The organism is Agromyces molybdatiresistens (assembly GCF_052748445.2).
This window is the reverse complement of record NZ_CM188258.1, coordinates 394,669-850,750: the sequence shown is the minus strand read 5'-3', so window position 1 is coordinate 850,750 and position 456,082 is coordinate 394,669. Positions and strand designations below refer to the sequence as shown.

Annotated in this window: 394 protein-coding genes, 4 tRNA genes and 4 pseudogenes (2 of these 402 running past the window's edge); 155 read left to right on the top strand and 247 right to left on the bottom strand. The window is 71.8% G+C overall.

All coding sequences use genetic code 11. The features are described from left to right. Positions 1 to 1,651, top strand: the 3' portion of a protein-coding gene (locus tag ACULK2_RS03840; RefSeq protein WP_445969069.1) for a GH32 C-terminal domain-containing protein. It extends 1,235 nt beyond the left edge of the window; 1,651 of the gene's 2,886 nt are visible here — the last part of the coding sequence; its start codon lies off the left edge, out of view; it ends in the stop codon at positions 1,649 to 1,651. Between the two features lie 58 nt (positions 1,652 to 1,709). Here ACULK2_RS03840 and ACULK2_RS03835 read toward each other — a convergent pair whose 3' ends face one another. Continuing rightward, positions 1,710 to 3,296, bottom strand: a complete 1,587-nt coding sequence (locus tag ACULK2_RS03835) for a glycoside hydrolase family 68 protein (RefSeq protein WP_445968892.1) — start codon at positions 3,294 to 3,296, stop codon at positions 1,710 to 1,712. Positions 3,297 to 3,451: 155 nt separating this feature from the next. Continuing rightward, positions 3,452 to 3,574 (bottom strand): hypothetical protein, encoded by a 123-nt coding sequence (locus ACULK2_RS03830; protein WP_501044956.1) that lies wholly within the window; start codon positions 3,572 to 3,574, stop codon positions 3,452 to 3,454. Between the two features lie 389 nt (positions 3,575 to 3,963). Here ACULK2_RS03830 and ACULK2_RS03825 point away from each other — a divergent pair, with 389 nt between their 5' ends. After that, the gene (locus tag ACULK2_RS03825; RefSeq protein ID WP_445968893.1) at positions 3,964 to 5,670 is read left to right on the top strand and encodes a glycoside hydrolase family 32 protein; all 1,707 of its coding nucleotides are present in this window, start codon (positions 3,964 to 3,966) and stop codon (positions 5,668 to 5,670) included. Here the strand turns inward: ACULK2_RS03825 and ACULK2_RS03820 are convergent. The 3 genes from ACULK2_RS03820 to ACULK2_RS03810 are packed head-to-tail and all read right to left on the bottom strand — an operon-like array spanning position 5,656 to position 7,933. After that, complete coding sequence (locus ACULK2_RS03820; RefSeq protein WP_445968894.1) at positions 5,656 to 6,747, bottom strand: LacI family DNA-binding transcriptional regulator; 1,092 nt, start codon at positions 6,745 to 6,747, stop codon at positions 5,656 to 5,658. The genes ACULK2_RS03825 and ACULK2_RS03820 overlap by 15 nt on opposite strands. Before the next feature lie 51 nt (positions 6,748 to 6,798). Next, positions 6,799 to 7,470, bottom strand: coding sequence for a GyrI-like domain-containing protein (locus tag ACULK2_RS03815; protein WP_445968895.1), 672 nt, complete (start codon positions 7,468 to 7,470; stop codon positions 6,799 to 6,801). A gap of 40 nt (positions 7,471 to 7,510) precedes the next feature. After that, positions 7,511 to 7,933: a hypothetical protein gene (locus ACULK2_RS03810; RefSeq protein WP_445968896.1), complete on the bottom strand. Its 423-nt coding sequence runs from the start codon at positions 7,931 to 7,933 to the stop codon at positions 7,511 to 7,513. Between the two features lie 200 nt (positions 7,934 to 8,133). Between ACULK2_RS03810 and ACULK2_RS03805 the strand changes: the two genes are divergently transcribed. Then, positions 8,134 to 9,030: an SDR family oxidoreductase gene (locus ACULK2_RS03805; RefSeq protein ID WP_445968897.1), complete on the top strand. Its 897-nt coding sequence runs from the start codon at positions 8,134 to 8,136 to the stop codon at positions 9,028 to 9,030. On the opposite strand, the gene ACULK2_RS03800 is transcribed toward ACULK2_RS03805, so the two are convergent. After that, the gene (locus ACULK2_RS03800) at positions 9,017 to 9,772 is read right to left on the bottom strand and encodes a LysE family translocator (protein ID WP_445968898.1); all 756 of its coding nucleotides are present in this window, start codon (positions 9,770 to 9,772) and stop codon (positions 9,017 to 9,019) included. The two genes, ACULK2_RS03805 and ACULK2_RS03800, sit on opposite strands and share 14 nt — an antisense overlap. Before the next feature lie 101 nt (positions 9,773 to 9,873). Here ACULK2_RS03800 and ACULK2_RS03795 point away from each other — a divergent pair, with 101 nt between their 5' ends. Next, on the top strand, positions 9,874 to 10,326 hold the full coding sequence (locus ACULK2_RS03795) for an Lrp/AsnC family transcriptional regulator (protein WP_445968899.1): 453 nt from the start codon (positions 9,874 to 9,876) through the stop codon (positions 10,324 to 10,326). A 9-nt stretch (positions 10,327 to 10,335) separates the two neighbouring features. On the opposite strand, the gene ACULK2_RS03790 is transcribed toward ACULK2_RS03795, so the two are convergent. Beyond that, a complete protein-coding gene (locus ACULK2_RS03790; RefSeq protein ID WP_445968900.1) occupies positions 10,336 to 11,337 on the bottom strand; it encodes an NAD(P)-dependent alcohol dehydrogenase in 1,002 nt (333 codons plus the stop codon). A gap of 101 nt (positions 11,338 to 11,438) precedes the next feature. Between ACULK2_RS03790 and ACULK2_RS03785 the strand changes: the two genes are divergently transcribed. Then, a complete protein-coding gene (locus tag ACULK2_RS03785; protein WP_445968901.1) occupies positions 11,439 to 12,167 on the top strand; it encodes a TetR/AcrR family transcriptional regulator in 729 nt (242 codons plus the stop codon). Positions 12,168 to 12,196: 29 nt separating this feature from the next. Here ACULK2_RS03785 and ACULK2_RS03780 read toward each other — a convergent pair whose 3' ends face one another. Together ACULK2_RS03780 and ACULK2_RS03775 are read right to left on the bottom strand one after the other, a co-directional pair. Then, positions 12,197 to 13,129: an RNA polymerase sigma-70 factor gene (locus ACULK2_RS03780; protein WP_445968902.1), complete on the bottom strand. Its 933-nt coding sequence runs from the start codon at positions 13,127 to 13,129 to the stop codon at positions 12,197 to 12,199. Positions 13,130 to 13,139: 10 nt separating this feature from the next. Next, on the bottom strand, positions 13,140 to 13,730 hold the full coding sequence (locus ACULK2_RS03775) for a carboxymuconolactone decarboxylase family protein (protein ID WP_445968903.1): 591 nt from the start codon (positions 13,728 to 13,730) through the stop codon (positions 13,140 to 13,142). Positions 13,731 to 13,890: 160 nt separating this feature from the next. Here ACULK2_RS03775 and ACULK2_RS03770 point away from each other — a divergent pair, with 160 nt between their 5' ends. Further along, positions 13,891 to 15,960 (top strand): acyl-CoA dehydrogenase family protein, encoded by a 2,070-nt coding sequence (locus ACULK2_RS03770; protein WP_445968904.1) that lies wholly within the window; start codon positions 13,891 to 13,893, stop codon positions 15,958 to 15,960. Positions 15,961 to 16,005: 45 nt separating this feature from the next. On the opposite strand, the gene ACULK2_RS03765 is transcribed toward ACULK2_RS03770, so the two are convergent. Genes ACULK2_RS03765 through ACULK2_RS03745 form a run of 5 tightly spaced genes read right to left on the bottom strand, consistent with a single transcriptional unit; the run spans position 16,006 to position 21,932 of the window. After that, positions 16,006 to 16,971 (bottom strand): ABC transporter permease subunit, encoded by a 966-nt coding sequence (locus tag ACULK2_RS03765; protein ID WP_501044955.1) that lies wholly within the window; start codon positions 16,969 to 16,971, stop codon positions 16,006 to 16,008. Beyond that, positions 16,961 to 17,923, bottom strand: coding sequence for a carbohydrate ABC transporter permease (locus ACULK2_RS03760; RefSeq protein ID WP_445968906.1), 963 nt, complete (start codon positions 17,921 to 17,923; stop codon positions 16,961 to 16,963). Before ACULK2_RS03760 ends, ACULK2_RS03765 begins: the two co-directional genes overlap by 11 nt. A gap of 15 nt (positions 17,924 to 17,938) precedes the next feature. Continuing rightward, a complete protein-coding gene (locus tag ACULK2_RS03755; RefSeq protein WP_445968907.1) occupies positions 17,939 to 19,219 on the bottom strand; it encodes an ABC transporter substrate-binding protein in 1,281 nt (426 codons plus the stop codon). Between the two features lie 11 nt (positions 19,220 to 19,230). Continuing rightward, a complete protein-coding gene (locus ACULK2_RS03750) occupies positions 19,231 to 20,859 on the bottom strand; it encodes an FAD-dependent oxidoreductase (RefSeq protein WP_445968908.1) in 1,629 nt (542 codons plus the stop codon). Further along, complete coding sequence (locus ACULK2_RS03745; RefSeq protein WP_445968909.1) at positions 20,856 to 21,932, bottom strand: LacI family DNA-binding transcriptional regulator; 1,077 nt, start codon at positions 21,930 to 21,932, stop codon at positions 20,856 to 20,858. Before ACULK2_RS03745 ends, ACULK2_RS03750 begins: the two co-directional genes overlap by 4 nt. A gap of 174 nt (positions 21,933 to 22,106) precedes the next feature. Between ACULK2_RS03745 and ACULK2_RS03740 the strand changes: the two genes are divergently transcribed. Beyond that, positions 22,107 to 24,356 carry a beta-xylosidase family glycoside hydrolase gene (locus ACULK2_RS03740; protein ID WP_445968910.1) on the top strand — a complete coding sequence of 750 codons (2,250 nt, stop codon included), beginning with the start codon at positions 22,107 to 22,109 and terminating at the stop codon, positions 24,354 to 24,356. A gap of 58 nt (positions 24,357 to 24,414) precedes the next feature. Here the strand turns inward: ACULK2_RS03740 and ACULK2_RS03735 are convergent, their stop codons facing one another. The 4 genes from ACULK2_RS03735 to ACULK2_RS03720 are packed head-to-tail and all read right to left on the bottom strand — an operon-like array spanning position 24,415 to position 27,270. Next, positions 24,415 to 24,792, bottom strand: coding sequence for an L-rhamnose mutarotase (locus ACULK2_RS03735; protein ID WP_445968911.1), 378 nt, complete (start codon positions 24,790 to 24,792; stop codon positions 24,415 to 24,417). Beyond that, positions 24,789 to 25,556, bottom strand: coding sequence for an SDR family NAD(P)-dependent oxidoreductase (locus tag ACULK2_RS03730; RefSeq protein ID WP_445968912.1), 768 nt, complete (start codon positions 25,554 to 25,556; stop codon positions 24,789 to 24,791). Before ACULK2_RS03730 ends, ACULK2_RS03735 begins: the two co-directional genes overlap by 4 nt. Beyond that, positions 25,553 to 26,407: a fumarylacetoacetate hydrolase family protein gene (locus ACULK2_RS03725; protein ID WP_445968913.1), complete on the bottom strand. Its 855-nt coding sequence runs from the start codon at positions 26,405 to 26,407 to the stop codon at positions 25,553 to 25,555. Before ACULK2_RS03725 ends, ACULK2_RS03730 begins: the two co-directional genes overlap by 4 nt. Then, positions 26,404 to 27,270, bottom strand: a complete 867-nt coding sequence (locus tag ACULK2_RS03720) for an amidohydrolase family protein (RefSeq protein ID WP_445968914.1) — start codon at positions 27,268 to 27,270, stop codon at positions 26,404 to 26,406. Before ACULK2_RS03720 ends, ACULK2_RS03725 begins: the two co-directional genes overlap by 4 nt. 65 nt (positions 27,271 to 27,335) lie before the next feature. Here ACULK2_RS03720 and ACULK2_RS03715 point away from each other — a divergent pair, with 65 nt between their 5' ends. Next, the gene (locus ACULK2_RS03715) at positions 27,336 to 28,055 is read left to right on the top strand and encodes a FadR/GntR family transcriptional regulator (protein WP_445968915.1); all 720 of its coding nucleotides are present in this window, start codon (positions 27,336 to 27,338) and stop codon (positions 28,053 to 28,055) included. 4 nt (positions 28,056 to 28,059) lie between these two features. Here the strand turns inward: ACULK2_RS03715 and ACULK2_RS03710 are convergent, their stop codons facing one another. Next, the gene (locus ACULK2_RS03710; RefSeq protein ID WP_445968916.1) at positions 28,060 to 29,031 is read right to left on the bottom strand and encodes an aldo/keto reductase; all 972 of its coding nucleotides are present in this window, start codon (positions 29,029 to 29,031) and stop codon (positions 28,060 to 28,062) included. A gap of 41 nt (positions 29,032 to 29,072) precedes the next feature. Here ACULK2_RS03710 and ACULK2_RS03705 point away from each other — a divergent pair. Together ACULK2_RS03705 and ACULK2_RS03700 are read left to right on the top strand one after the other, a co-directional pair. Continuing rightward, positions 29,073 to 29,309: pseudogene (locus ACULK2_RS03705) on the top strand (hypothetical protein); the annotation flags it as partial. Between the two features lie 125 nt (positions 29,310 to 29,434). Further along, positions 29,435 to 29,542 carry a hypothetical protein gene (locus tag ACULK2_RS03700; protein ID WP_501044954.1) on the top strand — a complete coding sequence of 36 codons (108 nt, stop codon included), beginning with the start codon at positions 29,435 to 29,437 and terminating at the stop codon, positions 29,540 to 29,542. Between the two features lie 61 nt (positions 29,543 to 29,603). Here ACULK2_RS03700 and ACULK2_RS03695 read toward each other — a convergent pair whose 3' ends face one another. Together ACULK2_RS03695 and ACULK2_RS03690 are read right to left on the bottom strand one after the other, a co-directional pair. Next, positions 29,604 to 30,683: a winged helix DNA-binding domain-containing protein gene (locus ACULK2_RS03695; protein ID WP_445968917.1), complete on the bottom strand. Its 1,080-nt coding sequence runs from the start codon at positions 30,681 to 30,683 to the stop codon at positions 29,604 to 29,606. 19 nt (positions 30,684 to 30,702) lie between these two features. Continuing rightward, positions 30,703 to 31,173 carry a recombinase family protein gene (locus tag ACULK2_RS03690; RefSeq protein WP_445968918.1) on the bottom strand — a complete coding sequence of 157 codons (471 nt, stop codon included), beginning with the start codon at positions 31,171 to 31,173 and terminating at the stop codon, positions 30,703 to 30,705. 126 nt (positions 31,174 to 31,299) lie between these two features. On the opposite strand from ACULK2_RS03690, the gene ACULK2_RS03685 reads away from it, so the two are divergent. Together ACULK2_RS03685 and ACULK2_RS03680 are read left to right on the top strand one after the other, a co-directional pair. After that, positions 31,300 to 31,767 carry a VOC family protein gene (locus tag ACULK2_RS03685; protein WP_445968919.1) on the top strand — a complete coding sequence of 156 codons (468 nt, stop codon included), beginning with the start codon at positions 31,300 to 31,302 and terminating at the stop codon, positions 31,765 to 31,767. A gap of 7 nt (positions 31,768 to 31,774) precedes the next feature. Continuing rightward, positions 31,775 to 32,158 carry a YciI family protein gene (locus ACULK2_RS03680; RefSeq protein WP_445968920.1) on the top strand — a complete coding sequence of 128 codons (384 nt, stop codon included), beginning with the start codon at positions 31,775 to 31,777 and terminating at the stop codon, positions 32,156 to 32,158. A gap of 19 nt (positions 32,159 to 32,177) precedes the next feature. Here the strand turns inward: ACULK2_RS03680 and ACULK2_RS03675 are convergent, their stop codons facing one another. Beyond that, on the bottom strand, positions 32,178 to 33,089 hold the full coding sequence (locus tag ACULK2_RS03675) for an LLM class flavin-dependent oxidoreductase (RefSeq protein WP_445968921.1): 912 nt from the start codon (positions 33,087 to 33,089) through the stop codon (positions 32,178 to 32,180). After that, positions 33,086 to 35,101, bottom strand: a complete 2,016-nt coding sequence (locus ACULK2_RS03670; RefSeq protein WP_445968922.1) for an FAD-binding oxidoreductase — start codon at positions 35,099 to 35,101, stop codon at positions 33,086 to 33,088. The genes ACULK2_RS03675 and ACULK2_RS03670 overlap by 4 nt, the downstream gene beginning before the upstream one ends. 83 nt (positions 35,102 to 35,184) lie before the next feature. Here ACULK2_RS03670 and ACULK2_RS03665 point away from each other — a divergent pair, with 83 nt between their 5' ends. The 4 genes from ACULK2_RS03665 (at position 35,185) to ACULK2_RS03650 (ending at position 38,718) form a co-directional block, all read left to right on the top strand. Next, on the top strand, positions 35,185 to 35,715 hold the full coding sequence (locus ACULK2_RS03665) for a MarR family winged helix-turn-helix transcriptional regulator (RefSeq protein WP_445968923.1): 531 nt from the start codon (positions 35,185 to 35,187) through the stop codon (positions 35,713 to 35,715). A 115-nt stretch (positions 35,716 to 35,830) separates the two neighbouring features. Further along, positions 35,831 to 36,667, top strand: a complete 837-nt coding sequence (locus ACULK2_RS03660; RefSeq protein ID WP_445968924.1) for an alpha/beta fold hydrolase — start codon at positions 35,831 to 35,833, stop codon at positions 36,665 to 36,667. Positions 36,668 to 36,822: 155 nt separating this feature from the next. After that, a complete protein-coding gene (locus ACULK2_RS03655; RefSeq protein ID WP_445968925.1) occupies positions 36,823 to 37,776 on the top strand; it encodes an alpha/beta hydrolase in 954 nt (317 codons plus the stop codon). Positions 37,777 to 37,785: 9 nt separating this feature from the next. Beyond that, entirely contained in the window at positions 37,786 to 38,718 is a 933-nt protein-coding gene (locus ACULK2_RS03650; RefSeq protein ID WP_445968926.1) for an alpha/beta fold hydrolase, read from the top strand. 113 nt (positions 38,719 to 38,831) lie between these two features. On the opposite strand, the gene ACULK2_RS03645 is transcribed toward ACULK2_RS03650, so the two are convergent. Then, complete coding sequence (locus ACULK2_RS03645) at positions 38,832 to 39,776, bottom strand: RNA polymerase sigma-70 factor (RefSeq protein ID WP_445968927.1); 945 nt, start codon at positions 39,774 to 39,776, stop codon at positions 38,832 to 38,834. 223 nt (positions 39,777 to 39,999) lie between these two features. Here ACULK2_RS03645 and ACULK2_RS03640 point away from each other — a divergent pair, with 223 nt between their 5' ends. From ACULK2_RS03640 to ACULK2_RS03625, 4 genes are all read left to right on the top strand, one after another. Continuing rightward, positions 40,000 to 40,737 (top strand): alpha/beta fold hydrolase, encoded by a 738-nt coding sequence (locus tag ACULK2_RS03640; protein WP_445968928.1) that lies wholly within the window; start codon positions 40,000 to 40,002, stop codon positions 40,735 to 40,737. A gap of 188 nt (positions 40,738 to 40,925) precedes the next feature. Then, positions 40,926 to 41,807: an RNA polymerase sigma-70 factor gene (locus tag ACULK2_RS03635; RefSeq protein WP_445968929.1), complete on the top strand. Its 882-nt coding sequence runs from the start codon at positions 40,926 to 40,928 to the stop codon at positions 41,805 to 41,807. Continuing rightward, positions 41,797 to 42,162: a sigma-70 family RNA polymerase sigma factor family protein gene (locus tag ACULK2_RS03630; protein WP_445968930.1), complete on the top strand. Its 366-nt coding sequence runs from the start codon at positions 41,797 to 41,799 to the stop codon at positions 42,160 to 42,162. Before ACULK2_RS03635 ends, ACULK2_RS03630 begins: the two co-directional genes overlap by 11 nt. A 137-nt stretch (positions 42,163 to 42,299) precedes the next feature. Further along, on the top strand, positions 42,300 to 43,061 hold the full coding sequence (locus tag ACULK2_RS03625; protein ID WP_445968931.1) for an SDR family oxidoreductase: 762 nt from the start codon (positions 42,300 to 42,302) through the stop codon (positions 43,059 to 43,061). Here the strand turns inward: ACULK2_RS03625 and ACULK2_RS03620 are convergent, their stop codons facing one another. Together ACULK2_RS03620 and ACULK2_RS03615 are read right to left on the bottom strand one after the other, a co-directional pair. After that, a complete protein-coding gene (locus ACULK2_RS03620) occupies positions 43,062 to 43,379 on the bottom strand; it encodes an ArsR/SmtB family transcription factor (RefSeq protein WP_445968932.1) in 318 nt (105 codons plus the stop codon). Then, positions 43,376 to 43,915 (bottom strand): SRPBCC domain-containing protein, encoded by a 540-nt coding sequence (locus tag ACULK2_RS03615; protein ID WP_445968933.1) that lies wholly within the window; start codon positions 43,913 to 43,915, stop codon positions 43,376 to 43,378. The genes ACULK2_RS03620 and ACULK2_RS03615 overlap by 4 nt, the downstream gene beginning before the upstream one ends. A gap of 146 nt (positions 43,916 to 44,061) precedes the next feature. Between ACULK2_RS03615 and ACULK2_RS03610 the strand changes: the two genes are divergently transcribed. From ACULK2_RS03610 to ACULK2_RS03600, 3 genes are all read left to right on the top strand, one after another. Continuing rightward, positions 44,062 to 44,505, top strand: coding sequence for a hypothetical protein (locus ACULK2_RS03610; protein ID WP_445968934.1), 444 nt, complete (start codon positions 44,062 to 44,064; stop codon positions 44,503 to 44,505). 122 nt (positions 44,506 to 44,627) lie between these two features. After that, complete coding sequence (locus ACULK2_RS03605) at positions 44,628 to 45,308, top strand: hypothetical protein (protein WP_445968935.1); 681 nt, start codon at positions 44,628 to 44,630, stop codon at positions 45,306 to 45,308. 235 nt (positions 45,309 to 45,543) lie between these two features. After that, positions 45,544 to 46,482, top strand: a complete 939-nt coding sequence (locus tag ACULK2_RS03600; protein WP_445968936.1) for a hypothetical protein — start codon at positions 45,544 to 45,546, stop codon at positions 46,480 to 46,482. Here the strand turns inward: ACULK2_RS03600 and ACULK2_RS03595 are convergent. Beyond that, positions 46,475 to 47,350 (bottom strand): hypothetical protein, encoded by an 876-nt coding sequence (locus ACULK2_RS03595; RefSeq protein WP_445968937.1) that lies wholly within the window; start codon positions 47,348 to 47,350, stop codon positions 46,475 to 46,477. The two genes, ACULK2_RS03600 and ACULK2_RS03595, sit on opposite strands and share 8 nt — an antisense overlap. A 200-nt stretch (positions 47,351 to 47,550) precedes the next feature. Here ACULK2_RS03595 and ectB point away from each other — a divergent pair, with 200 nt between their 5' ends. Continuing rightward, complete coding sequence (ectB, locus tag ACULK2_RS03590) at positions 47,551 to 48,825, top strand: diaminobutyrate--2-oxoglutarate transaminase (RefSeq protein ID WP_445968938.1); 1,275 nt, start codon at positions 47,551 to 47,553, stop codon at positions 48,823 to 48,825. 23 nt (positions 48,826 to 48,848) lie between these two features. Here ectB and ACULK2_RS03585 read toward each other — a convergent pair whose 3' ends face one another. Further along, entirely contained in the window at positions 48,849 to 49,544 is a 696-nt protein-coding gene (locus ACULK2_RS03585) for a response regulator transcription factor (protein WP_445968939.1), read from the bottom strand. Next, positions 49,537 to 51,672, bottom strand: coding sequence for a GAF domain-containing sensor histidine kinase (locus ACULK2_RS03580; RefSeq protein WP_445968940.1), 2,136 nt, complete (start codon positions 51,670 to 51,672; stop codon positions 49,537 to 49,539). The genes ACULK2_RS03585 and ACULK2_RS03580 overlap by 8 nt, the downstream gene beginning before the upstream one ends. A gap of 198 nt (positions 51,673 to 51,870) precedes the next feature. On the opposite strand from ACULK2_RS03580, the gene ACULK2_RS03575 reads away from it, so the two are divergent. Beyond that, a complete protein-coding gene (locus tag ACULK2_RS03575; RefSeq protein WP_445968941.1) occupies positions 51,871 to 52,353 on the top strand; it encodes a hypothetical protein in 483 nt (160 codons plus the stop codon). Further along, a complete protein-coding gene (locus tag ACULK2_RS03570) occupies positions 52,337 to 53,866 on the top strand; it encodes a multicopper oxidase family protein (protein WP_445968942.1) in 1,530 nt (509 codons plus the stop codon). Before ACULK2_RS03575 ends, ACULK2_RS03570 begins: the two co-directional genes overlap by 17 nt. 12 nt (positions 53,867 to 53,878) lie before the next feature. Here ACULK2_RS03570 and ACULK2_RS03565 read toward each other — a convergent pair whose 3' ends face one another. The 6 genes from ACULK2_RS03565 to ACULK2_RS03540 form a co-directional block, all read right to left on the bottom strand. Continuing rightward, on the bottom strand, positions 53,879 to 54,676 hold the full coding sequence (locus tag ACULK2_RS03565) for an MBL fold metallo-hydrolase (protein ID WP_445968943.1): 798 nt from the start codon (positions 54,674 to 54,676) through the stop codon (positions 53,879 to 53,881). Between the two features lie 11 nt (positions 54,677 to 54,687). Further along, the gene (locus ACULK2_RS03560; RefSeq protein ID WP_445968944.1) at positions 54,688 to 55,524 is read right to left on the bottom strand and encodes an alpha/beta hydrolase; all 837 of its coding nucleotides are present in this window, start codon (positions 55,522 to 55,524) and stop codon (positions 54,688 to 54,690) included. A 74-nt stretch (positions 55,525 to 55,598) separates the two neighbouring features. Further along, on the bottom strand, positions 55,599 to 56,423 hold the full coding sequence (locus ACULK2_RS03555; RefSeq protein ID WP_445968945.1) for an alpha/beta fold hydrolase: 825 nt from the start codon (positions 56,421 to 56,423) through the stop codon (positions 55,599 to 55,601). Between the two features lie 115 nt (positions 56,424 to 56,538). Then, a complete protein-coding gene (locus ACULK2_RS03550) occupies positions 56,539 to 59,220 on the bottom strand; it encodes a LuxR C-terminal-related transcriptional regulator (protein ID WP_501044987.1) in 2,682 nt (893 codons plus the stop codon). A 120-nt stretch (positions 59,221 to 59,340) separates the two neighbouring features. Next, positions 59,341 to 60,336: a DUF5937 family protein gene (locus tag ACULK2_RS03545; RefSeq protein WP_445968946.1), complete on the bottom strand. Its 996-nt coding sequence runs from the start codon at positions 60,334 to 60,336 to the stop codon at positions 59,341 to 59,343. 30 nt (positions 60,337 to 60,366) lie between these two features. Continuing rightward, the gene (locus ACULK2_RS03540) at positions 60,367 to 61,476 is read right to left on the bottom strand and encodes a hypothetical protein (protein WP_445968947.1); all 1,110 of its coding nucleotides are present in this window, start codon (positions 61,474 to 61,476) and stop codon (positions 60,367 to 60,369) included. 194 nt (positions 61,477 to 61,670) lie between these two features. Here ACULK2_RS03540 and ACULK2_RS03535 point away from each other — a divergent pair, with 194 nt between their 5' ends. Both ACULK2_RS03535 and ACULK2_RS03530 read left to right on the top strand, forming a co-directional pair. Continuing rightward, a complete protein-coding gene (locus ACULK2_RS03535; protein WP_445968948.1) occupies positions 61,671 to 62,063 on the top strand; it encodes a cupin domain-containing protein in 393 nt (130 codons plus the stop codon). An 86-nt stretch (positions 62,064 to 62,149) separates the two neighbouring features. Beyond that, positions 62,150 to 62,440 carry a DUF4287 domain-containing protein gene (locus ACULK2_RS03530; protein ID WP_445968949.1) on the top strand — a complete coding sequence of 97 codons (291 nt, stop codon included), beginning with the start codon at positions 62,150 to 62,152 and terminating at the stop codon, positions 62,438 to 62,440. A gap of 71 nt (positions 62,441 to 62,511) precedes the next feature. Here the strand turns inward: ACULK2_RS03530 and ACULK2_RS03525 are convergent, their stop codons facing one another. Next, positions 62,512 to 63,150 carry a DUF2278 family protein gene (locus ACULK2_RS03525; RefSeq protein WP_445968950.1) on the bottom strand — a complete coding sequence of 213 codons (639 nt, stop codon included), beginning with the start codon at positions 63,148 to 63,150 and terminating at the stop codon, positions 62,512 to 62,514. Between the two features lie 105 nt (positions 63,151 to 63,255). Here ACULK2_RS03525 and ACULK2_RS03520 point away from each other — a divergent pair, with 105 nt between their 5' ends. From ACULK2_RS03520 to ACULK2_RS03500, 5 genes are all read left to right on the top strand, one after another. Next, positions 63,256 to 64,752, top strand: a complete 1,497-nt coding sequence (locus ACULK2_RS03520; protein WP_445968951.1) for a carboxylesterase family protein — start codon at positions 63,256 to 63,258, stop codon at positions 64,750 to 64,752. Next, positions 64,749 to 65,252, top strand: a complete 504-nt coding sequence (locus ACULK2_RS03515) for an ASCH domain-containing protein (protein WP_445968952.1) — start codon at positions 64,749 to 64,751, stop codon at positions 65,250 to 65,252. The genes ACULK2_RS03520 and ACULK2_RS03515 overlap by 4 nt, the downstream gene beginning before the upstream one ends. 51 nt (positions 65,253 to 65,303) lie before the next feature. After that, positions 65,304 to 66,245: a hypothetical protein gene (locus ACULK2_RS03510; RefSeq protein WP_445968953.1), complete on the top strand. Its 942-nt coding sequence runs from the start codon at positions 65,304 to 65,306 to the stop codon at positions 66,243 to 66,245. Between the two features lie 79 nt (positions 66,246 to 66,324). Further along, positions 66,325 to 66,900: a GNAT family N-acetyltransferase gene (locus tag ACULK2_RS03505; RefSeq protein WP_445968954.1), complete on the top strand. Its 576-nt coding sequence runs from the start codon at positions 66,325 to 66,327 to the stop codon at positions 66,898 to 66,900. Between the two features lie 36 nt (positions 66,901 to 66,936). Beyond that, positions 66,937 to 67,866 (top strand): ROK family protein, encoded by a 930-nt coding sequence (locus ACULK2_RS03500; RefSeq protein ID WP_445968955.1) that lies wholly within the window; start codon positions 66,937 to 66,939, stop codon positions 67,864 to 67,866. 140 nt (positions 67,867 to 68,006) lie between these two features. Here the strand turns inward: ACULK2_RS03500 and ACULK2_RS03495 are convergent, their stop codons facing one another. Next, entirely contained in the window at positions 68,007 to 68,480 is a 474-nt protein-coding gene (locus tag ACULK2_RS03495; RefSeq protein ID WP_445968956.1) for an NUDIX hydrolase, read from the bottom strand. 315 nt (positions 68,481 to 68,795) lie between these two features. Between ACULK2_RS03495 and ACULK2_RS03490 the strand changes: the two genes are divergently transcribed. The 3 genes from ACULK2_RS03490 to ACULK2_RS03480 all read left to right on the top strand — a co-directional run bounded on the left by ACULK2_RS03490 (position 68,796) and on the right by ACULK2_RS03480 (position 75,007). Next, positions 68,796 to 70,115, top strand: coding sequence for an MFS transporter (locus tag ACULK2_RS03490; RefSeq protein ID WP_445968957.1), 1,320 nt, complete (start codon positions 68,796 to 68,798; stop codon positions 70,113 to 70,115). 150 nt (positions 70,116 to 70,265) lie between these two features. Next, the gene (locus tag ACULK2_RS03485; protein WP_445968958.1) at positions 70,266 to 73,145 is read left to right on the top strand and encodes an MMPL family transporter; all 2,880 of its coding nucleotides are present in this window, start codon (positions 70,266 to 70,268) and stop codon (positions 73,143 to 73,145) included. After that, positions 73,142 to 75,007 (top strand): YhgE/Pip domain-containing protein, encoded by a 1,866-nt coding sequence (locus tag ACULK2_RS03480; RefSeq protein WP_445968959.1) that lies wholly within the window; start codon positions 73,142 to 73,144, stop codon positions 75,005 to 75,007. The genes ACULK2_RS03485 and ACULK2_RS03480 overlap by 4 nt, the downstream gene beginning before the upstream one ends. A 27-nt stretch (positions 75,008 to 75,034) precedes the next feature. Here ACULK2_RS03480 and nhaA read toward each other — a convergent pair whose 3' ends face one another. Beyond that, positions 75,035 to 76,906, bottom strand: coding sequence for a Na+/H+ antiporter NhaA (nhaA, locus tag ACULK2_RS03475; RefSeq protein WP_445968960.1), 1,872 nt, complete (start codon positions 76,904 to 76,906; stop codon positions 75,035 to 75,037). A gap of 89 nt (positions 76,907 to 76,995) precedes the next feature. Further along, positions 76,996 to 79,488, bottom strand: a complete 2,493-nt coding sequence (locus ACULK2_RS03470; RefSeq protein WP_445968961.1) for an FAD-dependent oxidoreductase — start codon at positions 79,486 to 79,488, stop codon at positions 76,996 to 76,998. Between the two features lie 145 nt (positions 79,489 to 79,633). Here ACULK2_RS03470 and merB point away from each other — a divergent pair, with 145 nt between their 5' ends. Together merB and ACULK2_RS03460 are read left to right on the top strand one after the other, a co-directional pair. Then, positions 79,634 to 80,374 carry an organomercurial lyase gene (merB, locus tag ACULK2_RS03465; protein WP_445968962.1) on the top strand — a complete coding sequence of 247 codons (741 nt, stop codon included), beginning with the start codon at positions 79,634 to 79,636 and terminating at the stop codon, positions 80,372 to 80,374. Between the two features lie 99 nt (positions 80,375 to 80,473). After that, positions 80,474 to 81,517: a T6SS phospholipase effector Tle1-like catalytic domain-containing protein gene (locus ACULK2_RS03460; protein WP_445968963.1), complete on the top strand. Its 1,044-nt coding sequence runs from the start codon at positions 80,474 to 80,476 to the stop codon at positions 81,515 to 81,517. Between the two features lie 41 nt (positions 81,518 to 81,558). Here the strand turns inward: ACULK2_RS03460 and ACULK2_RS03455 are convergent, their stop codons facing one another. From ACULK2_RS03455 to ACULK2_RS03445, 3 genes are all read right to left on the bottom strand, one after another. Further along, positions 81,559 to 82,860: a hypothetical protein gene (locus ACULK2_RS03455; protein WP_445968964.1), complete on the bottom strand. Its 1,302-nt coding sequence runs from the start codon at positions 82,858 to 82,860 to the stop codon at positions 81,559 to 81,561. Positions 82,861 to 82,862: 2 nt separating this feature from the next. Further along, positions 82,863 to 84,704 carry a gluzincin family metallopeptidase gene (locus tag ACULK2_RS03450; protein ID WP_445968965.1) on the bottom strand — a complete coding sequence of 614 codons (1,842 nt, stop codon included), beginning with the start codon at positions 84,702 to 84,704 and terminating at the stop codon, positions 82,863 to 82,865. A 154-nt stretch (positions 84,705 to 84,858) separates the two neighbouring features. Then, a complete protein-coding gene (locus ACULK2_RS03445; protein ID WP_445968966.1) occupies positions 84,859 to 85,782 on the bottom strand; it encodes an oxygenase MpaB family protein in 924 nt (307 codons plus the stop codon). A gap of 204 nt (positions 85,783 to 85,986) precedes the next feature. Between ACULK2_RS03445 and ACULK2_RS03440 the strand changes: the two genes are divergently transcribed. Then, a complete protein-coding gene (locus tag ACULK2_RS03440; protein WP_445968967.1) occupies positions 85,987 to 86,778 on the top strand; it encodes a DUF6518 family protein in 792 nt (263 codons plus the stop codon). 36 nt (positions 86,779 to 86,814) lie between these two features. Continuing rightward, positions 86,815 to 87,156, top strand: coding sequence for a CHY zinc finger protein (locus ACULK2_RS03435; RefSeq protein WP_445968968.1), 342 nt, complete (start codon positions 86,815 to 86,817; stop codon positions 87,154 to 87,156). A gap of 45 nt (positions 87,157 to 87,201) precedes the next feature. Here ACULK2_RS03435 and ACULK2_RS03430 read toward each other — a convergent pair whose 3' ends face one another. From ACULK2_RS03430 to ACULK2_RS03405, 6 genes are all read right to left on the bottom strand, one after another. Next, positions 87,202 to 87,999 carry an alpha/beta fold hydrolase gene (locus ACULK2_RS03430; RefSeq protein WP_445968969.1) on the bottom strand — a complete coding sequence of 266 codons (798 nt, stop codon included), beginning with the start codon at positions 87,997 to 87,999 and terminating at the stop codon, positions 87,202 to 87,204. 50 nt (positions 88,000 to 88,049) lie between these two features. After that, a complete protein-coding gene (locus ACULK2_RS03425; protein ID WP_445968970.1) occupies positions 88,050 to 88,973 on the bottom strand; it encodes a potassium channel family protein in 924 nt (307 codons plus the stop codon). A 9-nt stretch (positions 88,974 to 88,982) separates the two neighbouring features. Next, entirely contained in the window at positions 88,983 to 89,897 is a 915-nt protein-coding gene (locus ACULK2_RS03420) for a bile acid:sodium symporter family protein (RefSeq protein WP_445968971.1), read from the bottom strand. 113 nt (positions 89,898 to 90,010) lie between these two features. Then, entirely contained in the window at positions 90,011 to 90,511 is a 501-nt protein-coding gene (locus ACULK2_RS03415) for a bifunctional nuclease family protein (protein WP_445968972.1), read from the bottom strand. Between the two features lie 79 nt (positions 90,512 to 90,590). Next, positions 90,591 to 90,947 (bottom strand): three-helix bundle dimerization domain-containing protein, encoded by a 357-nt coding sequence (locus ACULK2_RS03410; RefSeq protein WP_445968973.1) that lies wholly within the window; start codon positions 90,945 to 90,947, stop codon positions 90,591 to 90,593. Positions 90,948 to 91,009: 62 nt separating this feature from the next. Continuing rightward, complete coding sequence (locus ACULK2_RS03405; protein ID WP_445968974.1) at positions 91,010 to 91,339, bottom strand: nuclear transport factor 2 family protein; 330 nt, start codon at positions 91,337 to 91,339, stop codon at positions 91,010 to 91,012. A gap of 116 nt (positions 91,340 to 91,455) precedes the next feature. Here ACULK2_RS03405 and ACULK2_RS03400 point away from each other — a divergent pair, with 116 nt between their 5' ends. Then, positions 91,456 to 92,160 carry a YdeI/OmpD-associated family protein gene (locus tag ACULK2_RS03400; protein WP_445968975.1) on the top strand — a complete coding sequence of 235 codons (705 nt, stop codon included), beginning with the start codon at positions 91,456 to 91,458 and terminating at the stop codon, positions 92,158 to 92,160. Between the two features lie 23 nt (positions 92,161 to 92,183). Here the strand turns inward: ACULK2_RS03400 and ACULK2_RS03395 are convergent, their stop codons facing one another. The 3 genes from ACULK2_RS03395 to ACULK2_RS03385 form a co-directional block, all read right to left on the bottom strand. Further along, positions 92,184 to 92,969 (bottom strand): PspA/IM30 family protein, encoded by a 786-nt coding sequence (locus ACULK2_RS03395; RefSeq protein ID WP_445968976.1) that lies wholly within the window; start codon positions 92,967 to 92,969, stop codon positions 92,184 to 92,186. Then, positions 92,966 to 93,628 (bottom strand): hypothetical protein, encoded by a 663-nt coding sequence (locus ACULK2_RS03390; RefSeq protein ID WP_445968977.1) that lies wholly within the window; start codon positions 93,626 to 93,628, stop codon positions 92,966 to 92,968. Before ACULK2_RS03390 ends, ACULK2_RS03395 begins: the two co-directional genes overlap by 4 nt. Before the next feature lie 263 nt (positions 93,629 to 93,891). Next, a complete protein-coding gene (locus tag ACULK2_RS03385; protein ID WP_445968978.1) occupies positions 93,892 to 95,439 on the bottom strand; it encodes an MFS transporter in 1,548 nt (515 codons plus the stop codon). 117 nt (positions 95,440 to 95,556) lie between these two features. Here ACULK2_RS03385 and ACULK2_RS03380 point away from each other — a divergent pair, with 117 nt between their 5' ends. Then, positions 95,557 to 95,913 (top strand): iron chaperone, encoded by a 357-nt coding sequence (locus tag ACULK2_RS03380; protein WP_445968979.1) that lies wholly within the window; start codon positions 95,557 to 95,559, stop codon positions 95,911 to 95,913. Between the two features lie 46 nt (positions 95,914 to 95,959). On the opposite strand, the gene speB is transcribed toward ACULK2_RS03380, so the two are convergent. From speB to ACULK2_RS03360, 4 genes are read right to left on the bottom strand one after another with little or no spacing between them, the layout of a single operon-like run. Next, positions 95,960 to 96,985 carry an agmatinase gene (gene speB, locus ACULK2_RS03375; RefSeq protein ID WP_445968980.1) on the bottom strand — a complete coding sequence of 342 codons (1,026 nt, stop codon included), beginning with the start codon at positions 96,983 to 96,985 and terminating at the stop codon, positions 95,960 to 95,962. A gap of 47 nt (positions 96,986 to 97,032) precedes the next feature. Then, entirely contained in the window at positions 97,033 to 98,673 is a 1,641-nt protein-coding gene (locus tag ACULK2_RS03370) for a thiamine pyrophosphate-binding protein (protein ID WP_445968981.1), read from the bottom strand. Then, positions 98,670 to 100,379: an amidohydrolase gene (locus ACULK2_RS03365; protein WP_445968982.1), complete on the bottom strand. Its 1,710-nt coding sequence runs from the start codon at positions 100,377 to 100,379 to the stop codon at positions 98,670 to 98,672. The genes ACULK2_RS03370 and ACULK2_RS03365 overlap by 4 nt, the downstream gene beginning before the upstream one ends. Further along, entirely contained in the window at positions 100,376 to 101,698 is a 1,323-nt protein-coding gene (locus ACULK2_RS03360; protein WP_445968983.1) for an MFS transporter, read from the bottom strand. The genes ACULK2_RS03365 and ACULK2_RS03360 overlap by 4 nt, the downstream gene beginning before the upstream one ends. 245 nt (positions 101,699 to 101,943) lie before the next feature. Between ACULK2_RS03360 and ACULK2_RS03355 the strand changes: the two genes are divergently transcribed. Then, a complete protein-coding gene (locus ACULK2_RS03355) occupies positions 101,944 to 102,855 on the top strand; it encodes an Lrp/AsnC family transcriptional regulator (RefSeq protein WP_445968984.1) in 912 nt (303 codons plus the stop codon). A gap of 19 nt (positions 102,856 to 102,874) precedes the next feature. On the opposite strand, the gene ACULK2_RS03350 is transcribed toward ACULK2_RS03355, so the two are convergent. Next, a complete protein-coding gene (locus ACULK2_RS03350; protein ID WP_445968985.1) occupies positions 102,875 to 103,777 on the bottom strand; it encodes a lytic transglycosylase domain-containing protein in 903 nt (300 codons plus the stop codon). A gap of 252 nt (positions 103,778 to 104,029) precedes the next feature. Here ACULK2_RS03350 and ACULK2_RS03345 point away from each other — a divergent pair, with 252 nt between their 5' ends. The 5 genes from ACULK2_RS03345 (at position 104,030) to ACULK2_RS03325 (ending at position 106,985) form a co-directional block, all read left to right on the top strand. Then, positions 104,030 to 104,440 carry a PadR family transcriptional regulator gene (locus ACULK2_RS03345; RefSeq protein ID WP_445968986.1) on the top strand — a complete coding sequence of 137 codons (411 nt, stop codon included), beginning with the start codon at positions 104,030 to 104,032 and terminating at the stop codon, positions 104,438 to 104,440. Positions 104,441 to 104,442: 2 nt separating this feature from the next. After that, positions 104,443 to 104,814 (top strand): DUF1048 domain-containing protein, encoded by a 372-nt coding sequence (locus tag ACULK2_RS03340; protein WP_445968987.1) that lies wholly within the window; start codon positions 104,443 to 104,445, stop codon positions 104,812 to 104,814. Further along, complete coding sequence (locus ACULK2_RS03335) at positions 104,811 to 105,650, top strand: ABC transporter ATP-binding protein (protein WP_445968988.1); 840 nt, start codon at positions 104,811 to 104,813, stop codon at positions 105,648 to 105,650. Before ACULK2_RS03340 ends, ACULK2_RS03335 begins: the two co-directional genes overlap by 4 nt. After that, positions 105,647 to 106,411: an ABC transporter permease gene (locus ACULK2_RS03330; protein ID WP_445968989.1), complete on the top strand. Its 765-nt coding sequence runs from the start codon at positions 105,647 to 105,649 to the stop codon at positions 106,409 to 106,411. Before ACULK2_RS03335 ends, ACULK2_RS03330 begins: the two co-directional genes overlap by 4 nt. Before the next feature lie 166 nt (positions 106,412 to 106,577). Next, positions 106,578 to 106,985 (top strand): pyridoxamine 5'-phosphate oxidase family protein, encoded by a 408-nt coding sequence (locus tag ACULK2_RS03325; protein WP_445968990.1) that lies wholly within the window; start codon positions 106,578 to 106,580, stop codon positions 106,983 to 106,985. A gap of 15 nt (positions 106,986 to 107,000) precedes the next feature. On the opposite strand, the gene ACULK2_RS03320 is transcribed toward ACULK2_RS03325, so the two are convergent. Genes ACULK2_RS03320 through ACULK2_RS03310 form a run of 3 tightly spaced genes read right to left on the bottom strand, consistent with a single transcriptional unit; the run spans position 107,001 to position 111,585 of the window. Further along, positions 107,001 to 108,095: a glycoside hydrolase family 5 protein gene (locus tag ACULK2_RS03320; protein ID WP_445968991.1), complete on the bottom strand. Its 1,095-nt coding sequence runs from the start codon at positions 108,093 to 108,095 to the stop codon at positions 107,001 to 107,003. Beyond that, positions 108,092 to 108,601, bottom strand: coding sequence for a mechanosensitive ion channel family protein (locus ACULK2_RS03315; RefSeq protein WP_445968992.1), 510 nt, complete (start codon positions 108,599 to 108,601; stop codon positions 108,092 to 108,094). The genes ACULK2_RS03320 and ACULK2_RS03315 overlap by 4 nt, the downstream gene beginning before the upstream one ends. Next, positions 108,541 to 111,585, bottom strand: coding sequence for an ATP-binding protein (locus tag ACULK2_RS03310; protein ID WP_445968993.1), 3,045 nt, complete (start codon positions 111,583 to 111,585; stop codon positions 108,541 to 108,543). The genes ACULK2_RS03315 and ACULK2_RS03310 overlap by 61 nt, the downstream gene beginning before the upstream one ends. Before the next feature lie 234 nt (positions 111,586 to 111,819). Between ACULK2_RS03310 and ACULK2_RS03305 the strand changes: the two genes are divergently transcribed. From ACULK2_RS03305 to ACULK2_RS03295, 3 genes are read left to right on the top strand one after another with little or no spacing between them, the layout of a single operon-like run. After that, on the top strand, positions 111,820 to 112,806 hold the full coding sequence (locus ACULK2_RS03305; protein ID WP_445968994.1) for an alpha/beta hydrolase: 987 nt from the start codon (positions 111,820 to 111,822) through the stop codon (positions 112,804 to 112,806). Positions 112,807 to 112,825: 19 nt separating this feature from the next. Next, complete coding sequence (locus ACULK2_RS03300) at positions 112,826 to 113,710, top strand: bile acid:sodium symporter family protein (protein ID WP_445968995.1); 885 nt, start codon at positions 112,826 to 112,828, stop codon at positions 113,708 to 113,710. Then, positions 113,707 to 115,488 carry a lipase family protein gene (locus ACULK2_RS03295; protein ID WP_445968996.1) on the top strand — a complete coding sequence of 594 codons (1,782 nt, stop codon included), beginning with the start codon at positions 113,707 to 113,709 and terminating at the stop codon, positions 115,486 to 115,488. Before ACULK2_RS03300 ends, ACULK2_RS03295 begins: the two co-directional genes overlap by 4 nt. A gap of 16 nt (positions 115,489 to 115,504) precedes the next feature. Here the strand turns inward: ACULK2_RS03295 and ACULK2_RS03290 are convergent, their stop codons facing one another. From ACULK2_RS03290 to ACULK2_RS03280, 3 genes are read right to left on the bottom strand one after another with little or no spacing between them, the layout of a single operon-like run. After that, entirely contained in the window at positions 115,505 to 116,383 is an 879-nt protein-coding gene (locus tag ACULK2_RS03290) for a DUF6999 family protein (protein WP_445968997.1), read from the bottom strand. Positions 116,384 to 116,393: 10 nt separating this feature from the next. Next, positions 116,394 to 117,110, bottom strand: a complete 717-nt coding sequence (locus ACULK2_RS03285; RefSeq protein ID WP_445968998.1) for an iron-containing redox enzyme family protein — start codon at positions 117,108 to 117,110, stop codon at positions 116,394 to 116,396. Continuing rightward, a complete protein-coding gene (locus ACULK2_RS03280) occupies positions 117,107 to 118,249 on the bottom strand; it encodes a 3-oxoacyl-[acyl-carrier-protein] synthase III C-terminal domain-containing protein (RefSeq protein WP_445968999.1) in 1,143 nt (380 codons plus the stop codon). Before ACULK2_RS03280 ends, ACULK2_RS03285 begins: the two co-directional genes overlap by 4 nt. Positions 118,250 to 118,367: 118 nt before the next feature. Here ACULK2_RS03280 and ACULK2_RS03275 point away from each other — a divergent pair, with 118 nt between their 5' ends. From ACULK2_RS03275 to ACULK2_RS03265, 3 genes are read left to right on the top strand one after another with little or no spacing between them, the layout of a single operon-like run. Continuing rightward, positions 118,368 to 119,624 (top strand): flavin-dependent oxidoreductase, encoded by a 1,257-nt coding sequence (locus tag ACULK2_RS03275; protein ID WP_445969000.1) that lies wholly within the window; start codon positions 118,368 to 118,370, stop codon positions 119,622 to 119,624. Continuing rightward, positions 119,621 to 120,127 carry a MarR family winged helix-turn-helix transcriptional regulator gene (locus tag ACULK2_RS03270; RefSeq protein ID WP_445969001.1) on the top strand — a complete coding sequence of 169 codons (507 nt, stop codon included), beginning with the start codon at positions 119,621 to 119,623 and terminating at the stop codon, positions 120,125 to 120,127. The genes ACULK2_RS03275 and ACULK2_RS03270 overlap by 4 nt, the downstream gene beginning before the upstream one ends. Further along, complete coding sequence (locus tag ACULK2_RS03265) at positions 120,124 to 120,597, top strand: DUF3237 domain-containing protein (RefSeq protein WP_445969002.1); 474 nt, start codon at positions 120,124 to 120,126, stop codon at positions 120,595 to 120,597. The genes ACULK2_RS03270 and ACULK2_RS03265 overlap by 4 nt, the downstream gene beginning before the upstream one ends. Positions 120,598 to 120,637: 40 nt before the next feature. On the opposite strand, the gene ACULK2_RS03260 is transcribed toward ACULK2_RS03265, so the two are convergent. The 7 genes from ACULK2_RS03260 to ACULK2_RS03230 all read right to left on the bottom strand — a co-directional run bounded on the left by ACULK2_RS03260 (position 120,638) and on the right by ACULK2_RS03230 (position 125,965). After that, positions 120,638 to 120,997, bottom strand: a complete 360-nt coding sequence (locus ACULK2_RS03260) for a DUF7144 family membrane protein (protein ID WP_445969003.1) — start codon at positions 120,995 to 120,997, stop codon at positions 120,638 to 120,640. A 206-nt stretch (positions 120,998 to 121,203) separates the two neighbouring features. Beyond that, entirely contained in the window at positions 121,204 to 121,941 is a 738-nt protein-coding gene (locus ACULK2_RS03255; RefSeq protein ID WP_445969004.1) for an aspartate/glutamate racemase family protein, read from the bottom strand. A 90-nt stretch (positions 121,942 to 122,031) separates the two neighbouring features. Further along, positions 122,032 to 122,943, bottom strand: a complete 912-nt coding sequence (locus tag ACULK2_RS03250; protein WP_445969005.1) for a ferredoxin family protein — start codon at positions 122,941 to 122,943, stop codon at positions 122,032 to 122,034. After that, a complete protein-coding gene (locus ACULK2_RS03245; RefSeq protein ID WP_445969006.1) occupies positions 122,940 to 124,175 on the bottom strand; it encodes a cupin domain-containing protein in 1,236 nt (411 codons plus the stop codon). Before ACULK2_RS03245 ends, ACULK2_RS03250 begins: the two co-directional genes overlap by 4 nt. Continuing rightward, positions 124,175 to 124,432, bottom strand: a complete 258-nt coding sequence (locus ACULK2_RS03240) for a BatC protein (RefSeq protein ID WP_445969007.1) — start codon at positions 124,430 to 124,432, stop codon at positions 124,175 to 124,177. Before ACULK2_RS03240 ends, ACULK2_RS03245 begins: the two co-directional genes overlap by 1 nt. Positions 124,433 to 124,524: 92 nt before the next feature. After that, entirely contained in the window at positions 124,525 to 125,001 is a 477-nt protein-coding gene (locus tag ACULK2_RS03235; protein ID WP_445969008.1) for a DNA alkylation repair protein, read from the bottom strand. Positions 125,002 to 125,029: 28 nt separating this feature from the next. Beyond that, complete coding sequence (locus ACULK2_RS03230; protein ID WP_445969009.1) at positions 125,030 to 125,965, bottom strand: LysR family transcriptional regulator; 936 nt, start codon at positions 125,963 to 125,965, stop codon at positions 125,030 to 125,032. Positions 125,966 to 126,042: 77 nt separating this feature from the next. On the opposite strand from ACULK2_RS03230, the gene ACULK2_RS03225 reads away from it, so the two are divergent. From ACULK2_RS03225 to ACULK2_RS03215, 3 genes and pseudogenes are all read left to right on the top strand, one after another. Continuing rightward, positions 126,043 to 127,791, top strand: a complete 1,749-nt coding sequence (locus tag ACULK2_RS03225) for an L-aspartate oxidase (protein ID WP_445969010.1) — start codon at positions 126,043 to 126,045, stop codon at positions 127,789 to 127,791. Between the two features lie 201 nt (positions 127,792 to 127,992). Next, a pseudogene (locus ACULK2_RS03220) lies at positions 127,993 to 128,784 on the top strand (SulP family inorganic anion transporter); the annotation flags it as partial. A gap of 79 nt (positions 128,785 to 128,863) precedes the next feature. Next, positions 128,864 to 129,715 carry a SulP family inorganic anion transporter gene (locus tag ACULK2_RS03215; protein ID WP_501044986.1) on the top strand — a complete coding sequence of 284 codons (852 nt, stop codon included), beginning with the start codon at positions 128,864 to 128,866 and terminating at the stop codon, positions 129,713 to 129,715. A 104-nt stretch (positions 129,716 to 129,819) separates the two neighbouring features. Here ACULK2_RS03215 and ACULK2_RS03210 read toward each other — a convergent pair whose 3' ends face one another. Next, positions 129,820 to 130,407 carry a TetR/AcrR family transcriptional regulator gene (locus ACULK2_RS03210; RefSeq protein ID WP_445969011.1) on the bottom strand — a complete coding sequence of 196 codons (588 nt, stop codon included), beginning with the start codon at positions 130,405 to 130,407 and terminating at the stop codon, positions 129,820 to 129,822. Between the two features lie 50 nt (positions 130,408 to 130,457). Between ACULK2_RS03210 and ACULK2_RS03205 the strand changes: the two genes are divergently transcribed. Next, on the top strand, positions 130,458 to 131,444 hold the full coding sequence (locus ACULK2_RS03205) for an SDR family NAD(P)-dependent oxidoreductase (RefSeq protein WP_445969012.1): 987 nt from the start codon (positions 130,458 to 130,460) through the stop codon (positions 131,442 to 131,444). Positions 131,445 to 131,462: 18 nt separating this feature from the next. Here ACULK2_RS03205 and ACULK2_RS03200 read toward each other — a convergent pair whose 3' ends face one another. The 7 genes from ACULK2_RS03200 to ACULK2_RS03170 form a co-directional block, all read right to left on the bottom strand. Continuing rightward, entirely contained in the window at positions 131,463 to 132,671 is a 1,209-nt protein-coding gene (locus ACULK2_RS03200; protein WP_445969013.1) for a low temperature requirement protein A, read from the bottom strand. A 46-nt stretch (positions 132,672 to 132,717) separates the two neighbouring features. Then, positions 132,718 to 133,203 (bottom strand): GNAT family N-acetyltransferase, encoded by a 486-nt coding sequence (locus ACULK2_RS03195; RefSeq protein ID WP_445969014.1) that lies wholly within the window; start codon positions 133,201 to 133,203, stop codon positions 132,718 to 132,720. Between the two features lie 59 nt (positions 133,204 to 133,262). Further along, positions 133,263 to 134,000, bottom strand: coding sequence for a Pr6Pr family membrane protein (locus ACULK2_RS03190; RefSeq protein WP_445969015.1), 738 nt, complete (start codon positions 133,998 to 134,000; stop codon positions 133,263 to 133,265). Between the two features lie 150 nt (positions 134,001 to 134,150). After that, the gene (locus ACULK2_RS03185; protein ID WP_445969016.1) at positions 134,151 to 134,993 is read right to left on the bottom strand and encodes an aldo/keto reductase; all 843 of its coding nucleotides are present in this window, start codon (positions 134,991 to 134,993) and stop codon (positions 134,151 to 134,153) included. Between the two features lie 121 nt (positions 134,994 to 135,114). After that, a complete protein-coding gene (locus tag ACULK2_RS03180) occupies positions 135,115 to 136,515 on the bottom strand; it encodes a class I SAM-dependent methyltransferase (protein ID WP_445969017.1) in 1,401 nt (466 codons plus the stop codon). After that, a complete protein-coding gene (locus ACULK2_RS03175) occupies positions 136,512 to 137,846 on the bottom strand; it encodes an FAD-binding oxidoreductase (RefSeq protein ID WP_445969018.1) in 1,335 nt (444 codons plus the stop codon). Before ACULK2_RS03175 ends, ACULK2_RS03180 begins: the two co-directional genes overlap by 4 nt. Positions 137,847 to 137,963: 117 nt before the next feature. After that, complete coding sequence (locus tag ACULK2_RS03170) at positions 137,964 to 164,108, bottom strand: hypothetical protein (RefSeq protein ID WP_445969019.1); 26,145 nt, start codon at positions 164,106 to 164,108, stop codon at positions 137,964 to 137,966. A gap of 298 nt (positions 164,109 to 164,406) precedes the next feature. On the opposite strand from ACULK2_RS03170, the gene ACULK2_RS03165 reads away from it, so the two are divergent. Both ACULK2_RS03165 and ACULK2_RS03160 read left to right on the top strand, forming a co-directional pair. Continuing rightward, positions 164,407 to 164,817, top strand: a complete 411-nt coding sequence (locus ACULK2_RS03165; protein ID WP_445969020.1) for a VOC family protein — start codon at positions 164,407 to 164,409, stop codon at positions 164,815 to 164,817. Positions 164,818 to 164,966: 149 nt separating this feature from the next. After that, on the top strand, positions 164,967 to 165,203 hold the full coding sequence (locus ACULK2_RS03160; protein ID WP_445969021.1) for a hypothetical protein: 237 nt from the start codon (positions 164,967 to 164,969) through the stop codon (positions 165,201 to 165,203). A gap of 81 nt (positions 165,204 to 165,284) precedes the next feature. On the opposite strand, the gene ACULK2_RS03155 is transcribed toward ACULK2_RS03160, so the two are convergent. Further along, positions 165,285 to 166,004, bottom strand: coding sequence for a hypothetical protein (locus ACULK2_RS03155; protein ID WP_445969022.1), 720 nt, complete (start codon positions 166,002 to 166,004; stop codon positions 165,285 to 165,287). A gap of 86 nt (positions 166,005 to 166,090) precedes the next feature. Here ACULK2_RS03155 and ACULK2_RS03150 point away from each other — a divergent pair, with 86 nt between their 5' ends. Beyond that, a complete protein-coding gene (locus tag ACULK2_RS03150; RefSeq protein ID WP_445969023.1) occupies positions 166,091 to 167,113 on the top strand; it encodes an LLM class flavin-dependent oxidoreductase in 1,023 nt (340 codons plus the stop codon). 13 nt (positions 167,114 to 167,126) lie between these two features. Here the strand turns inward: ACULK2_RS03150 and ACULK2_RS03145 are convergent, their stop codons facing one another. Beyond that, the gene (locus ACULK2_RS03145) at positions 167,127 to 167,801 is read right to left on the bottom strand and encodes a TetR/AcrR family transcriptional regulator (protein WP_445969024.1); all 675 of its coding nucleotides are present in this window, start codon (positions 167,799 to 167,801) and stop codon (positions 167,127 to 167,129) included. Between the two features lie 196 nt (positions 167,802 to 167,997). Here ACULK2_RS03145 and ACULK2_RS03140 point away from each other — a divergent pair, with 196 nt between their 5' ends. After that, positions 167,998 to 168,486 (top strand): DUF6326 family protein, encoded by a 489-nt coding sequence (locus tag ACULK2_RS03140; RefSeq protein WP_445969025.1) that lies wholly within the window; start codon positions 167,998 to 168,000, stop codon positions 168,484 to 168,486. Between the two features lie 96 nt (positions 168,487 to 168,582). Here ACULK2_RS03140 and ACULK2_RS03135 read toward each other — a convergent pair whose 3' ends face one another. The 3 genes from ACULK2_RS03135 to ACULK2_RS03125 form a co-directional block, all read right to left on the bottom strand. Continuing rightward, positions 168,583 to 168,786 (bottom strand): hypothetical protein, encoded by a 204-nt coding sequence (locus tag ACULK2_RS03135; RefSeq protein WP_445969026.1) that lies wholly within the window; start codon positions 168,784 to 168,786, stop codon positions 168,583 to 168,585. Beyond that, positions 168,783 to 169,274: a hypothetical protein gene (locus ACULK2_RS03130; RefSeq protein WP_445969027.1), complete on the bottom strand. Its 492-nt coding sequence runs from the start codon at positions 169,272 to 169,274 to the stop codon at positions 168,783 to 168,785. The genes ACULK2_RS03135 and ACULK2_RS03130 overlap by 4 nt, the downstream gene beginning before the upstream one ends. Positions 169,275 to 169,391: 117 nt before the next feature. After that, complete coding sequence (locus ACULK2_RS03125; RefSeq protein ID WP_501044953.1) at positions 169,392 to 170,174, bottom strand: LuxR C-terminal-related transcriptional regulator; 783 nt, start codon at positions 170,172 to 170,174, stop codon at positions 169,392 to 169,394. A 212-nt stretch (positions 170,175 to 170,386) separates the two neighbouring features. Here ACULK2_RS03125 and ACULK2_RS03120 point away from each other — a divergent pair, with 212 nt between their 5' ends. Continuing rightward, complete coding sequence (locus ACULK2_RS03120) at positions 170,387 to 170,647, top strand: hypothetical protein (RefSeq protein WP_501044952.1); 261 nt, start codon at positions 170,387 to 170,389, stop codon at positions 170,645 to 170,647. 94 nt (positions 170,648 to 170,741) lie between these two features. Then, positions 170,742 to 171,593: a MerR family transcriptional regulator gene (locus tag ACULK2_RS03115; RefSeq protein WP_445969030.1), complete on the top strand. Its 852-nt coding sequence runs from the start codon at positions 170,742 to 170,744 to the stop codon at positions 171,591 to 171,593. Positions 171,594 to 171,635: 42 nt separating this feature from the next. On the opposite strand, the gene ACULK2_RS03110 is transcribed toward ACULK2_RS03115, so the two are convergent. The 12 genes from ACULK2_RS03110 to ACULK2_RS03055 form a co-directional block, all read right to left on the bottom strand. Continuing rightward, on the bottom strand, positions 171,636 to 172,553 hold the full coding sequence (locus tag ACULK2_RS03110) for a carbohydrate kinase family protein (RefSeq protein ID WP_445969031.1): 918 nt from the start codon (positions 172,551 to 172,553) through the stop codon (positions 171,636 to 171,638). Further along, positions 172,546 to 173,796 carry a glycoside hydrolase family 32 protein gene (locus ACULK2_RS03105; RefSeq protein ID WP_445969032.1) on the bottom strand — a complete coding sequence of 417 codons (1,251 nt, stop codon included), beginning with the start codon at positions 173,794 to 173,796 and terminating at the stop codon, positions 172,546 to 172,548. Before ACULK2_RS03105 ends, ACULK2_RS03110 begins: the two co-directional genes overlap by 8 nt. An 81-nt stretch (positions 173,797 to 173,877) precedes the next feature. Next, positions 173,878 to 174,924, bottom strand: a complete 1,047-nt coding sequence (locus ACULK2_RS03100; protein WP_445969033.1) for a LacI family DNA-binding transcriptional regulator — start codon at positions 174,922 to 174,924, stop codon at positions 173,878 to 173,880. A 25-nt stretch (positions 174,925 to 174,949) separates the two neighbouring features. Beyond that, positions 174,950 to 176,335 carry a NosD domain-containing protein gene (locus tag ACULK2_RS03095; RefSeq protein WP_445969034.1) on the bottom strand — a complete coding sequence of 462 codons (1,386 nt, stop codon included), beginning with the start codon at positions 176,333 to 176,335 and terminating at the stop codon, positions 174,950 to 174,952. Positions 176,336 to 176,358: 23 nt separating this feature from the next. Continuing rightward, positions 176,359 to 177,195, bottom strand: coding sequence for a carbohydrate ABC transporter permease (locus ACULK2_RS03090; protein WP_445969035.1), 837 nt, complete (start codon positions 177,193 to 177,195; stop codon positions 176,359 to 176,361). Further along, positions 177,192 to 178,055 carry a carbohydrate ABC transporter permease gene (locus tag ACULK2_RS03085; protein WP_445969073.1) on the bottom strand — a complete coding sequence of 288 codons (864 nt, stop codon included), beginning with the start codon at positions 178,053 to 178,055 and terminating at the stop codon, positions 177,192 to 177,194. The genes ACULK2_RS03090 and ACULK2_RS03085 overlap by 4 nt, the downstream gene beginning before the upstream one ends. A gap of 159 nt (positions 178,056 to 178,214) precedes the next feature. Further along, positions 178,215 to 179,534, bottom strand: coding sequence for an ABC transporter substrate-binding protein (locus ACULK2_RS03080; RefSeq protein WP_445969036.1), 1,320 nt, complete (start codon positions 179,532 to 179,534; stop codon positions 178,215 to 178,217). A 185-nt stretch (positions 179,535 to 179,719) separates the two neighbouring features. Continuing rightward, positions 179,720 to 180,736, bottom strand: a complete 1,017-nt coding sequence (locus ACULK2_RS03075; protein ID WP_445969037.1) for a LacI family DNA-binding transcriptional regulator — start codon at positions 180,734 to 180,736, stop codon at positions 179,720 to 179,722. 29 nt (positions 180,737 to 180,765) lie between these two features. Beyond that, positions 180,766 to 181,677: a carbohydrate ABC transporter permease gene (locus ACULK2_RS03070; RefSeq protein WP_445969038.1), complete on the bottom strand. Its 912-nt coding sequence runs from the start codon at positions 181,675 to 181,677 to the stop codon at positions 180,766 to 180,768. Continuing rightward, positions 181,674 to 182,555: a carbohydrate ABC transporter permease gene (locus ACULK2_RS03065; RefSeq protein ID WP_445969074.1), complete on the bottom strand. Its 882-nt coding sequence runs from the start codon at positions 182,553 to 182,555 to the stop codon at positions 181,674 to 181,676. The genes ACULK2_RS03070 and ACULK2_RS03065 overlap by 4 nt, the downstream gene beginning before the upstream one ends. Before the next feature lie 84 nt (positions 182,556 to 182,639). After that, on the bottom strand, positions 182,640 to 183,983 hold the full coding sequence (locus ACULK2_RS03060) for an ABC transporter substrate-binding protein (RefSeq protein ID WP_445969075.1): 1,344 nt from the start codon (positions 183,981 to 183,983) through the stop codon (positions 182,640 to 182,642). Positions 183,984 to 184,065: 82 nt separating this feature from the next. Further along, positions 184,066 to 185,595, bottom strand: a complete 1,530-nt coding sequence (locus tag ACULK2_RS03055; RefSeq protein ID WP_445969039.1) for a family 43 glycosylhydrolase — start codon at positions 185,593 to 185,595, stop codon at positions 184,066 to 184,068. A gap of 169 nt (positions 185,596 to 185,764) precedes the next feature. Between ACULK2_RS03055 and ACULK2_RS03050 the strand changes: the two genes are divergently transcribed. Together ACULK2_RS03050 and ACULK2_RS03045 are read left to right on the top strand one after the other, a co-directional pair. Then, complete coding sequence (locus ACULK2_RS03050) at positions 185,765 to 186,346, top strand: dihydrofolate reductase family protein (RefSeq protein ID WP_445969040.1); 582 nt, start codon at positions 185,765 to 185,767, stop codon at positions 186,344 to 186,346. Positions 186,347 to 186,517: 171 nt separating this feature from the next. Continuing rightward, positions 186,518 to 186,844, top strand: a complete 327-nt coding sequence (locus tag ACULK2_RS03045; RefSeq protein ID WP_445969041.1) for a YciI family protein — start codon at positions 186,518 to 186,520, stop codon at positions 186,842 to 186,844. A 102-nt stretch (positions 186,845 to 186,946) separates the two neighbouring features. Here ACULK2_RS03045 and ACULK2_RS03040 read toward each other — a convergent pair whose 3' ends face one another. The 3 genes from ACULK2_RS03040 to ACULK2_RS03030 are packed head-to-tail and all read right to left on the bottom strand — an operon-like array spanning position 186,947 to position 189,299. Next, a complete protein-coding gene (locus ACULK2_RS03040) occupies positions 186,947 to 187,432 on the bottom strand; it encodes a nucleoside deaminase (protein WP_445969042.1) in 486 nt (161 codons plus the stop codon). Between the two features lie 56 nt (positions 187,433 to 187,488). After that, on the bottom strand, positions 187,489 to 188,583 hold the full coding sequence (locus tag ACULK2_RS03035; RefSeq protein WP_445969043.1) for a sensor histidine kinase: 1,095 nt from the start codon (positions 188,581 to 188,583) through the stop codon (positions 187,489 to 187,491). 2 nt (positions 188,584 to 188,585) lie between these two features. Further along, positions 188,586 to 189,299 carry a response regulator transcription factor gene (locus ACULK2_RS03030; protein ID WP_445969044.1) on the bottom strand — a complete coding sequence of 238 codons (714 nt, stop codon included), beginning with the start codon at positions 189,297 to 189,299 and terminating at the stop codon, positions 188,586 to 188,588. 87 nt (positions 189,300 to 189,386) lie between these two features. Between ACULK2_RS03030 and ACULK2_RS03025 the strand changes: the two genes are divergently transcribed. Both ACULK2_RS03025 and ACULK2_RS03020 read left to right on the top strand, forming a co-directional pair. Further along, the gene (locus ACULK2_RS03025) at positions 189,387 to 190,019 is read left to right on the top strand and encodes a M15 family metallopeptidase (protein WP_445969045.1); all 633 of its coding nucleotides are present in this window, start codon (positions 189,387 to 189,389) and stop codon (positions 190,017 to 190,019) included. Further along, positions 190,016 to 190,606, top strand: coding sequence for a VanZ family protein (locus ACULK2_RS03020; RefSeq protein WP_445969046.1), 591 nt, complete (start codon positions 190,016 to 190,018; stop codon positions 190,604 to 190,606). Before ACULK2_RS03025 ends, ACULK2_RS03020 begins: the two co-directional genes overlap by 4 nt. Before the next feature lie 105 nt (positions 190,607 to 190,711). Here the strand turns inward: ACULK2_RS03020 and ACULK2_RS03015 are convergent, their stop codons facing one another. Next, positions 190,712 to 191,485: a helix-turn-helix domain-containing protein gene (locus ACULK2_RS03015; RefSeq protein WP_445969047.1), complete on the bottom strand. Its 774-nt coding sequence runs from the start codon at positions 191,483 to 191,485 to the stop codon at positions 190,712 to 190,714. Between the two features lie 217 nt (positions 191,486 to 191,702). Between ACULK2_RS03015 and ACULK2_RS03010 the strand changes: the two genes are divergently transcribed. Beyond that, positions 191,703 to 192,350, top strand: coding sequence for a small multidrug efflux protein (locus ACULK2_RS03010; protein WP_445969048.1), 648 nt, complete (start codon positions 191,703 to 191,705; stop codon positions 192,348 to 192,350). 52 nt (positions 192,351 to 192,402) lie between these two features. Here ACULK2_RS03010 and ACULK2_RS03005 read toward each other — a convergent pair. The 10 genes and pseudogenes from ACULK2_RS03005 to ACULK2_RS02960 form a co-directional block, all read right to left on the bottom strand. Further along, a pseudogene (locus tag ACULK2_RS03005) lies at positions 192,403 to 192,933 on the bottom strand (GyrI-like domain-containing protein); the annotation flags it as partial. A gap of 234 nt (positions 192,934 to 193,167) precedes the next feature. Further along, positions 193,168 to 193,989 (bottom strand): hypothetical protein, encoded by an 822-nt coding sequence (locus ACULK2_RS03000; RefSeq protein ID WP_445969049.1) that lies wholly within the window; start codon positions 193,987 to 193,989, stop codon positions 193,168 to 193,170. A gap of 360 nt (positions 193,990 to 194,349) precedes the next feature. Next, positions 194,350 to 195,216 carry a GyrI-like domain-containing protein gene (locus ACULK2_RS02995; protein ID WP_501044951.1) on the bottom strand — a complete coding sequence of 289 codons (867 nt, stop codon included), beginning with the start codon at positions 195,214 to 195,216 and terminating at the stop codon, positions 194,350 to 194,352. 352 nt (positions 195,217 to 195,568) lie between these two features. After that, positions 195,569 to 197,170, bottom strand: a complete 1,602-nt coding sequence (locus ACULK2_RS02990) for an AlbA family DNA-binding domain-containing protein (RefSeq protein ID WP_445969051.1) — start codon at positions 197,168 to 197,170, stop codon at positions 195,569 to 195,571. Positions 197,171 to 197,270: 100 nt separating this feature from the next. Next, positions 197,271 to 198,290, bottom strand: a complete 1,020-nt coding sequence (nrdF, locus tag ACULK2_RS02985; protein WP_445969052.1) for a class 1b ribonucleoside-diphosphate reductase subunit beta — start codon at positions 198,288 to 198,290, stop codon at positions 197,271 to 197,273. Beyond that, positions 198,287 to 199,105 (bottom strand): NUMOD3 domain-containing DNA-binding protein, encoded by an 819-nt coding sequence (locus ACULK2_RS02980; RefSeq protein ID WP_445969053.1) that lies wholly within the window; start codon positions 199,103 to 199,105, stop codon positions 198,287 to 198,289. The genes nrdF and ACULK2_RS02980 overlap by 4 nt, the downstream gene beginning before the upstream one ends. Positions 199,106 to 199,109: 4 nt before the next feature. Continuing rightward, entirely contained in the window at positions 199,110 to 201,215 is a 2,106-nt protein-coding gene (gene nrdE / locus ACULK2_RS02975) for a class 1b ribonucleoside-diphosphate reductase subunit alpha (protein WP_445969054.1), read from the bottom strand. A gap of 32 nt (positions 201,216 to 201,247) precedes the next feature. Next, positions 201,248 to 201,676, bottom strand: coding sequence for a class Ib ribonucleoside-diphosphate reductase assembly flavoprotein NrdI (nrdI, locus tag ACULK2_RS02970; protein WP_445969055.1), 429 nt, complete (start codon positions 201,674 to 201,676; stop codon positions 201,248 to 201,250). Positions 201,677 to 201,728: 52 nt separating this feature from the next. Beyond that, a complete protein-coding gene (nrdH, locus tag ACULK2_RS02965; RefSeq protein ID WP_154347074.1) occupies positions 201,729 to 201,962 on the bottom strand; it encodes a glutaredoxin-like protein NrdH in 234 nt (77 codons plus the stop codon). A 518-nt stretch (positions 201,963 to 202,480) separates the two neighbouring features. After that, positions 202,481 to 203,047 carry a dihydrofolate reductase family protein gene (locus ACULK2_RS02960; RefSeq protein WP_445969056.1) on the bottom strand — a complete coding sequence of 189 codons (567 nt, stop codon included), beginning with the start codon at positions 203,045 to 203,047 and terminating at the stop codon, positions 202,481 to 202,483. A 280-nt stretch (positions 203,048 to 203,327) separates the two neighbouring features. Here ACULK2_RS02960 and ACULK2_RS02955 point away from each other — a divergent pair, with 280 nt between their 5' ends. Then, on the top strand, positions 203,328 to 204,143 hold the full coding sequence (locus ACULK2_RS02955) for an alpha/beta fold hydrolase (protein ID WP_445969057.1): 816 nt from the start codon (positions 203,328 to 203,330) through the stop codon (positions 204,141 to 204,143). Positions 204,144 to 204,194: 51 nt separating this feature from the next. On the opposite strand, the gene ACULK2_RS02950 is transcribed toward ACULK2_RS02955, so the two are convergent. Further along, positions 204,195 to 204,782 carry an NADPH-dependent FMN reductase gene (locus tag ACULK2_RS02950; RefSeq protein ID WP_445969058.1) on the bottom strand — a complete coding sequence of 196 codons (588 nt, stop codon included), beginning with the start codon at positions 204,780 to 204,782 and terminating at the stop codon, positions 204,195 to 204,197. 87 nt (positions 204,783 to 204,869) lie between these two features. On the opposite strand from ACULK2_RS02950, the gene ACULK2_RS02945 reads away from it, so the two are divergent. Further along, on the top strand, positions 204,870 to 205,355 hold the full coding sequence (locus tag ACULK2_RS02945; RefSeq protein ID WP_445969059.1) for a MarR family winged helix-turn-helix transcriptional regulator: 486 nt from the start codon (positions 204,870 to 204,872) through the stop codon (positions 205,353 to 205,355). A 13-nt stretch (positions 205,356 to 205,368) separates the two neighbouring features. Here ACULK2_RS02945 and ACULK2_RS02940 read toward each other — a convergent pair whose 3' ends face one another. The 7 genes from ACULK2_RS02940 to ACULK2_RS02910 form a co-directional block, all read right to left on the bottom strand. After that, positions 205,369 to 205,836, bottom strand: a complete 468-nt coding sequence (locus ACULK2_RS02940) for an SRPBCC family protein (RefSeq protein ID WP_445969060.1) — start codon at positions 205,834 to 205,836, stop codon at positions 205,369 to 205,371. Positions 205,837 to 205,952: 116 nt separating this feature from the next. After that, a complete protein-coding gene (locus ACULK2_RS02935; RefSeq protein WP_445969061.1) occupies positions 205,953 to 211,421 on the bottom strand; it encodes an alpha-L-arabinofuranosidase family protein in 5,469 nt (1,822 codons plus the stop codon). 291 nt (positions 211,422 to 211,712) lie between these two features. Next, positions 211,713 to 212,771 (bottom strand): LacI family DNA-binding transcriptional regulator, encoded by a 1,059-nt coding sequence (locus ACULK2_RS02930; RefSeq protein ID WP_445969062.1) that lies wholly within the window; start codon positions 212,769 to 212,771, stop codon positions 211,713 to 211,715. Between the two features lie 137 nt (positions 212,772 to 212,908). Continuing rightward, a complete protein-coding gene (yjfF, locus tag ACULK2_RS02925; RefSeq protein WP_445969063.1) occupies positions 212,909 to 213,997 on the bottom strand; it encodes a galactofuranose ABC transporter, permease protein YjfF in 1,089 nt (362 codons plus the stop codon). Further along, positions 213,994 to 215,037, bottom strand: coding sequence for an ABC transporter permease (locus ACULK2_RS02920; protein ID WP_445969064.1), 1,044 nt, complete (start codon positions 215,035 to 215,037; stop codon positions 213,994 to 213,996). Before ACULK2_RS02920 ends, yjfF begins: the two co-directional genes overlap by 4 nt. After that, a complete protein-coding gene (locus ACULK2_RS02915; protein WP_445969065.1) occupies positions 215,034 to 216,746 on the bottom strand; it encodes a sugar ABC transporter ATP-binding protein in 1,713 nt (570 codons plus the stop codon). The genes ACULK2_RS02920 and ACULK2_RS02915 overlap by 4 nt, the downstream gene beginning before the upstream one ends. Positions 216,747 to 216,906: 160 nt before the next feature. Next, positions 216,907 to 217,890 carry an ABC transporter substrate-binding protein gene (locus tag ACULK2_RS02910; protein WP_445970105.1) on the bottom strand — a complete coding sequence of 328 codons (984 nt, stop codon included), beginning with the start codon at positions 217,888 to 217,890 and terminating at the stop codon, positions 216,907 to 216,909. Positions 217,891 to 218,343: 453 nt separating this feature from the next. Between ACULK2_RS02910 and ACULK2_RS02905 the strand changes: the two genes are divergently transcribed. Continuing rightward, the gene (locus ACULK2_RS02905; RefSeq protein WP_445970106.1) at positions 218,344 to 219,297 is read left to right on the top strand and encodes an NAD-dependent epimerase/dehydratase family protein; all 954 of its coding nucleotides are present in this window, start codon (positions 218,344 to 218,346) and stop codon (positions 219,295 to 219,297) included. 24 nt (positions 219,298 to 219,321) lie between these two features. On the opposite strand, the gene ACULK2_RS02900 is transcribed toward ACULK2_RS02905, so the two are convergent. Next, positions 219,322 to 219,909, bottom strand: a complete 588-nt coding sequence (locus tag ACULK2_RS02900; RefSeq protein ID WP_445970107.1) for an HhH-GPD-type base excision DNA repair protein — start codon at positions 219,907 to 219,909, stop codon at positions 219,322 to 219,324. Between the two features lie 156 nt (positions 219,910 to 220,065). Here ACULK2_RS02900 and ACULK2_RS02895 point away from each other — a divergent pair, with 156 nt between their 5' ends. Then, positions 220,066 to 220,446, top strand: a complete 381-nt coding sequence (locus tag ACULK2_RS02895) for a glyoxalase superfamily protein (protein WP_445970108.1) — start codon at positions 220,066 to 220,068, stop codon at positions 220,444 to 220,446. 392 nt (positions 220,447 to 220,838) lie between these two features. On the opposite strand, the gene ACULK2_RS02890 is transcribed toward ACULK2_RS02895, so the two are convergent. The 14 genes from ACULK2_RS02890 to ACULK2_RS02825 form a co-directional block, all read right to left on the bottom strand. Beyond that, the gene (locus tag ACULK2_RS02890; RefSeq protein ID WP_445970109.1) at positions 220,839 to 221,978 is read right to left on the bottom strand and encodes a LacI family DNA-binding transcriptional regulator; all 1,140 of its coding nucleotides are present in this window, start codon (positions 221,976 to 221,978) and stop codon (positions 220,839 to 220,841) included. Between the two features lie 11 nt (positions 221,979 to 221,989). Beyond that, on the bottom strand, positions 221,990 to 223,513 hold the full coding sequence (gene araA, locus ACULK2_RS02885) for an L-arabinose isomerase (RefSeq protein ID WP_445970110.1): 1,524 nt from the start codon (positions 223,511 to 223,513) through the stop codon (positions 221,990 to 221,992). A gap of 32 nt (positions 223,514 to 223,545) precedes the next feature. After that, positions 223,546 to 225,153, bottom strand: a complete 1,608-nt coding sequence (locus ACULK2_RS02880; RefSeq protein WP_445970111.1) for a xylulokinase — start codon at positions 225,151 to 225,153, stop codon at positions 223,546 to 223,548. 146 nt (positions 225,154 to 225,299) lie between these two features. After that, on the bottom strand, positions 225,300 to 226,544 hold the full coding sequence (mmsB, locus tag ACULK2_RS02875; protein WP_445970112.1) for a multiple monosaccharide ABC transporter permease: 1,245 nt from the start codon (positions 226,542 to 226,544) through the stop codon (positions 225,300 to 225,302). Between the two features lie 33 nt (positions 226,545 to 226,577). Next, positions 226,578 to 228,107 carry a multiple monosaccharide ABC transporter ATP-binding protein gene (mmsA, locus tag ACULK2_RS02870; protein ID WP_445970113.1) on the bottom strand — a complete coding sequence of 510 codons (1,530 nt, stop codon included), beginning with the start codon at positions 228,105 to 228,107 and terminating at the stop codon, positions 226,578 to 226,580. A gap of 132 nt (positions 228,108 to 228,239) precedes the next feature. Beyond that, positions 228,240 to 229,310 (bottom strand): multiple monosaccharide ABC transporter substrate-binding protein, encoded by a 1,071-nt coding sequence (gene chvE, locus ACULK2_RS02865; RefSeq protein ID WP_445970211.1) that lies wholly within the window; start codon positions 229,308 to 229,310, stop codon positions 228,240 to 228,242. A 171-nt stretch (positions 229,311 to 229,481) separates the two neighbouring features. Next, positions 229,482 to 230,276: an L-ribulose-5-phosphate 4-epimerase gene (locus tag ACULK2_RS02860; protein WP_445970114.1), complete on the bottom strand. Its 795-nt coding sequence runs from the start codon at positions 230,274 to 230,276 to the stop codon at positions 229,482 to 229,484. Next, a complete protein-coding gene (locus tag ACULK2_RS02855; RefSeq protein WP_445970115.1) occupies positions 230,273 to 230,425 on the bottom strand; it encodes a hypothetical protein in 153 nt (50 codons plus the stop codon). The genes ACULK2_RS02860 and ACULK2_RS02855 overlap by 4 nt, the downstream gene beginning before the upstream one ends. A 245-nt stretch (positions 230,426 to 230,670) precedes the next feature. After that, positions 230,671 to 231,723, bottom strand: a complete 1,053-nt coding sequence (locus tag ACULK2_RS02850; protein ID WP_445970116.1) for a LacI family DNA-binding transcriptional regulator — start codon at positions 231,721 to 231,723, stop codon at positions 230,671 to 230,673. Positions 231,724 to 231,814: 91 nt separating this feature from the next. After that, positions 231,815 to 233,263, bottom strand: coding sequence for an MFS transporter (locus tag ACULK2_RS02845; RefSeq protein ID WP_445970117.1), 1,449 nt, complete (start codon positions 233,261 to 233,263; stop codon positions 231,815 to 231,817). Between the two features lie 40 nt (positions 233,264 to 233,303). Further along, complete coding sequence (locus ACULK2_RS02840) at positions 233,304 to 234,134, bottom strand: aldo/keto reductase (protein WP_445970118.1); 831 nt, start codon at positions 234,132 to 234,134, stop codon at positions 233,304 to 233,306. Between the two features lie 133 nt (positions 234,135 to 234,267). After that, on the bottom strand, positions 234,268 to 235,629 hold the full coding sequence (locus ACULK2_RS02835) for an APC family permease (RefSeq protein WP_445970119.1): 1,362 nt from the start codon (positions 235,627 to 235,629) through the stop codon (positions 234,268 to 234,270). 217 nt (positions 235,630 to 235,846) lie between these two features. Further along, positions 235,847 to 237,007, bottom strand: a complete 1,161-nt coding sequence (locus ACULK2_RS02830; protein ID WP_445970120.1) for a cystathionine gamma-synthase — start codon at positions 237,005 to 237,007, stop codon at positions 235,847 to 235,849. A 13-nt stretch (positions 237,008 to 237,020) separates the two neighbouring features. Further along, on the bottom strand, positions 237,021 to 238,388 hold the full coding sequence (locus ACULK2_RS02825) for a cystathionine beta-synthase (protein ID WP_445970121.1): 1,368 nt from the start codon (positions 238,386 to 238,388) through the stop codon (positions 237,021 to 237,023). A 280-nt stretch (positions 238,389 to 238,668) separates the two neighbouring features. On the opposite strand from ACULK2_RS02825, the gene ACULK2_RS02820 reads away from it, so the two are divergent. Both ACULK2_RS02820 and ACULK2_RS02815 read left to right on the top strand, forming a co-directional pair. After that, the gene (locus ACULK2_RS02820; RefSeq protein ID WP_445970122.1) at positions 238,669 to 239,340 is read left to right on the top strand and encodes a thioredoxin-like domain-containing protein; all 672 of its coding nucleotides are present in this window, start codon (positions 238,669 to 238,671) and stop codon (positions 239,338 to 239,340) included. After that, positions 239,337 to 240,101: a DUF305 domain-containing protein gene (locus ACULK2_RS02815; protein WP_445970123.1), complete on the top strand. Its 765-nt coding sequence runs from the start codon at positions 239,337 to 239,339 to the stop codon at positions 240,099 to 240,101. The genes ACULK2_RS02820 and ACULK2_RS02815 overlap by 4 nt, the downstream gene beginning before the upstream one ends. 26 nt (positions 240,102 to 240,127) lie before the next feature. Here the strand turns inward: ACULK2_RS02815 and ACULK2_RS02810 are convergent, their stop codons facing one another. From ACULK2_RS02810 to ACULK2_RS02795, 4 genes are all read right to left on the bottom strand, one after another. Further along, positions 240,128 to 242,068, bottom strand: a complete 1,941-nt coding sequence (locus ACULK2_RS02810; RefSeq protein ID WP_445970124.1) for an ABC transporter ATP-binding protein — start codon at positions 242,066 to 242,068, stop codon at positions 240,128 to 240,130. A 182-nt stretch (positions 242,069 to 242,250) separates the two neighbouring features. Next, positions 242,251 to 243,246 (bottom strand): carbohydrate ABC transporter permease, encoded by a 996-nt coding sequence (locus ACULK2_RS02805; RefSeq protein WP_445970125.1) that lies wholly within the window; start codon positions 243,244 to 243,246, stop codon positions 242,251 to 242,253. Then, a complete protein-coding gene (locus ACULK2_RS02800) occupies positions 243,243 to 244,211 on the bottom strand; it encodes a carbohydrate ABC transporter permease (protein WP_445970126.1) in 969 nt (322 codons plus the stop codon). Before ACULK2_RS02800 ends, ACULK2_RS02805 begins: the two co-directional genes overlap by 4 nt. Positions 244,212 to 244,322: 111 nt before the next feature. After that, positions 244,323 to 245,681 (bottom strand): ABC transporter substrate-binding protein, encoded by a 1,359-nt coding sequence (locus ACULK2_RS02795; protein ID WP_445970127.1) that lies wholly within the window; start codon positions 245,679 to 245,681, stop codon positions 244,323 to 244,325. A 205-nt stretch (positions 245,682 to 245,886) separates the two neighbouring features. Between ACULK2_RS02795 and ACULK2_RS02790 the strand changes: the two genes are divergently transcribed. Further along, positions 245,887 to 246,951 (top strand): LacI family DNA-binding transcriptional regulator, encoded by a 1,065-nt coding sequence (locus ACULK2_RS02790; RefSeq protein WP_445970128.1) that lies wholly within the window; start codon positions 245,887 to 245,889, stop codon positions 246,949 to 246,951. A 134-nt stretch (positions 246,952 to 247,085) separates the two neighbouring features. Here the strand turns inward: ACULK2_RS02790 and rplL are convergent, their stop codons facing one another. Together rplL and rplJ are read right to left on the bottom strand one after the other, a co-directional pair. Further along, entirely contained in the window at positions 247,086 to 247,475 is a 390-nt protein-coding gene (gene rplL / locus ACULK2_RS02785) for a 50S ribosomal protein L7/L12 (protein WP_127792363.1), read from the bottom strand. A gap of 50 nt (positions 247,476 to 247,525) precedes the next feature. Next, entirely contained in the window at positions 247,526 to 248,041 is a 516-nt protein-coding gene (gene rplJ / locus ACULK2_RS02780; RefSeq protein WP_445970129.1) for a 50S ribosomal protein L10, read from the bottom strand. A gap of 446 nt (positions 248,042 to 248,487) precedes the next feature. On the opposite strand from rplJ, the gene ACULK2_RS02775 reads away from it, so the two are divergent. After that, on the top strand, positions 248,488 to 250,125 hold the full coding sequence (locus ACULK2_RS02775; RefSeq protein ID WP_501044985.1) for a DHA2 family efflux MFS transporter permease subunit: 1,638 nt from the start codon (positions 248,488 to 248,490) through the stop codon (positions 250,123 to 250,125). A gap of 10 nt (positions 250,126 to 250,135) precedes the next feature. Continuing rightward, a complete protein-coding gene (locus tag ACULK2_RS02770; RefSeq protein ID WP_445970131.1) occupies positions 250,136 to 250,576 on the top strand; it encodes a MarR family winged helix-turn-helix transcriptional regulator in 441 nt (146 codons plus the stop codon). 139 nt (positions 250,577 to 250,715) lie between these two features. Here ACULK2_RS02770 and ACULK2_RS02765 read toward each other — a convergent pair whose 3' ends face one another. Together ACULK2_RS02765 and ACULK2_RS02760 are read right to left on the bottom strand one after the other, a co-directional pair. Further along, complete coding sequence (locus tag ACULK2_RS02765; RefSeq protein ID WP_445970132.1) at positions 250,716 to 252,380, bottom strand: sensor histidine kinase; 1,665 nt, start codon at positions 252,378 to 252,380, stop codon at positions 250,716 to 250,718. Beyond that, the gene (locus tag ACULK2_RS02760; RefSeq protein WP_445970133.1) at positions 252,377 to 253,126 is read right to left on the bottom strand and encodes a response regulator transcription factor; all 750 of its coding nucleotides are present in this window, start codon (positions 253,124 to 253,126) and stop codon (positions 252,377 to 252,379) included. Before ACULK2_RS02760 ends, ACULK2_RS02765 begins: the two co-directional genes overlap by 4 nt. Positions 253,127 to 253,354: 228 nt before the next feature. Here ACULK2_RS02760 and ACULK2_RS02755 point away from each other — a divergent pair, with 228 nt between their 5' ends. Then, positions 253,355 to 254,839 carry an ABC transporter permease gene (locus tag ACULK2_RS02755; RefSeq protein WP_445970134.1) on the top strand — a complete coding sequence of 495 codons (1,485 nt, stop codon included), beginning with the start codon at positions 253,355 to 253,357 and terminating at the stop codon, positions 254,837 to 254,839. 77 nt (positions 254,840 to 254,916) lie between these two features. Then, positions 254,917 to 255,588 carry an ABC transporter ATP-binding protein gene (locus ACULK2_RS02750; protein ID WP_445970135.1) on the top strand — a complete coding sequence of 224 codons (672 nt, stop codon included), beginning with the start codon at positions 254,917 to 254,919 and terminating at the stop codon, positions 255,586 to 255,588. 98 nt (positions 255,589 to 255,686) lie between these two features. On the opposite strand, the gene ACULK2_RS02745 is transcribed toward ACULK2_RS02750, so the two are convergent. Both ACULK2_RS02745 and ACULK2_RS02740 read right to left on the bottom strand, forming a co-directional pair. Further along, complete coding sequence (locus tag ACULK2_RS02745; protein WP_445970136.1) at positions 255,687 to 256,748, bottom strand: alpha/beta fold hydrolase; 1,062 nt, start codon at positions 256,746 to 256,748, stop codon at positions 255,687 to 255,689. A gap of 78 nt (positions 256,749 to 256,826) precedes the next feature. Beyond that, on the bottom strand, positions 256,827 to 257,300 hold the full coding sequence (locus ACULK2_RS02740; RefSeq protein ID WP_445970137.1) for a hypothetical protein: 474 nt from the start codon (positions 257,298 to 257,300) through the stop codon (positions 256,827 to 256,829). Between the two features lie 289 nt (positions 257,301 to 257,589). On the opposite strand from ACULK2_RS02740, the gene ACULK2_RS02735 reads away from it, so the two are divergent. Beyond that, positions 257,590 to 259,713: a cell wall-binding repeat-containing protein gene (locus tag ACULK2_RS02735; protein WP_445970138.1), complete on the top strand. Its 2,124-nt coding sequence runs from the start codon at positions 257,590 to 257,592 to the stop codon at positions 259,711 to 259,713. Here the strand turns inward: ACULK2_RS02735 and ACULK2_RS02730 are convergent. The 11 genes from ACULK2_RS02730 to ACULK2_RS02680 all read right to left on the bottom strand — a co-directional run bounded on the left by ACULK2_RS02730 (position 259,661) and on the right by ACULK2_RS02680 (position 271,348). Beyond that, on the bottom strand, positions 259,661 to 260,680 hold the full coding sequence (locus ACULK2_RS02730; protein ID WP_445970139.1) for a sugar phosphate isomerase/epimerase family protein: 1,020 nt from the start codon (positions 260,678 to 260,680) through the stop codon (positions 259,661 to 259,663). The two genes, ACULK2_RS02735 and ACULK2_RS02730, sit on opposite strands and share 53 nt — an antisense overlap. Before the next feature lie 28 nt (positions 260,681 to 260,708). Beyond that, positions 260,709 to 262,166 (bottom strand): alkaline phosphatase family protein, encoded by a 1,458-nt coding sequence (locus tag ACULK2_RS02725; protein WP_445970140.1) that lies wholly within the window; start codon positions 262,164 to 262,166, stop codon positions 260,709 to 260,711. Further along, positions 262,163 to 263,287 (bottom strand): metabolite traffic protein EboE, encoded by a 1,125-nt coding sequence (eboE, locus tag ACULK2_RS02720; protein WP_445970141.1) that lies wholly within the window; start codon positions 263,285 to 263,287, stop codon positions 262,163 to 262,165. The genes ACULK2_RS02725 and eboE overlap by 4 nt, the downstream gene beginning before the upstream one ends. 2 nt (positions 263,288 to 263,289) lie before the next feature. Beyond that, a complete protein-coding gene (locus ACULK2_RS02715; RefSeq protein ID WP_445970142.1) occupies positions 263,290 to 264,180 on the bottom strand; it encodes a TatD family hydrolase in 891 nt (296 codons plus the stop codon). A gap of 2 nt (positions 264,181 to 264,182) precedes the next feature. Further along, complete coding sequence (locus ACULK2_RS02710; RefSeq protein ID WP_445970143.1) at positions 264,183 to 264,776, bottom strand: EboA domain-containing protein; 594 nt, start codon at positions 264,774 to 264,776, stop codon at positions 264,183 to 264,185. Continuing rightward, positions 264,773 to 265,651: a sugar phosphate isomerase/epimerase family protein gene (locus ACULK2_RS02705; protein WP_445970144.1), complete on the bottom strand. Its 879-nt coding sequence runs from the start codon at positions 265,649 to 265,651 to the stop codon at positions 264,773 to 264,775. Before ACULK2_RS02705 ends, ACULK2_RS02710 begins: the two co-directional genes overlap by 4 nt. Continuing rightward, entirely contained in the window at positions 265,648 to 266,514 is an 867-nt protein-coding gene (locus ACULK2_RS02700) for an SCO3242 family prenyltransferase (RefSeq protein WP_445970145.1), read from the bottom strand. The genes ACULK2_RS02705 and ACULK2_RS02700 overlap by 4 nt, the downstream gene beginning before the upstream one ends. Position 266,515: 1 nt before the next feature. Further along, a complete protein-coding gene (locus ACULK2_RS02695) occupies positions 266,516 to 267,697 on the bottom strand; it encodes an inositol-3-phosphate synthase (RefSeq protein ID WP_445970146.1) in 1,182 nt (393 codons plus the stop codon). A gap of 130 nt (positions 267,698 to 267,827) precedes the next feature. Beyond that, positions 267,828 to 269,015, bottom strand: a complete 1,188-nt coding sequence (locus ACULK2_RS02690; protein ID WP_445970147.1) for a polyprenyl synthetase family protein — start codon at positions 269,013 to 269,015, stop codon at positions 267,828 to 267,830. A 58-nt stretch (positions 269,016 to 269,073) separates the two neighbouring features. Continuing rightward, entirely contained in the window at positions 269,074 to 270,267 is a 1,194-nt protein-coding gene (locus tag ACULK2_RS02685; protein ID WP_445970148.1) for a Gfo/Idh/MocA family protein, read from the bottom strand. A 73-nt stretch (positions 270,268 to 270,340) separates the two neighbouring features. Beyond that, entirely contained in the window at positions 270,341 to 271,348 is a 1,008-nt protein-coding gene (locus tag ACULK2_RS02680; protein ID WP_501044950.1) for a substrate-binding domain-containing protein, read from the bottom strand. 335 nt (positions 271,349 to 271,683) lie between these two features. On the opposite strand from ACULK2_RS02680, the gene ACULK2_RS02675 reads away from it, so the two are divergent. The 5 genes from ACULK2_RS02675 (at position 271,684) to ACULK2_RS02655 (ending at position 277,124) form a co-directional block, all read left to right on the top strand. Further along, the gene (locus ACULK2_RS02675; protein WP_445970150.1) at positions 271,684 to 273,168 is read left to right on the top strand and encodes a sugar ABC transporter ATP-binding protein; all 1,485 of its coding nucleotides are present in this window, start codon (positions 271,684 to 271,686) and stop codon (positions 273,166 to 273,168) included. Beyond that, the gene (locus ACULK2_RS02670; RefSeq protein WP_445970151.1) at positions 273,165 to 274,217 is read left to right on the top strand and encodes an ABC transporter permease; all 1,053 of its coding nucleotides are present in this window, start codon (positions 273,165 to 273,167) and stop codon (positions 274,215 to 274,217) included. The genes ACULK2_RS02675 and ACULK2_RS02670 overlap by 4 nt, the downstream gene beginning before the upstream one ends. A gap of 147 nt (positions 274,218 to 274,364) precedes the next feature. After that, positions 274,365 to 275,540, top strand: a complete 1,176-nt coding sequence (locus ACULK2_RS02665; protein WP_445970152.1) for an ROK family protein — start codon at positions 274,365 to 274,367, stop codon at positions 275,538 to 275,540. A gap of 55 nt (positions 275,541 to 275,595) precedes the next feature. Then, entirely contained in the window at positions 275,596 to 276,321 is a 726-nt protein-coding gene (locus ACULK2_RS02660; RefSeq protein WP_445970153.1) for a YqaJ viral recombinase family protein, read from the top strand. After that, positions 276,318 to 277,124 carry an alpha/beta fold hydrolase gene (locus ACULK2_RS02655; RefSeq protein WP_445970154.1) on the top strand — a complete coding sequence of 269 codons (807 nt, stop codon included), beginning with the start codon at positions 276,318 to 276,320 and terminating at the stop codon, positions 277,122 to 277,124. The genes ACULK2_RS02660 and ACULK2_RS02655 overlap by 4 nt, the downstream gene beginning before the upstream one ends. On the opposite strand, the gene ACULK2_RS02650 is transcribed toward ACULK2_RS02655, so the two are convergent. Next, positions 277,111 to 277,851 carry a Pr6Pr family membrane protein gene (locus ACULK2_RS02650; RefSeq protein WP_445970155.1) on the bottom strand — a complete coding sequence of 247 codons (741 nt, stop codon included), beginning with the start codon at positions 277,849 to 277,851 and terminating at the stop codon, positions 277,111 to 277,113. The two genes, ACULK2_RS02655 and ACULK2_RS02650, sit on opposite strands and share 14 nt — an antisense overlap. 85 nt (positions 277,852 to 277,936) lie before the next feature. On the opposite strand from ACULK2_RS02650, the gene ACULK2_RS02645 reads away from it, so the two are divergent. Then, entirely contained in the window at positions 277,937 to 278,899 is a 963-nt protein-coding gene (locus tag ACULK2_RS02645; protein WP_445970156.1) for an NADP-dependent oxidoreductase, read from the top strand. Between the two features lie 211 nt (positions 278,900 to 279,110). Continuing rightward, the gene (locus tag ACULK2_RS02640) at positions 279,111 to 280,064 is read left to right on the top strand and encodes a sugar phosphate isomerase/epimerase family protein (RefSeq protein ID WP_445970157.1); all 954 of its coding nucleotides are present in this window, start codon (positions 279,111 to 279,113) and stop codon (positions 280,062 to 280,064) included. A gap of 91 nt (positions 280,065 to 280,155) precedes the next feature. On the opposite strand, the gene ACULK2_RS02635 is transcribed toward ACULK2_RS02640, so the two are convergent. Continuing rightward, positions 280,156 to 281,121 carry an ArsR/SmtB family transcription factor gene (locus ACULK2_RS02635; protein ID WP_445970158.1) on the bottom strand — a complete coding sequence of 322 codons (966 nt, stop codon included), beginning with the start codon at positions 281,119 to 281,121 and terminating at the stop codon, positions 280,156 to 280,158. A 55-nt stretch (positions 281,122 to 281,176) separates the two neighbouring features. On the opposite strand from ACULK2_RS02635, the gene ACULK2_RS02630 reads away from it, so the two are divergent. Next, positions 281,177 to 282,547, top strand: a complete 1,371-nt coding sequence (locus tag ACULK2_RS02630) for an MFS transporter (protein ID WP_445970159.1) — start codon at positions 281,177 to 281,179, stop codon at positions 282,545 to 282,547. A gap of 53 nt (positions 282,548 to 282,600) precedes the next feature. Next, positions 282,601 to 283,980: a cryptochrome/photolyase family protein gene (locus tag ACULK2_RS02625; RefSeq protein ID WP_445970160.1), complete on the top strand. Its 1,380-nt coding sequence runs from the start codon at positions 282,601 to 282,603 to the stop codon at positions 283,978 to 283,980. A gap of 5 nt (positions 283,981 to 283,985) precedes the next feature. Here ACULK2_RS02625 and ACULK2_RS02620 read toward each other — a convergent pair whose 3' ends face one another. Next, the gene (locus tag ACULK2_RS02620; protein WP_445970161.1) at positions 283,986 to 284,588 is read right to left on the bottom strand and encodes a GNAT family N-acetyltransferase; all 603 of its coding nucleotides are present in this window, start codon (positions 284,586 to 284,588) and stop codon (positions 283,986 to 283,988) included. Positions 284,589 to 284,780: 192 nt separating this feature from the next. Here ACULK2_RS02620 and ACULK2_RS02615 point away from each other — a divergent pair, with 192 nt between their 5' ends. After that, positions 284,781 to 286,154, top strand: a complete 1,374-nt coding sequence (locus ACULK2_RS02615; protein ID WP_445970162.1) for an ATP-binding protein — start codon at positions 284,781 to 284,783, stop codon at positions 286,152 to 286,154. A gap of 100 nt (positions 286,155 to 286,254) precedes the next feature. Here the strand turns inward: ACULK2_RS02615 and aceB are convergent, their stop codons facing one another. Together aceB and aceA are read right to left on the bottom strand one after the other, a co-directional pair. Continuing rightward, positions 286,255 to 287,919, bottom strand: coding sequence for a malate synthase A (gene aceB / locus ACULK2_RS02610; protein WP_445970163.1), 1,665 nt, complete (start codon positions 287,917 to 287,919; stop codon positions 286,255 to 286,257). A gap of 49 nt (positions 287,920 to 287,968) precedes the next feature. Continuing rightward, positions 287,969 to 289,294, bottom strand: coding sequence for an isocitrate lyase (gene aceA / locus ACULK2_RS02605; protein ID WP_445970164.1), 1,326 nt, complete (start codon positions 289,292 to 289,294; stop codon positions 287,969 to 287,971). Between the two features lie 211 nt (positions 289,295 to 289,505). On the opposite strand from aceA, the gene ACULK2_RS02600 reads away from it, so the two are divergent. The 8 genes from ACULK2_RS02600 (at position 289,506) to ACULK2_RS02565 (ending at position 297,946) form a co-directional block, all read left to right on the top strand. Then, complete coding sequence (locus ACULK2_RS02600; RefSeq protein ID WP_445970165.1) at positions 289,506 to 289,787, top strand: hypothetical protein; 282 nt, start codon at positions 289,506 to 289,508, stop codon at positions 289,785 to 289,787. 102 nt (positions 289,788 to 289,889) lie between these two features. Further along, a complete protein-coding gene (locus ACULK2_RS02595; RefSeq protein WP_445970166.1) occupies positions 289,890 to 290,261 on the top strand; it encodes a PadR family transcriptional regulator in 372 nt (123 codons plus the stop codon). A gap of 1 nt (position 290,262) precedes the next feature. Next, positions 290,263 to 291,696 (top strand): permease prefix domain 1-containing protein, encoded by a 1,434-nt coding sequence (locus ACULK2_RS02590; protein WP_445970167.1) that lies wholly within the window; start codon positions 290,263 to 290,265, stop codon positions 291,694 to 291,696. Between the two features lie 228 nt (positions 291,697 to 291,924). Further along, a complete protein-coding gene (locus ACULK2_RS02585) occupies positions 291,925 to 293,109 on the top strand; it encodes an ABC transporter ATP-binding protein (protein ID WP_445970168.1) in 1,185 nt (394 codons plus the stop codon). Positions 293,110 to 293,153: 44 nt separating this feature from the next. Continuing rightward, on the top strand, positions 293,154 to 294,341 hold the full coding sequence (locus ACULK2_RS02580) for a polyamine ABC transporter substrate-binding protein (RefSeq protein ID WP_445970169.1): 1,188 nt from the start codon (positions 293,154 to 293,156) through the stop codon (positions 294,339 to 294,341). Then, positions 294,334 to 295,227, top strand: coding sequence for an ABC transporter permease (locus ACULK2_RS02575; protein WP_445970170.1), 894 nt, complete (start codon positions 294,334 to 294,336; stop codon positions 295,225 to 295,227). Before ACULK2_RS02580 ends, ACULK2_RS02575 begins: the two co-directional genes overlap by 8 nt. Then, the gene (locus tag ACULK2_RS02570) at positions 295,224 to 296,162 is read left to right on the top strand and encodes an ABC transporter permease (protein WP_445970171.1); all 939 of its coding nucleotides are present in this window, start codon (positions 295,224 to 295,226) and stop codon (positions 296,160 to 296,162) included. The genes ACULK2_RS02575 and ACULK2_RS02570 overlap by 4 nt, the downstream gene beginning before the upstream one ends. A gap of 107 nt (positions 296,163 to 296,269) precedes the next feature. Continuing rightward, a complete protein-coding gene (locus tag ACULK2_RS02565) occupies positions 296,270 to 297,946 on the top strand; it encodes an amidohydrolase (protein ID WP_445970172.1) in 1,677 nt (558 codons plus the stop codon). 139 nt (positions 297,947 to 298,085) lie between these two features. On the opposite strand, the gene ACULK2_RS02560 is transcribed toward ACULK2_RS02565, so the two are convergent. Genes ACULK2_RS02560 through ACULK2_RS02550 form a run of 3 tightly spaced genes read right to left on the bottom strand, consistent with a single transcriptional unit; the run spans position 298,086 to position 299,952 of the window. Next, positions 298,086 to 298,769: a DUF3618 domain-containing protein gene (locus ACULK2_RS02560; RefSeq protein ID WP_445970173.1), complete on the bottom strand. Its 684-nt coding sequence runs from the start codon at positions 298,767 to 298,769 to the stop codon at positions 298,086 to 298,088. Continuing rightward, positions 298,766 to 299,233 carry a phage holin family protein gene (locus ACULK2_RS02555; protein ID WP_445970174.1) on the bottom strand — a complete coding sequence of 156 codons (468 nt, stop codon included), beginning with the start codon at positions 299,231 to 299,233 and terminating at the stop codon, positions 298,766 to 298,768. The genes ACULK2_RS02560 and ACULK2_RS02555 overlap by 4 nt, the downstream gene beginning before the upstream one ends. Further along, on the bottom strand, positions 299,230 to 299,952 hold the full coding sequence (locus ACULK2_RS02550) for a hypothetical protein (RefSeq protein WP_445970175.1): 723 nt from the start codon (positions 299,950 to 299,952) through the stop codon (positions 299,230 to 299,232). The genes ACULK2_RS02555 and ACULK2_RS02550 overlap by 4 nt, the downstream gene beginning before the upstream one ends. A gap of 288 nt (positions 299,953 to 300,240) precedes the next feature. Between ACULK2_RS02550 and ACULK2_RS02545 the strand changes: the two genes are divergently transcribed. After that, complete coding sequence (locus ACULK2_RS02545; protein WP_445970176.1) at positions 300,241 to 301,200, top strand: TIGR03557 family F420-dependent LLM class oxidoreductase; 960 nt, start codon at positions 300,241 to 300,243, stop codon at positions 301,198 to 301,200. A 19-nt stretch (positions 301,201 to 301,219) separates the two neighbouring features. Here ACULK2_RS02545 and ACULK2_RS02540 read toward each other — a convergent pair whose 3' ends face one another. Beyond that, entirely contained in the window at positions 301,220 to 301,867 is a 648-nt protein-coding gene (locus ACULK2_RS02540) for a GNAT family N-acetyltransferase (RefSeq protein ID WP_445970177.1), read from the bottom strand. Positions 301,868 to 302,119: 252 nt separating this feature from the next. Between ACULK2_RS02540 and ACULK2_RS02535 the strand changes: the two genes are divergently transcribed. Beyond that, positions 302,120 to 303,658, top strand: a complete 1,539-nt coding sequence (locus ACULK2_RS02535; RefSeq protein ID WP_445970178.1) for a helix-turn-helix domain-containing protein — start codon at positions 302,120 to 302,122, stop codon at positions 303,656 to 303,658. 31 nt (positions 303,659 to 303,689) lie between these two features. Here the strand turns inward: ACULK2_RS02535 and ACULK2_RS02530 are convergent, their stop codons facing one another. Next, the gene (locus ACULK2_RS02530) at positions 303,690 to 304,235 is read right to left on the bottom strand and encodes a PadR family transcriptional regulator (protein WP_445970179.1); all 546 of its coding nucleotides are present in this window, start codon (positions 304,233 to 304,235) and stop codon (positions 303,690 to 303,692) included. 133 nt (positions 304,236 to 304,368) lie between these two features. Between ACULK2_RS02530 and ACULK2_RS02525 the strand changes: the two genes are divergently transcribed. Beyond that, complete coding sequence (locus tag ACULK2_RS02525; protein ID WP_445970180.1) at positions 304,369 to 305,511, top strand: serine hydrolase domain-containing protein; 1,143 nt, start codon at positions 304,369 to 304,371, stop codon at positions 305,509 to 305,511. A gap of 147 nt (positions 305,512 to 305,658) precedes the next feature. Here ACULK2_RS02525 and ACULK2_RS02520 read toward each other — a convergent pair whose 3' ends face one another. Further along, the gene (locus ACULK2_RS02520) at positions 305,659 to 306,465 is read right to left on the bottom strand and encodes a glycoside hydrolase family 16 protein (RefSeq protein WP_445970181.1); all 807 of its coding nucleotides are present in this window, start codon (positions 306,463 to 306,465) and stop codon (positions 305,659 to 305,661) included. 254 nt (positions 306,466 to 306,719) lie between these two features. Between ACULK2_RS02520 and ACULK2_RS02515 the strand changes: the two genes are divergently transcribed. Both ACULK2_RS02515 and ACULK2_RS02510 read left to right on the top strand, forming a co-directional pair. Next, the gene (locus tag ACULK2_RS02515; protein ID WP_445970182.1) at positions 306,720 to 308,168 is read left to right on the top strand and encodes an NAD(P)/FAD-dependent oxidoreductase; all 1,449 of its coding nucleotides are present in this window, start codon (positions 306,720 to 306,722) and stop codon (positions 308,166 to 308,168) included. Further along, on the top strand, positions 308,165 to 308,548 hold the full coding sequence (locus ACULK2_RS02510) for a cupin domain-containing protein (protein WP_445970183.1): 384 nt from the start codon (positions 308,165 to 308,167) through the stop codon (positions 308,546 to 308,548). Before ACULK2_RS02515 ends, ACULK2_RS02510 begins: the two co-directional genes overlap by 4 nt. A 3-nt stretch (positions 308,549 to 308,551) precedes the next feature. Here the strand turns inward: ACULK2_RS02510 and ACULK2_RS02505 are convergent, their stop codons facing one another. The 4 genes from ACULK2_RS02505 to ACULK2_RS02490 all read right to left on the bottom strand — a co-directional run bounded on the left by ACULK2_RS02505 (position 308,552) and on the right by ACULK2_RS02490 (position 313,308). Further along, a complete protein-coding gene (locus ACULK2_RS02505; protein WP_445970184.1) occupies positions 308,552 to 310,231 on the bottom strand; it encodes an alkaline phosphatase D family protein in 1,680 nt (559 codons plus the stop codon). Positions 310,232 to 310,369: 138 nt separating this feature from the next. Beyond that, a complete protein-coding gene (locus tag ACULK2_RS02500; RefSeq protein ID WP_445970185.1) occupies positions 310,370 to 311,116 on the bottom strand; it encodes a winged helix-turn-helix transcriptional regulator in 747 nt (248 codons plus the stop codon). A gap of 13 nt (positions 311,117 to 311,129) precedes the next feature. Then, the gene (locus tag ACULK2_RS02495; protein WP_445970186.1) at positions 311,130 to 311,582 is read right to left on the bottom strand and encodes a VOC family protein; all 453 of its coding nucleotides are present in this window, start codon (positions 311,580 to 311,582) and stop codon (positions 311,130 to 311,132) included. A gap of 106 nt (positions 311,583 to 311,688) precedes the next feature. Further along, positions 311,689 to 313,308, bottom strand: coding sequence for a PucR family transcriptional regulator (locus ACULK2_RS02490; protein WP_445970187.1), 1,620 nt, complete (start codon positions 313,306 to 313,308; stop codon positions 311,689 to 311,691). Between the two features lie 229 nt (positions 313,309 to 313,537). On the opposite strand from ACULK2_RS02490, the gene ACULK2_RS02485 reads away from it, so the two are divergent. From ACULK2_RS02485 to ACULK2_RS02475, 3 genes are all read left to right on the top strand, one after another. Continuing rightward, positions 313,538 to 315,088 (top strand): CoA-acylating methylmalonate-semialdehyde dehydrogenase, encoded by a 1,551-nt coding sequence (locus tag ACULK2_RS02485; protein WP_445970188.1) that lies wholly within the window; start codon positions 313,538 to 313,540, stop codon positions 315,086 to 315,088. Positions 315,089 to 315,198: 110 nt separating this feature from the next. Further along, the gene (locus ACULK2_RS02480; protein ID WP_445970189.1) at positions 315,199 to 316,632 is read left to right on the top strand and encodes an aspartate aminotransferase family protein; all 1,434 of its coding nucleotides are present in this window, start codon (positions 315,199 to 315,201) and stop codon (positions 316,630 to 316,632) included. A gap of 228 nt (positions 316,633 to 316,860) precedes the next feature. After that, positions 316,861 to 318,414: a flavin monoamine oxidase family protein gene (locus tag ACULK2_RS02475; RefSeq protein ID WP_445970190.1), complete on the top strand. Its 1,554-nt coding sequence runs from the start codon at positions 316,861 to 316,863 to the stop codon at positions 318,412 to 318,414. A 45-nt stretch (positions 318,415 to 318,459) separates the two neighbouring features. On the opposite strand, the gene ACULK2_RS02470 is transcribed toward ACULK2_RS02475, so the two are convergent. Genes ACULK2_RS02470 through ACULK2_RS02455 form a run of 4 tightly spaced genes read right to left on the bottom strand, consistent with a single transcriptional unit; the run spans position 318,460 to position 321,649 of the window. Then, a complete protein-coding gene (locus ACULK2_RS02470) occupies positions 318,460 to 319,266 on the bottom strand; it encodes a Pr6Pr family membrane protein (RefSeq protein ID WP_445970191.1) in 807 nt (268 codons plus the stop codon). Positions 319,267 to 319,314: 48 nt separating this feature from the next. Then, positions 319,315 to 320,148 carry an amino acid ABC transporter ATP-binding protein gene (locus ACULK2_RS02465; protein ID WP_445970192.1) on the bottom strand — a complete coding sequence of 278 codons (834 nt, stop codon included), beginning with the start codon at positions 320,146 to 320,148 and terminating at the stop codon, positions 319,315 to 319,317. After that, a complete protein-coding gene (locus ACULK2_RS02460) occupies positions 320,135 to 320,800 on the bottom strand; it encodes an amino acid ABC transporter permease (RefSeq protein WP_445970193.1) in 666 nt (221 codons plus the stop codon). Before ACULK2_RS02460 ends, ACULK2_RS02465 begins: the two co-directional genes overlap by 14 nt. Positions 320,801 to 320,830: 30 nt before the next feature. Further along, the gene (locus tag ACULK2_RS02455) at positions 320,831 to 321,649 is read right to left on the bottom strand and encodes a transporter substrate-binding domain-containing protein (protein ID WP_445970194.1); all 819 of its coding nucleotides are present in this window, start codon (positions 321,647 to 321,649) and stop codon (positions 320,831 to 320,833) included. 354 nt (positions 321,650 to 322,003) lie between these two features. Here ACULK2_RS02455 and ACULK2_RS02450 point away from each other — a divergent pair, with 354 nt between their 5' ends. Further along, positions 322,004 to 322,336: a hypothetical protein gene (locus ACULK2_RS02450; protein ID WP_445970195.1), complete on the top strand. Its 333-nt coding sequence runs from the start codon at positions 322,004 to 322,006 to the stop codon at positions 322,334 to 322,336. Positions 322,337 to 322,432: 96 nt separating this feature from the next. Here the strand turns inward: ACULK2_RS02450 and ACULK2_RS02445 are convergent, their stop codons facing one another. Both ACULK2_RS02445 and ACULK2_RS02440 read right to left on the bottom strand, forming a co-directional pair. Then, positions 322,433 to 323,674, bottom strand: a complete 1,242-nt coding sequence (locus ACULK2_RS02445; protein ID WP_445970196.1) for an acyl-CoA dehydrogenase family protein — start codon at positions 323,672 to 323,674, stop codon at positions 322,433 to 322,435. Between the two features lie 62 nt (positions 323,675 to 323,736). Beyond that, entirely contained in the window at positions 323,737 to 324,903 is a 1,167-nt protein-coding gene (locus tag ACULK2_RS02440; protein WP_445970197.1) for a CaiB/BaiF CoA transferase family protein, read from the bottom strand. Between the two features lie 217 nt (positions 324,904 to 325,120). On the opposite strand from ACULK2_RS02440, the gene ACULK2_RS02435 reads away from it, so the two are divergent. Next, the gene (locus ACULK2_RS02435; protein WP_445970198.1) at positions 325,121 to 326,488 is read left to right on the top strand and encodes an NAD-dependent succinate-semialdehyde dehydrogenase; all 1,368 of its coding nucleotides are present in this window, start codon (positions 325,121 to 325,123) and stop codon (positions 326,486 to 326,488) included. Positions 326,489 to 326,570: 82 nt separating this feature from the next. Here the strand turns inward: ACULK2_RS02435 and glsA are convergent, their stop codons facing one another. Both glsA and ACULK2_RS02425 read right to left on the bottom strand, forming a co-directional pair. Beyond that, a complete protein-coding gene (gene glsA / locus ACULK2_RS02430) occupies positions 326,571 to 327,827 on the bottom strand; it encodes a glutaminase A (RefSeq protein WP_445970199.1) in 1,257 nt (418 codons plus the stop codon). Next, positions 327,824 to 328,189 carry an iron chaperone gene (locus ACULK2_RS02425; RefSeq protein ID WP_445970200.1) on the bottom strand — a complete coding sequence of 122 codons (366 nt, stop codon included), beginning with the start codon at positions 328,187 to 328,189 and terminating at the stop codon, positions 327,824 to 327,826. Before ACULK2_RS02425 ends, glsA begins: the two co-directional genes overlap by 4 nt. An 87-nt stretch (positions 328,190 to 328,276) precedes the next feature. On the opposite strand from ACULK2_RS02425, the gene ACULK2_RS02420 reads away from it, so the two are divergent. Together ACULK2_RS02420 and ACULK2_RS02415 are read left to right on the top strand one after the other, a co-directional pair. Further along, positions 328,277 to 328,546, top strand: coding sequence for an acylphosphatase (locus tag ACULK2_RS02420; protein ID WP_445970201.1), 270 nt, complete (start codon positions 328,277 to 328,279; stop codon positions 328,544 to 328,546). 172 nt (positions 328,547 to 328,718) lie between these two features. Next, positions 328,719 to 329,078, top strand: coding sequence for an SPW repeat domain-containing protein (locus ACULK2_RS02415; RefSeq protein ID WP_445970202.1), 360 nt, complete (start codon positions 328,719 to 328,721; stop codon positions 329,076 to 329,078). Here the strand turns inward: ACULK2_RS02415 and ACULK2_RS02410 are convergent. The 10 genes from ACULK2_RS02410 to ACULK2_RS02365 form a co-directional block, all read right to left on the bottom strand. After that, positions 329,068 to 329,463 carry a hypothetical protein gene (locus ACULK2_RS02410; RefSeq protein ID WP_445970203.1) on the bottom strand — a complete coding sequence of 132 codons (396 nt, stop codon included), beginning with the start codon at positions 329,461 to 329,463 and terminating at the stop codon, positions 329,068 to 329,070. The two genes, ACULK2_RS02415 and ACULK2_RS02410, sit on opposite strands and share 11 nt — an antisense overlap. 122 nt (positions 329,464 to 329,585) lie before the next feature. Continuing rightward, positions 329,586 to 331,217, bottom strand: a complete 1,632-nt coding sequence (locus ACULK2_RS02405) for a LuxR C-terminal-related transcriptional regulator (RefSeq protein ID WP_445970204.1) — start codon at positions 331,215 to 331,217, stop codon at positions 329,586 to 329,588. A 128-nt stretch (positions 331,218 to 331,345) separates the two neighbouring features. Continuing rightward, positions 331,346 to 332,512, bottom strand: coding sequence for a flavin-containing monooxygenase (locus tag ACULK2_RS02400; protein ID WP_445970205.1), 1,167 nt, complete (start codon positions 332,510 to 332,512; stop codon positions 331,346 to 331,348). 153 nt (positions 332,513 to 332,665) lie between these two features. Then, positions 332,666 to 334,285, bottom strand: coding sequence for a LuxR C-terminal-related transcriptional regulator (locus ACULK2_RS02395; RefSeq protein ID WP_445970206.1), 1,620 nt, complete (start codon positions 334,283 to 334,285; stop codon positions 332,666 to 332,668). 159 nt (positions 334,286 to 334,444) lie between these two features. Then, positions 334,445 to 335,134, bottom strand: coding sequence for a 50S ribosomal protein L1 (gene rplA / locus ACULK2_RS02390; protein ID WP_445970207.1), 690 nt, complete (start codon positions 335,132 to 335,134; stop codon positions 334,445 to 334,447). Positions 335,135 to 335,277: 143 nt separating this feature from the next. Continuing rightward, entirely contained in the window at positions 335,278 to 335,706 is a 429-nt protein-coding gene (gene rplK / locus ACULK2_RS02385; protein WP_155050323.1) for a 50S ribosomal protein L11, read from the bottom strand. 160 nt (positions 335,707 to 335,866) lie between these two features. Continuing rightward, the gene (gene nusG, locus ACULK2_RS02380) at positions 335,867 to 336,790 is read right to left on the bottom strand and encodes a transcription termination/antitermination protein NusG (protein WP_445970208.1); all 924 of its coding nucleotides are present in this window, start codon (positions 336,788 to 336,790) and stop codon (positions 335,867 to 335,869) included. A 66-nt stretch (positions 336,791 to 336,856) separates the two neighbouring features. Further along, complete coding sequence (secE, locus tag ACULK2_RS02375; protein ID WP_324613193.1) at positions 336,857 to 337,132, bottom strand: preprotein translocase subunit SecE; 276 nt, start codon at positions 337,130 to 337,132, stop codon at positions 336,857 to 336,859. A 41-nt stretch (positions 337,133 to 337,173) separates the two neighbouring features. After that, positions 337,174 to 337,246, bottom strand: a tRNA-Trp gene (locus ACULK2_RS02370). 399 nt (positions 337,247 to 337,645) lie between these two features. Further along, positions 337,646 to 340,693, bottom strand: a complete 3,048-nt coding sequence (locus ACULK2_RS02365) for a hypothetical protein (RefSeq protein ID WP_445970212.1) — start codon at positions 340,691 to 340,693, stop codon at positions 337,646 to 337,648. A gap of 143 nt (positions 340,694 to 340,836) precedes the next feature. On the opposite strand from ACULK2_RS02365, the gene ACULK2_RS02360 reads away from it, so the two are divergent. Together ACULK2_RS02360 and dgt are read left to right on the top strand one after the other, a co-directional pair. Then, on the top strand, positions 340,837 to 342,054 hold the full coding sequence (locus ACULK2_RS02360; RefSeq protein ID WP_445970209.1) for a pyridoxal phosphate-dependent aminotransferase: 1,218 nt from the start codon (positions 340,837 to 340,839) through the stop codon (positions 342,052 to 342,054). Positions 342,055 to 342,068: 14 nt separating this feature from the next. After that, positions 342,069 to 343,577 (top strand): dGTP triphosphohydrolase, encoded by a 1,509-nt coding sequence (dgt, locus tag ACULK2_RS02355; RefSeq protein ID WP_445970210.1) that lies wholly within the window; start codon positions 342,069 to 342,071, stop codon positions 343,575 to 343,577. A 115-nt stretch (positions 343,578 to 343,692) separates the two neighbouring features. On the opposite strand, the gene ACULK2_RS02350 is transcribed toward dgt, so the two are convergent. Continuing rightward, positions 343,693 to 344,607 carry a LysR family transcriptional regulator ArgP gene (locus tag ACULK2_RS02350; protein ID WP_445969997.1) on the bottom strand — a complete coding sequence of 305 codons (915 nt, stop codon included), beginning with the start codon at positions 344,605 to 344,607 and terminating at the stop codon, positions 343,693 to 343,695. A 70-nt stretch (positions 344,608 to 344,677) separates the two neighbouring features. On the opposite strand from ACULK2_RS02350, the gene ACULK2_RS02345 reads away from it, so the two are divergent. The 9 genes from ACULK2_RS02345 (at position 344,678) to ACULK2_RS02305 (ending at position 354,351) form a co-directional block, all read left to right on the top strand. Continuing rightward, entirely contained in the window at positions 344,678 to 345,409 is a 732-nt protein-coding gene (locus tag ACULK2_RS02345) for a LysE/ArgO family amino acid transporter (RefSeq protein ID WP_445969998.1), read from the top strand. A gap of 427 nt (positions 345,410 to 345,836) precedes the next feature. Further along, positions 345,837 to 346,841: an isopenicillin N synthase family dioxygenase gene (locus ACULK2_RS02340; protein ID WP_445969999.1), complete on the top strand. Its 1,005-nt coding sequence runs from the start codon at positions 345,837 to 345,839 to the stop codon at positions 346,839 to 346,841. 176 nt (positions 346,842 to 347,017) lie between these two features. Then, entirely contained in the window at positions 347,018 to 347,866 is an 849-nt protein-coding gene (locus ACULK2_RS02335; RefSeq protein ID WP_445970000.1) for a YciI family protein, read from the top strand. Between the two features lie 128 nt (positions 347,867 to 347,994). Beyond that, a complete protein-coding gene (locus ACULK2_RS02330) occupies positions 347,995 to 349,227 on the top strand; it encodes an RNA polymerase sigma factor (RefSeq protein WP_445970001.1) in 1,233 nt (410 codons plus the stop codon). A gap of 190 nt (positions 349,228 to 349,417) precedes the next feature. Next, positions 349,418 to 350,338, top strand: a complete 921-nt coding sequence (locus ACULK2_RS02325; protein ID WP_445970002.1) for an ABC transporter ATP-binding protein — start codon at positions 349,418 to 349,420, stop codon at positions 350,336 to 350,338. Then, the gene (locus tag ACULK2_RS02320; protein ID WP_445970003.1) at positions 350,335 to 351,222 is read left to right on the top strand and encodes an ABC transporter permease; all 888 of its coding nucleotides are present in this window, start codon (positions 350,335 to 350,337) and stop codon (positions 351,220 to 351,222) included. The genes ACULK2_RS02325 and ACULK2_RS02320 overlap by 4 nt, the downstream gene beginning before the upstream one ends. Positions 351,223 to 351,257: 35 nt before the next feature. Beyond that, positions 351,258 to 352,538, top strand: coding sequence for a sensor histidine kinase (locus ACULK2_RS02315; protein ID WP_445970004.1), 1,281 nt, complete (start codon positions 351,258 to 351,260; stop codon positions 352,536 to 352,538). Then, positions 352,535 to 353,185 (top strand): response regulator, encoded by a 651-nt coding sequence (locus ACULK2_RS02310; protein ID WP_445970005.1) that lies wholly within the window; start codon positions 352,535 to 352,537, stop codon positions 353,183 to 353,185. The genes ACULK2_RS02315 and ACULK2_RS02310 overlap by 4 nt, the downstream gene beginning before the upstream one ends. Positions 353,186 to 353,229: 44 nt before the next feature. Next, positions 353,230 to 354,351 (top strand): diacylglycerol/lipid kinase family protein, encoded by a 1,122-nt coding sequence (locus tag ACULK2_RS02305; RefSeq protein WP_445970006.1) that lies wholly within the window; start codon positions 353,230 to 353,232, stop codon positions 354,349 to 354,351. Here ACULK2_RS02305 and ACULK2_RS02300 read toward each other — a convergent pair. From ACULK2_RS02300 to ACULK2_RS02280, 5 genes are all read right to left on the bottom strand, one after another. Then, positions 354,348 to 355,613 (bottom strand): UDP-N-acetylmuramate dehydrogenase, encoded by a 1,266-nt coding sequence (locus ACULK2_RS02300; RefSeq protein ID WP_445970007.1) that lies wholly within the window; start codon positions 355,611 to 355,613, stop codon positions 354,348 to 354,350. The genes ACULK2_RS02305 and ACULK2_RS02300 overlap by 4 nt on opposite strands. Before the next feature lie 2 nt (positions 355,614 to 355,615). Continuing rightward, the gene (locus ACULK2_RS02295) at positions 355,616 to 356,059 is read right to left on the bottom strand and encodes a MaoC family dehydratase (RefSeq protein WP_445970008.1); all 444 of its coding nucleotides are present in this window, start codon (positions 356,057 to 356,059) and stop codon (positions 355,616 to 355,618) included. After that, complete coding sequence (locus ACULK2_RS02290; protein ID WP_445970009.1) at positions 356,059 to 356,505, bottom strand: FAS1-like dehydratase domain-containing protein; 447 nt, start codon at positions 356,503 to 356,505, stop codon at positions 356,059 to 356,061. The genes ACULK2_RS02295 and ACULK2_RS02290 overlap by 1 nt, the downstream gene beginning before the upstream one ends. Before the next feature lie 46 nt (positions 356,506 to 356,551). Beyond that, positions 356,552 to 357,121 (bottom strand): DUF937 domain-containing protein, encoded by a 570-nt coding sequence (locus ACULK2_RS02285; protein ID WP_445970010.1) that lies wholly within the window; start codon positions 357,119 to 357,121, stop codon positions 356,552 to 356,554. 85 nt (positions 357,122 to 357,206) lie between these two features. Continuing rightward, on the bottom strand, positions 357,207 to 357,824 hold the full coding sequence (locus ACULK2_RS02280; protein WP_445970011.1) for a TetR/AcrR family transcriptional regulator: 618 nt from the start codon (positions 357,822 to 357,824) through the stop codon (positions 357,207 to 357,209). A 184-nt stretch (positions 357,825 to 358,008) separates the two neighbouring features. On the opposite strand from ACULK2_RS02280, the gene ACULK2_RS02275 reads away from it, so the two are divergent. The 4 genes from ACULK2_RS02275 (at position 358,009) to ACULK2_RS02260 (ending at position 362,335) form a co-directional block, all read left to right on the top strand. Next, a complete protein-coding gene (locus tag ACULK2_RS02275; RefSeq protein WP_445970012.1) occupies positions 358,009 to 359,286 on the top strand; it encodes an MFS transporter in 1,278 nt (425 codons plus the stop codon). Beyond that, positions 359,283 to 360,977, top strand: coding sequence for an amidohydrolase (locus tag ACULK2_RS02270; RefSeq protein WP_445970013.1), 1,695 nt, complete (start codon positions 359,283 to 359,285; stop codon positions 360,975 to 360,977). The genes ACULK2_RS02275 and ACULK2_RS02270 overlap by 4 nt, the downstream gene beginning before the upstream one ends. 202 nt (positions 360,978 to 361,179) lie before the next feature. Further along, entirely contained in the window at positions 361,180 to 361,680 is a 501-nt protein-coding gene (locus tag ACULK2_RS02265; protein WP_501044949.1) for a metalloregulator ArsR/SmtB family transcription factor, read from the top strand. A gap of 1 nt (position 361,681) precedes the next feature. Then, complete coding sequence (locus tag ACULK2_RS02260; protein ID WP_445970015.1) at positions 361,682 to 362,335, top strand: SRPBCC family protein; 654 nt, start codon at positions 361,682 to 361,684, stop codon at positions 362,333 to 362,335. Between the two features lie 104 nt (positions 362,336 to 362,439). Here the strand turns inward: ACULK2_RS02260 and ACULK2_RS02255 are convergent, their stop codons facing one another. The 6 genes from ACULK2_RS02255 to gabT form a co-directional block, all read right to left on the bottom strand. Beyond that, entirely contained in the window at positions 362,440 to 363,996 is a 1,557-nt protein-coding gene (locus tag ACULK2_RS02255; protein ID WP_445970016.1) for an APC family permease, read from the bottom strand. Next, positions 363,993 to 364,880, bottom strand: coding sequence for a universal stress protein (locus ACULK2_RS02250; protein ID WP_445970017.1), 888 nt, complete (start codon positions 364,878 to 364,880; stop codon positions 363,993 to 363,995). The genes ACULK2_RS02255 and ACULK2_RS02250 overlap by 4 nt, the downstream gene beginning before the upstream one ends. Next, positions 364,877 to 366,244 carry a flavin monoamine oxidase family protein gene (locus tag ACULK2_RS02245; RefSeq protein WP_445970018.1) on the bottom strand — a complete coding sequence of 456 codons (1,368 nt, stop codon included), beginning with the start codon at positions 366,242 to 366,244 and terminating at the stop codon, positions 364,877 to 364,879. The genes ACULK2_RS02250 and ACULK2_RS02245 overlap by 4 nt, the downstream gene beginning before the upstream one ends. Before the next feature lie 135 nt (positions 366,245 to 366,379). Beyond that, positions 366,380 to 367,846, bottom strand: a complete 1,467-nt coding sequence (locus ACULK2_RS02240) for an NAD-dependent succinate-semialdehyde dehydrogenase (RefSeq protein ID WP_445970019.1) — start codon at positions 367,844 to 367,846, stop codon at positions 366,380 to 366,382. Positions 367,847 to 367,889: 43 nt separating this feature from the next. Beyond that, positions 367,890 to 369,224 (bottom strand): Glu/Leu/Phe/Val family dehydrogenase, encoded by a 1,335-nt coding sequence (locus tag ACULK2_RS02235; RefSeq protein ID WP_445970020.1) that lies wholly within the window; start codon positions 369,222 to 369,224, stop codon positions 367,890 to 367,892. Continuing rightward, the gene (gene gabT / locus ACULK2_RS02230; RefSeq protein WP_445970021.1) at positions 369,221 to 370,579 is read right to left on the bottom strand and encodes a 4-aminobutyrate--2-oxoglutarate transaminase; all 1,359 of its coding nucleotides are present in this window, start codon (positions 370,577 to 370,579) and stop codon (positions 369,221 to 369,223) included. Before gabT ends, ACULK2_RS02235 begins: the two co-directional genes overlap by 4 nt. Before the next feature lie 129 nt (positions 370,580 to 370,708). On the opposite strand from gabT, the gene ACULK2_RS02225 reads away from it, so the two are divergent. The 3 genes from ACULK2_RS02225 (at position 370,709) to ACULK2_RS02215 (ending at position 373,388) form a co-directional block, all read left to right on the top strand. Beyond that, the gene (locus tag ACULK2_RS02225) at positions 370,709 to 372,262 is read left to right on the top strand and encodes a PucR family transcriptional regulator (protein ID WP_445970022.1); all 1,554 of its coding nucleotides are present in this window, start codon (positions 370,709 to 370,711) and stop codon (positions 372,260 to 372,262) included. Between the two features lie 108 nt (positions 372,263 to 372,370). Beyond that, positions 372,371 to 372,556 carry a DUF1918 domain-containing protein gene (locus tag ACULK2_RS02220; protein WP_445970023.1) on the top strand — a complete coding sequence of 62 codons (186 nt, stop codon included), beginning with the start codon at positions 372,371 to 372,373 and terminating at the stop codon, positions 372,554 to 372,556. A 64-nt stretch (positions 372,557 to 372,620) separates the two neighbouring features. After that, a complete protein-coding gene (locus ACULK2_RS02215) occupies positions 372,621 to 373,388 on the top strand; it encodes an SGNH/GDSL hydrolase family protein (RefSeq protein WP_445970024.1) in 768 nt (255 codons plus the stop codon). A gap of 28 nt (positions 373,389 to 373,416) precedes the next feature. On the opposite strand, the gene ACULK2_RS02210 is transcribed toward ACULK2_RS02215, so the two are convergent. Both ACULK2_RS02210 and ACULK2_RS02205 read right to left on the bottom strand, forming a co-directional pair. Next, positions 373,417 to 373,911: an FBP domain-containing protein gene (locus ACULK2_RS02210; protein ID WP_445970025.1), complete on the bottom strand. Its 495-nt coding sequence runs from the start codon at positions 373,909 to 373,911 to the stop codon at positions 373,417 to 373,419. Between the two features lie 97 nt (positions 373,912 to 374,008). Further along, a complete protein-coding gene (locus tag ACULK2_RS02205; RefSeq protein ID WP_445970026.1) occupies positions 374,009 to 375,403 on the bottom strand; it encodes an aminotransferase class V-fold PLP-dependent enzyme in 1,395 nt (464 codons plus the stop codon). 232 nt (positions 375,404 to 375,635) lie between these two features. Between ACULK2_RS02205 and ACULK2_RS02200 the strand changes: the two genes are divergently transcribed. After that, positions 375,636 to 377,351 carry a stealth family protein gene (locus ACULK2_RS02200; RefSeq protein ID WP_445970027.1) on the top strand — a complete coding sequence of 572 codons (1,716 nt, stop codon included), beginning with the start codon at positions 375,636 to 375,638 and terminating at the stop codon, positions 377,349 to 377,351. 50 nt (positions 377,352 to 377,401) lie between these two features. Here the strand turns inward: ACULK2_RS02200 and ACULK2_RS02195 are convergent, their stop codons facing one another. From ACULK2_RS02195 to ACULK2_RS02185, 3 genes are all read right to left on the bottom strand, one after another. Then, a complete protein-coding gene (locus ACULK2_RS02195) occupies positions 377,402 to 378,367 on the bottom strand; it encodes a phosphodiesterase (RefSeq protein ID WP_445970028.1) in 966 nt (321 codons plus the stop codon). Positions 378,368 to 378,493: 126 nt separating this feature from the next. Further along, positions 378,494 to 378,970 carry a hypothetical protein gene (locus ACULK2_RS02190; protein WP_445970029.1) on the bottom strand — a complete coding sequence of 159 codons (477 nt, stop codon included), beginning with the start codon at positions 378,968 to 378,970 and terminating at the stop codon, positions 378,494 to 378,496. Positions 378,971 to 379,189: 219 nt separating this feature from the next. Next, a complete protein-coding gene (locus tag ACULK2_RS02185; RefSeq protein ID WP_445970030.1) occupies positions 379,190 to 380,011 on the bottom strand; it encodes a universal stress protein in 822 nt (273 codons plus the stop codon). A gap of 108 nt (positions 380,012 to 380,119) precedes the next feature. On the opposite strand from ACULK2_RS02185, the gene ACULK2_RS02180 reads away from it, so the two are divergent. The 3 genes from ACULK2_RS02180 to ACULK2_RS02170 are packed head-to-tail and all read left to right on the top strand — an operon-like array spanning position 380,120 to position 383,080. Further along, on the top strand, positions 380,120 to 381,838 hold the full coding sequence (locus ACULK2_RS02180) for a sensor histidine kinase (RefSeq protein ID WP_445970031.1): 1,719 nt from the start codon (positions 380,120 to 380,122) through the stop codon (positions 381,836 to 381,838). Further along, positions 381,835 to 382,476, top strand: a complete 642-nt coding sequence (locus ACULK2_RS02175) for a response regulator transcription factor (protein ID WP_445970032.1) — start codon at positions 381,835 to 381,837, stop codon at positions 382,474 to 382,476. Before ACULK2_RS02180 ends, ACULK2_RS02175 begins: the two co-directional genes overlap by 4 nt. A gap of 34 nt (positions 382,477 to 382,510) precedes the next feature. After that, positions 382,511 to 383,080, top strand: coding sequence for a GIY-YIG nuclease family protein (locus ACULK2_RS02170; protein ID WP_445970033.1), 570 nt, complete (start codon positions 382,511 to 382,513; stop codon positions 383,078 to 383,080). A 112-nt stretch (positions 383,081 to 383,192) separates the two neighbouring features. Here the strand turns inward: ACULK2_RS02170 and ACULK2_RS02165 are convergent, their stop codons facing one another. Both ACULK2_RS02165 and ACULK2_RS02160 read right to left on the bottom strand, forming a co-directional pair. Beyond that, positions 383,193 to 385,166 (bottom strand): DEAD/DEAH box helicase, encoded by a 1,974-nt coding sequence (locus ACULK2_RS02165; RefSeq protein ID WP_445970034.1) that lies wholly within the window; start codon positions 385,164 to 385,166, stop codon positions 383,193 to 383,195. 66 nt (positions 385,167 to 385,232) lie between these two features. After that, positions 385,233 to 386,204 carry an aldo/keto reductase gene (locus ACULK2_RS02160; protein ID WP_445970035.1) on the bottom strand — a complete coding sequence of 324 codons (972 nt, stop codon included), beginning with the start codon at positions 386,202 to 386,204 and terminating at the stop codon, positions 385,233 to 385,235. Between the two features lie 105 nt (positions 386,205 to 386,309). Between ACULK2_RS02160 and ACULK2_RS02155 the strand changes: the two genes are divergently transcribed. After that, positions 386,310 to 387,020: a hypothetical protein gene (locus ACULK2_RS02155; protein WP_445970036.1), complete on the top strand. Its 711-nt coding sequence runs from the start codon at positions 386,310 to 386,312 to the stop codon at positions 387,018 to 387,020. Positions 387,021 to 387,035: 15 nt separating this feature from the next. On the opposite strand, the gene ACULK2_RS02150 is transcribed toward ACULK2_RS02155, so the two are convergent. From ACULK2_RS02150 to ACULK2_RS02125, 6 genes are read right to left on the bottom strand one after another with little or no spacing between them, the layout of a single operon-like run. Continuing rightward, positions 387,036 to 387,731 carry a histidine phosphatase family protein gene (locus ACULK2_RS02150; protein ID WP_445970037.1) on the bottom strand — a complete coding sequence of 232 codons (696 nt, stop codon included), beginning with the start codon at positions 387,729 to 387,731 and terminating at the stop codon, positions 387,036 to 387,038. Further along, positions 387,728 to 389,407, bottom strand: coding sequence for a dipeptide ABC transporter ATP-binding protein (locus ACULK2_RS02145; protein WP_445970038.1), 1,680 nt, complete (start codon positions 389,405 to 389,407; stop codon positions 387,728 to 387,730). Before ACULK2_RS02145 ends, ACULK2_RS02150 begins: the two co-directional genes overlap by 4 nt. Beyond that, positions 389,404 to 390,264, bottom strand: coding sequence for an ABC transporter permease (locus ACULK2_RS02140; RefSeq protein WP_445970039.1), 861 nt, complete (start codon positions 390,262 to 390,264; stop codon positions 389,404 to 389,406). The genes ACULK2_RS02145 and ACULK2_RS02140 overlap by 4 nt, the downstream gene beginning before the upstream one ends. Then, positions 390,261 to 391,217, bottom strand: a complete 957-nt coding sequence (locus ACULK2_RS02135; RefSeq protein WP_445970040.1) for an ABC transporter permease — start codon at positions 391,215 to 391,217, stop codon at positions 390,261 to 390,263. The genes ACULK2_RS02140 and ACULK2_RS02135 overlap by 4 nt, the downstream gene beginning before the upstream one ends. A 7-nt stretch (positions 391,218 to 391,224) precedes the next feature. Next, positions 391,225 to 392,883: an ABC transporter substrate-binding protein gene (locus ACULK2_RS02130; RefSeq protein WP_445970041.1), complete on the bottom strand. Its 1,659-nt coding sequence runs from the start codon at positions 392,881 to 392,883 to the stop codon at positions 391,225 to 391,227. A 14-nt stretch (positions 392,884 to 392,897) separates the two neighbouring features. After that, positions 392,898 to 394,559 carry an amidohydrolase gene (locus ACULK2_RS02125; RefSeq protein WP_445970042.1) on the bottom strand — a complete coding sequence of 554 codons (1,662 nt, stop codon included), beginning with the start codon at positions 394,557 to 394,559 and terminating at the stop codon, positions 392,898 to 392,900. A gap of 195 nt (positions 394,560 to 394,754) precedes the next feature. Here ACULK2_RS02125 and ACULK2_RS02120 point away from each other — a divergent pair, with 195 nt between their 5' ends. Both ACULK2_RS02120 and ACULK2_RS02115 read left to right on the top strand, forming a co-directional pair. After that, positions 394,755 to 395,456, top strand: a complete 702-nt coding sequence (locus tag ACULK2_RS02120; RefSeq protein WP_445970043.1) for a TetR/AcrR family transcriptional regulator — start codon at positions 394,755 to 394,757, stop codon at positions 395,454 to 395,456. A gap of 141 nt (positions 395,457 to 395,597) precedes the next feature. Then, complete coding sequence (locus ACULK2_RS02115; protein ID WP_445970044.1) at positions 395,598 to 395,885, top strand: iron-sulfur cluster assembly accessory protein; 288 nt, start codon at positions 395,598 to 395,600, stop codon at positions 395,883 to 395,885. A 141-nt stretch (positions 395,886 to 396,026) separates the two neighbouring features. Here ACULK2_RS02115 and ACULK2_RS02110 read toward each other — a convergent pair whose 3' ends face one another. Together ACULK2_RS02110 and ACULK2_RS02105 are read right to left on the bottom strand one after the other, a co-directional pair. Further along, positions 396,027 to 396,944 carry an alpha/beta fold hydrolase gene (locus ACULK2_RS02110; RefSeq protein WP_445970045.1) on the bottom strand — a complete coding sequence of 306 codons (918 nt, stop codon included), beginning with the start codon at positions 396,942 to 396,944 and terminating at the stop codon, positions 396,027 to 396,029. Positions 396,945 to 397,032: 88 nt separating this feature from the next. Beyond that, the gene (locus ACULK2_RS02105) at positions 397,033 to 398,424 is read right to left on the bottom strand and encodes an MFS transporter (RefSeq protein ID WP_445970102.1); all 1,392 of its coding nucleotides are present in this window, start codon (positions 398,422 to 398,424) and stop codon (positions 397,033 to 397,035) included. A gap of 258 nt (positions 398,425 to 398,682) precedes the next feature. Here ACULK2_RS02105 and ACULK2_RS02100 point away from each other — a divergent pair, with 258 nt between their 5' ends. The 5 genes and pseudogenes from ACULK2_RS02100 (at position 398,683) to ACULK2_RS02080 (ending at position 402,984) form a co-directional block, all read left to right on the top strand. Next, positions 398,683 to 400,479 carry an acyl-CoA dehydrogenase gene (locus ACULK2_RS02100; protein WP_445970046.1) on the top strand — a complete coding sequence of 599 codons (1,797 nt, stop codon included), beginning with the start codon at positions 398,683 to 398,685 and terminating at the stop codon, positions 400,477 to 400,479. A 174-nt stretch (positions 400,480 to 400,653) separates the two neighbouring features. Next, a complete protein-coding gene (locus ACULK2_RS02095; RefSeq protein WP_445970047.1) occupies positions 400,654 to 401,058 on the top strand; it encodes a group I truncated hemoglobin in 405 nt (134 codons plus the stop codon). Positions 401,059 to 401,062: 4 nt separating this feature from the next. Then, positions 401,063 to 402,253 (top strand): globin domain-containing protein, encoded by a 1,191-nt coding sequence (locus ACULK2_RS02090; protein ID WP_445970048.1) that lies wholly within the window; start codon positions 401,063 to 401,065, stop codon positions 402,251 to 402,253. After that, a pseudogene (locus ACULK2_RS02085) lies at positions 402,250 to 402,396 on the top strand (hypothetical protein); the annotation flags it as partial. The gene ACULK2_RS02090 and the pseudogene ACULK2_RS02085, both read left to right, overlap by 4 nt. 12 nt (positions 402,397 to 402,408) lie before the next feature. Continuing rightward, on the top strand, positions 402,409 to 402,984 hold the full coding sequence (locus ACULK2_RS02080; RefSeq protein WP_501045006.1) for a hypothetical protein: 576 nt from the start codon (positions 402,409 to 402,411) through the stop codon (positions 402,982 to 402,984). Between the two features lie 131 nt (positions 402,985 to 403,115). On the opposite strand, the gene ACULK2_RS02075 is transcribed toward ACULK2_RS02080, so the two are convergent. From ACULK2_RS02075 to ACULK2_RS02035, 9 genes are all read right to left on the bottom strand, one after another. Continuing rightward, positions 403,116 to 403,814, bottom strand: a complete 699-nt coding sequence (locus tag ACULK2_RS02075; protein WP_445970050.1) for an alpha/beta fold hydrolase — start codon at positions 403,812 to 403,814, stop codon at positions 403,116 to 403,118. Between the two features lie 143 nt (positions 403,815 to 403,957). Next, the gene (locus ACULK2_RS02070) at positions 403,958 to 404,296 is read right to left on the bottom strand and encodes a hypothetical protein (RefSeq protein ID WP_445970051.1); all 339 of its coding nucleotides are present in this window, start codon (positions 404,294 to 404,296) and stop codon (positions 403,958 to 403,960) included. A 176-nt stretch (positions 404,297 to 404,472) separates the two neighbouring features. Next, a tRNA-Met gene (locus tag ACULK2_RS02065) sits at positions 404,473 to 404,546 on the bottom strand. 33 nt (positions 404,547 to 404,579) lie between these two features. Further along, positions 404,580 to 404,651 (bottom strand) — tRNA-Thr (locus ACULK2_RS02060). A gap of 76 nt (positions 404,652 to 404,727) precedes the next feature. After that, a complete protein-coding gene (locus ACULK2_RS02055; protein WP_445970052.1) occupies positions 404,728 to 405,258 on the bottom strand; it encodes a DUF4190 domain-containing protein in 531 nt (176 codons plus the stop codon). 75 nt (positions 405,259 to 405,333) lie between these two features. After that, entirely contained in the window at positions 405,334 to 407,193 is a 1,860-nt protein-coding gene (locus ACULK2_RS02050; RefSeq protein ID WP_445970053.1) for a glycoside hydrolase family 13 protein, read from the bottom strand. A 103-nt stretch (positions 407,194 to 407,296) separates the two neighbouring features. Beyond that, a complete protein-coding gene (locus ACULK2_RS02045) occupies positions 407,297 to 408,286 on the bottom strand; it encodes a sugar ABC transporter permease (RefSeq protein ID WP_445970054.1) in 990 nt (329 codons plus the stop codon). Beyond that, a complete protein-coding gene (locus tag ACULK2_RS02040) occupies positions 408,286 to 409,911 on the bottom strand; it encodes an ABC transporter permease subunit (protein WP_445970055.1) in 1,626 nt (541 codons plus the stop codon). Before ACULK2_RS02040 ends, ACULK2_RS02045 begins: the two co-directional genes overlap by 1 nt. A gap of 95 nt (positions 409,912 to 410,006) precedes the next feature. Further along, positions 410,007 to 411,245 (bottom strand): sugar ABC transporter substrate-binding protein, encoded by a 1,239-nt coding sequence (locus ACULK2_RS02035; protein WP_445970056.1) that lies wholly within the window; start codon positions 411,243 to 411,245, stop codon positions 410,007 to 410,009. A 251-nt stretch (positions 411,246 to 411,496) separates the two neighbouring features. On the opposite strand from ACULK2_RS02035, the gene ACULK2_RS02030 reads away from it, so the two are divergent. Beyond that, entirely contained in the window at positions 411,497 to 413,179 is a 1,683-nt protein-coding gene (locus ACULK2_RS02030) for a glycoside hydrolase family 13 protein (RefSeq protein ID WP_445970057.1), read from the top strand. Positions 413,180 to 413,454: 275 nt separating this feature from the next. On the opposite strand, the gene ACULK2_RS02025 is transcribed toward ACULK2_RS02030, so the two are convergent. The 3 genes from ACULK2_RS02025 to ACULK2_RS02015 form a co-directional block, all read right to left on the bottom strand. Then, the gene (locus tag ACULK2_RS02025) at positions 413,455 to 414,408 is read right to left on the bottom strand and encodes an endonuclease domain-containing protein (RefSeq protein WP_445970058.1); all 954 of its coding nucleotides are present in this window, start codon (positions 414,406 to 414,408) and stop codon (positions 413,455 to 413,457) included. A 365-nt stretch (positions 414,409 to 414,773) separates the two neighbouring features. Next, the gene (locus ACULK2_RS02020) at positions 414,774 to 416,030 is read right to left on the bottom strand and encodes a M23 family metallopeptidase (RefSeq protein WP_445970059.1); all 1,257 of its coding nucleotides are present in this window, start codon (positions 416,028 to 416,030) and stop codon (positions 414,774 to 414,776) included. 1,562 nt (positions 416,031 to 417,592) lie between these two features. Further along, positions 417,593 to 418,426 carry an inositol monophosphatase family protein gene (locus ACULK2_RS02015; protein WP_445970060.1) on the bottom strand — a complete coding sequence of 278 codons (834 nt, stop codon included), beginning with the start codon at positions 418,424 to 418,426 and terminating at the stop codon, positions 417,593 to 417,595. Between the two features lie 102 nt (positions 418,427 to 418,528). Between ACULK2_RS02015 and ACULK2_RS02010 the strand changes: the two genes are divergently transcribed. Then, the gene (locus ACULK2_RS02010) at positions 418,529 to 419,263 is read left to right on the top strand and encodes a FadR/GntR family transcriptional regulator (RefSeq protein ID WP_445970061.1); all 735 of its coding nucleotides are present in this window, start codon (positions 418,529 to 418,531) and stop codon (positions 419,261 to 419,263) included. 78 nt (positions 419,264 to 419,341) lie between these two features. On the opposite strand, the gene ACULK2_RS02005 is transcribed toward ACULK2_RS02010, so the two are convergent. From ACULK2_RS02005 to ACULK2_RS01990, 4 genes are all read right to left on the bottom strand, one after another. After that, positions 419,342 to 420,643 (bottom strand): L-fuconate dehydratase, encoded by a 1,302-nt coding sequence (locus ACULK2_RS02005; RefSeq protein WP_445970062.1) that lies wholly within the window; start codon positions 420,641 to 420,643, stop codon positions 419,342 to 419,344. Positions 420,644 to 420,885: 242 nt separating this feature from the next. Beyond that, a tRNA-Tyr gene (locus ACULK2_RS02000) sits at positions 420,886 to 420,970 on the bottom strand. Between the two features lie 98 nt (positions 420,971 to 421,068). Beyond that, positions 421,069 to 421,749, bottom strand: coding sequence for a PH domain-containing protein (locus ACULK2_RS01995; protein ID WP_445970063.1), 681 nt, complete (start codon positions 421,747 to 421,749; stop codon positions 421,069 to 421,071). Positions 421,750 to 421,759: 10 nt separating this feature from the next. Then, positions 421,760 to 421,924, bottom strand: a complete 165-nt coding sequence (locus ACULK2_RS01990) for a hypothetical protein (protein ID WP_230386917.1) — start codon at positions 421,922 to 421,924, stop codon at positions 421,760 to 421,762. 177 nt (positions 421,925 to 422,101) lie between these two features. On the opposite strand from ACULK2_RS01990, the gene ACULK2_RS01985 reads away from it, so the two are divergent. Continuing rightward, positions 422,102 to 423,121, top strand: a complete 1,020-nt coding sequence (locus ACULK2_RS01985) for a LacI family DNA-binding transcriptional regulator (RefSeq protein WP_445970064.1) — start codon at positions 422,102 to 422,104, stop codon at positions 423,119 to 423,121. A 158-nt stretch (positions 423,122 to 423,279) separates the two neighbouring features. Here the strand turns inward: ACULK2_RS01985 and ACULK2_RS01980 are convergent, their stop codons facing one another. Continuing rightward, complete coding sequence (locus tag ACULK2_RS01980) at positions 423,280 to 424,263, bottom strand: hypothetical protein (protein WP_445970065.1); 984 nt, start codon at positions 424,261 to 424,263, stop codon at positions 423,280 to 423,282. A 230-nt stretch (positions 424,264 to 424,493) separates the two neighbouring features. Further along, positions 424,494 to 425,798, bottom strand: coding sequence for an FAD-dependent oxidoreductase (locus ACULK2_RS01975; protein WP_445970066.1), 1,305 nt, complete (start codon positions 425,796 to 425,798; stop codon positions 424,494 to 424,496). A 181-nt stretch (positions 425,799 to 425,979) separates the two neighbouring features. On the opposite strand from ACULK2_RS01975, the gene ACULK2_RS01970 reads away from it, so the two are divergent. Beyond that, positions 425,980 to 426,468 carry a YajQ family cyclic di-GMP-binding protein gene (locus ACULK2_RS01970; RefSeq protein WP_445970067.1) on the top strand — a complete coding sequence of 163 codons (489 nt, stop codon included), beginning with the start codon at positions 425,980 to 425,982 and terminating at the stop codon, positions 426,466 to 426,468. Between the two features lie 185 nt (positions 426,469 to 426,653). Here ACULK2_RS01970 and ACULK2_RS01965 read toward each other — a convergent pair whose 3' ends face one another. Both ACULK2_RS01965 and ACULK2_RS01960 read right to left on the bottom strand, forming a co-directional pair. After that, entirely contained in the window at positions 426,654 to 430,289 is a 3,636-nt protein-coding gene (locus tag ACULK2_RS01965; protein ID WP_445970068.1) for a cell wall-binding repeat-containing protein, read from the bottom strand. 344 nt (positions 430,290 to 430,633) lie between these two features. Then, the gene (locus ACULK2_RS01960) at positions 430,634 to 431,725 is read right to left on the bottom strand and encodes an alpha/beta hydrolase (protein WP_445970069.1); all 1,092 of its coding nucleotides are present in this window, start codon (positions 431,723 to 431,725) and stop codon (positions 430,634 to 430,636) included. A 122-nt stretch (positions 431,726 to 431,847) separates the two neighbouring features. Between ACULK2_RS01960 and ACULK2_RS01955 the strand changes: the two genes are divergently transcribed. Beyond that, positions 431,848 to 432,585 (top strand): methyltransferase family protein, encoded by a 738-nt coding sequence (locus tag ACULK2_RS01955; RefSeq protein ID WP_445970070.1) that lies wholly within the window; start codon positions 431,848 to 431,850, stop codon positions 432,583 to 432,585. 13 nt (positions 432,586 to 432,598) lie between these two features. Here the strand turns inward: ACULK2_RS01955 and ACULK2_RS01950 are convergent, their stop codons facing one another. The 9 genes from ACULK2_RS01950 to ACULK2_RS01910 all read right to left on the bottom strand — a co-directional run bounded on the left by ACULK2_RS01950 (position 432,599) and on the right by ACULK2_RS01910 (position 440,737). Then, the gene (locus ACULK2_RS01950) at positions 432,599 to 433,456 is read right to left on the bottom strand and encodes a type II secretion system F family protein (protein WP_445970071.1); all 858 of its coding nucleotides are present in this window, start codon (positions 433,454 to 433,456) and stop codon (positions 432,599 to 432,601) included. Positions 433,457 to 433,465: 9 nt separating this feature from the next. Beyond that, on the bottom strand, positions 433,466 to 434,419 hold the full coding sequence (locus ACULK2_RS01945; protein ID WP_445970072.1) for a type II secretion system F family protein: 954 nt from the start codon (positions 434,417 to 434,419) through the stop codon (positions 433,466 to 433,468). After that, positions 434,419 to 435,894 carry a TadA family conjugal transfer-associated ATPase gene (locus ACULK2_RS01940; RefSeq protein WP_445970073.1) on the bottom strand — a complete coding sequence of 492 codons (1,476 nt, stop codon included), beginning with the start codon at positions 435,892 to 435,894 and terminating at the stop codon, positions 434,419 to 434,421. The genes ACULK2_RS01945 and ACULK2_RS01940 overlap by 1 nt, the downstream gene beginning before the upstream one ends. After that, positions 435,891 to 437,324 carry a CpaE/TadZ family protein gene (locus ACULK2_RS01935; protein WP_445970074.1) on the bottom strand — a complete coding sequence of 478 codons (1,434 nt, stop codon included), beginning with the start codon at positions 437,322 to 437,324 and terminating at the stop codon, positions 435,891 to 435,893. Before ACULK2_RS01935 ends, ACULK2_RS01940 begins: the two co-directional genes overlap by 4 nt. Beyond that, a complete protein-coding gene (cpaB, locus tag ACULK2_RS01930) occupies positions 437,321 to 438,085 on the bottom strand; it encodes a Flp pilus assembly protein CpaB (RefSeq protein ID WP_445970075.1) in 765 nt (254 codons plus the stop codon). The genes ACULK2_RS01935 and cpaB overlap by 4 nt, the downstream gene beginning before the upstream one ends. Before the next feature lie 48 nt (positions 438,086 to 438,133). Next, positions 438,134 to 439,114 carry a TadE/TadG family type IV pilus assembly protein gene (locus tag ACULK2_RS01925; protein ID WP_445970076.1) on the bottom strand — a complete coding sequence of 327 codons (981 nt, stop codon included), beginning with the start codon at positions 439,112 to 439,114 and terminating at the stop codon, positions 438,134 to 438,136. After that, entirely contained in the window at positions 439,114 to 439,542 is a 429-nt protein-coding gene (locus ACULK2_RS01920; RefSeq protein WP_501044948.1) for a TadE/TadG family type IV pilus assembly protein, read from the bottom strand. Before ACULK2_RS01920 ends, ACULK2_RS01925 begins: the two co-directional genes overlap by 1 nt. Positions 439,543 to 439,621: 79 nt before the next feature. Further along, positions 439,622 to 439,822 (bottom strand): Flp family type IVb pilin, encoded by a 201-nt coding sequence (locus ACULK2_RS01915; protein WP_445970078.1) that lies wholly within the window; start codon positions 439,820 to 439,822, stop codon positions 439,622 to 439,624. A gap of 255 nt (positions 439,823 to 440,077) precedes the next feature. Further along, complete coding sequence (locus ACULK2_RS01910) at positions 440,078 to 440,737, bottom strand: prepilin peptidase (RefSeq protein WP_445970079.1); 660 nt, start codon at positions 440,735 to 440,737, stop codon at positions 440,078 to 440,080. Between the two features lie 75 nt (positions 440,738 to 440,812). Here ACULK2_RS01910 and ACULK2_RS01905 point away from each other — a divergent pair, with 75 nt between their 5' ends. After that, positions 440,813 to 441,133 (top strand): hypothetical protein, encoded by a 321-nt coding sequence (locus tag ACULK2_RS01905; protein WP_445970080.1) that lies wholly within the window; start codon positions 440,813 to 440,815, stop codon positions 441,131 to 441,133. 151 nt (positions 441,134 to 441,284) lie between these two features. After that, on the top strand, positions 441,285 to 441,902 hold the full coding sequence (locus ACULK2_RS01900) for a hypothetical protein (protein WP_445970081.1): 618 nt from the start codon (positions 441,285 to 441,287) through the stop codon (positions 441,900 to 441,902). 5 nt (positions 441,903 to 441,907) lie between these two features. On the opposite strand, the gene ACULK2_RS01895 is transcribed toward ACULK2_RS01900, so the two are convergent. Continuing rightward, complete coding sequence (locus ACULK2_RS01895; protein WP_445970082.1) at positions 441,908 to 443,287, bottom strand: FAD-dependent oxidoreductase; 1,380 nt, start codon at positions 443,285 to 443,287, stop codon at positions 441,908 to 441,910. Positions 443,288 to 443,321: 34 nt separating this feature from the next. Next, complete coding sequence (locus ACULK2_RS01890) at positions 443,322 to 444,440, bottom strand: polyprenyl synthetase family protein (RefSeq protein WP_445970103.1); 1,119 nt, start codon at positions 444,438 to 444,440, stop codon at positions 443,322 to 443,324. Positions 444,441 to 444,594: 154 nt separating this feature from the next. On the opposite strand from ACULK2_RS01890, the gene ACULK2_RS01885 reads away from it, so the two are divergent. From ACULK2_RS01885 to ACULK2_RS01875, 3 genes are all read left to right on the top strand, one after another. Next, positions 444,595 to 445,272 (top strand): TetR/AcrR family transcriptional regulator, encoded by a 678-nt coding sequence (locus ACULK2_RS01885; RefSeq protein ID WP_445970083.1) that lies wholly within the window; start codon positions 444,595 to 444,597, stop codon positions 445,270 to 445,272. A gap of 93 nt (positions 445,273 to 445,365) precedes the next feature. Further along, positions 445,366 to 446,361 (top strand): ABC transporter ATP-binding protein, encoded by a 996-nt coding sequence (locus ACULK2_RS01880; RefSeq protein ID WP_445970084.1) that lies wholly within the window; start codon positions 445,366 to 445,368, stop codon positions 446,359 to 446,361. After that, positions 446,358 to 448,097: an ABC transporter permease gene (locus tag ACULK2_RS01875; RefSeq protein WP_445970085.1), complete on the top strand. Its 1,740-nt coding sequence runs from the start codon at positions 446,358 to 446,360 to the stop codon at positions 448,095 to 448,097. Before ACULK2_RS01880 ends, ACULK2_RS01875 begins: the two co-directional genes overlap by 4 nt. Before the next feature lie 60 nt (positions 448,098 to 448,157). Here ACULK2_RS01875 and ACULK2_RS01870 read toward each other — a convergent pair whose 3' ends face one another. Beyond that, positions 448,158 to 448,877: a demethylmenaquinone methyltransferase gene (locus ACULK2_RS01870; protein ID WP_445970086.1), complete on the bottom strand. Its 720-nt coding sequence runs from the start codon at positions 448,875 to 448,877 to the stop codon at positions 448,158 to 448,160. A 391-nt stretch (positions 448,878 to 449,268) separates the two neighbouring features. Between ACULK2_RS01870 and ACULK2_RS01865 the strand changes: the two genes are divergently transcribed. After that, positions 449,269 to 449,553 carry a DUF427 domain-containing protein gene (locus tag ACULK2_RS01865; RefSeq protein ID WP_445970087.1) on the top strand — a complete coding sequence of 95 codons (285 nt, stop codon included), beginning with the start codon at positions 449,269 to 449,271 and terminating at the stop codon, positions 449,551 to 449,553. A 96-nt stretch (positions 449,554 to 449,649) separates the two neighbouring features. Then, positions 449,650 to 450,951, top strand: coding sequence for an isochorismate synthase (locus ACULK2_RS01860; protein ID WP_445970088.1), 1,302 nt, complete (start codon positions 449,650 to 449,652; stop codon positions 450,949 to 450,951). A gap of 31 nt (positions 450,952 to 450,982) precedes the next feature. On the opposite strand, the gene ACULK2_RS01855 is transcribed toward ACULK2_RS01860, so the two are convergent. From ACULK2_RS01855 to ACULK2_RS01845, 3 genes are all read right to left on the bottom strand, one after another. After that, a complete protein-coding gene (locus ACULK2_RS01855) occupies positions 450,983 to 451,807 on the bottom strand; it encodes a PPK2 family polyphosphate kinase (protein WP_445970104.1) in 825 nt (274 codons plus the stop codon). A 226-nt stretch (positions 451,808 to 452,033) separates the two neighbouring features. Continuing rightward, on the bottom strand, positions 452,034 to 454,022 hold the full coding sequence (menD, locus tag ACULK2_RS01850; protein WP_445970089.1) for a 2-succinyl-5-enolpyruvyl-6-hydroxy-3-cyclohexene-1-carboxylic-acid synthase: 1,989 nt from the start codon (positions 454,020 to 454,022) through the stop codon (positions 452,034 to 452,036). After that, positions 454,015 to 454,458 (bottom strand): PLD nuclease N-terminal domain-containing protein, encoded by a 444-nt coding sequence (locus tag ACULK2_RS01845; protein WP_445970090.1) that lies wholly within the window; start codon positions 454,456 to 454,458, stop codon positions 454,015 to 454,017. The genes menD and ACULK2_RS01845 overlap by 8 nt, the downstream gene beginning before the upstream one ends. Positions 454,459 to 454,532: 74 nt before the next feature. Here ACULK2_RS01845 and ACULK2_RS01840 point away from each other — a divergent pair, with 74 nt between their 5' ends. Beyond that, entirely contained in the window at positions 454,533 to 454,814 is a 282-nt protein-coding gene (locus ACULK2_RS01840; protein WP_445970091.1) for a DUF4229 domain-containing protein, read from the top strand. 180 nt (positions 454,815 to 454,994) lie between these two features. Beyond that, on the top strand, positions 454,995 to 456,082 hold the 5' portion of the coding sequence (locus tag ACULK2_RS01835; protein ID WP_445970092.1) for a cell wall-binding repeat-containing protein. The gene runs 394 nt beyond the window's last position; only the first 1,088 of its 1,482 coding nucleotides appear in the window; it begins with the start codon at positions 454,995 to 454,997; the stop codon falls past the right edge of the window.

The window sequence follows — 456,082 nt, the reverse complement described above, 5'->3', positions numbered from 1 at the left end:
GGTCACGGGCGACTTCGCGACCGAGCCGTGGCGCAACCCGTCGACCGCGGGCGGCGACTACTACCTCGGGCAGAAGCGCCTGAACACCTGGGAGGGCGGCCCGAAGGGCGACGACAACCTCGGCGACCTGACGTCGCCCGCCTTCACGATCGAGCCCGGCGAGGATCACCTCTCCTTCCTCGTCGGCGGCGGCAAGCGGCTCAACGGCACGCTCGAGGTGCGACTGATCGTCGACGGCGCGGTCGTCCGCACGGCGACCGGCCCCGAGGCCGGTCAGCTCAACTGGCAGTCGTGGGACGTCTCGGAACTCGCCGGGAGCGAGGCGCAGTTCCAGGTGCACGACGACGCCACGGGCGGCTGGGGCCACCTGACGGTCGACCACTTGGTGCTCGGCGCCGAGCCGGCGACGCCGCGCTCCGACGAGACCTCGGTGAACCTCATGGTCGACGGCGAGATCGTGCGCTCGGCCACGGGCCGCAACAGCGAGAACCTCGACTGGGTGAGCTGGGATGTCGCCGAGTTCGCCGGCCGCGAGGCCTCCGTTCGGGTCATCGACAACAACCGGTTCGGCTGGGGCCACGTCCTCGTCGACCAGGTCATGTTCTCGGATGCCGCGGCCGCGCCGCGCATCGAGGGCTTCGACTGGCTCGACTGGGGACGCGACTACTACGCGACCGTGTCGTTCTCGAACGCACCCGACGACCGCCGGGTCATGCTCGGCTGGATGAACAACTGGGACTACGCGAACGACATCCCGACCGTTTCGTGGCGCAGCGCGATGGCGCTCCCCCGCGACGTCGAGCTCGTCAGCACCGATCGCGGGCCCCGGCTCGCGCAGCGCGTCGTGCCCGAGTTCGCCGAGCTCGAGCGACCCGATGCGGCCCACACGGATGGCGCACGGCCGATCGCCGACGGCGAGGAGACGCTGCCCATCTCCGGCGACGTCGTGCGGATCGACGCGGTCGTCGCCCCGGGCGACGCCGACGCCGTGGGCCTCAGCGTCCTCGGCGACGACGAGACGGCGACGCGGATCGGCTGGGACGCGGCATCCGCTCGCCTCTTCGTCGACCGCCGCGACTCGGGGAACACGGGCTTCCACCCGGCGTTCGCGTCGTTCGACGACGCCCCGGTCGCGCTGGCGGACGGGAGGCTCGCGCTGACCGTCTACGTCGACCGCGCCTCGGTCGAGGTGTTCGCCGACGGCGGCCGCACGACGATCACCGACCAGGCGTTCCCGAATGCGGGCGCCGACGCGATCGGGCTCTGGGCCGAGGGCGGCGACGCCTGGCTCGAGTCGCTCACGGTGACGCCGATGCACGGGGCGATGTACCGCGAGGCCGGGGCGGATGGCGCGACCGCCGCGCCGCCCGCCGCCGAGGTCTCGGCGCTCACCGGCCCGCGCAAGGGCCCGGACGCCGACGGCGACTTCGACGTCAAGGTGAAGGTGGGCGTCGGCGAGCCGACCACGGTGATCCGGCTGCTCGAGGACGGCCGCGTGGTCGACCGCGAGTACCGCACCGTCGAGTCGGAGCGGACCTTCTCGTTCCCGGTGTCGGGTGCGTCGCCCGGCGAGCATCGCTACGCGATCGAGCTGGAGAACTCGGCCGGCGTCACCGACGGGGGTGAGCTCCTCGTGACGGTCGCCGGCTGAGGCGGAGCGGGCGGGATGCGGCGATGCTGAGCGCCGCATCCCGCCCGCGTGTTCGGTACTACTGGACCTTGCCGCCGGGGTTCACGGCGATGTTCGCCGGGATGTCCGCCCAGCCGCCGAGACCGCCGTCGCCGTAGGAGTAGTCCACGGCCGACGAGGCGCCGTCGAGGTCGATCTTCACGGTCGGCGCGAGCGTGCCGCCGCGCACGAAGTCATCGTGCGTGCCGATCGTGTCGATGAACGACTGCACCAGGCCGCCGGGCATCACGTAGTGCGAGTACGCCTGGAAGTGACCCGGGTGCTGGTTGTAGTCGGGAGCGAACGGCTGGCCGCCGGCGAAGTTGAGGTTCGTCGGGTTGCCGAGCGCCAGGCCGGATCCGTGGTTCAGCGGCTGGAAGTCGCTGCGGATGCCGTCGCCCACGAACGCGTAGACGCCCTCGGGACCGTCGATGCCCGCCGCGTAGGTGCCGCGGTGGCTGATCGTGAAGAGGTAGGCCTTGCCGTCCTTGAACACGTACTGCGGACGCTCGGTCTGGTCGGTGACGCAGTTCGCCGAGAGGACCGGCGGCAGGAACTCCCACTCGGTCAGTTCCTCGTTCTTCGCCTTCGCCAGGCCGACGTTCGCGATCTGGTAGGTCGCGCCCGAGGCGTTGACCTCCTCGACCGTCTCCGCGTAGGGGTCGCCCCCGCGGTAGCCGAGGTCCTCCTCCGTGCAGTACGCCTCCTCACGGGGCATGGCCGTGTTGCCCTCGAACACCATGTAGGTCTCGCCGGGGTTGTCCGGGTCCTCGAAGGTGAACGGGTCGCGGAAGTTGAAGAACTCGTTCTGCTCGCCGGTCTGGTAGTAGGTGCCGTCGGCCTGCAGCAGGTCGTGCACCGTGTCGAACCCGGTGAAGAACACCTCGTTCTTGTTGGAGTGCACCTTGCCGACGCTCAGCGCGATGCGCGGGTCGTAGGGCTTGATGTTGCTGCCGTCGGGGTTGCGGTAGAACGCGACGTCCGTGAAGAACAGCTTGATCTCGCCGCCCTTGAAGATGCGCGCCGACCCGGACCACTGGGTCTGGTGCGTGAACGACTGGTCCTCGAAGATCTCGCCGGTCACGCCCTCGTCGAAGACGAGGCCGCCGTACGTCCATCCGCCGTTCTCGGGACGCTCGTCGACGGGAACGTCGGCCGGGCGGTAGAAGTAGCCGATCTTGGCGTAGTGGTGCCGCTCGTCGAAGCCGAGACTGCGGTCGGCCACGAGCGAGAAGATGACCTCCCAGCCGTTGACGCTGTACTGGTTGCCGTCCTCGTCGGTCAGCGGCCACGTGTCCCAGACCCAGACCTCGCCGTTCGACATGTCGGGGAAGTCCTGGGGCACCGTCGGCATCGTGAGCGAGGCCGGCATCGAGTTCTCCCGCGAGCCCGCGTCGGGGTCCGAGAGCCGCTTGATCTGTCGGGCGTCGGCACGGGTCCACTTCGCGGTGAAGTCGGACTCGGGGTCGTACGCCTCCTGGGTGTGGATCGTCGGCTCGGGGCCGGGCTGGAGCCCGGTCTCGGCGACGGCCGCCGGTGCGCCCGCGACGAGCGCGCCTGCGAGCACGGCGACCGCGGTGAGGCCTCCGGCGAGGGGGCGCATGATGCGCCGCGTGGATGTTGCCATGTTCGTGCCTTTCGTAGGGTGAACGGTCGACCGCGTTCCTCCGCGGGCATCGGCCCGGGGTCCCATGGGCGCGCGGTCGAGGTCACGGCGGACGGGTGTCCGCCGTGCTCGGTCGGGTGCCGCGACGGCACCCGACCGGGTCCGAGCGCTCGGCGTCAGCCGATCGCCCGGAGGTCGTGGTGCGGCGCGGTCGCCTCGACGCGGTCGCCGCGCGTGCGGTCGCCGCCGGAATCCGGCGCGCGGCACGGGCCGCGTGATGTCGTGCGTGGTGTCTTCACGTTCTTCGCCTCCGATGCGAGACCTGGTGGTCGGTCCGTGGCGGTCAGGATCGAGCGAATCCTCGAGAACGTGGCGTCTGTGCTCCCCCGCACAGCAACCTATGCGCAGTCTGACAACGATGTCAAGCGTCACCGAGGCGCTGCGACTCGCGTGCATTTGCATACGAATTCGCAGATCAGCAGCCTGATGCGGATGGTCGCGCTTCCACGGCCAACTTCGGCGCCACATCATTTGCAAATCGTTTTGTAGCGCACTACCGTTGCCGACGATTCCTCGAGTGGCGCCTGCGCTCCTCCCCGAACACGACTCGCGACGGCGCACCGCCCGGCTCCACGGCCGCCTCGCAGGGGCGGATCGCGGACCGGCGGCGCCGACGCCACGGAGGATCATGAACAGCTCGACCCGACCCGACCCGGCGCGCGCGAGAGCGCGTCGTCCGCGGCGGCCGACCGTCGTGGCGATCTCGACGATCGTCGCGGTGAGCCTCGCCGCCGGAACCGTCATGGCGATCGCCGCGATCGCCGCGATCGGCGGCGCGGGCGACCGACCGACGGTCGACGCGCCATCCACGCCCGCGACCGACGCCGCCGGCCGGGAGTTCACGCGGCCGGCCGACTGGTCGCCGTATCGCCCCGCCGTGCACCTCACGCCCGCCGAGAGATGGATGAACGACCCGCAGCGCCCCTTCTGGCTGGACGGCCGGTGGCACTACTACTACCTCTACAACGCCGACTACCCGGAGGGGAACGGCACCGAGTGGTACCACGCGACGTCGACGGACCTCGTCCACTGGCGTGACGAGGGGGTCGCGATCGAGAAGTACCGCAACGGCCTCGGCGACATCCTCACCGGAAGCGCGATCGTGGACTCCGGGAACACCGCGGGGTTCGGCGAGGATGCGGTCATCGCGATGGTCACGCAGCAGCACGACGGCGTCCAACGCCAGTCGCTGTTCGTCTCGACCGACGGCGGGTACACCTTCGCCTCTCACGACGCGAATCCCGTCATGGAGAATCCGGGCGCCGAGCACTGGCGCGACCCCAAGGTCGTGTGGGACGAGGACGCCGGCAGGTGGCTCATGGTCCTCGCCGAGGGCCGCAAGATCGGCTTCTACTCGTCACCGGACCTCGTCGACTGGGAGTACCTCTCCGGGTTCGAACGCGACGACCTCGGGATCCTCGAGTGCCCCGACCTGTTCCGGATGTCGGTCGACGGGGACCCGTCGCGAACGCGATGGGTGCTCGTCGCGGGAGTGAACGGCGAGCAGTACGGCATGACGACCGGAACCGCGTACTGGACGGGCGACTGGGACGGAACGGCGTTCGTCGCCGACGCGCCCGAACCGCGCTGGCTCGATCGCGGATCCGACTTCTACGCGACCGTCACGTGGGACGATCCCAGGCTGCCGGAGGAGGAGCGGCTCGCATCGCGATCGGCGATCGGCTGGCTGAACAACTGGGCGTACGCGGGCGACCTGCCGACCGACGACTGGCACGGCGGAGCGGACTCCGTCGTGCGCGACCTCCGACTGGTCGACTCGGGCGGGCACCTGGAGCTCCGTTCCTCGCCGACGGACGCACTCGCCGAGCTCGAGGGCCCGGCCCGCGCGATCGCCGGGCAGACGATCCCGGACGGCGTCGGGAGTGCCATCCCGCAGCCGACGTCGGATGCGTACCGACTCCGCGTCACCGTCGCACCCGACCCGACCGACCCGGCCCGTGAGGCGCGGTTCCGGGTCAGGGAGGGCGACGGGGCGTTCGCGACGGTCGGCGTGGACTTCGCCTCGTCCACGGTGTTCCTCGCCAGGGACGCGGATGCCGCGGCTGCGAGCATGCCGGACGCGTACCGGGCCGTCCGGACCGCGCCCGTGACCCCGGCACCCGACGGCTCCGTGACGCTGGACGTGATCGTCGACGCCTCCTCGGTGGAGGTGTTCGCGGGCGACGGCGAAGCCGCGCTCTCGAGCCTCGTCTTCGGCGCGCCGGGCGCGAACGGCTTCTCGGTCGAGTCCGTCGACGGCGCGACCCGGCTCCACGGCGAACTCGTGCCGCTCGCGGTCGCACCCGTCGAGCGGGCGGGATCAGCCCGGCGGTGATGCCACCGACCCGCGCTCGACGAGGTCGCACGTGAGCCGGGACGTCACCGGCTCGGGCGATGCCGATCCCCGATCGATGACCTCGAGCAGGGCGCGCATCCCGGCTCGTCCCATCTCGCGGTGCGGCAGCGCGATCGTCGTCAGGCCGGGCTCGAGCGCAGCGGAGACCAGCTCGAGGTCGTCGACGCCGACCACGGACACGTCGGTCGGCACCGCGAGTCCGAGTGCGGCCGCTGCCTGGTAGACGCCCATCGCCATCTGGTCGTTGAAGCAGAAGATCGCGGTCGGGCGCTCGTGCGGCCCGCGCTCGAGCAGGATGCGGCCGGCTCGCCGGCCGCCGACGGCGTCCGATGCCTCCGATCGGGTCATCGCGGCGGCAGGATCGATCCCGGCACGTTCCAGGGCCGCCCGGAAGCCGGACGCCCGACCGTGCACCGCCGGCGCGTCGTCGTCGGCGTTGACGAACGCCAGCCGTCGATGCCCCGAGCCGATCAGTCGATCCACCGCCGTCGCGGCGATCGCCTCCTCATCGGGCACGACCGCCGGGACCGCCCAGCCCGTCTCAGGCGTACCGTCGGCCAGGGCGACCGGGAGCTCGCCGACTCTCTCAGGGCGGGCGACGACCTGATGCGACATCCGCGCCACCAGCACGCCGTCCACCTGCTGCGCTGCGAGCGCGCGGAACTGCCGGGACTCCAGCTCCCGGTCGCCCTCGGAGTCGACCAGCATCAGCAGGAGGTCGTGCTCGCTCGCGACCTCCTGCGCGCCCTGCACGATCCGGCCCGCGAACGGCGTCGTCGCGATGCGGTCGCTCGCGAGCCCGATCACGCCGGTCCGTCGGCGCCGCAGCCCCTGTGCGACGCGGTTCGGGGTGTAGCCGAGCGTCGCGGCGGCGCGCAGCACCCGCTCCCGCGTCTCCGCGCGCACGCCGCGTGAGCCGGAGAAGGTGTGCGACACCGTCGTCGGCGACACTCCGGCCGCGCGCGCGACCGCGCGGATGCCCGGTCGCACCGTCAGGTCGGCGCGGCCCGACCGCTGCCCGTCGCCGTCCGGGCCCGTGCGGTGCCGTGAATCCACCGGAACCACCTCCCCGGGCGCCGCGCACGCGATCCGCCCGAATCGCCCACGCTACCCGGTGCGTCGGCCGGACGGGTCGGGCCGCACCGGCTGCCGCAGCACCGTCTTCAGCTTCTCGGGTGCGGTGCGCCGCGGGTCGCCGAGGTACACCTCGTGGTGCGGGCCGTTGAACGTGAGGCCGCGCGCCGGCATCCACTCGTCGTGGAGGCGCGCGAGCGTCGGCGCCTCGTCGGCGTAGGACCCGACGTGCAGGACCTGCGCCGAGGGGCCCTCGGTCACCGTCGTCAGCCGCAGCGCGTCGAGCGAGGGCGAGCCGCGGCCCTTCGCGCGCACGGCGTCGACGGCCGCGGCGACGACCGCCTCGTCGATCCAGTCGGGCTGGCTGATGAGCATGGTCCAGTTCCACGCGTCGCGGTCGCCGGCGACGAACGCGGCCGGGTCGTCCGCCCACCAGAGCCCCTCGAGGGGCGCGACCGCGAAGTCACGCCCCGAGCTCCTCCTGCTCGCGAACTTCACCGTGTAGGCGACGCCGTACAGCGCCTCGACCGCCTCGGCGTAGGCGGGCGCGGTGTTCGGGTCACCCCGGCCGTCGACCGCGAGGTACTGCATCGGCGGCACGTCGACGAGCACCCAGTCCCTCGCCGCGGGCGCGTAGAACTCGCGATGCGCGCGCTTGACGTCGTACTTCGCGGGCACTTCCTCATCCGGGTTCGAGCCGTCCATGCGGGCAGGGTACGCCCGACCGCCCCCGTTCGCGCCCCGCTCACCCCGCAGCGCGGCAGAGCCGATCGCGCACCCACTCCGCGGCATCCGCCTGCGAGAGGTCGCCCGAGCGCACCAGGCGCGCGAACTCGATCGCCTCCTCGCTCAGTCGGCCGTCGGCCGAACCGGGCGGGTCGCGCAGCACGACGGTCGTGAGCCAGCGGGTCAGCGGACCGCCGATTCGGGCGGCGACCGCGACCGTGCCGGCGAAATGGCGCGCCTGCCCGTCGGTGCGGTCGTCGACGTGCCGCCTGAAGCCGCGCCCGCGCAGGTGATTGCGACCGCCGGATGCCGCGTCGAGCACCCACAGCGGGCCGCGCCGGACGCCGGCCGCGCGTCCGAGCTCACGCAGGAAGCGGCGATTCGAGTGGCCGCGCGCGGCGAGACGGTCGATCGAGTCGGCGAGGGCGGCGCAGGCATCCACCGGGACAGGCTACGGGTCCCGCCCTCGCGCATGCCGACGGCGCGCGTCGGCGTGACCCGTGCGCTAGCGTGGCGCACATGCAATGCCGGTGAGCCGCCTCCGCTCGTTCCTGAACATCGCGCCGTCCGCGCGCCCCAGCGCCCTTCGCGCTCCGCGCCGTCCGCGCATCCAGCGCATCGCCGCGCACGAAAGGCCCACCCATGCATGCACCTCTCCCCCTCGCCCGCCGCACCGCACTCGTCACCGGCGTCTCCCGCCGCCGCGGCATCGGCTACGCGGTCGCGACGAAGCTCGCCGAGCTCGGCGCGAGCATCGTGATCCACCACTTCCGCCCGCACGACCTCGACCAGCCGTGGGGCGGCGACGACCTCGACGCCGTCCGCGCCGGCATCCGCTCGTCGCTCGCGCCCGGCGCCGTGATGGACGACCTCAGCGCCGACCTCGCGAACCCGACCGAGTCCACTCGGGTCATCGAGGCCGCGCGATCGCTCACCGGCGATCTCGACCTCCTCGTCTGCAACCACGCGCGGAGCGGCGGCGACGGCGGCATCCTCGACATGACGCCCGAGCGGCTCGACGCGTTCTGGGACGTGAACACGCGCTCGACGCTGCTGCTCACCGCGGCCTTCGCGCGGGCGAAGCGAGCCGCGGAGCGAACGGAGGCGCGACCAGACGCGGATGCCGCACCGCTCCGGCCCGGCGAGCGCATCCGCCGCGACGCGCCCTTCGCCGAACCGCAAGGTCGCGTGATCTGGATGACGTCCGGCCAGGTGCACGGCGCCATGCGCGGCGAGGTCGCCTACGCGACGAGCAAGGCCGCGCTCGCGGGCGTCACCGCGACGGTGGCCGCCGAGCTGCTCGACCTCGGGATCCTCCTCACCACGATCGACCCGGGTCCGGTGAACACCGGCTACCTCGACCCCGAGACCGCCGATCGCCCCCTCGACGAGCTCGACGCGTACCTCGCGACGACGCCGTTCGGCCGCGTCGGCCGGCCGGGCGACGTCGCCGAGCTCATCGGATGGCTCGCCTCGCCGAGCGGTGCCTGGGTCACCGGCCGGGTGATCACGAGCGACGGCGGCTTCAGCCTCCGATGAGGTGCACGAGCTGCTCGCCCACGAGCACCGCCGCGAGCACGATCATCGCCGCACCCGACACGCGCGACACGATCCGCATCGCCGACGGACGGAACCGCAGCACGCTCCGCGCGCCGTAGCCGACGACCGTGTACACCGCGGCGCACGCGGCGACGAAGATGAGGCCGAGCACCGCGAGCTGCACCGGGATCGGCCAGCTGCCGGCGGCATCCGTGAACTGGGGCAGCAGCACAACGAGCACCAGCAGGCCCTTCGGGTTCAGGCCCGAGACGCCGGCGCCCTGCAGCAGTCGAAGCCAGGGGCGAGCGGATGCCTCGGCCGACGCGTCCTCGGCGACGAGCGTGCCGACCGGGGCCGGTGCACGCGTCGGACCGAGCGACGCGCCCGCCGTCGAGCCGCCGCCTCCGATCGCGCCGTCGGCCGGCGTCGCCGAGGCCCCTCCCATGACCGCGGACGCGACGATCGGCGGCTCGCGCAGCACGCGGACGCCGAGGTACGTGAGGTACGCCGCCGCTCCCAGGGTGAGCGCCACGATGAACCACGGCAGGGCCGCCACCACGGCGCCGACGCCGATGGCGACCGCCGCGACGACGGCGACGTAGCCGAGGAGGATGCCCGCGAGGGACGGCAGGATGGTGCGTTCCCGAGTGCCCGCGGCGATGAGGTACGCCCAGTCGGGCCCGGGCAGGAGCACCATCAGGGTCATCATCACCGAGCACGCGATGAGCAGCTGGACGTCCACGGCGGCCCCCTTCGTTCGATACGTCGAAGCTACGCACGTCGGCGTGGAAGCCGCTGCCCGATTCCACCTCGCCGCGCCGCTCGCGTGGAAGAATCCACCTCATGGATGCCATCGATCGGAGAATCCTTGCCGAGCTGCAGCGCGACGGGCGGCTGAGCCTCACCGAACTCGCCGAGCGCGTGCAGCTCAGCATGTCGCCGACCCATCGCCGGTTGCGTGCGCTCGAGGCATCCGGCGCCATCAGCGGCTATCGCGCGATCATCGACCCGGAGGTCGTCGGCATGGGCTTCGGCGCCCTCGTGTTCGTGACGATGGAGCAGGCGAACCGGGCGACCGTGCCGGCCTTCGACGAGGCGGTCGCCGAGATCCCGGAGGTGATCCAGGCGCTGCGCCTCTTCGGCGACCCCGACTACCTGCTCCGCGTCGCCGTGCCCGACCTGCCCGCCTACCAGCGCCTCTGGGACGAACGGCTCTCGGCGCTGCCCGGCGTGCGGCGGGTCGAGTCGACCCTCGTCATGAAGACGATCGTCGACGACCGGCCGCTGCCGCTCTGATCGGCACCGTCAGGCGATCCGCACCACCACGCTCCCCCGCTTGCGGCCGGTGTCGACGTAGCGGTGCGCCTCGGCGATGTCGTCGAGGTCGTAGGTGCGGTCGATCACGGGCCGCAGGTCGCCGGCCTCGGCGAGCGCGGTGAGCCGCGTCATCCCCTCGGCACCCATCGGCCCGCCGGCCTGGTTCACGAGGATGCCGCGGCGACGCGGCCGCAGTGCGGCGCCGATCATCCCGGCCAGGTCCGAGATGACGAGCAGCAACGCTCCGCCCGGGCGGATCAGGCGCCCGACGCGACCGAACGGCGCGTTGCCGACGCACTCGACGACGACGTCGTAGCGGGGCTCGCCGCCCGGTGCGGCGAAGTCCTCGTGCGTGTAGTCGATGACGTGCGCGGCGCCGAGCGAACGGACGAGTTCGGCGTTGCGGCCGCTCGTGACCGCCGTGACCCGCGCGCCGCGGCGGGCCGCGAGCTGCACCACGGCGGTGCCGACCGCGCCCGAGGCGCCGTTCACGAGCACCTCGGTGCCGGGACCGACGTCGACGAGGTCGAGGTAGCGCAGCGCGGTGTGCCCGCCGAAGAGCACGGCGGCCGCCTCCTCGAACGAGAGGTCGGTGGGTTTGCGGGCGACCTCGCCGTCTTCGGGCACGGTCACGAACTCGGCGTGGCAACCGAATCGCGCGCCTCTCATGACGACGACCTCGTCGCCGGGCGCGAAGCGCGTGACCCGGTGCCCGACGGCCTCGACCACGCCCGCGGCCTCCATGCCGAGCACCGGGTGCTTCGGCCTGCGGAACCCGATCGCCGGGCCGACGACGAGCCCGAGGCCGCGCGGAACCTCGCGCGTGCGCAGGCGGTGGTCGGCGATGCTCACGGTCGAGGCGTGCACCCGGACGAGCAGTTCGTCGTCGCCGGGGACCGGCACGGGCCGTTCGGCGACGCCGACGACCTCGGGCCCGCCGAACCGCTCGAGGACGGCGGCTCGCATCGTGCGGATTCCGGTGGTGGTCATGATGTCTCCCTTACGTTGTAAGCCTTACGTCGTAAGCTACGCCTTCGAGCCGCCCGTGTCCATACCTCGGGGAAAGAAACCTCACGTTGTAAGGTGAACGAATGGGACCGAGGTCGGCCGAACTGGGCACGCGGATGCCGCGCGCGCCGCTCACCCGCGACCGCGTGCTGCAGGCCGCATCGGATCTCGCCGACCGCGGCGGCCTCGAGGCGCTGACGATGCGCGCGCTCGCCGACGACCTCGGCGTCGAGGCGATGTCCATCTATCACCACCTGCCCAACAAGGACGCGATCCTCGACGGCGTCGTCGAGCTGACGTTCGCCGAGATCGCCGCCGACGCCGCGGCCCGCGACGCGAGCGCGACCACGACCGAGCAGTCGGATGCCGCGGGCTGGGTGCCCACCGTCCGGGAACGCATCCTCGGTGCACGACGCGTGCTGCTGCGGCATCCGTGGGCGCCGATCGTCATCGACCGGCGGAAGTCGTTCTCCCCGGCGATGGTCGCGCACGTCGACGGCATCGTGGGCGTCATGCGTCGGGCGGGCATGTCGCACGACCTCATCCACCACTCGCTGCACGCGATCGGCAACCGCATCTACGGGTACGTGCAGGAGCTCTCCGACGACGGCCAGGCGCCGCCGCCCGGGCAGCTCGAGCAGATGCAGTCCTTCGCACCGCACCTCGCCGCGATGCTCGGGGAGGTCGCGCACGTCGACCCCGAGTCGACGCTCGGCTGGTGCGACGACCAGACCGAGTTCGAGTTCGGGCTCGACCTCGTGCTCGAGGGCATCGAGCGGCGTCGCATCGCGGAGGCCGCGGGCGCCGCCTGAGCCTCGCGAGCGGGCGCGACCCGAGCCGCTCAGCGCGCGAGCGGCGCCTCCTCGTCGAGGCGGGCGAGCTTGTCGGGGTTCGCGACCGAGAAGATCCGGGTCACGAGGCCGTCCTCGATCGTGACGCTGACCGTGCCGGCGAGCTCGCCGTCGACCTCGAGCCGCAGCGCGGGCGCACCGTTGATCCAGACCATGGACGCCACGGGGTGCAGGTCCCACTTCTCCATCGCACCCATGAGGAACGAGACGATCTTCTGCGCACCGCGGATCGGGCGCCGCGCGGCGCCGCGCGCCTTGCCGCCGCCGTCGCCGATCGCGACGACGTCGGGCGCGAGCACGTCCATGAGTCCCTGCACGTCGCCGGTGTTGAACGCGACCATGAGCCGCTCGACGACCTGCTCCTGCTCGGTGCGCTCGACCTGCACGCGCGGACGCCGCGCCGCGACGTGCTCCCTGGCCCGGTGCGCGATCTGCCGCACGGCCGCCGGCGTCTTGCCCACGGCGTCCGCGATCTCGTCGTAGGGCACGTCGAACACCTCGCGCAGCACGAACACCGCCCGCTCCGCGGGCCCCAGCGTCTCGAGCACGGTCAGCGTCGCCATCGACAGCGACTCGGCGAGCTCGACGTCGTCCGCGACATCCGGGCTCGTGAGCACCGGCTCGGGCAGCCACTCGCCCACGTACTCCTCGCGTCGACGCGACAGCGTGCGCAGGTGGTTCAGCGACTGGCGCGTCACGACGCGCACGAGGTAGGCGCGCGGATCCCGCACCTCGCTCCGGTCGACGTCGGCCCAGCGGAGCCACGACTCCTGCAGCACGTCCTCCGCGTCGGCGGCAGAGCCGAGCAGCTCGTACGCGACGGTGAAGAGCAGGCCGCGGTGCACCACGAACGGGTCGCCGCCGCCTGCTGCGGCCGCTGCGCCGACGGCGCCCGCGACATCCGAACGATCGTGCTCGCCCATGCGCAGCACCCTACGCCGCCCCGCCGACCGCCGAACGCTCCGCGAGCTGCGGGAGCCCGCACGCCTCCGCGAACTCGGCCGAGCGGATGCCGAGCGCGATGTTCATGCGCGCGGTGGCGTCCATGAGCGCGACCTTCGCGGCGAGCTCGAGCAGCGCGGCCGGCCCGAGCTCCGCGAGCAGGGCGTCCGAGAGCTCGTCGGTGACGGCGGGCGGGTCCTGGCAGACGGCCTCGGCGTACTCCATGACGCGTCGCTCGAGCGGCGAGAAGGCGGACGACTCCCGCCAGCGCGGCACCTCGCGCGCCTTGGCCTCGTCGAGCCCGTGCGTGTGCGCCATGAAGTAGTGCAGGTCGAGGCAGAAGCTGCAGCCGACGTAGGCCGCGGTCGCCATGCGGGCGAACGTGCTGAGCTGCGGGTCGAGGGCGTCCCACTTCTCCGACTTGCGGCCGACGCCCATCAGGTCCATCATCACGCGGCGGTTGTGCCACAGGATGCCGAGCGAGTCGGGGACCTGGCCGGTCATCCGCCGGCTCGCGGCCTTCACGACGGCGCCCATGACGCCGTCGACGTCGGCGATGGGGATGCGTGCGGTGCTGGTCATGGTGTCCTCCGAGGTCCAGGTGCGGATGCGTTCGACATGGAGACACCGCAGGCGGCGCGCGTGTGACATCCGGCCACGGATGCCGCATCAGCCCGCCGGCGCAAGGGCTGGTCCGGCTCACGGGCCGGGCGTACCTTGGTGGCAGAACGAGGAGGTTCGCGTGAGCGCCACCCGAGAGTCCGCCGTCTCCCCCGTCTCCGCTGCATCCGGTGCGTCCGGCGCATCCGGTCCATCCGCAGCAGCCGCTGCCGCCGGCGCCGCCGCGCCATCCGTCGCCGACGTCGACGAGCAGGCCTCGCGCGCCGTCGCCGAGGCCGCGCGCGAACAGGAGTGGCGGAAGCCCAGCTTCGCCAGGGGCCTCTACCTCGGGCGGTTCGACCTGTCGCTCATCAGCCCGCACCCGCGCCCGGCCGAGGATCGCCGCGAGCGCGGCGAGGCCTTCCTCCGCGACCTCGAGGCGTTCCTCCGCACGGTCGACGTCGCCCGGATCGAACGCGAGGCGCAGATCCCCGACGAGGTCTTCCGGGGGCTCGCCGGGCTCGGGGCGTTCGGCATGAAGATCCCGGTCGAGTACGGCGGCCTCGGCCTCGGCCAGTTCTTCTACAACCGCGCCCTCGTCATGATCGGGTCCGTGAACGCCGGCATCGGCGCGCTGCTCTCGGCGCACCAGTCGGTCGGCGTGCCCGAGCCGCTGATGCTCGCCGGCACCGAGGAGCAGAAGCGACGGTGGCTGCCGAGGTGCGCCGCCGGAGCCGTGAGCGCGTTCCTGCTCACCGAACCCGAGGTGGGATCCGACCCCGCCCGGCTGCAGGCGACGGCGGTTCCGTCGGAGGACGGCTCCGAGTACGTGCTGGACGGCACGAAGCTCTGGACCACCAACGGCGTCGTCGCCGAGCTCCTCGTCGTGATGGCGCGCGTGCCGAGGACGCCCGACGAGCGGGCCGCCGGACGTCGCGGCGGCATCAGCGCCTTCATCGTCGAGGCGGATGCCCCGGGCATCACGGTGCACCGGCGGAACGCGTTCATGGGCCTCCGCGGCATCGAGAACGGGCTCACCTCCCTGAAGGGGGTGCGCGTCCCGGCCGCGAACCTCGTCGGCGAGGAGGGCCAGGGCCTGAAGATCGCCCTCACGACGCTCAACGCGGGCCGGCTCGCCATCCCCGCCATCTGCGCCGGCGCGGGCAAGTGGAGCCTGAAGATCGCTCGCGAGTGGTCGTCGGCCCGCGTGCAGTGGGGGCGCCCGGTCGGCGAGCACGCCGCGGTCGCGCACAAGCTCGCGTTCATCGCCGCGACCACCTTCGCGCTGGAGGCGGTCGTCGACCTGTCGGGCGTGCTCGCCGACGAGGACCGGAAGGACATCCGCATCGAGGCTGCGCTCGCGAAGCTCTGGGCGTCCGAGATGGGATGGCGCATCGCCGACGAGCTCGTGCAGGTCCGCGGCGGCCGGGGCTTCGAGACCGCCGCATCGCTGCAGGCCCGCGGCGAGCGCGCGGTCGGCGCCGAGCAACTGCTCCGCGACCTCCGCATCAACCGGATCTTCGAGGGATCGACCGAGATCATGCGCCTCCTCATCGCGCGCGAGGCCGTGGACGCGCACCTCACCGCGGCGGGCGACCTGATCGACCCGAAGCTCGAGCTCGCCGGCAAGCTCAGGGCCGCCGCGTCGGCGAGCGGGTTCTACGCGCGCTGGCTGCCGAAGCTCGTCGCCGGGGCGGGCGACCTGCCCACGTCCTACGACGAGTTCGGCGCGCTCGCGCCGCACCTCCGCTACGTCGAGCGCACGAGCCGCAAGCTCGCGCGCGCGACCTTCTACGGCATGGCCCGCTGGCAGGGCGCCCTCGAGCGAAAGCAGGGCTTCCTCGGCCGAGTGGTCGACATCGGCGCCGAACTGTTCGCCGTCTCGGCGTCGTGCGTGCGGGCGTCGATGATCGCGACCGACGATCCGGGCCACGCCAGGTCCGCGACCCAGCTCGCGCACACGTTCGCCGAGCAGTCCCGTCACCGCACCGAACGCCTCCTCGACGAGCTCTGGCACCACACGGATGCCACGGATGAGCGCCTCGCCTCGCGCGTGCTCGGCGGCGACTACGCCTGGCTCGAGGAGGGCATCCTCGACCCGAGCGAGGGCACCGGCCCGTGGATCGCCGAGGCGATCCCGGCCGATGCCGCGGCGGACGTGCACCGGCGCGTGATCGAGGCGGAGACCCGCGACGCGTCCGACGTCGGCTGACACACGGATGCCGCGGGGCGTCGGCCCCGCGGCATCCGGTCGCCCTCAGCCCTTCAGCCCCGTCTGGGCGAGTCCCTCGACGAACTGCTTCTGCGCGAAGACGAACACGACGAGCACGGGCAGCGCGGTCATGGTCGCCGCCGCCAGCTGGATGTTCCACATCTCGCCGCCGTACGCGTCCGTGTAGCGCGTGAGCGCCTGCGGCAGCGTGAACAGCTCGGGCGTCTGCAGGTACACCGTGGGCTCGAGGTACAGGTTCCACACGTTCAGGAACGTGAAGATCGCCACCGCCGCGAGGGCGGACCTGCTGAGCGGGAGCGCGATGCTCCAGTAGATGCGCCAGCGCCCGAGGCCGTCGATGCGGGCGGCCTCCTCCAGCTCGACGGGCAGCGTGATGAAGTACTGGCGCATGATGAACGTCGCGAGCACGCTCGGGGCACCGAACGTGGTGACGAGGATCAGGGGCCAGTGCGTGTCGATCATCCCCCACGAGTTGAAGAGCTGGAAGAGCGGCACGATCGTCACCTCGCTCGGGATGAGCAGGCCCGTGAGCACCACGAGGAACAGCAGGTTCTGCCCCGGGAACCGGATGCGCGCGAACGCGTAGCCGGCCATGGACGAGAAGAGCATCGTTCCGATCGTGACGACGAGCGCGATGTACATCGAGTTGAAGTACTGGTGCGCGAACGGCTGCGCGGTGAACGCGCCGACGTACCCGTCGAGCGTCGGGTTCGAGGGCCACAGTTCCGGCGGGAACGCGAAGATCTCGCTGATCGGCTTGAACGACGACGTGATCATCCACCAGGTCGGGAAGACGAACGGCACCGCCAGCAGGGAGAGGACGCCGTAGAACACCACCTTCCGCCTCGGGCTCGCGTTACCGCGGCCGACGGTCCGTCCCGTGCCACGGCGGGGCGGGGCGTCCGCGGGCGCCGTCCCGGTCGATGGGGTCGCGGGCATGCGGGGCTCCGTCTCGGGGTTCTCGCGCAGGGCGACGGACTCAGTTCTCATAGAAGACCCACCTCCTGCGAAGCTGCCACTGCGCGATCGTCAGCACCAGCACGATGCCGAAGAGCACGATGGCGAGCGTCGATCCGTAGCCGAAGTGATGGAAGTCGAAGGCCTGCTGCACCAGGTAGTAGACGAGCACGGTCGTCGAGATGCCCGGCCCGCCCTGGGTGAGGACGGCGATCTGGGCGAACACCTGCAGGGAGCCGACGATCGTGATGATGGACGTGAGCAGGATCGTCGGCGAGATGAGCGGCACGGTGATGCGCCAGAACAACTGACGATCGGATGCTCCGTCCATCCGCGCGGCCTCCTGCACCTCCTGCGGCACGCCCTGCAGCGCGGCGAGGAAGAGCACCATGTTGAGGCCGACGTTCTTGAAGACCTGGACGACGATGACCGACGCCATGGCGGTCGGCCCCTCACGGAGCCAGTTCGGGCCGTCGATGCCGAAGACCTGGAGGATGCCGTTGATGCCGCCGTTGTCCTGCAGGAGGAACGACCACACGATCGTCCACGCGACGAGCGAGACCACGACCGGCGAGAAGAAGATCGTGCGGAAGGCGGTCATGCCCCGGACCCTGCGATTCAGCAGCACGGCCAGCAGCAGGGCGAGCGCGAGGTTGACGACGACGAGCCCGATCGAGAAGACGGCGGTCGCCTGCATCACCGGGGCGAGCTTCGGGTCGGCGACGAGCTTCTCGAAGTTCTCGAGCCCGACCCATCGGAACGTGCCCGCGAGCACGTTCCACTCGTGGAACGAGTACCAGAAGACGAGTCCGAGCGGCAGGAGCACGAAGAGCGCGATGCCGAGGACCTGCGGTGCGACGAAGAGGTAGCCGGTCAGCTGGTCGCGGACGGCGTACGACGGCGCGAAGCGTCGCCGGTTCGGTTCGCGGGCGACCCCGGGCCGGGCGTGGGCCCGACCCGGAGTCACCGTGGTGGCGTCGGCCATGGAGCGGTCGCCTTCCTAGCCCAGCAGGGGGTCGATCGCGGCGCACGTGTCCGCGAGGGTGCCCGGGATGTCGGCGTCGGCCACCCAGAGTGCGTCGAGCGAGCTGCGCACCTCCTGGCCGATCTCGGCCGAGTCGGTGTGGCTCGGGCGGGTGACGCCCGTCTCGATGCCGGGGATGACGACGCCCTCGATCTGCTCGGGGGTGAGCGTCGGGTTGGTCGCGGCGAGCGTCTCGACGTTCAGCTGCGAGACGCGGGGCGGCGGGAAGTACTGCGCGAGCTGCTGCGAGTTCTCCGGGTTGGTGAAGAACGCGAGGAACTCCGCGGCCGCTTCGGCGTTCGGACCTGAGGACATCACGCCGATGCCCGCCTGGCCGACCATGGAGTACTCGCCGACGGGGCCTTCCGGCAGCGGCAGCAGGTTCCACGAGAAGGTCCCGTCGAGGAGGGAGGCACGCGAGATCTGCGTCACGGTGAACGCCGACTCGCCGGCGAAGAAGTCGGCGGTCGTACCGGGGCCGGGCATCGACTCGGACTCGAAGGCCGCGTCGTGCAGGAACTCGAACGCCTCGACCATCGCGGGCGAGTCGAACGTGCACTGCGAGCCGTCCTCGCTCCACGGCGCGGCGCCCCAGCCCATCCAGACGGAGGCCAGGTTGTCCCACGTGGTGTAGTCGAAGTCCCGGATGACGAATCCGGCCTTGCCCGTGGCGTCGTGCACCGCGGCGCCGGCCGCGGAGACGCCCTCCCAGTTCCACTCGCCGTTCGCCTGCATCTCGGCGGCCGACGGGAGGCCCGCCTCGGCGAGCAGGTCGTCGTTCGTGAACATCACGAACGGCGAGGTCGAGAACGGATACGCGACCAGAGCGCCCGACTCGTCGTGCCAGAGGGCCGTCGCACTCTCCGAGAGGTCGTCGAACCCGTAGTCCGGATCGGCCTCCAGCGTCTCGTCGAGGGGGAGCAGCGCGCCCGAGTCCACGAAGTCGGGGGCCGCGTTCTCGAGGATCCACGCCAGGTCGGGGGCGGAACCGCCGGCGATCTGGGTGGTCACGGTCGAGGTGTAGTCCTCGAACGGAAGCGGATCGAAGGTGATCCCGGTCACCTCCGGATGCTCCGACATGTACTCCTCCGCGATGGAGTCGAACAACGCGAGGTGGTCCTCGTTCGACGTCCAGACGGTCATCCGCAGTTCGACGTCCTCCGGTTCGGATGACGCGCCGCCTCCGGAGCACGACGACAGGGTCATCGCCGCGACCGACGCGAGCGCGAGACCCGTCAGCACCCTTGCTGATCTCATGGTGGTTTCTCCTAGTATCCGGAGACGCCGTGCGGCCAGTGCAGCTCGACGCCTCGCTGTGTGAGCAGGGACTGGAACTCCTCGAGGAGCCCAGGGGTGGTTCGGATCGCGCGGGGGCGGGACGCACGATCGAGGCAGAAGGCCGCGAGGCGGCCCGCCGCTTCGCCGATGTTCCACTCGACCGGGTGGAGCCGGAAGGCTCCGTTGGTGATGTGGGTGGTACCGACGTTCTTGCTCGCCGGCAGCAGGTTCTCGAGTCGGCGAGGGATCAGGGCTCCGAGCGGGATCTCGAAGGGGCGCGACGGCAGGTCGATGTAGTTGTCTCCGCCGCTGGAGGGATGCAGGTCGATCCGGTACATGCCGATGCCGACGCTGTCCTCGAACGTTGCCGGGCCGTCCTGGCCGGATGCCGCGATCGAGAGGTCGAGCTCCGTGACCGTCGTCTCGGCGAGGATCCGCCGCGATTCCCGGATGTACGGCGCCATCGCGAGCCCGTCGGGGCCCTGGGTCAGGTCGGAGCGCAGCCGGAGCCCGGGGAAGCCGGTCCCGCCGTCGGGCCGGGGGGCCTCGGTCTGCAACCAGTAGAGCATCGACAACGACTGCTGCCGTGCCGCGCGCTCGCGCTCGGCACGGACGTCGTCGGGCACATCGACGATCGTGCCGTCGACATGGTCGATCATCGGCCAGTTCACGAGTACGACGTCGCTCGGGTACGCGCCGGGCTCGAAGTTGCGACGGGCGACGATGCGCCGGAACGTCCAGAGCTCGCGATCGCCGGCGTCCGCGCGCTGGTCGGCGACGAGGGTTCCCGGCGGGTCATCGTTGGGGGTGAAGGTGCGAGTCACCGTCTCGAGCGTGCGCGGGTCGGGGCCCGTGAGCGAGATCATCGGGGCGCCCCAGTAGTCGGGCTCCGCGGTCCTCCATCGGTCGTACTGCTCCGGGCGGTCGATCGTGTGGTCGCCGTCGACGTGGTCGACCACGAAGCACCAGCTGAACGCCTGCTGGTTGCCGGGCTGCGCGTCTTCGGGCGCGCTCGGCTCGCCGGTGTCGCGACGCGACTCGAATCCGGTCACGTACTCCGCGCCGGCGAGCGGGAGCAGGTCGCCGAGCTCGGTCGCATCGATCACGTACTCGGCGGTCACCGTGGTCTCGTGCCCGTCGTCGAGGCCGCGCAGGGTGACGGCCTCGACGACGTCGCCCGTGACGTGCGCGGCGATCGGCACGGCGGGCTGGATGATCCGGAGTCGCCCGGTCGCGCGGTAGGGCGCGAGCATCGACTCCAGCACGGCGACGCCGACGAGCGGCTCCGCGCAGATGCGGCCGACGAGCCCGGCGCCCGGGTTCAGGTGCGGATCGGCGCGGGCGGCATCCGTCAGCGGATAGTGCCGGCGGTAGTGGTCGCGGATGCCGTCGCGGAGGGCACGGTAGCGGGCCGTCGCCCCGAAGGACTCGATCCAGGTGTGCTCGTCCATCGGGACGCCCTGGCTCGTGAGCTGGCCGCCGAGCCAGCGGAACTCCTCGCTGAGCACCACCGACCGTCCGCCCTCGAGCGCGCCGATCGCGGCGGCGACCCCGCCCAGGCCGCCGCCGACGACCAGGACGTCGGCTCGGAGTTCGGTTGCGGTCCGGATGGCGGTCATTCGGTGTCCTTCGGGGCGACGAGCGTGATGCCTGCGATCACAGGGCAGGCGAGGGTCTGGCGGAGTTCCTCGTCCGGCACGTCGTCGTGCGGGTCGAGGATGCGGGCGAGCAGGGTGGTCGCGGCACTCGCGAGCGCGCTGCGGGGCGGGCTGAGCCGCGTGAAGTCGGCGGCGTCGCCGTTCGACCGCGCGGCATCGCCGAGGACGATGATCGAGAGCGCCGTGGGGATGTCGAGCCCGGCGGTCGCGGCGGACGACCGGAGCCGCATCGCCGTCTCGTGCGTCTCCACGACCAGGACGGTGCATCGTGCGTCGCGCACGGCCTGGATGGCCGCGTCGAGCGTCGCGTCATCCGCCCCGTCGACCGGCATCGCGAGCAGCTCCGATGCAGCTGCGGCTCCGCCGCGCCGTTCGAGTTCGCCGACCACTCCGGCGCGACGATCCACGACCGATTCGCCGGTGCTGTCGACATGGACGTAGGCGAAGCGCCGGTGCCCGAGGTCCCACGCGCGACCGATCAGCTCGGCGGCGCCCTGCGCGTAGTCGATCGCGACGTACGGCACGCCCTCGACCTCGCGGCGACCGACGGCGACGAACGGGAAGCCGTCGGCCACGAGCCGCTCGAGCTCGGCGGGGTCCATCTCGACCCCGAGGAGGAGGCAGCCGTCGGCGAGCCGCAGGCGATTGTTCTCGTGCAGGAGCCGCCGCGTGCCGTCCACCACCGGGGCGCTCGTGAAGAGCAGCAGGTCGCACCCGAGCTCCTCGGCCGTCTCCTCGATGCCGCTCAGCAGCGGGGCGTAGAAGTCCTGGCTCTCCGTCGGGAACGCCGGCTCGTAGGTGAACACGCCGAGGATCTTGTTGCCGAGCCCCGCGAGTCGCCGTGCTGCGGGGTCGGCGACGTAGCCGGTCTCGCGGAGCACCTGGAGCACCCGGTCGCGGGTCTCCTCCGGGATGCGGCCGGCGCCGTCCGCCTTCTCGTTGAGGACGAGCGAGACGGTCGCCTGGCTCACGCCGGCGAGTTCCGCGATGCGGCGCTGCGTGATGCGCCTCGGCGGGGTCTGGGAAGTCGTCATCGAAATCCTTCGGGTCTTGTCGTGCGGTGCTAATCCGCATTAGCGTTGACCGTACCGGATGCTAATACGGATTAGCAACTTGGATGTCGCACACACCTCGGAACGGGCCGGTCGGCCGCCGGGGCGATCGGTCGCGGCGTCCGGCCGGTTCCCGCGTATCGAAGGAGCTACCGCATGCCCGTCAGCCGGCGCCCACGCGCCGCCGCCATCGCCGCGATCGCCGCACTCGCGATCGCCCCGTTCACCGCAGTCGCCCCGGCGACCGCGGCCGAACCGTTCCCGGACTTCGTCTACCAGGGGATCATCACCGACAAGTCGGAGATGATCTACAACCCCACGAACGAGTTCATCTTCCCCAGCGTCTTCCACGCGGGCGAGTACCTCGACGACCCGCTCGGCGAGTGGTACCTCTACCTCGCGCCGCACGATCGCCCCGCCGGCGTCATGCTGATGTACGCCGACAGCCTCGACGGGCCGTGGACGGAGTACGCCGCGAACCCGATCATCGCAAGCGACTGGTCGCCCCACTACGACGTGTCGCACGTCTCCTCGCCCGACGCGGTCTGGAACGAGGAGGCCGGTGAGGTCTTCCTGTACTTCCACGGCGAGAACTCGGTCACGAGGTACGCGACGAGCTCGGACGGCGTCCACTTCGAGTACGGCGACGTCGTCGTCTCGAACGCCATGGGCGGGCCGGATGTCACCGAGACGAGCTACGCCCGTGTCTTCGAGCACCCCGACCCCTCGTCGGGGTACCGGTACGGCATGTTCTACATGGCGAACTTCACCGACAACCATCGCCGGTTGAAGCTCGCGGAATCGACGGACGGCGTCACATGGGACGTGCGTCCCGGCACCGTGGTCGAGCCGGAGTCCGGCGACAGCGGGAACGTCTCCGGAGGCAACCTCTGGGAGTGGGGCGGTCAGCTCTACGTGATCTACCACAACTCCGCGGGGAGCGTGATGGCGCGCACGATCGATCCCACGCTCAGCGAGGTCGGCGACGCGCAGGTGCTCCACCGCTCGAGCGGAGTGGGCGAGGACGTCGGCCGCACCGCGGCTCCGGAGATCGTCGCGCAGGGCGATCACACCTACCTCTTCTACGAGTCGGGCGACCGGCTCGGCGCGACGATCGCCTGGGCGAAGGCCGGGCCGGGAGTGGAGTTCCCCGGCGGACCGGACCCGGTGGCCTGGCCCGTCGACCCCGAGAACCCGGTGTTCGAGCAGTGCGCGGCGGCCGGCACGGACGAGTTCGAGGGCGACGCACTCTCGATCGACTGGGATCGCGTCGTACGTCCGGAGACCGCGCGGCACTCGGTCGCCGACGGCGTGCTCACCATCCCGGCCTACGAGGGCGGCGTGGCCGCGGCATCCCTCCCCCAGCAGGAACTGCCCGAGGGCCCGTGGCAGCTCACCACGAAGCTGACCATCGACGTCGCCGAGCGGTTCCAGCAGGCCGGCCTGCTGCTCTACGCGTCGGACACCGTCTACGGCAAGTTCGACCTCGGCCGGGCGACACCGGGCACGACGCTCGAGGTCGTGAGATACCTGAACGGCAACAACCGGCAGGACAGCGCCGCCCCCGCAGTGCCGGAGGCCGACACCGTCTGGCTGCGGATGACGAGCGACGGCGTCGCGATCCAGTCGAGCGTCTCCTACGACGGCGTGACCTTCAGCGACTACGGCCGTCCGTTCCTGTTCTCGGAGACACCCTTCACCCACGTCGGGCCGTACGCGTTCCGCGGCAGTCTCGGCGCCGAGGAGATCGACGGCACGTTCGACTGGTTCCGCTGGTCGCCGACGCCGGAGGACTACGAGGCCTGCCTCGCCGAGCTCCTGCCCGACGACGACGAGACCGACGCGCCCGGGACGACCTCGCTCACCTCGACGAGCGGCTGGGCGTACGGCCTGGACGACGGGAACTTCGACGTGCGCATGGACCTCTGGTGGGGCACCAACGCCACCCGGTTCCGCCTGTACCAGGACGACGAACTCATCGCCACGGTGCCGCTCGAGCCGTCGTCGCCCGATGCGCAGCACGCCGTGGTGCCCATCGCCGGCCTGCCGAACGGCACCTACGAGTTCCGCGGCGAGCTCGCGAACTCGCAGGGCACGACGCCGACGAAGCCCCTCACCGTGAAGGTGACCGACGCCGAGCCCGGCCTGCCGAAGCTCTCGCACGACGACTGGGACCGCGACGGCACGTTCACGCTCTCGGCAGACCTGTGGTGGGGCACGAACGCCTACACGTGGCGCCTGCTCCAGGACGGGGAGGAGGTCGCGTCCGGCACGCTCGTCGCGGCGACCCCGGCCGCCCAGCACGTCGAGGTCCCGATCACGGACCTGACGGGCGAGCACGTGTTCGTCATGGAGTTCGGCAACGGCGCGGGGACGACCGCGTCGAAGCCGCTCACCGTCGGCTGACGCACGGATGCCGCGGGGCGTCGGCCCCGCGGCATCCGGTCGTTCCGCGCCGACGCGCTCAGTCGACGTGGAAGATCTCCGGGAGCTCCATCCACCACTCGCCCTCGGCGCGCTCGGCGAACGGGCGCTGCAGGGGCTCGCACACCGCCCACCACTCGCGGGTGGCGGGGTCGGCGGCGATCGCGGCCATGTCGGCCTCGAGATCGGCGCCGACGTACTCCATGTAGGCGAAGAGCACCTCGCCGTGGCGGTAGATCGAGTAGTTGCGGATGTTGCTGAGCGTCAGCCGCTCGAGCACCTTCGGCCAGAGGTCGGCGTGCAGGCGCTCGTACTCCTCGCGGTTCTCGGCGGGCATGCCGATGACCGACGCGATCCGGCGGACGCGGGTCTCGCCCGTGCCACGGGTGGGCCCGGAGACCTTCCCCGCGGCGTTCACGCGCGGGCTCCCGCCGCGCGCGGACGGAGGTGCGTGACGCCGCCGTCGACCTCGAGCGCCGTGCCCGTCGTCGAACCCGAGCGCGGGCTCGCGAGGTACGCGATCGCGCCGGCGACCTCCTCGGGTGTGACCATGCGCCCCGTGGCCTGGCGGGCGTCGAGTGCGGCGCGTTCGGCGACGGGGTCGGCGAAGCCCTGCAGCATCCGCTCGACGAAGGGCGTCGAGACGGTGCCGGGGCTCACGCAGTTCACGCGGACTCCCTCGCCGACGTGGTCGGTCGCCATCGCGTAGGTGAGCGCGAGCACGGCGCCCTTCGAGGCCGAGTACAGCGCCCGCTGCGGCAGCCCGTTGAGGGCCGCGATCGAGCAGAGGTTGACGACGGATGCCGCATCCGAGCGCCGCAGCCAGGGCAGCGCCGCGGCGGTGACGCGCGCCATCCCGACGACGTTGACGTCGAGCACGCGGATCCACTCGGCGTCGTCGTTGTCCTCGACGGTGCCGACCGCGCTGATCCCCGCGTTGTTGACGAGGACGTCGATGCCGCCGAGCCGCTCGGCGATCGCCGCGACCGCCTCGCCGACCGACTCGCGGTCGGTGACGTCGGCGGTGAAGCCAACGAGCGGATCGGGCAGGCCGTCGATGCTCCGGTCGAGCACGGCCACGCGCGCGCCGCGCACGGCGAGTTCCTGCGCGGCGGCGAGGCCGATGCCCGACGCGCCGCCGGTGACGACGGCGACGAGGCCGTCGAACTCCGCGGCGGTCATGCCTGCACCATCCGCTGGCTGGCGCGGCCGAGGCCGTCGATCTCGAGCTCGACGGTGTCGCCCTCGCGGAGGTACGGCCCTCCCGGCAGGCCGAGCGCGACGCCCGCGGGCGTGCCCGTGTTGATGACGTCGCCGGGGTGCAGCACCATGAACTGGCTGAGGTACCAGATGACGTGCGCGACGGAGAAGAGCATGTTCCCGGTCGAGCCGTCCTGGCGGAGCTCGCCGTTCACCCACAGGCGCAGGCCGAGCTGCTGCGGGTCGGCGACCCGGCCGGCGGGCACCAGGTCGGGGCCGAACGGGTTGAAGGTCTCGCAGCTCTTGCCCTTGTCCCACTGGCCGCCGCGCTCGAGCTGGAACTCGCGCTCGGAGACGTCGTGCGAGACCGCGTAGCCGGCGACGTGGGCGAGCGCCTCGTCGGGCGACGCCAGGTAGCGCGCGGTGCGCCCGATCACGACGCCGAGCTCGACCTCCCAGTCGGTCTTCGTCGAGTTCCGCGGGATCAGGACGTCGTCATTCGGGCCGACGATCGTGGAGGGGTCCTTCATGAAGATCACGGGCTCGGCCGGGAGCGCGGCGCCGGTCTCCTCGGCGTGGTCGCGGTAGTTCAGGCCGATGCAGACGATCTTGCCCGGGCGCGCGATGGGCGCGCCGACGCGCGAGGCGTCGCCGTCGAAGTCGGGCAGCGTGTCGAGCGCCGCGGCGATCCGGTCGAGGCCGTCGCCGCCGAAGAACGCGGCGTCGTAGTCGGCGGTGACGCCGCGCGCGTCGAGCACGCGGTCGCCGACGCGCACGACGGGGACCTCCCGTCCGGGAGCGCCGAGGCGGGCGAGGGTGAAGCTGGCGGTCATCGGGTGGTGCCTTCCGTGTCGGGGAGCCAGTAGAAGCGCCGGGCGGTGCCGGAGAGGATGCGGTCGCGCTCGTGCGGGTCGAGGTCGGCGAGGAGCGACTCGATGCCGGCGAGGACGCGTTCGTAGCCGCCGGCGATGAGCGAGACGGGCCAGTCGCCGCCGTACATGAGCCGGTCGGGACCGAACACGGCGAGCGCGTGGTCGAACGCGGGCCGGACCGAGTCGACGGTCCAGTCTGCCGGGTCGCCGACCGCGGAGTAGAGGCCCGAGACCTTCGCGTGCACGCGCGGGTTCTCGGCGACGCGCGCGATGAGCGAGGCCCACGGCTCGAGGTCGCCGGCGCCGATCGGCGGCTTGTTCAGGTGGTCGAGCACGAGGTCGAGCTCCGGATGCCGCGCCGAGACCTCGAGGACCGTCTCGAGGTGCTCGGGCAGCACGCCGACGACGTCGAACGGCACGCCGGCCGCCTCGAGCACGCCGAGGCCCGCGTCGACGTCGGATCGGAGCAGCCAGCGCGGGTCGGGGCGGTCGTGGATCAGGTTCCGGATGCCGCGGAACTGCGGCCGGCGCCGCAGCTCCTCGAGCCGTTCGGCCGCGCGCTCGGGCTCGTGCAGCGGTACGTAGCCGACGACGCCGACGACGAGCGGCTGGTCGGCCGCCACCTCGAACATGAGGTCGGTGTCCTCGTCGTCATCGGCCGACTGCACGAGCACCGTGCCGGTGACGCCGGTCGCGGCGAACGACGGCAGCACCTCGTCCATGCCGATCGAGCGGTACAGCACCCCGGCCTCGGGCGTCAGCCAGGTGTAGCTCGCACGGTCGAGGTCCCAGACGTGCAGGTGGGCGTCGATGATCCCGCTCATGCGGCCTCCCGATGGTTGGTGAGGAAACGTCTGATGACTTCGGGCGCAGCGCCTAGGCTGTGCCCATGGGATCGCGTTCGAACGTCGTCATCGACGGAATCCGGCAGATGATCACGACCGGTGAGCTCGTCGCGGGCTCGCGGCTGCCGGTCGAGCGCGAGCTCGGCGCTCGGCTGGGGGTCTCGCGCGGGCCGTTGCGCGAGGGCGTCCGTGCGCTCGTCGTGCTCGGCGTGCTCGAGACCCGTCAGGGCGACGGCACGTACGTGACCTCGCTCGAGCCGGGCCGGCTCCTCGAGCCGCTCGGCATGCTGGCCGAACTCCAGAGCCCCGAGAACAGCGTGCACCTGCTCGGCGTGCGGCGCGTGCTCGAACCCGAGGCCGCGGCGCACGCGGCGCTCCGCATCACCGACGACGAGCTCGCCGAGGCCGGCGCCATCCTCGATCGCGGCGAGGCGATCCTCGCGGCCGGCGACGACATCGACCTCGAGGCGACGATCGACGTCGACACCGAGTTCCACCGCGTCATCGCGAACGCGAGCGGCAACCCCGCGTTCGCGGCCATCATCGAGGCGCTCGTCGGCCGCACGGCGCGTGCCCGGCTGTGGCGCGCCATCCACCAGCGCGGAGCGGTGCACGACACCCAGCGCGAGCACCGCGCCATCCTCGATGCGCTCGCGGCGCACGATCCCGACCGTGCACGCATCCGCATGAGCGTGCACGTGCTCGGCGTCGAGGACTACACCGAGCGGCACGTCGACGAGCAGCCCGCCGACGACGTGGACTGACGACTCAGGCATCGCGCACGAGCCCCCGCTGGGACAGCGCGCTCCAGAACCCGTCGGGGATCTCCGCGCCGTAGCGCTCGACCGTGCTCGACACCTGGTCGGCCGTGCGCATGCCGACCACGACCGAGACGACGGCCGGATGCCGCAGCGGGAAGGCCACGGCGGCCTCGGGCAGCGTCAGTCCGAACTCCTCGCAGACGTCGGCGATCGCGTTCGCCCGCGCGAGCACGTCTGCCGGGGCGGGGCCGTAGTCGTAGGTGGCGTCGGCCGCCGGGCGGGGCGTGGAGAGCAGCCCGGAGTTGTAGGCCGCCGCGGCCACGATGCCCACGCCGCGCTCGGCGGCGAGCGGCAGCAGGTCGTCGAGCGCGCCCTGCTCGAGCAGCGTGTAGCGCCCGGCGAGCATGATCACGTCGACGTCGTGGCGCGCCACGAACTCGGCGGGCATCGCCGACTGGTTCATTCCTGCACCCACGGCGCCCACGACGCCCTCCTCGCGGAGCTCGATGAGCGCGGGGATCGCCTCGGCGTGCGCCTGCGGGCCGTGGTCGTCGGGGTCGTGGAGGTAGGCGATGTCGATGCGGTCGAGGCCGAGCCGCTCGAGGCTCTCCTCCATCGAGCGGCGGATGCCGTCGCGGCTGAGGTCCCACTGCCGGCGGAGCGTCGCGGGCACCGCGAAGCCCTGGTCGTCCGTGGTGCCCTCGGGGTACCCGCTCGGCACCAGCAGACGTCCGACCTTCGTGGAGAGCACGAACTCGTCGCGGGGCCGCTCGCGGAGCGCCTCGCCGACGCGTCGCTCGGAGAGCCCGAGCCCGTAGTGCGGCGCGGTGTCGAAGTAGCGGATGCCGGCGGCCCAGGCCGCGTCGACGGCCGCGCGGGCCTCATCGTCGCCGGTCGGGCGGTACAGGTTGCCGAGTTGCGCGGCGCCGAATCCGAGTTCGGACAGGGCGGCACCGGAACGCAGGGTGCGACTCAGCATCGAGAGACCTCCATGGGACGACAGGACTGCCTAAAGGTTAGATGACTTCGAGCTTCACGTCCATTTCCGTGGCACAATGGGCTGAGAACGGCGCCAAACATCTCCTCAATTCCGATGCGCCGTTCCACCGACATCCGCTGGGAGGATCAATGCTGACCGCCGCGTACACGGGCGACTCGACCATCACCGTCTCCGAGGCGGAACCCCGGCCGCCGGCACCGGGCCAGGTGCAGATCCGGGTCGCCTACGTGGGCCTCTGCGGCACCGACCTGCACATCCTCCACGGCAGCATGGACGCGCGCGTCGAGACCCCGCTGGTCTTCGGCCATTCGGCCAGGCCCGTGAGAGCGCCCGCTTCCACCTGCACAGCCGCCTCGAGACGACGCTCGAGGAGCACGAGCACGTGTTCGCGGCCATCGAGGCGGGCGATCCGGATGCCGCCGAGCAGGCGATGCGCTCCCACATCGCCGACGCGTGGGAGCGTCGTCGGCCGCCGAGCCCCAAGCGCTGAGCGACGTCGAGCGGGTCGGGCGCGACGGCACGGTGCGCCCGACCGAGTCGTGCCGCTCCGGCTACCCGATGGACTCCACGTGCGCCGCCAGCCCGAGGTACGCGCCGTAGCGGTCCGCCGCCTCCGCGACGGCCCGGCGCTCGCCGGCCCGCAGCGCGCGGTACGGCGTGAGCTCGAACGTCACCGCGCTCGATCCGACCCGTCGTCGCATGCCGGCGAGGATCTGCCCATCGACGAGCGCCATGCCGATCGGTGCGCCGAGCGTGCGCTCGACCAGCCCGTCGGCGTCGATCGCCCAACGCGAGTCCTGGTAGCCGCGGTACATCTCGTCGAGCACCTGCAGGAGGTGCGCCCGGGGCGGATCGCCCGCGCGGGCGGCGGGCGGCGGCGACTCCCCGGCCGCGTGCCGGTAGGTCCGTCCGTCGTGCTCGAACGACTCGAGGCGGTCCCCCGCGCCCGCGATGCCGCGCCGGGCGTCGGTCAGCGTCAGGGTCGCCCAGTAGGCGAGGTCGCGTTCGGTGGCGGGTCCGTGCGACGCGAGGTACCGCGCGGCGAGCTCGCCGAGCGCGTCATCGCGATCGCGGGATGCCGCGGCCGGCACCCGGTCGTCCAGCAGCGCGTAGGTGTGCTCGCCGTCGCGCGGCACGCCGCCGCAGAGGATGCCGTGCACCTCGAGATGGGCGAGGAGCAGCATGAGCTCGAAGGCGCTCACCGCCTGGCCGCGCTCCGCGAGCGCCGCAGCCACCTCGCTCCGGGTCCGATCCGGCGTCGCGTCGAGCAGGGACGTGATCGCGTCGGTCAGCAGAATCATCCGCTCGGCCAACGGGCGCAGCTGCTGCGCCGCGACCGGGATGACCCGCGGCGCCGTCACGTCGAGCAGCCACCTGAGGTCGTCGACGTGCACGTAGTGCCAGGTCGGGCGGAGCACGTGCGTCCGGATGACCCGGCCGTCGGCGAGCGCGGCCGCGAGATCCTCCTGCCGGGGCGCCGTCGTCCGCGTCGCGACCGCCCAGGCGGACTGCGACGGATTCTCGGCCTGCACGCCGAGGAGCGTTCGGACGACCGACTCGGCGTCTGCGACCGGTGCGGCGAGCAGCTGCGATCGCAGTCGCCAGCGCGCGATGTCGCGGTCCGTGGTCATGCCGGCTCCGCCCGCGCGGTCAGCCGCGCGCGTCCTCCAGGTGCGGCGCACCGCGGCTCAGCACCTTCACCACGAGGTTGTGGCGGCGCAGGGTGCGGATGGTGCGGGCCACCTCCTCCGGCGAGCGGCCGAGCGCCTGCTCGTTCACGACGACGAGCACGTCGCCGGCCTGCAGGGTCGCGAAGAGCCGGCCGAGCCGTTGCTCCCAGGTCTCCGGCATGTCGGGCGTCGGGTACCGGAAGTCGAGGATCTGCACGCCGAACCGGGTCAGCGCGGTGCGCTGCTCGAGGATCGGCGGCATGTCGTCGCGGGGCACGACGAGCCCGACGAGCCGCGACCCCTCGGGGCGGGCCTTCCACCAGTCGTGGTTCTGCTGCAGCTCGACGAAGCATTCGGGGCAGCCGATCGCGTGGTGTCCGGGGACATGCTGCCCGGCGGCGTCGAGCTCGCCCGCGGCATCCGTCGTCGCACCGGTCTGCTGTTCGTCCATGTCGGTCACCCTCGTCGCCGCCCTCCGCATCCCCTCCATTCTCGCCGACCGGGCACCATCGGCGTACGCTGACCCCGATCGCGCGTCGCGCGCAGCCGGACGCGCACCCGGACGAGGAGGTTCCCGATGGCCGAGATCGGCCCGATCCAGCCCTGCCTGTGGTTCGACGACCAGGCGCGTGAGGCGATGGCGTACTACACCGAGGTGTTCCCGAACTCCTCGATCGACCGCATCGACGAGTACCCCGACGAGTCGCTCGACGAGCACTTCCGGGGCATGTCCGGCAAGGTGCTGAACGGGCAGTTCCGCCTGAACGGCGTGCCGTTCACCTGCCTCGACGGCGGGCCGCTCTTCACGTTCAACGAGTCGATCTCGTTCATCATCGCGTGCGACGACCAGGCCGAGATCGACCACTACTGGGCGAAGCTCTCGCACGTGCCCGACGCCGAGGCGTGCGGCTGGTGCAAGGACCGCTTCGGCGTGAGCTGGCAGGTCATCCCCGCGAACATGGACGAGCTCACGCGGCGGCCCGAGCAGATCCGCGTGATGATGCAGCAGAAGAAGATCGTCATCGTCGAGCTCGAGAACGCCTGAACGACGGATGCCGCGGAACCCCGACATCCCGGACGAGTTCGACGTCCTGACGCTCGTCGTGCTGCGGCGCCCGGCCGACGCGCCCGAGCTGGCCGAGGCGGAGCTCGACGACCTCCAGGCGCAGCACCTCGCGTACCGGGCCGCCCTGCGCCGCGAGGGCGTGATCGTCGCGAACGGCCCGTTCGACGAGCAGAGCGACCCCTCGCTCCGCGGCATGTCGATCTTCACCTGCGGCCCCGCGGAGGCGGCGCGACGGTCGGAGCTCGACCCGCTCGTCGTCGCCGGCCGGCTCGCCTACGACGTCATGGAGTGGTGGGTCGCTGCGGGCACACTCGCGTTCCCGCGGGCCGACGGCGCGGTGGGCGAGCGACGGGTCATGCCGGAGGACTGAGCCGACGCCCGCCGCGCGCTCACGCCGCGCGTGCCCCGCGCTCGCGGGCGACCGCCTCGCGCACGGCCGGCGCGATCTCGGCGGCGAGCCGCTCCGCCACGACCGGATCGTCGCCCGCCACCATGAAGGCGCTGAGGCCGTGGTCGAGCGCGAGCCCGGTGAGGTCGTCGACCCACTGCTCGGCGGGTCCGTGCAGCAGGCCGCGCGACACCGGCGACAGGTCGACGCGCATGAAGTTCATGAGCCTCCGCACGTCGGACGGCGAGCGCCCTGCGGCGAGCGCGGCGTCGTCGATCCGGGCGTTCGCCTCGTCGACCCCGGTGAGCCCTCCCTCGACGTACTCGAGGGAGGGGAGCCATCCGTCGCCGAGTTCGCCGGTGAGGGCGAGCATGCGCGGCTTGTACGCGCCGACCCACACGTCGATGTCGTGCGCGGGGCGCGGGCCGCGCTTGGCCCCGGCCACGTCGTAGTAGGCGCCGTGGTGCGAGACGCGGCCAGCGGCATCCACGTCCCAGAGGTCACGGATGATGCCGATGCCCTCGCGGAGCGCGTCGACGCCCTGGCCCGGGGTGAGGCGGCGGCCGCCCATGGCGGCGATGCCGTCCCAGAAGGCGCCCGCACCGATGCCGAGCTCGAAGCGCCCGCCGCTCAGCGCGTCGATGGTCGCGGCCGAGCGCGCGAGCACGGCCGGCGGGCGGAGCGGGAGGCTCGCGACGTTCGCGCTGAGGTGCACGCGCTCGGTGCGGGCCGCGACGTAGGCGAGCAGCGTCGAGGTGTCGAGGAACGACGCCTGGTACGGGTGGTCCTGGAAGGTGACCAGGTCGAGCCCGACGCGGTCGGTGAGCTCGGCGAGCTCGACGACGTGAGCGGCGTCGTGGGCGGACGGGGTGAGGAACGTCCCGAATTCCAGGTCGTGTCCGTAGTCGGTCATGAGGCGATCTCCAGTTCGGTGGTGCCGGTGTCGGTGCGGCCGGTGTCGGCGCGGCCGGTGTCATCGGTGCCGGATGCCGCGGCGGAACGCGGCTCGATGGCGAAGTTGTCCCGGAAGAGGCCGTCCGGGTCGTAGCGGCCCTTGAGCGTCCGGAGGCGGCCGAGCACGGGCTCGGGGAAGGCGTCGAGCAGGCGCTCGGGCCGGCGATCGGTCTCGAAGCTCAGGTACAGCCCGTCGAAGTGGTGGCGAAGGCCGTCCCAGGCGGCGCCGAGCGCGGCGTCGTCGGCGCCCATCGCGGTCACCTGGAAGTCCGGCGACCGGTGCGGGAACGCCATCGCGTCCGGCGCGACCTCCGCCACCGCGCCGCCCATGGTGCGCAGCTCGAAGAAGTGCACGAGGCCCGTCTCGAGGAGCGCGGCGGCGTCCCGCGCGAATTCGGGCGTCAGTTCCGGCAGGAACGCCGAGCGCGAGACCGGCTCGCCGTGGCCGTGGTGGCCGTCGGGGCCGACGTCGGCCGCCTGCGCCATGACGTCGCGGTACGGCATCACGGCCGCCTGCTGCTGCACGAGCGCGCCGATCGCGGTGAACGGCGTGAGGCGCTCCACGACCACGTCGGGGTCGGGGTCGTCGACGATCGCGAAGAGCTGCAGCACAGCCTGCCCCTCGCGGGGTCGCCCGGTGACGAGGAACGCGGTCGTGTCGGTCGGCGCCTCGGTCGCGATGCGCCCGAACTCGCTGAGACCCGCTTCGAGGTCGGGCGTGACGAGCGCGAGCTGCGCCCAGCCGACGTCGTCGATCTCGTCGACCTCGAACTCGAACGCGGTGGCGATGCCGAAGTTGGCGCCGGCGCCGCGGACCGCCCAGAACAGGTCGGGGTGCTCCTCGGCGCTCGCACGCACCTGCGTGCCGTCGGCGAGCACGAGCTCGACCGCGCGCAGGTGGTCGATCGTGAGCCCGTGCCCCCGGGAGAGCAGGCCGATGCCGCCCGCGGTCGCGAGCCCGCCGACGCCGACGCCGCCGTAGTCGCCCGATCCGAGCGCCCACTCGTACGGGTGCAGCGCTGCGGCGACCTGCTTCCAGGTCGCGCCGGGTCCGATGCGCACGAGGCGTGCCGCTCGGTCGAGCACGACGATCTCGTCCATGCCGCCGACGTCGATCACGATGCCGCCGCGGTTCGTCGAGCGCCCGCTGATGCCGTGGCCGCCGCTGCGGATGCCGAGCGGCACCTCGCGATGGCGGCGGGCGAAGGCGAGCGCGTCGGCCACCTCGGCGGGCATCGTCGGCCTGAGCACCAGGCCCGGCGCTCCTCCGCGGAGGTAGGTCGAGGAGACGCCGCGATGGGCACGGTCGCCGGGCTCCACCGCGGTCGCTGCGAGCGACTCGGGCACGCCGTCGTAGTCGATCCCGGCGGCGCGTCGTGCGCGCACCGCTGCGGATCGCTCCGGACGCGCCGGTGCGGCGGCGCGCACCTCGGCGGCGACGGACGCCACACGCTCGACGTCGGCGACGGAGGCGACGGGCACGACGACCGGCAGGCCGTCAGCGGCGAGCCCGGCGAGCTCGGCAGCACCCGCCCCGGAGGTCGCGACGACCCAGCCAGGGTCGCCGGCGGCCTCCGCGCCGTCGTTCCTGCCGGCGCCGACGAGCCGGCCCGGGGCGAGGAGGCCGAAGCTCTCGCGCGCGCGCTCGAGCACGCTCGGCACGGGCGTCTCGGCGTCGGGCGCGCCGCCCGCGAGCCCGAAGGCGGACCCGCGCGAGCCGCGGCCGGCGTGCGCCTCGACGACGCCGATCGCGATGCGCTCGGTGCCGGCGGCGATCCACGCCGCGGTGCTCCAGGGGTCCAGCGGCGACTCGTCGTCGCTCGCATCGACGGGGCCGACGACGATGAGGTCGAGCCCGCTCGTCTCGGCGGCTCCGGCGATCCGCGCCACGGCGGCGGCTCCGTCGATGTCCGGGCGGTCCGCGTCCGCGCCGTGCGTCGACGCGATCAGGACTCCGAGTTCGATGGCCATGCAGTCTCCAATGATTCGGTTGCAATGAAGATAATCTATTTTTCAGATGATTTATTCCACCGACGAGTCGTAGGCTGGTCGACATGGAGCACGACACCGCCCATGGCCTCGGGACGCCGACCGCCGGGAACGCGAGCGCGCGGTCCGGGATCGACGGCCTCGACCTCGGCGACGACTTCGGCTGGGCGCTCGGCGTCCTCCTCCGCGCCTACCGCGACCGCGTGCAGGAGGCGATCGGCGACTTCCCGCACGGTCCGCGCGGCTACGAGACGATGGCCGAGGTCATCCGCGGCACGCAGCCCAGCCAGCTCGCGCTCGCCAATCACCTCGGCATCGACCGCACCGTGATGACCTACCTGGTCGACGACCTCGAGACCGACGGCCTCGTCGAGCGGCGACCGAACCCCGCCGACCGACGCCAGCGGCTCGTCGTCGCGACCCCACGCGGTCGCGAGGTCATCGAGGGGGCGTGCTCCCGAGTCGTCGCCGCACAGGATCTCGTGCTCGCCGGACTCGACCCCGCCGAGCGGGAGACCCTCCGTCGGCTGCTGATCACGGCCGCCGCCGGCACCGGCGGCGACGTCGACGACCCGTGCGAGGTCGCCGACGAGTGATCGCGACTACGCGACGCACGTGGTTCGGCGCCGCCTCGCCGAGGACGAGGGTGGAACCCGACGGCCGCGCCCGTCCGGGCCGATCCCGCCGTCCCCGCATCGAGGAAGGTCCACCATGCACGCCTCCACTCCCCGTCGTCGGCGCGGTCCGGTCCGCGCCGCGATCGCCGCGGCCGCGGCCGTCGTCGCGGTCACCGCGTTCTCGGTCGCCGTTCCCGCGTCGGCGGATGCCGCCCGCGCACCCTCCGAGCCGAAGCCCACGATCGTCCTCGTCCACGGCGCGTTCGCCGACGCGTCGGGCTGGAACGACGTGACCGAGCGGCTGCAGAAGCGCGGTTACACCGTGCTCGCGGCAGCCAACCCGCTGCGCGGGCTGCTCACCGACGCGGCCTACGTCCGCTCGATCCTCGAGACCATCGAGGGGCCGATCGTGCTCGTCGGCCACTCGTACGGCGGCGCGGTCATCACGAACGCCGCGACCGGCCTGGCGAACGTCGAGGCACTCGTCTACGTGGCCGCCTACGCGCTCGCCGAGGGCGAGAGCCTGGTCGAGGCCAACGCCCTCGGCGGCGGGCATACCGACCTCGCCGATCACCTCGTGATCCGCCCCTACCCCGGCGCACCCGAGGGCGACGCCGACGGCTACATCGACCCTGCGTACTTCCACGAGCTGTTCGCCGCCGACCTGCCGAAGAAGCAGACCGCGGTGATGGCCGCGTCGCAACGGCCGGCCGCCGTGCAGGCGCTGTTCACGCCGTCCGGCGAGCCCGCCTGGGCGAGCATCCCGAGCTGGTACATCGTCGCCGCGCAGGACCACACCATCCCGCCGGAGGCCGAGCGCGTCATGGCCGAGCGTGCCGGCGCGACCACGATCGAGCTCGACAGCTCGCACGTCGCGATGATGAGCCGTCCCGGCGAGGTCGTCGACGTCATCCTCGACGCCGCAGAGTGAGTGCGCGCCGCCGGCCGTGCCGGTGACCTCGCACCGCGGCATCCGCTCGACACGTCGGGCGGATGCCGCGGCTCGTCGCATCCCCGCGTCACATCCCCTCCCGGAACCCGGTCCTCGTTGGTGACCCGCTCACCGCTCACGGAAGGACCGGAACCATGACCGATCACGTGCTCGAACCCGCTGCCCAGGACGTCGCCGAGGCGACATCCCACCCGCCGTTCCTCTACGAACTCGGCACCGAGGGCGCCCGCAAGGTGCTCGACGACATCCAGGCCGCACCGATCGACGAGCCGGACGTGGACGAGACGTGGACCACCGTCCCGGCCGAGGTCGGCGACGTGCGCGTGCGCATCGTCCGGCCGGTCGGCGCCGAGGGCGCGCTGCCCGTCGTGCTCTACATGCACGGCGGCGGCTGGGTGCTCGGCAACGCCGGCACGCACGACCGGCTCGTCCGGGAGCTCGCGACGGGCACCGGCGCGGCCGTCGTGTTCGTCGAGTACGACCGCTCGCCCGAGGCCCGCTACCCCGTCGCGATCGAGCAGGGCTACGCGACCGCGCAGTGGATCACCCGGAGCGGCGCCGAGCACGGTCTCGACGCGTCGCGTCTCGTCGTCGCGGGCGACTCGGTCGGCGGCAACATGGCCGCCGCACTCGCGATCATGGCGAAGCAGCGGGGCGACGTGACGTTCCTCCACCAGTCGCTCTACTACCCGGTGACGGATGCCGCGCAGGACACCGCGAGCTACCGCGAGCTCGCCGACGGGCCGTTCCTGCTGGCGAAGAGCATGGCCTGGTTCTGGGACGCCTACCTGCCCGACGCCGATCGCCGCGGCGAGATCACCGCGTCGCCGCTGCGGGCAAGCCTCGACGATCTCGCGGGCCTGCCCGAGGCGTTCGTCGTCGTCGACGAGAACGACGTGCTGCGCGACGAGGGCGAGGCGTACGCGCGCAAGCTCACCGCCGCGGGCGTACGGACCACGAGCGTGCGCTACAACGCCGCGATCCACGACTTCATGATGCTGAACCCCGTCCGCGGCACCGCCGCGTCGACCGCGGCCGTCGAGCAGGCGATCCACGTGCTGCGGACGGCGCTCGGCACGGGCGAGTAGGAGCCGGCGATGACCGACCCGCTCCCCCGCCTCGCGCCCCTCCGTCACGTGGGGGCCGGCGTGCTGGACGTCACGTACCACGAGGCCGGTCCCGCCGACGGGACGCCCGTGCTGTTGCTGCACGGGTTCCCGTACGACATCCACAGCTACGTCGACGTCGCACCGCGACTGGCGGATGCCGGCTTGCGCGTGATCGTCCCGTTCCTCCGCGGGCACGGCGGCACTCGCTTCCGCGACCGGTCCGTTCCGCGGAGCGGCCAGCAGGCCGCACTCGGCCAGGACGTGATCGACCTCATGGATGCGCTCGGGATCGACCGCGCCGTGCTCGCCGGGTACGACTGGGGCGGGCGGGCCGCGTGCGTCGCGGCGGCGCTGCACCCCGAGCGCGTCATCGGCCTCGTCTCGGTGAACGGGTACCTGATCCAGGACCTGCGCACCGCGATGCATCCGCTGCCCCCGGCGCTGGAGGCAGGGTTCTGGTACTTCTTCTACTTCCTGACCGAGCGGGGCCGCCGCGGCCTGGCCGACGACCGGCGCGGCCTCGCGGAGGTGATCTGGCGACGCAACTCGCCCGAGTGGGCGTTCGGCGACGCCGAGCTCGATCGTGCCGCCGCCGCGTTCGAGAACCCCGACTTCGTCGACGTGGTCATCCACTCGTACCGGCACCGGCTGGAGCACGTCGAGGGCGCGCCGGAGTACCGGGCGGCCGAGGCGAGGCTCGCGGGACAGCCGCCGATCACCGTGCCGGCGGTCACGCTCGACGGGCTCGCCGACGGTAACTTCCCGGCGACGGATGCCGCGGCATCCGCTCGGCACTACACCGGGCCGCGCGTGCACCGGCACGTGCCCCACGCCGGCCACAACCTGCCGCAGGAGGCGCCCGAGGCGTTCGCGGCAGCCGTCGTCGAGGTGCTCGGCCTCGCGGAGGGTGCGGCGGACTGAAGCAGCCGACGCGCCGCCGCGGCCGCGGCCGCGAGGACGATCGCACGATCCGCCGCGCCTCGACGCGTGCCGTTCCCCGCTCCGGAACGCCGATCCGGTGACGCGGTGCCGCGTCAGGCGCCCGCGGGAAGCACCGCGCCGAGCTTGCCGGGGTTCACCATCCAGAAGAGGCGGTCGACGCCGTCGACGGTCGCGTCGACGGCGAACAGGGCGAACGGGGATCCGTTCGCGGCGAGCAGCAACGCGGGCTCGCCGTTGGCCTCGATCCGGCGGATGTCGATGCCGGTCCAGAACCATTCCGACACCGCGCGCACGAACTTCACGACGCGTTCGCGGCCGACGAGCGGGAACCGCGCCGCCTGCGCCAGGCCTCCGCCGTCGGAGTAGCTCACGATGTCGTCGGTGAGGAGCGCCTCGAGCCGCGTCAGGTCGCCGGTCTGCGCCGCGTCGAGGAAGGCCTCCAGGAGCCTCCGGCGCTCGGGTGCCGGCACCGAGGCGTGCCGACCGGTCTCGAGGTGCTTGCGGGCACGGCTCACGAGCTGTCGCGCGCTCGCCTCGGTCGCGTGGATGATCTCGGCGATCTGCCGGTACGGATAGGCGAACGCCTCGCGCAGCACGTACGCGGCGCGTTCGTTCGGCGTGAGCCGTTCGAGCAGCAGCAGCACGGCGAAGCCGAGCGACTCGTCCTGCTCGACGAGGACCTCGGGGTTCGCGCCCGTGTCGATCGGCTCGGGCAGCCAGGGTCCGACGTACGCCTCGCGCCGGGCCCGTGCCGACTGCAGTGCGTTGATCGCGAGCCGGGTGACGGTCGTCGCGAGGAAGGCCGCCGGCTCGCGCACGACGCTCCGGTCGGTCTGCTGCCACCGCAGCCAGGTCTCCTGCACGAGATCCTCGGCGTCGGCGACCGAACCCGTCATCCGGTAGGCGATGCCGAACAGCCGCGGCCTGAGTTCGCTGAACGTCGCGACGGCCCCGTCGAGATCGGGCGCAGGCCGCCACTCGCCCCTCGGCCGCCGGACCCCCGAGAGATCGACCTTCGTCGCCGCGTGCGTGCGCATGACTCCCCCATCATGACGCGCCGGGCGAGCCCCGTCGAGGAGGGACGGAATCGGGACGCGTCGACATCGTCGTCATCTCCGACCGGGCAGGGCGATCGGATGTGACGGCATCCGCGACATCCGTCGGAGACGTCACAGGCGAACCGGGCATCCGGTCCGAGCTTGCGACACCCGGCGCCCTGCCGTGCGGGTGCCGACGCATCCACCACGGAAGGAATCCACCATGTCCAACCAGAACCCCACCGTCGTGCTCGTGCACGGCGCCTTCGCCGAATCCGCCAGCTGGAACGGCGTCATCGAGCGCCTCCACGCCGAGGGCGTCACCTCGGTCGCGGCCGCCAACCCGCTGCGGAGCCTCGCGGGCGACGCTGCCGCCGTGCGCGACGTCGTCGCCGCGGTCGACGGGCCGGTCGTGCTCGTCGGCCACTCGTACGGCGGGCTCGTGATCAGCGAGGCCTCCGCCGGCGACGAGCGGGTCGCCGCGCTCGTCTACGTCTGCGCGTTCGTCCCGGAGACGGGCGACAGCGCGTTCGCCCTCTCGACCAGCGCACCCGGCAGCACGCTCGGCGAGGCGCTCGACGCCCACCCCGTCTCGACGGGCGGCGTCGAGTTCACGATCCGCCGCGACGTGTTCCGCGAGCAGTTCGCCGCCGACGTCGACCCGAGGACGGCCGGCCTGATGGGCGCGACCCAGCGCCCCGTGACCGAGGCTGCGCTCCAGGAGCCCGTCACCGCGGCGACCCCCGGCTGGAGGGACCGCCCGTCGTGGCACGTGTTCGCCGCCGAGGACCGCAACATCCCCGTCGCCGTGCACCGTGCGGGCGCCGAGCGCGCCGCATCCCGCGGCACCCGCGAGATCGCCGGCGCCTCGCACGCGCTCAGCGTGTCGCAGCCCGACGCGGTCGCCGAGGTCGTGCTCGAGGCCGTGCGCGCGGTGGCCGAAGCGCGGGCGGCGGCGTAACGCCGCGACGCGGCATCCGCTCTGCTTCATGGGCGGATGCCGCGGCTCGCCGGGCGATGCCGGCCCTCGCGGTCGGGGACGGACGGCCGGATGTCACGTTCCGGCGGCCTGTCCGGTCGTAGCTGCGAGGGCTTCCGCGCTTCCCCGACGGGTACTCGGCCCCGGCCGCCGCACGAGAGGATCACCGAATGCACGAGGACACGATGGACGACGCGATCGCCGTCTTCGGCGCCGTGCGCGGACTGCTCTTCGGCATCGCGTACCGCATGCTCGGCAGCGCGTCGGACGCGGAGGACATCGTGCAGGAGGCGTGGCTGCGCTGGCAGGGCACGGATCGGTCCGTCGTCGAGGATCCGCCCGCCTTCCTCGCGACGACGACCACCCGCCTCGCGATCAACACCCTGCAGTCCGCGCGCGTGCGCCGCGAGACCTACGTCGGGCCGTGGCTCCCGGAGCCGGTCGACACCAGCGCCGATCCGACGCTCGGCGCCGAACGGGCGGAGGCGCTCGGCTTCGCGGTGCTCGTCATGCTCGAGCGGCTCACGCCGACCGAGCGCGCCGCGTACGTTCTGCGCGAGGCGTTCGCGTACTCGTACGCGCAGATCTGCGCGATCATCCAGGTCTCGGAGGTCGCCGCCCGCCAGCTCGTGAGCCGCGCGCGCAAGCACCTCGCCGGCGAGCGCCGACGCGACGTCACCGCCGCCGAGCAGCGGCGCCTGCTGACCGCGTTCGTCAGTGCCGCCCGGACCGGCGACCTCGATGGGCTCGAACGCCTCTTCGCGGAGGACGTCGTGTCCTACTCCGACGGCGGCGGCGTCGTGCGCGCTTCGAAGTTCCCCGTGCGGGGCCGGGAGACGGTCGCGAAGTTCGTGCGGGCGTTCCACACGCACTTCTGGGCGGGCGTGGAGACGCTCGAGGCCGACGTGAACGGCGAGCCGTCGGTCGTGCTCCGCAAGGACGGCACCACGTTCGCCGTGCTCACGGTCGTCGCGTCGGCGGGCGCGATCGACCAGGTGCTCTGGATGATGAACCCGTACAAGCTCTCCGCCGTGACCTCCCGTGCCGCATGACTCGGTCGCGGCTGCGCTGCTCGCCGCCCTCGACGCCGGCGACGACGTGGCGCTCGCCCGCCTGCTCGACGGCGAGGCGAGGCTGACCATCGACACCGGGGACCGTGGCGGCGGGTCCGTGCGAGGGCGCGCCCGAGTCATCCGCACCCTGGGACGGCTGCTCGTCGGGCGGGGCGAGGCAGCGCTCGAGACGGCGCAGGTGAACGGATGTCCCGGCCTCGCGCTGCGACGTCGCGACGGCACGGTGATCGCGGTGCTCGCACTGGAGGTCGACGACGCCGGAACGCTGATGGAGCTCTGGCTGCAGGCCGCTCCCGCGAAGCTCGCGAACTGGAACCGGCGCTGCGGCTCCTAGTCGCCGTCGGCGCCCGCGCAGCTGCCGCCGGCGCCCGGCACCGGACGTGCGGTCGTGTCACAGATCGCCGCGCCGGTCGGTCGGAGCTTCATGACGGCAGCGGATTCCCCGCAGCCCCGACGGAAGGCACCCGACTCATGAAGATCGTCGTCATCGGAGGTACCGGCCTCATCGGATCCAAGGTCGTCTCGGACCTCGCCGAGCACGGCCACGAGGCGATCGCGGCCTCGCCGAACTCGGGCGTGAACACGCTCACGGGCGAGGGCGTCGCCGATGCGCTCGCCGGCGCCGACGTCGTGGTCGACGTCTCGAACTCGCCGTCGTTCGCCGACGACGACGTGATGGCGTTCTTCACGACGTCCACGCGCACCCTGCTCGACGCGGAGCGCGCGGCGGGCGTCGGCCACCACGTCGCGCTCTCGATCGTGGGCGCCGAGCTGCTGCCCGACAGCGGCTACCTGCGGGCGAAGGTGGCGCAGGAGCGACTCATCGCCGACTCGGGCCGGCCGTACACGATCGTCCGTGCCACGCAGTTCTTCGAGTTCGCCGCCCGCATCGCCGACGAGGCGACGACGGAGGGGGTCGCGCGCGTGTCGACGGGCTTCATGCAGCCCATTGCGGCAGCGGATGTCTCGACCGCCGTCGCGCGTGCGGCCGAGTCCGCACCGCGGAACGGCACGCTCGAGATCGGCGGCCCGGAGAAGCTGCCCATGGCGGAGTTCCTCCGCCGCGGCCTCGCGGCCCGCGGCGACTCGCGCGAGATCGTCGCCTCGGCGGACGCGCCGTACTTCGGCACGCTGCTGCAGGGCGACGAGCTCACGCCGGGACCCGGCGCGGAGCTGTCGACGACACCGTTCGACGAGTGGGCCGCGGCGCAGGCCGGCGCGGGCGCCCGCTGACTACAGCCCCTCGGCGATCTCCTTGATCGCGGCGAGCCGGCGGTCCCATTCGGCGCCGATGGCCTCGAGCCTGCGAGCGGTCTCGCCGAGCTGTGCGCCGAGCACGCGATAGCGCACCTCGCGACCGACGCGGATCGGCTCGACGAGGCCCACCTCCTGCAACTGCGCGAGGTGCTTGGCGATCGCCTGACGGGTCACGGGCAGGCGCCCGGCGAGGGCGGACGCGGATGCGTCGCCCTCGCCGAGTGCCGCCAGGATGCTCCACCGGGTCTCGTCGCCGAGTGCGGCGAACACCGGAACCAGCGTCCCGGAGGTCATGCGGCGCCCTCGCGGAGCGCCGCGTGCCCACCGTCGGCCGCGCCGGCGAACAGCGCGACGAGCTTGTCGAGCTCGGACACCCAGCCCTCGGCGTGGTCGCGCATGTTGGCGGTCGGGTCGGACGTGAGCTCGAACCCGGTCTCCACGACGGTGAGCTCGGTCACGGGGCGTGCGGCGCCATCCGCCGCGGCCGCGCCGGCGACGGGCTCGAGCGTGAAGGTGAAGACGGTCGACGTGGCCTCGTCGACCCGGTCGGGCAGGTGCCCGAGTGCGTCGTCGTTGCCCCAGCGGTACGTGACCGAGCGCGGGGCGTCGATCGCCTCGACGCGGATCGGCACGTCGCCGTAGCCCTCGAAGGTCATCGTGCCCTCGGCGCCGACCCCGGCGCCGTGGAGCACGGTGCGTCCGAACCAGCGGGAGATGTGGGCGGGCTCGGTGACGGCGGCCCAGACCTTCTCGACGGGCGCGGCGATGCGGATGGTGCGTCGCACGGAGTACGTGCCCTCGTCGACGACGGAGGGCTGGTTGTCGGTCATGCTCACCATGATGGGTCCTTTCGAATCGAACTGCAACACCAGAGTTGCATAACCCTCGCCGCTTTGCAACCGTCCGGTTGCATTTTCGGGACTCACGCGGGAAACCACTGATGCGGCCGCCTCGCGGCAGGCGTACCGTTCGCCGCATGAACGTGGAAGAGCCACGGCCCGACCGGACGCGGTCGGATGCCCCGACCACCGAGGCCCCGATTGCCGAGGCCGCGCGCCCCGGCCGGTTCCGAAGGATCCCGCTGTGGCTCCGCATCGCGGTGCCCGTCGCGCTGATGGTGATCGCCGCTGTGATCGCGGCCGCCGTGATCGCGGGGATCGTCGCGGCCGGATCCTCGCAGCCGGCCGACGCCGACTCCCTCTGCCGGTCCGCCGCGACCGCGCAGCTCGAGCGGCGCGGCCACACGGAGGTCCAGGTCGGGAGCACGTTGGATGAGACCGAGGCGGATGGCGCACTGCGCCTCTCGGGCACCGTCACCTTCATCGACGAGGACGGCGCGACGCACACCGCCCTCGTGCGCTGCGTCGTGCGTGGCGAGGGCGACGCGATGCGCGTGGCGAGCGTGCGCTTCTTCGACTGAACGTCACCGGCGTTCCCGAACGCCACGCCGATCTTCCGAGAACCGACCCATCCGCTCCCCCGGCCGCTCCGAACCCCCTGCACGGGCGCGACCCGACGCCCTCTGCGACAAGGGAGTACGACATGAGGAACGCACCACGCATCATCGCCGCGACGGCCGCCACGGCCGCGACCTTCGCCCTGGCCCTCGGCGGCGCGACCGCCGCGTACGCGGGACACGACTCCAACCCGTCCGACAAGGTCGCGAGCTACAGCTACAGCCTGGACGCCGTCCAGCCCGGCACCGTGCCGATGAGCGAGGCGAACGGCACCACCCGCGTGAAGGCGCTGCCGAACGGCAAGCTGCAGGTCACCGTCGAGGCCTGGGGGCTCTCGCCGAACCTGCCGCACGCCATGCACCTGCACGGCGTGCCGGGCGACGCGACCGACATGGCCTGCCCCGGACCCGCGGCGGCCGGTGGCGACGGGGTCGTCACCGTGCTCGACGGCGCCCCGTTCTACGGCGGCATCCTGACGTCGCTGACGTCGACGGGAGACGTCTCGCCCGCGAGCGCGCTCGCACTCGACCGGTTCGCGATGGCCGACGCGAGCGGCTACCTGTACTACCAGCGCACCTTCACGGATGCCGCCGGCTACGCCGACGCCGGCACCGTGCAGGTCGTCGTGCACGGCATCGACTTCGACGGCAACGGCATGTACACCTTCAACGAGGCCGACCCGTTCTCGAGCCGCTCGTCGTCGCTCGGCGCGGGCATCCCGCTCGAGGCGACCGTGCCGGTGCTCTGCGGAGGCGTCGCGAACTGACGCGCGTCGCGCGCACGACGCTCAGCGCGTATGGGCGCAGGGCGCGTCGCGCACCCGGCGCGCACAGGCGGCGGATGCCGCGGGGAGGGGGATCCCCGCGGCATCCGTTCGCGCACGTCCTGCGACGCGCGCCCGCAAGCCCTATCGGTCGCGCGGCATCCTTGCCAGACTGCCCACGAGTCGTCATGAAGCAGCACGCCGTCATGCAGCAGCACGCCAGGCAGGGAGGCCGCCGATGCCGCGACGCGTCACCATCCGGAACTTCGCCCGGGCCGAGTCCGCCCGCTGGTTCGCCGCCCAGTCGAGGCGCGTCCCCGTGAACCGCTTCCACCACGAGCGCGAGCCCGGCTCGGAGTCGGCGATCCGCCCCGACCCCGAGGTGCTCCACTCGCACGCCGTCGTCGACGTGAGCCGCCGGGCCACGGTGTCGCTCGCGCCGTCCGCCGAGTACCAGGCGGACGTGCTCGTCGACGAGACCCACCACGTGCTCGCCGTCCTGGGGCCCGGCGAGTCGGTGACCGTCGCGAACCGGGACCTCGCGCGCGGGACGCACCTGTACGTGCTCGGGCGCACCGGCGTCGAGGGCGGACTCGAACGCGCGCACGAGCTGCAGGACCTCCGCCGCATCGACGCCGCCACGGCGCATCCGTATCGGCGGAACCGCCACGACGAGGCGTCCCGCCGATCCCTCGCCGCCGGCCTCGTCGGCCGCGCCGCCGACGTGGACCTCACGGCGGCGTTCGGCGCGCGCGGCGAGACGGACCGCGACGCGCACCTCGTGGGCACGGCCGTCGGGTGGGGCAGCCTCCCGGCCGGGCACGGCGTCTACTTCGAGGCCGCGGCGACGAGCAGCGGATGCGACATCTGGACGTTCCCGCCACCGCCCGTCGATCCCGACCACGGGTCCTACTCCGTGGTGAAGTTCGACGACGCGGGCCGCCTCGACCCGGCGCACGCCGGCTTCACCGGCCGCGAGCTCATCCGCAACGGCGACGGCAGCATCAGCATCTGGTTCGGCGGCACCTCGTGCGCGGCACGCCCCAACGTGATCCCCGCGGTCGCGGGCGAGCGATTCCGGTACGCGATGCGCATCCGCCGTCCGCGCGACGCCGGAGCGGCACGCCGATACGTCGCCGCGCTGCGCGCCGACCGGCTCGAGACCGTGATCACCTGAGAAGCGCGATCAGCTGCAGACCGATCGCGCTCGCGACGAACCGCAGCCTCCGGTCGCCGAGCAGGTCGCCGACCCACCCGAACCGGCCGATGTCGACCACCTCGCGGAACTCCCCGCCACCCTCCCCGGGGGCGGAGTCGAAGCCGTATCCCACCCGCAGTCCGTCGTAGTACTCGCCGCCGAGCACCTCGCGATCGACCCTCACCTCCGGGAACTCCGCCGAGATTGCCGCGGCGACGCGATCGCCCAGGGCCGGCCGAGCGGGGTCGTCGCGCACCCTGACCCGTGCCCCGCCGACCGCGAATCCCAGGCGAGCGGATGCCGCGTCGATCACGCGTCGGTGCGCCGCGAGCTGCGCGACGACCGCGCGGACCTCGAACCCGTCCTCGGGCTCGGCGCGCCCGGCATCCGCGAGCGCGAAGAGCCGGAAGTGCCGGGTGTGCCCGCGGCCCGGCGGCACCGGCTGCATCCGGAGCGCCTGGTGCACCGTGCAGAGCCGCACGGTCGAGCCCGGCTCGGGCCTCAGCCGGCGCGCCGCCTCGAGCGCCAGCACGTTCGTCGGGTCGGAGACGACCTCGGCCCGGCGGATCGTCGACAGCACGCGATCCTGCGAGCTCGGCGCGAGCGCCGAGCAGACGCCGAGCGGCGCCACCGGCGAGAGCAGGACCGCGTCGTACTCCGGCGCCGACTCGAGGGCGAGCGCGTCGAGCGCCACGCTCGTGCGGAGGTCGACCGGCGATCGGACGACGGTCGCGTCATCCGCCCACTGGGCCAGCAGGTCGACCGGGCGGCGCCGCCCGGCGGCCTCGCGCGCCTCGGCGAGGAGCACGCCCCGTCGGTCGTGCGCATGGGCGTCGCCGGCCGTCATCGTCCCACCATGTCGCGCGGGCCGGCCGAAGGCAACCGTCGCCCACGGACCGGAGGCGACCCGCGGATGCCGTGGTGCGCGCCGGGCCCGACGCGGCGGGGGCGGGGCGGTCCGGCGAGCGGATGCCGCGTGCACGGGACTCCCGGACAGACGACGTAGTCTCGTCTCACCGTCCGTTCCTCGAGAGGAGTCGCCCTGCCATGAGCAGCGCCATCGCCCTGGATGTCTTCGACCGTCGCGAGTCGGAGGTGCGCGGGTACGTCCGCGCCTTCCCGACCGTCTTCGACCGGGCCTCGGGCTCGACGCTCGTCGACGCGGACGGCCGCGAGTACCTCGACTTCTTCGCCGGCGCGGGCGTCCTCAACTACGGGCACAACAACCCGGCGTTCACGCGCGCGCTCGTCGAGTACCTCGAGCGCGACGGCATCATCCACGGCCTCGACATGGCGACCTCGGCGAAGAAGGCCTTCATCGAGGCGTTCGAGCGGCTCGTGCTGGCGCCGCGCGGCCTCGACCACAAGCTGCAGTTCACCGGCCCGACCGGCGCCAACGCCGTCGAGGCGGCGCTCAAGGTCGCCCGCCAGGCGACCGGACGGTCGAGCGTCGTCGCGTTCACGAACGCCTTCCACGGCCTCAGCCTCGGCGGGCTCGCGGTGACCGGCAACAGCCACTACCGTCAGGCCGCGGGCGTCGGCCTCGACGACGTCGCGCGCCTCCCGTACGACGGCTACCTCGGCCCCGACGCCGACACGCTCGACCTGTTCGAGCGCATGCTCGACGACCCGGGCTCGGGCCTCGACCTTCCCGCCGCGGTCATCGTCGAGGCGGTGCAGGGCGAGGGCGGCATCAACGTCGCGAGCCCGGCGTGGCTGCAGCGCCTGCGCGCGATCACCGAGGCCCGCGGCATCCTGCTCATCCTCGACGAGATCCAGGCCGGCGTGGGCCGTACGGGTGCGTTCTTCGCGTTCGAGGAGTCGGGCATCGTGCCCGACATCGTGACCGTGTCGAAGTCGATCTCGGGGTCCGGCCTGCCGATGTCGCTCGTGCTGCTCCGTCCCGATGTCGACGTGTGGAAGCCCGGCCAGCACACCGGCACCTTCCGAGGCAACAACCTCGCGTTCGTGTCGGCGCGCGTCGCCCTCGAGACGTACTGGGCCGACGCGGCGTTCATGGACGGCGTCGCGGCGAAGTCCGCGATGCTGCGCGCCGAGCTCGAGGCGATCGCCGCCGAGCACCCCGAGCAGGGCTTCGTCGTGCGCGGCCGAGGCCTCTTCTACGGCATCGCCTGCGACGGCGACCGCACGCTCGCCGGTCGCGTCTCGAAGGCCGCGTTCGAGCGCGGACTCGTGATCGAGACCTCGGGCGCCCACGACGAGGTGCTCAAGTTCCTGCCGGCCCTCACGATCACGGAGGACGAGCTGCGGCGCGGCCTCACGATCGTGCGCGAGAGCCTTGCGGCGGTGCTCGCGGGCTGAGCAGGCCCGACGGGAGCGCGCGCCTACGGCGCGCCCGCTCCCTCCCCACCGCCGTCCTGCAGGAACGCCAGCACCGCCGCGACCCGGCGATGCACGCCGGAGTCGGGCAGTCGCAGCTTCGTGAAGATCGCGTTGACGTGCTTCTCGACGGTCGACGACGAGAGGAACAGCGCCTGCTCGATGCCGGCGTTCGTCCGTCCGCGCGCCATCTCGCGGAGCACCTCGAGCTCGCGCGGCGAGAGCGCCGCGAGCGGGCTCGACGCGGCCGCGCTGCGCCGTCGCACGAGCGCGTCGACGATCTGCGGGTCGATGACCGAGCCGCCGGCGCGCACCTCACGGAGCGCGTGCACGAGGTCCTCGAGGTCGCCGATGCGGTCCTTCAGCAGGTAGCCGAGCCCCGCCGACCCGCCCGCGAAGAGCGCGAACGCGTAGCTCTCGTCGGCGTGCTGCGAGAGCACGACGACGCCGGTGTCCGGCGAGGAGGCGCGGATGGCGTGCGCGGCCTCGATGCCCTCCATGTGGTGGCCCGGCGGCATCCGGATGTCGGTGAGCACCGCGTCGGGCGACATCCGCCGCACCGCATCGAGCAGTTCGGTGCCGTTGCCGACCGAGGCGACGACGTCGACCTCGCCCGAGTCCTCGAGGAGCCGTCGAACGCCCTCGCGCACGAGGTAGTTGTCCTCGGCGATCACGACGCGGAGCGTCCCGACGTCATCCACGGCCCTCACCCACCGGAAGTTCGACGAGCACCGTCGTGCCCGACGGGGCGTTCGGCGCGATCCGCATGGTTCCGCGGAGCGCCGCGACCCGGTCGCGGATGTTCGCGAGCCCGCCGTGCGACGACGTCGGCGCCGCCTCGGCCTCGTCGATGCCGCATCCGTCGTCGCTGATCGCGATGCGCAGCGTGCCGTTCCGCCGCGACAGCCCCACGCTCGCGTGGGCGGCGTGCGCATGCTTCGCGGTGTTGGCGAGCGCCTCGCGGACCACGTAGTAGGCCGTCGTCTCGACGTCGTCGGCGAACCGCTCGGTGCGGAGCGCGGCGTCGGCGTCGATCTCGAGCGGGATCGGGAACCGGGCGACGCCCGACTCGACCGCGGCGACGAGGCCGTTGTCGCTGAGCACCGTGGGGTGGATGCCGCGGGCGAGCTCCCGCAGGTCCGTCAGCGTCGCCCGCGCCTGGTCCTGCAGTTCCGACAGCTCGGCCGCGGTCAGCTCGCCGCGCTCGAGCCGATTGCGGGCGAGCCGGAGTGCGGCGATCTGGGCGACGACGTCCTGCTGGATGCCGTCGTGGAGGTCTCGTTCGAGCCGGCGCCGCTCGTCGTCCTGCGCCGCGACGAGCCGCTCGCGAGAGGCGGTCAGCTCGTCGAGCTGCGCGGCGAGTTGCGCGGCGAGCGCGACGTTGGCGACGGATGCCGCGGCCTGCCCGGCCACGGTGCGGAGCAGCGTCCGCTCGTCCTCCGAGTACTCGCCCCGACGGCGCGGCCCCACCTCGATGCGACCGAGCACCTCATCGCCGTGCACGAGGTCGCACGTCTCGGCGGGCTCGGACACGCCCGCGGGCGGACGGCCGGCGACGACGTCGGGCAGGGCTGCGCCGGGGGCCGCAAGGTGGTCGGCGGCGTCGCCGACGTGCTCGCCGGAGGTCGCGTTCGGCGACCCCTCCGATGGCGCACCGGCCGCGCCGTCCGTCGCCGCCACGTGGATGCGGACCCACGTGGCATCCAGCCCACGGCGGACCGACTCGGCGAGGCGGGCCAGCAGCTCGCGCGGCTCGCCCGCGTGCTCGAGCTGCGTGCCGAGGCGGGCCAGCATCTCGAGCTGCCGGTCGCGGTCGCCGAACAGGGCGCGGCGAAGGCGTCGCTGGAGCCAGGTGCGGACCGGGAGGAGTCCGATCGCGACCGCGGTGGTCGTGAGGACCGCCGGGACGGCCCGCATCGGCGGCGAGAGCAGCAGCGCCGGTGTCGCGACCGCGACGCCGTAGAGCACCGTGATAAGCAGGTTCGACGACCTCGCCACGAATCGCCCGCGGTCGCCGGGGGCGATGTCGAACGCGCCGTGGCGGAAGATGCCGTGGATCGCGACGATCGGCATCGCGAGCAGCGACGCGTAGACGAGCAGCTCGACGCCCCAGACGCCGGGCAGGAACGTCCACAGGATGAACGCGATGAGGGAGATGCCGACGGTGAGCGCGATGACGCGCGTCCCCGCTCGCACGTCCGGTGGGCCGAAGAGGGATCGAACGCCGAGCACGGTGAGTCCGGCCAGCACGGCGGGCCACGGCCAGAGCACCATCGACTCGACCAGGGGTGCGGCCCACTCGAGGGCCGGGACCGCGTACGGGTTGGGGATCCCCTCGCCGCTCACGCCGATGTAGGGCGACATCACGACGTGCGGGACCGTGAGCAGCGTCAGGAGCCCCGCGAGCAGCGGGAGCCAGACGAAGGCGGCCAGGACCCGCAGCCACCGGGGCGTCACGACGCCGTCGGGGAAGGTCGCGAGGAACGCGAGGAACGCGGCGGCCGACAGGCCGTCGGCCGTCAGCCCGCCGGCGTTGAAGAGCGGGAACCACGGCTCGGCCAGGATCTCGGTGTTGCGCTGGATGAACGTCTCGTACGCCGAGCCGAGGAGGAACCCGGTCCCCGAGAGCGCGACGAACACGGCCGTGAGCGAGGAGGACACCGTGAGCAGCCACATGCCGAAGACGAACAGCGGCAGCCCGCCGAGGATCGGCCACGCCAGCCCGTGGTCCGCGTTGCCCTCGATGAACCCGCGGACGACCACGACGTAGCCGAGTGACAGGACCCCGACCGGGCCGAGCACCGCCAGGCACACCCACCTGCGCTCCACGACTCCATGGTCCTCCTGTCACGGCCGGCGCGGGAGGGGGTCCTCCATGCCGGCCCTTGGAGGCTGGCCCCCAGCGGCCGTGCGGAGTGCCGCGACGCGCCATCCGGTTCCCCGCGATCCGGCCATCGGCCGGCACGACCAGCCTGAAGGGCGAGCGGATGCCGCGCCGGGCGGCCCGCACGAACCGGGAGTCATCTCATGCGCACGCTCTATTCCGGCCTCGCCTGGACCGTCGCGGGCGCCGTCGTCATCCAGGCCGCGGCCATCGCCTTCGCGTTCGGCGGCATGCTGAACCTCGTCGCCGAGGGCGGCGTCGTGGACACGGCGCTGCTCGAGAGCTTCCAGGCCGGGGGCGTCGGCGAGCTCGGCTTCCTGATCCACGGCGTCGTGGGCGGCATCCTCATCCCGCTCGTGGCACTCGTGCTGCTCGTCGTCTCGTTCTTCGCCGGGGTGCGCGGCGCCCGCCTGTGGGCCGCGATGACGTTCGCCCTCGTCGTGCTGCAGGTGACGCTCGGATTCTCGATCACCGACGTGCCGTACCTCGGGCTCATCCACGGCGCGAACGCCCTGGCGGTGGTCGCCGCGGCATCGATCGCAGCGCTCCGCGCCGGTCGGGCGCACCCGGCCCAGCCTGCCGCGACCGCTGCGGAGGGGACGAGGACCGATGCCGTCGCGGCGTGACCTCCTGCGGTGCGGCGTCGTCGGCGTCGCGGTCGTGACCGCGCTCGGCGCGGGCGCGCTCGCGTGGAGCTCCACGCTGCTCGGCGAGTACTCCGTCATGGACATGGGCGGCGGCCGCGGCGACGCCGCGCACGCGCACGGCGACGGGACGTCGGGCGGCGGCGCCTCGGGCGCGGCGGCGACCGGCGCCGGCGAGACGGCCCGCGGCGAGGTCGACGTGACGGGGCTGGTGGCGGACCCCGCCCGCCGGGCCGACGTGCAGGTCGACCTCGTCGCGCGCGCGCAGGTCATCGACATCCCCGGCGGACGCGCCGTCGAGGGGTACACCGTGAACGGCACGTCGCCCGGCCCAGAGATCCGGGCCCGCCAGGGCGACCTCGTCGAGGTGACGCTCGAGAACGAGTCGGTGCCCGCCGGCGCGACGCTCCACTGGCACGGCATCGACGTGCCGAACGCTGCCGACGGCGTGGCCGGCATCACGCAGGATGCGGTGCCGGTCGGCGGGCGGTTCACCTACCGCTTCGTCGCCGAGGACGCGGGGACCTACTGGTACCACTCGCACCAGGTGTCGCACGACCAGGTGGTGCGCGGGCTCCTCGGTGCGATCGTGATCGACCCGGCCGACCCGGCGGACGCCGCATCGGCCGACCACGACATCACGGCACTGCTGCACGTCTACGGCGGGCAGCACACCCTGAACGGCAGCACGCACGACGAACGCGTCCCGGCCGAGCCCGGCGAGGTGGTGCGTGTGCGGGTGATCAACACCGACTCCGGCACGGCCGCCGTCTGGTCGACCGAACCGGTTCGCGTGGTCGCGATCGACGGCCGCGAGGTGAACCGGCCGACCGACGTCGACGACCGCCGCATCCTCATCCCCGCGGGCGGTCGGGCCGACGTCGCGGTCACGGCGCCGCCGGACGGCAGCGTCGTGCGCCTGCGCACGGGCGGCGCCCGGAGCGTGCTCATCGGCGACCCGTCGGCGCCCGCGCCATCCGTCCCCCAACCGTCGGAGACGCTCGACCTGCTCGACTACGGCTCGCCGGAGCCCGGCGCCGTCGCGTTCGACGCGACCGCGCCCGACCGCAGCTACGAGTACGCGATCGGCCGGCGACCCGGTCTCATCGACGGCCGGCCCGGCTACTTCTGGACGATCAACGGCCGCATGTTCCCCGATGTGCCGATGTTCGAGGTCGCCGAGGGCGACGTGGTCGCGATGCGCATCCGCAACGACTCCGGGGAGGTGCACCCGATGCACCTGCACGGGCACCACGTCGTCGTGCTCGCGCGCGACGGGGTCGCGGCCTCCGGCAGCCCCTGGATCGTCGACTCGCTCGACGTGCGGCCCGGCGAGCACTACGACATCGCGTTCCTCGCCGACAACCCGGGCATCTGGAGCGACCACTGCCACACGCTGCAGCACGCCGTCGACGGGCTCATCGCGCACGTCATGTACGAGGGCGTCACGACGCCGTTCACGATCGGCCCCGAGTCCGGCAACCGGCCGGACTGAACGGCCCAGCCGCTAGACCGTGACGGGCTCGCCGTCGACGAGCCACCGCGCGCGTTCGCGCACCCCGGCAGGCGCGGAGTCGAGCGCGCGTCGCAGGCCGGCCTCCCCGTCGCGGAAGTGCGACCAGCCGTCGTAGTGGGCGAGGGCGGCCACGCGCGGCGACGCGATCGAGATGAGCTCGACCGCCTCGCGACCGTCCATCGTGTAGCGGAGGGGACCGGTCAGCCCGAAGCGCACGCCGCCGACGTTGACGATCGCCACGTCGACGTCGAGCGCGCCCGCGGCCCGTCGCAGCTTCGGATACAGCACCGAGTCACCGGTCACCCAGAGCGCCACGCGCGTCTCGCCCGCGCGCCGAACCGCGAAGCCGACGACCTCCCCGGCGATCGGCCGGCTGAGGGGAGGTCCGTGACGGCACGGCGTCGCGGTGAGCTCGAGGTCGTGGAGACCGGGTCGCGGCGCCGGCACGACCACGACCTCGCCCTCCGCGAGCCCGTCGATCGGCGGCCATCCGGCCGGCGTCCCGAGTCGCCCGGCCCCGCTCCGGGTGGTGACCACGCGCGCGGCCGTCGGGAGGAACGCGCGACCCGCGTCGTCGAGGTTGTCGGCGTGGTGATCGTGACTGACGAGCACCAGGTCGACGGGCCCGACCTCATCCGGCCCGAGCGCCGGCCCGAGTGTCTTCCGCGACGACGTCCCCCAGCCGAAGGAGTACCGCCGGCCGGGGGCGTCGAAGGTGGGGTCGATGAGGATGCGCCATCCGTCGAACTCGGCCAGCACCGTCGGTCCGCCGATCCTGGTCAAACGCATGTCGGCGCCCGTCAGGACTGCGGTACCGCGGCGGGCCGCGCGTGGGCGAGCGCCCACTCGAGCGCGTGGTCGGCGACCTCCTCCCAGCCGGGCTCCGCGCAGATCCAGTGCGAGCGGCCGGGGAACTCGACGTACTCGGTGATCGCCGGCGACTTGGCGTAGTGCTTCGCGTTCGACTTGTTCACCGACGGCGGCATGATGTGGTCCATCTCGCCGCCGATGAAGAGCAGCGGCGCCCGGTCCTTGGCGTAGTCGACCCAGGTCTCCTGCGCTCCGGGCTTGAAGTTCGCGATGAGCCCGTAGGCCCAGACCCAGTTGCCGGGCGCGGGGATGGCGAACTCCTGCCACACCGCGTCGGACTCCTCGCGCGTCAGCGTGTTCGCGAACGCGTAGTGGAACTCCTCGGGCGTGAACCCGACGGCCTTGTGCCGGTTCGCCGGGTTCTTCAACGCGGGGAACAGCGACTTCACCTGCGAGAGCGGGCTCACGCGCACGCCCTCGGTCGGCGCCGAGTCGACGACGACCGCCGACGCGCCGAGCCCGCGCGCGAGCAGCAGCTGCGTGAGCGTGCCGCCGAACGAGTGGCCCATGATGATGGGCGGCCTCGGCAGCGCCTCGATGACGCCGGCGAGGTGGTCGACGGTCTCGGGCACCGTGAGCTTCGCGATGAGGTCGGGGTTCTCGCGGAGGCCCTCCACCTCGATCTCGAAGCCCGGGTATCCCGGCGTGAGCACCGTGAAGCCCTTCGCCTCGAAGCGCTTCTTCCAGTTGCCCCAGCTGCGCGGGGTCATCCAGAGGCCGTGCACGAGCACGATCGTGTCGGGGGCGGGCGTCGTCTGGTCGGTCATGATGGCGGTCCTTCCGTGAGGTGGGGTGGATGCGTCGGGTCGGTCGGGTGAGGCGGATGCCGCGGCATCCGTTCTCAGGAGTCGATGAACGCGAGCAGGTCGGCGTGCAGCCGGTCGCGCTCCGTGTCGGGCAGGCCGTGCGCGCCCTCCTCGTAGACGAGGAGCGTGGCGCCGTCGACCATGGCGGCCGAGCGCCTGCCGCCCACCCCGAACGGAACGATCTGGTCGTCGTCGCCGTGGATCACGAGGGTCGGCACGTCGACCTTCGCGAGGTCCTCGCGGAAGTCGGTCGCCGAGAACGCCGCGATGCACTCGTACGCCGCGCGGTGCCCGCACGCCATCGACTGCAGCCAGAACGCGTCGCGCGTGCCCTGCGAGACGTCGTTGTTGCGGTTGTTGCCGAAGAACGGCCCATCGGCGAGATCCCGGTAGAGCTGGGAGCGGTCGGATGCCTCGCCGGCACGGATCCCGTCGAACACGTCGATCGGCAGTCCCTCCGGGTTGTCGTCGGTGCGGAGCATCAACGGCGGCACCGCCGAGACGAGCACGAGCTTCGCGACGCGCGCGCTGCCGTGGCGTCCGAGGTAGTGCACGATCTCGCCGCCGCCCGTCGAGTGGCCGACGAGCGTGAGCTCGGTGAGGTCGAGGTGATCGATGAGGCACGCGAGATCGTCCGCGTACGTGTCCATCTCGTTGCCGTCCCAGGTGCGGCTCGATCGGCCGTGGCCGCGGCGGTCGTGCGCGATGGCGCGGTGGCCGTGCTCGGCGAGGAACCTCGCGGCGGCGGCCCAGGCATCCGAGTTCAGGGGCCAGCCGTGGCTCAGCAGCACCGGGGTGCCCGCGGCACCCCAGTCGGTGTAGAAGATCTCGGCGCCGTCGTCGGCGGTGACGTAGGGCATGGCGGCCTCCCGGGTGCATCGATTCCATCGGATGCCTCGATGCTCGCGCCGAGGCCGGCGTCACCGAACCACGTGGTTCGCGTAGTCGCGACGACGTGGCGACCCGCGAAGCGGGTCAGTTCGCGGGCAGCCGCTCGGCGAGCTGCTTCCGCGAGGTGGCGCCGAGCTTCCGGAACACCTTGCGGAGGTGGTAGTCGACGGTGTTCGCGCTGATGAACAGCGTCGCGCCGATCTCCGCGTTCGTCTGCCCGTCCGCGGCGAGCCGGGCGATGGTCGCCTCGCGCGGGGTGAGGTCGTCGAGACCCGGGTCACCGGGAACGTGGCGGGTCACGTGCTCGCCCGTCGCCTCGAGTTCGCGCAGCGCCCGGCCGGCGAACGCGGGGGCTCCGACGCGCTCGAAGACGGCCAGCGCGAGCTTCAGCTGCTCGCGCGCCTCGCGGCGTCGTCTCATCCGGCGGAGCCACTCGCCGTACACGAGGTGCGCGCGCCCGAGGTCGGCCCTCGAGGTGGCGCGCCCGAGGTGCTCGATCGCCGCGAGGTAGTGCGGCTCGGCCGCGTCGTCGGCGGCGAGCAGGGCGGCGGAGCGTGCGGCGAGGCCGCGCACCCAGGGCGTGCCGCTCACCGCTGCGAACAGCTCGAGCCGCGCCGCGGCGGCCCGCACGTCGTCGGGCCGCCCGCTCCGCACCCCCGCCTCGACCCAGTCGGGCAGCTGCTGGTAGGTCACCTGCAGGAAGTTCCGCTCGATCATTGGCTGGAATCGATGGAACGCGTCGCGGTAGTGTCCGTCGGCGATCTCCCTGATGCCGAGCCCGGTCATCGCGATCGTCCACGCGCCCGCGAATCCGGTACTGAGGATCGCCTCGGCCATCTGCTCGACGAGCTCGGTCGGCGCGCCCGACCAGGCGAGGTAGGAGGCGTTGACCACCTGCTCGGCGTCGTAGCCGATGGCGCGCCGCAGTTCGCGCACCTCCTCGACGTACCGGCCGGAGGCCGCGGGGTCGCCGCGCACGAGTTCGAGGAGGCTCAGCAGCCACAGGCTGGTGTCGACGACGCGGAGCGAGCCGACGGCCCGCGCCGCGCCGAGCGTGCGCTCGAGCAGTTCGACGCAGACCCGCTCCTCCCAGAGCGCCATGGTCAGTGCGACGCCGATCGAGCCGACCTCGAGCAGCTCGGCATCGGACATCGCGCGAAGCAGGTCGACCGCCTCGCGCATGAGGGGCACGGCCTCGTCGTACGGGCTCAGGATGTGCGCGGCGAGCGCACGGAGCAGCACGGACATCCACCCGTCGGCGACGTCGACGCCGGCGGCCAGCCGGGTGCCGAGCTCGGGAAGCGTGTGACCCCGCACCGCCCACTCGGCGGTCAGCTCCGCCTCGAACGCCCGCAGCAGCGAACGTTGCTCGAACTCCGGCGCCAGCCCGTGCACGAGGTCGGCGACCCGCAGCATGGTCGTCGCGCCGTCGACGATCCCGTCGTGGTCGGCGAGGAAGAGCGCGAGCAGCGAGCGGAGCGTGAGCATGCGGCCGAGCGAGATCGGGTCGAGGCGATCGGCGTCGAGCCGGCCGAGGAGGTCGAGCGCGAGCTGCGCGGCGCCCGCGATGGACGCCGCCTCCGCGGCCGCGAGCAGCCGGAGGTCGCGCGCCGGCCCGTCGGGCGTGAGTTCCGCGGCCCGAGCGAGCAGCCGCGCGCGCGACGCGGTGCCACCGCGCCCGCCGGCGGCGTCGGCGGCGCGTTCCATGCGCGCCGCGACGTCGTCGTCGGTTCCGGAGGTCGCAGCCGCCGCATGCCACGCGGCGAGGTCGTCATGCCCTCGTTCCGACATCAGTTCGCTCAGCATCTCGTGCACCCGACGGCGGTCGGACCCCGGCATCCCGGTGTAGGCGGCCGACCGTACCAGCGGATGGCGGAACGCCACGGCGTCGCGCACGGACACGAGGCCGGCGAGTTCCGCCGGCGACGCGGCATCCGCGGGCAGCCCCAGCCGGCGCGCCGCCTCGTCGATGACCCCGGCGTCGCCCGTCGACTCGGCGGCCGCGACGAGGAGCCAGGTCCGCGCCGGCGACGGCAGGTCGCCGAGGCGCGCGAGGTAGTGCGCCTCGAGGCGGTGCCCGATCGGCGACGGCGCCTCGGCGAGCGAGGACGCGGTGAGCTCGTGCGCAGTGAGGTCGTGGGCGAGGTCGATGAGCGCGAGCGGGTTGCCGCCGGTCTCCTCGGCGATCCGCATCGCGAGGAACGGGTCGATCGCCTCCTCCGAGGACCGGTTCAGCAGCCGGACGGCGTCGAGCGGCTCGAGCCCGCCGAGCTCGAGCACCGGTACACCCGCGACGGCGGCGGGATCCAGGGCGTCCGCGCGCGCGGCGAGGAGCAGCGCGACGCGCTCCGCCTGGAGCCGCCGGGCGACGAATGCGAGCACCTCCAGTGATTCCGCGTCGAGATGGTGCGCGTCGTCCACCACGAAGGCGACCGGTTCCGTCTCGCCGGCCGCCGCGACGAGCGACAGCATGCCGAGCCCGACGAGGTAGCGATCGGGAGGATCGCCCTGGTCGAGCCCGGCCGCGATGCGCAGTGCCGCGGCCTGGCGCGGCGGGAGGTCGGCCACGTGCCGCGCGAACGGCGTCCCGAGCCGCTGGAGCGCCGCGTACGGCATCGCCGACTCCGCCTCGAACCCGTCGGCACGGACCACGCGCAGGCCGTGCGACGACCGGACCGCCTCGGCCACGAGCGTGCTCTTGCCGATGCCGGGTTCCCCGCGGACGAGCAGCGCGCCGCCGTGCCCGTTGCGCGCAGCGCCGAGCAGCGTACCGAGGCGGTCGAGCTCGTCGGTCCGTCCGAGCAGTGCGGGGGTTTCGGCATCGATGGGGAAACCGTATCCCTGCGCCGCCCACGGCGTCCATGGGAATCCGGAGCGGATCGCGACTCAGATCGCCGCGCCGACGAGCGCCTCGCCGAGCGGGGTCCGCTGGTGCAGCATGCGCGAGCCGTCCCGGCGGCTCGCGACGAGGCCGGCGTCGCGCAGCACGGTGAGGTGGTGCGAGGCGGTCGAGATCGCGAGCGCGGAGTCCGCGGCGACCTGGGAGGTCGTCCGCGACTCGTGCGCGGCGAGGAGGATCCCGGCCCTCGCCGGTCCGAGCAGGGCGGCCAACGCCTCGGCGAGCGCCGCGGCATCCGTCGCCCAGTTCTCGGTTACGCCCTGCGCCGGATAGAAGAGGGTCGGCTGCGCCGGCGGCTCGGTGAGCACCATGCAGCGGCCGCCGCCGAGGACGGACGGCACGAGCACGATGCCCGAGCCACGGCAGTCGAGCACCTCGGAGTGCTGGGTGAGCTCGACCCGCAGCGCGCCCTCGTGCCACTCGACCGTGTGGTGCAGGCCGGCGGCCATGGCGGCGATGCCGTCGGTCGCGATGCGGCGCGCGCGCACGGCGATGTCGGCGCGGAGGATGCGCTCGAGCTGCGGCCACACGGGTTCGACGAGCGCCGTCCACAGCTCGAGCCACGCGTCGGCGATCATGGCGCGAGCGCGCGGCAGGTCGTCGAGCATGCGGAGCACGGCCTGCCGCCGGGCGCCCGTCGACCGGACGACCACCTTGCCGAGGTCGACCCGCATGAGCTCGTCGGGCACCTCGCGGAGCCGGGCGGCTTCGTCCGCGGGCTCCAGGTCCCACGTCGGCGTGGTCGTGAGGAAGTCGGGGAAGTACCCGGACTCGCGGACGAGCACCGCGAAGAGCTCGAACGACTCGCGCGGCACGCGGTCGCGCACGCTCCGCAGCCAGCCCCATTGCAGCGGGTGCTCCGCCGGGCGCTGCAGCACGCGGACCGCGTGGCAGACCTCGTGCCCCGGCGACACCCCGAAGCGGATCGCCGACACGTCGCCCGGCGCGAGCCGGAAGTCGACGTACTGCGGCTCCACGGTCACCCCGTCACTGTGCCACAGCCGGGCGCGGCGTCAGTAGGTCTGCGCCACGATGGCCCGCGCGATCGCGCCGGCCCGCGCGCCGTCGATCCAGTACAGCGAGTCGCCCGCGGAGAGCGCGGCGAGGCGCCCGACGGGCTCGTCGCCGGCATCCTCGACGTATGCGGTCACGGTGTGACCCTCGGGCACACCCTCCGGTTCGATGCGACCGAACGCGACGCCGGCATCGGGCGCGTCGAACCGGTCGACGAGCTCCCCGAACCCGCGTGCGGTGCGGATGATCGTCTCGGGGAACCCGTCGACGACGATCGCGCAGGTGAACGTGCCGGCGCGGAGCGCGACGGCCTCCTCGAAGGATGCCGCGGGCTCCTCGCGCGAGAAGGCGACGACCTCCGCGCCCGGCGGCGCCTCGGCGGCGGCGAGGATCCCGGGCGCGGCGAGCCCGCCGCGGCACTCCGCCGGGGTCTCGCCGACCGCGACCAGCGGCGGCCCGAAGCCGTCCGCGGGTGCGGCGGCGACGCTCGCGTACGCGGCGGCGGCGACCTCGGCGAGCCGGTCGATCACGACCTCGATGTCGACGCCCCGGTATCGCCCGCCCCACGCCGTGAGCCCCGCGGCGCGCACGTCGACGAGCACCCAGTGCTTCCCGACGGGCGCCGAGAACACCCACCCGCTCTCGCCGCCGAGGAACGACGCGTCGACCTCGCCCACCCGCCGGGTCGGGACGGCACCGCCCTCGTGGCTCTCCAGCGGAACCCACTCTGCGGCCCCGTCCGGCAGCACGGCGATGCGCAGGTACGCCCAGTCGCTCGGGTCGTCGTACACGGGCATGCCCGAGCCGACGCGCCACGAGCACGACAATCCGCCCACGCCCTCGAGCAGCACCGACTCGAAGACGGCCTCGGGCTGCACGGCCGACACCGGCGCGACCGGCTCGGGCGCCGAGCCCTGCAGGGCGGCCGCGACCAGGTCGCCGGGTGCCAGGTCGGCGCAGTCGAGCGGCCCGGATGCCGCGGGCAGGACGCTCGGAGTCGGCGAGGTCGTGGGGGGCGTCACCGACCGGTCGGCACCCGTCGAGGCGCAGCCGGTGAGGAGGACGGTCAGGATCGCCGCGGCGGTCCGCACGGCGGCGTTCGAACGCATGGGCCGAACCTATCCCCCGGCGGCCGGCGCCGTGCGGGATCTCCACCGTCCGACCGCGTGTTTCGACGCTGATCGAAACAGTTCCGCCGCGGATGGCGCGGCGGGACCCTTGCATCGGACACCGGAGCACCGCGAGCCTCGCGACACCCGCGAGCCGCGGCATCCGTCATCACCGAACACGAATCGAGGTCATCATGAACCCCGCCGAGATCACGCTGGCACCCACCCGGCCCGCGCCCTACGGCGACGTCATCGTCCGGGCGGAGACCCTGCGCATCGGCACCGGGCGCACTCGTCGCTTCGTCGGGCTCGACCACGGCGCCGGCATCTCGTACTTCTTCGTCGACAACGAGCCGGGCGAGGGGCCCGGCCTGCACTGGCACCCCTACGCCGAGACCTGGGTCGTGCTCGAGGGCACCGCCGAGATCACCATGGGCGACCGGCGCATGACCGCCGGCGCCGGCGACACCGCGACCGTGCCCGCCGGCGTCTGGCACCGATTCGAGAACGTCGGCGACGGCCGCCTGAAGGTGCTCTGCATCCACGCGTCCGCCGTGATCGTGCAGACCTGGGCCGACGAGGACTGACTCCGCCGCCCGCCGCACGACCATCGTGCGACCGAGCCCACCCGTCCGATCCATCCCACACGTCCCCACCGAAGGAGAGCACCGCCATGTCGTTCCAGGCCTACCTCGACAACATCGAGGCCAAGACCGGGCTCACGCCCCGCCAGTTCATCGCCCTCGCCGAGGAGAAGGGCTTCGGCCCGGGCACCAAGGCGACCCCCATCGTGCAGTGGCTCGCCGAGGACCACGACCTCGGCCGCGGCCACGCGATGGCGCTCGTGCACGTCATCACCAGGGGACCGCAGATCAGCGCGAAGCACGTCGGCAGCGACGGCACCCACAGCGACCCGACCGACGAGCTCTGGCTCGACGGAGCGGCGACGAACCCGCATCGCTGAGCGCGCGGCGCCGGAAACGCGCACCGGGCGCGTCGGGTCGACTCCGCGAGCGTTCCGGCCGGCGCCCCCGGTCAGAGCGGATGACCCTGCTCGTCGGTCCGCCCGGCCTGCGTGCTGAAACGCGACACGAACGCGTCGAGGTCGCCGTCCGGCCGTTCGACCACGACCGCGCCGTCCTGCCAGATGCCGTTCTCGGGCCACCACTGCGAACCGGCCGGGTCGCCCTGGTTCTGGTGCACGTTGTGCATGCCGAGGTCGCCGTCGTCGAACGGCTCGCCCCAGACGAGCGTGCGGCGCCCGACCACCAGGATCGATTCGAGGGCGGCGGATGCCGCGGCGAAGTCGCCGACCGTCCACGGGCGTCGTCGGGCGCCGAGCAGGAGCGCGATGCAGCCGGGGTGCTCCGCGATCGCCGGGTGCCGGATCAGGTCGATCGCGCCCGCTTCTCGCGTCCGCGCGAGCTCGTGGTAGCCCGAGGACGCGCCGACCGTCGGGGCGAGCATCGAGCGCCGGATGCGCAGCACCTTCCAGTGCACGCCGATGTCGGACTTCTTGCTGTCGACGTCGACCGCGACCGCGTAGGTGCCCGCGGGTGCGACGACGCGCAGGTTCACGTGGAACCAGCGACCGAAGTCGTCGGGCTGGTCCCGGAAGTGCTGGGACAGCGCACCCACGAGCACGCCGTAGGCCTCGAGCGGCACGCGTGCCACGCTACTCCTCCGACGCCGCGGCCACGTCCCCCGTTCGGGTGCGGGCTACGCTGGCGAACGCACCCCGCGCGGACGGTCCGCGCGGGACGCACTGGAGTCGACCCCATGACGCAGACCGACCCGGACTCCCGGACCGACCCGAACCCGCCGACCGACCCGGAGACCCGGCCCGACCCCGCTGGGACCGATCCGGCCGGGGCCGGCCCGAACGTCCAGGCCGACGAGGCCGAGGCCGCCGAGCAGCTGCCTCAGGCCGGCGCGGCGCCCGTCGGCGAGCCGATCGGGTTCTCGACCCCGCTCGGCGAGTTCCCCGCGCTGCGGGGCGACGGCGTGGTCCGGGTGCGCAACATCCGGTACGCGACGGCGGGCCGGTTCGAGGCACCCGTCGCCGCAGGAATCCGGCCGGACGAGGCATCCGCGCTCCGGACCCGGCGCCTCGCGTGCCCGCAGCCCCTGAGCCCCAGCGACGAGCTGCTCGGGCGGCCGCTCCGCGGCGTCGAGTTCGACGAGGACTGCCTCCGGCTCTCGATCACGCTGCCGGACGACGCGCCCGACGAGCCGATGCCGGTGCTCGTCTGGGTGCACGGCGGATCCCACGTGTCGGGAGCCGGCGACCTCGCCGGCTACGACCCCGCGGCGATCGTCCGCGAGCAGCGCGTCATCGTCGTCGCCGTGACCTCGCGCGTCGGCCTCCTCGGCTACCCCACGGACGACGCGCACCCCGCGAACCTCGGGCTGCTCGACCTGATCGCCGCGTTCCGCTGGGTCGGCGAGCACATCTCCGCGTTCGGCGGCGACCCCGAGCGCATCACGGCCGTCGGCCAGTCCTCGGGCGGGGACGCGCTCGCGCACCTGATCGCCGCCGACGAGGCCCGCGGGCTGTTCCGCCGGGTCGTCCTGCAGAGCGCGCCCTTCGGCATCCGCACCGGACGCGCCGAGATGCAGCGGCGGATGGCGGAGGCCGCGGGCCCGCTCGACCCGGAGGCGTCGCTCGACGAGCTGTTCGAGGCCCAGGCGCGTGCCAAGGCCGCGGCCGCGGGGTCCGGCCTGCGCTCGGCGATGCCGTTCGGGCCGCGCGCCGGTGCGGCGCCCCTGCCGCCCGAGGATCGCATCGAGGCGGCGTGGCGCGAGCACGCCGCGGGCCTCGACGTGCTCCTCACCTGGAACCGCGACGAGACGGCGTTCTTCTTCGAGGTCGACCCGAAGCTCGCGGCGCTCGCCGCGCGGCCGGTCGTCGGTCCGTTGCTGCGACGGCTCATCGTGGCCCGCACGACGAACGCCGTGTACCGGTCGGGCATGCGCCGGTTCGCGCGCGTCGTCGCCGACGGCGGAGGCGAGGTGCGGGTCGCCGAGTTCGACGGGCACCCCGACGGCAGCCGCATCGGCTCGGCGCACGCGATCGAGGTCGCGCTGCTCTTCCCGGCGACCGACGCCTGGGACGGCGCGCCGCTGGTCGCGCCCGACGGCGCACGCACGCTCGTCGCGGCGGGCGCCGCGCTCCGCGCCGCGTGGGCCGACTTCGCGCGCACGGGGGCGTTCCCGGCGGGCTACGTGCCGACCGGTCACGGATGGACCGGCAGCCTCCTGGCGAGGCGGGCATGAGCGCCGGGAACGCCCCCGTCGACGACGCGGCAGCCATGACGCTCTGGGCGGAGTACCGCGCCGCCCGGCCCGATCGTGCGCTCGACCCCGAACCGCCGAGCGTCGAGGTGTTCGGCGATCACCCCGCGCTGACCGATGAGCTCCTCGGACTCGTGCTCGACGGCACGAAGCGGGCGACCGCGACGCTCGTCGCCGAGTTCCGGTCCGAGAGGGAGCCGCTCCCCCGTGTCGGCAGCCACTGGATCGCATGCGACTCGGCCGGCCGGCCGCGCGCGATCCTCCGGAGCACCGAGCTCCGGATCGGACCGTTCTCGAGCGTCGACGCCGCATTCGCGTACGACGAGGGCGAGGACGACCGCACGCTCGCATCGTGGATCGACAACCACCGCCGCTACTGGCAGCGCGTGTGCCCCGGCATCGGCGTCGAGTGGCGCGAGGACCTCGACGTGATGTTCGAGCGGTTCGAGGTGGCCTGGCCGCCGGAGGTCGCGGACGTGTGATCCGCCCGTCGCCCTTGCCCGGTGTCGGCGGCATGGTCGAGCATGGCCCCCATGCACGATGACGTCATCTCCTGGCTGCTCGACGCCGATCCGGCCATCCGCTGGCAGGCCATGCACGACCTGCAGGATGCGCCCGACGACCTCGTCGCGTCCGAACGCGCGCGCGTCGCCACCGAGGGGTGGGGTGCGCGACTCCTCGCCGGGCAGGCCGACGACGGCTACTGGGGCGGGCACGTGTACGGGCCCGACCGCGAGCGGAACTCGGTGATGTGGACCCTGCAGATCCTGCGGAACCTCGGTGCGCCGCCCGATGCCCCACCCGTGCGCACCGCCGTCGACCGCGTCGTGACCGGGGTCGTCTGGGCGGAGTTCGACGACCTCCCCTACTTCAGCGGCGAGGTCGAGGAGTGCGTCAACGGCGGCGTGCTCGCGAACGCCGCCTACTTCGGCGTGCTCGGCGAGGGCAGCGACCGCATCGTCGCGCGACTGCTCGACGAGGTCCTCCCCGATGGCGGCTGGAACTGCGAGCCGGCCGACGAGTCGCAGCGGTCGTCCTTCGACTCGACGCTGTGCGTCATCGAGGGGCTCCTGGCGTACGAGCAGGCGACCGGGTCGACGGATGCCGCGGTGACGGCGGCCCGGCACGGCGGCGAGGAGTACCTGCTCGAGCGCAGCCTCTTCCGGCGCAGGTCGACCGGCGAGCTCGTGAAGCCGCGGTACACGAACTTCACGTTCCCGACCTACTGGTTCTACGACGTCCTTCGCGCGCTCGACCACTTCCGCGAGGCCGGCGGCCACGCCGACGCCCGCCTGCGACCGGCCCTCGACCTCGTGCTCGAGCAACGCGCCGAGGACGGGCGCTGGCCCGCCGGCTCGCCGTGGCCGGGACGGCACCGGTACGAGCTCGACGCGCCCGAGGGCGAGCCGAGCCCGTGGAACACGCTGCGCGCGATGCGCGTGCTGCGCTGGGCCGATCCGGTCTCGCTCGACTGACGGTCGGTCACCCGGGCCGGGCTCGGGTGGCGCGCGTCGACCGAGGCGCGGTGTCGGCGGCCGGTGGCAGGATGCGGCCATGGGGATCGAGGTGCGCGCGGCATCCGTCTTCGACGACGTCGCCGCCGTCGTCGGGCCGAAGCGGCCCGACGCGAACGTGTGCTGGTGCCTGAGCTACCGGCTGACCTCGTCGAAGGAGAACCGGGCGCTCACGGGGTCGGCTCGCGGCGAGCGGGTCCGCGAGCTCTGCGCCGAGGACCCGGCGCCCGGCGTGATCGCCTACGACGGCGACGAGCCCGTCGGCTGGGCGGCCATCCACCCGCGTGCCGGCACGAGCTTCGCGACGAACCGGCGCATCCCGCACGTCGACGACCTCGACGTGTGGTCGCTCTGGTGCGTCCGCGTTCGCCCCGGGCACCGCGGGCAGGGCATCTCGCATCACCTCATCGTGGGCGCGGTCGAGTTCGCGCGCGAGCACGGTGCGCCGATGGTCGAGGCCTACCCGGTCGACAACCGCGGCGATCGGGTCGACCTCACGATGGCGTACGTCGGCACGCGCGCCGCGTTCGAGCGCGCCGGATTCGTGAAGACCGCCGACACGACGAGCGTCCTGAACGGCTTCCCCCGCGTGCTCCTGCGCCTCGACCTGCGCTGAGTGCGCGGGCGCCGCGTTCCACGGCATGATCGATGCATGCCTGCCACGTCGCCCGTGTCCGCCGTCGCCCTCGCCGTCGACATCGGCGGCACCAAGGTCGATGCTGCGCTCGTCGACTCCGAGGGGCGGATCGTCCCCGGCAGCCGCCATCGTGCGCCGACGGGGGCGGGTCAGACGCCCGAGACGTTCACGCTCGCGATCGCCTCGGTCTGCGAGCGCGCGACGGATGCCGCGGGGCCGATGCACCGACTCGTCGGCATCGGCGTCGGCACGGCCGGGCCGCTCCTCGGCGACGGCACGCACGTGTCCCCGCTCAACATGCCCGGCATCCGGGACCTCCCGCTCGTGCCCGCCGTCGAGCGCTTCGCGGACGGCGCCCCGGTCCGGGTCGCACTCGACGGCACGTGCATCGCGCTCGCCGAGGTCCGGTTCGGGGCCCTCCGCGGCGTGCGGAACGGCATCGCCATGGTCGTCTCGACCGGCATCGGCGGAGGGATCGTTCTCGATGGTCGCGTCGTGCGCGGCGACACGGGCAACGCGGGCCATGTCGGCCAGTCCTGGGTGCGCCGCCCGTCGCCCGAGGACCCGGTCGCGGCGACCGTCGAGGCGGTCGCGTCGGGCCCGGCGACGGTGCGCTGGGCCAACGCCCACGGCTGGGAGGGCGCCGACGGGCTCGCGCTCGCCGCGGACTACCGCGCGGGGAACCCGGTCGCCGTGCAGGCCGTGCACCGGTCGGCGGACGCCGTGGGGCATGCGATCGCGTCCTTCGGCGCGCTCCTCGACGTCACGACCGTGGCCGTCGGCGGCGGCTTCTCCCGCGTCGCCGACGACTACCTCCCGCTCGTCGAGGCCGCCGCGCACCGCACCGCGGTGCTTCCGGCCGCGCGCGAGGTCAGCGTGGTGCCGGCGGAACTCGGCGACGACGCACCGCTCGTCGGCGCCGCGTTGCTGGCGTTCGAGGGCTGAGCGCGCCGGGCCGAGGCCACGCCCCACCCGAACCCGAGGCCGGGGGCCGCAGCCGGGCCGGAGCGCGGTGCCGGGGCCGGGCCGGGGCCGGGGCCGGGGCCGGGCCGGGGCCGGGGCCGGGGCCGGGGCCGGGGCGACGCTCAGTCGACCTCGAATCGCGCCGGCCCGTCGCCCGCGGCGAGGGCGGACTCGATGCGACGGCGGTGCTCCTCGTGCACCTCGCCGAGGTCGTCGGGGGCGTGCCATCCGAGGTCCGTCATCTCGCCGTCGGCGGCGTACGGCTCGCCCTCGAGCCAGGTGCAGCGGAACGTGAGATCGAGGTAGTCGGCCTGGTCGCCGTTGCCGTAGACGACGCGCGGCACCTGGTGCACCCACGCGAGCCGCTCCACGCGGATGCGCACTCCCGACTCCTCGAACGCCTCGCGTGCCGCGGCGACGGCGGGCTCCTCGCCGGGATCGACGATGCCCGTGATCGGCGTGAGCGCGCCGGTGTCCGATCGACGGCCGAGCAGCACACGGCCGTCGCGGACGATCACCGCCGTCACGCCGACGAGCGGGAGCGGCGCGGTCCCGACGTGACGGCGGAGTTCGAGGACGAAGTCGGGCGTGGGCATGCCGACACCCTATGCGCGCGACTGCGACCGCCACCGCGGCCGCGGCCGCGACCGCAGTTCGCAGGACGAGACGCGCTTTGGACGCACCACGGACTTCATCGGCGCGCTCATCCTGCGAATCCACGCCGACGCACTGGGCGGGGCAGCCGTTCGTCGCGTCTGCGCCGCCGCTCGTCGCACGGGGGCTACCGCTGGACGGCCGGTGTACGCTATGTTCGGTTTTCCAACCGAACGATCGGTCGGGAAACCCCGCAACGGCGCACCACCCCCGCGCCGGACCCCCGTTCCATCCCTGCACAGAACAACGGAGTTCGCATGACCTCAACCGTCCAGGAAGCCACGCGTACCGGGAGGATGACCCGCGAGGAGCGCAAGGTCCTCGCCGGAACCCTCGTGGGCACGTCGATCGAGTGGTACGACTTCTTCATCTACGCCCAGGCGGCCGGCCTCGTGCTCGCGCCGCTCTTCCTCGCCCCGCTCGCGGAGGCGAATCCCACGCTCGCGCAGGTGCTCGCCTTCGCGACGATCGGCATCTCGTTCCTGTTCCGCCCCCTCGGCGCGGTCGTCGCCGGCCGGCTCGGCGACAAGCTCGGGCGCAAGAAGATGCTCGTCTTCACGCTCATCCTCATGGGCCTGTCGACCTCGCTCATCGGCTTCCTGCCGACGTATGCCGCCATCGGCATCGTCGCGCCGATCCTGCTGATCCTGCTCCGCATCCTGCAGGGCTTCTCGGCGGGCGGCGAGTGGGGCGGCGCAGCGCTCATGTCGGTCGAGCACGCCCCGAAGGGCAAGCGCGGCTTCTTCGGCGCCTTCCCGCAGATCGGCGTGCCCGTCGGCATGATCCTCGCGACCTTCACGCTCTGGATCATCACCTCCTCGATGTCGCCCGAGGCGTTCATGGAGTGGGGCTGGCGCATTCCGTTCATGCTCTCGATCGTGCTGATCGTGGTGGGATACGTGATTCGCCGCGCGGTCGAGGAGAGCCCCGTCTTCAAGGAGCTCCAGGAGCGCAAGCAGGAGTCCTCCGCCCCCCTCAAGGAACTGTTCCGCACGAACACGAAGAACGTCGTCCTCACCGCGGTCATCTTCATCGCCAACAACGCCGCCGGCTACCTGCTCATCGCGTACTTCGCGACCTACGCGGTGACCGCGCTCGGCATGGACCGGCCGACCGTGCTGCTCGCCACGACGTTCGCGTCCTTCGGCTGGCTCGTCTTCACGCTCTGGGGCGGGCGCCTCTCCGATCGCCTCGGACGGATCCGCACGTTCCAGATCGGCTACGTGTTCCTCGCGCTGTGGGCGATCCCGATGTGGTTCCTGATCGACACCGGGAACATCGTCTGGTACTTCACGGCGCTGTTCCTGATGACGTTCGGACTCGGCCTCTCGTACGGCCCGCAGGCGGCGCTCTACGCCGAGATGTTCCCGGCGAAGGTGCGCTACTCGGGCGTCTCGATCGGCTACGCGCTGGGTGCCATCCTCGGCGGCGCATTCGCCCCGATGATCGCCGCGGCCCTGCTGGGCGAGACGGGCCAGTCGTGGACGATCGGCCTCTACATCGCGATCGCCGCGGTCATCTCGCTGATCGGCGTCTCCCTCGTGAAGGAGACGAAGGACGTCGACCTGAGCGTGTGAGGTCCGGCCGCCCCTGACGAACGACGAGAGGCGGATGCCGCGTGGCATCCGCCTCTCGTCATGCCGTCTCCGCGCCGGATCATTGCGGCACGCGGCACCCGGGCCATATGTTGAGGGTTCATCGACTCCGCTTCGGGGGGAGTGTGAGACGTGTCCTCGGCACTGCACGCGCTCGGGCGCTGGGCGTACCACGCCCGGATCATCGTGGTGCTCGTCTGGGTCGGCGTCCTCGCCCTGCTGTTCACGATCGCGGGGCTCGTCGGCACCGGCACGAACAACACCTACGCCTTCCCGGGGACCGAGTCGCAGGACGCGCTGGATGCCCTCGGCCGGACGTTCCCGCAGTTCTCCGGGACCTCGGCGCAGCTCATCGCGGTCGCCCCGCAGGGCGGCGACGTCACGGACGACGCGTTCGAGTCGGCGGTCGGAGACGCGATCACGGCGCTCGAGGCGATCCCGCAGGTCTCGGGCGTCAGCTCGCCCTACGACAGCGGGTCGTCGGCCGACATCGCCTCGGACTCGTCCGCGGTCCTCGTGACGATCCAGCTCACGGTCGGCACGGTCGACGTGCTGCCATCCACGTCCGACGCCCTGCAGGCCGAGGGCGCGACGCTCGAGGGGAACCTCCCCGACGGCTCGCAGGTCGCGGTCGGCGGCGCGCTCTACTCGCAGGTGAACCCGGGGATCGGCATCAGCGAACTGACGAGCATCCTCATCGCGCTCGTCGTGCTCATCGTCACCTTCGGTTCGCTCGTCGCGGCCGGCATGCCGATCACGACCGCGCTGGTCGGGGTGGGCGCAGCGGTCGCCGTCGTGCTCGCGGCGACGCGCTGGCTCACGATCACCTCGACCGCTCCCCTGCTCGCGGTCATGCTCGGCCTCGCGGTCGGCGTCGACTATTCGCTCTTCATCGTCTCGCGCCACCAGGACCAGGTGAAACGCGGGATGCCGCCCGACGAGTCGGCCCCCCGCGCGGTCGCGACCGCGGGCTCCGCCGTCATGTTCGCGGCGACGACCGTGATCATCGCGCTCCTCGGACTCGCGGTGGCGCGGATCCCGTTCCTCACGATCACCGGCCTCTCGGCGGCGCTCGCCGTCGCGACCGCCGCGCTCGTCGCGCTGACGCTCACGCCGGCGCTGCTGTCGTTCGCGGGGTGGCACGTCGTGCCGAAGCGGTTCCGGCCGGGGCACGAGCCGCCGGCGGAGGACCCCGGGGAGGGGGACGGCGCCGAGGAGGCGGACGCCGCGTCCGCGCGCGAACCGGACCCTGCGCCCGTCGCCGAGACCGACGACGACGCGCCCGTCGCCGAGGCGTCCGACGAGCCAGCACCCGACGCCAGACCGGGCGGCTTCTTCGGACACTGGGTGCGCGGCGCCATCCGATGGCCGGCGGTGACGGTGGTGCTCGTCACCGCACTGCTCGCACTCGCGGCGGTCCCGGCGGCGAACCTGCGCCTCGCCCTGCCCGACTCGGGCTCGCTGCCCGAGGGCGCGCCCGGCCGGGTGACCTACGACCTCGTCGCCGAGCACTTCGGTGCGGGCGCGAACGGGCCGCTCATCCTCACCGGGTCGGTCATCCAGAGCACGGACCCGGTCACCCTCGTCGACGACATCGCGGCCGAGGTCGCCGACGTGCATGGGGTCGCGGCGGTGCCGCTCGCGACGCCCAACGAGACGGGCGACACCGCGGTGATCCAGGTGATCCCCGACGGGGCGCCCGACTCCGAGCAGACCGAGGATCTCGTGCACCGCCTGCGGGCCATGCACGACGCGTTCCTCGAGGACTACGCGGTCGACCTCTCGGTGACCGGGTACACGGCGCTCGGTATCGACATCTCGGAGCGGCTCGGCGGCGCGCTGCTGCCGTTCGGGTTGCTCGTCGTGGGGCTCTCGCTCGTCCTCCTCGCCATGGTCTTCCGCTCGATCGTCGTGCCGGTGACGGCGGCACTCGGCTACGTGCTCTCGATCGGCGCGGCCTTCGGGCTGACGAGCCTCGTCTTCGTCGACGGATTCCTCGCCGGCCCGCTGAACGTCGAGTCGGTGGGCGCGGTGACGAGCTTCATGCCGATCATCGTCATGGGCGTGCTCTTCGGGCTCGCCATGGACTACGAGGTGTTCCTCGTCAGCCGCATGCGCGAGGAGCACCTGAAGGGCGCCGAGCCCCGACCGGCGATCGAGCGCGGCTTCCACGCGTCGGCGCGCGTCGTCACCGCCGCGGCGATCATCATGTTTACCGTGTTCGGCGGGTTCATCCTCAACGGAGAGGCGGCGATGCAGCCGATCGCGTTCGGGCTCGCGACGGGGGTCGCGATCGATGCCTTCATCGTGCGGATGACGCTGACGCCCGCGGTGCTCGCCTGGTTCGGGCGGCACGCGTGGTGGTTCCCGGCAGGGCTCGACCGCTCGCTCCCCCGCTTCGACGTCGAGGGCGAAGGGCTCGCGCGCGAGGACGAGCTGGCGGACTGGCCCGAACCGGGAGACGCGCACGCGATCGTGGGCGAGGGCGTCGCCGTTCGGCGCGAGCCGCGCCTGGTGGGCATCGGCGTGCGCGTCCGGGCCGGTGACGCGCTCATCGTGGTCGGGGCCACCCCCCGGGAGCGCCGCGCGGTGCTGCTCGCGCTGACGGGCCGCCGCCCGGTCGTCGACGGACGGCTGAAGTGCCTCGGCCTCGTCCTGCCCGTGCGCGCGGCCGGCGTGCGCGCGCGGAGTGCCGTGGTCGAGATCACGCGCGTCGCCGACCCCGCCGCCGCCGTGGCGGAGGCGGCGGCCGACGGCCCCGCACTGCTCGCGATCGACGGGATCGACCGCCTCGCCGACGGGATCGCGCGCGACGAGCTCCGCGAGGTGCTCACGGGAGCCGCGCGCGGAGCGGAGCGACGGACGGGCCACCCGCTGACGCTGCTCGTCTCGTGCGAGGTCGCGGCGGCGTCGGACGCGGTGCTGCCGACCGGGATCGCCCGCACCGTGCTCGAGCCCGCGGCATCCGATCACCCCGACGTGCCGACGGTGATGACGGAGGCGACGAGGTGACCGACCACGCGTTCTCATCGTCCCGGGGCGCCGAACCGCTCGGCGTGCTCGGCATCGTCGGCGTGCTGCTGCTGCCGCTCGCGATCGCCGGGCTGCTCGCGTGGGGCCTCGCGGCACCCGTGAGCGACTTCGAGCGGGTCACCGCGGCCGTGGTCAACGACGACGAGCCGGTGCAGCTGAACGGGCAGACGGTGCCGCTCGGCCGCGAGTTCGCCGCCGGCCTGATCGGCGGAACCGCCGGCGAGGGCGCCCCCGACGACCCCGGTCCGGACGCGACGGCGACGCCCGCGCCGACCGGCACGAACTTCACGTGGATCCTGACGAACGACGACGACGCGGCGACCGGCCTCCGCGACGGGCGGTACGCGGCCGTGATCACCATCCCGCCGTCCTTCTCCGCCGACGCGACCTCGATCTCGGGGCCGGCAGCGGATGCCGTCCACGCGACGCTCCGCGTCCGGACGACGCCCGCGTCCGCCTACCTGGACCCCGCGCTCACGGAGGTCATCACGCAGGCCGCAGTCGCGACGTTCAACGCCCAGCTCACCGAGCGCTACCTCGGGAACGTCTACGAGGGCTTCAACGCGATCAACGACCAGATCGGGCAGGCGGCCGACGGCGCCGCCGAGCTCGCGTCCGGCGCGTCGTCGCTGGCGAGCGGCGCGGAGTCGCTCGCCGCAGGCACGGCCTCGCTCGCGAGCGGACTGGACTCGCTCGACGCCGGCGCCGCGTCGCTCGCCGCGGGGCTGGCGCGACTCGACGCCTCCGTCCAGGCGCTGCCGTCCGACACCGCGCAGCTCGCGGCGGGGTCGGCCCAGGTCGCCGCGGCGCTCGACGCGATCGCCGCTGCGCTCGACGGCGCGACCGCCGAGGTCGCCGGGGTCGTCGACGATCTCTGCGCTGCTCGGCCCGGGCCCGTGTGCGAGCGCGGGCGGAGCGTGCTCGCGCGTGTGCGCGCCGTCGACGGCGACGTCGACGCCCTGGCCTCCGGTGCCGATCAGGTCGCGGCGGGGAACGCGCAGCTCGCAGCCGGGATGCCCGGTCTCGTCGCCGGCGCCGATGCGTCGTCGGCGGGCGCGGACGAGGTGGCCGCCGGTGCCGCGGAGAGTGCGGCCGGCGGCGAGCAGGCGAACGTCGGCGCGCAGGAGGTGGCCTCGGGCGCGGACCAGACGTCGTCGGGTGCCGCGCAACTCTCCGACGGGCTCGCACAGGCCGTCGAGCAGATCCCGACGTATTCGGACTCCGACATCACCACCCTCTCCTCGGTCGTCGCGCAGCCTGCGCTCACCGACATCGAGGTTCCCCCGAGCGGAAGCCAGTCGGTCCCGCTGTTCGCGACGTTCGCACTCTGGGTCGGCGCGATCGTGCTCGCGCTCGCGCGTCGGGCGGTGCCGCAGCGACGGCTGTTCACGTCGACCTCGACCGCGGCGATCGCGGCGCGCGCGATCTGGCCCGGTGCGGCGCTCGGCGCCGCCCAGGGACTGCTGATCGGCCTCGCGCTGCAGCCCGCGCTCGACGCGGGCATCGCCCCGCGCGTGGGGTTCGCCGCAGCGGCCGTGCTCATCGGAACGGTGTTCGCCCTGGTGAACCACGGACTCGCCGCCGGGTTCGGCGGGCCGGGGCGCACCGCCGCCGCCATCGCCGCCGTGATCGGCCTGGCCGCGGGAGTCTCCTCGACCGTGCCCGCCGCGATCGCGGAGACCGCGGATCTCGTGCCCACCGGCCCCGGCCACGGCCTGCTGCTCGCCGGGCTCGGCGTCGGCTCCGGCTGGGGCGATCTCGTCGCGATGCTCGTGTATGCGGCGATCGGGACGGCGCTCGTCGTCGTCGGGGTCGCAGCCCACCGCACCGACGCCCCGTGAGCCCCGCAGGCGCCGGCGGCCGCCGCGTCAGCGCGCCGCCGGCTCCTCCGCCGGCTCCTCCGGCGGAGTCGACGCCTCGAGCGACCGGATGAGGCTGCGCGAATCCCACGGTCCGATGTGCCGGCGGCCGTTGACGAAGAAGGTCGGCGTCGAGTGCAGGTCCATGAGCTCGGCATCGATCTGGTCGTCCTCGACGCGTCGCACGACGGCGGGCGACTGCAGGTCCTCGAGGAACCGCGGCACGTCGAGGCCGATCTCCAGCGCGTACCGGCACAGGTCGTCGGTCTCGAGCGCGTCCTGATGCTCGAAGAGCATGCGGGACATCTCGAGGAACCGGCCCTGCAGCGCCGCCGCCTCGTACGCCTGCGCGGCGAGCTTGGCGTGCGGGTGCACGCCCTCGAGCGGCAGGTGACGCCACACCCAGCACACGTCGTCGCCGAATCGCCGGATCACCTGGTCGATCGATCCCGTCGCCCGACTGCAGAACGGGCACTCGAAGTCGCCGTACTCGACGATCTGGTGGGGCGCGTCGGGCCGGCCGCGGTAATGGTCGCGGGCGGGGTCGAAGGGTCGCGCGAGCACCTTCCCGACCGCCTGCGGCGGGCTCAGGCGATCGGCCACGGCGAAGATCACCCAGCCCAGTCCGAAACCGACGAGTGACGCCGTGAGCACCCCGACACGGGCGTGGTCCTGCGTCTCCGGGTCGGCGATCGCGAGTCCCACGATGAACAGCGAGATCGTGAAGCCGATGCCGGAGAGCGCCGCGCCACCGGCGATGCGCGGCATCCCGAGCCCGGGTGCGAGGCGACCGATGCCGGTCGCGCGGACGATCGCCGTGGCCGCGGTGATGCCGACGAACTTGCCGACCACGAGGCCCGCGATGATCGCCCACGTGAGCGGCGACGTGAAGGCGGCGCCGAGCGTCTCGGCGTCGAGGTGCACGCCGGCGTTCGCGAGGGCGAAGATCGGCAGCACGAGGAATGCGATGTACGGCCCCCACTCGGCCTGCAGCCGGTCGTTGATCGACAGCGATTCGCGGAGGCTGCGATTCACCGCTGCGGCGTACTGGGCGCTGGGCGACTCGCGGAAGGCGAGGGTGAGTTCGGCGGTGCGCTCGACGTCGACGCGGCGTGGTGGGAACACGGGGATGAGCAGGGCGACGGCGACGCCGGCGAGCGTGGGGTGGATGCCGGCCTGGGCGATCGCGATCCACAGCGAGATGCCGAGGACGGCGTAGGCGAGCCCCCGGCCGGCCCGCAGGTAGCGGACGAGCGCGATCGCCACCATGAGCACGGCGGCGATCGCCAGGGGCACGAGGTCGAGCCCCGTGTTGTAGAAGATGCCGATCGCGAGCAGCGCCCCGACGTCGTCGACCACGGCGAGCGTGAGGAGGAACGTGCGCAGCCGCGCCGGGAAGGGGGGCCCGATGATCGCGAGCGCGCCGAGCAGGAACGCGGTATCGGTCGAGATCACGACGCCCCAGGCGCCGACCTCTCCGGTGGGGAGGGCGATCACCACGAACAGGAGCGCGGGGATCACGAGGCCCGCGATCGCGGCGACGATGGGCACGATGGCCCGCGTCCGGTCGGTGAGCTCGCCGATCGTGAACTCGCGCTTGACCTCGAGGCCGACGACGAAGAAGAACAGCGTCATCAGCCCGTCGTTCACGACGTCGTGCAGCGTGGCGTGCAGCTGCCATCCGCCGAGGGCGACCTCGAGCTCGGTGTCCCAGAACTCCTCGTACGTCGCGCCCCAGGGTGAGTTCGCCCACAGGATGGCGAGCACCGTGCCGACGAGCAGGAGCGCGGCCGCCGACCGGTCGCTCGACCCTCGGCGCAGCCGGACCTTGCGGCGAGCGGCGCTCGTCGTGGTGTCCGGTGCCGTGGCGGGCGCACTCATGCGCCAATGCTAGGGGCGGATGGCGCGAACACGTGAGCAGTCCAGGGAACACCCCGCGACCCCGTTCGGGGGGTCGCGCGCGCGGGCGCTCAGATGAACAGCGTCGTCCCCGACTTCTCGGCCTCGCCGAGGAACGTCGCCACGCCGCCGAACTCGATGTCGTCGAGCAGGTCGGTGTCGGCGATGCCGAGGAGGTCCATCGTCATGGTGCACGCGATGAGCCGCGCCCCGGCGTCGCGGGCGGCCGTCATCAGCTCGGGCACCGACTGCACCTCGTGCTCCTTCATGACGTGCTTGATCATGGCGGGGCCGGCGCCGGCCATGTTCATCTGCGAGAGGGGCAGCCGATCGGGACCGGAGGGCATCATCATGCCCATCATCCGCTCGAGCGCGCTGTGGTCGCGCTTCGGCGCGTGTTCTCGTCGCAGCGCGTTGAGGCCCCAGAACGTGAAGAACATCGACACGCGCTGCCCCATCGCGAGTGCGCCGTTGGCGATGATGAACGCGGCGAGCATCTTGTCGAGGTCGCCCGAGAAGACCACGAACGAGGTCTGGTTCCTCCGCTCGACCACTGCGGTGGCACCGGATGGCGCGGCGCCGCCCTTGCGGAACGCCGCGACGAATCCCGGACCGTCCGGCGTCATCGACAGGACCTCGTGCCCGTGGCTCGCCGCCCACGCGGGGCCGTCGCTCACGAATCCCGGGTCGGAGACCCGGACGACGACCTCGTCGCCTGCGGCGAGGTCGCCCATCGTCGCCGAGAGCCGCATGATCGGGCCGGGGCAGGCGAGGCCGGTGCAGTCGAGGTCGACCGACCGCCCGGTCCCCTTCGCGGCGGCGATGAGGTCGACGGCCTCGGCGTATGCGATCTCGGGCGGCGGCGCCGCACTCGACGCCGGCTCGACCTCGTGGTGGAAGCGGAAGGTGTTCGACCCGCCCGAGAGCGTCGCGACATCCGCGAAGCCGCGCTGCACGAGCAGCCGGTAGGCGAGGTAGCTGCGGAACCCGACCGCGCAGTACAGGCGAACGGGGACCGAGCGGTCCCACGTCTCGCTCGCCGCGCGCAGCGTCGCGAGCGGCACGTTCTCGGCACCGGGGACGTGCCAGATCCCGAACTCCTCCGGCGTGCGCACGTCGACGAGCCTGGTCCCCTCGATGGCCGCGGGCCACTGGTTCGCGTACCAGAGCACGAGGTCGCCCCGCAGCACGTTGCCCGCGACGAACCCGGCCATGTTGACGGGATCCTTCGCCGAGCCGAACGGCGGCGCGTAGGCGAGTTCGAGCTCCTCGAGGTCGTGCACCGTGCCGCCGAGCCGGATCACCGTGGCGAGGACGTCGAGCCGCTTGTCGACCCCGTCGAACCCGGCGACCTGCGCACCGAGGATCCGGCCGTCGCCGGGCGAGAACAGCAGCTTGACGTGCATCTGCGCCGTGCCCGGGTAGTAGCCTGCGTGCCCGGACGGGTGGATGTGGACCGTGCGGTACTCGATCCCCTCGGCGACGAGCTGGCGCTCGGTGGCGCCCGTGCCGCCCGCGACCATGTCGAACACCTTCACGATCGACGTGCCCTGCGTCGAGCGGTACTCGGTGTCGCGCCCGCACATGTTCTCGGCGGCGACGCGCGCCTGGCGGTTGGCGGGCCCCGCGAGCGGCGTGATCCACGAGCCCGGCAGCACGGTGTGCGGGGTCTCGACGGCGTCGCCGGCGGCCCAGATCGACGGGTCCGAGGTACGCATGTGCGTGTCGACTCGGATGCCGCCGCGCGGGCCGAGCTCGAGGCCGGCTGCGGCCGCGAGGCCGACGTTCGGCCGGACGCCGGCCGACAGGACGACCAGCTCGGCGTCGACGAACCGGTTGTTCGTCAGCTCGACCGTGACGCCCCCACCGGGCCGTTCCGTGAACGCGGCGGCGCCGGTCGAGAGGAGGAGATCCACGCCGCGGCTGCGGAGGTGCTGCTCGACCGGGACCGAGACCTCCTTGTCGAGCGGCGGCAGGATCTGGTCGGCGAGCTCGACGACGGTCACGGACGCGCCTCGATGCTGCAGGTTCTCGGCCATCTCGACCCCGATGTAGCCGGCCCCGATGACGACCGCGTGCACCGGTGCGCCCGCACCGGGTCGGGATGCCGCGGCGGCGAGCGCCTCGTCGAGTCGCGCCTTGATCTCGTCCATGTCCGTGACGTTCCGCAGCACGTGCACGCCCGGCAGGTCGATGCCGGGAAGCGGTGGGCGGAGCGGGTCGGCGCCCGGGCAGAGCGCGAGGCGGTCGTACGACTCGACGTACTCCCGGCCCGTCGCGGCCTCGCGCACGGTGACCGCCTTGCCTGCGCGGTCGAGCGCGACGACCTCGGAGCCCACGCGCACGTCGATGTCGAGCGACTCGCGCAGGCTCTCGGGCGTCTGCAGCAGCAGGCGACTGCGATCGGCGATGACCTCGCCGATGTGGTACGGCAGCCCGCAGTTGGCGAACGAGACGTGGTCGCCGCGCTCGAGCACGACGATCTCGGCGAACTCGTCGAGGCGGCGCGCGCGTGCCGCGACCGATGCTCCGCCCGCGACACCGCCGACGACGACGATCTTCATGCTGCGCTCCCCTCCGCCACGGCCCGCGACGCGGCCCGGCCGTCGCCCGATGCTAGGCGCGCCGCACGCGCGGTGAGCGGGCCATCGGTCCCGCGACCCCGTTCGGGGGCCGCACCCGGCCGACCACCCGGCGTACCCTGCACGCATGGGGGCGCGCGGGGGCGACGACGAGGGGCACGACGTCGACGGCGCGGCCGCGGAGCGGGTCCGCCTCGCGGTCTACCTGGGCTTCGCGGCCGATGGCCGGGCGCCCTCGCGCGACGAGCTGGTCCGAGCGGCGGCGACGGATGCCTCGGGCGTCGACCGCGCACTCGCGACGCTCGCCGCGCAGCGGCACGTCGTCCTCGACGACGCAGGTCGCATCGTGATGGCCCATCCGTTCGCGAGCATCAACCTCGGTTTCTCGGTCATGGGCGAACGGACGCTGTGGTGGGGCGGCTGCGCGTGGGACTCGTTCGCGATCCCGAACCTGCTGCCCGACGTCCGAGAGGTGCTCGTCGCGACCACCTGCCCGGCGTGCGGCGCCGCGCATGCGTGGGTCGTCGACGCCGACGGCCCGCCCGCCGGTGACCAGGTCGCCCACTTCCTCGTGCCGACGGCGCACATCTGGGACGACGTCGTGCACACCTGCGCGCACCAGCGGATCTTCTGTGACGAGCGCTGCGTCGAGGCGTGGCTGGCCGCCACGGGGAACGTGCGCGGTTCGGTCTTCGACCTCGCGACGCTGTGGCGGCTGGCCGCGCACTGGTACGACGGGCGCCTCGGCTCCCCCTACGTGCGACGCGAGCCGTCGGCGGCGCGCGCGTACTTCGAGCAGGTCGGCCTGTCGGGCGCGTTCTGGGGTCTCGGCGCGGACGCGGCATCCGCCCCGCCCGGATCGGACTGAGGCCGGAACCGCACGGCTCTTCCTCCGCGACGTCGGCGGGGAGTACCGTGACGATCGGGCGGGCTCGGCGGGGGGCCGGGCGTCCGGGGGGACGCGATCATGGCGCGGAATCTGGTGCTCTGCCTGGACGGGACGGCCGGCCAGGTGCGGGGCGAGGCCGACTCGAACTGCGTGCGGGTCTACGAGCTGCTCGACCTGTCGGACGAGCAGCTCCAGGTCGCGTACTACGACCCGGGCGTCGGCACCTTCGCCTCGCCCGGCGCGTGGACGCCGCTCGCCCGCGGACTCTCGCGCCTCGGCGGTCTGGTCTACGGGGCCGGCATGCGCCAGAACCTCGGCGAGGCGTACGCGTGGCTCATGCAGAACTGGCGCCCCGACGACCGGATCTTCGTGTTCGGGTTCAGCCGCGGCGCGTTCACGGCCCGGGCGCTGGTCGGGATGCTCCGGCTCGTCGGGCTCATGCGGCCGGGTTCGGAGAACCAGCTGCAGTACGCGGTCGCGAAGTACGCGCGCCGCGGCGGCGAGGGCCGGATCCCCTGGGACGAGATCCACCGCTTCTCGCGCCTGTTCGCCCAGCAGGTGGACGGCCGCAGCACCATCCCGGTCGAGTACCTCGGGCTCTGGGACACGGTGAAGGCGCTGGGCGTGGTGCGCGTCGCGCCCGACTGGCCGTACACGAGGCAGCTGCCGAATGCGCTGCACATCAGGCACGCCGTCGCGATCGACGAGCGGCGGCGCCCGTTCCGCGAGTACGAGGTGCGCACGAAGGCGCCGGAGACGCTCGAGGAGGCCTGGTTCGCCGGCGTGCACTCGGATGTCGGCGGCACGTTCGCCGACGACCCGAAGCTCTCGACCATCGCGCTCAAGTGGGTGCTCGAGGGCGCGCTGGCGCGCGGGCTCCGGGTCGACTCTCGCCGCACCGCGGCGGCGTTCGACGGATTCTCGGGAGCGTACGCCGCGGGCGCGGCCCACCGGAACGGTGCGGCCTGGAGCCTGCTCGTGCCCAGACGCCGGCCGATCCCGGCGGGCGTTCGGGTGCATGCGAGCGTGCGCGAGCGGATGTCGGCCACGGACTACCGGCCGCCCCTCCCCGCCGACGCGACCTGGATCGACGAGGACTGGGCGACGCTGCGCCCGACCTGAGCGGCCCTGCCGCGGGGCCGGAGCCGGGTGGGGCGGCCGGTTCAGGGCACGGTGAACCGGACCTCGCTCCAGAGCCCGTCGGGTCCGACCGTGAGGTCGAGGGCGTCGTCGCCGTCGTCCGCCGCGGCGGCCGGGTCGTCCGCACGGATCACGTGCGCGCCGCTCTCGTGCAGTGCTGCGAGGATCTCGGACTTCGGGATGCTGTCCTGCCAGGCCTTCACGGTTCCCACCGGCACCATCGCGACGCCGCCCGCGTGCACGAGCTCGCGCGCGACCGGCTTCGGCGTCGCGTTGTGCGAGCCGTGGTGCCCCACCTTGTAGAACGCCGCACCGGTGACGAGCGCCTTCGACGCCGGGTCGCCGAGCACGTGCTCCCAGGCGCCCTGCTGCGAGTCCCCGACGAAGACGAACCGCGTGCCGCGCACGTCGAGCACGAAGAACAGGCTCGTGTTGTTCACCGAGCGTTCGAGGACGGATGCCGCGCGCAGCAGCGCCTCCTCGTCGAGGGCGAGCTGTCCGAGCCGCATGGCGTCGCGCGCGCGGACCAGCTGGGTCGGGATGCGGCCGGAGACCTCGTCGCGCGGCACCTCGTACATGCGGTCGAAGATGTCGTGGTCCTCGTCGCGGCCGAGTTCCCGCGCCGCCTCCTCGAGCCAGTGCACCGCGGCCGGCGGGTCCATCCGCTTGAGGAACTCGGGGTCGCGGCTCGGCCCGAGCACGTGCACGACCGCGCCCTCGACGGGCAGCTCGACGCGATTCTCGCCGGCCTCTCGTCTCGGCAGGTACCTCACCCGGTGCTGCGCGCCGCCGCCCTTGAACCCCCCGTCGACGAGCCGCGTCGCGGCCGCGAGGTTGGGGCCGGAGTTCACGGCGAAGTCGAGCGCGAGCATCATCGAGCGGCCGAGCGACTCGACGGGTCGGCCGTCGGCCGCGCGCTCGAGCATGCCCTGCAGCGCGGTCGCGGACGCGCTCAGCCCGTCGCGGAGCCCCTTCGCGTCCGGATCCGCCTCGTCCTCCACGAACGGCACCCAGACCTCGCCGACCTCGACCGCCTCCCACGCGTCCTTCGCGAAGCCCGAGACGTGGTCGGAGTGCCGATGGGTCGCGGCGACGACGTCGAGTCGCGGCATCCCGTCGTCGCTCTCGTCGGCCAGCTGCGCGATGACGGCGTCGACGACGTCGCCGATGGAGCGCGGCACGTCGCCGATGCGGGCGCGGCCGTGGCTGTGCACGCCGCAGTCGACGAGCATGCGCCACCGCGCGTCGCGATCGGCGACGGTCACGAGGAAGCAGTCGCCGAAGCCGGGGTTGTACATGCGGATCGTCACGGTCGCCTCGGACATGGTCAGCCCTCCTCCGGTGCGTGCAGGCTCGCGAACGTGAGCCGTCCGACCGCGGGCTCGTCGAGCCAGGCGGCGAGCGGGTCGCCGTCCTCGACCTCGTCGAACCACTCGGTGATGTCCGCCAGTCGCGCGACGCCGGCCGCGTGCTGCTCGCGCGCGTGCGACCTGAGCGGCTCCGGCAGCTTCGCGATCGCGGCGGGATGCGTGAACGGCAGCGGCTTCGGCACCAGCCAGGCGACCCGGCCGTCGACGTTGGCGATGACCGTGCAGGCCGCGTGGAGCCGCGTTCGGGTGTCCCGGTCCGGCCCGGACTCGAGGTCCTCCCGCCGCTGGACGACCTGGATGAAGATCCTCGGGTGCGGTTGCCCGTCGGCGCCGCTCTGGAACCCGACGTGCATGCCGAGCACTCGGATGCGGCCCGCGTCGGGGTCGAGCCCGAGCTCGACGGCGTGCGCCTTCGCCCAGGCCACGGTCTGCGCGTACACCGCCTTCGAGCGCTCGCGAGCCGCGTTCCCGGCGGCGGTGACCGAGGATGCCGCAGGGTCGAGCTTGATCGTCGAGTCGAGGATCAGCTGCCCCAGGTCGACGGGCGCGTCACCGGCCGTGAGGCTCAACGTCGTCGCGGGCCGTCGCCAGAGGAGCGCCTGGTCGGCGAGCGAGACCACCCCGGGCGGGAAGATGCCGCGACGGCGCAACGCCTCGACGAGGTGGCCGCGCAGGTGGATCCGGTCGTCGGGGAACAGGTCGCGGTCGGCCGTGATCACGGCGCGCACGACGTCGCCGAACGTGACGTCGACCGCGGGCAGGTAGTCGAATCCGCGGACCACCATGCCGAGGATCCGGTCGGCGTTCTTCGTCGCCTCCGAGGCGATGCGCCGGACGAGGTCCGGCGAGAGCTCGCCGTCGCCGAGCACGCCGGAGCCGCCGGTCGCGAGGCGCCTGAGGTCGGCGATCTGCGCCCGGTAGGTGGCGAGGTAGGCGTCGAAGACGGCGGCGACGAAGATGGCGCCCCGCCGATGCGGCTCGCGCGCCGCGTGGAAGTCCGCCGGGTCGGGCGCCGAGCCGACCGCCGATCGCAGCGGACCGCCGCGCCCGGTCGACCGGCCGAACTCGTCCGCGAGCGAGAGGAGCGCCGTGGCATCCGACAGCTCGCTGCGCGAGGCGGCCACGAAGTCCTCGACGATGTCGGTGAAGAGGAAGTGGTGGAAGAGCGCGACGAGGTCGGCGAACGCCTCGTGGAAGGCGAAGACGTCGGAGTTCGTCGCGATCGTGAAGAGCGGACGCATCCGGTGCACGATCGCGTGGGTGATCTCGTGGGCGATGATGTCGACCGACAGGCACGTGAACATCAGCTGGTGCGGCAGGCTCGCCTGCGTGTCCGTGTCGTCCGCGCGGTAGTAGCCGAAGAGGACCGCGCGCCGCTCGGGGTCGAAGTAGGCGTTCCGGCCGTAGAAGGCGTGCGGGACGAGGCGCAGCCGGTCGTCGCCGCGCCACCGGAAGCGGCGGCCCGTGAACCGCTGGAAGCGCTCGATGACGCTCATCGTGATCGCGTAGACGATCTGCTGGTGCGACCGCGGATCGCTCTCCGACGGCCGCAGGCCGTCCTGGGCGAGCACGGGCGGGTCGTCGAGGTCGACCGGCTGGTACCAGCGCCGCCTGGTCGCGTCGTAGTCGACGACCTGCACGAGCTCGCCGTCGGGGCCCGGTCTGAGCCCGGTCTCGAACGGGATGTCGACCGTGAGGAACTGGCCGCTCAACCGCGAACTCATCGGGTCGAACGCGAACGCGCGCAGGAGGCGGCGATCGGGCGCCTGAATGGCGGGCACGTTGTGAGTGGAGAGCATCGCAGGCCTCCTCGACCAGGCTGGAACGCATGATGCTGCCGTGCATGGCCGAACCTAGCGACCCGCGCCCCGGCCGGCAACAGTGCTGACCCTGAGGTCTCGGATCGACCGCGTCATGACGGATCCCGGCACGACCGGAGCCCCTGAGCAGCGGCTACGTGCGCGACGCCGGCTCGGACTCGCCCGCGAGCCTGGCGAGGCGCGCTCTCGCGTTCTGCTCGCTCGGCGACATCCGCCCGAATCGTCGGACGCCGATCGCGAGCACCGCGCGCGTGAGCGTGACGGCGGGCCACCACGGCCGCCGGAGGCCGAGCAGCGCGCGCTCGCGCGCCTCGAGCGACGCGACGGCGCCGCCGAAGAGGATGGGGTAGATCGCGCCGACGACGCCCGGCAGTCCCGGCCGCCGGAGGAAGCGGACGGCTGCGGCGACGCGCTCGTCCGGCCGGGCGTCGGCGAGGAAGCCGTCGAGCTCGGCGCGGAGTCCGGCGAGGGTCGTCGGCGGTTCGCGCACGCCCATGAGCCGGCCGACCTCGGCCCACTCGCGCACGTACGCGTCCGGCCCACCCGGGATCGGGCCGCCCCATCGCTCGTGCGCGCCGATGAAGGCCTGGGTGAACGCGTCGTGCACCCACCGCAGCAGGTCCTCGTCGTTGGCCGCGTAGGGGCGCACCGCGCCGAGCGCGTCGACATAGGTCCCGGTCACCCGCTCGTGCAGGCGCGAGACCGACGCGCAGGCGGCGGCCGCGGCGCGCCGGTCGCCGAACGTGGTCGTCGCGACCCACCGGACCGTGCCGTCGAGCCGGCCGAGCGGATCGTCCCGGTAGCGCGAGTGGTCGTGGACGCCGGCCATCGCCCCCGGGTGGAGGGTCTGCAGGAGGAGTGCGCGGATGCCGGCGACGAGTGTCGGCAGGGCGCCGTTGACGGCCCACACGGCGCTGCCGGGACCGAAGAGCCCCGCGTCGTCGCCATCGGCGAGCGCGCGGGTCCACGCCGGAGGCGGGTCGTGCGGCCGTCGGAGCGGGCTCCACCGCGGCGGCGCGGTGCGCGCGCTCCCCCTCCGGCCGGAACCCTCGCCCATGCTCCGACGGTAGGCGCACGCACCTCCGGCGCACCTGCGGATCTGCTGCGAATGGCCCTGCGCGGGCGGGCGTCCGTCCGGTGCGCCGGCAGCCCGGTGCGCCCGGCCGCGCGATCAGGGCTCGGTCACGGTGCGGTCACGACCTCCTGCGAGTCAGCCGAGCGGATGACGCGGGGCGGACCGATCGCGTCTAGCGTGCGGTGCATGGCACGACGGGCTGGTCCTCCTGCGGCGCCCCGCGCTGCGGCGCCCGGGGCGGGAGCGGCGGTGCCGGCAGGTCCGGGCGCGGGAACGTCGGCGCCGGCCGCTGCGCCGGTCCCGGTCGGCCCCGGCCCGGTCGGCCCGGTCCCGGTCGGCCCGGTCCCGGTCGTCCTCCGTGCACCGCGCCATCCGTGGTTCGCCGCCGCCCGGCGCATCCTGTTCGTCGTCGCCGTCGCGTTCGCGCTCGGCGCGCTCACCTCGTGGGGTCAGCTGCTGCTCCCGCCCGAGACCGCGTCGCTCGCGAACTCCGCCGGCGGGTGGACGATCCCGACCGCGATCCTGGTGCTGCTCCTCGCGCGAAGCACCCCGGAGGCGGTGATCGCGGGGGCCGCGGGCTTCGTCGCGCTGACGCTCGGCTACGCGGTCGCATCCGGATGGCGCGGCTTCGCGTTCGACCCCACGACCTGGGCGATCGTCGGCATGCTCGCCGGCCCGGTCATCGGGTGGGCGGCCCACGCGCTGCGGGGCCGCGGCATGCGGCTCGCCCTCGGCACGTCGGTGCTTGCGGGGGTGCTCGTCGGCGAGGGGGTCTACGGGCTCACGGTCGTCGCCGACACGACCAGCCCGGTGTGGTGGTGGATCGAACTCGGCGTCGGCGCCCTGACGCTCGCCGTCGGCGCCCTGCGCGTGCGGCCGTGGGGGCTCGCGCTCGTGGCGCTGCTCGGTACCGTGCTCGTGGCCGCGGCCTTCTGGTCGGCGTTCGTGCTGCTGCCGATCCTGGTGTTCCGCGGCTGAGCTGGTCTCGACGGATCGTCGGCGATGATGGAACGCATGTCCCACGACGAACCCGCCGCGCGACCCCGAGTGCTCGGCGCGGTCGTCGACGACGAGACGCGCTGCGTGCACTACCGCACCGAGGTCGACATCGTCGCGATCCGCTTCGCGTGCTGCGGCGAGTACTACCCGTGCCACCTGTGCCACGAGGAGGCGGCCGGGCACCCCGCACGGCAGTGGCCCGTCGCCGAGCGCGGCGAGCACGCCATCCTGTGCGGTGCCTGCGGGGACGAGCTGCCGATCGCGACCTACCTCGAGGTCGACGCGTGCCCCGGGTGCGGGGCGGCCTTCAACCCGCGCTGCCGGCTGCACGCGCACCTGTACTTCGAGACGGCCTGACCGCACGCGGGGCGGCGGGCGCGGCGGCCGCGCGCCGGCCGCGGCTCATCCGGCCGACAGGAACTCGATCGCCGTCGTCCGGAACTCCCGCGATCCGGGCGCGTTGAAGTGGTGCCGGCCGGGGATCTCGGCGAACGACCCGTCCGGCGTCGCCGCGGCCAATGCTCGCGACTGCTCGATGATGGCGTCCTCCGTGCCCGTGGCGAACAGGATCGGCTGCGGCGGCGGGTTCGACGGGTCGGGATCGGCGTCGCCGAGGCGCATGCCCTCGGCGAGCGCGACGAGTGCGAGCAGGTCGTTGCCGGCGACCCGCTCGGCGAGAGTGACGTAGTTGCGCGTGACCGGGTCCTCGACCGGCGTCCCGTGCTCGGCGTAGGCCCGCGCCTGTGCGATCTGCATGCGCGCCAGCGGCCGGCCGTCGGGGATGCCGCCGAGCACCGCGCGCTCGATGCGCTGCGGGACCTGCACCGCCGCCTGCCAGCCGACGCGGGCGCCGAGCGAGTAGCCCGCGTAGCGCACGGTGTCGACGAGGTAGGTGTCGAGGACGGTGACGAGGTCGTCGACGAACGCGTCCATGCCGTAGGCGGATGCCTCGTGCGGCGTGTCGCTCGCCCCGTGCCCGCGCTGGTCGACCCCGAGCACGCGGAACCCGGCGCGCAGCAGGTCGCGCACCCATCCGGTGCTCACCCAGTTGTCGCGACAGCTCGACGCGAAGCCGTGCACGCACAGGACGGTCGGCGCGTCCTCCTCGCCCCACGAGTACGTCGCGATCCGGCGCCCCTCCCCCGACATCACGAACTGCGGCGCGGGCATCTCGGTCAGGGCGGGGAACGCGGCATCCATGTCGGCCATTCTGCCCGGCCGCGCCGGGCGCGGGCCGGTGCCCGACCCGGTCAGTCGGACGCGCCGCCGGCGAGCCCGTCGACGGCGGCGGCGTGCTGGCGGTGCTGACGCGCGAACTCCATGAGCACCGCCTCGGTGTCCTCGGCGTGCCCGATGAAGCTCTCGCGCAGCACGTTCGCGTAGTCGTCGACGGCCTCCTCGAGCATCTGCCCGCTGTTGCGCACCGTGCGGTCGTCCGAGCGGCGCGCGACCTGCGCGAGGTGGCGGGCGTACGGCAGTTGCGCGGCGAGCGAGGCGACCGCCTCGTCCTCGGTGAAGTAGTAGGTCTCGGCGTTCTGCCACAGGTCGACGCGCGACTGCGCGAGGTCGGCTGTGAGCGAGTCGAGCAGGCCGCTCGAGGTCACGGACTCCATGTCGAGCACGTGCCCGGCGGTGTCGGCGCGACGGATCAGCGCGATCCGCAGCGCGAGGGCTCGCCGGCGTCCCAGCGCCGGGTACAGCTGGAGGAACCACGACACCGCGGCGGTGAGCAGTGCGAACCCGATGAGGCCCTGCAGCGGCGCGATCACCCGCAACCACGGCGCGACCGGGTAGACGTCGCCGAGCCCGAGCGTCGACATGCTCACGGTGGAGAAGTAGAGCGCCTCGAGCAACGCCGGATACGCCGAGGGGTCGATGCCGGGGTTGTACGCGAAGCCGTCGGGCACGAACGGCAGGTAGACGAGCCCCCAGCCGACGACCTGCATCGCCGCCCAGAGGGTGACGACCGCGACGGCCGCGAGCGGCCCGGCGAGCGTGCGGCCCCGCCGACCGAGGCTCGACGACAGGTTCCACGTCGATCGCGCGGTGAGATGCGAGACCCGCCCCCGCCCCGTCGGATGCAGCAGCGTGTGGAACACCTCGTAGAGGCCGAGCGCGATGAGGGCGACGCCCGCGACGATCTCGATGACCGCGACCACCGGGAGCACACTCACAGGGCCATGCTACGAGTGCGGGCTGACGGCCCCGTCCGACGGCTCCGGCTCGGCGCGGCTCGGGTCCGCGACATCCGGCCCCCTGCCACGGATGAGGAAGCCGAAGCCGAGCGCGACGAAGAACATGAGCACGCCGTAGACGGCCGCCGGCAGGCTCATCTCGACGCTGCCGATGACCGTCTGGGCGATCACGATCGCGAGGGTGGCGTTGTGGATGCCGATCTCGAACGAGGTCGCGATCGACTGGCGGCGCTCGACCCGGAGCAGGCGCGGGACGAGGTAGCCGATCCCGAGGCTCAGCAGGCAGAAGAGCACGGTGATGCCAGCCAGCCTGCCGAAGTTGTCGACGAGCAGTTGCAGGTTCGACGCGATGGCCCCGGCGATGACGACGACGAGGATCACGATCGACGCGATCCGGACCGGCCGATCCATCCGGTCGGCGAACGCGGGCTTCCAGCGCCGCACGAGCATGCCGGCGACCACGGGGAGCAGGACGATGGCGAAGACCTCGACGGTTTTCGCGAGCTGCAGGCCCAGCCCGTCGTCTCCGGGGAGGAAGTAGGCGATCGAGAGGTTCGCGATGAGCGGGAGCGTGAACACCGCGATCACGGAGTTGAGCGCCGTGAGCGAGATGTTCAGCGCGACATCGCCCCGGAACAGGTGCGAGTACAGGTTCGCGGTCGTCCCGCCGGGCGACGCGGCGAGCAGCATCATGCCGACCGCGAGCACCGGTGGCAGGTCGAACAGCAGGACGAGCCCGAAGCAGACGGCGGGAAGCAGGACCAGCTGGCAGGCGAGCGCGACGATCACCGCCTTCGGTTGCGTCGCGACCCGCGCGAAGTCGCGCGGGGTCAGGCTGAGGCCGAGGCCGAACATGATGACGCCCAGGGCGATCGGCAACCCGATCGTCGTCAGTGGACCCATTGATCACTCCTTCGTGAAGACGGTGCTCCACAGTCTGGAGTGCGCCGACGGGTCGTGTCACGCGCTCGGTCCCGGTCCGGCGCTCCCCGGGCCACCGCGCGCCGTGCGGGCGCTCAGCCCTGGAAGTCCTCCGGGTCGACGTCCTCGAGGAACTTCTTGAACTCCTCGAGCTTCTCCTCCTCCTCGCTGTCGTGGTGCTCGACCATCTCGGCGGGGATGCCTGCGTCATCCATGACCGCGTCGGCGACGAACAGCGGCGCCTCGACGCGAACGGCCATGCCGATGGCATCCGACGGCCGCGAATCGATGACGAGCGGACCCGTCGGGGTGACGAGCGTCAGTTCGGCGTAGAACGTGCCCTCCTCGATGCGGGTCACGTCGATCCGGTCGATCGTGCCGCCGACCGCCTCGATCAGGGTGACCATGAGGTCGTGCGTGAGCGGGCGCGGGGCGTGATCGCCGCCGAGGGCGATGAGGATGGAGGTCGCCTCCTGCTCGCCGATCCAGATCGGCAGCACCCGGCCCTCGCCCGACTCCTCGCCGAGCGGTTTCAGCAGGACGATGTGCTGCCGGGCCGCGTCGAGCGCGATCCCGAGGACGTTGACCTGGACCATGGCGCCTCCCGTTCGATCGTCGGGCGTGCTCCCGCAATCGTACGTCGGCCGGCTCCCGCCCACGCGGCGGAAGGTCCCGTCAGGACGCGCGCCCGCCGAGGTCGCCGAAGAGGAAGTCGCCGCCCTCGGCGTCGCCGCGCCGGGCGACCTCCATCGGATCGGCCTCGGAGCCGCCCGTGCGGCGCACCTGGTCGGCGGCGGCCAGCTCCGCGGCGTCCGGTTCGAGGCGGACGCTCGGCGCCTCGGTCTCCAGCCGCTTGCGCGACGCACGCTCGACGAGCACGGGGACGAAGTCGCGGACCGGTCGACCGTCGAACCGGTGGTGCTCCTCGTCGACGATCGCGTGGACGTGATCCTCGTCGAGGGAGGGGAAGCGCTCCAGCAGGCGTGCGACGACGTGCTCGACGGCCTGCTGCTCATCGGCCTCAGTGGTCATGGATGCAGTGTGCGCCGTCGCGTCGCGCTGTGCAAGGGGCGGCACGTCGCGACCAACCGTGGTCACGCGATGAGGAATCGCGCGATCAGCCCGTCCCGGAGGTCGAACGTGAAGAGGCCGGGCCCGTTGTAGCCGTCACCCGTGACGGTCACGTTCACCAGGTACTGCTCCGGCTTCCGGCCCTCCCGGATGCCGTGCACCTCGAAGTGGGCGTTCCTGCCGATGTTGTCGGTCTCGTTCCAGCTCGCGACGCCGTCGCGGCCGTGGAACTCGCGGCCCCAGTCGTTCAGGTACGCGTCCTCGGTGAAGGCGGCGACGAACCCCTCGGAGTCGCCGGCGTCGGTCGTGTCGACGAACGCCCGGATGGCGTCGGGCATGGCGGTGTCGGACATGGCCTCACCCTACGCCGACCGCCGGAGGACCGGCACGGGCGGATCGTTCGGGCCCGCGGAGGCGGGGTCGTCCGGTGCACCGGACCGACGTCGGCGGCCCCTGCCAGACTCGAGGCATGACCGGCACGATCGGCACACCCGGCGGCACGCCCGAGCGGCCCGCGATCTTCTTCTCGGGGCCCGCGGAGTTCCGCGCGTGGCTCGAGGCCAACCACGAGAGCGCGACCGAGTTGTGGATGGGCCTCTACAAGAAGGGCGCGCCCGAACGCGGGCTGACGTGGGAGGAGGCGGTGCCCGAGGCGCTGTGCTTCGGTTGGATCGACTCCGTGTCGCAGCGCATCGACGACGTCGCCCGCCGGCAGCGCTGGACGCCGCGCAAGCCGACGAGCGTCTGGTCGGCCGTGAACATCGCGCACGTCGAACGGCTCACGGCCGAGGGCCGGATGCGGCCGGCCGGCATCGCCGCGTTCGAACGACGTCGCGACGACCGCTCGTCGATCTACTCGTTCGAGAACCCCGAACAGGCCCTGCCGCCCGAGTTCACGGCCATGCTCGAGGCGGATGCCGCGGCATCCGCCTTCTGGGAGGTGGCCACGCCGAGCTACCGCAAGCTCGTCGTGCACTGGGTGGTCTCGGCGAAGCAGGCGGCCACGCGCGAGCGGCGGATGTCGCAGCTCGTCGAGCACAGCGCGGCCGGGCAGCTCGTGCCGCCTCAGCGCTACGGCGACGTGCCGAAGTGGGTCGAGCGGGCCGCGGCGGCGGCACGCGCGGCGTCGGGCGAGGGAGATAGCGCGGCCGGGGCCGGCCCCGAGCCGTCCTGAGACCGGAGCCGACCCGGCCGGGGTCAGTTCGTCGGGCCCTGCCCGATGCTCAGCCAGCCGTTCGCCCCGTCGTCGACGCGTCCGGCCGCAGCGCCGTCCGCGGCGCCGGTGCCCGCGGCTCCCTTCATCGACTGGAGCTGGCGGTCCACCTCGGCCTGTGCCGAGAGCGCGGCGAGCTGCCGCTCGATGTCGGCGTCGGGTGCCGCGGTGAGGTCCTTCAGGACCCCGCTCGAGAGCAGTTCGTCGGTCGCGGCGGCGCGCGCCTGCATCTGAGCGACCCGGTCGCGGGCCCGGTCGAGGCTCGTGCCGATGTCGTCGATGTTCCGGCTGAGCCCGGCGACGGCCTCGTTCGCCCGCACCTGCGCGGCCGACGCGGTGTAGGTCGCCTTGATGGTCTCCTTCTCGACGCGGAACGCCGCGATCTGGTCGGCGAGCCGACGCTCGCGCTCCTGCAGCTGCGCCGCCTGGGTCTCGAGCGACGTGTACTGCGTCCGCAGCTTCGAGACCTCGCCCTCGAGGAGCGCCCGGCGCTCGAGTGCCACGCGCGCGAGGTCCTCATGGCCCTGCGCCAACGCATCCCGCGCCTGCGCGCCGAGGCGCTGGTAGCGCGCACCCATCTCCTGGCCCTGCAGCTCGATGCGCTTCTTCGCCGTCGCGACCTCGGCGACCGCGCGGCGCACCTCGTGCAGGAGCTTCACCTGCTGGTCGTAGCTGTCGTCGAGGGTGTCGCGCGGGTCCTCGATCTTGTCGAGGGCCTTGGTGGTCTTGCTCCGGAAGATGGTCCGCATCCGGGAGGTGTTGTCGCTCATGGTCGGTTCCCCTTGTCTCGGACTGGTGAGCTGGCGGGTTCGGTGATTCGGAGGGCGGCGTCGCCGGATGCCGCCGGGTGCCCGGTGGGCTCGGCGAGATCGCGCAGGGTGAGGGCGTGCAGCTCCTCGACGCCCGCGTGCAGGGCGGCGACCTCGCGGTCGATGTCGGCCCGCAGGACCGACAGCCCGTCGTCGGAGGCGCCGGCGAGCCCGGACGCCACCGCGGAGCGGATGCGCCGGACGAGCGCCTCGACCTGGGCGACGCGCTCGGTCGCACGCGGGAGCTCGACGGCGAGCACCGACCGGTCGATCTCGCTCTCCATCAGGCGAAGCTGCGCATCGAGGGAGGCACCCTCCTCCGTGATGCGTCGGAAGATGCCGGGCAGCTCCCCGTGCGGGCCGGGGCTGCGCGCCGAGAGCTCGACGGCCGCCTGCCCGCTCGCGAGGGCGTCGTCGAGACGCACGCGCAGGTCGAGGATGCGTCGCTGCGGCCCGCGGCTGACCCGTGCCTTCCCGCGCAGCAGGGCGCCGTCGACGCGACGGCTGCGGCGGATGCGGCGGTAGACGTGACGCACGACGAGTACGAGCGTGACGAAGCTCGCGATCCCGAGCAGCACGATGATGCCGAGGGCCGCGAGCACGACCTCGAGCCCGCTCATCGCCGACTCCCACGTCGGTTCGCTCCCGACCTCCTGCGGTCATCCAGGTCCATGCGCCCGCCCCTCCCGTCGCCTCGTCGCTGCGGACTCGCGTCGACGGCGACGCGATATAGCGCGAGTCGACGCGATATATCGCAATCTACGCCACGTCGGGCGGAAACGTTAGTGCAGGATGCGAATTCGCAGGGTGGCCGAGACGCCGCATGCCCCCGCCGGGCGCGGCGGATCGCACGCACGCCGCTCCGCCGACCCGGTGTCGCGCCTCAGCGACGCCCGCCGGCCGCCGGCTCCGTCGCCGGACCGGCGGAGCCGTCCGGCGGCACCAGCGTGTGCGACAGCGATGCCGCCGCGGCCGCGACCTCGAACTCGCCGGGGCGACGGCGCACCTGCCGCGCGACGAGGAAGACGAGGCCGATGCCGAGCACGCACCAGATGCCCATCGAGATCGACGCCCACGAGAACGCGTCGGCGAGGGCCGCGGCATCCGTCTCACCGGCCTCGACCCTGCGGCTGCTCACGCCGCCGTACACCGACGCGACGATGGCCGTCATCACGGCCGCGCCGACGTAGCGGGCCATGTTGGACACCCCCGAGGCCGCACCCACCTCGCGCGGTTCGACGGCCGCGGTCGACAGCGACGAGCACGGGCCGTTCTGCAGGCTCATGCCCGCCGCGACGGCGACGAGCGGAAGGACGAACATGCCGTACCCCCACGACTCCTGCACGAACGCGAGCGCGGCGAACGCCGCCGACATGATGACGAAGCCGAGCGCGATCGTGGTGCGGGCACCGATCCGCCCGACGATCGGCGTGATGAGCGGCGAGAGCACCACGGCCGCCGCCGCGACCGGCAGCGTCGCGAGACCGGCCTGGAAGGCGTCCATGCCGAGCGTCGACGGGTCCTGGAAGTACAGGCTGACGACGTACATGATCGCGTTGATCGTGCCCGAGCCGAGGAGGATCGAGAGCGTCGCGCCGACGAGGACCACGTTCCGCAGCAGCTTCAGGTCGAGGAGCGGCGCCGCGACCCGTCGTTCGACCACGACGAACCCGATGGTCGCGGCGATCGTGATGGCGAAGCATCCGAGGGTCTGCCACGACAGCCAGCCCCAGGCGCTGCCGTTCGTGAGCGCGAAGATGAGCGGCGCGAGGATGGCGGCGATGAGGATCGTGCCCGCGATGTCGATCGAGCGGGAACGGGTCGGGTCGTTGGATTCCCGCACGGCGAGGAGCGTGACGGGCACGCAGGCCGCGGCGATCGCGGCGTCGATCCAGAAGAGGCCCTGCCAGCCGAGCGTCGAGGCGAGCAGGCCGCCGACGAGCGGGCCTGCGGCGGCTCCGACCGCGGACGCCGCGCCCCACAGCGTCACGGCGCGCAGCTGCGCCTTCCCGGAGTTCGCCGCGGAGAGCAGGCTCATGCCGCACGCGAGGATCGTCGCTCCCGCCGCGCCCTGGATGCATCGGCCGACGATGACCCCGAGGCCCTCCTGCGAGAGCGCGATGAACACGCACGAGGCGATGAACAGGAACAGGCCGCCGAGGAAGATCCGTCGTCGCCCGAAGACGTCGCCGAGGGACCCCGACGTGACGATGACCGCCGCGCCCACGAGCGAGTAGCCCGTCACGGCCCACTGCAGCGTGTCGGTCGGCGTGCCCGTGTCCTCGGAGATCGCCGGGATCAGGATCGACACCGCCGACGTGTTCGCATTCACCACCAGCGCCGACACGCACGTCGCGATGAGCGCGCCGAGCGCGTAGCGCTTCGCGGAGTCCGTCGTCGCGGCTCCGCCCGTCTCCGTCGTCTCCCCCATGCGGCCTTCCTACCACTCGAGGTGAGCCCGCGAACAGGGACCTTGGCGGGTCGGATGTCGCGTTCGCGTGCCGCGCGCCTGGTGACGGGCCGTGCGTGCGGGTGCCAGCCTGACGTCATGGCAGCGCAGACCGTCGACGAGTACGTCGCCTCCTTCCCCGATGACGTCGCCGAGCGACTCCGGAAGGTGCGGGCGGCGATCCTCGCCGAGGTGCCCGAGCCCGTGGAGAAGATGCGGTACGGCATCGCCGCGGTCATGCTCGGTGGGCGCTACGCGCTCCACTTCGCCGGCTGGAAGCAGCACATCGGGATCTACCCCGTGCCGACGCTGCCCGAGCCGCTCGAGTCCGAGGTCGAGCCGTACCGATCGGGGGCGGACTCGGTGACGTTCCGGCACCGCGACGAGCTGCCCGTCGAGCTCGTCGGGCGCATCGCGGCGGCGATCGTCGCGCAGCGCGCGGCGGCCGACGGCTGACGGCGGGCTCGAGTCGGGCGCGCCGCCGCTGCGGGCCGCCGCACTCTCAGCGGGCCGAAGCCGGCCGCCTTCCGCTGCGCGGCGCCATCGCGCTGATCAGCTCGTACGCGACGTGCGAGGCCGCGACGGCGGTGAGCTGCGCGTGGTCGTAGGCGGGGGCGACCTCGACGACGTCGGCCCCCACGATCCGCTTGTCGGCGAGCGCCCGCAGGATGCGCAGGAGCTCGCGACTCGTCAGGCCGCCGGCCTCCGGCGTCCCCGTGCCCGGGGCGTGCGCGGGATCGAGCACGTCGATGTCGATCGAGATGTACAGCGGCGCGTCGCCGATGCGCGTGCGGATGCGCTCGATGGCCGCGGCCACTCCGTGCACCTCGAGGTCCTCGCTCGTGACGATCGCGAAGCCGAGACGCTCGTCGTCGGCGAGGTCCTCGATGCCGTAGAGCGGGCCGCGCGTGCCGACGTGCATGCTCGCGTCGAGGTCGATGATGCCCTCCTCGGACGCCCGCCGGAACGGCGTGCCGTGCGTCACGGGGGCGCCGAAGTAGGTGTCCCAGGTGTCGAGGTGCGCGTCGAAGTGGAGCACCGCGACCGGGCCGTGCTTGGCGTGCACCGCACGCAGCAGCGGCAGCGCGACGGTGTGGTCGCCGCCGATCACGAGAAGCCGGTCGGCGCGCTCGTCGAGCGCGCGGGCGCCGCGCTCGATCTCGGCCACCGCCTCGTCGATGCTGAACGGGTTGACGGCGAGGTCGCCGGCATCCGCCACCTGCTGAGCGGCGAACGGCGAGACGTCCTGCGACGGGTTGTACGGCCGGAGCAGGCGCGACGCCTCGCGGACGTGGGCCGGCCCGAAGCGCGCTCCCGGCCGGTAGCTCACCCCGCTGTCGAACGGGATGCCGACGACGGCGACGTCGGCCCGCGGGACATCCTCGAGGCGCGGCAGCCGAGCGAACGTGGCGATCCCGGCGAAGCGCGGGACGCGGCTCGCGTCGACGGGGCCGACGGGCGACGCGGCGGGCGAGCCGGTCGAGGCGGATGCCGCGGCATCCGGGTGCTCGGGGTTCGGGTCGTGCATGTCGATTCCTCTCGGAGTGCTGCAGTCGGAGCGCGGGCGGAGACCGGTCACAGCCGTGACTGCCGGATGTGCAGGAGCCGGACGCCGCCCGCGGCGATCGCCTCGCGGATCGCGTCGCCGAGCTCGTCCTCGTGGTCCACTCGCACGCCGCTCGCACCGAAGGCGGTCGCGAGGGCGGCCCAATCGGGTTGGACGAGGTCGACGCCGATCGGGCGGATGCCGCGATCGAGCTCGTTCTGCCTGATCTCGGCGTAGCCGCCGTTGTCGACGCACACGACCGTCAGGTCGAGGCGCTGCTCGACCGCGGTCATCAGCTCGTTGACGGCGAACATGAGCGCGCCGTCGCCGATCACGGCGACCACCGGTCGGTCGTCGCGGGCGACGCGCGCGCCGATCGCTGCGGGCAGGCCGTAGCCGAGCGTGGCGTAGGTGGGCGTGTAGAGCAGCGAGTGGGGGCTCGACCGGCGCAGCACGTTGGCGAGCGCGAGGTAGACGATCTGCGAGGAGTCGCCGGCGACGATCGCGTCCTCCGGCAGCGCCTCGGCGATGCGCTCCGCGAGCGCCACGTCGTCCGGCGCCGCCCGTCGCGTCTCCTCCTCGATCGCGCGCCGCGCGCCGGCCAGGTCGGGCGCCGGCCGCGGGCCGCCGGGCAGCGCCTCGAGCAGCGCGTCGACCACCGCGGCGCACTCGCCGACGATGCCGACGGTCGCCTCGAGGTTCTTGTGCACCTGGGCCTCGGAGCGGTCGACGCGGACGACCCGCCCTCGCGCCTCGAGCCGCGGCGCCCACAGCTCGGCCTCGCCGAGCTTGGAGCCGAGCACGACGAGCACGTCGGCCGCCTCGGCGACCTCGCGCGCGGCGGCGAGCCGGAGGTTCGAACCGAGCGAGAGCGGGTGGTGCTCGTCGAGCGTGCCCTTGCCGTTGAGCGTGGTCAGCACCGGCGCGCCGAGGCGTTCGGCGAGCGCGGTGACTTCGAGCACGGCCCGCGTCGCGCCGCCGCCCGCGACGATGACGGGCGACTCGGCTCCGGCGAGCAACTCGGCGGCCGCTCGGATCGCCGCGGCCTCGCCGCGCTCGGGCGCGGGTGCCGGGCGCGCCGCCCGCTCGACGGCGGGCACATCGGCCGGCGCCTCGAGCACGTCGAGCGGGACCTCGATGTGGACGGGGCGCGGCCGGCCGGAGCGGAAGAGCTCGAACGCGTCGTGCACGGCCTCGACCGCCTCGGCGGCGTCGGTCACGCGACGCGACCACTCGGCGATCGCGCCGACCATGCCCGAGGCGTCCTTCGTCTCGTGGAGCGTGCCGACGTCGCGGAACTCCTCGCCGAGCGGCACGCCGGGCGAGAGCACGATGAGCGGCCGCGACTCGCAGAACGCCGTGCCGATGGCGCTCATCGCGTTCTGGAGGCCCGGGCCCGAGGTCGTGATGACGACACCGGGCAGCCCGGTCTGCTGCGCCCAGCCGTCGGCGCCGTACCCCGAGCCCTGCTCGTGCCGGTTCGTGACCGCGCGGATGCCGAGCTCGGCGAGCGGGCGGTAGAACTCGAGGTTGTGCGTGCCCGGGATGCCGAAGATCGTCGTCACGCCGTAGGCGCGGATGGTCTCCAGGACCGCCCGGCCTGCGGTGTCGGCGTACCGCTCGGCCGTCTCGCCGCGTGCTTCGTCCATGATCATCATCGCCTCGTTCATGCCGGGACCGCCTCCTTCAGCGCCGCGGTCGATGCGTTCTCCAGCACGTACCGCGGCTCGCCGCCCACCCAGGTCTGGAGCACCGCGATCTCGGCGATCCGCTCGGGCTCGACCGCGAGCGGGTCGTCGGCGAGCACGGCGAAGTCGGCGACCTTGCCGACCTCGAGCGAACCGAGGTCGTCCTCGCGGCCGAGCGAGGCGGCACCCTCGTAGGTGTGCGCGCGCAACGCGGCGAGCGCCGAGATCCGCAGGTCGCCGGGGCCGAGCGAGTTGCCGCGGCGGGTCACCCTCGTGACCGCGGCCTGGACGGCCTCGAGCGGGATCGGGTCGGCGACCGGCGCGTCCGACGAGATCGTCATCGGCACGCCGGCGCGCTCGAACTCGCCGAGCGGATTGAACCGCTCCCCCGGGGTGCCGATCGCGTGCTCCACGCCCTCGCCCCAGTTGTAGTAGTGCTGCGGCTGGTTCACGGGACGGATGCCGGCAGCCGCCATCCGCTCGATCTGCTCGCCGGTCGGCAGGCCGCAGTGCTCGATCCGATGACGCGCGTCGTCGTCGGGGCGCTCGGCGAGGGCGGCCTCGATCGCCGCCACGACCATCTCGATGGCCGTCGGCGACTGCGCATGCGTCGCGGTCTGCAGGCCGGCCACGTGGGCCCTCCGGATCAGCTCCGCGTAGGCGGCGGGCTCGTGGTAGAGCTGGCCGGTCCGGCACGGGTCGCCGACGTAGCCGTCGGGGAAGTAGGCGGTCCAGCCGCCGAGCGTGCCGTCCGCGTAGAACTTGATGCCCGCGAAGCTGAGGTGCGCGTTGCCGAACTGGCCCACGAGTCCCATCTCGAGGGCCTCGTCGAGCAGGTGCGAGAGCAGGTACATCGACACGCGCAGCTCGAGACGACCGGCCTCGGCGAGCCGGAGGTACATGTCGAACTCGCGACGCGACACCTGGGCATCGCCGATCGTGGTGACGCCTCCCGCGAGGAAGCGCTGCGTCGCGACGTCGAGCTGGCGCAGGTGCTCCTCGGGCTCGTCGCCGAGGTGGAAGTTCGGCCCGTGGTGGCCGACGTTCACGCCGTGCACGCCGGTGAGGATGTTGCACGCGGCATCCGACAGTTCGCCCGTGAGTTCGCCGTCGGCGTCGCGGAAGAACTCGCCGCCCGCCGGATTCGGCGTCTCGCGGTCGACGCCGTTGACCTCGAAGGTGTACGAGTTCACGACCCCGCCGTGGCCGGACGCGTTCATCAGGTACACCTCGCGGTCGGTCGCGACCTCGTCGAGCTCGAACCGGGTGGGGTGCCGTTGCTCGACGAGGTTGCGGTGCTCGTAGCCGTAGCCGCGCACGGGACGCCCTGCCGGCAGGTCGGCCGCCGCGGCCTTCAGCAGTGCCACGATCTCGGGGATGCTGTCCGCCTTCGCCGGCCCGCAGTCGACCCACGTCATCATCTGCCCGTACATGAGCGGGTGCGCGTGCGCGTCGACGAACCCGGGCACCACGATCGCGTCGCCCAGGTCGACGCGCTCCGCCGCGAGCCCTGCGGCCTCGGCGGCGCCCTCGCACTCGGCGGTCGAGCCGATCGCGAGGATGCGCCCGCGGTCGATCAGCATCGCCGTGGCCGTCGTCGAGGCCTCGTCGACGGTGTGGATGGCGCGGGCCGTGACGATCCGGGGTCCGGCCTGGTCGGGCCGGTCGAAGGCGGCGAGCTTCCTCATGGCCGGGTGATCCCCGTCGTGTCGGTGCGGGCGGTGAACGACGCCGTCGCGGGCGCCTCGTCGGAGTGCTGCGGCGCGAGCCTCGTGCAGATCCCGGCGAGCACGGCCATCGCGGTGAACATGCCGATGACCGACCAGATGTCCCCGGTCCACGCGATGAGCTGCGTCGCGAACCACGGCGAGAACCCGGCCCAGATCGCCGCGCCGACGCCGTAGGAGAGCGCGATCGACGTGTACCGCGCCTGCGGGCGGAACATCTGCGCGAGGATCGCGGCGATCGGCGCGTAGGTGGCGCTCATCGCGATGCGCACGAGCGACGCGAACAGGAAGATGAGCGGCTCGACGCGGCCCGGCAGGATCAGCATGAACGGCGCGAACGTGAGAACCGAGGTCACGAGGCCGAGGTACATGACGTTCTTGCGGCCCCACTTGTCGCCGAGCCACGCGACGGGCAGCGTGACGACGAACTCGATGAAGGAGGCGATCGTCATCGCGTCGAGGATCACCTGGGCGTCGATCGAGATCGGCGCGCCCGTCGCGTACGCGGTGGCGAACGTCGTGGCGAGGTAGTAGCCGCCGGTCGAGATCGGCAGCAGGCCGATGCCGAGGAGGATCGGCTTCCAGTTGTTCCGCAGGGCGAATGCGAGGGGCATGGACTGCTGGCGTCCCTCGATCTTCTGCTCGAAGACCGGCGACTCCTCGACCCGGTAGCGGACCCAGAGGCCGACGCCGATGAGGACGATCGAGAGCAGGAACGGGATGCGCCATCCGCCGTTGATGATGAAGTCGTCGCCGAAGCGCGTCATGATCGCGAACACGCCGGAGGCGAGCAGCGCACCGGCCGGGTTGCCGAGCTGCGTGAAGCCGCCGTAGAACGTCTTCGACTTCTCGGGCGCGTGCTCGACGCTCATGAGCACCGCGCCACCCCACTCGCCGCCGACCGCGAGGCCCTGGAGCGCCCGCAGCAGCACGAGCAGGATCGGCGCCATGATGCCGATCGTCTCGTAGGTCGGCAGGCAGCCGACGAGCACGGTCGCGACGCCCATGAGGAGCAGCGTGATCACGAGCGACACGCGGCGCCCGAGCTTGTCGCCGATGTGGCCGAAGAGGATGCCGCCGAACGGCCGGACGAGGAAGGCGATCGCGAACGTGGCGAAGGCGGCGGCGGTCTCGGCGAGGGGATCCTCGCTCGGGAAGAACAGCGGCCCGAAGACGAGCGCCGCCGCGGTGGCGTAGACGTAGAAGTCGTACCACTCGATCGTGGTGCCGACGAAGGCGGCGAGGCCGGCGCGCCTGGCTCGGCTGTGCGTGGAGGTCATGACCGCTCCTTTGCGGGTGGGTGGGGTGCCGGTCGGTCGGTGCCGACGTGGCGGGCGACGGGTTGGATGCTACGAGCGCCCGCATCGCGCGGCAAGCGCGGAACTCCAGCACGACGCGAGAACGACTGGAGTTCTGCTCGCAGATCCGCGCATTCGTCGCTTCGCGTCCGCCCAGACAGCCCGTAGGCTGGTGATATGTCAGAGTTTCCGAGCGTTCGAGGGAATCTCGGCGAATCGGGCCGCACGTGGTGAACTTCGACGCCGAGCTCGTTCGCGCGCTGCAGGACGACGGTCGCGCGAGCATCCACGATCTGGCGGCCGAACTCGGGCAGTCGCGCGCCGCGGTGTCCGCGCGGCTTCGCGGGATGCTCGCGGACGGCACCGTGCGCGTCGTCGCCGCCGTGGATCCGGCGTTCCTCGGGCAGAACGTGCTCGCCCATGTGTCGATCCGCACCGACGGGACCACCGAACCGGTGGCCGAGCACCTCCGCGGCCTCTCCGAGACGGTGCTCGTCTCGGCGGTCGGCGGCGTGCACGACCTGGTCACCGAGATCCGGCTCGGCTCCATGCCCGCGCTGCACCACCTGCTGGCGCAGATCCGCGCGCTTCCGCGCGTCGTCGACATCACCACGCTCATCTACTCGACCGTGATCAAGGGATTCTTCGTCTCCGAGTACCGTGGCGGCCTTCGGATCGACGCCACCGATGCCGCGCTGATCGAGCAGTTGCAGCGCGACGGCCGCGCGAGCTTCCGGGCCCTCGGCGAGGCCGTGCGACTCTCGCCGTCGGCGGTTGCGACCCGGGTCGATCGGCTCATCGCCGGCGGGGTCATCAAGATCAGCGCCGTCGAGGCGCGCGGACTCGCCCAGCGACAGCTCTCGCTCGGCGTCGGTCTGAACCTCGCCGGCGACGACGACACGGTCATCGAGGCGATCAGGGGGTGGCGCGGGGTCGACTTCGCCGCACGCACGCTCGGTCGCTTCGACCTGATCATGACGCTCGTCGAACCGTCGGCCGGGGCCCTCTACGCGAGCCTCGAACGCATCCGAGCCCTCCCCGGCGTCAGCCGCACCGAGGCCTGGTTCCACCTCGCGGTCCTCAAGGAGGACTACGCGCGCACGCTCCGCCCCGCGGACGTGCTCGCCGCGGGGCGCTGAGCCGGGAGCGAGCCGGCCGTCATCCGACGGCGGTGACGTACCCGCTCGCGATCCCCGCCACCTTGTCGACGTAGGCGTCGTCGTGGTTGTACGAGAAGACGGCCTCGCGCCAGCCCTCGGGTGTGGTCATCGGGCCCGAGGCGCACAGGTAGCGGGCCGCGGCGAAGGCGGCGTCGTCGATGTGGCTCGGGTCGGCGTGGCCGTCGGCGTTCGCGTCGCTTCCCCACTGCTCCCACGTCGACGGGATGAACTGCATGGGGCCGACGGCGCGGTCCCAGGTCGCGTCGCCGTCGAGCACGCCGCCGTCGGTGTCGTGGATCGCGGCGACGCCGTCGCCGTCGAGCGCGGGGCCGATGATGGTCGGGGCCACGCGGCCGTCTGCACCGAGGACCGAGTCGCCGTGGCTGCCGTGGCCCGACTCGACCGCTCCGATGGCCGCGATCGTGGTCCAGTCGATGCCGCACTGCGGCTCCTCCTCGGCGATCGCGACGTGCGCGAGGGCGTACGCCGAGAGTGCGCGCTCCGGGATGCCGGTCGCCGAGGCGACCGTGGTGAGCCAGTCGACCTCGACCTCGGGCTCGGCCTCGGACTCGGGCTCGACGAGCGGCGCGACCTCGGTGCCGGTGAGGCTGTTCGGGTCGCGCGCCGACTCGGCGCCGGCCTCGGCGCCGGCGTCATCGGCGGGCGACGCGCTCACGGGCGGCAGCGGCGCTCCGCGGCCGGTCGCGGATGGCGCGGCGAACCCCTCCGGCTTCGCTGCGACGCCCCAGTAGGTCACTGCGGCGACCGCTCCGACCACGAGCGCCACGACCGCGGCGACGAGCCCGAGGGAACCCGCGACGCGGACGAGCACCTCGCGGACGGACGGCTTCGGGCCGGGCGCGCGCCAGCCGTCACCGGTCGGGTCGTCGTCCCAGGACATCTGCGCAGCTCCGTTCGGGCGGTGGTTCGTGGTTCGTGCCCGCGGGTCCGGCGTTTCGCCGCGGCATCCGTCGCTGCACGCCGACCCGGCTTCCAGACTAACCGCGCTCGGCGGATGGCGCGCCCGTGATGCGGCCAGACGTCCGCCCGCCGCAGCGTTGGCCGGAGATTCACTATTCAGTCTTGCTATGTACCGGTACTCGTGCTTACTATGTACCGGTACTCAACAACACTGATGAGCCGAGGAGGCCGCATGGGCAAGCAGGCGACGGAGATGCTGAAGGGCACGCTCGAGGGCATCGTCCTCGCGCTCCTGGCCGGCCGGTCCGCGTACGGCTACGAGATCACGGCCTGGCTGCGCGACCAGGGCTTCACCGACATCGCCGAGGGCACCGTCTACGCGCTGCTCGTGCGCATCGAGCAGCGCGGGCTCGTCGACGTCGAGAAGGTGCCCTCCGAGAAGGGGCCGCCGCGCAAGGTGTACTCGCTCAACGCCCGGGGGCGCGACCACCTCGACGAGTTCTGGCGCACGTGGAGCTTCCTGGCCGAACGCATCGAGCGGCTCCACTCGGGCGACCACGACGACCACCGCAACGACGACGACACCGACAACGACAACGACACCGACACCGACACCGACACCGACACCGAAGGAGCGCAGTGACCATGGCTGCCAAGTGGATCGAAGCCCTCACGGGCTCACTCGAGCAGAAGAAGCAGTACCGCCAGTACAAGGCCCGCATCGCCGCCCTGCCCGAGCCCTACGCCGGCGCCGCGAAGGCGTTCGAACGGTACTTCATGTACTACGGCGGCATCACCGACGGCGACACGCTCGTCACGATGCTCGGCGACTTCGCCGACCTGTTCGAGCGGGCCGCCGTGGACGGCACGCCGGTGGGCGAGCTCGTCGGCGACGACCCCGTCGAGTTCGCCGAGACCTTCACCCAGGCCTACGGCGGAACCCAGTGGATCGACAAGGAGCGCGCGCGCCTGACCAAGGCGATCGCCGACGCGAAGCGAGAGGAGGGACCCCGATGAGCACCGCAGCATCGGCCGCACCGGCCGCCGCATCCGCCGCGCCGGCGGTCCGGGTGCAGGGCATCGAGAAGTCGTTCGGAGACCTGCACGTGCTGCGCGGAGTCGACTTCGACGTGGCCGCGGGAAGCATCTTCGCCCTGCTCGGCTCGAACGGCGCGGGCAAGACGACGCTCGTGAACATCCTCTCGACGCTGCTGAAGGCGGATGACGGCACGGCGACCGTGCACGGATCCGACGTCGCGAGCTCGCCCGGCGACGTGCGCGGCTCCATCAGCCTGACCGGGCAGTTCGCCGCGGTCGACGAGGTGCTCACCGGCCGCGAGAACCTCGTGCTCGTCGCGCGGCTCCGCCACCTGAAGGATCCCGGCGCGATCGCGGACGACCTGCTGGACCGCTTCGCGCTGACCGACGCGGGCGCGCGGAAGGTCGCGACCTACTCGGGCGGCATGCGCCGACGACTCGACATCGCGATGAGCCTGATCGGCGACCCTCCGGTCATCTTCCTCGACGAGCCGACCACCGGGCTCGACCCGCAGGCGCGCATCGAGGTCTGGGAGACGATCCGGCGCCTCGCCGAGGGCGGCACCACCGTGCTGCTCACCACGCAGTACCTCGACGAGGCCGAGCAGCTGGCCGACCGCATCGCGATCCTCCACGAGGGCGTGATCATCCAGAACGGCACGCTCGCCGAGCTCAAGCGGCTGCTGCCGGCCGCGAAGGTCGAGTACGTCGAGAAGCAGCCGAGCCTCGAGGAGGTGTTCCTCGCGCTGGTCGGCGAGCCGACCCGCTCCGGGGAAGCCTCAGGCGGCGCAGCATCCGGAAGGGAGTCATCATGACCAGCCACGTCCTCAGCGACACGCGCGTCCTCACCGCCCGCTCGCTGACCCATATCGTCCGCAGCCCCGACACGATCATCACCACCGCGGTCACCCCGATCGCGCTGATGCTGCTGTTCGTGTACGTCTTCGGCGGAGCGATCGACACCGGCAGCACCGAGTCGTACATCGACTACATGCTGCCCGGCATCCTCCTCATCACGATCGCCTCGGGCGTCGCCTACACGGCGTACCGGCTGTTCCTCGACCTGCAGGGCGGGATCTTCCAGCGCTTCCAGTCCATGCCGATCGCGAGGTCGAGCGTGCTCTGGGGCCACGTGCTCACCTCGCTCGTCGCGAATCTCGTGTCGGTCGCCATCGTCATCGGTGTCGCGTTGATCATGGGCTTCCGCACCGGCGCGTCGGTGGGCGCGTGGCTCGCCGTGATCGGCATCCTGATGCTGTTCACCCTCGCTCTGACCTGGATCGCCGTGATCGCCGGCCTCTCGGCGAAGACCGTCGACGGCGCGAGCGCCTTCAGCTACCCGCTGATCTTCCTGCCGTTCATCAGTTCGGCGTTCGTTCCGACCGACTCGATGCCCGGCCCGGTGGCCTGGTTCGCCGAGAACCAGCCCGTGACCGCGATCGTCGACACGACCCGGGCGCTCTTCGCGGGCGAGCCCGTCGGTGCCGACATCTGGATCGCGCTCGCCTGGCTCGTCGGCATCGCGGCGGTCGCCTTCGGGTTCGCCATGCGGATCTACCGTCGCAAGGCGGCGTAACCGAACACGGGACACCGCAGCGCAGTGCATGAGGATCCGGCGAATGGCGCCTGCCGGGGCACCATCCGCCGGATCTTCATGCACGAGGCTCCTGGCGCGGCATCCGGTCGGGCGCGGGTGAGAGGATGTCGGCGACCACCATCCCCCCGCGAGGAGCCCGACCGCAGTGATCACCGACGCAGCGCGCGCCTTCCTCGCCGAACGCCACCTCGCGACGCTCTCGACGATCGACCGGCGCGGGCGCATCCACGCCGTGCCGGTCGGGATCACCTACCTCGACGGCATCGTGCGCATCATCGGCAGCCGGGGCTCGCAGAAGTTCCTCAACGCCGAGCGCAGCGGACGCGCGAGCGTGAACACGGTCGACGGGGCGAGGTGGATCAGCTTCGAGGGTCCGGTCGCGCTGCGCACCGACGCCGACTCGGTGGCCCTCGCGGTCGAGCTCTACGCGGCCAGGTACCGGCAGCCCAGGCCGAACCCCGAGCGGATCGTCCTCGAGCTCACCGTCGAACGAGTGCTCGGTTCGGCGGGCATGCGGCCGGGGGTCCCGGCGTCCCGCCCTGACGCGCCGTGACGTGAGCCGGCCCGGTCAGCGCCGGATCGCCGGCGACGGGAGGTAGCCGGCCTCCGTGGCCCGGAGGAAGTCCCACACGTCGAGTTCCGGCGTGTCGACGTGCATCCGCCAGCTCCAGTACGTCCAGGCCGTTGCCGGTTCGAACGCCGCGAGGTGCGCCTCGGCGATGGTGCGGTTGTACGCGCGACGGTCCGCATCCGGCATCCCCGCGAGGGCGGCCTGCTTGGTGTCGAGGCACCACTCGCCGACGATCACGGGGAAGCGACGCGTCGCCTCGGCGAGGGTCTCGCCGAACGTGCCGCGGATGTACTCGAGGTAGCCGGCGACGTCGCGCTGGCCGGCCATCATCACGTACATGTGGGTGTCGACGGCGAAGTGCTCGAAACCCTCGCCGTCGAACCAGTCGAGCCATTCGTGCATGCGGAAGCCGTCGTGGAGGACCACGCGGGCATCCGGAGCGGCGGCCCGGATCCGGCGATAGGCGTCGCGGTAGAAGGACTGGAGGAAGGAGGTCGGCACGCCCTCGGACCCGGCCGCGCGCTCGGGGTCGAGCGCCGGGTACCGCCTCGGCACGTCGAGCGCCGCCCAGAGCTGGGGCGAGATCGGTTCGTTGAGCACCTCGATGCCCCACAGGCCGCGCCGGTCGCCGTACCGCGCCGCGAGCCGCTCGAGCACGGTGAGGGCGAACTCGACGTGCTCGGGGAACTGGTGGAACCGGCAGACCCCGCAGATGCCGCCGTTGTCGAACCCGTTCTGGCTCTCGGGGACGGTGTGCAGGTCGACGAGCACCCGGATCCCGTACCGCTCCGCCCAGTCCATCGCTCGATCGACGTACTCGATGCAGCCGATGAACGGCTCCACGTCGCCGAACACGAAGTACGGCACGGGAAGCCGCACGAGCTGCACCCCGCGCGCAGCGAGGTACGCGAAGTCGCGCCCGGTGATCCAGGTGTCGCGATGCACGGTGAACCGCTCCCGACGCATGGTGTCGTCGAGCGCGTGGGTGAGGTGCCACTCGTCCTCGGCGTCGGTGCCGTCGAACAGCTCGGGCGCCATCCACTTCTCGAGGACGAGCCAGTTGCCGAGGTTCACTCCGATCAGCTCGGTCATGTCGATCCCTTCGTGACGGATGTCTCGATGTGCTCCTGCCGCACGCGCGGCAGTGCGTCGGGGTGGCGCGCGTCGAGGAAGTCGACGAGCGCCTCGCGGACCTCGAACCGGAGCAGCTCGACCACGTCGCCGGCGGCGCTGAACTGCGCGAGGAGGACGACGCCGTCGGGCGCCGTGTCGCCGACGCGCAGCTCGGCCACCCGGCCGTCCCAGTGCGCGCTTGCCTCGACGACGCGGTGCAGCTCGTCGCGCAGGGCTCCGACCGGAACACCCCACGCCGCGGTCAGGCGCACCTCGCCGATCGCGGTGTCCCCCGAATGCGACCAGTTCTCGAACGGCGTGGTGATGAACCACGTGCACGGCATGATGAGGCTCGTCTCGTTCCACACCTCGACGACGACGTACGTGAGCGTGATCTCCTCGATGCGGCCCTGACGCCCGTCGATCACGACGATGTCGCCGACGCGGATGCCGTCGGTGAAGGCGATCTGGATGCCGGCGAACATGTTCGCGAGGCTCGTCTGCGCGGCCAGCCCGGCGATGATCGAGAGCACGCCGGCCGAAGCCAGGATCGTGATGCCGACCGCGCGGACGGACGGGAAGGTCCACAGGATCGCCCCGACCGCGAGCGTGCCGATCGCGGCGATCGCGACGCGTTCGATGAGCGCGATCTTGGTTCGCACGTGCCGCGACCGCTCGTCGCGCAGACCGGTCTCCGGATGCCGCCCCAGCGCCCCCTTGGTCGCGTTCCGGACGAGGACCATCGCGAGCCACGCCACCGCGCAGATCTGCCCGATGACGAGATGCCGAGCTTCCGGAACGCCTTCCGCAGGTGGTAGTCGACAGTGCTCGCGCTGAGGTGCATGCGCGTGGCGATCGCGGAGTTGGACAGTCCCTCGCTCGCGAGCCGTGCGACGGCGATCTCCTGGATCGACAGCTCGCCCGAGTCGCTGGCGGTCGGCCCCGAGCCGCCGAGTGCGGCCAGCTCGGCGCTCGCGCGTCGACCGAAGGCCTGGGCGCCCATGGTCGTGAACACCTCGACGGCGCGATCGAGGTGCAGGCGCGCATCCCCCCGGCGCCGCTGCCGCCGCAGCCACTCGCCGTAGAGCAGGTGCGCACGCGCCTGCTCGGCGCGGAGCCCGGTCCGCGAGAGGTGCTCGATCGCGCTGACGTGGAGTCGCTCGGCGTCGTCCGCCTCGTCCGCGACGAGCGCGGCCGATCGGTCCTGTACGCCGCGCGCCCAGTCCGTGCCCGCGGCGGCCGTGGAGACGGCCAACCGGTCGAGCGTCTGCTCGGCCATCGCCCGGTCGCCGATCCGGGCCGACGCCTCGACGGCCTCGACGAGCCCCCACGTGGAGTACACGATGACGACCGGGTACCGGGCTGCGGCCAGTGCGTGGGGAAGCGCCTCTTCGTATCGCATGCCGCCCACGGCATGGAGGGCCCGTGCCCAGTGGACGAGCGCCCGCGCCATCCCCTCGCCGCGCTCCGCCGCCGCGTCGAGCTCGCGCGCGAACAGGGCCTCCCCGCTCGGCTCGCCCTTCCACGCGGCGATCGCGGCGACGCCGTACGGTGCCGCCGGAATGGAGATGGAGTCCCAGATCTCGAGTGCGTCCTCGGCGAGCCGCTGCGCCTCGGCGCCACGCCCGCGCAGCAGCTCCAGCGCGACTCCCGTGGTGGTCGTCGCCGCGACGGCGGTGAGCGCCCCGGCGGCGCGAGCGGTCGCGGTCCCCTCCTCGATGAAGGCGCTCCACCGGTGCTCGTCCCAGCCGATCGCCGCGAGGCGACTGGCGATCCAGAGCCACCGGGCGCGCACGCCCGGGTCGTCCGCGACATCCGAGAACTCGCGCAGGTGACGACGCAGCAGCGGCAACGAGTCGGCCGGCTCGGCGAGGGCGAGCTCGCGCATGACCTCCAGCAGCCGGTCGATCGTCCGGTGCGCGCCGGGTTCCGGCGGCGGGGCCTCGCGCGCGCGTTCGGCCGTCGAGCGGATGCCGCGACCGTGCTCGCCGGATGCCGCAAGGGTGGCCGCCGAGAGCGCGTCCAGGTACGTCTCCCGCGACGCCGGCGGGTCGATTCCGGACAGCGCCTCCGCCGCGGAGAGGAACAGCTCGACGGGCCGCTCGCTGCGCTCGAGGGTGAAGAGCAGCCGCCCGCGCACGACGTCGAGGCGGGCCCGGTCGGCCGGGTCCTCGGCGTCCCAGCGCGCCTCCTGGAGCATGCGCAACGCCCGCGGCTGCGCGCCCGCGAGCTCGAGCGCGGTGGCGCCGGCCACCGCGCACCGGATCCGGGTCGCCGGCGATTCCGCCATCTGCATGGCGCGTTCGTAGAAGGCGGCCGCTGCGAGGAAGCCGCCCCGGGCCCCGGCACGACCCGCGGACTGCTCCAACGCCGCGGCGACGGACTCGGAGAGCCCGAAGGTCCCGAGCGCCTGGTGCCAGGCGCGCCGATCGGGGTCGCGCTGCCGGTCCGTCGCCCCCGCGAGCGCGGCGTGCGCCCGGCGAAGCTCGTCGCCGCTCGCGCGCCCGTACGCGGCGGAGCGCACGAGTGGGTGCTCGAAGGTGATCCGCCGACCCAGCCGGACGAGCCCGGCGGCCTCAGCCGGACCGAGGTCGTCGATCGAGCGGCCGATGCCCCTGGCGGCCCGCGCGACCAGCCTCGGGTCCCCGGTCGGATCGGCCGCGACCAGCAGGAGGACGGATGCCGGGCCCTCGTCGAGCAGCGCCAGCCGCTTCGAGAACGCCCGCTCCAGCCGGCTCGCCATGGGCAGGCTCGCGGCACCCGGATCGGGCTGGCCCTCGAGATACATCAGGCTGGCCTTCGTCGCCTCGCGGAGCATGAGCGGATTGCCCCCGGCCTCGTCGATGATGCGCGCGACGACCTGCTCGTCCATCGGACCACCGGCGATCGAGTGCACCAGCGCGCGCGCGTCGGCCTCGCCGAGCCCGCCGACCTGCATCTCATGGATGCCGTCGACGCCGGGCGCGTCGAGCCCGACGCGTTTCACGAACAGCATCGCGACCGGCAGCCGTTCGATCCGTCGGGCGACGATCCCGAGGACCTGGACACTCGAGGCGTCGAGCCAGTGCACGTCGTCCACGACGCAGAGGAGGGGCCGATCCCGGGCCGCCGCTGCGAGGAGCCCGAGGAGGGCCATGCCGAGCACGAAGGGACGAGGCGCCGGCTGGACGGCCCGCCCGAGCGCGACGTCCACCGCCTCACGCTGCGGATCCGGCAGCCGATCGGCCGCGTCGGGCATCGCACCGAGGATCTGCTGCAGCCCTGCGAACGGGAGCTCGCGCTCGGCCTGCACGCCGACGGCGCTCGCCACACGGAACCCGTCGGCGGCCGCGATGCCGTGTTCGAGGAGCGAGGTCTTGCCGACGCCCGGGTCCCCGACGATCACGAGCGAGGCGCCCTGCCCTCCACGGGCTCGAGCGAGCAACGCCTCGACGGCCGCCTGCTCGCGCGCGCGACCGAGCATGGGCATTCACCCCCCGAAGGCGTCGACCCCGACCGGCCTGGAGTCGGTCGACAGCAGACTACGCATTCCCGTGATTCGCCGAAACCCGGAATTGCCTAGCGTTTCCGGGAAGGACAGTGGACAGGCAGGAGGACACCATGCCGATGGGCACCGTGCCGGTCGTGGCCGCCTCGTACGACACCGTCGACGAGGCCGCCGACGACGACGAGACGACCCGGGACGCCGGCGCCTGAGGCCGACGTGGAGCACTGGTCGGGCGACGTGCTCGGGCCGCCCTACGAGCGGCTCGAGATCGCGTTGGCGCCCGACGCGGAGGGCCCGGTGGTGGCCACGCTGGTGCGGCGCACGCGCGACGAGGTCATCGACGGGCCCGGTCGCTTCGACGTGCTCTACGTGCACGGATGGTCGGACTACTTCTTCCAGCGCGAGCTCGCCGAGTACTGGGCACGTCGCGGCGGTCGGTTCCACGCGCTCGACCTCCGCAAGTACGGGCGCAGCCTCCGATCCCACCAGACGCCCGGCTACGTCGACGACCTCGCCGTGTACGACGAGGAGCTCGGCGCGGCCATCGACGCGATCCGGCGCCGTGCCGTCGACCCGCTGATCCTCATGGGCCATTCGACCGGCGGGCTGGTCGCGAGCCTGTTCGCTTCGCGCCATCCGGAGGTCGCCGACGGCGTCGTGCTCAACGCGCCCTGGCTGGAGTTCCAGACCAGGGCCGTCGGCCGCGCCATCCTCGAGCCCGTCGTCCAGGTCGGCGCCGTGGTCCACCCGTATGCCGCCTTCCCGGAGGTCGACCTCGGCTTCTACAGCCGGACGGTGTCTGCCGAGCTCGGTGGCGAGTGGACGTATGAGGCCGCATGGCGACCCGAACACGGGTTCCGGACCAACCGCGGTTGGCTGAATGCGGTGCTTCGCGGGCACGGGCAGGTGGCCCGCGGCCTCGGCCTGCGCATCCCCGTGCTCGTCCTGCTGTCGGCGCGGAGCATGTTGCAGCCGGCCTGGTCGGAGCAGATGCGCCACGCCGACACGGCCATCGACGTGGCCGGCGTGGCTCGCCGTGCCGCCGATCTCGGCATGGACGTCTCGATCCGCCGCATCGAGGGCGCCCTGCACGACGTCACGCTGTCGTCGAAGCCCGTGCGCGCCGTGGTGTGGGAGGCGATCGACCGCTGGCTGCCCGCGGTCGTCGAGCCGGCGACGGCCAGGGCGAGCACGGTGAGATAGTGGGAAGCGAGGGCAGAACATGGACATCCTGACGGTGGTGTCGACGGTGATCCAGGCGACGGTCGCGATCACGGTCTTCGGATACGGCCTCTCCGCCCGGCCGGACGACCTGCTGTGGGTGCTGCGCAACCCGCGGGTGCTGTTCGTCTCGCTCGTGGCGATGTTCGTGGTGATGCCGGTCGTCGCGCTCGCGGCGCACGTCTACCTCGACTTCCCGCACGCGGCCGAGGTGGCGCTGGTCGTGATCGCACTCACTCCGATCCCGGCACTCCTGCCCCGCACCGAGATCGGCTCCGGCGGACGCTCGAGCTACGCCTTCGGGCTCGCCTTCGCCGTCGCCGTGATCTCGCCCGTGCTGATCCCCGCGCTGTCCGACCTCATCGGCCGGCTGATGGACCGTCCGTTCGGGCTGTCGCCGCTGACCATCGCCACCGCCATGGCCACCCAGGTGCTCCTGCCGCTCGCGATCGGGTTCGTCGTGGGCCGACTCTGGCCGACCGCTGCCGACCGGTTCGGCGGCCGCCTCGTCGCCATAGCGAACTCCGTGATGGGCGTCGCCCTGCTCGCGCTGCTGGTCCTCGTGTTCCCCGCGGTGCTGAGCGTCCTCTCGCTCGTGACGCTCCTGGTGATGTTCGTCTTCATCGCGGTGGGGCTCGCCGTCGGCCACGCGCTGGGCGGTCCCGACCGCTCCGACGCCGTGGTCCTCGCCATCGCCTGCGCCAACCGCAACCCGGGGCTCGCCATCGGACTCGCGGCCTCGATCTTCCCCGAGGAGAGCTTCGCGGGCACGGCGATCATCTACGCGCTCGTCTCGAACGTCGCCGTGACCGTCTACACCCGCCTGCAACGGCGCCGCGCCGCAGAGTCCGGCACCCCCGCACCCGCGACCGAGGAGCACGCATGACGAACCGGCTCGAGACGTGGTTCGCCCGCCTGCCGCGATGGGTCCGGGCCCTTCTCGGCGCCGTGGCGGTGATCCTCGGAGCGGTGATCCTCACCCGCCCGACCACGTCGTTGGGAGTCCTCGCGCTCCTGATCGGCGCCGGTCTCCTCCTCACCGGCATCCTCGAACTCGCGGGCGGCGGAGATCCCGACGACGAGGAGCGGATGCCGCGGTGGCGTATCGTCACCGCAGCGCTCTGGATCATCGCGGGCCTCTTCGTCCTGTTGTTCCCGGGCCTCACGGTGCGGACCGTCGCCCTCGTCGTCGCGGTCGCGCTCATCGTGAACGGCGCCCTGTCGATCCTGGCCGCCTTCCGGCGCGGCGTCACCTGGGACGCCCGCGTCGCATCCGGGCTGCTCGGCGTGGCAGGGATCTCGTTCGGCCTGCTCGCCCTGCTCTGGCCCGACATCACGCTCCTCGTCGTCGCGGTGGTGTTCGGTGCGCGGCTCATCATCGTCGGCCTCCTGCTCGTCTGGCACGCCGTGCGGGGCACCCAGCCGAGACCGCGCGCCGCCGGGGAACCGACCGGCCTCCGACGCTGGACCCGCACGATCGCCGCGGTCGTCGCCGTGCTCCTCGCGGTGATCGCCGGCTCGATCAGCGCGACCGTCCGCGGCGGCTCGCCGGTGGTCGACGAGTTCTACGCCGCGCCGCGCGACGTGCCCGGCGAACCCGGCAGGCTCATCCGCGCCGAGTCGTTCACTCGCGGCGTCCCCGAGGACGCGACGGCCTGGCGCATCCTCTACACGACCACGGACCACGCGGGCGAGGCCGCCGTCGCGAGCGGCCTCGTCGTCGTCCCCGCGGAGGGTGAGGACTTCCCCGTGATCGACTGGACCCACGGCACGACGGGGTTCGCGCAGCCGTGCGCGCCATCGCTCGCGGAGGAGCCGTTCGAATCGGGCGCGCTGTTCCTGCTGCCCGAGGTCATCGACAACGGCTGGGCGCTCGTCGCGACCGACTACCTCGGCCTCGGGACGCCGGGACCGCACCCGTACCTCATCGGCCGGCCGAGCGCGCACGCCGCGCTCGACGCCCGCCGCGCGGCATCCGAGCTGGAGGAGGCGAGGCTCGGCGGTCGGACCGTCGTCTGGGGGCACTCGCAGGGCGGCGGCGCTGCGCTGTGGACCGGCGCGCTCGCCGACGAGTACGCTCCAGAACTCGACATCGCGGGCGTCGCCGCGCTCGCACCCGCGTCGAACCTCACGGGCCTGATCGAGAACCTCCCGAACGTCACCGGCGGGTCGATCTTCCAGTCGTTCGTGATCGCCGCCTACACCGCGATCTATCCGGATGTCACCTACCGCGAGTACGTGCGGCCGGGCGCCGAGGTGACCGTGCGCCAGATGGCAGATCGGTGCCTCGCTGAGCCGAGCAGCTTCGCGTCGGTGCTGAGCGTGCTCGGCCTCTCCCGCGACCCGGAGATCGGCGCCGCGGATCCGACCACCGGCGCCTTCGGTGAGCGCCTCGTCGAGAACACGCCGCCGCCCACGATCAGTGCGCCGCTCCTGCTCGGCCAGGGCGCGGCCGACCAGCTCGTGGTGCGCCAGGCGCAGGACGCCTACGTCGAGGACCTCTGCGCCGCGGGCCAGCAGGTCGACTACCGGGTGTACGAGGGCCGCGACCACGTGCCGCTCGTCGAGCCGGACTCGCCGCTCGTGCCCGAACTCGTCGAATGGACGGCCGCCCGGTTCGCGGGAGAGCCGGTCGAGACCGGGTGCGTGACGTCCGAGCGCTGACGCCGGTGCACCGAACTCAGTCGAACGGGGTCGCCGTGTCGCGCGGGTACGCGCCTCCGGCGAGCTTCACGAGCCGGGCGTGCGCGTACTCGCAGACGAGCGCGTGCCGGTAGACCATCCGCGGCACGTCGACGTTCGAGTCCATCCAGAGGCTCATGCCCGCGAGCTTCCAGTGCCGGAACGTGTCGTCGTCGGTGACGAGCGCGAGGATCTCGAGGAACGAGTCGTCGAAGCGGATGGAGTGCACCGCGCGCCGGTACTCCTCGACCGTGAGCGCCATCGAGAACGGGATGTTCATGAAGCAGAGCGCGGTCTGGATGTCGAGGCGCAGCAGGCGGCGACGGCCGCGCTCGGCATCGAGCGGCGGCACGTCGAGCTGCGAGAAGTCGAGCGTCTCGGGCTTGGTCAGCGGCACGTCGTCGAGCGCGATGAGCACGTCGTAGACGTTGACGTCGTGCTCGACGACGGCCTGGTCGCCGAGGCCCGAGAGCGCCTCCGGCCGGAGCGTCACGGGCTCCATGTCGACGGGCGTGTTCCGGATGATGAAGTTCACGAGGTTCGTCTCGACGACGAAGTGCCGGATCAGCAGGTCGACCGCGTCGGGCGAGACGAACCGGCGGAGGAACCACACGCACAGCACGTCCATGGTGTGCAGCGGCATCCACCGGAACGGCAGCACGCGCTTGACGATCGAGATGAGCGCGACGAGCACGCGCGAGACGACGCGTGCGATCGGGTACAGCCAGCGTCGCGACAGGCGCCGCTGGTCGTTGATGATCTGCCGAACGAGCGCGCGGTCGAGCGGCACCGACGGGTCGGCGTAGACCGCCTGCCACATGCTCGGGTCGGAGCGGACGTACTCGGGGACCCGTGGCACCTTCGGCAGATTCGGCACCTTCGGCACGTCAGCGGTCCAGCTCTTCGAGCTGCAGCGCGTAGAGCCGGGCGACGACCTCTGCGCAGCGGACGATCTCGTCGGCGGCCGCGTCGTCGATGATCCCGGAGTCGAGGATCGCCTGGAGGTCGCCGGTGTGCGCGCCGTCGGCCTCCTGGTGGTACGTCATGAAGTGCACCTGGGTGTCGGCGAGCCCGAGCACCTCCTGGAACCGCGCCGCCCAGCCGGCCGCGCGTTTCGCGCCGAGCCCCTCGATGATGAACATCGCTCCGAGCAGGCCGACGGGGTTCGGCCGGTCGGCGTAGGTGAACATGTAGCCGGAGAGCGCCTCGGAGCCGAGGTTCTTCCGGCCGGCGCGCAGCTCGTCGAGCGATCCGCCGATCGCGACGTAGTCGCGCTCGAGCATGAGGTAGTCGCGGTGCTCCTCCTCGGCGTGCTTGATCGCCGCGGCGCGCAGCGTGAAGTGGTCGATGTCGAAGTTGGAGGCGGCACGGCTGATCCACGGGGACCCGTCGACGACCTGCTGGCGCAGGTTGAACAGCAGCCGGCGGTAGTCGTCGATCGTCACGGTGCCCTCGGCGAGCGCGCGGAGGATCGGCACTCGGTCGAGGCGTTCCTCGAGCTCCATCCAGACGTCGGCGAGACGCTCGGAGAGCGGGGCGGTTGCGGTGCCGGGCCCGCCCGCCGTGGCATCCGTCGTCGCGGTCTCGGTCGTCGTGTCGGTCATGCGAGGGCTCCTTGTCGGTCGGGTGGGGCGACCACGGTGAGGTGGGCGAAGGCGAACGAGAACCGGCCCGATTCGGGCACGGCCAAGAGGATGGTCTCGCCCGGCGCGAAGCGGCCGGTTCGCCAGGCCTCCTCGAGGGCGATGAAGATGCTCGCGGCGCCCGTGTTGCCGCAGGTCTCGAGGTTCGAGAACCAGCGGTCGGTGTCGAGCGTCGGGATGCGGCGGCGCAGGCCGTCGAACGCGAGGTCGCGGAACGCGTTGGTGCTGTAGTGGCAGATCACGTGGTCGAGGTGGCTCACGTCGACGAGGCCGATGTCGACGAGTTCCTCGAACTGGCGGAGGCCCGCGCCCGCGAGGTCGTCGAGCACGCTCACGTCCTGCCTGAGCACGAACATGCCGGATGCCTCGGCGTCGCCGATGCCCGCGTCCTGCCACGTGCGCCCGACCTCGGGTTCGATCCCGTCCATCCCGGCACGCATGCAGACATCGTGCTCGTGGGCGAGCGAGACGTGCCGCACCCAGTCGACGCGGAGCGAGGGCCGGTCGGGGTGCGGCTGGAACTCGACGACCACGGCGCCCGCGCCGTCGGAGAGCATCCAGCGGAGGAAGTGCGAGTCCATGCCGGCGCGGATGCCGTCGAACCGGCGCTGCCGGAGGCTGCGGCTCGCGAGCTCGGAGCCGACGACGGCGACGCGCGGGTGGTCGCCGAGCTTCACCTTGCTCACGGCCGCGTCGAGCGCCTGCAGGCTCGACGCGCACACGCCCGACGCCGACAGCAGCTGCATCGGCCCGCCGCCGAGCCGGCCGTGCACCATCGACGCGAACCCCGGCACGAGCACGTCGCCGATCGTGGTCGCGCACGCGAGCATCCGCAGGTCGCCGGGGCGGATGCCACGGTCGTCGAGCGCCGCGGTGATCGCCTTGACCGCGAGCTCCTCGTTCAGCTCGGTCGGCTCGCCCTGCTCGTCGAGGGCGTAGTGGCGCTGCCGGATGCCGTTCTGGTCGAGGATCATGCCGCGGATGCGGGCGGTGACCGCGTCGTCGCCCCCGAGGCGCGCGACGATGCCGTCGTTGTCGACCGGATCCCCCGGAAGGTACCGGCCGAAGCCGGTGAGGTACGCAGACGCCGTCGTGCCCATGGGATGACAGTAGGGCACCGGCACGGCCATGACGGGGCACGTGTGGACGAAATCTAGTTCACATGCAAAACTACTTTCACGCGCGCCGACGGGGTCGCGCAGACAGGAGCACCGCACCGTGAACGTCGTCATCGTCGGAGCCGGCATCGCCGGGCTCGCCACGGCCCTCAGTCTCGAGGCCGCCGGCATCCGCGACCTCCGCATCTTCGAGCGCGCACCCGAGATCCGCGGGCTCGGCGTCGGCATCAACCTGCTGCCGCACGCCGTGCGCGAGCTCACCGAGCTCGGCGTCGCCGACCGCATCGCGGAGCTCGGCGTCGCGCCCTCGCGCCTCGCCTACTACAACCGGCACGGCCAGCCGATCTGGTCCGAGCCGCGCGGGCTCGATGCCGGGTACCGCTGGCCGCAGCTGTCGGTGCACCGCGGTCGCCTCCAGCTCGCGCTGCTCGACCTCGTCCGCGAGCGACTCGGCGACGTCGTCGTCACCGGGCACCGCCTGGTCGGTGTCGCCGAAGGGGAAGGTTCGGTCACGGCGACCTTCGAGACGGCCACCGGCCCGGTGGATGCCACGGGCGACCTCGTCGTCGGCGCCGACGGCATCCACTCGGCACTCCGCGCCATCCGCTACCCCGACGAGGGCGCGCCGCCGTGGAGCGGCCTCACCCTGTGGCGCGGCACCGCGGTGATCCCCGGGTACCTCGACGGTCGCACGATGATCATGGCCGGCGACGGCGAGCAGAAGTTCGTCGCCTACCCGCTGGGCGAGCCCGACGACGCCGGCCGGCAGCGCGTGAACTTCATCGCCGAGCGGCGCGGCGAGGGCTCGCCCGACGCCGACTGGAACCGCGCGGTCGACCCCGGCCCGATCGTCGAGCTGTTCCGCGACTGGACGTTCGACTGGCTCGACGTGCCCGCCGCGATCGCGGCCGCCGACGAGATCCTCGAATACCCGATGGTCGATCGCGACGCCCTGCCGCGGTGGACGTTCGGCCGCACGACCCTCGTCGGCGACGCCGCGCACGCCATGTACCCGAATGGCTCGAACGGCGGCTCGCAGGCGATCCTCGACGCGCGGACGCTCGCCTTCCACCTGGCGACCGCGCCGACCATCGCCGAGGCCCTCGACGCGTACGAGGCCGACCGCCGGCCGGCGACCGCCGCCCTGCTCGACATGACCAGGCGGACCGGCCCCGAGCGCGTCATGCAGCTCGCCCACGAGCGCGCGCCCGAGGGCTTCGCCGACATCCACGACGTCATCCCCGAGGCCGAGCTCGCCGAGATCGCCGCCGCCTACAAGCGCGCGGCCGGGTTCCACCCCGACGTGCTCAACTCCCGAGCATCGATGAGTGTGGACCGAGCGGGGGCCGGGTCGTGAGCTTCGACGCCGCCCGGCTCGCCGCCGTCGTCTCCCCGCTCCGCCGCGCGCTCCTCGGCGCCGCCCGCCGGCGGGAGGGCCTGCCCGAGCTGCCCGACGCGCAGATCGAGGTCATCCGGGCGCTGCCCGGCGGAACGGTCGCGTCGCCGAGCGAACTCGCCGACTCGCTCGGCCTCGGCCGATCGACCGTCAGCAACCTGCTGAACCGGATGGAACGCGACGGCCTCGTCGCCCGCACCCCGCGCGTCGGCGACGGACGAGGCGTCGAGGTCGTGGCATCCGCCCGCGCCATCGACCTCTTCGAGCGCTTCGACCGCGCCTCGGCCGCGATCGTCGCGGATGCGGCATCCGCCCTGCCCGCGGAGGATCGCGCCGCACTCGACGCCGCACTGCCGGCGCTCGAGCGGCTGCGCGACGTGCTGATCGAGCTCCGGAGCGGTGCCGATGGCGCGGACCCGGCCGGCCGGGCGACGGATGCCACGACGGGCGAGGTGCGCGCATGACCGCCCGGCCCGCCCCGCCCGTCCCGTCGCTGGAACCGGCGTTCGAGGTCGTCGTGCACATCGGCGGGGTCGACGACTACGGCGTGACCCGCGCCGGGCACCGGCGGGTCATCGCGATCACCGGTGGCCGGGTGACGGGCTCGATCACGGGCGAGATCCTCACCGGCGGCGCCGACTGGCAGCTCGTCCGCCCCGACGGCACGCTCGAGATCGACGGCCGCTACTCGGCCCGCACCGACGCCGGCGATCTGCTCTACCTGCAGGTCGCCGGCGTGCGCTCGGGCGAGCCGGCCGTGCTCGACGCGCTGCTGCGCGGCGACGCGGTCGACCCGTCGACGTACTACTTCCGGACCGTCGTGACGATCGAGACCGCGGCGCCGCACCTCGCGCACCTGCAGCGGTCGGTGTTCGTCGCCTCGTGCATCCGAGATGCCGATGCGGTGCGCTACACGGCGTACCGGGTGACCTGAGTCCGACCGGACTCGGGCCCGGCCCCGGTCGGACTCGCCCTCAGCCGCGGAAGAACTCGTTCGCGCGCTGCGAGAAGAGCAGCACCAGCCCGATGAGCGCCAGGGCCGCCGCGATGAGCGCCGACCAGAGTTGCGCCGGGTACAGGAACATCGTGAAGATCGCCGAGATCAGGTTCAGCACGAAGATGATCGCCACGATGATGCGCGCCGCGTTGTTCCCGCGGAACAACCCGAGGCTCACGATGATCGTGATGACGCCGATGACGATGGCGACCCAGGCGACCGTGGCGCCGCCCTCCCCGGCGAGGAGGATCAGGATGCCGGTGAGGACCTGGAGTGCGCCCGAGATCCAGGCGAGGACTGCGACGAGGGTGACTCCTCCGGGGCGGGGACCGGCCACGATGGCTCCTTTGCTCGATCGAGGTGCGTGCGGCCACGGTATCGCGAGCACGGCTCGGGATCGTGCTTCGACGGCCGGTGCGTCGCGGCGCCGCGAACCCGCGAGTCCAGTGGGAGCGACGTCCGTGGTCGCCCGCGAGGCTCGTCCGGACGTGTCGGGAAGACGGCTTCCGTCATCGCAGGGACAGGGCTCGCGGCTCCGGCTCGTCAGATGAAGCCGTCGTACCCTCGACGCACGACGCTCGAATGGATCCAGTCGATGAGCGTGAGGTAGTCCCAGACCGGAAGGCCGGTGGCCTCCTGGACCTGCGTCGCGTACGGGGGCATGTCGCTGCATTCGAGCAGCAGGCCGCCGATGTCGGGGTGGTCCGCCGCGAGCCGCACCGCGGCGCCGACGACCTCGTCCCGCACCTGGTCCAGGTCCATCCAGCCCTGGTCCTCGAGGATCGCGCCGCGGAACCCCGGGCTGTGCTCCATGCCGGCCACCACGATCGGCGCGTCCTCGCGGACGCCCACCGCCGTCAGCATCCGCTGATCGAGGCTGCTCGCCTTCGCGCACAGGATGCCGAGCCGCTGCCGGGGCTGCAGGCCACCGAGGATCATGGGCACCTGGCAGAGGCTCGACAGGAACACCGGGACCGGCAGCGCCTCCGCGAGCTCGCGCTGGAAGCGGGCGAAGTACCCGCACGCCCCGACGATCGCGCGGCAGCCGTCGCGGACCAGCCCGTGTGCGGCAGCGAGCACGGGTTCGAGGAGCGTCGGATCGCCACCGATGAGCCGGGGACTGTCGGCGCCCTCGACGACCGCGAACCGGACGGGATAGGAGTACGTCGACGCATTCGCGACGTTGCCCGGGATGATGGGATACCCGGTGTTGAGCAGCAGGATGCCGACCGCGTGCCCCGCCATCACCTGGCCGGCGGGCTGGTGGATGATCGTGCCCATTCGCGCGCCCCCTCACGTCGACCGTCGGTGGTGACGCCTGATCCACGGTACAACCGCACGTGCACGGCAGGCCCTCGACTCTGCTCCGCGTCAGTCGCGATCGAACCCCTCGGCGACGATCGACCGGAGCGCGTACTGGCGCACCTGCACGAAGCGGGTCGCGGCGCAGGTCGACAGCATCGGCTCGGAGCGCGTCTCGTCCAGCTCCACGACCACGACGCCGCGCGCCCCCTCGAGGCGCACCCGCCAGCCCGTTCCGTCGGCCTCCTCGGCCGCCTCCGCGATCGGGGGGAACGAGTCGAGCCGGTCGTCGTGGAACCGCTCGCGCGCGTAGTGCTGGGCGGCCTGCACCGGATGCGACAGCGAGCTGCGGCCGCGGTACCGCTCGGTCACGATCCGCCCGTCGTCGAAGGCGTCCGCGATGCGCACCGGGTCGCCGTCGTCGGCGTACCCGTAGTACAGGCCGTGCGGGAAGACCACCATCGTCCCCGCGAACCGGTCGCCGCCGAGGTGCGAGCACTCCCACGTCTCCTCGGGGCGCGCCTGGGCGAGCGCGGTCACCACCCGCCGTCCGCGCACCGCGCAGCACTGGTCATGGCGCGCATGGGTGCACACGCAGTAGAGCGGACGCGACGACGGGGTGCCGGTCGACCCGTCGAACGGAACCTCGAGGAGGGCCGCGGCATCCGGCACCTCGCCCCAGGTCACCCGCTCATGACCCGGACGCGAGTCGACGATCGCCCACCGCTGGGCGCCGGGAACGTCGCGGCGGCCGGTGCGGCGGATCGCGAGCGGACGCATGCCGGCGTCCTCGATGCGCCGCACCAGGGCGCGCCCGAGCTCGCGGTCGAACGGGGCGTCGAGGAGCGCGTTGCGTCCCCAACCGGCCGGGACCTCGATGAGGAACCAGCGCAGCCCGCGCGGTCCGGTGCCCACGAGCGGATCGTGCCGCTCGCGGGCGCGATCGCTGCACGGCGCCCAGTGCTCGACGGCGAGGGTCACCCGGATGCCACCACGATTCCCTCGCGCAGCAGCCGGCGCACCACGACCACGGCGCTCTCGACATCGAGCCCCGGCAGCTCGCCCGGCGTGACGACGTCGCCCGTGGCGAGCCGGCGAATCGCTGCTTCCGCTTCGACCGGGAGGGAGAGCGTCTTCGTCCGGGCGACGATTCGGACCCGGCCGTCGGCGGTGGTGATCCGCACCGGAAGCGAGCGGCGCCACCGCACGCGGGTCGCCGCGTCCAGCGCCTCGATCGCGTCGAGGGTCGCGAGCGGGGCGAGCGGCTCCGCACGGGTCTCGCCGTCGAAGCGGCGGCCGAGCACGGCGGCCGGCCCCGAGGCATCCGACCGCTGCAGTGCCTCGACGAGTGCCCGCACCGTCTCGTCGACGATCGGAGCGAGCGCGTCGCGGTCGTGGACGTCGATGCCGAGCGGCAGCGACGCGCGCAGGGCGGGGTGGTCGCCGACGTCGCGCAGCAGCGCGTCGACCACGTCGGCGCGGGTATAGGCCGACATGCCGACCGTCAGGTGCACGGATGTCGCGCCGAGCGCGGTCGCCGAATGGATCCACCCGCGTGGCAGGTACAGTGCGTCGCCCGGTCGCAGCACCGCGTCGATCGCGGGCTCGCGGGTGGCCGCGCGGGCGACCGCGGCCCGGTGCCGGTCCCAGGGCTGGGTGCGCAGCGGATCGACGTGCACGGGGGCGTGGATGCGCCAGTGCTTCTCGCCCGAGATCTGCAGCACGAACACGTCGTGCGTGTCGTAGTGCGGCTCGAACCCCTGCGACGACGGCGGGGTCACGTACGCGTTCACCTGGGCCGGGTGCCCGAGATCGTCGATGAGCGCACGCGTGAAGTCGATGATCGGCGGCCACAGCCGGTGCAGGCCCTGCAGCACGATCGTGGCGCCCCCCGCGAACTCGCCGAGCACCTTGTCCGTCGACACCTGGTCGGCGATCTCGGCGCCGAAGCCGCCCGATCCGGTGTACGCGGATGCCGCGAGCACGGACCCCTCGTGCGCCATCCGGATGAACGGGGTGCGGACGCCGCGGAGGGTGAGGAGTTCGTCGACGGCGGATGCCGAGAACAGGTCGTCGAACCCGCGCGCGAGCTCGTCGGCCGTGGAGAGGAGCGGCTCGCGACCCCAGTGCCGGTCGGCGAACTCCTCAGCCGAGACGCGGATGCAGCGTGAGAGCGCGGGCCGGGTGACCGGCCCGCGCTCCGGGTCGCTCATTACGCGGAACCGTCGGCGCCGCCGTCGTGGCCCTCGGGGTCGGCGCCGCCGTCGGCGGTGCCCTCGCCCGCGCCGGCGGAGCCGTCGGCACCGCCGTCGTGCCCGCCGGGGTTCGCGCCGCCGTCGGCGACGCCCTCGCCGCCGGCCGCAGAGCCGTCGGCACCCCCGTCGTGGCCCTCGGGGTTGGCGCCGCCGTCGGCCTCGCCCTCGCCCTCGGCGCCCGGCTCGAGGGTGATGTCGTCGTCGTTGATCGTCATGCGATGTCCTCTCGTTCGGCCTCGGCCCAGCGTATCCAGCGCTCCGGGACGGCGCTACGGCGTTGACAGGGCGCCGTCCGCACGACACCCGGTCACAGCCCGGAGGCGACCGCGCGGAGCGTCGGGTCGTCCTCGCTCACCCAACGTTCGACGACCCGACGCGCTCGAACCGCCTCGGCGCCAGCCAGGCGATCGAGCATCGGACGGATCACGTCACCGACCAGCGGGTCGACCAGCTGCGGCACGCGCGCATCGCGCAGGAACTGCTCGACGCGGGTCAGGTCGTTCCCGCGCAGCATCCCGACGTGCCGCTGCAGCAGGACGATCGCCGCGAGTCGGCGCTCGTACACCGGCGCGGACCACAGCTCCGACGCCAGCGCGGTGACATCGTCGTGCGTCATCCCCGGATGCCGCCGGTCCGCGTCGCGCACGGTGCCGCGGACCGCGCCGACGGATGCGCCGTAGAACCGCAGACCTCCGCCGATGCGTTCCGCGTCGGCATCGGCGCGCCACTCGGAGGCCTCGGCTCGGAGGGTCCGATCGATGAACTCAGCGGCCGGCGACGTCACAGTTCGATTCTGCGTGACCGCGGCGGCCTCATGACCCCGAGTCGGCGATGCGCATGGTCGCTCCCGCCCTCGCCGCGAACGCCGTCGCCGTGTCGGCGATCGTGCGCTGCATGACGTCGACCGCGGCCGTCATCGCGAGGTCCGCAGGCCGCGCCAGGCTGATGGTGCGCTCGAGCTTCGGCGCCTCGAGACGAACGGACCGGAGCCCGGGCCGGTCGACCAACACCATCGCGGGCACGATCGCGACGCCGAGCCCGCGCTCGACGAACCGCAGTACGGCGTCCATCTCGGCGCCTTCGAGGACGACCTCGGGCTCGGCGCCCGCGGAGCGGAACGCGGCATCCGTCGCACCGCGCAGGTCGTAGGTCGTGCTGAACGCGACGAGCGGGAGCCGCGCGACCTCGGCGAGCGCGACGGCGTCGCCATCCGTCATCGGCGGCAGGGCGGCGGATGACACGACCACGAGCTCCTCGACGAGCAGCGGGGTCACGGCGAAGCGCTCGGCGGTGGTGCCATCCGAGGTGACGATCAGCGCGAGGTCGAGCTCGCCGCTGCCGAGCTCGTCGAGCAGGCCCCGCGAGCCCTGTTCCGACAGATGCAGCTCGATGCCCGGATGCGCCGCGTGGAACGCGCGGAGGACCTCGGCGACGAGGCTGATGCAGAGCGTCGGCGTCGCGCCGAGCCGGACGCGGCCGCGCTCCAGGCCGGCGAGCTCGGCGAGCTCGCGCCGCACCGAGTCGGCGTCGGCGAGCATGCGCCGGGCCAGCGGCAGCAGCGTCTCCCCCGCGGCCGTCAGCGTCGACCCGCCGCGCGCGCGGTGGAACAGCTCAGCGCCGAGGCTCTGCTCGAGTGCGGCGATCTGGCGGCTCAGCGAGGGCTGGGCGAGGTAGAGCTCCTCGGCGGCGCGCGTGAAGTTGCCGAAGCGCGCCACCTCGACGAACGACCTCAGTTGCTCGAGGTTCATATCGATAGCCTACGCGCATCTTTGGCAGGCTGAAGATGCATTGGACGGATGCAACCGGCGAACCTAGCGTGGGATCCATGCCTGCTTCCACCTCCGCTCCAGAACGCCGGCTCTCCACCACGGTGCTCGTCATCGGCACCGGCGGCTCGGGCCTCCGCGCCGCGATCGAGCTCGCCGAGGCGGGCGTCGACGTGCTCGCGCTCGGCAAGCGATCGAAGTCCGACGCGCACACGTCGCTCGCGGCCGGCGGCATCAACGCCGCCCTCTCGACCATGGACCCCGACGACAGCTGGCAGCAGCACGCCGCCGACACGCTCAAGGAGAGCTACCTCCTCGCCGACCCGCGCACGGTCGAGACCGTGACCAAGGGTGCGGCCCGCGGCATCCAGGACCTCGAGCGCTACGGAATGCCCTTCGCCCGCGAGGAGGACGGCCGCATCTCGCAGCGCTTCTTCGGCGCCCACACCTACCGCCGCACCGCATTCGCCGGCGACTACACCGGCCTCGAGATCCAGCGCACCCTCGTCAACCGCGCCGCGCAGCTCCACGTGCCGATCCTCGACACGGTCTACGTCACCCGCATCCTCGTGAACGACGACGGCGCGGTGTTCGGCGCCTACGGCTTCGACCTCGACGACGGCACGCGCTACCTCATCCACGCCGACGCGGTCATCCTCGCCGCGGGCGGCCACAACCGCATCTGGCGCCGCACGTCGTCGCGCCGCGACGAGAACACGGGCGACTCGTGGCGCCTCGCCGTCGAGGCGGGCGGCCGGGTGCGCGACCCCGAGCTCGTGCAGTTCCATCCGTCGGGCATCCTCGAGCCCGAGAACGCGGCCGGCACGCTCATCAGCGAGGCGGCCCGCGGCGAGGGCGGCATCCTCACCAACGCCCTCGGCGAGCGCTTCATGTCGAAGTACGACCCGGAGCGCATGGAACTCTCGACCCGCGACCGAGTGGCCCTCGCGGCCTACACCGAGATCAAGGAGGGCCGCGGAACCCCTGATGGCGGTGTCTGGCTCGACGTCTCCCACCTGCCCCGAGAGACGATCATGCAGCACCTCCCCCGCGTGTACCAGACGATGCTCGAGCTGCAGATGCTCGACATCACGACGCAGCCGATCGAGATCGCGCCCACCGCGCACTACTCGATGGGCGGCGTGTGGGTGCGCCCCGACGACCACGGCACGGATGTCCCAGGCCTGTACGCCATCGGCGAGGCGTCCTCCGGTCTGCACGGCGCCAACCGCCTCGGCGGCAACTCGCTCATCGAGCTGCTGGTGTTCGGACGCATCGTCGGCCGCGCGGCAGCCGCCTACTCGGCGGCCCTGCCCGCCCAGAAGCGCTCGGCCTCGGCGATCGAGGCGGCCCGCTCCGAGATCGCCGACCTGCTCGCCGCGGATGGCACGGAGAACGTGCGCGCCCTGCAGCGCGCCATCCGGAACACCATGACCGAGCACGCCGGCGTCGTGCGCGACGAGCAGGGCCTCACCGCCGGGCTCGCCGAGCTCGACGCGATCGAGGCCCGCATGGCCGACATCGGCGTGCACCCCGACCTCGCCGGCTACCAGGACCTCGCGCACGCCTTCGACCTCAAGTCGGCCGCGCTGGCCGCCCGCGCGACCCTCGAGGCCGCCCTCGAGCGGCGCGAGACCCGCGGATGCCACAACCGCTCCGACCACCCCGAGACGGATGCCGCGCTGCAGGTGAACCTCGTCTGGTCGCCCTCGACCGGCGTCACGCGCGAGGCCATCCCCCCGATCCCGGAGGAGATCGCCGCACTCATGGACCGCGAGGTGTCGGTCGCGGGCAAGCTGCTCGAATAGCGGCAGACCGCGCGGATCGGGAACCCGCGGGCGAGCGGGCATCGGCCCGGGGGCCGGCGGCCTCTACCGTCTCGGTCATGCCGGTGGCACAATGTCCTCCGCTTCGACCGCGCGCGCCGACCGGCGCACCCCCGGGCATCCCGGTGCGCGTCGGACGCGGGGGGAAGGGTGCGGCCGCATGTCGAGAAGGCGCGAGGCAGCATGAGCCGGCGGCGGGGGGCCGCCGGCCTCGTCCCGATCCTGGGCTGGATCCGCACGTACGACCGGCGCTGGTTGCGCGGCGACCTCATCGCCGGGGTGACGGTCGCTGCCCTGATCGTGCCGAAGAACCTGGGGTACGCGGGCATCGCCGGAATCCCGCTGCAGAACGGCCTGTACGCGGCGGCGGCCGCCGCCATCCTGTACGGGATCTTCGGAACGAGCCGACAGATCTCCATGGGGCCGAGTTCGGCCCTCGCCGCCGTGGCCGCGAGCGCGGTCCTGGTCACCGGCCTCACCGACCAGGCCGACATCGCGTCCTTCGTCGCGGGCATCACGCTCGCGTCCGGCGTGCTGTTCCTCATCCTCTTCCTGCTCAGGATGGGATGGATCGCGCAGTTCCTCTCACGCGCCGTCGTGACCGGGTTCCTGTTCGGGGCGGCAATCGACGTGATCATCTCCGAGCTGCCGAAGCTCACGGGCACCGAGGCGAGCGGCGCGAACTCGTTCCAGGAGCTGTGGTCGTGGTTCGGCACGCTGGACGAGACGCACCTCGCGACGCTCATCGTCGGCGTCGCCTCGCTCGTCGTCGTCTTCGGCGTCCGGTGGATCGCGCCGCGCCTCCCCGGCGCGCTCGTCCTCGTCGTCGGCGGCCTGCTCGCATCCGCGCTGCTGAACCTGGGCGACCGCGGCGTGGCCCTGGTCGGGGACGTGCCGCGGGGGCTGCCCTCGTTCGAGGTGCCCGACCTCGCCCTGATGTGGGAGAACGCGGCGACGGTGGCGATCGCCGCCGTCGCGCTGGTCCTCATCGGCTTCTCGCAGACGGCCGGCGACGCGAGGACGTTCGCGGCCAAGGCACCGCTATCAGGTCGACATCGACCAGGAGTCGGTCGCGCAGGGGCTGGCCAACACCGGCGCGGGGCTCTTCCAGGGGATGCCGGTCTCGACGAGCCTGTCGGCGAGTTCGCTCAACGACCACTCCGGCGCGCGCACGGGGCTGGCGTCGCTCACCTCGGGGGTCACCGTGCTCCTGACGCTCCTGGTCCTGGCCCCGCTGTTCTCGGCGCTTCCGAAGCCGGTGCTCGCCGCGCTCATCATCGAGGCCGTGGCGATGGGCATGATCAACATCCCCGAGATGCGCCGCCTGGCCCGCGTCCAGCCGTTCGACTTCTGGGTCGCCGTCGCGGCGATCCTCGGGACACTGGCGTTCGGCGTGCTGGCCGGCGTCATGATCGGCATCGGCCTGTCGCTCCTCTGGCTGGTCTGGGTGGCCACCCACCCGAACATCGCGACGCTCGCCCGACAGGCGGGCACCCAGGTCTTCCGCGACGTGAGCGAGTACCCGGGCGACGAGCGCATCCCCGGCGTGGTGGTGATCCGGATGGACGGCGGCCTGTTCTTCGCGACCTCCGACGCGCTCGAGGACCGGATCCGCGAGATCATCCACTCGACCCCCGAGCTCACGGGCGTCGTCCTCGACTGCGCCGGCATCAACTTCATCGATTCGCAGGGCTGCGCCAAGATGAACGACGTCGTCACCCTCGCGGAGGACTCCGGGATCACCCTGCGCCTGGCGCGCTTGAAGAAGTCCGTCCGCGCCGCGCTCGAACGGGACGGCGCCCTCGAGCGCATCGGCGCCGAGCACCTCCACGGCAACGTCGACCGGGCGGTCCGGGCACAGCTCGAGGCGTCGCCGCCGGACGGCGGGCGACCCGCCGACGACTGAGGATCGGTGTCGCAGCACGCCGCGAACGGCGAGCGTTCGAGGCCGCGTGCGATCGTCGGGGCTCCTCGCCACGACCGGTCGTCGCATCACCCGGCGCGGGCGGCTCAGCGACCGGCCGCCCCGGGCACCGGCCGGCCCATCGCGTCGGCGACACGCGGGAACCGGCGTTCGACGTGATCACGGAGCGTGTCGGAGTCCTCGGTCGCCAGCCATTCGTGCAGCGCCCCGGTGAACAGCGCGAAGCCGATCGCCGCAAGGATCTCCGCATCCTCGCGCTCGAACCCCCGTTCGCAGAGCGTCTCGGTGACCGCCCGCTGCCAGCGCGCCTGCTTCGCGAGCTCGCGGCCTGCAAGGCCGACGTCGTGCTCGATGATGCGCTGGCGCTGTCCCAGCCGCGATCGCTGCGACTCGAAGCGATCGGCGAGGTCGCCGAGGGCGAGGCGCATCATCGCACCCGCGTCGGCCGCGTCGCGCACGCCGGCGATCGAGGCGATCAGGTGGGGCAGCAGCTCGTCGTCGTCGGCGAAGAGCACCTCGTCCTTGTCCCTGAACTGACGGAAGAAGGTGCGCGACGTCACGCCGGCGCGCGCAGCGATCTGGTGAACCGTCGTGTTCGCGTACCCCTGCTCGACGAAGAGCGCGAACGCCGAGTCGACGAGTCTCGCTCGGGTGTCCTCGGGCCATCGGGGCATAGCGGCATCCTACTCTTGTGTCACATTGTGACATCGCTTATCGTGACCTTATGACACATAGTGACATCACCCCCACTGTCCTGCTCACTGGACCGACGAGCGGCATCGGCGCCGGCATGCTCGAGCACCTCTCGCGGCATCCGGCCCGGCCGCGGCTCGTGCTCGTCGGGCGCGATCCGACCCGCGTCGATGACGCGATCGGCGTGGCGACGCGCGCCGGTCTCGATGCGCACGCGGTGCGCGCGGATCTCGCCGACCTCGACTCGGTCGCCGCCGCGCTCGACGAGATCCGGCGACTCATCGCCGACGGTCGCGTCGGCGCCCTCGACGCCGCGATCCTGAACGCCGGCGCCCAGTACACCGACCGCCGTCGCCGTGGCGCGCAGGGGTGGGAGCTGACCTTCACGGTCAACGTGATCGCACAGCACCTCCTGCTGCGCGGCATCCGTTCCCTGCTCGCGGCGGACGGGCACGCGGTGCTGCTCGGTTCGTCGACGCACCGGGGCAGGCGCGACTCGTTCAACCTCGTTCCCGATCCCGTGTGGCAACCGCCCGCCGAGCTCGCCCGTGCGATGCCGGCAGCGACCGGCGCCGAGCGCTTCGCCGACGAGCGCGAGCAGGGCGGCGTCGCCTACGCGACGAGCAAGCTCGCCCTCGTCACCCTCTCGCATCCGTGGGCGAGCCGGCTCGGGGCCGATGGGCGACGGCTGAACACCTACGATCCGGGCCTCGTCGCGGGTGCCGGGCTGGGGCGCGACATGCCCGGCCACATGTACTGGGTGTGGCGGCGGCTCATGCCCGCGATGAGCGTGCTGCCCGGAGCGACCACGCCCGCGCGGTCGGCCCGGCACGCGGTCGAGCTCGCGCTCGGCGACGCCCATCCCGACCTGCACGGCGGGTACGTCGAGATCGGCCGGGTCACGCGAGCCGCCTCGAGCACGCTCGTGGCGTCACGCCAGGCGCAGCTCTGGGACTGGCTCGACGTCGCGACCGCGCCGCACCTGCCGCTGTCGATGCGCGACGGGGCGGCCGCGTGATCGTCGTCTCGCTGGTGCTCAACCCCATCGTGCTCGCGCCCGGGCGCGGCGCCCGCCCTCCGCGGCGAGCGAGAGCGCGACCACCACGACCGCCGCAGCGAGCGCGACCATCGGGGTGACGATCGCCAGCAGCGGGATGGCTCCGGCCATCGCCAGCGCGGCCACGATCCGGATCCACTGCCAGGGCATGCCCACCACGCGCGCGAAGACCACCGTGCCCAGCACGTACACGGCGATGCCGCCGCCGAGCGCGGCCGCACCGAACCAGCCGAACGGCTCGGCATCGGTGATGTGCGCCATCGCGTCCTCGACGCCGAGGGCGGCGAGGATGATGCCGGCCACGACGACGAAGTGCGCGTACGTGTACGCGTCGCGTGCGAGCACCACCCGCGCAGCCTCGGCTCGCCGCTCCAGCTCACGTTCGCCCGCCGGCGCGATGCGCGCGAAGTACGCCGACCACAGCAGGATCGCGAGCGTGACGGCGAGTGCCGATCCGAGCACGATGGCTCCGTCGATGGGCTCGCGGGCGACGCCCACGCCGATGGCGACGATCGACTCGCCGAGGGCGAGGATCACCACGAGGCCGTATCGTTCCGCCCAGTGCCCCGGCGAGTAGAGGCGCCACCCGCCACCGCCGCGAGAGCTGACGTACGTGAGCACGACGTCCCAGAGGAAGGCGGCCAGCCAGATCCAGGTCTGCGCGGCCCCGCCGATCAGCGCACCGATGAGCAGCAGGATCGCGGCCGGGGCCATCGCCACGGCCTGCGTGCGCAGCACCTGCATCGCGAGTGCACGATCGCCACGAGCCGCCACGAGGTAGAGCGCCATGTGGACGAGACGGACGATCGTGTACGCGACGACGAGGACGATCGGACCGAACCATCCGCCGGGCAGGTCCTCGTACGCCTCGGGGATGGCGAGCGCGATGACGAACACCGAGATCATCGCGACGCTCATGCCGAGCCGCAGGACCCCCTGGTCTGCGGGCGCCTGGTTCGCGAGCCAGCTGTAGGCGCACCAGGTCCACCAGAGCAGGCCGAGCACGATGAGCGCCTGCAGGATGCCGAACGCCGAGTGCGTCTCAGCCATCAGCCGACTGACCTGGGTGAAGGCGAACACGTACACCAGGTCGAAGAACAGCTCGAAGGTCGTCACGCGTGCCGTGTCGTCGGCCGTGCGGACCTGTCCGATCAGCCGCCGACCGCCTCCGCCGCTGCGCTCCTGCATCGCACCAGCATGCACGACCCCGCCGTCGGCCGACAGGGTCGTGCACTCACGTCCGCAGGTCCTTGCGGAACAGCACCAGGTCGTCGCCGTCGCTCCAGTAGTCGGGAACGCGCGCCACCTCGGCGTACCCGAGCCTCCGGTAGAACCCGCGCGTCGCGACGAACTGGTCGGTCGCCGACGTCTCGACGACGAGGAGCCGCTCGCCCTCGGCGGCCAACTCGGCCTCGACGTGTCGCATGAGGGCCGTGCCGTGACCGTTGCCGTGCGCATCCCTCGGCACGGCGATCATCGTGAGGTCCCAGACGCCCGGCGCCGCGACCTTCGGCTGGTAATACACGACTCCGCGGATGCGCCCGTCGAGCTCGAGGACCCGCATGCGCTGGCCGTCCGCGGCGCCGGCGTCGAGGTAGTGCGCGACCATGTGCCGGACGAAGTCCCCGTCCTCCGCGGCGAACAGGGTGGAGTCGACCGCGACGTCGACGATCGAGTCCGTGTCGGCCGCGTCGACCGCGCGGATCTCGTGCTGCGTCACGTCGGCATCTCCATGGTGATACTCAACCACGCCCCGGCGCGGACGCTCCTGCCTGGCCCTCAGACGTGCAGCGCCCGAATGCGCGGCCGCGCCCGGGGCGGCCCGATGGCGGCGTGCCGCTCGCGAGCGCGGCCGATTCCGATGATCGCGACGCCGAGCAGCACGAACGCGAACAGGATGCCGCCGATGTACGTGAGCGTCGAGGCGTACCCTGCCGTGTTCGGGTCGAGGAACCCGTAGGGGTACCACCAGGGCGCGCTGCCGTCCGGGTTGGCGACCCGCTCACCGCGGATCATCGTGTACGCCGTCCAGACGAGCGGGTAGCTGAGGATGACCGTGACGGCCGACCACGGAAGCCCGCGGACCCGGTCGGCGAAGAGCAGGTCGAGCACGAAGTAGGCGGGCAGGACCACGTGCAGCGTCTCGGTGGCCCAGGAGTCCATGAACGTCACCCACGCGGGATCGGTCGCGGCGATCGGCGGCGGGTCGCCCCGCAGCAGCACGTTGAACACGAGACCGAGCAGGATCACCGGTCCGGTGACCGCGGCGAGCGCCATCGCCAAGCCGATCGGCTCGGGCGTGGTGCCGGGATGCCGCAGCATCCATCGCGCCGCCGCCGTCAGCGCGATGACGCTGAAGACGGCCGACACGATCGTGAACATGCTGAAGTAGTTCGCCAGCACGTCGCTGACGTCGTGGCTCTCGCGCCACGCGCGATCGAGGTTGACCAGCAGGCCGGCGACGATGCCCGATATCGCGACGATCGCGGCGGCGAGCCTGAACCATACCCAGCGCATGAGACCCCCCAGTACTGATGCGACGAGTTCGGGATGGGTCAGGTGTACTCCTCCATGCGTCCGATCGGCGGAAGTCTGTCGGGAGAAATGAGGAAACCTAGGCTCAGAGGCGTGATCGTTGGCGGATATCGCCAACGGTGCTCGAGCCCACTAGAGCGCGATCCCGCGCGAACGCAGGTCGCCCTCGAACGCCCGACGCAGCCCGTCGTCGACCTCGAGATCGGCGGACGCGATCGAGTCGAGCACCGAATCGACTCGCGTGGACCCGATCACGGGCCAGGCGCCGGGCATCGCGTCGGACATCGCGGCGAGTGCGGCGCGATGCACCGAGACGCCCCGCGCCCGGGCGACGGCGGCCACGCGCGGCACGTGCGTCGCGAGCGGATCGGCCTTCGGGCCGCCGAACGGCGCATAGGCGAGGAACGCGATGCCGGCGTCGACGCAGGAGCGGTACTCGTCGGCAGCGTCGATCCCCAGGGCGAAGCGGTTCTCGACCGCGTCGAGCGTGGTGATGGACCGCGCCCGCTCCAGCTGTTCGACCGTCGCGTTCGACAGGCCGATCGCCTCGACGACGCCGTCGTCGCGCAGCGCGGCGAGTTCGCGGACGGACGCCTCGAGGTCGTCGACCCGGTCGGTCCGGTGGAGCAGCAGGAGCGACGGCGGCGCGCCGAGCACCTCGCGGCTCCGGAGTGCGTCGGCGCGGACGCGCTCGGCGCTGGTGTCCGAGTCCCACGCCGCGCGACCGAGCCGGAAGTGCCCGGCCTTGGTGATGATCGGCAGTTCGGGCCGCTGCAGGCGCGCCGCCTGTGCGATGCGCTCGCCCGCGGCGTCGTCGTCGACCGTCGCGTAGGCGCGCGCGGTGTCGATCGCGAGCACGCCGGCGTCGACGGCGGCGTGCACGACCGCGAGCGCATTCGCGATGGTCGCGCCCTCCTTCAGCACGAGGGAGGCGACACCGAGGACGACACCCCGACCGGGGAGCGCGAATCCCATCAGCGCGCGCCCCGAGCGCGCTCCTCGCGCCGGCGCGTCCTGTCCATGGTCAGAGCGTAGGAGCCACCGCTCCGTCATGTCGAGACGTGCGGATGCGGCATCCGCTGCTCGTCGCCGCCGACTACGCCGTCCACCACGGCCGGAGCGGCAGGTCGCCGACGCCGCCGCGGTCGTCCGGCTTCACTGCCAGCACCTGGTGCAGCTGGATCCCGCCGCGCTCGAACGAGAGCCGCGACCCCGCCATGTAGAGCCCCCACACCTTCGCCGTCGGCAGGCCGACCTCGGCGACCGCCTCGTCCCAGTGCTCGACGAGGTTGGCGCACCAGTCACGCAGGGTCAGCGCGTAGTGCGGGCGCAGGTTCTCCTCGTGCAGCACCTCGAGGCCGGCATCCTGCGCTTCGGTGATGATGCGCCCGGAACCGGTGAGCTCGCCGTCGGGGAAGACGTAGCGGTCGATGAAGCCGTGGGTCGAGGGTTCCGACCGGTTGTCGGGGCGCGTGATGCAGTGGTTGAGGAGCAGCCCGCCGTCGCGGAGCCGGGACTGCAGGAAGCGGAAGTACTTGGCGTAGTTGCGCACGCCGATGTGCTCGAGCAGGCCGATGGACGACACCGCGTCGAAGCCGGTCTCGGCGATGTCGCGGTAGTCGCCGTGGCGCACCTCGGCGAGCTCGCCCAGGCCCTCCTCGTCGATCGCGCGCTGCGCCCAGGTGGCCTGCTGCTCCGACAGGGTCACGCCCGTGGCCCGGATGCCGCGGCGTGCCGCGTAGCGCACCATGCCGCCCCACCCGCAGCCGACGTCGAGCAGGCGGTCGCCGGGCGACAGCCGGAGCTTGTCGAAGGCGAGCCGGTACTTGTTCTCCTGCGCTTCGTCGAGGGATGCCTCGGGCCGCGGGTAGCACGCGCAGGTGTAGGTCATCGAGGGCCCGAGCACCCACTCGTAGAAGGCGTTCGAGACGTCGTAGTGGTGGTGGATGGCCTCGGCGTCGCGCGCCTTGCTGTGCCGGCGGCCCGTGGCGACGCGTCGCCACCTCGGCGGCGCCTCCCCCGGCGGCGGCGCGATCGGCCGCAGGTGCTCCACGCCGATGGATCGGATGATCTGCGCCATCGTCCGCGGCGAGGGCATCCGGAAGACCAGTTCGTCGGCGAGCGCGCGGAGCAGTTCATACGGGTCGCCGGGGTGCACGCCGTGGATCTCGAGGTCGCCGGCGATGTACGCCCGGGCCAGGCCGAGGTCGCCGCGCGCCGTGGCGAGGTAGGTCGTGCCGCGCGGCGCCTTCAGCTCGATGCCGAGCGGAGCGTCGGGCGGGCCGGCGGAACTGCCGTCGTACGCCGTGAACCTCAGCGGGAGCCGGCCGCCCGCGACGAGCTCCAGGATCTCGGCGAGGGTGAGCCTGCCCGCGTCATCCGTCCGGTTCGCGGCATCCGCCTGCTTCGCGCCACCCGCCCGCTTGGCGGCATCCGTCGTCGTCGCGCCATCCGTTGTCTTCGCCTGGCGCGGCTCTCGTTCCTTGAACGTCGTCATCGTCGTTGCACCGCCTTCGCATAGAGGTCGAGGAACCGGGAATCGGGGTCGTACCGTCGCTTCACCTCGCGGTAGGTCGCGCCGCCGTAGCGCGCGTCGAACTCCTCGCGCGAGTAGAACGCGTCGGAGTACAGCGACTTGTGCCCGCCGAGCTCGCCGACCTCGCGCTCGATCCGCCGGTTCGTCGCGCCCTCGGTCGCGCCGACCGGCACGGTCGACCAGAATCCGACGTTCACGTAGGTGCGGTGCGGCTCGAGCGGGTACAGCGGCCAGCCGGCGTCGTCGCGCGGCCGCACCGGGCACAGCCAGATCGGCTCGATCGGCACCTCGGCGAGGAACCAGTGGAGGAACTCCGCGGTCCGCTCGATGGGGATCTCGACGTCCTGGATGACGCGTTCGCGTGGCGGGCGCCGCCTGAGCCGTTCGATGCGGTCTCCGATGTCGAACCGTCGTTCGAGCTTCATGAGCTTCCAGTAGGCGCTGCTGCGCCGGTATCGCCGCGGCCAGAGCCGGCGAACGAGCGGATGCTGCGCGCCGAACGCCTGCGAGCACCAGAACCAGTCGGTGTCCCACCGCCACAGGTAGTCGTGCATCGTGAGGCGGTCGTGCGTCGCGCCGTCGTCGTGCCGGATGGAGCGGTAGTAGATCCGCTGCCGGGTGTAGTCGCTGGTGGGTCCGGATGCCGCGGTCTGCACGCCCACGCACAGGTAGCTCTCGTCGGCGCTGAAGACGACCCCGTCGAGGTAGTCGACGCGGGTTCGCTCGAGGCTGCCGGTCTCGACGATGCGGTCCATCGCGGCGATGAGGTCGGCGACGGCGTGGAACCGCAGGTGCGTGAGGGCGACGAACGGCTGCACCGGCTCCAGCTCGATGCGCAGGCGCACGGCGTAGCCGAGCGTGCCGTACGAGTTCGGGAACGCGCGGAACAGGTCGGCGTGCTCGGTCGGCGACGCGGTCACGACCTCGCCGGTGCCGGTGAGGATGTCGAGCTCGAGCACCGACTCGTGCGGCAGCCCGCTGCGGAACGACGTCGACTCGATGCCGAGGCCGGTCACGGCGCCGCCGAGCGTGATGGTCTTCAGCTGCGGCACGACCAGCGGCGCCAGCCCGTGCGGCAGCGTCGCCGCGACCAGGTCCTCGTAGGTGCACATGCCGGCCACGTCCGCCGTCCGTGCCGCGGGGTCGACCGAGATGACCTGCGTCAGCCCCGACGTGTCGAGGCCCCGCGCATCGACCCGGTCGCGCGACCGGAACAGGTTCGAGGTCGGCTTCGCCAGTCGCACCATCGCCGCCCGGGGCAGGGCCCGATAGCTCTCGAGCAGGCGCTCCACGCCGGCAGCATGAGCAGTTCGTGCATCGGTCGCGTCAGTCGCGTGAACGGACACGACCCCACGCTAGTCCGCGGGTCGCGCGGCGACCACCCCGCAGGCGCCTCCTCGCGAGCCGCGTCAGCGTCGACGCATGGGCCTGCCGGCACCGCCGACCGCGGCGACGGGGGCACTCGCATCGACATCGCCCACGGTGGCCCCGGTCTCGGCGGGCGCGGGTACGGGGTCCGCCGCGGGAGAGGACCCGGGATCGGCCGCGGGCGAGGGCGCGGCATCCGCTCCGGTCGATGACGTGTCCGGAGTCTCGACCGTGGCGTCGGTCGACGACGTGGTCGCGAGCGACTCATCGCCGATCGGGGCGGCGAGCGTCGTCACGAGACTGCCGGTCCTCGGCTGGTCGAGGTCGGAACCGAGGTTGTTGTAGCCGTCGAGCTCGGCGGCCAGCGCACCGATCCGGTCGGCGTCGCCGCTCGCGAGCGCGGCGTTCACCAGGGCGATCACCTCGGCGGTGGTGTAGGGGTAGGCGACATCCGGGTGCGCCGCGTTGAGCAGCGCTGCGACGGCCGCCCGCAGGAGCGCGGTGACGCCGCCGCCGTTGCCGTCGAGGGCCTGCACCAGCGTCTGCGACCCGGCGTCGCCGGTCGCCTCCGAGAACACGCTGCCCACGGTCTGGAGGGGGTCGTAGACGAGCGAGCCGTCGGCGGTGCGCGGCCAGGCCGCCGCATCCCGGTTCGTGGCGTTCGACTTCCAGAACCCGGGGGTGTTGCCCTCGGCCGCGGCGGTGCCGCGGTACGCGGCCCGGTCGGTCGCGGTCACCGTCCCGCCGGTCTCGAGGTCGGTCCCGATCGCGATCGCGGTGTTCACGTACGCGATGGTTCCGGCGAGATGGAGCCGTACGCCGGCTGAGGTGAACAACCAGGTCTCGCCCGGGTCGAGCAACCCGTTCCCGTCGGCGTCTCCCGCCACGTACGTCGGCAGGAAGTCGTCGCCCGGCGTGCCCGGCGTGCCGTTGTCGTCGACGAGGGCGACGGCGAGCGCGACGTTGCCGGTGTTGGTCACGAGGTAGGTCCAGACGACGGCGGTGCCGGCGAGGAGTTGGCTGCCCGTGCCGTCCGCGTCCTCGATGGTCGTTGGCGCCCACGGGTCGACCGCGTTGATCGCCTTCTCGACGCGGATGCCGAGGACGGCGCCGAACACGTGCGCGGGATCGTCGTCCGCGAACTCGCGGCCGAAGCGGTCGGTGCCCGACACCGACGCGACGTTGCGCAGCGCACCTTCGACGGCGATGCTCTCGAAGGCGTAGCGCCACTCCTCGCCCGGGTCGAGGATGCCGTCGCCGTTCGCATCGCCGTCGAGGAGGGTGAGCACGACGTCGTCGTCGGTCGATGCCGTGCCGCGGTCGTCCACGAGCACGATGCCGCCGAGCGGCAGCGAGCCGTCGATGAGGCGCACGAGGAAGGTCCACTGGATCGTCGAGCCCGGGATCACCCGCACGGCCTCGGCGGCGGTGTCGGCATCCTTCCCGTTCGCGAGCTTGCGCACGACGATCCCGCCGGTCGGCACCACCACGCCGATGAGGTGGGCGTCATCGGTGTCGCTGCCGGTGATCTCCGTGCCGGGCACCGTGCCCACGACCGCCCCGACGTTCACGTACGGGCCTTCGGCCGCGATGCCGTTCGCCGTGAAGAGCCACACCTCGCCCGGGTCGAGCAGGCCGTCGCCATCGGTGTCTCCCGACACGTGCACCGGCGCGAAGTCGTCGGCCGGGTCGAGCGGCGTGCCGTGGTCGTCGGTCACGGTGACCGCGAGCGGCACGTTGCCGGTGGTGCGCACCTCGTAGGTCCAGGTCACCGTCGAACCCGCCGGCACCTCGACGCCCGGCGCGGACGCGGCATCCTGCCCGTTCACGTACTTCACGATCTCGGGGGTCACGACCGCGCCGAAGTGGAACGCCATGTCGGTCGAGGTGACGAGCTCGCCCCCGCCGCTGGACGCGCTCACCTCGGCGAGGTTGCCGAACAGCCCGACGCCGGCGAGGTGGCTCCGCACACCGGCCGACGTGAACAGCCACACCTCTTCAGGGTCGAGCAGTCCGTCGCCGTCGACGTCGCCCGACACGTACACGGGCGAGAAGTCGTCGGTCGGGTCGAGCGGGGTGCCGTTGTCGTCCGTGACGGCCACCTGGTGCAGCTCGATCTCGGTGAGGTTGGTGACGAGGTAGGTCCACACGACCGGCGTCCCCGGGGCCAGCAGCTTGGCCTCCGCGGCGGTGTCGGCGTCGTCGGCGGCCGTCGGCGAGAGGGCGGATGCCGCATTCACGGCCTTCTCGATGCGGATGCCGAGCACGGCGCCGTAGACGTGGGCAGGGTCGTCGTCGGTGACCACGCGGCCGAGGGCATCGGTGCCGGAGACCCGGGCGACGTTGCGCAGCGCGCCGGCAGCGGCGATCGTCGTGAAGCCGTACCGCCACTCCTCGCCCGGGTCGAGGATGCCGTCGCCGTTCGCGTCGCCGTCGATGAGCGTGAGCACGACGTCGTCGTCGGTCGACACGGTGCCGCGGTCGTCGACCAGGACGATGCCGCCGAGCGGGAGGGACCCGTCGATGAGACGCACGAGGAACGTCCACTGGATCGTCGAGCCCGGGACGACGAGCACGGCGGTCGCGGCGGTGTCGGCATCCCGGCCGTTCGCGAGCTTGCGCACGGTGATCCCGCTCGGTGGCCCGACGATGCCCGTGTGATGCGCGTCGTCGGTGTCGCGGCCGGTGATGCCGGTACCGGGAACCGTGCCCTCGACCGCCGCCACGTTCACGTAGGGGCCCTCGGTCGCGATGCCGCTCGCGGTGAACAGCCAGACCTCACCGGGGTCGAGCAGCCCGTCGCCGTCGACGTCGCCCGACACGTAGACCGGCGCGAAGTCGTCCGACGCGTCGAGCGAAGTCCCGTGGTCGTCGGCCACCGTCACGGCGAGCGCGATGTTGCCGGTGTTGCGCACCACGTAGGTCCAGGTGACGGTCGCGCCCACCGGCACCTCGACGCCCGGCGCGGCCGGGGCGTCCTCGCCCTCGACGTACTTCACGATCTCGGGACGGGCGACCGCGCCGAAGTGGAACGCCAGGTCGAACGCGGTGACCGCGTCGCCGCCGGGGTTGAGCGCCGTCACGTCCGTGCGGTTCCCGAACAGTCCCTCGCCGGCGAGGAACGTCAGGACGCCGGCCGACGTGTACAGCCACACCTCGTCCGGGTCGAGGATGCCGTCGCCGTTCGTGTCTCCCGACACGTACGCGGGCGCGAAGTCGTCGGTGGGGTCGAGCGGCGTGCCGTTGTCGTCGGTGACCGCGACCTGGTGCAGCGCGAACTGCGTGAGGTTCGTGACGAGGTAGGTCCACACCACGGGCGTGCCGGGCACGAGCGGCTTCGCCTGCGCGGCGGTGTCGGCGTCGTCGGCGTTCGTGGGCGAGAGCGCGGATGCCGCGTTGACCGCCTTCTCGATGCGGATCACTCCGACCGTCACGCCGATGTAGTGCGCGACATCCGTCGCCGTCAGCTGCTCGCCGCCGGCCGTGCCGGACGTCGTCGCGACGTTCAGGTACGGGCCCACGACCGCGGTGCGGATGGCGCGGAAGAGCCACACCTCGCCGACGTCGAGGATGCCGTCGCCGTTCAGGTCGCCCGAGAGGTACACCGGTGCGAAGTCGTCGGACGGGTCGGTCGGGGTGCCGTTGTCGTCGACCAGCGCGACGCCGGCGACCGATCCGCCGAGCGACGAGACGAGGTAGGTGAAGGTCACCGGCGCTCCGGCCGTGACGGTCGGTCCGGGGCCGGTGTCGGCGTCCTCGGCGGCCGTCGGGTCCAGCGGGTCGGCCGCGTTCACGGCCTTCTCGACGAACAGCTCGACCACCTCGATGACCCGACCGGAGTAGACCGCGGGGTCGCTGTCGCGCACGGTCTTCCCGTCCTCGCCGAGGCCCTCCACGAGGACGAGGTTGACGTACCGGCCGGCGATCGCCACGCCCTCGGCGCGGTACCACCACTCCTCGCCCGGATCGACGAACCCGTCGCCGTCGAGGTCGCCGGAGACGTACGCGGGGGCGAAGTCGTCGGACGGGTCGGCCGGGCTGCCGGCGTCGTCCAGGATCCGGATGACGCGGACGGCGACGGTACCGGGGTTGGTCACCGCGTACGTCCACACCACCGTCGAACCGGGGTCGACGGTCGGGCCGGTCTCGTTCGCGTCCTCGCCGTCGACGTACTTGACCACGCGGATGGCCGCCTCGGAGGTGCACGGGCAGTGCAGGTTCGCGTCGCCGACGTCGTCGCGCGTGCCGGGGAGGTTGCCCGGCTGCGGGTCGCGCGGAGCGCCGCTCTGGTCCTGCCAGAGCTGTCCGTCGCTCGGCTCGACGAGGGCCTCCTCGTCGTACGGCTCGCCGGGGGGCACGCCCGGTCCCTCGTCGGATCCGCCCGCCTCGGAGAGGGCGCGGATGAAGTCGCGCGCGCCCGGGCTGAAGGTGCGGTTCACGGTCGGCGGGCCGAACGGGCTGAACGGGACGACGAAGGTGTTGAACTCGCCCAGCCAGTCGAACATGCGGTCCCGGGCCGTGTTGGCGATCAGGATGTCGCGGCCCGCGCCGCCGTAGCCGAAGTCGCCGTCGCGGAAGCGCGGATCGGCGTTCTCGGGGTCGGTGTTCGCCCCGCCTGCGGTCTCGAGGTTGTCGTCGAGCTGCAGCAGGTCGTCGCCGAAGCCGCCGAACAGCCAGTCGCAGTCGGTTCCGCCGACGAGCCAGTCGTGCCACAGGTCGCCGTAGATGCGGTCACGGCCGTCTCCGCTCTTGACCTTGACGCCGTCGACCTCGATCGGCAGGCCGGTCGCCTCGTCGAGCACGTACGCGTCGAAGTTCAGCAGGAACCCGGGGATCATCGACCACGGATCGTCGGCGTCGTAGTCGGCGAACTTCGTCGTCGCCGGGTCGTAGCGCAGCGGGTTCGTGTCGACCACGGGGAGCTCGGTCGCCAGGCGCGTGAGCGCGCCCGTCCGGAGGTCGCGGTTGTAGAACTCCCGCATCGCCTCGGCGCCGCTGATCGCGTCGCTGCCCTCACCGCCGTGGAGGAAGTCGTCGCCGAGGCCGCCGTAGATCACGTCGTGGTTGACGGGGCCGTCGATCCAGGTGGCGAGATCGGCGCGCTTCAGGAGTTCGCCGAGGATGTAGATCTCGGCGCCGGTGAAGGGCCCGGGCAGCGACACGAACTCGGCGAGGTCGGCCGCGTCGACGCCATGCAGCGGTTCGGTGAGGCCGTTGCGGCTCGTGCGCAGCTTGCCGTCGTCGCCGAGCACGCCGTCGACGCCCGTGCCGGCGTAGATGCGGTCGTTGCCCCAGCCGCCGTAGAGGTCGTCGTCCTGGCCCTCGCCGAAGAGCACGTCGTCGCCGAGCTGGCCGTGGATCGTGTCGTCACCGTCCTCGCCGTGGACGACGTCCGCCGCGCCGGTGCCGACGCCGGAGCCCTGGACGTAGTCGAGGAACGTGAAGGCGCGAGGCAGCAGCCGCACGCCGCCCGCGTATTCGTCGTAGGTGAAGGTGAGGAACGCCGTGTCGGGCGTCGACGTGTCCCCGTCGACCGCGACGACGCGCACGAGTCGGTGGATGTTGCCGTTGTCGCCGAGGATGACGTCGCTGTCCGCGGCGTGGCCGCCCTCCCCGAGGTCGCCGTGGGTGTTGCGGACGAGACGGATGCCGGCGCCGCCGAAGATCGTGTCCGCGCCATCCGGCCGCCGTTCGGGGGTCGTGAGGCTGAACAGCTCGGAGCTGCCGCCGATGAGGTCGTCGCGGCCGAGCCCGCCGAAGATCACGTCGTTGCCGCCGTTGCCCTCGATGTAGTCGTCGCCGTCGCGGCCGGGGCCGGCCCAGTCCTCGACGGACTGCCGCGTGGTGCGCGCGTCGATCGTGATCACGCCGTCGTCGTCGATCGCCGAACCGTCGCCCTGGATCCAGTCGTCGCCGAGTTGGCCGAAGATGAGGTCGTCCTCCGCCCCGCCCGCGATCACGTCGTCGCCGTAGCGCCCGGCCGGCGTCGAGGTGTCGTGGTCGAACAGCATGACGTCGCGCGCCGCGACGCCGCGCGGGTCGTCGTACGCGTTCGTCGGACCGGTGCCGCACGGTCCGCCGGCGATGTTCGCGCAGCCGGTGTTCAGCTGGTAGGTGGCCGTGGCGGTGAGCACCTGGAAGCGGCGGCTCGAGATGCCGCCGGTGCGGAGGAGGTTCGCGTTGTCCCCCGCGATCGCGTCATCGCCCGCGCCGCCGTCGATGAAGTCGCCCGTGTCGCTGCCGCCCGCGACGTTGTGGCCGCCGATCAGGTCGTCGTCGTCGTCGCCGCCGGTGATGCGGTCGGCGCCCTGGCCGCCGATGACGACGTCGTCGCCGGCGTCGCCGCGCAGCAGGTCACCCGCACCGCCGTCGGCGGCCTGCGTGTCGATCGAGGTCCACCGGAACGGATGGGCCGCAAGCGGCAGGTTCAGCGGCAGCAGTTCGAGGCGGATGCCGACGAGCCCGTCGTATGCGACGGTCGACTCGATCCGGCCGTGATCGCCGAAGACCAGGTCGTCACCGCCGTCGCCGGACACCGTGTCGGCCCCGGTGCCGCCGAAGATCGCGTCGTTGTCGCCGCCCCCGAGGATGGTGTCGCCCGCGCCGTGCGTCGGATCGGTCGTCGTGATGAGCTGAGCGAGACCGCTGAGCGCCGACCACGTCACCCGTCCATGGTCGCCGAGGAGGGTGTCGTGGCCCGCGTCGCCCGAGATGCGGTCGCCGCCGTTGCCGCCGAAGACCACGTCGTCGCCCGTGCCGCCCGAGATCACGTCGGCGACGCCGTCGAGGGGCTCGACGGTCCGCGCGTCGACCCGGCGCAGCGTCGTCTCGATGCGCTGCGGCTTCTCCGTCGATCGGACGTAGCCGGCCGGGCCGACGATCGCCTCGATCGTGTCCTGAACGAGGGCGCCGTGGTCGCCGAAGATCAGGTCGTCGCCGTCGCCGCCCGTGATCGAGTCGCTTCCGGCGGTGAGCGGGTCGGCGGCGGGCTCCGTCCAGAGGCCGCGGGTCGGGATGTCGAGGGTCCGGGTGCGGACGTCCACGATGACGCCGGAGTCGCCCCAGACCAGGTCGTCGCCGCCGCCCGCGACGATGAGGTCGTCACCCGACCCTCCGGCCAGCACATCGCCCGAGGTCGAGCCGCGCAGGGTGTCGTCGCCGGCGCCGCCGTAGGCCACGACGCCGATCGACCATGCCGGGTCGCCGGTCGCGGAGGCGTCGATCGTGTCGTCTCCGGCGTTCGCGAAGCTCCGGGCGAGGCTCACGATGAACTGGGGTGCGTTGCCGATCTCGTTCGCGAACGGCTTCGAACCGATCGCCGTGAACGAGACGACGCCGGCGCGTCCGCCGTACCAGGCGCCCGTGGCATCCGTGTCGCCGGAGAGGACGAGCGGCGAGAGCGGCCCGCCGCCGCCGGTCACCGTGAGGGTGTCGTCGCCGCCGCCGCCGTGGATGAGCGTGAGGCCGCCGTGCACGGCGGGGACTCCGGTCGAGGCATCCGCTCCCGGGATCAGCGTCGACGCCACCGTGAACCGATCGGCGCCCGTGCCCAAGAAGACGGAGACGACCTCGAGGGTGTCGCCGATCGTGATCCCGGCGCCGAACGAGGCGGGCTCGCCGTGGGCGGTCGGGATGCCGAAGGTCAGGGCGCCCGCGAGGCCCAGGCCCGTGAGCGAGGTCGAGGTCAGCACGCCGGCCTGACCGGTGGTCTCGCCGTCGTCGAAGACGAGCAGCAGGTCGACCTGCTCCGCCTCGCTCGGCAGCGGCGCGAGCGCGAAGAGCGGCTGGTTCGCCTCGCCGGGCAGCACGAACGCGACCCACAACGGTCGGGCGGGGCCGGCGCCGCCGATGACCGCCAGCGGTCCGTCGAGGCCGGTGAGCACGTGCGGGCCCTCGCCGAAGACGATCAGCGCGCCCGCGGCGTCACGGGCGACCACGCCGGGCTTCACGTCGCCCGCGACCTGGACCACGTCGCTGCCCAGCCCCGCGTAGACCCGGGTCGCGATGCCCGCGGCGGTCGAGAGCACGTCGACCGTGTCGTCGCCCTCCATCGCGTCGACCTCGAGCACCTCGATCGTCGTGTACGTCGCCGTGACGCCGGCGCCGTAGACGCCCGCAGCCGTAACGACGAGGTGGTCGGCGAACTCCGTCGCGACCATCACGGTCTTGTCGAACCCGGCACCGCCGTCGATCGCGACGGGGCGGTTCTCGTGGTAGACCACCTGCGTGCCGAGGAGCTTCGGCAGCGGCACGCCGGGGGCGTCGGTGCGGAACACGATCTGGCAGGTGGGGCTCACGGCGTCCGGGGCGCAGTCGCCCGTGGTCTCGGCGAGCGCGAACGCGCGAACCGTGAACAGGTCGTTGCCGGCGCCGCCGAGCAGCGTCAGCGGGGCTTCGTTGGCGTACACCGCGAAGACGTCGTCGCCCTCGCCGCCGATGGCGACCGTCGTGCGGCTCACGCCCGCGCTCAGCCAGCCGCGCGTCGTCGCGATCGTGCCGAAGATGTCGCCGCCTGCGAGGTCGCCGCCGACCGGAGCCGCCGCGGCGTTCCGCTGCGTTCCGTACAGCTGGCCGACCTGGAACGTGTCGTTCCCGGTGCCGCCGTCGAGCGTGGTGCGCGCGCTGTTGTCGTCGGAGGCGAACGTGTCGTCGCCGCCGAGGCCCTGCACGGTGAGTCCGCCGGCCGCGTCGTCCAGGCCGAGGTCGTAGTTGATCCGCTGCACCGACTGCGGGCGGATGGCGCTGCTGCCCGTCGGGTCGGAGGCGCGGGCGTCGTCCGCGTCGACGTGGAGCAGGGCGACGAAGGCCGGGCGATCGGGAGTCCAGCCCGCCTCGACGAGGGTGGCGAAGCGGCGGAGGAGGAAGACGTCGTCGCTGGCGTCGGTGCCGCGGACCGTGAGGGTGTCGGTGCCCGAGCCGCCCGTGTCGAGCACGTTGATGACGTAGTGGCGCTCGTCGCCCTGGCTGCCCGTCGTCCGGACGAGGTACGTGTCGCCCTCGTCCTGGCCGTCGAGGGTCAGGGTGTGGCCGAGGTCGACGAGCATGGTCTGCAGTTCGGTGACGGTGAAGGCGTCGGCGCCGTCATCCGCGGTGCCGCCGTTCGCCGAGGTCGAGCTTCCGAAGACGTGGGTCTTCGCACCGAGGAACGTGCCCGTGAAGAGGAACGTATCGGGGTCGGCGTTGCCGAAGATCCGCGTGAGGTCGGTGCGGTCGGCGCATCCGGGCCCGCAGAGGTCGAACACGCCGCCGACGACGCCGGCGAAGGTCATGGTCGTGCCGACCGGATCGGGGTTCGCGCCCGCGGGGGCCTCGTCGCCGTGGATGGCGATGAACCGGCCCGCGACGATCCAGGTGTCGACGGGGGCGGAGACGTCGTCGCCGACCCGCACGGTGATGTCGGTCGCGGCCCAGATGCCGCTGCGGTACGCGGCCGTCTCGCCCTTGGGGCGGGCTTCGGTCGTGAGGTCCTGCGTCAGCAGCACCTCACCGCGCGCGACCAGGACGAGGTCGTCGGGTTGGCTCGCGTCGGAGAACTGCGGGTCGGACGCGAGCGGCGGAAGGCCGGTGGTGCCGCCGAGCACCGGGGGCCCGCGCGGCGCCGCGCTGTCCGGCACCGTGAGCACGACTGAGCCGTTCGTCGAGATGACCCCGAGCAGCACGAGCTCGTCGTCGGCCTCGGTGATGATCACGTCGCCGTACGCGGAGGCGAACAGGTGGCCGGAGCCGGCACCGGCGATCGACGTGTCGATCACGAGCGGCGAGCCGGTGACTGGGCCGCCGATGCCGCCGAACCCGCCGGCGAGCAGGTTCACGCGCACGGCCGAGATGATCGTGGCCGCGGTCGTGGTGCCGCGGATCGAACCCGAACGCGTGGTGAGCACGACGTCGGATGCCACGGTGCGATCGATGGAGTGCGACGTGACGCCGGCGACCCGCAGGTCTCCCCCCACCTCGGTGATCATGACGACGGATGCCGCACGCGCGATGAGCGCGCCCGCGACGACCTCGCACAGCGAGCCGCAGGTCACGGGGTTCGCGATGCCCTCGAGCAGGTCGATCTCGAGGAAGTCGGCCGGCGTGCCGACGCTGCCGTTCGGGGCGAGGAGGGTGATGCTGCGGCCCACGACGTCGGCCGGGTCGGTCGCGTCGCCCGCGTCGTCCGGGTCGCCGTCGAGGATCGAGCCCTGCCGCGCGAGCAGCTGCACGTCGCCGCTGCGCGAGCGGACCAGTCCGACCCGGAGGTCGCCCTCGTTCTCGGTGGCGACGACGAAGCCCGCCACGTCGACGTCGAGCACGGCCCTCGTCGCCGGTGGCACGGAGTCGGCGAGCGCGGTGAAGGCGACGACCGAGATGCGGGATGCCGCGACTCCGGCGCCGAGGTCGGCCACGACGATGTCCAGTGCGGCGGTGAGGCCGGGCTCGCCGAGGCCGACCGCGGAGGGGCCGGTCGCCGTGAGCACGACGGCGTCGTACGGCGAGGTCTGGCGGTCGTACGTCAGTGCGGTGCCCGGGTAGTCCGCCGGGGTGAAGGCGGGCGCGTCGGTTCGGCGCTCGAAGCGGTAGGTGCTGTCGATGACGGTGCCGATGCCGTTCGGGTACGCGGCGGGGTCCCGTGCGAGGGTCGCGCCGGCCGGCGAGTCGGGGCGGAAGTGGTTGGCGTGATGGTCGTCCCAGGTGTTCTCCGCGTCCGTCAGGGACGGCGCGTTCGGCACCGGCCGGTACTCGAGGACATGCACCGTGACGGCCCCGCCGACGCCGGACTGCCGGCGGCTGTCGTCGAGGGTGAGCCGCACGTCGCCCTGCGCAGACCGCACCTCGTCGACGTGGACGACGAAGACCGCGGGTCGCAGCGCGTTCGTCACGGGCACGCGGTCCACGGCGAGGAGGAGGAGGTGGATGTCGTCCCGTGCGGTCGCCCACATCCGGGTCAGGCGCACGCGGTCGTCGCCGGTGCCGGGCCCGCCGCGGTCCAGGCTCTGCACCAGGGTGACGCGGAGGGGGGCCGTGGCCGTGCCGATGGCTCCGGACGGAGCCTCGAGGTGCAGCACATTGGTGGTGATGCCCTCGCCTCCGACCGCGAACTCGATGTCGCCGCTCGTGTGCAGGATGTGCGTCCAACCGGTCGGGTTGTTGACCGGCCCCGAGACGATCAGGCGGCCCGTCGCACGCTTCTGGATGTCGATCGTGGTGCCGACGGCGTTGCGCGTGAGATCGAACTCCAGCGGCACCTGCACGCCGAACGTCCTCGTACGGACGAGCAGCCAGACGGTGGGCTCGGTCGTCACGTCCGCCGAAGCCACGACGTCGATCGAGCCGATCGTGATGGCGGCGTTCGAGTGGTCGATGATCACGACGCTCGACAACGTGTCGCTGAAGGTGAAGAGCGGCCAGCCCGTCGTCGCAGTGGCGGCGTCGTTCGCGATGGCGGGATGCTGGACGGCCTCGCCGGCGCGGTTGACGCGCCCGTCGGCGATCATGAGGATGTTGCCGGGACCGTCGTTCTCGACGCTGACGGTGAAGGCGCTGCCGACCTGCTGGCCGACGACCGCGTCGACGCCGTCGATCTTGACGCCGTTCGCCACGACGACGACGCCGTTCTCGTCGACGACGAGACGCGGGGCTCCCTTGCTGCCGCCGAAGATGGTGACGTCGGCGTCCCAGCGGATGAGGCCGTCGCGGTTGGTGGCCGACCGGTCGCCGTCGTAGTAGCCCGCCTGCGTCGTGATGCGCCACTTGCCGGCCGTGATCGAGAGCGGCGAGGTCTTCGCATCGACGAAGAGTGCGAGGCGGGGGTACAGCCCGGTGCTGCCGTCGTCGGAGGGCCGCTCGAGCAGCGTCGACGGCGAGCGAACGCCGGCTCGGACGTGGGCGTCGGCCTTCGTGACCACCGACGACGTGATCGAGAGCGTCCCGTACGCGTACGCCTCGTTGATGGGCACGGGGAACGCGACGGCCAGGCGGCTCGCCAGGCGCTTCACGGTGATGTCCGACGTCCGCGCGATCAGGTCGACGCCGGCCCATCCGGTCACCAGGGCCTTGGCGGCGATGGTGACCGTCGTCGTGATCGTGCCCTGGAGGAGGGCTGCCGCCCGCGCTTGCGCGCCGCCGAGCAGCAGGACCAGGAAGGCCTCCGCACCCGCCTTGGCCTGCACGTCGACGTACGACGTGAGTGCCCGCAGTCGTACCTGGTCCGCCTCGAGGCGTGCGGACTCCCCGATCGTCACCGTCGACGATGCCGCCACGACGAGACCCTCGGGCACGTAATCGGGGGCGAGGTTCACCCAGTTCGAGTCGGCGCCCGCGAAGCCGACCGTGCCGACGCCGAGGGTCTCGGCCTCGGTGAGCCCGTAGACGCGCAGGTCGGTCTCGGCCGCGATCAGGCGTCCGGCGGTCAGGACGGCCCCGGCGCCGACGGTGATCTCGGCCTTCGGGCCGATGGTCGCCTTGGCATCCGTATCGGTCACGGCGATGATGCCGCCGCCCTTCGCGATGGCGCGCACCTCGACATGGCCGTCGGCCTCCGCGGTCATCATGAGGTCACGGCCGGACGACACCGTCGAGCCGGCGCCGATCGCGACCTTCGCCGCCGGGCTGACGTTGCCGAGCGCCCGCGCGACGCCCACCTTCACCGCCGCGCCGCCGCGGATGTCGGCGAACGCGGTGCCGTCGGCGGTGGCGTCGGCCTCGAGGGTGACATCCCCACGGGTGGTGACGGTCGCAGCGGCCGTGCACGTCTTCGTCGCGGCATCCCAGCCGATGCAGGTCTCGACGGCCGGCGTGACGGTGAGGTCGGCGCGCGGGAGGCCGACCGTCACGATGAGTGCGCCCGAGCCGCCCTGCGCCGAGGCCTTCGACCGGCCGTCGCCGCCCGCGCCGACGAGCGCGGCGAGGTCGACGCCGTCCGGCCCGGTCAGCTCTCCTGCGCCGGTGGGGCCGCCCCCGGTCAGGTCGAAGTGCAGCGCGAGGTCGCCCGTCGCGGCACCGAAGTCGACCCCCTCGACGCCGATGCGGTGCGTGACGCTCGCCGACAGCCCCGTGGCGTCGAGCGGGATCGCGACGCCGCCGGGGGTCAGCGAGACCTTGAAGGTGTCGTCGCTCCGCTCCACGACGTAGTACGTGCGGCCGTCGACGAGCGGCGAGATCGCATCCTCGCCAGGGCGGGCCAGCGAGTACCGCCAGTCGTCCTCCGGCTCCGCGGGCCGGTTCACCGAGAACGCGACGACTCCGGTCGTGGCGGTCATCACGCAGCTGCCGCCGATGAGTCCCAGGTCGCTCGTCACGGTGAGGGTGTCGCCGGCGATCGACAGCACCGTGTACGTGCGCGCGAAGCATCCGGTCGCCGTGAAGGTGTCGCCCGGCGCGAAGCCGGCCTCGGCCCACGTGCCTCCGGTGAAGATGCGGAAGGTGTCGTTGTCGCCGTCGTTGCCGGGAACCACGAGTCCGGAGATCCACGCCTTGACGAGCTGGACGTGGTCGTCGTCGATGCGCTGCACCCGGTAGATGGCATCGTCGGCGAGTCCGGTGATCGGGTCCGACCCGGGGCCCGCATCGACGATGCGGAAGCGGACGGCCTCGCCTTGGATGAACCCGTGGTCGGGGATCACGATGCGGTTCGACGTCGGCGTGTCGGTCAGCGTGAAGCTCGTCACCTGACCCGTGATCGGGTCGACGGTCTCGGCGTAGACCATGTCGGCGGAGCCGCTCGTGAATCCCTTCGACAGGCCCGGGTCGCGGTAGGTGACGGCGTCCCCGTTCTCGAAGCCGTGGTCCGGAGCGTGGATGGCGCCGTCGATCACCTGGGCGCCCGTGATGTCGATCACGCCGTCCTCGGTGCCGTCCTGCAGCTTGATCGTCGTGTCGTCGAGCACGAGCACCCGGTAGACGACGGTCGACGACAGGCCACCGATCGCTCCGGCGCCGGAGAGGCGGACCCGGTCGCCCGTGCGGAGCAGGTGCGGCGTCGAGAACCGGATGACGTCGGTGACGGGGTCGACGGATGCCGCGTCGAATCGCACGCCGAGCCGGTAGACCCCGTCGTCCACGACGATGATCGCGAAGTCGCGGTCACCGGCGAGGGTGCCGCCCCCGGAGGTCACGGGTGCCGACCCGGCGACGTAGCGGACGATCTGCCCGTCGAGCAGTCTCAGGTCGAGCGAGATGGTGTCCTCGGTCGCGTCGACTGTGACGATGTCGGTCGAGGGCGCCTCGCCCTCCTCGATGAGTGCGGCGGACACCTCGGCGTCGCCGGCCGCCGTGAGCTCGGCGCCGGATCCGATCAGCGCCTGGACGCTCGGCGTGACACTCGTCGTCGCGGCCGCGGCGCCGCCGTCGCCGATGATGCTGCCGCCGTACGCCTGGGCGGTGGCGTCGCCTTCGGCCGAACCGGTCGCGGTGACCTGGATGTCGCCGTCGCTGAGGCCCGGGGTGTTGATGGAGCCGGCCAGGCGCACGGTGACCCCGGCCGACGCACCGATCCACGCCTTGGTCGCACCCGAGACGGTGCTGGTGGCGCTCGCGTCGCGACCGCTCGCGACTCCGCTCGCGACGACGATGAGCGTGGTGACCTCGGCCCGAAGGGAGGAGGTCGCGGTGACCGAGACGTGGCCGTCGGTGACGTCGACCGTCACGCCGTTCGCGAGGTAGGCGCTCGTCGCGGCGTCGACGGTGGCGGTGCCCTTGGCGTTGCCGCCCGCGGCGATGAGGGAGCCCGCGCCGACGGTGACCGAGACGGTGGCGGTCGCGCGGGTCGTGGTGGCGGTGACGATGAGGTCGCCGCCGGTGACGGTGGTGCTCGTGGCCAGGAACGCCTGCACCGCGAGGGAGTCGGTGGCGGTGGCCGAGTGGATGGGGACCGCGATGATCGCGGATCCGGAGCCGCCGCGGAACGTGGAGATCGCATCGCTGGCCGCGGTCGCCTCGATGCGCAGTCCGGAGGAGCCGATCGAGAGGATCATCGGTGCGGTCGGCGGTGGGCCGCGCGAGGGATCCGCGGCATCGACGAACGCGCTCACGGTGCCTTCGACGCTCGCCGTGACCGGGCTGACCGACCCGCCGCCCGCACCGACGAGTCCGACGGCGACCGCGAGCACCGTGGCCTCGGCCTGCGTCTGCACGGCGGAGGCGGTCACGGCGAGGCCGTTCGCGACGAACCGGCCCGCGTCGCCCGTCGGCCCCTCGAGCCGTCCGAGGTAGGCGCGGGTGCTGCCGGTCACCTTCGCCGTGGCGTCGATGATGCTCACGGAGATGAGGACCGAACCCGAACCGCCCTTGCTCGTCGCGGTCGCGTCGGCGTGCCGGTTGAGCGCCGAGATCTCCACGTCGCCGTCGACGTCGATGTCGGTGGCCTTCGCGACGCCGGTCGCCTCGGCGAGCTGCCCGATCCACGCTTCCACGTCGCCGCTGATCGTCGCGGTCGTCTTCTCGCTGATCCCGCCGCCGGCGAGGCCGACCGCTCCGAGCTCCGCCTCGACGTCGGCGACCATCCTCGTGGCCTCGGCCGCGACCCGCAGCGACCCGGCATCGACGGTGGTGCCGTCGTCGATGTGGGCGAGCGTGTCACGGCTGATCGTGCCGGTCGCCGAGAGCACCGTCGCGGCGATGAGACCTCCGGATCCGCCGAACGTGCGCACCGAGACATGCGAGTCGGTCGTCGCGAGCACCTGCAGCGGGCCGTCGACGTCGATGTCCGAGAGGCGCATCGGCGTCGTGCCCTCGGCTGCCGAGGCACCGATCCACGCTTCCGTCCGACCGCTGATCGTTCCGGTGCCGGACACCTCGCCACCGGCGCCGCCGATCGTGACCGCGATGCTGACGTTCCCGTTCTCGGTCCGGATGATCTCGGCCGTCGAGCTCGCCGAGACCGTGGCGCCTCCACCGGTCGAGGTGATCTCCGACCCCAGGATCCGGGCGAAGGTGTCGTTCTCGATCGTGTTGGTCAGCCGGGAGATCACGACGGAGGCGCCGATGAGCGAGACCTGCACGGCGACGCCGATGATGGACGCCTCGACGGTCGTGTCATCAGTCGAGGTCACCGAGACGAGCCCTGCAGCCGTCACCTTCGAACGCACGATCTCGGCGGTCGTGTGTCCCTCGACCGTGTTGACGCCGACGATCCCGACCCCGGCGCCCCCGACCGAGATGGGCGCCTCCGAGATCTGGATGGCGATCCCGACGGCCACCGATCCCGCCTCCGCCCAGAGCGTGCGGGTCGACTCGGCCTGGACCGTGACCGTGCCGGTGCTCGTGACGGACGAGTCTCGGATGGCGGCGTCGACGGAACCGTCGATGATGTTGTCGGCGAGCGCCACCGCGACCGAGGCGTTGAACGACGCACCGCCCTCGCTCAAGCCGATCGCGACCGACAGGGCGCCCGATCCCATGCGCGCCGTGATGTGCGCCGCATCGATCGCCGAGACGAGGAGCTCGCCCGAGCCGACCTGCACGGCGGCGAGGCGTCCCGGGAGCGTCGTGCGCGAGTCGGCGATCGTGGCCAGGACCGTGCTCGTGATCGTGTTGCCCGCCCAGGCGACCGCGACCGCTCCCGCGAAGCCGACGCCGCTCCCGACGGTCACCCGGGCCGCGCCGGCGCCGGCCATGGTGAGCGTCTCGACCGTCGCGGCCGAGTCGGCGACGATGCGGGCCGACACGGCGTCGACGAGGGATGCCGCGACCCGCGCGATGACCGTCGTGGTGATCCGCGACTCGCCGACCGAGATTCCGCCGCTCAGCGTCGCGCCGCTGCCGTCGCCGTTGGCGAAGCTGAGCGAGAGTGCGAACCCGCCCGCATCGACGTGGATCCTCGTGCGGTCGGTCGCCGTCACGGCGAGTTCGGCGGACCGGGCCACGGCGTGGGCGCCGTTCCGGAGTTCGGCGGTGATGACGCGCGTGATGTCGTTGATCGCGATGGACAGCCCGGCGGCGAGGTCGAGGCCGCTCGTCCCGCCGCTGCCGAGGCGGAACCCGGCCGCGATGCCGAGGGCGAGGACGTCGATCGTCGTGTCCGACGTCGTGCCGGCCCGGACGGCCACGGAATCTCCCTCGACCTTCGTGGCGTCGACGACCGCGAGCACCTCGCTGTCGATGGTGTTGAGGGCCACGGCGATGCCGAGCGCCAGGTTGAAGCCGCTGCCCTTGCCGAGCGCGAGCAGCACGCCGAGTGCGCCGGCGTCGGCGGTGATCTTCGACAGGTCGTACGCCGACACGGTCACCGGGCCCGCCGTGGCGGTGACGGCCTTGGTCGACGTGCCGCCCCGGATGAGCGCGCGCACGGCCGTGAAGATCTCGTTGCGCGCACCCGCGCCGCCGCCCGCCAGGTTGAAGCCGCCGGCCGAGCCGATCCGCCCGTCGACCGCGCCGCCGAGCACCAGTGCGTCGATCGTCTGAGCCGAGGCCGCCGACACCGTGACGCCCGTCTTCGCCGTGACGGATGACGCGTCGATGACCGCGGTGATGAGGTTGCGGTGGCGCGCCGCCGGGCTCGCGGGGTCGCGCGTGAAGATCTCGTTGATGGCCACCCCCACGCCGAGGCCGCCGCTGAATCCGGACTTGTCTCCCGAGCCGAACGCGAGGGCGATGCCGACCCCCGCACCATCGGAGTGGATCGTGGACGTGTCGGAGGCTCGGACCGTCACCGCACCGTCGGTGGAGGCGACGGTGCTGTTCACGATCGCCGCCCGCACCATCGGGACCGCAGCGCCCGCGACCCAGCGACCACCGATCCGGTTCCAGGCGCCTGCGCCGCCGCCCGCGATCTGGACGCTCGGGTTGCTCGTGGCGACGCCGACGGCGACGCCGAACGTGAGCGCGTCGATGGTCGCCGAGACCACGTCGGAGACGACGACGTCACCCCGTGCCGTCACGTTCGACCCGGAGATCAGTGCGACGGTCTCGCTGGTCACGTCGTTGATCGCGACGCCGATGCCGATCGCGAGTTGGACCGCGGGCGGGCTTCCGCCCGGCAGGTTGAGCACGAGGCTGATGCCCCCGCCGTCCGCGACGATGACGGCGGTGCTCGAGGCGTCGACGAGCACGCCGCTCCCCGTGGCTGTGACGATGCTGTTCACGATGGTCGCTCGGACCGTCTGGTCGACGGTGTTGCCGGAGCCCGCGCCATCCAGGCCGATCGGGTCGGTGGTGGCCGACCCGGCCAACGTGATCGCCAGGATGGTCGGCGACGACGTCGCCGCGACCACCACCCCATGCGGGCCGGTGGCCGCCCGGGGGTCATCGGCAAGGACTCCGGTGGCGACGACGGTCACGCCGGTGATGGTCGCCGTCACGTCGGAGGTGACCGTGTTGTCGGCGACCGACAGCGCCACGGTCCCGCTGATGCTTCCCGACTTCGAGGGCACGGTGCCCGAGAGTGCGAGCGCGCCGGCGCCGGCGGTGATCGCGGCGGTGTGCTCGGCGAGCACCAGGACCCCCCGCGCCGTGATGACCGAGGCGCCGATGGGCGAGTTCGCGACCCGGTCGACGATGGCCGCCTCGACGACGCCGCTGACGATGTTGACGAGCACGGAACCCGCGCCGGAGATGCGACTGCCCTGCCCGGCGAACGACCCGGTGGCCCCCACGGCGACGCCGAGGACGGCACCGGTCGAGCGGGCACGGACGGCGACGTCGCCGCCGGTGGTGATGTCGGTGTCGTCGATGATCGCCCGCGTCGTCGTGTCGACCTCGTTGTAGCCGAAGGCGGCGCCGATCGAGGTCCCCCCGCCGACCGTGAGCCCCGCGCCTCCGCCGATGGAGAGGATCCCGGTGGTGTCGGTCGCCGACACGGTCACGTTCCGCGGCCCGATGCCCAGGATCGTGCTGCTGGCGATGCGGGCCTCCGTGCGGGTCGTGACGATGTTGATGCCCATCACGAAACCGAGGCCGAGGTTCGTCTTGGGGCCGAGTGCGGCGGCGATGCCGGCGCCGACGGCGTAGATGCGCGGGGTGGTGCTCGGGTTCTCGTTCGTGGCGGTGACGGCGAGCGAGCCGCCGGTGATCGTGAGGTTCGAGCCGGCCAGCGTGGCACGCGTGATCGTCGGCCGGGCGTCCGAGCCGAGGAGGTTGAGGCCGACGCCGAGCCCGACCCCTGCCTTGCCGCCGAAGGCGATGCCGCCGCCGACGGCGATGATGCGGGAGCGGTCGAGCGCGCTGACGGTGACTCCGCCGCCGATCGTGCCGACCATGCCGCGGATCGTGGCCTCGGTCTCGTTGAAGACCACGTTGAACGAGAACGACCCGGCGACGCTGATGCTGTCGTTGCCGGCCGCCCCGGCGAGCCCCGCGGAGACCGACAGCAGGTCTCCGCCGCGGACGGCGACGACGGCGACGCGGCCCGGCGTCGTGACATCCGTGGCCACGACGAAGGCGCGGGTGGTGACGTCCAGGTAGTTGACGCTGAACGCCCCGGCGATCGACTTCGCGTCACCTCCGGTGCTGCGAACGATGGCCGCGCCGCCGGTCACCGAGAGCTGGAAGAACTCGTCGGCCGCGGTCACGGTCACGCTGCCCGCGTGGAGGTGCCCGGCATCCGCGATCGACGCCTGGACCCGGTCGGTCACGAGGTTGATCGACACGGCGCCGGCCACGCCCACGCCCGTGGGCGGCGTCTGCACGCTTGTGCCGACCGCGGTGACCGCCTTCGACGGCGACGGCGCGCCGGCAGGTCCGGGAGGCGGCGCCTGCCCGGGGGCGCCCGGCGCCGAGACGGCGCCGGCGATCGAGAACGCCCACAGGTCGCCGTCGAGCCGCGCGAGCACGTCGACCGCACCGGTCACGTCGATGTAGGTGCCGCCGACGGCCGAGGCGGGGTCCCCGGCCGTGGCATCCGGATCGCCGATGACCGCCTTGGTCGTGCGGTCGAGGTCGTTGATCGCGACCGAGATCCCCACGCCGACCCCGGTGCCGACCGAGATGCCGCCGACCCAGGTGGCCTGCGTCATCAGGTCGCCGGCGTAGATGCGCACGTCGCGACCGGTCACCGTGGCCCTCGCACCGAGCTGCGCGAGCGTGTCGCTGGTCTGGCCGATGTAGGCGACGCTGCCGGCGATCGCGAAGGTCCGCCCGCCGGCGCCCGACTGCACGAGGTCGACGTGGAAGATCGCCTCCTCGGCCTTCATGTTGAAGCCGCCGTCTGCTCCGCTGAAGACCTTCGCGCCATCGGCGACGATCGCGTGCGTCGTGTTGTCCTGCACGAACACGTAGAACGAGCCGCCGACGCCGCCCTTGCCGGCCGACGTGCCGAGCGGGTTCAACGAGATGCGGTCGGCGAAGCTCACGCCCTTCTTGTCGAGGTCGATGTCGGGCAGCTTGAACACGCCGACCATGTTGATGAACTGCTGGTAGTTCGTGGCCTCGACCGAGACGACCTGCTCGTTCTCCTTGCCGTCGGAGTCGGGTGCGGTGCCAGGAGCGTCGTTGCGGTTGTTGGGGTGGTCGTTCGCCTTCCAGACCTGGTCCTCGTTGATCCACACGCCGGTCTCGACGGTCGCCTTCGAGACGTTGGTGAGCACGAGCACCGTGACCGATCCGGCGATGCCGATCTCACCGGCCGTCGCGCTCGAGGTCGTCCAGGTGGTGAACAGCGCATCCTTCAGCCCGAGATTGGTGTTCACGTACTTGAGGACCGAGTCGTACCCCTCGTTGCGCATGCTGTCGACCAGCTCGCCCACCGACAGGGGAAGGTAGGTGTCGAAGCGTTGACCGAACGGGTACGAGACGTCGGAGATGACGCGGGTGGCGCGAAGCGCGTCGAGTCGAGCGCCCTGCCGGACCGTCGCCGTCGCGGTGTTGCCGACGATGCCGACGGCGATGGCGGCGGCGATCATGGTGTCCGCGCTCGACCCGCTGCTGTTGCCGTCGGACTGCGGCTCGACGTTCGCCTCGGCGTTGAGCGACAGCGCTTCGGTGATCGTCGCCTTGACTTCGAGGTCCTCGTTCGACCGCAGGTGTGCGGCACTGCCGATGATCGTCTGGACGTGGTGCTGCGCCAGGACGAACGCGACCGCTGCGGCGACGGCGATGGAGCTCGAGCCGGCGCCGGCCTTCGTGTGGTTCGCGGCGTACGAGGCCGTGAGCTTCGTGAAGAGCAGGTCGGGCAGGTTGAAGCCGTACTTCTCCTTGACGTCGGCCCACCACGTCTGGCTGCTGTTCTCCGACGCCAGGCCGGCGGATGCCGACGCGCCGTTCGAGGCGTCGAGTTCGGCGAAGACGCCGATCCCGGTGGCGAAGCCCGAGTCGAGCACGTGCGTCGCGGAGAGCGAGAACCCTGCCCCGGCAGGTGCGGTGCCGAGATCGATGCGGATGCCGGCGCGAGCCTCGTTCTCGGTCTCGGCGAGGCCGATCACCTGATCCTCGGTGAATCGGGTGTCGCCCTGGAGGTTCGTCTGGTTGGTGCTCGCCACGACGTAGTACGTCGTCCCGTGCGTCAGCCCGGGGATGCCGATCGTGAGATCGTCCTGCAGGAACACGACGGCCTGGCCGAGCTCGAACGTGTTGTTGACCGCGCCGTTCCGCGGCACGGCGATCGAGTCGGCGACGGCGTCGATGTCCCCGCCGGTGAAGTCGCGTTCGTTGACCGCGGCCTTGAGATCCGGGTCGTTCTCGTACTCCAGGAGGTCGATGACGTTCCCATCCTCGAACTGCTCGCCCATGCCCGCGAGGATCGCCTGCCGCTCGGTTCCGGCGAGCTTGATCCATCCGCCGTCGTCGGCCTCCTGCCAGATGACGTAGTACTCGCGCCCGTCGACCAGCCCGCCGATGCTCGTCCCGCGCCGGTTCGTGTAGACGATGGTGTCCTCGGTCACGAGGGCGTGCGGCCCGACGTAGATGCGGTCGTTCTCGTAGTCGACGTACCCGATGTTCCGCTTTCCGGTGGCGTCGAACTGTTCGACCTTCGGGTTGATCTCGATCTTCACGACCGAGACGTCGGGCGCCATCCGGGCCCAGACGTCGCCGAGCACGGTGGTCGTGATGTCGGCGTCCGACACCTCGACCGCGAAGGCGAGACCAGCCCTGCCGTCGGCGTAGATGCCGGCGGCGGCGGATGCCTTCGACTCGACGCCGCCGCTGGCCTTGATGTTGGCCGTCTTGCCCGCATCGATCCTGGTGCGGAGCCCGACGCTGATCGTCGACTCGACGATCGCGTTCGACACCGCGAGCGAGATCGCGACCTGGGCGCTGCCGGGGTTCGGCGTGCTCTTGAGCTGGCGCTCCGTGGCGGTCTCGATCTCGGCGACCGCCGTGGCGGAACTCGTGATGACGATCGCGGCCCCGGTGCTCGTGATGACCACGTCCTCGCCGATGGTCACCCCGGCCTTCGCGACGGCCTGCGAGTATCCGATGCTGACCATGCTGCCCCGCGCACGGCCGCTGGCGTCGGCCGTGGCGGTCGCGTACAGCCCGATCGTCTCGTCGCTCAGGATCTGCACGCGATCTCCGACCGTGATGGTCGCGGTCGACTGCTTCACGAGCACCTTCACCGGAAGGGCGAACACGCTGCCGAGCCGGTCGGTGAGCGGGCCGATGACGAAGTTCTCGATCTCCTGCACGGCGCCGAGGATCTCGGCGAGGCTGCGGTCCTCGGCCTGTGCGATGAGGAAGACGCCCTCGGTCGCCTCGACGACGGCATCGGCCTCGATCGTGATCGAGACGTTCCGGTCGGTGCCGAAGGCGGGCAGCAGGTTCTCCCACAGGACGCCGCCGATCTGGCGGACGCGGAAGCTGATGTACCCGTCGCCGCCGGTCGTGGTGACGGTGACCCCGGACTTCACCGTGATGTGCGCGCCGTACACCTCGATGGTTCCGCCCTTGGCGTCGACGTCGCCCGTGAACTCGATGGTGTCGGGGCTGACGTCGTCGAGCGAGATGGGCAGCTCTTCGCTGAACCGCTGGAACCCGTAGATGTAGAGGCCGGCGCCGGCGTGCCAACCGCTCGGCAGCCCCTGGACCTCGATGCGGTCGGCCCCGAGTCCCGCCTCGACGATGAGGCGGACGAGCGGGTTCGCGATGACGAGTTCGTCGAGGTACTCGCCGGTCTCGGCGTTGTACCAACGGGTCCGCTCGAAGCGGATGGACACGTGGTTCGCGTCGGCGGCCGAGATGATGATCGTGTCGGCGAGGACGCCGCCGCGGACGACCGGCTCGGTGGCGCTGCCGCCGATCGGCTCCCGGCGGTCGATGCCGGAGAAGACGACGGGCTTGATGGTGGCGGTGCCCGAGGCATCCGCTCCGGCCGGGTTGTGGATCGTGACCTCGTCGGCCGCGGTGTCGTAGAAGAGGAGGGCGTCCTGCCCGCCGGTGCCGCCGGCGACGGAGCCGCTGACCGAGCCGCTGGTCGTGACGATGAATGCGTCGCTGTTGTTCGAGGTGCCGACGAGCTGCTCGAAGGAGGAGAAGGCGATGTCGGCGACGGTGCCCGAGTCGGGTCCGTCGATGGTCCAGGTGACCGACGGCAGCGGTGGGCCGCGCATCATGTCCTGGCCGCTCGACCCCTCGAGGCGAGTGATGTTGACGAACGCCGCCACGCCGGTCGCGGTATGCAGGGCGGGCAGGTAGACCAGGGTCACGGCGTCGCCGAGCGCGAAGGGCGAGGCCCCGCTCGAGTCGATGATCGAGACCGTGATGGACCGGTAGCCGGGATCGAGCGCACCGAGCCCCACGACTTGGAAGAGCAGCCAGCGCGACGGATCGCCGGTGGCGAAGATCCGGATCTGCCCGTACACGCCCCACGATGCGCCGATGCTCTCGACGGCCTGCACCACCGACGCGTTGTTCGCGTCGACCGCATCGACGCGGATCACGGTCGCGGTGTTCTGCACCGCCTGGTCCAGGGCGAGCTTGCCCGTGCCCGGGTCTCCGGGAGTCGTCGCGTCGGAGAAGAGCGAGGCGATGGAGAAGGCCCCGCCGGTGAGCGTGACGGTGACCGGGCTGCCGGAGTTCAGGAAGACGATGGAGTCGATGGCGGGATCGTCGGCGTCGCGCGGTCCGCCGTCGATGCGCCCCGTCACCGTCCCGCCGGCCTCGATCCGGAAGGTGTCGGCCGCGACGCCGCCGATGAGGTTCTCGATGCGCGTGAACGACTGCGTGCTGCTCGTGACGACCTGGTTGCCGGAGTCGACGTTCTGCACCGTGCCGGTGTCGACCCCGGTGACGATCCAGAGGTTGGCGAGGTCGCCGGCGACGAGGGCGTCCTGCCCGTCGCCTCCGTCGAGCCGGCCCGACAGCGTGTACACGCGGGCCGGGCTCGCACCGACGACCTCGGTCGTCAGTGCGAACGTGTCGCGCGCCGTCCCGCCCGTGAGGTTCTCGATGCTCGAGAAGGTGCCGAAGGTCGCGACCCCGGCGTCGGTGCCGGTGATCGCCCAGTCGGTGTCGACGTCGGGTCCGATGAGGGTGTCCGAGCCCGATCCGCCCTCGACGATGAGGGTGATGAGTTGCGAGAGCACGCCGACCGAGATGCGGTCGTCGCCGATCCCGCCGCGCACGGTGAGCTTGACGGCCGCCGCCGCCGCGATCCGGTGCGTCTCCCCCGATCCGTCGGTGAACTCGACCCAGACCTCGGCGCCCTCCATGCGGATCCGGAGGTCATGGCCGCCGCTCCCCGCTTCGACCAGGCAATCGGTGCAGGTGCGCAGATCGACGGGCTCGAGGCCCTCGTACGTCGTCACCAGGCTGTCTCGCGTGATGACGCCGGACTGCGGACCCGTGACGACCGAGACGACCGACCCGGAGGCGCCCGAGGACACGGTGATGGTGTCGTACCCGGCCGACCCGCCGTCGACCGCTGAGATGTGGCCCGCCGCCTCGATCACGAACTCGTCGTCGGTGCCGGCGGCGCCCAGCAGTCGCTCGATGCCGAGGAACGAGACGGATGCCGCGCCGGCCAGCAGCACGCCGGAACCCGGACCGCCGACCACCCAGACCGCGGGGAGGGCGGGACCGTAGATCGTGTCGACGCCGCTCGCGCCGTCGACGGAGATCGGGGTCTCGGCGAGCGCGGAGAGCGCGTCCGCGTCGAGGACGATGGCGTCGTCGCCGTCGGAGCCGATGATCGAGAGCGTCGTGACGGACGCCAGCGGTCGGCGTTGATCGCCGACCACGAGTTCGTCACCCTCGATGCGCACCGTCACCGCACCCGTCACCACGACCGTCCAGGCACCGGGGTCGGCGGACGCGCCGAGGTCGACGACGGACGCCGTCGATGCCGTGGCATCCGTCGCGGTGGTCTCCGAGGTCGCGATCTCGGATGCCGCGGCCTCCGTTGCCTCGCCACCCGTGGCGTCGGTGGCCTCCGTGTCCTCGCCGGCCGTGGGTTCCGCCGACGCATCGGTCGGCGGCGGCTCCGCCGTGGCCGGGTCCGCGGTCGTCGTGCCGGACGTGTCCGGCGTGTCGGACTCCGGAACGGGTGCGGGCTCCGACGAGCTCTCGTCGACCACGACCGGTTCCGGGCTGGGCTCGGCGGGTGCCGGTTCGCTCGCGGGCTCCGTCGCGGGGGCGGGCTCCGTCGCGGGGTCCGGCTCCGGCGCGGGGTCCGGCTCCGGCGCGGGGTCGGTCGCCGCGGGGTCCTCCCCGACGGCGGTGCCGTCGGCGGCCTCGCTCGAGACTCGGAGGGGCAGCTCGACTCCGGCGTCCAAAGCGCGGAGCACCGCCGCCTGCGGACCGTCGTCGAACCCGACCGAGAGGTGGCGCTCGCCGGGTCGCAGCTCGCCGTGCATGAGCGAGTCCATGCGGCTGAGGTCGTCCCGCCCGAGCAGGTGGCCGATCTCGTGGGCGAGCACCGTTCGCAGGTCGAACCGGCCGGCGGCCGCGCTCTCCGCCGTGGCGCGCGCGACGTGCCCGAGGAGCTCCGTGAACTCCGAGGACTCCGACGGCGTCGCATCGACGAACCAGCCGTGGCCCGCGGCATCCGCGTCGACCGTGATGGTGGTGCCGGATGCCACGGCGAGCCGGTCGCCCACCGCATCCCCGATGCGGATCACCGCATCGCCGAGGTCGTCGACGTCCCACAGCGCGATCGCCGACGGCAGCACCGCGCGGAGGCCGGCCTCGGTGAGCGGGGCGTCGGCCGATGCGGCGACGACGGACGCGGCGGATCGCAGTGCGAACTCGGTCGCCTGCGGCGCAGGGATCACGAGCGGCACCATCGCCATGGCGAGCGACGTCACGACGGCCACACCCCGGGAGGCCGCGCGCTGCATGGCGGTGTCTCTCGGGCCCTCCGATGACGGGCCACGCGAAGATGTCACGCTGCCCTCCTCGGGCGTCGGCCCGAGGGCCGGCGAGCTCATTCCACGGGGTGCCCCAGCGGGGCTTGTCTCGGATACTCTTCCTACGTCGACCGCGTGTCAAGGAAATCTCAGTTCCCTGCTCCCGGACTGGGGGTACCCGATCGTTCGGCCGCCGGCACGCGGGCCCCTCGTCGCTCCGCCTCGCGCGGCGCGACCCCTCCCTGTGCAGAGCGCCCGCACCGGCTGGGCGCCGCCATACGATGATCGGATGTCGCTCTTCGACCACATCGGCATCTCCGTCGACGACCTCTCCCGTTCCATCGCCCAGTTCGACCCCGTGATGCAGGCGCTCGGCTGCACCAGGCAGGACGCCGACAACGGCGTCTCCTGGTACAAGGGCGAGGAGGAGCTGATCCTCATGCCCGCCCGCGAGCCCGGCACGGGTCCGCACCGTCACGGCCGGGTCGGGTGGCAGCACCTCGCCTTCGCCGTCGACTCGCGCGACGAGGTCGACCGGCTGCACGCGATCGCGATGGACGCCGGCTGGACGGCCGTGCGCGAGCCGAAGCCGTACCCACGATTCAACGACCGCTACTACGCCTCGTTCGTCGAGGACGACAACGGAATCCGCCTCGAGTTCATGCACAACCCGCCGCGGGAGCCGGCCGCAGCGGTCTGACTTTCCACATTCAGGGAATTTCGCATCTCACACGTTCTGGCGGAACTACTGTGTCATCGGCGCCAGCAGTGCGCCGCTCGATAGGGCGCATCGCGCTCGACCGAATATCACTCGACCGAATATCACTCGACCGAATATCAGGAGAGCAGTTGAAGAAGACATCCCGGCGCATCGGCGCACTCATTGCCACGGCCGGAATCGGCGTTGTCCTCACTTTCGGCGGCGCGGCGGCTCCGGCGAGCGCGGTCGATTACAAGATGGGGCCGTACTCGACGATGTCGCAGTGCTGGAACGCGATGACGGCGGCTCGCGCAAGCGGCGGATTGATCCTCAAGACGTGCGACACGTGGGTGGACTACCGATACTGGTTCACCGTTCGGTTCTAGGTCCCTCGAGTACTGGCCGTCGACTGAGTGGAGTCTTCGATCCACCGAAGACTCCACGTCGGTGCCGGCGGCATCCCGACCCTACGGCTGAACGGCCTCGCCGTCACCGAGCCAGTCTCGACGCCTGTCCGCGTCACTCTGGCTCGGTGGGCCCAACGCCGCATTTCCCGAATGGTTGTACACCGCTATCGCTTCCTTGGTGACCCTGAGCGCGGTGTGGTCAGCAGGCAGTTCGTTCAGCCAGGCATCGTGCCCGAGGCTGTCGATCCGCGCGCGACTCGCGCGAACCTCCGCTGCAGTCTCGGTGATCTCCTGTCGAGAGACCCAGTCCTCTTTGTCCTGCCCGGAGATCCCGAGCTCGACGCGCAACACGCGCACCAGGCTCGCGCGCGCCTCATGCAACTTGGCGCGACGCAGTTCGACGACCGTGAAGTCGCCGGCCTCGTCGCTGAGTGAATGCTCGAGCGCGATGAGGGCGAGGGTGCACCGGTAGGCCCAGACCTTCGCGAGGTGGCTGCCGAAGATGTCGATCTTGACGCGCGCAAGCTCGAGTTCGTCCAGATCCGCGATGGTGAATGAAGAATTCGGAACACCCGAAATCGCTGCGTCCGCTGCGCGCTGCGCCTTCTCCACATTCACCGTGAAAGCCGCATATGCCTCACGCCTCTGGTCACGGATGAAATTCGAGTGCGTACTGGCATGATTCAACTGCGCACTGATCCGCGGTGACACCACTGCACCGAGGACGGCGCCGACCAGTGATGCTGAGATGGCGATGAGTGCGATGATCGTTGGATCCATTCGACTACCATCTCGCAGAAATCGCCCGGAGCACCGGCCCACGCCGTCCATGGAATGCGCCGCGCCGCCCGGCGTTGCAGACCTGTATGAAGCGCATCGGTTTCCTCTCGTTCGGCCACTGGTCGGACTCGCCCGGCTCGCAGACCACGTCGGCGTCCGACGTGCTGCTGCAGTCGATCGACCTGGCGGTCGCGGCCGAGGAGGTCGGTGCCGACGGCGCTTACTTCCGCGTGCACCACTACGCGAACCAGCTCGCCAGCCCGTTCCCCCTGCTCGCGGCGGCGGGCGCGAAGACCAGCCGCATCGAGCTCGGCACGGGCGTGATCGACATGCGCTACGAGAACCCGCTGTACATGGCCGAGGATGCCGGCGCCGCCGACCTCATCGCGGGCGGCCGCCTGCAGCTCGGCATCTCGCGCGGGTCGCCCGAGCAGGTCATCGACGGCTACCGCTACTTCGGCTACGAGGCGCCCGAGGGCTCGACCATGGCCGATGTCGCCCGGAACAACGCGACGGTGTTCCTGCAGGTCATCGACGGGGCGCGGTTCGCCGAGCCGAACCCCCGCCCGATGTTCCCGAACCCGCACCCGGGGCCGCTCGGCATCCAGCCGCAGTCCCCCGGCCTGAGCGAGCGCATCTGGTGGGGCGCGGGCTCCGACTCGACCGCCGTGTGGGCGGCCGAGCAGGGCATGAACCTCATGAGCTCGACGCTCAAGGAGGACGAATCGGGCGAGCCCTTCCACGTGCAGCAGCGCAGGCAGATCGAGGCGTACCGCGCCGCGTGGGCCGAGGCCGGCCACGAGCGCGAACCGCGGGTCTCGGTGAGCCGATCGATCTTCGCCATCGTCAACGACACGGACCGGCGGTACTTCGTCGGCGGCGGCGACCGGTCGGACCAGTTCGGCGTGATCGACGACTTCCGCGCCGTCTTCGGCCGCAGCTACGCCGACGAGCCCGACGCCCTCATCGAGCAGCTGCGCGACGACGAGGCGATCGCCGCCGCCGACACCCTGCTGCTCACCGTGCCCAACCAGCTGGGCGTCGACTACAACGCGCATGTCCTCGAGTCGATCCTGACGCACGTCGCGCCGGCGCTCGGGTGGCGGTGAGCGCTGACCGGCGCTACCCGGTGACTCTCAGTGGTTCGAGGGCGGCGAGGATGAGGTCGAGGCCGAAGATGAACTCCTCTCCCGGGTCGTAGCCGGCAGCGACGAGCGCACTGGCGGACTCGTTGAGATAGGGGAACTCGTCGGCAGGAAGCTGGGGCAGGTAGACCTCCTCGGCCATCTCTGCGAGTTCATCGGCGGTGGTGAAGGGCAGGCTGGATTCCTGCAGGGCGAACCCGTAGACGTAGCTGTCGAGCAACCAGGTGGCGTGCGCCGCCATCACGACCGTGAAGCCGGCCTTTCGCAGGCAGGCGGTGACGGCTTCGCGATGGCGGAGGTTCGCGGGCCCCGGCGAGGTCCGCGACTCGATCAGGCCGATCGCCCACGGGTGGCGCGCTAGGACCTGTCGGGTGGAGACCGCACGCCGTCTCATCGCGGGCTGCCAGTCGGTGTCTTCGGGCGGGAGCTCGATCTCGTCGAACACGACGTCGATCATGGCGTCGAGCAGTTCCTCCTTGTTCGCGACGTAGTGGTAGAGCGACATCGCGCCCAGTCCGAGCGCGCCGGCCAGCCTGCGCATGCTGAGCCCGTCGGCGCCGTCGCGGTCGGCGAGCCGGATCGCCTCTCCCACCACCTGCTGTGTGCTCAGCCCCGCTCCTGACGTGACCTGGCGTTGCTCCCTCGCTGACACGGGTCTCCTCGCTCGCTCGAACGGCTTGACAATCGTACAGTGTACGACCATAGTACAGCGTACGACGTACGGTGTACGAGTCAGCAGCTCGTACGGTCCCACGACCGGACCGACGAGAACGCCCCGACCCGTGCGACGCACGTCCAGACCTGCCGCCACTCCGGCGGAGGGACCGCTCCGCTCGAAGGAAGAACCGATGACCATCCGAACGAACACCGCGAACGCGCTCGACGACCGGCCGATCCCCGTGCAGGCCAAGCTCGCCGCCGCCTGGACCAGCTTCATGTTCCTCTACGTCTACGTCGACGTCCTCAACTTCTACAAGCCCGGCGTCGTCGACGACATCCTGGCCGGCGTCGTCTTCGAATTCGACGTCAGCCCGACGCTGTTGACCGTCTTCCTCGTGACCGTCTCGATCCCGGCACTGATGGTGATGCTCTCCGTGACGCTTCCCGCTCGGGTGAACCGCGCCACGAACCTCGTCGTGGCATCGCTGCTCATCCCGTACTCGATGTTCAACGCGGTCGGCGAATCGTGGGAGTGGGCCTTCTTCTACGCCCTCTCCATCGGACTCGAGTTGCTGATCCTGGCCTTCATCCTGCGCTCCGCCTGGACATGGCCCAGAACCTCAGCCACCCCATCGGGTTCGGCGACGACCGACCTGCGAGAGGGCCTTCGACAGTAGGCCTCCGTTCGATGGTCCCGGCGCTCCACGCGCGCGGGCTCGGCGAGGCAGGTCTTCTCCTACGGCCCGCTCGGCGCGGTACGCATCGCCGGCGAGCTACGCCTCGTCGGGCACTCCTGCCGACGCAAGCGTCGCGCTCGGTGCGACCTCCTCGGGACGCCGGAGGACCAATCGCACCCCCATCCAGAGACACGGCGCGAGCAGGAGCAGACCGGTGAGGATTGCGACATCGAACGGGAGCGGGAAGAGGCCGACCAGGAGAGGCAGCGCGAACAGGAGCGGGACGATGATCGGGATCAATCCGGTCCGCCAGAGGCGAACGCGAGAAGCGGCAACGTCAGGTAGAAGCCGACCAGTCCGACCGTGATGGGGACGGCGAATGCGGGCCCGGCGGACAGGTCCACGACCAGGGAGACCGCGGCGTCCGCGTCCGTCGCGGATATCAGAATGCTGTGCATGGCGAGCTCGAACCCCAACACCAGGAGCATCGCGATCGCCGTGACCGTCCCGATGGCGAGGCCGATCGCGCCGAGCGTCCGCCCGCGTCGACGCGCGATCACGTGAGTCCCGATCGCCAAGGCCGCGACCAAGAGGGCGACGGCGCCGCCGACCTGGATCAGTAGCGTCGCGTACTCGCCGCCGTCTCCCTCCGCGATGCCGGTGAACTGCTCCTCGGCTGTTTCGGGCGAATCCGGGTACATCACGTTCGGAAGCACGAAGAGGCCGAATGGTGCGAGGACGATCCCCGCGGCGCCCAGCCAGCGGAGCACTGCATCGATGCGTTGCATGTCCACCTCCCGTGTCGGTGCCCGTTTCTCTGTTCGGAGCGCAGGTCGGAGGGCTCGTGGTCGCCATGCGCAGAATTACGCATGCCCAGCGCCGAGGGGTTGCACGAAGAGCCGCGCTCACGCCTCTCGCGGCAGCGTCGCGATGATGCCGGAGAACGCGGCGAGCCGCACGGCCGAAACCCGGTCGGAGACCCCGAGCCGACCGTAGATGTTCTGGAGGTGACGTTCGACGGTTCGCGCGGAAATGTGGAGCCGGTCTCCGATGGCCCGTGAGGTCAACCCCTGCGCGACCAGGCTGAGCACCACGACCTGCCGCGCTGTGAGGTGCGCCTCATCGGCTGCCGCGTAGGCGCCGGTCGCGAGCGGATGTCCCGCCACCCAGTCATCGAGCACCTGCCAGTGACGATGCAGCGCGACGATCACGCCCTGCGAGAGCGCAGCGAGCCGCGACTCCTGCTCGTCGAACGGATCGGCCGGCCGGCACACCCCGACCACGAGGACGCCGGCGCTCCCCCGCTCGATCGGGATCCACACGTGGTTCTCGATCTGACAGGCGCGCAGCTCGGCCTCGTAGTCGCGCTCTCCGTCGCCGCTCGAGAACGGAACTTGCGTCGTGCTGAGCGGCGCCGTCGTCGCGTGCGTCGAGTAGTAGCGTGCCAACGGATGGACTGCCGGGGCGCGATGCGCGACATCGCGAAGGTCGAACCAATCCGGGAACGGGTAGGCCGTCACGCGGGCGCGGCCGCGCGCGTCCCATTGGAACCTGCCGGTCACCGGCGCCTGGAGTTGTCGGCCGAGCTCTCGACACACCGGATCCCACGGGAACGCGCGGCCGAACCCACCGAGTGAGTCCGTGATGACATTCAGCCACTGACTTCGAGCACGCTCCATCGACTGCATCGGTCCCCCCGAACCGCGTCGTTCCCCTCAGGATGGCAGGATCCCCGCCGAACATCCAGCCGCTCGCCACGGCAGCGGATGGCGGTTGCGCGGGCCGAACCGGGCGTCGGCGACGCATTGATCGTCGATGCCGACTGTCCGTCGACCTCGAAGCAGCACTCGACTACCTCTTCGGGCCGGAGTTCAGCTCCGCCGACCGCGAGAATGCCGTGGTGCTCGGGCTCGTCGAACTCTCGCGGTCCACGCCCGCCATCGCCGACGTGCTCACGACGGCCTACACCGCCACGCGCCTCCAGCTCGCCGAGCTCGTCGCGCAGGCGCACCCCTCCGCGTCGCCCGACTCCTGCATGACCGCCGCCTACGGCGTGCTCACGTGCGCCCTCGGCTCGGTCTTCCTCGGCGACTTCGACCGCGACGCTGCGCGCGTGTCCCGAACCCGCGCCGCCGCCGAAGCGCTGCTCGCGGCGCTCTGAACCGCCGCGTCACGCCCGCCAGTGCCTCGGAACGGGACCGGCACGCTCGACACGCCATTCATTCGCGTCGACAGTGTCCCTTGACCCTCACACTGTGTCATCGTCGAACGTGGTCTTCACCATGTACACCATCGGGGAATTCGCCGCCTTCGGACGTGTCAGCGTGCGGATGCTGCGCCATTACGACGCGATCGGACTGCTCGAGCCCGCGCACGTCGACGAGCACAGCGGCTACCGCCGGTACTCGAGTGCGCAGCTGCAGCGGTTGCTGCGGATCGTCGAGCTGCGCGGCTACGGGATCGGCCTCGACCGCATCGCGACGGCGCTCGACGGCGACGACGACGAGGGTCTGCACGATGCTCTGGCCGAGCGTCGCGCCGAGCTCGCGGCGTCCGTCGCCGACGACACCGCGCGGCTCGCACGACTGGAGCGGCGACTCCGACTGATCGAAGGAACAGAGACCATGAGCGACACCATCGAATACCGCTCCGTCGAGCCCGTCACCGTCTACGCGACCAGCACTCTCGCGCACGGGATGGGCCCCGAGAACGTCGGACCCGTCGTGGGCCCCGCGATCGGCCGGCTCGACGACGCGCTGAGCTCGGCCGGGCGACCGCTCGGGGAGCCGGGCATCTTCTGGTACGAACCGGTCGAGGGTACCGACGATCTCGCGGTGCACGTGTCGTACACGGCTGAGCCCGATCCGCAGCCCGGTGAGGGCTACGACGTCGTGACACTGCCGGCCGTTGCGACGATGGCCACGTTGATCCACCGCGGCGATATGAGCGGCATCGGGCAGTCGTGGGGCACCCTGATGGACGGCATCGTGGCCGAGGGCTACCGGATCGCCGGCCCCACACGCGAGGTCTACCTCGTGGCCGACGGGCACGAACCCGGCCCCGACTGGGTGACCGAGCTGCAGGCACCCGTCGAGCGCGAGGCCTGAGCTCGGAGGGCTTCGGGCGCCGACGGATTCCTGCGCGCTCGATCAGCTCACGAAGCCGCTCGACCGGGACGCGCCCAGCTCGTGCGCCCACGGCAGGTCGGCGCCCGCGCGTGACACCGTGATGGCGGCAGCCTGTGCGGCCGCCGTTCCGGCACGCTCGAGTGCGAGCTCGTCGAGGTCGCCGCTCCCATGCTTCGCCACGAAGTCGACGAGCGAGGCCATGAACGTGTCGCCGGCCCCGATGGTGTCGACGACACGCACCGCCACGCCGTCGATGTGCACCCGCGCTCGCGGGCTCGCCAGCTCCGCGCCTTCGGCCCCGAGCGTGACCGCCGCCAGACGAGGGCCGAGCGAGAGCACCCGGTCGACGACCTCGGTGACCTCGACGCCGGGGTACAACCACGCGGCATCCTCGTCGCTCATCTTCACGACCGTCGCCAGGCGGGCGAACTCCTCGAATCGGGCGACGACGTCGTCGTGCGGACCGAGGAGCGCCGGGCGGATGTTGGGGTCGAAGGTGATCTCCTCGGCGTGCGAGCGCGCCAGCAGTCCGCGGAGCGAGGACGCACCCGGCTCGAGGAACGCGGCGATCGATCCGGTGTGCAGCACGCGGGCCGCGACCGGCGGCTCCGGCAGCGTGCCCCACCGCACGTCGAACGTGTACGCGGCGTGCCCGCCCGCATCGATGGCGGCGAGGGCCGTCGACGTCGGCGCGTCGATGATGGAGTCGGCGAGCAGGTCGACGCCCGACGCGCGAAGGTGGTCGGCGATCGCCTCGCCCCGACGGTCGCGACCCACCTGGGTCAGCAGGCCGACCCTCGCGCCGAGCCGGCCGAGACCGAGCGCGACGTTGGCGGGGCTGCCGCCGACGCGCTCCTCCGGCGCTCGCCCCTCGATCTGGATGATGTCGATCAGCGCCTCGCCGATCACCAGGATCTCGGGGCTCAGCGCCTCATTCACGATCGCGGTCCTCCATCATCGGGAACACCTCGAGCGTGCCCGCCGAGGTACGAACATGAAGATCATCCCCCATCGGGCTGAGTGCCGCACTGAAGAGCCCCGCCGTCGAGGCGAGCTCGAACACGGGCCCGTCGATGATCATCCGCAGCGAACCCGACGCGGGCACGGCCCAGTCGTCGTCACCGATCGTGATGACCGCGCTGTCGGGGGTTCGCGCGACGCGGAGCACCCGTCCCCCGCCGGAGGCGACGGTCAGCTCCCCGGCCGTCGCGTCCCATTCGATGTCGGCGGCCAAGCCTGCGACGACACCGTCGGCGGCGCGCTCGCCGCGGTGGGCGGCGACATCCGGATGCGGCGTGGCGACGAGCGCGCCATCCGCGGCCGACAGCACGAACGGCACGCTGTGCGCTCCCGCCCAGCCCGCCGCCTCGTCCGCGATGCCGCGGATCCAGAACGACAGGCAGGCGCGCCCCTCGGCGTCGAAGAAGAGGGATGGCGCGTAGTAGCCGTCGCCGTAGGTGAGGCGGCCCCAGCCCGCGGCGTCGAAGCCCCCGTCGCGGTACGCACCCGTCGCGTAGCCGGCGTAGTGGAGCACGTCGGCGTCCCACACCGAGGAGATCATCACGTCGACGCCGTCGATGTCGACGAACTGCGGGCACTCCCAGAGGGCGCCCATCCAGACCGGGTCGCGCTCGGCAGTCGAACGCGACTGGGCGACGCCGTCGTACGTCCACGAACGCAGGTCCGACGACGTCCATGACAGGGCCATCGCGGTGCCGTCCCGGTGGGCGGCGCCGACGAACATGCGCCAGCCGGATGCCTCGCGGCGCACGAACGGGTCGCGGAACGCGATGAGGTCCAGGCCATCCGGAGCCTCGACCACGACCTCGCCCTTGCGCCACTCCCTCCACTCCGCGTCGAGCGGGCGCGCGGCGCGGATGCGGCCGATGCCGAAGTCGGGAACGCTCGTGGCGGTGTAGAAGACGACCGTCTCGTCGTCGTCGACGACGAGGCATCCGGTCCAGATGCCGTCATCGCCGTCTCCGGGCGCGATCGCGACCGAGGTCTCCCTCAGCGACAGCAGGTCGGGTCCGGTCGCGTGGCCCCAGTGGCAGTTCGGCGCCCAGGAGGTGCGGTCGGGCACGTACTGGAAGAACGCGTGGTACCGGCCGTCGCGGAAGGTGATCCCGTGCGGGTCGTTGATCCATCCGGTCCGGGCGGTGAAGTGCAGGGCGGGTCTCATGGGAGGTCCTCACGGTCGAACGAAGGCGGACGAAGAGGTTCGGGCGGGGAGTCTGCGGGACCGCCCGAACCCCTCCGCGTCTCAGGCGGCGGCTCGGTCGAGCGGCGGCGCAACGGAGTCCCGCTCGACGAGCGGGCAGTGCAATGCAGTGGGATACGCGGCGAGGAGAGCTGCATCGCGCGTGCCGTGGATCACGTCGGCGAGCGTCGCGACCGCCCAGGCGCCCATCTCGTAGTGCGGGAGCGCCACCGTGGTCAGGGCCGGGAAGAGGCTCTCGGGAATGGGCGCCTGGTCGTCGAAGCCGACGACGGAGAGGTCGTCGGGAATCCGCAGCCCGCGGTCGGCCGCGGCGCGGTAGGCCCCCATCGCCATGCGGTCGTTGTAGCAGAACAGGGCGGTGGGTTCCCGGTCGAGCAGCGCGAGCGTCGCGGCGTAGCCGCCGCGCGCGTCCGATCCGCCCTCGACGACCAGCCCGTCGGTGCGCAGCCCGGCACGCGTCATCGCGTCGAGGTACCCCTGCAGGCGACCGCGCGTGGCCGGCACGTCGTCCGCGCTGGCGGCGAACGCGATCCGGCGGTGCCCCCGTGCGACGAGCATGTCGACGACGGATGCCGCGCCCGCGCGCTCGTCCGGCAGGACGGCCGGGATCGAGCCCGCGACGTCGCGCGCCCCGATCAGCGCTGCCGGGCGGACCAGGAGGTTCTCGGGCGCCTCGATGACGTCGTGATAGACGGTCGCGTAGATGATCCCGTCGGCCTGCCGGTCGAGGAACGCCTGGATCTGCGACGCATCCATCTCGGGATCGGGATTCAGCTCGGAGTTGATGATCGCGAGCGTGAGGTTGCGGCGGCTCGCCTCCTCCTGGGCGCCGAGGATGATCCGACCGGCGTGCGGGGTGGTCGCGATCTCCTCGGTCAGCAGGCCGATCATGTCGGAGGCCTGGGTCCGGAGTCCTCGGGCGAGCCGGTTCGGCCGGTATCCGAGCTCTTCGGCGGCGGCGCGGACGCGGGCGGCGGTCTCCTCGCTGACCCGGGTGTGCGGGGTCTCGTTGAGCACGTGCGACACCGTCGTCTGCGACACGCCGGCGTGCGCGGCCACCGCCTTGATCCCGACCGTCTTCTCGGACACGCGGCTCCTCGTCATCGTCGGCCCCTCACGTTCGTACCACGTCTCGACTGGTCGGCCCCGACGACGGGGCCGGGAGCGACGGCAGCGGCCTCACGGCGTTCGCCGTGCGGTCCGCGCGCACCTGGTCGTCGGTGCCCGAGTCCAGGACGGTGTTGCGAGCGGATGCCGCGTCGACCACGACGGTCGTCACCTCGAGTTCGCGCACGGTGTCGGTCGTGAGCAGCGCGTCCACCTGGCCCTCGAAGCACGAGTCGCTGGAGGTCGCCGTGACGTCCTTCGCCACGACGTGATTGCTCGAGACGAAATTGCCGCCGCCGTCGACCAGCCTGATGACAACCGGTGGCACGCCCTCCGGCCGCAGGCTCTGCGATTCCACGATCTCCGAGAAGTGGTTGCCGATCACGGAGTTGTCGCTCCCGCTGATCGAGAGCAGCCCGTAGTCGTCGTCGACGCCGTTGTCGACGCCGAGGAACGGCGTCCACGGCTCGTGGTCTCGGAGGAAGTGGTTCGACCCGACGAGGTTCTCGGAGCTGTTCGCGGCGAGGATCACCATGCCGGGGTAGAACGAGTGGAGCCGGTTGTTCGTGACGCACGACCGGGTGACGCCGTGCAGGTGGATGCTGCTCGCACCGCGGGGGAACACGTTGTTCGCGGTGATGAGCAGACCGCCGTGGTGCTCGGCGTAGATCGATCGGCCCGCGGGGCCGGCGCCGATGAGGTTGTCGGTGATCTTCGACGCCTGCCCCCACCCGCGGAGCTCGATGCAGCTGCCGCACTCGGCGATGAAGTTGTCGTGGATCGAGAGTGCGTCGGCGTTGTAGATGGTGACCGCGTTCTCGAGGTAGACGAATCCCATGCCGGTGATGCGGAACGAGTCGTTCGCGTCGGCGACGTGGATGCCCGTCTTGCCGTTGACGTACGAGTTCTCGGGGTTGCCGCCCGGGCCGTCGCCGGTGAAGTGCAGGCCGTCGATGCAGAATCCCGAGAACTCGATCGAGCTGATGCGCGGGCTGCCCTGCCGTGCGACGAGGAACGCCGCGCCATCCGCTTCGCCGCCGGCGTTGCCGCCGGGAAGGTCGAGGTCCACCAGGATGCGGCTTCCGCCCGGCCACAGCTCGTGCAGGTCCGGCCACTCCTCTTCGGGGACGTTGAACCGGATGCTCGACGAGGTGAATCCGTGCCCGGCCCCCTCGATCCTGAGGAAGCTGAGGTCGATCACGACCTGCGTGCGCAGGCGGTAGTCGCCGGGCGGGATGGCGATGACGGCGCCCGGCTTGCCGCCGTCCGCGACATCCGTCGTCGACTGGCGCTGCTTCACGTCGGCGATGATGCTGTTGATCACCGCTCCGATGTCGTCGTAGGGGTCGCCGTCGGTCCAGGTGGTGACGTCGTACCGGTTGGTGCGTGGCATGGGATTCCGTTCGAGTCCGGGGCTCAGCCCTTGACGGCGCCGAGGGTGAGTCCCGCGACGATGTGCCGCTGGAGGAACAGGGTGAGCAGGATGACGGGCACGGAGTAGACCGCAGCCAGGGCCGTCATGCCGCCCCAGTCGAGGCCGAACTGGCTCTGGAAGTTCGCGATGACGACCGGCGTGGTCTGCGCGCGCACCGAGGTGAGCAGGAGCGCGAACAGGAACTCGTTCCACGAGGCGAGGAACGCGAAGATCGCGGTCACCGCGAGGCCTCCGGAGACGACCGGGAGGACCACGCGCACCATGGCCTGGATGCGACTGCAGCCGTCGACCTCGGCGGCCTCGCTGAGCTCGTCGGGCACGGCTTCGAAGAAGCTCGCCATGAGCCAGATCGAGAGCGGGAGCGAGATCGTGGTGTGCGCGAGCGCGAGCCCGAACGACGTGTCGGTGAGCCCGAGGTTGCGCATCACCTCGATGAGCGGCGCGCCGACGGCGATCGTCGGCACCATCCGCGTGACGAGGGCGGCGACGATGAAGACGCGACCGCTCGGGGTGCGGAACCTGGTGATCGCGTACGCCGCGGGCACGGCCAGGACGAGCGACAGCACGGTCGAGATGACCGCGGTGACGACGCTGTTGACGAGCGCCGCGGGCACGCCTTCACGGCTGAGGGCGGCGACGTAGTTGTCGAGGGTCCACGTTTCCGGCAGCACCGAGGGCGGCACCGCGATCGCGTCGAGCGGCGTCTTGAACGACGTCAGCAGGAGGTAGACGAACGGGAAGGCGTAGAGGATGATCGCGGCGGCCAGTAGCACCCAGAGCAGGATGCGGCTCTTCCCGCGGGTCTCGAGTGGATTCATCGTGCACTGCTCCCGGGTCGCCAGATGAGCATGATCGCGGCGATCGCGACGGCCAGCATGACGATGAGGTAGACCGTCCCCATGGCGCTCGCGAGTCCGGGGTCGCCGAACCGCGTCATGGTGCGGTAGATGAGAAGACTGAGGGTGGTCGTGCTGCCCTGCGGGCCGCCATCCGTCTGGATGAGGATGATGTCGAAGGCGCGAGCCGCGTCGATGCCGCGGACGATCAGCGCGACGGCGATCACCGGGCGCAGCAGCGGGATGATGATGCTGAACAGGATGCGCGGGTAGCGAGCGCCGTCGATGCGCGCCGCCTCGATGACGTCCCCAGGGATGTTCTGGAGCCCGGCGAACAGCACCAGGGTGATGAACGACGTGGTGAGCCAGATGTCGGGGATCGCCACGGAGAACAGCGCGATGTCGGGGTTGCTCAGCCACTGGATCTGGTCGGGGCTCGAGAGGATGCCGGCCTCGAAGAGCAGCTGGTTGACGATGCCGAAGTTGTCGATCAGCAGGAACCGCCACAGGAGACCGGCGACGACCGGCGCGATCATCAGCGGGTACATGAACAGCGTGCGGATGACCGTCGAACGCCGGCCGAGCGCCGTGAACAGCAGCGCGACCGCGAGCCCGAGCACGAACTCGGCCGTCACCACGATGATCGTGTAGACGACGGTGCGAACGGATGCCGACTGGAACGCCTCCGACGCGAACGCGGTCGCGTAGTTGGCGAAGCCGACGAACTCGCGCGGGGCTCCGGCGAACGGTGAGATCTCGAAGAAGCTGTCATAGACGAACCGCACGAGCGGCCACAGCACGAACGCCGCGAGGAACAGTGCCGCCGGTGCCAGGAGCAGCAGGGCGAAGCGGCGATCGCCACGGTCCTTGCTGAGGTGCCGGCGGGGTCGGAGTGGGCCCCGGGTCGGGGCTCCGGGGCCCCGGGCGGGGGCGGCCTCGGCCGCCTCCTCCCGGGCCCGGGGAGCGATGGTCTCCACGATCTGCCTTCTGGTCCGGACCGTCTACTCGACGATCGCCTCGATCTGGGACTTCGCGTCGGTGAGGAGCTGCGCGGTGTCGGCTCCCGGCTCGACGGCCTTCTGCATCATCGGCACGAGCACCGAGTCGACGATCTCCTGCCACTGCGGCGTCGCGGGCCGCGGCAGCGACTGCGGTGCCTCGAGGGTGGTGACGAGCGCCGGGTAGTTCTCGAAGCCGGCCTCGCCGGCCTTGCTCTCGAAGGCGCTCTTGCGGGCGACGAGGCCGAGCGACGTGTCGGCGGCGAGGGCGTTGTGCTCATAGGCGAACGCGATGAACTCCTTCGCGGCATCCTGGTTCTCACCTGATGCGGGAACCGAGAGATACCAGGCGCCGGGCACTCCCGCGACGCCGCCGGGTCCGCCGATCATCGGCGCGACGCCGATCGAGTCCTTCACCGTCGAGTCCTCGGGGGTCTGCCGGTACGCGTGACCCCAGAAGCGCATCATCGCGAGGTTGCCCTGGTAGAAGAGGTTCTGCGCTCCGGCCCAGTCCAGCTGCGCGGCACCGGATGGCGCGTACGGCAGCAGGCTGACGTAGAAGTCGAGCGCCTCCTGGTGCTCGGGGCTGTCGATCGTGACGTCGCCGGTCGAGGCATCCAGCACCATCGCCTCTTCGCCGGCCTGCGACACCGTGGCCAGCCACTCGGTCTCGACGGCGCCCTTCACGTCGGTGCCGTACAGGTCGACCGCGCCGTCGCCGTCGGTGTCGCGCGTGAAGAACTCGGCGGCCTCGCGGTACTCCTGCCACGTGGTCGGCGGCGCGAGCGGGTAGCCGTACTCCGCCTCGAAGTCGGCCATGTTCTCCGGGTCCTCGAAGAGGTCGGTCCGGTAGAACAGGATCTCCGAGTTGGTCCAGACCGGCATGCCGACGAACGTGCCGTCGACCTGCGCCTCGCTCACGAGTCCGCCGAAGAGGTCGTCCTCGACATCGGCGGTGAACAGGTCGTCGAGCGGGGCGAGGCCGGGCGCGAACGCCGGGAGCCAGATGGCGTCGAGTGCGGCGATGTCGAACGACGGCTGGCCGGCCTGCAGCTCCGACGAGACGCGGTCGTAGAGCCCCGCGTACGGGAGCTCGACGAGCGTGACGGTCGTGCCGGTCTCCTCCTTGTAGAGGTCGGCGATCGGCTCGAGCTCGGCCTTGCCGCCGCCTTCCACGACGACGGTCAGCTCGTCGGCGTCGGATGCGGACTCTTCTCCGCCGCCCACGCCGCAGCCGCTGAGGATGAGGGCGGCAGCGCTGACCGTTGCCGCGGTGACGAGCGTGCGGCGTCCGCGCGTCGTCGGCTGTGTGCGAAGCTTCATCACTTCGACTCCTTCGTTGATGTGTGACAGGACGCAGACCCGCTTGCGACGACTTTGCCAATACGTTTTGCCAAATCGTCTTGGCACGAAGCTAGCCGAGGCATCGGGACACGTCAAGAAATCAGCGGTGCCAAAGAATTTGGCGTGAGACGACCCGGTCCGAAGCCCGCCGATCGAGGCGTCCGTCAGACCGAAGCGCGGACCACCGGAGGACAGGTGACCGCCAACCGGCCGCCATCCGGGACCGAGTCGATCCCGAGGAGCAGCCGGACGCCGGTCGCGCCGAGTTCGTAGTGCGGGAGCGCGACGGTGGTCAGCGGCGGCCGGAGGTGCGCAGCGATGACCTCCTGGTTGTCGAAGCCGACGACCGCGACATCCGCCGGGATCGACAGGCCGCGTTCGCGGAGCCCGTCGTACAGCCCCATCGCGACGCGGTCGTTGTGGCAGAACACCGCGGTCGCGCCCGCGGCGATGACCGCGTCGGTCACGTCGTAGCCGCCCTCCTGCTCGGGACGGGCGTCGAAGACGAGCCCGTCGTCGAACGGGAGGCCCGCGGCATCCAACGCCTCGCGATAGCCGCGAAGTCGACCCTCGTGCGCCGGCGACGGCGTCGTCGTGTTGACGATCGCGATGCGCCGGTGGCCGGCGTCGAGCAGCACCTGCGTCGCCGTGCGCCCGCCCTGCACCTCGTCGGGCACCACGGCGGGCGCCTCACCGCCCTCTGAGTAGCAGTCGACGAGCACCACGTCGGTCTCGAGGAGCGCCGGGGGGATCTCCGCGGCGCGGTGATACCAGGTCGAGTACAGGATGCCGCGGACCTTGTGCTCGAGCATCATCGCGATCGCCTCGTCCTCCGCGGCCCGGTTGCCCTCGGTGTTCGCGACGAGGAGGACGTAGCCGTGCTTCCACGCCTCGTCCTGTGCACCGTGGATGATCTGGCCGGCGAACGGGGTCGTCGCGATGGCGTCGGCGACGAGTCCGATGAACTTCGAGCTGCCGCGAACGAGCGTCTTCGCGAGGGCGTTCGGTCGGTAGCCGAGTTCCTCGATCGCCTTCCGGACGCGTTCCCGCGCCGCCTCCCCGATGCGGGCCTTGCGGTTGTCATTCACCACGTGCGACACGGTGGCGACCGAGACGCCGGCGAGCTTCGCGACATCCCGCATCGTCACCGGATGCTGCGGTCGACCGTTCGCCGTCGTCATCGCTCGTCCCGCCCTCGGGTTCGCATCCGTCATCCCTTCGTGGCCCCGCTCTCCAGACCGTAGATCATCGCCTTGTTCAGCACGAGGAAGACGAGCAGCAACGGCGTGATCGTCACGCAGACCGCGGCGAACGTCGCGGTCCAGTCGACGTTGCCCATCGCGCCGATGTAGTTCTGCAGACCGAGCGGAATGGTCTTCAGGTCATCGGACAGCACGAACGTGTTGGCGAAGATGAAGTCGTTCCAGATGAAGATGCTGTTCACGAGCACGACCGTGACGATGGTGTTCACCGAGAGCGGGAACGTGATCTGCCCGAAGATCCGGTACGGCCCGGCGCCGTCGATGGATGCCGCTTCGTAGGTCTCGCGCGGGATGTACTCGTAGAACGACGAGAACAGGTAGATCGACATCGGCAGGGCGAAGGCCGCCAGCGGGATGATCATCGACTGGTAGGTGTCGAGCAGGTCGACGGACGAGTAGTCGATGAACAGCGGCACGAGCGCGATCTGCACCGGCACGATGATGCCGATGAGGAACAGGGCGCGGACGAACCGGCTCAGCCGGAACCCGAGCACCTGGAGCGCGTAGGCCGCCATCATGCCGAGGAGCACGATGAGCAGGTTCGATCCGAGCGTGACGATGAGGCTGTTCAGGATGTTGAGGCCGAGGTTGCCCGTCTCGAACGCCCGCGCGTAGTTGTCGAACGTGATCTCGGTCGGCAGGGCGAACGGGTTGCCGCTCGCGAAGTCCTGCTCGGTGCGGACGCTCGTGATGAACAGCCACGCGAGCGGGTAGACCTGCACGATGACGATGAGCCAGATGACGACGCTCGCGAGCGTGCGGTGCAGGTTCAGGCGTTGCCGGCGCCGGGGCGCCGCCGGCCGCGGCGGCTCGGGCACGGTCGCCGACTCGGAGGATGGGGCGAGCGCGGTGGCGGTCATGCGTCGGCCTTCCGTCGGAGGAGGAGCAGGATGAGTCCGACCGCGATGAGGCACTCGACGACGATGAACACCGAGATGGTGCTCGCGTAGCCGTAGTCGGTGTGCGTGAACGCGGTCTTGTACATGTAGGTGGTGAGCAGCTCGGATGCCTGGCCCGGTCCGCCGTTGGTGAGCAGGTAGGGGATGTCGAATCCGCGCAGCGCGTACGTGGTCGCCATGATCGTGGTGGTGATCCACACCGGCCGGATGTAGGGGAACCGGATCCTCGTGAAGACCTGCCACCAGTTCGCCCCGTCGAGCCGCGCGGCCTCCTCGAGTTCCTGCGGCACCGCGAGCAGGGCGGCGTAGATGATGAGCATGTAGAGCCCGGTGAACCGCCACCCCTCGGGGATGGAGACCGCGGCGAGCACCGTGTCGACGTCGGACAGCCACGCCTGCTGGAGCCCCTCGAGGCCGACCCAGGCGAGCAGCTGGTTGAGCAGCCCGAGCGGCTCGAGCGAGTAGATCCGCTGGAAGAGGAAGGCGATCGCGACGGTCGAGATCACGGCCGGGAGCAGGTAGAGCGTCTTCACGACCTCGCGGCCGCGTCGGAGCGAGATGAGCAGGCTCGCGACCACGAGCGCGCCGCCGAGCTGGAGCACGAGGCAGATCGCGAGGTAGCCGAGCGAGTTGAAGAACGCCGTCCAGAAGACGTCGTCGCCGACGAACATCCGCTCGTAGTTGTCGAGGCCGACGAAGCGGAGCGAGGTGATCCCGTCCCACGAGAAGAAGCTCAGGAACAGCGACTGCAGGATCGGCAGGAGCACGGCCACGCCGTAGAGCAGCAGTGGCGGGATGAGGAAGACGAGGACCGAGGTCTTCGACCGGCTGGGGAGCATCGAGGTGCTCATGGTTGCCTCTCGGGTGGAGCGTGCGGATGGGGATCGTGGTGGGGGCCGGCGGCGCGGCCCCCACCGGTCGGATCACTCGAAGGCCGCGGGGCCGTTCTGCGCGATCGTGGTGTCCATCGTCTCGATGAACTCGTCGGGCGTGATCTCGCCCTGCACCAGGAGCGTCAGCTCCTGCTGCAGCCGCGTGTTCGAGGTGGGGTCGAGCTGCGTGTCCCACGGCATCGCGATCTTCTCGCCGACGTCGTTCGCCTGCTCGACCGCTCGCTCGTACAGCGGCGTCGCGTTGTCGGGGATGGTGGTCTCGACGTTCGACGTGGGCGACAGCGCGCCGGTCGCCGCGTACACCTCGGGGTAGCGTTCGAGCGCGAACGCGAGGAAGGTGCGCACGAGCGGGTCGAACGTCTTCGCGCTGACCGCCATGCCGATGCCCGACGGCGTCACGTACTCGTTGGCCGCGGTCACCGCATCGGGGGTCATCGGGAGCGTGAAGTAGTCGACGTCGTCGCGCACGCCCTCGTCGAGATTCTCGGTCGCGAGGTTCCCGAGCTCCCAGGTGCCGATGTTGTAGACGGCGGCCTTGCCCGACGTGAACAGGGCCTGGGCATCGGCGTACCCCGTCGAGGAGAAGCCCTCGGCGAAGCATCCGGCCTCACCCAGCGAGGAGAGCCACTCGACCGCCGCCTCGCCGTCGGGGTCGGCGAACGCCGCGTCGCCCTTCTTCAGCTCCTGCACGTACTCGGGGCCGGCGGTGCGGAACGGGTGGTAGGCCATGTACCGCTCGAGCGGCCATTGGTCCTGCCCGTCGAGTGCGATCGGGGTCACGCCGGACGCCCGCAGCGCCTCGCACATCGCGGGGAAGTCGTCGAGCGACTCCGGCACCTCCACCCCGGCCTGCTCGAACAGCGCCGTGTTGTACCAGAAGAACTCGAGCTGGAACTCGAACGGGATCATGTACAGCGACCCGTCGTCGAAGCGCTGGTAGTTCAGCGCCGCGGGGCGGTAGTCGTCGTACAGGTCGAGGTCCTTCAGCAGGGCCTCGGCGTCGATCATGCGGCCCTGATCGGCGAGCTTCTTCGCGAACGGCGTCGCGTCGGTGTCGAAGAGCTCGGGCAGCTTGTTCGCCGCGGCGAGGGTCTCGTACTTCTGGATGTACGAGGGCCGGTCGGGCGTCGTGATGAGGTTCAGCGAGAACCCGGGGTGCTGCTCGGCGTACTCGTCGGCGATCTGCTGCATGGCGGTGATCACGCCGCCGTCGGCCGGTCGCGAGAGCAGCCACGAGATCTCGCGCGGCTCGATCTCGCCCTCGGGGTCGATCTCACCGGTCGCTGCGGGGGCGCCACCCGAGCAGCCGCTCAGCACGAGGGCGACGGATGCCGCGGCGGCGAGCGCCGCAGCCCTGATGCGGATGTGCTTCATGTCGTTCATCTCCATTGATTGAAGCCGGAATGCGGGGGAAATGTGTTCAGTTGTCGGTGGTGCGTGTGGGGTGGTGCGTCGTTCAGGTCGTGGCGGATGCCGCGACGAGCGCCGCGGCTCCGAACTCGTCGTGCCCTGGCGCCGCGTCGGGGCGGATGCCGACGCGGCATCCGGTCACGACCGCGGCGCCTTCGCCGACGAACAGCCCCAGCCGACCTGCAGGGCGGTCGTAGAGCCGGGTGCTGAGGCTGACCCGCCCATCGAGCACCGCGACGCAGAGATCGCCGTCGACGACGACCTCCAGCGTGTGCTCGCCGGGCGGAAGGTGACAGGGGCGCTCGAGTTCGATGACGTGCGGCACGTCGCCGGAGACCTCCCACTGGCCGTCTCCGGTTCGGCGCCTGGGCCACCGGTCGAACACCATGCGGTCGCGCTTGGGCTCCAGGCGGATCACGTAGCTCTCGTCGCCATCCGCACTCGACCGCAGCAGCACGCCGCACTCGGTGGTGCCCGCCGCGATGTCGAAGGTGACGGCGGCGTGGAAGGTGCTCGGGAGCTCCTGCCGCGAGACCAGCGCCCGGTAGCCGTCGTGGGCCCGCAGTTCGATCGGGGCGCCGTCCTCCGGCTCTTCCGGCCATTCGTCGCGGTCGACCTCGTCGAAGGAGAGCGGGTGATCATCGGCGAAGCTCGCGGTGAGCTCGCTCGGGAAGCCGAACGCGAGCGTACCGTCGGCGTGCTGTCGGGCCTCGAGCACCGACAGCGTGCCGGCCCACAGCCAGGCGCCGTCGTCGCTGGCTCCGTCGCGGCTCGCGATCCATCCGAAGAAGAACCGGCGGCCGTCTCGTTCGGCCGACTTCGCGGCGTAGTAGGCCCGGCCGTCGAGGGAGTCGTGCTCCGGAACCTGCCACGGCCCGTCGAGGCTCCGCGCCATCCGGTACCTCGTCGTGAACGACTCCGAGAACTCGGAGTAGACGAGGTACCACCAGTCGCCCCACTGGAACACCTCGGGGCATTCGTGGGTGATGTAGCGGCGCGGGTCCCAGAACGGCTCGGCCGCCTCCCACGTGACGAGGTCGCGAGAGACGCACTGCGCGATGACGCCGCGCCGGCGCTCGGGACCCTCGAGGTGGCGTGCCGCAACGAGCATGCGCCACAGGCCGGCCTCCTCGTCGCGGAAGACGAACGGGTCGCGCCAGTCGGCCGTCTCGTATCCCGCCGGGGCGCCGAAGGTGTGCTCCGGATGGCGCTGCCAGGTCGTCATGCCGTCGACGCTGGTCGCGTGCATGACGAGCTGGAGCGGGAGGCCGTCGTCGCCGAGGTGGCGCGGGTTCTGGCCCGTGTAGAAGAGGTGGTGCACGCCGTCGGCGTCGCGGACGATGCTGCCGGTGTAGGCGTTGAAGTCGGGCGCGTCGTCATCGCCCGCCGCGAGCGCGACGCCGTGATCGTCGAAGCGCACGAGGTCGGTCGTGGTGATGAGGTTCCACGGCGTGCCCGGCTTCGGGGTGCGGCGCACCTCGTGCAGGTAGAAGAGGTGGAACACGCCGTCCCCCTGCCAGGGGATGACGTCGCCGACCCAGGCGTCGGTCGGGCGGAAGAAGACGGGTGCAGTCATCGGCGGTGATGTCCTTTGGTTAAGCGTTTGAGCAGGACAGTAGCAGTCGGCGTGCGAGCTGGTCAAGCGTTTGATCAGCGAATGACGTCGAAGCGGATTCGGGACCGGTCGATCCCTGGCGCGCCCGTTCGACGCGTAGGTGAAGGAACTGATCCAGAGGAGCAGAACAATGAGCAGCATCGTCTTCGACATCAGCATGTCGCTCGACGGATTCATCGCGGCGAGCGGCATGACGCGCGCCGAGGGAATGGGCATCGGCGGCGAAGTCCTCCACGACTGGGCGTTCGCAGGCAGCGAGCGCGACCGCGAGGTGATCGAGCGCGCCGGCGCGCGCCTCGGCGCCGTTATCGCCGGTCGGCGGACCTACGACAACTCGATCGCGTGGTGGGGAGCGGACGGCCCGACCGGGCCTGCCCGCGTCCCGCTGTGGGTCGTGAGCCACGGTGCGCCCGACGAGATCCCGGAGGGCGGGGTGTACACCTTCGTCGGCGACATCCGCTCGGCCCTGGACGCGGCTCGCGCGGCGGCCGGAGACAGGGACGTCGGCATCATGGGCGGCGCGGACGTGGCTCGGCAGTACCTGCGCGAGGGCCTGGTCGACGAGGTCTCGATCCACCTCGTGCCGGTGCTGTTCGGCAGTGGCACGCCGCTGTTCGAGCCGTCGTGGCTCGACCGGCACGTCCGCCTCGAGCGCACCCAGGTGATCGAGACGGACGCCGCGACCCACCTGCGATTCCGCGTCGTGAGGTAGGCGGCGCTCGTCGACCCCGCTCAGCCGGCAGCCACAGGTTCGACGGGAACAGGCCGGGAGTCGTGCCCAGTGGTGCGGCACCGCGACCACCGGAGTACCGTCTGCCGCGATGGCGCGCGTCGGAGCTCGTCATGAGACGGGCGCCGCGCGCTTGACGAAGGAGAAGGCGAGATGGCGAAGTACCTCGTGCTCTATCGGGCCGACGTCAGCGCGGAGGAGCAGATGCAGCAGTCGCCCGAGGAGGGCGACGCCTCGATGCAGGAGTGGATGGCCTGGGCCGGCAAGGTCGGCGGCGCCCTCACCGACTTCGGCTCACCTGTCGGCAACGGCCGCGCGATCACCTCGGCGGGCACGTCGTCGTCGACGTCGGATGTCGCGGGGTACTCGATCGTCGAGGCGGCCGATGCCGACGCGGCCGCGGCCCTCATGGACGGGCACCCTCACCTCGAGATCGGCACGATCGAGGTCCTCGAGGCGATCGAACTCCCCGGCATGTAACGGGATCCGGCGGCACCCCGACCCGATCCCGAGGCTCCTGCGACGGCCGCGTCAGGGGCCGGCGGCGCATATCGTCCAACGACCGCCGCCCGGGTCGGGGCGCTAGCCCGGCACGATCGCGCGCTCGATGAGCGCCCGCACCTCGGGAACGAGTCCGTCGACCGGCCCCTCGACGCGCACACCCGGCGCGACGGCGTCGATCGGCAACACGGCCACGGCTGAGGATGGCGCGCCGAGCGCCGCGCGCCATCCGGAGATCTGCTCTGCCGATGCGACGTACACGATCCGACCGAGCCCGACCCACGCGTGCGCCGCCGAGCACATCGGGCAGTGCTCCCCCGACGTGTACACCGTCGCCGCCGCCCGCTCGTCTGCGGTCAGGTTCACCGCCGCCGCGCGCGCGATCTCGAACTCCGGATGCCGCGTGGCATCCCCCGTCGTCTGCTCGCGGTTGCGATCGGCGAACCGCTCCAGCCCGGCCGCGTCGACGAGCACCGACCCGAACGGACCGTCGCCGGCGTCGAGCGCTTCGCGCGCGAGCTCGACCGCCCGGCGCAGGTGGACGAGATCGGCCTCGGAGATCGTCATGGCTCCCAGCTTGGTACGCTCGCGCGCGGATGGCGAGCGTCAACCCCGCTCGACCGTCACCGCGGATCCGGCGACGAGGGCGACGGCAGGCGCACGACGACCCGCAGTCCGCCACCCTCCCGGGCCTCGATGCTCATCGTTCCATCGTGCGCCTGCACGATGCTCTTGGCGATCGCCAGCCCGAGGCCGACGCCGGCGTGGTCGCCGCGGATGCGGCCGGTGCCGCGCCGGAACGGCTCGGTGAGGGTCGAGATCATCTGCGGGCTGAGCCGTTCGCCGGTGTTCTCCACGGTCAACGAGGCGGAGCCCGGGTCTGCGGCGGTCGCGATCCGGACGATCCCGCCATCGGACAGGTTGTGGACGATCGCGTTGTGCACGAGATTCGTCGTCAACTGCTGGAGGAGGGCCGTCGATCCGACCGCGATCGCGACGTCGCTCGTGGCCTCGAGAGCGACGTGGCGGGCTTCCGCGAGCGGCAGCAGGGTCTCGACCGACTCCTCGGCGAGGAGCGAGAGGTCGACGCGTTCGCGCGCGAAGGCTCGACCGTCGGCACGGCTGAGCAGCAGCAGCGCCTCGGTGAGCTCGATCGCCCGAGTGTTGACGAGCCGGAGCCGTTCGAGGAGCTCGCGATCGCCCGTGGCCGGATCGTCGCGGGCGACGTCGAGCAGCGTCTGCGTGATCGCGAGCGGGGTGCGCAGCTCGTGGGAGGCGTTCGCCGCGAACCGCTGCTGCTCGGCGAGGTGCGCCTCGAGCCGCGCGAGCATCTCGTCGAAGCTGTCGGACAGCTCGCGGAACTCGTCGCGCCGTCCCTCGAGTTCGATGCGATGCGAGAGCGAGCCGTCGGCGGCCTTGCGGGTCGCAGCCGTGAGCCGTCGCAGCGGAGCCAGCATGCGCCCCGCGAGGAACCACCCGCCGACGATCGCGAACACCGCCAGGCCGAGCAGCATCCAGCCGAGCGCCGGCACGAATGCGCGGACGAGGTCGTCTCGCCCCGGAACGAATCCACCGATCGTCTCGATGGCCTCGGCGGGCACGTAGCGCAGCAGGAACACCCACACGATCGCGAGCAGGAGCACGACCGCGACCAGCAGGAAGCCGACGTAGCTGAGCGTGAGCTTCAGCCGCACGCTCGGCCCCGGCGCTCGCTGCATGATCACTGCTCCCGCGAGGCGGAGGCGCCGCTGCCCGCGTCGCCGGAGCCGTCGGCGCCCGCATCGATCCGATACCCGACGCCCGGCACCGTCACGATGACCCATGGCTCGCCGAGCCGCTTGCGCAACGCCGAGACGGTGATGCGCACGGCATTCGTGAACGGGTCCGCGTTCTCGTCCCACGCTCGCTCGAGCAGCTCCTCGGCGCTGATCACACCGCCGCCGGCGGCGACCAGCACTTCGAGTACGGCGAACTGCTTCCGGGTGAGGGCGATGTACCGCCCGTCGCGGTACACCTCCCGCCGGAACGGATCGAGGCGCAGACCGGCGATCTCGAGCACCGGCGGCCGCGCGTGCGCTCGCCGGCGGTCGAGGGCCCTGAGCCGGAGCACGAGTTCGTGGAGATCGAAGGGCTTCGTCAGGTAGTCGTCGGCGCCGAGCCCGAATCCGGTCGCCTTGTCGTCGATCCGGTCCGCCGCGGTGAGCATCAGGATCAGCATCCCGGTGCCCGACGCGACGATCCGCTGGGCGACGTCGTCGCCGGACGGGCCGGGGATGTCGCGGTCGAGCACCGCGATGTCGTAGGCATTGATGGCGAGCAGTTCGAGCGCGGTGTCGCCGTCGCCCGCGACGTCGGCGGCGATCGCGGCGCGCTCCAGCCCGGCGCGGATCCCCTCGGCCATCAAGGGCTCGTCCTCCACGATCAGCACGCGCATGTTCCCGATGCTACGAGCCGGTGCATATCGCAGGCGTATGCGAAGCCGCAGACGCTGCGGCAACATGCGCCCGCGTCGAATGGTGGCATGATCCGCACTGCCAGGGCGAAACCATCCCGTCCTCCTCGTTCGCTCGTCGTTGTCGTCGTCGTCCCGCTCGTCGCGGTGGTGCTGGCCGTGGCGCTCGCCGGGTCGATCGGCGCCCGGTCGTCGTCTGCGACGCCTGCCGCGATCCCGCCCCGCTCAGGCCTCGAGACGACGTCGCTTCCCGGCGACGAGGGCAGCCTCACCGACGGCGCCACGGTCTTCGACGACTCCTCCGCCGCCGTCGCGCGTCTCGATTCCACCCTGCTCGCGGCGCTCCGGCAGGCCGCGACCGATGCCGCCCGCGATGGAATCGTGTTCCAGGTCAACAGCGGCTGGCGATCGGCCGAGTACCAGGAGCGCCTCCTCCAGGAGGCCGTTGCCGCGTACGGCTCGGCCGAGGAGGCCGCCCGCTGGGTGGCGACTCCGAGCACCTCGCCGCACGTGCGCGGCGAGGCGGTCGACCTCGGCGGCTGGGACGCCACCGAGTGGCTCTCCGAGCACGGTGCCGCGTACGGCCTCTGCCCGGTCTACGCGAACGAACCATGGCACTACGAACTCCGGCCCGACGCCGTCGAGCACGGATGCCCCGAACTGTACGCCGACCCCACCGAAGATCCGAGGATGCAGGGATGACCCGCGCAACCGAGCACGCCGCGATGCGACGCCGACCCGGGACATCCGTCGCCCTCGTCGGGCTGTTCGCGATCTACCTCGCTCTGCTCGCCTGGATCGTCCTGCTCCGCTTCCAGCTCCCGTGGGCCGCCGGGCACACGGAGCGCCAGGTGAAGCTCGTGCCCTTCGTCGCCACCGAGAGCTTCGGCGCCAGCGATCCGGAGGAGGTCCTCGCGAACCTGCTGCTGTTCGTCCCGTTCGGCATCTACCTCGGGGCGTTGCGACCGTCATGGTCGTGGTGGCGGGCGACTGCCGCGTTCGTCGCGGCGAGCATCGGCCTCGAAGTCGCACAATACCTACTCGCGACCGGGAGCTCGGATGTCACGGACGTCGTGGTGAACACGGCCGGAGGCATCCTCGGACTCATCCTGCTCGCACTCGTCCGAGGCGTCCTGCGCGCTCGGACGTCCGCACTCGTGTTGCGCGTCTGCGCCGCAGGCACCGCCCTCGCACTGCTCGCAGTCGCGTGGTTCGTCGCCTCGCCGATCCAGTACGGGCCGCCGGGTGGCCCGGACGGGAGACCGGCTCGCTCGCTCGAATCGCCGTGAAGAGACGTGCTCGTCGGGCAGCTGCGCGAGCGGCTCGAATCGAGAACCCGTGAGAACTCCGCTCATCCTCACCGGCGACCCTCGGCCCGGCGCGCGTTCACCCCGCTACTCCGGCTGATCGTCGGCGGAAATCGTCGACGCGTCGTCCGTCGTTCCGGTCGCACGCCTGCTGGCCCGGGTGATCACGTCGCGCTGCGCCTCGTTGTACACCTCGAAGACCGTCTCGATGAAGGCTTCGCGGGTCACACGCGGGCCCTTCGGCAGGTGCTCGTCGGGTTTCAGGAGCCAGGGGAAGTCGGCGAGGTTGCCCGCGATCTTCGGCGTGAGCGCGTCGGCGAGCCGCTGCCGTGTGGCCTCGTCGGCATCGGCAGGGAGGGCGTCGAACTCGTCGTCGACGGCGTCGCGCTCCTCCTCGGCCATGTGCCTGAGGTCGGTCATCGCGGCGTCGTCGTAGAGCTGCGCGTACACCAGCATGAGCGAGCGATCCGCACCGGACAGCCGCCCCGCGATGTCCTCGAACCCCGGCGGGACGTCGGTCACGGTCGACCCGTCGAGGATCGCGCGGATCTCGGCGCGGGCCCGCTGCATCCGCTCGATCGATGCAGCGAGGTCGGCGTCGATCGCGAGCAGCGCCGCGGCGGGGTCGCGGTCGCGGTCGCGGTCGCCGGAAGTGTCGAGCGCCTCGATCTGCGCGAGCGGCACGCCGAGGTCGCGCAGTCGGCGGATCTGCAGCAGCCGCACGAGGTGCCGCGCGCCGTACTGCTTGTACCCGTTGTACAGGCGCTCGGGCTCGTCGAGCAGTCCCGCTCGGTGGTAGTGCCGCACCGTGTTGACGGTCGTACCGGCGAGCTCGGCGAGTTCGCGTGTGCTCCAACCCATGCGGGTTCCGTCCTTCCGACGCTTCTGCCGGGAGGAGTTCCCGACCGCAGCCACACCGTCATTCAAGACCCTGTTCCAACCACGGGGTCAAGCGTCACAGCCGGCGCTCAGGTTCGAATCGCCCTCGCTTGACCCTGTTCCGAGAACAGGGTCGACACTGCTTCCGCACCCCGCGATCCACCTCGGATCGGGGCGCGAGAAAGGAAGCAGAACCATCATGGACAACCCGTATCCGTGGCTGCAGGACATCGTCGACCAGGTCCCCGACATCCTGCAACCGGTGATCGTCGCCCTCGCAGGTGCAGTGCCCTACGTCGAAGGCGAGGGGGCGGCGGTGTTCGGCATCATCGCCGGCATCAACCCGATCGTCGCGGCGCTGGCTGCGATGGCGGGCAACATCCTGGCCGTCGTCGCGGTCGTGCTCTTCGGTTCCCGCGTGCGCGGCGCCGTCGTCGACCGTCGAGCGAGCGCGCGCGCAGGCGGCCGCATGTCGGCCACCACGAATCGAGCGGATGTCGCGTCCGCCGTCCCCGGAAGCAACACCGGCACCTCGACCACCACCACCACCACCACCGGGAGCGTGCGCACCATCACCCTCGACTCCTCGACGGGTGACCCGGACGCGGCACCCACGCGCCGTTCGAAGGGCTACGGGAAGCTCCGCCGCTGGATGGTGCGCTTCGGCGTCCCGGGCGCGAGCCTCCTCGCGCCGCTCGCCCTGCCCACGATGCTGACCGCGGCGTTCTTCGTCGCGTCGGGTGTGCGCAAGGAATGGGTGATCCTGTGGCAGGTCATTGCGATCGTGCTCTGGACGTCGCTCGTGGCGGCAGCTGCCACCGGCGCGCTCGCCCTGCTCGGGTGGTGAGGACGCAGAGGGCCGGGCGCGCGAAGCGGCCGGCCCTGCGTCGCGGTCGTCGTCACCCCCGCTCGACCGGCAGCCACAACTCCGTCGTCGCCGTGCTGAAGTCCTCCGCCCGCTCGAGCACCGCCACCATCGACGGACCCGGCCGCAGCCGCCACGGGTTCGACGGGAACCAGTCCGCGGCCGTCGCCGCCCACGTCGCCTGCAGCTCGTCCGGGTACGCGCCCGACGACCGGAACACCGCCCACGCGCCATCCGGCACCTCGATCACGTCGAGATCCTCCGGTACCGCGGCATCCGAGGTGACCGCGACGCCGTGCAGGTACGTCAACTCGCTGCCTTCGGCGTAGTCGGGGTCGACGTCGGCGCTGACCTGCAGCAACCCCGCCGCGATACGGGTGTCCATCGTGGTGTTCCCTTCAACGCTCAGGCGGAACCTGAGCTGCGGTTGCGTCCGAAGGGGTCTACTGTCTCGGCGTACATCGCCCGGGCCGGCACCGTGCACCGCCCGGAACGCGCGACCGAACGCCTCGGTCGACCCGTACCCGAACCGCACGGCGATGCCCAGCAGCTCGCCGCTCCGGAGGTTCCGCTGCCGGCACCGGGCAGCTTCCACGTCGGCCGAAGCGGGGCCTGAACGGGAGCCCCGGCTCTCCCTGAATCCCTCCATTACGCGATCGTGAACGCGACGACGGTGCCTACTTCGGCGGCGGCATGCGCGACGAGCCCGACCAGTTCGTCGTAATCGACAGCCTCCGCGCCGTCCTCGGCCGCAGCCACGCCACCGAACGCGACGTACTTGTCGAGCTCGACGCGACCACTACTTCCAAGTCAGTATGCGTTCTGGCATCAGCCAAGTCGCGAGCCCTACGAGCGCCACGATCATGGTCACCACCAGCGCCACCTCGATCACGCGGTATGTCGCAAGAGACAGCCCCGGGCGCCAACGACGTAGCTCCTCCTTCTCGAGATCGAAGAACTGTGATCCGAGCCACACGACGCCCATCCCGGTATGGAGACAGACCACGAGGAAAAGCACGACAAGCGCGGCGTCTGCGAGGAGCAATGCCCACACACCGTCGTTCCATCCATCGTCAAGAATCTCGTAGACCCAGAAGAAGAAGAAGACAACAGACGAGAAAAGGCTGCCGCCGAATAGGAGTGCAGTGCCGAGGTATGGCGCCCAACCCTTGATCCCCGATGAGGCTGATCGTTGGGAGCCCGCAAGAAAGGTCTCCCAATTCAGAGGCCCGACGACTGAAGCGGTCCCCCGACGAGTTTCTAGACGCAGATGCCGTTCAATTCCTCGAACGTAGGCACCTGCACGCTCCATGCGCCGAATCTCACCGATCCAGCTCCACGCGGCTGCGCAAACAAGTCCAGGCAGCAGGACTCCATAGATCAAAGCTGCCATCCACGAAACGGAAGGTGCAAGATCCGATGCGATCTCGCTATTCACCGCAAGAAGTCCCGCGCCGAAGAGAACGCCATACGTCGCGAGACTCCACTGGATGATGGACTGCGACGTCGCGAACGACTGAATCGATTCCGCACGAATGGACGTGTACTCAGCGACCGCCAATCCTGAAGCGGCATCTTCTACCTCGACGTGCCTCGTTCTTCGAAGCCCCAGCGCGCCCACAGTCGGACTATTTCGACTCTGCCGCCACATCAGTCCCACGAAGTAAGTATGGGACAGAGGGACGACCAAGTCCTACCGCCATAGGTAGTCGTGGATCGTGAGCCGGTCGTGCGTCGCGCGTCGTCGTGCCGGATGGAGCGGTAGTAGATCCGCTGCCCGGTGTAGTCGCTGGTCGGGCCGGATGCCGCGGTCCGCACGCCTACGCAGAGCTAGCTCTCGTCGCGCTGAAGACGACCCCATCAAGGTAGTCGAGATGCGTGCCGTCGAGGGTTCGGGTCTGCCCCGGATTTGGTTGACATTCGGCGCCTCCGGCGCGGTGCACGATCTCGAACTCCGGATGCCGCGTGACATCCGCCGTCGTCACGCCCGCTCGACCGGCAACCACAACTCCGTCGTCGCCGTGCTGAAGTCCTCGGCCCGCTCGAGCACCGCGACCATCGACGGACCGGACCGCAGCCGCCACGGGTTCGACGGGAACCAGTCCGCGGCCGTCGCCGCCCACGTCGCCTGCAACGCGTCCGGGTACGCCCCCGACGACCTGAACACCGCCCACCCCCCGGCGGGCACCTCGATCACGTTGAGATCGTCCGGTACCGCGGCATCCGAGGTGACCGCGACGCCGTGCAGGTACGTCAACTCGCTGCCCTCGGCGTAGTCGGGGTCGACATCGGCGCTGACCTGCAGCAGCCCCGCCGGTTCGGTGTCGCCGAGCGCCTTCAAGCGCTGGTGCTCCTCGGGTGGCAGCGCGGCGATGTGCGCCTGGATGTGCGGATTGGGCCCGTGGTGGATGAGCGGCACGCGCGCGGCGTGGCCGACGAGCAGGAAGGCCGGTCGTTCGGCGATACGGGTGTCCATCGTGGTGGTCCCTTCAACGGTCAGGCGGAACCTGAGCTGCGGTTGCGTCCGAAGGGGGCCACCGTCTCGGCGCACGTCACCCGGGCCGGCGCCGTGCACCGCCCGGAACGCGCGACCGAACGCCTCGGTCGAGCCGTACCCGAAGCGCACCGCGATGCCCAGCAGCTCGCCGCCGCCCAGCACCTCGGCCGCGGCAACGGTCATGCGCCGCCGCCGGATGTACTCCGACAACGGCATGCCCGCCAGCGACGAGAACATCCGCCGCACGTGGTACTCCGTCGTGCCTAGCTCGCCCGCCAGCCCGGCGACGTCGATCTCCTCGGCGAGGTGCTCCTCGACGAACTCGACCAGCCGGTTCAGCGCTGCGATCACGGTGACCCCCTTCGCACTCCAGCCTGCTCACCGGTCCGTGCCCGCACCCGACAATCCCGGTCCGATCCGATCGTCTCGTGAGACCAGCGGATGTCGCATCCGCTCCATACGCTCAGAGGCGGATCCCGCGTGGCACTATGGGCTCGGACCGCTCCCATCGGCGCCGCCTTACCCCGGTTCGACCAGCCATGACACCCGATGGCGTCAGCCCTTGAAGTACAGCTGTCGCTCTTGCAGGGACATCGGAACGGCGAGGCTATGTGCTCGCGGCGGCGAATGCGGCGGCATTCAGGGCGGCGGCGCCCGGCCAAGGAGCGCTTCGCCCTGCACCTGGAGCTGTAGCCCGCCCAATCTATTGCGCGCCCCGAAGAAACGCTTCGACGCGACGCGGAAGAGGGCCGCTCCAATCGAGACTCCCCATACGAACCGCCTCAGAACGCGCGAGTTTGAGCACGTTGGCGACAGCGACCGCAATCGCCTCATCCGATAGACCGGGCAACAGCTCGTCGCGCAAAGCGGGCTGGGAGGAGAGCTGTTCAAGGATGGGGTCGATGCGTCGCCGGTCAAAGGCCGCTGCGTTCGGATAGAAGGTCGTATGCTCGTCAGCGGGATCGTCCGCCGCAGCCAGGACGCACCACAAGATGTCAAACTGGCACGCAGAGTCGAGAACGAGATCGCTGCCCGCGGGCTCAGTTTCAGATGTCGGGCCGTCCGCAAGTTTGAGATCAGGCGCCACCTGAGGAGTGGAGATTGAGAACTGCCGCGCGCGCGAAAGAATCAACCCGCCTCGGCTTTCCGCGTCTTCCCCGTCGCCTTCGAGCACGTTAGCCCGCGCCGCAAAGACAAGGCCGTGCCTGAGCCACGAAGGGTAACCAAATCCCTCGACTTCCTCGAAGGGCACCAGTGCGAGGGAGCGCACGGCCCCCCAGTCGTGAACTCGAATCGCGAGGGAGCCAAGTGCGATCACTCGCACTAAGATCTCTCGCCACAGGATGGCGGTCGCGCGGTCACGCTCACCCGTCAAGTGCACGACGAAGACTGAAGGGTGTGGGGCCAGTTCGTAGATATCGCGAAGCACTTGAACCACGTCCCGGAGGACATTTGGCCTCCGGAGCCGAATAGCGGTCGCGCCAACGATGGCCAGTTTGTCAAGAGCGTTTACCCCGGCATCGTCTAGGGCTGTAGCGCCTGTGGCGTGGACAAGACGACTCCTAGCATCATCCAGAACGACGTTCAGGCGCTTGCGCTCTGGCCGGCTCATTAGCGCCCTAGCGAACGTTTCATTCTCCATGTCGATATCGATCGGCACGGACGCGTGAGAACTTCCAGCATTCCCGAGTTGTTGAACGATGCGATCAATGATGTTGTCGATGTCGCTCCGCGCCTCCGCTTTAATCCGCTCCGTGTGATTCACGAGCAACATGGGCCAATGACGCGAGGCGACTCGAACAGATCGTGTGCCATCCCTTACGAAAAGGTCCCCGACTCGGAGTATGGTGTGCTTCCCTTTCTCATCCTCGTACTCACCGACCTTCTTGATCGGCACAGGGAACATCGTGGCAGGGGGACCCACATACACAACGGCGACTGACCAATCGACTCCGTTCTGCGCCGTGATTGTGTGAACGGCTGAGACAATCGGGAAAGTCTGGTCGACGTAACTCTCGACCTTTTGCAGAAGCGCTGCCGAATCGAAATGCGCGGAGTTTATCGGATCCGCCTCAGTGGCAGGCTCACCTTCGTCATTCACTCCGACGACGAGGTATCCACCTTGTGGAAGATTCGCGAGGGCGCATGCATCCTTAACGAACTCAAGCGAATCTCGTCGCTTTCCCGAAGCCAGATCAAGAGTCGACTTATAGTCGAGCTCCTCATGCTCGGCACCGATCTCCAATAGTTCAAGAAGTTTCTCCCGAGTCACTCGCGCGTCGACAACTACAGCGCCCAGTACCATTTCAAGTCCGCCGATTCATTCGAGTGCACACGCGAGTTTAAACGCCGGCCCAGAGGATCATTCATGGGACGGCGGCGGTAAGTTGCCGAAAGGACGCGAACTAGAAGTCCCAGTCCTCGTCCTCCGTCACGACCGCCTTGCCGATCACGTACGACGAGCCGGACCCCGAGAAGAAGTCGTGGTTCTCGTCGGCGTTCGGCGAGAGCGAGGCGAGGATCGCCGGGTTCACGTCGGTGACGGTCTTCGGGAACATCGGCTCGTAGCCGAGGTTCATCAGGGCCTTGTTGGCGTTGTAGTGCAAGAACTTCTTGACGTCCTCGGTGAGGCCGAGGCCGTCGTAGAGGCTCTGCGTGTACTGCACCTCGTTGTCGTAGAGCTCGTAGAGCAGCGAGAACGTGTAGTCCTTGATCTCGTCGCGCTTGGCCTGGTCGACGAGTTCGAGCCCGCGCTGGAACTTGTAGCCGATGTAGTACCCGTGCACCGCCTCGTCGCGGATGATGAGGCGGATCAGGTCGGCCGTGTTGGTGAGCTTCGCCCGCGACGACCAGTACATGGGCAGGTAGAAGCCCGAGTAGAAGAGGAACGACTCGAGCAGCGTCGAGGCGACCTTGCGCTTCAGTGGCTCGTCACCGCGGTAGTACTCCATCACGATGGAGGCCTTCTTCTGCAGGTGCTCGTTCTCGACCGACCAGCGGAAGGCGTCGTCGATGTCCTTCGTCGAGCACAGCGTCGAGAAGATCGACGAGTAGCTCTTCGCGTGCACCGACTCCATGAACGCGATGTTCGTGTACACCGCCTCCTCGTGCGGGGTCAGCGAGTCGGGGATGAGCGAGACCGCGCCGACCGTGCCCTGGATGGTGTCGAGGAGCGTGAGGCCCGTGAACACCCGCATCGTGGTCTGCTGCTCGTCGGCCGTCAGCTGGTTCCACGACTGCACGTCGTTCGACAGCGGCACCTTCTCGGGCAGCCAGAAGTTGTTCACCAGGCGGTTCCAGACCTCGAGGTCCTTGTCGTCCTGGATGCGGTTCCAGTTGATCGCGTTGACGTGGTCGACGAGCTTGACCTTGCCGCTGTGGGCGGGGTCGTTCTTGGCCGCGTTGACCGGGTCTGTGAGAGTCATGTTCCTTGCTCCTCGTTCGTCTCGCTTGCTGGCCGGTCGGCGCAGTACTTGCAGTTTGGGCTTACTTCGCCGCGATTCACGTGAAATCGGGTGTGGGCATTTCGACCGGTCAACGGCTTCGCAATTCCCTTTTGGGCGGCCGAGATCTTCGCGCGTGTTTCGTCGCTCATCTTCTTGCCGAAGTTTGGGTTGGCCTCGCCACGCTTCTGGCGCGAAAGCAGTTCACGAGTCTCCGCTGAGACGGTTCGACCGAAGCTTGGATGATCGCGACCAAACTTGCCGAAGTTCGGGTTGGCTGCGCCGGTCATCGTGCCTTTTCGCATCGCAGACCACTTGGCTTTTTGCTCGTCGCTGTGAGCGGTCCCCCATCGCGGGTGATCCGGGCCATACAGGTGGATTCCGGTCGGACGTCCACGCGCTCGGTCGCCGGCAGCCCTGCGCTGCTCCTCAGTCCACACCACACCCGACGGGCCAAGCCCCCCATCAGTGAGATTCAGGAGTCGGTCGCCTGTCGCCCGGAAGAGCGTGATCCAGCTGATCTCGGCTTCGCCGAGGTCCTCACGAGACGTCACGATCCGCTCGAGAACGACGACCTCATACTCGTCATCCGGGGTCTTGCGCAGCCAGTCGTAGAACGGCGTCTTCCGTCCCCGCCCTGCGACACCTCGGTGCTCCGAGATGCGACGCCGGAGCGATTTCGTCGTCTGACCGACGTATCGGTACTCGCCCGACTTTCGGACGCGATAGCCGTAGACGACTCCGAGAATCGGAGCGCCGACGCCCAGTTCGGGCGACCAATCGACCGTTTCGATCATGGGATCAAAGCGTGCAGCTGACGCAAAGGTCCAGCTCCGTGCCCTCGAGGGCCTGCTGACGCAGCCGGATGTAGTAGATCGTCTTGATGCCCTTGCGCCACGCGTAGATCTGCGCCTTGTTGATGTCGCGGGTCGTCGCGGTGTCCTTGAAGAACAGCGTGAGCGACAGGCCCTGGTCGACGTGCTGCGTCGCCGCGGCGTACGTGTCGATGACCTTCTCGTAGCCGATCTCGTACGCGTCCTGGTAGTACTCGAGGTTGTCGTTCGTCATGAACGGCGCCGGGTAGTAGACGCGGCCGAGCTTGCCTTCCTTGCGGATCTCGATCTTCGCCGCGATCGGGTGGATCGACGACGTCGAGTTGTTGATGTACGAGATCGAGCCGGTCGGCGGCACCGCCTGCAGGTTCTGGTTGTAGATGCCGTGCTCCTGGATGGAGGCCTTCAGCTCCTGCCAGTCGTGCTGCGTCGGGATGTGCACGCCGGCGTCGGCGAAGAGCTCGATGACCCGTGCGGTCTGCGGCACCCACGCGGCATCCGTGTACTTGTCGAAGAACTCGCCCGACGCGTACTTCGAGTCGGCGAAGCCGTCGAAGGCCTCACCGCGCTCGATCGCGATCCGGTTCGATGCGCGCAGCGCGTGGAAGAGCACCGTGTAGAAGTAGATGTTCGTGAAGTCGACGCCCTCGTCGCTGCCGTAGTGGATGCGCTCGCGGGCGAGGTAGCCGTGCAGGTTCATCTGGCCGAGGCCGATGGCGTGCGACTTGTCGTTGCCGTCTTCCACCGAGCGCACCGACGAGATGTGCGACATGTTCGACACCGCGGTGAGGCCGCGGATGGCGGTCTCCACCGTCTTCCCGAAGTCGGGCGAGTCCATCGACAGCGCGATGTTCAGCGACCCGAGGTTGCACGAGATGTCGTTGCCGATCTCCTTGTAGGAGAGGTCCTCGTTGAAGGTCGTCGGGGTGTTGACCTGGAGGATCTCGGAGCACAGGTTCGACATGTTGATCCGGCCCTTGATCGGGTTGGCCTTGTTCACCGTGTCCTCGAACACGATGTAGGGGTAGCCCGACTCGAACTGGATCTCGGCGATCGTCTGGAAGAACTCGCGCGCGTTGATCTTCGTCTTCTTGATGCGCGGGTCGTCGACCATCGCGCGGTAGTTCTCGGAGATCGGCACGTCGCCGAATGGCTTGCCGTAGACGCGCTCGACGTCGTACGGCGAGAAGAGGTACATGTCCTCGTTGTTCTTCGCGAGCTCGAACGTGATGTCGGGCACGACGACGCCGAGGGAGAGCGTCTTGATGCGGATCTTCTCGTCGGCGTTCTCGCGCTTGGTGTCGAGGAACCGCATGATGTCGGGGTGGTGCGCCGAGAGGTACACCGCGCCGGCGCCCTGGCGCGCGCCGAGCTGGTTCGCGTACGAGAAGGAGTCCTCCAGCAGCTTCATCACGGGGATGATGCCCGACGACTGGTTCTCGATCTGCTTGATCGGCGCGCCCGACTCGCGGATGTTGCTGAGCAGGAGCGCCACGCCGCCGCCGCGCTTCGACAGCTGCAGCGAGGAGTTGATGCCCCGGGAGATGGACTCCATGTTGTCTTCGATGCGGAGCAGGAAGCACGAGACGAGCTCGCCGCGCTGCGCCTTGCCCGTGTTGAGGAACGTGGGCGTCGCCGGCTGGAAGCGGCCCGCGATGATCTCCTCCACGAGGTCGGTCGCGAGCTGCTCGTCGCCCTGCGCGAGGCCGAGCGCGGTCATCACCACTCGGTCTTCGAAGCGCTCGAGGTATCGCTTGCCGTCGAACGTCTTCAGCGTGTAGCTCGTGTAGTACTTGAACGCGCCGAGGAAGGTCTCGAAGCGGAACTTCTTCGAGTACGCCAGGTCGTTGAGCTTCTGGATGAACTCGAACGAGTACATGCCGAGCACCTCGGGCTCGTAGTACTGCTTCTCGACGAGGTAGTCGAGCCGCTCCTTCAGCGAGTGGAAGAAGACCGTGTTCTGGTTGACGTGCTGGAGGAAGTACTCGCGCGCCGCCTCACGGTCCTTCTCGAACTGGATCTTGCCGTCGGCGCTGTAGAGGTTCAGCATCGCGTTGAGCGAGTGGTAGTCCATGCCACTGCTCGCCCGCGGTGCGTCGATGACCGCTACGCCACTGTCGCCTGCGGCGCCTGCTGCTGCGTTGACCAAAATGCGTCCAATCCCTCGTCGACGGCGCGAACGTCGTCTGGTGTTCCGAATACTTCGAAGCGATACAGGTGCGGCACATGGCACTTCGCGGCGACGATGTCGCCCGCGAGGCCGTAGGCCGTTCCGAAGTTGGTGTTGCCGGCGGCGATCACGCCGCGGATGAGTGCCCGGTTCTGCGGGTCGTTCAGGAACCTGATGACCTGCTTGGGCACGGCGCCCTTGCCGTCCCCTCCCCCGTAGGTGGGCACGACGAGCACGAACGGCTCGTCTGCGACGAGCGCGGCATCCTTCGCGTGCAGCGGGATGCGCGCCGCCGGGCGTCCGAGCTTCTCAATGAAGCGCGCCGTGTTGCCCGACACGCTGGAGAAGTAGATGAGGTTCGTCATGGCTGCTCCTGGTGCTGCATCACGACCCCCCGGCCGATGCGCCCGGGAGTCGTTACGCCAGCCGCGACGCCAGCTCGTCGATCTTGTCGGGACGGAAGCCCGACCAGTGGCCTTCGTCGGTGATGACGACCGGTGCCTGCAAGTAGCCGAGCTCCTTGACCGCGGCGAGCGCAGTCTCGTCCTGCGAGAGGTCGAGCACCTCGTACTCGATGCCCTTGCTGTCGAGGGCGCGGTACGTGGCGTTGCACTGCACGCAGGAAGGCTTCGTGTAGACCGTGACCGTCATCTCTGTGACCCCTCTTCTCTGGCTCCTCCAGGAGCCTCTCCCCCGGTGTTGCTTCGGTCCTTCAATACTACATCTAGTGTCTGACCTTCGGAACGACCCCAAGATGATGTAGTTACATTCGTGTAGTTTTCCACCGCGCCATCCACAGTCCATCAACAGGTCGAAGCCGGGCTGATCGGCGGATTCTCGCGGTTGACGTTCCGGTTCTCCACAGGGGTGCTCATCTGTGCAGAGCGAGCCTGTGCATGGATGTCGGGCGTGTCGTCGGCGTGTCGCCCTCGCACCACGCCTGCACGAGGCATCCGCACCGCCCTGGCGACGGCGCGACGACCCCCGCCTGCGACGAGCTCACGCGACATACCGGCTCCCCCGACCCGACATCTGGCCCTCATCGGCCTGCCGACCACAAGATGTGGTGGCGTCCGCTGGCAATGCTGCCACCACCCACCGACATTGCGGCGACGGATGGCACGGCGCGTCGCGGCATGTCCCCGAAGCGAGCGCGGTGGTGAGCGGGATCAGGCCGAGGGCGGGCCCGTGAGCACAGTGGGCACGTACTCGAGCAGCTGGCTGCGCCGGTCGAAGGTGCGCGCCTCGACGAGTTCGAGGCGAACGTCGGGGTAGCCGTCGAAGATGCGCTCCTGCCCGGTCGCGCTCGTGATGACCGGGAACACGACGACGCGGAATCGATCGACGAGTCCCGCGCGCAGCAGCGAGCGGCAGAGCGAGACGCTGCCGAGCGTGCGGAGCGGACGATCCGACACCTCCTTCAGGCGTCGGACGTACGAGACGGCATCCTCGCGCACGAGGATCGAGTTCTTCCACTCGAGCGGCTCCGTGAGGGTGGAGGAGAAGACGTGCTTCTCGACGTCATCGAGGACGTCGGTGCCCTCCTCGCCGGCCGCGGTGAGGGCGGACATCACGCGGTAGGTGGTCGCTCCCATGAGGATCGGGTGGTCCCGTTCGGGAAGCCCCTCCAGCCATCCGAGGTACTCCGGCCCCTCAAGCCCCCACCAACCGGGCCATCCCTCGGCGGCGCCGTAGCCGTCGAGCGACATGATGAAATCCACGGTCAGATCCTGCATGAGCTGCTCCTCTGCCTGATCGGTCGGACGGTGCGCGCACGATAACCCTCCCCTCGATCTCCCGCAAGGGCCGCCCAGCCTCATGCGCGGGCGTCGCAGCGCACCCGACGGAGATCGTGCTCGCCGCGATCGAGTGCCTCGGCGCAGACCCGGAATGGACACTGTGCGCCCCCTACCGGCATCCGACCGCCCGGGTTAGCCTGACGACGGACCAGACCGACGCAGCCCAGACCCGATGCAGCAGCACCGACGCAGGCTCGGACCTGCGAGGGAGGACCGCATGTCCCACACCGTCATCTCGCACGACGGCGCCTCGATCGCCTACGACCGCGAGGGCGAGGGCCCGCCCGTCGTGCTCGTCGGCGGCGCGTTCCAGTTCCGCGCCTTCGATCCGGCCACGAAGCAGCTCGCGACGCACCTCGCCAAGCGCGGCTACACGGTCGTCAACTACGACCGGCGCGGACGCGGCGAGAGCGCCCACGACGTGCCCATGGGCCTGCACGAGACCCTCGCCGACCTGCGCGCGATCGTCGCCGAGCTGCAGCGCATCCACGAGCTCGGCGAGGGCGTCGCCCTCTTCGGCAACTCCTCCGGCGGGGCGATCGCGCTCGCGGCCGCCGCGCACGGGCTGCCCGTGACCGCGATGGTCGCGTTCGAGGTGCCGATCGGCACCGAGCAGGGGTCGGATGGCGCGCAGTTCCTCACCGGCATCCGCGAGCGCGTCGCGGGCGACGACCCCGACGCGGTCGTCGAGTACTTCATGAAGGACATGCCGCGCGAGTGGCTCGAACAGGCGAAGGGCAGCCCGTCCTGGCCGCTCATGGTGCGCATCGGGCCGAGCCTCGAGGCGGATGCCGAGTCGCTCGCCTGGGCGCAGTCCGCTCCGCACGCCGAGCTGCTCGGGTCGATCGAGGCGCCCACGCTCGTGCTCGTCGGCGAGCAGACCCTCGACGAGATGGCGCCGGCCGCCGACGCGATCGTCGCCGCGATGCCGAACGCCGAGCGCGGCACCGTGCCCGCCGTGCAGCACTCGTGGCAGCCCGAGGAGATGGCCGCGCGCATCGCCGACTTCCTCGACGAGCACGTGCCGCGCTGACCCGACGGCGGGCGCCGGTTCGCGGCGCCCGTCGTCGCGGGTGCCGGTCGGCTAGGCCGCCTCGGCCAGCTCCCCCGCCTCGCGCACCGAGCGGAGCGCGAGCGCCCACGGCACGAGCTGGTCGAGTTGCGTCGCGAGCATGCCGGCGTGGTAGCCGGCCGGCGTGAACGTCGACCAGTTCTCGAAGTCCGTCATGAGCGAGAACGAGACCTGCTGGCGCACGTCGGCGACCTGCAGCTCCCCGAGGATGAGGCGCAGGTGCTCGGCCGCGCGCGTGCCGCCGGCCGAGCCGTAGCTCACGAGCCCGGCGGCCTTGTTGTTCCACTCGCCGTAGACGAAGTCGAGCGCGTTCTTCAGGGCGCCCGAGGTCGAGTGGTTGTACTCGGGAGTCACGAAGATGTAGCCGTCGAACGAGTCGACCTTCTCAGCCCAGGCCTTGGTGTGCGCCTGCGCGTACTGGCCCATGGCGGGCGGGATCGCCTCGTCGAGGTGGGGCAGGGCGAAGTCGACGAGGTCGACGAGCTCGAACTCGGCGTCGCTCCGCGCTGCGGCCTGTTCGAGCACCCATCGGGCGACCTGGTCTCCGACGCGACCCGGCCGAGTGCTGCCGATGATGATGCCGATCCTGACTGCGGACATGTGTCGTCCTCTCTCGGGGGAAGTAGTTGACACGTCATCATAACCCGTTTGGATGACACGTCAACCAGATCCCGGTAGGATGGCGCCATGCCCGCCACCGAGGTCTCCGAAGTCGACGACGCCGAGTGGGCGCTCTTCGACGGCTTCTCGCTCATGCACGCCGAGCTCGCGCGCGAGCTCGACCGCCGGCTCCAGCGCGACGCGGGCATCTCGCAGGCCGACTACGGCCTGCTGCTCGAGCTGTTCCGCGGTCCCGCACAGGGTTTGCGGCCCGGCGCGCTCGGCGAGCTCATCGGGTGGGAGAAGAGCCGCGTCTCGCACCAGCTCACCCGGATGGTCGGCCGCGGACTCGTCGAGCGCGTCGAGTGCGACACCGACGCCCGGGGCTCGATGATCGTCCTCACGCGCGACGGCCGTCGCGCGCTGCTCCGGGCCATGCGCGACCACGCCCGCGACATCCGCGAGCTCTTCCTCGACCAGCTCGAGCCCGACGAGAAGCGCGCGATCGCCGCGGCATCCGCTCGCGTGCGCGCCGGCCTCGCCGCCTCGGCTGCAGCACCCGTCTCCGCCTGAAGCCGCCTGCCGCTCAGGCGAGCTCGAACGATGCCTGCAGGGCGTCGACCGTCGTGGTGCGCTCCCGCAGGGCGATGCGCCGCCATACGGGCATGGCTATGCGGCTGACCCCGTGGGCGCGCAGCGCCGCGAAGTGCCGGACCCGCGTCGTGCTCGCGTCGACGGCTTCCAGGGCGTAGCCCGGCCAGCCCTCGATCGCGATGCGGCCCTTCCTGCCAGGATCCCACCAGTGGAAGACCACGCGCGTCGGCGGGTCGAACTCGACGATCTCGCCCGGCGTCGGCCCGGTCGTCGTCTGGTCGAGGAACGTCGTGCCGAGTGCCGGTTCCCCGGGTGACGTCTGCTCGGTGTGGGTGAGGATGGTGCCCGTCTCGGGCATCCACTCGTTGTATCCCGCGAAGTCGGTCAGGCGCGCGAAGACCTCGTCGATCGGCGCCGGGATGACCCGCACGAGTTCGAACCGGAGCGTGGTGGACGCCATCCCCCGCATTCTGCTCCGACCTCGCTGCACTGTCCACCGCCGTCGCTCGCCCGCACGCGCGGAGGAGCGCCGCCCGCCGAAGCGGACGGCGCCCCCAGTGAGCGGATGACGCGGCGTCAGCCGGTCGCGCAGGGCTCGCCGTTCAGCAGGAACGCCGTCGGCACCTCGTTCGCACCCCCGTTCACGCGGCCGTTGAACCCGAGCTCGATGCTCGCGCCGGGGTCGATCCTGCCGTTCCACGGCAGGTTGGTCGCCGTCACCGACGATCCGTCCTGCGACCAGAAGGCGTCGCGGCCGTTCTTCACGGTCTGCGACCCGTCGAAGTCGAACCCGAGCTCCCATCCGTCGATCGGCTCGTCGCCGGTGTTCGAGATGGTGAGGTTCGCGTCGAACGCCCGCTTGGAGTTGCCCTCGATCACGTACGACACCTCGCAGGTCGGCACGTGCTCGCGGAGCGTGAGGAACGTGATCGAGTACGCGGGGAAGTCGTACGTGAACTCGTTCGCGCCGCCGTCCCACGACCGTTCGACCGGCACGAGGTGCTCGGGCTCGGCCTTGGAGTTCACGTCGCCCGGCGCCCCGACCATCTCGGTGACGCCGACCTCGTCGTCCACGACCATGCCGCCGTCGACCGAGACCGCCGTGCGCGCGGTCGCGCCCGTCGGGTTCACGACCTTCAGCACGGTGTCGCCGGTCTCCTCATCGTGCGTGACGACCTGGTACAGGCCCTTCGCGCTCGGCTGGGTGTAGGTGAGCTGCAGCTCGCCGTCGAGGTAGAGCTCGATGGTCGAGCCGTCCACGACGATCTTCACCCGGTAGTCGCGACCGGTCTCGAGCGACCGGCCCTCGAGCGCCGCGACCTCGCCGGCGCCGCCGCCGGCGGCCTGCTGGAGCACGGACCGGGTGTTGTTCCACCCGCCGAGGTTCCACCAGTAATAGTCGTTGGGACCCCCGGCCGCGAAGCCGATCAGGAAGCCCTCCGACCCGGCGAGCTTGCGCGCGTCGAGCTCGAGCGTGTAGTTCGACCAGTCCTGCGCGTAGGCGTCGGGCATGAGCGACCGGGCATCCGTCACCGAGGTCGACGACTGCACGTACTCACCGCCCTGCACGGCCCACGAACCGGCGACCGGCGACCAGTCCGAACCCGACTCGAACGACTGCTCGTAGAGCGTGGCGCCGGTCGCGTTCGACGTGACCTTCACGTCGTCGTACGCCGCACTGGTCGCCCACGTCGACAGGAACACCCCGCCGTCGAGGTCGCTCGCGGCATCCGCCTCGGTGTGGGTCGACGGAACCACCTCGTCGCCGACGTTCGTCATGAACATCTGCTGCGTGTAGTAGTTCACCGAGCCCCACGACTCGTCGTTGTCGAACCACATCATGTCGGGCGCCCACTGCACGTGGTCCTCGTTCGCGAACATCGGCGCGTAGGAGGCGAGCTCGACGAGGTCGGAGTTGCGCTCCAGCCCCGTCATGTACGCCGCCTCGGCGAGCGCGTTGCCGAACGTGTTCCCGCGCGAGGCGTACTCGCCGAGGAACACGTGCGGCCCCTCGCGGTCGTACGCGTCGTACCGCTCCGAGTTCTGCAGGAACCAGGCCGGGTCGTTGTAGTAGTGCTCGTCGACCATGTCGACGCCCTGGGCCCGGTTGAACTCCCACAGCTCGTCGAAGCGTGCGCCCGCGTCATCCGGCCCCGAGTTGGAGATGATCGTGATCTCGGGATAGGCGGCCTCGACCGCGTCGCGGAACCTCGGGAAGTTCGCCTGGAACGTGTCGGTGTTCTCCTCGTTGCCGAGCCCGATGTAGCGCAGGTCGAACGGCTCCGGGTGGCCGAGCTCGGCGCGCTTCGCGCCCCACTCGGTCGTCTCGGCGTCGCCGACGGCGAACTCGATGAGGTCGACCGTGTCCTGCACCCAGCGGTCGATGCGCGCGTCATCCGTCATCTCGGGGATGCTGCTGCCGCAGCCGTTCGCACCGACCGACACCACCGGGAGCGGTGTCGCGCCGAGGTCCTCGGCCCACATCAGGTACTCGAGGTAGCCGATGCCGTACGACTGGTTGTAGCCCCAGAAGTTCCAGTTGGTCGGGCGTTCCTCGACCGGTCCGATGGTCTCCTTCCACTGGTAGGTGCGACGGCGGTCCTGCCCGTCGGACTCGAGGTAGGTGTCGAACGTGCCGACGTTGGTGACGCAGCCGCCGGGGAAGCGGAGGAAGCTCGGGTCGAGCGCCTCCACCTTCTCGGCGAGGTCCTTGCGGAGCACGCTCTTCCCGTTCACCGGGCCGACCCACGTGTCGACCGGGAACAGCGAGACCATGTCGAGCTGCATCGAACCGGCGGCGCCGGTGAGCACGACCAGCCGGCCGGCATCCGTCGTCGCGTTCGCGGTGAGCCGCACCTCGGCCTTGCGCCAGGTGTCGTCGCCCGCGACCGAGACGGTGCCCGCCGCGAACCGCGTCGTGCCGTCCGCGTCCTCGACCGCGACGGTGAGCTCCTGCGCGGTGGCCGAGCGCGCCCAGACCGAGAAGTCGTACGACTCCCCCTCCTCGACGTGCACGCCGCGGTTGTACCCGATGTTGCGGACGCCCATGCCGGGCCCGTCGGCGGTGATCGTGAGCGACGCGCGGTTCGATTCGTTCAGCCAGCGAGCGCGGTCGGTGCCGACGGCGATCGTGCCGGCGCTGCCGCGCTCGACCTGCTGCCAGGCGGTGAGGGCGTTGAACGACGCGTTGTCGGCGGTCGAGAACTCGAACGAGCGGTTGCGCACGAGCTCGGCGTAGAGCCCGCCGTCCGCGGCGTAGTTGATGTCCTCGTAGAAGATGCCGTACAGGTCGTCGCTCATGTCGGTGCGCTCGGCCGCCGTGTCGATGGCGATCGAGTGCTCGGCGATCTCGACGGGCACGATCTCGAGCCGCGCGGCATCCGCCTCGCTGCCGATCACGAGCGCGCCGTCGGCGTCGACGCCGACGTACCCGGTGCCGTCGCCCGTGCGCAGCGCGACCTTGCCGCCGCCGACATCCGTCAGTCGGAACGCGGTCGGTTCGTCGCCGGCCGCACCGAACGCCACCACGCCGTCGCGCACGACGACCGGGCGGTCGCCGCCCTGCTCGGTGAGGGCGATGGGGCGAGCGGATGCCTCGGGGTCGCCCGCGAGCTCCTCCGCCGTGAATGCGAGCTGGGCGAACGGGCGCTCCGAGACGAAGCCGATCGTGCCGTCGTCGCCCTCGGCGAGGCTCGACGCGTCGCCGTCCCGGCGCAGCGTGAACGCCCCCTCGGGCACCTCGTCGGCACCCTCGGGCTCGATGAGCGCGAAGAAGTCGAACGACGCCTCGTGGCTCGGCGCGGCGCCAGCGGCGAGCGCGTAGAGGCCGATGCGGGTGACGTCGAAGTCGACCGTCGCACGCGCGGCCTCCGCCCACTCGAAGCCGGTCCAGTAGCTCGTGACGATCTCGTCGCCCGTGCGCTGCAGCCGCAGGTGCTCCTGCGTCGAGCCCGGGCGCGCGGTGAACGTCGAGCGGTAGACCGCGCTCTGCTCCACGCCGTTCTCGATCACGGTCGGACCGCCGGGCGCGAAGCTCACGTTCGTGAGGCCGGCGCGCACGTAGTCGTCGAGGCTCGCCATCGCGATGAGCCCGGCGCCCTGGAAGTCGCTCGCCACCGCGCCCGTCACCGAGGTGAAGGCCGTGAAGTCGCCGACGGGGACGTCGACGAGGAACACGTTGTCGGCGGTGTTGTCGCCCTGGTAGGTGTCGCCGCGCTGCGACTGCAGCGTGAGCGAGCCCGGGTTCTCGGAGAGCGACCACGCGCTCGGGATCTCGGAGACGATGCTCCACCGCTCGTCGAGCGTGTCGGCGTCGAACTCGTCGACCCACGCCTCGGCGGGCAGCTCGGGCGCGCCGGGCGTCGCGACGACGACCGCCGCCTGCGCCGACGTGCCGCGCGTCGAGGTCGCGGTGATCGTCGCCGTGCCGTCGCCGACCGCGGTCACGAGACCGGTCGCGTCGACGGATGCCACGGCGTCGTCGCTCGAGGACCAGGTGACGCTGCGGTCCTCGGCGGTGACGGGCGTGACGGATGCCTCGAGCTGCCGGATGTCGCCGGGCGCGAGGCTCAGCTCGGCCGGCGTGACCGCGACGCCCTCGACGAGCGCGTCCGGCTGGTACGCCTCGAGCAGGCGCTGGTACTCGCTCGCCGTGACCGGGATGACGGTGCCGTGCCGCGGACTCTCGGGGAGTTCGGCGTCCGGCACCGCGGTCCACGCGGCGCTCGCGAGGTCGTTCGTCTCGAACAGCATGTAGCCCTGGCCGCCGTGGTACGACGGCTGGTCCTGCAGCAGGTACCACGTGTCATCCGTGTTGCTCCGGAACAGCGAGGGACCTTCGCCGCCGGTGAACTCGCCGCCCCACGGGTTGGGCTCGCCGAAGCCGACGCGCTCGGCCATGAGCTCCCAGCCGTCGCCCTCGGTGACGCCCTGCGTCAGGCGCAGGTCGGTCGAGCGCTCCTGGCGCATGCCCATGTACGACTCGTCCTTGGTGAGCCGGTAGTACGTGTCGCCGACCTTCGCGACGGTCGAGTCGATCATGCCGCGGCCCGCGCCCTGCGGCTCGTCGATCCAGACCTGCGGCTCCGAGAACGTCACGAAGTCGCGCGTCGTGGCGTACATCATGCGCTGGTAGCTCGTCGAGATGTCGCGCTGCTCGGGCGGCAGGTCGGCCGGGTAGAGCGCCGAGGCCCAGTACACGACGTACTCGCCGGCGGCCTCGTCCCAGAACGCCTCGGGCGCCCACGTGTTGCCCGCGTTCTCCGGTGCGACGACGACCTCGCGCTGCTCCGACCAGGTCACGAGGTCGGTCGACTCCCAGACCATGATCGAGCGGCTGCCGGTCTCCTGCGCGGTGCCGAAGTCGCCGCCGCCGTAGATCTTCAGGTCGGTGGCGATGAGGAAGAAGCGGTCGCCCTCGGGGCTCCGGATGATGAACGGGTCGCGCAGTCCCTGCTCGCCGAGCGTTGAGGCCAGCACCGACTCGCCGTCGTTGAGGCTCATCCACCGCTCGGGGTCGTTCCCGACGCTCGCGGCGAACGAGATCTCCTCGCCGTCGGGCGTGGACTCGCCCACGAAGTGCGGGAAGAAGTACGCCTCGTACGGCTCGGACTCGGGCAGCGGGAGCACGGTCGCGGCGTAGTCGTGGGTCGCGGTCTCGCCGTCGAGGCTCGCCGTGGCGGTGAGCGTGACCGGCACGGCGTCGGCACCGGCGGCGGGCCGCGAGACCACGCCGTCGGGTGCGATGACGTCGGGCGCGCTCGACGCCCAGTCGAGCTCGGCACCGCCCTCGCCGGTCGTGGGCAGCGCGAGGTTGCCGCGCACGTCGTCGAGGTGCGGGATCACCACGCTCGCCGCGGCGGACTCGGCCGGGGTCTCGGCCATGGCGGCCGACGACATCGTGATCGCCCCGAGCGGCGCGATCAGCGCGATCGCGACGGCGCCGGAGATCGGCAGTCGTGCGGTGCGGCGCCCGCGACGCGATGGTGCGTCGGGGGCTCCGGTCTGGCGCGGCGTTCGCGGGCCGCGCGTGGCTCTGGTCGTCATCGACCGTCCTCGCTCTCTTCGTCGGGAGTGGGTGGTGGAGCACTCGTGCGAGCGGTGTTAGCGCTCACAACACGGAACCGTAACAGCCCGGATCGATCGCCGCCAGACCCATTTCCACGGCGTATTTGGTGTTGTACGCAACAAACGTGAGCGCTCACATTTCTGGAGCGCTCACCTGCTCTCGGCCCGCACCGCCCGCGCGCATGAGGATCCGGCGGATGCCGGCACACGGACGGGCCTCGGCCGGATGCTCATGCAGGAGTGACCCGGGTACGGCCCTCCCCCACGAGGTCAGGAGGAGACGGCCGTCCGATCGGCATCGTCGGGCACAGCAGGCGTCCCGCCGAGCACCGCGGTGCTGTCGCGCACGACGAGGTCGGGCACGCGCGGCGCCGGCATCCGGTCGTCGTCGCCCAGCGCCGCGAGCACCCCCGCCATCGCATCGCGACCGAGCTCGAGGAAGTCCTGGCGCACGGTCGTGAGCGGCGGCGCGAAGAACTCCGCCTCGGGGATGTCGTCGAAGCCGACGATGCTCACGTCGCCCGGCACCGAGCGCCCCGCCTCGGCGAGGGCGTGGATGACGCCGAGTGCCATCTGGTCGTTCGACACGAAGACGGCCGTCATCTCCCGGTCCTCGGCGAGCACCCTCCCGTGGACGTACCCGCTGCCGGGCGACCAGTCACCGACGAGCGGCTCGCGCGCCGGCAGGCCGTGCTCGCCCATCACGTTCGCCCACCCGCGCACGCGCTCCGTGGCATCCATCGAGTCGGTCGGCCCGGCGAGGTGCCGGATGTTCCGGTGCCCGAGACCTATGAGGTGCTCGACGGCGAGCCGCGCTCCGGCGTACTGGTCGAGCCAGACGCGGTGCATCGAACCGCGGTCCTCGGATGCCACGGCGACGACGGGCACGCCGAGCTCGATGCCGTCGAGCGAGTCGAACGCCGCGCGATGCGCGGCGATGAGCACGATCGCCTCGACGTTCTGCCGCACGAGGAGTTCGGCCGCCGAGCGCATGCTCGCGGCATCCGTCTCGAGCATGCTCGACGTGATGACCGAGTAGCGCGCATCGCGCGCCGCCTCGTTGAAGTGCAGCGCCGTGCTCGAGGGGCCGTAGTCGGGGGCGCCGGTGACGATCAATCCGACCGTGCGGGTGCGGCGGGTGACGAGCGCCCGGGCTGCCGGCGAGGGCACGTACCTGAGCTGCTTGATCGCCTGCTCGACGCGGGCCCGCGTCGCCGGCCGCACGTTCGGCAGGTCGTTGAGCACGCGCGAGACCGTCTGGTGCGACACTCCCGCGAGCCGGGCCACGTCGAAGATCGTCGCCGCCCTGGCCTTCTCGTCGTCGCTCACTCGCCGTCCGGCTCCCTGCCTCGCGCCCGCGGCGCGCTCGTTCCCCGCCATCATCCCATCGACCCGTCCCGCCTCGGGGAGGCTTCCGTCCCCCGACCGGGGCGCGACGCCTCGGTGCGCGGCACGGATGCTCCGCCTCACCGCCTCCTGGCCGTCAGCACCTTCTGCAGGATGATGAACACGAGCAGCAGCGCGCCGATGAAGATCTTCGTCCACCACGACGACAGCGTGCCCTCGAAGGTGATGATCGTCTGGATGACGCCGAGCACGAGCACGCCGAGCACCGAGCCGAGCACGAAGCCGTACCCGCCCGTCAGCAGCGTGCCGCCGATCACGACCGCGGCGATCGCGTCGAGCTCGGTGCCGATCGCGGTGAGCGGGTAGCCCGAGAGCGTGTAGAAGGTGAACAGCACGCCGGCCAGGCCCGAGCAGAAGCCCGAGATCACGTAGACGAGCACCTTGGTGCGCGCCACCGGCAGGCCCATGAGCAGGCCCGACTGCTCGCCGCCGCCGATCGCGTACACCGTGCGGCCGAACCGCGTGCCGTGCAGCACCCACACGGCGAGCGCCACGACGACGAGCGCGATGATCACGCTCGGCGTGATCGACAGGCCCGCGCCGAGCGGGATTCGCGAGACCGCGAGCTGCACGAACGTCGGGTCGGTGATCGAGATGGACGACTGGCTGATCACGTAGCAGAGGCCCCGCGCGAGGAACATCGCCGCGAGCGTCGCGATGAAGGGCTGCACCTTGAAGACGTGGATCATGAGCCCGACGAGCAGGCCCAGGATGCTCGTGAGCACGAGGATCAGCGGGATCACGACGCCCGGAGACCACCCGGTCTGCAGCAGGCTCGCGGCGATCATCCCCGACAGGGCGACGACCGCGCCGACCGACAGGTCGATGCCGCCCGTCAGGATCACGAACGTCATGCCGACCGCCAGGACGATCAGGTACGCGTTGTCGACGAAGAGGTTCAGGAACACCTGCCCGGAGAGGAAGCCCCGGTAGCGGAAGCCGCCGATCACGAAGATCGCGACGAACAGCAGGCCCGTGACCGTGACCGGGCCGTACTTCGGGCTCGTGAGCAGGCCGAGCGCGGCGGCGAGCGGCCCGCGTCGACCGGAGCCGCCGGCCCCGGCCGCGCCGGCGCCTCGGCCGCGGCCCGGTCCGCGGCCGGTGCGCGGCGGTCGGTTCGTCGTGGGCGCCTCGAGGAGCTTCGTCATGATGCGGCCACCCCCTTCCCGGATCGGACGGCGAGTCGTCGTCGGAAGCCGCTCAGGGCCTCGGCCGTCGTGGGCGACTGGAGCAGGCACACGGCGGTGACCACCGCGGCCTTGAAGACCATGGTCGCGATCGGCGGGATGCCGACCGTGTACACCGTGGTCACGAGGGTCTGGATGACGAGCGCGCCGACCAGGGTGCCGACGAGCGAGTAGCGGCCGCCGGCGAGGGAGGTGCCGCCGATCACGACCGCGAGGATCGCGTCGAGCTCGATGAAGAGCCCCGTGTTGTTGGCGTCGGCCGCCGCGGTGTTCGCCGTGAGGATGAGGCCCGCGATCGCCGCGCACAGCGCGCAGAACGTGTACACCGCGAAGAGCAGTCCGCGCGCCCGCACGCCCGCCTGCCGGCTGGCCTCGGGGTTGATGCCGACCGACTCGATGAACATGCCGAGCGCGGTGCGGCGGGTGAGCAGCGCCGCGACGCCGAACACGACCGCCGCGATGATCACCGCGACCGGCACCCCGAGCCAGAACCCCGAGCCGAGGAACTTGAACGGCGGGCTGTTCACGGTGAGGATCTGCCCCTCGGTGATGAGCATCGCCACACCCCGGCCCGCCGTCATCAGGATGAGCGTCGCGATGATCGGCTGGATGCCGAGGACGGCGACGAGGAACCCGTTCCACACGCCGAGCACCAGGGAGATGAGCAGCGCGACCGACACGGCGACCGCGACCGTCGCGAGGCTGCCCGGGTTCGGCGAGCCGAGGATGATCGAGCACGCGACCGCGCCCGAGATCGCCGCGACCGCGCCGACCGAGAGGTCGATGCCGCGCGTGGCGATGACGAGCGTCATGCCGACCGCGATGATCAGCGTCGGCGCGCCGTTGCGCAGGATGTCGATGAGGCTGCCGAACAGCTGCCCGTCGCGCACCGTGATCTCGAAGAACCCGGGGAACGCGACCAGGTTGATCGCGAACAGGACGAGCAGCATGACGACCGGCCAGAACAGCCGGCTCGACGCCATCTTGGCGAGCGTCGTCACGAGCGGCCTCCTTCGGGGGTGGGGGCGGATGGTTCGGAGGGGACGGCGGTGCCGGGGTCGGCGGCCGAGGGTGCGAGGGCGGATGCCGCGTGGGCGGCGCCCGCAGGCACCGCGACGGCGGGTGCCCGCTCGTCGAGGGCCTCGTCGTCGGAGGCGACCCGCCCGTCGGCGATGAGCGCGAGCAGCGCGTCGACCGTGAGGCCGTCGTTCTCGATGTCGGCGACGACGGTGCGGTCGCGGAGCACCGCGACCCGGTGGCTCAGGCGCAGCACCTCCTCGAGCTCGGCCGAGATGAAGAGCACGCTCATGCCGTTCTCGGCGAGGTTGAACACGAGCTTCTGGATCTCGGCCTTCGCCCCGACGTCGATGCCGCGCGTCGGCTCGTCGAGGATCAGCAGGCGGGGTGCGATCGCCAGCCACCGGGCGAGCAGCACCTTCTGCTGGTTGCCGCCCGACAGGTTGCGCACGAGCGCGTCGGGGTTGCCGGGTCGGATGTTGAGGGCCTGGATGTAGGACTGCGCCAGCTCGTCCTGCTTCTTCTTCGGGATGGGCCGTGCCCAACCGCGATCGGCCTGCAGGGCGAGCACGATGTTGTCGCGCACGGTCAGGTCGCCGACGATGCCCTCGTCGCGCCGGTTCTCCGACGAGAACGCGATGCGCTTCGCGATCGCCTGCCGCGGGGTGCGGAGGCGCACCTGCTCGCCGGCGATCCTCAGCTCGCCCGTGTCGGCCCGATCGATCCCGCCGAGCAGCCGTGCGAGCTCGGTGCGACCCGAGCCGAGCAGGCCCGCGAGCCCCACGACCTCGCCCGCCGCGATCGGCAGGTCGGCCGGGGAGATCGCCCCGCGACGGCCGAGCCTCGACGCCGAGACGAAGGTCGCGGCATCCGATTCGTCGACGACCGCGGCGCGCGCCCGGTGCTCGAGGTCGTCGAGCGCGGTGAGCTCCTTGCCGATCATCTTCTGCACGAGGTCGATGCGCAGCAGCTCGTCGGTGAGGTACTCCCCCACGAGCTTTCCGTTGCGGAGCACCGTCAGCCGGTCGCAGATCTCGTACACCTGGTCGAGGAAGTGCGAGACGAACAGGATGGCGACGCCCTGCTCCTTGAGGGAGCGGATGACGCGGAACAGCTCGGCGACCTCGTCGGCGTCGAGGCTCGACGTCGGCTCGTCGAGGATGAGGACCTTCGCGTTCACGTCGATCGCGCGGGCGATCGCGATGAGCTGCTGCACCGCGAGCGAGTGGTCGCCGAGGAGCGAGCCCGGGTCGACGTCGAGGTGCAGGCCGGCGAGCAGCTCGGCACTGCGGCGGCGCATCGCGCGCCAGTGGATGCCGCCGAAGCGGCGAGGCTCGCGGCCGAGCATGATGTTCTCGGCCACGGACAGGTTCGGCAGGAGGTTGACCTCCTGGTACACCGTCGAGATGCCGGCCGCCTGCGCCTGGGCCGGTCCGGTGAACGAGACCTGCCTCCCGGCGAGGGTGATCGTTCCGGCGTCGATGCCGTAGACGCCGGTCAGCGCCTTGATGAGCGTCGACTTGCCCGCGCCGTTCTCGCCCATGAGCGAGTGCACCTCGCCGGGGAACATGCGGAAGTCGACGCCGTCGAGGGCCTTCACGCCCGGGAAGCCGATCGAGATGCCGCGCATCTCGACGACCGGGGCCGGAGCGGAAGCGGCGGGTTCGGTCTGCTGGGTCACGGTGCTCTCCATCGAGTCCGCGAGCGGATGCGGCATCCGCTCGACTGCGCCGGGGTGGCGCCGGGGCGCCCGGGGTCGGCGCCGGGTGGGACGAGGGTACCGGGTGCGCGGCATGGACGACCGCGCACCCGGCGGGTCAGGCGGGCGCCAGTCGGGCGCCCGCCTGACCGGGTCAGTACTGGCGGGTGGGCAGGGCCTCGATCGCCTCTTCCTGCGTGAAGGTGGTCTCCTCGGTGATGATGCGCTTCTCGGGCTCCTCACCGTCGTTGATCTGCTTCACGATGTCGACGAGCTGCTTGCCGAGGAGCGGGGAGCACTCGACGATGAAGTTGATCTTCCCGTCGGCGAGCGCCTGCATGCCGTCCTTGACCGCGTCGACCGTGACGATCTTGATGTCGACGCCCGGCTCCAGGCCGGCCGCCTCGATCGCCTCGATCGCGCCGAGTCCCATGTCGTCGTTGTGCGCGTAGATGAGGTCGACGTCGGGGTTCGACTTCAGCAGCGCCTCGGTCACCTGCTTGCCGCCCGCACGGGTGAAGTCGCCGGTCTGGCTGGCGACGACCTCGAGGTTCGGGTTCGCGGCGATGACCTCGGCGAAGCCCTCGGCACGGTCGATCGCGGGCGCGGCGCCCGTCGTGCCCTCGAGCTGGATGATCTGCACGGGCTCGGTCGTGTCGGCGTACTCGTCGAGCACCCACTGCCCGGCCTTCTCGCCCTCCTCGACGAAGTCGGAGCCGAGGAAGCTGACGTAGAGCGAGTCGTCCTGCGAGTCGACCGCGCGGTCGGTGAGCACCACGGGGATGCCGGCGGCCTTCGCCTCGTTGAGCACGGCGTCCCAGCCGGTCTCGACGACGGGCGAGAACGCGATGACGTCGACCTGCTGCTGGATGTACGAGCGGATCGCCTTGATCTGGTTCTCCTGCTTCTGCTGCGCGTCGGAGAACTTGAGCTCGATGCCCGCCTCCTCGAAGGACGCCTGGATGTCCTTCGTGTTCGCGGTGCGCCAACCCGACTCGGCGCCGACCTGGGCGAATCCGACCACGAGTTCGTCGAGCGGCTTGGGACCCTCGGCCGAGGCGTCGCCGCTGGTGGCGCATCCGGTGAGGGCGAGGAGCATCGCGCCAGTGGCGGCGATGCCGATGAGCGTCTTCTTCATCAGCTGGAACCTCCTTGTTCACGGCCGGCGTCGGGGGCTGCTGCGGAGTCTCGGTGCGCCGGGCGGCCAGTCCGTTCGGGCCGCGCTTGGAATGTTAGCGCTCACAAGTGAGCGCTCACAAGTGGCAATTCGATAACGGATGCGTCACGCTGCCGGTTCAAGGTCCGGCACGGTCGAATCCGCAGGTCGGCGGTGATTTCCACTGTCGCGCAAGCGCTCCATCCGCACCGGATCGACGGCCGGCCGGACGAAATGTGATCGCTCATCTCTCGCCGCATCATGCTGCATGGAGATCCTCACGACGGACCTCCCACCGCACGCTTCACCCGGAATCTCATGCCTCGGCGCGCGGCCCCGGACGTCAGCGCGGCGTGACCGCATCGGAACCTCATGCAATGGAGAACGTCGTCGGGCGTCACCGCGGCGTAACCTGCACCGGGAAGGATGCGCACCATGGACTCCGTCGCACACCTCATCGTCGGCGCCGGCCCGGTCGGCTCCGCCCTCGCCCGGCGCCTCGCGGAGGCCGGTGAGCGCGTGCGGGTGGTCACCCGCTCGGGCCGCGGGCCGCGGCATCCGCTCGTCGACGCCGACGCGCTCGACGCGAGCGACGGTGAGCGCCTCGCCGAAGCCGCCCGCGGAGCGCGGGTCGTCTACAACTGCGCCAACCCCGGCGACTACACGAAGTGGGAACGCGTCTGGCCGCCGCTCGCGACCTCGATCCTGCACGCGGCCGAGGCATCCGGCGCGGTGCTCGTCATCATGGGCAACCTCTACGGGTACGGGCCCGTCGACGGGCCGATGCGTCGCGACACGCCGCTCCGGCCGTCCGACCACAAGGGAGCGCTGCGCGTCCGCATGTGGGAGGAGGCGCTCGCCGCGCACCGCGCCGGCCGCGTGCGGGTCGCCGAGGCGCGGGCATCCGACTACCTCGGGCCGACCGCGCCGGTGTCGAACGGGCTGCTTCCCCGGTACGCCGCGGCGACGCTCGCCGGGAGGCCCGCGACCGTCTTCGGCGACCCCGACGCGCCGCACTCGTGGACCGCCGTCGACGACATCGCCGCGACGCTCGAGGTGCTCGGTCGCGACGACCGCGCGTGGGGCGCCGGCTGGATCGTGCCGTCGAACCCGCCCGCGAGCGTCCGCTCGGTGCTCACGGAACTCGGCGAGCTCGCGGGCACCGGCGAGCCGAGACTGCGACGGATGCCGCGGTGGGCCCTCTCCTCGCTCGGCCTCGTCGTGCCCGTGCTCCGCGAGGTGACCGGCGTGCTGTACCAGTTCGAGCGGCCGTTCGTCGTGGATGCCGCGGACACGACGGGCACGTTCGGCCTCGTGCCGACGGACTGGGACGATTTGCTCGCCGCGACCGCGCGCGCCTGGCACGAGCGGGCGGCCGCGGCGCGCTGAGCGGTCGCGCCCGCCGGCGGCGCGCTACGGCTTGGCGGCCTTCGCGGCGGCCTTCGCGGCCTGCTTCGTGGCGCGGACCTTCGCGAGCGACTCGGGGTCGACGATGTCGGCGACCGACGAGAACGACCCCTCCTCGCCGTAGTGGCCGGCGGCCTCGCGCCATCCGCTCGCCTCGAGGCCGCACTGCTTGCCGAGCAGGGCCAGGAAGATCTTCGCCTTCTGCTCGCCGAATCCCGGCAGCGCCTTCAGGCGCCTGAGCACCTCGGCGCCGTCGGGGTCGCCCTGCGTCCAGATCGCGGCGGCGTCGCCGCCCCAGTCGTCGCGGACGGCGGCGGCGAGCGCCTGCACGCGTCCGGCCATCGAGCCCGGGTAGCGGTGCACGGCCGGCGGCTGCCTGAACGCCTCGACGAACCGGTCGGGCTCGACCGCCGCGATGGCCGCGGGCTCGATCGTGCCGACCCGGTCCCGGATCTTCGCCGGCCCCGCGAACGCGGTCTCCATCGCGACCTGCTGGTCGAGCAGCATGCCCGTGAGCAGGGCGAACGCGTCGCTGCTCAGCAGGTCGTCGGCAACGGCATCCCCGGTGATGTTGAGCGTGGTCATGGGATCCATCCTCCCATCGCGCCCGCGGGCGCGCTCGGCGGGCGACCTCCCCGGCGATTCGGTGCCGGATCGCATTCCGGACAGGAACTGACCGCTTCACGCGCCACACTGGAGGCATCAGCCCAGCCGGGGCATCCGCCGCCCGGCCCGAACAGGAGGACCACCATGGACTGGAAGATCGAGCTCATCCACGTGCCCGTCAGCGACGTCGACCGCGCGAAGGCGTTCTACGTCGACAAGCTCGGCTTCAACGCCGACCACGACCAGCGCGTGAGCGACGACCTGCGCTTCGTGCAGCTCACCCCGCCCGGATCGGCGTGCTCGATCGCCTTCGGCGAGGGCCTGGGCAACACCCTCGAGCCGGGATCCCTCGACGTCATCCAGGTCGTGATCCCGGACGCCGACGCCGTGCTCGCCGACCTGCGCGCGAAGGGCGTCGAGTGCGAGGGCGTCGACGAGCAGGCATGGGGCCGCTTCATCACCCTGCGCGATCCCGACGGCAACCGCTGGACGCTGCAGCAGCTCCCCGACTACTCCGCCGCCTGACGCGACGAACGCCCCCGGCGGCAGAGTGCGCCGCGCCGAGGGGTGCCGCGTGACCGAGCGGGTGGCAGCGACTCTCCGATTTCGGGGGAAGAAGTATCCGCCGCATAACGTTCCACCAGGTTCGAGCGCGAGCACCCGTCGCCGCCGCGAATCGGGGACATGTCCCCGCTCGGCGGGCCCGGCGGCATCCGCGCTGCAGTTCGCAGGATGAGAGCGCCGATGCTGCGCCTGGGAGCCCCGTCGCGGCGCTGATCCTGCGAACTCGCATCCGAAGGCGGCTCCGGGCGCATCGCCGCGGGGCGATTCGCAGGATGAGGCGACCGATGAGCCCCCTACGCCGACCACCGCGCACGTCATCCTGCAGACTCGTGGGGGCGCCGATCCGAGAGGGCTCAGGCGCGCGGCGCGCCGGCGCTCTCGCGCACCAACGGGATCGGGCGCGGCGGGGCGGTGCTCTCGCGCACGACGAGCTCGGGCACGCGCGAGGTGCGGTCGGGCGCGGCGGCCTCGTCGCGCAGCACGTCGGCGACGGTCGCCATGATGTCGCGGCCGAGCGAGTCGAAGTCCTGCCGCACGGTCGTCAGTGCGGGCGTGAAGTACGCGGCCTCCGGGATGTCGTCGAACCCCACGACACTGAGGTCGCCCGGCACCGAGACGCCGGCCTCGTGGCACGCGTGCAGCAGCCCGAGCGACATCTGGTCGTTGCCGACGACGACGGCACTGGCCCACCCGTCGGCGAGCAGGCGGCGGCCCGCCGCGTGACCGGATGCCGCGAGCCAGTCGCCCGCGATCGGCTCGCGCACCTCGAGCCCGTGGTCCGCCAGCGCGGCGGCGACACCTCGGCGGCGCTCGGCGGCGTCCATCGAGTCGGCGGGGCCGGCCACGTGCGCGATGCGCCGGTGCCCGAGGGCGATGAGGTGCTCGGTCGCGAGCCGGGCTCCGGCGGCCTGGTCGAACGAGACGCGGTGCAGGCCGGGTTCGACCTCGGATGCCACGGCCACGACGGGCACGCCGGCGTCGATGCCGCGCAGCACGTCGATGCCCTCGCGCTCGCCCGAGATGAGCACGATCGCCTCGACCCGCTGCAGCACGAGCCGGTGCACGGCCTCCCGCAGCACGTCGGCGTCGAGCGTGCGCATGCTCGCCTGGCTCACCGTGTACCCCGCGTCGCGGGCCGCCTCGTTGAACCCGAGCGCGGCGCTCGACGGGCCGTAGTCGGGGCGGCCGGCCTGGATGAGCCCGATCGATCCCGAGCGGCGTCGCGCCATGGCTCGTGCCGTCGGCGACGGCGTGTAGCTCAGCTCGGCGATCGCCTCGCGCACCCGCACGCGGGTCGCGGCGGCGACGCCGGGCAGGTCGTTGAGCACCCGCGACACCGTCTGGTGCGAGACGCCCGCGTGCCGCGCGACGTCGAACATCGTCGGCACGCCCGCCGGATCGGAGGCGGCCGGGGCGGATGTCCCGGCCCCGGCAGCGCCGGATGCCCCGGCCGGACCGTCGCCGGCCCGCGCCGAGGCATCCGCACCGCTCACGAGGCTCTCCTTCAGAGGCCCTGCGCCAGTCGGTAGTAGGCCTGGTTCCACCGTACTTCGCGCTCGAAGCCGCGCTGCGTGGTGTCCTCGTCGATGACGAGCAGCTCGACCTTCGCCATCTCGGCGAAGTCGCGGAACACCTCGACGCCGACCGCGGTCGACATGACCGTGTGGTGCGCGGCGCCGGCGGTGAGCCATGCGGCGGCCGACGTCTGGAAGTCGGGGGCGGGCTTCCAGATCGCGCGGCCGACGGGCAGCTTCGGCAGGGCCTCGCGAGGCGCCACGTTCTCGACGACGTTCGCGGTGAGCCGGAACCGGTCGCGCATGTCGGACAGCGCGACGACGACCGCGGGGCCGGGGTCGGCCGTGAAGACCAGGCGCACCGGGTCCTCCTTGCCGCCGATGCCGAGCGGGTGGATCTCGAGCGACGGCTTCGCGGTCGTGATCGACGGCGCGACCTCGAGCATGTGCGCGCCGAGGATCAGCTCGTCGCCGGGCGTGAGGTCGTAGGTGTAGTCCTCCATGAGGGTCGCGCCGCCGGGCAGCCCTGCGCCCATCACGTTCGCGACCCGCACGAGGATCGCGGTCTTCCAGTCGCCCTCGGCGCCGAAGCCGTACCCCTCGGCCTGCAGGCGCTGCACCGCGAGACCGGGCAGCTGGCGGAGCGCGCCGAGGTCCTCGAACGAGGTCGTGAACGCGCCGAAGCCGCCCTCCTCGAGGAACGAACGCAGCCCGATCTCGACGGCCGCGCCGTAGCGCAACGACTCGTGGCGCTCGCCGCCCGCGCGCAGCGACGCCTCGACCTCGTAGAGCTCCTCGTACTCCGCGACGAGCGCGTCGATGTCGGCATCGGATGCCGCGTGCACGGCCTCCGCGAGCTCGTTGACGCCCCAGGTGTTGACCTGGACGCCGAACCGGAGCTCGGCCTCGGTCTTGTCGCCCTCGGTGACCGCGACGTAGCGCATGTTGTCCCCGAAACGCACGAGCTTCAGCGAACGGGATGCCGCGAGGCCGGCCGCCGCGCGCTGCCACGTGCCGAGCTCGCGCTGCACGCGCGGGTCGGAGGCGTGCCCGACGATGGTCTTCCGCGGCACGCCGAGCCGGGTCTGGATGTACCCGAACTCGCGGTCGCCGTGCGCCGCCTGGTTGAGGTTCATGAAGTCGAAGTCGATGTCGCCCCACGGCAGCTCGACGTTCGCCTGCGTGTGCAGGTGCGCAAGCGGCTTCTGCAGCGCGTCGAGGCCGGCGATCCACATCTTCGCGGGGCTGAACGTGTGCATCCACGCGACGACGCCGATGACGTTCGCGGCGGCGTTCGCCTCGAGCGCGACCTGCTTGATCGCGGCCGAGTCGGTGAGCACGGGCTTCCAGACGACCGTCACGGGCACGTCGGATGCCGCGTCGAGCGCCTCGGCGATGGTGCGCGACTGGTCGGCGACCTGGGCGAGGGTCTCGGGGCCGTACAGGTGCTGGCTCCCGGTGAGGAACCAGACCTCGTAGCCGTCGAGGGAGGTGGTGAGCGGGGTGCGGGTCATGTGCGGTCCTTCGTGGTTCGGAAGTCGGTCGGTCAGAGGGATGCCACGGCGGCCGCCTCGGCGGCGAGGCCCGCGGCGTAGCGGTCGAGGTAGGCGGCGAAGCCGGCGACATCCGCCGGGTCGGGATCGGCGACGTCGATCGCGGCGCTCGCGAACACGCGCTCGGAGAGGTACGTGCCGAGGTCGAGTTCATCGGCGGCGCCGAGGTACGCGGCGAGAACGGCGATACCCCACGCGCCGCCCTCGGACGCGGTCTCGCCGACGGCGACGGGCGCGTCGAGTGCGCCGGCGAGGAATCGCTGCGCCACGCCCGCCGTCCGGAAGATGCCGCCGTGAGCGGTCATGCGGTCGAGGCCGACGCCCTCGTCGTGCAGCACGCGCATGCCGAGCGCGAGCGTGCCGTACACGCCGTAGATCTGGGCGCGCATGAGGTTGGCGAGCGTGAGCCGGCTGTCGGGCGTGCGGACGACCATGGGCCGCCCCTCCTCGAGGCCCGCGATGGGCTCGCCCGCGAGCTGGTTGTAGGCGATGAGGCCGCCGGCGTCGGCTTCGCCCTCGAGCGCCTCGCGGAACAGCGCCTCGAACACCTCGTCGGCCGAGAGCTCGGTGCCCGCGGCAGCGGCGAACCGCCCGAAGACGCCCGCCCATGCGGCGAGCTCGCTCGCGCCGTTGTTGCAGTGCACCATCGCGACCGGATCGCCCGCGGGCGTCGTCACGAGGTCGAGCTCGTCGTGGGCGTTCGCCAGCGGATGCTCCAGCACGACCATCGCGAAGATGCTCGTGCCCGCGCTGACGTTGCCGGTGCGCGGCGCGACCGCGTCGGTCGCGACCATGCCCGTGCCGGCGTCGCCCTCGGGCGGGCAGAACGGGATGCCGGCGCGGAGCGCGCCCGACGGGTCGAGGAGCGCCGCGCCCGCCTCGGTGAGCTCGCCCGCGACGCGGCCCGCGGGCAGCACCTCGGGGAGCAGCTCGGCGACCTTCACGCCGGGGGCACGCGAGGCGACGAGCGCGTCGTAGGCGGCGACGAGCCGCGCGTCGTACGAGCCGGTCGCCGAGTCGATCGGGAACATCCCCGAGGCGTCGCCGACGCCGAGCACGTTCCGACCGGTGAGCCTCCAGTGCACGTATCCGGCGAGGGTCGTGAACGAACGGATGTCGCCGACGTGCGCCTCCTCGTCGAGCACCGCCTGGTGCAGGTGCGCGATCGACCAGCGCAGCGGGATGTTGATCCCGAACCGCTCGCTGAGCTCGGCCGCGGCGGGGCCGGTCGAGGTGTTCCGCCACGTGCGGAACGGCACGAGCAGCTCGCCGTCGGCGTCGAACGCGAGGTAGCCGTGCATCATCGCCGACACGCCGATCGCGCCGAAGGTCTCGGGCACGACGTCGTACCGGCGCCGCACGTCGTCGACCAGATCGGCATAGGCGGCCTGCAGGCCCGACCAGACGGCCTCCAGCGAGTAGGTCCAGCGGCGGTCGACGAACTCGTTCTCCCACTCGTGGCTGCCGACGGCGAGCACCTCGGTCGGGTCCGGGCCGACCAGGCAGGCCTTGATGCGGGTGGAACCGAGCTCGATGCCGAGGGACGTGCGCCCCTCGAGGATCGCCGCGCGCGCAGCATCCGTGGTCATGGTCTCGCTCATCGTCGTGCGTCTCCACTGGGTTCGTTAGCGCTAACAGTGTCCGATGTTAGCGCTAACGAAGAAGTTCGCCAAGCCTCCGACACACGACGAGGGGCGGATGCCACGTGGCATCCGCCCCTCGCCGTCTCAGGAGGAACCGCTGCGGGTCAGTGCCCGCCCGATCGACGCTTGTTGTACACGTCGAACGCCACCGCGAGCAGCAGCACGAGGCCCTTCACGGCCTGCTGCCACTCGATGCCGATGCCCATGATCGACATGCCGTTGTTCAGGACGCCGATGATCAGGCCACCGATGATCGCGCCGCCGATCGTGCCGACGCCGCCCTGCACCGCCGCGCCGCCGATGAACGCCGCGGAGATCGCCTCGAGCTCGAAGCCGTCACCGGCCTTCGGACCGGCGAGGTTCAGGCGGGCCGTGAAGATGAGCCCCGCGAGCGCCGCGAGGAAGCCCATGTTCACGAACAGCCAGAAGTCGACCCGGCGGGTCTTGATGCCCGACAGCTCGGCCGCGTGGCGGTTGCCGCCGATCGCGTAGATGTGGCGGCCGAACACGGTGCGGTTCATCACGATGCTGTACACGAGCACGAGCACGCCGAGGATGATGAGCGTGACGGGGATGCCCTTGTACGACGCGAGCGCGTAGGCGAAGAAGCCGATCGCCGCCGAGATGAGCACGAGCTTGGTGATGAACCAGGCGAGGGGCTCGACCTCCTGCGAGTACTTCACCCGGCCGCGGCGCGTGCGCACCTGCTGCACGACGAGGATCACGATCGCGAGCGCACCGACGCCGAGCGTCAGCGGATCGAGTTCGAATTCGCCGAACACGTTCGAGAGGAAGCCGTTGCCGAGCGCGCGGTACTCGGTCGGGAACGAGCCGATGTTCGCGTTGCCGAGCACCACGAGCGCGAGGCCGCGGAAGATGAGCATGCCCGCCAATGTCACGATGAAGGCCGGGATGCCGACGTAGGCGATCCAGAAGCCCTGCCAGACGCCGACGAGGGCGCCGATGACGAGCGAGAGCAGCACCGAGAGCCACCACGGCAGGCCCCATTGGACCGCGAACACGCCCGAGCACGCGCCGACGAACGCCGCGACCGAGCCGACCGAGAGGTCGATGTGGCCGGCGATGATGACCATCACCATGCCGATCGCGAGCACGAGGATGTACCCGTTCTGCACGACGAGGTTCGAGATGTTCTGCGGCCGCAGCAGGATGCCGTCGGTCAGGAACGCGAACAGCACGACCACCGCGACGAGCGCGATGAAGATGCCGTTGCGGCCGAGGTCGCTGAGCACGTGGGTCAGCCGGTCGGTGAACTTGTTCTGGACCGGGTTGATGTTGCTGCCCGCCGCGTGGGTCTCCTCGACGGTGGGGGGATTCGGATTCGACATGATGTCTCCTGATGTGATCCGTCAGCCGCGCGGCTAGCGGGGCTTCTCCATGGTCATGAGCTTGAGCATCGACTCGGGCGTGGCCTCCGCGACGGGAAGTTCGCCGGTGATGCGGCCCTCCGAGAGGGCGTACACGCGATCGCAGATGCCGAGCAGTTCGGGCAGCTCGGACGAGATCACGATGATGCCCTTCCCGGCCGCGGCCAGGCGGTTGATGATCGTGTAGATCTCGTACTTCGCGCCGACGTCGATGCCGCGGGTCGGCTCGTCGAGGATCAGGACGTCGGGGTCGGCGTAGATCCACTTCGACAGCACGACCTTCTGCTGGTTGCCGCCCGAGAGCTTGCCGGTCTTCACCAGGACGTTCGGCGCCTTGATGTTCATCGACTTGCGGTACTCGTTCGCGACCGCGTACTCCTCGTTGTCGTGCACGAGGCCGTACTTCTCGAGCTTCTTCAGCGACGCCATCGAGATGTTCCGCTTGATGTCCTCGATGAGGTTCAGGCCGTACGTCTTGCGGTCCTCGGTCGCGTACGCGATGCCGTTCTGGATCGCCTCGGCGACGGTGCGGGTCTTGATCTCCCTGCCGCGCAGGTAGACCTTGCCCGAGATGCGCGAACCGTACGAATGGCCGAACAGGCTCATCGCGAACTCGGTGCGCCCGGCGCCCATGAGCCCGGCGATGCCCACGATCTCACCGGCGCGCACGTTCAGGTTGACGTTGTCGACGACGACGCGCGAGGTGTCCTGCGGGTGGTGCGCGGTCCAGTCCTCGACGCGGAGCAGCTCCTCGCCGAGGTTCGGGGTGTGGTCGGGATACCGGTGCTCGAGGTCGCGGCCCACCATGTCCTTGATGATGCGGTCCTCGGTGACATCCTGCTTGGCGATCGTCTCGATCGTCTTGCCGTCGCGGATGACCGTGACCGTGTCGGCGACCTTCTTGATCTCGTTGAGCTTGTGGCTGATGATGATCGACGTGATCCCCTGGCCCTTCAGGTGCAGGATCAGGTCGAGCAGGTGATCGGAGTCCTCGTCGTTGAGGGCGGCCGTCGGCTCGTCGAGGATCAGGAGCTTCACGCGCTTCGAGAGCGCCTTCGCGATCTCGACGAGCTGCTGCTTGCCGACGCCGATCTCGCGGATCTTCGTCGTCGGGTTCTCCTTCAGGCCGACCCGGGCGAGGAGCTTCGACGCCTCGAAGTTCGTCTTGTTCCAGTCGATGAGACCGCCGGCGCCCTTCTGCTCGTTGTTGAGGAAGATGTTCTCGGCGATCGAGAGGTAGGGGCTGAGCGCGAGCTCCTGGTGGATGATCACGATGCCCTTGGCCTCGGAGTCGGTGAGGTCCTTGAACTCGACCTCCTCGCCCTCGAAGACGATGGCGCCGTCGTAGGTGCCGTGCGGGTAGACGCCCGAGAGCACCTTCATGAGGGTGGACTTGCCTGCGCCGTTCTCGCCGCAGATGGCGTGCACCTCGCCGCGTTCGACGCCCAGGTTGACGTTCGCGAGCGCCTTCACGCCGGGGAAGGTCTTCGTGATGCCGCGCATCTCGAGAATGTGGTTGGTCATCCCTTGCTCCTGCTCCATTGCCGGTGTGGGGCCGGCCGGGTGGCGGATGCCGCGGCCGGGACCTGAGGCGAGAGTACTCCCGTCGCAGGTCCCGACACGCGGTGCGTCATCCGTTCGGGATCAGCGGCCTGTTCAGCCGTTGATCTCCTCTTCGGTCCAGTAGCCGCTGTCGACCAGGACCTCGGTGATGTTGTCCGCGACGACGATCTGGGACTCGAGGAGGTACGAGGGCACGACCTTCACGCCGTTGTCGTAGTCCTCGGTGTTGTTGACCTCGGGCTCCTCGCCGTTCAGCAGGGCGGTCGCCATGTCCACGGCCACGGCCGCGAGCTCGCGGGTGTCCTTGAAGATGGTCGAGTACTGCTCGCCCGCGTTGATCGCCTTGACCGAGTCGAGCTCGGCGTCCTGGCCCGAGATGACCGGCCACTCGTCGCCGACCGAGTAGCCGGCGTCGGTGAGGGCCGAGATGATGCCGCGCGAGAGGCCGTCGTACGGCGAGAGCACCGCGTCGACCTGCGAGCCGTCGGAGTACGTCGAGACGAGGATGTCCTCCATGCGGCTCTGCGCGACCTCGCCGTCCCACCGGAGGATGGCGGCCTGCTCGAACTCGGTCTGGCCCGACTTCACGACGAGGGTGCCCTCGTCGATGTAGGGCTGGAGCGTGTCGATCGCGCCGTTCCAGAAGAACGTGGCGTTGTTGTCGTCGGGCGAACCGGCGAACAGCTCGATGTTGAACGGACCCTCGGGCGCGTCGGCGGCCTCGGTGCCCTCGAGGTCGGTCAGGCCCAGGCCCGCGAGGAGCGAGGTGGCCTGCTGGACGCCGACGACGTAGTTGTCGAACGACGCGTAGTAGTCGACGTTCTCCGAGTCGCGGATCAGGCGGTCGTACGCGATGACGGGGATCTCGGCGTCGGCCGCGTTCTGCAGCACCTCTGACAGGGTGGTGCCGTCGATCGAGGCGACGATCAGGGCCTCGGCGCCCTTGGTGATCATGTTCTCGATCTGGGAGACCTGCGTGGGGATGTCGTCCTCGGCGTACTGGAGGTCGACCTGGAAGCCCTGCTCCTCGAGCTGCTCCTTGACGGCGTCGCCGTCCTGGATCCAGCGCTCCGAGCTCTTGGTGGGCATGGCGACGCCGATCAGGCCGCCGTCGCCCTCTCCGTCGCCGCCCGCGCCGCCCGAGCACGCGGCGAGCGCGAGCATCGAACCGGCCGCCAGCGTGGCGAGGAGCACCTTCTTCGTGCTGTTCACGGTGTGTCCTTTCACTGTGTGGTCATGGACGTCGTCGTCTTGGTGACGTTTCGGAGGTCCGGCCTCGTCCATGACGACCGGCTCCCAGCGGCATCCCTCGTGACCATGGATGCCGCAAGCTCTTCAGTTGCGTTCCGCCTTCGCGTTCGCCTTCGCATCGCCGACGGCCGCCGCGGCCGTCGCCTCCGCCTCGGACACGGGCCCGTGGGCATCCCGGCGCGCGTCGGTCGACTGGCCGTAGACGTTCTGGTACCGGTCGTACAGCCGGTCGATCGACTCCTGCGGGATCGGGATCAGCGGGCCCGCCTCACGGGCGAGGTGCACGGTGCGCGCGACATCCTCGACCATGACCGCGGCCTTGACGGCGTCCTTCGCATTGGCGCCGATGGTGAACGGGCCGTGGTTCTGCATCAGCACCGCGCGCGACCGGTGGCCGCGCAGGGTCTCGACGATGCCGCGCCCGATCGAGTCGTCGCCGATGATCGCGAACGGGCCGATCGGGATCGGCCCGCCGAACTCGTCGGCCATCGCGGTGATCACGCAGGGGATCTCCTCGCCGCGCGCCGCCCAGGCGACCGCGTAGGTCGAGTGCGTGTGCACGACGCCGCCGACCTCGGGCATGTTCCGGTACACGTAGGCGTGCGCCGCGGTGTCGCTCGACGGGGAACGGTCGGCGCCCGGCGTGCCCGGGATGACATTGCCGTCGAGGTCGCAGAGGATCATGTTCTCGGGCGCCAGGTCGTCGTAGCTCACGCCGGACGGCTTGATGACGAACAGGTCCGCGCCGGGCACCCGGCCGCTGACGTTGCCGCCCGTCCAGACGACCAGGCCGTAGCGGGTCAGCTCGCCGTGCAACCGGGCGACCTCCGCGCGGGTGCGGGCGATGGCGACCTCGATCTGCGGTCCGAACGTCGTCATGCGGCGTCCGCCCGCCGGTCCGAGGCGACGGATGCCGCGGCGCGGGCGACGATCGTTCCGGTGCCGATGCCCGGGGTCCCGATGGAGACGGCGCCCTGCCGGGGGACGGCCGGGCTGGTGGGCCGGCCGGGGGCGGTCGTGTCGATCACGCGGGACTCCTTCGTCGTGTGCTGCGCTCGCCCGAGGGGCGATGGTGGAACGTCCGGCGATGTGACAGCTCATGTGACCGTTCACATCGCGAGACTCATGTTAGCCACACGTTTCGCGAATCTGTCAACCGGCGAAGGTCACGGAACGGTAACGGGGAGGGCGGGCCCGATCCCGAGGCCGCGGGACGGTTGACTCCCGGGCGCGGCGACGGGCCGCGACGGGGGTCGTCGTGCGCCTCCCCGGTTCAGAACGCCGGCGTCCCGACCGATTCGCGCACGATCAGCTCGGGCACGATCGTGCCTCGGTACTCGGGCGCGGCCGCATCGATGTCTCCGAGCAGCAGCGCGACGCACCGCCGCCCGACCTCGGGGAAGTCCTGCCGCACCGTCGTGAGCGGCGGCCAGAAGTGCGCCGCCTCGGGGATGTCGTCGAACCCGACGATCGACACGTCGCGCGGCACCTCGAGCCCCGCGTCGCGCACCGCGTGCATGACCCCGAGCGCCATCTGGTCGTTCGACGCGAAGATGGCCGTGAAGTCGCGGACGGTGAGCAGCTCACGGCCTGCGTAGAAGCCGAAGTCGGCCGTCCAGTCACCGAGGATCGGGGCGGTCGTGGGCACGTCCTGCGCACCCATCTCGTCGAGGAACCCGCGCATGCGCGCCTCCGCCTCGATCCAGTCCTGCGGGCCGGCCAGGTGGTAGATCGACCGATGACCGCGCTCGATCAGGTGCCGCGTCGCGAGGCGCGCACCGGCGATCTGGTCGACCGAGAGCGTGTGCTCGGGGTCTCGACCCGTCGACTGGAGGGTCACGTAGGGCACGTCGATCGACAGCTGGGCGAGCGTGTCGAAGACCCGCATCTGCGGGGCGATGACGACGAGGCCCTCGATGCCCTGGGCCCGCAGGTGCGCGAGGCCGTCGGCGATCGAGACGGCGTCGGACGACTCGATGTTGGCGGTGCTCACCCAGTACCCGAAGGAGCGTGCCGCCGCCTCGATCGCGGCGATGCTCGACGCGGGCCCGTAGTGCGTGCTCGACGCGGACAGGATGCCGATGGTGCGCGACCGGCTCGTGACGAGCGCCCGCGCGGCGCGGTTCGGCGTGTACTGCAGCTCGGCCATGACGTCGAGCACGCGCTGCTTGGTCTCGGGCCGGATGCTCGGGTGATGGTTGAGCACGCGCGACACCGTCTGGTGCGAGACGCCCGCGACGCGCGCCACATCGCGGATGCTCGGAGCACGCCCCTTCGGCGGCTCCTGCGACGGCTCTGGCACGGTGACCTCGTTCGATCTCGGCATGTTCACGGTCACACATGCCGGCGACACCATTATGCACATTCCCGCGCGGAATGTGACGGTCACAATGTGACGGTCACATGAACTGCGCGCCCTACTCCCCCGGCGTCGCGGTCGCCCGGGACCCTCCCGTCGACGCCGCGGCATCCGTCACGCGATCACGCCGACCGTCGGGCGGTCGCACGCGCGACGCGAGCAGCACGCCGACCACCGCGATCGCGGCGGTCACCGCGAACTCGGGCGCGTAGGCGCCGGCGATCGCGACGCTCGCGACGAGCGCCGTCACCGCGAGCGACACCGCACCGCCGAGCGACTCCCCGATCGTCAGCGCCGCACTGTTGAAGCCCTGCACCGATTGCGGCGACTGCTCGAGCACGGCCACCGAGAACCGCGGGTACATGAACCCCATCGCCGCGCCCGCGAGCGTCCAGGCGACGAACGCGGCCGCGGGCGGCAGCGTGAACAGCGCGATCGCGAGCACGCCGGCGAGCGAGACCGCGAGCGTGATCGCGCCGATCCGCACGACCTCGGTGTTCGAGAGCCGCGTGTCGAGGCGACCCTGCAGCCACGAAGCGGCCGCCCACGACAGCCCGGCGCCCGTGAGCACCGCGCCGGCGAGCCCGGCGGGCAGGTCGTACCGATCGATGAGCATCTTCGGCAGGTAGATCTCGGCGCCGAAGAACGCGCCCGCGACGATCGCGCGCATGAGCACGGTCGCCGGGATGCCGCGCACCGCCCGCAGCGTGCCGGCGGGCAGCAGCGGCCGGACCGCGACGACGGCGATCGCGATCGAGAGCACGGCGACGACCCACCGCCAGGGCTCGTCGAACTCGGCCGCGAGGCTGATGCCGAGCGCGGCGGCGGCGGCGAGCACCGACCAGCCGAGCCGGCGACCGCTCCACGGCACGTTCGGATCGCCGCGCACGAGGTCGAGCACGCGGAGCAGCGGCGCGAGCATCATCAGCGCCGCCGGCAGCACCAGTGCGATCACGCCGAGGAAGACCCAGCGCCAGTCGAGCTCCTCCGCGACGTAGCCCGCGACGGTCGGCCCGACGATCGACGGGATGACCCACGCCGCGGCGAACCCGGCGAACACGCGCGACCGCACCGACTCGGGGTAGACGCGCGCGACGATCACGTACAACGGCACGATGACGGCCGCACCGCCGATGCCGTGCACGAGACGGCCGAGCACGAGCACCGGCATGTTCGGGGCGAGCCCCGCGATCACGAGGCCGACGACGAAGAGCACGCCGGCGGCGAGGAGCGGTGGCAGCGGACCGGACCGGTCGCTCCAGTTCCCGGCGACGACCATGCCGACGACGCCCGCCGCGAGCGGCACCGAGAAGGCCAGGGCGTACAGCCCCTCGCCGTCGAGCTCGGCCGCGATGATGGGCATCGCGGTCGTGACCGCGAGCACCTCGAACGCGGCGAGGAAGATCAGCGCGAACATGCCGAGCGAGAGCCACCGCCACGACTTCGCGAACACGCCCCCCGCGGGAACGGCGTCGTCGGATGGTGCGGGGGTGGAGCGGTCGGTCACCTGATCGAGCCTACGTCCGCCCGGCGACATCCGCTCCCGGCTACATCTCCTCGTGCGAGTCGGGGTCGGCGCCCCAGATCCGGCCGCGCTCGAGGCCGGAGATCGCGTCGACCTCGTCGGCGCCGAGCTGGAGGTCGAAGACGTCGAGGTTCTCGCGCCGGCGCTCGGCATCGGCCGACTTCGGGATCGGCACGGCCCCGAGCGCGAGGTGCCATGCGAGCACCACCTGCGCGGCTGTCACCGCGTGCCGCTCGGCGATCTGGACGATGACCGGCTCGGCGAGCAGCTCGGTCCGCTTGGCGAGCGGGCTCCAGCTCTCGGTGCGGATGGCGTGCTCGGCGTGGTACGCGCGCAGTTCGCCCTGCGGGAAGTACGGGTGCAGCTCGACCTGGTTCACGACGGGCATGAGCCCGGTCTCGGCGAAGAGGCGGTCGAGCATCGCCGGGGTGAAGTTCGACACGCCGATCGACCGGACGACGCCGCGCTCCTTGAGCTTGATCATCGAGCGCCAGCTGTCGACGTACCGGTCGCGCTTCGGGTTCGGCCAGTGGATGAGGTACAGGTCGACCCAGTCGAGGTCGAGGCGCTTGCGCGACTGCTCGAAGCTCGCGAGCGTCTCGTCGATGCCGTGGTGGCGACCGGGCAGCTTCGTGGTGACGAACAGGTCGCTGCGGTCGACCTCGGAGCGGCGGATCGCCTCGGCGACCACCTCCTCGTTGCCGTAGTTGTACGCCGTGTCGATGAGCCGGTAGCCGTCGTGGATCGCCGAGACGATCGCCTCGACGCCCGACTGGTCGTTCAACCCGTACGTGCCCAGTCCGATCGCGGGGATCGTGTTGCCGTCGGCGAGTGCGTACGCGTGGGCGGTCATGCGCACCATCCTCTCCCGGGACGGCCCGCACACGCCAGCCGACCTGCGGCATCCGGACCGATTCGCAGGAGATCGGATGCCGCGACGGCGCGGCCCGGCCCGAGAGGCCGTCAGCCTCGGAGTGCCTCGCCGCTCAGGGCACGGCCTCGGGCGAGGCGGATGCCGCGGCGTCCGCCTCGACGCCCGGCACCGCGAGGACGCGCCGCCCCCGCACCCGGCGAACGATCGTGACGACGACGGATGCCGCGGCGAGCACGATCGGAACGAGGAGGTTCTGCCACGCCAGCACGAGCAGGCCCGCCGTGAGCACCGTCGCGACGACCGCGAGCCACCAGCCCAGCGAGAATCGGCGGAGCAGGAGCGTGGCCGCGAGCATGCCGGCGGCGTAGATCGCGACCATGTTGCTCGTGTGGATGAGGATGAAGCCCGACAGGTCGAGCCGGTTCCAGAGCATGAGGCCGAAGTACACCACGATCAGCCCGGCCGTCAGCGCGAGCGCGCGGCGGGGCACCGCGCCGTCCTCCGCGCCCTTGGCGAAGAACCGCGGCAGGTCGCCGTCCCGGCCGAGCGCCGCGCCGAGCTTGCCGAACGCGGGCAGGTAGGCGTTCACGACGCCGACCGTGACGATCGCGGCGACGATCGCGACGAGCACCGAGCCGATGCCGGGAGCCGTGGTCTCGACGAGGTCGAGCAGCGGCACCTGGCTCTCGCCCGCGCGGTCGCCGAGCACGGCGACGGTCACGAACTGCAGCGCGAGGTAGCCGACCCCGACGACCGCGATCGCGATGCCGGTCGCGAGCGGGATCGTGCGGCGCGGGTCCCGGAACTCGCCGGCGATGTGCGTGCCGACCTCCCACCCCGCGAACGCCCAGACGAAGAGGCTGATCGCGACGCCGACCCCGGCCCACCCGTTCGGGAGGAACGGCGTGAAGTTGCCCGCCTCCGCCGCAGGGAAGGTCACCGCGACGACGCCGACCACGACCGTGAGGAGGAGCCCGGTGAGCACGAACTGCACCCAGCCGGCGACGCGCACGCCGAACCAGTTCGCGATGAAGGGCGGCACGAAGACCGCGAGCCCGATGATCGGCACGGCCGCGCGATCGACGCCGAGCACGGCCACGACGTACTCGCCGCCGAGCACGGCGACGACGGGCGCACCGACGCAGACCCCGAAGAAGAACCAGTACCCGGTCATCCGCGCGGCGGTCGGCCCGAGCGCGCGGCGGACGTAGCTCGCGACGCCGCCTGCGTCGGGGAACCGCGACGCGAGCGCCGCGAACGTGCCCGCGAGCGGGATCGACAGCAGCAGGACCGCCGCGACGGCGACGACGGACGCCGGGCCTGCGGCCTGCGCGGCCAGGCCCGGAAGCACGAGGATTCCGGTGCCGAGGACGCTGGCGATGTAGAGGGCCGTGCCCTGGACGAGGCCCAGCCGGCCGTGGTGCTCGGATGTCGCGCCGACGGGAGGCGCGACATCCAGGGTTCTCGAACTCACCTGCTCATGCTGCCGGATGCCGCCGACACGCGCACTGGCAGGAACGACACTCTTCGGTCAGTTCCTGCCAGTCCTGCCGCCGTCGCTTCACCGGAGTCCCGTCGATGTACAGGACGATTCCGTGGATCGCGTCCTGCAGGTCGTGGGATCTCCTGTCAACCGCGGCGTTCGGGCCGGCGGGCGGGCCGGCGGGCGGGCCGGCAGGCCGGCGGGCCGGCTACAGCCGCCCGAGCGCCCCGTCGATGTCGGCGAGCAGGTCGTCGACGTCCTCGATGCCGACCGAGAGGCGCACGATCGACTCGGGCACCTCCGCCTCGGTGCCCTTCACCGAGGCGTGCGTCATCTCCGACGGGTAGTTGACGAGGGACTCGACGCCGCCGAGCGACTCGGCCAGCGTGAACAGCTCGGTCGACTCGGCGAAGCGGCGCGCAGCGGCGCCGCCGCCGGCGAGGTCGATCGACACCATGCCGCCGAAACCCGACATCTGGCTCGCGGCGAGCGCGTGGCCGGGGTGCGACTCGAGGCCCGGGTAGAGCACGCGGGCGACCGCGGGATGCTCGTCGAGCCGCCGGGCGATCGCGAGCGCGTTCCGGCTGTGCCGCTGCATCCGGATGCCGAGGGTCTTGATGCCGCGCGTCGTGAGGAACGCATCGAACGGCGACGAGACCGCGCCGGCGGCGAACTGCGTGAAACCGACGCGCTCGGCGAGCGCCTCCTGGCCGTCGGCGACGACGAGCGCGCCGCCGACGACGTCGGAGTGCCCCCCGAGGTACTTCGTCGTCGAGTGGACGACGACGTGCGCGCCGAGCGGGATCGGCTGCTGCAGGGCCGGGCTCGCGAACGTGTTGTCGACGACGACCGTGAGGCCCGCCTCATCGCCGAGCTCGGCGAGCGCCGCGATGTCGGAGATCTTCATGAGCGGGTTCGAGGGCGTCTCGACCCAGAGCACCTTCGTCGTGCCGAGCTCGATCGCGTCGCGCACCGCGTCGAGGTCGCTGGTGTCGACCGTCGAGTGCCGCACGCCCCAGTCGCCGAAGATGCGGCGGATGAGCCGGTGCGTGCCGCCGTACACGTCGTCGCCGATGACGACGTGATCGCCGGGCTGGAGCACGGTGCGGAGCAGCGCGTCCTCCGCGGCGAGGCCCGAGGCGAACGAGAGGCCGCGGATGCCGCCCTCCAGCGCCGCGAGCTGGGTCTCGAGCGCGGTGCGCGTCGGGTTGCCGCCGCGCGAGTACTCGTAGCCGCCGCGGAGGCCGCCGATGCCGTCCTGCGCGTACGTCGAGGTGACGTGGATCGGCGGGATCACCGCGCCGGTCGTCGGATCGAAGTCCTGGCCCGCGTGGACGGCTCGGGTGTCGAAACGTGCGTCGTGCTGCATGGTCCGGGGCCTTTCAGGAGGAGAGGTACGCGAGCAGGTCGGTGCGGGTGATCACGCCCAGCGCCTTGCCCCCGTCGGTCACGAGCATCGCCGGCGCCTCGCCGAACGCCTGGCGTGCGGTCGCGACGGGCTCGTTGACGCCGATGAGCGGGAGCGAATCGCCGACCACGGACGCGACCTCGTCGGTGAGCTTCGCGCGTCCCGAGAAGACCTGCTCGAGCAGCTCCTCCTCGTGGAGCGCGCCGACGACCTCCCCGAGGACGACCGGCGGCTCGGCCGAGAGCACCACCAGCTGCGAGACGCCGGACTCGGTCATGCGGTCGATGGCCTCGCGCACGGTGTCGTTCGGGTGCACGTAGACGAGGGGCGCGGTGCGGTCGGCCTTCGCCGCGAGGAGGTCGCGGATCGTGTGACCCGCGGGCGCGTTGCCGAAGCCGTACGCGCGCAGCCACTTGTCGTTGAAGATCTTGCCGAGGTAGCCGCGCCCCGAGTCGGGCAGCAGCACCACGAACACGTCGTCCGGTCCGGCGGATGCCGCGGCCTTCAGCGCCGCCACGACGGCCATGCCGCTCGAGCCGCCGACGAGGATCCCCTCCTCGCGCGCGAGGCGACGCGTCATGTCGATCGACTCGGCGTCGGTGACGGCGATGATCTCGTGCGGCACGCTCGGGTCGTACGCCGTCGGCCAGAAGTCCTCGCCGACGCCCTCCACGAAGTAGGGGCGCCCGGTGCCGCCCGAGTACACCGAACCCTCCGGGTCGGCGCCGATGATGCGAACCGCGTCGCCCGACACCTCGCGGAGGTACCGGCCGGTGCCGGTGATCGTGCCGCCCGTGCCGACGCCGGCCACGAAGTGCGTGACCTTCCCGTCGGTGTCGCGCCAGATCTCGGGCCCGGTGGTCTCGTAGTGCGAGAGCGGCCCGTTCGGGTTGGAGTACTGGTCGGGCTTGAACGCGCCGGGGATCTCGCGCGCGAGCCGGTCGGACACGCCGTAGTACGACTCGGGGCTGTCGGGCGCGACCGCGGTCGGCGTCACGACGACCTCGGCGCCGTACGCCTGCAGCACGTTCCGCTTGTCCTCCGAGACCTTGTCGGGGCACACGAACACGCACCGGTACCCGCGCTCCTGCGCGACGAGCGCGAGGCCGACGCCCGTGTTGCCCGACGTCGGCTCGACGATCGTGCCGCCCGGCTTCAGCTTGCCCTCGCGCTCGGCGGCGTCGATGATGTTCCGCGCGATGCGGTCCTTCGACGAGCCGCCGGGGTTCAGGTACTCGAGCTTGACGAGCACCGTGGCATCCGTCACGCCCTCGGTCACGCGGTTGAGCCGGACGAGCGGGGTGTTGCCGACGAGATCGGTGATGTGCGCTGCGTACTTCATCAGTGGAGTTCGTTCCTTGGTGTCGTGTGCGTCGAGGGGCGCCCGTTCGGCGCCCGACGCGAGGGAAGGGGTCGCTGGGTCAGCGACGACAACACCGGCACGGGAAGCTCACCCGGCCAGCCTAGCGAATGACGGATGCCTCGTGGCAGGCCTCGTCGTCGGATCCTCCTGGGCGGCTTCGCCGACCGGTTCCGTCGAACGCGTGACGGCGTTCTCCCAGCCCGATACGTTCGTATTGAGTACCCAGACCCCGTCCCACCCCGCTCGAGGAAGGCCCCGCGTGAGCGCGACCCCGCCCGGAAAGAAGCCCACCGTCAAGCAGCAGCGCGCCGCGGAACGCGAGCGCAAGCTCGAGGAGTACCGCAAGCGCGAAGCGCGCATGAAGCGGAACCGCCTCATCGCGATCTGGAGTTCCGTCGGCGTCGGCGTCGCGATCGTGGCGCTCATCGTCACCTCGATCGTGCTGACGCCCCGCGCGGCGAACTACACGGCCGGCGGCGACGGCGCCGAGATCGAGGGCGTCGAGACCTTCGAGAACGCGTCCGAGCACGTCGAGGGCGTCGTCGACTACGAGCAGACCCCGCCCGCCGGCGGGCAGCACAACCCCGCGTGGCTGAACTGCGGCGTGTACGAGGAGGTCGTGCCGAACGAGAACGCCGTCCACTCGCTCGAGCACGGTGCGATCTGGGTCACCTACGACGCCGACGCGCTCTCCGAGGACGAGATCGCGACGCTGCGGTCGAAGCTGCCGAGCACGTACGTCATCCTCTCGCCGTTCGAGGGCCTCGACTCGCCGGTCGTCCTCAGCGGCTGGAACGTGCAGCTGCAGGTCGACGGCGTCGAGGACCCGCGCATCGAGGACTTCCTCGAGGAGTACTGGCAGAGCCAGGACGTTCCCGAGCCCGGCGCACTCTGCACGGGCGCGATCGACGGGCCCGGCAAGGTCGCGTGAGCGGACCGCGCGACGACGTCGCCGGGCTCGCCTACCCCGAGCCCGGCGGGCCGGGCGCGCCCGGCGACGGCGAAGCGCCCGACGGGCCGGTCTCGCGGTCGCGGTCGGGCATCGGGCGCTGGGCGGTCGTGCTCGCGGCATCCGTCGCCCTCATCGCGGTCGCCGGCGCGGCCTTCGCGATCGGCCGCCTCTCGACGCTCGGCGAGGAGGCCCCGACGAACACGAGCGCCGAGGCGGGCTTCGCCCGAGACATGCAGGTGCACCACCAGCAGGGCGTCGAGCTCGCGATGATCGTGCGCGACGCGACCGACGACCCCGACGTGCGCCTGCTCGGCTACGACATCGCCACGACGCAGGCGCAGCAGTCGGGCCAGATGTACGGGTGGCTCGCCGAGTGGGTCCTGCCGCAGGCGGCTCCCGAGCCGTCGATGACCTGGATGACGCGGCCCGCCGACGACGGCGGCACGCACGCCGGGCACGACGCCGGCGACGGGTCGGACGCCGCACATGTTCCCGGTGGGCCGATGCCGGGTCTCGCGACGCCCGAGGAGGTCGCCGAACTCCGCGAGCTCCAGGGAGTCGAGGCCGAGCGGAGGTTCCTCGAGCTCATGATCGCCCACCACGCGGGCGCGGTCGTCATGGCCGAGGCGGTGCTCGAGCGTTCGACGTACCCGGTCGTGGTCTCGCTCGCCGAGTCGATCGTGGCCAGCCAGCAGGCCGAGATCGAGCTCATGGAGGACATGCTCGCCGAGCGCTCCTGAGCCCCGCCCTGGGCCGCGCCGCCGCCTCAGGCCGTCGGCACCTCGGGCTGCTCGGCCTGCTGGCGGTACAGCGAGGCGTACACGCCGCCCTGCGCGATGAGCTCGGCGTGGGTGCCGTGCTCGGCGATGCGCCCGGCGACCAACACGAAGATCACGTCGGCCGACACGACCGTCGAGAGCCGGTGCGCGATGGCGATCGTCGTGCGCCCGCGCGACGCGTCGTCGAGCGCGGCCTGCACCACGCGCTCGCTGATGGTGTCGAGCGCGCTCGTCGCCTCGTCGAGCACCAGCACCGCCGGGTCCTTCAGCAGCACGCGCGCGATCGCGATGCGCTGCTTCTCGCCGCCCGAGAGGCGGTATCCCCGCTCCCCCACGACGGTGTCGTAGCCGTCGGGGAACGACGCGATCGTGTCGTGGATGTTCGCGGCGCGCGCCGCGGCCTCGAGCTCGTCATCCGTCGCCTCGGGCTTCGCGTACCGCAGGTTGTCGGCGATCGATGCGTGGAACAGGTAGGTCTCCTGGCTCACGACGCCGATGTTCGACACGAGCGACTCGTGCTCGAGGTCGCGCACGTCGACGCCCGCGAAGCGCACTGCACCGCCCGAGACCTCGTAGAGCCGCGGCACGAGGTACGAGACCGTCGTCTTGCCCGCTCCGCTCGGCCCGACGAACGCCGCGTACTGCCCCGGTTCGATGGTGAACGACACGTCGTCGAGCGTTGGGCGCCCGTCGCCGTCGGCATCGGGGTACCGGAACGTGACGTGGTCGAACTCGACCCGGCCGAGGATCGGGCGGCCCGAGCCATCCGTCGCCGTGGTCGCCGGGACCGGGCGCGCGTCGGCCGAATCCGTGATCGCGGGCCGCAGGTCGAGGTACTCGAAGATGCGCGCGAACAGCGCGCCCGACGTCTGCAGGTCGAGCGCGACGCGCATGAGCGCCATGAGCGGGAAGAGCAGCCGCGCCTGCACCGTCGTGAACGCGACGATCGTGCCCGCCGAGATGTCGGTCGTGCCGCCGGTGATGAGCCAGCCGGACGCGAGGTAGACGATCGCCGGGATCGCCGACATGAAGATCCCGACCATCGCGAAGAACCACTGGCCGGTCATCTGCTGCCGAACCTGCAGCGCGATCTGGTTGTCGTTCTCGTCGCTGTAGCGCTCGATCTCGCTGCGCTGGCGCGTGAAGCTCTTCGAGAGCAGGATGCCGGACACCGACAGCGTCTCCTGCGTGATCGCGGTCATCTCGGACAGCGACTCCTGCGTCTTCGCCGCGATGCGCGCACGCACCTGGCCGACGCGCCGCTGCGCGATCACCATCACGGGCAGCAGCACGAGCGCGATGAGCGTGAGCTGCCAGTTGAGCAGCAGCATGGCGACGAACGCGGCGAGCACCGTGACCGTGTTGCCGAGCACGCTCGAGACCGTGTTGGTGAGCACGGATGCCACGCCGCCGACGTCGTTCTGCAGGCGCGACTGGATCACGCCCGTCTTCGTGCGCGTGAAGAAGCTGAGCTCCATGCGCTGCAGGTGCGTGAACATCCGCACGCGAAGCGCACCCATCACCTTGTTGCCGACGGTCGCCGTGAGCCACGTCTGCCAGACGCCGAGGAGCGAGGAGACGACGAACACCGCGAGCATGGCGGCGACGATCGCCGTGAGGACCGGCAGGTTCGGGCTCATCACCTGGCCGTCGGGCCCGACCGGGAACAGCCCTTCGTCGAACGCGCGCTCGGTCAGCAGCGGGGGGATCACGCTGAACGCAGCGCTGACGAGCACCAGCACGATCGTCACCGTCAGCGCGCCCTTGTGCGGCGCGAACAGCTCGGCGATGCGACGCATCAGGTGCGGGATCTTCGGCGCCTCCGCGTTCTCGGCGCGCTGCATCGACTCGTCGGCCGCGCTGATCCGGGTCCGGGGCTTCCCCATGCGCCCCGACTGCCCGCCGGGCGCGCTGCCGTGCATGCTCATGCATCGAGCCTAGGCGCGGCCGCCGACGCGACGGCCGCCTGCGGAGCCCTGGCCGAGCCGCGTTCGCGGACGGCGTGACCGGAGGCGATCACGCCGAGGCGCGAGGACCACGACGAGGGGCGGATGCCGCAGCATCCGCCCTCGTTCCGTGCAGCGGGTGCCGCGGCATCCGCTCGGTTCGGTCAGCCCTTCGTGGCGCCCGCCAGGAGGCCCCTGACGAAGTACCTCTGGAGACTGAAGAACACGATGAGCGGGATGACGATCGAGATGAACGCGCCCGCCGTGAGGAGCTCCCACGCCTGGCCTCTCGTACCGGTCAACTCCGCCAATCGTTGGGTGAGTGGCGCCACGTCCTGTGTGCCGCCGGAGAAGATCAACGCGACGAGCAGGTCGTTCCACACCCAGATGAACTGGAAGATCGCGAACGACGCGATGGCCGGGGTGGCCAGCGGCAGCACGATCCGGAAGAAGATCTGCCCGTGCGTGGCGCCGTCGACGCGCGCGGCCTCGATGACGTCGCCGGGGATCTCCGAGATGAAGTTGTGCAGCAGGAAGATGGCCAGCGGCATCGCGAACATCGCGTGCGCGAGCCACACCGGCGCGTAGTTCTGCTCGGGGATGATCGGGATGACGTCGTGCAGCCACGCCTGCATGGGCCGCAACCAGGTCGAGAAGATCTGGAGCAGCGGAACGAGCGCCATCTGCAGCGGCACGATCTGCAGCGCGAACACGAAGATGAACAACGCGTTCGCGCCGCGGAACTTGATCCAGGCGAACGCGTACGCGGCCATGGTCGCGAGCACGAGCGGGATCAGGGTGCCGAGCAGCGTGATCGCGATCGAGTTGACGATGTAGGCGCCCAGCTGCGGCGACGACGCCGACGGCGACAGCAGCACCTCGGCGTAGTTGTCGAAGGTGAAGCCCGGGTTCTGGAAGATCGTCCACCAGCCCGTCGTGCGGATCAGTTCCGCCGGCCGGAACGACGAGATGAACAGGCCGAAGGTGGGGATGGTCCACGCCACGGCGATGATCAGCGAGACGATCGTGGCCGTTCGCGACGTGAGACGCTGCTTCACGCGCGCGGTCTTGGGCTTCTGCGCGTACTCGGCCTCCTCAGCGGCTTCGAGGGAACCCTTGTCTCTGCTGACCGGAAGATCGGCCGGGGCCACGCTGCTCATCGGATCTCCCTCTGCTTCCGAAGAATATTGACGTTGTAGATGACGATCGGCAGAACGAGCAGGAACAGGATCAGCGCCAGGGCGGACCCGCGGCCGATCTCGCTCGCGCGGAACGCCTGGGTGTACATCTCGTTGGCGATGACGCTGGTGTTGAAGTTTCCGGCGGTCATCGTGCGCACGATGTCGAAGACCTTCAGCGTGGCGATCGAGATCGTCGTGACGACCACGACGAGCGAGCCTCGGATGCCGGGCACGGTCACGTTGATGAACCGCTGCCAGGCATTGGTGCCGTCGAGCTGCGCCGCTTCGATCTGCTCGGTCGGCACGCCCTTGATGGCCGCGCTCAGGAGCACCATCGCGAAGCCCGTCTGGATCCAGATCATGACGACGATCAACAGGAACGTGTTGATCGGGTCGGTCTGCAGCCACTGCACGGGTTCGCCGCCGAACGCCACCACGATCGCGTTCAGGAGGCCGATCTGCTCGCGCTCGCCCGAGCGGTACTCGTAGACGAATCGCCAGATGATGCCCGCGCCCACGAACGAGATCGCGATCGGCATGAACAGGATCACCTTGTAGTACTTCTCACCGCGCGACTTGTCGATGAAGACCGCGTACGCCAGTCCGATCGCGGTCGAGACGGTCGGCACGATGAGCACCCAGATGATCGTGTTGATGAGGGTGCGGATCGCCGCCGGCTGCGTGAACGTCCAGATGAAGTTGTCGAAGGTCCATGCGCCGCCGGAGTCCTGGAACGCGAGGATCGAGGTCCGGATCGCCGGGTAGACGAGTCCGATGGTGAGGAAGATCAGCGCAGGGGCCAGGAATCCTGCCAGCTGCCAGTAGTCCCGTCCTCGTTTCGGGGCCTTGTCGATGAAGAAGATGATGAGCCCGATGATCGCGGCGAAGACCGCGAGCCCCATCACCACCTGAAGGATCTTTCCGAGCAGGTCGCCCGTGGTCATCATGCCTCCCGGTTCGTCGTTGAATCTGGGGGTCCCGAGGGGCGGGGTGCCTCACCCCGCCCCTCGGTCATACCGCGTGCGACCCGAGAGACGCGCGCGGCGCGCTGGCGATCAGCTGCTGGGCCAGCTCGCCTCGATCGTATCGAGCACCGACTCCGTGCTGTCGCCGCTCACCCAGGCCACGATGCCCTTCCAGAAGGAGTCGGCGCCGACGGCACCGGGCATCAGGTCGGACCCGTCGAACCGGAACGTGGTCTCGGGGTCCTGCAGGATCTCGATGGACTGCACGAGCAGCTCGCTCGACGCGTTCTCGGGGTCGACGCCCGTGTTGGCGCTGATGACGCCGCCGAGGCTCACGCGGTTGTTCGCCCAGGTGTCGCTCGAGAGGAACGTGCGGACCGCCTCGACCTCCTCGGCGTCGCGGAACGCCACGACGATCTCGCCGCCGCCGGTCACCGACAGCGGGTCGTCGGCGTTCTCCGGCGGGAGCAGGAAGGCGAACACGGTGCCGTCGGACGCCACGGTGTTCTCGTCGCCGCCCTCGGGGTTCCAGAAGGTCTCGTAGAACGAGGCCTGGTGGTGCAGCGAGCATTCGCCGTCGAGGATGGGCAGGCCTGCGGTCTGGAACGCCTCGGTGATCTGGGTCGAGACATCGCCGATGCCGCCGTTGACCATCTCGTCGTTCTTCAGGTACTCGCCGACCGCGTCGAACGCCTCCGCCACCTGCGGGTCGTTGAACGGGATCTCGTGGGTCACCCACTGGTCGTAGACGTCGGCACCGTGCAGGCGCAGCATGTAGTCCTCGACCCAGTCGGTGCCGGGCCAGCCGGTCGCCTCACCGGACTCCAGACCCACGCACCAGGGCTTGTGGTCGCCCTCGTCGGCGATGGTCTGCGAGAGGTCGGTCAGCTCGTCGAGCGTCGCCGGGATCTCGTACCCCTTCTCCTCGAACTCCGCGGGCGAGTACCAGACGTAGCCCTTGATGCTCGCCATGAGCGGGGCGCCGTAGAAGGTGCCGTCGACCGTGCCGTAGCCCTTCCAGTCCTCCGACCACCACTCGTCGACGTTGGCCTCGACGCCCTCGGAGCCCGGGATCAGCCAGCCGCCGGCCGCGAGCCGCTGGACGAGACCGGGCTGCGGGACGAATCCGATGTCGGGGGCGTTGCCGCCCTCTGCGAGCACCGCGATCTGCGCCTCGAACTCGCTCGAGCCCTGGTAGTCGATCGAGATACCCGTGCAGGTGGCGAAGTCGGACCAGGATTCGACGAGCCGGTCGGCCTCGAGATCGAGGATCGTGCCACCGATGGTGACCTCCGCCCCGTCGAAGGTGCCGTACTCCTCGTAGTCCGCGCAGTCGACGTCGGCCGCGTCTTCGCTCGCGATGTCGCCGGTACAGGCGGTGAGCGCCAGGCCGGCCGCCGCGGCCACCGCGACGGGGGCCGCCCAACGGCGATGCCGTGTGAGTCTCATGTCATCTCCTCGTTGAGTGTGGTGCAGGGCGGAACCGGGAACCGGTTCCAGACCCCACGCTAGGCGACCGCGGCTCCGGTCGGCAAGGGCGGTTCACGTCACGATCCGGTGACGGATAGCGCAGATCCCTCGTTTCTGGCACCGGTTCCATACGGGTGCGCATTCGGCGTACACTCCGATCGCAGGGCCCGATGGAGGGAGCGTGATGACGGCGATCTCGGATGTCGCGCGCCTCGCGGGGGTCTCGAAGTCGACGGCCTCTCGGGCCCTCTCCGGCCGCGGCTACGTCTCGGAGACCACGCGACGACGTGTCGCGGACGCGGCGGCGGAGATCGGTTACATCGCCTCCCCCAACGCCGCGAGCCTCGTCACGGGCCGGACGAAGAACGTCGGCGTCGTCACCCCGTTCGTCAACCGCTGGTTCTTCGGCGAGGTGCTCGAGGGAATCGAGCGCACGCTGCTCGCCGCCGGCTACGACCTCACGCTCTACAACCTCGCGCTCGCCGGCCCCGAGCGCGATCGCGTCTTCGACTTCTTCCTCGCGCGCAAGCGGGTCGACGCCGTCATCGCGGTCGGCGTCGACCTCTCCGACCGCGAGGTCGAGGTCATCGCACGGCGGGGCAAGCCGATCGTCGCCCTCGGCGGCACCGCGCTCGGCGCGCCGCGGCTCGCGATCGACGATCGCGGCGCCGCGCGGCTCGCGACCGAGCACCTCATCGACCTCGGACACGAGCGCATCGCCCACCTGGCCGGTGCCGGCGCGGGGTCCGCGGCCCGCAGCGTACAGGCGCTCCGGCGCGCCGGCTTCGCCGACGCCATGCGCGAGGCCGGGCTCACCCCGGCCGGCGAGCCCGACGGCATCGTCGAGGCCGAGATGACGCTCCCCGGCGGATACGCGGCCGCGCTCCAGCTGCTCGGCCACCCGGCGACGCGACCGACCGCCATCTTCGCGGCATCCGATGAGATCGCCTTCGGCGCGATGCGCGCCGCCGAGCGCCTCGGGATGTCGCTGCCGGGCGCGCTCTCGATCGTCGGCTTCGACGGCCACGAGCATGCGGAGCTATTCGGGCTCACGACGATCGAGCAGTTCCCACGTGTGCAGGGGCGCTTCGCGGTCGACGCCGTCATGCGACTCCTCGGCGAGCCGACGGGCGACGCCGATCCGATCACGCCCGACGGGCTCCCGGACTTCGATCGGCCGCTCGAGACGCGCCTGGTAGTGCGGAGCAGCACGACCGCGCCGACCGGTCGGCCGCTCGTCGCGCGCTGAGCCCGGCGGGAGGCGACGGTGCCGGGCGTCGCCGAGACGACGGATGCCCCGTGCCGATCGAATCGGCACGGGGCATCCGTGTGTTCAGGTGACGCAGGTCACCTCAAGCTGCGACCCTCTCGCGAGGGCGGCCACTACTTGAGCGTGACGGTTGCGCCGGCCTCCTCGAGGGCGGCCTTCGCCTTGTCGGCGGTCTCCTTGTTCGCGCCCTCGAGCACGGCCTTGGGAGCACCGTCGACGACGGCCTTGGCCTCGCCGAGGCCGAGCGAGGTGAGCTCGCGGACGACCTTGATGACCTGGATCTTCTTGTCGCCGGCAGCCTCGAGGACGACGTCGAAGGAGTCCTTCTCCTCGACCTCTTCGGCAGCGGCGCCGCCGCCAGCGGCAGCGGGGCCGGCAACGGCGACCGGGGCGGCCGCGGTGACCTCGAAGGTCTCCTCGAACGCCTTGACGAACTCCGAGAGCTCGATGAGGGTCAGGCCCTTGAACTGCTCGAGCAGCTCCTCAGTGGACAGCTTCGCCATGATTCTTCTCCTTAGATTTCCTGGTAACTCACCGCTTGAGAGGCTCGCGCCTACGCAGCGGACTCCTGCTTCTCACGCAGCGCGTCGACCGTGCGAACGGCCTTCGAGAGCGGTGCGTTGAACAGATATGCGGCTCCGAACAGCGAGGCCTTGAAGGCGCCGGCGAGCTTCGCCAGGAGCACTTCGCGGGACTCGAGGTCGGCGAGCTTGCCTACCTCTTCGGCGGTCAGGGGCTTGCCATCGAAGTAGCCGCCCTTGACCACGAGGAGAGGGTTCGCCTTGGCGAAGTCACGCAGCGACTTCGCGACGGCGACCGGGTCGCCGTGCACGAACGCGATCGCCGACGGGCCCTTGAGCTCGTCGTCGAACGAGGAGATGCCGGCCTTGTTGGCGGCGATCTTCGTCAGCGTGTTCTTCACCACGGCGTAGCTCGCGTCCCCACTGATGGACTTGCGCAGCGTCTTGAGCTGGGCAACAGTGAGGCCGCGGTATTCGGTCAGCAGAACGGCGGTCGAGCTCTCGAACAGGTCCGTGAGTTCGGCAACCGAGGCTTCCTTGTTCGCCATGGCCACTCCTTGTGTCTTCAACGTGCATCGCGGTGGCGATGCACGGCCTCGGAGCGCTGGTGCAGAACGTGGAAAGAAAAAGAGCTCCGGCGCAGTTGCGCGGAGCTCGGCTCGGGATGAACCCGGGAAGTCTTCGTCACACCTGCGCGGGCACCTGTTCTCACAGGACTTCGGTCGGAGTTCGCACGCGAACACGACAACCAGCGGTCTTCGGCTCCGAACACCATATCGGATGCCGCGGGCGTCGCCAAATCCGCGCGCGGACCCGAGGAATAGTTGACCGAGATCCAAAGTTGACTTGCAGCAACTATCTATCTATAGTTGATGGCGATCAACTTTCTCGGAGGACCCACACCTTGTCTGCTGCAACTCCCGCCGCCTCGGCCGAGGCGTCCTCGCGCACCCCGCGCGAGGTGTTCGTCGCCCTCTCGGGCCTCATCGTCACGATGTTCGTGGCGGTGCTCTCCGGCACCGTCGTCGCCACGTCGATGCCGCGCATCATCGCCGACCTCGGCGGCGACCAGGCCGCCTACACGTGGGTGATCACCGCGAGCCTCCTCGCGACGGCCGTCTCCACGCCGATCTGGGGCAAGCTCGCCGACCTCGTGAACCGGAAGGTCCTGCTCCAGGTCGCGATCTCGCTCTTCGTCGTCGGCACCGCGATCGCCGGCTTCGCGCAGGACACCACGACGCTGATCGCGGTCCGCGTCATCCAGGGCCTCGGCGCCGGCGGCCTGATGTCGCTCGTGATGATCATCGTCGCGCTCATCATCTCCCCGCGCGAGCGAGGCAAGTACATGGGCGTCGTCGGCGGCATCATGGCCGTCGCCACGATCGGCGGCCCGCTCCTCGGCGGCGTCGTCACCGACGCGTGGGGATGGCGCGCCAACTTCTTCCTCCCGCTGCCGCTCGCCGTCGTGGCGCTCATCCTCATCCAGATCACGCTGCACCTTCCCCAGATGCCCAAGCGCGCGGTGAGGATCGACTACGCGGGCGCCGCGCTCATGGCCGTCGGCGTCTCGCTCCTGCTCGTGTGGGTCACGCTCGGCGGCAGCGAGTTCGACTGGGACTCCGTCACGAGCCTCGTGATGATCGGGATCGCCGCGGCATCCCTCATCGCCTTCGTCGTCGTCGAGTTCTTCGTGCCCGAGCCGATCGTGCCGATGGCGCTCTTCAGGAACCGCACCTTCACCCTGGCGGTCCTCGCCTCCATCTCCATCGGCGTCGCCATGTTCGCGACCAGCGTCTTCCTCGCGCAGTACTTCCAGCTCGCTCGCGGCGCCACGCCGACCGAGTCGGGGCTCATGACCATCCCGATGATCGTCGGCCAGATGGGCGCCTCGATCCTCATCGGCGCGCTCATCAGCCGCTTCGGCAAGTGGAAGGGATTCATGGTCCTGGGCGCGTCGCTCACGATCGCGGGCACCTACCTCATGACGACGCTCCGCTACGACACCGATTACCTCTGGGTGAGCGTCGCGATGGTCGTGCTCGGTGCGGGCCTCGGCATGGTCATGCAGAACCTCACGCTCGTCGTGCAGAACGACACCCCGGTCAGCCAGCTCGGCGCAGCCTCGTCGAACGTGAACTTCTTCCGCTCGATCGCGGGCACGATCGGCGTGACCGTCATGGGATCGCTCCTCGCGACGCAGGTCCAGGACCGCATCGCGAGCGGGTTCGCGGGCTTCGTCCCCTCGACGCCCGCGGAGGTCGAGGCGCTCCAGGGCCTCTCGACCGGCGCGGTGCCGAACGTCCACGAGCTGCCCGACTCCGTCCGCGTGATCATCGAGTCGGCGTACGGCCACGGCATCGCCGACGTGTTCTGGATCGCCGTGCCGCTCGCGGTGCTGTCGCTGCTCGCGATCGCATTCCTGCCGAACCGCTCGCTCTCCACCAAGACCGCGGCGGAATCGCTCGCCGAGGAGGCCGAGGACGCGGCGATCGACCTCGCCGAGGCCGAGGTCGGGGCGGCCGTCCCGTCGGCCGAGTCGTCCGACGCGCGGGCCCGCAGGGAGCTGGTCTCGACGACCACCGGGTCGGTCGCGTCGGTCGATGCGACCGATGCCGTGGGGCCGCGTCGATAACATGGCCGTCATGACCGCCGACCCCGAGCTCGACGCCGCCATCGCGGCCGTCGAGGACCAGTTCGGCATCGTCTTCAACCGGGCCCGGATCGTCTGGGCGGAGTCGGCGAAGCTCGTCCACCCGGAGCTCCAGCCCGCGGGGTACAAGCTGCTGAGCAGCATCGTCCGCGCGGGCTCGACCAACGCGCACGCGCTCGCCGAGCTCTACGACATGGACAAGAGCGCGATCAGCCGGCAGATCCGGCAGCTCGAGGAGCTCGGCCTCGTCGAGAGCCGGGCCGACGAGCGCGACGGCCGGGCCCGGGTGCTCGTCCCGACCGAGGCGGCCAGGGAACGGGTCGCCGCCGTGCGCGCCGCGAACCAGGCCCGCCTCCGGAACGCGCTCCAGGGACGTCCGATCGAGGAGCTCCGCTCCCTTGCCGACGTGCTGCGCATCGTCGCCGAGGGCTGAGCCGGCCGAGCGGGCCTGCGACCGCCCGGATCAGTCCGACGCGATGGCCCGCTCGACTCGTACCCCAGCGCCGCTCGGCGAGATGACGCGAATCGACGTTCCCGGTCGCGGCGGCGACGGTTCGCGTCATCTCGGAGGGTCAGGCCGGCAGCTCGACCGCGAACGCGGTGCGACCGGGCTCGCTCTCGACGTCGACCGTGCCCCGGTGCGCCTGGACGACGGCCCGCACGATCGCGAGGCCCAGGCCGGTGCTCCCGGCGCGGCGCGAGCGCGACGCGTCGCCCCGCGCGAAGCGCTCGAAGAGGCTCGCGCGCAGGGCCGGGTCGATGCCGGGCCCGTCGTCGGTCACGGTCACGCGGACCCGGCCGGGCGACGGGGCATCGGATGCCGCGGGCAGCCGCTCCACGCGGACGACGACCTCCGTGCCCTCGGGCGTGTGCACGCGCGCGTTCGCGAGCAGGTTCGCCACGGCCTGGTGCAGGCGACTCGCATCGCCCGTCACCGTCACCTCGTCGTCGGGCACGTCGACCCGCCACGCGTGGTCGGGCGCGGCGACCTGCGCATCGCCGACGGCGTCGATGACGAGGCGGGTCAGGTCGACGGGCTCGCGCCGGAGCTCACGGCCCTCGTCGAGCCGTGCGAGCAGGAGCAGGTCCTCGACGAGCTCGGTCATCCGGAGCGACTCCGACTCGATGCGCCCGAGCGCGTGCACCACGTCTGGCGGCAGCTCGCCGCCGTGCAGGCGCGTGAGCTCGGAGTAGCCGCGGATCGAGGCGAGCGGAGTGCGGAGCTCGTGGCTGGCGTCCGCGACGAACCTGCGCACCTTGCGCTCGGACTGCTCGCGCGCCGAGAGCGACGCGGCGACGTGGCCGAGCATGCGGTTGAACGAGGTCGCGAGCCGGCCCACCTCGGTGCGCTCGTCGTCCACGGGCACCTCGTCGGGCAGTTCGACGTCGCCGCGGGCGAGCGGCAGCTCCGACACGAGCGTCGCCGTCTCGGTCACGCGGTCGAGGGGCCGCAGCGCGCGGCCCACGATGAGCGCGCCGAGCGCGAGCGCTGCGAGGGTCGCGGCGAGCGCGACGATCGCGATGGTGACGGCGAGCTGCGTGGTCGTCGCGTTCACGTCGGTGAGCGGGAACGCGACCACGTAGGCGAAGTCCTCGACGAACGGCACGCCGACGGCACGGTAGTCGCCGAGCCCGTCGAGGTCGATGGTCACGGGTTCGCGGTCGGCGGGCACCGAGGCGAGCGCGGCCTGCGCGCTCGGGGAGAGCTCGACGATGTCGCCGTCCTCGTCGATCGACGCGGTCGCCGCGACGACGCGTTCCTGCTCGCTCGTGACGAGGGCGACGATGGTGCCGACGGGTTGCCCGGGCAGGCGCAGCAGTTCCTCGGCGGCCTGCGGCGGCAGCGGGAGGTCGCCGCCGACCGCCCGTGCGGCGCGCTCGGTCGCCTGCTGGAGCTGGCCGTCGACGCGCGCGACGAGTTGACCGTGCAGCACCGCGGTGCTGACGACGCCCACGATGATGCTGGCGAGCACGACGAGCGCGCCCAGGACGACGACGAGCGTGCGCCGCAGGGTCCGGGGTGCGCGCCGGCGCGCAGGGGTCGAGGGCGCGCCGCTCGATCCGCCGTCGGCGGAGCCGCCGCCGCCGGCGGACGCGGCGGTCGAGGAGCCGACGGATGCCCCGGGCTCTCCCGTTCCGGCCGCGGACCCGCCGGCCGCGGCATCCGTCGCCTGTGCGCGCTCGGACGCGGCACGCCGCGCCGCAGCCGCGTACCCCGGGGCGCCCGGATGCGTCATCCCGCCGCCTTCAGCATGTAGCCCGCCCCGCGGACCGTGTGGATCATGGGCTCGCGACCCGCGTCGACCTTCTTGCGCAGGTAGGAGATGTAGAGCTCGACGACGGACTCCTTGCCCCCGAAGTCGTAGTTCCAGACGCGGTCGAGGATCTGGGCCTTCGAGAGCACGCGGCGCGGGTTCCGCATGAGGAAGCGGAGCAGCTCGAACTCGGTGGCGGTGAGCTCGATCGGCGTGCCGTCGCGTTCGACCTCGTACGAGTCCTCGTCGAGCGAGAGGTCGCCGACGCGGAGCACCGGGTCCTTCGCCTGGGCGAGCGTGAGCGTCGAGCGGCGGATGAGCCCGCGCAGGCGCGCCACGACCTCCTCCAGGCTGAACGGCTTCGTGACGTAGTCGTCGCCGCCCGCGGTGAGGCCCGCGATGCGGTCGTCGAGCGAGTCCTTCGCGGTGAGGAACAGCACGGGCGTCTCCGTGCCGTCGGCGCGCACGCGCTGCAGCACCTCGAGGCCGTCGATGTCGGGCAGCATGATGTCGAGCACGATCGCGTCGGGGCGGAACTCGCGCGCCGCGCGCACGGCGCCGAACCCGTCGGAGGCCGTGCGCACCTCCCACCCCTCGTAGCGCAGCGCCATCTTCAGCAGGTCGGTGAGGGAGTTCTCGTCGTCGACGACGAGCACGCGCACGGCGCTGCCGTCCGCCTTGGCGACCTGCGGTCGGTGCGCGGTTCCGGTGCCCGTCGTGCTGCTCATGTGTTCGAGTATGCGGGTCTTCCTGTGCGGTTCCTATGTCCCGAGCGGATGCCGCCTGTGACCCGGCGATGGGCGTCGAGCGCGCCGCGCGGGGCCGCCGAGGAGCACCGTCGGCGGCTCATGCCCGATCCATAGGGTCGCCATCGCGGCGGCACAGGCCGCGTCCGTAGCGTCCGAACCGGGTCCGCGATCCGCGGGCCGTGATTCGACACGATGAGGATCCCCCTGATGTTCTTCACCTACCTCCGGCGCGAGCTCGCCGGGCGCCGCAGGCAGACCGCGATCGTCGCGGTCGGGATGGCGCTCGCGATCGCGCTCGTCATGATCGTCGACTCCGTGTCGGCCGGCGTCCGCGACGCCCAGGCCGCGGTGCTCGAGTCCGTCTACGGCGTCGGCACCGACCTCACCGTCTCGCAGGCCTCGGGCCCGCCAGAGGAGGGCGAGGCGGGCGGCCCGGGCGTGCGCTTCGAGTTCGGCACCGAGGACGGCGAGACCACCGACGACGGCACCACGCTCAGCAACTCGCGCCTGACGGTCGACCGGGGGGCGTCGACCTTCGACGCGTCCGTGCTCGACACCGTCGAGGGCGTCGACGGCGTGGCCGCGGCATCCGCGACCCTGAGCCTCACCAACGTCACCTTCGACGGCGAGCTGCCCGAGCCGCCGAGCGACGCCTCGACCGGAGATCAGGCGGCAGCCGGCGACGGCACGATGCCCGCGCCCGGCGAGGGCGGCGGCTTCGGCGGCGGCGCGTTCGACGTCACGAGCGTGTCGGTCACCGGGGTCGACCCCTCGGCCGACGCGATCGGTCCGCTGAGCGCCGTCGAGCTCGCCGACGGGCGCGGCCTCGACGCGGGCGACACGGGCGCGTACGTCGTCGTCCTCGACGCCGGGTACGCCACGACCGAGGGCGTCGCGGTGGGCGACACGATCGACCTCGGCGGCACCGAGTTCGAGGTCGTCGGCACCGTGACCTCGACGTCGGCGGATGCCGCGACCGCGTCGAACGCGTACATCCCGCTCGACGTCGCCCAGGAGCTCTCCGGCATGGACGGGCAGGTCACCGACATCTCGGTCCAGGCCGTGTCGGCCTCCGACATCCCGGCCGTGAAGGCCGACCTCGAGGCGGCCCTGCCCGAGCAGACCGTGAGCACGCAGGAGGACCTCGCCGCGAGCGTCTCCGGTTCGCTCGGCAGCGCGAGCACGCTCATCTCGAGCCTCGGGCTGTGGCTGTCGGTCGCGGTGCTCGCCGCCGCGTTCCTCATCGCGATCCTCCTCACCATCCAGGGCGTGACCCGCCGCACCCGCGAGTTCGGCACGCTGAAGGCGATCGGCTGGTCGAACCGCCGCGTCGTCGGCCAGGTCGCGGGCGAGTCGCTCGTGCAGGGTCTCATCGGCGGCGCCGCGGGCCTCGCACTCGGGTTCGTCGGCATCGGCGTCGTCAACGCGATCTCGCCGAGCCTCGCGACCGCGTCGTCGACGACGACCACCGGCCCCGGCGGCGAGGCGGGCACGGGCGGCGGGTTCGGCGGCGGACCCCTTGCGGCCGCCGCGCAGGAGACCACCGAGGTCATCCTGAACGCCCCGGTCACCGTGACCGTGGTCGCCCTCGCGGTCGGCCTCGCCGTCCTCGGCGGCCTGCTCGCGGGCGCGATCGGCGGATGGCGCGCGAGCCGGCTCCGCCCCGCTGAGGCGCTGCGCAGCGTCGCCTGACATTTCCCACGGCGCGGCCGGATGCCGGGGCATCCGTCCCACCGAGCCCCACCTGTCACCGGAGGAAGGACCAGTACATGTACACCCTCGAGAACGTCACGAAGACCTATCGACAGAAGGAACGCACGATCCACGCGCTGAAGGACGTGAGCCTCACGATCCCGACGGGCCAGCTCGTCGCGATCCAGGGCCCGACCGGCGGCGGCAAGTCGACGCTGCTGCAGATGCTCGGCGCGCTCGACCGCCCGACCTCCGGCCGCATCTCGCTGGGCGAGGCCGACCTCTCGGGCATGCCCGACGCCAAGCTCGGCAGGGTCCGGGCGACGGAGATCGGCTTCGTCTTCCAGGGCTTCAACCTCATCCCGACGCTGACCGCGCAGGAGAACGTCGAGACCGCGCTCGAGCCCCTCGGCGTCGCCGCCGAGGAGCGCCGCCGCCGGGCGACCGCCGCGCTCGAGTCGGTCGCACTCGGCGAGCGCGCGAACCACGTGCCGGGCGAGCTCTCGGGCGGCCAGCAGCAGCGCGTCGCGATCGCCCGGGCCCTGGTGAAGGAGCCCGACGTGCTCCTCGCCGACGAGCCCACGGGCAACCTCGACGAGCAGACCCGTGACGAGATCATGGCGCTGCTCGAGGGGCTGCATCGCGACCGCGGGCTCACGCTCGTGATCGTGACCCACGACTCGGCCGTCGCGAGGCGCGCCGAACGTCGGCTGCACCTCACGCACGGAACGGTGACCGAGCGGGCGTAGCCGACGGCGGATGCCGCGACGATGCCCTCCCGTCGCGGCATCCGCCCGCTCCCGTGCCTCGGGAATCGCGCGGGCGGGCGGGGGCTCGAGCCGGCGGCTCAGATGAGCCCCGAGCGCAGCGCCCAGGCCGCGGCCGCGGCGCGCGACGGCACGCCGAGCCGCGACCGGATGTTCGCGACGTGCCGGTGCACGGTGTGCACCGAGAGCACGAGGTGCGCCGCGATCTCCGCGTCGGTCTCGCCGCGGGCGACGAGTCGGAGCACCTCCCGTTCACGATCGGTGAGGCGGGGCGCCCGTGCCGGCGTGCCGGACTCCTCCGCGCCCGCGCCGGAGCCCGCCTCGACCCGGTCGCCGAGGGCGGCGCGGGTCTCGCGCACGACCGCGTGGGCATCGCCGCGCCAGGGGAAGTGATCCGCGCCCTGCAGCTCCACGAAGCGGGCGTGCGGGATCCGCTCGGCGACGTCGCGCCCGAGCGCGAAGGGGATCGCGCGATCGTTCCGGCGGTGCAGCACGAGCGTCGGCGCGCGAACGTCGGCCAGGTGGCCCGTCGAGTCCATCGCGTACACCTCGGCCAGCGACGCGAGCGCGGCCCCCGGTGTGGCGGCGCGGCGCTGGAACTCGACGAACTCGTCGCGCTCGGCGGCGGTCGCGTCGGGCAGGAACAGGTCGGAGAGCACGCGCGACCCGATCCCCCAGTGCTGCCGGACGACCGCGAGCATCGCCTCGCGCGCGGCGGGCGGGGCGAGGTCGACGCCGCGCGCGTACGTGCCGTAGAGCACGAGCCGATCGACGGACTCCGGATGGCTCGCGGCGAACCGCGTCGCGACGCCGCCGCCCGACGACGCGCCGAAGAGCGACAGCCGCTCGACGCCGGCGGCCGCGATCACGGTCTCGAGCACGGCGAGTTCCTCGTCGAGCGTGGCGGGCGGCGGTCGGCTGCGATCGGACGCGCCGGTGCCCGGGCGGTCGTAGCGGATGACCCTGTGCTCCGCTGCGAGTCCGGACGCGAACCGCCGGAAGCGCGGCTGCCGCCAGTCGAGCTCGAGGTGGCTGCACCACCAACCGCCGATGACGAGCGCAGGCCCGCGACCGATCGCGGACCACGCGATCGACGCGCCGTCATGCTCCGCGTAGCGGATGACCTGGTCCGCGGCATCCACGGGCCCCAGTCTAGGAAGGCGAGGGATGCTCGGGCCAGCGGCGCGCGTCGGCGGCCTGCGGACCGGGGCCGCTCGACGTCAGTGCGCCCCGGCGAACATCCGCGACCAGAGGCGGCCGATGCCTCGGGAGAGATCGCCGGCCGGGTCCTCGGCGTCGGTCCACAGCGCTCGGAGCACCGCGGGCAGGTCGTCGGCTCGGGCTTCGAACATGCGGCGCGCCGCGTCGAACTCCGGAAGCCCGCGCCCGTCGAGCAGCACGGGAACGAACTCGCCGGGCAGGTAGATCTCGGCGTGCGCGTCGTCGGGGTCGGCGGGGCCGGCGACGGGGCGGAGCAGCCCGAGCTCGACCTGCTCCGCCAGCCAGCGTCGCGACTCGCGCACGGTGATGCCCGCGAACCCGGCGAATGCCGCGGCGTCCACCGGGCCCGACTCGAAGAGCACGCGGTAGTAGCCGTGGAGTGTGCCCCGCGCGATCGAGGCGTACGCACCGGGTGATGCGGTGGCGGTGGGTGCAACGGCGGACGCGGATCCCGTGGTGGTGACGGTCGACATGATGACTCCTGATGCTCGGGCCCCGACCGGGGCGGATCGACCCTTCGAGTCCACTCCGGTCGAGCCGACGGCACATCGCCGCTGCGGGCCATCCCCGGATGGCCGATCCGGGCCATCCGCGCTGTGTCGCCCGACTTGGGGGCTCCACGATCACCCCCACGGGCGTAGGTTCGAGGCGGAACCCATCAGCCTCGGTGACCCGAGCCCGCCGGTAGCGCGGCGGCCATGCCGGCGAATGCGCCCGAACGCAGCGACGGCCTGGTCCACCGCCGGTCATCGGAGGTGCGGCATGCCTGGGACGCGGATCGCCGTCGGCGCGGTGATCACGCTGGCGCTCATCGCTGCCGCCTCCGTGCCGGACCTCGCGGCCGGCCCCGGCCCGCCCTCGCCGTCCGGCTCTCCCGTTGCGGCGGACGCGGCCGCCCGCGAGCCGCCCGGGCGGCCGGACGACCCGCCGCGGAGGCGTGGTCCTCCCGAGATCCCCAGCACCGTGCTCGAGCAGGTGGCGGCGCCGACGTCACGTGATCGATCACTGGCCTCCGGCCTGCAGGATGCGCCGCCAGGCAATCGGATCGTGGGTTCCGTCGTCGCAGCCGGCGGCTCCGACGTCGTCCCCGAGTCGGTGCTCTCCACGGTCGCGTCGGTGACCGACCGGTCGCCGGGGCGAGCGGGTGGAGCGGACCGCTACCTCACCTCGGTCGCGCTGTCGCAGCACGTCGAGCGCGGAGGGAGCGACGTGTGGCTCGCGACCGGCGAGAACTTCCCCGACGGCCTGGCTGCCTCCGCCGTGGCCGGCGCGCGCGGCGGCCCGGTCCTGCTGACGCGTTCCACGCAGCTGCCCTCGTCGGTCGCTGCGGAGCTGGCGGCCCTCGCCCCGGACCGCGTCTGGGTCATGGGCGGTGCGGCGGCCGTGTCGGAACCCGTGCTCGATTCGATTCGCGAGATCCTCCCGGATTCCGGCGTCGCGCGCATCGCCGGCGTCGACCGGTTCGGGACCGCCGCCGCGCTCGTCGGGGAGTTCTTCGCAAGCGCCGGTGCGGTGTTCGCGGCGACCGGAGCGAACTTCCCCGACGCGCTCGCCGCCGGTCCCGCTGCCGCGCTGGCGGAGGCGCCGACGTTGCTGGTGACCCGGACCTCGGTGCCGCCGGCGAGCGAGACTCAGCTGCGCCGGCTGCGGCCGCCGGTGGTCCACGTCGTCGGCGGACCGGACGTGATCGGCGACGCGGTCGTCGAGCGCATCGCCGAGTTGACGGGCGGAGTCGTCGAGCGCGTGGCGGGAGAGGACCGGTACGCCACGGCGGCTGCGGTCGCCGATCGGTTCTTCACCGCGACGACGCCGAGCCTGCTGCTGGCGACGGGGTCGACGTTCGCCGACAGCATCGGCGCCGGCGCCGTGGCGGGCAGTCGGCGCAGTCCGTTGCTCCTCATCACGCCGACCGCGGCACCGCGGGCCACGATCGATGCGGCTCGTCGCATCTCGTGGTGGTTGCCCGAGACCGGGCGCGTGCTGCGATACACCCTGGTCGCGCACCCCGACGACGAGTTCGCCGCGTGGTCCGTCTCCGGCGTCCGCGACCAGGGGAGGTACGACGTGTTCGTCGTACTGACGAAGGGCGAGTCGTCACGGTTCTGCGACGGCGAACCGGTGGACGATCCGTGGATGTCGGAGCAGTTCCTCCCGCAACCGCAACCGACCGGAGTGCAGTACTCGGAGCGCTGCAAGCAGCATCGCATGGACAGCTGGCGTGTGTTCGTGCACGGCGCGGGTCTCGGGCAGGTCGACGAGACGGAGCGGCTCACGGCCGGGCCGGTCGAGTTCGACGGGCGCGAGGTGCCCGTCCCGCTCAGCCGGGACGAGGCCGGCACCGTGGTCGTGGCGGACGGGTTCGAGGTCGCGGTCGGATCGGACGCCGCCGTCGTGACGTTCGACCTCGGGGCGCTCACGGTCGACGAGGTCCTCTGGGCGGTGCAGACGGCCCGAGGACTCGCCGACCGTTTCCCGACGCAGGTGGAGGGAGACGTCATCGGCGCGGGGTTCTTCAACGACGGGTCGAGCGGATACGTGAACGTGCATGCCGACCATCGCGCCGTGCACGAGCTGCTCGGCGGCACCGACCTGGGAATGCCCGGCAGTCAGTACGCGACGGTCGGACACGCCCAGTCGGCCCGCGCGTTCGGATCCGCCGTCACGGACTACTGCGGGCACATGTGCCATCCGGCCGCCCCGTTCCCGCTCTCAACCCGGATGGGCGGGTTCCAGTACGCCTACGGCTGGCTCGCCGACGGGTACTGGCCGCCCGACGACGTCGACTCCCCCTCCGGGTTCTCGCGGTACCAGTCCTTCGCGAAGTGGTACCGGACTACTGGTTCGAGAACGCCGCGTCGAACGACGCGGTCGGGCGCGGCCAGATGAGCGAGCGCACGAACTCGAGCGCCTGCGGGCCGCCGTGCAGGCGGTCCATACCGGCGTCCTCCCACTCGACCGAGATCGGACCCGTGTAGCCGATCGCGTCGAGCGCGCGGAACGCGTCCTCCCACGGCACGTCCCCGTGCCCGGTCGAGACGAAGTCCCACCCGCGGCGCGGGTCGCCCCAGGGCAGGTGCGAGCCCAGGATGCCGCTGCGGCTGTTCGCCGTGCGGATGCGCGTGTCCTTGCAGTCGACGTGGTAGATCCGGTCCTGGAAGTCCCAGATGAAGCCGACCGGGTCGACGCCCTGCCACATCATGTGGCTCGGGTCCCAGTTGAAGCCGAACGCCGGACGTCGATCGATGGCCTCGAGGGTGCGCACGCTGGTCCAGTGGTCGTACGCGATCTCGGAGGGGTGCACCTCGTGCGCGAACCGCACGCCCTCGTCGTCGAACACGTCGAGGATCGGGTTCCACCGGTTCGCGAAGTCCTCGTAGCCGGCGTCGATGACCGACGCGGGCACCGGCGGGAACATGGCCACGTACTGCCAGATCTTCGAGCCCGTGAAGCCGACGACCGTGTCGACGCCGAGCTTGCGGGCGACGCGCGCGGTGCGCTTGAGGTCTTCCGCGGCGCGCTGCCGCACCCCCTCGGCGTCGCCGTCGCCCCACGTGTACGGGCGGACGATCGCCTGGTGGCGGAAGTCGATCGGGTCGTCGCACACGGCCTGGCCGGTGAGGTGGTTGGAGATCGCGTAGACCTTCAGGTCGTAGCGCTTCAGGAGCTCCAGCTTCTCCTTCAGGTAGCCGGGCTCCTCGTCGGCGAGCTTGGTGTCGAGGTGGTCGCCGCCCACGCCGATCTCGAGGCCGTCGTAGCCCCACTCGGAGGCCAGGCGAGCGACCTCCTCGAACGGCAGGTCGGCCCACTGGCCGGTGAACAGCGTCACGGGGTGGGTTGCTGGGGTTTCGGTCATCATCGGATCCTCTCTCGGGGTTCGGTGGTCATCGGGGCGCGACACGGTCGCGCTCGGTGGGGTGCGGCATCCGCTCGTCGGCGAGGCCCTGCGCACGGAGGACGAGGTCGCGGACCTCGGTCGCGTGGACGCGGTCGGACGCGCCGTCGAGGAACGCCGGGTCGGAGCTCAGCAGCAGCGGGGTGTCGGCCTTCGAGTCGGGCAGGCGCCCGTGCGTGCCGCGCACGCACGACGGGTCGAGCGGCACGGTGCTCATCGCGTACCGCAGACCGAGCGTCTTGCGTACGAGGTTGCCGGCGGCCCTGGCCTTCGCGAGCCGGTCGGCGGGGTCGAAGAACAGCTCGGCCGGGTCGTAACCGGGCTTGCGGTGGATGTCGACGCCGCGGGCGTACTCGGGAGCCGCGTCGTCGTCGAGCCAGAAGTAGTAGGTGAACCACGCGCCGGGTTCGGCCACCGCGACCAGCTCGCCCGAGCGGGCGTGGTCGAGGCCGTACCTGGCCTGCGCGTCGCGGTCGAGGACCTCGTCGACGCCGTCGAGGTCGCGGAGGACCGCTGCCGCGCGCGGCACGTCGGCCGGGTCGGCGACGTAGACGTGCGCGACCTGGTGATCGGCGACCGCGAACGCGCGCGAGGTCCACGGATCGAGCTGCTCGCGACCGTCCTGCACGTAGACCTCGAGCAGGCCCTCGCGGCGCAGCGCCCGATTGACGTCCACGGGCCGGTCGGCCCTGGCGATGCCGTACTCGGCGAGGGCCACGACGGTGACGCCCTGGGCGTCGGCCCGGTCGAGCAGCGGCGCCATGGCGGCGTCGAGCTCGGCCGCCGCGCGGGCGGCCTCGGGTGCGTCGGGACCGAAGCGCTGGTGGTCGTAGTCGAGGTGGGGCAGGTACGCCATGGTGAGGTCGGGCGCGCCGGGACCGCCGCGGCCGCCGACGACACCGTCGAGCACGCGGCGGGTCGCCTCCACGATCCACTGCGTCGATCGGATCGATGCCGTCGGCCCCCAGTACTGGAAGAGCGGGAACTCGCCGAGCTCCTCGCGCAACTCCCCGTGCAGGCCCGGCGGGCGGGCGTAGAAGTCGGGCGACTTGCGACCGTCGGCGTGGTAGATCGGCCGCGGGGTGACCGTGAGGTCGGTCGTCGCGCCCATCGCGTACCACCAGCCGAGGTTCGCGCTGGTGTACGCGCCGCCGCTCCGGGCTCGTGCGGTCTCCCACAGCTTCTCGCCCTCGACGAGCCGGTTGTGCTGCCGCCACAGCAGCACGTCGCCGAGCCCGCGGAAGTACCATCCGTTGCCCACGATGCCGTGGCCCGAGGGCATGCGTCCCGTGAGCACCGAGGACTGCACCGAGCAGGTCACCGCGGGCAGGACCGTTCCGAGCTCCGCGCGGGAGCCGTGCGCGGCCAGCCGCGACAGGCGCGGCATGTGCCGGAGCGCGTCGGCGGTGAGGCCGACCACGTCGAGGAGGAGCACCGGCCGGGTCATGCGGGCTGCCCCGCCCGCTCGAACAGCTCGGCCGCAGCCCAGCGCAGTTCCGCGGCGATGCCCTCCACGAGGTCGACCCCGGGCCCGGGCAGGACCGACCACGTGTACGTCTCGACGTCGACGTGCAGCTGGGCGACCGGCTGCACATCGCGGACCGCGCCGAGCGCGGCGCGCAGCACGTCGACCGTCGAGGAGAGCGGCGGCTCCGGCTCGAGGTGGAGCGGCACGTGGAAGTGCACCCGCCACGGCGCCGTCGCCGGCAGCCCGTCGAGCGCCTCCGGCAGGTCGTCGACCCGGAGGACGCCGTCGGCCGCGTCCTCGCGGACCTGGTGGAGGTAGCGGTCCTCGCGGTATTCCGCCACCGCGCGCCGCGCGTCCGGCGCACCGGGGTGCTCGACGTGCAGCGCCGCGGATGCCTGCACCTTGACGATCCGGATGCCGGCCGCCGCGATGCGCTCGACCTCGGCGCGCGGGTCGGCGAACGAGACGGCGAGGTGGCAGGTGTCGAGGCAGATGCCGACGTGCTCGAGGTCGACCCGGTCGCGGTGCTCCGAGAGCCATGCGACCGTGTCGGCGACGTCGTCGAGCACGCACCCCGGCTCGGGTTCGATGGCGAGCCGGATGACGCGTCCGGTCTCGGCGCGGATGGCGCGGAGCTCGGCGCAGAGCGCGCCGAGCGCGACGACCGCGGCGGCGTCGGCCGCGGCATCCCACCCCTCGCGCCACCCGAGCGGCAGCGTCGAGATGCTGCCCTCTGCTCCCGGCGGCAGGAGGGCGGCGAGGACGCGGGCCGCGTCGATCGTGTACTCCAGTCGCGCCGGGTCGGTCCAGTCGGGGCGGTACACGCCGAGCTTCACGACCTCGGCGTGGAAGGCCTCGTACGGGAAGGCGTTCAGCGTGCGCACCTCGAGGCCCTCGTCGTCGAGCGCCCCACGGAGCCGCTCGCGGGCGGCGGGCTCGGTCGCGAGCCGCGCCGCGAGCGGTGCGGGCAGCCACAGCCCGACGCCGAGCACGTCGAGGCCGGCCGCGCGCCGGATCGGGCCGGCCGCGGTGCGGAGCTGGGCGACGACGCCGTCGAGGTCCTCCGCGGGGTGCACGTTGGTGCAGTAGGAGAGGTGCATGCTCAGACCGCCTCCGCCGCCGGGACCGACGCGACGCCGCGGAGGATCGAGTTGCCCTGGAACAGCTCGGCCTCCGCGCCGAGCTCGAAGCCGGGCAGCGGCGAGACGTCGAGCCGTCCGCTCTGCCCGTAGAAGGCGACCGGGTTCTGCCACAGCACGCCGTCGACGTCGGACTCCGAGAAGCCGGCCTCGAGCATGGCCCGGCCGGTCTTCGCCGTCAGCAGCGGGTCGGAGCGCCCCCAGTCCGCCGCGGAGTTCACGAGCATCCGCTCGGTGCCGAGGCGCTGGAGGATCGCGACCATGCGCTGCGGGTCCATCTTGGTGTCGGGGTAGATGGAGAAGCCCATCCAGCAGCCGCGCTCGGCGGCCAGGTCGACCGTGACCTCGTTCAGGTGGTCGAGCACGACCAGCTCGGGTGCGATCCCGGAGTTCGCGATCGCGTCGAGCGTGCGGCGCGTGCCGTGCTTCTTGTCACGATGCGGCGTGTGCACGACGACGGGCAGGCCGTGGCGCCTCGCGAGCTCGAGGTGCGTCTCGAGGACCTCGTCCTCCTCGGGCGTCATCGAGTCGTAGCCGGTCTCCCCGACCGCGACCACCGACTCGCGGCGGAGGTACCGGTCGAGCTCGGGCAGCACCTCGCGACACCGCGGATCGTTGGCCTCCTTCGGGTTCAGGGCGATCGCCGCGTGATGGCGGATGCCGAACTGCGAGGCGCGGAACCGCTCCCAGCCGGTGATCGCGTCGAAGTAGTCGAGGTAGCTGGTCACGCCGGTCCGCGGCTGGCCGAGCCAGAACGCCGGCTCGACGAGCGCGCGCACCCCGGCGGCGTACATCGCCTCGTAGTCGTCGGTCGTGCGCGAGGTCATGTGGATGTGCGGGTCGAAGATGCGCACGTTCAGCGTCCTTCCGGTCGGGTGGAGCCGGGGGCGTCCCCGGTCGCGTCGGCGGATTCGGGGTCGGGACGGTCGGGTGCGGCGGCGCCGGGCGCGACGCCGACCGAGGGCCGCAGCAGTGCCCGCAGGTCGTCGGGAACGGGTCGGCCGGCGGCCTCGCGCTCCTCGGCGAGGTCCTCGGCCATGCGCGCGAGCTCGTCGTCGGCGCGTTCGTCGAGCCGCGCGACGCCGGCGAGCGGCACGCCCATGAACACGAGCTTCACGACGCCGTGCCGCCAGTCGTGGTCGCCGAGGTGACGGCCGGCGAATGCACCCATCGCGGCCGCGACCAGGCGCGGGTCGTTGCTGCGCAGGGCGTCGCGCACCAGCTCGACGCCGACGTCGCGAACGAGGTCGGGGGCCGGACGTTCCGCCGCGATGTCGTCGAGCACGCCGAGCACGGCGATGCGCTCCTCGGTGTCGCCGCTTCCGTATCGCGCCCTGAGCTCGTCGGTGACGACGACCGCCGGCGCACCCGCCCTGGCGAGCGCCGCCGTCGTGCCGTCCCGCCGGTCGCGGGTGTCGACGCCCGTCGACGTGGTCCCGTTCATGCTCATGCTGCTGCTCCGATCCCCTCGAGCACGTCGTTCAGGCGTGCGATGCTCTCCCGCACCAGGCGCGGCGCCGCGTGCGAGTGCCGCGGCAGTTCGACGGCCGCGACCCCGTCGTAGCCGAGCTCGACGAGCGTGCGGAACGCGAGGTCGAGGTCGAGTTCCCCCGTGCCGAGCTCGAGGTGCTCGTGCGCGTGCGGGAGCATGTCGTCGACCTGCACGTTGACCAGCAGGCGCCCGGCCGCACGGAGTGCGGACTCGACACCGCCCGGCTCGACCACCACGCAGTGGCCGAGGTCGACCGTCACGCCGAACTCGGGCGGGTCGCCGAGGTCGGCCCGGAGACGCAGCGCGTCGCCCACGGTCTCGACGAGCATGCCCGGCTCCGGCTCGAACCCGAGCCGGACGCCGTGCGCCCGCGCTGCGGCGACGACCCGTCGCATCCGTTCGACCAGCCGCTGCCACGCCGTCGTCGCGTCGAGACCCTCGGGCACCACACCCGACCAGAGCGAGACGCAGTCGGCGCCGAGCAGCGCGGCGATCTCGATCGCGCGGACGAGGAACGCCACCCGCTGCCCGGCTTCGGGGTCGTCGTCGAGCAGGTTCGGGCGGTGCTTGCGGAACGCGTCGAGCACGTAGCGCCCGCCCGTCTCGACGACGACGCGGAGCCCGCGGGCCCGGAGGTCGTCGCGCAGGAGCAGCGCGCGCTCGCGCCATCCGTCGGCGAACGGGTCGAGATGCGGGTGGCCGAGCGTCAGCGCGATCGCGCCGTAGCCGCTCGCCTGCACCACGTCGAGGGCGGCGTCCAGCGGATGGTCGGCGAGGCCGTTCGTGCCGTATCCGAGCACGAGCCGCCGCACGGGCGTGGTCGTGGCGGTCACGTGATCTCACGCCCCTTGCCGCCTCGACGCGTCAGCAGGCCGCCGAGTGCGTCGATCGCGAGCAGCACGAGCGCATCGACCGGGCGACCCGCGCGTGCCGTCAGCGCCGCCTGCAGGGGCACCATCGCGAGGATGCCGCGCCGCGTCGCATCCCGCACGACCGGGCCGCTCGGAGTGGCGATCGCGCCGGCCTGCGCCCGGAACGTGGGGAGCGCGTACCGGGCGGCGGCGACCCACGACACGAGGCCCGCGACATCCGTCGTCGGTCGTACGGCCGCGGCCGCCGAGCCGACGGTGACCGCTGCGGCGGCCGTCGCCACCGCCGGATGCGTTCCGTGCACCTCGCCTCGCGCGAGCGCCGTCACGCTCGCGGTGTGCCCGGCCATGACGGCGGCGGGGCGGACCGCGGCTCGCGCATGGTCGCCTCCTGCGCCGAGCAGCACGTCGAGGCCGCGGCAGGCGGCCATCACGATCGGCCCGAGTGCGTTGCGCTTGGCCGAGAGGTCGTACGCCCAGATCGCGGCGGCGAGCGGGACCGCGACGGCGAGCGACGAGCGCCCGCCGGTGAGCCCGGCCACGCCGAGACCGGCCGCGGTGAGCGCGCCGGCCGTCGCGACGGCGGCTCGCCGGGAGACCCGGCCCGAGGGGATGGGCCGCTCCGGACGCTCGAGCCGGTCGAGGTCGGCGTCGGCCGCGTCGTTCAACGCCATCCCGCCCCAGTAGAGCAGGACCGACGCGACGGGCAGGCCGAGCCTGGGCAGCAGTCCGCGACGCCCCGCCGCGGCCATGCCGGCGGTCGCGTCGCCGAGCACGGTCAGGCCGGCGGGCGCCCGGACCAGCTGGAGGAAGGTGGACGCGTCCACCTCAGGCCACCTTCGCCGCGGACCTCCGGACCGCCGTCCGGAGCACCCAGGACACGAGCTCGTCGGACTGCCGGGCGAACGCGTGCTCGTCGCTTCCCCACGGGTCCTTGAAGAAGTAGCCGAGCTCGGCGACGGGCCCGGTGACTCCCGCGCCGTCGGCGAGGGAGAGCAGGCGGGCGAGGTCGATCACGAGCGGCGCCGCGAGCGTCGAGTCGTAGGCGCTCCACGTCGTCTGCAGCGTGACGCGGGTGTCGAGGAAGCCCGCGGCGTGCACGTGGTCCCACGCGGTCTTGAGGTCGCCGAGATCGGGCACGTTGTCGATGTGGAGCGGCGTCACGACGTCGTCGCCGAGGAGGTCGTGCAGGCCGCGGTTCTTCGACGCGAGCTTCGACTGCACCGCCGCCGGGTCGGCGAGGGTCGCACCGTCACCACCGCCGAGGAGGTTCGCGCCCGCCCACGACAGCACCCGCATGCCGCGCGAGGCGAACATCGGCGCGAGCACCGTGCGGAGCAGGGTCTCGCCGGTCTTGCCGTCCTGGCCGGCGATCGGCACGCCCGATTCCGCGGCGAGGCCGCGGAGCGCCGGGATGCCGATCGACAGCGACGGCGTGAAGCAGGCGTAGGGTGCGCCCGCGCCGGCCACGGCGGCGATCGCCGACAGCGTGCTCGACGGCAGCGGCTCGGACGCCGGGTCGTCGAGCGCGGCCTCGAGCGACGCCCGGTCGTGGAATTCGGGTCGATCGGCGGGGAGCGGTTCGGTCGAGGCGACGTCGACGACGACGACGCGGTCGAGACCGTGCCGTTCGCGGAAGTCGCGGATGTCGGCGGCGCGGAGGGCGATCTCGTCGCGCTGGGTGCCGCGCGGGGTGCGGGGGAGGTGACGGAGATCGGCGTCGACCGCGTCGAGCCGCGGGGCGACGGCCTCGACGATGCGGGCGGGCAGCATCCCGCCGGCGGCGAGCCCGCGTGCCCGCTCGACCAGCGGGATGTCGGCGACGTCGTGCCCTCCGACCACCAGGTCGCCGAACGCGGGGAGCGCGACGTCGGCGAACTCGGGGCCGGCCGTGGTGAGGCCGACGGGCTCGGTCAGGCCCTCTGCGAGGGCGGCGAGACCCACGGTCGCGGTGGTCGCGACGCTTCCCCGAGCGCCCACGAACCAGATCCCGGTCCGTCCATCGTTCATCGTCGAACTCCATTCCCTGTGCACCGTTGCGCGTGGGCCGTGGCCCGTCTCGAAGCTAGCCGAGCTTGCACCCGCGGTCAATCAGAAGTTGCGTTGCCATTGGGATAACCCGGCGACAGGTGATCGAAAGTCATGCCGACCGGCCCGGGACGCTCCGGGCGAGCACCCGCAGGTACGCGTCGAACTCGTCGGGGAGGCCCGCCCTGTCGAGCGCCGACACCGCGTGCGCCGCGTGCCGGACGATGCTCGCGCGATGCCGCTCGAGCGCGCCGCTGCCGCGCATGATCGCGCGCACCCGCTCGACCCCGGCGTCGGAGAGGTCGGCGCGGCCGACGTCCCGGTCGAGGTTCGCCCGCTCGGCGGTCGACGCGCCTGCGTAGGCGAGCTGGAGCAGGAAGGTCCGCTTGCCCGAGCGGATGTCGGAGCTCGTCGACTTGCCCGTCAGCGACGGGTCCCCGAACACCGCGAGTTCGTCGTCCATGAACTGGTAGGCGACGCCGAGGTGCCGCCCGTAGTCGGCGAGCGCGGCGAGGGCGGTGGCATCCGCTCGACCCGACGCGATCGCGCCGAGCCGGAGCGGGAGCACGATGCTGTAGCCCGCCGTCTTGAGTTCGGCCGTGAGCGCGGGCCTCGCCGCCTCGGGGGAGGACTCCTCGCCGCGGACGTCCATGAGCTCGCCCGAGATGGCCTGGCGCAGTGCGCCGACGACCTCGCGCACGAGCGCCGAACGGACGGCGTCGCCCACCGGGGCGCCGGCGAGGAGCCCGAGGGACTCGCCGATCGCCAGGTCGCCGGCCAGCAGGGCGGCCGACGCCGCCTGGTGGTCGGGGTCGCCGACCCTGCCGACGCCGCGCAACGCATCGCGCGTCGTGCCGAAGAGGTTCCCGCGGCCGTGGCGGCGGTCGTCCCCGTCGATCAGGTCGTCGTGCACGCACAGGCCGAGGTGCAGCAGCTGCACCGCGGCCCCGAGCGCATCGCAGGCGCGCGGGTCGGTGCCGCCGATGCCGAGATAGGCCGCCGCCGCGAGCCTCGAGCGGAGGTACTTGCCGCCGCGCTGCCCCGCGAGCCGCTCCACGAGCTCCCGCAGTTCGGGCTGGTCGCCGGCGGACGCCGACACCGCCGTCCATGCGGCGGACACCGCGCCGGGCGTGCGCGAGACGGCGGCCTCGACGCGAGCCGCGAGGCCGAGGGTCCCGCGGTCGGCACCGCCGAGCGCATCACGGCCGTCTCCGGCGGCGAGTCCGCCGCCGGAGCCCGGCGCTGCCGGGCTGCCGGCCGCCACGGGATCGCCGAGGCGGACCGAGTCGATCGACGTCATCCCGCTCCTCCCCTTCGTTCGCGGAACCGATCTCGCCGAGCCGTCGGCGGCGGCGGACTCAGTCCGCGCCGCCCCCGACGACGCCCACCCACGCGCCATCCGCCCCGGAGCTCTGCTCGACCGCATCGAGCACCCGCTGCACGTGCAGGCCGTCGGCGAACGACGGGCTCGGGTCGTCGCCGGCGGCGATCGCCTCGACGAAGTCGTGCGCCTGGTGCGCGAAGCCGTGCTCGTACCCGAGCATGTGTCCGGCCGGCCACCATGCCGAGACCCAGGGGTGCTCCGGCTCGGTGACGATGATCGACGTGAACCCCTGCTCGGTGGCGGGGGCCGTGGCGTCGTAGTACTCGATGCGATTGAGGTGCTCGAGGTCGAAGGCGATCGCGCCCTGCGAGCCCGAGACCTCGACGCGCAGCGCGTTCTTGCGACCGGTCGCCATGCGCGTGGCCTCGAACGCGCCGAGGGCTCCCGAGTCGAAGCGCCCGTGGAAGAACGCCGCATCATCGACGGTGACCTCGCCGACGCCCGTCGACGGGGCCGACGACCCGCCCGCGATCGCCCCGGAGGACGACCCGGCGATCGGCCGCTCGCGGACGAAGGTCTCGAGCAGGCCCGAGACCGAGCCCAGGCGGAGACCCGTCATGTACTCGGCCAGGTCGATGGCGTGGGCGCCGATGTCGCCGAGCGCACCGGAGCCGGCGCGGTCCTTCTGCAGCCGCCAGGTCATGGGCGACCCGGGGTCGACCAGCCAGTCCTGCAGGTAGGAGGCGCGCACGTGGCGGATCTCGCCGATCCGCCCCTCGGCGATGAGGTGCCGCGCGAACGCGGTCGCAGGCAGCCGCCGGTAGGTGAAGCCCACCATCGAGCGGATGCCGCGTGCGGCGGCGGCCTCGGCGGCCCGGGTCATCGCCTCGGCCTCGGCCGACGAGTTCGCGAGCGGCTTCTCGCAGAGCACGTGCTTGCCGGCCGCGAGCGCGGCGATCGCGATCTCCGCGTGGCTGTCGCCGGGAGTGACGATGTCGACGATGTCGATGTCGTCGCGCGTGACGACCTCGCGCCAGTCGGTCGCGGACTCGCTCCAGCCCCACTTCTCGGCGGCTGCCGCGGTCCGGACCGGATCTCGACCGACGAGGACGCTCATCGTCGGTTCGGCCGAGAGGTCGAAGAACCGCGGGGCGACGCGCCATCCCTGCGAGTGGGCGGCCCCCATGAATCCGATGCCCACCATTGCGACGCGGAGTCGTTCACGCATGCAGATCGAGCTGCCTTTCTGGTGTAGGGGAGGCTGGGCGCCCCGAGGGGCGCCCAGCCTCGGGTGTTTCAGGTCAGGACTCGAAGGCGAACTGGATGTACTCGTCCACGTTGTCCGCGGTGACGACCGGCGCGTCGAGGACGACCCGGTTCGGCACGCTCGGCGTGTAGAGGTCGCTCATCGTCTTGGCCTGCGCGATCAGCCGGGCCAGCGCGATGCCGTCGGCGGCCTGGGTCGACGGGTAGATGACCGTCGCCTCGAGCACCGAGTCGCCCGACTGGATCTCGCGCATCGCGTTCGCGCTGCCCGCGCCGCCGACCATGAAGAACTCGTCACGACCCGCCGCCTCGATGGCAGCGAGGACGCCGACGCCCTGGTCGTCGTCGTGGTTCCAGATGGCGTCGATCTCCGGCGCAGCCGACAGCAGCTGCGAGGTCACGGCCTCGCCGCCCTGGATGGTGAAGTCGGCCGCGACGCGGTTGGTCACCTCGAGGCCGCAGTCGGAGAGCGCGTCGGCGAAGCCGCGCGAGCGGTCCTGGGTCAGCGGCAGCGAGTCGATGCCGGCGATCTCGGCGACGACCGCGTCATCCTGGCCCTCGAGCCGCTCGCAGATGTACGTGCCGGCCGAGACGCCCATGCCGTAGTTGTCGCCGAGGATCGTCGCCCGGGCCGCGAAGGGGCTCGAGAACTCGCGGTCGACGTTGATGACCGGGATGCCGGCCTCCATCGCCTTGGTCGCGGCCTCGGTCAGCGCCGCACCGTCGGTGGGCAGCAGCACGATGGCGTCGACGCCGTCGTTGACGAAGGTCTCGACCTGGCTGATCTGGAGGTTGGCGTCGTTCGTGCCTTCGGCGACGCGCAGCTCGACGTCGGGGTAGCTGTCGGCAGCGGCGATCGCGGCCGAGTTGATGGCACCGAGCCAGCCGTGGTCGGCCGCCGGACCGGAGAACCCGATGACGACCGTGTCACCCTCCGCCGCGTTCTCCTCGGCGGAGTTCTGGTTCTCGGTGACGTTCGACTCGGTTCCGCCCGCCGTGCAGCCGACCAGCAGGCCGGCGACCGCGAGGGATGCGCCCGCCATGACCAGCATGCGGGCTCGTGAAGTGCGGGTGACACTCATTCGTGTTTCCTCTCCTTGGATGTGACGCAGCACCGCCAGATGGACCTCGATTCCATCCGGGTGCCACCACACCCAACGGAGTCCACGCTGACGTTTCGTGAGCGTAGCAGAAGGTACCCGGCTCTGCGCAACTTATGTTTGCGAGACGTTATAAGTGGCGGCTGCGGTCCAAGGCGGCCCGGAAGGCCCCCTCGGCATCGGAAATGAGGAGAATCGAGGAAAGCACTTGCGTCAGCGTGAGTTCCGGTTATGATTTCCGAGTGATCAAAGACGACCATCTTCCGGCATTACTCCGCATGACCGGGATCTCGAAGAGCTTCTCAGGCGTCCAGGCGCTGAAGAACGTCGACCTCGAGATCGTCGCCGGCGAAGTGCACTGCATCCTCGGCCAGAACGGCGCGGGCAAGTCGACCCTGATCAAGACCCTCGCCGGAGCGCACCTTCCGGACGCGGGCACGATCGAGTGGAACGGCGAGCAGGTCTCGCTGCACTCCCCCCAGGACGCGATCGGACTGGGCATCGCCACGATGTACCAGGAGCTCGACGTCGTCGACGGCCTGACCATCGCCGAGAACATCTTCCTCGGGCACGAGCTCGCGGTCGGCGGCCTCCTGCGCGCCGGCGAGGCGAACTCGCGCACGAAGGGACTGCTCGAGCGACTCGGCCACGGCGACCTCTCCCCGACACGCGAGGTCGGCTCGCTGAGCGCGGCGAACAAGCAGATCGTGAGCATGGCCCGCGCCCTGTCGCACGACACCCGCCTCATCATCATGGACGAGCCGTCCGCGGTGCTCGACACCGAGGAGGTGAAGAACCTCTTCCGCGTGGTCCGCGAGCTCACGGCCGACGGCATCGCGGTCGTCTACATCACGCACCGACTCGAGGAGATCCGCGAGATCGGCGACCGCATCACGGTCCTGAAGGACGGCCGCAGCACGGCGAACGGCCTGGAGGTCTCGGAGACGCCCACCTCGGAGCTCATCCGGCGGATGACCGGCCGCGAGGTCGAGAACGTCTTCCCGCCGGCCACGCCGATCCCCGCCGACGCGCCGCTCGCCCTCGAGGTGGAGCGGTTGTCGCTCGAGGGCGTCTTCCACGACGTGAGCTTCACGGTGCGCGCGGGCGAGATCGTGGGGCTCGCGGGGCTCGTCGGTTCCGGCCGCTCCGAGATCCTCGAGACGATCTACGGCGCGAGGCGCGCGACGGGCGGCACCGTCCGCTCGAACGGCCGCGAGCTCCGCCGCGGCTCGGTCCGCGACGCCGTCCGCTCGGGTATCGGCCTCTCGCCGGAGGAGCGCAAGAGCCAGGGGCTGCTGCTCGACGAGCCGATCTTCCGGAACGTCACCCTCTCGTCGTTCACGAGGTTCGCCAAGGGCGGGTTCGTCGACGAGCGGCGCGAGCGCCGCATCGCCGCCGAGCAGATCGACGCGCTCGAACTGCGCCCGGCCGACCCCGACCGTCCGGCCCGCACGCTCTCGGGCGGCAACCAGCAGAAGATCCTGCTGGCGCGCTGGCTCGTGAACCGCACGTCCGTGCTCCTCCTCGACGAGCCGACGCGCGGAGTGGATGTCGGCGCCCGCGCCGAGATCTACGCCCTGATCCGCCGGCTCGCCGCGAACGGCGACGCCGTCGTCGTCGTCTCGAGCGAGATCGAGGAGGTGCTCGGACTCGCCGACACCGTCCTCGTCGTCGGGGACGGACGCATCCTCACCACCGTGAAGTCAGACCAGATCGACGAGCACCAGGTGCTCGACCTCGTCATGAAAGGAACCGCCGCGTGAGCGAGTCCCAGTCCCCCACCATCGCCCCGGCCGAAGGCGGCCCTGCGGCGCCCGAACCCGGTCAGCGGTCGCGATTCACCGCGAAGAGCCTGCTCAGCGGCTCGGTCGGCCGCAACCTCGGCCTGATCCTCGCCCTCGCCGCGCTCTTCGCGGTCGGCGCGATCACGGCCGGCGACCGCTTCACGAACATCGACAACATCCTCGTGATCGTCCGGCTCGCCTCGATCATCGGCGTCATCTCGATCGGCATGACCTTCGTCATCATCGGCGGCGGCATCGACCTGTCGGTGGGCTCCGTCATGGGCCTCGCGTCGGTCGTGGCCACGCTGTCGGCCGTCCAGGCGGCGGCCGACAACTCCACCTGGCTGGTCATGGTCTTCACGGCCCTCGCCGTCGGCCTCGCGGCGGGCTTCCTGAACGGCTTCGTGATCGCCTACGGGAAGGTCGTCGCGTTCATGGCGACCCTGGCGATGCTCGTCGCGGCCCGCGGCCTCGCGGAGATCCTCGCGAACCGCCAGACCCAGGTCGTCCGGATCTCCGAGTTCATCGACTTCATGAACTCCGACCTGCTCGGCGTCGACATGCTCATCTGGATCTTCGTGCTCGTCGCCGTCGCCGGCTGGATCCTCCTGAACCGGACCACGTTCGGCCGCCGCACGGTCGCGATCGGCGGAAACCGCGAGGCGGCTCGCCTCGCGGGCATCGCGGTGCGTCGCCACACCATGTACCTCTACGCGCTCGCCGGCCTCACCGCCGGCATCGCCGCCGTCATGATCCTCGGCCGGACCACGGCGGGCACGTCCACCCACGGCACCCTGTACGAGCTCGACGCCATCGCGGCGGTCGTGGTCGGCGGCACGCTCCTGGCGGGCGGACGCGGCACCATCACCGGCACGGTGTTCGGCGTGCTCATCTTCGCGACCCTGACCAACGTCTTCACGCAGAACAACCTCTCGACCTCCGTGCAGGCGGTCGCGAAGGGCGTGATCATCGTGATCGCGGTGCTCCTGCAGCAGCGGTTCGCGGGGCAGGGTTCGAGGTCGCAGTAGCGGTGGCGCAGCAGGACCGCCGGGCGTATTCCGACGGATGCATGTGCATGCGAGTTTCGTCGGAGGGTATGGGAGAATTGGCAGATGGTTGACGTAAGTGCGCACAGCGACCAACGGCCCCACGTGAACGCGCTGGGATCGACCGCGATGAGCGACCTCTTCCAGATCCTCCGCGACGGTCAGCCCCGCACGCGCAGCGAGCTCGCGTCGATCACCGGCCTCGCTCGAACCACCGTCGCCATGCGCATCGACGCCCTCACCGACCTGGGCCTCGTCGGCCCGGTCGGCGAGGCCGCGTCGACCGGCGGCCGTCCGTCGTCGTTGTTCGCGATCACGGCGAGCGAGCGGTTCGTCGTGGGGGTCGACATCGGCGCCTCGCACATCCGCGTCGCGCTCGCCGACATCACCGGCCGCATCATCGAGGAGACGAACTCGGTCATCGCGGTCTCCGAGGGTCCGCGCATCGTGCTCGACGCCGTCCTGGCCGCCATCCGCGAGCTGCTCGAGCACACGGGCCGCCGCATCGAGCACCTCCTCGCGATCGGGGTCGGCGTCCCGGGTCCGGTCGAGTTCAGCACCGGTCGCCCGATCAACCCGCCGATCATGCCCGGGTGGGATCGCTTCGACGTCGCCGGCTGGATCCGCCAGGAGATCGACGTCCCCGTCCTCGTCGACAACGACGTCAACATCATGGCGCTGGGCGAGCGCGAGCGCGCGTGGCCCGACGTGGATCACCTGCTCTTCGTGAAGATCGCGACGGGCATCGGCGCGGGCGTGATCTCCGGCGGCTTCCTCCAGCGCGGCGCACAGGGGACCGCGGGCGACATCGGCCACGTCTACGTCTCGCGCGGCGCCGAGATCGCCTGCAACTGCGGCAACTTCGGATGCCTCGAGGCCCTCGCCTCGGGGAGCGCGATCGCGCGCGCGCTCACCGCGGCCGGCATCCCCGCGACGAACTCGCGCGATGTCGTCGACCTCGTGAAGAACGGCAACGTCAACGCGATCCAGGCGGTGCGCCAGGCGGGCCGCGACATCGGCGAGGTGCTGACCACGTGCCTCAGCCTCATGAACCCGTCGGTCATCGTCCTCGGCGGTTCGATGGCCGAGGCGGGCGAGCACCTGATCGCGGGCGTCCGCGAGGTCGTCTACCGCCGCTCGATGCCGCTCGCGACCGAGTCGCTGCACATCACGCTGTCCCAGACCGGGGCGGATGCCGCGGTCCTCGGCGCGAGCATGCTGGCCATCCACCACTCGCTCTCCCCCGCGAACATCGAGGCGATGATCGCGCAGTCCGCGGGCGGCGCGCTCCGCGCGGTGAAGTAGCGCCGCGCGTCCGCCGCGCCCGGCGATCGGGGGCGGGCGGGGGTAGCGTGGTCGGGTGACCGACACCCCCTTCGCGCTGTTCGACCTCGAGTCGGTCGCACCGCGTGTGGCGTCGGCACTCCGGCAGCCGCCGCTCGCGCACGAGACGCGCATCGTCGCCGACTCGGGCGACCGGGTGGCCTGGCTCCGGGCGAGGGCGCAGGGCGTGACGGCGACGGATGCGGCGAAGCTCGCGTCCGAGGCGTCGGTGCGCGCCGCGGCGAGCGAGAAGGTCTACGGCGGCGCGCCGCGCCGCGGGTTCGGCGGCAGTCGGTACACCGACCACGGCCGCGAGCGCGAGCCCGTCATCGCCCGATGGGTCCGGAAGGAGCACGGCATCGCACCGTCGAGCCTGCTCTTCCACGCCGAGGCCGAGCGACGGCACCTCGCGACGCCGGACGGCCTCAAGGTGTGCGCCGACGGCTCGCTCGAGCTGTGCGAGATCAAGACGACGTCGAAGCCGTGGCGCGGCATCCCGCGCGGCTACCTCCGCCAGGTGTGGTGGCAGCAGTACGTGCTCGGCGCCGAGCGCACGCTCGTCGTCTGGGAGCAGCACGACGGCTTCGTGCCGATCGGCGACCCGCAGTGCCGGTGGGTCGACCGCGACGAGGACCAGATCGCGCAGCTCGTGCGCCTGGCCGGCATGCTCCTCGAGGCCATCCGCCCGCAGCCCGGTCGGGTCGAGCCTGCGCGGGTCGGCGGTCCCGACCGCTCCTTCTACCGCCCGGGGCCGCTCGCGTGAGCTTCGTGCTCCTGCACGGGCTCGGCGCCGACCGCGGGCAACCGCTCGAGCTGTTCGGGCCGGTGCTCGCGGGGCTCGCAGGCGATGAGACCGGCGGAGCCGCCGACGTGATCGCTCCCGACGTCCGCGCGCACGGCGCCTCCGCCCTCATCGGCGCCGCGGAGGAGTTCGCGCTCGACCGGCTCGCCGACGAGGTCGCCGAGAGCGTCGCGACCGAGCCGGCCGGCGCAGCACGCGGGACCGAACCGGCCCGCCCGTTCACGCTCGTCGGCATCTCGATGGGAGCGGCGATCGCCCTGCGCATCGCCCTGCGCGACCTGCTGCCGGTCGGGCGCGCGGTGTTCGTCCGTCCCGCCTTCGACGACACGTCGCTGCCGCCGAACCTGCGCGCGTTCCCCGTGATCGGCGAGCTCCTCCGCGAGCACGGGCCCGAGGGCGGCGCCGAACGCTTCACGCGCACCGAGCCGTATCACCGGGTCGCCGCGGCATCCCCGCTCGGCGGTCGCGGGCTGCTCGCCCAGTTCCGGGCGCCGGATGCCGCGGCACGCGCCGTCCGCCTGGTCGAGGTCCCCCGCAACCGGGCGTTCGCGTCCGACACGGAGCTCGGCGCGCTCGCGAGCCGCGGCATCCGCTCGCTCGTGGTCGGCGCACCGCGCGACCCGGTGCATCCGTTCGAGCTCGCGGAGCGCTGGGCCTCCGGGCTCGGGGCGCCGCTCGAGCGCGTGCCGGCCCGCGACGACGGGCAGGCGGCCCAGACCGCGGCGATGCGCCAGGCGATCGCGGGATGGCTCAGCCGGTCGTGATCCGGTCGGCGTCCGGGTCCGGCGCCGACGGGGCATCCGTCGCCGTCGTCGGCCCGACGGACCGGGCCGACCCGTCGCGACGGCCGGCCACGCCCGGCTCGGCGTGGGGCCACGGCGTGCGGCTCAGCGCCAGCACGCCCGACCCGACGAGCAGGATGAACGCGGCGATCGCGATCACGTAGATCGCGACCCCGCCGTAGCCCGCCTCCTGCGCGGGGTTCAGGAACGGGTACGGGTACCAGCCGGTGATCGCACCCCTGACGAGCGAGTAGACCGCCCACGCGATCGGGAAGAGCGCGATCGTCCACAGCCGCTGCCACGGGATCCGGTGCCGCCCGGGCGCGAGGACCCAGTCGGCGACGACGTAGAGCGGCGCCCAGACGTGCAGGATCTCGTTCGACCACGGCACGGTCGTCGCCTGGTCGAGCGAGATCTCGCGGAGCAGCAGGTTGTAGACGACGAAGGTCGTCGCCATGTACGTGACCGCGCACGCACGCACCAGGTCGAACCACGGCGGGTCGGCGACCCGGCTGAAGGCGAGCCACGCGCCGACGAGCATGACGAGCGCCGTGAGCGCGTTCGAGAGGATCGTGAAGAAGCTGAAGAAGTTGACGACGAACGCCGCGCGATCCTCGACCATCGACCAGCTGACCGCGAACTGGCCGGCGATCGCCACGATCACGGCCGCGGCGGCGGCCACCCGGAGCACTCCGAACAGTGCGCGCATCCCGTTCCCCCTCGCATCCACCGGCTCCCCGCAGCCTAATGTGCCCCAGAATGGTCGGACGGGAGGCGAGCGGACGGGGGCTTCGATGCGGGCACTGGTGGTCGACGAGACGGGCGAGGGCGCGGTGTTCCGGATGGCGGAGGTGGCGCAGCCGCTCCGCGTGCAGGACGAGGTGCTCGTGCGGGTCGTGGCCGCCGGGGTGAACCCCATCGACCGCAAGACCAAGCTCGGCCGTGGCGTCTCGGCGGCGATCTCGTCGTACCCCGCGATACTCGGCCTCGACTTCGCGGGCGTCGTCGAGGAGGTGCCGTATGCGGCGCACCCGCTGAAGGTCGGCGACCGGGTCTACGGCATGGGGCGCGTGCCACGGATGTCGGGGACCTACGCCGAGGTCGTCAGCGTGCCGTCGATGTCCGTCGCGCCGATGCCGATCGGCACGGGCTTCGTCGAGGCGGCGGGCATCCCGTGCGCGGCGCTCACCGCGTGGGGTGCGGTGGTCGACGTCGCGCGCGCCCACGACGGGCAGCGCATGCTCGTCCACGCCGGCGCCGGCGGCGTCGGGCACTTCGCGGTGCAGCTCGCGACGTACTTCGGCGCGCAGGTCACGGCGACGGGCTCGCCGCGCAACGCCGACTTCCTCCGCTCGATCGGCGCGCACCGCGTCATCGACCACACCTCCGAGCGGTTCGAGGAGGTCGCCGGCGAGCAGGACGTCGTGATCGACCTCGTCGGCAACGTGGTCGACGACACCGGAACGCGGTCGCTCGACGTGATCCGCCGCGGCGGTCTCATCGTGAACGTGCCGACCGGGTCGTGGCCCACCATGGCCGCGGAGGCGGCCGCACGCGGCATCCGCTCGACCGGCTTCGTGGTCTCGCCCGACGCGCGGACCCTCTCGGTGATCTCGCGCCTCGTCGACGACGGGGCGCTTCGGGTGCACGTCGACGAGGTGTTCCCGCTCGAGGAGGGCGAGCGCGCGCACGCGCGTCTCGGCGGCGGGCACGTCCGCGGCAAGCTCGTGCTGCGCGTCGCCGACGAGCCGGCGTAGCGCCGGCCCGCGGCGAGCGGGCGCGCCGGTCCGCCATTCGAGGGCGACTCCGTCCCGGGATCGCGGGCGGGCCACTTCTGGCCTGTGCTGCGCGGCTTGTGTTACAGGGCGTGCAGTTCCTGTTGACTTAACGCATTGCGTCGTCGAAAGTTGACTGCACATGCTCGAAGGCGAGTCGAGGGCGACGGCGCTCTCGTGAAAGGACACCCCCATGTGCTACGGATTCGACGGCGACCAGGCGATGCAGGCATCGCTCGACCAGCGCGGCATCAGCAGGCGAGGCGTGCTGATGGGGCTGCTCGGCGCCTCCGCCGCCGCGCTCACCCTCGGAGGCGGGGCGACGCCCGCCGTCGCCGACGTCGCGACCAAGCCGTGGAAGCGGGTCCCGCCCGGGAAGATCAGCCTCCAGCTCTGGACGGTGCGCGCGGACCTCGGCGCGCCCTGGGGCCCCGGCGACTACGACACCACGCTGCGCGCGATCGCCGAGCTCGGCTACCCGAAGGTGGAGCAGGCGCTCGGCTACTTCGGCCGGTCGGCGGCCGAACTCCGCGCGTTCTACGACTCGATCGGCATCCGTGCCACCTCGTCCCACGACGGGGTGTCGGCCGACGACGCGGCGCTCGCGATCAAGCTCGAGAACGCGGCGACGCTCGGGCAGAAGTACCTGAACGTGCCCTACTTCGCCTCGAACTCCCTGTCCGACTGGCAGGCGCTCGCGGACCGCATGAACGTCGAGGCCCAGGCCGCGGCCTCGTACGGCATCGCGTACGGGTACCACAACCACGCGCACGAGTTCACGACCGACCTCGGCGGCGGACGGACTCCCTGGCAGGTGCTGACCGAGCGTCTGGACCCGGCGCTCGTCCACCTCGAGATCGACCTCTACTGGGCGGTCACCGGCGGCGTGAACACCGGTGCGGCCGACCCGGTGCAGTTCACCCTCGACACCATCGCCGCGGCGCCGCAGCGGGTGCGCCAGTTCCACGTGAAGGACCGCCACCTCGACGGCGACATGGCGGACCTCGGCACGGGCACGATCGCGTTCGATCGGATCTTCCGGGCGCACGCGGTCGAGGAGTACATCGTCGAGAACGACACGCCCGATGTCACGCCGCTCCAGACGGCCGAGGTCGGGTACGACTACCTCCACGCCCTCCGGTTCTGACCTCCTCCGGGCACGTCGGCGGCGGGCACGCGCAGTGAACCCGCGCCCGTCGCCGACGGGCCGGCCCGACGACCTCCGGCATCCAGCCGGTTCAGCCGGCGGGGACGGCGCCCTCGAGCAACGCGGAACCCAACTCGCTGCGCAGGTAGAGCATGCTGCGTCCGTGCCGGGTGCTCACGAGCAGTCCGGCGTCGCGGAGCGCCCTCAGATGCTGGTTCACGGCGCTCGCCGTGACGCCGAAGCGCACGCCCAGCTCGGTCGACGAGGCCGGATCGCCGAGTGCGACCAGCAGCGAGGCGCGGGTCTCCCCGAGGATCCCGGCCACCGCGGCGGGATTCGCGACGCGTTCCGCCTCCCAGAGTGCGCCCTGCCCCCGCGCCGGGTACATGAGCATCGGCGGGCCGTCGCCGACGGGGGCGGAAGCTCGCCGCGTGAACATCGTCGGCACGAGGGTGAGGCCGGTGCCGACGATCGCCTGCGTGCGGTCGCGGGGATCCCGCAGTCGCACGCGGAGCACGTCGCCGTCGAAGTCGACCGTCGCCGTGAGCCCGTTGAGCATCGCACCCAGCCCGTGCTGGGCGATCTGCCGCCCGCGATGCACGACGTCCGCCTCGAGCACCGCGCGCATCCTCGGCCAGTACGGCGCGAAGCTCGCCGTCCAGAGCTCCTCGAGCGCGGCGACCATCCGTCGGATCGCCGCCCGGGGCGGACCGTCGAGCGCATCCGGCACGCGGCCGTGCACGGCGACGAGGTCCTCGTGGAACCGCTCCGGCGGGAGCTCGCGCAGGGCCGCCAGTTCCTCGTCGAGACGCGTCAGCGGCGACCGGGGTCGCGGGTTGAGGAAGTCCGGCGTCCACATGCGCTCGTCGATGAGCGCGTCGAGCACCTCGTGGTCGAGGTCGCCTCGGGCGGCTTCGGTCCGGCGTACCCAGGGCAGCTGCAGCGGGAAGCGCTCGGGAGCGTGGACGGCCCGGAGCGAAAGCCCGAGTTCGCTCAGCGGGGAGATGCCGAAGCGGACGGCGGCGACGTCCTGCTCATCGAGCACGTAGCGCAACATGTAGCACAACGCTACATCGATTCCGAGGCATCCGGAGGTCTGGGAGAACTGACGCGTGACCACCCCGGCTCGACTTCCGCTCCTCGCACGCCTCCTCGCCCCGCTCGCCGATCCGGTGCTGCGGGCACTCGTCGTCGCCACGCTCATCAGCCGGGTCGGCCGCGGGATCTTCCTGACGGTGACCGTCCTGTACTTCACGTTCGTCGTCGGGCTGCCCGCCCACGAGGTCGCCGTGGTGCTCACGCTCGCGAGCGCCGCCGGCGTGCTGTCGTCGTTCGCGGGCGGCTGGCTCGCCGACCGGATCAGCGCACGGCGGTTGCTGATCGGCCTCTCGATCGCCGACGGCATCGGGCTCGTCTCCTACGTCTTCGCCGGGGACTTCGCGGCGGCGCTCGTGATCGCGATGCTCGTGGGCGCGGTCGAACAGGGCGCGAACGCCACGCGGAGCGCGATCATCGCGCGGGCGTTCACCGGCGAGGCGCGCGTCGGCGCCCGTGCGGTGCTCCGCACCGTCACCAACGTCTCGATCGCCGCCGGATCCGGCATCGGGGCGCTCGCCCTCGCGCTCGGAACCCCGGAGGCCTACCGCACGACCATCGTGCTGGCGGGCGCAGCATCGCTCCTCGGCGTCACGCAACTCGTCCGGCTCCCCCGTTCGGTCGACGCCCCGGCGCCGCGAGCATCCCGACCGGTGACGACCGCCACCGGGTCGACGGATGTCGCCGCCTCCGCTCGGGCGGAGCGCATCGCGCTGCGCGCCCACTCCCCCTGGCGCGACCCGCGCTACCTGCTGCTGACCCTGCTCACCGCAGTGTTCGGCATGCAGTTCGCCGTCACGAACATCGGGGTTCCGCTCTGGGTCGCCCACTCCACCGAGGCGCCCGCGGTCGTCGTGTCGGCCGTGCTCATCCTGAACACCGTGATCGTCATCCTGTTCCAGGTGCCGCTCTCGCGCGGCACCCACGACCTGCGCGTCGCGGGCCGCGTCTCGGCGATCGCCGCCTGGCTCATGGCCGTCGCCTGCATCGTGTACGCGCTCTCGGCCGGACTGCCCGCGTGGGGCGCCGTGGCGGTCGTGCTCGGCGCGGCGCTCGCCCATGCGCTCGCCGAGGTGCTCTCGCAGGCCGGCGGCTGGGGGCTGAGCTACGAGCTCGCCGATCCCGTCCGCGCGGGCACCTACCAGGGCGTGTTCGGCATGGGCTACTCGATCGGGGCGATGTGCGCACCGCTCGTCGTGGCAGCGACCGCGCTCGAGCATGGACTCGCCGGGTGGGGGGTGCTCGCCGCGGTGTTCCTCGCGTCGGGCCTCGGCACGTGGGCGATCGCGCGATCGGCGGCGCGCTCCGCCGCTCGGGCCCCCGCACCAGGTGCCGAGGGCGACGACGTGCCGGTCGAGACGGGCGGCGCCGCGATCGCGTCCACCTGATCCGCAGTCAACCCCCAGCGACGACGACGGATGCCTCGGCTAGCGTCGAGCCCATGGGTGCCGCGCCGTCGATCGTCTGGTTCCGCGACGACCTGCGGGTGGGCGACCATCCCGCGCTGCACGCGGCGGTCGAACGCGGCGAGCCGATCGTCGCGGTGCACGTGCTCGACGAGGCGTCCCCCGGCATCCGGCCCCTCGGCGGTGCCGCGAAGTGGTGGCTGCACCACTCGCTCGCCTCGCTCGCCGACGACCTGCGGGAGCGCGGCGTGCGGCTGGTGCTCCGGCGCGGCGCGGCGGGCCGCGCCATCCGCTCGCTCGTCGACGAGGTCGGCGCCGGCGCGGTGTTCTGGAACCGTCGCTACGGCGGCCCCGAGCGCGAGATCGACGCCGACCTGAAGTCCGACCTGTCGGACGCAGGGCTCGAGGTGCGCAGCTTCGACGGGTCGCTGCTGTTCGAGCCGTGGACGATCCGCACCGGGTCGGGCACGCCGTTCTCGGTCTTCACCCCGTTCTGGAAGGCGTGCCTCGCGGCCGACGAGCCGCGGCACCCGCTTCCCGCGCCGAGCGAGCTCGACGGGCACGGCGGGCCGACCGGTCGCGGCGGCCCCGCGAGCGACGACCTCGACGACTGGGACCTGCTGCCCACTCGGCCCGACTGGGCCGGCGGGCTCCGCGACGCATGGGAGCCCGGCGAGCGCGCCGCCCACCGGCGCCTGCGCGACTTCCTCGCCGACGACCTCGGCGACTACGCCACGGGTCGCGACCGGCTCGACCGGCGGTCGACCAGTCGGCTCTCGCCGCACCTCAGATGGGGCGAGATCAGCCCGCACCAGATCTGGCATGCGACGCGGGAGCGAGCCGCCGGCACCGAGGGGGCGCGCAAGTTCCTCGCCGAGGTCGGCTGGCGCGAGTTCGCCTACCACGTGCTCTTCCACTTCCCCGAGCTCGCGACGCGGAACTGGCGCGAGGAGTTCGACGCGTTCCCGTGGCCGCGGCTGCACCCGTCGGCGCTCACCGCATGGGAGGAGGGCCGCACCGGGGTGCCGGTGGTGGATGCCGCGATGCGCGAGCTCTGGCACACGGGCGGCATGCACAACCGGGCGCGCATGATCACGGCGTCGTTCCTCACCAAGAACCTGCTCATCGACTGGCGCCGCGGCGAGCAGTGGTTCTGGGACACCCTCGTCGACGCCGACCCCGCGTCCAACCCCTTCGGCTGGCAGTGGGTGGCCGGGTCGGGGGCGGATGCCGCGCCGTACTTCCGGGTCTTCAACCCGGAGCTGCAGCGGGAGAAGTTCGATCCCGACGGGCGGTACGTCGGGCGGTGGGTGCCCGAACTCGACTCCGACGGCTACCCGGAGCCGATCGTCGACCTGAAGGAGACGCGGGCCGCCGCGCTCGCGGCGTACGAGCACGTGAAGGCGTCGCGGTAGCTCCGCTACGCCCGCCGCACCGCGCGCTCGAGCACGTGGTCGTGCTCGATCCGGTCGCCGAGCCGGAACCCCTTCGAGCCGACGACCTCGAAGCCCTGCTTCTCGTAGAAGCGGATGGCGCGGCCGTTCTCCTGGTTCACGCCGAGCCACACGACCGAGGCGCCGGCCGACGCGGCCGCATCGAGGGTCGCCGCCATGAGGGTCCCCGCGATGCCGCCGCCATGGGCCGTGGGGTGCACGTACATCTTGCTGAGCTCGATCGCCGGTCGCGTGGTCACGCTGGCCGCGGCATCCGCGTCGGCCGGCACGCCGTCCTCGGTACCGACGAGCATCGACCAGCCGACGAGGCCGCCGGTCGCGGCGACCTCCTCGGAGCCGGCGAGCGCGATGCCCGCGCCGCTCGCACGGTCCGGCTCGGCGACGAGGATGATCCGCCCGGGGTCGGAGAGGTACTCCGCGAAGCGCACCTCGCTGAGCTGCTCGGCGATGAACGACGCGATCGCGTCGGCCGTCGTCGACGGCGGGCACGCGAGCGGGAAGGTGACGGCGGCGAGCCGCGCGAGGGCCTCGGCATCGCCCGCCGCCGCGGGCCGGATCGTGACGGTCACATGGCGACGTTACCCCTCGGACCGCCTCCGCGGTGGAGCCGACCCCGCGAGTGCCGTGCCCGATCCGAGCCGGGATCCGACGGCGACGGTCGCGATGACCGCATGGCGCGAACGGGGTGGCCCGCATCCGTCGCGACCGACACCCGCCGCGTGCCGGTACCCCGGCGCTCCGGTCGGTGGCAGGATCGGCGCATGGACCTTCGCTCCGACCGCGTGACCGCCCGCTCCGACGACGGCCGCTCCTTCCGCATCCCCGGTCCCGCCGACGGCTTCGTCGTGGGCGCCCTCGTCGTGGTCGACGACGGCGAGCGGCGCCAGCTCGGCCTCGTCGAGCAGCGGGACGAGGAGCACGGGCACCTGCGCGGGCGCCTGCTCGGCGTCATCTCCGACGGGCTGCTCGACACGCGCGCGAGCGTCGCGTTCGCGTCGGCGTCGGTCACCGCGGTCGACCCGGCCTCGGTCGACCTGCTGCACTCGGCCACGGGCGCCGCGCTCGAGGTCGGCACCGACCTCACGCCGCCGGGCGGCCCCGCGCGACTGCTGCCGCACCGGTTCAACCGGCACACGTTCTGGTGCGGCCAGAGCGGATCGGGCAAGACCTACGCGCTCGGCGTCGTGCTCGAGCAGGTCATCGCGCACACCGCGCTGCCGATCGTCGTCTTCGACCCGAACTCCGACTTCGTGCGACTCGGGGAGCTGAACCCGGGGGCGAGCGGCCCGACCGCCGACGCGTTGCGCGAGCGCGACATCCGTGTGCTCAGGCCGAACATCGAGGGCGCCGAGAAGCTGCGCGCCCGGTTCGTGGACATGCCCATGGCCTCGAAGGCGGCCGTCCTGCAGCTCGACGCGGTGGCCGACCGGCAGGAGTACAACGCACTCGTGCACCTGCGCGAGACGCTCGACACGACCGACCTCGGAGCCGTGCTGCCGTCGCTGCGCGCGTCCGACGATCCCGTGCACCGCGAGCTCGCCCTGCGCATCGAGAACCTGGGCCTCATGGAGTGGGAGGTCTGGGCAGGGCGCGACCATGCCGCGACGGACGTGATCGACGAGCGACCGGATGCCACGGTGCTCGACCTCGGCGGATTCTCGACGCCCGACCAGCAGCTCGTCGTCGCGCTCTCGGTGCTCGACGAGCTGTGGGAGCGGCGCGAGGAGCGGCGGCCGGTGCTGCTCGTCATCGACGAGGCGCACAACCTCTGCTCGCCGCAGCTCGATTCGCCGGTCGCGGTCGCCGTGCGCGAGCGGCTCGTGCAGATCGCGGCCGAGGGTCGCAAGTTCGGCCTCTGGCTGCTGCTCTCGACGCAGCGGCCCTCGAAGGTGCACCCGGGGATCATCTCGCAGTGCGACAACCTGGCCCTGATGAAGATGAGCTCGCCCATCGACCTCGACGGCCTGGCGACGTACTTCGGCTACGCGCCGACGGGGCTCATCTCCCGTTCGCCGTGGTTCCGCCAGGGCGAGGCGCTGTTCGCCGGCGGCTTCGTCCCCGCGCCCACCCTGTTGAAGATGAACGCCCGCCTCACCCCGGAGGGCGGCGTCGACGTCCCCGTCCCCCTCCGCTGACACGGCGAAGCGGATGCCGCGGGCTTCCCGTCCCGCGGCATCCGCCCTCCTGGTCTCGATACGGACGCTTCGCGTCCTACTCGACCACCGGCTCGTGTTCCTAGAGGAACCGGGCGTACGCCCCGACGGTGAGGAACGTCGGGAACTCGGGCTCGAGCGCGACCGACCGGAACACCGAGATGGCGTCGTCGAACCGGTCGCCCTCGAAGCGGGGCAGGTCGGCCACGGCGGCCGCCATGATGCGCACGATCGACGTCTGGTCGATGCGCGTGCCCTCGGCGGTGACCGTGTTGTCGTGCAGCCACTGCCACACCTGCGAGCGCGAGATCTCCGCGGTCGCGGCGTCCTCCATCAGGTTGTCGATCGCCGCGGCGCCGGTCCCGCGGAGCCACGACTCGATGTACCGGATGCAGATCGAGATGTTGTCGTACACGCCGCTCTCGGTGACCTCGCCGCCGACCGACGGGATGTCGAGCAGCTGCGCCGCCGTCACCTGCACGTCGTCGCGGAGCCGGTCGACCTGGTTCGGCCGCTCGCCGAGCACCGCGTCGAACTCCGCGCGCGCGGTGGGGATGAGGTCGGGGTGCGCGACCCACGTGCCGTCGAAGCCGTCGCCGGCCTCACGCCGCTTGTCGGCCGTCACCGCGGCGAGCGCGCGCTCAGTGACCTCCGGGTCGCGACGGTTCGGGATGAAGGCGCTCATGCCGCCGATCGCGTGCGCGCCGCGCTGGTGGCACGTCGAGACGAGCAGTTCGGTGTAGGCCCGCATGAACGGCACCGTCATCGTGATCGACTTGCGGTCGGGCATGACCCAGCGGCGGCCGCGCGAGCGGAACGTCTTCACGATCGAGAAGATGTAGTCCCAGCGGCCGGCGTTGAGGCCCGCGCAGTGGTCGCGCAGCTCGTAGAGGATCTCGTCCATCTGGAACGCGGCCTGGATCGTCTCGATGAGCACGGTCGCCCGGACGGTGCCGTGCGGGATGCCGATCTCCTCCTCGGCGAACGTGAAGATGTCGTTCCACAGCTTCGCCTCGCGGTGCGACTCGAGCTTCGGCAGGTAGAAGTACGGGCCGCGGCCGGCCTCGATGAGGGCCTTCGCGTTGTGGAAGAAGTACAGCCCGAAGTCGACGAGCGAACCGGAAGCGTGCATGGCGCGCCCCGCACGGTCGTGGAACCTCAGGCGCTTCTCCACGAGGTGCCAGCCGCGCGGGCGGAACACGATCGTCGGGGTCTCCGTCGCCGTGACCCGGTACTCCTTGCCCTCGGGGCTCGTGTACTCGAGTTCGCCGCGCAGGAAGTCGAAGAGCGAGAGCTGGCCCTCGACGACGTTCGCCCAGGTGGGGCTCGTGGCGTCCTCGTGGTCGGCCAACCACACCTTGGCGCCGGAGTTCAGCGCGTTGATCGCCATCTTCCGGTCGGTCGGGCCGGTGATCTCGACGCGTCGGTCCTCGAGGCCGGGGCCGGCGCCCGCGACGCGCCAGGTGCGGTCGTTCCGGATCCACTCGGTCTCGGGGAGGAACTTCGGGTCGCGGCCGTTCGCCGCGTCGACCCGCGTCTGCAGGCGGACGGCGAGCAGCTCGTGCCGGATGTGGGCGAAGCGCTCGTGCAGCTTGGCGACGAACGCGAGCGCCTCGGGCGTGAGGATCTCGTCGTAGCGTTCGCCGAGCGGCGCGGTCACCTCGAGGTGCGGCTGCACGGTCTGGAAGCTGCCCGTGGCCGGCTTCGGCTCGTGCGTGGTGGTGGGGCGGTCGATCGTGATGGTCATGGTCTCGTCTCCTTCGCTGGCGGTCCCGTTCACGGGAGGCCGCCGTCGATCAGTGCTGGAACTGCTCTTCCTCGGTCGATCCGACGAGGGCGAGGGTCGCGCTGTTCGGGTTCAGCGCCGTGGCGATCTGGTCGAAGTAGCCGGTGCCGACCTCGCGCTGGTGGCGCGTGGCGGTGTAGCCGTCGGCCTCGGAGGCGAATTCGGCCTCCTGCAGCTCGACGTACGCGGACATGGCCCGCTCGTTGTAGTCCTTGGCGAGCGTGAACATGCCGTGGTTCAGGGAGTGGAAGCCCGCGAGGGTGATGAACTGGAACGCGTAGCCCATGGCGGCGAGCTCGCGCTGGAAGGCAGCGATCTGGTCGTCGTCGAGGTGGCGCTTCCAGTTGAACGACGGCGAGCAGTTGTAGCTGAGGCGCTTGCCGGGGAACTTCGCGTGCACGGCCTCGGCGAAGCGGCGGGCGAGCTCGAGGTCGGGCTCGGCCGACTCGACCCACAGCAGGTCGGCGTACTCGGCGTAGGCGAGGCCGCGCGCGATGACCGGCTCGATGCCGTTCTGCACGTGGTAGAAGCCCTCGGCGGTGCGCTCGCCGGTGACGAACTGCCGGTCGCGCTCGTCGTGGTCGCTCGTCAGCAGGGTCGCTGCGAGCGCGTCGGTGCGGGCGATGATGATCGAGGGCACGCCCGCGACATCCGCCGCCATGCGGGCCGCGTTGATCGTGCGGATGTGCTGCGACGTCGGCACGAGCACCTTGCCGCCCATGTGGCCGCACTTCTTCTCGCTCGCGAGCTGGTCCTCCCAGTGCACGCCCGCGGCGCCCGCCTCGATCATCTGGTGCATGAGCTCGTAGGCGTTGAGCGGTCCGCCGAAGCCGGCCTCGGCGTCGGCGACGATCGGCGCCATCCAGTCGCGGTCGTCGGTCCCCTGCTCGACCTGCCCGGCGCGCAGCAGCGCGTTGTTGATGCGGCGCACGACGGCCGGCACCGAGTTGGCCGGGTAGAGCGACTGGTCGGGGTAGGTCTGGCCGGAGAGGTTCGCGTCGGCGGCGACCTGCCAGCCGCTCAGGTAGATCGCCTTGAGGCCCGCGCGGACCTGCTGCACGGCCTGGTTGCCGGTGAGAGCGCCGAGCGCGGCCGACCACTCCGGGTTCTCCATCGGCTCGAACGCCGTGCCGGTGTTCTTCCGGATGTTCTCCCACAGCTTCTCGGCGCCGCGACGAGCGAGCGTGCGCTCCTCGCGGACCGGGCCGCGGAGGGCGACGACGTCCTCGGCGGTGTAGTCGCGCTTCACGCCCTCCCAACGGGGGTCGGCGTCCCACTCGAGCTGGAGCTCGGCGGCGGTCTGCGTCTGGTCGCCGGGGCGGTTCTGGGTGCTCATCGTGGTGCTCCTTCGGTGCAGCGATCGGATGTCTCGGTGTGTCCGTCCGGCGTCTCCTGGGATGCCGTCCGGGGGTCTGTGGAACCATGCTGCGCGCCCCGCGAGGGGGTCGGACGACGATCCGGGGGGTGAACTTCCCCGGTTCTTCTGCGTCGTAGAACTCCCGCGGGGCGAGCGGATGCCGCAGCCCGACCGGGAGCACAATGGGCACGTGACGCACGACGACGGGCCCACCCGCGACGAGCGACGTCTCGCACGGACGCGCTCCCGGCTCGGCGTGCTCGGAGTCGGGCTCTTCGTCGGCGGGCCGGTGCTCGGGGCCGCACTCACCGTGGTCGGCGTGGTGGTCGCGCTCGGCGGCGAGCCGCGATGGGTCCTCCTCGCGTTCGCCGGGATCGCCGTCGGGTTCGGCGTCACGTTCGCCGGGTTCCGGCTGCTCGCGCACCTCGAGGTGGCGCGGTCGGACGACGCGGCACCGGACGCCGCGGCGTAGACGTCGCATCCGGACTCCCCCTGGTGATACCTTGTGCTGCAAGGTACCTTGCACTGCAAGGCATAGGCATCGGAGCTCCGCTCCGACAGGGGGAACGACACCATGCGCATCGGGAAGGACCTGGTGGCCGCCGCGGCCACCCCGGTGGTACTCGGCATCCTCGCCGAGGGCGAGTCGTACGGCTATGCGATCCTGCAGCGGATCTCGGAACTCTCGGGCGGCGAGCTCGAGTGGAGCGACGGCATGCTCTACCCGCTGCTGCACCGCCTCGAGCGGCTCGGCCATGTGGAGTCGGAGTGGGGCGCCTCACCGACCGGGCGCCTGCGCAAGCACTACCGGCTGAGCTCGCAGGGTGCGGCCACGCTCGCCGAACAGCGACGCCAATGGGATGTCGTCGGCGACGTGCTCGCCAAGGTCTGGCCCGACGGCCCGGGCGGCGGCGGCTCCGCCCGACTCGCACTCGGAGGTGCCTGACATGACGCTCGACGAACGACGCGAGCTCGACCAGCTCGTCGCCTCGTGGCGCGAGTGGCTCGCAGGGCACGACGCGCTGAGTGCGCAGGACATCGACGAGCTCGAGGGGCACCTGCTCGACCGCGTGGACTCCCTCCGCGCCGCCGGTCTCCACGACGACGAGGCCTTCCTCGTCGCCGTGAAGCGCCTCGGCGCGGTCGACGAGCTCTCGCGCGAGTACGCGCGGGTCCACTCCGAACGGCTCTGGAAGCAGCTCGTGCTCGACGACGGACTGAACGGCGGCGGGCGCCCCGCGGCATCCGGCGACCGCGACGCGGCGGGCGCACCGACCTCGTTCATGCGCCGCGCGAACGGCCTCGCCGTCGCGCTCGGACTGGGCGTCGGCGCGGGCCTCGCGGTAAAGGTCGCCGACCTGGTCGGCGTCGACCCGACGTTCTTCCTCCGCAATGTCGCGATCCTCGTGCTGCCGTTCCTCGCCGCGTGGTTCGCGTGGCGGCATCGGCCACCTCTGGGCGCGCTGGCCGGCATCGCCGGGGCCTTCGCGCTCGCGGCCGTGGTGCTGAACGCCTACCCGTTCGGTCCCGGCGCCGGCACGGCCGCGTTCGCGACCGAGCCGTCGATGACCGAACTGCTCGCGGCCGTCCACGCCGCCGTCGCACTCTGGCTCATGACCGGCGTCGCCTACGCCGCCGGCGACTGGCGGAGCAGCGACGCCCGCATGGACTTCGTCCGGTTCAGCGGCGAGTGGGCGGTCTACTACCTGCTCATCGCGCTCGTCGGCGGCGGCCTCTCGATGCTCGCCGTCGTGGTGTTCGACTCGATCGGGGTCGACGTCCTGACATTCGTCGGCGAGTGGGTGATCCCGTGCGGCGCCGCCGGCGCGGTGCTCGTGGCAGCCTGGCTCGTCGAGGCGAAGCAGCGCGTCATCGAGAACATCGCTCCCGTGCTCACCAGGGTCTTCACGCCCCTGTTCGCGCTGATGCTGCTCGCCCTCGTCGTCGCCGCGGCCCTGCAGTGGAACCTCGTCGACGCGAACCGGGATCTCCTGATCGCGTTCGACCTCGTGCTGGTCGTCGCGCTCGCGCTGCTCGTCTACTCCTACTCGGCGCGCGACCCCCTCGCTCCGGCAGGATGGTTCGAGCGGATCCAGTTCGTGATGCTGGCCGGCGCGCTCGTCGTCGACCTCGTGGTGCTCGTCGCGATGGTCGGGCGCATCGGCGAGTTCGGCTTCAGCGCGAACAAGACGGCCTCGCTCGGCCTGAACCTCATCCTGCTGGCGAACCTCGCGCGGGCGGCCTGGCTGCACCTCGGATTCCTGCGCGGACGGATCCCGTTCCTTCGACTCGAGCGGTGGCAGACCGCGTACCTGCCCGTCTACGTCGCGTGGGCCGCGGTGGTCGTCATCGCGTTCCCGCCCCTCTTCGGCTTCGAGTGAGCCGGCCGGGCGACGCGACGCACGGATGCCTCCGGCCCGCGTTTCGCCCGCATGACGAACCACCGCCGACTGTTTCGCCCGCGTGACGATCGCCCGGACGATCTGTCAGGCGGAGGGGCCGCGAGCGATGGATCGTCCGGTTCTCCACTGCTCCGTTGCACACGCGTGCAACAGGGGGCTTGAATGGCCGGACGCGACGCGGCGTCAGTGAACCGGAGGTGCCCACAGGTGACGACATCGACCGAGGCGAGGACCGTCTCACCCACTGACGAGCAGGATGCCGCGACGGGATCAGTCGAACTCCGACAGGTCACGAAGCGCTACGGCGACGCGACCGCGGTCGACGGACTGTCGCTCACGATCCAGCCCGGCGAGTTCATCTCCCTGCTCGGGCCGTCCGGCTGCGGCAAGACCACGACGCTGCGCATGATCGCCGGCTTCGAGCAGCCCGACGAGGGCGACATCCGCATCTCCGGACGATCCGTCCTGGGCGCGCCGCCGTACCGCCGCGACGTGAACACGGTCTTCCAGGCGTACGCGCTCTTCCCGCACATGACCGTCGCCGAGAACGTCGCCTACGGCCTCCAGCAGCGCCGCACGCCGAAGGCAGAGGTACGGCAGCGCGTCTCGGAGGCGCTCGAGCTCGTGCAGATGCGCCGATTCGCCGACCGCAGGTCGACCCAGCTCTCCGGGGGCCAGCAGCAGCGCGTCGCACTCGCCCGCGCACTCGTGAACCGTCCCTCGGTGCTGCTCCTCGACGAGCCGCTCGGCGCACTGGACCGCCAGCTCCGCGAGGAGATGCAGCTCGAGCTGAAGCTCCTCCAGTCTCGCCTCGGCATCACGTTCGTCTTCGTCACGCACGACCAGGGCGAGGCGCTCTCGATGAGCGACCGCATCGCGATCATGCGCGACGGCCGCATCGAGCAGCTCGCCGACGCCGACACGATCTACGCCCGCCCGACCTCGGCGTACGTCGCCGCCTTCGTCGGCCAGCAGAACTTCTTCCGCGGCACCGCGACGGAGGGCGGCTCGGCGGTGGACTCCGTGCACGGCCTCGTCCGCGGCATCCGCTCGGACCGTCTCGCCCCGATCGCCGACGGCTCCACGGTCCAGGCGGCCGTGCGCCCCGAGTTCGTGCGCATCGAGGCGGATGCCGCGGCCGGTGCCCGAGCCACCGGCGCGAACCGCGTGCAGGGCACCCTGCTCGGGGTCTCGCACCTCGGCGAGACCATGCAGTACCTCGTCCGGCTCGGCGACGACCAGAGCCTCATCGCCCGCCGTCCCACGCCCGAGGCGCCCGACCTCGCGGTCGGTTCGGCGGTGACCTGCTCGTGGAGCGACGCGAGCGTGCAGGTCTTCCCGTCCGACGACGCGGCCGCCGCCGGCGGCTACGTCGCGCCGCCCACCCACTGACCCCCACCCAGCCCGTCCAGCGACCCACACCCCCAAGGAGCGACATGGCCGAGAAGTCCACCCCGATCCGGATCCTCGCGAGCACCGAGCAGGTGCCCATCATCCAGCGCGCGATGGACCGCCGCCGGTTCCTGAGCTTCGCGGCCGCCATGGGCGGCACCGCCTTCCTCGCCGCCTGCTCGACGGGCGGCGGCAGCACCTCGGCCGCGCCGGTCGCGACGGGCGGAGAGCTCGAGGGCTCGCTCAGCATCTACACCTGGGGCGACTACGACTCCCCCGAGGTCGTGGAGTCGTTCACGGCCGACTTCGGACCGAAGGTCACGTTCGACTCGTACGGCTCGAACGAGGAGCTGATCTCCAAGCTCGTCGCCGCGAAGGGCACCTCGGGCTACGACATCATCGTGCCGACCGGCGCGTTCATCCCGCAGATGATCGAGAACGGCATCATCCAGCCGCTGAACAAGGACCTGCTGCCGAACCTCGAGCACATGGACCCGGCCTTCCTCGGCCGCAGCTGGGACCCGGAGAACGAGTACTCGATCTGCAAGGCGTGGGGCACGACCGGCTTCGTCTACGACAAGACCGTCATCACGCGCGAGCTGAAGGACTGGAACGACTTCCTCGACGCCGCCCAGAACGAGGCGAGCGGCAGGACGAGCGTGCTGGACGACCCGGCCGAGGTCACGGGCCTCTACTACTGGGCGAACGGCATCGACTGGAACACCACCGACGAGGCCGAGATCGACGCGTGCGAGGACTTCATCGTCAATACGCTCGCGCCGCACATCGCGGCGTTCGACTCCTACCCCGGCGGCCAGGCCATCCCGCAGGCGACGCAGGTGCTCATGCAGTCCTGGAACGGCGACGCGCGCATCGGCATCCTGGAGTCGCCCGACCCCGACCGCTGGCAGTGGGTGCTCGGCTCCCCCGCGACCGAGCTCTGGATGGACAACTGGGCGATCCCGGTCGGCGCCCCGCACCCCGAGGCGGCGCACGCGTTCATCGACTGGACGATGGTGCCCGAGAACCAGCTCCTCCAGGTCGACTACATCGGCTACCACACCGGTGCCGCGGGCATCGAGGAGGCCGCGAGCGAGGCCGGCCTCGAGATGCTCGACCTCGTCTTCTTCACCCCGGATCAGATCACGACGATGCAGGACGGCGAGGTGAACGACGCGCAGCAGCGCACGGTCGACATCTGGAACAAGGCGAAGGCCGCTGCCGGTGCGTAGTCTCCGCCTGCCGGGCTTCGCCCTCGCGATCCCCGCGTGGGCGTGGCTCGTCACCTTCTTCGTCGTGCCGGTCGGCGCGGTGCTCTACTTCAGCTTCGGCTACAAGCCGGGCATCTTCGGCACCCACGCCACCGACGTGCTGTCGTTCGACCGGTACGCCGAGGCCCTCACGCCGACGTTCTTCGACGTGTTCCTCAACACGCTGTGGGTCGGCATCGCGGGCACCCTGCTCTGCCTCGCGATCGGCCTGCCGGTGGCGTACTGGATGGCCGTGAAGGCGCCTGCGAACCGCCGCGGCCTGCTCATCGCGCTCGTCATGGTGCCGTACTGGACGAACTTCCTCGTCCGCACGATCGGCTGGCAGATCATCCTCGCCCCCGAGGGCTGGATGTCGCAGCTGCTGCAGACCGTCGGCATCACCGAGGGCCCGCTCGAGATCCTCTACACCCGCACCGCGGTGCTCATCGGCGTGGTGTACAACTACCTGCCGCTCATGATCCTGCCGCTGTACGTCGCGTTCGACCGCGTCGGGCCGGCGCTGCGCGAGGCGTCGAAGGACCTCGGCGCGAATCGGGTCTCGACCTTCCTGCGCGTGACCTTCCCGCTCGCGCGACCCGGCATCATCGTCGGCCTGCTGCTCGTCTACATCCCGCTCATGGGCGACTACATCACGGCGACCGTGCTCGGCGGCGCGCAGGGCAACATGGTGGGCCAGCTCGTGGCCAGCCAGTTCCAGGCCGCGCAGAACTGGGCGCTCGGATCGGCGATGGCGGTGCTCCTCATCGTCGTGATCGTGATCTCGGCCGCCGCGATCGGCCTGCTGCTCTGGCTCGTCTCGCTGCCGTTCCGTGCCCGCAACCGCGTCGTCCTGGAGGGCACGGCATGACCACCACCGCACCCGAGACGACGGATGCCGCGACCGGCGCGGCCGAGGCATCCGCGCCCCGCACGACCGACGCACCCGTCGCGCGCCGCCGTCGCCGGCGGCGATCACCGGTCGACGTCGGCCTGGCGGTGTGGAGCGTCCTCGTCTTCCTGTTCCTCTTCGCGCCGATCATCGTGATCCTCGTGTACTCGTTCAACAACGGGCGCCTGCTCATCGCGTGGAACGAGTTCGGCTTCGAGCCGTACCGCGCGCTCTGGGAGAAGCCGGCGGTGCGCGACGCCGTCGCGGTGTCGCTCCGGACCGGCGCGATCGCGGCGCTGCTCGCGACCCTGCTCGGCACGCTCGCCGGCATCGCGCTCGCCCGGAAGCCGGGCAAGTGGGCACTGTGGTTCATCGGCCTGCTGCTGCTCGTCTCGGTCACGCCCGAGATCGTGGACGCCGTCGCGCTGCTGCCGTGGCTCGTGTTCCTCGGGCAGGACGCGGGGCTGTCGATCTTCAACGACGGCACCGTTCGACTCGTCGTCGGCCACTCGCTGTTCTCGACCGCGGTCGTGACGTACATCGTGCGCGCCCGGCTCGTCGGGCTCGACGCGCAGCTCGAGGAGGCGTCGGCCGACCTCTACGCGAGGCCGCTCACGACCTTCCGGCGCGTGACCCTCCCGCTCGCGATGCCCGCGGTGCTCGCCGGCCTCCTGCTGTCGTTCACGCTGAGCCTCGACAACACGGTCGTCGCGGCGTTCGTGCAGGTGTCGGGCGCCACGCCCTGGCCGGTGTACGTGCTGAGCGCGCTGCGCGGCGGCCTCCGGCCCGAGATCGCGGCGGTCTCGACCGTGATGCTGCTGCTCACCCTCGCCGCCCTCGCGCTCGTCGCGGTCGTGCTGAAGCGCGCCGGCGACTCGGCCACGCAGATCGCCCGCACGATGTCCGGCGGCTGAGTCCGAACCCCGCGCGGCTGCGGTGGACCCGAACACCGCGGCCGCGCGGCATCCGTCCTGCCCGGTGCGCACGCGCGCCCTCACCTCGATCCAAGGAGCCCAGCGCCATGACCCACGCCGACCTCGTCTTCACCGGCGGCCCCGTCTTCACGGCCGACACCGTCCGCTCACGTGCGAGCGCGGTCGCAGTGCGCCACGGCCGGATCGTCGCCGTCGGGTCGGACGACGACATCCGCGACCTCGTGGGTTCGTCGACCGAGGTCGTCGACCTGCGTGGCCGGCTGCTCGTGCCCGGCTTCCAGGACGCGCACGTGCACCCCGTCTGGGGCGGGCTCGACCTCATGCGCTGCGACCTCGCCGAGCTGTCGACGCAGGACGAGTACCTCGCCCGCATCGCCGAGTACTCGGCCGCGCACCCGGACGACGACTGGGTGCTCGGCGGCGGATGGTCGATGTCGGCGTTCCCCGGAGGCACGCCGACCGCGGCCGCGCTCGACCGGGTCGTGCCCGACCGGCCGGCCTTCCTGCCCAACCGCGACGGGCACGGCGCCTGGGTCAACTCGGCCGCGCTGCGGCTCGCCGGCATCGACCACGACACCCCGGACCCCGCCGACGGGCGCATCGAGCGCGACGCCGACGGCAGGCCGAGCGGCACCCTGCACGAGGGCGCGATGTCGCTCGTGAACCGACTGCTCCCCGAGACGAGCCTCGAGACGCTGACGGAGGCCGTGCTGCTCGGCCAGCGGTACCTGCACTCCTACGGCGTGACCGCCTGGCAGGACGCGATCGTCGGCACGTACGGCGACGCCGGCGACCCCGGCCCCGCGTACGTCGCGGCCGCGAACGCCGGGAAGCTGACGGGGCGCGTCGTCGGCGCGATCTGGTGGGACCGCACGCGCGGCATCGAGCAGATCCCCGACCTCGTCGCCAAGCGAGACGCCTACCGGGCCGGGCGCTTCGCAGCGACCAGCATCAAGATCATGCAGGACGGGGTCGCCGAGAACTTCACGGCCTCGATGCTCGAGCCGTACTGCGACGGGCACGGGCACTTCACCGACAACTCCGGGATCTCGTTCGTCGACCCGGCGGTGCTGAACGAGGCCGCCGCCGAGCTCGACCGGCTCGGCTTCCAGCTCCACTTCCACGCGATCGGCGACCGCGCCGTGCGCGAGTGCCTCGACACCGTCGAGCACGCGATCGGCGCCAACGGCCGGAACGACCACCGCCACCACATCGCGCACATCCAGGTCGTGCATCCCGAGGACATCCCACGGTTCCGCGAGCTCGGCGTCGCGGCGAACATGCAGTCGCTCTGGGCGGCGCTCGAACCGCAGATGGTCGAGCTCACGCTGCCGTTCCTCGGGGACCCGCGGAGCGCCTGGCAGTACCCGTTCGGCGACCTGCTGCGATCCGGCGCGGTGCTCGCGGCGGGCAGCGACTGGTCGGTCTCGACGCCCGATCCGCTCGCCGCCATCCACACCGCCGTCAACCGGAAGGCGGCACCCGCCTACGCGGAGGGCGACTACGAGGCGTTCCTGCCCGAGCAGGCGATCGACCTCGCCACCTCGCTCACCGCGTACACGGCCGGGTCGGCGTGGGTGAACCACCTCGACGACGTGACCGGCACCATCAAGGTCGGCACGTACGCCGACCTCGTCGTGCTCGATCGCGACCCGTTCGCGGGGCCGGCCGCCGAGATCGGCGCGACCCGGGTCGAGCAGACCTTCGTCGAGGGCGAGCGGGTCTTCGCCGCGGATGACGCGGGCGCGGTGCGCGCGGCCTGAGCGCCGTGCCGCAGTCCCGGCCGACCTCGGCCGCAGCGGTCGATGCGCCTGGCTCGGGCGGTCACCCGGACGTGAATCGGCCCGGTGCCTCGGAGGTCCGAGGCACCGGGCCGGCTCGGGTTCCCCTGGGGGCGTCCCGTCAGGGGACGCGCGGCGTCGTGGGGGTCGCCGGCGTCGTCGACGGGCTCGTGGTGGCGGGCGGCGCGGTGACCGGCGTCGTCGTGCCGTAGCCGGCAGGCGGCTGGTCGTTCGATCGGTCGCCGTGCCTCGCGGCGTCCGCGACATCCGACCCGGCCTCGCGTCCTTCGTCGCCGACTCGCTGCGCGGCCTCGCTCGCTCGGTCCTTCACCGAGTCGACCGCGTCGCGCACCTCGGGCCTGAGGTGCTCGGCCGACTCCTTCGCGACCTGCGTGACCTCGTCCATCGCGTCGTGCACCAGCGGCTGCGCGGCATCCTTCGCGCGCCGGGCGGCATCTCGCTCCGGGCCCGACGCGGGGATCAGCGACGACAGCAGCCATGCGCCGCCGAAGACGATGAGCCCCGCGGCGATCGGGTTGCCCCGCGTCGCCCGAGCCGCGCGGTGCGGCGCGTCGGCGACGGCCTCGCCCGCGGAGTGCATCGCCTCGCCCGCCGAGTCGGTCGCGTCGTGGGCGCTGCCCATCACGCGATCCGTCGCGCGACGGAGCGCGTTCCTGACCTTGCCCGTCTGGCGGTGCATCGCCTTGCCGGGGTTCACCTTGTCGGCGAGCGCGTCGACGTCCTGGCCGAGTTCCGACCTCGTCTGCTCGATGTTCGAACGGATGACATCCGGATCGCTGGTCATCGGTTCACCTCATTCCTTCTCAGCGTTTCGGGGATCTCCTTGATGGTGTCGACCGTCTGGGGCATGCCCTTGACGCGGTCGAACTCGCTCTTGCCGGCGAAGAACAGCACGCCGGCGACGATCGCCCAGATGACGGCGACCACGACGGCCGACCACGCCAGGCCGATCAGGAAGCCGAGGCCCCACCACGCGGCGATCGACAGGAACAGGATGGCGAGGTATCCCGCCACCGCCGCCCCGCCATACAGGCCCGATCCCTTGCCGACGCGCTTGCCGGACTCGGTGAGCTCGGCCCTGGCGAGCTCGACCTCCTGCCGGACGAGCGTGGACATGTCGCGCGTGACCTGCGAGACGAGGTCGCCGAGCGAGGTGTTCGCCGCCTGTTGCTCGGACGGCGTCGGCGCGTCGACGGGAACCCCCGCGGCGTGCGCGCCGCGTCCCGTACCGGGATCGATGCCGCTCATCGGAGGCCTCCCGTCCCGCCTCCGCCCATCCGCTCGGCGGGCAGTGGGCTCGGCTGGGAGCGGGTGTCGGTGACGCTCGTCTGGGGGCGGGTGTCGGTGACGCTCGTCCGGTCGTACCGGTCGCCGGCGACGTGCGCGCCGGTTCCCGCTGGACCGTAGGCGCCGGCGTCGACGTACGGGTCGGCGTCGGTGCCGTATTCGAGCCGGTCGCGCTGGGTGCGGCCGGCCTCGTCCGTCGTCAGGCGTCGCGCGTCGGCGTCGTCGTTCGCGTCGGACGCGAGCGATCGGGTGAATCGTCCGACCAGCACGCCCGCTCCGGCGGCGATCGCGAGGAACGCCCCGGGACGCCGTCGTGCGAATCGCTTGAGCTCCTCGACGAGGTCGCCCGGCTCGCGCCGGTCGAGCCAGGCTGCCGCGCGCTCCGCGCGATCGCCGACGGTTCCGACGATCTCGCGCGCCATGCCGTCCGACTCGGACGAGGACGCCATCCGCGAGAACTGCTCGCCGACGCCTCGGATGCCGCCGGCTGCGCGGTGCTGCTGGGTCGACGCCTGCGACCGGACCTCGTCACCGACCCGGTCGGCCAGGCGCCGCGCCCGGTCCTTCGCCTCGTGCCCGACGGATCGGGCCTCCTGCTCGGCGGTGTCCGCCACGCGGTGCGCGGCGGCACCGGCCTCGTGCTTCAGGTCGGGCGAGCCCGTGCCTGCGGTGTCCACCATGTCTCCCCCTTCGTGATCTCGGGGACCGGCACATCGGCATCGGCCCCATCGACTGTCGTGCACCGGTCACGCTACGAGCGCCCGTCGCCCCCTCAGAAGGGACTTGTCATGCGCAGAAGCGAGGCGTATAACCGCGCGCGCCCCCTCGCCACCGGAGGTCGGTGTCGCGTCGGCCCCCTCGCCCGCCGGCCGCGGCGGCGCTACACGCAGGTCGACCCGGGCGCAACCGGTGTCGATCGGCCGCACGACGGATTACCGTCGCTCGGGCACGCCAGAAGGGGGAACGGCATGACGATCCGGTACGGCTACAAGCTCGCGGCCGAGGGTTTCGATCCGAAGGAACTGGTCAGGCAGGCGCGCCTCGCCGAGGAGGCGGGGTTCGACTTCGTCGAGATCAGCGACCACTTCCACCCGTGGCTGGACGCGCAGGGCCACTCACCGTTCGCCTGGTCCGTGCTCGGCGCGATCGCGGCATCCACCGATCGCGTCGGCCTCGCGACCGGGGTGACCTGCCCGACGGTGCGCTACCACCCGGCGATCATCGCGCAGGCCGCCGCGACGACGTCGCTGCTCAGCGACGGACGGTTCACGCTGGGGCTCGGCGCCGGCGAACGTCTCAACGAGCACGTGGTCGGGGCCGGCTACCCGGCCGTCGGCGAGCGGCAGGCGATGCTGCGCGAGGCGATCGAGATCATCCGCCTGCTCTGGTCGGGCGGCTACCACTCGTACGACGGCCGGTACCTCGCCCTCGAGGACGCGCGCGTCTTCGACCTGCCCGACGAGCTCCCGCTCATCGCGGTCGCCGCGGGCGGTCCGGATGCCGCGGAGCTGGCCGCCGAGCTCGGGGACGCGATGTTCGGCACCGACCCCGACGCATCCCTCATCGAGGCGTACCGGTCGGCCGGCGGAAGCGGCCCGCGCTACGGCGAGGTCGGCGTCTCGTGGGCGCCCGACGCGGATGCCGCGGCGACGGCCGCGCACGCGCTCTCCCGCTGGTCGCTGCTCGGATGGAAGGTCATGAGCGAGCTGCCGAACCCGGCCAACTTCGAGGCCGCGTCGGAGTACGTGCGCGTGGAGGACGTGCGCGAACAGGTGCCCTGCGGGCCGGATGTCGCGGCTCACGCCGAGGCGGTGCGCGCCTACGAGCAGGCGGGCTACGACCGACTCGCGATCATGGACCTCGGGCCCGACCAGGACGGCTTCTTCGAGTTCTTCGCCAACGAGCTGAAGCCCGCACTGACCTCCTGAGACGAAGGACGCCGACCGCTCAGATGCCGAGTTGCGCGCGCACGGCGTCGTCGAATCCGTCGACCTCGAGGGTCCAGTCGGGACGGACGAAGCGGTCGCGCTCGAGGCGGAGCAGCACCTCGCGCTCGACCTGGTGCTCGCGCGTCACGACGCGCTTCTCGCCGTTCTCGACGTAGCCGAGGTGCCGCGAGACCCCGAGCGAGCTGCCGTTCCAGTCGATGGCTCCCGACTCGGCGACCTCGGCCCCGAGACGGTCGAAGCAGAACGCCAGCACGGCGGCGCGCATCTCGACCCCGAGCCCGGCGCCCTGTCGCGAGGCCGTCAGCCAGGATCCGGTCGAGACGGTCCGCAGGGTCGAGAACTTCGTCCCCCGCACATCCTGGATCCCGATCGGGACGCCGCCCTCGACCACCGCGAAGAGCAGTGTCCAGCCGTCCGGCGCCGTCGCCGCGCGCTCGCGCCAGACATGCCTGGCGAGTTCGCGGCGGAGCACCTCGGGCGGCGCATCGGACCACGGGTGCGCGAACGGCATGATCGCCGGGTCGTGGATGCCGCGGATCGCCGCCCGCGCGAGCGCCGGAAGGTCGTCGTCGCGCACGAGCCGAAGCTCGAGGCGCGGCGTACGGAGGGTGAGGCCGAACAGCGGCCAGACGTCCACGAGATCCATGGACCGAGGCTAGCCAAGGAGCGGCCCGCACCCCGGGCGTGCCGGAACGCGTGCCGCCGCGCTGCGACTCTCATCGCCGAGGAGGAGGCCCTCCTCCGCCCCCTCACCGGCGACTGAGACATGGAATTCGAGCACTTCTTCGCTGACGAACCGAGGCGCGCCGGCCCGCAGGACGGGCCGAGCGCTCCCTCTGAGCAGAATTCTGGCGAGAGTTCGGTTTGCGGCATCCGCTCGCTCATGTGAGCATGAGGCATGGTCACCGCCGATCCCGTCCGCAGCCAGGCTCCGCATGCCGCGTACGCCGCAGCGCCCCTCCGAGGCGTCGGCGTGGTCGGCGCTCCGCCCGAGCCCGCACCCGACGAGGTCGACGCCCTCACGCTCGGCCGCCGCATCCGCGAGCGCCGCCTTGCGGCCGGAATGACCCTCGGGCAGCTCGCTGCGGCGATCGAGCGGGCGCCCAGCCAGGTCTCCGCGATCGAGAACGGCAAGCGCGAACCGCGGCTGTCGATGCTGCGCACCATCGCGCTCGCGCTCGGCACGACCGCCGACGAACTGCTGCGCCCGGACGCGCCGTCCGAGCGCGCCGCCCTCGAGATCGCGGTCGAGCGCGCGCAGCGCGGTCCGGTGTTCTCCGCGCTCGGGCTCGAACCGTTCCGCGTCGCGAAGACGATGAACGACCAGACCCTGCAGACGATCCTGGCGCTGCACAACGAGATCGACCGGCTGCACCGCGAGCGCGCCGCGACGCCCGAGGAGGCCCGCCGGGCCAACGCGCAGTTGCGCGCCGAGATGCGCGCGCGCGACAACTTCTATCCCGAGCTCGAGGCCAAGGCGGCCGAGCTGCTCGAGGCCGTCGGGCACTCGGGCGGGCCCGTCTCGCACCAGCTCGTCGCCGACATGGCGAGCCACCTCGGCTATTCGCTGCACTACGTGGGCGACCTGCCGCACTCGACCCGGTCGGTCACCGACAAGCGGAACGGCCGCATCTACCTGCCGACGCAGCAGTCGCCCTCGCGCGACTCGCGCTCCCCCATCCTCCAGGCGCTCGCCTCGCACCTGCTCGGCCACGAGGAGCCCGGCAACTACGGCGACTTCCTCCGCCAGCGCATCGAGACGAACTACCTCACGGCGGCGATCCTGCTCCCCGAGCAGGCGGCCGTCCGCTACCTCACCGAGGCGAAGAACCTGCGGCGCATCTCGATGGAGGAGCTGCGCGACCACTTCGCGGTCTCGTACGAGACGGCCGCGCACCGGTTCACCAACCTCGCGACGGCGCGCCTCGACATCCCGGTGCACTTCATGAAGGTGCACGAGTCGGGCACGATCATCAAGGCGTACGAGAACGACGCGGTCCGCTTCCCGTCCGACGCGCTCGGCGCGGTCGAGGGCACCACGGTGTGCCGGCAGTGGACGGCGCGCACGGTGTTCGACGCCGAGGACCGCTTCACCCCGTACTCCCAGTACACCGACACGTCGACGGGCACGTTCTGGTGCACCTCGCGCATCGAGAAGGCCAAGGAGGGCGAGTACTCGGTCTCGGTCGGCGTGCCGTTCGAGCACGTCAAGTGGTTCCGCGGCCGCGAGACGCCGCGCCGCTCGGTGTCGCGGTGCCCCGACGAGTCGTGCTGCCGCCGCGCGCCCGGCGAGCTCTCCGAGAAGTGGGCGGATGCCTCGTGGCCGGCCGCGCGAACGCCGACCTCGCTCCTCGCGGCGCTGCCGACCGGCACGTTCCCGGGTGTGGACCAGACCGAGGTCTACCAGTTCCTCGAGGCGCACGCGCCCCGCGCCTGACCAGCGACGCGGCAGCTCGACGGAGCCGACGTCAGCTGCCGTCGTCTCGGTCCGCGAGGTCGCGGAACCAGGCGAGGCCCGCTCGGTGCGACATCAGCCCGTAGTCGAGCGTCGCGCGCTGGTAGCGGAAGACGTCGCGATACTCCTCGGGCACCTCGCCCACCTGCTCGTCGAGGGATGCCGCGAACTCCTCGAGGCGCGCGAGCTCGCGTTCGACCTCCTCGACGATGTGCTCCAGGATGTCGCGGCGCTCGTCGACGTCATCGACGAGCCCGAGCAGGAAGAGCCGGCTGAGTGCCGCGACCTCGAGGTCGCCCCCGGCGAGCGGGGAGCGGATCCACGCGTGGAACGCCGCGACGCCGTCATCGGTGATCGTGTGGATCCTCTTGTTCCGGCCGGACTCGGTGGCCTCGTGCACGGTCACGTAGCCGGAGGCGACCAGCCCGCGCAGGGCGCTCTGCAGGCTGCCGAAGCTCGCACGGTAGAACAGCGACGGCCCGCGCCGGAACTGGAGGTTCAGCGAGTACAACGTCTGCGGGCCGAGCAGCATGAGCAGACCGAGGATCACATTGCCCATCTCCGGCTCCCTCCGCGACGTCCGCCGTGTGCACGCGCTGCCTCTCTTGTGACGACGGGAACACGGCCGTATATTCCTACTCGTGATATCCCGATTCGGGATATCACGTTCAGGGACGAGAGGATTCTCGCAGATGCACCCCGCCGAACGGCTCGCCACACGCCTGGACCGGCACCTCGCCGACGTGACGCGGCGGCGGGGCGAGCTCGGTCCGCCGCAGGTCGCCGTCCGCGCCCCCGCGCACGGCATCGACTACCGATCCGGGGATCGGACCGGGCGCTTCCACGTCGCGAGCGTCGGCAAGCTGGCGACGGCGACGCTCGTCGCACAACTCGTCGACCGCCGCGCGATCGGGTTCGACACCCGTGTCGCGGACCTGCTCCCCCGCGAGGAGCTGACCGGCCTCTTCGACACGACCACGACGACGGATGCCGCGGGCGGCGCGACGGTCGACCAACTGCTGTCGCACACCGCGGGCGTGGCCGACTACTTCGACGGGCCCGTGACGAGCGGGCGACGCATGCGGGAGCTCGTCGTCGCCGAACGCGACCGGCTCTGGACGCCGGCCGGGCTGCTCGCGTTCAGTCGCGACCGGCAGCGGCCGGTCGGGAGGCCGGGCGAGCGGTTCCGCTACTCCGACACCGGCTACGTGCTGCTCGGCCGGATCGTGGAGGAGGTGACGGGCCGACCGTTCCACCGGGTGCTGCACGAGCGCATCTTCCGGCCGGTCGGCATGCTCGACAGCGCCCTGCTCTTCCACTCGGTGCCGGACCGTGACCGCGACCGCGAGCCCGGCCCCGCGTCATCGGCTGCTTCACGCGACACGGGTACGACCGCGCCCGGGCGCACCGTCATCGCCCCGCTCCGGCTCGGCCGCGTCGAGGCGAGTCGATTCACGAGCCTGAGCTGCGACTGGGCCGGCGGCGGGATCATCAGCACCCCCGACGACCTGCTCGCCTTCAGCCGTGCGCTGCACGCCGGCGACCTGATCGCGCCGGAGACGCTCGCGCACCTCGCCGAGCCGCGGAACCGATTCCGACCCGGCATCCGCTACGGCGCGGGAACGATGCAGCTCCGCTTCGGCGGGTTCTCGCCGTTCCTGGCCGGCCTCCCCCGCCCGGTCGGGCACATCGGCGTGCTCGCGACGCACGTCTTCCACGACCCGGTGCACGACGCCGACATCGTGCTGAACTTCGCGTCGACCGGCGAGATGCGTCGCAGCTTCATGACCCTCATCGAGATCGAGCGCGCGCTGCAGCACGTCGCCCGCCCCTGAGCACGCGAGCCCGCGAGGAAGCGCCCCGCCCCCCCTCGACCGGTTCACCGGAGTCCCGTCGATTCACAGGACGATCCCGCCTGAACGGTCCGGTGAATCGACGGATCTCCTGCGAATCGACGAGCCGCCGCGAGCGACGGCGCGGGCTCAGTCCGCGCGGTAGCCGCGGACCGCGTGCACCGCGAACGACTCGGGGTACCGAGCGGCAGACGGCGGCGACGGCGGGAACGCGTAGACGTTGAGCATGAGCTGCATCGGGTACTGCGGCGATTGCGCGACGCTCCGGCGCACGAGCCCGTCGATCGAGAAGACGACCTCGTCGGGCCGCCAGTCGACGGCGTACCGATGGGGTTCGCGCACATCGTCGAGCACGCGCACCTGATCGAAGTCGTCGGTGATGGCGGGGTCGCCGAACGGATGCACGCCCATGCCGACGAGCGCGCTGCCGTCATCGGCGATGTCGCGGCCGAAGATCTCGAAGACGCAGATCTCGGCCGACTGCTCGGGCGAGTCCTCGAGCCCGATCATCCAGAGCGCGGCCATCGCGTGCTCGTCGAGGTCGTCGATCGCGGCCACGACCTCGATGCGCCCGAAGTGCGGCGTGTAGAGGCGGCGGTCGGCCTGGGCCTCGCGGACGACGAGCCCATCGCGGAAGGGGTGCTGGCCGATCGTCGAGCCGACCGGCCCCGACCGCACCGCGGTCTGCAGGTTCGACACGCGGGTCGCCCCGTCGTACTCGATCGACCACGCCGGCTGGTCGGCATCGACGCGCAGCCGCAGCACGCCGTCGCCGACGTCGTATCGGGCGCGGGTGCGTTCGCGGCTCGACCACTGGGGGAGGTAGTGCGGGATCCACTGCGCGGGATCGAGCTCGGGGCCGGAGAAGTCCGCGTCGAACTCCAGCAGGTCGGGGGCGGGCGGGGGCACGGGAGGAGCGGGCGGCACTGCGGGCATGCGCTCGATCCTGCCCCGCACCGCCGACACGAGGGTCCTTCATCCACAGCCCACCGCGACCGACTTCCGCATGAGGATCCGGGAGACAGGTCCGCTCGCGGCCCTGTCTCCAGGATCCTCGTGCCCGGCGGCGCGAACGCCGGCCCGGGCAGGCTGTCCGGCCGGACCGCGGCGTCCTCACGACCTGTCTATTGTCCAACTGTGCAATATGCGGCAGGATTGAGGCACCAGACCGACTTGGAGTGATCCCACCCATGGGAACGACCGTCTTCGAACGCCGCCGCCCCGCGGCATCCGTCATCGACCGCAGCCTCGCCGACACGCAGCACCGCGTGTTCTGGATCGACGACCTGCCCGACGAGGCGAAGCGGTCCCGCCCGCGCCTCGAGGGCACGCACGCCGCCGACCTCGCGGTGGTCGGCGGCGGCTACACCGGCCTCTGGACGGCCGTGCTCGCCAAGCGCGCGAACCCCGACCTCCACGTCGTGCTCCTCGAGGCGAAGCGCATCGGCTGGGCGGCATCCGGCCGCAACGGCGGCTTCTGCGAGTCGAGCCTCACCCACGGTCGCGAGAACGGCCTCAACCGCTGGCCCGACGAGATCGACGAGCTCGACCGGCTGGGGCTCGAGAACCTCGACGCGATCGAGGCGTCCGAGGCCGAGCTCGGCGTCGACGTCGAGTTCGAGCGGAACGGCTCGCTCGACGTCGCGATCGAACCGCATCAGGTCGAGTGGCTGCACGAGATGGCGGCGGATGCGGCGGCTCGCGGCGACGACACGGTGAAGCTCCTCGACGAGCACCAGGTGCGCGACCAGGTCGACTCCCCCACGTACCTCGGCGCCATCTGGAACACGCGCACGAGCGCCATCCTGCACCCGGCGAAGCTCGCGGCCGAACTCGCACGCGTCGCGGAGGAGGCCGGCGTGGAGATCTTCGAGCACTCGCCCGTGACGGGGCTGGACACGCCCGGCTCGACCGGCGCGGTCCGGCTCGTCACCGAGCACGGTCGCGTCGATGCGACCCGAGCGGTGCTCGCGACCAACGTCTTCCCGTCGCTGCTGAAGCGCAACCGGCTGATGACGGTGCCCGTCTACGACTACGTTCTCATGACCGAGCCGCTCTCCGACGAGCAGCGCGCGTCGATCGGCTGGGCGAACCGCCAGGGCATCGGCGACATGGCGAACCAGTTCCACTACTCGCGCATGACCCGCGACGGCCGCATCCTCTACGGCGGCTACGACGCGGTGTACCACTTCGGCGGCCGCATCCGCGAGGGCTACGAGGACCGCCCCGAGAGCTACGAGAAGCTCGCGAGCCACTTCTTCACGACCTACCCGCAGCTCGAGGGCCTGCGCTTCACGCACCGCTGGGCCGGCGCGATCGACACGTCGACGCAGTTCACCGCATTCACCGGCCTCGCGCGCGACGGGCGCGTCGCATACGCGTCGGGCTTCACGGGGCTCGGCGTCGCGTCGACGCGGTTCATGGCCGAGACGATGCTCGACCTGCTCGCCGGTCGCGACACCGAGCGCACCCGCCTGAAGATGGTGCGCACGCGGCCGCTGCCGTTCCCGCCCGAACCCGCGGCATCCCTCGGCATCAACGCCACGCGCTGGTCGCTCGACCGCGCCGACCACGACCGCGGACGACGCAACGTGCTGCTGAAGACCCTCGACGCGCTCGGCCTGGGGTTCGACTCGTGAGCGCGCCCGAGCCCGAGCTCGCGCGCCTCGTCGCAGGGGCGGTGACGGATGTCTCGAGCCTCCCGATCGCGCACGACCCCGTTCCCGCCGACCAGGTCGTGTCCGGGTCGCCGTCGACCGGGTACGCCCCGCTCGACGAGTCCGGCGACGGTGAACGCGGCGGCGAGCTCGGCGTGTGGGAGATGACCCCGGGCGCGATGCGCGACGTCGAGGTCGACGAGGTGTTCCTCGTGATCGCCGGACGCGCGACGGTCGAGTTCGTCGAGCCCGCCCTGCCGGCGATCGACCTCCGCCCCGGGTCGGTCGTGCGCCTCGACGCGGGCATGTCGACGGTCTGGACCGTGACCGAGACGCTGCGGAAGCTCTTCATCGCGCGCTGAGGCTCACGCCGTGATGCCGGTGCGCCGATCGGCCGGCACGGTGATGCCCGCCACCTGTTCGAGCTCGGGATGCCGCTCGTCGCCGCCGTGCACGACGCCCGTGTGCCACGTCAGCCGCAGCCCGTCCGGCTCGTCGACGAGCATCGCGAGGTTGTTGTCGAACCACGGCCCCTTCACCGTCCGCCAGCGGAACGGCGCGTCGGGCACCTTCGCCGAACGCGCCGCGAGCTTGCCGACCGGCGTCGCGATGCCGTACGACATGACGACCGCGAACCAGCGCATGAACCGCGGCAGCGGGTTGCGGATCGGCGAGCAGACGGCCTGGAGGATCCGAGCGCCGTCCGCGCGCTCGCGCTCGACTTCGGCGAGGTAGGAGAAGTGCACGTCCCCTGCCAGGAACAGCACATTCTCCGGGGGAGCACCACGTTCGCCGTCTGCGAGCTCCTCGACCATCTGCGCGACCGCCTGGAACGTGTTCTCCCACGCCGCCCAGTGCTCGAGGTCGACGGCCTGACGCAGCGTCTCGCCGATCCGCGCGGGAGTTCGACCCCAGGCCCCCTGCGAGATCGCCTCGTCCCACGCCTCGACGTGGTGGAGCCCCATGGGCAGCAGGAACGGCAGCGATGTCGCGACGAGCACCTGCCGGAAACCGCCGCGCAACTGGCCGTCGAACCAGGCGAGCTCGTCGGCGTCGAGCAGCCCGCGCGCGTCGGGGTCGAGGTCGCGCGCCGCGCGCGAATCGACCACGACGAGGCGGATGTCGTCGAAGTCGCGCGTGTAGCTCCACCTGACACTCGTCGGCTCGCGGTCGCTGCGGTCGGCGAACTCGTCGATCTCATCGGTGAGGTCGAGCTCGCCGGGCCCGTCGTGCGCGGCGATGCGCTGCCAGATCCCGTCGTCGGCACGCTCGGCCGGTGTGAGGTTGCCGAGGTGCTGGTACACCCAGTACGAGCCGAGCCCGGCGACGATGCGGCCGTGCCACCACGACGTGGCCTCCATCTTCCGCTTCCAGTCGAGCGAGGCGTTCCAGTCGTCGCGCACGTCGTGGTCGTCGAAGATCATCGCCGTCGGCACGGTCGACAGCAGCCAGCGGTTCGCCGGATCCGACCACGCGAGCCGGTAGAGGTGGGCGTACTCCTCGTAGTCCTTCAGCTCCTCCCCCGGCTCCTCCTCGATGTCGCGGCGGCTCCGGATGAACTCCTGCATCTCCTCCGACGTGAGGTCGGCGTACACCTGGTCGCCGAGGAACAGCAACAGGTCGGGCCGCTCCGCCGAGTCCGCGGCCATCGCGAGCGCGAACGCGCGCATCGCGTCGACCCCGTGCGTGCGGTTCCCGTGCGCGTCGTGCGGCACGCTCGTCCGGCACGATCCGTACCCGAGTCGCAGTCGCCTGCCCGGGAGCCACGTGGTCACGACGGATGCCGGATACTCCGAGTCGGGTTCGGGCCAGGCGCGCCGGCCGTCGACGTCGACCTCGTACGGCAGGGAGGCACCGGGTTCGAGGTCGGCGAGCTCGACGAGCGCGTAGTGATGGCCGTGCACGGCGAAGGTCCGCGCCTCCCAGGCGCGGCCGTCGGCGCGGACGCGAACGGTCGCGGCGTCGTCGGTCTCGACCCAGATCGTCGCCGAGGTCTCGTCGACGTGCCGCAGCATGGGTCCGAGCACGAGCGGGGAGGTCGCCATCACTCCGTTCTAGCCTGCGCAGCCGCCGTCGTCACGGGGTTGCGCGATCGGCTTCGAGTTCGGAGCCGACCGCCCGACCCGGCGGACGCGCGGACCGCGACGCGGCGCGCGGCCCCGACCGGCGCGCCGCGACACCGATCAGGCGACGGATGCCTCGGCCGCGCCACCCGCGCCCGCGGCGCGTTCCGGCGGCTCGACGGGTTCGATCCGGAAGGTGCGCGCGAAGCGCGCCACCCCGTCGTCGTCGCCGGCGAGCACCGGCACGCCCGCGGCATCCGCTCGGCCCGCGATGAGGTCGCGGAGCTCGGCCGGTTCGAGTGCGAACTCGACGCTCTCGGCCGGCGGCGCAGCAGCATGCGCGAGGCCCATCGGCACGGGCCGGGGCTGCGGCACCGCGTCGGGCCCGATCGGCACGACGTCGAGCGAGCCCGCGGCGACGGTCGCCGCGACCGAGGCGCGACCGACGTGCAGCACGTACTCGGTCGCGGGCTCGCGCGCCGCGGCATCCGCCCGGAACGCCGCCCGCAGGGCGATGACGAGCGCCTCGTGGCTCAGCTGCTCGCCCTCGCCGGGGTCGCCGAGCACCGACCACCCCCAGCGGCCGAGCGCGAGCACGACCGGCTCGAGCTCACGGCCGAGCTCGGTCAGCTCGTAGCCGCCGCGCACGGTCGGCACGCGTCGCACGACACCCGACTCCTGCAGTTCGCGCAGCCGGTCGGCCAAGATGTTCGTCGGGATGCGCGGCAGGCTCGCCTTCAGGTCGCCGTACCGGCGCGCGCCGACGAGCAGGTCGCGGACGATGAGCAGCGCCCACCGCTCCCCGACCCGCTCGATGGCGCGGGCGACGCCGTCGTACTGGCCGAAGCCCCGCGCGCGGGAGGCCATGCGGTCGACCCGGTCAGGCCGACGGCGACGGCGCGCCCTGCTCGGCCATGAACGCGTCCGGGCCCTTCTCTACGGCCGCGGGGTGCATGAAGAAGAACTCGAGGATGTTGCCGTCGGGGTCCTCGATGTCGCGCGTGTACATGAAGCCGAGGTCGTTCGCCGGCCGCGGCTCGGATCCGCCCGCGGCGAGCCCCTTGCCGAGGAACTCGTCGACGGCCTCGCGGGAGTCGCAGGTCAGGGCGATGAGCGCCTGCGCGTGGGTCTTCGGCTCGGTCACCTGCTTCTCGGTGAAGGTCTGGAAGAACTCCCTGGTGAGCACCATGAAGTAGACGTTGTCGTCGAGCACGACGCAGGCGGCGTTCTCGTCGCTGAACATCGGGTTGATGGTGTAGCCGAGCGCCGTGTAGAACGCCTTCGACCGGTCGAGATCGGCCGTCGGGATGTTCACGAAGATGCTGGTGGTCATGGTCTCCCCCTGAGATGTCGGGTCGGTCCGGAGCGACCGACACCGGCAAGCTTGCTCTTTGCAAGTGCACTTGTCAAGAGCAAGTAACGGATGCCGCGGTCGGCGCTCAGCGCACCCCGCTGCGCCGCACGAGCAGCGCCAGGTGCAGCGCCGTGAGCGTCTCGCCGTCGTCGAGGTCGGCGTCGAGCAGGTCGCCGATCAGCGCGAGCCGCTGGTAGAACACCGAGCGCGAGAGGTGGCTCGCCTGCGCCGCCGCCGTGCGGTTGCCCGGGTGCGCGAGCATCGCGGCGAGCACGTCGAGCAGGTCGCCGCCGCGCGCCAGGTCGTACTCGATGAGGGGCGCGAGCATCCGCTCCCCCAGTTCCTGCAGCCGGTGGTCGTCGCGCAGCGCGGTCACGAGCCTGACGAGCGGGCGATCCTGCGAACGCCGCACGACCGGGCCGCGCGCGCCGCGCGGGACGGGCGTGCGCGACAGGTCCAGCGCCTCCTGCACCGAGACGAGGAGGCCGTCGAGGTCGCCGGCACGGGCTCCGACGGCGAGCGCGACGCCCGCGGCATCCGTCACCGTTCCGTCGCCGCGTGCGGCGAGCTGCCCGGCGAACCGACGGGCCGCGTCGTCGTCGAATCGCGTGCCGCCGGGCAGCGACACCAGCACGACCCGAGCGGATGCCGGTGCGCCCGTGCCGACCGGACGCCCGTCGAGCGCACGCCCGCCGAGCCCGCGCGCCGCGGCATCCGCATCGCCGTCGGCGCCGCGACCGGTCGCGACCACGCCGTACAGGTCGGCGCCGTGCACCGGGAGACCTGCCGCCTCGAGCCGCGCGACCGCGCCGCCGGGGGCCGCGAATCGCCCGCCGAGCAGGTGCTCGACGAGGCGCTGCCGGCCGATCCGGCCCCACGTGTCCTCGTCGCCGTCGGCGAGTCGGCCGAGCGCGAGCGCGATGGCGCCCTGTTCGAGCACGCTCGTCCGGCCGGCCGGGTGCGCCGGCCCGGGCAGCGCGATGAGATGCCCCCATCGGATGCCTCGTGCCTCGACCGGCACGATGAGCCAGGCGTCGGAGTCGGCTGCGGCGGCCGCGCGTGCCCCGCGCCGGTGCGCCTCGCGCGAGCGCAGCTGCCACGCCGCGAGCAGCTCCTCCTCGGACTCCGGCGGCAGGTCGGCCGCGACGACCTCGTGCGCGAGGTTCTCCAGCAGCACGGGCGCGGCGAGGGTCTGCGCGAGCTGCTGCACGATGTAGTCGGCCGGCGCCCCGCGGAGGGCGAGGGCCGTGAACCGCTCGCGCACCTCGTCGCGCGCGTGCAGCGCCGCCGTCTGCTCCGAGATGATGCGCCGGTGCACGGCCTGCGTCAGGCCGACGAACTTCACCTCGCGGTGCAGCGCGACGAGGGCCAGCCCGTGCTCGGCGGCCGTGCGGTGCACGATGGCCGGCACGTACCGGTAGTGCGCGCCGAGCTCGAGCACGAGCCCCGAGATCCCGACCTCGACGAGGCCCGCGATGAACGCGCGGAGCTCGTCCGGCTCGGTCGGCCAGCCCGATCCGGTCGAGAGCAGCAGCTCGCCGCCGTCGAGGAGGCGGGCGACGCCCGCGCTGTCGGAGACGTGCACCCAGCGCACGCGCGCATCGAGCGCCGCATCGCCCACGAGCACCTCGGGCACGCCCGCCGCGACCGCGTCGAGCGCCAGGATCTCGCGGACCGTCGGCAGGGCTCCATCCGTCGCCGACATCCCCGTGCCGCCGGCCGCAGCGCCCGTCTGGGCGGCCGGACGATCCGTTCGATCTGCTTCGTCTTCGCGACGCTCTGGCATCCGCTCGGCCCTTTCGGCTCTGTAAGACTGGGGAAACGCCAGCCTAGACGACGTCGGTCGATCTGTCCGGTCCCGACGACCGAGCGGCGATCTCCATCCCGCGACGCGGTGCCGAGGCATCCGTCGCCACCACGACCGAAGGACACTGATGAGCCTCACCGAGACCTCGACATCGCCCGCGACGACCACCGAGGTGCCGCAGATCGGGCACTGGATCGACGGGGCGCTGCGCGCATCCGCATCCGGCCGCACGGCGCCCGTCCACAACCCGGCCACGGGCGCCGTCCAGGCGGAGGTCGCGCTCGCCGACCAGGCCGAGATCGACGAGGCCATCGCGTCGGCCGAGCGCGGGTACCGCGTGTGGAAGGACTACTCGATCGCGAAGCGCCAGACGGTGCTGTTCGCATTCCGAGAGCTGCTGAACTCGCGCAAGGGCGAACTCGCCGAGATCATCACCCGGGAGCACGGCAAGGTGCGCTCCGACGCGATGGGCGAGATCCTCCGCGGCCAGGAGGTCGTCGAGCTCGCGACCGGCTTCCCGCACCTGATCAAGGGCGCCTTCTCCGAGAACGCCTCGTCTGGCATCGACGTCTACTCGCTCAAGCAGCCGCTCGGCGTCGTCGGCGTGATCAGCCCCTTCAACTTCCCCGCCATGGTGCCGATGTGGTTCTTCCCCATCGCGATCGCAGCGGGCAACGCCGTCGTGCTGAAGCCCAGCGAGAAGGACCCGTCGGCCGCGCTCTGGCTCGCCCAGCTCTGGACGGAGGCGGGCCTCCCCGACGGCGTGTTCACGGTCCTCCAGGGCGACAAGCTCGCGGTCGACGGGCTGCTGACCTCGCCCGTCGTGCAGTCGATCTCGTTCGTCGGCTCCACGCCGATCGCGCAGTACATCTACGAGACGGCCTCGAAGCACGGCAAGCGCGTCCAGGCCCTCGGCGGCGCCAAGAATCACATGCTCGTGCTGCCCGACGCCGACCTCGACCTCGTCGCCGACCAGGCCGTCAACGCCGGCTACGGCGCCGCGGGCGAGCGGTGCATGGCGATCTCGGTCGTCCTCGCCGTCGAGCCCGTCGCCGACGAGCTCATCGAGAAGATCACCGAGCGCATCGGCCGGCTCCGCATCGGCAACGGCGCGGGCGGTCCCGAGGGCGAGCCCGACATGGGCCCGCTCATCACCGCGGTGCACCGCGACAAGGTGTCCTCGTACGTCGACATCGCCGAGCAGGACGGCGCGACCGTCGTCGTCGACGGCCGCGGGTACACGGTCGACGGTCACGAAGACGGGTTCTTCTTCGGCCCGACGCTGCTCGACCACGTGCCCACCACATCGCGCGCCTACACCGAGGAGATCTTCGGGCCGGTGCTCTCGGTCGTGCGCGTCGCGTCGTACGACGAGGGCCTCGACCTCATCAACTCCGGCGCCTTCGGCAACGGCACCGCGATCTTCACCAACGACGGCGGCGCCGCCCGGCGCTTCCAGAACGAGGTCGAGGTCGGCATGATCGGCATCAACGTGCCCATCCCGGTGCCGGTCGCCTACCACTCGTTCGGCGGCTGGAAGCAGTCGCTGTTCGGCGACAGCAAGGCGTACGGCGTGCACGGCTTCGACTTCTTCACGCGCGAGAAGGCCGTGACCAGCCGCTGGCTCGACCCGGCGACGCACGGCGGCATCAACCTCGGATTCCCCCAGAACCACTGATCCCGACCCGACTGCCCCTCACGCATCTGCCTCACCGAGATGACGCGAACGGCGCTTCGCGCAGACCGCCGCGACCGTTCGCGTCACCTCACCGGGCGAAAGGACCCCGAATGACCGACACCCTCATCCCCGTCGAGACGACGGATGGCGCGACCGCGGCCTCGTACGTCGACCGCCACAGGGCGCGACGCACCCTCCCCGACGCGGCCGCCGAGGCGCAGGTGCGCGCCGACGACCGCAGCCACGTGTTCCACTCGTGGAGCGCGCAGGCGCTCATCGACCCGCTGCCCGTCGCCGCGGGCGAGGGCGCCACGTTCTGGGACTACCAGGGCAACGCCTACCTCGACTTCTCGTCGCAGCTGGTGAACCTCAACCTCGGCCACCAGCACCCCGACCTCGTCCGCGCCATCCAGGACCAGGCCGGTCGCCTCGCGACCATCCAGCCGTCGATGGCGTCCGACGTGCGCGGCGAGCTCGCCCGCCGCATCGCGGAGGTCGCCCCGGGCGACCTCGACAAGGTGTTCTTCACCAACGGCGGCGCCGACGCGAACGAGTACGCGGTCCGGATGGCTCGCGCCGTGACCGGTCGCCGCAAGGTGCTCTCGATGTACCGCAGTTACCACGGCGGCACCGCGACCGCGATCTCGCTCACGGGCGACCCGCGACGCTGGGCGAACGAACCCTCCGACGGCTCGGTCGCGCACTTCCTGGGGCCGTACCCGTACCGTTCGTCGTTCCACTCCGCGAGCGAGGCGGAGGAGACCGCGCGGGCGCTCGCCCACCTCGAGCAGGTCATCACGCTCGAGGGCGCGAACACGATCGCCGCGATCATCATCGAGACCGTCGTCGGCACGAACGGCGTCCTCGTGCCTCCGCCCGGCTACCTCGAGGGCGTCCGGGCGCTCGCCGACCGGTACGGCATCGTCTACATCGCCGACGAGGTGATGGTCGGCTTCGGCCGCATCGGCGAGTGGTTCGCGGTGAACCACTTCGGCGTGACCCCCGACCTGATCACCTTCGCCAAGGGCGTGAACTCGGGCTATGCGCCGCTCGGCGGCGTGGTCATCTCCGAGCGGATCGCGTCGCACTTCGACACGGTCGCCTTCATGGGCGGGCTCACGTACTCGGGCCACCCCCTCGCGTGCGCCCCGGGCGTCGCGACGTTCGAGGTCTTCGAGCGCGACGGCATCCTGGAGCGCGTGCGCGACCTCGGCGAGCGGGTCGTCGGCCCGCGCCTCGCCGAGTTCGCCGAGCGGCACCCGTCGGTCGGCGACGTCCGCGGCCTCGGCCTGTTCTGGGCCATCGAGCTGGTACGCGACCGCGAGACGCGCGAACCGCTCGTGCCCTTCAACGCCTCGGGTGCCGACGCCGCTCCGATGGCGAAGGTCGCGGCGGCCTGCAAGCAGGCCGGCCTCTGGCCCTTCATCCACTTCAACCGGATGCACGTCGCCCCGCCGCTCGTCATCGGCGAGGACGACCTCGTCCGCGGCCTCGACATCATCGACGCCGCGCTCGACGTCGCCGACGCCGAGGTGGCGCGCTAGCCGCGGCACCGCGCCGCCGACCACGCTTGCCGCGCGCCCGGCGTCGCGCGCGTCGTACGCGCAGACCAACCCGTGCATGAAGGTCCGGGGTTCGGGGCCCGTGAGGGCCCTGTTCCCCGGGTCTTCATGCGAGACGGCTCGGGCCGTCGACCTGGCGCGCGCGAGCGCGCAGCCGTGCGCGCCGGGGATTGCCGGGGAGCCCGGGTCGCGAGCGGATAGCCTGAGGCCATGGACGCACGGGGGCCCGCAGGGGGGATGCCGCGACGCGCGTTCCTCGCCGCGACCCTCGGCGGACTGGCCGTCACGCTCGCCGCGTGCACCGACGGCGGTCCGGCGCCGACGCCCACCCCCACCCGGACGCCGAGCCCGACGCCCACCCCGACCCCGGGCGGCGTGCCCACCCCCACGGCCTTCCTCCGCTCCCGCTGGAGCCGCGACCCGTTCACGCGCGGCGCGTTCAGCTTCGACGCGGTGGGATCCACGCCCGAGCTTCGCGAGGCGCTCGCCGAACCGGTCGCCGGCCGCCTCGTGATCGCCGGCGAAGGCACCTCGACCGACGCGCCGGGCACCGTGCACGGTGCGTACGCCGAGGGCATCCGCGCCGCGCGCGCCGTGGCGGACCTCGCCGACGAGGGCGACCGCATCGCGGTCATCGGCGCTGGCATCGCGGGCCTCGCCGCCGCCCGGACGCTCGCCGACGCCGGGCACGACGTCGTCGTGGTCGAGGCGAGCACCACCCTCGGCGGTCGACTGCGGACCGTCGAGGACGACGACTTCGGCGGGCCCGTCGTCCTCGGCAGCGTCTTCGCGTCGGACGGCGCCGAACTCCGTCCCGTCCTTGCCGAAGCGGGCGTCGCGACGCGCCCGTTCACGCCCGTCGTCGAGGCCCGCACACCGGAGGGCGTCGTCGTCGAGCCGTCACCGGCGGGCTGGGATGCGATCGCCACCGCACAGGCCTGGGCCGCCGGCAGCTCGTCCGACTCGTCCCTGACGAATGCGCTGGTCCGCTCCGGTGCGGTGCCCATCTCGGGCGAGCCGGGCGCCGACGGCCTGAGCCCGCGCGACTGGCTGGTGAACGCCATCGCCACCGGCGTCGAGCCGACGACGGGCGCCGCCCCGACGCGCGTCTCCGCGCAGCGCTTCGACCCCGACCAGGTCTGGCGGCCGACCTCCCGCGTCGTCAGCGGCTGGACCGCCCTCATCGACGGGCTCGCCGAAGGTCTCGACATCGCGGGCTCGAGCGTCGTGACCGGGATCGCGACCGACGACGAGGGCGTGAGCCTCCGGTTCGACACCGGTGAGTCCCTCCGCATGCACCGCGTCATCGTGACCGCGTCGATCGGCGTCCTGAAGACCGACACCATCACGTTCCAACCGCCCCTCCCACTGCTGCACCAGCGCGCGATCGGCGTGCTCGGCATGGGCGCCGCCGACGTCGTGTGGCTCGCCTTCGACGAGCCGTTCTGGCGGTCGGATGCCGCGGCGGCGGCCCCGGGCGACGGCGGGTCCGGCGACAGCACGGACGGGTCGGACGAGACAACCGGCCCCGACGCCCCGGACGGGACGGCCGCGGCCGCCGAGACGGCGGAGACCCCGAACGTCTTCACGCTCGTCGGAGCGACGCCGTCGGTCGCCGCATGGCTCGACGTCGGTGTCGATCCGCGCCGCCCGGTGCTCCTCGGCGTGCTCGCCGCCGAGCATGCGCGCCGCATCGCGGAACTCGACGACGACGCGGCCCGAGCCGAGGTGCTCGCCGCACTCGAACCCTTCGCCGCCGAGTAGCGCCGCAGCACGCAGGCCGGGAGGATCACGCACGGGCCGCACCGCTCACCGCGCCGGGACGCTCCGCACCACGTCGTCGTCCACGACCTGACGGGGGCGGTCGGCCGCCATCGCCGCCGCTCGGCGCCGCGCCCAGACCCGGCGGCGCACCCCGCGCAGCGCGAGCCTCCGGTGCACCCCGACGAGCACCGACGTCAGGCCGAGGAAGATCAGCAGCACGACGACGCAGTACACCACGACCCCGGGGTACCCGCCGACCTGGCTCTCATCGAGGAAGAAGTAGGGGTACCAGCCGATGTCGGCGCCCCGGATGAGCGTGTAGACGAGCCATCCGGCCGGGAAGACGAGGGCCAGCCCGATGGTCGTCCACGGCACGGGCGGGTTCACCGCGATGACCGCGTCGACCGTCCAGGCGATGAGGGCGAGCAGGGGCACGACGAAATGGAGCAGCGTGTCCGACCACGGCACCTCGAGGCGGTAGTCGCGCGTCGACGCCTGCACCGCGATGATCGCGAACACGATCCCCGAGACGAGCAGGTAGACCGTGACGATCGTGCGGAACGCCGCGAGGATCGGCGGGTCCCGTCGCTGCGTGAGCGCGTACCCGGCGGCGACCAGCAGGACGACGACCGCGAGCATGGCCGACTGGATCGTGAAGTAGCTGAAGAAGTTCACCGACGCGAAGAGCGGGAACTCGAGCACGTACTGGTAGTTGCCGATCAGTGCGACGATCTCGATGACGGCGATCGCGAGCCGGAACACCCCGAGCGCGCGCCGCGACCGCGTGGCCCTGACGAGGACGGCCTGACCGCTCACGACCCTCGGTTCGGAGCCGAGGACGCGCGCGGACATGCCCTCACGGTAGTCGCCCCGGCTCCACGCCCGTCGGGGATACGCCGGTCAGTCCAGCGGCCGCAGGATCCGATCGAGGAACCTTCGCGTCCGCTCCTCGCGCGGGTTCGTGAAGATGTCGCGCGGCGCACCGCGCTCCACGACCACGCCGCCGTCCATGAACAGCACCTCGTCGGCCGCCTGCCGCGCGAACTGCAGCTCGTGCGTGACGACGACCATGGTCCAGCCCTCGTCGGCGAGCTCCGTGATCACGTGCAGCACCTCGCCGACGAGCTCGGGGTCGAGCGCGCTCGTGGGCTCGTCGAACAGCAGCAGGTCGGGCTTCAGCGCGAGCGCGCGCACGATGCCGACGCGCTGCTGCTGCCCGCCCGAGAGCTGGTGCGGGTACTGGTCGCGCTTCTCGGCGAGCCCGACGCGGTCGAGCAGCGCCTCGGCCGCGGCGACCGCGACTGCCCTGGGCACCCCCTGCACGCGGATCGGCCCCTCGACGACGTTCTCGATCACCGTCATGTGCGGGAACAGGTTGTGGTGCTGGAACACCATCGCCGAGCGGTCGCGCATCGCCAGGCGGTCGGCCTTCGGGACCGGACGCGCGAAGTCGATCGCGGGCCCTCCGTCGAACTCGAGCGCACCGCCATCCGGGGTCTCGAGGCCGTTCAGCGACCGCAGCACCGTCGTCTTGCCCGACCCGCTCGGCCCGATGAGCGTGACGACCTCGCCGCGGCGCACCGAGAAGTCGATGCCGCGCAGCACCTCGTTCGACCCGAACGACTTGCGGATGCCGCGGACCGACAGCAGCACCGCGGCATCGGTCGCCCCGGGCCCTCGCGGGGCCAACGGGTCGCCGCCTCGCGGCGGCGTGGGCGGGTCAGTGGGCGACATAGCGGTCCAGCCTCTTCTCGAGCATCGACTGCCCCCCGGAGAGCAGGAGGCAGAACAGCCAGTAGATCAGCGCCGCCTCGAGGTAGATGAGCATGAACTCGAACGTCGCCGACGCGATCTGCTGCGACACCCGGAACAGCTCGGTCACGAGGATCAGCGACGCGAGCGACGTGTCCTTGACGAGCGAGATGAACGTGTTCGACAGGGGCGGCACCGAGACCCGGGCGGCCTGCGGCAGGATGACGCGCCGCAGCGTCGTCGCGGGCGACATCCCGATCGTGTACGCCGCCTCCCACTGGCCCTTCGGCACCGAGAGGATGGCGGCGCGGATCACCTCGGCGGCGTACCCGCCGACGTTCAGCGAGAACGCGACGATCGCACTCGGCCACGGGTCGATCGTGAGCCCGATCGACGGCAGTCCATAGAAGATCACGAACAGCTGCACGAGCAGCGGCGTGCCGCGGATCACCGAGATGTAGAACCTGGCGACCCTCGAGACGATCCGGTTCTTCGACAGCCGCATGAGCGCGACGCCGAGTGCGAGCACGAGTCCGATCGCGAACGAGGCGAGCGAGAGCGGGATGGTGCCGCTGACCCCGCCCCACACGATCGGCCAGAACGACTCGAGGAACAGTTGCAGGCCCTCGTTCACGGGTCACCGCCTTCCTGGGACGGCGACAGGCTACTCGGTGACGTCGGCGCCGAAGTACTTCTCGCCGATCTCGGCGAGCGTGCCGTCGGCGGCGAGCGCGGCCAGCGCCTCGTCGATCGCGGCGACCAGCGCCTCCTTGTCCTGCGTGAGGGCGAACGCGCTCTCGGAGGTCTCGTCGGTCTCGGCGGCGACCTCGATCGCGGCGTCCGGCGTCGTGTTCACGTAGTCGAGGAAGGTCAGCTCGTCGTTGACGGTCGCGTCGACGCGACCCTGCTGGAGGAGTGCGACGGCCTGCGCCCAGCCCTCGACGGCCTCCACGTCCGCGCCCGACTCGGTGGCGAGCTCGTACCAGTTGCTCGTCAGGGACTGCGCGGTCGTCTTGCCCTCGAGGTCCTCGAACGACGAGATCGACGAGTCGCCCTCGTTCACGACGATGACGCCGCGCGAGATCGTGTACGGCTCGCTGAAGAGGTACTGCTCCTCGCGCTCGGGCGTGATCGAGACCTGGTTCGCGATGACGTCGAACCGTCCTGCGTCGAGGCCCGCGAAGATCGCGTCCCACTGGGTCTCCTGGAAGGCGACCTCGAGGCCGAGCTCCTCGGCGACGGCCTCCGCCACCTCGACGTCGTACCCGACGAGGTCGCCCGATCCGTCCTCGTGATAGCTGAACGGGCGGTACGTGCCCTCGGTGCCCACCGTGAGGGTGCCGGCCTGCACGAGACCGTACTCGTCGCCCGCGGCACCCCCATCGGTCGAGCCGGAACCGGCGTCCCCGGTCGAGCACGCGGCGAGCGCGAGGACGGCGGCGGATGCGGCGGCGAGGCCGAGCAGGGTGCGGGTGCGGGTCATTCGGTGGTGCTCCGTTCGTGACGTCGTGGTCCGGCGATGGTGGTGCCGGTCGCCGGGGCGGCGGTGAGCCCCGGCGGGTGCAGACGAGTCCAGCACGGCCGGGGCCACGGGATGCAACCCGATGACGCAGCGTTTCATTTCCGATCCGGCGCGATTCCCGGCATCCGGGACGACGGGCGGCGCCGGCCGGTCGAATGGGCGAGGTGCGGCGGATGTCGCATGCGCGCGTGGGCATACACGGTGCGGAGGCCACCGCGCAATGGGCCGCGGCGCCGATTTCCGCGTGGCTAGGCTGGCGCGGTCGAGGGGCGGATCCCCTCGTCGCACTGCCCCCGCAGAACGAAGGAACCTGAAATGATCACGCTCACCTGGCTCCTCCTCATCGCCCTCGCCGGCGGCGTCCTCACGATCGTCGACGGCATCTGGCGGCTCCGCGCCCGCGGCGGCTCGACGGTCATCGGCATCATCGAGATCATCGTCGCCGGGCTGTTCGTGCTCTCGCTGTTCCTCACCGGCATCCCGTTCGGCTCGCTGGTGCTGGGCATCGCGACGCTCGTCGTGCTCGTCGTCGCCCTCATCATGCGCGGACGCCTCGGCATGACGCTCACGATCATCGCGCTCGTGCTGATGGCCGTCTGGATCGTGCTCGAGAACCGCTGGCTCGTCATCCCCGGCATCAACAGCTGACGCGTTCGGCGCATCGCGCCCACCCGGTGAGGCCGGCACCCGCGCGGGTGCCGGCCTCACTCGGCGTCGGCGGCCCCGCTCGAGCGCGATGCGGGACTAGAACGCGCTGAGGCCGGTGAGCGCGCGGCCGATGACGAGCTGGTGCACCTCGTCGGTGCCCTCGTAGGTGCGCACCGACTCGAGGTTCGCGGCGTGCCGCATGACCGGGAACTCCGACGTGATGCCGTCGCCGCCGAGGATGGCGCGGGCCTCGTGCGCGATCTTCAGCGCCTCGCGCACCGAGTTGAGCTTGCCGACCGAGATCTGCGCGGGCGTGAGGGCGCCGCGCTCCTTGAGCCGGCCGAGGTGCAGGGCGAGCAGCACGCCCTTCTCGACCTCGACGAGCATGTCGGCGAGCTTGGCCTGGATGAGCTGGTTCGCGCCGATCGGCCTGCCGAACACCTCGCGCGACGTCGAGCGCTCCAGCGCCGCCTCGAGGCACGAACGCGCGGCGCCCATGGCGCCCCACACGATGCCGTATCGCGCCTCGTTGAGGCACCCGAAGGGCCCGGAGAGCCCGCGCGCGCCCGGCAGCATCGCGTCGGCGGGCAACCGCACGCCGTCGAACGTCACGTCGCACTGCACCGACGCGCGCATCGAGAGCTTGCCGTCGATGGGCGTCGCCGTGAACCCGGGCGTGGAGGTCGGGACGAGGAAACCGCGCACCACGCCGGCGTCCTCCCCCGCGTCATCCGCCACCTTGGCCCAGACCACTGCGACGTCGGCGAGCGACGCGAGCCCGATCCAGCGCTTGGCGCCGTCGAGCACCCATTCGTCGCCGTCGCGGCGCGCGACCGTGGTCATCGCCGCGGGGTCGCTGCCGCCCTGCGGCTCGGTGAGCGCGAAGCAGCCGATGAGCTCGCCCCTCGCCATGCCCGGAAGCCAGCGCTCCCTCTGCTCCTCCGAGCCGTACTTGTGGATGGCGCTCATCGCGAGCGAACCCTGCACCGAGACGAACGTGCGCCAACCCGAGTCGGCGGCCTCGAGCTCGAGGCACACGAGGCCGTAGGCGACGGCGCCGGCCCCCGCGCATCCGTACCCCGTGAGGTGCATGCCGAGGAACCCGAGCTCGCCGGCCTCGCGAACGAGCTCGCGGCGGAAGTGCCGGTCCTCGAAGTCCTGCTCGATGACCGGCGCGATGCGCGCCTGCGCGAAGCGGCGCGCGCGGTCGCGCCAGGCGAGCTCGTCCTCGGTGAGGAGCGCGTCGAGGTCGAAGACCGCGTCGATGCGCGGTGCGGTCACGGTCACGTCGGTCTCGGTCGGGTCGGTCTCGGTCGCGTCGTTCCCGGTGGCGGTCATGTCGGTCCTTTCGTGCGGTGGTGCTCGTGGTGCTCGTGCGGCGCGGGCGGCCGGTCAGCCGGTCAGCCCCGCGGCAGCCAGTCGGCGCCGCGATCGGCGTCGAGCGCAGGCGGCGCGGTGCGGTAGGCCGCTCCCGTCCCGGCGAGGCGGATGGGGTTCGCGATCGACCGGTGCGGCCGCGCGACCGCGGCGGCCTCGGGCGTCTCGGCAACGGGCTCCAGGCCGAGCGCCTCGGCGAACGCGATCGCCTCGGCCACGTCGTTCACGAGCCCGGCGGGCACGCCGACCGCCGCGAGCGCGTCGACCCAGTGCCGGGCGGATGCCGCGGCGAGCGCCTGCTCGACGAGCTCGCGCAGGGCGTCGCGGTGCGCGACGCGGGCGGCGTTCGTGCCGAACCGCGCGTCGTCGGCCAGGGTCGGCGACCCGATGGCCCCGGCGAGCGAGCGGAACTGCCGGTCGTTGCCGACCGCGATCACGAGCTCCCGGTCGGCCGCGCGGAACACCGCGTATGGCGCGATGCTCGGGTGCTGGTTGCCGAGCCGCCGCGGGGCGGCTCCCGTGGCGAGCGTCGAGGACGCCTGGTTGGTCAGCGCCGAGAGCAGGCTCTGCAGCAGGTTCACCTCGACGAGGCGGCCCTCGCCCGTGCGGTCGCGCTCGCGAAGTGCGAGCAGGATGCCGGCGACGGCGTTCTGGCCGGTGAGCACGTCGACGAGCGCGACGCCCACCTTCGACGGCTCGCCGTCGGGGTCGCCCGTGATGCTCATGAGCCCGCCGACGGCCTGCACGAGCAGGTCGTACCCGGCGAGCGCGGCCCCCTCGCCGGCGCCGAAGCCCGTGATCGAGCAGTACACGGCGCCGGGATTCAGCGCCCGCACGTCCTCGTAGGCGAGCCCGAAGCGGGCCATGACGCCTGGCCGGAAGTTCTCGACGACCACGTCGGCCGTGGACGCGAGCCGGCGCGCCTCGGCGAGCCCCGCGGCATCCGTCAGGTCGAGCGCGACCGATCGCTTGTTGCGGTTGACACCGCCGAAGTAGGTGGCGCGGCCGGTCGCATCGACGGGCGGAATCCAGTGACGCGTGTCGTCGCCCGCGGGCGACTCGACCTTGATCACGTCGGCGCCGAAGTCGGCGAGCATCATGGTCGCGTAGGGCCCGGCGAGCACGCGCGAGAAGTCGGCGACGCGGATGCCGCGCAGTGCACCGCCCGCATCCCGGTCCGCGTCGGCCATCCGCCCTCCTCGGCGATCGGACCCGCCGGATGCGGATCCCCCCGTCACCCTACCCACGGGCCCGACGGGCCCCGTTGTACAGGTCGTCCAACCGGACTCCGTGATCCGCCATCGCGTCGATCGCATCCTGATCGAGTCGGCTTAGGCTTGGAGACGGCGTGCACCGTCGTCGCCGACCGGCTGGCGAGTCCCGTGCACCAACACCCAGAGGAGTCCCATGACGAACTACGCCGTCGTCAACCCGGCCACCGGAGAGACGGTCAAGACGTATCCGACCATCACCGACGCCGAGCTCGAGGCCGCGATCGCGAGCGCCGCCGAGGCGCACCGCACGTGGGCCAAGTCGACCACCGTCGAGGAGCGCGCCGCCCTGATCCGCCGCGTCGGCGAACTGCACGTCGAGCGCCGCCAGGAGCTCGCCGAGATCATCGTCCGCGAGATGGGCAAGCCGATCGAGCAGGCCCTCGGCGAGGCCGACTTCGCCGGTGCGATCTACGAGTACTACGCCGACAAGGCATCGGAGTTCCTGAAGGACGAGCCGGTCGAGCTGCTCGACGGCGAGGGTTCGGCGATCATCCGCCGCAGCTCGCTCGGCCCGCTGCTCGGCGTCATGCCGTGGAACTTCCCGTACTACCAGGTCGCGCGATTCGCCGGCCCGAACGTCATCATCGGCAACACGATCATCCTGAAGCACGCCGAGCAGTGCCCCGAGTCGGCCGCGGCGATCGAGCAGATCTTCCGCGACGCCGGTGCCCCCGAGGGCGTCTACGTCAACGTGTACGCGTCGCACGACCAGATCGCGACCGTCATCGCCGACCCCCGCGTGCAGGGCGTCTCGCTGACGGGTTCCGAGCGCGCCGGTGCGGCGGTCGCGGAGCTCGCGGGCAAGCACCTGAAGAAGGTCGTGCTCGAGCTCGGCGGCTCCGACCCGTTCATCCTGCTCTCGACCGACGACCTCGACGCCACCGTGCAGAACGCGGTCGACGCGCGACTCGACAACAACGGCCAGTCGTGCAACGCCGCCAAGCGCTTCATCGTCGTCGACGAGCTCTACGAGCCGTTCCTCGAGAAGTTCACGGCGAAGATCGCCGAGGTCGAGGCGACCGACCCGACCTCGGCCGACTCGGCGCTCGGCCCGCTGTCGTCGCTCAAGGCCGCCGAGGGCCTCGACGAGCAGGTCAGGCGCGCGGTCGAGCACGGCGCGACGCTCGTGCACGGCGGATCGCGCGACGGCGCATTCTTCCAGACCACGGTGCTGACGGATGTCACGCCCGAGAACCCGGCCTCGAAGGAGGAGTTCTTCGGCCCGGTCGCGCAGGTCTATCGCGCGGCCGACGAGGCCGACGCCGTCCGCCTCGCGAACGACATCCCCTTCGGCCTCGGCTCGTACGTCTACACGACCGACCAGGAGCAGGCCATGCGCGTCGCCGACGCGATCGAGGCCGGCATGGTCTTCGTGAACCTCGTGCTGGCGGATGGCGCGGAGCTGCCGTTCGGCGGCGTGAAGCGCTCCGGTTCGGGCCGCGAGCTCGGCCGCTTCGGCGCCGACGAGTTCGTCAACAAGAAGATGATCCGCATCGGCTGACCGTCGTCGGTCGAGGAGGACGCGACGCGTCCGACCCGAGACGAGGAGCGCCCCGTGGCATCCGCCGCGGGGCGCTTCGCCGTCATCGCGGGTCGCCGAACTGCTCGAGCACCCGGTCGGGCGCCCCGACGGCCCGCACCTCGACGCCCGCCGCCTCCGCGGCGGCGGCGGTCGCCCCGAGCAACTGCTCGGCGATCTCGGCGACGACCGTGACGTCGCCGAAGTCGAGCCGGACCACCCGGGCGTCGGTGTGCTCGAGCACCCGCCCGACGTCGTGCACGATCTGCTCCGCGGCGACGAAGTCGAGCTCGCCGCGGAGGTCGATCGTGACGGTGCGGGTCGCCGGGTCGACGTCGACCTCGGCGACCGGGGTGACGGGCTCAGCGACGTGGTCGAACATGTGCAGGCCGAACCGGTCGGAGAGCGCCTCGAGCATGGCGACCCCGCGGGCGCTGTTGCCCGCCTCGTCGAGCGGGGGCGCGTACACGCCGACGCCGAACTCGCCGGGCCTGACGGCCACGATGCCGCCGCCGACGCCCGACTTCGCGGGCATCCCCACGCGGAAGGCCCATGCCCCCGACCGGTCGTACATGCCGCAGGTCGCCATCACGGAGAGCGTGTCCCTGGCGGCTCGCTCCCCGACCACGCGCTCGCGGGTGATGGGATGCACGCCGCCGTTCGCGAGGGCGGCGCCCATGAGGGCGAGGTCGGCCGTCGTCACGCGCAACGCGCACTGCCGGAAGTACGGGTCCGTCGCGGCGTCCACGTCGTCGGTGGCCAGCGACCCGGCGGCCAGCGCGAGGCCGGCGAGGGCGCGGTTGCGATGCCCGGTCTCCGCCTCCGACCGGTACACCTCCTCATCGAGGTCCAGCTCGCGCCCGGCGAAGCGGGAGAGCGCATCTCGGATGCGCCGGAAGCGCTCGTCGGCGTCGCCTGCGGGCACGAGCGAGGTCGTGACGATCGCTCCGGCGTTGATGAACGGATTCTCCGGGCGCCCGCGCTCGTCGAGACTGATCGCGTTGAACGGCTCGCCGCTCGGCTCGACGCCCACCCGCTCGTGCACCGCCGCCGCACCGATCTCCTCGCACGCGAAGGCGTACACGAACGGCTTCGACGCCGACTGGATCGTGAACTCGACGTCGACGTCGCCCGCCCCGTAGGAGCGCCCGAGGACGCTCGCGATCGATACCCCGAACGCCTCGCGGTCGGCGTCGGCGAGTTCTGGGATGTAGTCGGCGACCGTCCCGTCGGTGACGCGCGCCGCGACCTCGCGCAGCGTCTCGGCGAGGACCCGGTCGACGGCGGCGCCGAGCAGCCGGGGCCGGTCCTCGGCGTTCACGCTCGGCGGCGGCCGGATGCCGCGTCGATCTCGTCGCGACGCAGGCTCACGAGGCGTCGCACGGCCTCCTCGGGCAGCGGATGCTCCGGGGTGAACCGGACCGTGCCCTTCGTGCGGTCGAACCCCTCGAGCAGGTCGGCGGCACCGTCGATCGCGGCCGGGCTGAAGGGGTAGAGCCCGATGTGCGCCTTCGCCTCCATCACCGCGAGCAGCGGTTTGCCCGCATATCGGAGGGCCGGCATGCCGTAGCTGCGTCCCTCCTCGACATCGGGCACGACCTCGCGCGCGACGAGGAACACGCCCTCGACCGCCGACCGCGCCGGCTCGTGGAGCCCGGCGACGTACTCGGTGACCTCCCCCATGCCGGTCATCGTACGCGTGCGCCGCGGGCGCGGCATCCGTGCGGTCGCGCGACGCGCGGTCTACCCTCGTCGCAAGGGGGTCGCCGCATGATCCGGCAGCGCGTCATCGTCCACGGCCGCGTCCAGGCGGTCGGCTTCCGGTTCAGCGCGCGCGTCGAGGCGCAGCGCCTCGGGATCTCCGGGTGGATCCGGAACCGCAACGACGGCGCGGTCGAGGCCGAGATCGAGGGCGACGCGGCATCCGTCGATGCGATGCTCTCGTGGCTGGACGAGGGGCCGCCGGGTGCCGACGTCAGCTCGCTCAGCACCGCCGACCTCGCCCCCACGGGCGAGCGCGGCTTCCGCGTCCTGAGCTGACGTCGCGCGCGGATGGCGCGACCACCCGCCGGCACTCGGTCGTCACGGCGCGGCCGACGGACTGGGCCGGTCGCCGGTGCGGGACTTCGGTCCCGTGACCGGACGGTCGGTCGGTTCTAACGTTGAAGCGACACCCAGATATGGGAGCCGCCACCTGAAGGGGGTGGGTTCTATGAAGAAGTGGACGCGATGGGAGGACTGGGTGGCGATCGCCGCCGGTCTCGCAGTCGCACTGTCGACGATGTTCCTCGAACCGATGGGGGCATCCGTCTCGATGATGATCGTGCTCGGCGCACTGCTCGTCGTCTCCGGAGTCGTGAACCTCGCCTGGCCCGGCATGGTCGCGATGGAGTACGTGCAGGGCGGGCTCGGCGTGCTGCTGATCATCTCGCCGTGGGTCGGACGCTACGTCGAGACGGGCGCGTTCGGACCGGCGTGGATGTCGTGGATCTGCGGTGCGATCGCAGTGGTCGTCGCAGCCCTCGCCATCCGCCCCGCGATGCGCGCGCACCACGACGCGATCACCCACTGACTGACCGGTCGGCCGCCGACCACGGACCGAGGCGGGCGGGCTTCACCGCCCGCACCCGGTCCGTCCGGCGCGCCCGGCCGATCTCGACGCCGGCTGAGCGGTGCGTGCTCGTCGGGTGCGGGTGCCGCCGCTGACGCTGCCTGGCGCAGAGCACGAGCATGACGGCGGATGCCGCGAGGTAGAACGAGTGGAGCAGCCAGATCGGTCCGGGCGGCAGGCTGAACACGTAGAGGGAGTAGACGACGTTGGCCGCGTTGATCATCCCGATGCTGCCGAGGCTGTACGAGCCGACGTCGCGGGTCCGCAACGCCTTCCACACCATGGGCAGGTTGGCGATCGCGAACACCACGGCAGCGACCGTTCCCGCCAGCATCGGTACGTCCATGTCCGCGACGCTACGCGCGGGTCGTGATCCGCCGCGTCGGGAGAAGCACGCAACTTCGCGCCGGCCGCGGATGGGTCGTTCTACCCATGTCGCCGACGCGCCGCGCCGCGCGCGAGCGCCCCTCAGACGAGGCGGTGCTCGAACGCCCACGCGGTCGCCGCGGCCCGGCTCACGACGCCGAGCTTGGCGAAGATGTTGCTGAGGTGACGCGCGACCGTCTTCTCGCTCAGATGCAGTTCGGCTGCGATCTCGCGGTTGGTGATCCCGCGCGCGACGAGCCGCAGCACCTCGGCCTCCCGCCCGGTCAGCGGACCGGCACCCCGGCCGCCTGCGCCGCGCTCGCGCGCGAGCGCCGCGAGCGCCGGCACGGCTCCGAGTTCGGCGAAGGCGGCCTCGGCGAGCTCCTCCTCGAGCTCCGCCGCCTCGTCCTCGCCGAGCACGCGTCGCGCCCGCGCCATGAGCACGCGGCACCGGCCGACCTCGTACGGTGCGCCGGCCTCGCTCCACGCCTCGCGCGCGACCCGCAGGCGGCCGAACGCCCCGGCGGGGTCCCCGCCCGCGAGCAGGACCTCGCCGTCGGCGAACGCCGCGATCGCGCGCAGCATGACCGACGCGTTGCTCCGCTCCATCGCCGCCAGGTCGTCCGCGGCGCGCCGCGCCGCGCCGAGATCGCCCGCGGCCACCTCGATTCTCACGAGCGCGGGGAGCAGGTGGCAGCGGGTGGCGGGGTCGGCGCTCTCGGCACTGCGCCGGATGAGCGCCTGTGCGAGATCGGCGCGTCCCTCGTCGAGTCGCAGGAGCGCGAGCCCGGGCTGCGGCTCCCACCCCGACTCGGCGGCCCTCAGGTATCGAGCCTCGGCCTCGGCGAACTCGCCCCGCAGGCGCAGCACCTCGGCCTGCTGGTAGTGCGCGCCGAACGCGGCGCCGAAGTCGCCGGCAAGCAGCCGCTGCTCGGCGAGCTCCGCCGCGACCATGGCGTCCGACCACGCGCCGTGCAGGCGGAAGAGCTCCGCCCGGTGCGCCTGGCACTGCCCGCTGAACGCGACGAGCGAGGGCTGCCCCCGGCACCACCGATCCAGGGCTCGCGTCCACTCGACGGCCCGCTGGAGCTCGAACGTGAGGTGGCAGTATCCGATCACCGCGCAGTAGGCGATACCGGATGGCACGGGGCCGACCTCGCCCGCCGTGACGGCGACCATGACCTCGTCGAGCATCCGGACGCCGTTCGCCGTGTCGCCGGCCATGATGGTGGCCTGCCCGCCGCCGAGCAGCGCGAACGCCGCGACATCCGGGTCGCCGGTGCGCTCGGCGATCTCCCCCGCCCGGCGGAAGAGCTCGAGCGCCCGTTCCGCCTCGCCGGCGTAGAGCGCGCCCAGGCCCTCGGGGATGAGGACGAAGCCGGCGACGGAGCCCGGCTCGTCCAGCCGCTCGACGAGCCGTCTCGCGCGAGCCAGCCAGCCCATCCCCTGGGCCGGGTTCCCCGACGTGATCGACTCCAGGCTGATCCAGGTGGCGCTGCGCACCGCGAGATCCGGGCGTCCCGCGGCGAGGTGCGCCTCGTGCGCGAGGGTGCACAGCTCGATCGCTCGGTCCACGTGTCCGACGAGGTCGACCGCCGTGGAGAATCGATCGAGGTCGTCGCCCGGCAGCGCGTCCGGGGTGTCGGCCGCACGCTCGAACGCGTCGACCGCGTCCGCCCACCGGCGCTCCGCGAACGCGGTGCGCGCCTGCTCGAGACTCGTCGATGCGACCATCGCCCTGACCCCGTCGGCGGCCGGTCGGACACCGCTCGGAGCCCCTTCGCGAACCGTACCGCGGGCTCCCGGCGGCGGCAAGGGCGTACCGCCAGCGCCAGCCAGACCGGCCCGGGCGCCCGCGGCGGTCACGCGCTCGCGACCCGCCCGACCCGCCGCCCCGCGGCACCCGTGCTCGGGACGATCGGCGGGGTCGCGGCGATCCGATCGGCGATCCAGCGCGCGTCGCGGCCCACCCCGACGAGGGTCCCGGATCCCTCCGAGTGCAGCAGGTGCTGTCCCAGCAGGTAGACGCCCGGTGCGTCGTCCACCGCGCCGTGGTGGTGCGACGGGCGACGCCCGCCCTCGAACCCCGGCAGGTCGACCCACGTGAAGTCCTCGTCGAACCCCGTGCACCAGACGACGTTCGCGACGTCGATCACCTCGCTCCCGACGACCGGGCGACCGCCCTCGACCCCGGTCGTCCGGGGCACCATCCGGACGCCCGCCGCCGCGAGCTCCTGCCGCCGCACCCGGATCAGCGGCTCGGCACGTCCGCGCATCCGCGCGAGCAGCATCCGTCCGACTCCGAGATCCGCGTTGGCGACGTACAACCCGAAGAACCGGACGACCGGGAATCCGAACCGCGCCGCGGCACGACCGTGGCGGAACGGCAGCTGTCCGCTCGGCCGGCCGGAGATCACCGTCTCGTGCGTCCTCGAGACGTCGAGCGCGATCTCCGTCGCGGAGTTGCCGAACCCGACGACGAGGACCGGACCGGGTGCGAGCCGGTCCGGGCTGCGGTACTCGTGCGAGTGCAGGCTCAGGATGTCCGGCGCGAGGCCGGCCGCGAACTCCGGCACGCGCGGGATCTGGTGCGCGCCGGTGGCGAGCACCACGTTCGCCGCCGTGTACGCCCTGCCGTCCGCGGTCGCGAGGACGTATCGCCCGTCCTCCCGGCCCAGTCGGACGACACGGGCGCCGGTCACGACCGGGAGCGCCCTGGCCGCGGCGTACCGCTCGAGGTAGTCGGCGAACTCGTCCTTGGTGGGGAATGCGAGCCCGTCCGACCCGATGGGCATGCCGGGCAGCGCGTCGTACCTGGCGGGCGTGTTCAACCGCAAGGAGTCCCAACGACGCCGCCACGCGGCGCCGACGCGGTCCTGGGCGTCCAGGATCAGGATGTCGCGGCCTCGCGACCGCAACTCGGCGCCGATCGTCAGGCCCGCCTGCCCGCCGCCCACGACGACGGTGTCGTACTCCTCGATCGGGCGTCCCGTCGCGTCCGGATCGCGGCCCGTGCTCGTGGCATCCATCATCGGCTCCCGTCCGGATCCGACTCGGCGGACCCTCGCGATTCACGCTATGGAGCCGGGCGCGGCGCCCGCGTCGGACGGATCACCCAACCTGCGCCGGCCGGCATGGGTCGAACGATGCACGCAGCACGCGATCGCCGGACGCTCCGTTCGTCAGACGAACCCGTGCTCGTAGGCGTACGCCGTTGCGGCGGCGCGCGACGCGAGGCCGAGCTTGGCGAAGATGTTGCTGAGGTGCCGCGCGACCGTCTTCTCGCTGAGCGAGAGCCGCTCGGCGATCCCGCGATTGGTCAGCCCGGTCGAGACCAGTCGCAGCACCTCGACCTCGCGCGCCGTCAGCCGGCCCTCGGCGCGGGCGCCCGACAGGTCGTCGAGTTCCGAGACGTCGGGGTCCGCGCCGAGCGCCTCGAACGTCTCCCGGGCGACGCGGAACGCGGCGTGGGCGCCCGCTCGGTCGCCGACGGCGAGCAGGGCCCGGCCGGCGACTGCCAGCATCCGAGCCCGCTCGTAGCGGGCGCCGATCGCGAGGAAGCGCCCCGCCGCGTCGCGCGCCGCACCGAGCGCCCCCTCCGCATCGCCGTCCACCAGTCGAACGCGCGCCCCCGTCGCGACGACGATCGCGTCGAGCATCGGCGTCGGCATCGCGCCGCTCGCCTCCCTGAGCTCCGCGAGCGCGCCGCGCGCCGCCTCGACGTCGCCTGCCGCCAGCTCGATCTCGGCGAGCGCGGGGAGGACGAATCGACGGGTGAACAGGTCGTCGCCCGCCGCGTTCCGCCGGATCTCGGCCTGCGCGACGTCGATGCGTCCGGCGGCGAGGTGGAGCAGCGCGAGGCCCGGCTGCGGTTCCCAGCCCGATTCAGCGGCGCGGCGGTACGACGCCTCGGCGGCGTGGAAGGACCCCCGCAGGCGCTGCAGTTCGGCCGCCGCGAACGGCGCCCCGTAGGCCGCACGGAAGTCGCCCGCCCGGAACCGGGCGAGCGCGAGTTCGACCGACACCGCGGCGTCGTCCCACTCGCCGTGGGCGAGTTGCAAGCTCGCGCGCAGCGCGTGCCGCTGGCCGCTGAACGTCACGAGCGAGGGCTGGGCGCGACACCACGCGTCGAGCAGGTCGATCCACGCCTCGGCGCGCCCGAGGTCGCGCGCCATGAGCGCGTCCGAGATGAGCGCGCAGCTGATCACCCCCGTGGAGACCGGCCCGGCGCCGCCCTCGGCGGTCGCCCGCATGGCCCGGTCGTATCCCGCGAATGCCGAGGCGACCTCGCCGAGCTCGATGAGCGACTTGCCGCGTCCGAGCAGCGCGTTCGCCTCGAGCTCCGGGTCGCCGTGGCGCTCGGCGACGCCGAGGACGTCCTCGAACGTGCGGCGCGACTCCATCGCGTTGCCGCTGCCGAGCTGCGCCACCGCAGGGCCCATGCGCACGAACGCGACCGTCACCGGATCGTCGAGCGAGCTCGCGATGCGCATGGCGCGCGCCGACCAGGTGACCGATCCGGAGAAGTCGCCGAGCTCGACCAGCTCGAGAGCGAGCCAACCGGCGACCCGCGCGGCCGACACCGAGTCCGACGCCGCGACGTGCGCCGAGTACGCACGCTCGCCGGCATCCTTCGCGATGGCGGCCTCGCCGCGCAGGAGCGCGGCGGTCGAGAGCAGTTCGAGGTCGGATGCCGCGAGCCCGCCGTCCGCGTCGACGCGCGAGAGGAACTCCACCGCGTCGGCCCAGCGACGATCCGCCGCCGCAGCGCGGCCGGCATCGAGCGTGCTCGGCGCGGTCATGTCCACTCCCCCGGCGTCCGCCGTCCGGTCCATCCGGGCCGGTCGGCCGTCGAGCCGAAACGTACCGCCGCGCGCGCACCCGCCGCAACGACGACGAAGGCCCGCCGGCGAACCGGCGGGCCTTCGATCTCAGCGCGTCGCGCGACGCGATCAGCGAGATCAGATGGCGTTGACGTCCAGCGGGATGCCGGGGCCGAACGTGGTCGACACGGCGCCCTTCTGGATGTAGCGGCCCTTGGCGCTCGAGGGCTTCAGGCGCATGACCTCCTCGAGCGCGGTCTTGATGTTGTCGTTCAGCTGCTCCTGCGTGAACGAGGACTTGCCGACCACGAAGTGCACGTTGGCGTGCTTGTCGACGCGGAACTCGATCTTGCCGCCCTTGATGTCCTCGACGGCCTTGGCCGGGTTCGGGGTCACCGTGCCGGTCTTCGGGTTCGGCATGAGGCCGCGCGGGCCGAGCACCTTGCCGAGACGGCCGACCTGGCCCATGAGCTCGGGGGTGGCGACGGCCGCGTCGAACGCGGTGTAGCCGCCGGCGACCTTCTCGATGAGCTCGGCGCCGCCGACCTCGTCGGCGCCCGCGGCGATCGCGGCCTCGGCCGCGGGGCCGGTCGCGAAGACGATGACGCGGGCGGTCTTGCCGGTGCCGTGCGGGAGGATGACGGTGCCGCGCACCATCTGGTCGGCCTTGCGGGGGTCGACGCCGAGCTTCAGCGCGACCTCGACGGTCGAGTCGAACTTCGCCGAGCCGGTCTCCTTCGCGAGCGCGACGGCGTCGGTCGGGGTGTAGTACTTGCCGGCCTCGATCTTCTCGGCCGCGGCCCGGTAGGCCTTGGACTTCTGTGCCATGTTGGTTCTCCTTGCGAGAGTGTGGTCATCGCGCCTGGCGGGCGCTGCCACGAATGAGAGTTCTGTGCGACGGATGCCGCGTGGCATCCGCTCGGGTCTCGATGCGCTCCGGCTCCGCCGGTGCTCCTCGAGAACCGGAGGGCCTATTCGACCGTGATGCCCATCGAGCGAGCGGTGCCCGCGATGATCTTCGACGCGGCGTCGATGTCGTTGGCGTTGAGGTCGGCCATCTTCGTCTCGGCGATCTCGCGAACCTGGGCGGGCGTGATCTTGCCGACCTTGGTGGTGTGCGGGACGCCCGAGCCCTTGGCGACGCCGGCGGCCTTCTTGATGAGCTCGGCGGCGGGCGGGGTCTTCAGGATGAAGGTGAACGAGCGGTCCTCGTAGACCGTGATCTCGACGGGGATGACGTTCCCCCGCTGAGCCTCGGTGGCCGCGTTGTAGGCCTTGCAGAACTCCATGATGTTCACGCCGTGCTGACCCAGAGCCGGGCCGATCGGCGGGGCCGGGTTGGCGGCGCCGGCCTTGATCTGAAGCTTGATCAGACCAGTGACCTTCTTCTTCGGTGCCATGATTTCTCTCTTCCTGTTTCGAACGCCCGACCGAATCGGCCGGGGCACTCTCCCGCGATCCCGGCGGTTCCGGTCGCGGTGGTCTGTTGTGCGGTGTGTCCTGGACGCAGCACAACCCTCCGATGATACCGGAGGGTTGCTGCGGTGGCGCTGGGAGCCCCTAGAGCTTGGTGACCTGGTCGAAGCTGAGCTCGACCGGGGTCTCGCGCTCGAAGAGCGAGACGAGCACCGTGAGCTTGCCGCTCTCGGGCTTGATCTCGTTGATCGTGCCGGGCAGGCCCGCGAACGAGCCGTCCTTGATGGTGATGGTCTCGCCGACCTCGAAGTCGACCTCGGCGGGGATCTGGCGTGCGGCGCCGCCCGTGGCGGCACCCTTGGCACCCTTGGCGGGAGCGACGTCCTTGATGTCGACGAGGCTCTTCAGCATGTTGAAGGCCTCCTCGAAGCGGAGGGGGGTCGGGTTGTGCGCGTTGCCCACGAAGCCGGTGACGCCCGGGGTGTGGCGGATGACCGACCAGCTCTCCTCGTTGAGCTCCATGCGGACCAGCACGTAGCCCGGCACGCGAACGCGCGTGACCATCTTGCGCTGGCCGTTCTTGATCTCGACGACATCCTCCATCGGCACCTCGACCTGATGGATGTAGTCGGCCATCGCCATGGTCTCGCGACGCTGCTCGACGTTCGCCTTCACGCGACGCTCGAAGCCGGCGTAGGAGTGCACGACGTACCACTTGCCCGGGAGGAATCGCAGCTCGTTGCGGAACGCCTCGTACGGGTCGTGGTCCTCGTCCTCCTCCGTGACGGCGTCGAACGCCGCCTCGGCCTCGTCGGCGGAGTCGATGTCGAGGGCGTCGTCGACGACGGCGTCGGCCTCGGGGTCGGTCGCCTCGGCGATCGCGTCGAGGACGGCGTCGAGGTCGACGTCGTTGCCCTCGTCATCGACGACGTGCACGGCACGGTGCTCGGCCGGCTCGGCGGATTCCTCGTCGCGCTCGAGCGAGTTGCCCTCCTGCGCCTCGTCCTCCTCGGAGGACTGCTCGGCAGCGGTCGCCCAGTCGACGTCCTGGCGCTCGTTCTTCGACACTTCCTCAATCCTTCTTTCTGCCGTGCCACCGGAACCCGGCGGGCAGGTGTCGGGCCGACGGCCCGATCAGACCCCCGGCGTTCCGAAGACGAACACGACCAGCCATGAGAAGACCTGGTCGAGCCCCCAGACGATCGCCATCATGATGGCCACGAAGACCAGCACCACCGCGGTGAAGCTCGCGAGCTCCTTGCGCGTCGGGGTGACGACCTTCTTCAGTTCGCCGATGACCTGTCGGATGAACAGGGCGATCCGGGCGAAGGGGTTGCGCCGCGCCGCGCTCTCGCGCTTGGCATTGGCGACGACATCCTCGCTGGGTTCGTCGAGTACTTTCCGGGCCACCTCGTACACCTTTCATGGGCCGGCCATCGCCGGCCGGCTCGCAGGGCGGACAGGACTCGAACCTGCAACCTGCGGTTTTGGAGACCGCTGCTCTACCAATTGAGCCACCGCCCTCTGCGATCCGGCTGACCGGATCACATCGGATCGAAGCCGCTTCGATCAGCTTCCGAGACGGGCAGGTCACCCGTCTCGAAGGCGCGATTGATCTTGGCTGACTTCAACAACCTCACCAAGTGTATGCGACGCGAGAAGGTGCGCCAAACCGCGGCCGGCGTCGGCGCGACGGAGGGCCGGGATCCCATGGGACGAATGTCCTTCGGGCGCGCGGGCCTCCCGCGTACCGTGGCACACGTGGAATCGCCACGGCGATCCCACGACGGATCTTCGGAGCGCGCCTGTGGGGGCAGGCGCCGGACGCCGCGGCTCGGGGGAACACCGCCGCGGCGTCCCTCTCGTCCGGACACGGCGCGCCTCGCCCCGGCGCGTCCGGCCTCGTCGGCTCGCGACGGCGGGTCAGCCGGCCGGTGCGGCGATCCACCGACGACGGGGCGCGGCCGCGAGGCCGAGTCCCGCCGCGAACGCCGCCGCGCCCAGCCCGGCGATCCACCACGCCGCATCCGCGGGGATGCCGAGGTGGACCGTGATGCCGAGGATCCGGGAGAGCCCCCACGGCAGCAGGGCCATCTGGTCGTTCCAGACCGTCAGGGCCGCCTCGAGTCCGATCGCCGCGACCAGGAGGGCGATCGCGGCGACCGCAGCGCCTGCGGCGGCGACCACGGCACCCGTCGCGCGTCGCGCACCCACCGCGGGGGTCGACGCCCACGCCGCCGCGACGAGCACCCAGCCGAACAGTGCGAACGAGATGACGACGTACGCACTCCGGGCGACCTCGTCCGTCCAGAAGCCGAACCAGTAGCCGCCCGGTCCGGACGGCGCGAGCACGGCCGAGAGGAGCCCGACGCGCAGCATCGCGGCCCCGCCGACCGCCGCGACCGGCGCCGTCCATCCCGATCCCGGGCCGCGCAGCAGCAGGACGAGGACGATGCCGAACACGGCCCACGCGCCGAGCGTCGCGATCAGGTGCGCCGGCGCCGCGAACCACGTGAGGATGCCCCGGCTCAGCGAGAGCGCGAGGACCGGAACCGCGAGCAGGACGACGCGATCACCCCGCCCCAGCTCGGACACGAGTTCGGCGGCCCGCCACGGCCGCGTCCCCGCAACCCACATGGCGCGTGCCGCGCCGGCGGCCGGCCAGCGACGGACTCGATCGGATCGCGCCGCGATGCCGTAGCCCACCCACGCGAGCACGAGCCCGAGCATCACCCCGGCCGACCACGACATCGCGGGGTCGCGCTCGGCCCGTTCGGTTCCGAGGCGCGCGGCGGTGAGGTTGAACGCGGGACGGTAGGGGTCGCCGCCGTAGGCGGCCTCGTGCTCGGCGGCGGACTCGCGGAACGCCTCCCGCGCGGTGCTCCAGGCGTCGTGGGCCGCGCCCGAGCGCGTGTCGTGCCACTCCGCGGCGCGGAGCACCGTCTCCCGGTAGTCGGCGAGCATCGCGAGGGTGTCCGCCTCGTAGTCGAGGGTCGCGGCGAACTCCTCGCGCAGGCCGGGATCGTGCCACGCCGCGGCATCCGTCGCCTCGATCGCGGCTCGCATGCGCTCGACGGCCTCGAGCGCATGGGCCCCGCCGTCGATCGCCTCGTCGAGCCGGTCGCGCGACACGGCGTAGATCGTGTCGAGCGAGGCACTGTCGCCGGTCGGGATGTCCCACTCGAAGATCCACATCATGGGCGGCGGCTCGAGGCCGACGGCGAAGACCCGGCGGTCGGCGAACGGGCCGATGTAGAGCCCCTCGGTGATCGCGGTCCGCGATTCGGCCATCGCCGTCCCGATGGCGTGCACGGTGTCGGGATCGGCGGAGAACCAGCGTCGCGCCCAGTCGGCGGTGACGTGCGCCGGGTCCAGCGCGGGATCGCGGGCGAGCCGGACGGCGAGCTCGGTGTTGAGCTCGGCCAGCTGCCAGAAGCCGGCCTTCAGCTCGAGCGAGAGCGGACCGGCGCGCCACGGCCCGCCGTCCTGGGTCCACGTCCAGATGCCCTCGATGTTCGGGTTCGCCGCGAGCAGGCGGTCGAACGCCTCCGCGTAGAGCGGACCGAGGTCGTTGGGGAAGGCGCCGAAGTTCTCGAACTCCCGCCGCGACTGGAACTCGATGATGCGCCGCTGCGTCCCGACCTCGAGCGTGTCGTTGATCGGCAGGTGGCTGTAGAAGTCGCCGAGCGTGTACTTCGTGGAGACGATGAGCCGGTCCGAGTCGATGCCGTCGAGCACCGCCAGGTACGACTCGGGGTTCGTGTGCATGTCGCCGACGGCGCCGACGCCGACGCTCCAGGTCCGGAAGATGAGCTCCCGCGCGGATCGCTCGGCCTGCTCGAGGAGCGTCGTGAGCATCGTCCGCACCGCGTCGACGGTCGTGACGGCGAGCGCGCTGCGATAGTCCCACTCAGGCATGTCGTACACCTGCCCGGCCTCGCCGATGCGGATGAGGACGCCGTCGAGGTACGGCATCTCGCGGTAGAGCTCGTCGAGCCCGGCCGCGTAGACGCCCCAGAACGCCGGGTCCTCCGTCGTGAGGCCGCCGAAGCGATCCTCCAGGTAGTCCTCGAGCGGCGTCGTCACGACGAGCATGTCGGTGCGGAGGAACACCTCGAGCCCGGCGTCGCTCGCCGACTCCCAGATCGGGCCGAACGCCTCCCGCATCGCCAGGGCCCGCGCCACGTGCTCGTCGTCCGGCGCGTAGACCGCGGTTCCGTCTCCGACGTCGGAGAAGGTCAGGTACTCCAGGAGGCCGGGGACCGAGACGGCCGTGTACCCCTCGGCGAGGAGATGTGCGACGTAGTCGTCGAACTCGTCGCGGGCGACGGCGAGCGCCGCCTCGTCGATGTAGGGCGCGTCGGCCAGGATGACGTCCTCGAACGCACGGGAGTTGTGCGAGTAGTCGTCGCCGGCCGAGTGGGCCTCCTCGTCGACGGCGACGCCCACGGCGCCGAGGTCGGCCATCCGGAACCCGAGGCGCGAGGTCACGGTCTCGCCGAGCCGCTCGTCGACCGGGCGTCCGTCGCGCACGGCCGACGCGAGGTCGTAGACGCCGCGCACCGCTCCGGCCTCGCTCGGGGCGACGATGCGCAGGGCGTCGGGGGTGCCGGTCAGTCGGTAGGTGTCGTCCGACTCGCCGTCCGGGGCGTACTCCGTCGGGCTCGTCGACCCGTCGATCTCGACGGCGAGGGACGCCGTGCCCCGGGTCTCCGGCGCATCGGCGGTGGCCGCACGCAGTTCCGCGAGCGCCGCCTGCAGCCGCGGCAGCTCCGGCGCCCCGGCCGACGAGAAGACGGGGGGCACGGCGTAGGGGGTGAGCGGCGCGACTGCGGACGTCTCGACCGGGACGTCCGAGGGCTCCGATCGGATGCCGAGCGCATCGGTCAGCGCGAAGGCGACTCCGCCGCCGAGGGCGAGCAGGATCGATGCGGCGATCCCGACGCGCAGGATCCGGCCGGGGTGCGTCATCACGCGGCGGAGCGTAGCACGAGTGGGACACTCGTCCCACTCCCGTCCCGCCGAAGGCGTCCGGACGGACCGTCCGGCACGGACGCACGAAACGAGCGAGCCTCCCCCTGACGTCCCGGCGGCCGCCGCGTAGGCTGGAGACCGTGACCGATCAGCGCCGTCTCTCCGCACGAATCTCCGCCATCGCCGAGTCCGCGACCCTCAAGGTGGACGCGAAGGCGAAGGCCCTCCAGGCCGAGGGCCGGCCCGTGATCTCGTACGCCGCGGGCGAGCCCGACTTCCCGACGCCCGCGCACATCGTCGAGGCGGCGCTCGAGGCCGTCCGCGACCCCAGGAACCACCGGTACACGCCCGCGGCGGGCCTTCCCGACCTGCGGGCGGCCGTCGCCGACAAGACCCGCCGCGACTCCGGCATCGAGGTCGGCGCGAACCAGGTGGTCGTCACCAACGGCGGCAAGCAGGCCGTCTACCAGGCGTTCCAGGTCCTGATCGACGAGGGCGACGAGGTCCTCGTCCCGACGCCGTACTGGACCACGTACCCCGAGGCGATCAAGCTCGCGGGCGGGCGGCAGGTCGACGTGTTCGCCGGCTCCGAGCAGGGCTACCTCGTCACGGTCGAGCAGCTCGAGGCCGCGCGCACCGAGCGCACGCGCGCGCTGCTGTTCGTGTCGCCGTCGAACCCGACGGGCGCGGTCTACCCGCCCGAGCAGGTGAAGGCGATCGGCGAATGGGCGCTCGAACACGGCATCTGGGTGATCTCCGACGAGATCTACCAGAACCTCACCTACGCCGAGCACCCTGAGGCGACGCCGCCGCGCGCGCTCTCCATCGTCGAGGCGGTGCCGGGCCTCGCCGAGCAGGCCATCCTCGTCAACGGCGTCGCGAAGACCTACGCGATGACCGGATGGCGCCTCGGGTGGATGGTCGGCCCCGCCGACGTCATGAAGGGCGCCGCGAACCTGCAGTCGCACCTCACGTCGAACGTCTCGAACATCTCGCAGCGCGCCGCGCTCGCGGCGCTCACCGGCCCGCAGGAGCCCGTCGAGGAGATGCGCCGGGCGTTCGACCGTCGTCGTCGCCTGATCGTCGCCGAGCTGTCGAAGATCGACGGCATGTCGGTGCCGGTGCCCGAGGGCGCCTTCTACGTCTACCCCGACGTCTCGGGCCTCCTCGGTCGCGAGTGGGGCGGCGTGACGCCGAGCACGTCGCTCGAGCTCGCCGACCTCATGCTCGAGCGGGCCGAGGTCGCCGCGGTCCCCGGTGAGGCGTTCGGTCCGAGCGGGTTCCTGCGGTTCAGCTATGCGCTCGGCGACGAGCCCCTGCTCGAGGGCGTGCAGCGCCTGCAGCGGCTGTTCGCCTGATCGGATCGCTCGCGATGGATCGCGCCGCGCGCCATACGCCCGAGCCCCGGAGCAGTGCGGACGTCGTCGGCGAGCACTCGCAGTTCCGCCTCGACCTCGAGCGCGTGCGCTTCTCGCCGTACTTCTCGCGCCTGTCGGCCGTCACCCAGGTCATCGGCCAGCCCGGCGCGGGCCCGCTGATCCACAACCGGCTCACCCACTCGATCAAGGTCACCGCGGTCGCGCGTGCCATCGCCGTGAAGCTGACGGATGCCGCGGCGCCGACGCGCGGGTTCGCACTCGCGCACGGCTGCGACGCGGTCGTCGTGCAGGCCGCGGCGAGCGCGCACGACCTGGGCCACCCGCCGTTCGGGCACCTCGGCGAGCGCGTGCTCGACCGCCTCGCCCGTGACACGCTGGGCCTCCCCGACGGGTTCGAGGGCAACGCGCAGACCTACCGGATCATCGCGACGCTCGACGTCAGCCAGGTCGCGCAGCGCGGGCTCAACCTCACGGCGGCGGTGCGGAGCGCGGTGGCGAAGTACCCGTGGACCCGCCACGTGGATGTCTCCGCCCTCGGCGACGGACCCCTGCCGCGAGGCATGCGTCGCACCGATCGCGGAGTCGAGGTCCTGAAGTTCTCGGCCTACGGGATCGACGCGGCCGACCTGTTCGCGGCGCGGAACGGCCATCCGCTCCGGCAGTCGCTCGAGTGCTCGATCATGGACCTCGCCGACGACATCGCGTACTCGATCCACGACGTCGACGACTTCCACCGGGCGGGGCTGCTCGGCCAGGGCGCCGTGGCGCGCGAGTTCCGCGGCTGGATCGAGTCGAGCCTGCAGCTGCGCGACCTCGACGACGAGGAGCTCGCGCGGCGCAGCGCGCCGCCGGGCAGCGCGCTCGAGGCCCTGCGCCGGAAACTGCACGCGAGCGACCCGTGGATCGCGGGCGACGAGGCCTTCCGCGCGGCGGTCGGCGTGGTCGCCGACGACCTCGTCGACGGACTCCTCGCGAGCCCGTTCGACGGCTCCATCGCGGCGGAGCGGGCGCTGTCGTCGTTCACGAACCGATGGATCGACCACCTCCAGTCGTCGGTCGTGCCGACGCCAGAGGGCGTCGTGCGGGCCGGTCTCGTGACGCTCGACCAGCGCGCGTGGCACGAGGTCGAGATCCTGAAGTTCGTGCACCGGCACTTCATCCTCGACCGGTCCGACATCGTGATGTACCAGCGCGGCCTCAGCCGGGTCATCACGCGGGCGGTGAAGGGCCTCACGGCGTGGCTGCGCGACGAGGACGACCGCGATCGCGTGCCGCTCCGGCTGCGCGAGCTCGTCGAGATCGCGACCGACGGGTACGACGCGCTGCGGAGTGCGCGACCCGAGGGCGTTCCGGTTCCGGACGCGTCGGAGGTGCGGGCGCTCGGCGTCGGCCGGGGTGTGGTCGACTACGTCGCGTCGCTCTCCGACGACCAGGCGCTCGCGGTGTCCGAGGCGATCGACGGTCGCCCCGACCGACTGTGGGACATCGGCCAGAACCTCTGATCGCCGGTCGAGCAGGACCCCTGGATGGGCTTCGCGTCGTCCTCGATCACCGACGCGCTCGCGTCCGGATCGGTCGCCGGGCGAGTGACCGGCTGATCCGGTTGCGGTGACCGGATCAGCCGGTCACCGGGCGGGCGGACGGCTCGAGCGCGCGCCGCGCGTCGCGGATCAGGCCATCGGCGATCGCGTCGAGCAGCGGCGAGCCGAGGTTCCACTGCTGCCAGTGCAGCGGCACGTCGACGGGCGGCCCGCCGAGCGCGACGAGCCGGCCGTCGGCGAGTTCGGCGTCGGACTGGAAGCCCGGCAGGAGCCCCCAGCCGAGCCCGAGCTTGATGGCGGTCGCGAAGTCGTTCGACGCGGGCACGAAGTGCCGCGGCGGGTCCGCGACATCCGCCCCGACGAGTCGGAGGTACTCGCCCTGCAGGTCGTCGCGCCGATCGAAGTCGACGCGGGGCGCAGCGGCCAGCGCGGCGGCATCCGCCCCGCCGGGGCACCACCGAGCGACCCACGCGGGCGTCGCGACGGCCGTGTACCGCATGACCCCGAGCGGGCGGACGAGGCATCCCGCGACCGGCGTCGCCTGCGAGGTGACCGCACCCATGACCGCGCCGGACTCGAGCAGGCCCGCCGTGAAGTCCTGGTCGTCGCGGTGCAGGTCGAACACGACGGCGTGCGCCTCGGCGATGCGTGCGAGCGCGGGAAGGAACCAGGTCGCGAGCGAGTCGGCGTTCACCGCGAGCGGCACGGTGGCGGGGCGGGCGGATGCCGCGTCGTCGCCGCCGAAGGCCGCGAGCGCGTCGTGCTCGAGCAGCGCGAGCTGGCGTGCGAGGCGCACGACGGCGGCGCCCGCCTCCGTCGCGCGCACGGGCTTCGACCGCACGACGAGGACGCGGCCGAGTCGCTGCTCGAGCTGCTTGACGCGTTGTGAGACCGCGGACGGCGTGACGCGCAGCTCGGCGGCGGCGGCGTCGAACGTGCCGCCGTCGATCACGGCGGCGAGCGTGCGCGCGAGGTCGAGCGGGATCTGCATGAAGCAATGCTAATGCGGCTGAAGAATCCTGAGCTGGATTTCAGTTCGATGGACGCCTAACGTCGTCGCCGTGGAACTCTCCGTGCTCGCCGCCGGCTTCGGCCTCGGCCTCTCCCTCATCGTCGCGATCGGCGCCCAGAACGTGTTCGTGCTGCGCCAGGGCATCCGCCGCGAGCACGTCCTCGTGGTCGCCGCGATCTGCACCGTCTCCGATGCGCTGCTCATCGCGGCCGGCGTCGGCGGCATGGGCGCGATGCTGCAGGCGATGCCGTGGTTGGTGGGCGTGGCCCGCTGGGCGGGGGCGGCGTTCCTCGTCGGCTACGCGGTGCTCGCCGCGCGTCGTGCGCTGCGCGGCGGCGACGAGGGGCTCGTCGTGGAGGATGCCACGCCGGCCACCGCCGACGACGCGGCGCGCGCGGCGACCGCGAGCGGGTCGGGCGCCGCGAGCGGGTCGCACGTCGCGACCGGCGCCGGCGGCGCCGTGACGACGGCCGCCTCCCGAGCCCCTCGGACGGCGCTGCTCCCCGCCGTGCTGACCGTGCTCGCGCTCACGTGGCTGAACCCGCACGTGTACCTCGACACGGTCGTGCTGCTCGGCTCGGTCGGCGCGACCTACGGCGACGCCCGCTGGACGTTCGCGCTCGGCGCCGCGGCCGCGAGCGTCGTGTGGTTCTTCGGCCTGGCGTACGGCGCGCGCCTCCTCGGCGGCGTGCTCGCGAGCCCGCGCGCGTGGCGCGTGCTCGACGGGATCATCGCGGCCGTCATGCTCGCGATCGCGGTCTCGCTGGTCCTGCCCGCCTGACGGTCCTCGCGGAGCGCCGCCCGCCCCGACCGCAGCGAGTTCGCAGGACAACGCGGACGATGGGTGCCCACGGAGGGAGCATCGCCCCGCTCATCCTGCGAACGCCGCGCGACCCGGCCCGAACGGGGGATTGCGGCGCAGGGCCCGACCCGTGCTAGCGTGTCGGCCATCGTGAGCACCCACACCTGTCGCTGCTGTCGCCGCTAGGCGATCGTCCTCCCCGACGATCCCAGGGCGCGATTCCTCACGCGCCGCCGACCGCAGCCCAGCTCACGCCGCATCCGACGCGTCCGCGTCCACCCAGCGGCATCCGTCTCGAAGTCCCGCCCGCGGGACCACCCGAACCGGATGCCACGGGGTCGACGTCCCAGGATGCCGGGGCCGCATCGTCGGCGCACCATCCGGCACCCTCGAAAGGACCACGCACATGTCCGGCATCCCCGTCCTCGACCTCTCCCTCCTCAACGGCACGCCCGAGCAGCAGGCGGCGTTCCGCGACGACCTCCGTCGTGCGACGCACGAGGTCGGCTTCTTCTCGCTCGTCGGCCACGGCGTGCCGGCCGAGCTCATCGACCGCGCGTACGAGGTCGCCCGCGCGTTCTTCGCGCTGCCCGAGTCGCACAAGCTCGCGATCGAGAACGTCAAGAGCCCGCACTTCCGCGGCTACACGCGCATGGGCGGCGAGCGCACGCTCGGCCGCGTCGACATCCGCGAGCAGATCGACATCGGCGCCGAGCGCCCGGCGGTGCCGGTCGGCCCGGACACCCCCGACTACCAGGTCCTGCAGGGACCGAACCTCTGGCCCGAGGCGCTGCCCGAGCTGCGCGAGGTCGCCGAGGAGTGGATCGCCCGGCTCGACGAGGTCGGCACGCGCCTCCTCCGCGCCTGGGCCGAGGCGCTCGGCGCGCCATCCGACACCTTCGACGCCGCGTTCGCGACTCCGTCGCCGTACGTGAAGATCGTCCGCTACCCCGGCGTCGAGGCCGAGCAGCCCGCGCAGGGCGTCGGGGCGCACAAGGACCTCGGCGTGCTCACCCTGCTCTCGGTCGAGGAGGGCAAGGCCGGCCTGCAGGTCGAGAAGGACGGCGAGTGGATCGACGTCACCCCGCCGGCGGGCTCGTTCGTGGTGAACATCGGCGAGCTCCTCGAGATCGCGACCGACGGGTACCTGAAGGCGACGCTGCACCGCGTGGTGTCGCCCGAGCCGGGCACCGAGCGCATCTCGATCCCGTACTTCCACGGGCCGGCGCTCGACGCGACAATCCCGACCATCGCGCTCCCGCCGGAGCTCGCCGCCGAGGCGCCCGGCGTCACCCGGGACCCGGCGAACCCGCTGCACGCGGTCTTCGGCGAGAACTGGCTGAAGAGCCGCCTGCGCGCGCACCCGAACGTGGTCGAGGCGCAGCACCCTCGACTGCTCGTCGGCGCCTGAGCGAGCGAGCGGTCGGGGCATCCGCTCGCGTCGCTCGCGTCGCTCGCCTCGCTCGCCTCGCTCGCGTCGCTCGCCGAGCGCGAGGGTCATCCTCGGAACATGCGCACAGCGGTGTCGAAAACGGGTTCCGCCGTTCGTCGTACGTGCGTAGCGTGACCGAGAGAAGGGATTCCGTCATGGAGTACGCACTGTTCTACGCCGAGGGCGCCGACGCGCTCCCCTACGAGCCCGCCGACGACAACGTCGGCGAGTGGGTGGACGAGGTCGAGGCGCGCGGCGTCTCCGAGTACGGCGAGCGGCTGCGACCCGAGCAGGATGCCACGACCGTGCGGGTGCGCGGCGGCGAGGTGCTCGTGGTCGACGGGCCGTTCACCGAGTCGAAGGAGTCGATCGGCGGGTTCGACGTGATCGACGCGCGCGACCTCGACGAGGCGATCGAGATCGCGTCGAAGCACCCGGTGGCCTCGTTCGGCCGGGTCGAGATCCGGCCGTTCGTGCGCTGGCCCGACGCCGACCCCGACGCGCGGATCGTGCCGGAGGGCTTCGCCGGCGAGCCGGCGCGCGGCCGACGGTACCTCATGCTCGTGGTCGTGGAGCCCGGCGGCGAGCGCGCGCGAGCCGGCACGGCGGACGGCGGCGAGGCCGCCGACGACGACCCCGAGGCGTGGGTGCGCGAGATGGACGGCCGCGGCGTCCGGCGCTTCGGAGAGGTGCTGCGACCCCCGGCGGATGCCACGTTCGTGCGCCGTCGTCACGGCGAGGTGCTCGTCACCGACGGCGGGTTCGCCGAGGCGAAGGAGTGGGTCGCGGGATTCGACCTCATCGAGGTGCAGAGCGGCCTGCCCGAGGCGATCGAGGTGGCGTCCAAGCACCCGATGGCGCGCGGCGGGGCGATCGAGCTCCGACCGCTCTGGCCGTTCGACGTGCACGAGGACCACGTCGAACGGACCGAACGCGAGGCGGCCGGTCGCGGGCTCCGGCTCGAGCCCGGTGCGGCCGAGGCGCTCGCGGAGGTCGTGCGCTGACCGATCACGACGACGCCGCGGGCGATCCGAACGCGGCCGGCGACACGGGTGCGAGCGAGTCGCCCACCCTCGCACCCGCGGTCGCGGCCGCACTGGGCGCCGCCCACCGCGATGAGTGGGCCCGTCTCGTGGCGACGTTGATCCGGGTGACGGGCGACTGGGACGTCGCGGAGGAGGCGGCGGCCGCCGCGTTCGAGCGCGCGGCAGTCACCTGGCCGCGCGACGGCGTCCCCCGGAACCCCGGCGCATGGCTCACGACCGCGGCGCGGAACCTCGCCCTCGACCGGCTGCGCCGCCGGGGCGTCGAGTCCGACAAGGTGAGGGAGTGGATCGCGATGGAGGAGCTCTCGGGGCGCGCCGGCGGCCCACGGGATCCGGCGGATGTCGCGGCGGACGCGATGGACGGCGAGCCCGACTGGGACGACCGGCTGCGCCTCGTCTTCACGTGCGCGCACCCGGCGCTGCCGATGGAATCGCGCGTCGCGCTCACGCTCCGCACGGTCGGCGGGCTCGACACCGGGGAGATCGCACGCGCGTTCCACGTGCCCGAACCGACCATGGGGCAGCGCATCTCGCGGGCCAAGCGCAAGATCCGGCACGCCGGCATCCCGTACCGCGTGCCGTCCGCCGACCTGCTTCCCGAGCGCCTCGACGGCGTGCTCGCGGTGCTCTACCTCATCGCGAACGAGGGCTACCTCGCCTCGCACGGCGACGTGCTGCAGCGCCTCGACCTGGCGGAGGAGGCGATCCGGCTGGCGCGGCTCGTGAACGCGCTGATGCCCGAGTCCGACGAGGCGCGGGCGCTCCTCGCGATGCTGCTGCTCCAGCACGCGCGGTCGGCCGCGCGCTCGGACGCCGCCGGGGACCTCGTGCCGCTGCCCGAGCAGGACCGGGCGGCGTGGGACGCCGCGGAGATCGCCGAGGGGCTGGAACTGCTCGCCGCGCCCCCCGCGCGCACCCCGCACCGACCGGAACCGCCCGGCGCCTACCGCCTGCAGGCCGAGGTCCAGGCCGTGCACGCCCGGGCGCGGACGGCCGACGACACCGACTGGCCCGCGATCGCCGACCGCTACGACGCGCTCGCCATGCTCGTCGACTCGCCCTTCGTCGCGCTCAACCGCGCCATCGCGCGGGGCATGGCGTTCGGCCCGCAGGCGGGCCTCGACGACCTCGCGCTCATCGAGGCATCCGGACGTCTCGAGGGCTACCACCTGCTTCCCGCGGCGCAGGCCGACCTGCTGCGCCGGCTGGGCGAGGCGGATGCCGCGGCCTCCCGCTACCGCGAGGCGCTCACGCTCGCGCGCACCGCGCCCGAGCGCCGTTTCCTCGAACGCCGGCTCGCAGAACTCGCCTCCTCCTGACGCCACCCCGAATCGATCTGCGGACATACGATCCGGCAACCCGGCGGTCGGGCCGGAAGACCGGCGCGGCGGATCGGACATCCGCAGTGCGTGCGCGGCGCGGCGACGGCGGCATCCACCGATCGGTGGAGGCGGAAATCGACCGCTCCACGGCTGGCGGTCGCGTGCCGGCGGGAGGATCCTCGGTGGCATGGACCAGACGACCGCCCGCACGACCGCCCCCGACGCACCCGCGGTGCGCATCCGCGGGCTCCGCAAGCAGTACGGACAGGTGACCGCCGTCGACGGCATCGACCTCGACATCGCCCGGGGCGAGACCTTCGCCCTCCTGGGCCCGAACGGCGCCGGCAAGTCGACCGCCATCGAGATCCTCGAGGGCTACCGGCTCCGCACCGCCGGCGAGATCAGCGTGCTCGGCGTCGACCCCGCGCACGGCGGGCTCGACTGGAAGTCCCGGCTCGGCATCGTGCTGCAGTCGGGCACCGAGAGCGGGGTCATGACCGTGCGCGAGCAGCTCGCCCACTTCGCCGGCTTCTACCCGGAGCCGCGCGATGTCGACGAGGTGATCGCCTCGGTCGGGCTCGAGCACAAGGCCCGCACGCGCATCGCGAAGCTCTCCGGCGGCCAGCGCCGGCGGGTCGACGTCGCGCTCGGCATCATCGGGCGCCCGGAGCTGCTGTTTCTCGACGAGCCGACGACGGGCTTCGACCCCGAGGCCCGGCGCGGGTTCTGGGACCTGATCCGTTCGCTGAAGCGCGAGGGCACGACCATCCTGCTCACCACGCACTACCTCGACGAGGCCGCACAGCTCGGCGACCGGGCCGGCATCATCGTCGGCGGCCGGCTCGTCGACGTCGGTCGCGTGCATGAACTCGGCGGCGCCGAGGCGCGCGTGCCGATCGTCCGCTGGACCGACCCGGACGGCACCCCGCGCGAGGTGCGGACCGAGCGACCCGCCGAGCTCGTGGCATCCGTCGCCCGCGACCTCGCTGCCGAGCCCGCCGACCTCGAGGTGATCCGCCCGAGCCTCGAGGACATCTACCTGGACTTCGTCCGCGCCGCCGGCGCCGACGACGCCGTGACCCACGAGACCGAGGAGGCCCGCGCATGAGCGCCGTCACGACCACGAGCGGGACCGCCGCGGGCTCCGGCCGAACCGGCTCCGGCCGCGGCGCCGGCCGCCGACCCGGGCGCGTCGCGCTGGGCGTCTCGCGCATCGGCTACGAGGTGAAGAGCTACTTCCGCTCGCCGGACGCCGTCTTCTTCACGTTCCTGTTCCCATTCATCATGCTCGGCATCTTCACCGCCGCGTTCAGCTCGGCGGGCGACATCCAGCCCGCCCCCGGCATGGAGGGCATCTCGGTCGGCGCGTACTACCTGCCGGGGCTGCTCGCCGCGGGCATGCTGCTCTCGGGCGTGCAGAACCTCGCGATCGACATCGCGATCGAGAAGGGCGACGGCACCCTGAAGCGCCTCGGCGGGACACCGCTCTCGCCGGTGTCGTACTTCCTCGGCAAGATCGGGCAGGTCTTCGTGACCGGCGTGCTCCAGGCCGCGCTGCTGCTCGTGGCCGCGGCGACGCTCTTCGGCATCGCGCTGCCGACCGAACCCGAGAAGTGGGCGACCTTCGCGTGGGTGTTCGTGCTCGGCGTCGGCACCTCGGCGCTGCTCGGCATCGCGCTCTCGTCCGTTCCGCGCTCGGGCAAGTCGGCGGCGGCGGTCGTCATCCCGATCCTGCTCGTCCTGCAGTTCATCTCGGGCGTCTACCTGCAGTTCTACCAACTGCCCGAGTGGATGCAGAACGTCGCGAGCCTGTTCCCGCTGAAGTGGATGGCGCAGGGCATGCGGGCCGTGTTCCTGCCTGAGGACTTCGCGGTGCTCGAGCAGAACGGCGAGTGGGACCTCGGCTGGGTCGCGGTCGCGCTGCTCGCGTGGCTCGTGATCGGGCTGGTCCTCAGCCGCCTCACGTTCCGCTGGATCCGGCGCGACGCCTGACCGCCGACGCGTGAGCGCTGTGGGAGCCTGAGCCCGTGCAGAACGTGAAGTGGTGGGATGCCGCGGCGGCGACGATCGCGATCGTCATCGTCGCGCTCTCCCTGCTCGACCCGCCGTACGGGGCCGACGATGCCGCGACCTGGGCGTTCGCGGGCGTGTTCCTCCTCCTGCACCTCGCCTGGGGGCGCAGATGCGTCCCGGTCGCCACGCCCCGCACGCACCTCGCGATCTCGATCACCTACGCGGCGCTCCTCGCGTTCGGCACGGCGGTCGAGCCGTCGTTCGCGATCCTGCAGGCGTTCTTCTACCCGTTCGTGTGGGCCACATCGCCCTCGACGCGCAGCGCGATCGTGGCGAACATCGTCCTGGCCGTCGGGATCGTCGTCGGCTACGCCGTGCGGTCCTGGCCCGCCGGCCTCGCGACGGGCGCCGCGGTCGCCGCGCTCTCGGCCGGCTTCAGCGTCGCACTCGGCCTCTGGATCACCCGCATCGCCGAGTACGGCGAGGAACGCGCGAGGCTCCTCGACGACCTCCAGGCCGCGCAGGGGCAGCTCGCCGCCATGCACCGCGACGCGGGCATCGCCGACGAGCGGGCGCGGCTCGCCCGCGAGATCCACGACACGATCGCGCAGAGCCTGACCGGCCTCGTGATGGTGGCCCAGCGCACCGAGCGGCGACTCGCGGGCGTCGGCGGCGCGGACGCGGCATCCGCTCGCAGCGACGTCGAACTCATGGAGCAGATGGCTCGCGAGGCGCTCACGGAAGCACGCGGGCTCGTCGCGTCGCTCGCCCCGGTCGACTCGGACGCGGGGCTCGCCGAGGCACTGCGGCGGCTCGCGACCGGGTTCGAGCGCGAGACCGGCGTGCGGGTGTCGGTGACGACGGATGCCGCGGGGCTCGGCCGCGAACTCGAGGTCGTGCTGCTCAGGTGCACGCAGGAGGGGCTCGCGAACGTGCGCAAGCACGCGCGGGCGTCGGCGGCGTGGATCACGGTGAGCGCGGAGGGCGACGGGAGCGACGCCGATGCCGGCGACGCGGCCGCCCTCGCGCGCCGCGAGATCGTGCTCGAGGTTCGCGACGACGGCGTCGGGCCCGCCGTCGATGCGACGGGCGACGGCATCGCAGGGGACGCCGGATTCGGCCTGGCGGGCATGCGCGACCGGGTCGCGCTGGTCGGCGGGCGGCTCGAGTTCGGCCCGGGCGAGGCCGGCGGCACGGTGCTGCGGATCATCGTGCCGCGGGCGGGCGTCGCTGCGGAGGACGCGGCCGAGGCGGGCCCCGGCGATCGCGGGATCACGACGGGAGGCGCATCATGAGCGAACCGATCCGGGTCGTCGTCGCGGACGACCACCCCATCGTGCGGTCCGGCATCGTCGGGCTCCTCGAGTCCGAGCCGGGCATCGAGGTCGTCGGCGAAGCCGTCGACGGCGCCGAGGCGGTCGCGCTCGCCGAAGAGCTGCAGCCCGACCTGGTCCTGATGGATCTCCGGATGCCCGTGCTCGACGGCGCGGCCGCGACCGAGCGCATCCTGGCGTCCAACGGCGCGGCCGGCACCCGCGTGCTCGTGCTCACGACCTATGAGACCGACGACCACATCCTCGCCGCCATCGAGGCCGGCGCGAGCGGCTACCTGCTGAAGGCCGCGCCCCAGGAGGAGATCCTCGCCGGCATCCGCTCGGTCGCCGCCGGCGAGACCGTCCTCGCGCCGTCGATCGCGGCGAAGCTCGTCGCGCGCGTCCGTTCGGCGGCCGGCCCCGCCGCGACGGCCCGCCCGGCGCTCTCGCCGCGCGAACTCGAGGTGCTCCGGCTCGTCGCCGACGGCCGCTCCAACCCCGAGATCGGCGGGATGCTGCACATCGGCGAGGCGACCGTGAAGACGCACCTCATCCACGTGTTCGAGAAGCTCGAGGTCGGCGACCGCACACGCGCCGTGACCCGGGCGATGGAGCTCGGGCTGCTCTGAGCGTCGCGCGACGACGGGCCGCCGGCGCCCCGTACGCTGGGCCGATGGGATCCGATCGAGCGATACCGCGTGCCGGGCGCGCTGCCCGCGCATGCCGGATCCCGCGCGCACCGGCACCGCCGGCACCCGGCTCCGACCGCGCCCTTCCCGCCGCGCCCGACGGCGACGGCGTGTTCGTGGCCGTCAACCGCTCGTCGGGCACGAGCGTCGTGCGTTCCGACCCCGCCGCCGTGCTGCGCGAGCGACTCCCGCGCGCCGAGCTGCACCTGCTCGAGCCGGGCGAGGATCCGGCGGCCGTCGTCGCCGACGCACTCGCCCGACCCGAACCTCCGCGCATCGTCGGCATCTGCGGCGGCGACGGATCGGTCGCCGCGGTCGCGCACGTCGCCCGGGCTGCCGGCGTGCCGCTCCTCGTCGTTCCCGGCGGCACGTTCAACCACTTCGCGCGCACGGCGGGCGTGGCATCCGTCGACGACGCGGTCGACGCCCTGCAGGCGGGCCAGGGGGTGCGGGCGGATGTCGCCGAGCTCGCCTTCGGCGAGGCCGCTCCGATCACCGTCGTGAACGCTGCGTCGGTCGGCGTCTATCCCGATGTCATCGCCCTGCGCGAACGGGTGCGGCCGAAGCTCGGCAAATGGCTCGCAGGCGTCTTCGCCGCGGAGCGCGTGCTGCGCCGATCCGACCCGGTCGCCGTCGTCGTCGGCGGCCGTCGTGCTGAGGTGTGGGCCCTCTTCGTCGGCGTCGGCCGCAACGATCGCGGCATCCACGCTCCCCTCCAGCGGCGCGAGCTCGACGACGGCGTGCTCGACGTGCGCGTGCTGCACCGCGGCTCTCGGACGGGCGCGATCGCGGCGCTCGCGTTCGGCCAGCGGGCGGCGGCGGTGCTGCGCCGGCTCCGGCTCGTGCCCGAGCGCGTCGAGGCGTTCACCACCACCCAGCTCACCGTCGACGTGCGTCCGCGGAACGGGCGGCCCCCGGGCGTCGTGCACGACGGCGAGATCGCGCTCGAGGCGCCGGCCGCGGCATCCGCCGACCTGTCGGCCCCGGGATTCCGCATGCGCATCCGCGTCGTTCCCGCCGCGCTGGACGTCTACCGACCGGCGGCGCGTCCGCCGGTCGCGGCCGGCGCCGCTGAACCGGCGCCGGCGGGGTCGCCGAGCTCCTAGAGCTCGACGCCGACGAGCACCGGCTCCGGGTGCAGGACGATCCCGAACTCGGCCTGCACGCGGCCCTGCACGAAGCGGGCGAGCTGGGCGAGTTCCTCGGCGCTGGCTCCGCCCCGGTTGGTCAGGGCGAGCGTGTGCTTCGACGAGATCGCCGCGCGCGAGCCCGGCAGGGCGAACCCGCGACGGATGCCGCTGTGCTCGATGAGCCACGCGGCCGACAGCTTGACGAGCGGCTCTGACGGCTCGGCGTGCGCGCGCGTCTCGGCCGCCTCGACCTCGGCCTGGTGGGCGAGGAACGCGTCGAGCGGCGACGCCGCCTCGAGTTCGGCGAGCGGCACGACCTCGTCGGGCTCGTCGGGCTCGAGGTACCAGCGCGGCGCATCGCCCGGCAGCGTGCGCGCGACGTGTTCGGAGACGATCGGGTTCGTGAAGAACGAGCCGGCGCTCACGGAGTCGGGGTCGTCGGGATCGAGCACCATGCCCTTGCCCGAGCGCAGCGCGAGCACCGCTTCCCGCACGTCGGCGATCGGCACGCGGTCGCCGAGCTGCACGCCGAGCGCGCCCGCGAGCTGCGCGTACGCCACGGGCGTGCCGAGCGCCTGGCCGAGCACCTCGCGCTCGGCGGTCGTGTCGTGCAGCGCGACCTCGATCGAGACGACGACGCCCTCGAGCCCCTGCTTGAGCACCGAGGTGCGGTAGCCGAGCTGCAGCTCGTCGGCCGAGATGCGGCGCGGCCGGTCGGCGCCCTCGTCGAGGAACTCGATCGCGACGAGCACGTCGGAGAGCTCCTGGCCGTAGGCGCCGATGTTCTGCACCGGAGCCGCGCCGACCGAACCCGGGATGCCGCTGAGCGCCTCGAGCCCCGAGAACCCGCGCTCGACGGCGAACGCCACCAGCTCGTCCCAGACCTCGCCGGCCTGGACCCGCAGGCGCACGCCGCCGGGGACCTCGCCGGGAAGCACCTCGATGCCCCTGGTGGCGATCCGGATCACGGTGCCCGCGAAGCCGTCGTCGCCGACGAGCAGGTTCGACCCGCCGCCGACGACCATCCAGCGCTCGCCCGACGCGTCGGCCTCGCGCACGAGGTCGACGAGCTCGTGCTGCAGCCTCGCCGTCACGAGCCGGTCGATGGGTCCGCCGACGCGCAGGGTCGTGAGCTCGGAGAACAGGACGCCGCGCTGCTCCCCCGCAGGCGCGGTCGCGTCGACCGCGCGACCGGCCGCGGTGCGGTCTGGGCCGTCGGTGCTGCCGGGCTCGCTCATGTTCAGGCGAGCACCACCCGCACCTGCGCCTTGCCGAGGACGGTCGCACCGTCGAAGCTCACGGTGAGGTCGACGCGCGCGGCGCGCGCCTCGGCGTCGAGCTGGCCGACCTTGGCGGTGACCGAGACATCCGCCCCCGCCTCGGGATCGACGACGACCGGACGCGTGAAGCGCACCTGGTAGTCGGCGACGCGCCCCGGGTCGCCCGCCCAGTCGACGACGGGCTGCACGGCGAGGCCCATCGTGAGCATGCCGTGCGCGAGCACGCCGGGCAGTCCCACCGACGCGGCGACGTCGTCGCGGTAGTGGATCGGGTTGAAGTCGCCCGATGCGCCCGCATAGCGCACGAGCGAGTCGCGAGTCAGGTGGACGGTGCGCTCGGCGACGACGTCGCCGACGGCGAGGGCGTCGAAGTCGGGGGCGGCGGGAGCAGCGGTGTCGGGCATCAGTCGTCTCCTCGCACGACGAGTGTGGAGATCGCGGTGACGACGTGGGCCCCGTCGGCGCCGGTGATCACGGACTCGGCGGTGACCATCGAGTGCGCGCCGAGCGTCTTCACGCTCGAGACCGTGAGCGTCGCGGTGAGCTCGTCGCCCGCGACGATGGCGCGTGACGACGTGAATCGCTGGTCGCCGTGCACGACACGCGTGAAGTCGATGCCCGCGTCGGGCTCGGCGAGCAGCTGCGCGAGCGTGTGCTCCTGCACGACGACCGCGAACGTCGGCGGCGCGACGACGTCGGCGTGCCCCGCGGCGCGCGCGGCCTCGACGTCGTGGTTGATCGGGTTGGTCGCGAACACGGCGCGCGCGAACTCGCGCACCTTCTCGCGGCCGACGAGGTACGGCGCGGTCGGCGCGAACTCGCGCCCCTGCAGCTCGGGGTTCACTGGCACCGTGACAGTCTACGCAGCGCGCTCGCCGTCGCGCCGCGAGGGCGCGTCAGCGCTTGCCGCCGCCGAGGAGCCCGCCCAGCAGGTCGCCGAGGCCGCCGAGGCCGCCGGAGGAGCCGGCCGAGGATCCACCGCCGGCGCCGCCGAGGAGCCCGCCGAGCAGGTCGCCGATGCCTCCGCCGCCGCCCGTCGACGTGTCGGTCGACGACCCCTGCTGCCGCTTCGTGAACTGCGACGCGAGGAAGCTCAGCACGATCGGCGCGAGGATCGGCAGCAGCTTCTGGATGAGCCCGGGCTCGGCCTTCCCCTCGCCCGAGCCGAGCTGCTGCACGACCTGGTCGGTGTTCGCGCCGAAGACGTTGTGCACGATCCGCTCGCCGTCGCCCTCGTCGACCTCGTCGAGGTTCACGCCGCCCTCGAACAGCTGGGGCGGATGGTGCTGCACGGCGCGTTCGAGCGAGGCCGCGCCCGCGGCATCCTGCGCATTCGCCCCCATTCCGCCGAGCAGCGCCGGAAGCGCCTGGTCGACCGCAGCCCGCGCGGTGGGCTCGTCGACGCCGAGCCGCGCGGCGAGATCGGCGATCGGGATGTTGGCGATGATGTCGTCGTACGAGGCCACGGCCCGTCCTTCCCCCTGTCGCCCTCCCCGGGCGTCCACGCCCACGCTATCCACCACCGACCGCGCGCGGAACCCCGCTCCGCCCTCAGCCCGACTCGCGCAACCGCGCCAGGCGCAGGCGCAGCGAGTCGAGCAGCAGCTCGAGCCCCTCCTCGAACGCGCGATCGGAACGGGCGGGGCCGCGCTCGGCGCCGGCGAGCAGCCGTCCGAGCGTCTCGGTCGGCCCCTGCGGCTGCCAGATGTCGTCGGGCGACGCGAGGTCGAGGCCGAACCCGAGCGCGAACGAGTCGAGGATGGCGACGACCGTGAGCACCTCGTCCTCGGGGAAGCCCGCGTCGAGGAGCGCCGTGGCGAGGTTGTCGTAGCTCGCGATGACGAGGGGATCGGTGATCGTCTTGCCGACGATGAGCGGGATGGCGTTGGGGTGCTCGGCGTACATGCGCCGCTGGGCGCGGAGCGTCGCGGCGACGATCTCGTCCCACGCGCCGCCGGGCAGGTCGGGCAGGTGCTGCGCCGCGATGCGGCCGCGGATGAGCTCGATGATCTCGTCGCGTCCGCGCACGTGGTTGTACAGCGACGAGGGCGTGACGCCCAGCGCACGGGCGAGCGCGTTGACGCCGAACGGCCGGCCCGAGTCGACGAGTTCCAGCGCGGCGTCGGCGATGCGTTCGGCGGACAGCAGCGGCACCCTCGGCCTCGGCATGCGCACCTCCTCGTCGCGGCCCAGCCTAGGGCGGGCCCCGAACGGATTCCGAATCCCCTCTTCCCAGCGGGCGGGTGGACGTGAATAATAAACGAACACCATTCGTTAGAGCGGATGCCACACCCGGCGCGCCGCGTCCACTCCCCTCGCACGACGACGTGCACCTCCCCGACAGGAGACTCCCGTGACCGACCACACTCCCACCTCGCGCGTGCCGCTCCGCCTGCCGGGCGCTGTCGCGACCTTCGGCATCGGCATCGCCGGCTACCTCGGCGTGAACCTCTCGCCGTACATGATCGCCGCGCTGCAGACCGCGCTCGACAGCGACGTCCTCACCGCGAGCTGGATCGTCACCGCGACGCTCCTCGCCACCGCGATCACCGGCCTCGTCGTCGCCCGGCTCTGCGCCGGCCCGCGGCGGCTCGCCGTCGCTCGCATCGGGCTCGCGGTCGCGGCCGCCGGCTTCGGCATCGCGGCATTCGTCCCTGCGCCCTCGGCGGTCGTCGTCGGCCTCGTCGCGGGCGGCATCGGGGCCGGCGGCGCCGTCGCGTCCTCGGGCGCCGCCCTGGCGGCCTTCATCGACCCCGATCGCGTCGCGGGCGTCAACGGCCTGGCGAACCGCGCGGTGATCACCGTGATCCTCGCGGTCGTGCCGATGATCGGACTCGCGCCGGCGAGCGTCTTCGGCGTGCTCGCCGTGTTCGCGCTCGCGATGCTGGCGACGACGGCGTGGCTGCCGGCGGCGCCGATCCTCGCGCCGGCCACGAGCGGCGCGCGGGGTGCGGGGCGAGCGCACGCGGCATCCGTCACCGCGGTCTCGCCCGCCTCGCGACGCGTGACGATCGCGGGACTCGCCCTGCTCGTCTGCTTCGCCCTCTGGGCCGTCAGCGAGGACTCGCTCTGGGCGATGGCCGGCGTGATGGGCGCCGAGCAGGCCGCGCTCACGCCCGAAGGGCTCGGCATCGCGTTGAGCGGTGCGACCGCGGGCGGCATCCTCGGTGCGCTGCTCATCACGGTCGTCGGCGACCGCTTCGGTCGCGCGCTGCCGCTCGCGATCCTGCTCGGCGCCGGCGGGGTGCTGAAGATCGTCGAATCGAGCGTGACCGATCCGTCCGCGTTCATCGTCGTGTTCATCGCGTGGAACACCGTCTACGCCATCGCGTTCCTCTACTTCGTCTCGACGGCCGCGGCGCTCGACGCCGACGGTCGCTGGTCGGGCCCGCTGCTCGCCGTCTACCTCGTCGGCTCGGCGCTCACGCCGGTCATCGGCGCGGCGCTCGTCGAAGCGCTCGGGTTCGCCGGCTTCGGCATCGTGCTCGGCATCGCGAGCTTCGCGCTCATCACGCCGGTGGCCCTGGTCGCGAGGTTCTCGCGCGAGGTCCAGGCCGCCGAGCGGGCGACGGATGGCGCGGCCCCACGCGCGGCTGACGAGGACGTCGACGCCGAGGGCGTGCACGCATGAGCCGCCGCGCCGTCTACGTGAACGCCCGGGTGTTCACGGCGAGCGAGCCCGAATGGGCGGAGGCGATCGCCGTCGACGGCGGGACGATCCTGGCCGTCGGGTCCGAGGCCGAGGCGCGGGCCGTACTGGCCGCCGCCGACGCGCTGCCCGACCGCGCGACCGACGCCGACGTCGTCGACCTCGACGGCCGCCTCGTGCTCCCCGGCGTCATCGACGCGCACACGCACCTCGTGATGATGGGAGAGGCGCTCGGGCGGGTCGGCCTCACCGACGCCCGGACGCTCGGCGAGATCACGGCCCGGCTCGTCGCGGCACGCGCCGCGGCACCCGACGTGCCCCGTGTGCTCGGCGGCGGCTGGCTGTTCGACTCCGTGCCGGGCGGCGCGCCGACGGCCGCGATGCTCGACGCCGCGCTGCCCGACGTGCCCGTCTACCTCGACGCGAACGACTATCACTCGTGCTGGGTGAACTCGGCGGCGCTCGCCGAGCTCGGCATCACGCGCGACACCCCCGACCCGCTCGGCGGGCGCATCGGACGCGACGCCGGCGGCGAGCCCGACGGCATGCTCTACGAGACGGCCGCGCAGCAGTACGCCTGGGAGCACCTGGCCGAGCAGACGACCGACGCCGACCGCGACGCCGCCGTCGAGCGGACGATCGCCGCGTACCTCGCGGCGGGGGTCACCGGTGTGGTCGACATGGCGTTCGACGAGCTCGGGCTCGCCGCGTTCCGACGCGCCGCGGAGCGGCGGGGCGGCGCGCTGCCGATCCGGGTCGTGGCGCACTGGTTCGTCGCGAACACGGGCGACGCGACAGCGAACCTCGCGCAGGTCGCTCGCGCGGTCGACCTCGCGCGGGAGGCCTCCTCGCCGTGGCTGCGGGTCGCCGGGATCAAGCTCGTGCTCGACGGCGTGATCGACGCATGCACGGCCGCGATGCGGCATCCGTACGCCGACGGGTCGAACGCCGAGCCGATCTGGCCGCTCGACGCCCTCGAACCGGTGGTCGCCGCAGCGGACGCCGCCGGCCTCCAGATCGCGATGCACGCGATCGGCGACGCCGCGAGCGGCATCGCGCTCGACGCGCTCGAGCACGCGCACGCCGTGAACGGCGAGCGCGACCGGCGGCACCGGATCGAGCACCTCGAGTACGTCGACCGGGCGGATGTCGCGCGGCTCGCGCGCCTCGGCGTCGTCGCGTCGATGCAGCCCGTGCACGCCGACCCGGCGATCTGGGCCAACTGGGCCGCGATGCTCGGCGACGAGCGCGCCGACCGCGGCTTCCCGTGGACCGAGATCACCGACGCCGGCGCCGTGCTCGCGTTCTCGACGGATGCGCCGACGGCCCCGCACGAGGCGCTGCCGAACCTGTACGTCGCCGCGACGCGGCGCTCGGCGCTCGACGCCTCGTTCCCGGCGAACCATCCGGAGGTCGCGGTGCCGCTCGCCGACGCCGTGCGCCACGCGACGCGCGACGCCGCCTTCTCGTGCCGCGAGGAGGCTGTGCGGGGGCGGATCGGACCGGGGCTCGCCGCCGACTTCGCCGTCGTCGACCGGGACCCGTTCGCGCTCGGCGACGACGCGCTGCTCGAGGCCCGCGTCATCCGCACGGTCGTCGCCGGCCGGACGGTCTACGAGGCGTCGGATGCCGAGTCGCGACCCGAGGAGGACGCCGGCCGAGCCGTCGCGTGAGGCGGGCGGCGGGCGCGCCGTCCGCCGCGAGACTGAGTCACCTCGTGGCATCCGCGCCGCGCCCGCCGCCCCCGCCGCGGCGGCCCCCCGCCGCCGCGGCAGTTCGCAGGAGAATCCGTTCAACGAGCCCCCCACGGGATCTCTCGGGCGGATTCTCCTGCGAATTGCTTCATGCTTGACTTATATAAGTCACGGGTGAATGATGGAACGCGTGCACGCGCTCGACATCCTCGGAGACCCGGTCCGCCGCCGGATCCTCGAGCTGCTCGCCGACGGCGAGCTGGCCGCCGGCGACGTCGGGCGCATCGTGCAGGCCGAGTTCGGCATCAGCCAGCCCGGCGTCTCGCAGCACCTGCGCGTGCTGCGAGAGTCCGGATTCGCGACCGTGCGCGCCGAGGGCACCAAGCGCCTGTACGCGCTCGATCCCGAGCCGCTCGCCGAGGCCGCGCGATGGTTCACGCCGTTCGAGCGGTTCTGGGCCCCGCGGCTCGACGCGCTCGGCACCGAGCTCGCGCGCGGGCGCCGGCAACGCCGGCTCGCGGCATCCGCGGAACCGGCTGCGCCCTCGCCGCCGGGCCCGCCGGATCCACCCGGCCCGCCGAGCCGGCCCGACCCGCCGGCCCCGCACCATCCGTCGAAGACACCGCGCCCGAGTCGTCCCGACCGGACGACCACGACGCACCCACCCGAGCAGGAGCAGTGACATGGACATCAGAGCACAGATCGACGCCGTCGACCGCGGCGTCGCCACCGAGGAGCGCGACGGCGAGCTCATGCGCGTGCAGACCCTCGCCCAGACCTACCCGTCGCCGATCGACGACGTATGGGACGCACTCACGACGGCCGAGCGCATCCCGCGCTGGTTCCTGCCCGTGAGCGGCGACCTGCGCCTCGGCGGCCGGTACCAGTTGGAGGGCAACGCGGGCGGCAGCATCACCTCATGCGACGCGCCGAACTCGTTCACCGCGACCTGGGAGTACGGCGGCGGCACGACCTGGATCACCGTCCGGCTCACCGAGGTCGACGCCGACCGGACCCGGTTCGAGCTCGAGCACGTCGCCCGCGCGGCGGACGTCACCGACGAGATGTGGGACCGGATGGGCCCCTCCCCCACGGGCATCGGGTGGGACGGTGCGCTGCTCGGCCTCGGACTGCACTTCACGACGCGCGAGATCCGGCCCGAGAACTCCGAAGAGTGGTCGCAGACCGAGGAGGGCCTGGCATTCATGCGCCTGAGCGCCGACCGGTGGGCCGAGGCGGATGTCGCGGCCGGCGCCGATCCCGCCACGGCGCGGGCCGCGGCCGACCTCGTGTACGGCATGTACACCGGTGCGACCCCCGCGCCGATGGGCGAGTAGTCCGGCGCCGAACGAGCGGACCGCCCCGCCGGGTGTCGCCGGCGGGGCGGTCCGCGTTCACGCGAGGGGCCGGCACGGTGGGCTGACACCGGCCCCGCACGGGCTCAGTCGGCCGAGGCCCGGGAGAGCACTTCGCCGCGGAAGAAGGCGGGGCGCTTGATCGCCTGCCAGATCATGATCACGACGCCCGTGAGCAGCACGACCATGCCGAGGATGAACACGAGCCCCACTCCGAACAGCGACGAGCCCGAGCCGTACTCCGGGTCCATGCTGTCGACCAGCGTCGTGACGAAGAGCACCGACAGGATGACGCCGCCCACGAGCGGGAACAGCAGCGTGAAGAAGAACTCGCGCACCGAACGGAACCAGGTCTTCCGGAAGAACCACACCGCGGCGAACGCCGTGATGCCGTAGTAGAAGCAGATCATCATGCCGAGTGCGGTGATGGTGTCCCACAGCACGTTCTCGCTCACGAACCGCATGACCGCGTAGAAGGCGGATGCCACGACGGCCGACACGATCGTCGCGTACCCGGGCGTGAAGAACCGAGGGCTCACCTGCGCGAACTTCTTCGGCAGCGCGCCGTAGTGCCCCATGGCGAGGAGCGTGCGCGCGGGAGACACGAACGTGGACTGCAGGCTCGACGCGGAGCTCGTGAGCACCGCGAGCGACACGAGGATCGCCAGCGGGCCGAGCACGGGGCCGGCGAGCGCGAAGAACACGTTGTCCTGGATGTCGGGGTTGCCGAGGCCGAACTCGCCGTCGCCGACGCCCGCGAACGAGATCAGCGAGACGGCGATGAGCAGGTACAGCGTGACGATGATGAGCACCGACAGGGTCGCCGCCCGCCCCGGGGTCTTCTCCGACCCCTTCGTCTCCTCGTTCATCGTCAGGGTCACGTCCCAGCCCCAGAAGATGAAGATCGACAGCGACAGGCCCGCCGCGAGCGCACTGAAGTCGCTCACCGCGAACGGGTTGAACCAGCTGAGCTCGATGGGCGTCGCGTCGAACGCGTTGCCGTTGGCGACCTCGACGAGCGCGGCGATCGAGAAGATGAGCAGCACGATCACCTGGAACCCGACGAGCCAGTACTGCAGCTTCTGCGTCGTCTGCATGTCGCGGTACGAGATCGTCGTCGCGCCGAGCATGAACAGGAGGCACACGACCACGTTCACGAACGGGTTCGCGGCGATGTCCGCGATCTCGGGGTTGCCGACGATCTGCGAGATCGCGAGGAACAGGAAGTCGACCGCGATGCCGGCGAGGTTCGACAGCACCAGGATGGTGGCGGCGACCAGGCCCCAGCCGGCCATCCAGCCGATCCACGGGCCGAACGCGCGCGTCGCCCACGTGAACGAGGTCCCGGAGTCGGGCATGCGGCGGTTGAGCTCCCGGTAGCCGAAGGCGACGAGGAGCATCGGGATGAACCCGAGCAGGATGATCGCCGGGACCTGCGTGCCGACCTCGGACACGGTCGGGCCGAGCGCGGCCGTGAGGGTGTAGGCGGGCGCGATGCACGAGATGCCGATGACGATCGCACCGATGAGGCCGACCGAGCCGGCCGAGAGGCCCTTGCGGGTGATGCCGCCCTCGGGCGCGTCGATCGCGCGGGTCGCCTCGGTGAGCGGCGCCGCGGGAGTGGACTGGGGTTCATGCGTCATTGCGATGTCTTTCCGTGGGTGGTGCGCGGCACGACGATCATCGGTGCCGGGAGCTCGCGCAGCACCTTCGCCGCGGTCGAGCCGAGGAACAGGCGCCGGGGCGCCGCGAGGCGGCTCGAGCCCACGAGCACCAGCTCGCCGTCGTGCCAGTCGAGGGCCTGCACGGCGTCCTCGATCGTCGCTCCGCGCGCGATCTCGACGGTCGCGTCGATGCCCTCGGGGAGCTTGCGGTGCGCCTCCTGCAGCACCTGCTCGGCGTGGGTCGAGCTGGTGAGCTCGGCCAGGTGGGTGTCGAGGCCCGCGGGCAGGTCGATCGGCACGAGGGAGAGCAGCCGCAGGGGCGCGCGCGTCGCGCGGGCGAGCGCCGTGGCCGCCTCGAGCTGCTCCTCGGCGCCGGGACGGGTGCCGACGCCGGCGGTGATGCGCGTGACGCCCTGCGACGCCGGGATGTCGCGCGCGCCGGCCGGCGCGAGCGCCACCGGCACGTCGGAGGAGTGCAGCAGTTCGTTCGCGACGGAGCCGACCCGTGCGTGCGCCCGACGGCCGCCTCCGGCGGCGCCGACGACGATGAGGTTGGCGCCGAACTCGTGGGCGGCCTCGATGAGACCCTCGGCGAACGACTCGGCGTACCGGATGTGCAGCTTCGACGCGACATCCGCCCCCAGGTGGGTCGACGCCTCGGTCAGCCACTCGCGCGACTGCTCGCGCAGGTAGCGGAGGTAGCCCTGGTCGACGGGCACGCGCGCGTTGTGCGCCTCGGACGGCAGCACCATGACGACCTCGAGCACGCCCTCGGCCGCCGTCGCGATGCGGTTCGCCAGGGCGAGCGCATCGGCGCCCGACTCGTTCGCGGTGTACCCGACGACGATGGTCACGTCGCTCATGCGAGCTCCTCCAGGATCTGCGACGCGACGAGCCGGCCCATGCGAATCGCGCCGTCGACGTGCTGGTAGCCCTTGCCGGCCATGTCGGAGCACGCGAAGCGGATCGGCCCGACGGGCGTGCGCAGGTCGGCGCCGTAGCGCGCCAGGCCGCCCATGTCGAAGCTCGCGGCGTACGCGCCGCGCGTCCACTCCTCGCTGCCCCAGTCGGACTCGTAGTAGACGACCGGGTGCAGGGCCTCCTCGCCGTAGTAGTGCGAGAGGGACTCGAGGATGCGCTCGCGGCGCTCCTCGGCGCTCAGGCGGAAGACCTCGTCGGCGGCCTCGTCCGAGACGAAGCCGACGAGCGTGCCGCGGCTGTCGCCGTGGTTGGTGTTGTCGTACGCCTCGTGCGAGAGCTCGTACGGGCTGAACGCGGTTCCCGACAGTCCCTGCTCGCGCCAGAACGGCGTCTCGTACACGGCGTGCACCTTGATGACGAAGCCCATCGAGATGTGCTGGTGCATCTGGTGCTGCAGCCGCGGCAGCGGCGGCTCGTAGGAGATGCGGTCGTAGAGGATCGGCGCGAGCGCCAGCACGACCTGCTTCGCGTGCACCTCGAGCCCGTCGGTCACCACCGTGACGCCGGCCTCGGGCGCCTCGGGGTTCCAGCGGATGGTGCGGACGGCCTGCCCCAGCTTCACGGCGTCGCCGAGGCGCTCGGCCAGGCGCAGCGGCACCTGCTGGAGGCCGCCGACGACGCGCTTGTCGAGGATGAAGTCGGCGTCGACGAGGTTCGAGAACGAGCCCGCGGATGCCGCCATCAGCAGCGCCTGCAGCGCCGAGAACGCGTGGGTCGGCTTGGTGAGCATCGCACCGGCGATGAACATGCCGATGTTGAGCTTCGCCTCCTCGTCGTCGGTCTGCGTGCCGAGCCACTCGGCGAACGAGATCTCGTCGAGCTCCTTCGCGCGCGGGTGCGCCCACGGCTCCTCGGGGTCGATCTCGGCGACGAGCTGGTCGAGCTTGTCGATGAGGCCGACGATCTCGCCCTCGGTGCGCGCGGGCACGGGGAAGATCTCGCCCTCGAAGAGTCGGCGCTCGCCGTCCTCGGCGATGTAGACGTTGCGGCCCTCGCGGTAGCGCTCGTACGTCTCGAGGCCGAGCTCGTCGAGCGTCTCGATGAGCGCGTCCTGGTCGGGCGAGACCCACTGGCCGCCGATCTCGAGCATGGCGCCGTCGACGTCGCCGGTCCAGAGCCGGCCGCCGACGCGGTCGCGCGCTTCGAGCACGACGACGTCGCGCCCGGCCCTCACGAGCTCGGTCGCGGCCGTGAGGCCCGATGCGCCTGCGCCGACGATGACGACGTCGGTCTCGATGCGTTGCATGGTGGGAGTGCTTTCTGTGCGTGGTGCCGGCGCTCCTGAGCGGAGCGAAGAGTGGGGGCCGGATGCCGCGGGGCGCGACGCGTGCGGCGCGAGCCGCGGCATCCGATCGACCCGGTCGAACCGGGCCGGTCCCGGTCAGGCCGGGATCAGGGTGTACTTCGTGTCGAGGAACTCGTGGATGCCCTCGAAGCCGCCCTCGCGGCCGATGCCCGACTGCTTGACGCCGCCGAAGGGCGCCGCCGCGTTCGACACGAGGCCCGTGTTCAGGCCCATCATGCCGGTGTCGAGGCGGTCGATCATGCGGTGGCCGCGGGCGAGGTCCTGCGTGAACACGTAGGAGATGAGGCCGTACTCGGTCGCGTTCGCGAGGCGAACCGCCTCGTCCTCGTCGGCGAACGTGGTGATGCCGAGCACCGGTCCGAAGATCTCCTCGCGGAGCAGGCGCGCGTCGGCCGACACGTCGCCGAGCACGGTCGGCGCGTAGAACGAGCCGGCGCCGTCGATCGCCGAACCACCGGCGAGGACCTTCGCGCCCTTCGAGACGGCGTCGGTGACGAGCTCGTGCGTCGACGCGACGGCGTCGTCGTCGATGAGCGGGCCGATGTGCACGCCGTCCTCGGTGCCGCGGCCGACGTTCATGCCCGAGACGCGCTCGGTCACGCGGCGCGCGAACTCGGCCGCGACCGACTCGTGCACGATGAAGCGGTTCGCCGCGGTGCAGGCCTGGCCGATGTTGCGGAACTTCGCGACCATCGCGCCCTCGACCGCCTTGTCCAGGTCGGCGTCCTCGAAGACGACGAACGGGGCGTTGCCGCCGAGCTCCATCGACGTGCGGAGGATGCCCTGCGCCGACTGCTCGATGAGCTTGCGGCCCACCTCGGTCGAACCGGTGAACGAGAGCTTGCGCAGGCGGGGGTCGGCGATGATCGGCGCTGAGACCTTCGACGAGCTCGTGGTGGTGACGACGTTCACGACGCCCTTCGGCAGGCCGACCTCCTCGAGCAGCTGCACGAACGCGACGGTCGTCAGCGGCGTGAGCGCGGCGGGCTTCACGACCACGGTGCACCCCGCGGCGAGCGCCGGCGCGATCTTGCGGGTCGCCATCGCGAGCGGGAAGTTCCACGGCGTGATGAAGTACGACGGGCCGACGGGGCGCTGCGCGACGACGATGCGGCCGGTGCCCTCGGGGTTCCAGCCGTAGCGGCCGGTGATGCGCACGGCCTCCTCGCTGAACCAGCGGAGGAACTCGCCGCCGTACTTGACCTCGCCGCGGGCCTCGGCGAGCGGCTTGCCCATCTCGAGCGTCATGAGCAGGGCGAAGTCCTCCGCCCGCTCCATGAGCGTGTCGAATGCGCGGCGGAGGATCTCGCCGCGTTCGCGCGGCGCCGTCGCGGCCCACGCGTCCTGCGCGGCGACGGCCGCGTCGAGGGCGCGGATGCCGTCGGCGGCCGACGCGTCGGCGATGGTCTTGATCACGTCGCCCGTGGCGGGGTCGCGGACCTCGAAGGTCTTCCCGCCCTCGGCGGCGACCCACTCGCCGCCGATGAAGAGGCCGTCGGCGACCTGGTCGAGGAGTGCGGATTCCTGCGTTGCGGTGGTCATGCTCGGGATGTCCGTTCGTTCGGTGTGCGGTGGTGGCGCGCGATCACGGGTAGAGCCCGCGGAGGCGGTGCGCCTCGGCGACGCGCTCGACGGCCAGCGCCGTGGCGGCGGTGCGGAGCGAGAGGTCGCGGGTCTCGGCGTAGCCGAGGACGTGACGCCAGGCGTTCAGCATCCGCTCCTCAAGTCTGCTCTCGACTTCGTCGACCCGCCACCAGTACGCCTGGTTGGCCTGGACCCACTCGAAGTACGAGACGATGACCCCGCCCGCGTTGGCGAGGATGTCGGGGACGACGAGCACGCCGCCTTCCCGGAGGATCGCGTCGGCCGCGGGGGTCGTGGGCCCGTTCGCGCCCTCGACGACGACCTTGGCGAGCACGTCCGCGGCGTTGCCGCCGTGGAGCACGCCCTCGACGGCGGCCGGAACGAGCAGGTCGACGTCCTGGGTGAGCACGGCATCGCGGTCGAGCTCGTCGGCGCCGGCGAAGCCGACGACCGAGCCGGTCGCGCGCACGTGGTCGGAGAGCGCCTCGATGTCGAGGCCCGCGTCGTTGCGCACGGCGCCGTACTGGTCGCTGACCGCGGTGACGCGAACCCCGCCCTCGGCGAGGAACCGCGCGGCATCCGCGCCGACCTTGCCGAAGCCCTGCACGGCCGCGGTGGCGCGGCCGGGCTCGATGCCGGCGTGCCGCAGCGCGGCGATCGCGATGTGCGTGACGCCGCGGCTCGTGGCCGACGCGCGGCCGAGCGAACCGCCGAGCGCGATGGGCTTGCCCGTCACGATGCCGGGCACGGTGTACCCGGAGTTCACCGAGTAGGTGTCCATGATCCAGGCCATGGTGCGCTCGTCCGTGCCGATGTCGGGCGCGGGGATGTCGCGCTCCGGCCCGATGATCGGCAGGATCTCGCTCGTGTAGCGGCGGGTGACGCGCTCGAGCTCGCCGACCGAGTGGTCGCGCGGGTCGATCGCGATGCCGCCCTTCGCGCCGCCGTACGGCACGTCGAGCAGGGCGCACTTCCAGGTCATCCACATCGCGAGCGCGCGAACCTCGTCGAGGTTGACGTTCGGCGCGTAGCGGAGACCGCCCTTGGCGGGGCCGCGGCTGAAGTTGTGCTGCACGCGGTACCCGAGGTACACCTCGGTCTCGCCGGAGTCGCGGCGCAGCGGCACGGCGACCGCCATCTCGCGACGCGGGGTCGCGAGCATGCGGTGGAGGCCGTCGCCGTAGCCGAGCAGCTCGATCGCCTCGGCCAGCTGGGCGCGGGCGTCGACGAGCGGGGTGGGCTCGGCGTCGGCGACGGATGCCGCGTGCGCGCCGGGCACGGATGCCGCGTGTGCGATGACCGGGGGCGACGCCGTCGTCGCCGTCACGGGGTTCATGCGTTCCGCAGCCCTTCCGCGACGACCTCGAGGCCCTCGATGAGCAGCTCGTCGGAGATGGCGAGCGGCGGGAGGAAGCGGATGACGTTGCCGTAGGTGCCGCACGTGAGCACGAGCACGCCGTTGGCGTGGGCGTACGCGGCGACCTTCGCGGTGAGCGCCGCGTCGGGCGCGCCGGTGGCGGGGTCGACGAGCTCGACGGCGACCATGGCGCCGCGACCGCGGACGTCGCCGATGCGCGGGTCGGCCGTGCGGAGCGCGTTCAGGCGGCCGATGAGCACCGAGCCGATCTGCCTGGCGCGCTCGATCAGGCCGTCCTCCTCGTAGGCCTCGATCGCGGCGAGCGCGGCGGCGCACGCGAGCGGGTTGCCGCCGTACGTGCCGCCGAGGCCGCCGGCGTTGGCGGAGTCCATGATCTCGGCGCGGCCGGTGACGGCCGAGAGCGGCAGGCCGCCGGCGATGCCCTTCGCGGTGACGATGAGGTCGGGCACGATGCCCTCGTGCTCGCTGGCGAACCAGGCGCCGGTTCGGGCGAAGCCGGTCTGCACCTCGTCGGCGATGAAGACGACGTCGTTCGCGTTCGCCCACTCGACGAGCGCGGGAAGGAAGCCCTGCGCGGGCACGATGAAGCCGCCCTCGCCCTGGATGGGCTCGATGATGATCGCGGCGAGGTTCTCGGCGCCGATCTGCTTCTCGATCTGCGTGATGGCGCGGGCCGCGGCCTCGGCGCCCGACAGGCCGCCGTCGCGGAAGGGGTAGCTGAGCGGCGCGCGGTACACCTCGGGCGCGAACGGGCCGAAGCCGTTCTTGTACGGGATGTTCTTCGCCGTGAGGCCCATGGTGAGGTTGGTGCGGCCGTGGTAGGCGTGATCGAACGCGACGACCGCCATCTTCTTCGTGTGGTGGCGCGCGATCTTGATCGCGTTCTCGACGGCCTCGGCGCCGGAGTTGAAGAGCGCCGAGCGCTTCTCGTGGTCGCCGGGGGTGAGCTCGTTGAGCTTCTCGGCGACGGCGACGTACGAGTCGTACGGCGCGACGGTGAAGCACGTGTGCGTGAACGCGTCGAGCTGGGCCTTCACGGCGTCGACGACGCGCGGGTTCGAGTTGCCGACGCCGGTGACGGCGATGCCCGAGCCGAGGTCGATGATCGAGTTGCCGTCGGCGTCGACGATGACGCCGCCGCCGGCCGCGACGACCGAGACGGGGATGGTGTGCCCGACGCCCTTCGCGACGGCCTGCGCCTTGCGGGCCATGAGCTCCTGCGAGCGCGGGCCGGGGATGCTGGTGACGAGGCGGCGCTCCTGCGTGAGGGCGGGGCCGCCGACGGCGGTGGCCGTGGGTTCGACGATGGTCATGCGATGCTCCGATGCGGTGACGACGGTGGCGATGTCGGGCAATGGTAGGCAGCGCGGAACGGATGCCACCCCCTCCCCGATGTACACTCGAACCCACTCTGCTCGACGCTGCGTACAGAAGGAGGCCCCGTGAAGCCCACCGTGCGCACCCTGCTCGGCCGGGACGACCTCGCGCTGACCCTGCTCACCGACGCCGACGCGCTGCCCGGCGACGCCCTCGACGCCGCCGTCCCGTGGGTGCACAGCTCCGACCTCGCCGACCCGGCGCCGTTCCTCGAGCCCGGCCAGGTGCTCCTCACGACCGGCACGCAGTTCGGCGCCGACTCGGGCAGCGACGACCCGGCCGACATCGACGCGTACGTCGCGCGCCTCGCCGGCGCCGGCATCTCGGCGCTCGGCTTCGGCACGGAGGTCGTCCGCGACGGCACGCCCGCGCTCCTCGTCGAGGCGTGCGCCCGGCACGGCGTCCCGCTCTTCGAGGTGCCCTACCGCACGCCCTTCATCCGCGTCGCGCGCACGATCGCGGAACTCAACGCGGCCGACGCGAACGCCCGCCAGGCGTGGGCGCTGCAGGCGCAGCGCGCGATCTCGCTCGCGGCCCTCAGGCCCGACGGGCTCGGCGCGACGCTCACCGAGCTGAGCAACCGCCTCGGCACCTGGGTCGGCCTCGTGGACGCCGCGGGCGCCCTCGATCGCGAGGCCCCGGTCGGCGGGCTCGGCCAGCCCGCGCTCGGCGAGGTCGTGGGCGAGGCGCGCTCGATGCTCCGCCGCGGACAGCGCGCGAGCCGCACGCTCGAGGCGGGCGCGTCGGTCGGGCGGGCGCAGCGGATGACGCTCCAGACGCTCGGCGCCGGCGGCGCGCTCCGCGGCGTGCTCGCCATCGGCGATTCCCCCGAACTCGACCAGGCGGGCCGCGAGGTCGTGACCGCCGTGATCGCGCTCGCCGGGCTCGCGCTCGAGCAGAACCGCGACCTCGACCGGGCTCGCGGGCACCTCCGCTCGGGTCTGCTGCGCTCGATGCTCGCGGGCGACGTGGAGCTCGCCGCCGAGGTCTCCGCCGAGATGTGGGGCCCGCTGCCCGCCGACCCCGTGCGCGTCGCGGTCGCGGACCTGCCGCCCGAGCACGCCGATCGGCTCGCCGAGTTCCTCGAGCTCCGCGTCGACGACCGTGGCGGCCGACTCTTCTTCGGCCGCGACGGCGAGTCGGCGGTGATCGTCTGCGAGGACGCCGACCGCGAGGTCGCCGACGAGCTCGCGAGCGAGTTCGACGTTCCAGTCGGGGTGTCCGACGCGGCATCCGTCACCGAGCTCGCACGCCTGCACGAGCAGGCGCTGCGGGCCGTCGAGCGCGCCCGCGAGACCTCCTCCGGCGTCGTGTGGTTCGACGACATCAGCCGGCAGGGCGTGCTCGCGTTCCTCGCCCGGACCGACGCGCGCGCCGTGGCGCGCGCCACGCTCGAGCCGCTCATCGAGTACGACCGCGAGCAGGGCACGACGCTCCTCGAGACCACGCGCACGTGGCTCGAGCACGGCGGCCAGTTCGACGCGACGGCGCAGGAGCTCGGCGTGCACCGGCACACCGTGCGCAGCCGGATCGCGCTCGCCGAGAAGCTCCTCGGCCGCGACCTGTCGGGCTTCCACGCGCGCGCCGACCTGTGGGCGGCGCTGCTCGCGACGGACTGATCGCCATCGTCCCGGCACGCCCGCGGGCGGAGCGCCCGGGGTGACTGCAAGGCCCTACCGGCCCCGGACGCGTCGGCGTACCCTGACGAGTGGGCGAGGAGGTTCGCGATGCAGGCGACGGTCGGCGACCGGTTGGTCATCCACGGCAAGCAGGTGGGCAGCGCCGAGAAGCACGGTGAGGTCCTCGAGGTGCGGGGGGAGGATGGCGCGCCGCCGTACTGGGTCCGCTTCGACGACGGGCACGAGGCGCTGCTCTATCCCGGCGCGGACTGCGAGCTCGAGCACGCGCACTGAGGCCGGGCGACGCTCGTGAGCGGGGCCCGGCAGGGCATCGGGCCCGCGCGATAGCGTGGAGGGCATGTTCCACTCCTACGCGGCGATCGGCGACAGCTTCACCGAGGGCGTCGGCGATGAACTGCCCGACGGCGTCTCGCGGGGGTGGGCCGACTTCGTGGCGCTGGGCCTGGCGAAGGCGGCGGCACCCGAGCCGGTGCGGTACGCGAACCTCGCGATCCGCGGCCGCAAGCTCGGGCCGATCATCGACGAGCAGCTCAAGGCGGCGATCGCGCTCGGCCCCGAGGTGATCAGCTTCAACGGCGGCGGCAACGACATGCTGCGCCCGCGAATGCCCGAGGAGATGGTGGCCAACCGGTTCCGCCAGGCGATCCACCGCATCCGCGACCACGGCATCCACGTGCTCATGCTGAGCGGTGCGAACCCGACCGACCACCTCCCACTCGGCCGCGTGTTCGACGCGCGCGGCGCCCGCCTGACGGCCGCGCTCCAAGACCTGGCGCAGCTCGACGGGGTCACGTTCGTCGACAACTTCAGCGACCGGCGGCTCCGCGACATCCGGTACTGGTCGGCCGACCAGCTGCACCTGAACTCCCTCGGGCACGCCAAGGTCGCCTCGAACGTGCTCACGGCGCTCGGCGTGCCCGTGCCCGACGAGTGGGGCGTGGCCGAGGTCGCCGCGGCTCCCGCCGGACGCAAGAGCCGCAACACCGCGACCTACTACCGCGAGTACGTGCTGCCGTGGATCGGCCGGCGCCTCACAGGCCGCTCGTCGGGCGACGGCCGCACCGCGAAGCGCCCGACCCTCGAGCCCGTGGCCCTCGACGCCTGAGCCCCGCCCATGCGGCGCGCGACGGCGGTCAGTCGGCGAGCACGCCCTCCACGAAGGCGCGCGTCCGCCGCGCGAGCCCGTCGATGCGCGACCACGCGAGCGCCCCGCTGCGCACCTCGGCCGGCGCGAGCGGCGCATGCAGGCGCACGTTCTCCTGGCACGACAGGTCGCTGCAGACGTAGGTGCCGACCGTGCTGCCGTTCCGCCCGGCCTCGCCGGCGCGGCGCGCGGAGAACATCGTCACCTGGTTCGCGGGCTGCTGCGTGTGGCACAGGTTGCACATGCCCGCGCGGAAGCGCGACGCGGGCGGATCGGCGGCGCGCAGCACGATCCCGACCGGCTCGTCGTCGATGAGCGTGACGAGGTAGCCGCGGCGGCCGGCCCTGCGGTCGCGCCACGCGAGCGCGTCGACGTGCTCCCAGTCGACCAGCAGGTACTCCAGCGGCAACTCGAGTTCCGCGAGCTCCCGATCGGTCGCGTTCACGAACGACGACCTGAGTTCGTCTTCGCTGAGCGGACGCATCCGACCCCCCTTCGACCCGAACCAGTGTAGGCGCGTGATCGGATGCCGCAGCCGCCGGGTCGCCGCGGGTGCGCGCCGTCGGGGACCGCGTCCGGCCTCAGGCGAAGCTCGGTCGCGGGCGGTCGTCGACTCGGGGGCACCAACCGCCGGGCGTCCGGTCGTACTCGAAGGCAGGCCCGTCGGCGATGAGCCCCGCGAGCGCGTCGAGGAAGCGGTCGACGTCGTCCGCCGACGACCCGGCGCCGAGGCTGACGCGCAGCCCGTTGGCCCGGGTCGCGAGCCGATCGAAGAAGGGGTGCGCGCAGAACCGCCCGGCCCGGACCGAGATGCCGTGCTCGGCGGCGAGCGCGGCGGCCACGAGCCCCACCGACCCGTGTTCGAGCTCGAACGTCGCGATGCCGAGCCGGTCGTCGAGGTCGGCGAAGCCGCGCAGCACGCGCACGCCGGGCTGCGCCGCGAGTCCGTCGTGGAGCCTGGCGGCGAGCGCGTCCTCGTGCGCGCGGCGGGCGTCGTCGCCGAGCCGCTCGAGCTCGACCAGGGCGCGCGCGAGCGCGGCCGCGCCGATCACGTTGGGTGTGCCCGCCTCGTGGCGCTCGGGCCCGGCCTTCCACTCGACGGCGCACTCGGCGCCCTCGACTGCCACCGATTCGACGGCGCCGCCGCCGGCGAGGTGGGCGGGCGCGGCGTCCAGCCAGTCGGCGCGGCCGACGAGGGCGCCCGCCCCGAAGGGCGCGTAGGCCTTGTGCCCCGAGAAGGCGAGGTAGTCGATGCCGGATGCCGCGAGGTCGACGCTCCGGTGCGGCAGCAGCTGCGCGGCATCCACCGCCAGTCGCGCGCCGTGCGCGTGCGCGAGGTCGGCGAGAGCGGCCGGCGGAAGCACCTCGCCCGTGAGGTTCGATGCGCCCGTCACGGAGAGCAGCGCGGCGGGACGCCGCGCGAGTTCGGTCGCGAGCGCGTCGAGCGTGGCGGCGAACGTCGGGCACGCGACGACGACCCGGCGACCCCGTCGCTCCCACGGCAGCAGGTTCGCATGGTGCTCGACGTCGAGCACGACCGTCTCGCCGGGAACGGCGCCGGCGAGCAGGTTGAGCGCGTCGGTCGTGTTGCGCGTGAAGACGACGGTGTCGTCGAGACGCGCACCCACGTGCCGGGCCACCGCGATGCGGGCGTCCTCGAGCAGCGCGGTCGACGCCTGCGACGCGTAGCCCGTGCCGCGGTGCACGCTCGCGTAGTAGGGCAGCACGGCGGAGACGTGGGCCGCGACCGCGGCGAGGGCCGGGGCGGATGCCGCGACGTCGAGGTTCACGTGCCGGACCGTGCCGCCGCCGAGCACGGGCACCTCGAGCCCGGCGTCGACGAGCTCGGCGAGCGGGCCCGGTGCGCGGCGCGCGTCGAGGGGGCGTGCCGCTGCGGGCGCGCCGACGGTTGCGGGCGCGCCCGGGACGGCGGGCGCGCCGGGAGGGGCGGGCACGGTGGTCGCGGTGCTGGTCATGACGCCTCCTGGCTGGCGGGTGCGTCGAGGCTATGGAACCCGCGCCGACGCCCTCAACGGCCGAGCGTCACCATGCGTCACCGCACGACATGCGACGCAACACGCGACGCGACAGTGGTCACCCCGACGGGGTGCGGGTCGAGCGCCTCGGCGCCCAGCCGGGCGGTCGTACGATTGAGCCATCCGGCGCAGTCGCGCCATCCGCCCACCGGAAACCGGAGCACCCCACGACGTGACGACGAACGAGCCCGACCAGCCCCGCGACGACCGCATCCGCCTCGAGGGCGACGCCTTCCACCGGCGCGTGCCGGACGTCGACCGCGGACTGCAGCTGAGCGGTGCTCCCGAGCTCGTCATCGTCGAACCCGACGCCGAGCACGCGCGGTTCCGCCGCGACGACCTCGTCGTGCGCCGCGGCCAGTACGCGCTGCGGAACGGCCACGCGACGCCGCAGGAGTCGATGGTCGAAGACCTGGTGGCCGTGGCATCCGCCCTCGACGACGCGCGGATCGACTACCTGCTCGTGCGCCGCGACGGTGGCCGCCCCGTGATCGCGGTCGATCGCGCCGCCCGCAAGCGCGTCGTCCGGGCGATCACGACGGCGTTCGCGAACGAGCCGTTCTACTCCGCGACCCTCATCCCCGAGAAGGCCGCGGATGCCCCGGACGTCCTCGTCGCCGACGGCGCCCTGTCCACGGCCCGCAAGCCGCTCGCCGTCCGCCTCTACCGCCCGCGCATCGAGCCGGTCGGCCGGCTGCGCTACGGCTCGGAGTCCGCGGTGCAGCTGGAGTTCTGGCGGTTCGGCGACGACGTCATCGAGGCGCCGATCGAGAACGCGCTGATGCGGCGCACGCTCCCCCGCGGGGAGGCCGTCGAGGCCACGGTCCACCTGCACGGCCGCGACTGGCGCACGCTCGAGCACATGTGGGAGCCGCTCGCGAGCGACGTGGACTTCGAGATCGACATGGTCTTCTCGTGGGTCGACGGCTCCGACGTCGAGTTCGTGCGCGAGCGGGCTCGTCGCATGCAGACCTACGTCGTCGGCTCAGGCGACGACTCCGAGGCCCGATACCGGCAGATCGACGAGCTGAAGTACGCGCTGCGGTCGGTGTACCTGTTCGCGCCGTGGGTGCGCCGCATCTTCATCTGCACCGACTCGCGCCCGCCGGCGTGGCTCGCCAGGCACCCGAAGGTGACGATCGTGCGGGCCGAGGACATGTTCGCCGACACCTCGGTGCTGCCGACCTACAACTCGCACGCGGTCGAGAGCCAGCTGCACCGGATCCCCGGCATCGCCGAGCACTTCCTCTACTCCAACGACGACATGTTCTTCGGTCGCCCCGTCTCGCCCGAGCTGTTCTTCTCGCCCGGCGGGATCACGAAGTTCGTCGAGGCGGGCACGCGCATCGGCCTCGGCGAGTCCGACCCGAGCCGCTCGGGGTTCGAGAACGCGGCGCGCGTGAACCGCGCCCTGCTGCGCGAGCGGTTCGGCAAGGTGACGACCCGGCACCTCGAGCACTGCGCCGCACCGATCCGCCGGAGCGTCCTGGCCGAGCTCGAGGCGACCTTCCCCGAGGAGTTCCGCCGCACGGCGGCCAGCCGCTTCCGCTCGGCGACCGACATCTCGGTGACGAACTCCCTCTACCACTACTTCGCGCTGCTGACCGGTCGCGCGGTCGTGCAGACCGACGCGAAGGTGAAGTACATCGAGACGACGCTGCAGCGCGCCCTCCCCGCGATGAAGCGCCTGCTGAAGCGGCGTGACATGGACATGTTCTGCCTGAACGACGGCAGCTTCCCCGAGATCTCGGTCGAGGAGCGCACCGAGGCGGTCATCGACTTCCTCGAGCGGTACTTCCCGTTCGCGGCACCGTGGGAGAAGCGCGAGACGACGGATGCCGCGGCGCGGCCGGGCACGTCGCAGGAACGGCCGAGCCTCACGGCCTGACCGCCCGGACTCGCCGTCACGTCCCGTCGACGACGCGTCCGGCCGACCCGTCAGGGGCGGAACGCGAGCGTCCGCGGCGGGACGATCAGGGACACGGGCTCGACGATCGACCCGGGCGACGACTCGCGCGCCGCGGCGTCCGCGATCACGATGCCGTCGGCCGCGAGCCGGCGGGCGGACTCCTCGGCGTCGATGAAGTCGAGCGGCGCGTGCGCGCCGAGCGGCACGACCGAGTGCAGCACCGTCGTCGGATAGACGTGCACGAGGTTGAAGGCGCGTGCGCCGTCCCACCCGCGCGTGCCGCCCGTCGGCACCGTGAGGTCCTGGGTGTAGCAGCTCGCCGACGCGACCGAGACCGGGACTCCGGCGAAGGTCGCGGTGGAGGAGTAGTGCAGGTGCCCGGCGATGATCGAGCGGACGTCGCTGCCCGCGACGACCTCGGCCAGTGCCGCCTGGTCGCGGAGCTCGACCGATGCGGCGAGGTCGAGCACGCTCGGCACCGGCGGGTGGTGCATGGCGAGGATCGTGCCGTGCGGGGCGGGGATCGCGAGCTCCTCGGCGAGCCAGTCGAGCTGTTCGCCCGTGACCTCGCCGTGGTGGTGCCCGGGCACGGTGGAGTCGAGCGTGATGACGCGCAGGCCGCCGACGTCGTCGACGCGGTCGACCGGGCGCTGCCCGCCGATGCCGTCGCCGAGGAGCCCGCGCCGGAACGCATCGCGCTCGTCGTGGTTGCCCATGACCCAGATGACCCGGGTGCCCAGGCGGGCCGCGACGGGGTCGACGATGCGCCGGAGGTGCTCGTAGGCCTCGGGCTCGCCGCGGTCGGCGAGATCGCCGGTGAAGACGATGGCGTCGGGGCGTCCGCCGGATGCCTCGAACTGCTCGAACAGCTCGTGCAGGTGCCGGTCGGCCGCGATGCGGTCGTAGAGCCGGCCCCCTCCGGCGAGCAGGTGCGTGTCGCTGACGTGCAGGAGGAAGTGCGACGGCCGAGGGTGCTCGGCCAGCCGGGTGCTCACGTGTGCTCCGATCGTTGCGGGGTGACGTCCGGGTGGACTCACGCTAGCGCAGCACATCGGGCCGAACGGCCGGTGAAGGCGGAGTGTGACGAACCTGAACGCACGGCGCTCGGAGCGCGCCGGTGGTCAGTCCTTGGGCTTGTCGGGCCGGTTCGAGGCACCGGGTGGATCGGGCCGGCCGTTGCCCGTGTCGGGCTCCTCGGTCGGCTCGACGGGGTCGGTCGTCGGCTCCGGGTCGGTCACCGGTGCGGGCTCGCCTGCCGGGTCGTCGGCCGAACCGGTCGGCTCCGGCGTCGGCGACGGGCTCGGCGGCGCGGTGGACGCATCGGGTGCGTCGCTCACCGGGCTCGGCATCACGAACCCGGATGCCGGCCGCGGTCGCGAGCCGTCGTCGGTCGACCCGCTGCCCTCCGCGACCGGCGGCTGCGCGATCACCGCGGCGGTCGCGGCGAACGCGGTCCCCGACACGAGGAGTGCACCGACGATGAGCACGAGCATGCGATGCGCCGAGATCCACGGCAGCGTCGGCCCGGACCGGAATCGGGCGACCGCCCCGGCGACGTGGGCGAGCGCGACGGCCAGCCAGGCACCGATCGCCGACACGACGCGACTCAACGGCCCGGTCGCTCCGGCGGCCGGGGCCGCGTGACGGCCGCGGCGCCCCTCGCGGGGACCCGCACCAGGGTCTTCCATGCCGTCCATCGCCTCGTCCGTCGTTCCGTCGCAGTGCAGCAGCATACCTGCGGACGGGCGGAAGCGCCTCCCGAACGGGGGGTCTTGACTCGGGCGCGCGGATGGGGCATCCGCTCGTCGTCGAACGGGTCAGGCGACCGACCAGCCGACGAGGACCGCCTCGACCGCGACCTGCGGCACGACGACGACCGGGCCGGCCAGGTTCATCAGGAGGTCGGAGTTCGTGCGGCCGAGCGGCAGGAAGCCGCGGCTCGCGACGCGGCGCCCGGTCACCGTCAGCACGGCTCGACGCGTCACCGCGATGAGCGCGTCGGAGGCGTCGCCGCCCGTGCTGCGGACGTCGAGCTGCAGGTCAGGATCGACGGCCGCGGCGAGCTCCGCCGCGCGCTCGAGCGCGCGCTCGTGGACGTCGTCGCCGTCCGCTGCGCGAACGAGCACGAGCGGCTCGCCGAGCCGACTCGCCTCGACGGCCCCGAATCGCACGGCCTCGTCGCTCTCGCGTCCCTCGGATATCCCGACCGCGACCCCCGAGCGCCCGCGCCACGACGTGACGGGGACCACCGCGCTCGGCGACGCCGCCACGGCCGCGAGCTGCAGGCTGCGCGAGCCCATCGCACGACCGTGGAAGTACCCGACCTTGTGGGTGCCGACCACGACGAGGTCCGCGTCCCGCGAAGCTTCGGCGAGCGTCAGGATCGGGCTGCCGACCGCGACGACGCCCCGCACCTCGACCTCCGGCGCGATCCGCCGCGCGACGTCCGTCTCTCGCTCGGCCCGCTCCTCCGCTGTGGCGCGGAGTTCGACGAGGGCCGACTCGCCGAGGCTGCCCCATCCGTCGTCGACGACCGTGACCAGCACGAGCGCGTCGCGAGTGCGCTCCGCGCGACGGGCCGCCCATTCGACGGCGGCGCGGCTCGCGACGCTTCCGTCGGCCCCGACCACGATCGTCATGGGTCCAGCATCCGCGGCGCGCGCCCCCCGGACCGGGGCCTTTGGTCCCGCCTCCCCGGCGACACGCCGAATGGTAGATTCGCAGCATCCGCCCGCCATGGAGGTGGCATGGAGCACACGGCGCCGCTGTCGTTCCCCGAGGGCCCGCGAGCCGATCTGGATCGCGCGCTGAGCGCCCTCGTCGAGCATGCGGAGGAGGTCATGCGCACGCAGGGGCGGCTCCGCGCCCTGCTGGACGCGACCCGGTCGATCGTCGGCGAGATCGAACTGGCCGAGGTGCTCCGGAGCATCGTCACCTCGGCGGTCGAGCTCGTCGATGCGCAGTACGGCGCGCTCGGCGTGCTCGCCCCGCAGGGCGGCCTCGAGGAGTTCGTGCACGTCGGGATGCCGGACGACGCGGTCCGGCGGATCGGCCACCTCCCCGAGGGGCGCGGCCTGCTCGGTGCGCTCATCGACCATCCCGACGCGATCCGGCTCGACGCGATCGGCGACGACTCGCGCTCGGTCGGATTCCCGCCGGGCCACCCGCCGATGGGTTCCTTCTTGGGCGTCCCCGTGCGCGTCCGCGACGAGGTCTTCGGCAACCTCTACCTCACGAACCGGCGCGGCGGCACCTTCAGCGACGAGGACGTCGAGCTCATCTCGGCGCTCGCGACCGCAGCCGGGCTCGCGGTCGACAACGCGCGCCGATACGCGGAGGCCCGCACGCGCGAGGCCTGGGCCGCGGCATCCGCGCAGGTCGTCTCCGCCCTGCTGACCTCCTCGTCCGAGGGAACGGCGGCGCTGCTCGCCGACGAGCTCGTCGACCGCGGCGCCGCCGACCGCGTCGCGATCCTCGTCGCCGACGGCGACACCTCGGTGCGTGTGCTCGAGGTGCGCGGCGTCGCCTCCGACGACTGCCTCGCCGGCAGCGTCATCGACGCGGGTCGCTCGCTCGCCGCGGTCGTCCTCGAGGGCGGCGAGACGCGCGCTGCGCCCGGCGGGCGGATCGAGCCGCCCGACGCGCTCGCCCTGCACCACGACGGCTCCTGCGGCCCCGTGCTCTTCACCGCGCTGCGCGCGGACGGCGCGCCGCGGGCGGTGATCGCCGCCGCCCGGCGCCCCGGCGCCCCGCACTTCACGCCCGCGGAGATGCGCATCGCGGAAGACCTGGCCGACCGGGTCTCGCTCGCCGGCGAACTCGCCGCGGCGCGCGAGGCGCAGCACCGCGGACTCCTCCTGGAGGACCGGGCGCGCATCGCGCGCGACCTGCACGACCACGTGGTGCAGCAGCTCTACGGCGCCGGGCTCGACCTCGAGGCGGCCGCCGCCGACGCGCCCGACGCCGTGGCCGAGCGGCTCGGCTCGGCGGTGGAGGCGATCGACGAGGCGATCTCGCAGGTGCGCACCATCGTCTTCGCGCTCACCCCGCAGGACGGCGGCGCGCCGACCCTGCGCCATCGCGTGCTCGACCTCGCGGGCTCGGCGTCGCGGCACCTCCCCCAGCCGGTCGCCGTCTCGTTCGCCGGGCCGGTCGACCTGCTCTCCGAGGGAGCGCTCGCCGACGAGCTCACCGCGTCGGTCAGGGAGCTGCTCTCGAATGCCGTGAAGCACTCGGGCGCGGCATCCGTCACCCTTTCGATCGTCGCGGCCGACGGACGCGTCGCGGCCGAAGTCGCGGACGACGGCCGGGGCCTCGGCGAGTCGACGCGGCGCAGCGGGCTCGAGAACCTCAGGGTTCGGGCCGAACGGCTCGGCGGCGCGTTCGACCTCGACAGCAGCGCCGCCGGGACCCGGGCCCGGTGGTCCGCCCCGATCGCCCCCACGGAAGGAAACCCGCTGTCATGACCCGAGTGTTCCTGGTCGACGACCACGAGATCGTCCGGCGCGGCGTCGCGCAACTCCTCGATCGCGAGCACGACCTCGAGGTGGTCGGCGAGGCCGGCACCGTCGCGCAAGCGCTCGCGCGCATCGAGGCGACGCACCCGGACGTCGCCGTGCTCGACATGCGCCTGCCCGACGGCGACGGCATCGACCTCTGCCGCGAGCTGCGATCGCGGCATCCGGAGCTCGCCTGCCTCATCCTCACCGCGTACGACGACGACCAGGCGGCGATGTCGGCCGTGCTCGCCGGCGCCGCCGGGTACGTGCTGAAGAACGTGCGCGGGACCACCATCGTCGAGGACGTGCGGAAGGTGGCATCCGGCCGCTCGCTCATCGACCGCTCGATCGCGGCACGCGTCTCCCGGCAGGCCAAGGCCGACGAGCACGACGACCCGCGGTTCAGCGCTCTCAACCTGCGCGAGCGGCAGGTGCTCGCGCTCATCGCCGACGGCCTCACCAACCGGCAGATCGGCGAGCAGCTCGGGCTCGCCGAGAAGACCGTCAAGAACTACGTCTCGGGGCTGCTCTCGAAGCTCGGCTTCGAGCGTCGCACGCAGGCCGCGATCTACCAGATGGAGCGGCGCGCGCACGGGGACGCCTGACGGCCGCGTCGGCGGGTCGGCGTAGCCTGCGGGGGTGAGAGCGGATGCCGCGGCCTGCACGGCCGTCGACGAGCGCGGGCCGTGCCGGGCGACCGCAGAGCCCGGCGCGCCGCTCGCGCTGTGCACCGCGCACCTGCTCGCGGCGTACGACTGGGTCGCTCGCGAGCACGGCGTGACCGACCTGCTGCCCGCCGCCTGCCTCGTGTGCGGCTCGCGCATCGGCGTGCGGTACGCCTCCGGGTGGGCGTGCGCGGTCTGCGAGTGGCGGGTGGGCGAGGTGCCGGATGGCGAGTTGCCGCCGCCGCGCGTCGACGTCGTCTATTACGTCCGCTGGCGCGATCGCGTGAAGATCGGCACCTCGTCGAACCCGCGGCAGCGGCTCGCGGTCATCCCCCACGACGAGGTCCTCGCGTTCGAGCGCGGCGGCCGAACGCTCGAGCACCGGCGCCACGCCGAGTTCGCGGCATCCCGCTGGCCGGGCGGCGAGTGGTTCCGGCTCGACGAGCCGATCGTGCGGCACGTCGCCGAGCTCTCCGCCGGTGTCGCCGACCCGTGGGACCGCTACGAGCGCTGGCGCAGCGAGGAACTCGCCCGCCGCACCTGACCCGTCATCGGCACCGAGCGGCCGCCCGCGACCGCCGGCCGCGCAACCTCGTGCATGAGGATCCGTCCCATGCGTCCCTCGCGGGTGCCATCGGGAGGATCCTCATGCGTCCTCAGGACTTGCCGTGGCGCGGCTTCCGGGGCTTGCGGTCGCCGTCGGTCCGTCGGTCGCCGTCGTACCCGTGACCGCCGCCCTGCGCGCGGTCGCCGTCGGTGCGGCGATCCCGGTCGTACCCGCGATCCCGGTCGTACCCTCGGCCGCCGCCCTGCCCGCGGTCCCGGTCGTACCCGCGGCCGCCGCCGCCCTGACCGCGATCGCGGTCGTACCCACGGCCGCCGCCGCCGCGGCGGTCGTCGTACTGGCGGCGCGGCCGCCCGCCGGTGTCGAGGCGCAGGTCGATGAGCCGCCCGGAGATGCGCGTGTCGGCGAGCCGCTGGAACACGTCGGCCGGCAGGTTCGCGGGCAGCTCGACGAGCGAGAAGTCGGCCTGGATGCGGATGGCGCCGAAGTCGTCGCGCGCGAGTCCGCCCTCGTTCGCGAGCGCGCCCACGATCTGGCCGGGCATCACGCGGTGGCGCTTGCCGACGTCGAGGCGATAGGTCGCCATGCCCTCGCGCGGGCGCCGATCGTGCCGGCCCCGGTCGTCGCGGTCGTACCCGTCGCGGCCGCCTCGGTCGTCGCGGTCGAAGCGGTCTCGGCCGCGCTCGCGCGGTGCGGGCTCCGGCTCGGCCTCCATGAGCAGCGGCGAATCGCCCTGCGCGACGACGGCGAGGGCCGCGGCGACATCCGACTCGGGCACGTCGTGGTGGCGCACGTAGTGGTCGATGATGTCGCGGAAGCCGCTCACGCGGTCGGTCTGCTCGAGCGCGGCCGAGATGCGGTCGTCGAACCGGGCGAGCCGCGACTCGTTGATCTCGTCGACGCTCGGCAGCTGCATGGGCGTCATCTGCTGCTTGGTGGTGCGCTCGATGCGGTTCAGCAGGCCGCGCTCGCGCGGCGTGACGAAGCTGATCGCGTCGCCCGTGCGACCGGCGCGGCCGGTGCGCCCGATGCGGTGCACGTACGGCTCGGGGTCGGTCGGGATGTCGTAGTTCACGACGTGCGTGATGCGCTCGACGTCGAGTCCACGGGCCGCGACATCCGTCGCCACGACGATGTCGAGCTTGCCCGACTTGAGCGCCTCGACCGTGCGCTCGCGCTGCACCTGGGCCATGTCGCCGTTGATGGCGGCGGCCTCGTAGCCGCGCGCGCGGAGCTTCTCGGCGAGTTCCTCGGTCGCGTTCTTGGTGCGGACGAAGATGATGACGCCCTGGAAGTCCTCGACCTCGAGGATGCGGGTGAGCGCGTCGACCTTGCGCGCGTGGGCGACGACGAGCACGCGCTGGGTGATGTTCGCCGAGGTCTGCGTCTTCGTCTTGACCGTGATCTGCTCGGGGTCGCGCAGGTACTGCTCCGACATGCGGCGGATCGCCGCGGGCATGGTCGCCGAGAACAGTGCGACCTGCTTCTCCTCCGGGGTGTCGGCGAGGATCGTCTCGACGTCCTCCGCGAAGCCCATCTTCAGCATCTCGTCGGCCTCGTCGAGCACGAGGTACTTGAGGCCCGACAGGTCGAGCGTGCCCTTGTCGAGGTGGTCGATCACGCGGCCGGGCGTGCCGACGACGATGTGCACGCCGCGCCGCAGCGCCGAGAGCTGCACGCCGTAGCCCTGGCCGCCGTAGACGGGCAGGATGTGCAGGTCGGGCAGGTGCGCGGCGTACTTCTCGAACGCCTCGCAGACCTGGAGCGCGAGCTCGCGGGTCGGGGCCAGCACGAGCGCCTGCGGGCTGCGGTCGGAGGTGTCGAGTCGCGCGAGGATCGGCAGCGCGAACGCGGCGGTCTTGCCGGTGCCGGTCTGCGCGAGGCCGACGACGTCGCGCCCCTCGAGCAGCGTCGGGATCGTCGCGGCCTGGATGGCTGAGGGCGTCTCGTAGCCGACGTCGTCGAGCGCCTCGAGCACCGCCCCCTCGAGTCCGAGATCGGCGAAGGTGGGCGTCGTGGGCTCCTCCGGAGCCTCGGCCTCGGTGGAGATGTCGTCGGAAGTCACATTTCAGGGTAGACCTCGGCCCTGTGCAACCGCCCCATGCGGTGACGGATGCCGCGTCGGCGCGCCCTACGCCCAGGCGCGTGCGCCGCGCGCGGCCCAGTACGCGGCCGGGTCCTCGGCGAGCGCGCCGAGCGGGGCCGGCCCCGAGGCATCCGCCGACGCACCCGGCGCGCGCGAAGCGAGGTTCGCGTCGAGCTGCTCGACCGTGACCGCACCCGAGAGCACGACGTCGGCCCACGGCTGGGCGCGCGCGGCGCCGATCGCGAGCGCGTCGAGCGGCTGCCCGTCGGCCGTGGCGAGCGCGGCGGCATCCGCCTCATCGCCGGCGGGGGTCAGCCGGCCGTTCGCGACGGCCTCCTTCACGACCACGAACCAGCCCGCCTCGTGCGCCCGAGCGAGCGCCGGCCCGGCCGAGGGTTCGAGGAGGTTCCACGTCGCCTGCACGGTGGCGAACGGCGAGTCGGGCAGCTCGCGCGCGGCGTCGAGCGCGTCGGCCTGGTGCGGTCCGCTCGTCGAGACGCCGACGGCGACGCCGGATGCCGCGAGCTCGCGCAGCCGGTCGAGGAGCGCCTCGTCGGCGAGCGCGGGGCTGTCCGGGGTGAGCGAGTGCACGAGGTAGCGGTCGGGCCGGCCGCCGAGGGCGGCGAGGGTCTCGGGCCACTGGCGCTCGAGCATGGCGAGCGAGTGCTCCTTGCGTTCGTGCACGTCGGCGTCCATGCGCCATCCGCCCACGTACGCATAGCCCCATTTCGACTCGATCGCGAGCTCGGCGCGACGCTCGGGGTGCGCGGCGAGCCACGACCCGAGGAACTGCTCGGCCCGCCCGTACGACCGGGCGGCGTCGACGAAGCGGATGCCGCGCTCCCATGCCGCGTCGAGCAGCGCGTGTGCGCGCTCGCGCATGGCCTCGACGCTGCGGTCGCCGCCGAGCGAGGCGTCGCGGCCCGCGGTGATGTAGGCGGGGCGGCCGAGCGCGGCGAGGCCGAGGCCGAGCGGCGCGAGCCGCGGCGCCGTATCGGTGATCGGGCGTTCCTCCACGCTGCGTGAGCCTACGCGGCCGCTCCGGGCCGCGCACGCGCGGGGAGTACGCTCATCGGGGGTCGGGACGAGAAGCGTCGGACGACACGGAAGCGGAGGCCGGGCGTGAGCCGAGGGAGCGAGCAGCGGCAGGTGACGATCGACCGGCTGACGCGCGCAGCGCGCGTCGCGCTCGGCTCGGGGCGTGCGCTCGACGACCGGCTCATCGCCGACATCTGCGAGCAGAACGGCGTGCATCCGACGGCGTTCCGCCGGTTCTTCCCGACGGATGACGCCCTGCTCGACGCCGTCAACGAGCAGCTCGTGCACGACTGCGTGAGCCGCCTGCGCTCGGCGGTCGACGCCTTCGACGCGGTCTCGATCCCGGGCGCCGAGGTCGGCGGAGAGCCCGGGGCCGGCACCGAGGTCGACGGCGACGCCGAGGCATCCGAGGCGACCCCCGACCCCGTCGAGATCGCGGCCCGCATGCTCGCCGACTCCTGGCCGCTCGATCGCGGCGGCCTCATCATCCGCGCCCAGAGGCGCCTCCGCGCGCTGACCTCGCAGGCCGGCGGCGGTGACGCGGCGGCCGCCGCCGAGCGCTCGTTCGTCGAGCGGCTCGTGCCCGTGTTCGAGGACCTGATGGGCAAGCTCGACCGCCGGTTCACGTGGTCGTCGACGCTCGCCGTGCGCGTCGTGGTCGACACCTACGAGCGCTCGTTCGAGAGCTGGCTGCTCATGGGCAACCGCGAGGAGGACTTCGACGCCTCGCCGTACGCGACGCGCACCCTGCCCGTGCTGCTCCGCGGCACGAGCGAGCCGATCGGGCACGGCTGACGCCGACGGGCCCGATCAGCCGGCGACGCCTCGGCTCGCGTCGGTTGTCGCCCCGACGGCGAGGTCGTCCGCCGACTGGACGACCCATCCGCCGGCCGACCGCGACAGCACATTGAGCGCCCCGTTGCGGATGCCGCCCCGGAGCACACCGGGATCGGCGCCCAGGTGCCGGAGCACGAGCATGATGCCGATGCCACTCGAGACCACGAGGACGTCTCCGCCGCCCGCCCGCGATGCCGACCGCCACGCGTCGTCGAGCGCATGCAGCATCCGATCGAGCACGCCCGACGCGGACTCCGCCGGGAACCCGCGCTCGCGGCTGCGATCGGGGAGGCGTGCGAGCAGGTCGAGCGGTGCGACCTCCTCGTCGGATGCCGCGGCGAGCGCAGCCCACAGCTCGTCCTGCGGAGTCGCCTCGAATGCCCCGAACGCGATCTCCCGCAGCCGCGGGTCGGTCTCCGGGGCGAGGTCCGATCCCGCCGAGAACGCCGCGAGCGCCGCCGTCTCGCGATGACGCATCCCGTCGGCGGAGCGCACCGCGACGAGCCGGGCGCCCTCGTCGCGCAGCCGGCTGCCGAGGGAGACCGCGGCGACGCGACCGTCGTCGGTCAGCGGCGAGTCGGTCCAGCCCTGCACGCGGCCCAGCGCGTTCAGGAGGCTCTCGGCGTGGCGGACCAGCAGGACCCGGACGGACGCGGCGCCGGTCGTCACGATCCGCTCGCCGCGACGCCCGCTCCCACCGCCGCCGGCGCCGCCCCGAGCTCCCAGCGCGGTCGTGGCACCGAGTCGAGCAGCAACCGCGTGTAGGGGTGCGACGGCGAACGCAGGATGTCGGCGGTCCGCCCGCGCTCGACGATCTCGCCGCGCTGCATCACGACGGCCTCCTCGCAGACGCGCCGGACGACCGCCAGGTCGTGGCTGATGAACAGCACCGTGAGCCCGCGCTCGGCACGGACCCGATCGACGAGGTCGAGGACCTGTGCCTGCACCGAGACGTCGAGTGCGCTGGTCGCCTCGTCCAGCACGAGCAGGTCCGGCTCGATCGCGAGCGCCCGGGCGATCGCGACGCGCTGGCGCTGTCCGCCGGACAGGGTCCGCGGTCGCGCGGCCGCGTGGCGCTCGCCGAGCCCGACCTGATCGAGCAGGTCGATCACCCGGCCCCGTGCCTCGCCGGCACCGAGGCGGGTGTGCAGGCGCAGCGCGTCCTCGATCGCGCGACCGGCGGTGATGCGCGGATCGAGCGACAGGTACGGGTCCTGGAAGACCATCTGCACCGACCTCGCGTGCGCGAGGCGTTCGACGCGCGTGCGCGGGGCGTGCGTGCGCTCGCGCCCGTCGATCCGGATGTCACCGGCATCCGCCTGCTCGAGGCCGACGATCATGCGCGCGAGCGTGGACTTGCCCGAGCCGGATTCGCCGACCACGCCGAGCGCGCCGCCGCGCGGGATCGCGATCGTCGCATCGATCACGGCCCGGACGGGCGTCCGACCCCTCGGGTGGTACGCCTTCGCGAGCGAATCGACGGCGAGCATGGGCTCGTCGGCGGATGCCGCGGGGGCGCCGTGCTCGACCCCGCCGCCCGCGGCATCCGTCGTCGGTTCCGTGGTCGCGGCGGACTCGATGGTCGGCGTCGCCGCGACGAGCCGCCTGGTGTACTCGGCCTGCGGATGGCCCAGCACCCGGCGCGCGTCGCCGCGCTCCTCCACGCGACCGTCGCTCATGACGACGATCCGGTCGCACAGCGACGCCGCGAGCGTGAGGTCGTGCGTGATGAAGAGCATGCCCATGCCGCGGCGCTCTCGCTGTTCCGCGAGCACGCCGAGGATCTCGGCCTGCGTCGTCACGTCGAGCGCGGTCGTCGGCTCGTCGCAGATCAACAGGCGCGGGGAGCCCATGAGGGCGCCCGCGATCATGACGCGCTGCAGCATCCCGCCCGAGAGTTCGTGCGGGTGCTGGCGCAGGTGCTCCTCGGGCCGCGGCATCCGCACCGCGTCGAGCAGTTCGATCGCGCGCGACCGTGCCTCCCCGGCGGGCCTGCCGTCGGCGATGCGCATCGACTCGGTGAGGTGGTCGCCGATCGTGCGCATGGGGTTGATCCCGGCGCGCGGATCCTGGAACACCATGGCCGCGCTGCGGCGGCGGAGTTCGCGCAGCGCGCGGGCGGAGGAGCCGAGGACCTCGTGGCCGTCGAGGCGCACGGATCCTCCGGTCGCCGCCCGTTCCGGGAACAGGCCGATCGCCGATCGCGCGGTCAGCGACTTCCCGGAGCCCGACTCGCCGACGAGGCCGACCGTCTCGCCCTTCGCGACGCTGAGCGAGATGCCGTCGAGCAGTCGCGTCCCGTCCGCGAGGTCGAGCGTGAGCTCGTGGATGTCGAGGAGCGTCATGCGGGGATCCCCCCTCCGATGCGGTCGGAGAGCTCCTCGCCGATCACGTTCACGGCGACGACGACGATGACGACGGCGACCGCCGGCACGAGCGCGGGCAGGAAGTGGCCGCCGATGAGGCCGGCCTGGGCCTCGTTGATCATGGCGCCCCAATCCGCCGTGGGGGCCTGCACGCCGAGGCCGAGGAAGGACAGCGCCGCGAGTTCGGCGAGTACGTACCCGAAGTTGAGCGTCGACTGGGCGCCGACGATCGGCGTGACGTTCGGCAGCACGCGGCGGAACGCGATCCACGGCCCGCCGAAGCCCTGCACGCGGTACGCGGCGACGTACGGCCGGCTGCGCTCGGCGGCGACGAGCGACCGGGTGAGTCGCGCCACGAACGGGGCGTACGCGATGCTCATCGCGATCACGGGCGCGACGAGGCCCTTGCCGAAGAGCGCGACCGCCATGATCGCGATGAGCAGCGACGGGAAGGCGAAGATGACGTCGAAGATCCTCCCGAGAACGGCGTCGAGCCATCCGCCGCGCCATCCGGCGAGGAGCCCGAGCAGGATGCCGAGGACGGTCGACGAGACGACGACGAGCAGGGGTCCGAGCAGTGCGGTGCGGGCGCCGTAGACCATCCGGCTCAGGATGTCGCGGCCGAGGCCGTCGGTTCCGAGCCAGTGCGCGGGCGAGGGCGGCGCGTAGAACGCGGAGAGATCGACCGCGTCAGGATCGTACGGCGCGATGAGCGGTGCGAGCGCCGCAGCGAGCGTCATCGCGACGAGCACGCCGACGCTCACGAGGAACGTCGTCGTGGCCCGTCGCGCGCGCGGCGCGCGCAGCACCTCGACGGCCATCGTTGGGGTGGTCATCTGGCACCAGCTCCTGCGGCGGATCGCGGGTCGATCCAGGGTTCGAGGACGTCGATGATCGCGTTCACCACGACGAACGCGGTGACCACGAGCAGGACGATCGCCTGCACGACGGGGAAGTCGAGCCGGTCGACGGACTGCACGAGCAGCGAGCCGATTCCGGCGAGTCCGAAGGCGGCCTCGACGATCGAGCTCGCGACGAGCAGTCCCGCGACCAGCAGGCCGGACACGGTGAGGATGGGCCCGACGGCGTTCCGGAAGACGTGCCGGCGGATCACGGTGCCGCGCCGGATGCCGCGGCTCACGGCGACCTCGACGTGCTCGCGGCCGAGCTGGTCGACCATCGACGACCGGGTGACCTTGCCGACGAGCACCACGAAGACGATGGCGAGCGCGACGGACGGGAGCACGAGGTGGTACACGGTGTCGAGGAATCCCTCGCCCGATCCGAACGTCGGGAACCAGCCGAGCTGCACGCCGAACACGGCGATGAGCACGACCGAGCCGACGAACGACGGGATGGCGCCGAGGACGGTGAGCCCGACGAGCGTGGCGCGATCCGCGATACGGCCGCGGTTCAGCGCGGCGACCACGCCGGCGGCGAGCCCGATGAGGGCGATGAGCGTGCCGGCCATGACGACGAGGGCGAGCGTCACCGGAAGCCGCTCGCCGATCACGACCGAGACATCCTGCCGGTACTGGAGGGAACGACCGAAGTCGCCCTGGACCATCCCGGCGAGCCAGTTCAGGTACTGCTGCCACGGCGGCAGGTCGAGCCCGTACTGGGCGGTCACCTCGGCGACGGCCTCGGGGCTCGGCGTGCGCCCGCGCAGGAGGAACCGCACGGGGTCGCCCGGCACCAGGAACCGGGAGAAGAAGACGAGCAGCGAGGCGAGGAAGAGCGTGAGCAGCAGCGCCCCGAGCTTGCCCGCGACGCGTCGCGCGGTGCTCATCGCGGGACTAGCGTGCACCAATGGTCGCCGCCCACGGGTAGTACAGGAACGCGATCGAGGGCGCGACGCCGGTGATGCGCTCTCCGAGGAACAGCGGCATCGGGCCGGTGAAGAGCGGCAGCCAGGGCAGCTCCTCGTTCGCGATGCGCTGCGCCTCGGCGGTCTTCTCGCTCCGCGCGGCCGGGTCGTCGATCGCGATGGCGGCGTTCACGGCGTCGGTGAACTCCGCGTTCTCCCACTCGCCGTAGTTGCTGAACTCGCCGGGGCGGAGCACACCGTACATCTCCAGCGGGTCGGGGCTCGAGAGGTACCAGACCGTGTAGAACAGGTCGACCCCCTCGCGTGCGGCCGGGTCGGAGAAGAGCGCGGTGTAGGCGTTCGGCGTGACCGTCTGGATCGTGGCCTTCAGCCCGATGGACTCGGCCGCCGCCGCCGTGGCCTGCGAGGTGACCGCGAAGTCCTGCCCGATCGGCGCGGTGGCGATGACGATCTCCTCGCCGGTCGCGCCCGCCTCCTCCACGAGCTGCGTCGCGGCCTCGACGTCGTACGGGTACTCCTCGAGCCCGTCGAACGCGGCCTGGAGCCCGGCGTCGCTCGCGCCGACCCAGACCGACTCCGTCGTGAGCGCGTTCGACACGTCGCCGATGCCGCCGCTGGCGGCGTCGATGATGCCGTCGCGATCGAGCGCCATCAGCAGGGCGCGGCGAACGCGGACGTCGCCGAGCGGCCCCTCGAGGTTCGAGACGATGAGGCTCGAGACCGCGGTGCTCATCCCGAAGTGCACGTCGCCGGCGCCCGACTCCTGCAGTTGCGGGATGGCGTCCATCGGGATCATCCAGCCGCCGTCGACCTCGCCCGACTTCAGCGCGTTGACGCGTGCGTTGGAATCGTTCATGAAGATGAACTCGACCTCACCGGACCTCGCGCGCAGCGAGTCGTCCCAGTAGTCGTCGTAGCGTTCGAGGGTGATCGACTCGCCCGACTTCCATTCGGCGAGGCTGAACGGCCCGGTGCAGTTCACGCCTCCGGTCGAGTTGCCGTACTCGGCCCCGCGCTCGGCGAGCGTCGCCGCCGACTCGACGACACCGGCAGAGCCGCCCATCGCGAGGTTGAACTGCGAATCGGGGACCGACTCGGTGACGGTGACCTGACGGTCGCCGGTCTGCTCGATCGACACGACGTTCTGGTACGCGGAGTACCAGGAGGACCCGACGGCCGGGTCGAGGTGACGCCGCATCGATGCGACGACGTCGGCCGCCGTGAGCGGCGTGCCGTCGTGGAAGGTGACGCCGTCGCGGATCGTGTAGACCCAGGTCGTCGGCGTCGGGTGCTCGACCGCCTCGGCGAGCCCGGGCGTGAGCGTGTAGTCGGGGTTCAGGCGCAGCAGCGACTCGCAGACGTTGGCGAGCACCTGGTTGTCGGCGTAGTCGAACGCGTAGGCGTAGTCGAGCGAGTACGGCTCGGCGTAGTTCACCCACGTGTAGGAGTCGATGTCGCCGGACGGCGCGGCCGTCGTGGTCGTGAGCTCCCAGTCGGTGCCGGCGTCGTCGGCCGGTTCCGGTGTCGTGCATGCGGCGAGGGCGAGTACTGCGCCGAGGCCGCCGGCGACGACGGCGATCGAGCGTCGACGCGGGCTGTGACGACGCGCGGCGGATGCGATGGACATGATGCTCCTCGGGTTCAGGCGGTGCGTGAGTGGGCGAGCTCGCCCTCGATCCACGTCGCGACCGCGGCGGAGCGGTGGATCTCGTCGACGGGGAGGGCGAAGGGATTCGGTTCGAGCACGACGAGGTTGGCGAGGTACCCCTCGCGGACGTGTCCCGTGTCGTGCTCGCGGTGGTTCACGTAGGCGGTACCGGACGTGTAGGCCGCCATGGCCGTCGGGAGATCGAGGCGCTGGTGCGCCCCGCCAAGCGGATCGGCGTCGATGCCCGGGGCGACGCGGTTCACGGCGACGTGGATCGCGGCGATCGGGTCGGCGCTCGAGACCGGCCAGTCGCTGCCGGCCGCGAGCCGCGCGCCGTTCCGGACGAAGTCGCCGAACGGGTAGTGACGCGCCTCGGCGCCGTCCTGGAGGAACGGCAGCGTGAGCTCGTCGATCTGGTCCTCGTGCGTGGCCCACAGCGCCTGGATGTTCGCGACGGCGTCGAGTTCGGCGAATCGCGCCGCCTCGCCCTCGTCGACGACCTGGACGTGGGCGAGGTGGTGGCGGCCGTCGGTCGCGCCGTTGACCGACCGGGCCGCCTCGATCGCGTCGAGCGCTTCGCGGACCGCTCGATCGCCGAGCGCGTGGAAGTGCACCTGGAATCCCGCCGCGTCGAGCGCCGTGACGATGTCGCGGAGCAGCTCGGGGTCGATGAACGACAGCCCCGAGTTGTCGGTGTCGTGGCCGTGCGCGTCGCGGTACGGGGTGAGCATCGCGGCGGTCTGGTTCTCGGCGACGCCGTCGACCATGATCTTCGTCGTGCCGAGCGTGAACCGATGCGGGGCGCCCAGCCCCGCGGCCTCGTCGCGTCGGCGGATCATCTCGTCGACCTGCTCGAGGCCGCCGGCGCGTTCCCACCACTGGGCGCCGACGACGTGCGCGCGAAGCGTGCCGTCGTGCACGGCGCGGCGGTAGACGGACGCGACGTCCTGCACTCCGCCGAGGCCGCTGCCCACCCAGGCGTCCTGCCATCCGGTGATGCCGAGCGCGATGAGCTCCTCTTGCGCACGCAGTAGGCCCGCGTACGCGAGGTCGGCGCCGATCGGCGGACGCACGTGGGCGAAGAGGTCGCTCGCCCCCTCGTGGAAAGTGCCGGCGGGCGTGCCGTCGGGCTCGCGCTCGATCCGGCCGTCCTCGGGATCGGGCGTCGTCGCATCCACGCCGGCCGCGCGGATCGCCGCGGTGTTCGCCCAGGTGCTGTGGTGGTCGCGGCTCATCACGACGACCGGGCGATCCGGGACCACCTCGTCGAGGAGTCCCCGGGTGGGCGCGCCGCCCGGGAAGTGGTCCATCGACCAGCCGCCGCCCTGGATCCACGCCTCGTCGGGATTCGCATCGGCGTAGGCCTTCACACGGGCGACCGCGTCGGCGGCATCCGTCGCGTCGGCGAGGTTGCACATGAGCAGCTCGACGCCGGCGCTGACGGGGTGCACGTGCGCGTCCTGGAAGCCGGGGGCGAGCAGCGCCCCTGCGAGGTCGACGACCCGGGTGCGCTCGCCGATGAACGCCGCGGCCTCGGCGTCGGGGACCACGGCGGTGATGCGATCGCCTGTGACCGCCACGGCGTGGTCGATGAGCGGTCGGCCGGTTCCCGTGAACACGGCCCCGCCGGTGAAGAGTACGTCAGCAGTCGGCAACGGCCGTCCCTCGCTTCCTCGTCGAACAGGGTGTCGCGGCGAGGCTAGCCCGCTTCCATCGCAGTTGTCAACGCTGTTGACAACACCGTTTCCATCATGCAGCATGGACGAGTCGCGCCCGCGGTGCGCGCTCACGAGGGCCGCAGGGGACGCGGGCGTGACACCATGAACGCGAGACCTGGCGAATGGAGTGGGATGACGACGACGGATCGCGCCGCGCGGTCGACTCGCACCGGCACCGCGAAGGAACCGCGGATCCGGCTCGATCCCGACCGGATCCTCGCGGCCGGCCTGGAGCTCGCGGCCGAGCCCGGCGTCGCGTCGATCTCCGTGCGGGAACTCGGCGTCCGGCTCGGCGCCGACCCGACCGCGATCTACCGGCACTTCCGCAGCAAGGAACACCTCATGCAGGCGCTCCTCGACGAGGTGATCCGCCGGAGCATCCTCGAGGTGACCGTCGATCCAGACGACTGGCAGGAGCGGATCCGCGAACTGGCCCGCGCGACGCTGCGCCTGTTCACGCGCTACCCCGCGGTCGGCGTCGAGGCGACCGTGCTCACGACCCATGGCCCGGGCGAACTCGACGCCGTGGAGTTCATGCTCGACGCCTTCGCGCGCGCGGGCCTCGAGGGCGACGACCTCGTCCGGCACTACGCGCTGCTCGCCTCGCACCTGCTCTCGAGCGCGGCGGGCATCGCGCGGGCCCGTGCCGAGCGCGGCGATCCGCCCGAGGGCGAGCCGAGCCCGTGGTTCGAGGGGCCGATCCTCGCCGATCCGCGGACCCACCCGCGGATCGCGTCCCTCAGCCGCGAGCTCGGCGCGCTCGAGGATGTCGACCTCTTCATGCTCGGCGTCGACGCGGTCATCCGGTCGGCGGAGCGCGCCGCCGGCGCCTGAGGCCCGCACTGCGGCATCCGCTCGACCGCCGTTCGACACGCGGGGGCGGGAGGGTACGCGACGAGCGAAACGCCCGCAGACGGGTGGCGGTCCTCCCTTCGATCTGGAATCGTGGCCGATTCGCGATCAGAGGAGGACGACATGCTCACACTGACCGATACCGCGGCCACCGTCGTGAAGGAGATCGTCGCCGGCAACGGCGCACCCGAGGGATCGGGGCTGCGCATCGAGGCCGAGGACCAGGCGGCCACCCAGTTCGGGGTGGCGATCACGCCGGCACCCGAGTCGGGTGACGCGATCGTCGAGAAGGCGGGTGCCCGCGTCTACCTCGGCGAGCGCGCGACCATCGCGCTCGACGACAAGACGCTCGACGCCAGCGTCGCGGAGGACGGACGCGTGTCCTTCGACATCCTGCCGCAGGCGCTCTGACGCCCGGCCCGCCGCCCGACGGCGGCGCAGGCGACGGGTCGGTCCCGCCGGACTCCGGTTCGGCGGGACCGACCCGTTCGCATGCCGGGACGCGCCCGGGCACCGCAGCCGGGTGACCGCATGTCGCGTGAGGGACCGGCGTTATTCCGCCGTTTCGTCCTTCGCCGCCGGATGGTGCACCCCGCGGTGGATCTCGACGACCCTCACGCCGCCCGTCCGCCCCGGATCGTCCGTGATCGACAGGTCGTCCATGAATCGCCGGATGAGGTGCGCCAGCGCCCGCGCGTGGCTGAAGTTGATCGCGTGCGCGGCGCCCTCGATCGTCACGGCGAGCACGTGGTTGTCGACCTGCCCGGCCACCTCCTGCACGCGAACGGGTCCCGGCATCAGCGGGTCTCGGTCGCCGAGGACGACGAGCGTCGGAAGCTCCAGCTCGAGCAGGCGCTGGAGCGAGGGGTACTGCGTCAGGGCGCGGAACAGCTTCAGCGTGCTCGGCACCCCGAACCGGGCGTAGTCCGGTACCGCGACGCCGGCCATCCGGACGGGCTCCCGAGTACCGTCGCGTGCGAGTTGCCCGATCGCCCGTGACAGGGGCCGGTTGAACGCGCCCCCCGCGGGCGACACGAGCACGGCCCGTTCGATGCGGTCCGGGAACCGGTTGGCGAACTCGAGGATGACCGGGCAGCCCATGGAGTTCCCGACGAGGGTCGCCTTCTCGACGCCTCGATCGTCGAGGAACCGGGCCGCCGCCTGCGCGAGGTCCGGAATGTCGAGCCCCTGAGGATGACGGCCGCTGCGACCGAATCCGGGAAGGTCGGGGACGAACGTGTGGAAGTCGCTCGCGAGCAGTTCGGCGGTCGGGAGGAGGTACCGGCCGGACATGCCGAATCCGTGGACGTGCATCATCACGCGCGCGTGCGGAGGCGGGTGCGGCGACTCCCGGTAGAAGACGTCGACGTCGTCGATGACCGTCCATCGTTCGACGAGGTGCGAGGCGGGCCGGCGCGGAGTCCGCCGTTCACGCCAGCGCTCCGCGGCGGCCGCGCTCGTCTTCGCCATCGACGCCCTCCCTCGTCGGGGCTCATCAGACCACGAACTCGGGCTCGGTCGGCGGGACCTCCGACCCACGGCGCCGATCGGCGCGTCGTCAGCTCGCGGGCGCCGCCGCCTCCTGCTCGGCGGGCCGGTGCTCGATGTCGTCGACGTGGGCGCTGGGCATCGCGACGGCGCCCGCGATCGTCGCGACCGCCGCGATCGCCACGCCGATGAAGACCGCCGCCGACGCGGACTGGATGGCCGCGGCCGAGTGCGCGCCGAGGCCCGACTCGCTGATCACGCCGTTGGCGACCGCGCCGAAGATCGCGACGCCGACGGCGCTGCCCATCGAGCGGAGGAACATGTTGGCCCCGGTCACGACGCCCCGCTCCGACCACGGCACCGACGACTGGGCGGCGATGAGCGTCGGCGAGGCGACGAGGCCGAGCCCGAGGCCGACGACGAAGCAGGCGAGCGCGGCCGTGATCGGGTTCGGCACGAACGTCGCGGCGACGAGTCCGACCGTGCCGAAGACGGCGATGCCGAGGCCGACGAACGCCGTGTTCCGGAACCCGATCCGCAGGAACAACCGGCCCGACTGCGAGGCCGAGATCGGCCAGCCGAGCGTGAGGGCCGCGACCGCGAGCCCCGAGATCAGCGGACTCGCCCCGGCCGAGATCTCCAGGAACGTCGGCACGTACGAGGTCAGCCCGATGAGCACGGCGCCGACGCCGAGCGAGATGAGCGAGGTCGTCACGATGAGCCGCCGCGAGAACAGCCAGAGCGGCAGCACGGGCTCGGCCGCGCGACGCTCGATGAGCACGAACACGACGAGCAGCACCGCGGCGACGGCGAACGCGCCGATGCTCTGCCACGAGGTCCACGCCCACGCCTGGCCGCCCTCGAGGATCGCGAGGATGAGCAGGGTGAGCCCGACCGTGAGCACCGCGGCCCCCGCGACATCCAGGCGGTGCTTCGTGCGCTCGACCTTCTCGTGGTAGTTCCGGATCAGCATCCACGCCGCGATGAGGCTCAGCGGGATGTTGATGAAGAAGATCCACCGCCAGGTGAGGAACTCGGCGAAGAGCCCGCCGAGCGAGGGTCCGATGACGGATGACGCGGCCCACACGCTCGCGATGTAGCCCTGCACTCGCGCGCGTTCCCGCACGGTGTAGATGTCGCCCGTGATCGTGATCGAGACCGGCAGCACGGCGCCCGCGCCGAGCCCCTGGATCGCGCGGAACACGATGAGCGAGGTCATGTCCCACGCGAAGCCGGCGAGGATCGAGCCGACGAGGAACGCGCCGATGCCGACCAGCATGATCGGCTTGCGGCCGACCGTGTCGGCGAGCTTGGCGTAGACCGGCACCGACACGGCCTGCGCGAGCAGATAGATCGAGAACAGCCACGGGAACTGCGCGAAGCCGCCGATGTCGGCCACGATCGACGGCACGGCCGTCGCGAGGATCGTCGCCTCGATCGCCACGAGCCCGGTGCACAGCATCAGCGCGGCGAGCACGGGCCCTCGTTCGGATCGCAGCCCCACTGCGGTCTGCTCGGTCACTCGTCCTCCTCGCCGGGCCGGCGCGCGGACGCGACCCCCTCAGGTCCAACGCAGGCGAGCGCCGGCCATTCCCGCGGGGAGGCGAACCGGCGCCTCGGATTGCCGGGTGCCACAAGCTCGGTACCGCTTCGGCCGACGCGGGTCGTCGATCGCGACAGAGTTCGGCGCGGGTCACGAACCGGCGTCTACAGTCCGAACATGACTGATTTCCGTCCGCCCGTCGCCGACCTCGCGTTCACCCTCACGCATGTCGTGGGCTACGACCGGGTCGCCGAGCTCCCGGGCTTCGAACACGCCGACCTCGAGATGGTCGGCGACATCCTCGAGGAGGTCGGCGGCTTCATGGCCGAGGTCGTCGCCCCCACGAATCGCGCCGGCGACCTGGAGGGTGCCCGCCTCAACGCCGACGGCACCGTCACCACGCCCACGGGCTTCCGCGAGGCGTACGCCGCGTACGTCGAGGCCGGCTGGGGCTCGGTCCCGCTGCCCGAGGCGTTCGGCGGCGGCGACTTCCCGCGCACCATCGGGCTCGCCATCCAGGAGCTGATGATGGAGGCCAACATGGCCTTCTCCCTCGCGCCGCTGCTCACGCAGGGCGCGATCGAGGCCCTGCTGCACTACGGCAGCGAGGAGCAGAAGCAGGCCTGGCTGCCGAAGATGGTGACCGGCGAGTGGGCCGGCACGATGAACCTCACCGAGCCGCACGCCGGCTCCGACGTGGGCGCCCTCACGACGAAGGCCGTGAAGCGGCCCGACGGCACCTACGGCATCACCGGCCAGAAGATCTACATCACGTTCGGCGACCACGACCTGAGCGACCAGATCGTGCACCTCGTCCTGGCCCGCACGCCCGACGCGCCCGCCGGCACCAAGGGCATCTCGTGCTTCATCGTGCCGAAGTTCCTCATGAACGACGACGGCTCGATCGGTGAGCGCAACGGCGTGCACACGCTCGGCGTCGAGCACAAGATGGGCATCCACGGCTCCCCCACCTGCGTGCTGTCGTACGAGGATGCCACGGGGTACCTCATCGGCGAGGAGAACCTCGGCATGCGCATCATGTTCGTGATGATGAACAGCGCGCGCCTGTCGGTGGGCACGCAGGGCCTCGCCGTGGCCGAGCGCGCGTACCAGCAGTCGCTCGGCTACGCCAGGGAGCGCATCCAGGGCCGCGCGATCGGCGCCACCGAGGACTCCGCCATCATCGACTTCCCCGACGTGCGACGCATGCTCATGACGCAGAAGGCGTACATCGCGGCGCTCCGCCGCATGATGCTCCTGAACGCCGTCCAGGTCGACATCTCCACCCACCACCCGGATGCCGCGACTCGCGCCCGCGCGGACGAGGTCGTGGGTCTCCTCACCCCGATCTGCAAGGCGTTCGGCACCGACCTCGGCAACGAGCTCACGTCGCTCGCGCTGCAGATCCACGGCGGCATGGGCTTCATCGAGGAGACCGGCGCCGCCCAGCACTACCGCGACGTGCGCATCGCCGCGATCTACGAGGGCACCAACGGCATCCAGGCCGCCGACCTCGTGGGCCGCAAGCTCGGCGTCCGTGGCGGCGCCTCGTTCCTGGAGTTCATCGCGTCGATGCGCGAGCTCGACGGCGAGCTCGCGGGCGCCGGCGAGGAGTTCGCCTCCATCCGCACCCAGCTGAACGCCGGTCTCGACGTGCTCGAGCAGACGACCGGCTGGATGCTCCGCACCGGCGCCGTCGACCCGAACTCGGCGCTCGCGGGCTCCAGCCCGTACCTGCGCATCTGGGGCCTCGTGGTCGGCGGCTGGCTGCTCGCGAAGTCCGCGCTGGCAGCTCGGGATCTCGACGGCGACGGCATCGCGGCGACGCAGCTGCCCCTCGCCCGGTTCTACGCGGAGCAGCTGCTCCCCGCGGCATCCGGGCTCGTCGGAGCGGCCACCGCCGGATCGCGCGACCTGTTCGCGCTCGACGCCGACGCGCTCGGCGACGTGGTGCGGCGCACGGCGCGCGTCTGACGCGGTCCCTTCACGGACGCGGACGGGCGGGCATTCCGCAGATGTGCCGGTGAGCAGATGTGCCGGTGAGCAGCCGTGCCGATGGCTCGTGGCCTGCAAGAAGTCTTTGATCTGAGGGATTCCGTTCTGCTAGGAAAGGGAAGTCCCCATCCCTACATCCGAACGGACACCCGAATGAGTTCCCTCGACCTGCAGACCGAACCCGAAGCCCAGAGCGACTACGCGGCCGTCGGAGGTGCACCCGCGGTCACCGCCGTCGTCAACCGGTTCTACGAGCTGGTGCTCGGCGACGACCGACTGCTGCATCACTTCGATGGCGTCGAGATGGTGCGTCTCAAGCGACACCAGGTCGCGCTCGTCTCGCAGGTCATGGGCGGGCCGGTCGCGTACGAGGGACGCGACCTGCGTGCGGCCCACGCGAACATGGGCATCACGGCCGAGGAGTTCGGCGCCGTCGCCGAGCACTTGATCGCCGCCCTGACCGAGGCCGGCGTGCCGTCCGAGATCGTCGAGCGCACCGTGACCGCGGTCGCCGCGACCCAGCCGGACATCGTCGAGGTCCAGGCGACGCAAGCGTAACGGCGTGGACACCGCCGCGCTGAAGCACACCTGGTCGCTGGCCGAATCGCTCGGCGACGAGGTGCCGCTCTTCTTCTACTCGCACCTGTTCTACACGCACCCCGAGCTCCGGGCGATGTTCCCGGTCGCAATGGCCACCCAGCGCGACCGACTCGTCGGCGCGCTCGGGCGCATCGTGTCCAATGTCGACCAACTCGACGAGGTGACCGCTTTCATCCAGCAGCTCGGCCGCGACCACCGCAGATTCGAGGTCATCGCGGAGCACTACGACGCGGTCGGCCTCTCCCTGCTCACCACGCTGAAGCACTTCCTCGGCGAGCTGTGGACCCCAGAGCTCGCCGCGGATTGGGCAGGCGCGTACGGCGTCATCGCGACGACGATGGTGCAGGCAGCGGAGGAATCGGAACTGAGCAGTCCGGCCTCCTGGGCAGGTCATGTCATCGCAGTCGAGCGTCGCAGCATGGACATCGCGATCGTGCAGGTGCGCCCGGAACCCGACCTCGCGTTCGAGCCCGGACAATCGTTCGCTGTCGAGACGCCGTACGCCCCGCGGTTGTGGCGCTACTTCAGCCCCGCCAACGCGCCGAGACCCGACGGCACGATCGAGTTCCACGTGCAGCTCGTGCCAGGCGGGCAGGTCTCAGGCGCCGTCGTCCGGCGGCTGAAGACCGGTGATGTGCTGCGGCTGGGTTCCGCGGTCGGGCAGGAGCTGACGCTCGGCGAGGCGGACCGTGGTCGAGACCTCGTCATGGTCGCGGGCGGAACCGGCCTGGCCCCGTTGCGCGCGCACCTGGAACGCATCGATCTGCAATGGCAGGCGACCGGAGACGCCCCGCGCGTGCACCTGTTCCACGGCGCTCGGGTTCCGTGGAACCTGTACGAGCAGCGGCTGATGCGGAGCTTGACCGGTCGGCCCTGGTTCAGTTACACGCCCGTCGTGTCCGACGACCCGAGCTACCCCGGTCGCAAGGGGCTGGTGACCGACGCGGTCGTCGAGACCGGCGTCACCCCGGGCGCCCTCGCGATGGTGTGCGGTTCGCCGTCGATGGTGCGACACACGGCCTCCCGGCTGCGCGACCTCGGCGTACCGTCACCCGACATCCGTTTCGAACTGTTCGCCAGGCTCGATGAGGACGGATTGCGAGAACCGCAGCCCTCATCGCGCGTGGAGGAACCGATGGGAAGTGCCCGATGACCACTTGGGACGACGAAGACGAACCCCTGATCCCGCGACCGCCGTCACCAGATAGCGGCCTCGTTGCCGCCGTCTCGCGTCTGCCCGAGTCGGGTACCGTGAAATTCGCCCTACGACCCCTCGGCGGGTACGACCGCTCCGAAGTGGACGCGTTCGTGGCCGATCTCGCACACACGATCGACGAGGTCCGCGCCGCACTCGATGAGGAGCGCCGCGAACTCGCCGAACTCCGTGCCGAGAACACGAAGCTCCGGAGCTCCGACTCCGTCGACCTCGAGCACGAGGTCACGCTCGGTGCCGTCGGGCTGCTCTCGCAGGCCCAGATGATCGCCGACAAGGCGGTCGCCGACGCGGAGGAGTACGCACGCGATCTCGTGCTCACCGCACGCACGCAGTACCGCGAGGCGCAGGAGCGCACGGCTGCAGCGGCCGCTGCCGCCCCAGCCGAGCCGGGAACGACCACAGCGAGCATCCCTGTACCGGCGATGCCCGAGATCGAGTACGTGCGAACGTATGCGCAGGTCGCCCAGATCCAATTGCGCTCGGTGCTCGACGCGCTCACCGAGCAGGTCGATCGCCTCGGCACGCTGCCGCAGCCCGAACCGGCCGAAGTGTCCGAGCCGGTGGTCCACACGGTTCCCGACGACGAGTTCCCCGATGAGGAACCGGCGTGGATCCCGTCAGTGCCGCCGCAGCCGACGATCCAGCGGCAGACGTACATCAGACCGTGATCCTGCCGGGGCGGCCCGACGATTCCGATGCGCGCAACCCTCGCTGCACCAGCGACGTGAGGGTTCGCGGGTCGTCGTCGGGCCGTCCCAGTTCGTCATGGATCGCGCTGCCGACCCCGGCGGGCAGGGTGTCAACGAGCTGCGCTCTTCGACGCGGTGACGATGACGTCGGCGACCACGTCGGCCTGCGTGATGAACAGCGCGTGGCTGCCGGAGACGTTGGTGATCTCGGCGCCGATGCGCGTGGCCATGTGCTGGAGCATGGCCTGGTCGAACGCCTTGTCCTCGGTCGCGATGACGGCCCAGCTCGGCGTGTCGCGCCAGGCGGCCGCCGTCACCCGGGTGCCGAACACCGCCATGTCGACGGGCACCTGGCTGTCGGCGAGGAAGGCCGCTTCGGCGTCGCTGACGTCGGCGGCGAATCCGGCGTGGAAGGCAGCGCGGTTGAGGTATCCGTACCCGTCCTCGCCGACGTCGATGACGAACTCGGGCGTCGGCGCGAACCCCTCGTACTGCTGAGCGGAGGTCTCCCCCGCGTCGGGCGCCAGCGCGGAGACGTACACGAGGCCGGCGACCTTGGGGTGGACGCCCGCCTCGGTGATGACGGTGCCGCCCCACGAGTGGCCGACGAGGATGGTGGGCCCGTCCTGGAGGTCGAGGACGCGGTTGGTCGCCGCCACGTCGGCCTCGAGCGAGGTGAGCGGATTCTGCACGATCGAGACCCGGTAGCCGCGGGCGGTCAACGCGTCGTAGACGCCGCGCCATCCGGATCCGTCCGCGAATGCTCCGTGCACGAGGACGACGTTCGTGATGGTGGTGTCGGTGGTCATGGCTCTTCCTTCCGGTTTCGGCTCCGTGGAGCCGGGTGAACTGCGGTTGTCGAGTGCAACACCAGCGATGTGCAATATATTGCATGTCGCTTCGAAGATGGTCTGCTATCGCGAGTGGAGGGAACGGAGCAGGTGAGCGAGCGCTACGGTCTCGCTGTTGGCGAGGAGGCTCGCATCGACTCCGAATCTCCTCGAGAATCTCCTCGAGACGGAACGCGAGCTGCACGATCCGCGACAGCGTCGCCGCGCCGAAGCGACCACGCCACGCCGCCCAGGACAGCGCCGCCCGTGGCCGCCGTTCCCGCTGATCCGATCAGCACGAAGATCCAACCCTGCAACGTGGCGACGCCGGCGGTGTCGTACGCCGTGTAATCGGTCATCTGACCGATGACGAGCGAGAGCATGAACGCGAGCACCAGAAGGAAGCCTGCAGCGCTGAGCAAACCGATCAGATACGGATTCCGAGTCATGCGCCAGATCATGCCAGCGTTGCTGCGCCCGCGCGACTACGGCGAGGCAATGGGTCTCCGAGCCTTTCGAGCGGGCTCGAACGCGTTTCGCCGCAAGATCGCGCCCAGTTCCGAAACTCATCGGAACGCATCAGCGTCCGGATGCTGCGGAGACGCGAAAACCCCCGGATGACCCGGGGGTCTTGCGGTAGCGAGGGCGGGACTCGAACCCGCGACACCACGATTATGAGCCGTGTGCTCTAACCACCTGAGCTACCCCGCCGCGAGGCTTCCCCGGCGATGCCGGGAGAACCAGAGCCCCGAGTCAGGATTGAACTGACGACCCCTTCCTTACCATGGAAGTGCTCTACCACTGAGCTATCGGGGCGTGCGCCGCTGTCGCGGCAACCACACGAGAATATCACCTCGTGACGCGTGCGTTAAATCGTGGGTCGAGGGCGGGATCAGAGGCTCATCGGCACGCTCGACGAGTACGTCGTCGCCGCGATGAGCACCACGAAGAAGAGCACGTAGAGCACGATCCCGAGCGTCCACGCGACCGTCAGCACGTAACCGGAGATGAGGCCGGTGAGCGCGGCGCCGGTGCCCTGCTCGCCCGTGCGGCGGATCTGCGCGCGGGCGATGTGGCCGCAGACGATGGCGGCGACCGAGCTCAGCGGGCCGAGCAGGAGCGCGCCGAGTCCGAGTCCGAACGCGATCCAGGCCAGCACGTTCTGCGGGCGCGCGACGGGCGGGGTCCAGGCGGCGGGAGCGGCGCCGTACGCGGCGGGGGCAGCACCGTACGCGGCAGCGGGAGCACCGTATGCCGGCACGGTCGCCGGTGCCGCGTATTCCGAAGCGGGCGGCGCGACGAGCGGCGCAGTGCCGTACGGGAGCGTCGGCGCGTCCGACGACGCGGACAGGGCGGGCGGAACCGGCGGCACCGGCGGAACCGGCGGCGCGGGCGGGAGGGGCGGGGGCGTCTGGGCGCTCATGGCGGGGCTGCTCCGAATCGGGTCGCGGGAAGACGGGAGACGAGGGAGGGGAAACAGGCGGGTCAGGCCGCCATGCTATCGGTAGGAGGGAACGCGCACACCGCCGAGCGCCCAGGCCGTGAACCCGGGTCCGTCGACCGAGAGGGTGACCGACGAGTCGGATGCCTCGAGCAGGCCCTCCCCCGACACGCGCGCCGCGGCATCCGCCCCCGGCAGCGCTGCCGCCTCGAACGCGACCGACGCCGCCGCACGCGCGGCGAGCACCACCACGCGCGACCCGGCGGATTCGCGCACGAACGCGACCGCGTCATCCGTCACAGCAAGCCACCGGATGCCGCCCGTCGCGAGCACAGGATGCGACCGGCGCAGCGCCACGAGCGACCGATACGCCTCGAGCGTCGGCGCGACCGCGGCATCCGCCTCGCTCCCCCACGGCATGGGCGTGCGCGACGCCTCGCCGTCGACGGCCGTGAGCCCGAACTCGTCGCCCGACCAGATGACCGGGATCCCCGGCAGTGAGACGGCGAGCCCGAACGCCGCCGGCACGGTGCCGGGTCGGGCCGACGTCGCGAAGCGCGGGGTGTCGTGCGTGTCGAGCGCGTTCATCGTCGCGAGGCGCGTACGCCACGGGAAGCCCGCCGTGAACCGGGTGTGCGCGGCGTGGAAGTCGCGGCCGGTGTACGTCGGCACGCGACCGAGCGCGAAGCCGATGCCGCCGCCGGCCGGCGCGCCGGGCTCCTGCAGCCAGCTCCAGACCGGGCGCGTGAACGGCGTGTAGGTCATCGCGCCGTGCCACGCGTCGCCCTGGAAGTCGCCCGCGGCGTCGTTCGTCGACTCGCCGAGCAGGATCGTGTCGGGGTTCACGTCGAGCATCGTGCGGCGGATGGTGCGGCGCACCTCGGCGTTCAGGTCCTCGCCGCCGAGTCGTCCGGTCATGTTCGCGACGTCGATGCGCCAGCCGTCGAGGTGGAACGGCGCGCGCAGGTACTTCGCCACCACCGAATCCGGGCCCTCGATGAACCGACGGCGCAACTCGAGCGAGCGCCAGTTGAACTTCGGCAGGCTCGGCACGCCGAGCCACGACTCGTAGCCGTGGCCGCGCTCGTGGCCGGGCGCGTGGAAGTAGTAGAAGTCGCGCTCGGGAGCGGCCGGGTCGGCGGATGCCGCGCGGAACCAGTCGTGCGCCTGACCCGAGTGGTTGCTCGTGAGGTCGCCGATGACCCGGATGCCGCGGGCGTGCGCCGCCGCGACGAGCCGGACGAGCGCGTCGTCGCCGCCGAGCAGGTCGTCGACGGCGTCGAAGTTCGCCGCGTCGTAGCGGTGGTTCGACTGCCCCGAGAAGACCGGCGTCAGGTACAGCAGGTCGACGCCGAGGGCGACGAGGTGGTCGAGCCGCTCGCGCACGCCGTCGAGGTCGCCGCCGTACACCTGCTGCGAACGGCCGGGCGGCAGCGGGTCGACGGGGTCGCTCCATGCGGCGGGGATCGCCCACTCGGGCAGTTCGCGGTCGTCGGCCGCCGCCGAGCGCGCGAATCGGTCGGGGAAGACCTGGTACATCACGCTCGACGCCGCCCACTCGGGCGCCGGGTCATGGGCGACCAGCCGGAAGTCGTCGTCGTCGCGCGGCTCGATCTCCGACATTCCGAGCTGGCTCAGCCAGTGCTGGCGGCCGTCGGCGCCCACGAGCAGCCACCGGTAGTGGTGCACCGGGTTCTCGACCTCGACGGAGGCCTCCCACCACTGCCATCCGTCGACCTCGCCGAGCAGGGTCGCCCGGCTGAAGTGCGGTTCCCGGTTCGGGTTCGAGCGCGTCCCGACCCAGTCGAGGGCGCCGAATCCCCTCGGCACGCGCAGGCGCACGCGCACCTCGTCACCGAGGGCGGGCGCGTCGTGCGAGACGTGCAGCGGCGATCCGTCGTGGTGCGGTGCGAGCACGCGGGTCCTTCCATGACGGATGCCGCGACCCGGGCCCGTCGTGGGGCCCGCGGCCGCGGCATCCGTCGCCGTTCTGTCCGGGCTGTCGCCCGGCCTCGGTTCGTTACTTGACGGCGCCGGCGGAGAGCCCGCCGACGATGTACTTCTGCAGGTAGAGGAAGAGGAGCACGACCGGCAGCGCCGCGATGACCGCGCCCGCCGAGAAGGCCGCCCAGTCCGCGTACCGCGGATTCGAGACGAGCTTCGTGAGGCCCACCGCGAGCGTCTGGTTCTCAGTGTCGATGAGGATCACGGATGCCACGACGTACTCGTTCACCGAGAAGATGAACGACAGCAGCGCGACGACCGCGAGGATCGGGGCGACGAGCCGCAGGATGATCGTGAAGAAGATCCGGGCGTGGCCCGCGCCGTCGATCTTGGCCGCCTCGTCGATCGACGCGGGGATCGTGTTGAAGTACCCGTACATGAGGTACGTGTTCACGCCGAGCGCGCCGCCGAGGTAGACCATGATCAGGCCGATGTGGGTGTTCAGGCCGATCGCCGGGAACCAGTCGCTGATCGCGCTCATCACGAGGAAGATCGCGACGACCGCGAGCATCTGCGGGAACATCTGCACGACGACGATCGTGATGAGCCCGAAGCGGCGGCCCGTGAACCGCATGCGCGAGAACGCGTACGCGGCGAGCGCCCCGAGGAACACCGTGAGCAGCGCGGTCACGCCCGCGATGATCAGCGTGTTCGCGAACCACGTCGTGAAGGGCACCTGCGGGTTCGTCAGGATGCGCGCGTAGGCGTCGAAGCCGATCTGCGAGAACAGGGCGTTCGAGCCGGTCAGGGTGCCGTTCGGGTTCAGCGACGACGAGATGACGAACACGACCGGGAAGAGCGCGAACACGACGACGACGATGCCGACGAGGTGGCGCCATCCGGTGGCCTTGAACCACCTGCCGAAGCGGAAGGGCCGCTTGACCGGGACGCCGCGCGGATGCTCGGCGCGTTCGTCCTGCGCCTCGAGCGCCCGGCCCATCATCGCGCCCTCGATGGCCGGAGACTCCACCCAGGTGCGGCGCTCGCGGGTTTCCTTCTCGGCCATCAGTTGATCTCCTCGAGCGACTTGGTCCGGCGGAACGCGATGATCGAGATCACCGCGACCACGATGAAGATGATGATCGAGTAGGCGGCCGCGAGTCCGTAGTCGCGGTTCTGGCCGGTGAACGCGACCTTGTAGACCATCGAGATGAGGATGTCGGTGAAGCCGACCGGGATGGGCGCGCCCGTGTCGCGCGGCCCGCCGTTCGTCAACATGTAGATCACGTTGAAGTTGTTGAAGTTGAACGCGAACGACGCGATCAGCAGCGGTGCGACGGAGACCAGCAGCAGCGGCAGCTTGATGTGCCGGAACGTCTGCCAGGGCGAGGCACCGTCGATGCTCGACGCCTCGTTCACGTCGTCGGGGATCGACTGCAGCGCACCGGTGCAGATGAGGAACATGTACGGGAAGCCGAGCCACAGGTTCACGATGATCACGGAGAGCTTCGCCATCCATGGATCGGTGAGCCATGGGATCGAGGCCCCGCCGAAGATCACCTGGTTGATGAAGCCGAAGCTCTCGTTCATCATGCCCGCCCAGACGAGCGCCGAGAGGAACGAGGGGATCGCGTAGGGGATGATCATCGCCACGCGGTAGTAGCGGCGGCCCTTCATGCGCATGTCGTTGAAGACGATCGCGAGGAACAGGCCGAGGAAGAACGTCGTCGCCACCGAGATGAGGGCGAAGGCGAAGGTCCAGAGCGTGACGTAGACGAGCGGGCCGGCGAGGCGGCTGTCGGTGACGGCGCGGACGAAGTTGTCGAAGCCGACCGTGATCTGCCAGCCGGGCAGCAGCTCGGTGCCGTCCTCGGCGGTGAAGGCGCCGGTGCCGATGTCGGAGTAGACCGTGCCGGTCGACAGGTCGGTCATCGTGCCCGCGGCCTCGTCGTACTCGAGGTTCGAGATGTAGAGGTAGCCGTTCGAGCCGTCGGGGGTGCGGATGGCGCCGTCGTTCGGGTCGTCGGAGAACGGCACCGCGAGCTCGGTGATCTCGTCGGTCCGGGCGATGACGTCGGCGAACTGCAGCGTGGTCCAGCCGTCGACGGCGACGGCCTTGCCGTTCTCGACCTCGCTCGGGTCGACCGGCTGCAGGGGCTGCTCGGTCGTGCCGAGGCTGGCGTCGCCGTCGGGATCGGTGACGAGCAGGCCGAGGGTGCCGAGCTGGTCGACGACCGTGACCTGGTAGGTCGGCGAGTCGGGCACGCGCTCGAGCGACGCGGCCATCAGGGAGCTGACGGCCTGCTCCTTGGAGCCGTTGTGTCCCGTGCCGTAGTTGGTGAACGCGATGTAGCCCGTGTAGACGAGCACGAACACCTGGAACAGCACGAGGAAGATGACGCCCGGCGTGAGGTACTTCGCCGGGAGGGTCCTGCGTGAGAAGTAGATCCAGTTGACCAGGGCGGTGACGCCGACGACCACCGCCAGCACCAGCCACTCCTGCGACAGCGCGAGGACGAGGATCGCGTAGACCGCGATGGCGTCGACGATGCCGAGGAGCAGCAGCTTGACCAGGATGGAACGGATGCCGCCTGACGCGGCGTCCGCGATGCGTGCGGCGCGCTTCTGCCGCTTCGTGGGCGGCGGCGTCGCCGAACCGGTGGCGACGTCCTCGTCGATCGTGGTGCTCATTCGCTGCTCTCTCGTGCGGCTGTCTCGTTGGGCGCTCGGTATGCGAGTGGCTCCGAGCCGGATGCCGCGTGGCATCCGGCCCGGAGCCTCAGGCCTTACTTGGCGTCGATCGCCGCCTGGACGTCGGTGGTGAGCTTCTCCCACGTCGCCGTCGGGTCCTCGCCGTTGATGATCGAGGCCTCGGCGATGCCCCAGTACTGCCACACCGAGCCCATGGCCGGGATGGCGGGCATCGGGACGGCCTCGGCACCGACGGCCGCGAAGCCCTCGATGATCGGGTCGCTCGATGCGGTCTCGGCGGCGGCCGAGAGCGCGGGCAGGATGTTGCCGGCCTCGAACAGGTCGAGCTGGACGTCCTCGGTGCCGATGTAGTTCACGAGGAAGTCGTTCGCGGCGACCTTGTTCTCCGACTCCGAGGAGACGAAGAAGCCCTTGACGCCGGCGAACGGCGAGGCGGCCTCACCGGTCGGGCTGGGGACGGTGTCGATGGCGATGTTCATACCCGCGTCGATAGCGGAGCCGACGTTCCACGGGCCGGTCAGCCAGAAGGCGGACTTGCCGTCGAGGAAGGACTGCTTGGCGATGTCACCGTCGATGTCGGTGTTGAAGACGCCGGTGCCGGTCTTGCCCTGGCTGCCGAGCCAGGTCGCGAACTCGACGCCGCCCTCGTTGCCGAGCTGCAGGTCGGTGGGGTCGTAGCCCTCGTCGGTGCTGCCGAAGACCGGGGCGCCGAACGCCGTCTGGAACGGGTACAGGTGGTAGGGGTTGCCCTCCGCGCCCTGCTCGACCACGAACGGCTGCTCGAGACCGGCGGCCTCGCCCTTGGCGATCATGTCGTCGAAGCTCGTCGCCGCCTCGGCCACCAGGTCGGTGTTGCGGATGACGGCGATGTTCTCGACCGCGTAGGGGAGCATGTAGACGGTGCCCTCGTAGGTCGCCGCGTCGATCGCGACGGGGAGGTAGTCGGCCGAGGAGTCGCCGAGCTCGAGCGGCGCGACGACGCCGTTGGTCGAGAGCTCGCCGAGCCAGTCGTGCGCACCCATGGTGATGTCGGGGCCCTCGCCCGTCGGCACCTGCTGGATGAAGTCGTCCTTGATGGTGGCGTTGTCCTTGCCGACGAGCTCGACCTCGACGCCGGTCTCCTCGGTGTACGCCTCGGCCGCGCCCTTCAGCGCGTCGACGCGCTCGGCGTCGACCCAGACCGTCAGCGTGCCGCCTGCCGCGGCGCCGTTGTCGCCCTCGTTCGAGTCGCCGCCGGCGCAGCCCGCGAGACCCAGCGTCGCGACGACGGCGACAGCGCCGGCCGCGAGGAGGCTCTTCTTGTTCACCCGCATTGGTGTGCCCTTCTCAGTGTGCGTGATATCGGCGCCTTCGCCTGGTGGGGAGTTCCGCGCACCGTGCTCGAAAGGCCGTTCTTCCGTGTGGATGTGCCCGCGATGTGATTGCAAGCGATTACAGGTATACCTGCTTCGCGTCACATTGACAACTCGGCGTTACCTGATCGATACGGGCTTGCTATGCTCCTGCGGGGCGCTCGAACGTGCAAGCGCTTCCAGATTCCTGAGATTGGCTTAAGGTTTTCTCCATGACTTCCGAATGGTGGCGCACCGCCGCGATCTACCAGATCTATCCCCGGTCCTTCGCCGACGCGAACGGCGACGGGATGGGCGACCTGGCCGGCATCCGCTCGCGCCTTCCCGAGCTCGCCGAGCTCGGCGTCGACGCGATCTGGCTGTCGCCCTTCTACACCTCGCCCCAGAAGGACGCGGGCTACGACGTCGCCGACTACTGCGACATCGACCCGCGCTTCGGCACGCTCGCCGACTTCGACGACATGCTCGCCGAGGCGCACCGGCTCGGACTGAAGGTCATCGTCGACCTCGTCCCGAACCACTCGAGCGACCAGCACCCGTGGTTCCAGGAGGCCCTCGCCGCCGAGCCCGGCAGCCGCGAGCGGGCCCGGTACATCTTCCGCGACGGCAGGGGCGAGCACGGCGAACTGCCCCCGAACAACTGGGAGTCGGTCTTCGGCGGCTCGATGTGGACGCGCACCACCGACGCCGACGGCACCCCCGGGCAGTGGTACCTGCACATCTTCGACAGCTCGCAGCCCGACTTCGACTGGAACCAGGAGGAGGTCCGCGAGGAGTTCCGGCGCATCCTGCGCTTCTGGCTCGACCGCGGCGTCGACGGGTTCCGCGTCGACGTGGCGCACGGCCTCATCAAGGCCGACGGCCTCCCCGACTACACCCCGCCGGCCGACGCCGGCTCGATGGGCGGCAACCAGCACGGCCTCGAGGGCGGCGTGCCGCTCGAGCCGGAGATCCACGACGAGAACCTCGGCGCCCCGTACTGGGGCCAGGAGGGTGTGCACGAGGTGTACCGCGACTGGCGCCGCGTGCTCGACGAGTACGAGGGCGAGCGCATCCTCGCCGCCGAGGCGTGGGTCGACCCGCTCTCCCGCGTCGCGAAGTGGGTCCGCCCCGACGAGATGCACCAGGCGTTCAACTTCGCCTACCTCGAGACGCCGTTCGAGGCGGCGCCGCTCCGCGCGGTGATCGACCGCTCGATCGACACCTTCGGCGCCGTCGGCGCGCCCTCCACGTGGGTGCTCTCGAACCACGACGTCATCCGCCACGCCTCGCGCCTCGCCCTCACCGCCGACAGCCTGCAGGGCCACGGCATCGGCCCGAAGAGCCCGGGCCTGCCCGACCCCGTCGTCGGCCTCCGCCGCGCACGCGCCGCGACCGCCCTCATGCTCGCCCTCCCCGGCTCGGCGTACCTCTACCAGGGCGAGGAACTCGGCCTGCCCGAGGCCATCGACCTGCCCGACGAGGCCCGCCAGGATCCGACCTGGTTCCGCACGAACGGCGAGCGCTACGGCCGAGACGGATGCCGCGTGCCGCTGCCCTGGGAGGCGGAGGCGCCGTCCTTCGGCTTCGGTCCGACGGATGCCTCGTGGCTCCCCCAGCCCGCCGAGTGGGCGTCGTTCGCGCGCGACCGCCAGCGCGGGGTCGCCGGCTCGACGCTCGAGCTGTACCGGTCGCTCCTCGCCGAGCGCCGTGCGCGCTCGCTCGCGACCGGCGAGCTCGAGTGGCTCGACGGATTCGGCGACGACGTGCTCGCGGTTCGCAACGGCGGCGTGGTCGTCGTGGCAAACACGGGCTCCTCCCCCGTCGAGCTCCCCGCCGGCGACGTGATCCTCGCCAGCGCCGACCTCGACGGCCGCACCCTGCCCGCCGAGACCACCGCCTGGCTCGCCGCCTAGCGCGGCGCTCCGCCTGCCGTGAGCGGGTGCCCACGCGGCATCCGCTCACCTCGTGCGCTGTCCGCCCCGCGGGACCTCCGCCCTCGTTCGCAGGATGAGACGCCCGATACCCGCCCTGAGGCCGGCATGACCCACCTGGTCCTGCGAACTCGCTCCGCCCCGATCGACGCGGCGAACGCCCGACCCACCCGTCGACAGGCGTCTGCAGGATGAGACGCCCGATGCACGCCCTGGGGCCGGCATGACCCACCTCGTCCTGCGAACTCGCCCCAGGATCAGACGTCCATGTGCCGCCGAGCCAGGGAGACCTTCACGTCTCGATCGTGACGGGCCGCTCGCGCACCCCACCGGTGCTCGCCGCGCGCGATCAGCGCGAGCAGCCCCTCGCTCACGGCATCCCACTCGTGCATCACCATCGAGTAGCTCAGCCGGAACACGAGGTATCCACGCATCGTGAGCTCGAAATCGCGTCGCCGGTCGCGCTCGAACTCGGGACCGGTGTGGAATCCCTCGCCGTCGATCTCGACCACGAGCCGATCTCCGACGAGCACGTCGACGCGGCCGACCCCTGCGATCTGCACCTGCGTTCGGTGCGGTACCCGTCGGCCGCGAAGCAGGAGGCGCACGATCGTCTCGGTTCCCGACTGGCACCCGGCATCGGCCTGGTCGGCGAGCCGGCGACGACTCGGTCCGAGCATCTCCCGGAGAGCCTCGAGTTCCAGGGTCGTGAGCCTGCCCAGCGAGAGGGCGGAGTCGACGGCGATCTGCGCGTCGAGCAGCGGCGCGCACGCCGACATCTCGGCGAGCGCGAGCACCACGCTGTCGCGCGCGGACGGCCGACCATTCACCGTCCGGTAGTGGACGCAGACGCCGTGCTTCGACCGATCGAGCGGGACACGCCCGGTGTCCGACGCATCAGGCGACCACAACCGCCCCGCAGTGCTCGGAACCCGGACATGCAGCAGGCGGTCGGGCCGGACCCAGAGTCCTTCGAGCCGGGCGACGGATGCCGCGGTGACGCTGCCGCCGACGCGCACGGCGCGGACGACGTCACCGGGCGCGTCCGGAACGGCGAACCATCGCTCCCTCACCTGGACCACCGTCCCGTCGAGGACTGCCGCCCTGACCGCGCGGCGCGGGACCTCGAGTTCGTCGAGCGCACGGTACGGCAACGCTCCGCCGTTCGCTCGGATCACCTCGGCGGGAGCGTCAGGCGTGGGCTCGGGCACGCCCGAAGTCTGTCCGATCGGCATACGTGAGCGTCGCAACTGTGCACAGGCACGCGCGGTCGAGGCGTGAGCGGCGGCGGCGAGCTCGGGAGCGGCGACGACGGCGACGACGGCGACGGCGACGGCGGCGAGTTCACAGGACGAGCTGGATCATGTCTCTCACACGAACCACACCGCGCGTCTCGTCCTGCGAATTCCCGGCACGTCCGGATCACCCCACCTCAGCGAGTTGGTGACGCCGGACCATTCGCACGACCAGGCATGTCGCACACGGTGCGCCGGCGCCCTTCGCCCGCCTCATCCTGCCCACCCTCGTCCCCGCACGCCCCAACTCAGCGGACCGGCAGTCGCAGTCGGATGCCGCGTCAGTTCGTGTTGGCGTAGAGCCACTCGAGCGGGTCGACCCAGTACCCGTCGATGCCGCCGATGCGGATCTCGAAGTGCAGGTGCGGCCCGGTCGACATGCCCGTGTTGCCGGTCGTGCCGACGACGTCGCCGACCTCGACCGTGTCGCCCACCTCGAAGCGGCGCGAGCCGTACTCCATGTGCGCGTAGACGCTCGTGATCACCTCGCCGTCGATGACGTGGTCGATCATCATGACGACGCCGAGCGAGCCGCCCGAGTCGGTCGACCCGGAGACGACGCCGTCGGCGATCGACTGGATCTGCGCACCGAGTCCGGGGTTGAAGTCCTGTCCGTGGTGGTTGACCGAGCAGCCGTAGCAGTTGCGGTAGCCGAACCGGTCGCCGATGTGCACGCCGACCGCGAACGGCCACTGCACGGTGCCGAGCGGGTTGTTCGTGAAGGTCGGCGCCGAGCGGATGCCCGCCGCCTGCGCGTACTCCTCGATGGTCTGCGCCTGGTAGTCCTCGCGATCGATGCCCGCGGCGAGCGTGCCACCGGAGATGTCGACGCGCTGGCCGTCGAGCGTCGCGGTTCCTGCGTTCTGCGAGAGCGCCATCGCCTGCACCTCCTCCGGCGTGAGCAGCGAGAGGGACGGCACGGATGTGGCGACCGCGAGCATCGCGACGAAGCCCATGGCCACGACGCTCGCGAGGCGCGTCGTCACGGTGCGGCGGAGCGAGCGCCGCGGGGCGGGCTTCGACGAGAACGGTCCGGCCTCGGGCCGACCGTCGGGTCGTTGCGGTGCACGGCGGTCGGCCGGCGTGCGCCGTCCGACGGGCGTGCGGTGAGCGGATGCCGCGGCCGCGCGCTGCCCGGCCCCCTCGCCGCCCATCGGGACCGCGCGCGATTCCGCTCGAGCCTCGACGGCGGCGTCGATCTCGCGCGCTTCGCGCGACGCGAGCCCGAACAGGTCGCTGACGTCGTTCGCCGTGTTGACGGCGGGGTCGGATGCCGCGGCACGGCGTCCGTCGGAGGGAAGCGCGTCGAGCCGCAGCTCGCCGCGGCGGAGCTCGGCCGGCCGCTCACCCGGGCGCACCCCCCGCTGGTCGGAGACCTGACGCGCGGCGAGGCGCGGGTCGCGGACGTCGTGGGCGGGTGCGCCGTCGTTCGACGGGAGCGGACGACGCTCGGGGCGCGGGCCGGCGCCGGAAGCGGGAGCGGATCCGCCGCGAGCACCGGGCGCCGGCGTCGAGCGCTGGTCGAGCGGATGACGCAAGGAGCCGGCCTGCGGCAGACGGTCCGGCGCCCGGCCGGCGTGCGTCCGAGCATCGGTTTCGGGGGCCAGCTGCCGTCTCGGATCCATCTGGTCCGGGTGCGCGTGCCGCTCCTGAGCCGCCGGGCGGTCCTGGGGCGCGTGCCTCTCCTGGGGCGCGTGCCGCTCCGGAGCCGCCGAGCGCTCCTGGGGGGCGTGGCGCTCCTGGGGGGCGTGGCGCTCCTGGGGCCAGTGCCGCTCCTGAGGCCCCGGGCGCCCCTGGGGCGCGTGCCGCTCCTGAGCCGCCGGGCGCCCCTGGGCCGCCGGACGTTCCTGGATCGGGGGTCGCTGCGCTCGGGCCCCGGGGTGAGGCTGTCCTCCGCGCTGCGGATCGGCCGGCGGACGCACGTCGCCGGGCCGGGGCGGCCGCATCGCGTGATCATCCGGCCGGCGCGCCGGTTCCGCGGGCCGGACGGGACCGGCGCGGTCGACCGCCGGCGCCCCCGGACGTCGCTGCGGCGACCACCCGGGCGTCGGCGCGGAGGGCTCGGCGCGGGTCGGCCGGCCCGCGGGTGCGTGCGCTGACGGCTCGGACCCAACCGGCGCCGGCGCCGGCGAGCCCGCCGGACGTGCGGCTCCGCCAGCAGGAGCGGGCGAAGCAGGCCGAGCAGGCGGAGCGGCCGGAGCCTGGGAAGCGGCGCCGGCACGCCGAGCTCCCGGTGCGGCAGCAGTGGACGGTGAGGCCGGCGACGCGGTGCGTGCAGCCGGAGCACCCGCCGACGCGGTGCGTGCCGCCGGAGCACCCGCCGACGCGGTGCGTGCCGCCGGAGCACCCGCGGCCGGAGCACCCGCCGCCGGAGCAGCCGCCGCAGCACCCGCCGACGCAGCACCCGCGGCAGTCGGGCGACCGGCGCGAGCGCCGGCTCCCGGCACGTCGACCGGTCCGGCGGCAGCGCGTCGGCCCGTCCGGGGCTCGGAACTCACGGGCGCCGACGGCGCGGCGGGCGCGGGCGCGGGCGCGGGGAGAGGGTCGCGCCGCAGGCGGCGCGACTCCGTCGGCGGAGCGGGTGCCGTCGTCGAGCGCACCGCGCCGGTCGGTGCGTGGGCCGGTGCGGCATCGACCGCCGCTTCGCGGCGATCACGCGGACGCAGCGGCCCCGTGGCATCCGCCCGTCGTCTCGGTGCCGAGTCGGGACCGGCGGCCGATGCGGCCGACCCTGCCGCACCCTGGCGCGAGGGCAGCAGCGACTCGAACGACATCCCGCCGGAGACACCGACGGCCGAGTCGCCGACCCGTCGGTCGGCCGGCTCGGCCGGTGAGGAGGAAGCGGAGCGATCGCGGAGTTCGCGGCGCGTCGGCGTGCGTTCGGACCGCAAGCGGTCTCCGGTGCCTGGCGCTGAATGGTCGGGCACGAGGGGGAACTCGGGCACGTTGGGGGCTTTCGCTCGTTCGGGGGGCTGACGGGGGGCTCGTGACGACTCGAGCAGGGCCGAGATCACGGATCGGTAAAGCGTAACCGGTCGAGGGTCGGATCGCCACGCCGATGCGGTATACGGAGAAAGTCGTCCGGATGTCGCGCCGCTTCCTACGCGCTCGCCTCCTCGAGCAGCTCCGCCAGCTCGCCGAACAGCGACGGCGGTGCCGCGACCAGCATCCGGTCGCTCTCCGGCGCGCCCGCGAGTCCGCCGACGCGGCCGCCCGCCTCGCGCACGATGAGCGCGCCCGCGGCGTGGTCCCACGGGTTCAGCCCGACCTCGTAGAAGGCGTCCAGGCGGCCCGCGGCGACCGCGCCGAGGTCGAGCGCGGCCGACCCGATGCGACGGATGTCGCGGATGCGCGGCAGCACCTCGACGAGCACCTTCGCCTGCTCGGCGCGACGATCGGCCGCGTACCCGAAGCCGGTCGCGACGAGCGCACGCGAGAGCGAGACATCCTCGTTCACCCGCAGTTCGCGCTCGCCGAAGCCGTCGACCAGGCGGGCGCCGCCGCCCGCGTGCGCCTCGAACACCTCGCCCGTCACCGGGTTCACGACCACGCCGGCGAGCGCGTGCCAGTGCCCCGGGTCGGGCGGCCCGTCGACGACCGCGACGCTCACCGACCACGACGGGATGTCGTAGAGCAGGTTGACCGTGCCGTCGATCGGATCGACGACCCAGTTCAGGCCGCTCGAGCCGACGTGCGTGTCGTCCTCCTCGCCGAAGATGCCGTCGTCGGGCCGCGCGTCGAGGATCATCGCGCGGATGCGCTCCTCGGTGTCGCGGTCGACTGCCGTCACGACGTCGGTCGGCGTCGACTTCGTCGCGGCGACGCTGATGCCCCTCCGGCGTTCCTCGAGCGCGGCCTCGGCGGCCGCGAGCGCGATCCGGCGGGCGATGGCGAGCAGGTCGACGGATGCCGCGTGCGCGGCGTTCTGGGTCATGCACCCACGCTACTGCGGCGCCTCCGGTTGCAGGCGTCCGGGCGATGGCGGGCGCGGCGCGAAAGATCCGATGAACGGTCACCGGGCTCCTAGGATGGCGCCATGTCCGACTCCCACGGGACCGCCCGCTCGCAGACCGACGTCGTCATCCAGGGCATCAAGGACATGCTCACGCGCGGCGACCTGCAGCCCGGATCGCGCCTGCCGATCGAGAAGGACCTCGCCGCGCTCCTCGGCGTGTCGCGCGGGTCGCTCCGCGAGGGGGTGCGCGCACTCGCGACGCTCGGCGTCCTCGAGACCCGACAGGGCGACGGCACCTACGTCACCGCGCTCGACCCCGCGGCCCTCCTCAGCCCGCTGGGATTCCTCGCCGACCTGCAGCAGCCGGCCCACGCCGCCGACCTGCTCGCCGTCCGCCGGGTGCTCGAGGCCGAGAGCGTGTCGCTCGCGGCGACGCGCATCACCGATGACCAGCTCGACGCACTCGAGGCCATCCTCACCCGCATCGACCGCACGCTCGAGGACGAGGACGAGGTCGACCTCGAGGAGTTCATCAACACCGACACCGAGTTCCACCGGGCGATCGCCGCGGCGAGCGGAAACCCGCCGCTCGCGGCGCTGGTCGACGCGCTCGTGGGCCGCACCTTCCGAGCACGCCTCTGGCGCGCGATCAGTCACCGCGGCAGCCTCCGCGAGACGCAGCGCGAGCACCGCGCCATCCTCGACGAGCTCGTCCGCCGCGACCCCGGGCGCGCGAGCATCCGGATGTCGACGCACCTGCTCGGCGTCGAGGAGTTCAGTGCGGCGCACGCCGACGAGGACCCCGAGGCCGGCTGAGTCCCGCCGGCGCACCGCGCCCGGACACCCGGCCGGCGCGTGCCCGCCGGCGCCCGCCGCCGGCGCACCCCACTCGGTCTAGCGCTGCACCCAGTACTCGCCGGCCGGGAAGGTGAAGCGGTCGACCGACGCCTCGTGCATCTCGGCGCTGTACCCCGGCTGCGACGGCAACGTGTAGTGGCCGTGCTCGACGACACACGGATCGACGAAGTGCTCGTGCAGGTGGTCGACGAACTCGGTGACGCGGTCCTCGAGCGTGCCGGACACGCACACGTAGTCGAAGATCGACAGGTGCTGCACGAGCTCGCAGAGCCCGACGCCGCCGGCATGCGGGCACACCGGCACGCCGAACTTCTGCGCCATGAGGTAGACGGAGAGGATCTCGTTGATGCTCGCGAGGCGCGCGGAGTCGAGCTGGCAGTAGTCGATCGCGCCGGCCTGGAACATCTGCTTGAAGAGGACCCGATTCATGCCGTGCTCGCCGGTGGCGACGCCGATCGGGGCGATCGCGCGCCGCACCGCGGCGTGCCCGAGCACGTCGTCCGGGCTCGTCGGCTCCTCGATCCACATCGGCTCGAACTCGGCGAGCCGGCCGACCCATTCGATCGCCTCGGGCACGTCCCACACCTGGTTGGCGTCGATCATGAGGTTCGCGTCCCAGCCGATGACCTCGCGGGCGATGCGCAGGCGGCGGATGTCGTCGTCGACGTCGGCCCCGACCTTGAGCTTGACGTGCCGGTACCCCTCGTCGACGGCCTCCTGCAGCAGTCGGCGCAGCTTCTCGTCCGAGTAGCCCAGCCATCCGGCGCTCGTCGTGTAGCACGGGTACCCGCCGCGCGACTCGAGGTCCGCGATGCGGGCGGCCCGCGTCGGCGACTTCTCGGCGAGGATCGCGATCGCCTCCTCGCGAGTGAGCGCGTCGGAGAGGTACCGGAGGTCGGCGGCGTCGACGAGCTGCTCCGGGGTCATCTCGGCGAGCAACCGCCACAGCGGCAAGCCCGCGATGCGCGCGGCGAGGTCCCACATCGCGTTCATGACGGCCGCCAACGCGAGGTGGACGACGCCCTTCTCCGGGCCGAGCCATCGCAGCTGCGAGTCGGACGACAGCTCGCGGTAGACCCCGCCGAGGTCGGCCACGGACTCCTCGACCGAACGTCCGACGAGCGGGAGCCCGCGCTGGCGTGCGGCCTCGACGCAGAGGTCGTTGCCTCGGCCGATCGTGAAGGTGAAGCCGTGGCCGCGCACGTCGGGGTCGTCGGTGTGGATGACCACGTAGGCGGCCGAGTAGTCGCCGTCCTTGTTCATGGCGTCCGAGCCGTCCATGCTGAGCGAGGTCGGGAACCGGACGTCGTGCGCGGTCACGGCGGTGATCCTGGTCATGACGTCAACCTACCGGAAACATCCGACCAATTGAGCACAGCCGGAACTTCGAGGGTCTCTCAAGGGCCGATGAGTGCGGATTGGTCTGCTCTCTCGGCGAGAAGCCGCCCGCGCTGCCGCGTGGCGCTCGCGAACGCGGCGTCGCCGCGGCGGAACCGCCACCAGCCGCCATCGTCGACGACGCCGCCCCGCGGCATCCGCCCGGAAACGGAAGAAGCCCCGGTGAACCGGGGCTTCCACGATGGTGGCGAGTGAGGGATTCGAACCCCCGAAGTCGTAGACAGCTGATTTACAGTCAGATCCCTTTGGCCGCTTGGGTAACTCGCCGAACGCCCGACCACGTTGTTCACATGACCGGGGGCCACACAAGGATACCCGCGGTCGGCCGATGCGAGAAATCGAGGCGGACGGCGCTGCCGCGCACCTCAGAGACGCTGGATCGGCACCGTGTCGTTCGGCCCGAGCCCGTCGGATCGGTCGCTGCTCCCGGAGCCGTCGCGCGGGGACGAACCGGTCACGGACCCGGTCGACGACGCGACCTGCGCACCGCCGCCACCGCCGCCGCCCATCGGCGCCCCGGTCGCCCGGTTCAACGGCCCGCGCAGGCCTGCCCGCGCGATGACCCGCTGGATGGTCAGGTCGCGCTCGTTGGGCGCGCCCACGTAGCGGATCTCGTTCAGCCCCTGGTTCTGGGCGGCCGACTCGAACACGAAGTGGCCGAAGCCGAAGATGCGGCCGAGGACGGGCCGGTGCACCGAGATGTCGAGGATTCGCGCGAGCGGCATGGTCGCGATGTTCTGCGTCAGGATGCCGTGCACCCGGAACACGCGCATGTTCGTGATCACGAACCGGTCCATCTGCGCCTGCAGGATGCGCCAGAGGCACCAGCAGGCGAGCCCGATGGCGAGGACGGCGGGCAGCCACCACGCCTGAGGCGGCACGACGAACATCATCAGCAGCAGGGGCACGGATGCCACGAGCCCGAGCACCGGCTTGACGATCGCCGCCCAGTGCTTCGCCACCTCGTCCACCACGACCTCACCCTCGTCGGCGATGAGGAACCGCTCGACGTGGGGGTCGAAGATGCTGCGGGCGTCGGTGCTCACGGCTGCTCCGTCAGGATGCGAGCGAGGTGAAGAACCGGCCGACCGCCTCGGCGGCGCCCCAGACGGCGGCGAATGCGCCTTGCACGGCGTTCGCGGCATCCTCAGGCCTGGTGATCGTGTAGAACAGGGCGAACCCGACGACGAGCCCGATGGCGATGCGCTTGACCCACTTCACGGCGGTGATCCCTTCGAGTAGAGGTGGGTGTGGGCAAGCCAGGCCCCCCGAAGGCCCGCCCCGGACCCGCACCTTTCTACCGCACTGCGGCATGCGCGCGCACGCGCCACTCCGCACGGCGATAGGATCGGCTGTCCCGTTTCCGCGCCCAGGCGGACGGCGTCAGGCGAGGAATCCATGGTCGGCATCGATGAGGTGGCCAAGCTCGCGGGGGTCTCCACCGCGACGGTCTCGCGCGCCCTGAGCGGCCGCGGCCACGTCTCCCCGGCGTCGAAGGCCAAGGTCGTGGATGCGGCGGCGCAGCTCGGCTACGTCGTCTCGTCGAACGCGTCGAGCCTGGCCTCCGGCCGCACGCGCAACGTCGGCGTCGTGATCCCGTTCCTCAACCGGTGGTACTTCTCCTCGGTGCTGGAGGGCGCGCAGCAGGCGCTGCTGCGGCACGGGTACGACGTGACGCTCTACAACCTGTCGGGCGACGGGCGCGAGCGGTCGAGCGTGTTCGAGCACTTCCTGCTGCGGCAGCGGGTCGACGCCGTCGTGGCGGTCTCGCTCGAGCTCACCGAACACGAGGTGCAGCGCCTGCACGAACTGCGCAAGCCGCTCGTCGGCGTCGGCGGCCCGATCCCGGGCGTCCGCACGCTCACGATCGACGACGCCGCGGTCGCGCGGCTCGCGACCGAGCACCTCATCGCACTCGGTCACCGGCGCATCGCCCACATCGGCGGCGACCTCGAGTTCGACCTCGACTTCCACCTGCCCACGAACCGGCGCCTCGGCTACGAGGCGGCGCTGCGCGACGCCGGCGTCGAACCCGACCCGCGCATCTTCGCGCCCGCCGACTTCACGATCCAGGGCGGGTACCACGCCGCGAAGCAGCTGCTCGGCGTGCCGCACGACCGGCCGACCGCGATCTTCGCGGCGTCCGACGAGATGGCGATCGGCTCGATCCTCGCCGCGCGCGACCTCGGCATGGTCGTGCCGCGCGACGTGTCGATCATCGGCATCGACGACTACGACCTGTCCGACTTCTTCGGCCTCTCGACCGTCGCGCAGTTCCCCCGCGGCCAGGGCGAGCAGGCGGTCGAGATCCTGATGGAACAGCTCGAGCCCGGCCCGGATGCCGCGCCTCCCGCCGCGACCCCGCTCCCCTTCGAGCTCCGCGTGCGCTCCTCCACGGCGGTCCCGCCGGAGCGCTGACGCGCCCGCGCACGCCCCGCCGCGCCCCGCGCCCCGCGCCCCGCGCCCGCGCCGCGCCCCGTGCCCCGCCCGCGCCGCGCGCGTGGAGTGCGATTTCTGCGATGGAACGCGAATCGGATCGACCGCGAACGAAGAAACCGTACTCGGACGGTCCCGGCTCAGCGCGGAACGATGAGGTGGACCGGTTCTCGGACGACGGGAAGGCCGGCGGCGACCAGCCGGTCGTGGATCGGACGGCGTCGCTGCATCTCCGCCCAGTCCCACCGAACGAAGCCCGCGACCTGACGGCGGACGGCATCCTCCCGCGCCTTCTCGGCGAGCACGACGTCGACCGCCGAACCTCCGAGCGCATACTTGCCCCGCCCGTCGGCCTCTCCGGCGATTCGATGGTCCGGCCACCAGAAGTCGAGCATCGCATCTCGCGACAGCTCGGGAAGATGCATCCGGTGCTGCAGCACGGGCTCGGGGAAGCCGAACTCCTCGATGACCAGCCGGCTCATCGTCTCGAGCGGGCTGTCCGCGCGAGTCGTCGCGCGTGCCAGCACCGCCTCGACCCGCCGGCTGCCGCGGTACGGGAGAAGCCGCTCGTGCTCGGCGCGCAGGGCGGCGATCGTCGTCGGCGCAGCCGCTGAATCTCCCGTGCGCGGTATACGGAGGGCGGCGTCCGTCGCGACGAGCGCGGCCGCGAGCGTGGCGTGCCGGCAGAGCTGGATGAGGCTGTGCTCGATGCTCGTGGTCAGGAAGCCGTCGGTGGTCACCACGGGGATGTCCGGGTGGATGCGGGCGACCCGGACGAGGTCTCCACGACGGCTCCCATGCCCGTCCTGTGAGAGAACGTGCACGTGCCGCGGCCAGGCACCGAAGACGGGGAGCCCGGCGATCGCGATCGCCGCGTACGAGGTGAACACCGGCGAGGCGAGGGAGGCGCCGACCGCCCGGACGAGGTCGCGGTACCGAGCGGCGTCGCGCTCGGAGGGCGAACCCGCCGTCCGAGGTGCCGGCGGAGGACGGTAGACACCGACCCGAACGCGTTCGAGCGTCCCCGCCCGTGCAGCGGCGTAGAGCCCTGCCTCCCGTCCGGATGCGCGCGCATCGCGCGCCAGAACGAACCCGTGCTCGGTGATGGGGAACGCGTCGGTCATCCGCCGATCATCGCGGTCGGCCCAGCGGATGCCGCGGGCTCGCTCTCGATCGGCGGAGCCCCGGTGCCCCGTCGCCCGTGTGCAGGGCGAGTCGCGCCGCGTTCCGCCGAGCCGCCGTTCCGCCGCGTCGGAGTGCGATTCCTGCGTCGGAGGTCAGTGCGCATCGCTCTCCCACGCAGAAATCGCACTCGGTGACCCGACGCGGTGGTGCTGGGTGCTGGTCGGTGCCGTCAGGCGCCGCGGAGGTCGGCGAGGACCGCGCGCGCGACGCGGTCGCCCGACACGAGCGCGCCCTGGATCGACGCCGTGTCGCGGTGGTCGCCCGCGACGTACACGCCGTCGCTGAGGCGCGCCGGTGTGGTCGCCCGCAGCGGCGGCGGCTGCGCCGGAAGCGCGGCGGGCAGGTCGTCCCGTCGCAGCAACGGCCAGGCGGATGCCTCGGCGCCCCAGATCTCCGAGAGGTGGCGCCGCACGTCGCGCTCGGCCGGCGCAGCCGCGGGGTCGCTGCGGGCGGCGGTGGGAAGCAGGCAGGTCGCCTCAACGAGATGCCGCCCCCGCGGGGCGTACGAGGGTGCGGCGTTCGTCATCACGACGGTGTTGACGACGGGCCCGCGGCGGCGGCCGTCGACCGTGATCATGGCGGAGGTCGTCGGCGCGGCATCCGGAGCGAACCACCATGTCTGCAGCCCCTTCGTGACGGGCCGGGGAACGTCGAGCAGGTCGGCCACGACGTCGGGCCCGACCGCGACCACGACCGCGCCGGCCCGGAGCGTGTCGGCGCCGGCGACATCGACCTCGAAGCTCGCGCCCGCGCCGCCGGCACCGATGTCCCCACCGGCGCGCATCCTCCTCACGCGCGAGCCGAGCCGGATCTCCGCACCTGCGGCGGTGGCCGCGGTCGCCAGCTGCACGGGCAGCGCGGCGATCCCACGCTCGGGCACGCCCGGTGAGCCGAGCGCGAACATCCGCACGAGCAGCCGCGTGAAGCTGTCGGAGGTGCTGCCGTCGTCGGAAGCGAGCACGCCGGCGAGGAACGGTTCCATCACCTCGGTGCGGAGCGGCCCGCGGAACCTCACGCGGTCCCAACCCTCGCGCAGCGCACGGTCGGGCCCGGCGATGACCCGGCGCGGCCGCATCACGACGGGCAGCGCCCACCGCGCGAGCCCGACGACACCGCGCGGGGTCACGAGGCCGCTCGTGAGCGTCGACGGGATCCGGGTCGGATGCCGCCGCGGGTCGGCGAGCGCGACCGTGCGCCCCTCGCGCCGCACGCGCACTCCCGCGGGGAAGCGCTGCAGCCCGAGCTCCGCGACATCCACCCATCGTCGGACCGCCGGGTAGGCGGGATTCAGGACCTGGAAGCCCCGGTCGAGCAGGAACCCGTCGACCTCGTCGGTGCGCTGGCGCCCGCCCACCCGGTCGTCGGCCTCGAGCACGACCACGTGGCGTCCGGCCTCGGCAAGGCGCGTCGCGCAGCGGAGCCCGGCGAGCCCCGCACCCACGACGACCACGTCGGCGTCGAGATCACGTGGCATCCGGGCCTCCTCGCGGGTCGGTTCCATGATGCCCCGCGCACTCGCTGCGCACCGCCGCCGACCGAGTGCGATTTCTGCGATCGAGTGCGGTGTGAACGGGCCTCCACCGCAGAAATCGGACTCGGTTCGAGCGGGCGGCCACCCCGTGGCATCCGCTCGGCCCCTCGCTAGACTGGCGCGCATGGCTGATTCGACGTTCGACATCGTGAGCAAGGTCGACAAGATGGAGGCGGAGAACGCCGTCAACCAGGCCCGCAAGGAGGTCGAGCAGCGCTACGACTTCAAGGGCGTGGGGGCGTCGGTCGAGTGGTCGGGCGAGAAGATCCTGCTGAAGGCCTCGACCGACGAGCGCGTCAAGGCGGTGCTCGATGTGGTGCAGTCGAAGTTCATCAAGCGCGGCATCTCGCTGAAGTCGCTCGACTCGGGCGAGCCCTACCCGTCGGGCAAGGAGTTCCGCATCGAGATCGGCCTGAAGAACGGCATCGACCAGGAGCACGCGAAGAAGATCAGCAAGCTCATCCGCGACGAGGCGCCGAAGTCGGTGAAGTCGCAGATCCAGGGCGACGAGCTCCGCGTCTCGTCGAAGAGCCGCGACGACCTGCAGGAGACCATCCGCCTGCTGAAGGCCGCCGACCTCGACGTCGACCTCCAGTTCGTCAACTTCCGCTGACGCGCGCTTCCCGGTTCGAGAGCGAGCGGATGCCGCGCCGCGGCGTCTTCACGCGCTGGCGACGAGCGGCGTGATCGCGTCCCGTTCGATCTGATGCGCCGCTCGAGGTGGAGGTCGATGTCGATGTCGAACCGATCCTGAAGCGTCAGCCCGAACCGTTCGCTCGCGCCGAACGCGCGTCACGACTAGGGCACCGAGACGTTCGGAACGACGTACTCGCCGTAGAAGTACCCGTCCGGATCCTCCCATCGGATGACGGAGTACCCGGTGCCGGTCCACGTCAGTCTCATCCCCGTCGAGGGGTCGCCCGTCAAGGTCGCTGTCGCCTCACTCGTCGCCGTGTCGATCCAGGGTGTGAGCACTTCCCCGCGCCAGGTCCGGAAGACCGGCAGCGTGACCGACTCGCCGACCCGGGCACTGTCCCGACCGATCTTCTGCTCGCCGGCTGAGACCTGGGTGATGGTCGGGTTCTCCGCAAACATCGAGAGGTCGGTGATGCGGTTGAAGAACGCCTCGACGTAGCGGAGCTTCGGCAGATCTGCGATCGGGCTGAGGTCGGAGATCCGGTTCGCGTTGATCTCAAGATGCTCGAGCTCAGGCTTGTCCGAGAGGGCGGCGATGCTGCCGATCTGGTTGCCCGAGAGACGCAGTCTCACGAGGGAAGCGGCATTCGCCAGTGGCTCGATCGACGTGATCCGGTTCCGATCGGCCTGCAGGTAGGACAACTGCGTCATGTTCTGCAGCCCCTCGAGGCTCGTCAGGTCGTCGTCATGGATGTCGAGATACGACACCTGTGTCAACGTCGAGAGCGGAGCCAGACTCGTCAGCAACGGATTCTCGCGGAGTCCGAGTGTCCTGAGTTCGGTCATGCCCGCGAGCGGACTCACGTCGCTGAGGTTGGGACTTTCGGAGACATGGAGCTGGTACATCGACGTCATATCGGCGAGCGGCGTCAGGTCCGCTACCTCGGTGTCGATGAGGTCGAGCCACTGCACCGCCGTCAGCTCGGAGATCGGTGTGAGATCGCGGACGGGAGACGAGTGGATCTCGAGTGTCGTCAACCCCACGAGGTTTCGCAGCGGACCGAGGTCACTCACCTCCGAACCGATGAGTTGGAAATAGTAGAGGCCGGTGAGGCCTGCGATCGGGTCGAGTTCGCTCCCACCGAAGTCCGAGAGGACCAGTGAACCGAGTCTCGTCGCCCACTCCAGTCCCGTCAGACTGACGAGGCCAAGGCAATCGAGGGCCTCGAGTAGCTCCAGGTCGGTACTCCGCAGGGGCTCGCTCGCCGACGGCTCGGTGAAGTCCGGATAGAGCCACGGCCAGTGCTCTTGGGCCCATGCCATCGACGAGAACTCCGCGCGAATGCAGGTCTCTAGATTCGAGTCCTCGAAGACGACCGGTTCGCCCTGCTCTCCCGCCTCACGGATGGTGAGAGTGAGATCCCGCATTGCGCGTTGGCCGGCACCGTCCGTGGCGGAGACGGTGAAGGTCGATGCGCCCGCATCCGTCGGCACACCGTGGATCTCGCCCGCGGCGCTGAGACTCAACCCACTGGGGAGCGAACCGGCGACCGTGCTCCACGCGACCGGAGGCTGCTCCCCATCACTCACGAGATGCGCCGAATAGTCGGCACCTACCTCGCCGGATGGAAGGGTCGTCGTGACGATCGTGAGCGGATTCGCGCCGTGACCGGTTCCGGTCCACCCGTCGAGCGTCTCGCATGCCCCCGTCCAGTCGACGATTTGGAGTTCGGCGAACCTGGCCTGTTCCCACGTGTCTGTGAGCTTGATCCCGGCGATCTCGATGCCGGCGACGACGCCGATCTTCGACTCGAGCCCGACGTCGACGGTGCATTCCGGCGGGTCGGTTGCGGAGAACTTCGCGCTTCCCTCGATGTACGGTCCGACGCCTCCGGTGATCCCGACGATGCCGTAGAGCTTGATCGTCTCGACAGGGCCGATCGAGATCTTCGCCCTCAGGGCGACGCTGGCATCGACGGCGAACGGCTCGTATGACGCGGTCGGGTCCGCGATCAGGTGGAAGTTGCCGTTCGTGTAGTCGAAGCCCGTCGCGATGCCGGCCGAAACGGTCGACGAGACCGAGGCGGTTCCATCGGCGCCCACCGTGACCTTCAGCTCGAGCGCGGACTCGTCGGTGATGACCAGAGGAACCGGCCCGATCTGGACATGCCACACGCGCTTCGCGGACGCGATCTTCTTCGTCAGTTCGCCTTCCACCCCGCCGCCGAACTCGGCGACCGCCTCCATCGTCGCCGTCGGCGTGACGACGATGCGTGCTCGGTTCAGCCCGGTGATGCCGATGTCGATGACCGCCTCGGCCGAGGCTGAGACTTCGACTTCACCTGACACCTTGATGGTTCCCTCGCCCTTCAAGGTGTCCGACCCGAGAGCCCTGGAGAACTCGGACTCGACCCCGAACCGGAACGTGCCCAGCGGGATTGCGGCTCCGGTCTCGGAACTGGATGAAGCGTCGCTCATGTCGGCCGAGGCGGAGTACCGACTCAGCGGAGCGGCGACCTCACCAGGGGCCGCCGCGCCGCCTTCCAGAACCGCAGCATCGCTCGAGCCGGTGGCAGCCGCCGAGACGAGATCTCCAGTCGCGGTGAGCGGCCCATTCGTGTTCGCGATCGCGTCCGTGAGCGTCGCCTGCTCGGTGTGCACTTCGTATCCGGACGGCGTGATCTGGACGTCGACCACCTTGCGGAGCATCCCCTCGGGTGTCTCGGGTCCCACGCCCGCGGCGATGACGCCTCCCTCGCTCAACGTCGCCCCGAGCCGACTCGAGTTGGAGAGCAGAAGCTCGCCTGACTCTGGGTCGAAGCCGTCGATCTCGGCCAGTGCCTCCTCGTCCAGCGTCTTCACCCCGGGTTCGACGACGACACCCTGGTTCTGTTCGATCGGCACCGCTGCCGCAGCCTGTTCGAGCAACGAATCGCAGATGGCGCTCGTTCCGCCGAGCGCCACGACGGTCGACGGCCGAAGGGTCGCGAGCGCATCGGTGACCGCCTGCGGCAACGAGCATGACCGGGTGAGGAGAACTGGCCCGCCCGTCAGCGAACCGGCTGCGACAGCGTCGGCGAAGACGTCGCTCCGAGCGAGGTAGACCACCGGGGCGACCCCCGCGAACTGGAATTGGCCGATCGCCGCGGCCGTGGCGTGGCGATCGATCCCAGCGAGTCGATTCACGGGCACCTCGCCCGCGATCGCGGAGAGCAGCCCTTCCGAGAGCGTGCTCGTGCCACCCAACCCGGTGACTGCTTTCACCGTCGGATGCGCTGCGACCCACTCGGCAGCCTTCGACACGGACGACCCGCCACGAGGGGACACGGTCAGGATCGGACCGCCCGTCAGTACACCTCCCGCAACGGCATCCGGAGCAGCGTCGGAACCCGAGGCGATGTAGACGACAGGTGCTGGGGCCTGCTCCAGCCGCTCGTTCGCGATCGCTCGTGCCGTCGCGTAGCGATCCTCCCCGGCGAGTCGCTCCACCGGACGATCGCCGGCGACGTCGGAGAGCATCGTGCTGCACACGGCGCCGGTCCCTCCCAGGGCAACCACTCGTGCGGGGTCGAGGCGAGCCACCTCATCGACGACGGACCGTGGGGCCCGGCCGCACGACGGAACCAGGAGGATCGGACCATCGGCGAGGGTCCCTGCCGCCAGCGCGTCCGCGAGAACATCCCCGCGCGCGAGGTAGACCGTGCCCTCCCCCGCTGGGAACGGGTCGGGGAACTCGACGCTCGCGACGGCCACCGAGGTTGAATACCGGTCGGCTCCTGCGATGCGTTCGACCTTCACGACTGCACCGGTCTCGGCTACCGCCGAGCCCGCGCCTGTCGCCGTCCCGGGACCCGTCGTCGCGAGCGCAGGGCTGGCAGCGACGGCCGACAACAGGCTCCCGATGACCGCCACGACTGCTGTGACACCAACGAACCGAGCACCCCGCATGAGACACACTCGCACTTCTGGCCGGGCCCCCAGCCGGACTGAACGGAATCAGATGTGCGAGCCAGCGCGGGTCGCGGTGTCACAGTATCGGGGCGCGACGATGCGATTCAAGCGATGGCCGGAAAGCGCGCTCCCCCATTTCGGGGACCAAGTCCTGGTGCCTCAGAGCCCCACACATCCCGAAGCCGCGGTCGTCACCCGCGCACCCCGTACCCCTCCAACCACCGCATGACCGCCGCATACGCCGCCGCCCGCGCCGGCTCCCGCGACAGGAACACGTCGTGCAGCGCCCCGTCGATGCGCGCGACCGTGACGTTCGGCCCGAGCTTCAGCGACTGGCGCGCGATCTCATCGACGACGAGCACGATGTCCGACGCGAGCATCGCGTCGTCCCACGTCGCCTGCAGCACCGACCGCGCCGACAGCAGGGCCAGCACGGGCGCCCCCACGTCGATGCCGGCGGCGACGGTCGCGTGCCCCGCGAGGATCGCGGTGAGCCACGCCGGATGCGTGCGGAACCCGCGGTCGGGCCGCCAGGCGTGGTCGTACTCCCACTCGCCGTCGAGCTCCTTCGCGACCGATCGCGTGTAGAACCCGAGGTCGACGTTCGGCAGCGGCCCCATCGGGTCTAGGCGCGCGCGGAAGCCGATGACCGGCTGGATCGCCTGCCGCCCGATCCCGCTCAGCTGGAACTCCAGCCAGGGGCTGTTCAGCACGAGCGCCGCCGCCCGCCCGGGGTTGCGCGCCGCCCACAGGCTGAGCGTCAGCCCGCCGGTCGAGTGCCCGACCAGGATCAACGGCCGAGCGGATGCCTCCGGCCCACCCTCGCGCGCGATGGCGCCGAGCGCCGCCTCGAGGTCCTCGTCGTACACGGCCAGGTCGGTCATGTACCCGGGCGTCTGCCACTCCCGGAGGCTCCGCCCGTACTTCCGCAGGTCGAGCGCGTAGAACCGCGCCCCCGCATCGCTCCAGAACCGCGCGAGCTCGGGATTGAAGAAGTAGTCGCTCCACCCGTGCACGTAGAGCACGTCGCATCCGGATGCCGCGGGCGGCGGTTGCGGCTTGGCGTCGCGTTCCCACGGCCAGCGCCACCGGCGCGTGACGGATGCCAAGTGCCCGCCGCTCTCGCCTGCCGTACGCCGCACGAGCGTCGCGACGACCTCGCCCTCGTCGTCAGGCTCGAGCGGCAGGGTGAGCCGTTCGAACTCGGGTCCGAGGACGTCGGGCGTCCAGCCCTCTTCAGCGGCGGGCAGTCCTCGGGTCCCCTCGGTTGTCGCCGGGTCCATGCGGCCAAGCCTAGGCGTCGAGGGTCCGCCGAGCAGCGGCCGCTGAGCACGCAATCACCTACCCGGCATCGGGGTCAGGAGAGCCCCCTTTCGGGCCATCGATTGCGGGCGACCGTCCGGATATGATCGAGCCCACGTCGCCGAAGCTCACCGATACGCTTCCGGCGCGTTCGAGCGATGCACGGAGGAGTCGGGTCATGCGGCTACGTGAGCAACTGAGGACGGTCGACGTCGAGCGCCTGATCCTCGTCCCCATCATGGTGTTCCTGCTGTTTGTGACGTCCTTCACGCTCTTCGTCGGCGGTCGGAACGACGGCGCATCCGGGATCGTGGACTACCTCCATCTCGCCTACCTGATCCTGTTGACCGCGTTCTACCTCGTCGCAGTGTTGTTGCTGATCATCAGGACACCCGCCAAGGCTCGTCGCAGGGGAATCGCGCCGACCGCGGCCGCATACGCCGGCACGTTCCTTCCTTTCCTGTTCGCGTTTCTCGGAGGGTCCGACGTTCCGCCGGGCATCGAACTGTTCGCGGTGGTGCTGATGGCCCTGGGAATGACGTTCAGCGTCTACTCGCTCGTCACCCTCGGCCGGAGCTTCGGCGTGGAGGCGAAGGTACGGAACCTCGTCCAGCACGGCCCGTACCGGTTCATCCGGAATCCGCTCTACGTCGGGGAGATGATCACTCTTACGGGCGCGGTCTGCTTCTCACCGAGCTGGGCGAAGCTCGGGATCCTCATCCTGGTCGGCGCCATTCAGGTGTACCGCGCGATCCAGGAGGAGCGCCTTCTCGAAGAGCACATTCCCGAGTACGCGGCGTACAAGCTGCGGACGAAGCGCTTCGTCCCCGGTCTCTTCTGACGGAAGCCCTCGGTCAGCCGAAGGCAGCGATCATACCGATCACTGCCGGTGTGAGGATGACGATGAACAGCACGGGCAGGATGCAGAAGACGAGCGGGAAGACGATCTTCACCGGCACCTTCATCGCCTGCTCCTCCGCACGCTGACGACGCTTGACGCGCATCTCGCCAGCCTGCACACGAAGCACGTCGGCGATCGCGACACCGTATGCGTCGGCTTGCTGCACGGCTCGGACGAAGCGTCGAAGGTCCTCACTGTTGGTGCGTTGTTCGAGCGCTGCGTAGGCGTCACGGCGCGTACGCCCGATGCTCATGTCCTGCAGCGTCCGGATGAGTTCTTCCGCCATCGGTCCACGTCCATTGCGACCGGCCTTCGCCATCGCTGCGTCGAACCCGAGCCCGGCCTCGACGGCGATGGTCATCTGGTCGAGCGTGTCAGGGAGCGCCCGCTGGATCGCCGTCTGCCGGTCGTGCGCACGACTGTTGATCAGCACGTCGGGCAGGAAGAAGCCGAGAACGAGTGCGGCGAACACCAGGATGACGCGGATGGAAGCCGGGTCCGATGCGATGAACAACCAGCCGAGGATGAGCACGGTACAGACGAGGACGGTCTTCCAGACGAAGATCCGACTGACCGACCATCCCGCGGGTCGGGCCGCGAAGGTGATCTGCCGTTCCAGCCACCCGATGTACCCCTTCGGTGCCGCCTTGACCAGGCTCTCCGAGAAGGAGGTGCGCTGGACGGCGGTCGCGGTCGATTCCTCGACCCCTGCCTCAACCGTCTTGGCGCGGCCTGCGCCGATGAGGAACCAGGCGACGAGTCCGATCGAGATGCCGACCGTCAGCGCGGCGACGAGTCCGATGGCGTTCATGAGCACTTCCTAGAACTTGACACGGACGGTGAAGAACATCCAGATGGTTCCGCCCACCAGGAGCAGGAGGGCGATGAACAGGGCGATCCACCCGATGAGGCTGGTGAACATGGGAGCGAAATAGCCCGGCTGGACCCAGAGGAGGAAGAGGAAGACGCCGACCGGGAGCAGGACGAGGATGATCCCCGACAGCCGCCCCTCGGCGCTCAGCGCACGCACCTGACGGCGGATCTGGTTGCGCTCGCGAATGGTGTGGGCGACCTGTTCGAGCACCTCTGCGAGGTTGCCGCCCGCTTCGCGGTTGATCGCGATCGCCTGCGCGACCCACGAGAAGTCGTCGCTCTGCATCCGCTCGGCCGTGACCGAGAGTGCGTCACCGAGATCTCGCCCGAGCCGGGTCTCGTTGACGACGCGCGCCAGTTCCTCGGAGGTCGGTGCATCGGCTTCGCGCGACACGGAGTCGATGGCGCGAAGCAGACTGTGTCCGGCGCGCAGGCCGCCCGAGAGGAGTTGCAGGGTGTCGTCGAGCTGATACTCGAACTTCGCGCGTCGCCTGCTCGTCCGAACGGCGATGAGGACCCTCGATCCCACGAAGGCGAGCGCACCGAGTACCAATGCAAGCGGAATGGACCAGAAGGTGCCCCAGCCGATGACGAACCCGAGCATTGCGAGGACGGCTGCGGCCGACATGGTGACGACCGTGAATCCGGCAGGCTCCATCTTGATGCCTGCCTGCTCGAGCCGATAGCGACGCATGCTGTCGTCGCGCCCCCGCGTCGCCGATTCGACCACCGAGATGGTCCGTCCGGCGATCCGGCTGAGGGCGGTGTCGATCTCCTCACCCGGTGCGACACGACGGCTCTTGCTGATTCGCGGCGGCGCGGGGAAGAAGACGAACAGCACCAGCACCAGGAGTGCGAGGAGGGCGATCGAGACGCCGAGGATCAATACGACCGGGCTCATCAGAACTCCCGGGTCGGGCGGAACTCCGGCTGGAAGACCGACATCGGCAGCGGGATCCCGACGTCGGCGAGTCGCTCGGCGAACCGCGGGCGAACGCCGGTCGGGGCGGCGTGGCCGCGGAACCTGCCGTGCTCGTCGATGCCGGCAGAGTAATCGAATGTGAACGCATCCTGAAGCGTGACGATGTCCCCCTCCATGCCTTGCACTTCGGTGACGTGCGTGATCCGCCTGGTCCCGTCCTTCAGACGCCCGATCTGGATGATGATGTCGAGCGCGGAGGCGATCTGCTCGCGAATCGCTCGCAGCGGCAGGTCCATACCGGCCATCAGCACGAGGGTCTCCATGCGCGAAATGGCGTCACGAGGTGAATTCGCGTGGATGGTCGAGATCGACCCCTCGTGGCCCGTGTTCATCGCCTGGAGCATGTCGAGGCTCTCGCCGCCTCGGACCTCACCGATGACGATTCGGTCCGGCCGCATGCGGAGCGAGTTGCGAACGAGGTCGCGAATGGTGACCTCGCCTCGCCCCTCGATGTTGGACGGGCGCGACTCGAGCCTCACGACGTGGTCCTGCTGCAACTGCAGCTCGACGGCGTCCTCGATGGTGATGATGCGCTCGCTGGTGGGGATGAACGCCGACAGCACGTTGAGCAGCGTGGTCTTGCCCGTGCCGGTACCGCCCGAGACGAGGATGTTGAGTCGTCCGCGTACTGCGGCGTCGAGGACGGTCGCCATCTCACGACTCATCGTTCCGAACGAGATCAGGTCCTCGACGGTGTACGGGGTCCGCGCGAACTTCCGGACGGTGAGCGACGGCCCGTTGACCGCGAGAGGAGGGATGATCGCGTTGACGCGGGACCCATCATCAAGGCGTGCGTCCACCAAGGGCGACGACTCGTCGATACGTCGTCCGACACGCGACACGATGCGTTCGATCACACGGCGGAGCTGCGCCTCGCTCGTGAAGCGCAGCGATGACTCCTGGAGACGGCCGCTGCGCTCGACGTAGATCTGGTCGTGTCGGTTGACCATGACCTCCGTGATGGTCGGGTCGTCGAGCAGCGGCTCGAGCGGACCGTAGCCGAGCACGTCCGCCGCGATCTCGTCGATGAGGCGATTCCGTTCGGCGCTGGTCAGCGCGGTCTGCTCGGACGCGACGATCTGGCCCAGCTCGGCCCGAGCGAGCGCGTGCAGCTTCTCCTCGGTCATCGAGGAATCGTTCAGGCGGTTCCCGATGCGCGAGAACAGCTCCTGCGCGGCGGATTCCTTGAATGCGGCCAGCGGGTCAGCCATCGATTCGACGTGAAGAGTCGGCATCAGCGTGGTCTCGGGCTGAGCGTCTGTCTCGCGCCCATCGCCCGGTTCAAGTTCATCGACCTCGTCGACCTCGTCGACCACCGGGCTCTCGGGCGCGGAGGGAGCAACCGGCGTTCGTCGGATTCCGCGCGCGGCATCGAGTCGTTCGTTCAACCTCATTCTGCGGCCGCCCTTCTCATGGTGCGTCGGCGTCGGGCATGGGCATCGGGGTCTATTCGAAGCGCGAGGTCCCGCAACGCGACTGCGGCGTGATCCCTCGGGTCACTCACGACCAGCGGGACCCCACGGTTGCTCGCGAGGAGCACGGCGCTCGATCGGGGCATCACGACGTTCATCTGCACGCCCGCGATGCGCTCCGCGTCGCGTACGGTGAGGCCGCTGTGCCGGTCCGTGAAGTTCAGCACGATGTGGCGGTTGGTGGGCAGGAGCCCCACCTGCTGGAGGAGCTCGAGCTCGGTCCTCATGGCGCGGAGGCTCGGGACGCCCATGTTGGTGACGAATACCCCGTCCGTGGCGTTCTCCAGCACGGCAAGCGTGTGCTCGCCGAGCCCCGGCGTGGTGTCGACGATCACGTACCGGAAGATGCCGGCGAGTCGACGCAGGAGTGCGCCGAGTTGCTCGGCCGAGACGTCGTCCCCGGCTTCGGGGGAGGCCGCCCCCGGAATCACGTAGAAGCCCTCGGGATGGCGCAGGAGATAGGTCTTCAGCGCCAGTTCGTCGCCACTCGCGGCGACCTGGACGGAGTCGACGAGGGTGTGGGTCGGCTCCAGGTCGAGCGCGGTCGCGATGTCTCCGAACTGAACGTCTGCATCGACGAGGACGACCGAGTTCGGGGCGGCGGAGGCCAGCGCTGCCGCCAGGTTCACCGAGACCGTCGTCTTGCCCTGTCCGCCCTTCGGAGCGACGACGGCGAGCACGTCGGTCCTGGCTCCTTCGGGCAGTTCGGCCGGGAACAGCCACTCGGGTTCGGGTTCGGGTTCCGGTTCCGGTTCCGGTTCCGGTTCGGGTTCCGGCGCCGGTTCCGGTTCCGGCTCGGGTTCCGCTTCGAGTCCTGGCGCGTCGACGAACTCCGGCTCGGTCACCGGCTCCGCGGGTGTGAGCCTGGATCCGGCAACGAGCCGGCTCAGGAGGTCTTCGGGCTCGCTCTGAGGGGGCTCCTCGACCGGAACGTAAGCACGATCGCCCCAATCGCCGACCGTCGTGTCGACGTCGTGGGCTTGGGCGAGCCAATCCCTCAATCGGGTGAACAGCGCAAGGCTGACCGCCTCGCTCGCATCGGGAGCGAGCACGGCATGCAGGCGCATCCCGTCCACCCAGTCCTCGAGATCCGCGCGCTGCTCGCGGACCACGATGATGCCGACGTTCGGATAACGCTCGACGAGGGACTCCACGAGTTGCCGCGACTCCTCGTAGTTGAGCACCGGGCCGAGGAGGGCGATGTGGGGAACCTGATCCGGGATCTGGGCGAGGACCTGATCCACGCCGAAGCTCAGGTACTCCCCGGCGACGCTCGCGAGCTCGCTGCCGAGCATCGAGCCGAGTCGGGACTCGTACTCGACGCTGCGACTGATGAGCAGGTATCGGGTCACGGCAGGATGTTGGCTGGTCCGATGAGTTGCGAGCCCTCGGTGCTCGTGTCCTCGTTCTGCAGGGTGAGCCAGACACCGGCGAGGTCGTCCTCCTGCATCTCACGCGCCCAGACGAGCTTCTCGATCTGCGGGGTGGTCATCGCCACGGTGACCATGATGTTCTGAACTGCGGTCGTCGTCTCTTCGCCGTTCTCCGGCGTGAAGGTCGAGCCGGCCCTGACCCTGGTGACGAGCACCTGGTTGTCGATGAACCGAGTCACCGGCGAGGTCGTGACGGTGCCCTCCGCGTTCGGCTCGCCCGGCTGGATCTTGTTGGTCACGACGATACCGATCCGGCTGCCGGGCTGGATCGCGCCGCCGACGACCCGCTGCACCTCGAGCGCCACGGTGACCTCCTGCATGCCCTCGGGCACCGGTACGTCGCCCTGAGCCGCGAGGACGGCCGGGTCCACGAACCGGTCCTCACGCAGCTGGTCGCCTGGGAGCAACTCGGCGGCCGCGACCAGGCCCTCGAGATCGGCGAGGTCGGTCACGCGATCCTCGGCGACGGAGATCGCCGGCAGTTCGGTGAGCGAGATGAACTCCTCGATCTGAGACGCCGACGTGCCCTCCGGGATCGACTCGTCGACGATGTACACGTCGACGAACTCGGCCCCTTCGGCGGCCCGCTGGTCGGCGCCTCGGACGTATCCGACGAGCACGACGGTGCCGACGATTGCGAGGACCAGGGCGACGAGGGCTCCGATGATGCGAGTCTTCATGTTGGGATGCTTTCGGGTCGGGCGGCGGGGGTTCCCGGGTCGTCGGGATCAGTCGAGCAGGTCTGCGAGTTGGCTGTCGGTGATGACGAGTCGGACCACATCGACTCCGAAGTCGGGGCCGCCGACCTCCCAGTCAGCTCCAAGGTCGACCCACTCGGTGAAGTAGCCCTGGATGCCGCGGCAGGCGCCGACGCAGGCGGGTGAGAGCGGATCAGGGTTGTTGAACACGCCGGGCCCACCACCCGTGAGCTTCCAGCCGGTGACGACGAAGGCCGCGAAGGCCAGGATGTGGAACTCGCCGTTCTGGCCGTTGATGTCGTTCCCGCCGTCGTAGACCGGCACCAGCACGGTCTCGCCCTCGAGGTCATTGAACAGGTAGGCGCACTCGGCTGCCGGGTCGATACCCGGGTCGCTTCCGGCGAACCCGGTGTCGAGGTCGATGAAGGCCTCGCAGGCGCCGCCCTCGAGGTCGAGCCATCCGAAGCCACCCTCGACGGGCTGGCCGTCTGATCGGGTGCAGTCGTTCTCGCTCGTCTGGTGATACTCGATGAGCACCCGGACCTCGAGCGTCGGATCCTGGAACTCGCAGAGCGACAGGGCCAAGGGAAGCACGATGCCCGAGTTCGGGCTGCCCCACTCGGCCGAACTGACGGCCTGGACCACGGTGGAGTCCATTCCCGTGAGGACCGAGGCGAGAGGGTGGCTCACCGAATTGTCGGTCGTGACCGTCACGCGATTGGCGTCGTAGTCGATCTGCGGTGCCAAAGCCGTGGGGCTCGAGATGGACGAGTTCTGCAGCACGAACTCGCTCGCGATGCTGCCCGCACTCGCGCCGCAGGCAGCTTCGTCGGCGGCGCACGCGGTTGCGACGGCCATCGCAGCCGCGTCGGCGCCATTCTGCTGGGCGGCGCGCTCGGCGTAGAGCGCGCCGACGTCGACCGCGATCGCCGCAGCACCGATCAGGGGCACGATCAGCAGCCCGACGAGCACTGCGCTTGCGCCGCGCTCGCCCCGCCGAAGTCGCGTCATCATCCGCCGCATACCATCTGCCCTTCCGCCTGGAGCGCGAACGTGTTGCCGGTCGCCCACTCCCAGAACCCGGGAACGATCAAGTCCACCGTGTACGTGACGGTCGCGTGCACCGGAGTGCCCTCGTCGAGGTCTTCGCAGGTGCCCACGCTGAGGAGCACCTGACCTGGGTCGATCGCCGGATTCAGCGCCGGCGCTGTGGCGATCGCCGCAGCCTGGGCCTCGCCCACGTTGTCCCGGATCGCCATTACCCTCGCGGCCTCTCGAGCGGCGTTCGAGAGTTGGATCTGAATGTTGAAGAGGCGACCGAACTCGAAGATGCCCAGAATGAGGGCAAGCAGGATCGGCAATACGAGAGCGAACTCGACCGCAGCCGCGCCTCTCTCCTTGCGAAGGGACAACTTTCTCACCCGTTCAGCACTCCTCATGAAATGTCCATGCACTGGAGGCCGTCGTGAGACGACCTCCAGTGCATGGAGACGCGACGTATGTTCGCGCAGCCGAGGATCAGGGGGTGAGCGCAGCCCCGACCAGGTCGAAGATGGCGTCGAGGTTCGTACCGATGAGGGTGACCGCGACGATGATCACGACGGCGATTAAAGCGACCATGAGGCCGTACTCGACCGCGGTCGCGCCCTCCTCCTTGGCGCGGATCTCGGCGATGCGGCTGAGGGCCTTGGCCTGGGCCTTGGCGAGGAGCTTGGACATGAGAGACACCCTTCGGGTCGTACAAAATCGAGGTGCCGCCCACGTGTGCAAGCGGCCCGTGAAAGGTATCGATACATCCGAATCAGACGCTATGCCCCATTTCGGGGCACCCCCTGACTGGGTACAGGCTGGGGTACAAACGTGACCTGCGCGTAACTCAACTGTCAGCATCCGAGTGGTACAGTCCGCTTTTCGGGGGACAGCGCTCCGAGCATCAGGGGACAGCCGAACTCGGATCCGGCAGCGGACGGCGCGTCAGTTCGACAAGACGAGCAGCGCCAGCACCGCCCCAGCCACCATCGACGGACCGAACGGCACCGAGCCCTTGAGCGTCACGCGCCGCAGTGCGAGCGCCGCGATCGCCACGACTCCGCCGACGAGGAACGCACCGAACAGCCCGGCGACCCACATGAACCAGCCGAACCAGCCGAGCGCCAGCCCGAGCGGCAGCGCGAACTTCACGTCCCCCATGCCCATGGCCTTCGGCGAGATGAGGGCGAGCACGAAGTAGAAGAGGAACATGCCGGCGGAGCCGACGGCCGCCCAGGCGAGGCGGAGCCACTCCCCCGTCAGTGCAGACGCGGGGACGAGCAGCACTCCGACCGCCAGCAGGGTCGGAAAGACCATCGCGTTCGGCAGCCGCTTCTCGGTGAGGTCGACGATCGAGAGGGCGACGCCGGCGGCGGCGAGCGCGAGCAGCGCCGGAAGCACGGGATCGAGGCCGTATCGCCAGGCGAACAGCCCGAACAGCAGGGCGGTCGTGCCCGCCGACCATGCGCGGAGGGCGCGGAGCGGCATCCGTTCCGCCCGATCGCGGTGGATGTTCCGGTCGGTCCACGCGGCGAGCGGCCACCACCCCAGCCCGGCGCCGAGGAGCGCTGCTCCGACGACGAGGGCGACGGAGGCGAAGGGCATGCTGTGCAGCGTAGCGCGGCGCCCGCCGCGCGAGCGGCGTAGGCTCCCCCGCGAAGCCATCGACAGGGGGATGACATGGACGACGTGCAGGCGACCTACGACGCCGTGGCGAACGAACTGCTCCGGGACGCCGACTACGACGTGGATGCCACGCCCGACGGGCTGCTCGTGAAGGGCAAGCTGTTCGCGTTCCTCGACGGCGAGCACCTCGTGGTCGACCTGCCCGCGACACGCTCGTCCGACCTGCGGGCGCGCGGCATCGCCGTGCCCTTCCACTCGACGCGTGGCGGAGACAGTCGTACCTGGGTGCGCGTCGCCGACCGCGAGCTCTGGTCCGAGCTCGCGCGCGAGGCGCACACCTACGTCGGCGAGCCGCCGGTGGGCCGTCAGTCCTGACCGGCACGATCGCGACCTGACTCCACCCGCCGGGCCCGGAGTCGCCTCCGGCTCAAGCGGAGCACGTCACCCGTATTGGGACTGATCGCTGACCTCCGACCGCCGTACGCTTCGTCCACCGACGCAATCCGCGCCGAGAAGGAGCGCAATGATGCCCAGGTCGTCACGTACCGCACTGATCCTCGCCGCAGCCACGGTCCTCGTCACGCTCGGCGTTGCCGCACCGGCCAACGCCGCACCTTCCCCGAAGAGCAACGCTCCCGCAGCATCCGCCACCGCCGGAACCCCCGACGGAGACGCCGTCTCCATCGACTACGCGATCAACCGGGGCTCCCAGGCCATCGCGAGCCAGGCCTGCGACGTCGACGGCACCCCCGTCGCCTGCGACGACGCTGCCGACACGACCACGAAGAAGGCGTCGACCTGGTCGGTCGATCTCGACGGACTTGCCGTCGGCGAGCACACGTTCACCGTGACGTTCACGCTCACCGGCGGCGGATCGGCGGCCGCGTCGGCGGGCTTCACCATCGACGGCCCGACGCTCGAGGAGGCATGCGCGTCGCTGACCGGTACGCTGATCGCTGCTCCCCCCGGGTTCGTCTGGGCCTGCGGGGCAGTCCCCTACACCGGCGGCCTCACCGGCGTCGATGCCATCCTGACGGCAGGCATCGCTGCACTGGGACCGTTCTGCCCGAGCGGCAACTTCGTCGGCTCATATGCCTACAGCGAAGCGGGCCAGTACTACGGGTACTGGTACTGCTCGCTCTGACCGCGCTACGCCTCGCCACGCGAGATCCCGACCATCTCGTCGCGCGGCACGACCTTGATGCGGGTGCGCTCCTCGGCGGCGCCGAGCGCCTGCTCGTACTCGTCGAGGCGGTGCCATCCGTCGAGGTCGGTCCACTGGATGCCGCGGGACTCGAGCATCTCGATCACCGACTCCTCGGAGGGCGCCTCGGGGCGCCACCAGTTGCCGAGGTCGTTGATGAGGTGCTTGATGGTCTCCATGGCGTCGGACTTGGTGTGGCCGATGAGGCCGACGGGGCCGCGCTTGATCCAGCCGGTCGCGTAGACGCCGTACATCTGGCGCGACTGTCCGGTCTCCTTGTCGTTGATCAGCACCTGGCCCTCGTGGTTCGGGATGACCCCGAACTTCTTGTCGAAGGGGATGCCGGGCAGCGGCGAACCGAAGTAGCCGACCGCGCGGTAGAGCGCCTGGATCGGGATCTCGCGGATCTCGCCGGTGCCGACGACGCCGCCCTCGCCGTCGGGCGCGGTGCGCTCGTAGCGCAGTGCGCCCACCCGCCCGGTGCCGTCGTCGACGACCTCGAGGGGCTTGGCGAAGAAGTGCAGGTGCAGGCGGCGCGACGCCTGTCCGGTTTCGCGCTTGCGCCACTGCTGCAGCACCTTGTCGATCACGAAGACCTGCTTGTTGCCCGCGACGGCGGCGCGCGCGGCGTCGTCGTAGTCGAAGTCCTCGTCGTAGACGATCATGTCGACGTCGCGCAGCTCGCCGAGCTCGCGCAGTTCGAGCGGCGTGAACTTCACCGACGTCGGGCCGCGACGGCCGAAGACGTGCACGTCGGTGACCGGTGAGCGCGAAAGCCCCTCGTACACGTTCGCGGGGATCTCGGTCGGCAGCAGGTCCTCGGCGTGCTTGGCGAGCATGCGCGCCGCGTCGAGCGCGACGTTGCCGTTGCCGATGACGCCGACCGACTGCGCGTCGAGCGGCCACTCGCGCGGGTAGTCGGGGTGCCCGTCGTACCAGCTGACGAAGTCGGCCGCGCCGTACGAGCCCTCGAGGTCGACGCCCGGGATGTGCAGGTCGGCGTCCTTCACCGCACCCGTCGCGAAGATGACCGCGTTGTAGTGCTTCTTGAGGTCGGCGAGCGTGATGTCCTCGCCGAAGCGCACGTTGCCGAAGATCCGGATGTCGCCGCGGTCGAGCACCTCGCGGAGGGCCGTGATGATGCCCTTGATGCGCGGGTGGTCGGGCGCGACCCCGTAGCGCACCAGCCCGTAGGGTGCGGGCAGGTGATCGAACAGGTCGATCGAGACGTCGAAGTTCCGCTCCGACTTCAGCAGGATGTCGGCGGCGTAGATGCCGGCGGGGCCGGCTCCGACGATGGCCAGGCGCAGCTTGTTCCTCGTCACCGGTCGGGTCCTCCTGTCGTTCCGGGCGTCGAGCTCAACTCGAACGCTCCACGATGGTGTCGGCGAAGCGCGTCAGCGCCTTCTTCACGCTGCCCTCGGGCACGGACGCGAGCGCGGCGACCGCCTCGTGCGCCCAGCGGTGCGCCTCGGCGAGCGTCGCGCGCGTCGCCTCGTGCTCGCGCAGCTCGTCGACGAGCGCGTCGATCGTCGCACGCGACGGCACGATGCGGGCCGCGAGCGTGTTGGTGTCGAACGGGTCGCCCGCCTCGTCGGCCGGCGCGGGGAGCACGTCGCGGCGGATCCGATCGAGCAGCTCGGCCGACGCGGCATCCGTCTTGGCCAGGTCTTCGAGCCGCAGCAGCGGCAGCGTCACGACGCCCGCTCGCAGGTCGGTGCCGGGCACCTTGCCGGTCTCCTCCGGCTGCGGCGACAGGTCGATGACGTCGTCGATGAGCTGGAACGCGACGCCGATCTTCTCGCCGAACTCGATGATGGGCGCCTCGAGCGCGGGGTCGGCGTTGCCGAAGATGATGCCCGACTGCGCGGCCGCGGCGATGAGCGAGCCGGTCTTGTCGGCGAGCACCTGGATGTAGTGCTCGATCGGGTCCTCGTCGGGGTCGGGCCCGACGGTCTCGTTGAGCTGACCCAGCACGAGGCGCTCGAACGTGTCGGCCTGCATGCGGATGGCGCGCTCCCCGAGCTTCGCCATCAGCTGGCTGGCACGAGCGAACAGCAGGTCGCCGGTGAGGATCGCGACCGAGTTGCCCCACACCGTCTGCGCGCTCGGCACGCCGCGGCGACGCTCGGATTCGTCCATGACGTCGTCGTGGTACAGCGAACCGAGGTGCGTGATCTCGATCGCCATCGCTGCGGTGATGACGTCGTCGACGGCGCCGTCGCCGAGCTGTGCGGTGAGGAGCGTCAGCATCGGGCGCACGCGCTTGCCGCCCGCCTCGAGCAGGTAGCGGCTCGTGACATCCGCCACGGCGTCCGCGAAGCGGACCTGCTCGGCGAGCCCCGACTCGACGCGCTCGAGCCCGTCGTCGATGGCCCGGGCCATGGCTCGATCGGCCGCGGAGGCGAACACCCGCTCGCTGAGGCCGAGGTTGGCCGCGAGCGAGGAGGCGCGACGGACCGTGTGGCTCGGATTCACGAGCCCCAGCCTACCGAGAGCGAGCCGAGCGGATGCTGCGAGCTCGTCGAATGCGGCGAGCCCGAGTGTCCACGGCGTCGAGTGCCGTTCCGCGGCGATCTGGCGCACATGACACCCTTGACGGCGTCATGAACGAGTGTTTACCATGGTGAACATGCGTTCACCGCTGCCGCAGGCCGCCGCAGACCTCACCTCCAGGGCGAGGGTGCGCGATGCCGCGATCCTCCGCTTCGGGAGCGACGGCTTCGACGTCGGCCTCCGCGCGATCGCGAAGGACGCCGGGGTCAGCGCCGCGATGATCGTGAAGCTCTTCGGCTCGAAGGACGGGCTGCGCGAAGCCTGCGACGAGCACGTGTTCACGGTCATCCGCGAGAGCAAGACCGAGGTGCTGGGCGGCGACGGCGCACCCGGCGCGTTCATCGGCCAGCTCGCCCGCATGGAGGCCTACCGGCCGATGATCGCGTACACCCTGCGCAGCATCCAGGCCGGCGGCGCGCACGCGCGCGAGTTCATCGAGCACATGGTGTCCGACGCGCTCGCCTACGTGGCGGCCGGCGTCGAGGCCGGGACGATCGTGCCGAGTCGCGACGAGGAGGCCCGCGTTCGGTTCCTGCTCGGCGCGACGCTCGGCACGCTGCTCATCGAGCTGTCGATGAACCCCGACCCGAAGGCCATACAGACCGGCGAGTTCTGGGACCGGGCGCTCAGCCGGCTCACGCTGCCCGCGCTCGAGATCTACACCGAGGGCTTCCTCATGGATCGCACCCTCCTCGAGACGTATCTCCTCTACATCCCCGATCCCCCGCAGCGCGCCGCAGGCACCGTCGCCTGACACGACCCCATTCACCCGGCGCATCCGCGCTCGGCGCAGCTGTGCCCTCGCGTGGCGCGAGCGCGCCATCCATCGAACGGAAAGCAGACCATCATGTCCACCCTCATCCAGCACGCCGACCGCGCCGACCAGGCCGGTCCCGCCATCCGCACCGCCGGGCTCCGCAAGCGCTTCGGCTCCGTCACCGCCCTCGACGGCCTCGACCTGACGGTCGAGCGCGGCGAGGTCCACGGGTTCCTCGGGCCGAACGGCGCGGGCAAGTCCACGACCATCCGCGTCCTCCTCGGGCTCCTCCGCTCCGACGGCGGCGAGGCCGAGCTGCTCGGCGGCGACCCGTGGGCCGACGCCGTCGACCTGCACCGCCGCCTCGCGTACGTGCCCGGCGACGTCGAGCTCTGGCCGAACCTCACGGGCGGCGAAGCCATCGACCTGCTCGGCCGGCTCCGCGGCGGCGTCGACCGCAAGCGTCGCGACGAACTCTGCGACCGGTTCGACCTCGACCCGCGCAAGAAGGGCCGCACCTACTCCAAGGGCAACCGGCAGAAGGTCGCCCTCATCGCCGCGCTCGCGAGCGACGTCGAGCTCCTGCTCCTCGACGAGCCCACCTCCGGGCTCGACCCGCTCATGGAGGCGGTGTTCCAGGCGTGCATCCGAGAGGCGAAGGATGCCGGTCGGACCGTGCTGCTCTCGAGCCACATCCTCGCGCAGGTCGAGGTGCTCGCCGACCGCATCTCGATCGTCCGCCAGGGCCGCATCGTCGAGACCGGCAGCCTCCGCGACCTCCGCCACCTGACGCGGACGAGCGTGTCGGCGATCGTCGACCGGCCGGCCGACGCCATCGCCGCGCTTCCCGGCGTGCACGAGCTCCGGAGCGAGGGCGGACAGGTCGCCTTCGAGGTCGACGGCGAGGCGATGCCCGCGGTGGTCCGCGAGCTCGCGGCGCTCGGCGTGACCGGTCTCACCGCGACGCCGCCGACGCTCGAGCAGCTCCTGCTCCGCCACTACGGCGACCACATCACCGACGACGACGCATCCGGCACGAACGCCGACGGCGGCGCCGCGGCATCCTCGATGGAGGTGGCACGATGACCACCGACGGACTCGCGACGGTCACCGACGCCACGACCGGCACGAGCGGCAGCGGGGACGCCGCCGCCGGCACCCGGCGAGCGCGACGCATCCGCCCCACCGCCCCGGCCCCGCGACCGGTCGCCGACCACGGCACGCTCACCGGCACCGGCCGGCTGCTCCGCTTCATGCTCCGCCGCGACCGGATCCGCTTCCCGTCCTGGACGCTCGGGCTCACCGCGCTGCTGGCGTACTTCGCCAACGCGCTGCAGCTCGTCTTCCCGACCGCCGCCGACCTCGAGGCGTTCAGCGCGTTCTCGTCGAACCCGGCCGCCGCCCTCCTCATGGGGCCCGGATTCGGCGACGCCGAACCGACGCTCGCCGTGTTCCTCACGAGCACGTACGGGCTGTACCTCATCATCGGTGCGGCGCTCATGAGCATCCTCACCGTGGTGCGGCACACCCGGCTGGAGGAGCAGTCGGGGCGCGCCGAACTCGTCCGGGCCAACGTGATCGGACGCCACGCGCCGCTCACGGCCGGCCTCCTCGTCGCTGCGCTCATGAACGTCGTCGTCGCGGCGCTCATGACCCTGCTCCTCGTCGGGCTCGAGTTCCACCCGGCCGGATCGGCGGTCTTCGGCGCGAGCGTGGGCGCTGCGGGCCTCGCGTTCGCGGGCATCACGGCCACGACCGTGCAGCTGACCGCGTTCCCGCGGACCGCGTCCGGGATCGCCGGCGCCGTGCTCGGGGCTGCGTTCCTCGTCCGCGGGCTCGGCGACATGTCGACCGCGCAGGGCGGCGACCTCGGCTGGCTGACCTGGCTCAGCCCGATCGGCTGGTCGCAGCAGGTCGCGCCGTTCGTCGACGACCGGTGGTGGCCCCTCGCGATCTCGATCGGATGCTTCGTGCTGTTCGCCGCACTCGGGTACGCGCTCGCCGCGCGCCGCGACCTCGCCGCCGGCCTCGTCGCCCCGCGCCGCGGGCACGCGTCGGCGCCCGCGTGGCTCTCGAGCCCGTTCGCGCTCGCCGTCCGGCTGCAGCGGGCGAGCCTGATCGGCTGGACCGCGTCGCTGTTCGCCGGCGGCATCGTCTACGGCGCGTTCACGCAGGCCATGCTCGAGGGCTTCGCCGACGCGCCGCCCGAGCTGCTCGTGCTGTTCGGCGGCGAGGAGGACCTGCTCACGGGCTACCTCGCCATGATGGGGCTCCTGTTCGCACTGACCTCGACGATCTACGCCATCCTCGCGATGCAGTCGCTGAAGTCGGAGGAGACCGACGGTCGCACGGAGGCCGTGCTCGCGGCATCCGTCGGCCGACCGGGCTGGCTCGGGTCGTGGCTCGCGGCGACCGCGCTCGGCGTCGTGCTGCTGCTCGGCTCGGCCGGGCTCGGCACGGCGATCGGCGCGGCCGTCAGCACGGGCGAGGGCGAGCTCTTCGGTGACGTGTTCGTCGGGCACGTCGCGCACGTGCCGGCCGTGTGGGTGACGCTCGCGATCGCGGCCGTGCTCTACGGTGCGCTCCCGCGCCTCGTCGCGCTCACCTGGTTCGTGTTCGGGTACGCCTTCCTGCTGGGCTTCTTCGGCCCGCTGCTCGACGCCCCGGACTGGGCGGTCGAACTCTCGCCGTTCGAGCACATCGGCGAGTACCCGGGCGACGAGCTGTCGGGCGTCGCGATCGTCGTGCTCACCGGGATCGCGGCGGCGCTGGCCGCGGCCTCCCTCGCGCTGTTCCGGCGGCGCGACCTCATCACGGCCTGACGCCGGCGGAGCGCGGCCGGGCGGCGTCGGCTGCCCGGCCGCGTTCGCGTGCCGTCGGGCTCAGGCGTCGACGACGTCGAGCGGCTTGCGCCCTCGGTGGAGCGCCACGATGCCCGCGGACAGGTTGCGCCACGCGACATCCGCCCACCCGGCCTCGCGGATCCAGCCGGCGAGCGTCGGCTGGTCGGGCCACGCGTTGATCGACTCGTTGAGGTAGTCGTACGCGTCGTCGTTCGAGCTCGACAGCCTTACGAGCGGCGGCATGACGACCTTCTGGTAGAAGTCGTACCCCGCGCGCACGACGCCGGTCGGCGGGTGCGAGAACTCGCACACCACGAGGCGTCCGCCGGGCTTCGTCACGCGCAGGAACTCGGCGAGCGCGACCTTCGGCTCCTTAACGTTGCGCAACCCGAACGAGATCGTGACGGCGTCGAACTCGGCATCGCCGAAGGGCAGCTTCATCGCGTCGGCCTCGACGAACACGAGGTTCTGCACGTGCGCCTGGCGGCGGCGTCCGACCTCGATCATGCCCGGCGAGAAGTCGGCGGCGACGACGCTCGCACCCGACTTCGCGAGGCTCGCGCTCGAGGTGCCCGTGCCCGCCGCGACGTCGAGGATGCGCTCGCCGCGCTTCGGCGCGACGGCCTTCGTCGTGGCGACGCGCCACAGGGCGGCGTTGCCGACGGACAGCACCGCGTTCGTGCGGTCGTAGCGCGCCGCGACGCGGTCGAACATCGCCGAGACGTCACGGGGGTCCTTGCCGAGGTCTGCGCGCGTCATCCCTCGAGTCTACGGTCGGGCGGCTGGGCGGCCGCGGTGAGGGCGAGCGGATGCCTCGTGGCCGCCGGCGCGAGCCCCATCGACGACGCGGGCGCGAGTTCGCAGGACCAGAAGCACCATCCATCCGCATGCCGCACCATCGGTCGGCACATCCTGCGAACTCGCCCGCCCGCGGCGAGTGCCGCCCGCCCGAGCCATCCGTCTCGAACGAAAACGCAGGACCAGATGCACGATCCGTGCGTCTGCCACCCCATCGCGCGTCTCATCCTGCGAACTCGCCCGCGGGAACCTGAGAGTTTCCATGCATCGGGATGGATCTTCAGCTCAGCGGCGTTGGATCATTGCGGACGGCGCGGCTGCGCCATCCGCTCGAAGGAAGGAAGCGCACGACATGAAGGCGATCTGGAACGGCACGGTCATCGCGGAGTCCGACGACACCGTCGTCGTGGAGGGCAACCACTACTTCCCGCGCGAGGCGATCCGCCCCGAGTTCTTCGTCGCCAGCGACAACCGCAGCGTGTGCCACTGGAAGGGCACCGCCAACTACTTCCACGTCGAGGTCGACGGCCAGCGCAACCCGAACGCGGCGTGGACGTACGAGACGCCCTCCGAGGCGGCCTCCGAGATCCGCGAGCACGTCGCGTTCTGGCGCGGCGTCGAGGTCGTCCCGGCCTGAGGCGCGTGCCGAGGTCGAGCCCGCGGCTGCGGGGCGCGCGGCGCGAGCGGCGCCCTGCGTGAGTCGGCCCCGCGTCCTCCGGCGTAGGCTGGTGCGGTGACGCGAACGGATGCCGCGGCGCCTGCCGCCGCCGACACGAGGTTGCGCGTCCGCACCGTCGCGGTCGACGAGACCGCCCCGCTCGTGCCGCGGCTCGACCCGAGGCATCCGCTGCTCTGGATGCGCCGCGGCGAGGGCATGATCGGACTCGGCGAGGTGCTCCGCATCGAGACGAGCGGGCCCGACCGGGTCGCCGACGCCGCCCGGGAGTGGCGGCGGGTCACGGATGCCGCGGACGTCGACGATCGCGTCGGCCTGCCCGGCAGCGGGCTCGTGGCGTTCGGCGCCATCGCGTTCGCCGACGACTCGGCGGCGACGAGCGTGCTCGTGGTGCCCGAGATCGTGCTCGGCCGACGCGACGGGCGGGCCTGGGTCACCAGGATCGAGCTCGTCGACGAGGCATCCGCCGCGCCCGCGCCGGTCGAGCTGCCCGAGCCCGCACCGAAGCGCGACGTGCCGCGCGTGCGCTTCGAGCCCGGCACGATGCCCCCCGAGGCATACACCGTCGCCGTCGCCGAAGCCGTCCGCCGGATCGACGACGGCCGCTACGAGAAGGTCGTGCTCGCGCGCGAGATCGTGGGCACGCTGCACGAGGGCGCAGGCCTGCGCGCCGCCCTCGCGAAGCTCGCCGACGACTACCCCGACACGTGGGTGTTCGCGGTCGACGGGCTCATCGGGGCGAGCCCCGAGACGCTCGTGCGCGTCGACCACGGCACGGTGTCCGCGCGCGTCCTGGCCGGCACCGCCTCGCGCGGAGCGGACGCGGCATCCGATCGCGACCAGGCCGCCCGCCTCGCGTCGTCGCACAAGGACCTCGCCGAGCACGCCCTCGCCGTCGAGAGCGCGGTCGCGACGCTCGGGCCGCACACCGCCAGGCTCGACGCGAGCCCCGAGCCGTTCACGCTGCAGCTGCCGAACCTGTGGCACCTCGCGACCGACCTGAAGGGCACGCTCGGCGACGGCTCGTCCTCGCTCGACCTGGTGCGCGCGGTGCATCCGACGGCCGCGGTCGCCGGCACGCCTCGCAACCTCGCGCTCGCGGCGATCGCCGAACTCGAGGGCTTCGACCGGGGTCGCTACGCCGGACCGGTCGGCTGGGTCGACGCCGACGGCGACGGCGAATGGGCGATCGCACTGCGCTGCGCGCAGGTGTCTGCGGATGGCACCGTGCGCGCCTATGCCGGGTGCGGCATCGTGCACGACTCGGTGCCCGCCGACGAGCTCGCGGAGACCGACATGAAGTTCCGGCCGATCGTCGAGGCGTTCGGGGCGCCGCCTCCGTCACCGCCGGTGCCGTAGCACTGCACCTCGGCGTCGCCGACCGTGCGACTCACCCGGTCGCGAGCCTCGCCTTCTGCTGTTCGATGTCGTAGTCGGCGAGCGGCCAGTCGAGCTTCATCGACTCGAGCGCATCGATCAGCAGATGCTGCACCGCCAGCCGCGCATACCACTTGTGATCGGCGGGCACCACGTACCAGGGGGCGTAGGGGGTCGTCGTCCGATCGAAGACGAGCTGGTATGCCTCACGGTACTTCGGGGCCAGCATCCGCTCGTCGATGTCGCCGGGGTTGAACTTCCAGTGCTTGTCGCGGCGCTCGAGCCGCTTCAGCAGCCGGGAACGCTGCTCATCCATCGAGATGTGCAGCATCACCTTGATGATGACGGTGCCGGACGCCGCGAGCTCGGCCTCGAACTCGTTGATCGCGTCGTATCGGCGCTCGATCTCGTCGGGCGTTGCGAGCTCGCGCACGCGCGCGATCAGCACGTCCTCGTAGTGGGACCGGTCGAAGACGCCGATCATGCCGGCCTCGGGCACCTCCTTGCGGATGCGCCAGAGGAAGTCGTGCGCCAGTTCCTCCTCGGTCGGCTTCTTGAAGGTCGCCAGCTGCACGCCCTGCGGATCGACCGCACTCATGACGTGCTTGACGATGCCCCCCTTGCCCGCCGTGTCCATCGCCTGCAGCACGAGGAGGATCCGACGCGGATCGTCGCCCATCTGGTGCCCCGCGAACAGTTGCTCCTGCAGGTCGGCGAGGATCCCCGCACCGACGGCGAGCGACTTCTCCGCCTCCTTCTTCCTGCCCTCGAACCCCGGCGAGCTGTCCGTGTCGACGTCGGCGAGCACGAAGTCCTGCCGCACGCGGAGGACGTCCATCGGATCGCTCGCCCAGTACTTCTCCAGCCCCACGGCGCTCCTCTCACGGTCGCGGCCTCCGCGACGCTCCCCCATCATGGAGGGCCGACGGATGCCACGGCAAGGGGGTCGCCCGGCCGTTGCCGTTCTCAGGACCGACACGTCGCCGGGCCCTTCCCGACCGGCGTGTCGTCCTGAGCGAGGCCCGGGGCGACGGGACGTTCCCGAGGAGCGTGCCGACCGGCGGTCAGCGCGGGAGCGGGACCTCGAGGAGGGTCGGGCCGGTGACGGCCGTGCCGAGGGCCTCGTCGAGCTCCCCGCGCGTGGTGGCGCGGCGGTACTCCCAGCCGTAGGCGCGCGCGAGCGCCGAGAGGTCGACCGACTGCGGCGTGTACTGCACGCGGTCGAAGGCATCGGCGGGGGCGGATGCCGCGACCTCGAGCGCGTCGAAGATCGTGCCGCCCCCGTCGTTGCCGACGATCACGAGCACGCGCGGGCGCACCTCGCCGGCCCCGATCAGGAGCGATCCCACGTCGTGCAGGAGCGTCAGGTCGCCGATCAGGACCCGCGTGGTGCCGCTCGCCGATCGATCGACGGATGGCGCCGAGGCATCACCGACGTCGGCATCGGGACCGACCGAGGCCCCGGGAACGACCGCGGCGCCCGGCACCGCCGGCGCACCCGGCACCGCCGGTGCACCCGGCACCGCAGACTGGCTCGCGATCGCGATGCCGATCGCCGTGGCGACGGTGCCGTCGATGCCCGCGAGCCCGCGATTGGCGTGCGCGGGGATACGGCGCCCGGGAACGTTGCGGTCGGCGTCGCGGATCAACCGCGACGCGCCGAACACGAGCCGGTCGTGCGGCCAGGTCGCCGCCCACAGGGCCTCGACGAGCATCCGCCGGTCGACCGGCCGCCTGATGCGCGCGAGCTGGTCCTTCAGGTACGTGCGCTGCGCGGCGTAGTCGCTCACGTGACCGGTCTCGTCGACGCCGCTCCGGAGTCCGCCCGATCCGGAACCGCCATCGGTGCGGCCATTCGCGGTCCCATCGGCGCTGCCGTGAGCGGCCACGCCGGAGCCGACCCCGGCTCCCGCCGCATCCCGTCGATCGAGCAGGATCCGACTCGCCCGGACCCACCGCCCGGTCCACGCCCGCTCGTCGGCCGTCGACTCGTTCGGCTCCACCACGACGGCGCGCTCGAACCGGTCGACCGCGTGACCCGGGTCGAACCACTCGATCCCCCACGGCGCGACCGCGATCGTCTCGACGCCGTCGCGCTGCACGAGGGCGGGCACCTCGCGCGACAGGGTCGGGTGCCCGAACACGATCGCCCGTTCGACCTGATCGCCGAACCCGGGCTCGCGCAGCAGTTCGCGATACGCGACCACGAGGTTCGGCCCGAACCGGGCCCCGCTCGTCACCTCCGCGAGGAGCGGCCATCCGCCCGCCCGCGCGAGTCCCTCCGCCTCCGGTCCGGCTCCGGCGCCGGCGATCACCACGGTGCGCGGCCCGTGCGCGAGCCGTGCGGCGCGAACGCCCGCGCCGCCCGCCCCCGCCGCCGCGCGCGCGGCAGCGCTGATCGAGGCGACGGATGCCGCGGCATCCGCTCGCACCGAGGGCGCCGCGTCGAGCGACTCGGCCGACGAGAGCGGCTCGCGGTACTGCAGGTTCAGGTGCACGGGGCCCGGGCCCGGATGCGGCACGAGCACGCCGTCGGCATCGACGCCGAGCGCGGCCCGCACGGCCTCGCGTGCGAGGCGCGCCGCGGCATCCGCCTCACCCGCCCGCCCCTCGGGCGGTGCGACATCGCGCTCGAGGCGCACCGCGCCGGCGAAGATGCCCGGCTGCACCGTGGTCTGGTTCGAGCGGATGCCGCGGAGTTCCGCCGGCCGGTCGGCCGTCGCGACGATCAGCGGCACGCCCGCGTGGTGCGCCTCGAGCACGGCGGGATGCAGGTTCGCGACGGCGGTCCCCGAGGTCGTGACGACCGCGGCCGGCCGGCCGGCCTCGACGGCGAGGCCGAGCGCGAGGAACCCGGCGCCGCGCTCGTCGATGCGGACGTGCAGGCGGATGCCGCCCACCCGCTCGAACTCGGCCGCGGCGAGCGCGAGCGCCTGTGAGCGCGAACCGGGGGCGACGACCACGTCGCTCACGCCGGCGCGGATCAGTCCGGAGAGCAGCGCGATCGCGGCTGCGGTGGCGGGACTCGCGACCGTGCGGGCGGCCTCAGGCATTCGGCAGACCCGAGGGTCCGGGATCGCCGGGGCCGTCGGTGCCGTCCTTGCGACGGCGGTCGGTGCCGAGCGCGTCGTCGGGGTGCGGGCCGCCCTCGGCGTCACCGCCGAGTTCCTGGTCGAGCTGCTCGAGCTCCTGCTCGAGGCGTCGGATGCGCTCCTCGTGCTCGGCGTCGGCGCGCAGTCGGCGGAGGAAGTCGGGGTCGTCGTCGGGCGCGTTGCTGTGCGGGTTCGTCCGACCGACGCGGATGGCGCGGCCGCGACCCACGATGAACCAGAGCGCCGCACCGATGACGGGCACGAGCAGGATCACCACGATCCACCAGCCGCGCGGAAGACCACGGATGCGGGTGCGATCGAAGAGCGCACAGTCCACCGCCGCGTAGATCGTGAAGACCACGGCGGCGACACCGGCGATCAACCAGAGGCGGACCATGCACCGATTCTAGGCGTGTCGGCTCACGTTCGGCTGGGAGCGAGCACCCAGACTGCGCCGCCTACACTGATCGGGTGAACGCCATCCCCGTCTGGCTCCGCTACACGCTGCTGCGCGTGCTCCTCTTCGCCGCACCGCTCGTGGTGCTGCTCGTCGCGGGCGTCACCCCGTGGATCGCGGTGCTCGTCGCCGCGCTGTTCGGCTTCAGCGCATCGCTCATCTTCCTCCGCAAGCAGCGCGAGGCGCTCGCTCAGGACCTCTACGAGGCCCGCCACCGCGAGCAGCCGGTCGTCCGGGCCGACGACGAGGCCGAGGACGCCGCGGTCGACGAGGCAGCGCAGCGCCGGGCCGAGTAGGGGTCCGTGCCGCGCGAGGTGCCGAGGGAACCCTCCCGGGGCCATCACTGCCCTGCCCCGTAGGAAGCCCGTCTTGCCCGGCGCCGGATCCCGCTCTACGCTCCGCTCGGGAGCACAAGCGCCCTCCGACCCGATCAGACCCGAAGGTATCCGATGCCGCATCCCTCTCGACACTCCGTCGTGCCCACGACCGTTGCCCTCACCGCAGCCCTGTGCCTCCCGCTGGCGACGGCGACGCCGGCGTACGCCGAGACCGACCATCAGCTCGACGTTCCGGCCGTTGCCGTCGAGGTTCCGGTTCCGGATGACGACCCGCTCAGCCGCCTCCACGCAATGCCCCGCGAGGGGAGCGCGGTCGAGCTCGCCCGCGGCGCGGCACCGCACGACGGCTCCGGTGCCCGGACCTTCGACACTGATTCGACGACCGGGACCGGCGGCATCTCCGGGTGGGCATGGGCGCTGAGCACCGACGGGTTCACAGTGGGCATGGGCTCCGTCGAGGTCACGGCGTTCCTCGTCGACCCCGTCACCGGCGATCTCTCCGCGGCAGGAAGCGCGGTCTCGAAGGCCGGGGGTTCGTACCTCATCGAGGAACTGGCGGCGGGCTCGTACGTGGTGCTGTTCGCGCCGCCGCCGCCGTCCGACCAGTTCTACCTCCCGGAATTCTGGGAGGACGCTCCCCTGGCTGAATGGGCCACCCGGGTCGACGTCGCCGATGGCGCCACGACGCCCAACGTCAACGAGCGTCTCGAACCACTGCTGGCCGGCTACCTCGCGGGCGAGAACCGGTACGAGACATCCGTGGCGATCTCCAGCGCCGGGTTCGATACGGGCGTGGACTGCGTGTACATCGCGTCCGGTGCCAACTTCCCCGACGCACTCAGCGCCGGACCGGCCGCTTCAGCATGCGGCGGGCCGCTGCTACTGGTGCCGCCGACCCATGTGCCGGGCGTGGTGGCCGAAGAGCTCGGCCGGCTGAAGCCGGCGGAGATCGTCATCGCGGGCGGCACGGCTGCCGTTTCCGCCGCGGTGGGCGAGACGCTCATGGACTACGCCCCCACGGTGCGTCGGATCCAGGGAGTCGACCGCTACGACACCTCTCGCAAGATCGTCGAAGACGCGTTCGGCTCATCCGAGGCGGTCTGGGTGGCGACGGGCACCAACTTTCCTGACGCGCTCTCTGCCAGCGCCGCCGCCGGTGCGGCCGGCCTCCCGGTGCTGATCGTGCCAGGCAGCGCCACGACGCTCAACGCGGACTCCGCCTCGGC

Excerpts from the sequence above, each read along its gene's own strand:
- ACULK2_RS03835 (WP_445968892.1), bottom strand. The coding sequence starts at position 3,296 with ATGGCAACATCCACGCGGCGCATCATGCGCCCCCTCGCCGGAGGCCTC.
- ACULK2_RS03825 (WP_445968893.1), top strand. The coding sequence starts at position 3,964 with ATGAACAGCTCGACCCGACCCGACCCGGCGCGCGCGAGAGCGCGTCGT.
- ACULK2_RS03815 (WP_445968895.1), bottom strand. The coding sequence starts at position 7,470 with ATGGACGGCTCGAACCCGGATGAGGAAGTGCCCGCGAAGTACGACGTC.
- ACULK2_RS03805 (WP_445968897.1), top strand. The coding sequence starts at position 8,134 with ATGCATGCACCTCTCCCCCTCGCCCGCCGCACCGCACTCGTCACCGGC.
- ACULK2_RS03795 (WP_445968899.1), top strand. The coding sequence starts at position 9,874 with ATGGATGCCATCGATCGGAGAATCCTTGCCGAGCTGCAGCGCGACGGG.
- ACULK2_RS03790 (WP_445968900.1), bottom strand. The coding sequence starts at position 11,337 with ATGACCACCACCGGAATCCGCACGATGCGAGCCGCCGTCCTCGAGCGG.
- ACULK2_RS03785 (WP_445968901.1), top strand. The coding sequence starts at position 11,439 with ATGGGACCGAGGTCGGCCGAACTGGGCACGCGGATGCCGCGCGCGCCG.
- ACULK2_RS03780 (WP_445968902.1), bottom strand. The coding sequence starts at position 13,129 with ATGGGCGAGCACGATCGTTCGGATGTCGCGGGCGCCGTCGGCGCAGCG.
- ACULK2_RS03775 (WP_445968903.1), bottom strand. The coding sequence starts at position 13,730 with ATGACCAGCACCGCACGCATCCCCATCGCCGACGTCGACGGCGTCATG.
- ACULK2_RS03765 (WP_501044955.1), bottom strand. The coding sequence starts at position 16,971 with ATGAGAACTGAGTCCGTCGCCCTGCGCGAGAACCCCGAGACGGAGCCC.
- ACULK2_RS03760 (WP_445968906.1), bottom strand. The coding sequence starts at position 17,923 with ATGGCCGACGCCACCACGGTGACTCCGGGTCGGGCCCACGCCCGGCCC.
- ACULK2_RS03755 (WP_445968907.1), bottom strand. The coding sequence starts at position 19,219 with ATGAGATCAGCAAGGGTGCTGACGGGTCTCGCGCTCGCGTCGGTCGCG.
- ACULK2_RS03750 (WP_445968908.1), bottom strand. The coding sequence starts at position 20,859 with ATGACCGCCATCCGGACCGCAACCGAACTCCGAGCCGACGTCCTGGTC.
- ACULK2_RS03745 (WP_445968909.1), bottom strand. The coding sequence starts at position 21,932 with ATGACGACTTCCCAGACCCCGCCGAGGCGCATCACGCAGCGCCGCATC.
- ACULK2_RS03740 (WP_445968910.1), top strand. The coding sequence starts at position 22,107 with ATGCCCGTCAGCCGGCGCCCACGCGCCGCCGCCATCGCCGCGATCGCC.
- ACULK2_RS03730 (WP_445968912.1), bottom strand. The coding sequence starts at position 25,556 with ATGACCGCCGCGGAGTTCGACGGCCTCGTCGCCGTCGTCACCGGCGGC.
- ACULK2_RS03725 (WP_445968913.1), bottom strand. The coding sequence starts at position 26,407 with ATGACCGCCAGCTTCACCCTCGCCCGCCTCGGCGCTCCCGGACGGGAG.
- ACULK2_RS03720 (WP_445968914.1), bottom strand. The coding sequence starts at position 27,270 with ATGAGCGGGATCATCGACGCCCACCTGCACGTCTGGGACCTCGACCGT.
- ACULK2_RS03715 (WP_445968915.1), top strand. The coding sequence starts at position 27,336 with ATGGGATCGCGTTCGAACGTCGTCATCGACGGAATCCGGCAGATGATC.
- ACULK2_RS03710 (WP_445968916.1), bottom strand. The coding sequence starts at position 29,031 with ATGCTGAGTCGCACCCTGCGTTCCGGTGCCGCCCTGTCCGAACTCGGA.
- ACULK2_RS03695 (WP_445968917.1), bottom strand. The coding sequence starts at position 30,683 with ATGACCACGGACCGCGACATCGCGCGCTGGCGACTGCGATCGCAGCTG.
- ACULK2_RS03690 (WP_445968918.1), bottom strand. The coding sequence starts at position 31,173 with ATGGACGAACAGCAGACCGGTGCGACGACGGATGCCGCGGGCGAGCTC.
- ACULK2_RS03685 (WP_445968919.1), top strand. The coding sequence starts at position 31,300 with ATGGCCGAGATCGGCCCGATCCAGCCCTGCCTGTGGTTCGACGACCAG.
- ACULK2_RS03680 (WP_445968920.1), top strand. The coding sequence starts at position 31,775 with ATGCCGCGGAACCCCGACATCCCGGACGAGTTCGACGTCCTGACGCTC.
- ACULK2_RS03675 (WP_445968921.1), bottom strand. The coding sequence starts at position 33,089 with ATGACCGACTACGGACACGACCTGGAATTCGGGACGTTCCTCACCCCG.
- ACULK2_RS03670 (WP_445968922.1), bottom strand. The coding sequence starts at position 35,101 with ATGGCCATCGAACTCGGAGTCCTGATCGCGTCGACGCACGGCGCGGAC.
- ACULK2_RS03665 (WP_445968923.1), top strand. The coding sequence starts at position 35,185 with ATGGAGCACGACACCGCCCATGGCCTCGGGACGCCGACCGCCGGGAAC.
- ACULK2_RS03660 (WP_445968924.1), top strand. The coding sequence starts at position 35,831 with ATGCACGCCTCCACTCCCCGTCGTCGGCGCGGTCCGGTCCGCGCCGCG.
- ACULK2_RS03655 (WP_445968925.1), top strand. The coding sequence starts at position 36,823 with ATGACCGATCACGTGCTCGAACCCGCTGCCCAGGACGTCGCCGAGGCG.
- ACULK2_RS03650 (WP_445968926.1), top strand. The coding sequence starts at position 37,786 with ATGACCGACCCGCTCCCCCGCCTCGCGCCCCTCCGTCACGTGGGGGCC.
- ACULK2_RS03645 (WP_445968927.1), bottom strand. The coding sequence starts at position 39,776 with ATGCGCACGCACGCGGCGACGAAGGTCGATCTCTCGGGGGTCCGGCGG.
- ACULK2_RS03640 (WP_445968928.1), top strand. The coding sequence starts at position 40,000 with ATGTCCAACCAGAACCCCACCGTCGTGCTCGTGCACGGCGCCTTCGCC.
- ACULK2_RS03635 (WP_445968929.1), top strand. The coding sequence starts at position 40,926 with ATGCACGAGGACACGATGGACGACGCGATCGCCGTCTTCGGCGCCGTG.
- ACULK2_RS03625 (WP_445968931.1), top strand. The coding sequence starts at position 42,300 with ATGAAGATCGTCGTCATCGGAGGTACCGGCCTCATCGGATCCAAGGTC.
- ACULK2_RS03620 (WP_445968932.1), bottom strand. The coding sequence starts at position 43,379 with ATGACCTCCGGGACGCTGGTTCCGGTGTTCGCCGCACTCGGCGACGAG.
- ACULK2_RS03615 (WP_445968933.1), bottom strand. The coding sequence starts at position 43,915 with ATGACCGACAACCAGCCCTCCGTCGTCGACGAGGGCACGTACTCCGTG.
- ACULK2_RS03610 (WP_445968934.1), top strand. The coding sequence starts at position 44,062 with ATGAACGTGGAAGAGCCACGGCCCGACCGGACGCGGTCGGATGCCCCG.
- ACULK2_RS03605 (WP_445968935.1), top strand. The coding sequence starts at position 44,628 with ATGAGGAACGCACCACGCATCATCGCCGCGACGGCCGCCACGGCCGCG.
- ACULK2_RS03600 (WP_445968936.1), top strand. The coding sequence starts at position 45,544 with ATGCCGCGACGCGTCACCATCCGGAACTTCGCCCGGGCCGAGTCCGCC.
- ACULK2_RS03595 (WP_445968937.1), bottom strand. The coding sequence starts at position 47,350 with ATGACGGCCGGCGACGCCCATGCGCACGACCGACGGGGCGTGCTCCTC.
- ectB (WP_445968938.1), top strand. The coding sequence starts at position 47,551 with ATGAGCAGCGCCATCGCCCTGGATGTCTTCGACCGTCGCGAGTCGGAG.
- ACULK2_RS03575 (WP_445968941.1), top strand. The coding sequence starts at position 51,871 with ATGCGCACGCTCTATTCCGGCCTCGCCTGGACCGTCGCGGGCGCCGTC.
- ACULK2_RS03570 (WP_445968942.1), top strand. The coding sequence starts at position 52,337 with ATGCCGTCGCGGCGTGACCTCCTGCGGTGCGGCGTCGTCGGCGTCGCG.
- ACULK2_RS03565 (WP_445968943.1), bottom strand. The coding sequence starts at position 54,676 with ATGCGTTTGACCAGGATCGGCGGACCGACGGTGCTGGCCGAGTTCGAC.
- ACULK2_RS03560 (WP_445968944.1), bottom strand. The coding sequence starts at position 55,524 with ATGACCGACCAGACGACGCCCGCCCCCGACACGATCGTGCTCGTGCAC.
- ACULK2_RS03555 (WP_445968945.1), bottom strand. The coding sequence starts at position 56,423 with ATGCCCTACGTCACCGCCGACGACGGCGCCGAGATCTTCTACACCGAC.
- ACULK2_RS03540 (WP_445968947.1), bottom strand. The coding sequence starts at position 61,476 with ATGCGTTCGAACGCCGCCGTGCGGACCGCCGCGGCGATCCTGACCGTC.
- ACULK2_RS03535 (WP_445968948.1), top strand. The coding sequence starts at position 61,671 with ATGAACCCCGCCGAGATCACGCTGGCACCCACCCGGCCCGCGCCCTAC.
- ACULK2_RS03530 (WP_445968949.1), top strand. The coding sequence starts at position 62,150 with ATGTCGTTCCAGGCCTACCTCGACAACATCGAGGCCAAGACCGGGCTC.
- ACULK2_RS03520 (WP_445968951.1), top strand. The coding sequence starts at position 63,256 with ATGACGCAGACCGACCCGGACTCCCGGACCGACCCGAACCCGCCGACC.
- ACULK2_RS03515 (WP_445968952.1), top strand. The coding sequence starts at position 64,749 with ATGAGCGCCGGGAACGCCCCCGTCGACGACGCGGCAGCCATGACGCTC.
- ACULK2_RS03510 (WP_445968953.1), top strand. The coding sequence starts at position 65,304 with ATGCACGATGACGTCATCTCCTGGCTGCTCGACGCCGATCCGGCCATC.
- ACULK2_RS03505 (WP_445968954.1), top strand. The coding sequence starts at position 66,325 with ATGGGGATCGAGGTGCGCGCGGCATCCGTCTTCGACGACGTCGCCGCC.
- ACULK2_RS03500 (WP_445968955.1), top strand. The coding sequence starts at position 66,937 with ATGCCTGCCACGTCGCCCGTGTCCGCCGTCGCCCTCGCCGTCGACATC.
- ACULK2_RS03495 (WP_445968956.1), bottom strand. The coding sequence starts at position 68,480 with ATGCCCACGCCCGACTTCGTCCTCGAACTCCGCCGTCACGTCGGGACC.
- ACULK2_RS03490 (WP_445968957.1), top strand. The coding sequence starts at position 68,796 with ATGACCTCAACCGTCCAGGAAGCCACGCGTACCGGGAGGATGACCCGC.
- nhaA (WP_445968960.1), bottom strand. The coding sequence starts at position 76,906 with ATGAGTGCGCCCGCCACGGCACCGGACACCACGACGAGCGCCGCTCGC.
- ACULK2_RS03470 (WP_445968961.1), bottom strand. The coding sequence starts at position 79,488 with ATGAAGATCGTCGTCGTCGGCGGTGTCGCGGGCGGAGCATCGGTCGCG.
- merB (WP_445968962.1), top strand. The coding sequence starts at position 79,634 with ATGGGGGCGCGCGGGGGCGACGACGAGGGGCACGACGTCGACGGCGCG.
- ACULK2_RS03460 (WP_445968963.1), top strand. The coding sequence starts at position 80,474 with ATGGCGCGGAATCTGGTGCTCTGCCTGGACGGGACGGCCGGCCAGGTG.
- ACULK2_RS03455 (WP_445968964.1), bottom strand. The coding sequence starts at position 82,860 with ATGTCCGAGGCGACCGTGACGATCCGCATGTACAACCCCGGCTTCGGC.
- ACULK2_RS03450 (WP_445968965.1), bottom strand. The coding sequence starts at position 84,704 with ATGCTCTCCACTCACAACGTGCCCGCCATTCAGGCGCCCGATCGCCGC.
- ACULK2_RS03445 (WP_445968966.1), bottom strand. The coding sequence starts at position 85,782 with ATGGGCGAGGGTTCCGGCCGGAGGGGGAGCGCGCGCACCGCGCCGCCG.
- ACULK2_RS03440 (WP_445968967.1), top strand. The coding sequence starts at position 85,987 with ATGGCACGACGGGCTGGTCCTCCTGCGGCGCCCCGCGCTGCGGCGCCC.
- ACULK2_RS03435 (WP_445968968.1), top strand. The coding sequence starts at position 86,815 with ATGTCCCACGACGAACCCGCCGCGCGACCCCGAGTGCTCGGCGCGGTC.
- ACULK2_RS03430 (WP_445968969.1), bottom strand. The coding sequence starts at position 87,999 with ATGGATGCCGCGTTCCCCGCCCTGACCGAGATGCCCGCGCCGCAGTTC.
- ACULK2_RS03420 (WP_445968971.1), bottom strand. The coding sequence starts at position 89,897 with ATGGGTCCACTGACGACGATCGGGTTGCCGATCGCCCTGGGCGTCATC.
- ACULK2_RS03415 (WP_445968972.1), bottom strand. The coding sequence starts at position 90,511 with ATGGTCCAGGTCAACGTCCTCGGGATCGCGCTCGACGCGGCCCGGCAG.
- ACULK2_RS03410 (WP_445968973.1), bottom strand. The coding sequence starts at position 90,947 with ATGACCACTGAGGCCGATGAGCAGCAGGCCGTCGAGCACGTCGTCGCA.
- ACULK2_RS03405 (WP_445968974.1), bottom strand. The coding sequence starts at position 91,339 with ATGTCCGACACCGCCATGCCCGACGCCATCCGGGCGTTCGTCGACACG.
- ACULK2_RS03400 (WP_445968975.1), top strand. The coding sequence starts at position 91,456 with ATGACCGGCACGATCGGCACACCCGGCGGCACGCCCGAGCGGCCCGCG.
- ACULK2_RS03395 (WP_445968976.1), bottom strand. The coding sequence starts at position 92,969 with ATGAGCGACAACACCTCCCGGATGCGGACCATCTTCCGGAGCAAGACC.
- ACULK2_RS03390 (WP_445968977.1), bottom strand. The coding sequence starts at position 93,628 with ATGAGCGGGCTCGAGGTCGTGCTCGCGGCCCTCGGCATCATCGTGCTG.
- ACULK2_RS03385 (WP_445968978.1), bottom strand. The coding sequence starts at position 95,439 with ATGGGGGAGACGACGGAGACGGGCGGAGCCGCGACGACGGACTCCGCG.
- ACULK2_RS03380 (WP_445968979.1), top strand. The coding sequence starts at position 95,557 with ATGGCAGCGCAGACCGTCGACGAGTACGTCGCCTCCTTCCCCGATGAC.
- speB (WP_445968980.1), bottom strand. The coding sequence starts at position 96,985 with ATGCACGACCCGAACCCCGAGCACCCGGATGCCGCGGCATCCGCCTCG.
- ACULK2_RS03370 (WP_445968981.1), bottom strand. The coding sequence starts at position 98,673 with ATGAACGAGGCGATGATGATCATGGACGAAGCACGCGGCGAGACGGCC.
- ACULK2_RS03365 (WP_445968982.1), bottom strand. The coding sequence starts at position 100,379 with ATGAGGAAGCTCGCCGCCTTCGACCGGCCCGACCAGGCCGGACCCCGG.
- ACULK2_RS03360 (WP_445968983.1), bottom strand. The coding sequence starts at position 101,698 with ATGACCTCCACGCACAGCCGAGCCAGGCGCGCCGGCCTCGCCGCCTTC.
- ACULK2_RS03350 (WP_445968985.1), bottom strand. The coding sequence starts at position 103,777 with ATGTCCTGGGACGACGACCCGACCGGTGACGGCTGGCGCGCGCCCGGC.
- ACULK2_RS03345 (WP_445968986.1), top strand. The coding sequence starts at position 104,030 with ATGGGCAAGCAGGCGACGGAGATGCTGAAGGGCACGCTCGAGGGCATC.
- ACULK2_RS03340 (WP_445968987.1), top strand. The coding sequence starts at position 104,443 with ATGGCTGCCAAGTGGATCGAAGCCCTCACGGGCTCACTCGAGCAGAAG.
- ACULK2_RS03335 (WP_445968988.1), top strand. The coding sequence starts at position 104,811 with ATGAGCACCGCAGCATCGGCCGCACCGGCCGCCGCATCCGCCGCGCCG.
- ACULK2_RS03330 (WP_445968989.1), top strand. The coding sequence starts at position 105,647 with ATGACCAGCCACGTCCTCAGCGACACGCGCGTCCTCACCGCCCGCTCG.
- ACULK2_RS03320 (WP_445968991.1), bottom strand. The coding sequence starts at position 108,095 with ATGACCGAGCTGATCGGAGTGAACCTCGGCAACTGGCTCGTCCTCGAG.
- ACULK2_RS03315 (WP_445968992.1), bottom strand. The coding sequence starts at position 108,601 with ATGTTCGCCGGCATCCAGATCGCCTTCACCGACGGCATCCGCGTCGGC.
- ACULK2_RS03310 (WP_445968993.1), bottom strand. The coding sequence starts at position 111,585 with ATGCCCATGCTCGGTCGCGCGCGCGAGCAGGCGGCCGTCGAGGCGTTG.
- ACULK2_RS03300 (WP_445968995.1), top strand. The coding sequence starts at position 112,826 with ATGGACATCCTGACGGTGGTGTCGACGGTGATCCAGGCGACGGTCGCG.
- ACULK2_RS03295 (WP_445968996.1), top strand. The coding sequence starts at position 113,707 with ATGACGAACCGGCTCGAGACGTGGTTCGCCCGCCTGCCGCGATGGGTC.
- ACULK2_RS03285 (WP_445968998.1), bottom strand. The coding sequence starts at position 117,110 with ATGACCGACACGACGACCGAGACCGCGACGACGGATGCCACGGCGGGC.
- ACULK2_RS03280 (WP_445968999.1), bottom strand. The coding sequence starts at position 118,249 with ATGGGCACGACGGCGTCTGCGTACCTCACCGGCTTCGGCCGGTACCTT.
- ACULK2_RS03265 (WP_445969002.1), top strand. The coding sequence starts at position 120,124 with ATGACCGCCCGGCCCGCCCCGCCCGTCCCGTCGCTGGAACCGGCGTTC.
- ACULK2_RS03255 (WP_445969004.1), bottom strand. The coding sequence starts at position 121,941 with ATGGGCACGATCATCCACCAGCCCGCCGGCCAGGTGATGGCGGGGCAC.
- ACULK2_RS03245 (WP_445969006.1), bottom strand. The coding sequence starts at position 124,175 with ATGAGCGACCCGGAGCGCGGGCCGGTCACCCGGCCCGCGCTCTCACGC.
- ACULK2_RS03240 (WP_445969007.1), bottom strand. The coding sequence starts at position 124,432 with ATGACGATCAACGACGACGACATCACCCTCGAGCCGGGCGCCGAGGGC.
- ACULK2_RS03230 (WP_445969009.1), bottom strand. The coding sequence starts at position 125,965 with ATGAACCTCGAGCAACTGAGGTCGTTCGTCGAGGTGGCGCGCTTCGGC.
- ACULK2_RS03225 (WP_445969010.1), top strand. The coding sequence starts at position 126,043 with ATGCCTGCTTCCACCTCCGCTCCAGAACGCCGGCTCTCCACCACGGTG.
- ACULK2_RS03210 (WP_445969011.1), bottom strand. The coding sequence starts at position 130,407 with ATGCCCCGATGGCCCGAGGACACCCGAGCGAGACTCGTCGACTCGGCG.
- ACULK2_RS03205 (WP_445969012.1), top strand. The coding sequence starts at position 130,458 with ATGACACATAGTGACATCACCCCCACTGTCCTGCTCACTGGACCGACG.
- ACULK2_RS03200 (WP_445969013.1), bottom strand. The coding sequence starts at position 132,671 with ATGCAGGAGCGCAGCGGCGGAGGCGGTCGGCGGCTGATCGGACAGGTC.
- ACULK2_RS03190 (WP_445969015.1), bottom strand. The coding sequence starts at position 134,000 with ATGCGCTGGGTATGGTTCAGGCTCGCCGCCGCGATCGTCGCGATATCG.
- ACULK2_RS03185 (WP_445969016.1), bottom strand. The coding sequence starts at position 134,993 with ATGGGATTCGCGCTCCCCGGTCGGGGTGTCGTCCTCGGTGTCGCCTCC.
- ACULK2_RS03180 (WP_445969017.1), bottom strand. The coding sequence starts at position 136,515 with ATGACGACGTTCAAGGAACGAGAGCCGCGCCAGGCGAAGACAACGGAT.
- ACULK2_RS03170 (WP_445969019.1), bottom strand. The coding sequence starts at position 164,108 with ATGCAGCGCGCGGCCTCCCGGGGTGTGGCCGTCGTGACGTCGCTCGCC.
- ACULK2_RS03165 (WP_445969020.1), top strand. The coding sequence starts at position 164,407 with ATGTCGCTCTTCGACCACATCGGCATCTCCGTCGACGACCTCTCCCGT.
- ACULK2_RS03155 (WP_445969022.1), bottom strand. The coding sequence starts at position 166,004 with ATGGATCCAACGATCATCGCACTCATCGCCATCTCAGCATCACTGGTC.
- ACULK2_RS03150 (WP_445969023.1), top strand. The coding sequence starts at position 166,091 with ATGAAGCGCATCGGTTTCCTCTCGTTCGGCCACTGGTCGGACTCGCCC.
- ACULK2_RS03140 (WP_445969025.1), top strand. The coding sequence starts at position 167,998 with ATGACCATCCGAACGAACACCGCGAACGCGCTCGACGACCGGCCGATC.
- ACULK2_RS03130 (WP_445969027.1), bottom strand. The coding sequence starts at position 169,274 with ATGCAACGCATCGATGCAGTGCTCCGCTGGCTGGGCGCCGCGGGGATC.
- ACULK2_RS03125 (WP_501044953.1), bottom strand. The coding sequence starts at position 170,174 with ATGCAGTCGATGGAGCGTGCTCGAAGTCAGTGGCTGAATGTCATCACG.
- ACULK2_RS03105 (WP_445969032.1), bottom strand. The coding sequence starts at position 173,796 with ATGAGACCCGCCCTGCACTTCACCGCCCGGACCGGATGGATCAACGAC.
- ACULK2_RS03095 (WP_445969034.1), bottom strand. The coding sequence starts at position 176,335 with ATGCCACGCACCAACCGGTACGACGTCACCACCTGGACCGACGGCGAC.
- ACULK2_RS03090 (WP_445969035.1), bottom strand. The coding sequence starts at position 177,195 with ATGAATCCACTCGAGACCCGCGGGAAGAGCCGCATCCTGCTCTGGGTG.
- ACULK2_RS03080 (WP_445969036.1), bottom strand. The coding sequence starts at position 179,534 with ATGAAGCTTCGCACACAGCCGACGACGCGCGGACGCCGCACGCTCGTC.
- ACULK2_RS03075 (WP_445969037.1), bottom strand. The coding sequence starts at position 180,736 with ATGACGACGGCGAACGGTCGACCGCAGCATCCGGTGACGATGCGGGAT.
- ACULK2_RS03070 (WP_445969038.1), bottom strand. The coding sequence starts at position 181,677 with ATGACCGCCACCGCGCTCGCCCCATCCTCCGAGTCGGCGACCGTGCCC.
- ACULK2_RS03065 (WP_445969074.1), bottom strand. The coding sequence starts at position 182,555 with ATGCTCCCCAGCCGGTCGAAGACCTCGGTCCTCGTCTTCCTCATCCCG.
- ACULK2_RS03060 (WP_445969075.1), bottom strand. The coding sequence starts at position 183,983 with ATGAAGCACATCCGCATCAGGGCTGCGGCGCTCGCCGCCGCGGCATCC.
- ACULK2_RS03055 (WP_445969039.1), bottom strand. The coding sequence starts at position 185,595 with ATGACTGCACCCGTCTTCTTCCGCCCGACCGACGCCTGGGTCGGCGAC.
- ACULK2_RS03050 (WP_445969040.1), top strand. The coding sequence starts at position 185,765 with ATGAGCAGCATCGTCTTCGACATCAGCATGTCGCTCGACGGATTCATC.
- ACULK2_RS03045 (WP_445969041.1), top strand. The coding sequence starts at position 186,518 with ATGGCGAAGTACCTCGTGCTCTATCGGGCCGACGTCAGCGCGGAGGAG.
- ACULK2_RS03040 (WP_445969042.1), bottom strand. The coding sequence starts at position 187,432 with ATGACGATCTCCGAGGCCGATCTCGTCCACCTGCGCCGGGCGGTCGAG.
- ACULK2_RS03035 (WP_445969043.1), bottom strand. The coding sequence starts at position 188,583 with ATGCAGCGAGCGCCGGGGCCGAGCGTGCGGCTGAAGCTCACGCTCAGC.
- ACULK2_RS03030 (WP_445969044.1), bottom strand. The coding sequence starts at position 189,299 with ATGCGCGTGCTGATCGTGGAGGACGAGCCCTTGATGGCCGAGGGGATC.
- ACULK2_RS03025 (WP_445969045.1), top strand. The coding sequence starts at position 189,387 with ATGATCCGCACTGCCAGGGCGAAACCATCCCGTCCTCCTCGTTCGCTC.
- ACULK2_RS03020 (WP_445969046.1), top strand. The coding sequence starts at position 190,016 with ATGACCCGCGCAACCGAGCACGCCGCGATGCGACGCCGACCCGGGACA.
- ACULK2_RS03015 (WP_445969047.1), bottom strand. The coding sequence starts at position 191,485 with ATGGGTTGGAGCACACGCGAACTCGCCGAGCTCGCCGGTACGACCGTC.
- ACULK2_RS03010 (WP_445969048.1), top strand. The coding sequence starts at position 191,703 with ATGGACAACCCGTATCCGTGGCTGCAGGACATCGTCGACCAGGTCCCC.
- ACULK2_RS02990 (WP_445969051.1), bottom strand. The coding sequence starts at position 197,170 with ATGGTACTGGGCGCTGTAGTTGTCGACGCGCGAGTGACTCGGGAGAAA.
- nrdF (WP_445969052.1), bottom strand. The coding sequence starts at position 198,290 with ATGACTCTCACAGACCCGGTCAACGCGGCCAAGAACGACCCCGCCCAC.
- ACULK2_RS02980 (WP_445969053.1), bottom strand. The coding sequence starts at position 199,105 with ATGATCGAAACGGTCGATTGGTCGCCCGAACTGGGCGTCGGCGCTCCG.
- nrdE (WP_445969054.1), bottom strand. The coding sequence starts at position 201,215 with ATGGACTACCACTCGCTCAACGCGATGCTGAACCTCTACAGCGCCGAC.
- nrdI (WP_445969055.1), bottom strand. The coding sequence starts at position 201,676 with ATGACGAACCTCATCTACTTCTCCAGCGTGTCGGGCAACACGGCGCGC.
- nrdH (WP_154347074.1), bottom strand. The coding sequence starts at position 201,962 with ATGACGGTCACGGTCTACACGAAGCCTTCCTGCGTGCAGTGCAACGCC.
- ACULK2_RS02960 (WP_445969056.1), bottom strand. The coding sequence starts at position 203,047 with ATGCAGGATCTGACCGTGGATTTCATCATGTCGCTCGACGGCTACGGC.
- ACULK2_RS02955 (WP_445969057.1), top strand. The coding sequence starts at position 203,328 with ATGTCCCACACCGTCATCTCGCACGACGGCGCCTCGATCGCCTACGAC.
- ACULK2_RS02950 (WP_445969058.1), bottom strand. The coding sequence starts at position 204,782 with ATGTCCGCAGTCAGGATCGGCATCATCATCGGCAGCACTCGGCCGGGT.
- ACULK2_RS02945 (WP_445969059.1), top strand. The coding sequence starts at position 204,870 with ATGCCCGCCACCGAGGTCTCCGAAGTCGACGACGCCGAGTGGGCGCTC.
- ACULK2_RS02940 (WP_445969060.1), bottom strand. The coding sequence starts at position 205,836 with ATGGCGTCCACCACGCTCCGGTTCGAACTCGTGCGGGTCATCCCGGCG.
- ACULK2_RS02935 (WP_445969061.1), bottom strand. The coding sequence starts at position 211,421 with ATGACGACCAGAGCCACGCGCGGCCCGCGAACGCCGCGCCAGACCGGA.
- yjfF (WP_445969063.1), bottom strand. The coding sequence starts at position 213,997 with ATGACGAAGCTCCTCGAGGCGCCCACGACGAACCGACCGCCGCGCACC.
- ACULK2_RS02915 (WP_445969065.1), bottom strand. The coding sequence starts at position 216,746 with ATGGAGAGCACCGTGACCCAGCAGACCGAACCCGCCGCTTCCGCTCCG.
- ACULK2_RS02910 (WP_445970105.1), bottom strand. The coding sequence starts at position 217,890 with ATGAAGAAGACGCTCATCGGCATCGCCGCCACTGGCGCGATGCTCCTC.
- ACULK2_RS02905 (WP_445970106.1), top strand. The coding sequence starts at position 218,344 with ATGGACTCCGTCGCACACCTCATCGTCGGCGCCGGCCCGGTCGGCTCC.
- ACULK2_RS02900 (WP_445970107.1), bottom strand. The coding sequence starts at position 219,909 with ATGGATCCCATGACCACGCTCAACATCACCGGGGATGCCGTTGCCGAC.
- ACULK2_RS02895 (WP_445970108.1), top strand. The coding sequence starts at position 220,066 with ATGGACTGGAAGATCGAGCTCATCCACGTGCCCGTCAGCGACGTCGAC.
- araA (WP_445970110.1), bottom strand. The coding sequence starts at position 223,513 with ATGACCCGCACCCCGCTCACCACCTCCCTCGACGGCTACGAGGTCTGG.
- ACULK2_RS02880 (WP_445970111.1), bottom strand. The coding sequence starts at position 225,153 with ATGAGCGAGACCATGACCACGGATGCTGCGCGCGCGGCGATCCTCGAG.
- mmsB (WP_445970112.1), bottom strand. The coding sequence starts at position 226,544 with ATGTCGAATCCGAATCCCCCCACCGTCGAGGAGACCCACGCGGCGGGC.
- mmsA (WP_445970113.1), bottom strand. The coding sequence starts at position 228,107 with ATGACCAACCACATTCTCGAGATGCGCGGCATCACGAAGACCTTCCCC.
- chvE (WP_445970211.1), bottom strand. The coding sequence starts at position 229,310 with ATGCTCGCGCTCGCCGCGTGCTCGGGCGGCGCGGGCGGCGACGGAGAG.
- ACULK2_RS02860 (WP_445970114.1), bottom strand. The coding sequence starts at position 230,276 with ATGACGACGTTCGGACCGCAGATCGAGGTCGCCATCGCCCGCACCCGC.
- ACULK2_RS02850 (WP_445970116.1), bottom strand. The coding sequence starts at position 231,723 with ATGCCGAGATCGAACGAGGTCACCGTGCCAGAGCCGTCGCAGGAGCCG.
- ACULK2_RS02840 (WP_445970118.1), bottom strand. The coding sequence starts at position 234,134 with ATGACCGCCCACGCGTACGCACTCGCCGACGGCAACACGATCCCCGCG.
- ACULK2_RS02830 (WP_445970120.1), bottom strand. The coding sequence starts at position 237,007 with ATGCAGCACGACGCACGTTTCGACACCCGAGCCGTCCACGCGGGCCAG.
- ACULK2_RS02825 (WP_445970121.1), bottom strand. The coding sequence starts at position 238,388 with ATGAAGTACGCAGCGCACATCACCGATCTCGTCGGCAACACCCCGCTC.
- ACULK2_RS02810 (WP_445970124.1), bottom strand. The coding sequence starts at position 242,068 with ATGAGCATGCACGGCAGCGCGCCCGGCGGGCAGTCGGGGCGCATGGGG.
- ACULK2_RS02805 (WP_445970125.1), bottom strand. The coding sequence starts at position 243,246 with ATGAGCAGCGTGGCCCCGGCCGATCTTCCGGTCAGCAGAGACAAGGGT.
- ACULK2_RS02800 (WP_445970126.1), bottom strand. The coding sequence starts at position 244,211 with ATGACCACGGGCGACCTGCTCGGAAAGATCCTTCAGGTGGTGATGGGG.
- ACULK2_RS02795 (WP_445970127.1), bottom strand. The coding sequence starts at position 245,681 with ATGAGACTCACACGGCATCGCCGTTGGGCGGCCCCCGTCGCGGTGGCC.
- ACULK2_RS02790 (WP_445970128.1), top strand. The coding sequence starts at position 245,887 with ATGACGGCGATCTCGGATGTCGCGCGCCTCGCGGGGGTCTCGAAGTCG.
- rplL (WP_127792363.1), bottom strand. The coding sequence starts at position 247,475 with ATGGCGAAGCTGTCCACTGAGGAGCTGCTCGAGCAGTTCAAGGGCCTG.
- rplJ (WP_445970129.1), bottom strand. The coding sequence starts at position 248,041 with ATGGCGAACAAGGAAGCCTCGGTTGCCGAACTCACGGACCTGTTCGAG.
- ACULK2_RS02775 (WP_501044985.1), top strand. The coding sequence starts at position 248,488 with ATGTTCGTGGCGGTGCTCTCCGGCACCGTCGTCGCCACGTCGATGCCG.
- ACULK2_RS02770 (WP_445970131.1), top strand. The coding sequence starts at position 250,136 with ATGACCGCCGACCCCGAGCTCGACGCCGCCATCGCGGCCGTCGAGGAC.
- ACULK2_RS02765 (WP_445970132.1), bottom strand. The coding sequence starts at position 252,380 with ATGACGCATCCGGGCGCCCCGGGGTACGCGGCTGCGGCGCGGCGTGCC.
- ACULK2_RS02760 (WP_445970133.1), bottom strand. The coding sequence starts at position 253,126 with ATGAGCAGCACGACGGGCACCGGAACCGCGCACCGACCGCAGGTCGCC.
- ACULK2_RS02755 (WP_445970134.1), top strand. The coding sequence starts at position 253,355 with ATGTTCTTCACCTACCTCCGGCGCGAGCTCGCCGGGCGCCGCAGGCAG.
- ACULK2_RS02750 (WP_445970135.1), top strand. The coding sequence starts at position 254,917 with ATGTACACCCTCGAGAACGTCACGAAGACCTATCGACAGAAGGAACGC.
- ACULK2_RS02740 (WP_445970137.1), bottom strand. The coding sequence starts at position 257,300 with ATGTCGACCGTCACCACCACGGGATCCGCGTCCGCCGTTGCACCCACC.
- ACULK2_RS02735 (WP_445970138.1), top strand. The coding sequence starts at position 257,590 with ATGCCTGGGACGCGGATCGCCGTCGGCGCGGTGATCACGCTGGCGCTC.
- ACULK2_RS02730 (WP_445970139.1), bottom strand. The coding sequence starts at position 260,680 with ATGACCGAAACCCCAGCAACCCACCCCGTGACGCTGTTCACCGGCCAG.
- ACULK2_RS02725 (WP_445970140.1), bottom strand. The coding sequence starts at position 262,166 with ATGACCCGGCCGGTGCTCCTCCTCGACGTGGTCGGCCTCACCGCCGAC.
- eboE (WP_445970141.1), bottom strand. The coding sequence starts at position 263,287 with ATGCACCTCTCCTACTGCACCAACGTGCACCCCGCGGAGGACCTCGAC.
- ACULK2_RS02710 (WP_445970143.1), bottom strand. The coding sequence starts at position 264,776 with ATGAGCATGAACGGGACCACGTCGACGGGCGTCGACACCCGCGACCGG.
- ACULK2_RS02695 (WP_445970146.1), bottom strand. The coding sequence starts at position 267,697 with ATGAACGATGGACGGACCGGGATCTGGTTCGTGGGCGCTCGGGGAAGC.
- ACULK2_RS02690 (WP_445970147.1), bottom strand. The coding sequence starts at position 269,015 with ATGACGTCGATCGACTCGGTCCGCCTCGGCGATCCCGTGGCGGCCGGC.
- ACULK2_RS02685 (WP_445970148.1), bottom strand. The coding sequence starts at position 270,267 with ATGCGTGAACGACTCCGCGTCGCAATGGTGGGCATCGGATTCATGGGG.
- ACULK2_RS02680 (WP_501044950.1), bottom strand. The coding sequence starts at position 271,348 with ATGGCGGGCGCATCCCTCGCGGTCGCCGGCCTGCTGGTCGGCTGCACG.
- ACULK2_RS02675 (WP_445970150.1), top strand. The coding sequence starts at position 271,684 with ATGACCGGGATCTCGAAGAGCTTCTCAGGCGTCCAGGCGCTGAAGAAC.
- ACULK2_RS02665 (WP_445970152.1), top strand. The coding sequence starts at position 274,365 with ATGAGCGACCTCTTCCAGATCCTCCGCGACGGTCAGCCCCGCACGCGC.
- ACULK2_RS02650 (WP_445970155.1), bottom strand. The coding sequence starts at position 277,851 with ATGCGCGCACTGTTCGGAGTGCTCCGGGTGGCCGCCGCCGCGGCCGTG.
- ACULK2_RS02645 (WP_445970156.1), top strand. The coding sequence starts at position 277,937 with ATGCGGGCACTGGTGGTCGACGAGACGGGCGAGGGCGCGGTGTTCCGG.
- ACULK2_RS02640 (WP_445970157.1), top strand. The coding sequence starts at position 279,111 with ATGTGCTACGGATTCGACGGCGACCAGGCGATGCAGGCATCGCTCGAC.
- ACULK2_RS02635 (WP_445970158.1), bottom strand. The coding sequence starts at position 281,121 with ATGTTGCGCTACGTGCTCGATGAGCAGGACGTCGCCGCCGTCCGCTTC.
- ACULK2_RS02625 (WP_445970160.1), top strand. The coding sequence starts at position 282,601 with ATGGGTGCCGCGCCGTCGATCGTCTGGTTCCGCGACGACCTGCGGGTG.
- ACULK2_RS02615 (WP_445970162.1), top strand. The coding sequence starts at position 284,781 with ATGGACCTTCGCTCCGACCGCGTGACCGCCCGCTCCGACGACGGCCGC.
- aceB (WP_445970163.1), bottom strand. The coding sequence starts at position 287,919 with ATGACCATCACGATCGACCGCCCCACCACCACGCACGAGCCGAAGCCG.
- aceA (WP_445970164.1), bottom strand. The coding sequence starts at position 289,294 with ATGAGCACCCAGAACCGCCCCGGCGACCAGACGCAGACCGCCGCCGAG.
- ACULK2_RS02595 (WP_445970166.1), top strand. The coding sequence starts at position 289,890 with ATGCGCATCGGGAAGGACCTGGTGGCCGCCGCGGCCACCCCGGTGGTA.
- ACULK2_RS02590 (WP_445970167.1), top strand. The coding sequence starts at position 290,263 with ATGACGCTCGACGAACGACGCGAGCTCGACCAGCTCGTCGCCTCGTGG.
- ACULK2_RS02580 (WP_445970169.1), top strand. The coding sequence starts at position 293,154 with ATGGCCGAGAAGTCCACCCCGATCCGGATCCTCGCGAGCACCGAGCAG.
- ACULK2_RS02570 (WP_445970171.1), top strand. The coding sequence starts at position 295,224 with ATGACCACCACCGCACCCGAGACGACGGATGCCGCGACCGGCGCGGCC.
- ACULK2_RS02565 (WP_445970172.1), top strand. The coding sequence starts at position 296,270 with ATGACCCACGCCGACCTCGTCTTCACCGGCGGCCCCGTCTTCACGGCC.
- ACULK2_RS02560 (WP_445970173.1), bottom strand. The coding sequence starts at position 298,769 with ATGACCAGCGATCCGGATGTCATCCGTTCGAACATCGAGCAGACGAGG.
- ACULK2_RS02555 (WP_445970174.1), bottom strand. The coding sequence starts at position 299,233 with ATGAGCGGCATCGATCCCGGTACGGGACGCGGCGCGCACGCCGCGGGG.
- ACULK2_RS02550 (WP_445970175.1), bottom strand. The coding sequence starts at position 299,952 with ATGGTGGACACCGCAGGCACGGGCTCGCCCGACCTGAAGCACGAGGCC.
- ACULK2_RS02545 (WP_445970176.1), top strand. The coding sequence starts at position 300,241 with ATGACGATCCGGTACGGCTACAAGCTCGCGGCCGAGGGTTTCGATCCG.
- ACULK2_RS02540 (WP_445970177.1), bottom strand. The coding sequence starts at position 301,867 with ATGGATCTCGTGGACGTCTGGCCGCTGTTCGGCCTCACCCTCCGTACG.
- ACULK2_RS02535 (WP_445970178.1), top strand. The coding sequence starts at position 302,120 with ATGGTCACCGCCGATCCCGTCCGCAGCCAGGCTCCGCATGCCGCGTAC.
- ACULK2_RS02530 (WP_445970179.1), bottom strand. The coding sequence starts at position 304,235 with ATGGGCAATGTGATCCTCGGTCTGCTCATGCTGCTCGGCCCGCAGACG.
- ACULK2_RS02525 (WP_445970180.1), top strand. The coding sequence starts at position 304,369 with ATGCACCCCGCCGAACGGCTCGCCACACGCCTGGACCGGCACCTCGCC.
- ACULK2_RS02520 (WP_445970181.1), bottom strand. The coding sequence starts at position 306,465 with ATGCCCGCAGTGCCGCCCGCTCCTCCCGTGCCCCCGCCCGCCCCCGAC.
- ACULK2_RS02515 (WP_445970182.1), top strand. The coding sequence starts at position 306,720 with ATGGGAACGACCGTCTTCGAACGCCGCCGCCCCGCGGCATCCGTCATC.
- ACULK2_RS02505 (WP_445970184.1), bottom strand. The coding sequence starts at position 310,231 with ATGGCGACCTCCCCGCTCGTGCTCGGACCCATGCTGCGGCACGTCGAC.
- ACULK2_RS02500 (WP_445970185.1), bottom strand. The coding sequence starts at position 311,116 with ATGGCCTCCCGCGCGCGGGGCTTCGGCCAGTACGACGGCGTCGCCCGC.
- ACULK2_RS02495 (WP_445970186.1), bottom strand. The coding sequence starts at position 311,582 with ATGACCACCAGCATCTTCGTGAACATCCCGACGGCCGATCTCGACCGG.
- ACULK2_RS02490 (WP_445970187.1), bottom strand. The coding sequence starts at position 313,308 with ATGTCGGCGACGGATGGAGCCCTGCCGACGGTCCGCGAGATCCTGGCG.
- ACULK2_RS02485 (WP_445970188.1), top strand. The coding sequence starts at position 313,538 with ATGAGCCTCACCGAGACCTCGACATCGCCCGCGACGACCACCGAGGTG.
- ACULK2_RS02480 (WP_445970189.1), top strand. The coding sequence starts at position 315,199 with ATGACCGACACCCTCATCCCCGTCGAGACGACGGATGGCGCGACCGCG.
- ACULK2_RS02475 (WP_445970190.1), top strand. The coding sequence starts at position 316,861 with ATGGACGCACGGGGGCCCGCAGGGGGGATGCCGCGACGCGCGTTCCTC.
- ACULK2_RS02470 (WP_445970191.1), bottom strand. The coding sequence starts at position 319,266 with ATGTCCGCGCGCGTCCTCGGCTCCGAACCGAGGGTCGTGAGCGGTCAG.
- ACULK2_RS02465 (WP_445970192.1), bottom strand. The coding sequence starts at position 320,148 with ATGTCGCCCACTGACCCGCCCACGCCGCCGCGAGGCGGCGACCCGTTG.
- ACULK2_RS02455 (WP_445970194.1), bottom strand. The coding sequence starts at position 321,649 with ATGACCCGCACCCGCACCCTGCTCGGCCTCGCCGCCGCATCCGCCGCC.
- ACULK2_RS02450 (WP_445970195.1), top strand. The coding sequence starts at position 322,004 with ATGATCACGCTCACCTGGCTCCTCCTCATCGCCCTCGCCGGCGGCGTC.
- ACULK2_RS02445 (WP_445970196.1), bottom strand. The coding sequence starts at position 323,674 with ATGACCGCCACCGGGAACGACGCGACCGAGACCGACCCGACCGAGACC.
- ACULK2_RS02440 (WP_445970197.1), bottom strand. The coding sequence starts at position 324,903 with ATGGCCGACGCGGACCGGGATGCGGGCGGTGCACTGCGCGGCATCCGC.
- ACULK2_RS02435 (WP_445970198.1), top strand. The coding sequence starts at position 325,121 with ATGACGAACTACGCCGTCGTCAACCCGGCCACCGGAGAGACGGTCAAG.
- ACULK2_RS02425 (WP_445970200.1), bottom strand. The coding sequence starts at position 328,189 with ATGGGGGAGGTCACCGAGTACGTCGCCGGGCTCCACGAGCCGGCGCGG.
- ACULK2_RS02420 (WP_445970201.1), top strand. The coding sequence starts at position 328,277 with ATGATCCGGCAGCGCGTCATCGTCCACGGCCGCGTCCAGGCGGTCGGC.
- ACULK2_RS02415 (WP_445970202.1), top strand. The coding sequence starts at position 328,719 with ATGAAGAAGTGGACGCGATGGGAGGACTGGGTGGCGATCGCCGCCGGT.
- ACULK2_RS02410 (WP_445970203.1), bottom strand. The coding sequence starts at position 329,463 with ATGGACGTACCGATGCTGGCGGGAACGGTCGCTGCCGTGGTGTTCGCG.
- ACULK2_RS02405 (WP_445970204.1), bottom strand. The coding sequence starts at position 331,217 with ATGGTCGCATCGACGAGTCTCGAGCAGGCGCGCACCGCGTTCGCGGAG.
- ACULK2_RS02400 (WP_445970205.1), bottom strand. The coding sequence starts at position 332,512 with ATGGATGCCACGAGCACGGGCCGCGATCCGGACGCGACGGGACGCCCG.
- ACULK2_RS02395 (WP_445970206.1), bottom strand. The coding sequence starts at position 334,285 with ATGACCGCGCCGAGCACGCTCGATGCCGGCCGCGCTGCGGCGGCGGAT.
- rplA (WP_445970207.1), bottom strand. The coding sequence starts at position 335,134 with ATGGCACAGAAGTCCAAGGCCTACCGGGCCGCGGCCGAGAAGATCGAG.
- rplK (WP_155050323.1), bottom strand. The coding sequence starts at position 335,706 with ATGGCACCGAAGAAGAAGGTCACTGGTCTGATCAAGCTTCAGATCAAG.
- ACULK2_RS02365 (WP_445970212.1), bottom strand. The coding sequence starts at position 340,693 with ATGACGCACCCCGGCCGGATCCTGCGCGTCGGGATCGCCGCATCGATC.
- dgt (WP_445970210.1), top strand. The coding sequence starts at position 342,069 with ATGGATCGCGCCGCGCGCCATACGCCCGAGCCCCGGAGCAGTGCGGAC.
- ACULK2_RS02350 (WP_445969997.1), bottom strand. The coding sequence starts at position 344,607 with ATGCAGATCCCGCTCGACCTCGCGCGCACGCTCGCCGCCGTGATCGAC.
- ACULK2_RS02340 (WP_445969999.1), top strand. The coding sequence starts at position 345,837 with ATGTCCGGCATCCCCGTCCTCGACCTCTCCCTCCTCAACGGCACGCCC.
- ACULK2_RS02335 (WP_445970000.1), top strand. The coding sequence starts at position 347,018 with ATGGAGTACGCACTGTTCTACGCCGAGGGCGCCGACGCGCTCCCCTAC.
- ACULK2_RS02325 (WP_445970002.1), top strand. The coding sequence starts at position 349,418 with ATGGACCAGACGACCGCCCGCACGACCGCCCCCGACGCACCCGCGGTG.
- ACULK2_RS02320 (WP_445970003.1), top strand. The coding sequence starts at position 350,335 with ATGAGCGCCGTCACGACCACGAGCGGGACCGCCGCGGGCTCCGGCCGA.
- ACULK2_RS02310 (WP_445970005.1), top strand. The coding sequence starts at position 352,535 with ATGAGCGAACCGATCCGGGTCGTCGTCGCGGACGACCACCCCATCGTG.
- ACULK2_RS02305 (WP_445970006.1), top strand. The coding sequence starts at position 353,230 with ATGGGATCCGATCGAGCGATACCGCGTGCCGGGCGCGCTGCCCGCGCA.
- ACULK2_RS02300 (WP_445970007.1), bottom strand. The coding sequence starts at position 355,613 with ATGAGCGAGCCCGGCAGCACCGACGGCCCAGACCGCACCGCGGCCGGT.
- ACULK2_RS02295 (WP_445970008.1), bottom strand. The coding sequence starts at position 356,059 with ATGCCCGACACCGCTGCTCCCGCCGCCCCCGACTTCGACGCCCTCGCC.
- ACULK2_RS02280 (WP_445970011.1), bottom strand. The coding sequence starts at position 357,824 with ATGCCGAGGCCGAGGGTGCCGCTGCTGTCCGCCGAACGCATCGCCGAC.
- ACULK2_RS02270 (WP_445970013.1), top strand. The coding sequence starts at position 359,283 with ATGAGCCGCCGCGCCGTCTACGTGAACGCCCGGGTGTTCACGGCGAGC.
- ACULK2_RS02265 (WP_501044949.1), top strand. The coding sequence starts at position 361,180 with ATGGAACGCGTGCACGCGCTCGACATCCTCGGAGACCCGGTCCGCCGC.
- ACULK2_RS02260 (WP_445970015.1), top strand. The coding sequence starts at position 361,682 with ATGGACATCAGAGCACAGATCGACGCCGTCGACCGCGGCGTCGCCACC.
- ACULK2_RS02255 (WP_445970016.1), bottom strand. The coding sequence starts at position 363,996 with ATGACGCATGAACCCCAGTCCACTCCCGCGGCGCCGCTCACCGAGGCG.
- ACULK2_RS02250 (WP_445970017.1), bottom strand. The coding sequence starts at position 364,880 with ATGAGCGACGTGACCATCGTCGTCGGGTACACCGCGAACGAGTCGGGC.
- ACULK2_RS02245 (WP_445970018.1), bottom strand. The coding sequence starts at position 366,244 with ATGCAACGCATCGAGACCGACGTCGTCATCGTCGGCGCAGGCGCATCG.
- ACULK2_RS02240 (WP_445970019.1), bottom strand. The coding sequence starts at position 367,846 with ATGACCACCGCAACGCAGGAATCCGCACTCCTCGACCAGGTCGCCGAC.
- ACULK2_RS02235 (WP_445970020.1), bottom strand. The coding sequence starts at position 369,224 with ATGAACCCCGTGACGGCGACGACGGCGTCGCCCCCGGTCATCGCACAC.
- gabT (WP_445970021.1), bottom strand. The coding sequence starts at position 370,579 with ATGACCATCGTCGAACCCACGGCCACCGCCGTCGGCGGCCCCGCCCTC.
- ACULK2_RS02220 (WP_445970023.1), top strand. The coding sequence starts at position 372,371 with ATGCAGGCGACGGTCGGCGACCGGTTGGTCATCCACGGCAAGCAGGTG.
- ACULK2_RS02215 (WP_445970024.1), top strand. The coding sequence starts at position 372,621 with ATGTTCCACTCCTACGCGGCGATCGGCGACAGCTTCACCGAGGGCGTC.
- ACULK2_RS02210 (WP_445970025.1), bottom strand. The coding sequence starts at position 373,911 with ATGCGTCCGCTCAGCGAAGACGAACTCAGGTCGTCGTTCGTGAACGCG.
- ACULK2_RS02205 (WP_445970026.1), bottom strand. The coding sequence starts at position 375,403 with ATGACCAGCACCGCGACCACCGTGCCCGCCCCTCCCGGCGCGCCCGCC.
- ACULK2_RS02185 (WP_445970030.1), bottom strand. The coding sequence starts at position 380,011 with ATGACGATCGTGGTCGGGGCCGACGGAAGCGTCGCGAGCCGCGCCGCC.
- ACULK2_RS02180 (WP_445970031.1), top strand. The coding sequence starts at position 380,120 with ATGGAGCACACGGCGCCGCTGTCGTTCCCCGAGGGCCCGCGAGCCGAT.
- ACULK2_RS02175 (WP_445970032.1), top strand. The coding sequence starts at position 381,835 with ATGACCCGAGTGTTCCTGGTCGACGACCACGAGATCGTCCGGCGCGGC.
- ACULK2_RS02145 (WP_445970038.1), bottom strand. The coding sequence starts at position 389,407 with ATGACGCTCCTCGACATCCACGAGCTCACGCTCGACCTCGCGGACGGG.
- ACULK2_RS02140 (WP_445970039.1), bottom strand. The coding sequence starts at position 390,264 with ATGACCACCCCAACGATGGCCGTCGAGGTGCTGCGCGCGCCGCGCGCG.
- ACULK2_RS02135 (WP_445970040.1), bottom strand. The coding sequence starts at position 391,217 with ATGAGCACCGCGCGACGCGTCGCGGGCAAGCTCGGGGCGCTGCTGCTC.
- ACULK2_RS02130 (WP_445970041.1), bottom strand. The coding sequence starts at position 392,883 with ATGTCCATCGCATCCGCCGCGCGTCGTCACAGCCCGCGTCGACGCTCG.
- ACULK2_RS02120 (WP_445970043.1), top strand. The coding sequence starts at position 394,755 with ATGACGACGACGGATCGCGCCGCGCGGTCGACTCGCACCGGCACCGCG.
- ACULK2_RS02115 (WP_445970044.1), top strand. The coding sequence starts at position 395,598 with ATGCTCACACTGACCGATACCGCGGCCACCGTCGTGAAGGAGATCGTC.
- ACULK2_RS02110 (WP_445970045.1), bottom strand. The coding sequence starts at position 396,944 with ATGGCGAAGACGAGCGCGGCCGCCGCGGAGCGCTGGCGTGAACGGCGG.
- ACULK2_RS02105 (WP_445970102.1), bottom strand. The coding sequence starts at position 398,424 with ATGCTGTGCACCGGGCTCGTGGCGATCGAGGCGACGATCCTCGCGACG.
- ACULK2_RS02100 (WP_445970046.1), top strand. The coding sequence starts at position 398,683 with ATGACTGATTTCCGTCCGCCCGTCGCCGACCTCGCGTTCACCCTCACG.
- ACULK2_RS02095 (WP_445970047.1), top strand. The coding sequence starts at position 400,654 with ATGAGTTCCCTCGACCTGCAGACCGAACCCGAAGCCCAGAGCGACTAC.
- ACULK2_RS02075 (WP_445970050.1), bottom strand. The coding sequence starts at position 403,814 with ATGACCACCGACACCACCATCACGAACGTCGTCCTCGTGCACGGAGCA.
- ACULK2_RS02070 (WP_445970051.1), bottom strand. The coding sequence starts at position 404,296 with ATGATCTGGCGCATGACTCGGAATCCGTATCTGATCGGTTTGCTCAGC.
- ACULK2_RS02055 (WP_445970052.1), bottom strand. The coding sequence starts at position 405,258 with ATGAGCGCCCAGACGCCCCCGCCCCTCCCGCCCGCGCCGCCGGTTCCG.
- ACULK2_RS02045 (WP_445970054.1), bottom strand. The coding sequence starts at position 408,286 with ATGGCCGAGAAGGAAACCCGCGAGCGCCGCACCTGGGTGGAGTCTCCG.
- ACULK2_RS02040 (WP_445970055.1), bottom strand. The coding sequence starts at position 409,911 with ATGAGCACCACGATCGACGAGGACGTCGCCACCGGTTCGGCGACGCCG.
- ACULK2_RS02035 (WP_445970056.1), bottom strand. The coding sequence starts at position 411,245 with ATGCGGGTGAACAAGAAGAGCCTCCTCGCGGCCGGCGCTGTCGCCGTC.
- ACULK2_RS02030 (WP_445970057.1), top strand. The coding sequence starts at position 411,497 with ATGACTTCCGAATGGTGGCGCACCGCCGCGATCTACCAGATCTATCCC.
- ACULK2_RS02015 (WP_445970060.1), bottom strand. The coding sequence starts at position 418,426 with ATGACCCAGAACGCCGCGCACGCGGCATCCGTCGACCTGCTCGCCATC.
- ACULK2_RS02010 (WP_445970061.1), top strand. The coding sequence starts at position 418,529 with ATGTCCGACTCCCACGGGACCGCCCGCTCGCAGACCGACGTCGTCATC.
- ACULK2_RS02005 (WP_445970062.1), bottom strand. The coding sequence starts at position 420,643 with ATGACCAGGATCACCGCCGTGACCGCGCACGACGTCCGGTTCCCGACC.
- ACULK2_RS01985 (WP_445970064.1), top strand. The coding sequence starts at position 422,102 with ATGGTCGGCATCGATGAGGTGGCCAAGCTCGCGGGGGTCTCCACCGCG.
- ACULK2_RS01980 (WP_445970065.1), bottom strand. The coding sequence starts at position 424,263 with ATGACCGACGCGTTCCCCATCACCGAGCACGGGTTCGTTCTGGCGCGC.
- ACULK2_RS01975 (WP_445970066.1), bottom strand. The coding sequence starts at position 425,798 with ATGCCACGTGATCTCGACGCCGACGTGGTCGTCGTGGGTGCGGGGCTC.
- ACULK2_RS01970 (WP_445970067.1), top strand. The coding sequence starts at position 425,980 with ATGGCTGATTCGACGTTCGACATCGTGAGCAAGGTCGACAAGATGGAG.
- ACULK2_RS01960 (WP_445970069.1), bottom strand. The coding sequence starts at position 431,725 with ATGGACCCGGCGACAACCGAGGGGACCCGAGGACTGCCCGCCGCTGAA.
- ACULK2_RS01955 (WP_445970070.1), top strand. The coding sequence starts at position 431,848 with ATGATCGAGCCCACGTCGCCGAAGCTCACCGATACGCTTCCGGCGCGT.
- ACULK2_RS01950 (WP_445970071.1), bottom strand. The coding sequence starts at position 433,456 with ATGAACGCCATCGGACTCGTCGCCGCGCTGACGGTCGGCATCTCGATC.
- ACULK2_RS01945 (WP_445970072.1), bottom strand. The coding sequence starts at position 434,419 with ATGAGCCCGGTCGTATTGATCCTCGGCGTCTCGATCGCCCTCCTCGCA.
- ACULK2_RS01940 (WP_445970073.1), bottom strand. The coding sequence starts at position 435,894 with ATGAGGTTGAACGAACGACTCGATGCCGCGCGCGGAATCCGACGAACG.
- cpaB (WP_445970075.1), bottom strand. The coding sequence starts at position 438,085 with ATGAAGACTCGCATCATCGGAGCCCTCGTCGCCCTGGTCCTCGCAATC.
- ACULK2_RS01925 (WP_445970076.1), bottom strand. The coding sequence starts at position 439,114 with ATGACGCGACTTCGGCGGGGCGAGCGCGGCGCAAGCGCAGTGCTCGTC.
- ACULK2_RS01920 (WP_501044948.1), bottom strand. The coding sequence starts at position 439,542 with ATGAGGAGTGCTGAACGGGTGAGAAAGTTGTCCCTTCGCAAGGAGAGA.
- ACULK2_RS01915 (WP_445970078.1), bottom strand. The coding sequence starts at position 439,822 with ATGTCCAAGCTCCTCGCCAAGGCCCAGGCCAAGGCCCTCAGCCGCATC.
- ACULK2_RS01910 (WP_445970079.1), bottom strand. The coding sequence starts at position 440,737 with ATGCCCTTCGCCTCCGTCGCCCTCGTCGTCGGAGCAGCGCTCCTCGGC.
- ACULK2_RS01905 (WP_445970080.1), top strand. The coding sequence starts at position 440,813 with ATGGACGACGTGCAGGCGACCTACGACGCCGTGGCGAACGAACTGCTC.
- ACULK2_RS01900 (WP_445970081.1), top strand. The coding sequence starts at position 441,285 with ATGCCCAGGTCGTCACGTACCGCACTGATCCTCGCCGCAGCCACGGTC.
- ACULK2_RS01885 (WP_445970083.1), top strand. The coding sequence starts at position 444,595 with ATGCGTTCACCGCTGCCGCAGGCCGCCGCAGACCTCACCTCCAGGGCG.
- ACULK2_RS01880 (WP_445970084.1), top strand. The coding sequence starts at position 445,366 with ATGTCCACCCTCATCCAGCACGCCGACCGCGCCGACCAGGCCGGTCCC.
- ACULK2_RS01875 (WP_445970085.1), top strand. The coding sequence starts at position 446,358 with ATGACCACCGACGGACTCGCGACGGTCACCGACGCCACGACCGGCACG.
- ACULK2_RS01870 (WP_445970086.1), bottom strand. The coding sequence starts at position 448,877 with ATGACGCGCGCAGACCTCGGCAAGGACCCCCGTGACGTCTCGGCGATG.
- ACULK2_RS01865 (WP_445970087.1), top strand. The coding sequence starts at position 449,269 with ATGAAGGCGATCTGGAACGGCACGGTCATCGCGGAGTCCGACGACACC.
- ACULK2_RS01855 (WP_445970104.1), bottom strand. The coding sequence starts at position 451,807 with ATGGACGTCCTCCGCGTGCGGCAGGACTTCGTGCTCGCCGACGTCGAC.
- menD (WP_445970089.1), bottom strand. The coding sequence starts at position 454,022 with ATGCCTGAGGCCGCCCGCACGGTCGCGAGTCCCGCCACCGCAGCCGCG.
- ACULK2_RS01845 (WP_445970090.1), bottom strand. The coding sequence starts at position 454,458 with ATGGTCCGCCTCTGGTTGATCGCCGGTGTCGCCGCCGTGGTCTTCACG.